The 461,373-nt window shown below is 61.8% G+C and carries 388 protein-coding genes, 2 tRNA genes and 1 other RNA gene (2 of these 391 only partly in view); 166 read left to right on the forward strand and 225 right to left on the reverse strand.

Annotated elements, in window-relative coordinates; translation table 11 throughout:
• Nucleotides 1–918, forward strand: partial view of a substrate-binding domain-containing protein gene (locus BLV18_RS10780; protein ID WP_090358423.1) — the 3' portion only. The gene continues 393 nt to the left of window position 1, outside the view; 918 of the gene's 1,311 nt are visible here — the last part of the coding sequence; its start codon lies off the left edge, out of view; it ends in the stop codon at nt 916–918.
• Nucleotides 919–1,523: 605 nt separating this feature from the next.
• Here the strand turns inward: BLV18_RS10780 and treS are convergent.
• A complete protein-coding gene (gene treS / locus BLV18_RS10785) occupies nt 1,524–3,587 on the reverse strand; it encodes a maltose alpha-D-glucosyltransferase (RefSeq protein WP_090358424.1) in 2,064 nt (687 codons plus the stop codon).
• Nucleotides 3,588–3,774: 187 nt separating this feature from the next.
• Between treS and BLV18_RS22365 the strand changes: the two genes are divergently transcribed.
• Nucleotides 3,775–3,933 (forward strand): hypothetical protein, encoded by a 159-nt coding sequence (locus tag BLV18_RS22365; RefSeq protein WP_167375935.1) that lies wholly within the window; start codon nt 3,775–3,777, stop codon nt 3,931–3,933.
• A 116-nt stretch (nt 3,934–4,049) separates the two neighbouring features.
• On the opposite strand, the gene BLV18_RS10790 is transcribed toward BLV18_RS22365, so the two are convergent.
• The 5 genes from BLV18_RS10790 to BLV18_RS10810 form a co-directional block, all read right to left on the reverse strand.
• A complete protein-coding gene (locus BLV18_RS10790) occupies nt 4,050–5,069 on the reverse strand; it encodes a branched-chain amino acid aminotransferase (protein WP_090358426.1) in 1,020 nt (339 codons plus the stop codon).
• 92 nt (nt 5,070–5,161) lie between these two features.
• Nucleotides 5,162–8,242, reverse strand: a complete 3,081-nt coding sequence (locus tag BLV18_RS10795; RefSeq protein WP_090358428.1) for an error-prone DNA polymerase — start codon at nt 8,240–8,242, stop codon at nt 5,162–5,164.
• Nucleotides 8,239–9,654 (reverse strand): Y-family DNA polymerase, encoded by a 1,416-nt coding sequence (locus BLV18_RS10800; RefSeq protein WP_090358430.1) that lies wholly within the window; start codon nt 9,652–9,654, stop codon nt 8,239–8,241. The genes BLV18_RS10795 and BLV18_RS10800 overlap by 4 nt, the downstream gene beginning before the upstream one ends.
• 7 nt (nt 9,655–9,661) lie before the next feature.
• The gene (gene imuA, locus BLV18_RS10805; protein WP_090358432.1) at nt 9,662–10,279 is read right to left on the reverse strand and encodes a translesion DNA synthesis-associated protein ImuA; all 618 of its coding nucleotides are present in this window, start codon (nt 10,277–10,279) and stop codon (nt 9,662–9,664) included.
• A 150-nt stretch (nt 10,280–10,429) separates the two neighbouring features.
• The gene (locus tag BLV18_RS10810; RefSeq protein ID WP_090358434.1) at nt 10,430–11,773 is read right to left on the reverse strand and encodes a putative bifunctional diguanylate cyclase/phosphodiesterase; all 1,344 of its coding nucleotides are present in this window, start codon (nt 11,771–11,773) and stop codon (nt 10,430–10,432) included.
• Nucleotides 11,774–12,004: 231 nt separating this feature from the next.
• On the opposite strand from BLV18_RS10810, the gene BLV18_RS10815 reads away from it, so the two are divergent.
• The gene (locus BLV18_RS10815; RefSeq protein WP_056842794.1) at nt 12,005–12,667 is read left to right on the forward strand and encodes an HAD family hydrolase; all 663 of its coding nucleotides are present in this window, start codon (nt 12,005–12,007) and stop codon (nt 12,665–12,667) included.
• Nucleotides 12,668–12,799: 132 nt separating this feature from the next.
• On the opposite strand, the gene eutC is transcribed toward BLV18_RS10815, so the two are convergent.
• From eutC to eat, 3 genes are read right to left on the reverse strand one after another with little or no spacing between them, the layout of a single operon-like run.
• Complete coding sequence (gene eutC, locus BLV18_RS10820; protein ID WP_090358436.1) at nt 12,800–13,606, reverse strand: ethanolamine ammonia-lyase subunit EutC; 807 nt, start codon at nt 13,604–13,606, stop codon at nt 12,800–12,802.
• A 45-nt stretch (nt 13,607–13,651) separates the two neighbouring features.
• A complete protein-coding gene (locus BLV18_RS10825) occupies nt 13,652–15,043 on the reverse strand; it encodes an ethanolamine ammonia-lyase subunit EutB (RefSeq protein ID WP_090358439.1) in 1,392 nt (463 codons plus the stop codon).
• Between the two features lie 10 nt (nt 15,044–15,053).
• Complete coding sequence (gene eat / locus BLV18_RS10830) at nt 15,054–16,412, reverse strand: ethanolamine permease (protein ID WP_090362219.1); 1,359 nt, start codon at nt 16,410–16,412, stop codon at nt 15,054–15,056.
• Between the two features lie 404 nt (nt 16,413–16,816).
• Between eat and BLV18_RS10835 the strand changes: the two genes are divergently transcribed.
• Nucleotides 16,817–17,287, forward strand: coding sequence for an LEA/WHy family protein (locus BLV18_RS10835; RefSeq protein WP_090358442.1), 471 nt, complete (start codon nt 16,817–16,819; stop codon nt 17,285–17,287).
• A 54-nt stretch (nt 17,288–17,341) separates the two neighbouring features.
• On the opposite strand, the gene BLV18_RS10840 is transcribed toward BLV18_RS10835, so the two are convergent.
• Complete coding sequence (locus BLV18_RS10840; RefSeq protein ID WP_049859487.1) at nt 17,342–17,596, reverse strand: hypothetical protein; 255 nt, start codon at nt 17,594–17,596, stop codon at nt 17,342–17,344.
• A 156-nt stretch (nt 17,597–17,752) separates the two neighbouring features.
• On the opposite strand from BLV18_RS10840, the gene BLV18_RS10845 reads away from it, so the two are divergent.
• Nucleotides 17,753–18,073: an ElaB/YgaM/YqjD family protein gene (locus BLV18_RS10845; RefSeq protein WP_049859486.1), complete on the forward strand. Its 321-nt coding sequence runs from the start codon at nt 17,753–17,755 to the stop codon at nt 18,071–18,073.
• 51 nt (nt 18,074–18,124) lie between these two features.
• Here BLV18_RS10845 and BLV18_RS10850 read toward each other — a convergent pair whose 3' ends face one another.
• The 3 genes from BLV18_RS10850 to BLV18_RS10860 form a co-directional block, all read right to left on the reverse strand.
• Nucleotides 18,125–19,150 carry an Ldh family oxidoreductase gene (locus tag BLV18_RS10850; RefSeq protein ID WP_090358444.1) on the reverse strand — a complete coding sequence of 342 codons (1,026 nt, stop codon included), beginning with the start codon at nt 19,148–19,150 and terminating at the stop codon, nt 18,125–18,127.
• A 72-nt stretch (nt 19,151–19,222) separates the two neighbouring features.
• Complete coding sequence (locus BLV18_RS10855) at nt 19,223–19,489, reverse strand: PepSY domain-containing protein (protein WP_049859484.1); 267 nt, start codon at nt 19,487–19,489, stop codon at nt 19,223–19,225.
• 67 nt (nt 19,490–19,556) lie between these two features.
• The gene (locus BLV18_RS10860) at nt 19,557–19,748 is read right to left on the reverse strand and encodes a hypothetical protein (RefSeq protein ID WP_049859483.1); all 192 of its coding nucleotides are present in this window, start codon (nt 19,746–19,748) and stop codon (nt 19,557–19,559) included.
• 308 nt (nt 19,749–20,056) lie between these two features.
• Here BLV18_RS10860 and BLV18_RS10865 point away from each other — a divergent pair, with 308 nt between their 5' ends.
• Nucleotides 20,057–20,428, forward strand: coding sequence for a Mor transcription activator family protein (locus tag BLV18_RS10865; protein ID WP_090358446.1), 372 nt, complete (start codon nt 20,057–20,059; stop codon nt 20,426–20,428).
• Nucleotides 20,429–20,613: 185 nt separating this feature from the next.
• Here BLV18_RS10865 and BLV18_RS10870 read toward each other — a convergent pair whose 3' ends face one another.
• The 3 genes from BLV18_RS10870 to BLV18_RS10880 form a co-directional block, all read right to left on the reverse strand.
• Entirely contained in the window at nt 20,614–24,303 is a 3,690-nt protein-coding gene (locus BLV18_RS10870) for a translocation/assembly module TamB domain-containing protein (RefSeq protein WP_090358449.1), read from the reverse strand.
• 8 nt (nt 24,304–24,311) lie between these two features.
• Nucleotides 24,312–26,039 carry an autotransporter assembly complex protein TamA gene (locus BLV18_RS10875; protein WP_090358451.1) on the reverse strand — a complete coding sequence of 576 codons (1,728 nt, stop codon included), beginning with the start codon at nt 26,037–26,039 and terminating at the stop codon, nt 24,312–24,314.
• A gap of 65 nt (nt 26,040–26,104) precedes the next feature.
• Nucleotides 26,105–26,755: an N-acetyltransferase gene (locus BLV18_RS10880; RefSeq protein ID WP_049859479.1), complete on the reverse strand. Its 651-nt coding sequence runs from the start codon at nt 26,753–26,755 to the stop codon at nt 26,105–26,107.
• A gap of 160 nt (nt 26,756–26,915) precedes the next feature.
• Here BLV18_RS10880 and xthA point away from each other — a divergent pair, with 160 nt between their 5' ends.
• The gene (xthA, locus tag BLV18_RS10885; RefSeq protein ID WP_090358453.1) at nt 26,916–27,734 is read left to right on the forward strand and encodes an exodeoxyribonuclease III; all 819 of its coding nucleotides are present in this window, start codon (nt 26,916–26,918) and stop codon (nt 27,732–27,734) included.
• 252 nt (nt 27,735–27,986) lie between these two features.
• Here xthA and BLV18_RS10890 read toward each other — a convergent pair whose 3' ends face one another.
• From BLV18_RS10890 to BLV18_RS10900, 3 genes are all read right to left on the reverse strand, one after another.
• Nucleotides 27,987–28,688, reverse strand: a complete 702-nt coding sequence (locus BLV18_RS10890; RefSeq protein WP_090358455.1) for a DUF533 domain-containing protein — start codon at nt 28,686–28,688, stop codon at nt 27,987–27,989.
• Between the two features lie 89 nt (nt 28,689–28,777).
• Nucleotides 28,778–29,437: a TIGR04211 family SH3 domain-containing protein gene (locus BLV18_RS10895; protein ID WP_082223591.1), complete on the reverse strand. Its 660-nt coding sequence runs from the start codon at nt 29,435–29,437 to the stop codon at nt 28,778–28,780.
• A gap of 272 nt (nt 29,438–29,709) precedes the next feature.
• Entirely contained in the window at nt 29,710–30,981 is a 1,272-nt protein-coding gene (locus tag BLV18_RS10900; RefSeq protein ID WP_090358457.1) for a sensor histidine kinase, read from the reverse strand.
• A 490-nt stretch (nt 30,982–31,471) separates the two neighbouring features.
• Between BLV18_RS10900 and BLV18_RS10910 the strand changes: the two genes are divergently transcribed.
• Both BLV18_RS10910 and mltA read left to right on the forward strand, forming a co-directional pair.
• Nucleotides 31,472–31,801: a hypothetical protein gene (locus tag BLV18_RS10910; protein ID WP_049859473.1), complete on the forward strand. Its 330-nt coding sequence runs from the start codon at nt 31,472–31,474 to the stop codon at nt 31,799–31,801.
• A 283-nt stretch (nt 31,802–32,084) separates the two neighbouring features.
• Nucleotides 32,085–33,236, forward strand: a complete 1,152-nt coding sequence (gene mltA / locus BLV18_RS10915) for a murein transglycosylase A (RefSeq protein ID WP_425272625.1) — start codon at nt 32,085–32,087, stop codon at nt 33,234–33,236.
• A gap of 53 nt (nt 33,237–33,289) precedes the next feature.
• Here mltA and BLV18_RS10920 read toward each other — a convergent pair whose 3' ends face one another.
• The 5 genes from BLV18_RS10920 to BLV18_RS10940 all read right to left on the reverse strand — a co-directional run bounded on the left by BLV18_RS10920 (nt 33,290) and on the right by BLV18_RS10940 (nt 39,835).
• Nucleotides 33,290–33,667 (reverse strand): response regulator, encoded by a 378-nt coding sequence (locus BLV18_RS10920; RefSeq protein WP_049859471.1) that lies wholly within the window; start codon nt 33,665–33,667, stop codon nt 33,290–33,292.
• Nucleotides 33,668–33,748: 81 nt separating this feature from the next.
• Entirely contained in the window at nt 33,749–34,930 is a 1,182-nt protein-coding gene (locus BLV18_RS10925; RefSeq protein WP_049859470.1) for a hybrid sensor histidine kinase/response regulator, read from the reverse strand.
• Nucleotides 34,924–35,499 (reverse strand): chemotaxis protein CheB, encoded by a 576-nt coding sequence (locus BLV18_RS10930; protein WP_090358463.1) that lies wholly within the window; start codon nt 35,497–35,499, stop codon nt 34,924–34,926. The genes BLV18_RS10925 and BLV18_RS10930 overlap by 7 nt, the downstream gene beginning before the upstream one ends.
• Nucleotides 35,496–36,323 (reverse strand): CheR family methyltransferase, encoded by an 828-nt coding sequence (locus BLV18_RS10935; protein ID WP_090362222.1) that lies wholly within the window; start codon nt 36,321–36,323, stop codon nt 35,496–35,498. Before BLV18_RS10935 ends, BLV18_RS10930 begins: the two co-directional genes overlap by 4 nt.
• Nucleotides 36,324–36,349: 26 nt before the next feature.
• Nucleotides 36,350–39,835, reverse strand: coding sequence for a response regulator (locus BLV18_RS10940; RefSeq protein WP_090358465.1), 3,486 nt, complete (start codon nt 39,833–39,835; stop codon nt 36,350–36,352).
• A 268-nt stretch (nt 39,836–40,103) separates the two neighbouring features.
• Between BLV18_RS10940 and BLV18_RS10945 the strand changes: the two genes are divergently transcribed.
• The 10 genes from BLV18_RS10945 to xylB all read left to right on the forward strand — a co-directional run bounded on the left by BLV18_RS10945 (nt 40,104) and on the right by xylB (nt 51,361).
• On the forward strand, nt 40,104–40,466 hold the full coding sequence (locus BLV18_RS10945) for a response regulator (protein ID WP_090358467.1): 363 nt from the start codon (nt 40,104–40,106) through the stop codon (nt 40,464–40,466).
• Between the two features lie 74 nt (nt 40,467–40,540).
• A complete protein-coding gene (locus BLV18_RS10950) occupies nt 40,541–41,824 on the forward strand; it encodes a glycosyltransferase (RefSeq protein ID WP_090358469.1) in 1,284 nt (427 codons plus the stop codon).
• Between the two features lie 82 nt (nt 41,825–41,906).
• Complete coding sequence (locus BLV18_RS10955) at nt 41,907–42,845, forward strand: MurR/RpiR family transcriptional regulator (protein ID WP_090358470.1); 939 nt, start codon at nt 41,907–41,909, stop codon at nt 42,843–42,845.
• Nucleotides 42,846–42,938: 93 nt separating this feature from the next.
• Entirely contained in the window at nt 42,939–43,832 is an 894-nt protein-coding gene (locus BLV18_RS10960) for an AraC family transcriptional regulator (protein WP_090358471.1), read from the forward strand.
• A gap of 211 nt (nt 43,833–44,043) precedes the next feature.
• A complete protein-coding gene (locus BLV18_RS10965; RefSeq protein WP_049859463.1) occupies nt 44,044–45,363 on the forward strand; it encodes an ABC transporter substrate-binding protein in 1,320 nt (439 codons plus the stop codon).
• A 60-nt stretch (nt 45,364–45,423) separates the two neighbouring features.
• Entirely contained in the window at nt 45,424–46,350 is a 927-nt protein-coding gene (locus BLV18_RS10970) for a carbohydrate ABC transporter permease (RefSeq protein WP_090358472.1), read from the forward strand.
• Nucleotides 46,351–46,361: 11 nt separating this feature from the next.
• Complete coding sequence (locus BLV18_RS10975) at nt 46,362–47,192, forward strand: carbohydrate ABC transporter permease (RefSeq protein ID WP_049859462.1); 831 nt, start codon at nt 46,362–46,364, stop codon at nt 47,190–47,192.
• A 94-nt stretch (nt 47,193–47,286) separates the two neighbouring features.
• The gene (locus tag BLV18_RS10980) at nt 47,287–48,390 is read left to right on the forward strand and encodes an ABC transporter ATP-binding protein (RefSeq protein WP_090358473.1); all 1,104 of its coding nucleotides are present in this window, start codon (nt 47,287–47,289) and stop codon (nt 48,388–48,390) included.
• Nucleotides 48,391–48,403: 13 nt separating this feature from the next.
• Nucleotides 48,404–49,885, forward strand: a complete 1,482-nt coding sequence (locus BLV18_RS10985) for a mannitol dehydrogenase family protein (protein ID WP_090358474.1) — start codon at nt 48,404–48,406, stop codon at nt 49,883–49,885.
• Between the two features lie 6 nt (nt 49,886–49,891).
• The gene (gene xylB, locus BLV18_RS10990; protein ID WP_090358475.1) at nt 49,892–51,361 is read left to right on the forward strand and encodes a xylulokinase; all 1,470 of its coding nucleotides are present in this window, start codon (nt 49,892–49,894) and stop codon (nt 51,359–51,361) included.
• A gap of 132 nt (nt 51,362–51,493) precedes the next feature.
• Here xylB and gloA read toward each other — a convergent pair whose 3' ends face one another.
• The 3 genes from gloA to ahpC form a co-directional block, all read right to left on the reverse strand.
• Nucleotides 51,494–52,012 carry a lactoylglutathione lyase gene (gene gloA / locus BLV18_RS10995; RefSeq protein ID WP_090358476.1) on the reverse strand — a complete coding sequence of 173 codons (519 nt, stop codon included), beginning with the start codon at nt 52,010–52,012 and terminating at the stop codon, nt 51,494–51,496.
• 601 nt (nt 52,013–52,613) lie between these two features.
• On the reverse strand, nt 52,614–54,176 hold the full coding sequence (ahpF, locus tag BLV18_RS11000) for an alkyl hydroperoxide reductase subunit F (protein WP_049859457.1): 1,563 nt from the start codon (nt 54,174–54,176) through the stop codon (nt 52,614–52,616).
• Between the two features lie 186 nt (nt 54,177–54,362).
• On the reverse strand, nt 54,363–54,926 hold the full coding sequence (gene ahpC, locus BLV18_RS11005; RefSeq protein WP_090358477.1) for an alkyl hydroperoxide reductase subunit C: 564 nt from the start codon (nt 54,924–54,926) through the stop codon (nt 54,363–54,365).
• Nucleotides 54,927–55,196: 270 nt separating this feature from the next.
• On the opposite strand from ahpC, the gene BLV18_RS11010 reads away from it, so the two are divergent.
• Nucleotides 55,197–55,841, forward strand: a complete 645-nt coding sequence (locus BLV18_RS11010) for a response regulator (RefSeq protein ID WP_167375936.1) — start codon at nt 55,197–55,199, stop codon at nt 55,839–55,841.
• A gap of 16 nt (nt 55,842–55,857) precedes the next feature.
• Here BLV18_RS11010 and gorA read toward each other — a convergent pair whose 3' ends face one another.
• Nucleotides 55,858–57,216, reverse strand: coding sequence for a glutathione-disulfide reductase (gene gorA / locus BLV18_RS11015; RefSeq protein WP_090358480.1), 1,359 nt, complete (start codon nt 57,214–57,216; stop codon nt 55,858–55,860).
• A 105-nt stretch (nt 57,217–57,321) separates the two neighbouring features.
• Nucleotides 57,322–58,164 carry a UTP--glucose-1-phosphate uridylyltransferase GalU gene (galU, locus tag BLV18_RS11020; RefSeq protein WP_090358482.1) on the reverse strand — a complete coding sequence of 281 codons (843 nt, stop codon included), beginning with the start codon at nt 58,162–58,164 and terminating at the stop codon, nt 57,322–57,324.
• A 260-nt stretch (nt 58,165–58,424) separates the two neighbouring features.
• Here galU and BLV18_RS11025 point away from each other — a divergent pair, with 260 nt between their 5' ends.
• Nucleotides 58,425–58,715 carry a hypothetical protein gene (locus BLV18_RS11025; protein WP_049859453.1) on the forward strand — a complete coding sequence of 97 codons (291 nt, stop codon included), beginning with the start codon at nt 58,425–58,427 and terminating at the stop codon, nt 58,713–58,715.
• A gap of 7 nt (nt 58,716–58,722) precedes the next feature.
• Here BLV18_RS11025 and BLV18_RS11030 read toward each other — a convergent pair whose 3' ends face one another.
• Complete coding sequence (locus BLV18_RS11030; RefSeq protein ID WP_049859452.1) at nt 58,723–59,073, reverse strand: hypothetical protein; 351 nt, start codon at nt 59,071–59,073, stop codon at nt 58,723–58,725.
• Nucleotides 59,074–59,207: 134 nt separating this feature from the next.
• Here BLV18_RS11030 and BLV18_RS11035 point away from each other — a divergent pair, with 134 nt between their 5' ends.
• From BLV18_RS11035 to BLV18_RS11050, 4 genes are all read left to right on the forward strand, one after another.
• Complete coding sequence (locus tag BLV18_RS11035; RefSeq protein ID WP_049859451.1) at nt 59,208–59,510, forward strand: DUF1883 domain-containing protein; 303 nt, start codon at nt 59,208–59,210, stop codon at nt 59,508–59,510.
• Nucleotides 59,511–59,523: 13 nt separating this feature from the next.
• On the forward strand, nt 59,524–59,685 hold the full coding sequence (locus BLV18_RS22370) for a hypothetical protein (protein ID WP_090358484.1): 162 nt from the start codon (nt 59,524–59,526) through the stop codon (nt 59,683–59,685).
• 373 nt (nt 59,686–60,058) lie between these two features.
• Complete coding sequence (locus BLV18_RS11045) at nt 60,059–61,717, forward strand: nitrite/sulfite reductase (protein WP_090358486.1); 1,659 nt, start codon at nt 60,059–60,061, stop codon at nt 61,715–61,717.
• Nucleotides 61,701–62,195, forward strand: a complete 495-nt coding sequence (locus BLV18_RS11050; RefSeq protein WP_049859449.1) for a DUF934 domain-containing protein — start codon at nt 61,701–61,703, stop codon at nt 62,193–62,195. Before BLV18_RS11045 ends, BLV18_RS11050 begins: the two co-directional genes overlap by 17 nt.
• Before the next feature lie 61 nt (nt 62,196–62,256).
• Here BLV18_RS11050 and BLV18_RS11055 read toward each other — a convergent pair whose 3' ends face one another.
• From BLV18_RS11055 to sohB, 3 genes are all read right to left on the reverse strand, one after another.
• Entirely contained in the window at nt 62,257–67,482 is a 5,226-nt protein-coding gene (locus BLV18_RS11055) for a dermonecrotic toxin domain-containing protein (RefSeq protein ID WP_167375937.1), read from the reverse strand.
• Nucleotides 67,483–67,591: 109 nt separating this feature from the next.
• Nucleotides 67,592–71,950 (reverse strand): NEL-type E3 ubiquitin ligase domain-containing protein, encoded by a 4,359-nt coding sequence (locus BLV18_RS11060; protein ID WP_090358491.1) that lies wholly within the window; start codon nt 71,948–71,950, stop codon nt 67,592–67,594.
• A 93-nt stretch (nt 71,951–72,043) separates the two neighbouring features.
• Nucleotides 72,044–73,069 carry a protease SohB gene (gene sohB / locus BLV18_RS11065; RefSeq protein WP_090358493.1) on the reverse strand — a complete coding sequence of 342 codons (1,026 nt, stop codon included), beginning with the start codon at nt 73,067–73,069 and terminating at the stop codon, nt 72,044–72,046.
• 264 nt (nt 73,070–73,333) lie between these two features.
• On the opposite strand from sohB, the gene BLV18_RS11070 reads away from it, so the two are divergent.
• The 7 genes from BLV18_RS11070 (at nt 73,334) to BLV18_RS11100 (ending at nt 84,954) form a co-directional block, all read left to right on the forward strand.
• The gene (locus BLV18_RS11070; protein WP_049859445.1) at nt 73,334–73,651 is read left to right on the forward strand and encodes an SCP2 sterol-binding domain-containing protein; all 318 of its coding nucleotides are present in this window, start codon (nt 73,334–73,336) and stop codon (nt 73,649–73,651) included.
• Between the two features lie 181 nt (nt 73,652–73,832).
• Nucleotides 73,833–78,929, forward strand: a complete 5,097-nt coding sequence (locus BLV18_RS11075; RefSeq protein ID WP_090358495.1) for a dermonecrotic toxin domain-containing protein — start codon at nt 73,833–73,835, stop codon at nt 78,927–78,929.
• Nucleotides 78,930–79,034: 105 nt separating this feature from the next.
• Nucleotides 79,035–79,877 (forward strand): iron uptake transporter permease EfeU, encoded by an 843-nt coding sequence (gene efeU / locus BLV18_RS11080; protein WP_090358497.1) that lies wholly within the window; start codon nt 79,035–79,037, stop codon nt 79,875–79,877.
• Nucleotides 79,878–79,884: 7 nt separating this feature from the next.
• Nucleotides 79,885–81,078 carry an iron uptake system protein EfeO gene (gene efeO, locus BLV18_RS11085; protein WP_090358500.1) on the forward strand — a complete coding sequence of 398 codons (1,194 nt, stop codon included), beginning with the start codon at nt 79,885–79,887 and terminating at the stop codon, nt 81,076–81,078.
• Between the two features lie 206 nt (nt 81,079–81,284).
• Complete coding sequence (gene efeB / locus BLV18_RS11090; protein ID WP_090358502.1) at nt 81,285–82,598, forward strand: iron uptake transporter deferrochelatase/peroxidase subunit; 1,314 nt, start codon at nt 81,285–81,287, stop codon at nt 82,596–82,598.
• A gap of 27 nt (nt 82,599–82,625) precedes the next feature.
• Complete coding sequence (gene efeO / locus BLV18_RS11095) at nt 82,626–83,453, forward strand: iron uptake system protein EfeO (protein ID WP_090358503.1); 828 nt, start codon at nt 82,626–82,628, stop codon at nt 83,451–83,453.
• A 361-nt stretch (nt 83,454–83,814) separates the two neighbouring features.
• Nucleotides 83,815–84,954: a hypothetical protein gene (locus BLV18_RS11100; RefSeq protein ID WP_090358505.1), complete on the forward strand. Its 1,140-nt coding sequence runs from the start codon at nt 83,815–83,817 to the stop codon at nt 84,952–84,954.
• 161 nt (nt 84,955–85,115) lie between these two features.
• Here the strand turns inward: BLV18_RS11100 and BLV18_RS11105 are convergent, their stop codons facing one another.
• The 7 genes from BLV18_RS11105 to BLV18_RS11135 form a co-directional block, all read right to left on the reverse strand.
• The gene (locus BLV18_RS11105; protein ID WP_090358507.1) at nt 85,116–85,913 is read right to left on the reverse strand and encodes an IclR family transcriptional regulator; all 798 of its coding nucleotides are present in this window, start codon (nt 85,911–85,913) and stop codon (nt 85,116–85,118) included.
• 58 nt (nt 85,914–85,971) lie between these two features.
• A complete protein-coding gene (locus tag BLV18_RS11110) occupies nt 85,972–87,282 on the reverse strand; it encodes an MFS transporter (RefSeq protein WP_090358509.1) in 1,311 nt (436 codons plus the stop codon).
• 159 nt (nt 87,283–87,441) lie between these two features.
• Nucleotides 87,442–88,590, reverse strand: a complete 1,149-nt coding sequence (gene dgoD, locus BLV18_RS11115) for a galactonate dehydratase (protein ID WP_049859437.1) — start codon at nt 88,588–88,590, stop codon at nt 87,442–87,444.
• A gap of 120 nt (nt 88,591–88,710) precedes the next feature.
• Complete coding sequence (locus tag BLV18_RS11120; protein WP_090358511.1) at nt 88,711–89,334, reverse strand: 2-dehydro-3-deoxy-6-phosphogalactonate aldolase; 624 nt, start codon at nt 89,332–89,334, stop codon at nt 88,711–88,713.
• Between the two features lies 1 nt (nt 89,335).
• Nucleotides 89,336–90,334, reverse strand: a complete 999-nt coding sequence (locus BLV18_RS11125; protein WP_090358513.1) for a 2-dehydro-3-deoxygalactonokinase — start codon at nt 90,332–90,334, stop codon at nt 89,336–89,338.
• A 381-nt stretch (nt 90,335–90,715) separates the two neighbouring features.
• A complete protein-coding gene (locus tag BLV18_RS11130; protein WP_090358516.1) occupies nt 90,716–92,011 on the reverse strand; it encodes an MFS transporter in 1,296 nt (431 codons plus the stop codon).
• Between the two features lie 94 nt (nt 92,012–92,105).
• A complete protein-coding gene (locus BLV18_RS11135) occupies nt 92,106–92,567 on the reverse strand; it encodes an ANTAR domain-containing protein (RefSeq protein WP_139211014.1) in 462 nt (153 codons plus the stop codon).
• 449 nt (nt 92,568–93,016) lie between these two features.
• Here BLV18_RS11135 and BLV18_RS11140 point away from each other — a divergent pair, with 449 nt between their 5' ends.
• A complete protein-coding gene (locus BLV18_RS11140) occupies nt 93,017–94,297 on the forward strand; it encodes a glycosyltransferase (protein WP_090358521.1) in 1,281 nt (426 codons plus the stop codon).
• A 19-nt stretch (nt 94,298–94,316) separates the two neighbouring features.
• Here the strand turns inward: BLV18_RS11140 and BLV18_RS11145 are convergent, their stop codons facing one another.
• Nucleotides 94,317–94,637, reverse strand: coding sequence for a ComEA family DNA-binding protein (locus tag BLV18_RS11145; RefSeq protein WP_090358523.1), 321 nt, complete (start codon nt 94,635–94,637; stop codon nt 94,317–94,319).
• A gap of 214 nt (nt 94,638–94,851) precedes the next feature.
• Between BLV18_RS11145 and BLV18_RS11150 the strand changes: the two genes are divergently transcribed.
• Complete coding sequence (locus tag BLV18_RS11150; RefSeq protein WP_090358525.1) at nt 94,852–96,078, forward strand: O-antigen ligase family protein; 1,227 nt, start codon at nt 94,852–94,854, stop codon at nt 96,076–96,078.
• Nucleotides 96,079–96,373: 295 nt separating this feature from the next.
• Here BLV18_RS11150 and BLV18_RS11155 read toward each other — a convergent pair whose 3' ends face one another.
• The 13 genes from BLV18_RS11155 to BLV18_RS11215 all read right to left on the reverse strand — a co-directional run bounded on the left by BLV18_RS11155 (nt 96,374) and on the right by BLV18_RS11215 (nt 112,327).
• Nucleotides 96,374–97,264 (reverse strand): glycosyltransferase family 2 protein, encoded by an 891-nt coding sequence (locus tag BLV18_RS11155; RefSeq protein ID WP_090358527.1) that lies wholly within the window; start codon nt 97,262–97,264, stop codon nt 96,374–96,376.
• A 141-nt stretch (nt 97,265–97,405) separates the two neighbouring features.
• A complete protein-coding gene (locus BLV18_RS11160; RefSeq protein ID WP_090358529.1) occupies nt 97,406–98,068 on the reverse strand; it encodes a CatB-related O-acetyltransferase in 663 nt (220 codons plus the stop codon).
• Nucleotides 98,069–98,084: 16 nt separating this feature from the next.
• Nucleotides 98,085–98,981, reverse strand: coding sequence for a glycosyltransferase family 2 protein (locus BLV18_RS11165; protein WP_090358531.1), 897 nt, complete (start codon nt 98,979–98,981; stop codon nt 98,085–98,087).
• Nucleotides 98,982–99,125: 144 nt separating this feature from the next.
• Nucleotides 99,126–101,126 (reverse strand): polysaccharide biosynthesis protein, encoded by a 2,001-nt coding sequence (locus BLV18_RS11170; protein WP_090358533.1) that lies wholly within the window; start codon nt 101,124–101,126, stop codon nt 99,126–99,128.
• Between the two features lie 100 nt (nt 101,127–101,226).
• Nucleotides 101,227–102,231: an MraY family glycosyltransferase gene (locus BLV18_RS11175; RefSeq protein WP_090362228.1), complete on the reverse strand. Its 1,005-nt coding sequence runs from the start codon at nt 102,229–102,231 to the stop codon at nt 101,227–101,229.
• A gap of 2 nt (nt 102,232–102,233) precedes the next feature.
• Nucleotides 102,234–103,205, reverse strand: a complete 972-nt coding sequence (locus BLV18_RS11180) for a UDP-glucose 4-epimerase family protein (RefSeq protein ID WP_090358535.1) — start codon at nt 103,203–103,205, stop codon at nt 102,234–102,236.
• 24 nt (nt 103,206–103,229) lie between these two features.
• Nucleotides 103,230–104,345 carry a glycosyltransferase gene (locus BLV18_RS11185; protein WP_090358537.1) on the reverse strand — a complete coding sequence of 372 codons (1,116 nt, stop codon included), beginning with the start codon at nt 104,343–104,345 and terminating at the stop codon, nt 103,230–103,232.
• On the reverse strand, nt 104,342–105,487 hold the full coding sequence (locus BLV18_RS11190) for a glycosyltransferase family 4 protein (protein ID WP_090358539.1): 1,146 nt from the start codon (nt 105,485–105,487) through the stop codon (nt 104,342–104,344). Before BLV18_RS11190 ends, BLV18_RS11185 begins: the two co-directional genes overlap by 4 nt.
• Complete coding sequence (locus BLV18_RS11195; protein ID WP_090358541.1) at nt 105,488–106,384, reverse strand: GDP-mannose 4,6-dehydratase; 897 nt, start codon at nt 106,382–106,384, stop codon at nt 105,488–105,490.
• Nucleotides 106,384–107,415 carry a GDP-mannose 4,6-dehydratase gene (gene gmd / locus BLV18_RS11200; protein ID WP_090358543.1) on the reverse strand — a complete coding sequence of 344 codons (1,032 nt, stop codon included), beginning with the start codon at nt 107,413–107,415 and terminating at the stop codon, nt 106,384–106,386. Before gmd ends, BLV18_RS11195 begins: the two co-directional genes overlap by 1 nt.
• 340 nt (nt 107,416–107,755) lie before the next feature.
• Nucleotides 107,756–109,174, reverse strand: a complete 1,419-nt coding sequence (locus BLV18_RS11205) for a TolC family outer membrane protein (RefSeq protein WP_090358546.1) — start codon at nt 109,172–109,174, stop codon at nt 107,756–107,758.
• Complete coding sequence (locus tag BLV18_RS11210; protein WP_090358548.1) at nt 109,171–110,496, reverse strand: HlyD family type I secretion periplasmic adaptor subunit; 1,326 nt, start codon at nt 110,494–110,496, stop codon at nt 109,171–109,173. The genes BLV18_RS11205 and BLV18_RS11210 overlap by 4 nt, the downstream gene beginning before the upstream one ends.
• A 13-nt stretch (nt 110,497–110,509) precedes the next feature.
• Nucleotides 110,510–112,327 (reverse strand): type I secretion system permease/ATPase, encoded by a 1,818-nt coding sequence (locus tag BLV18_RS11215; protein WP_090358550.1) that lies wholly within the window; start codon nt 112,325–112,327, stop codon nt 110,510–110,512.
• 736 nt (nt 112,328–113,063) lie between these two features.
• Here BLV18_RS11215 and BLV18_RS11220 point away from each other — a divergent pair.
• From BLV18_RS11220 to BLV18_RS11270, 11 genes are all read left to right on the forward strand, one after another.
• Nucleotides 113,064–113,882 carry a hypothetical protein gene (locus BLV18_RS11220; RefSeq protein ID WP_167375981.1) on the forward strand — a complete coding sequence of 273 codons (819 nt, stop codon included), beginning with the start codon at nt 113,064–113,066 and terminating at the stop codon, nt 113,880–113,882.
• Nucleotides 113,883–113,899: 17 nt separating this feature from the next.
• Nucleotides 113,900–115,399 (forward strand): DUF4214 domain-containing protein, encoded by a 1,500-nt coding sequence (locus tag BLV18_RS11225; protein WP_090358552.1) that lies wholly within the window; start codon nt 113,900–113,902, stop codon nt 115,397–115,399.
• Nucleotides 115,400–115,549: 150 nt separating this feature from the next.
• A complete protein-coding gene (locus BLV18_RS11230; protein ID WP_167375938.1) occupies nt 115,550–117,865 on the forward strand; it encodes a glycosyltransferase family 2 protein in 2,316 nt (771 codons plus the stop codon).
• A gap of 33 nt (nt 117,866–117,898) precedes the next feature.
• Complete coding sequence (locus tag BLV18_RS11235) at nt 117,899–120,298, forward strand: glycosyltransferase family 2 protein (RefSeq protein WP_090358554.1); 2,400 nt, start codon at nt 117,899–117,901, stop codon at nt 120,296–120,298.
• A 40-nt stretch (nt 120,299–120,338) separates the two neighbouring features.
• Nucleotides 120,339–123,371, forward strand: a complete 3,033-nt coding sequence (locus BLV18_RS11240; protein ID WP_090358555.1) for a glycosyltransferase family protein — start codon at nt 120,339–120,341, stop codon at nt 123,369–123,371.
• The gene (locus BLV18_RS11245; RefSeq protein WP_090358556.1) at nt 123,368–124,594 is read left to right on the forward strand and encodes a glycosyltransferase family 4 protein; all 1,227 of its coding nucleotides are present in this window, start codon (nt 123,368–123,370) and stop codon (nt 124,592–124,594) included. Before BLV18_RS11240 ends, BLV18_RS11245 begins: the two co-directional genes overlap by 4 nt.
• Nucleotides 124,554–126,743, forward strand: coding sequence for a glycosyltransferase family 2 protein (locus BLV18_RS11250; RefSeq protein WP_167375939.1), 2,190 nt, complete (start codon nt 124,554–124,556; stop codon nt 126,741–126,743). The genes BLV18_RS11245 and BLV18_RS11250 overlap by 41 nt, the downstream gene beginning before the upstream one ends.
• A gap of 32 nt (nt 126,744–126,775) precedes the next feature.
• Nucleotides 126,776–128,014, forward strand: a complete 1,239-nt coding sequence (locus tag BLV18_RS11255; RefSeq protein WP_090358558.1) for a GT-D fold domain-containing protein — start codon at nt 126,776–126,778, stop codon at nt 128,012–128,014.
• Nucleotides 128,015–129,190, forward strand: a complete 1,176-nt coding sequence (locus BLV18_RS11260; RefSeq protein ID WP_090358559.1) for a nucleotide sugar dehydrogenase — start codon at nt 128,015–128,017, stop codon at nt 129,188–129,190.
• Between the two features lie 605 nt (nt 129,191–129,795).
• Nucleotides 129,796–131,862, forward strand: a complete 2,067-nt coding sequence (locus BLV18_RS11265; RefSeq protein WP_090358560.1) for a DUF7024 domain-containing protein — start codon at nt 129,796–129,798, stop codon at nt 131,860–131,862.
• Nucleotides 131,863–131,984: 122 nt separating this feature from the next.
• Nucleotides 131,985–133,067, forward strand: a complete 1,083-nt coding sequence (locus BLV18_RS11270) for an acyltransferase family protein (RefSeq protein WP_090358561.1) — start codon at nt 131,985–131,987, stop codon at nt 133,065–133,067.
• Between the two features lie 30 nt (nt 133,068–133,097).
• On the opposite strand, the gene BLV18_RS11275 is transcribed toward BLV18_RS11270, so the two are convergent.
• From BLV18_RS11275 to rfbB, 11 genes are all read right to left on the reverse strand, one after another.
• On the reverse strand, nt 133,098–134,759 hold the full coding sequence (locus BLV18_RS11275; RefSeq protein WP_139211015.1) for a hypothetical protein: 1,662 nt from the start codon (nt 134,757–134,759) through the stop codon (nt 133,098–133,100).
• A 58-nt stretch (nt 134,760–134,817) separates the two neighbouring features.
• On the reverse strand, nt 134,818–135,156 hold the full coding sequence (locus tag BLV18_RS11280) for an EamA family transporter (RefSeq protein WP_090358565.1): 339 nt from the start codon (nt 135,154–135,156) through the stop codon (nt 134,818–134,820).
• Nucleotides 135,153–136,151: a glycosyltransferase family 2 protein gene (locus BLV18_RS11285; RefSeq protein ID WP_090358567.1), complete on the reverse strand. Its 999-nt coding sequence runs from the start codon at nt 136,149–136,151 to the stop codon at nt 135,153–135,155. Before BLV18_RS11285 ends, BLV18_RS11280 begins: the two co-directional genes overlap by 4 nt.
• 336 nt (nt 136,152–136,487) lie before the next feature.
• Nucleotides 136,488–139,016 carry a glycosyltransferase family 4 protein gene (locus BLV18_RS11290; RefSeq protein ID WP_090358569.1) on the reverse strand — a complete coding sequence of 843 codons (2,529 nt, stop codon included), beginning with the start codon at nt 139,014–139,016 and terminating at the stop codon, nt 136,488–136,490.
• Nucleotides 139,017–140,546, reverse strand: a complete 1,530-nt coding sequence (locus BLV18_RS11295; protein WP_090358571.1) for a methyltransferase domain-containing protein — start codon at nt 140,544–140,546, stop codon at nt 139,017–139,019.
• Nucleotides 140,546–141,760, reverse strand: coding sequence for an ABC transporter ATP-binding protein (locus BLV18_RS11300; protein WP_056842871.1), 1,215 nt, complete (start codon nt 141,758–141,760; stop codon nt 140,546–140,548). Before BLV18_RS11300 ends, BLV18_RS11295 begins: the two co-directional genes overlap by 1 nt.
• A complete protein-coding gene (locus tag BLV18_RS11305; RefSeq protein ID WP_090358573.1) occupies nt 141,757–142,551 on the reverse strand; it encodes an ABC transporter permease in 795 nt (264 codons plus the stop codon). Before BLV18_RS11305 ends, BLV18_RS11300 begins: the two co-directional genes overlap by 4 nt.
• Nucleotides 142,552–142,553: 2 nt before the next feature.
• Nucleotides 142,554–143,915 carry a phosphohexomutase domain-containing protein gene (locus BLV18_RS11310; RefSeq protein ID WP_090358575.1) on the reverse strand — a complete coding sequence of 454 codons (1,362 nt, stop codon included), beginning with the start codon at nt 143,913–143,915 and terminating at the stop codon, nt 142,554–142,556.
• Nucleotides 143,916–144,056: 141 nt separating this feature from the next.
• A complete protein-coding gene (locus tag BLV18_RS11315; RefSeq protein ID WP_090358577.1) occupies nt 144,057–145,502 on the reverse strand; it encodes a mannose-1-phosphate guanylyltransferase/mannose-6-phosphate isomerase in 1,446 nt (481 codons plus the stop codon).
• A gap of 256 nt (nt 145,503–145,758) precedes the next feature.
• Complete coding sequence (gene rfbD, locus BLV18_RS11320) at nt 145,759–146,655, reverse strand: dTDP-4-dehydrorhamnose reductase (protein WP_090358579.1); 897 nt, start codon at nt 146,653–146,655, stop codon at nt 145,759–145,761.
• Nucleotides 146,652–147,722 (reverse strand): dTDP-glucose 4,6-dehydratase, encoded by a 1,071-nt coding sequence (gene rfbB / locus BLV18_RS11325; RefSeq protein WP_090362234.1) that lies wholly within the window; start codon nt 147,720–147,722, stop codon nt 146,652–146,654. Before rfbB ends, rfbD begins: the two co-directional genes overlap by 4 nt.
• Nucleotides 147,723–148,094: 372 nt before the next feature.
• Here rfbB and BLV18_RS11335 point away from each other — a divergent pair, with 372 nt between their 5' ends.
• The gene (locus tag BLV18_RS11335; protein ID WP_090358583.1) at nt 148,095–148,424 is read left to right on the forward strand and encodes a YceK/YidQ family lipoprotein; all 330 of its coding nucleotides are present in this window, start codon (nt 148,095–148,097) and stop codon (nt 148,422–148,424) included.
• 18 nt (nt 148,425–148,442) lie between these two features.
• Here BLV18_RS11335 and BLV18_RS11340 read toward each other — a convergent pair whose 3' ends face one another.
• From BLV18_RS11340 to ffs, 6 genes are all read right to left on the reverse strand, one after another.
• Nucleotides 148,443–149,321, reverse strand: a complete 879-nt coding sequence (locus tag BLV18_RS11340) for a PhzF family phenazine biosynthesis protein (RefSeq protein WP_090358585.1) — start codon at nt 149,319–149,321, stop codon at nt 148,443–148,445.
• Nucleotides 149,322–149,621: 300 nt separating this feature from the next.
• Complete coding sequence (recR, locus tag BLV18_RS11345) at nt 149,622–150,224, reverse strand: recombination mediator RecR (RefSeq protein ID WP_090358587.1); 603 nt, start codon at nt 150,222–150,224, stop codon at nt 149,622–149,624.
• A 65-nt stretch (nt 150,225–150,289) separates the two neighbouring features.
• Nucleotides 150,290–151,324 carry an NADPH-dependent curcumin/dihydrocurcumin reductase gene (locus tag BLV18_RS11350; protein WP_090358589.1) on the reverse strand — a complete coding sequence of 345 codons (1,035 nt, stop codon included), beginning with the start codon at nt 151,322–151,324 and terminating at the stop codon, nt 150,290–150,292.
• 1,419 nt (nt 151,325–152,743) lie between these two features.
• A complete protein-coding gene (locus tag BLV18_RS11360) occupies nt 152,744–153,070 on the reverse strand; it encodes a YbaB/EbfC family nucleoid-associated protein (RefSeq protein ID WP_090358594.1) in 327 nt (108 codons plus the stop codon).
• Between the two features lie 74 nt (nt 153,071–153,144).
• A complete protein-coding gene (dnaX, locus tag BLV18_RS11365) occupies nt 153,145–155,487 on the reverse strand; it encodes a DNA polymerase III subunit gamma/tau (protein ID WP_090358596.1) in 2,343 nt (780 codons plus the stop codon).
• A 216-nt stretch (nt 155,488–155,703) separates the two neighbouring features.
• Nucleotides 155,704–155,800: signal recognition particle sRNA small type (gene ffs / locus BLV18_RS11370), an RNA gene on the reverse strand.
• A gap of 226 nt (nt 155,801–156,026) precedes the next feature.
• On the opposite strand from ffs, the gene BLV18_RS11375 reads away from it, so the two are divergent.
• Nucleotides 156,027–156,509 carry a GNAT family N-acetyltransferase gene (locus BLV18_RS11375; RefSeq protein ID WP_090358599.1) on the forward strand — a complete coding sequence of 161 codons (483 nt, stop codon included), beginning with the start codon at nt 156,027–156,029 and terminating at the stop codon, nt 156,507–156,509.
• Between the two features lie 1,339 nt (nt 156,510–157,848).
• Here BLV18_RS11375 and BLV18_RS11380 read toward each other — a convergent pair.
• The 5 genes from BLV18_RS11380 to BLV18_RS11400 all read right to left on the reverse strand — a co-directional run bounded on the left by BLV18_RS11380 (nt 157,849) and on the right by BLV18_RS11400 (nt 167,258).
• Entirely contained in the window at nt 157,849–159,015 is a 1,167-nt protein-coding gene (locus BLV18_RS11380; protein WP_090358601.1) for a zinc-binding metallopeptidase family protein, read from the reverse strand.
• A 455-nt stretch (nt 159,016–159,470) separates the two neighbouring features.
• Entirely contained in the window at nt 159,471–161,813 is a 2,343-nt protein-coding gene (gene ligA / locus BLV18_RS11385) for an NAD-dependent DNA ligase LigA (RefSeq protein WP_090358603.1), read from the reverse strand.
• A 177-nt stretch (nt 161,814–161,990) separates the two neighbouring features.
• Nucleotides 161,991–162,914 carry a cell division protein ZipA gene (gene zipA, locus BLV18_RS11390; protein WP_056842896.1) on the reverse strand — a complete coding sequence of 308 codons (924 nt, stop codon included), beginning with the start codon at nt 162,912–162,914 and terminating at the stop codon, nt 161,991–161,993.
• A 193-nt stretch (nt 162,915–163,107) separates the two neighbouring features.
• Nucleotides 163,108–166,596 carry a chromosome segregation protein SMC gene (gene smc / locus BLV18_RS11395; protein ID WP_090358605.1) on the reverse strand — a complete coding sequence of 1,163 codons (3,489 nt, stop codon included), beginning with the start codon at nt 166,594–166,596 and terminating at the stop codon, nt 163,108–163,110.
• A 2-nt stretch (nt 166,597–166,598) separates the two neighbouring features.
• Nucleotides 166,599–167,258, reverse strand: a complete 660-nt coding sequence (locus BLV18_RS11400) for a GntR family transcriptional regulator (protein ID WP_090358607.1) — start codon at nt 167,256–167,258, stop codon at nt 166,599–166,601.
• Between the two features lie 255 nt (nt 167,259–167,513).
• Between BLV18_RS11400 and xdhA the strand changes: the two genes are divergently transcribed.
• The 11 genes from xdhA (at nt 167,514) to BLV18_RS11455 (ending at nt 181,325) form a co-directional block, all read left to right on the forward strand.
• Nucleotides 167,514–168,968, forward strand: a complete 1,455-nt coding sequence (gene xdhA / locus BLV18_RS11405; RefSeq protein WP_090358609.1) for a xanthine dehydrogenase small subunit — start codon at nt 167,514–167,516, stop codon at nt 168,966–168,968.
• Nucleotides 168,961–171,336: a xanthine dehydrogenase molybdopterin binding subunit gene (xdhB, locus tag BLV18_RS11410; RefSeq protein ID WP_090358611.1), complete on the forward strand. Its 2,376-nt coding sequence runs from the start codon at nt 168,961–168,963 to the stop codon at nt 171,334–171,336. The genes xdhA and xdhB overlap by 8 nt, the downstream gene beginning before the upstream one ends.
• Nucleotides 171,329–172,195, forward strand: a complete 867-nt coding sequence (xdhC, locus tag BLV18_RS11415) for a xanthine dehydrogenase accessory protein XdhC (RefSeq protein WP_090358613.1) — start codon at nt 171,329–171,331, stop codon at nt 172,193–172,195. The genes xdhB and xdhC overlap by 8 nt, the downstream gene beginning before the upstream one ends.
• Nucleotides 172,192–173,499, forward strand: coding sequence for a guanine deaminase (gene guaD / locus BLV18_RS11420; protein WP_090358615.1), 1,308 nt, complete (start codon nt 172,192–172,194; stop codon nt 173,497–173,499). The genes xdhC and guaD overlap by 4 nt, the downstream gene beginning before the upstream one ends.
• Before the next feature lie 87 nt (nt 173,500–173,586).
• Nucleotides 173,587–173,868: a peptidylprolyl isomerase gene (locus BLV18_RS11425; RefSeq protein ID WP_043189047.1), complete on the forward strand. Its 282-nt coding sequence runs from the start codon at nt 173,587–173,589 to the stop codon at nt 173,866–173,868.
• 118 nt (nt 173,869–173,986) lie between these two features.
• The gene (locus BLV18_RS11430; protein ID WP_090358617.1) at nt 173,987–175,834 is read left to right on the forward strand and encodes an extracellular solute-binding protein; all 1,848 of its coding nucleotides are present in this window, start codon (nt 173,987–173,989) and stop codon (nt 175,832–175,834) included.
• Nucleotides 175,834–176,895: a microcin C ABC transporter permease YejB gene (locus tag BLV18_RS11435; protein WP_090358619.1), complete on the forward strand. Its 1,062-nt coding sequence runs from the start codon at nt 175,834–175,836 to the stop codon at nt 176,893–176,895. The genes BLV18_RS11430 and BLV18_RS11435 overlap by 1 nt, the downstream gene beginning before the upstream one ends.
• On the forward strand, nt 176,892–177,914 hold the full coding sequence (locus tag BLV18_RS11440) for an ABC transporter permease (RefSeq protein WP_049859808.1): 1,023 nt from the start codon (nt 176,892–176,894) through the stop codon (nt 177,912–177,914). The genes BLV18_RS11435 and BLV18_RS11440 overlap by 4 nt, the downstream gene beginning before the upstream one ends.
• Nucleotides 177,915–178,072: 158 nt before the next feature.
• On the forward strand, nt 178,073–179,650 hold the full coding sequence (locus BLV18_RS11445) for an ABC transporter ATP-binding protein (RefSeq protein WP_090358621.1): 1,578 nt from the start codon (nt 178,073–178,075) through the stop codon (nt 179,648–179,650).
• A 39-nt stretch (nt 179,651–179,689) separates the two neighbouring features.
• On the forward strand, nt 179,690–180,460 hold the full coding sequence (locus BLV18_RS11450; protein WP_090358623.1) for a 3-hydroxybutyrate dehydrogenase: 771 nt from the start codon (nt 179,690–179,692) through the stop codon (nt 180,458–180,460).
• 70 nt (nt 180,461–180,530) lie between these two features.
• Entirely contained in the window at nt 180,531–181,325 is a 795-nt protein-coding gene (locus BLV18_RS11455; RefSeq protein ID WP_375143215.1) for an endonuclease/exonuclease/phosphatase family protein, read from the forward strand.
• Between the two features lie 548 nt (nt 181,326–181,873).
• On the opposite strand, the gene BLV18_RS11460 is transcribed toward BLV18_RS11455, so the two are convergent.
• Nucleotides 181,874–183,037, reverse strand: a complete 1,164-nt coding sequence (locus BLV18_RS11460) for a PilT/PilU family type 4a pilus ATPase (protein WP_090358627.1) — start codon at nt 183,035–183,037, stop codon at nt 181,874–181,876.
• 86 nt (nt 183,038–183,123) lie between these two features.
• Here BLV18_RS11460 and BLV18_RS11465 point away from each other — a divergent pair, with 86 nt between their 5' ends.
• Both BLV18_RS11465 and BLV18_RS11470 read left to right on the forward strand, forming a co-directional pair.
• Nucleotides 183,124–185,265: a hybrid sensor histidine kinase/response regulator gene (locus tag BLV18_RS11465; protein WP_090358629.1), complete on the forward strand. Its 2,142-nt coding sequence runs from the start codon at nt 183,124–183,126 to the stop codon at nt 185,263–185,265.
• A gap of 43 nt (nt 185,266–185,308) precedes the next feature.
• Nucleotides 185,309–185,584, forward strand: coding sequence for a peptidylprolyl isomerase (locus BLV18_RS11470; protein WP_043189034.1), 276 nt, complete (start codon nt 185,309–185,311; stop codon nt 185,582–185,584).
• A gap of 167 nt (nt 185,585–185,751) precedes the next feature.
• On the opposite strand, the gene BLV18_RS11475 is transcribed toward BLV18_RS11470, so the two are convergent.
• On the reverse strand, nt 185,752–186,009 hold the full coding sequence (locus BLV18_RS11475; RefSeq protein WP_090358631.1) for a DUF1652 domain-containing protein: 258 nt from the start codon (nt 186,007–186,009) through the stop codon (nt 185,752–185,754).
• 252 nt (nt 186,010–186,261) lie between these two features.
• Between BLV18_RS11475 and ku the strand changes: the two genes are divergently transcribed.
• Both ku and BLV18_RS11485 read left to right on the forward strand, forming a co-directional pair.
• Nucleotides 186,262–187,140, forward strand: coding sequence for a non-homologous end joining protein Ku (gene ku / locus BLV18_RS11480; RefSeq protein WP_090358633.1), 879 nt, complete (start codon nt 186,262–186,264; stop codon nt 187,138–187,140).
• A 213-nt stretch (nt 187,141–187,353) separates the two neighbouring features.
• Complete coding sequence (locus BLV18_RS11485) at nt 187,354–190,227, forward strand: autotransporter family protein (RefSeq protein ID WP_090358635.1); 2,874 nt, start codon at nt 187,354–187,356, stop codon at nt 190,225–190,227.
• 2 nt (nt 190,228–190,229) lie between these two features.
• On the opposite strand, the gene BLV18_RS11490 is transcribed toward BLV18_RS11485, so the two are convergent.
• The 3 genes from BLV18_RS11490 to BLV18_RS22220 all read right to left on the reverse strand — a co-directional run bounded on the left by BLV18_RS11490 (nt 190,230) and on the right by BLV18_RS22220 (nt 191,335).
• Nucleotides 190,230–190,448, reverse strand: a complete 219-nt coding sequence (locus tag BLV18_RS11490) for a hypothetical protein (RefSeq protein ID WP_090358637.1) — start codon at nt 190,446–190,448, stop codon at nt 190,230–190,232.
• A gap of 113 nt (nt 190,449–190,561) precedes the next feature.
• Complete coding sequence (locus BLV18_RS11495; RefSeq protein WP_090358639.1) at nt 190,562–190,909, reverse strand: hypothetical protein; 348 nt, start codon at nt 190,907–190,909, stop codon at nt 190,562–190,564.
• Between the two features lie 75 nt (nt 190,910–190,984).
• Nucleotides 190,985–191,335 carry a hypothetical protein gene (locus tag BLV18_RS22220; RefSeq protein ID WP_139211016.1) on the reverse strand — a complete coding sequence of 117 codons (351 nt, stop codon included), beginning with the start codon at nt 191,333–191,335 and terminating at the stop codon, nt 190,985–190,987.
• On the opposite strand from BLV18_RS22220, the gene BLV18_RS11505 reads away from it, so the two are divergent.
• Nucleotides 191,334–191,678, forward strand: coding sequence for a DUF6388 family protein (locus tag BLV18_RS11505; protein ID WP_090358641.1), 345 nt, complete (start codon nt 191,334–191,336; stop codon nt 191,676–191,678). The two genes, BLV18_RS22220 and BLV18_RS11505, sit on opposite strands and share 2 nt — an antisense overlap.
• A gap of 72 nt (nt 191,679–191,750) precedes the next feature.
• Here BLV18_RS11505 and BLV18_RS11510 read toward each other — a convergent pair whose 3' ends face one another.
• Complete coding sequence (locus BLV18_RS11510; protein WP_090358644.1) at nt 191,751–191,957, reverse strand: hypothetical protein; 207 nt, start codon at nt 191,955–191,957, stop codon at nt 191,751–191,753.
• 177 nt (nt 191,958–192,134) lie between these two features.
• On the opposite strand from BLV18_RS11510, the gene potE reads away from it, so the two are divergent.
• The 4 genes from potE (at nt 192,135) to BLV18_RS11530 (ending at nt 200,350) form a co-directional block, all read left to right on the forward strand.
• A complete protein-coding gene (potE, locus tag BLV18_RS11515) occupies nt 192,135–193,559 on the forward strand; it encodes a putrescine-ornithine antiporter (RefSeq protein ID WP_090358646.1) in 1,425 nt (474 codons plus the stop codon).
• Nucleotides 193,556–195,841, forward strand: coding sequence for an Orn/Lys/Arg family decarboxylase (locus BLV18_RS11520; RefSeq protein WP_090358648.1), 2,286 nt, complete (start codon nt 193,556–193,558; stop codon nt 195,839–195,841). Before potE ends, BLV18_RS11520 begins: the two co-directional genes overlap by 4 nt.
• Before the next feature lie 190 nt (nt 195,842–196,031).
• The gene (locus BLV18_RS11525; protein ID WP_208598886.1) at nt 196,032–198,533 is read left to right on the forward strand and encodes a GAF domain-containing hybrid sensor histidine kinase/response regulator; all 2,502 of its coding nucleotides are present in this window, start codon (nt 196,032–196,034) and stop codon (nt 198,531–198,533) included.
• Nucleotides 198,534–198,763: 230 nt separating this feature from the next.
• On the forward strand, nt 198,764–200,350 hold the full coding sequence (locus BLV18_RS11530) for an ABC-F family ATPase (protein WP_082223560.1): 1,587 nt from the start codon (nt 198,764–198,766) through the stop codon (nt 200,348–200,350).
• Between the two features lie 872 nt (nt 200,351–201,222).
• On the opposite strand, the gene BLV18_RS11535 is transcribed toward BLV18_RS11530, so the two are convergent.
• Entirely contained in the window at nt 201,223–202,416 is a 1,194-nt protein-coding gene (locus BLV18_RS11535; protein WP_090358652.1) for a sensor domain-containing phosphodiesterase, read from the reverse strand.
• 194 nt (nt 202,417–202,610) lie between these two features.
• Here BLV18_RS11535 and BLV18_RS11540 point away from each other — a divergent pair, with 194 nt between their 5' ends.
• Complete coding sequence (locus BLV18_RS11540) at nt 202,611–203,558, forward strand: AEC family transporter (protein ID WP_090358655.1); 948 nt, start codon at nt 202,611–202,613, stop codon at nt 203,556–203,558.
• On the opposite strand, the gene BLV18_RS11545 is transcribed toward BLV18_RS11540, so the two are convergent.
• On the reverse strand, nt 203,555–204,322 hold the full coding sequence (locus BLV18_RS11545) for an SDR family NAD(P)-dependent oxidoreductase (RefSeq protein ID WP_090358657.1): 768 nt from the start codon (nt 204,320–204,322) through the stop codon (nt 203,555–203,557). The genes BLV18_RS11540 and BLV18_RS11545 overlap by 4 nt on opposite strands.
• Nucleotides 204,323–204,368: 46 nt before the next feature.
• Nucleotides 204,369–205,433, reverse strand: a complete 1,065-nt coding sequence (locus BLV18_RS11550) for a sigma-54-dependent Fis family transcriptional regulator (RefSeq protein ID WP_090358659.1) — start codon at nt 205,431–205,433, stop codon at nt 204,369–204,371.
• 154 nt (nt 205,434–205,587) lie between these two features.
• Here BLV18_RS11550 and BLV18_RS11555 point away from each other — a divergent pair, with 154 nt between their 5' ends.
• Nucleotides 205,588–206,490, forward strand: coding sequence for a LysR family transcriptional regulator (locus tag BLV18_RS11555; protein WP_056842924.1), 903 nt, complete (start codon nt 205,588–205,590; stop codon nt 206,488–206,490).
• 235 nt (nt 206,491–206,725) lie between these two features.
• Here BLV18_RS11555 and BLV18_RS11560 read toward each other — a convergent pair whose 3' ends face one another.
• Genes BLV18_RS11560 through BLV18_RS11570 form a run of 3 tightly spaced genes read right to left on the reverse strand, consistent with a single transcriptional unit; the run spans nt 206,726 to nt 210,430 of the window.
• Nucleotides 206,726–207,505: an SDR family NAD(P)-dependent oxidoreductase gene (locus tag BLV18_RS11560; protein WP_090358661.1), complete on the reverse strand. Its 780-nt coding sequence runs from the start codon at nt 207,503–207,505 to the stop codon at nt 206,726–206,728.
• Nucleotides 207,506–207,518: 13 nt separating this feature from the next.
• A complete protein-coding gene (locus BLV18_RS11565) occupies nt 207,519–209,402 on the reverse strand; it encodes a TRAP transporter large permease (RefSeq protein WP_090358663.1) in 1,884 nt (627 codons plus the stop codon).
• Nucleotides 209,399–210,430, reverse strand: coding sequence for a TRAP transporter substrate-binding protein (locus BLV18_RS11570; RefSeq protein WP_049859310.1), 1,032 nt, complete (start codon nt 210,428–210,430; stop codon nt 209,399–209,401). Before BLV18_RS11570 ends, BLV18_RS11565 begins: the two co-directional genes overlap by 4 nt.
• Nucleotides 210,431–210,841: 411 nt before the next feature.
• Here BLV18_RS11570 and BLV18_RS11575 point away from each other — a divergent pair, with 411 nt between their 5' ends.
• From BLV18_RS11575 to BLV18_RS11590, 4 genes are read left to right on the forward strand one after another with little or no spacing between them, the layout of a single operon-like run.
• Entirely contained in the window at nt 210,842–212,011 is a 1,170-nt protein-coding gene (locus BLV18_RS11575; RefSeq protein ID WP_090358665.1) for an acetyl-CoA acetyltransferase, read from the forward strand.
• Nucleotides 212,008–213,585: an acyl-CoA synthetase gene (locus BLV18_RS11580; RefSeq protein WP_208598854.1), complete on the forward strand. Its 1,578-nt coding sequence runs from the start codon at nt 212,008–212,010 to the stop codon at nt 213,583–213,585. The genes BLV18_RS11575 and BLV18_RS11580 overlap by 4 nt, the downstream gene beginning before the upstream one ends.
• Nucleotides 213,585–214,136, forward strand: coding sequence for a PPC domain-containing DNA-binding protein (locus BLV18_RS11585; protein WP_090358666.1), 552 nt, complete (start codon nt 213,585–213,587; stop codon nt 214,134–214,136). The genes BLV18_RS11580 and BLV18_RS11585 overlap by 1 nt, the downstream gene beginning before the upstream one ends.
• On the forward strand, nt 214,133–214,543 hold the full coding sequence (locus BLV18_RS11590) for a PPC domain-containing DNA-binding protein (RefSeq protein WP_090358668.1): 411 nt from the start codon (nt 214,133–214,135) through the stop codon (nt 214,541–214,543). The genes BLV18_RS11585 and BLV18_RS11590 overlap by 4 nt, the downstream gene beginning before the upstream one ends.
• Nucleotides 214,544–214,610: 67 nt before the next feature.
• Here the strand turns inward: BLV18_RS11590 and BLV18_RS11595 are convergent, their stop codons facing one another.
• From BLV18_RS11595 to BLV18_RS11670, 16 genes are all read right to left on the reverse strand, one after another.
• Nucleotides 214,611–215,831: an acyl-CoA dehydrogenase family protein gene (locus BLV18_RS11595; RefSeq protein ID WP_090358670.1), complete on the reverse strand. Its 1,221-nt coding sequence runs from the start codon at nt 215,829–215,831 to the stop codon at nt 214,611–214,613.
• Nucleotides 215,832–215,877: 46 nt separating this feature from the next.
• The gene (locus BLV18_RS11600; RefSeq protein WP_090358672.1) at nt 215,878–217,590 is read right to left on the reverse strand and encodes a dipeptide ABC transporter ATP-binding protein; all 1,713 of its coding nucleotides are present in this window, start codon (nt 217,588–217,590) and stop codon (nt 215,878–215,880) included.
• A complete protein-coding gene (locus tag BLV18_RS11605) occupies nt 217,587–218,450 on the reverse strand; it encodes an ABC transporter permease (protein WP_090358674.1) in 864 nt (287 codons plus the stop codon). Before BLV18_RS11605 ends, BLV18_RS11600 begins: the two co-directional genes overlap by 4 nt.
• Complete coding sequence (locus tag BLV18_RS11610; protein WP_090358676.1) at nt 218,447–219,439, reverse strand: ABC transporter permease; 993 nt, start codon at nt 219,437–219,439, stop codon at nt 218,447–218,449. The genes BLV18_RS11605 and BLV18_RS11610 overlap by 4 nt, the downstream gene beginning before the upstream one ends.
• Nucleotides 219,436–221,103: an ABC transporter substrate-binding protein gene (locus tag BLV18_RS11615; RefSeq protein ID WP_090358678.1), complete on the reverse strand. Its 1,668-nt coding sequence runs from the start codon at nt 221,101–221,103 to the stop codon at nt 219,436–219,438. Before BLV18_RS11615 ends, BLV18_RS11610 begins: the two co-directional genes overlap by 4 nt.
• 467 nt (nt 221,104–221,570) lie before the next feature.
• Nucleotides 221,571–222,026 (reverse strand): REP-associated tyrosine transposase, encoded by a 456-nt coding sequence (locus BLV18_RS11620; RefSeq protein WP_090358680.1) that lies wholly within the window; start codon nt 222,024–222,026, stop codon nt 221,571–221,573.
• A gap of 304 nt (nt 222,027–222,330) precedes the next feature.
• Nucleotides 222,331–224,154: an ABC transporter ATP-binding protein gene (locus BLV18_RS11625; RefSeq protein WP_244156850.1), complete on the reverse strand. Its 1,824-nt coding sequence runs from the start codon at nt 224,152–224,154 to the stop codon at nt 222,331–222,333.
• Nucleotides 224,155–224,611: 457 nt separating this feature from the next.
• The gene (locus tag BLV18_RS11630; protein WP_090358682.1) at nt 224,612–226,270 is read right to left on the reverse strand and encodes a dipeptide ABC transporter ATP-binding protein; all 1,659 of its coding nucleotides are present in this window, start codon (nt 226,268–226,270) and stop codon (nt 224,612–224,614) included.
• The gene (locus tag BLV18_RS11635; protein WP_244156949.1) at nt 226,267–227,133 is read right to left on the reverse strand and encodes an ABC transporter permease; all 867 of its coding nucleotides are present in this window, start codon (nt 227,131–227,133) and stop codon (nt 226,267–226,269) included. The genes BLV18_RS11630 and BLV18_RS11635 overlap by 4 nt, the downstream gene beginning before the upstream one ends.
• Nucleotides 227,134–227,185: 52 nt before the next feature.
• Nucleotides 227,186–228,238, reverse strand: coding sequence for an NADP(H)-dependent aldo-keto reductase (locus tag BLV18_RS11640; protein ID WP_090358686.1), 1,053 nt, complete (start codon nt 228,236–228,238; stop codon nt 227,186–227,188).
• A 33-nt stretch (nt 228,239–228,271) separates the two neighbouring features.
• Nucleotides 228,272–229,603 carry an LLM class flavin-dependent oxidoreductase gene (locus BLV18_RS11645; protein ID WP_090358687.1) on the reverse strand — a complete coding sequence of 444 codons (1,332 nt, stop codon included), beginning with the start codon at nt 229,601–229,603 and terminating at the stop codon, nt 228,272–228,274.
• Between the two features lie 20 nt (nt 229,604–229,623).
• Nucleotides 229,624–230,910 (reverse strand): acyl-CoA dehydrogenase family protein, encoded by a 1,287-nt coding sequence (locus BLV18_RS11650; RefSeq protein WP_090358689.1) that lies wholly within the window; start codon nt 230,908–230,910, stop codon nt 229,624–229,626.
• 48 nt (nt 230,911–230,958) lie between these two features.
• Nucleotides 230,959–231,894 (reverse strand): ABC transporter permease, encoded by a 936-nt coding sequence (locus tag BLV18_RS11655; protein WP_090358691.1) that lies wholly within the window; start codon nt 231,892–231,894, stop codon nt 230,959–230,961.
• Nucleotides 231,891–233,609: an ABC transporter substrate-binding protein gene (locus BLV18_RS11660; protein WP_090358693.1), complete on the reverse strand. Its 1,719-nt coding sequence runs from the start codon at nt 233,607–233,609 to the stop codon at nt 231,891–231,893. Before BLV18_RS11660 ends, BLV18_RS11655 begins: the two co-directional genes overlap by 4 nt.
• Nucleotides 233,610–233,622: 13 nt before the next feature.
• Entirely contained in the window at nt 233,623–235,770 is a 2,148-nt protein-coding gene (locus tag BLV18_RS11665) for a TonB-dependent receptor family protein (RefSeq protein WP_244156852.1), read from the reverse strand.
• 330 nt (nt 235,771–236,100) lie between these two features.
• The gene (locus BLV18_RS11670; RefSeq protein ID WP_244156854.1) at nt 236,101–238,296 is read right to left on the reverse strand and encodes a TonB-dependent receptor family protein; all 2,196 of its coding nucleotides are present in this window, start codon (nt 238,294–238,296) and stop codon (nt 236,101–236,103) included.
• A gap of 347 nt (nt 238,297–238,643) precedes the next feature.
• Between BLV18_RS11670 and BLV18_RS11675 the strand changes: the two genes are divergently transcribed.
• Nucleotides 238,644–239,318, forward strand: a complete 675-nt coding sequence (locus tag BLV18_RS11675; protein ID WP_043190299.1) for an MgtC/SapB family protein — start codon at nt 238,644–238,646, stop codon at nt 239,316–239,318.
• Here the strand turns inward: BLV18_RS11675 and BLV18_RS11680 are convergent.
• From BLV18_RS11680 to BLV18_RS11690, 3 genes are all read right to left on the reverse strand, one after another.
• Entirely contained in the window at nt 239,294–239,908 is a 615-nt protein-coding gene (locus BLV18_RS11680; RefSeq protein ID WP_090358697.1) for a GNAT family N-acetyltransferase, read from the reverse strand. The two genes, BLV18_RS11675 and BLV18_RS11680, sit on opposite strands and share 25 nt — an antisense overlap.
• Nucleotides 239,909–240,002: 94 nt before the next feature.
• A complete protein-coding gene (locus BLV18_RS11685) occupies nt 240,003–242,102 on the reverse strand; it encodes a TonB-dependent receptor family protein (protein ID WP_090358699.1) in 2,100 nt (699 codons plus the stop codon).
• A 269-nt stretch (nt 242,103–242,371) separates the two neighbouring features.
• Complete coding sequence (locus BLV18_RS11690) at nt 242,372–243,400, reverse strand: hypothetical protein (RefSeq protein WP_090358701.1); 1,029 nt, start codon at nt 243,398–243,400, stop codon at nt 242,372–242,374.
• Nucleotides 243,401–243,615: 215 nt separating this feature from the next.
• Here BLV18_RS11690 and BLV18_RS11695 point away from each other — a divergent pair, with 215 nt between their 5' ends.
• The gene (locus tag BLV18_RS11695) at nt 243,616–244,770 is read left to right on the forward strand and encodes a MalY/PatB family protein (RefSeq protein WP_090358703.1); all 1,155 of its coding nucleotides are present in this window, start codon (nt 243,616–243,618) and stop codon (nt 244,768–244,770) included.
• 531 nt (nt 244,771–245,301) lie between these two features.
• Here the strand turns inward: BLV18_RS11695 and BLV18_RS11700 are convergent.
• Together BLV18_RS11700 and BLV18_RS11705 are read right to left on the reverse strand one after the other, a co-directional pair.
• Nucleotides 245,302–246,030 carry a DUF72 domain-containing protein gene (locus tag BLV18_RS11700; RefSeq protein WP_090358706.1) on the reverse strand — a complete coding sequence of 243 codons (729 nt, stop codon included), beginning with the start codon at nt 246,028–246,030 and terminating at the stop codon, nt 245,302–245,304.
• Between the two features lie 2 nt (nt 246,031–246,032).
• Nucleotides 246,033–246,458, reverse strand: coding sequence for an HhH-GDP family DNA glycosylase (locus BLV18_RS11705; protein ID WP_090358708.1), 426 nt, complete (start codon nt 246,456–246,458; stop codon nt 246,033–246,035).
• A gap of 174 nt (nt 246,459–246,632) precedes the next feature.
• Here BLV18_RS11705 and BLV18_RS11710 point away from each other — a divergent pair, with 174 nt between their 5' ends.
• On the forward strand, nt 246,633–248,630 hold the full coding sequence (locus BLV18_RS11710; protein WP_090362247.1) for a peptidase U32 family protein: 1,998 nt from the start codon (nt 246,633–246,635) through the stop codon (nt 248,628–248,630).
• A 216-nt stretch (nt 248,631–248,846) separates the two neighbouring features.
• A complete protein-coding gene (locus BLV18_RS11715) occupies nt 248,847–249,965 on the forward strand; it encodes an HPP family protein (RefSeq protein ID WP_090358709.1) in 1,119 nt (372 codons plus the stop codon).
• On the opposite strand, the gene BLV18_RS11720 is transcribed toward BLV18_RS11715, so the two are convergent.
• A complete protein-coding gene (locus BLV18_RS11720; protein ID WP_090358711.1) occupies nt 249,962–250,198 on the reverse strand; it encodes a hypothetical protein in 237 nt (78 codons plus the stop codon). The genes BLV18_RS11715 and BLV18_RS11720 overlap by 4 nt on opposite strands.
• Before the next feature lie 231 nt (nt 250,199–250,429).
• Here BLV18_RS11720 and BLV18_RS11725 point away from each other — a divergent pair, with 231 nt between their 5' ends.
• The 4 genes from BLV18_RS11725 to BLV18_RS11740 all read left to right on the forward strand — a co-directional run bounded on the left by BLV18_RS11725 (nt 250,430) and on the right by BLV18_RS11740 (nt 255,316).
• The gene (locus tag BLV18_RS11725) at nt 250,430–251,122 is read left to right on the forward strand and encodes a type 1 glutamine amidotransferase domain-containing protein (RefSeq protein ID WP_090358713.1); all 693 of its coding nucleotides are present in this window, start codon (nt 250,430–250,432) and stop codon (nt 251,120–251,122) included.
• A 315-nt stretch (nt 251,123–251,437) separates the two neighbouring features.
• Nucleotides 251,438–252,559 carry an acetyltransferase domain-containing protein gene (locus tag BLV18_RS11730; protein ID WP_090358715.1) on the forward strand — a complete coding sequence of 374 codons (1,122 nt, stop codon included), beginning with the start codon at nt 251,438–251,440 and terminating at the stop codon, nt 252,557–252,559.
• 215 nt (nt 252,560–252,774) lie between these two features.
• Nucleotides 252,775–255,012: a sensor domain-containing protein gene (locus BLV18_RS11735; protein ID WP_090358717.1), complete on the forward strand. Its 2,238-nt coding sequence runs from the start codon at nt 252,775–252,777 to the stop codon at nt 255,010–255,012.
• Nucleotides 255,013–255,097: 85 nt separating this feature from the next.
• Complete coding sequence (locus BLV18_RS11740) at nt 255,098–255,316, forward strand: hypothetical protein (RefSeq protein ID WP_090358719.1); 219 nt, start codon at nt 255,098–255,100, stop codon at nt 255,314–255,316.
• 19 nt (nt 255,317–255,335) lie between these two features.
• Here BLV18_RS11740 and BLV18_RS11745 read toward each other — a convergent pair whose 3' ends face one another.
• The 4 genes from BLV18_RS11745 to BLV18_RS11760 are packed head-to-tail and all read right to left on the reverse strand — an operon-like array spanning nt 255,336 to nt 258,271.
• Nucleotides 255,336–256,211 carry a transporter substrate-binding domain-containing protein gene (locus BLV18_RS11745; RefSeq protein WP_090358720.1) on the reverse strand — a complete coding sequence of 292 codons (876 nt, stop codon included), beginning with the start codon at nt 256,209–256,211 and terminating at the stop codon, nt 255,336–255,338.
• Complete coding sequence (locus tag BLV18_RS11750; RefSeq protein WP_090358721.1) at nt 256,208–256,969, reverse strand: amino acid ABC transporter ATP-binding protein; 762 nt, start codon at nt 256,967–256,969, stop codon at nt 256,208–256,210. The genes BLV18_RS11745 and BLV18_RS11750 overlap by 4 nt, the downstream gene beginning before the upstream one ends.
• A complete protein-coding gene (locus BLV18_RS11755; protein WP_049860001.1) occupies nt 256,966–257,625 on the reverse strand; it encodes an amino acid ABC transporter permease in 660 nt (219 codons plus the stop codon). Before BLV18_RS11755 ends, BLV18_RS11750 begins: the two co-directional genes overlap by 4 nt.
• The gene (locus BLV18_RS11760; RefSeq protein ID WP_090358722.1) at nt 257,606–258,271 is read right to left on the reverse strand and encodes an amino acid ABC transporter permease; all 666 of its coding nucleotides are present in this window, start codon (nt 258,269–258,271) and stop codon (nt 257,606–257,608) included. Before BLV18_RS11760 ends, BLV18_RS11755 begins: the two co-directional genes overlap by 20 nt.
• 434 nt (nt 258,272–258,705) lie before the next feature.
• Between BLV18_RS11760 and BLV18_RS11765 the strand changes: the two genes are divergently transcribed.
• A complete protein-coding gene (locus BLV18_RS11765; protein ID WP_090358723.1) occupies nt 258,706–259,587 on the forward strand; it encodes a LysR substrate-binding domain-containing protein in 882 nt (293 codons plus the stop codon).
• Here the strand turns inward: BLV18_RS11765 and BLV18_RS11770 are convergent.
• The 4 genes from BLV18_RS11770 to BLV18_RS11785 are packed head-to-tail and all read right to left on the reverse strand — an operon-like array spanning nt 259,560 to nt 263,586.
• Nucleotides 259,560–260,786 (reverse strand): aminotransferase class III-fold pyridoxal phosphate-dependent enzyme, encoded by a 1,227-nt coding sequence (locus BLV18_RS11770; protein ID WP_090362250.1) that lies wholly within the window; start codon nt 260,784–260,786, stop codon nt 259,560–259,562. The two genes, BLV18_RS11765 and BLV18_RS11770, sit on opposite strands and share 28 nt — an antisense overlap.
• A gap of 27 nt (nt 260,787–260,813) precedes the next feature.
• On the reverse strand, nt 260,814–262,100 hold the full coding sequence (locus tag BLV18_RS11775; protein ID WP_090358724.1) for a TRAP transporter large permease: 1,287 nt from the start codon (nt 262,098–262,100) through the stop codon (nt 260,814–260,816).
• Nucleotides 262,097–262,591: a TRAP transporter small permease gene (locus BLV18_RS11780; protein ID WP_090358725.1), complete on the reverse strand. Its 495-nt coding sequence runs from the start codon at nt 262,589–262,591 to the stop codon at nt 262,097–262,099. The genes BLV18_RS11775 and BLV18_RS11780 overlap by 4 nt, the downstream gene beginning before the upstream one ends.
• Before the next feature lie 2 nt (nt 262,592–262,593).
• Entirely contained in the window at nt 262,594–263,586 is a 993-nt protein-coding gene (locus tag BLV18_RS11785) for a TRAP transporter substrate-binding protein (RefSeq protein WP_090358726.1), read from the reverse strand.
• A gap of 371 nt (nt 263,587–263,957) precedes the next feature.
• Here BLV18_RS11785 and BLV18_RS11790 point away from each other — a divergent pair, with 371 nt between their 5' ends.
• Entirely contained in the window at nt 263,958–264,725 is a 768-nt protein-coding gene (locus BLV18_RS11790; protein ID WP_090358727.1) for an ATP-binding cassette domain-containing protein, read from the forward strand.
• Between the two features lie 19 nt (nt 264,726–264,744).
• Here the strand turns inward: BLV18_RS11790 and fhuF are convergent, their stop codons facing one another.
• The 10 genes from fhuF to BLV18_RS11840 form a co-directional block, all read right to left on the reverse strand.
• Complete coding sequence (gene fhuF / locus BLV18_RS11795; protein WP_090358728.1) at nt 264,745–265,494, reverse strand: siderophore-iron reductase FhuF; 750 nt, start codon at nt 265,492–265,494, stop codon at nt 264,745–264,747.
• Nucleotides 265,495–265,584: 90 nt separating this feature from the next.
• Nucleotides 265,585–266,934, reverse strand: a complete 1,350-nt coding sequence (locus BLV18_RS11800) for a lysine N(6)-hydroxylase/L-ornithine N(5)-oxygenase family protein (protein ID WP_090358729.1) — start codon at nt 266,932–266,934, stop codon at nt 265,585–265,587.
• Nucleotides 266,935–267,009: 75 nt separating this feature from the next.
• A complete protein-coding gene (locus tag BLV18_RS11805) occupies nt 267,010–271,068 on the reverse strand; it encodes a non-ribosomal peptide synthetase (protein WP_090358731.1) in 4,059 nt (1,352 codons plus the stop codon).
• Nucleotide 271,069: 1 nt separating this feature from the next.
• Nucleotides 271,070–283,369 carry a non-ribosomal peptide synthetase gene (locus tag BLV18_RS11810; protein WP_090358732.1) on the reverse strand — a complete coding sequence of 4,100 codons (12,300 nt, stop codon included), beginning with the start codon at nt 283,367–283,369 and terminating at the stop codon, nt 271,070–271,072.
• On the reverse strand, nt 283,366–291,105 hold the full coding sequence (locus BLV18_RS11815; RefSeq protein ID WP_090358734.1) for a non-ribosomal peptide synthetase: 7,740 nt from the start codon (nt 291,103–291,105) through the stop codon (nt 283,366–283,368). Before BLV18_RS11815 ends, BLV18_RS11810 begins: the two co-directional genes overlap by 4 nt.
• Before the next feature lie 48 nt (nt 291,106–291,153).
• Entirely contained in the window at nt 291,154–294,300 is a 3,147-nt protein-coding gene (locus BLV18_RS11820; protein ID WP_090358736.1) for a non-ribosomal peptide synthetase, read from the reverse strand.
• Nucleotides 294,297–298,787 (reverse strand): condensation domain-containing protein, encoded by a 4,491-nt coding sequence (locus BLV18_RS11825; RefSeq protein ID WP_090358738.1) that lies wholly within the window; start codon nt 298,785–298,787, stop codon nt 294,297–294,299. The genes BLV18_RS11820 and BLV18_RS11825 overlap by 4 nt, the downstream gene beginning before the upstream one ends.
• A gap of 46 nt (nt 298,788–298,833) precedes the next feature.
• Nucleotides 298,834–299,814: a TauD/TfdA family dioxygenase gene (locus tag BLV18_RS11830; protein WP_090358740.1), complete on the reverse strand. Its 981-nt coding sequence runs from the start codon at nt 299,812–299,814 to the stop codon at nt 298,834–298,836.
• Between the two features lie 28 nt (nt 299,815–299,842).
• On the reverse strand, nt 299,843–300,604 hold the full coding sequence (locus BLV18_RS11835) for a thioesterase II family protein (RefSeq protein WP_139211017.1): 762 nt from the start codon (nt 300,602–300,604) through the stop codon (nt 299,843–299,845).
• A 192-nt stretch (nt 300,605–300,796) separates the two neighbouring features.
• Nucleotides 300,797–302,443 (reverse strand): cyclic peptide export ABC transporter, encoded by a 1,647-nt coding sequence (locus tag BLV18_RS11840; protein WP_090358743.1) that lies wholly within the window; start codon nt 302,441–302,443, stop codon nt 300,797–300,799.
• 202 nt (nt 302,444–302,645) lie between these two features.
• Here BLV18_RS11840 and BLV18_RS11845 point away from each other — a divergent pair, with 202 nt between their 5' ends.
• The 4 genes from BLV18_RS11845 to BLV18_RS11860 all read left to right on the forward strand — a co-directional run bounded on the left by BLV18_RS11845 (nt 302,646) and on the right by BLV18_RS11860 (nt 309,020).
• A complete protein-coding gene (locus BLV18_RS11845; RefSeq protein WP_090358745.1) occupies nt 302,646–303,581 on the forward strand; it encodes an ABC transporter substrate-binding protein in 936 nt (311 codons plus the stop codon).
• A complete protein-coding gene (gene fhuB / locus BLV18_RS11850) occupies nt 303,574–305,562 on the forward strand; it encodes a Fe(3+)-hydroxamate ABC transporter permease FhuB (protein WP_090358747.1) in 1,989 nt (662 codons plus the stop codon). The genes BLV18_RS11845 and fhuB overlap by 8 nt, the downstream gene beginning before the upstream one ends.
• 167 nt (nt 305,563–305,729) lie before the next feature.
• Nucleotides 305,730–306,749: a GNAT family N-acetyltransferase gene (locus BLV18_RS11855; RefSeq protein WP_090358749.1), complete on the forward strand. Its 1,020-nt coding sequence runs from the start codon at nt 305,730–305,732 to the stop codon at nt 306,747–306,749.
• Between the two features lie 99 nt (nt 306,750–306,848).
• A complete protein-coding gene (locus tag BLV18_RS11860) occupies nt 306,849–309,020 on the forward strand; it encodes a TonB-dependent siderophore receptor (protein ID WP_090358752.1) in 2,172 nt (723 codons plus the stop codon).
• Between the two features lie 176 nt (nt 309,021–309,196).
• On the opposite strand, the gene BLV18_RS11865 is transcribed toward BLV18_RS11860, so the two are convergent.
• Nucleotides 309,197–309,400, reverse strand: a complete 204-nt coding sequence (locus BLV18_RS11865) for an MbtH family protein (protein WP_049859981.1) — start codon at nt 309,398–309,400, stop codon at nt 309,197–309,199.
• A gap of 238 nt (nt 309,401–309,638) precedes the next feature.
• Here BLV18_RS11865 and BLV18_RS11870 point away from each other — a divergent pair, with 238 nt between their 5' ends.
• Nucleotides 309,639–310,184, forward strand: coding sequence for an RNA polymerase factor sigma-70 (locus BLV18_RS11870; protein ID WP_082484358.1), 546 nt, complete (start codon nt 309,639–309,641; stop codon nt 310,182–310,184).
• Between the two features lie 139 nt (nt 310,185–310,323).
• Here BLV18_RS11870 and BLV18_RS11875 read toward each other — a convergent pair whose 3' ends face one another.
• From BLV18_RS11875 to BLV18_RS11905, 5 genes are all read right to left on the reverse strand, one after another.
• Nucleotides 310,324–310,605 (reverse strand): type II toxin-antitoxin system Phd/YefM family antitoxin, encoded by a 282-nt coding sequence (locus tag BLV18_RS11875; protein WP_244156856.1) that lies wholly within the window; start codon nt 310,603–310,605, stop codon nt 310,324–310,326.
• 63 nt (nt 310,606–310,668) lie between these two features.
• Nucleotides 310,669–310,851 carry a hypothetical protein gene (locus tag BLV18_RS11880; RefSeq protein ID WP_090358756.1) on the reverse strand — a complete coding sequence of 61 codons (183 nt, stop codon included), beginning with the start codon at nt 310,849–310,851 and terminating at the stop codon, nt 310,669–310,671.
• A 204-nt stretch (nt 310,852–311,055) separates the two neighbouring features.
• Nucleotides 311,056–311,337, reverse strand: coding sequence for a hypothetical protein (locus BLV18_RS11885; RefSeq protein WP_090358758.1), 282 nt, complete (start codon nt 311,335–311,337; stop codon nt 311,056–311,058).
• Nucleotides 311,337–311,558 (reverse strand): ribbon-helix-helix domain-containing protein, encoded by a 222-nt coding sequence (locus BLV18_RS11890; protein WP_049859977.1) that lies wholly within the window; start codon nt 311,556–311,558, stop codon nt 311,337–311,339. The genes BLV18_RS11885 and BLV18_RS11890 overlap by 1 nt, the downstream gene beginning before the upstream one ends.
• Nucleotides 311,559–312,658: 1,100 nt before the next feature.
• Nucleotides 312,659–313,009 carry a LexA family protein gene (locus BLV18_RS11905; protein WP_090357529.1) on the reverse strand — a complete coding sequence of 117 codons (351 nt, stop codon included), beginning with the start codon at nt 313,007–313,009 and terminating at the stop codon, nt 312,659–312,661.
• 425 nt (nt 313,010–313,434) lie between these two features.
• Here BLV18_RS11905 and BLV18_RS22225 point away from each other — a divergent pair, with 425 nt between their 5' ends.
• Entirely contained in the window at nt 313,435–313,812 is a 378-nt protein-coding gene (locus tag BLV18_RS22225) for a hypothetical protein (protein ID WP_139211011.1), read from the forward strand.
• 3 nt (nt 313,813–313,815) lie between these two features.
• Here BLV18_RS22225 and BLV18_RS11910 read toward each other — a convergent pair whose 3' ends face one another.
• From BLV18_RS11910 to BLV18_RS12125, 44 genes are all read right to left on the reverse strand, one after another.
• Complete coding sequence (locus BLV18_RS11910; RefSeq protein WP_425272622.1) at nt 313,816–314,337, reverse strand: DUF2514 family protein; 522 nt, start codon at nt 314,335–314,337, stop codon at nt 313,816–313,818.
• The gene (locus BLV18_RS11915) at nt 314,334–314,774 is read right to left on the reverse strand and encodes a lysozyme (RefSeq protein ID WP_090357527.1); all 441 of its coding nucleotides are present in this window, start codon (nt 314,772–314,774) and stop codon (nt 314,334–314,336) included. Before BLV18_RS11915 ends, BLV18_RS11910 begins: the two co-directional genes overlap by 4 nt.
• A 57-nt stretch (nt 314,775–314,831) precedes the next feature.
• The gene (locus tag BLV18_RS11920; protein ID WP_090357525.1) at nt 314,832–315,287 is read right to left on the reverse strand and encodes a hypothetical protein; all 456 of its coding nucleotides are present in this window, start codon (nt 315,285–315,287) and stop codon (nt 314,832–314,834) included.
• Between the two features lie 2 nt (nt 315,288–315,289).
• On the reverse strand, nt 315,290–317,212 hold the full coding sequence (locus BLV18_RS22440; protein ID WP_090358762.1) for a DUF2793 domain-containing protein: 1,923 nt from the start codon (nt 317,210–317,212) through the stop codon (nt 315,290–315,292).
• The gene (locus tag BLV18_RS11930) at nt 317,209–320,271 is read right to left on the reverse strand and encodes a phage tail protein (protein ID WP_090358764.1); all 3,063 of its coding nucleotides are present in this window, start codon (nt 320,269–320,271) and stop codon (nt 317,209–317,211) included. Before BLV18_RS11930 ends, BLV18_RS22440 begins: the two co-directional genes overlap by 4 nt.
• Nucleotides 320,268–320,687, reverse strand: coding sequence for a C40 family peptidase (locus BLV18_RS11935; RefSeq protein ID WP_090358766.1), 420 nt, complete (start codon nt 320,685–320,687; stop codon nt 320,268–320,270). The genes BLV18_RS11930 and BLV18_RS11935 overlap by 4 nt, the downstream gene beginning before the upstream one ends.
• Complete coding sequence (locus tag BLV18_RS11940) at nt 320,687–321,574, reverse strand: phage/gene transfer agent baseplate hub protein (protein WP_090358768.1); 888 nt, start codon at nt 321,572–321,574, stop codon at nt 320,687–320,689. The genes BLV18_RS11935 and BLV18_RS11940 overlap by 1 nt, the downstream gene beginning before the upstream one ends.
• A gap of 10 nt (nt 321,575–321,584) precedes the next feature.
• Complete coding sequence (locus tag BLV18_RS11945) at nt 321,585–322,445, reverse strand: DUF2460 domain-containing protein (RefSeq protein ID WP_090358770.1); 861 nt, start codon at nt 322,443–322,445, stop codon at nt 321,585–321,587.
• Complete coding sequence (locus BLV18_RS11950; RefSeq protein ID WP_090358772.1) at nt 322,445–325,465, reverse strand: phage tail length tape measure family protein; 3,021 nt, start codon at nt 325,463–325,465, stop codon at nt 322,445–322,447. Before BLV18_RS11950 ends, BLV18_RS11945 begins: the two co-directional genes overlap by 1 nt.
• 52 nt (nt 325,466–325,517) lie before the next feature.
• On the reverse strand, nt 325,518–325,937 hold the full coding sequence (locus BLV18_RS11955; protein ID WP_090358774.1) for a hypothetical protein: 420 nt from the start codon (nt 325,935–325,937) through the stop codon (nt 325,518–325,520).
• Nucleotides 325,938–325,994: 57 nt separating this feature from the next.
• Nucleotides 325,995–326,303, reverse strand: a complete 309-nt coding sequence (locus BLV18_RS11960) for a DUF1799 domain-containing protein (RefSeq protein ID WP_090358776.1) — start codon at nt 326,301–326,303, stop codon at nt 325,995–325,997.
• A gap of 14 nt (nt 326,304–326,317) precedes the next feature.
• Nucleotides 326,318–326,701: a phage tail assembly chaperone gene (locus BLV18_RS11965; protein WP_090357505.1), complete on the reverse strand. Its 384-nt coding sequence runs from the start codon at nt 326,699–326,701 to the stop codon at nt 326,318–326,320.
• A gap of 9 nt (nt 326,702–326,710) precedes the next feature.
• The gene (locus BLV18_RS11970) at nt 326,711–327,361 is read right to left on the reverse strand and encodes a phage tail protein (RefSeq protein WP_090357503.1); all 651 of its coding nucleotides are present in this window, start codon (nt 327,359–327,361) and stop codon (nt 326,711–326,713) included.
• A gap of 71 nt (nt 327,362–327,432) precedes the next feature.
• Nucleotides 327,433–327,849, reverse strand: coding sequence for a phage tail terminator-like protein (locus tag BLV18_RS11975; RefSeq protein ID WP_090357500.1), 417 nt, complete (start codon nt 327,847–327,849; stop codon nt 327,433–327,435).
• Complete coding sequence (locus BLV18_RS11980) at nt 327,846–328,268, reverse strand: HK97 gp10 family phage protein (protein WP_090357498.1); 423 nt, start codon at nt 328,266–328,268, stop codon at nt 327,846–327,848. The genes BLV18_RS11975 and BLV18_RS11980 overlap by 4 nt, the downstream gene beginning before the upstream one ends.
• Complete coding sequence (locus tag BLV18_RS11985; protein ID WP_090362108.1) at nt 328,265–328,615, reverse strand: hypothetical protein; 351 nt, start codon at nt 328,613–328,615, stop codon at nt 328,265–328,267. The genes BLV18_RS11980 and BLV18_RS11985 overlap by 4 nt, the downstream gene beginning before the upstream one ends.
• Nucleotides 328,616–328,651: 36 nt before the next feature.
• Nucleotides 328,652–329,230 carry an HNH endonuclease gene (locus BLV18_RS11990; protein ID WP_090357497.1) on the reverse strand — a complete coding sequence of 193 codons (579 nt, stop codon included), beginning with the start codon at nt 329,228–329,230 and terminating at the stop codon, nt 328,652–328,654.
• Nucleotides 329,231–329,325: 95 nt separating this feature from the next.
• A complete protein-coding gene (locus BLV18_RS11995) occupies nt 329,326–329,826 on the reverse strand; it encodes a DnaT-like ssDNA-binding protein (protein WP_090357494.1) in 501 nt (166 codons plus the stop codon).
• Between the two features lie 3 nt (nt 329,827–329,829).
• Entirely contained in the window at nt 329,830–330,045 is a 216-nt protein-coding gene (locus BLV18_RS12000) for a hypothetical protein (RefSeq protein WP_090357492.1), read from the reverse strand.
• Between the two features lie 48 nt (nt 330,046–330,093).
• Nucleotides 330,094–331,113 (reverse strand): hypothetical protein, encoded by a 1,020-nt coding sequence (locus BLV18_RS12005; protein WP_090357489.1) that lies wholly within the window; start codon nt 331,111–331,113, stop codon nt 330,094–330,096.
• Between the two features lie 12 nt (nt 331,114–331,125).
• Nucleotides 331,126–331,842 (reverse strand): hypothetical protein, encoded by a 717-nt coding sequence (locus BLV18_RS12010; RefSeq protein WP_244156818.1) that lies wholly within the window; start codon nt 331,840–331,842, stop codon nt 331,126–331,128.
• Nucleotides 331,843–331,883: 41 nt separating this feature from the next.
• Nucleotides 331,884–332,972, reverse strand: a complete 1,089-nt coding sequence (locus tag BLV18_RS12015; RefSeq protein WP_090357488.1) for a phage head morphogenesis protein — start codon at nt 332,970–332,972, stop codon at nt 331,884–331,886.
• Nucleotides 332,944–334,401 carry a DUF4055 domain-containing protein gene (locus tag BLV18_RS12020; RefSeq protein ID WP_090357486.1) on the reverse strand — a complete coding sequence of 486 codons (1,458 nt, stop codon included), beginning with the start codon at nt 334,399–334,401 and terminating at the stop codon, nt 332,944–332,946. The genes BLV18_RS12015 and BLV18_RS12020 overlap by 29 nt, the downstream gene beginning before the upstream one ends.
• Entirely contained in the window at nt 334,401–335,888 is a 1,488-nt protein-coding gene (locus BLV18_RS12025) for a terminase large subunit (protein WP_090357484.1), read from the reverse strand. Before BLV18_RS12025 ends, BLV18_RS12020 begins: the two co-directional genes overlap by 1 nt.
• A 1-nt stretch (nt 335,889) precedes the next feature.
• Nucleotides 335,890–336,411 carry a hypothetical protein gene (locus tag BLV18_RS12030; protein WP_090357481.1) on the reverse strand — a complete coding sequence of 174 codons (522 nt, stop codon included), beginning with the start codon at nt 336,409–336,411 and terminating at the stop codon, nt 335,890–335,892.
• Between the two features lie 9 nt (nt 336,412–336,420).
• Nucleotides 336,421–336,666 carry a hypothetical protein gene (locus BLV18_RS12035; RefSeq protein WP_090358778.1) on the reverse strand — a complete coding sequence of 82 codons (246 nt, stop codon included), beginning with the start codon at nt 336,664–336,666 and terminating at the stop codon, nt 336,421–336,423.
• 233 nt (nt 336,667–336,899) lie between these two features.
• Nucleotides 336,900–337,196, reverse strand: a complete 297-nt coding sequence (locus BLV18_RS12045; RefSeq protein ID WP_167375940.1) for a phage holin family protein — start codon at nt 337,194–337,196, stop codon at nt 336,900–336,902.
• Nucleotides 337,193–337,603, reverse strand: a complete 411-nt coding sequence (locus BLV18_RS12050; RefSeq protein WP_244156857.1) for a putative holin — start codon at nt 337,601–337,603, stop codon at nt 337,193–337,195. Before BLV18_RS12050 ends, BLV18_RS12045 begins: the two co-directional genes overlap by 4 nt.
• 6 nt (nt 337,604–337,609) lie before the next feature.
• The gene (locus BLV18_RS12055) at nt 337,610–337,864 is read right to left on the reverse strand and encodes a hypothetical protein (RefSeq protein WP_090358786.1); all 255 of its coding nucleotides are present in this window, start codon (nt 337,862–337,864) and stop codon (nt 337,610–337,612) included.
• 113 nt (nt 337,865–337,977) lie between these two features.
• A complete protein-coding gene (locus tag BLV18_RS12060) occupies nt 337,978–338,559 on the reverse strand; it encodes a hypothetical protein (protein WP_090358788.1) in 582 nt (193 codons plus the stop codon).
• A complete protein-coding gene (locus BLV18_RS12065) occupies nt 338,556–339,074 on the reverse strand; it encodes a recombination protein NinG (protein ID WP_244156951.1) in 519 nt (172 codons plus the stop codon). Before BLV18_RS12065 ends, BLV18_RS12060 begins: the two co-directional genes overlap by 4 nt.
• Nucleotides 339,037–339,207: a hypothetical protein gene (locus tag BLV18_RS22515; RefSeq protein ID WP_244156977.1), complete on the reverse strand. Its 171-nt coding sequence runs from the start codon at nt 339,205–339,207 to the stop codon at nt 339,037–339,039. The genes BLV18_RS12065 and BLV18_RS22515 overlap by 38 nt, the downstream gene beginning before the upstream one ends.
• A gap of 96 nt (nt 339,208–339,303) precedes the next feature.
• Nucleotides 339,304–339,720, reverse strand: a complete 417-nt coding sequence (locus tag BLV18_RS12070) for a recombination protein NinB (RefSeq protein WP_090358792.1) — start codon at nt 339,718–339,720, stop codon at nt 339,304–339,306.
• Nucleotides 339,713–340,324: a hypothetical protein gene (locus BLV18_RS12075; RefSeq protein ID WP_090358795.1), complete on the reverse strand. Its 612-nt coding sequence runs from the start codon at nt 340,322–340,324 to the stop codon at nt 339,713–339,715. Before BLV18_RS12075 ends, BLV18_RS12070 begins: the two co-directional genes overlap by 8 nt.
• Nucleotides 340,321–340,554 (reverse strand): hypothetical protein, encoded by a 234-nt coding sequence (locus BLV18_RS12080; RefSeq protein WP_090358797.1) that lies wholly within the window; start codon nt 340,552–340,554, stop codon nt 340,321–340,323. Before BLV18_RS12080 ends, BLV18_RS12075 begins: the two co-directional genes overlap by 4 nt.
• Entirely contained in the window at nt 340,551–340,847 is a 297-nt protein-coding gene (locus BLV18_RS12085; RefSeq protein WP_090358799.1) for a phiTE_015 family protein, read from the reverse strand. The genes BLV18_RS12080 and BLV18_RS12085 overlap by 4 nt, the downstream gene beginning before the upstream one ends.
• A complete protein-coding gene (locus BLV18_RS12090) occupies nt 340,840–341,088 on the reverse strand; it encodes a phiTE_015 family protein (protein WP_090358801.1) in 249 nt (82 codons plus the stop codon). Before BLV18_RS12090 ends, BLV18_RS12085 begins: the two co-directional genes overlap by 8 nt.
• A 324-nt stretch (nt 341,089–341,412) precedes the next feature.
• Nucleotides 341,413–342,117, reverse strand: coding sequence for a replication protein P (locus tag BLV18_RS12095; RefSeq protein WP_090358803.1), 705 nt, complete (start codon nt 342,115–342,117; stop codon nt 341,413–341,415).
• Nucleotides 342,114–342,914: a DnaT-like ssDNA-binding domain-containing protein gene (locus tag BLV18_RS12100; protein WP_208598856.1), complete on the reverse strand. Its 801-nt coding sequence runs from the start codon at nt 342,912–342,914 to the stop codon at nt 342,114–342,116. The genes BLV18_RS12095 and BLV18_RS12100 overlap by 4 nt, the downstream gene beginning before the upstream one ends.
• Complete coding sequence (locus BLV18_RS12105) at nt 342,911–343,150, reverse strand: hypothetical protein (protein ID WP_090358805.1); 240 nt, start codon at nt 343,148–343,150, stop codon at nt 342,911–342,913. Before BLV18_RS12105 ends, BLV18_RS12100 begins: the two co-directional genes overlap by 4 nt.
• Nucleotides 343,147–343,953, reverse strand: coding sequence for a Rha family transcriptional regulator (locus tag BLV18_RS12110; RefSeq protein WP_090358808.1), 807 nt, complete (start codon nt 343,951–343,953; stop codon nt 343,147–343,149). Before BLV18_RS12110 ends, BLV18_RS12105 begins: the two co-directional genes overlap by 4 nt.
• Before the next feature lie 85 nt (nt 343,954–344,038).
• Nucleotides 344,039–344,287: a hypothetical protein gene (locus BLV18_RS12115; RefSeq protein WP_090358810.1), complete on the reverse strand. Its 249-nt coding sequence runs from the start codon at nt 344,285–344,287 to the stop codon at nt 344,039–344,041.
• Between the two features lie 19 nt (nt 344,288–344,306).
• Nucleotides 344,307–344,498, reverse strand: coding sequence for a hypothetical protein (locus BLV18_RS12120; RefSeq protein ID WP_090358812.1), 192 nt, complete (start codon nt 344,496–344,498; stop codon nt 344,307–344,309).
• Between the two features lie 29 nt (nt 344,499–344,527).
• The gene (locus tag BLV18_RS12125) at nt 344,528–344,713 is read right to left on the reverse strand and encodes a helix-turn-helix domain-containing protein (protein WP_090358813.1); all 186 of its coding nucleotides are present in this window, start codon (nt 344,711–344,713) and stop codon (nt 344,528–344,530) included.
• Between the two features lie 98 nt (nt 344,714–344,811).
• On the opposite strand from BLV18_RS12125, the gene BLV18_RS12130 reads away from it, so the two are divergent.
• The gene (locus BLV18_RS12130; protein ID WP_090358815.1) at nt 344,812–345,477 is read left to right on the forward strand and encodes a LexA family protein; all 666 of its coding nucleotides are present in this window, start codon (nt 344,812–344,814) and stop codon (nt 345,475–345,477) included.
• Nucleotides 345,478–345,483: 6 nt separating this feature from the next.
• Here the strand turns inward: BLV18_RS12130 and BLV18_RS12135 are convergent, their stop codons facing one another.
• On the reverse strand, nt 345,484–346,227 hold the full coding sequence (locus BLV18_RS12135; RefSeq protein WP_139211018.1) for a VRR-NUC domain-containing protein: 744 nt from the start codon (nt 346,225–346,227) through the stop codon (nt 345,484–345,486).
• A 278-nt stretch (nt 346,228–346,505) separates the two neighbouring features.
• On the opposite strand from BLV18_RS12135, the gene BLV18_RS12140 reads away from it, so the two are divergent.
• From BLV18_RS12140 to BLV18_RS22230, 3 genes are all read left to right on the forward strand, one after another.
• Nucleotides 346,506–346,880, forward strand: a complete 375-nt coding sequence (locus tag BLV18_RS12140; protein ID WP_139211019.1) for a hypothetical protein — start codon at nt 346,506–346,508, stop codon at nt 346,878–346,880.
• A 220-nt stretch (nt 346,881–347,100) separates the two neighbouring features.
• Complete coding sequence (locus tag BLV18_RS22380; RefSeq protein ID WP_167375941.1) at nt 347,101–347,241, forward strand: hypothetical protein; 141 nt, start codon at nt 347,101–347,103, stop codon at nt 347,239–347,241.
• A gap of 220 nt (nt 347,242–347,461) precedes the next feature.
• Nucleotides 347,462–347,902, forward strand: coding sequence for a hypothetical protein (locus BLV18_RS22230; RefSeq protein WP_139211020.1), 441 nt, complete (start codon nt 347,462–347,464; stop codon nt 347,900–347,902).
• A 54-nt stretch (nt 347,903–347,956) separates the two neighbouring features.
• On the opposite strand, the gene BLV18_RS22385 is transcribed toward BLV18_RS22230, so the two are convergent.
• Complete coding sequence (locus BLV18_RS22385; protein ID WP_167375942.1) at nt 347,957–348,097, reverse strand: hypothetical protein; 141 nt, start codon at nt 348,095–348,097, stop codon at nt 347,957–347,959.
• 35 nt (nt 348,098–348,132) lie between these two features.
• Between BLV18_RS22385 and BLV18_RS12145 the strand changes: the two genes are divergently transcribed.
• From BLV18_RS12145 to BLV18_RS12200, 12 genes are all read left to right on the forward strand, one after another.
• Nucleotides 348,133–348,561: a hypothetical protein gene (locus BLV18_RS12145; protein ID WP_090358822.1), complete on the forward strand. Its 429-nt coding sequence runs from the start codon at nt 348,133–348,135 to the stop codon at nt 348,559–348,561.
• Entirely contained in the window at nt 348,558–348,749 is a 192-nt protein-coding gene (locus BLV18_RS12150) for a hypothetical protein (protein ID WP_090358824.1), read from the forward strand. The genes BLV18_RS12145 and BLV18_RS12150 overlap by 4 nt, the downstream gene beginning before the upstream one ends.
• A complete protein-coding gene (locus BLV18_RS12155; protein ID WP_090358826.1) occupies nt 348,746–348,967 on the forward strand; it encodes a hypothetical protein in 222 nt (73 codons plus the stop codon). The genes BLV18_RS12150 and BLV18_RS12155 overlap by 4 nt, the downstream gene beginning before the upstream one ends.
• Nucleotides 348,964–349,422 carry a hypothetical protein gene (locus tag BLV18_RS12160; RefSeq protein ID WP_090358828.1) on the forward strand — a complete coding sequence of 153 codons (459 nt, stop codon included), beginning with the start codon at nt 348,964–348,966 and terminating at the stop codon, nt 349,420–349,422. Before BLV18_RS12155 ends, BLV18_RS12160 begins: the two co-directional genes overlap by 4 nt.
• A gap of 75 nt (nt 349,423–349,497) precedes the next feature.
• Nucleotides 349,498–350,310: a phage recombination protein Bet gene (bet, locus tag BLV18_RS12165; RefSeq protein WP_090362256.1), complete on the forward strand. Its 813-nt coding sequence runs from the start codon at nt 349,498–349,500 to the stop codon at nt 350,308–350,310.
• Complete coding sequence (locus BLV18_RS12170; protein ID WP_090358830.1) at nt 350,307–351,944, forward strand: YqaJ viral recombinase family protein; 1,638 nt, start codon at nt 350,307–350,309, stop codon at nt 351,942–351,944. The genes bet and BLV18_RS12170 overlap by 4 nt, the downstream gene beginning before the upstream one ends.
• Nucleotides 351,941–352,672 carry a hypothetical protein gene (locus tag BLV18_RS12175; RefSeq protein WP_090358832.1) on the forward strand — a complete coding sequence of 244 codons (732 nt, stop codon included), beginning with the start codon at nt 351,941–351,943 and terminating at the stop codon, nt 352,670–352,672. The genes BLV18_RS12170 and BLV18_RS12175 overlap by 4 nt, the downstream gene beginning before the upstream one ends.
• 72 nt (nt 352,673–352,744) lie before the next feature.
• Entirely contained in the window at nt 352,745–353,056 is a 312-nt protein-coding gene (locus tag BLV18_RS12180; protein ID WP_090358833.1) for a hypothetical protein, read from the forward strand.
• Between the two features lie 60 nt (nt 353,057–353,116).
• Nucleotides 353,117–353,443, forward strand: a complete 327-nt coding sequence (locus tag BLV18_RS12185; protein WP_090358835.1) for an XkdD/Y8K6 family phage-associated protein — start codon at nt 353,117–353,119, stop codon at nt 353,441–353,443.
• The gene (locus BLV18_RS12190; protein WP_090358837.1) at nt 353,440–353,688 is read left to right on the forward strand and encodes a hypothetical protein; all 249 of its coding nucleotides are present in this window, start codon (nt 353,440–353,442) and stop codon (nt 353,686–353,688) included. The genes BLV18_RS12185 and BLV18_RS12190 overlap by 4 nt, the downstream gene beginning before the upstream one ends.
• 95 nt (nt 353,689–353,783) lie before the next feature.
• Nucleotides 353,784–354,029, forward strand: coding sequence for a hypothetical protein (locus BLV18_RS12195; protein ID WP_090358839.1), 246 nt, complete (start codon nt 353,784–353,786; stop codon nt 354,027–354,029).
• Nucleotides 354,026–354,751 (forward strand): hypothetical protein, encoded by a 726-nt coding sequence (locus BLV18_RS12200; RefSeq protein ID WP_090358841.1) that lies wholly within the window; start codon nt 354,026–354,028, stop codon nt 354,749–354,751. The genes BLV18_RS12195 and BLV18_RS12200 overlap by 4 nt, the downstream gene beginning before the upstream one ends.
• On the opposite strand, the gene BLV18_RS22390 is transcribed toward BLV18_RS12200, so the two are convergent.
• The gene (locus BLV18_RS22390) at nt 354,748–354,918 is read right to left on the reverse strand and encodes a hypothetical protein (protein ID WP_167375943.1); all 171 of its coding nucleotides are present in this window, start codon (nt 354,916–354,918) and stop codon (nt 354,748–354,750) included. The two genes, BLV18_RS12200 and BLV18_RS22390, sit on opposite strands and share 4 nt — an antisense overlap.
• A gap of 77 nt (nt 354,919–354,995) precedes the next feature.
• Between BLV18_RS22390 and BLV18_RS22395 the strand changes: the two genes are divergently transcribed.
• The 6 genes from BLV18_RS22395 (at nt 354,996) to BLV18_RS12225 (ending at nt 357,712) form a co-directional block, all read left to right on the forward strand.
• Entirely contained in the window at nt 354,996–355,154 is a 159-nt protein-coding gene (locus tag BLV18_RS22395; RefSeq protein WP_167375898.1) for a hypothetical protein, read from the forward strand.
• A 154-nt stretch (nt 355,155–355,308) separates the two neighbouring features.
• The gene (locus BLV18_RS12205) at nt 355,309–355,731 is read left to right on the forward strand and encodes a hypothetical protein (protein ID WP_090358843.1); all 423 of its coding nucleotides are present in this window, start codon (nt 355,309–355,311) and stop codon (nt 355,729–355,731) included.
• Entirely contained in the window at nt 355,731–356,144 is a 414-nt protein-coding gene (locus BLV18_RS12210) for a phage protein NinX family protein (protein WP_090358845.1), read from the forward strand. Before BLV18_RS12205 ends, BLV18_RS12210 begins: the two co-directional genes overlap by 1 nt.
• Nucleotides 356,141–356,599: a hypothetical protein gene (locus BLV18_RS12215; protein WP_090358847.1), complete on the forward strand. Its 459-nt coding sequence runs from the start codon at nt 356,141–356,143 to the stop codon at nt 356,597–356,599. Before BLV18_RS12210 ends, BLV18_RS12215 begins: the two co-directional genes overlap by 4 nt.
• Nucleotides 356,600–356,654: 55 nt before the next feature.
• Nucleotides 356,655–357,395 carry a metallophosphoesterase gene (locus tag BLV18_RS12220; RefSeq protein WP_090358849.1) on the forward strand — a complete coding sequence of 247 codons (741 nt, stop codon included), beginning with the start codon at nt 356,655–356,657 and terminating at the stop codon, nt 357,393–357,395.
• Nucleotides 357,396–357,430: 35 nt separating this feature from the next.
• Nucleotides 357,431–357,712, forward strand: a complete 282-nt coding sequence (locus tag BLV18_RS12225) for a pyocin activator PrtN family protein (RefSeq protein ID WP_090358851.1) — start codon at nt 357,431–357,433, stop codon at nt 357,710–357,712.
• On the opposite strand, the gene BLV18_RS12230 is transcribed toward BLV18_RS12225, so the two are convergent.
• Nucleotides 357,695–358,825: a site-specific integrase gene (locus BLV18_RS12230; RefSeq protein ID WP_090358853.1), complete on the reverse strand. Its 1,131-nt coding sequence runs from the start codon at nt 358,823–358,825 to the stop codon at nt 357,695–357,697. The genes BLV18_RS12225 and BLV18_RS12230 overlap by 18 nt on opposite strands.
• Nucleotides 358,826–358,922: 97 nt before the next feature.
• On the opposite strand from BLV18_RS12230, the gene dusA reads away from it, so the two are divergent.
• Nucleotides 358,923–359,933, forward strand: a complete 1,011-nt coding sequence (dusA, locus tag BLV18_RS12235; protein WP_090358856.1) for a tRNA dihydrouridine(20/20a) synthase DusA — start codon at nt 358,923–358,925, stop codon at nt 359,931–359,933.
• Between the two features lie 180 nt (nt 359,934–360,113).
• The gene (tal, locus tag BLV18_RS12240; protein ID WP_049859975.1) at nt 360,114–361,043 is read left to right on the forward strand and encodes a transaldolase; all 930 of its coding nucleotides are present in this window, start codon (nt 360,114–360,116) and stop codon (nt 361,041–361,043) included.
• Between the two features lie 74 nt (nt 361,044–361,117).
• On the opposite strand, the gene rssC is transcribed toward tal, so the two are convergent.
• Complete coding sequence (gene rssC / locus BLV18_RS12245) at nt 361,118–361,600, reverse strand: anti-sigma factor antagonist RssC (RefSeq protein WP_043190372.1); 483 nt, start codon at nt 361,598–361,600, stop codon at nt 361,118–361,120.
• Complete coding sequence (gene rssB / locus BLV18_RS12250; protein ID WP_090358858.1) at nt 361,597–362,781, reverse strand: two-component system response regulator RssB; 1,185 nt, start codon at nt 362,779–362,781, stop codon at nt 361,597–361,599. The genes rssC and rssB overlap by 4 nt, the downstream gene beginning before the upstream one ends.
• Before the next feature lie 287 nt (nt 362,782–363,068).
• Between rssB and BLV18_RS12255 the strand changes: the two genes are divergently transcribed.
• On the forward strand, nt 363,069–363,371 hold the full coding sequence (locus BLV18_RS12255; protein WP_082223604.1) for a PilZ domain-containing protein: 303 nt from the start codon (nt 363,069–363,071) through the stop codon (nt 363,369–363,371).
• 55 nt (nt 363,372–363,426) lie between these two features.
• Here BLV18_RS12255 and BLV18_RS12260 read toward each other — a convergent pair whose 3' ends face one another.
• Nucleotides 363,427–364,128 (reverse strand): MlaA family lipoprotein, encoded by a 702-nt coding sequence (locus tag BLV18_RS12260; protein ID WP_049859972.1) that lies wholly within the window; start codon nt 364,126–364,128, stop codon nt 363,427–363,429.
• 272 nt (nt 364,129–364,400) lie between these two features.
• Between BLV18_RS12260 and BLV18_RS12265 the strand changes: the two genes are divergently transcribed.
• The gene (locus tag BLV18_RS12265) at nt 364,401–364,664 is read left to right on the forward strand and encodes a DUF4404 family protein (protein ID WP_049859971.1); all 264 of its coding nucleotides are present in this window, start codon (nt 364,401–364,403) and stop codon (nt 364,662–364,664) included.
• Nucleotides 364,665–364,713: 49 nt separating this feature from the next.
• Here BLV18_RS12265 and queF read toward each other — a convergent pair whose 3' ends face one another.
• The 4 genes from queF to BLV18_RS12285 all read right to left on the reverse strand — a co-directional run bounded on the left by queF (nt 364,714) and on the right by BLV18_RS12285 (nt 368,862).
• Nucleotides 364,714–365,544 carry an NADPH-dependent 7-cyano-7-deazaguanine reductase QueF gene (gene queF, locus BLV18_RS12270; RefSeq protein WP_090358860.1) on the reverse strand — a complete coding sequence of 277 codons (831 nt, stop codon included), beginning with the start codon at nt 365,542–365,544 and terminating at the stop codon, nt 364,714–364,716.
• A 103-nt stretch (nt 365,545–365,647) separates the two neighbouring features.
• Complete coding sequence (locus tag BLV18_RS12275; RefSeq protein WP_090358862.1) at nt 365,648–366,892, reverse strand: lipoprotein-releasing ABC transporter permease subunit; 1,245 nt, start codon at nt 366,890–366,892, stop codon at nt 365,648–365,650.
• 28 nt (nt 366,893–366,920) lie between these two features.
• A complete protein-coding gene (gene lolD, locus BLV18_RS12280; RefSeq protein ID WP_192000503.1) occupies nt 366,921–367,604 on the reverse strand; it encodes a lipoprotein-releasing ABC transporter ATP-binding protein LolD in 684 nt (227 codons plus the stop codon).
• 7 nt (nt 367,605–367,611) lie between these two features.
• Entirely contained in the window at nt 367,612–368,862 is a 1,251-nt protein-coding gene (locus tag BLV18_RS12285; RefSeq protein ID WP_056842306.1) for a lipoprotein-releasing ABC transporter permease subunit, read from the reverse strand.
• 95 nt (nt 368,863–368,957) lie between these two features.
• Here BLV18_RS12285 and BLV18_RS12290 point away from each other — a divergent pair, with 95 nt between their 5' ends.
• A complete protein-coding gene (locus BLV18_RS12290; protein ID WP_056842305.1) occupies nt 368,958–369,545 on the forward strand; it encodes a PilZ domain-containing protein in 588 nt (195 codons plus the stop codon).
• A gap of 26 nt (nt 369,546–369,571) precedes the next feature.
• The gene (locus BLV18_RS12295) at nt 369,572–370,294 is read left to right on the forward strand and encodes a glycerophosphodiester phosphodiesterase (RefSeq protein WP_090358866.1); all 723 of its coding nucleotides are present in this window, start codon (nt 369,572–369,574) and stop codon (nt 370,292–370,294) included.
• Nucleotides 370,295–370,336: 42 nt separating this feature from the next.
• Here BLV18_RS12295 and sthA read toward each other — a convergent pair whose 3' ends face one another.
• Together sthA and ptrR are read right to left on the reverse strand one after the other, a co-directional pair.
• Nucleotides 370,337–371,731 (reverse strand): Si-specific NAD(P)(+) transhydrogenase, encoded by a 1,395-nt coding sequence (sthA, locus tag BLV18_RS12300; protein WP_049859964.1) that lies wholly within the window; start codon nt 371,729–371,731, stop codon nt 370,337–370,339.
• 223 nt (nt 371,732–371,954) lie between these two features.
• A complete protein-coding gene (gene ptrR / locus BLV18_RS12305; protein ID WP_090358869.1) occupies nt 371,955–372,866 on the reverse strand; it encodes a putrescine utilization regulator PtrR in 912 nt (303 codons plus the stop codon).
• 100 nt (nt 372,867–372,966) lie between these two features.
• Here ptrR and BLV18_RS12310 point away from each other — a divergent pair, with 100 nt between their 5' ends.
• From BLV18_RS12310 to BLV18_RS12325, 4 genes are all read left to right on the forward strand, one after another.
• Complete coding sequence (locus BLV18_RS12310; RefSeq protein ID WP_090358871.1) at nt 372,967–374,340, forward strand: aldehyde dehydrogenase family protein; 1,374 nt, start codon at nt 372,967–372,969, stop codon at nt 374,338–374,340.
• A 68-nt stretch (nt 374,341–374,408) separates the two neighbouring features.
• A complete protein-coding gene (locus BLV18_RS12315) occupies nt 374,409–375,275 on the forward strand; it encodes a pirin family protein (RefSeq protein WP_090358873.1) in 867 nt (288 codons plus the stop codon).
• A gap of 89 nt (nt 375,276–375,364) precedes the next feature.
• Nucleotides 375,365–375,832, forward strand: coding sequence for an Lrp/AsnC family transcriptional regulator (locus tag BLV18_RS12320; RefSeq protein ID WP_049859960.1), 468 nt, complete (start codon nt 375,365–375,367; stop codon nt 375,830–375,832).
• A 362-nt stretch (nt 375,833–376,194) separates the two neighbouring features.
• A complete protein-coding gene (locus tag BLV18_RS12325; RefSeq protein WP_090358876.1) occupies nt 376,195–376,713 on the forward strand; it encodes a sigma factor-like helix-turn-helix DNA-binding protein in 519 nt (172 codons plus the stop codon).
• Between the two features lie 2 nt (nt 376,714–376,715).
• On the opposite strand, the gene BLV18_RS12330 is transcribed toward BLV18_RS12325, so the two are convergent.
• Entirely contained in the window at nt 376,716–379,082 is a 2,367-nt protein-coding gene (locus tag BLV18_RS12330) for a DNA polymerase II (protein WP_090358877.1), read from the reverse strand.
• A 155-nt stretch (nt 379,083–379,237) separates the two neighbouring features.
• Here BLV18_RS12330 and BLV18_RS12335 point away from each other — a divergent pair, with 155 nt between their 5' ends.
• Together BLV18_RS12335 and BLV18_RS12340 are read left to right on the forward strand one after the other, a co-directional pair.
• A complete protein-coding gene (locus BLV18_RS12335) occupies nt 379,238–381,139 on the forward strand; it encodes a DNA topoisomerase III (protein WP_090358881.1) in 1,902 nt (633 codons plus the stop codon).
• Between the two features lie 110 nt (nt 381,140–381,249).
• Nucleotides 381,250–381,540 (forward strand): YkgJ family cysteine cluster protein, encoded by a 291-nt coding sequence (locus tag BLV18_RS12340; RefSeq protein ID WP_090362259.1) that lies wholly within the window; start codon nt 381,250–381,252, stop codon nt 381,538–381,540.
• A gap of 16 nt (nt 381,541–381,556) precedes the next feature.
• Here BLV18_RS12340 and BLV18_RS12345 read toward each other — a convergent pair whose 3' ends face one another.
• The 3 genes from BLV18_RS12345 to BLV18_RS12355 all read right to left on the reverse strand — a co-directional run bounded on the left by BLV18_RS12345 (nt 381,557) and on the right by BLV18_RS12355 (nt 383,430).
• Nucleotides 381,557–382,234: an anti-sigma factor gene (locus BLV18_RS12345; protein WP_090358883.1), complete on the reverse strand. Its 678-nt coding sequence runs from the start codon at nt 382,232–382,234 to the stop codon at nt 381,557–381,559.
• A gap of 26 nt (nt 382,235–382,260) precedes the next feature.
• Nucleotides 382,261–382,797 (reverse strand): sigma-70 family RNA polymerase sigma factor, encoded by a 537-nt coding sequence (locus BLV18_RS12350; protein WP_090358885.1) that lies wholly within the window; start codon nt 382,795–382,797, stop codon nt 382,261–382,263.
• 96 nt (nt 382,798–382,893) lie between these two features.
• Nucleotides 382,894–383,430 (reverse strand): DUF3455 domain-containing protein, encoded by a 537-nt coding sequence (locus tag BLV18_RS12355; protein ID WP_090358887.1) that lies wholly within the window; start codon nt 383,428–383,430, stop codon nt 382,894–382,896.
• 188 nt (nt 383,431–383,618) lie between these two features.
• Here BLV18_RS12355 and BLV18_RS12360 point away from each other — a divergent pair, with 188 nt between their 5' ends.
• Nucleotides 383,619–384,536 carry a ZIP family metal transporter gene (locus BLV18_RS12360; RefSeq protein WP_090358889.1) on the forward strand — a complete coding sequence of 306 codons (918 nt, stop codon included), beginning with the start codon at nt 383,619–383,621 and terminating at the stop codon, nt 384,534–384,536.
• On the opposite strand, the gene BLV18_RS12365 is transcribed toward BLV18_RS12360, so the two are convergent.
• Both BLV18_RS12365 and BLV18_RS22235 read right to left on the reverse strand, forming a co-directional pair.
• A complete protein-coding gene (locus BLV18_RS12365) occupies nt 384,528–385,382 on the reverse strand; it encodes an NAD-dependent protein deacetylase (RefSeq protein WP_279626331.1) in 855 nt (284 codons plus the stop codon). The genes BLV18_RS12360 and BLV18_RS12365 overlap by 9 nt on opposite strands.
• A 38-nt stretch (nt 385,383–385,420) precedes the next feature.
• Nucleotides 385,421–385,642 (reverse strand): hypothetical protein, encoded by a 222-nt coding sequence (locus tag BLV18_RS22235; protein WP_139211021.1) that lies wholly within the window; start codon nt 385,640–385,642, stop codon nt 385,421–385,423.
• 189 nt (nt 385,643–385,831) lie between these two features.
• On the opposite strand from BLV18_RS22235, the gene BLV18_RS12370 reads away from it, so the two are divergent.
• Together BLV18_RS12370 and BLV18_RS12375 are read left to right on the forward strand one after the other, a co-directional pair.
• On the forward strand, nt 385,832–386,692 hold the full coding sequence (locus BLV18_RS12370) for a DHH family phosphoesterase (RefSeq protein ID WP_090358893.1): 861 nt from the start codon (nt 385,832–385,834) through the stop codon (nt 386,690–386,692).
• Between the two features lie 53 nt (nt 386,693–386,745).
• Entirely contained in the window at nt 386,746–386,988 is a 243-nt protein-coding gene (locus BLV18_RS12375) for a hypothetical protein (RefSeq protein WP_049859949.1), read from the forward strand.
• Between the two features lie 16 nt (nt 386,989–387,004).
• Here BLV18_RS12375 and BLV18_RS12380 read toward each other — a convergent pair whose 3' ends face one another.
• A complete protein-coding gene (locus tag BLV18_RS12380; RefSeq protein ID WP_090358895.1) occupies nt 387,005–388,225 on the reverse strand; it encodes a GGDEF domain-containing protein in 1,221 nt (406 codons plus the stop codon).
• Between the two features lie 128 nt (nt 388,226–388,353).
• On the opposite strand from BLV18_RS12380, the gene BLV18_RS12385 reads away from it, so the two are divergent.
• Together BLV18_RS12385 and BLV18_RS12390 are read left to right on the forward strand one after the other, a co-directional pair.
• Nucleotides 388,354–388,782, forward strand: a complete 429-nt coding sequence (locus BLV18_RS12385) for a response regulator (RefSeq protein WP_090358897.1) — start codon at nt 388,354–388,356, stop codon at nt 388,780–388,782.
• A 62-nt stretch (nt 388,783–388,844) separates the two neighbouring features.
• Nucleotides 388,845–390,434 (forward strand): histidine kinase famiy protein, encoded by a 1,590-nt coding sequence (locus BLV18_RS12390; protein WP_090358898.1) that lies wholly within the window; start codon nt 388,845–388,847, stop codon nt 390,432–390,434.
• Between the two features lie 5 nt (nt 390,435–390,439).
• Here BLV18_RS12390 and BLV18_RS12395 read toward each other — a convergent pair whose 3' ends face one another.
• From BLV18_RS12395 to BLV18_RS12425, 7 genes are all read right to left on the reverse strand, one after another.
• Entirely contained in the window at nt 390,440–391,600 is a 1,161-nt protein-coding gene (locus BLV18_RS12395; protein ID WP_090358900.1) for an acyltransferase family protein, read from the reverse strand.
• A 260-nt stretch (nt 391,601–391,860) separates the two neighbouring features.
• Nucleotides 391,861–391,934, reverse strand: a tRNA-Cys gene (locus BLV18_RS12400).
• Nucleotides 391,935–391,972: 38 nt separating this feature from the next.
• Nucleotides 391,973–392,048: transfer RNA gene (locus tag BLV18_RS12405), tRNA-Gly, on the reverse strand.
• 67 nt (nt 392,049–392,115) lie between these two features.
• The gene (gene pgsA / locus BLV18_RS12410; RefSeq protein ID WP_049859931.1) at nt 392,116–392,676 is read right to left on the reverse strand and encodes a CDP-diacylglycerol--glycerol-3-phosphate 3-phosphatidyltransferase; all 561 of its coding nucleotides are present in this window, start codon (nt 392,674–392,676) and stop codon (nt 392,116–392,118) included.
• Between the two features lie 32 nt (nt 392,677–392,708).
• Nucleotides 392,709–394,532, reverse strand: coding sequence for an excinuclease ABC subunit UvrC (gene uvrC / locus BLV18_RS12415; RefSeq protein ID WP_056842276.1), 1,824 nt, complete (start codon nt 394,530–394,532; stop codon nt 392,709–392,711).
• Between the two features lie 2 nt (nt 394,533–394,534).
• Entirely contained in the window at nt 394,535–395,179 is a 645-nt protein-coding gene (gacA, locus tag BLV18_RS12420) for a response regulator transcription factor GacA (protein WP_090358902.1), read from the reverse strand.
• A gap of 111 nt (nt 395,180–395,290) precedes the next feature.
• Nucleotides 395,291–395,674, reverse strand: a complete 384-nt coding sequence (locus tag BLV18_RS12425; RefSeq protein ID WP_049859928.1) for a helix-turn-helix domain-containing protein — start codon at nt 395,672–395,674, stop codon at nt 395,291–395,293.
• 81 nt (nt 395,675–395,755) lie between these two features.
• Between BLV18_RS12425 and BLV18_RS12430 the strand changes: the two genes are divergently transcribed.
• Complete coding sequence (locus tag BLV18_RS12430; protein WP_049859927.1) at nt 395,756–395,977, forward strand: DNA-binding protein; 222 nt, start codon at nt 395,756–395,758, stop codon at nt 395,975–395,977.
• Between the two features lie 23 nt (nt 395,978–396,000).
• Here BLV18_RS12430 and BLV18_RS12435 read toward each other — a convergent pair whose 3' ends face one another.
• Entirely contained in the window at nt 396,001–396,444 is a 444-nt protein-coding gene (locus tag BLV18_RS12435) for a GNAT family N-acetyltransferase (protein ID WP_090358904.1), read from the reverse strand.
• A 554-nt stretch (nt 396,445–396,998) separates the two neighbouring features.
• Between BLV18_RS12435 and BLV18_RS12440 the strand changes: the two genes are divergently transcribed.
• Nucleotides 396,999–398,096, forward strand: a complete 1,098-nt coding sequence (locus BLV18_RS12440) for a 3-deoxy-7-phosphoheptulonate synthase (RefSeq protein WP_090358906.1) — start codon at nt 396,999–397,001, stop codon at nt 398,094–398,096.
• Nucleotides 398,097–398,100: 4 nt separating this feature from the next.
• Here the strand turns inward: BLV18_RS12440 and xth are convergent, their stop codons facing one another.
• The gene (gene xth, locus BLV18_RS12445) at nt 398,101–398,898 is read right to left on the reverse strand and encodes an exodeoxyribonuclease III (protein ID WP_090358909.1); all 798 of its coding nucleotides are present in this window, start codon (nt 398,896–398,898) and stop codon (nt 398,101–398,103) included.
• 140 nt (nt 398,899–399,038) lie between these two features.
• Between xth and BLV18_RS22400 the strand changes: the two genes are divergently transcribed.
• The 3 genes from BLV18_RS22400 to rarD all read left to right on the forward strand — a co-directional run bounded on the left by BLV18_RS22400 (nt 399,039) and on the right by rarD (nt 401,790).
• Nucleotides 399,039–399,191 (forward strand): hypothetical protein, encoded by a 153-nt coding sequence (locus BLV18_RS22400; RefSeq protein ID WP_167375944.1) that lies wholly within the window; start codon nt 399,039–399,041, stop codon nt 399,189–399,191.
• Between the two features lie 87 nt (nt 399,192–399,278).
• A complete protein-coding gene (locus tag BLV18_RS12450) occupies nt 399,279–400,829 on the forward strand; it encodes an EAL domain-containing protein (protein WP_090358911.1) in 1,551 nt (516 codons plus the stop codon).
• Between the two features lie 76 nt (nt 400,830–400,905).
• Entirely contained in the window at nt 400,906–401,790 is an 885-nt protein-coding gene (rarD, locus tag BLV18_RS12455; RefSeq protein ID WP_090358913.1) for an EamA family transporter RarD, read from the forward strand.
• Nucleotides 401,791–401,797: 7 nt separating this feature from the next.
• Here the strand turns inward: rarD and BLV18_RS12460 are convergent, their stop codons facing one another.
• Complete coding sequence (locus tag BLV18_RS12460) at nt 401,798–403,354, reverse strand: TerC family protein (protein WP_090358915.1); 1,557 nt, start codon at nt 403,352–403,354, stop codon at nt 401,798–401,800.
• A 370-nt stretch (nt 403,355–403,724) separates the two neighbouring features.
• Here BLV18_RS12460 and mexE point away from each other — a divergent pair, with 370 nt between their 5' ends.
• From mexE to BLV18_RS12480, 4 genes are all read left to right on the forward strand, one after another.
• Nucleotides 403,725–404,954: a multidrug efflux RND transporter periplasmic adaptor subunit MexE gene (gene mexE / locus BLV18_RS12465; protein ID WP_090358918.1), complete on the forward strand. Its 1,230-nt coding sequence runs from the start codon at nt 403,725–403,727 to the stop codon at nt 404,952–404,954.
• 12 nt (nt 404,955–404,966) lie between these two features.
• Nucleotides 404,967–408,146, forward strand: a complete 3,180-nt coding sequence (locus BLV18_RS12470) for an efflux RND transporter permease subunit (protein WP_090358920.1) — start codon at nt 404,967–404,969, stop codon at nt 408,144–408,146.
• On the forward strand, nt 408,143–409,555 hold the full coding sequence (locus tag BLV18_RS12475) for an efflux transporter outer membrane subunit (protein ID WP_090358923.1): 1,413 nt from the start codon (nt 408,143–408,145) through the stop codon (nt 409,553–409,555). Before BLV18_RS12470 ends, BLV18_RS12475 begins: the two co-directional genes overlap by 4 nt.
• A 140-nt stretch (nt 409,556–409,695) precedes the next feature.
• A complete protein-coding gene (locus BLV18_RS12480) occupies nt 409,696–410,265 on the forward strand; it encodes a GNAT family N-acetyltransferase (protein ID WP_090358926.1) in 570 nt (189 codons plus the stop codon).
• A 206-nt stretch (nt 410,266–410,471) separates the two neighbouring features.
• On the opposite strand, the gene BLV18_RS12485 is transcribed toward BLV18_RS12480, so the two are convergent.
• A complete protein-coding gene (locus BLV18_RS12485; RefSeq protein WP_090358928.1) occupies nt 410,472–411,356 on the reverse strand; it encodes a LysR family transcriptional regulator in 885 nt (294 codons plus the stop codon).
• 283 nt (nt 411,357–411,639) lie between these two features.
• Between BLV18_RS12485 and egtB the strand changes: the two genes are divergently transcribed.
• On the forward strand, nt 411,640–413,787 hold the full coding sequence (gene egtB / locus BLV18_RS12490) for an ergothioneine biosynthesis protein EgtB (RefSeq protein WP_090358931.1): 2,148 nt from the start codon (nt 411,640–411,642) through the stop codon (nt 413,785–413,787).
• A gap of 33 nt (nt 413,788–413,820) precedes the next feature.
• Complete coding sequence (ligD, locus tag BLV18_RS12495; protein WP_090358933.1) at nt 413,821–416,409, forward strand: DNA ligase D; 2,589 nt, start codon at nt 413,821–413,823, stop codon at nt 416,407–416,409.
• A 5-nt stretch (nt 416,410–416,414) separates the two neighbouring features.
• Here the strand turns inward: ligD and uraH are convergent, their stop codons facing one another.
• Nucleotides 416,415–416,768 carry a hydroxyisourate hydrolase gene (uraH, locus tag BLV18_RS12500; protein WP_056842263.1) on the reverse strand — a complete coding sequence of 118 codons (354 nt, stop codon included), beginning with the start codon at nt 416,766–416,768 and terminating at the stop codon, nt 416,415–416,417.
• Between the two features lie 326 nt (nt 416,769–417,094).
• On the opposite strand from uraH, the gene puuE reads away from it, so the two are divergent.
• The 5 genes from puuE (at nt 417,095) to BLV18_RS12525 (ending at nt 421,272) form a co-directional block, all read left to right on the forward strand.
• Nucleotides 417,095–418,018 carry an allantoinase PuuE gene (gene puuE, locus BLV18_RS12505; protein ID WP_090358935.1) on the forward strand — a complete coding sequence of 308 codons (924 nt, stop codon included), beginning with the start codon at nt 417,095–417,097 and terminating at the stop codon, nt 418,016–418,018.
• Entirely contained in the window at nt 418,015–418,530 is a 516-nt protein-coding gene (gene uraD / locus BLV18_RS12510; protein ID WP_049859911.1) for a 2-oxo-4-hydroxy-4-carboxy-5-ureidoimidazoline decarboxylase, read from the forward strand. Before puuE ends, uraD begins: the two co-directional genes overlap by 4 nt.
• Before the next feature lie 76 nt (nt 418,531–418,606).
• Nucleotides 418,607–419,602 (forward strand): allantoicase, encoded by a 996-nt coding sequence (alc, locus tag BLV18_RS12515; protein ID WP_090358938.1) that lies wholly within the window; start codon nt 418,607–418,609, stop codon nt 419,600–419,602.
• Between the two features lie 24 nt (nt 419,603–419,626).
• Nucleotides 419,627–420,130, forward strand: coding sequence for an ureidoglycolate lyase (locus BLV18_RS12520; RefSeq protein ID WP_090358940.1), 504 nt, complete (start codon nt 419,627–419,629; stop codon nt 420,128–420,130).
• Between the two features lie 353 nt (nt 420,131–420,483).
• The gene (locus BLV18_RS12525; RefSeq protein ID WP_090358943.1) at nt 420,484–421,272 is read left to right on the forward strand and encodes an outer membrane protein OmpK; all 789 of its coding nucleotides are present in this window, start codon (nt 420,484–420,486) and stop codon (nt 421,270–421,272) included.
• Between the two features lie 156 nt (nt 421,273–421,428).
• Here the strand turns inward: BLV18_RS12525 and BLV18_RS12530 are convergent, their stop codons facing one another.
• Complete coding sequence (locus tag BLV18_RS12530; protein WP_090358946.1) at nt 421,429–422,628, reverse strand: aminotransferase-like domain-containing protein; 1,200 nt, start codon at nt 422,626–422,628, stop codon at nt 421,429–421,431.
• Nucleotides 422,629–422,910: 282 nt separating this feature from the next.
• Here BLV18_RS12530 and BLV18_RS12535 point away from each other — a divergent pair, with 282 nt between their 5' ends.
• From BLV18_RS12535 to BLV18_RS12550, 4 genes are read left to right on the forward strand one after another with little or no spacing between them, the layout of a single operon-like run.
• Nucleotides 422,911–423,522, forward strand: coding sequence for a paraquat-inducible protein A (locus BLV18_RS12535; protein ID WP_056842256.1), 612 nt, complete (start codon nt 422,911–422,913; stop codon nt 423,520–423,522).
• A complete protein-coding gene (locus tag BLV18_RS12540; protein WP_056842255.1) occupies nt 423,519–424,133 on the forward strand; it encodes a paraquat-inducible protein A in 615 nt (204 codons plus the stop codon). The genes BLV18_RS12535 and BLV18_RS12540 overlap by 4 nt, the downstream gene beginning before the upstream one ends.
• The gene (locus tag BLV18_RS12545) at nt 424,126–425,808 is read left to right on the forward strand and encodes a PqiB family protein (RefSeq protein ID WP_090358949.1); all 1,683 of its coding nucleotides are present in this window, start codon (nt 424,126–424,128) and stop codon (nt 425,806–425,808) included. The genes BLV18_RS12540 and BLV18_RS12545 overlap by 8 nt, the downstream gene beginning before the upstream one ends.
• Nucleotides 425,805–426,407, forward strand: coding sequence for a PqiC family protein (locus BLV18_RS12550; RefSeq protein WP_090358951.1), 603 nt, complete (start codon nt 425,805–425,807; stop codon nt 426,405–426,407). The genes BLV18_RS12545 and BLV18_RS12550 overlap by 4 nt, the downstream gene beginning before the upstream one ends.
• On the opposite strand, the gene BLV18_RS12555 is transcribed toward BLV18_RS12550, so the two are convergent.
• The 3 genes from BLV18_RS12555 to BLV18_RS22445 all read right to left on the reverse strand — a co-directional run bounded on the left by BLV18_RS12555 (nt 426,400) and on the right by BLV18_RS22445 (nt 428,772).
• The gene (locus tag BLV18_RS12555; RefSeq protein ID WP_049859902.1) at nt 426,400–426,816 is read right to left on the reverse strand and encodes a response regulator; all 417 of its coding nucleotides are present in this window, start codon (nt 426,814–426,816) and stop codon (nt 426,400–426,402) included. The genes BLV18_RS12550 and BLV18_RS12555 overlap by 8 nt on opposite strands.
• A 163-nt stretch (nt 426,817–426,979) precedes the next feature.
• Nucleotides 426,980–428,530, reverse strand: coding sequence for a thymidine phosphorylase (locus tag BLV18_RS12560; RefSeq protein ID WP_208598858.1), 1,551 nt, complete (start codon nt 428,528–428,530; stop codon nt 426,980–426,982).
• A gap of 8 nt (nt 428,531–428,538) precedes the next feature.
• Nucleotides 428,539–428,772, reverse strand: a complete 234-nt coding sequence (locus tag BLV18_RS22445) for a hypothetical protein (RefSeq protein WP_208598859.1) — start codon at nt 428,770–428,772, stop codon at nt 428,539–428,541.
• Nucleotides 428,773–429,117: 345 nt separating this feature from the next.
• On the opposite strand from BLV18_RS22445, the gene BLV18_RS12565 reads away from it, so the two are divergent.
• The 4 genes from BLV18_RS12565 to BLV18_RS12580 all read left to right on the forward strand — a co-directional run bounded on the left by BLV18_RS12565 (nt 429,118) and on the right by BLV18_RS12580 (nt 433,073).
• A complete protein-coding gene (locus tag BLV18_RS12565; RefSeq protein ID WP_090358954.1) occupies nt 429,118–430,413 on the forward strand; it encodes an MFS transporter in 1,296 nt (431 codons plus the stop codon).
• A 122-nt stretch (nt 430,414–430,535) separates the two neighbouring features.
• The gene (locus tag BLV18_RS12570) at nt 430,536–431,522 is read left to right on the forward strand and encodes an aliphatic sulfonate ABC transporter substrate-binding protein (RefSeq protein WP_375143192.1); all 987 of its coding nucleotides are present in this window, start codon (nt 430,536–430,538) and stop codon (nt 431,520–431,522) included.
• A 4-nt stretch (nt 431,523–431,526) separates the two neighbouring features.
• The gene (locus BLV18_RS12575) at nt 431,527–432,363 is read left to right on the forward strand and encodes an ABC transporter permease (RefSeq protein ID WP_049859898.1); all 837 of its coding nucleotides are present in this window, start codon (nt 431,527–431,529) and stop codon (nt 432,361–432,363) included.
• Entirely contained in the window at nt 432,360–433,073 is a 714-nt protein-coding gene (locus BLV18_RS12580) for an ABC transporter ATP-binding protein (protein ID WP_090358958.1), read from the forward strand. The genes BLV18_RS12575 and BLV18_RS12580 overlap by 4 nt, the downstream gene beginning before the upstream one ends.
• A gap of 159 nt (nt 433,074–433,232) precedes the next feature.
• Here BLV18_RS12580 and BLV18_RS12585 read toward each other — a convergent pair whose 3' ends face one another.
• A complete protein-coding gene (locus tag BLV18_RS12585; protein ID WP_090358960.1) occupies nt 433,233–434,090 on the reverse strand; it encodes an SDR family oxidoreductase in 858 nt (285 codons plus the stop codon).
• Nucleotides 434,091–434,315: 225 nt separating this feature from the next.
• Between BLV18_RS12585 and BLV18_RS12590 the strand changes: the two genes are divergently transcribed.
• Complete coding sequence (locus BLV18_RS12590; RefSeq protein WP_049859895.1) at nt 434,316–434,594, forward strand: hypothetical protein; 279 nt, start codon at nt 434,316–434,318, stop codon at nt 434,592–434,594.
• Nucleotides 434,595–434,681: 87 nt separating this feature from the next.
• Here BLV18_RS12590 and BLV18_RS12595 read toward each other — a convergent pair whose 3' ends face one another.
• The gene (locus tag BLV18_RS12595; protein WP_090358962.1) at nt 434,682–435,587 is read right to left on the reverse strand and encodes a polyprenyl synthetase family protein; all 906 of its coding nucleotides are present in this window, start codon (nt 435,585–435,587) and stop codon (nt 434,682–434,684) included.
• Nucleotides 435,588–435,811: 224 nt separating this feature from the next.
• Here BLV18_RS12595 and fni point away from each other — a divergent pair, with 224 nt between their 5' ends.
• Genes fni through BLV18_RS12620 form a run of 5 tightly spaced genes read left to right on the forward strand, consistent with a single transcriptional unit; the run spans nt 435,812 to nt 441,773 of the window.
• Nucleotides 435,812–436,858, forward strand: coding sequence for a type 2 isopentenyl-diphosphate Delta-isomerase (fni, locus tag BLV18_RS12600; protein ID WP_090358964.1), 1,047 nt, complete (start codon nt 435,812–435,814; stop codon nt 436,856–436,858).
• Complete coding sequence (locus BLV18_RS12605; RefSeq protein ID WP_090358966.1) at nt 436,855–438,129, forward strand: glycosyltransferase; 1,275 nt, start codon at nt 436,855–436,857, stop codon at nt 438,127–438,129. The genes fni and BLV18_RS12605 overlap by 4 nt, the downstream gene beginning before the upstream one ends.
• On the forward strand, nt 438,126–439,301 hold the full coding sequence (crtY, locus tag BLV18_RS12610) for a lycopene beta-cyclase CrtY (RefSeq protein WP_090358968.1): 1,176 nt from the start codon (nt 438,126–438,128) through the stop codon (nt 439,299–439,301). The genes BLV18_RS12605 and crtY overlap by 4 nt, the downstream gene beginning before the upstream one ends.
• The gene (locus BLV18_RS12615) at nt 439,288–440,778 is read left to right on the forward strand and encodes a phytoene desaturase (RefSeq protein ID WP_090358970.1); all 1,491 of its coding nucleotides are present in this window, start codon (nt 439,288–439,290) and stop codon (nt 440,776–440,778) included. Before crtY ends, BLV18_RS12615 begins: the two co-directional genes overlap by 14 nt.
• The gene (locus BLV18_RS12620) at nt 440,775–441,773 is read left to right on the forward strand and encodes a phytoene/squalene synthase family protein (RefSeq protein WP_139211022.1); all 999 of its coding nucleotides are present in this window, start codon (nt 440,775–440,777) and stop codon (nt 441,771–441,773) included. Before BLV18_RS12615 ends, BLV18_RS12620 begins: the two co-directional genes overlap by 4 nt.
• Here the strand turns inward: BLV18_RS12620 and BLV18_RS12625 are convergent.
• From BLV18_RS12625 to BLV18_RS12635, 3 genes are all read right to left on the reverse strand, one after another.
• Complete coding sequence (locus BLV18_RS12625; protein ID WP_082223600.1) at nt 441,655–442,224, reverse strand: sterol desaturase family protein; 570 nt, start codon at nt 442,222–442,224, stop codon at nt 441,655–441,657. The two genes, BLV18_RS12620 and BLV18_RS12625, sit on opposite strands and share 119 nt — an antisense overlap.
• 55 nt (nt 442,225–442,279) lie before the next feature.
• A complete protein-coding gene (locus BLV18_RS12630) occupies nt 442,280–444,475 on the reverse strand; it encodes a TonB-dependent receptor family protein (RefSeq protein ID WP_090358972.1) in 2,196 nt (731 codons plus the stop codon).
• A 147-nt stretch (nt 444,476–444,622) separates the two neighbouring features.
• Nucleotides 444,623–444,832 (reverse strand): hypothetical protein, encoded by a 210-nt coding sequence (locus BLV18_RS12635; RefSeq protein WP_090358974.1) that lies wholly within the window; start codon nt 444,830–444,832, stop codon nt 444,623–444,625.
• Between the two features lie 244 nt (nt 444,833–445,076).
• Between BLV18_RS12635 and BLV18_RS12640 the strand changes: the two genes are divergently transcribed.
• The 6 genes from BLV18_RS12640 (at nt 445,077) to BLV18_RS22850 (ending at nt 450,022) form a co-directional block, all read left to right on the forward strand.
• Nucleotides 445,077–445,337 carry a hypothetical protein gene (locus BLV18_RS12640; protein ID WP_090358976.1) on the forward strand — a complete coding sequence of 87 codons (261 nt, stop codon included), beginning with the start codon at nt 445,077–445,079 and terminating at the stop codon, nt 445,335–445,337.
• Between the two features lie 106 nt (nt 445,338–445,443).
• Nucleotides 445,444–445,710, forward strand: a complete 267-nt coding sequence (locus BLV18_RS12645; RefSeq protein ID WP_049859886.1) for a DUF6555 family protein — start codon at nt 445,444–445,446, stop codon at nt 445,708–445,710.
• A gap of 256 nt (nt 445,711–445,966) precedes the next feature.
• A complete protein-coding gene (locus BLV18_RS12650; RefSeq protein ID WP_090358978.1) occupies nt 445,967–447,538 on the forward strand; it encodes a sensor domain-containing diguanylate cyclase in 1,572 nt (523 codons plus the stop codon).
• 115 nt (nt 447,539–447,653) lie between these two features.
• On the forward strand, nt 447,654–448,880 hold the full coding sequence (locus BLV18_RS12655; protein ID WP_049859884.1) for a zinc-dependent alcohol dehydrogenase: 1,227 nt from the start codon (nt 447,654–447,656) through the stop codon (nt 448,878–448,880).
• An 89-nt stretch (nt 448,881–448,969) separates the two neighbouring features.
• The gene (locus BLV18_RS12660; RefSeq protein WP_090358980.1) at nt 448,970–449,824 is read left to right on the forward strand and encodes a sugar phosphate isomerase/epimerase family protein; all 855 of its coding nucleotides are present in this window, start codon (nt 448,970–448,972) and stop codon (nt 449,822–449,824) included.
• A 111-nt stretch (nt 449,825–449,935) separates the two neighbouring features.
• Nucleotides 449,936–450,022 (forward strand): small membrane protein YohP, encoded by an 87-nt coding sequence (locus BLV18_RS22850; protein ID WP_442962755.1) that lies wholly within the window; start codon nt 449,936–449,938, stop codon nt 450,020–450,022.
• A 50-nt stretch (nt 450,023–450,072) separates the two neighbouring features.
• On the opposite strand, the gene aroD is transcribed toward BLV18_RS22850, so the two are convergent.
• The 3 genes from aroD to glgX all read right to left on the reverse strand — a co-directional run bounded on the left by aroD (nt 450,073) and on the right by glgX (nt 455,039).
• Nucleotides 450,073–450,960, reverse strand: coding sequence for a type I 3-dehydroquinate dehydratase (gene aroD, locus BLV18_RS12665; RefSeq protein WP_208598860.1), 888 nt, complete (start codon nt 450,958–450,960; stop codon nt 450,073–450,075).
• A gap of 94 nt (nt 450,961–451,054) precedes the next feature.
• Nucleotides 451,055–452,602, reverse strand: coding sequence for a GGDEF domain-containing protein (locus BLV18_RS12670; RefSeq protein WP_090358982.1), 1,548 nt, complete (start codon nt 452,600–452,602; stop codon nt 451,055–451,057).
• A 262-nt stretch (nt 452,603–452,864) separates the two neighbouring features.
• Nucleotides 452,865–455,039, reverse strand: a complete 2,175-nt coding sequence (glgX, locus tag BLV18_RS12675) for a glycogen debranching protein GlgX (protein WP_244156859.1) — start codon at nt 455,037–455,039, stop codon at nt 452,865–452,867.
• Nucleotides 455,040–455,271: 232 nt separating this feature from the next.
• On the opposite strand from glgX, the gene BLV18_RS12680 reads away from it, so the two are divergent.
• The gene (locus BLV18_RS12680) at nt 455,272–455,712 is read left to right on the forward strand and encodes a response regulator (protein WP_049859879.1); all 441 of its coding nucleotides are present in this window, start codon (nt 455,272–455,274) and stop codon (nt 455,710–455,712) included.
• Nucleotides 455,705–456,712: a sensor histidine kinase gene (locus BLV18_RS12685; protein ID WP_167375945.1), complete on the forward strand. Its 1,008-nt coding sequence runs from the start codon at nt 455,705–455,707 to the stop codon at nt 456,710–456,712. The genes BLV18_RS12680 and BLV18_RS12685 overlap by 8 nt, the downstream gene beginning before the upstream one ends.
• Before the next feature lie 35 nt (nt 456,713–456,747).
• On the opposite strand, the gene BLV18_RS12690 is transcribed toward BLV18_RS12685, so the two are convergent.
• The 3 genes from BLV18_RS12690 to poxB all read right to left on the reverse strand — a co-directional run.
• Complete coding sequence (locus BLV18_RS12690; protein ID WP_090358988.1) at nt 456,748–459,102, reverse strand: DUF4214 domain-containing protein; 2,355 nt, start codon at nt 459,100–459,102, stop codon at nt 456,748–456,750.
• Nucleotides 459,103–459,469: 367 nt separating this feature from the next.
• Nucleotides 459,470–460,627, reverse strand: a complete 1,158-nt coding sequence (hpxO, locus tag BLV18_RS12695) for an FAD-dependent urate hydroxylase HpxO (RefSeq protein ID WP_090358990.1) — start codon at nt 460,625–460,627, stop codon at nt 459,470–459,472.
• A 169-nt stretch (nt 460,628–460,796) separates the two neighbouring features.
• A protein-coding gene (gene poxB, locus BLV18_RS12700) for a ubiquinone-dependent pyruvate dehydrogenase (RefSeq protein WP_090358992.1) crosses the window boundary here: on the reverse strand, nt 460,797–461,373 show its end. It continues 1,142 nt past the right edge of the window; only the last 577 of its 1,719 coding nucleotides appear in the window; the start codon falls outside the window, past its right edge; the stop codon is at nt 460,797–460,799.

Here is a 461,373-nt window from a genome sequence, read left to right on the forward strand (position 1 = left end):
GGCGTGGCGGTCATCGTTCATCCGGACAATCCCCTTCGACAACTGACAACGCAGCAGCTTGCCCAGGTGTTCAGTGGCGAGATCGACGACTGGCGCGTGCTCGGTGGCCGTGGACCGATCCATGTACTGGCACGGGACGATCGCTCGGGCACGTGGGAGACTTTCCGCGACCAGGTGTTGAGCCCTTATGGCGGCCGACTGAGCAGCCACGCGCTGAGGCTGGAGTCCAGCGAGCAGCTGTCGGATCGGGTCAGTGCCGATCGCCAAGCCATCGGTTTCATCGGCCTGGCCTCGGTGCGCAAAGCACGAGCGCTGGCGATCGTCGACGGCGCCAGCCAGCCCATGGCGCCTACGGTCAGCTTGATCGCAACCCAGGACTATCCGCTGAGCCGACGGCTCTACCTGTACAGCGTGCCCACACGCCCTTCGCCCTGGGCCGACGCGCTGATCGCCTTCGCCCAGAGCGAAGCGGGCCAGGGCATCGTCGCCAGCCAGGGCTTCGTGGCGCAAACGGTAAAGGCCATGAGCGTCCCGACTTCGCCCGACATGCCCCTGCTCTACCGGCAACTGGCCCGTGACGGCCTGCGCCTGTCAGTCAGCTTTCGCTTCGCCGAGGGCAGTGCCACGCTGGATAACAAAGCGTTGGCCGATGTGGTTCGGGTGCAGGACTACCTTGGCCGTCATGGTTTGCTGCAGAAAAAAACCACGCTGGTAGGTTTTGGCGATGCGAAGGACGATCCGGCCCGCGCCGTGTTGCTGTCTCGGCTCAGAGCCATGGCGGTGCGCCGGGAGCTGGTCAAGGCCGGCGTGGTGTTGCGCGACATCCAGGGCCTGGGTGCGCAGCTGCCGGTGGCGACCAATGAGGTCGATGAGGGGCGAATCAAGAATCGTCGGGTGGAAGTGTGGATCAACCCATAGCCGTCAGGGTGTCACCTGTGCGCGACCCGGACACAAAGTGTTACCGGTCCTGCCGATGGGGAACGCGAAGCGGGTAACATGGGAACAAATCTGCGTCACTCTGTCGCACCACGTTTGCGCAGAAATCCTAAGCCATTGATTATAAAAAGATTTAAAAAGTTGGCACGCACCCTGCTATAACTTACGTACAACAATAACAACAACGCGACAAACCAATAACAACAAGACGAAACGACTCTGACATAACAAGAACAAACGCGACAGAGACGTAGCTAACAGATTTTTTTGGAGAAGATGGGCTTTTCAGGGGCCTGCCCCGCAGCCAGGTAGAGAACAATAAAACTACGTTCAGTAGATACCCACTGGTTGGATCGATGATGAAAGCAGATCAGCGCTCAAAAAAATACGTTTGCTCTTGATCCCGCATGGGGATCGCACAACACGCGGTACGGGTCACGACCGACAACTACAACAACAGGTCGCCCCTCAATAATAAAAACAGAGCATGCAGAAAAACCTTGAGGGGAGCCTAGGCTCCCCTCAGTGCTTTCCGGATTTTGCTTTCCAGGCGCCGATGCGGTGTACGCATCGGCGCCTGCAACCCATCAGATCGGCGAGGCACTCACCACACGCAGGGCAAGGCCCTCATACGGGTCCAGGGTGATGGTGAATTCACCGTCTTCGGTCAGATCGCCCTCGACCCGCTCGTTGATGATGTCCACCACCGGACCTGCCGCAATGCCTGGCAGATGCAAGGTCTCAACGATCGGCTCGTTGCTGAAGTTCAACGCAGTGATCTGCGTGCCTTTGCCCGCTGGCAGTTCATGCACCATCAGCAACAGTCCGGGATGCTGCACATCCGGGATCAGAATCTGCTTGCTGGCTGCGATGTCGTAGGCTCGCCGTACCGCCAGGATTTTCTTCAGCTGCGAAGCGAAGCTGTCTGGACGCTGCAGTTGATCGACCAGATTGCCGTACAGGGTCTTGGGACGCGGCATGTTCCCGGCGGAGAACTCTGCTGTTGGATCAAGGCCTACCAGGTCGTATGCTCCACGGTGGATCCAGCGCGTGTCACCGTCTTCCATCAGATGCGCGACTTCGTCGGCCGGCAGAGTCAGGGCGCCGACCAAGTCCCAGCCCGACAGCGCGAATACGCCAGGCTGCATGGCGTTGTACATCACCAGCAGCAGGTGAATGTGCTGGATCTGCTTGATGTCCTGCTCGGTGATCGCCTCCAGGTCGCGAATGCCCAGCGCCGCCGTGATGATACTGGCAGTGGTGCAAGAAACCCCGTTGGTCACGAACTTGAGGTTATAGGGCGCGTGCTCACCGGCCAGGCGCTCGTACATCTCTTCGCGAATGTGCTCGCGCAGAATGTTGCCGGGGAAGGTCTGGCCTTGGTACAGGTAGGTATCGTGAGCGTGCAGGGTCCAGAAGTGCACCAGCTCCAGGGTCAACTCGTCGTGATTCTGCAAGGCGTGAATCAGCGAAGCCGGGTCGATGCCGAAAGCATGCACTTGCCGCAGCATCAGCCGCAGGAACTCGGTATTGCCCAGCAGCAGCGCATGTTGATAGGCCGGACGAGTGATGAAGTCGTAAGACAGGTCTGCGCCGCCGTGGGACATGGAGGCGATATCGTCGATGGTCAGGTTCAGCTCCTGAAAGCTGAAACCCCCGGCCTTGCGAATGGCACCGCCGAGCAATTGGTTGCCGTTGACCGACAACGGATGGCTTTCGGACCAGGCCGGGCCCTCGGCACGCCGCTCGACCCCCAGGAAACCGTTGGCATCCAGGCGCAGAATGCGAGCGCCCATCACGTCGATGGAATGCAGCGCATCGCCAATGATCATCTGCTGCGCGGCGAAGGTCGGGTCCAGCCAGTTGAGTGAAGGCTGACCTTCCTTGAAGTAGTGCAGGTACACCCAACGCCGCGGCTTGCCGTCCACGCCGACCACCACTGGGGTGGCGCTCCAGTCGGTTTCCTTGACGCCCGGTTCGAAGAAGATCACCCGCTGCAACTGGCCAACGATGTAGTGCTTGTCCTTGAGGATGTCGCAGACTTCCGGGGTCAGGTTGACCGCATCGCGACCCGCCGGCACCTCAGGCAACAGCCCCCAGTCCTCCTCCTTGATCTCGACCATGTGGTACAGACCCGGATAGTCCGCATGGGCCATTTCGGCCAGACGGAAATCCGCGCCTTTACCGGTGTGCGACGGGATCGCATCGTCGATGACTACGGCATTGTGCGCGGCGGCCATGCGGCTGAGCTGGATCATGTCGGCTTCGGTGCCCAGTTCAGGGTCGATGTCGAAGCTCATGCGGTCGAAGTTGCCGTCCACGCTGGGCGTGCGTTCACGTCCGCGCAGGCCACCGGAGAGCTTCAACGGGCCGTTGTGAATGCCCTGAATACCAATCTCGGACAGCGCATGCCACAAGGTTTCGTCACCCAGGGCCTGCAACACCGAGCCCTCTTCGCGGGTCACGATGGAAGCTGGGTAGGCAGTGAACCACACCGAAGCAATGGCAGAGGCGTCCCGAGGTCTGGCCTGGGCGTAGGGTCGCTGCCACAGCCGTGCCTGTCCGGCGTACAGCTTGGCGCGCTGTTTGGCCGTGTGCAGCATGGACTGGTCGACCAGCCATTGGATGTAGTCCTTGTCCGGCGTCGTCATCGTTACTTGCCCTCGAAAAGTGTCCTACATTGAGAGTACGACGGAAGGTTATCGTTGCATCCGTCGCGGATTTCCCTGAAGGCGCCCGCTGACCTGATCCGACATTCGGTATAAAGCATTGTGCCATCAGGCCGATACAGGATTGGCAGGGGATTCTCCCTGCGCGGGCGATCAACAGGAGAGACCCATGATTACCTTTCTGCTGGGCTGGTGCGCACTGTCTGTTCTCGCGGCTATCGTCTTTGTCGGACTGATACGGGCAGACAAGCGACGCGAAGTACAGGCCATGGAAAAAGCGCGTACAGAGTACGACCGCGTTTTCTTTCAGACACGTCTGTTGGGGTGAGCTAGCCGGATTTCGACCGTTGCGATGCGGCTGGAAAAAGAGGCGGTTGCCGCTCGAGCGAGCGGCGGCGGGATAGAGGGCAGGCCGAGCGGCAGATGCCGGCCTGCCCTGAAGCATCAGACCTTGACGATCCAACCCTCGGGTGCTTCCACGTCGCCGGCCTGAATGCCGGTCAATTCCTTGTACAGGCGTTGGGTGAACGGCCCCACTTCTTCCTGGCTGTAGAACACGTGCAGCTTGTCCTTGTATTCGATACCCCCGATCGGGGTGATCACCGCCGCGGTGCCGCAAGCACCGGCTTCCTTGAACTGGTCGAGCTGATCGATCAGGACATCACCTTCGATCACTTTCAGGCCCAGGCGCGATTGCGCCAGCTCGATCAACGACAGACGGGTGATGCCGGGCAGTACCGACGGCGATTTCGGGGTCACGAACTCGTCGTTCTGGGTGATCGCGAAGAAGTTGGCCGAGCCCACCTCCTCGATCTTGGTGTGTGTCTGGGGATCCAGGTAGATGCAGTCGGCGAAGTTGGCTTTCTTGGCGTTGGAGCCCGGCATCAGGCTGGCAGCGTAGTTGCCACCGACCTTGGCGGCACCGGTGCCGTTGGGCGCAGCGCGGTCGTAGCCGGAGATGACGAAATCGTGCGGCTTCATGCCGCCCTTGAAGTAAGGGCCGACCGGAATGCAGAAGATCGAGAAGATGAACTCGGGTGCAGTGCGCACGCCGATGTTGTCACCTACGCCGATCACGAAAGGACGCAGGTACAGGGCACCGCCGGAACCATAGGGCGGAATGAAGCGCTCGTTGGCCGCGACCACTTTGCGGCAGGCTTCGATGAACACCTCGGTGGGGACTTGCGGCATCAACAGGCGACCACAACTGCGCTGCATGCGCAGAGCGTTCTGGTCAGGGCGGAACAGGTTGATCGAACCATCCTTGCAACGGTAGGCCTTGAGGCCCTCGAAGCACTGCTGCCCATAGTGAAGTGCAGTGGAGCCTTCGCTGATGTGCAACACATTGTCTTCGGTCAGGTTGCCCTGATCCCATTCACCGTCGCGCCAGTGCGACAGGTAGCGCAGATCGGTCTTGATGTAGTCGAAACCCAGTTTGTCCCAGTTGATGCTTTCGTGACCCATGACACCCTCTACCCTTTGGCGATCGCCTGAACAGCACAGGCTTTTACGAATGGACACAACAATACTGCATTTGCCTGCCCCGCGCAGCCTGGCTAGCGGAAATCTCGGCTGCGGATATCCAGCCCGTGGAGCATGGCGCTGACATCGGCCATGTGGCCGGCAATGACATGGCGCACGCCGTCCTTGTGCTCGAAGCGACCCTTGACCTGCATCATCTGCGACCCCACCAGCACGCGCCGCTGACGCTCGGCCAGGTCACGCCAGACCACCACGTTGATCATGCCGAACTCGTCTTCCAGGGTCACGAAGGTCACTCCGGTGGCGGTTGACGGTCGCTGGCGGCCCGTGACCAACCCCGCCACGGTAACCGGACGACCGTGGGCCAGGCTCTGCAGATCCTGGGAGCTGCGGCAACGCAACCCCTGCAGGCGCTCGCGGAGCATGGCCAGCGGGTGTGGCCCCAGGGTGGTGCCGAGGCTGGCGTAGTCGGCATACAGATCTTCGCCGACACTGGGCACTGGCAAGGCCACGCTGGCCTCGCGAGCAGTCGATACATCGGCAAACAGGGGCAACTGCTGCTCGACACTGGCCACGTCCCAGCGCGCCTGGTGGCGGTGACCCACCAGGCCAAGCAAGGCGTTGGCGTCGGCCAGCTGTTCCAGCGCGCGGTTGTCCAGCCCACAGCGACGGGCCAGATCGGTCACGTCCAGAAACGGCCCGGCCAGGCGAGCCTGCTGCACCGCACGCCCGGCCTCTTCGCGCAGCCCCTTGACCATGCGCAACCCCAGGCGCACAGCGGGTTGCCCGGTGGTGCGGGGTTGCAGGCTGCAGTCCCAGTCGCTGTGGCAGACGTCCACGGCCAGGATCTGCAGATGATGGCGACGTGCATCCTGCAGGATCTGGTCGGGACTGTAGAAGCCCATGGGCCAGCTGTTGATCAAGGCGCAGGCAAAGGCCGCAGGTTCATGGCATTTAAGCCAGCAACTGGCATAGGTCAACAGGGCGAAGCTGGCCGCATGGGATTCGGGAAAGCCGTAGCTGCCAAAGCCCTTGATCTGCTCGAAGATGCGTTCGGCGAACTCGCGGGTGTAACCGTTTTTCAACATGCCTTCGGTGAGCCGGATCTGGTGGGGTTCCAACCCGCCATGACGTTTCCAGGCGGCCATGGAGCGCCGCAGTTGGTCGGCCTCGCCGGGGGTGTAGCCCGCCGCGACGATGGCCAGTTCCATTACCTGTTCCTGGAACAGGGGCACGCCCAATGTCCGCTCGAAAACCTTTTTGAGGGCTTCAGAGGGGTAGCTGACCTTCTCCTGACCATTGCGCCGGCGCAGGTACGGGTGAACCATGTCGCCGACGATGGGCCCCGGTCGGACGATGGCCACCTCGATGACCAGATCGTAGAACGTGCGCGGTTGCAAGCGCGGGAGCATCGCCATCTGGGCGCGCGATTCGATCTGGAAGACGCCGATGGTGTCGGCCCGGCCGATCATCGCGTAGGTCTGCGGGCACTCCTTGGGCAAGGTCGAAAGGGTCAGATCTAGGCCCCGGTAGCCGCGCACCAGGTCGAAACAGCGACGAATCGCGCTGAGCATGCCCAGCGCCAGAATGTCGACCTTCAACAGGCCCACGGCATCTAGGTCATCCTTGTCCCACTGGATCACCGTACGCTCGGCCATGGCGGCGTTCTCGACCGGCACCAGGGTGTGCAAAGGGTGCTCGGAAATCACGAAGCCGCCGGGATGTTGGGACAGGTGACGCGGGAAACCGATCAGTTGCTCGGTCAGTGCCATGACCCGCTTGAGCACCGGGCTGTCGATGTCGAACCCGGCCTCGACCAACCGCTCGACCGGGGGCAGGTGGTCGCTCCAGCGGCCGAAGCAATCGGCCAATGCGGTGATCTGGTCCGGTGGCAGGCCTAGCGCCCGGGCGACGTCGCGTACCGCGCCGGGGCCCCGGTAGCTGCTGGCGACGGCGGTCAGCGCGGCGCGGTCGCGACCGTAGCGACGAAAAACGTACTGCAGGACCTCCTCGCGCCGCTCGTGCTCGAAATCGACGTCGATGTCCGGCGGCTCGTTGCGTTCCTTGGAGATGAAGCGCTCGAACAGCATGTGCGTGTCGCGCGGGTCCAGCTCGGTGATGCCCAGGGCGAAACAGACCACCGAGTTGGCCGCCGAGCCGCGCCCTTGGCAAAGGATGTACTGCTCGCGAGCAAACCGCACGATGTCATGCACAGTCAGAAAGTAGCTTTCATAGCCCAGCTCGATGATCAGTTTCAGTTCCTTGTCGAGCAAGGCCTGAACCTCGGCGGTCACCCCCGATGGCCAGCGCCAGCGCGCACCCTCGGCGCTCAGATGGCGCAGCCAGGAGCCTGCGTCATGGCCCTGGGGCACCAACTCGTGGGGATACTGATACCGCAGCTGGCCCAGGTCGAAATGGCAGCGCCGGGCTATGTGCAGGGTTTCCTCAAGCAGCGCGGCCGGATACAGGTCGATCAGTTGCGGCAACCCGCGCAGATGCCGCTCGCCGTTGGCGAACAACACATGTCCGGCCTCGGCCACGGGTACGTGATGGCGGATCGCGGTCATCGTGTCCTGCAAGGCGCGTCGCCCACGGGCGTGCATGTGCACGTCGCCGCAGGCCACCGCCGGCAGGCCCAGCGTCCCTGCTAGATCAAGCAAACCGCGCAGACGCCGCTGATCATCCGCGCCGCAGTGCAATTGCACGGCCAGCCACAGGCGGCCGGCAAAACGTCCCTTGAGCCAATGACCGTGGGCCAGTTCATGAGGCTCATCGGCTATCCACAACGCCAGCAGTCCTTCGCGTTCGACCTCGTCGAGGTCCTCGCGCAGCAGACGATACCGGCCTTTGTCGGCACGTCGGCGGGCCAGGGTAATCAAGCGACACAGGGCTTGATAACCGCCCAGATCCTGCGCCAGCAACACCAGCTTGGGCCCGTTTTCGATGCGCATCTCACTGCCGACGATCAACGTCATCCCGTGAGCCTGGGCTGCTTGCCAGGCACGCACGATACCGGCCAGGGTGCACTCGTCGGTGATCGCCAACGCTTCATAACCCAAGGCCGCCGCCTTGGCGAACAGCTCCTGGGCACTGGAAGCGCCGCGCTGGAAGCTGAAGTTGGAGAGGCAGTGCAACTCGGCGTAGCCCTGGCTCATGCGAACCAGCCTTGCAACAGCAGCGCCGTGTCATCGCCCACCGAGCGGTAGGCCCAACCGCGCCGGCCTGTCGAGGTTTCGACCAGGTAGTAATCACGGCGCACATCGCCACCGTCCCACCAACCCGATTCGATGCGCTCAGGCCCGGCCAGCACGCGCAAGTCATGGGCGGGCAAGGGTTCGGCCTGCTCCAGCAACCATCCGGGTCGCTGTGCACTGAGGTCCAAAGAGGCCGGCATCCAAGGACCGTCGTTGCGCCAGGCCCGCTCCGGACGATGGTCGGCATGGGCGCGCAGATCCTGCATGGCATCGTCGCCCAGGCGTGCGCGCAAGCGTTCGCGCAACTGCTCCCAGGGCTGCGTCTGTTGCGGCCGCTGATCGAACAGCTCCTTGCAGGCGGGCACGAAGCGCGGCAGGTCGAGCGCGCTCAAACGTACGACCTGCACGGGCCGTGGCACCTGCAGATGCTCGAAGCGACCGCGGGCCAACTCGAACAGCAGGGCCGCGTCCCGCTCGGCCGCGAGCAGGCCCACCTCGACCCGCGTGTCTTCGCCGTCCGCATGCTTGAGGTGCAGGGTAAAACGCTGCACCCCCACATCCCGCCCCGCCAGGTAAGCCGCCAGGTCGTTGATCAGGCGTCGCAGGGGAAACAGCAGAGCCTGGTTCGACTCCACATCGAAATTGAGCTCGATGCGTTGGTCGAATACGTCCGCAGGAATGAAGAATTCCAGCGCCAGGGGGCGATGCCCCAGAAGTGTATCGAGATGGCTGAGCACCTGGGCTGGGAATCGCCTGGCCAGTTGTGCCCTGGGCAACGACAAGACCTCACCCAGGTGACGCATGCCCATGCGCTTGAGCGCCGTGGCGTCATCGGCAGCCAACCCCACCCGTTCCACCGGCAGGCGCTGGAGGGCATCGACCAGGGCAGCCGGATCTTCGACGCCGAAACCGTCATAAGCATTGGCCAGCATCCGCGCCGCGGCCGGATTGGGCGCCAGGGTGATGCGATGGCGGAAACCCAGGGCGTTCAGTTCATCGCGCAAGCGCGCTTCGAATTGCGGCCATGGCCCGAACAGGCCCATGGTCGATTGCACTTCCAGTAGCAACACACGTGGATAGTGCACGCTGACTTGGGAGCTGAACCGATAGGCCCACACCGCCAGAAAGCCTTGCCAGTGCTCGATCTGCGCCGGATCGTAGGGCGCGGTGGCAAAATCGCGGCTGAGCATGTAGGCGGCGGTGAGCGACTGCCCCGGTTTGAGACCCAGGGCCCGGGCGGCTGGGTTCACCGCCTGCAGCACTCGCCGCTGCACCGGGCCGGTGACCAGGACTAGCGGCTGCTGAGGATCGTCGCGCTGGCGCAGCACGGCATCGAGGGCCAGTTGCGGCAGCAGAATGCAGGCCCACAGCATGGCAATCTCAAGCGTAACTGACGAAGGTGACGGGCATCGCAGGGGGTATCCCGCCGCGACATTTGAGAATCTGCACTTGCCCGGCAGGCCCTTGCAGCGACAGCCGCAGGGCAGCAGGCGACGGGTTGTGCGCCGCCTGCTGCCCGCGCAAGGCAAAGGCCAGAGTTTCGCCGGTTTCGGCGGCTACCTGCAGGCGTCGCAATGCCTTGTCGTCGGGGTTCTGCGGCCAGCAGAGCACGGCTGCGCAACTGCCGGAACGCAAACACTGCTCGGCAGCCCACAAGGCATCTCGGCCTTGTGCTTGCAGCACGCTCAGGTGTTGCAGGCGCACACCGGCCGCCATCCAGGCATGGGGGTAGGGAATGAACGGGGGTGCTATCAACACGATTCGTTCACCGGCCTGGCTCAAACGCGCCAAGGTCGGCCAAAGCAACTGCAATTCGCCACAGCCATTGGCGGCCAGCAGGATTTCACTGAGTGCGGCCGGTGGCCAACCCCCGCTGGGTAGCACGGCGTCGAGGGCGGCATGCCCGGTCGGCTGCGCGCCGCTGGGGCTGGACTCCTGGCGACCGCGCCAGACGCGACGTTGGTCGATCAGCCCTTCCAGGCTGACCACGGCGCCCATCACTGCCCTGCCCTCATGGTCAGGCAGCGTGGGGAAAAAACTTCGGTGAGTGGGAGTGATCTGTTCATGGGTGCATTTTTACTACTGTATGCATGAACAGTAAAGCGTCTATTTTCATTTCATGCCATCGGGGGGGGCGAACGGTCCCGATCACTCCGGCGTGGGCACCAGCAATTTGCGCAATGGAAAGCGCGAAGCGCCGCTCCAGCCCAGGAACTCCTGTTCGACCATGGGCCGTGCGAAATAGAAGCCCTGGGCCTCATCGCAGCCCAAGGCACGAATCACCTGCATGCACTTGAAGGTTTCGACGCCTTCGGCAACCGTTCGGTAGCCCAGTTTGCGGGCCAGTTCCAGCACCGCCTGGACGATCAACTGATGCCGCGGACTGTATTCCAGGCCAGTGATCATCGACTTGTCCAGCTTCACCACGTTGGCCGGGATCTCGTGCAGGTAGGAAAAATTGCTGTAGCCGGTACCGAAATCATCGATCGCCACATCCACCCCCAGGTCACGGATGGCCGCCAGCTGGCTGAGCACCTGCGGATTGGAGCGCAACCACTCACCTTCAGTGATCTCGACCTCCAGACGTTCCGGGTCGATGCCATGGGTACGACAGGCATTGCTGATGACCTGGGTGATGTCGTGGCCGTCGAAATCCAGCGCCGACAGGTTCACCGAAAGCCGAGTCAGGAGCGTGGCCGGCCATTGGGCGAGCTTGGCCAATGCCGCGTCGATCACCCAGCGCGTCACGCTGTGGATCAACGCGTTCCTTTCCAGCACGGGAATGAATTCGTCGGGCAAGACCAGGCCCAGCCGTGGATGCTCCCACCGCAACAGGGCTTCAGCGCTGACCTGCTCACCCTCGTGCAGCGCGAAGCGTGGCTGGAACACCAGGCGCAACTGACCTTCACGCATCGCCTGGGTAACGTCGGAAGCCAATTTGAAAGACCGGCGGTAAGCGTTGTCCCGCACCGGGTCGTACCACGCCCACGGCTGGCCTGCGAGCAGGGCCAGTTCAGCGGCGTACATGGCCTTGCGCAGGGCATCGCGGACTGCTTCGAAGTTGATCACGAAAGGCGCGACGCCCGCGCGTACGCTGGGGCGAACCGGCATGCCGTCGATCTGGGTGGTGCAGCGCAAGGCGTGTACGAGAATGTCGAGGTAGCCACTGACGTCACTTTGCTGCGCGTCCAGTACAAAGGCAAAGCGCTTGCGGCCGATGTGATACACCCTCCCCTGGCCTGCCCGCAGACGCACCAGACGGCGTGCAATGCAGCACAGCAGGTTCTCGAACGGGACCATACCCAAGGCCAGGGTCATGTCGTGGGCCCAGGCGGTGTCCATGGCATCGATCAGCACCAGGTAGCGCGACTCATCCGGGTGCTGGAGCAACAGATGCCCCAGGTCAGTCAGGAACTGCCGGCGATCAGGCAACAAGGTAAGCCGATCGCTCGAGACGAACGCCTGAGCAGCGGCATGGACACTATCCGACATCACACTTTCCCGCGAATGACAGGCTCGAGCTTCCTGCGAGAGACTGGCCAGTTGTTCAGAGGGTATTTACTGAGGGAGTAGCCGTCGAAGAGCGGCTCTTTAGGTGGTGGCAAAATAACATCGCACTAAATGATTGCCAAGTCCCATTGCTTCTGTATCGCTCATCCAAGCATCGAAGCGCCTGGCGACGCTGCTACACTGGGACAAACTTTGGGAAGGAATGGACGATTCATGCTTGAAGCCCTGCTGTTCGACCTCGATGGCACTCTGACCGAAACCGACGCCCTGCACCTGCTTGCCGTCCAGCAATTGCTGGCCGAGGAAGGCCGCGACTTCACCCACGAAGAATTCCAGTTGCACGCCAGTGGCCGGGCCAACGCCGACATGTGCCAGTACCTGTTCCCGGATCGCTCGGTGGCCGAGCATGAAGCCTTTGCCGATCGCAAGGAAGCACGCTTTCGCGACCTCGCCCCGCAACTGACGCCCATCGCCGGGCTGCTGCGCCTGCTCGACCACGCCGAGCGCGAAGGCCTGGGCATGGTCGTGGTGACCAACGCTCCGCGTGCCAATGCCGAGCACATGCTCGACGCTCTGGGCCTGGCCGAGCGCCTGCCGCAGGTGGTGGTCGCCGAAGAGCTGGAGCGCGCCAAACCCGATCCACTGCCCTACCTGACCGGTTTGCAACGCTTGGGTGCCCGGGCCGAGGCTGGCATCGCTTTCGAGGACTCGGTGCCAGGCGTGACAGCCGCAGTCGCGGCCGGTCTGTTCACCGTCGCGCTGTCGACCAGCCAATCGCCGCAGACCCTCAGATCCGCCGGCGCCAATCTGGTGATCGAATCCTACGAGGATGAAAACCTCTGGATTCATATCGACAAAATGCGCCAAGGACAATAACCAGCTGCGCCCCCTGTAGCAGCGGCGCAAGCCGCGTCGGCGGTCCATGCGGTATTCCTGATACAACCCGGCCTTGCCCATCTACCGCAGTGAACCATTCGCGGGTAGAACCCGCTCCCACAGGGGTTGCTGCTACGCGGGATCGTGGAGCAGGAAATTGCCGGGGCGCTGGGGGGTGTCGTTGTCGATTTCAGGCACCAGCGCTTCATCCTTCAGATGTACACCCGACAGCTGCCGCTTGTGCGCTTCGCGCATCAGGTACTGCAGCTTGTGCGCGGCCGTGGCGTAGCTCAGGCCTTCGAGACGCACATTGGAAATGCAATTGCGCGCAGCATCGTTCAACCCCACCCGCGGTGCATAGGTGAAATAGAGCCCCAGGCTGTCGGGCGAGCTCAGGCCCGGGCGCTCACCAATCAGCAACACCACCATGCGCGCGCGCAACGCCTGAGCGACTTCATCGGCCACCGCCACCCGGCCTTGCTGCACTAGGCAGATCGGCGCCAGGCTCCAGCCCTCGTCAGCGGCAATCCGCTCGATGCGCTCGAGCATGGGCAGCGCATGCCGATGCACCGCCAACGCGGAGAGGCCATCGGCGATCACCAGCGCTAGGTCGAAACCGGTCGCATGCTCGTTGGCATAAGTACGCAAGGTCTGCAGCGACGCCTCGTCCAGGCGCCGCCCCAGGTCCGGACGCTGCAGATAGACATGCCGATCACCCGCCGCGCTGTGCAGGCTCAGGCTCTCGGGACGGGCCTGTACCAGCTTGGCCTGGTCGAACGGCAGGTGAACGGCATCGCGAGCTTGCGCGTGAGCGTACTGAAAGTCCAATTGGGCACGGCTGGGCAGGCTGGTGCCAGCTCGCCCCAAGGCGATGCGCGCCGGTGTCAGTGCACGCAACGCATGCCAGGGATCACCTTGTGTCAGCGTTTTATCATTCATGATTTACTGTCCACCCCATCGCTATGACCAGACGAAACCGGCGCTTCAACCCAGCCGCCCCAGTGCTTTGCCGAACAACGGCGGCACGCCGCTGCCCAGACGCAGCTGGCCATCCTTCTGTTGCAGAATGTCCATGCGCGCCAGCCATTCCTCGAATTCGGGCGCCGGGCGCAGGCCCAGGGTCTTGCGCGCGTACAAGGCGTCGTGAAAGGACGTGGTCTGGTAGTTCAGCATGACGTCATCCGAGCCTGGAATGCCCATGATGAAATTGATCCCCGCCACACCCAGCAGGGTCAGCAGCATGTCCATGTCATCCTGATCGGCCTCGGCATGATTGGTGTAGCAGATGTCGCAGCCCATCGGCACACCCATCAGCTTGCCGCAGAAATGATCCTCGAGCCCGGCGCGGATGATCTGTTTGCCGTTGTACAGATATTCCGGCCCGATGAATCCCACCACTGTATTGACCAGAAAAGGGTCGAACCGGCGCGCCACGGCATAGGCCCGCGCTTCACAGGTCTGCTGGTCCACGCCATGGTGGGCATTGGCCGACAACGCACTGCCCTGGCCTGTCTCGAAGTACATCAGGTTGTTACCGACTGTCCCGCGGCGCAAGCTGAGACCCGCTTCGTAGCCTTCCTGCAACACCGCGAGGCTGACGCCGAAACTGCTGTTCGCCGCCTGCGTACCGGCGATGGACTGGAACACCAGGTCCAGAGGCACGCCACGTTCGATCGCCGCGATCGAGGACGTGACATGGGTCAGTACGCACGACTGGGTCGGGATACCGTAATGCTCGATGACGCCATCGAGCATCTTCAACAGTTCGCTGATGGCGCTCAAGCTGTCGCTGGCCGGGTTGATGCCGATCATGGCATCGCCGTTGCCGTACAGCAGGCCATCCAGCACGCTGGCAGCAATGCCGGCCGGATCGTCGGTGGGGTGGTTGGGCTGCAACCGTGTCGACATGCGCCCCCTCAGCCCGACCGTGTTGCGAAAGCGCGTGACCACCCGGATCTTCTGCGCCACCAGGACCAGGTCCTGCACGCGCATGATCTTCGAGACAGCCGCGGCCATCTCCGGCGTGATGCCTGGCGCCAAGGCGCGCAGGCTGGTTTCGCTGGCCGCATCGCCGAGCAGCCAATCGCGGAAGCCGCCCACGGTCAAATGGCTGACCGCAGCGAAAGCCTGCGCATCATGGGTGTCGACGATCAGCCGAGTGACTTCGTCCTCTTCATAGGGGATCAACGCCTCGTCCAGAAAGCGCTTGAGCGGCACCTCGGCCAGCGCCATCTGCGCGGCCGCCCGCTCGGCATCGCTGCCGGCGGCGATCTCGGCCAGGTAATCGCCGGAGCGTGCCGGACTGGCTTTGGCCATCAACTGCCGGAGGCTGTCGAAACGCCAGGTTTGCCCGCCGATGCTGTGCACGAAACTCATGCTGCCCTCCTCACTCGCTGGCCAGTACGGGTTGGCGGTCGCCACGGCTGCGCACGAAGACGCAGAACAGCGAGCCGAGGGCCATCAGGCCGATGAAGATCCCGCAGATCATGGCATTGAACCACACCATCGCCACCAGACACACCAGCGCCAGCAGCAAGGCTATGGCCGGCACCAGCGGATAGCCGGGGGCGCGAAAGGAACGCTCCAGTTGTGGCTCGCTGCGACGCAGTTTGAACAGGCTGAGCATGCTCATGATGTACATGACGATGGCGCCGAACACGGCCATGGTGATCATCGCTGCGGTCAGCGTCAGGCCTTGGAGATTGACCAGGCCATCGCTGAAGATCGCTGCGATACCCACCACGCCACCGGCGAGGATGGCGCGATGAGGTGTCTGGAAACGCGACAGCTTGGCCAGGCTTGCGGGCAAAAAGCCGGCCCGTGCCAGCGCGAAGAACTGCCGCGAATAGCCCAGGATGATGCCGTGGAAACTGGAGACCAGCCCGAACAGGCCGATCCACACCAGCATGTGCATCCAGTTGGAGTTCTCGCCTACTACCCCTTTCATGGCCTGCGGCAGCGGGTCGTTGATGTTGGCCAGGGCGCGCCAGTCACCCACGCCACCGGCGAAGATCATCACGCTGATGGCCAAGGTCACCAGGGTCAGGATACCGGCGATGTAGGCCCGTGGAATGGTGCGCTTGGGATCCTTGGCTTCCTCGGCGGCCATGGCCGCGCCTTCGATGGCCAGGAAGAACCAGATGGCGAAGGGAATCGCCGCGAACATGCCGCTCAAAGCACCCAGGCTGAACGTGTCCGACCCGGCCCATCCGCCCAGGGCGAAATTGCTGAAACTGAATGCTGGCGCCACCACCCCCATGAACACTAACAGTTCCAGCACGGCGAGGATGGTCACCACCAGCTCGAACGTGGCGGCGATGCTCACGCCGACGATGTTCAGGCTCATGAACACACAATAGGCCCCCACTGCCGCCCACTTGGGGTCGAGCCCTGGAAACTGCACATTGAGGTAGGCGCCGATGGCCATGGCGATGGCAGGCGGGGCAAACACGAATTCGATCAGCGTGGCCAGCCCGGCGATCATTCCACCGGTAGGGCCGAACGCACGCAGGCTATAGGCAAAGGGTCCACCCGCGTTGGGGATGGCGGTGGTCAGTTCGGTGAAGCTGAAAATGAAGCAGGTGTACATCACGGCGACCATCAGCGTCGTGCAGAGGAAACCCAAGGTGCCAGCACTGCCCCAGCCATAGCTCCAGCCGAAATACTCACCGGAGATCACCAGGCCAACGGCGATGCCCCACAGGTGCAGTGTGCCCAGCGTGGGTTTGAGTTGCGAAACGGTCATGGGTGTGCCCTCGAAGGTGGAGATGAGCAAAGGAGCGTTCCTGAAGGTAACCATAGGCGCCCAATGGCGATCTGGCGCCGTGAATATGAAAGCTGCCTTGCCATCGACTTCGCCGATGGCGCGCCAAGTTGAAGCACGCGTTTTCGTACGATGCCCCAATCACGAGCACTCGATGGCAGCACTTTTTCACGGTGTATGGCTGACTACACAGGAACGCCGTTTCCTTGAACCCTGTGCTTGAACGATTCTCGGAAACAGTTCTTTGAAACATCTGCACACATCAAGCCAGCTCATGATGGAGGTGTGTCCAACCCTGCCCCGCATTGCGCGTAGGCGGCGAACCGATAGCGTCGTTCATGGTCGCAGACAGGGAGCGACGTGCTCGGCCGGTGAGTTGCAAAACCATGTTTCGCTTGATTCGCAGTTGTTTGACCGTAGCGTTCCTGGCCAGCGTGGTGGGCTGTTCGCTATTGCCCCAGCGTGACCCGGTGTCCATCAGCGTGGTAGGCATCGAGCCCTTGCCGGCGCAGGAACTGGAACTGCGCTTCGCCATCAAGCTGCGACTGCAGAACCCCAACGAAACGCCCATCGAGTACGACGGCGTGGCAGTGAATCTGGATGTCAACGGCCGTCCGCTGGCCAGCGGCGTCAGCAGTCAGCACGGCCGTATCGAGCGGTATTCGGAGGACGTGCTGGTAGTGCCGGTCAGCGTTTCTGCACTGACCGCCTTGCGCCAGGCGGTGGGCCTGAACCCGGCGCAGAGCTTGAACGGCTTGCCCTACCGCCTGCACGGAAAGCTTGCCGGGGGGCTGTTCGGGACGGTGCGTTTCAGCGACAGCGGTACCTTGAGTCTACCGTCCGCAGCGGGCTATTGAGTGCGGATGGAGTCGCGGACCGAGTAATCCTTGGGATGCACCACGCCAGGTGAATCAGCGTGCCGCCGCCATCAGCTTGTTCACTTCGGCGCGCACCATGTTCGCGTACTCGGGCGGTGACATACCATCCAGCTCGCCCCGCACCCATTCGGCCCAGCGGCCCTTGCGCTTGGCCTTTTCGCCGATGAGACGCGCGGCTTCGGCTTTGGCCTTGCCCAGGTTGGCTTGCCACAGCTCGTAGAGACGGGCTTTTTCATCCTCGATCATGGCGCGCTCGGCCAGCGAGCGATTGGCGAGATTGAAGCTCATTGCAGGTACCTGTCAGCAGAAAAAACAGGCGACATCTTACACGCCTATACATGAAAATCTGTAGGAACAGACGGCGCGCCCAAGCCCTTCATGCAACTTTCCAGGGCGCTGGGACTCCATCTTGCACTGCCTTAATAAACACCAGGAGTTAGTGAAATGGCCCGTAAATCAGGTGCTCAATCGGCCGAGGATCAAATCAAGGATCAAGTCTTCAGCGAGCTGTTGGCGCTGATCGAAGAGTCGGAAAAAATGCTCAGGGACAGCGCCTCTCTGGGAAGCAACGAGGCCGACACCGTGCGCGCGCAGGTCAACTCCAAACTCGAACATGTGTCCTATTCCCTCGCCGGCCTGCGTGAACGCGCCAAACCGGTGGTCGAAGCCACGCAGACCTACATCGGTGGCCATCCGTGGCAGACCGTGGCCGCATCGGCGACCTGTGGCTTGCTGCTCGGTCTGTTGCTGGGCCGTCGTAACTGATTCACCTCCGCTCTGGGCCGCCGATCGCTGCGGCCCTCTTGTGTTGTCGATTTACTCCCCCGCCAATGCCCGCAGCTTTTCCACCTCCTGCACCGACATCGAAATACCCTGGCTGTGCGATAACGCCCGCTGACGATAGCGTCTGTCACCCGACAACCGTGTCTGCCCTGCCTCGTGCATGCGCTCGACCAGCTCGCGGCTACGCACGGCAAAATCCCGACCGGCGCTCTTGCTGGGGTCGATGACGATGATCAGTTGCCCGGTCCAGGGCGTTTGCGCGCCGGGGTGTCGCTTCCAGTCGAACTCGAAGGAAAAATTCCCGCCAGTGAGCGCTGCGGCGAGCAGCTCGACCATCATCGACAAGGCCGAGCCCTTGTGTCCGCCAAAGGGCAGCAGCGCACCACCCTCGAGAATCGCCGTCGGATCGGTGGTGGGCTGTCCGTGCTTGTCGACACCGCTACCCACGGGCACCGAATGGCCCGCCCGCGCGGCGATCTGCACGTCACCGTGGGCCAGCGCACTGGTGGCCATATCGAAGACCAAGGGATCCTTGCCCGCACAAGGCGCCGCGAACGCTATGGGATTGGTGCCGAACAACGGCTTGTTACCGCCGTGAGGAACGACGCAGGTCATGCTGTTGACCACGCTCAGGGCGACCAGGCCTTCGGCGGCGAAGGGTTCTACATCCGGCCAGAGCGCGGCGAAATGGTGGGAGTTGCGGATAGCGAGGACAGCGATGCCCGCCTCGCGCGCCTTGCTCACCAACAGCCCTCGCGCAGCGGCCAACGCCGGCTGGGCAAAGCCTCCAGCGGCATCCACCGCGACGTAACCGCCCGCCACATCCTCGACCACGGGGAGCGCCTTGCCGTCCACCCAGCCGCTGGCCAAGGTAGAGAGGTAACCGGGTATGCGGAATGTGCCGTGACTGTGAGCGCCGTCGCGTTGGGCGGTGGCACAGTTGTGGGCGAGAATGTCGGCCACCTCGACCGAGGTGCCATGACGCAGAAAGATCTGACGCAGCAGCTGCGTCAGATCGGAGAAGGACAACGATTGCGAGGCGTCGCTGGCAGGCATCATGGGCTTCCTGGCGTGAATGGAACAGAGTCCTAGTACGCCATACCCACCTGCCTCAGGACAAGCCTGCTCGAATCAGTCCTTCTGATCGCGCAGCACGTTGCCCGATACGCCATCGATGCGGAACTCGTAAGTCACGCCATCAGCCTTGAGACCTTCGCCTTCCCAGTACCCATCGTTGTCGGCTTCGATCTTGGTGACCTGAGTGTAGCCTTTGGACTTGGCGGTTTCGATGGCTTTCTCGATGGTGATCCAACCCGCACCCGGCTTGTCGGCCAGCGCCAGGCCGGCAGTCATCAGGGCGGAAGTTGCAACTACGGCAGTCAAAGTCTTCTTGAACATGGGGGCACTCCATAACAGTGATTGGTATGTGCTGCACTGTCTTGGAGCGTCACGCTGAAAAATTAGTTCACGGCCGCTTGACCTTGCGCCGCATCACCCCGTTGATCACAACCACAAGCACGGCAATGCCCATGGCAATGTATTGAAAGAGTTTTTCGGTGATCACGCCTTGGGTCTGCAGGTACGACAGGCCGAGCATTGCCAGCAGCACCAGCAGGGCAATCAGCAAGGAATATTTGATACGTTGAGCTTGAGTCATCTAAAGGTCCTTACAGGGGTGTTGGCCGGCCTGGGTATTCGGCCTCCTGCCTTTGCGTAGATTGCACATGAACCGAAGTCAGCTCTGTGCGCGAAAAGTCGCATTTTACAACGCCTGGGCGCAACAGGGGATGGCGTTCAAGGACTGAATCATGGGCCATTGGGATGCGGCATCGTGATGAACGTTTCCGACGTAGCTGTCGGAACCCACCTACATCCAGAGACCCCTTGACTCCTAGAGCCTCAAAGGCGCCTGGACAAGAATGACTGCCGGCCGGATGGGCCATTTGCTGCCACAAGGAAGTCACCATGAACACCCAACAGCTCCAGCAGATCGACGTCGAGCAACTCCCCCACTCATTACAGGTACTGATCGACTGCATTGGCGTCGAGCAAGCCTATCGCCTGACGCAATTGTATGGCGGGCGCCCACGCTACATCCCCAAGCACCCGCAACGCACAAGCCTGAGCGAACAGCTCGGAGTCGAAACGGTGGCCGCGTTGATCAAGCGCTTCGCCGGCATGGCGTTGGAAATCCCCAAGTCCGATCATTTTCTGCGGCAGTGGCGCAACCAGCAGATTCACCACGAAACGCTCAACGGCACTTCACGCAGTGTGCTGGCGCACAAATATGGACTGAGCCAGCGCCAGATCGGCAACATCCGCCGCACCCTTGGCTAGGGTCTGTGTGAAAAGTCTTAAGACGAAGGTCAGGCAAGGCGAAAACAGCCGAGGAAGCGGAGTTTACGGGTTGTAAATGAGCATTCCGAGGCTGTTTTCAACGCAGCATCACCAAGTATCAAGGCTTTTCACACGGAGCCTAGTGAACCGTTCCCCAGGCCCATTCACGGGCCTGGGTTCACCCCTCAGAAATCGCGCTTGTAGAACAGATCCAGTGAGCTGGCCACGCCACTGGCCACTTCCAGGTAGAGACGCTTGCTGAGCAGATAGCGCAAGGCAATGGTATTGGCCGGCTCGAATACCCCCACCCCATAACGCAAACTGAGTTTCTCCGACAGATTACCGCTGGCGACCACACTGGTTGCATCGCCACTGCCCTGGGTGTCGAGCTGGAAATCCTCGATACCCAGGTCGGTCGCCAATTTGCTAGTCACTCCCGAACTGCCCATCAGCCCCAAACCGAGCGCCGCCTGGGCCAGCATGTTGTTGTCCTCGCCGCTGTTGCCTAGCGGGCGACCCAGCACCAGATACGACAGCGCCTGCTCCTGGCTCATGGTGGGTTCCGAAAACACCTCACTGGTAGGCTGCTCGGCGTTGCCGGTCAAGCGAATACCGGCAATCACATCGCCCGTGGTACGGATCGCTTCGATGTCCAGGTATGGCTGGCTGATGGGCCCGGCAAACAACAGCCGCGCGCGTCGTATGGTGAGGCGCTGGCCATAGGCGTTGTAGCGCCCGTCGTTGAGCGCCAATTCACCCCGAGTGTCGAGGTTGTCGCCGATGTGCACGTGACCGGCCAGGTTGGCACTCAGGCCGAAGCCGTTGAAGGTGAGTTTTTCCTGACCCACTTCCACATCGATATCGATCGCCATGGGCAAGGGTGTCTTGCCCTGCTCGGTCTGGTTACCGACGATCACCACGTCATCGGAAAGTTTGACGGTGGACGGTGGCAGCTGACGGACGACGATGGCCCCTTTGGGAATGAACACCTTGCCGGCCACGGCGAGCCTTTCGCCATTCATCTGGATACTCAGATCCGGTGCCGCTTCGAGCGTCGCATAGGGTTCGACGTTGATCGGCAGGCGCGATCCCTTGAGCTGCACGTCCACGTCCAGAGCGTTGGCCCAGGCGACCGTGCCGCCCAACGTCCCCTGACCCGTCTTGCCGCTTTTCCAACTGCCCTGCAGGCGCACGCTTTCACCTGCGATCAATGCCTGCAGTTGCAAGTCCTCGAGCGTGGTCGGCAGTTCAGGGCCGGCGATCTGACCGCCGCTGAGGGTGACATTGCCGTTCACTTGGGGCGCCACCAGGGAACCGGCGATCTGCCCGCTGCCATCGAGTTGGCCCTTGAGGGTTTCCACCATTGGGATGAATGGCCGGGCGATGGAAAGGTCGAGTCCGGACAGGCGGAAGCTGCCGCTGATCGGCTTGCTCTGCGCAACGGGATCGATCTGGGTGATGACTTGCAACTGTCCCAGGCGATCGCCGCGGAAGTTGAGTTCGGTATCGATCCGTTTGGGGTTCAAGCGACTGGTCAGGCGCAGTGTCTGGTAAGGAAAATCAACCCATTGCTCTTTGTTGCGCACGCGCAGGGTGCCGTTGCCAGCGTCGATCATGACCTCACCGGCCGGGCCGCTGGCAGGGACATCGATTGCGACATCGGCGTTGAGCATGCCCTTCCAGGCGAAATCCTTCGGCAGCCATTGGGCCAGGCTGTCCAGCGGAAACTGCTTGAGGTGGTAACGCAGTCGCGGCTGCGGCGCCAGGCGCTGGTCGTCGCCGCACAGGCTGGCAGATCCCGAGCGCCAGCAGTGGGCGCCGAAATTGACCTGGCCACCGGCCAGGTATTCAAGACGTACCGGTGCCTGCAGACGCCAATCCTGGCCACCGGCCTGGACCGAACCGCTGGACAGCCGCCCGCGCCAACTGCTTTGCGCGGTGAAGCCCTTGTCCAGCGTGCCGTCCAGAGCAGTGGCCAAAGCCAGTTGCGGCCCCTTGAGCGCCAATTGCAGCTGCTGCCGTTTGATATCGCCCGAGGCCTTACCGGTCAGGGTGCCCAGGTCGGTGTCACCGGCGCGAATACCGGCGGCGGTCAAATCAAGATTGCCACGCTGGGCCTTGTCGAGGGCGGCGTCCAGTGTCAGGTTTTGCAGACGGTTGCTGTCCAGTGCCAACTGACGCCCCTGCAGCGAGAGCTTGCCCTGGGGCGCCTGCAAGGTACCGGCTGCGTCGAGCTGGCCCTTGAGTTGCCCTTGCAGCCCGGGCCACAACTGGCCCAGACGGGCCAGATCGATGTTGAGTCGCGCCTGAATCTGCTGTTGCAGACTGCCTTGACCCTGAATACGGTTGTCCCCCAGGCGTACGTCGAGGTTCCCCAGCGTCCAGCGCTCGCCGGCGCCCTGTGCCTTGGCCTGGAGCACCGCAGGCTGCCCGCGCAGGCGCCCCTTGAGGTCCAGGTCGGCATCGAGCTTTAGCTGTTCGTTCTTGAATTCACCGGTGCTGCGCAGCGGACCGGCGAGGCTGCCGGGCATCTGCGCAACCCAGTAGGCAGGATCGATGGCGCTCAGGTCCAGAGCCGTGTCCCAGGCAACGCCATCGGCGAACTTGACGTTCAGGTGCCCTGCTGCCTTGCCCTGCCCCGCGACCAGCTCCAGTTGCGGCAGAAACACTTGCTGCAGATCGCCGCTAAATGGCGTCACCAAGGTAAACGCACCGGCTGGGCCATCGAAGGCACCGTTCAGGTTGCCCAGGTACTTGCCGTCGCGATAGTCGATCTCGCCTTTGAAACGCCGGACTTTCACGTCCGGCTCGGCAATGACGGGGTACAAACGGTGCCACGGGAAGTCCTGCCAATCGATAGTGGCCTTGGCCGCCAGACCTTGTTGCCAATCCAGGCTGCCAGCCAGCCGCACCTGCTCCCGCGCCGCTGAAGAAATGTCCAGGGTCTGCACCACCGCACCCTTGGCGTCGACCCGCGCGCTCAGCATTAACGTCATCGGCGATTGTTCGGCTGGCAGACTGGCGTGGCCATCGATGACAAAGCCAGCCTGCAGGTCGCCTTTGGCGAGCAGCTGCAGTTGATTGAATGCCAAGGTGTCGGGCAGCCCGGCGCTGGGTTTGAACGCATCGCTGACAATGCGCAGCTGTGCCGGCAGGTGTTCGGCCAGCGGCTTCAGGGTGCCCGTTATGGCGGCCGGCAGGTAGCCGGAGCTTTGCCCGTTCAGGGTCAGCGTGTCGAGCAGATCACCTGTGGCGTTCAGGGTGACTTGCCAAGGCTTGTCGTCAACCTTGGGCAACTGTATTTGGGCATTGAGGTTCAGCGGCCATTGGCCGCCGGGGCGCAGGGTGCCGTCCAGATCCAGTACCAGGTCATCGCGTTGCAGGTGCCCGCGATCGATCTTCAGGCCGTCGGCGGTCCAGTGCGCCGCCAGCTCGAAACCACTGAGCTGCTGCACGCCATCGAGTTGCAGGCTGCCGATACTCACATCGCCCAATTCTATGGCGACGGGCAACTGCAGGTCAGGCAGTGTGATCGGCCCGTCGCTGGCCGGTTCCTGGCTGGCAGGCAGTTGCACAAGAATGGCGTCGGTGTGCAGGGTGTCGATGCACAGCGTCATACGCCACAGGCAGCTGGGTGACCAGGCCAGCTCGGGCGCCCGCACTTCGACGCGGGTCGCGCCTTGCTGCCAGATGAGCGAGTCTGCCTGCCAGTGGCTACCCACTGTGCCCTTGAAGTTTTCCAGGGTCAGTCCGGGCACACGGGCCAGCGCCCAACGACTGCCGGCCTGGGTTCCCAGCACCAGCGAAAGGGTCACCAGAACGATCAGCAACAGGCCAACGAGCGCAGCCAGGGTGATCAGCGCACCGCGTTTCACCGCCGGCCTCACAGTTCCGGCCCCATGGAAAAGTGCAGCCGCACGCCGCCATCGTCGTCCATCGCGTGGGCCAAGTCGAGCCGAATGGGGCCCACCGGCGACACCCAGCGCACGCCGACGCCGATGCCCGTCTTGAGGTCGGCGAATTTAAGATCGTTGAACGAATTGCCCTTGTCGATGAAGGTTGCCACGCGCCACTTTTCGGCAATCGAATATTGGTACTCGACACTGCCGGCGACCATGTAGCGTCCGCCGATGCGATCGCCATCGGAGTTCTCCGGCGACAGGGTCTGGTAGTCGTAGCCACGCACGCTCTGGTCGCCACCGGCGAAGAAGCGCAACGAAGGAGGAACGGATTTGTAACCGTTGGTGGCATTGCCGCCTAACTGCACCCGGCCAAGCAAGCGGTGATTCTGTGCCACAGTGGTCAAGCCCTTGAGCATTACGTTGCCATGCAACAGGTTGGTGTCCGACAGTACCCCTTCCTTGGCCACCTGGGCATCGAACTGCACGCGGTAGCCGTTATGGGGGTCGACCTTGTTGTCGCTCTTGAGGTAGGTGTAGCTGATGCCGGGCATCAGCAAGGTACTCAAGCCGGTGTCGTCGCCGAGCCGGTATTCTTCGCGTTGCCACTTCAACGAGATGACCCGCTGCCAACCGCTGGGGAGTTTGCTGTGCCATTCCGGGCCGAACGTGAGCAGTTTACTCAAGCTGTCGGTGTCGGCCAGCTCTTCGTATTGATAACCGCCCGCCCATCGCAGCTTGTCGGTCAGAGGGGGATCCAGGGGAATGTCGTACCAAAGCCCGACGTTCTGCCGAGGCGCCGAAAGTTCCAGCTCTGCACCGTAGCTGTGGCCTTGGGGGTTGACCCAATGGCGGGTCCAGTTGGCTTTGCCGCGCGGACCGACGTCGGTCGAATACCCCAGACCCAAGCCCATGGTCCGAGGCTTGCGGGTCGTCAGCTGGACATCGACAGGAATGACTCGCTCGCTGGCGGCAGTGGGCGCAGCATCGACCCGCACACCTTCGAAGTAGCCGCTCGATTGCAACGCCTGGTTGAGTTCGGCGATCAGTTCGGAATCGTAGGCCGTGTCTTCCTTGAACGGCACCATGCGTTGCAGGAGTTCTTCGTCGAACGGCGTGTCGCCCTGGAAACTGACCTTGCCCAGTTTGAAACGCGGGCCGCTGTTGTAGACCAGTTCGACATCCGCGACGCCGGCCCGTGGGTCGACCGCCAGACGCTGCTTGCTGAAGGTGCCGCTGAAGAACCCATACCGCGAGGCCTGATTCTGGATCAGCTGCTTGGCATTTTCGTACTGACCGTGGTTGAGCACGGCACCGGGCGCCAGCTCGTTGCTGCGCGGGACGCGAAAGGCCTTCAAGTCGGCCGCCGGGCCTTCGACGCGCACCGTGACGTTGCGCAGATGCACAGGCTCACCCGGTTCGATACGCAGCAGCAAGCGCGGGGTTTCGCCCGGCTGCACTTCGCTGGTCACGCGTGCCTGATAATAGCCCAATGCCTGGGCTGCCTTTTGCGCCTGCTCCTCGGCTCCACGGCTGAAGCGCAGCAGCGCCTCACCGTCACGGTCACCCAAGCTGCCGATGTAGCCTTCGACGTTGCTCTTGAGTGCCGGGTTGGCAGGGTTGACGCGTACGTCGAGTACGCTTTGGGCCTGGGCCGCCATGCTTGCGACCAGCAGCGCCAGGCTGCCGGCCAATCGTCCTGAATAATTCATAGGCGAATGCTATCACGACCCGTACGTCGATTTGGACCCTGCCAGGCGTTGCCGAGGGCTCTGGATCAGCCCTGTGCGTAACCGACTGTTTCAGGACTGGGGTGGAAGAACACATGCTCGACCACAGGCCCCAGGTTCACTTCCCCAATCTGGGTATAGCCCTGCCGCTCGAAGAACGCCAGGTAGCGCGGGTTGCCGGTGTCCAATACCACGCCTTCTGAGGTTGGATCCTGAGCACACCAGTTGTGCACTGCGGTCAGCAGTTGCTCCCCGAGTTCAGGGCCCTGAAAGTCCGGGTGCAGCCCCATCAGCGGCAGCACATGGACGGCATCCGAGGGGATGCATTCCTGGACGGCGTGATGGTATTCGAGATAGCGGCGCGTGCCTTCCACACCCGTACCGAGCATCATTCGCCACTGCCAAGCCCAGCTTTCGGTGATGCCCAGGCGACGCTGCGGCGGCGCGACCAGCGCAACACCCGCCAGGCGGTCGTCGAAGAACAAGCCCAAGGCCGGCAGGTCCTGGAGAAAATGCTGATTGACCAATTGCCGCACGGTCGAACGCACACGCCGTTCGAAGCCTGGGCGATCGGCTTCGAACAGGTAGGCGAAGGTCGGGTCGACTAGATAGGTCTGGTACAGCAGCGCACGGGTTTCACGGGCATAACCACCATCGAGCTGACGTACTTCTGCAGCGGTGGTCGAAGTCTGGGGCATCGGGTCTGTCCTTGAGGAGTGCAACGAGTAGTCAATGGACGGTCCGCGACCCTAGGGGTTCCGTACCTTGGCCAGGCAAATCGTGCGTCGATGCCGGACGCCGTGCTGGTGGGCTGCGCCGCAGTCCGTTAGCATCGCCGATTTGCCAGGATCCGCGACCATGAAAATCGTCTCGTTCAACATCAACGGCTTGCGTGCCCGCCCCCATCAGCTGGCCGCCTTGATCGACAAGCACCAGCCGGATGTGATCGGTCTGCAGGAAACCAAGGTGTCGGATGAACAGTTCCCCCAGGCCGAGATCGAGGCGCTGGGGTATCACGTGCACTTTCACGGGCAGAAAGGCCATTACGGAGTGGCATTGCTGTCGCGCGCCGCGCCGCTGAGTATCGACAAAGGGTTTGCCAGCGACGAGGAGGACGCACAGCGTCGCTTCATCCGCGGTACCTTTGCCGATGCTCAGGGCCAGGTCGTGACGATCATGAATGGTTATTTTCCACAGGGTGAAAGTCGCGACCACCCCACCAAATTCCCTGCCAAGCGCCGTTTCTACAGCGACCTGCAAACCCTGCTGGATACAGGGTTCAGCAACGATCAACCGCTGGTGGTGATGGGTGACGTGAACATCTCTCACCAGGATTGCGACATCGGTATCGGCGCGGACAACGCCAAGCGCTGGCTGAAGACCGGCAAGTGCAGTTTCCTGCCCGAAGAGCGCGAGTGGATGCAGCGATTGCAGCAGTGGGGCCTGGTAGACAGTTTCCGCCATTTGCATCCGGAAGTGGCAGACCGGTTCAGCTGGTTCGACTACCGCAGCCGTGGCTTCGAGGATGAGCCCAAGCGGGGGTTGCGGATCGATGTGATCCTGGCCTCCCACGGATTGCTGCCCAGGGTTCGGGCAGCGGGTATCGATTACGATTTGCGGGGGATGGAAAAACCTTCGGACCATGCGCCAATCTGGTTGGAGCTGGGGCCTTTGTGACCATTATGTAAGGATCGGCGGTGCGGCCGGACGCGGCTTGCGCCGCTGCTACAGGGATTGTGGGGTGCTTGTTGGATTGGCGGTGTGGGTGGACGCAGCTTGCGCCGCTGCTACGGGGCTTGCGGGCGTTTGGTGGATTGCGATGGTGCAACCTGGGCCGGGGCGCGGAGATACTCTGTAGCAGCGGCGCGAGCCGCGTCGGCGGTGCATGGGGTTGGCCTGCAGCATCGCCGTACGGCTTTTGAGGTGGACTTATTGCGCCTCGGCCTGCTGATCAAGCTGGGCGCGCAATTCCGGCGCCAGGTTGAGGGCAGCGGCCAATTGGTCAAGCCAGGCGCGCTCGCCGGCATCTTGCTGACCCATCAACATCACACTGGCAAGGTACATCTCTGCCGCCATCGCCGGGCCATCGGCCGCGCTGGCCAACTCCTGCGCGTCCAGCGGCCGTGCCAGTTCCGCGTCCAGCCACTGTTGCAACTGCGCATCCTCGGCATGCTCGGTCAACTCGGCGCGGATCGCCGCTTCCTCCTGCGCATCCACCCGGCCATCAGCCTTGGCAGCGGCAATCAGAGCGCGCAGGATCGCATGACTGTGCCCTTCCGCTTCCGGCTCGGACAACTGATCGACGGTGCGTAACGCCTGCTGTGGGGCGTTGGCCTGCTGTTGCTGCCATGCCTGATAGGCCTTGAAAGCCATCATCCCCAACGATGCCAGCGCGGCGTACTTGCCGGAACCGGATCGATTACCGCCACGCCCACCCAACAGGCCGCCCAGCAAACCACCCAGACCGCCCAAACCACCGACCCCGCCGCCTGATGCACCCCGGCTGCCGCCGAGCAGGCTGCCGAGTACATCCCCCAGACCACCCTGCCCGCTCGAGGCACCAGGTTGATTGGCTGAGGATCGGCCGCCGCGGCCGCGCAGCAGTTGTTCAAGTAGGTCAGTGGTGTTCATGGCAAAGCTCTCTGTGTAGTGATGAGGAGTGCAACACCATAGATCACCCAGCGGCTCGGCGGGTTCAGCACAAACTGTAGGCGTAACCCTCAGAACCAGCGGTCGTTACGCTTGCGGCCACGGGTCATCATCGGCAGGATCAAGCCTGCGAGCAGACCGGCACCGGCGATGCTGCCGCCGTAGACCATGTAGCTCATCATCACGTGCTTGTTTTCGTCACCCAGCTTCGCCTGGGTGCTGCGCAGCTCGGACTGGGCATCGCTGAGCTCGGCATTGAGTGCCTTGCTGCGCGCTTCCAGCTCGTCGATCAGCGCCTTGCGCGCGTCCAGGGTTTCCTGCATGCCCTGTACACGGTTCTTCCAGCTGTCGTCGATGGTTTGCAGCTTGCCGCTCAGATCAGCGACCTGTTGGGTCAACAGGGGAACATGCTCGGCGGGACCTGGCGTCTGTTGCAGGTCGCTGCTGGGGATCCAGACACTGGAACCGCCTTCACCGCGCACTTGACTGTAGTCACCCTGGGTAGACAGCAACTCGACCTTCTGGCCGGACTTCAAACTGCCGACGATGCGATAGCCGTCGGTAGGACCACTGCGAACGAAAGTGCTCAGGTTGTCACTGACCCAGCGGCTGTTGCCAGGAGCCTCTTCGCCATGCGCCGGACCGACAGTGAAGAGCAGGCCAGTGAATACGCCGGTGGCCACCAGGCGGGTGCGGCTGAATACGGTAGAGAAACGTTGGAATGAGGGCATGGCGATCTTCACATGAATAAGAAAAAAGGCCCCGATGAACGGACCATTTGATAGCGGGACAGCAATGTCCCAAGAGGCTGGGCCTGCACCGGAGGGCCTGTCGCTACTACCGCTACGGGTGGCTACTACTTGCGAAGGGAGGCGATGAAAAGCTCCCAAAGGGCCTATTGCCCGGCATGCCGTCGGTTCAAGCCGCCAGCTGAAAGACCACGAAATCGTGTCAAGGTTCACAAAAAAAGAGTGACTGGCCGCACGCTATGGGTGAGTGGAAGCTAGGCGTCGCCCAGCTTCACACTGAAAAGACAGCCGTGGGGTTCACGGCTGCTCAGGCTGACGCTCCAGCCCTGGTTGACGCAAATGCGCTGCACCAGCGACAAGCCCAGCCCCAGGCCTTCGCCCCGCTGCTCGTCACCTCGAACAAAGGGCTGAAACATCGCGTTGCGTTTTTCCTCGGGAATGCCGATGCCGCTGTCTTCGACATGGAAGCCGCTTTGCGTCAGGGTCAGGCGCACGAAGCCGGTGTCGGTGTAGTGCCAGGCATTGCGCAGAAGGTTGCCCATCACCGAGTGCAGGAAGGCCTGGTTGTAGACTTCGCTCGAATGGTTATCCACGACATAGATGAATTCCAGACCCTTGGCTTCGATCTGCCGTCCCCAGATCTCCACCAGTTCATCGGCCGTACGCCTGAGCGTCGCGGTGGGGTTGCCGTGGCTGGCCGCCTCGCGATCCCGGGCGAGCAGCAGGAAGGTCTCGACCAACTGACTCATGCCATCCGTGGCCCGGGCGATGCGGGTCACCTGCCGTTGCGAACGCTCATCCAGCTCGCTGCCGAGCAGCAGATCGCAGGAGCTCGCCAGGATCATCAACGGCGTACGCAGCTCGTGACTGACGTCGCTGGTGAACATCTGCTCGCGGTTGAGTGCGGCGCGCAATTTGCTCAGGGTTTCATCGAACGAGCGCGCCAGTTCGCCGACCTCGTCGTCGGTGTAGTCCGGCGACAACGGCGGCGCCAGACCGAGCATCTTGTCTCGATGACGCACCTGCCTCGCCAGACGCACCACCGGCGCCATCACCCGGCGTGCCAGCAGCCCGCCCAGCAGGATCGCCATGGCGATGCTCAACAGAAAGCCGGCGCCCACTACGATGAACAGCACATGGGCGCGCTGCTCCATGCCCTCCTGGTCGCGCAACAGGACGTATTGACGCCCGTCGACCTGGGCAACCATGGCGTAGTAGGTGCGCGGGCCGAGGGTGAGCTCCTGGAACCCGACCGGCAGGGTCTTGAGTTCATCAGGCATGCTCAGGTCACCGTCGCCGCCATCGATGTAGAACAGCTCGTCTTTCTCGGGGCGATGGCGCCAGTCATCTGCATTGTCCACCAGCAACAGGCGGTGCATGTTGCCGCTCAGGCTCATGGTCGTCAGCTTGCGCTCCACCAGATGCACGGTGGCCACGATGCCTACCGCGAATACCCCGGCGACGAACGCGCTCATCAAGGCAAACACGATGACGATGCGGCGACTCAGACTCTGTTTGAACTCCATAATCCTCCAGGGGTGCTTGCACGGGACGACCCGACCGTGCCGGGGCCGAGCATGATTATAGGAGCGATCGGAACAATCAACCCTTACCGTGACTTTCTCGGGGTTGCGGGTCGCTATCAAGAATTTCCCTTGCCGACGCACCGTGACCAAAGGGTCATAATTAAAATATGTAGTGCCGAAAGAAAAGCACTACATATCCATTGACGCGCCCCTCTGGGCCTTGCATGATGAGGCCGTCTCCCTGATCGGGAACAGAGCAGAGCCCGAACAAGCCCTGCTCGATGAGCCATCGAGCCACTCCGATGACCTCCGCGTACCAGGCGGGCCGCTGGAACCTGAACCGCATGAGTTTAATGTAGTCGGGTTTTCCGGCACTACACATCGAGCTCGAGCCAGTACTGACCTAGACGGACAACACCTGATGCGTACCGGCGGATGCGTGTTGAAGACGACAACCTGACAGATCACACAGAGCTCAAGGAGCGTAATCATGAACCTGAATCACCAACCTACCGTCGACCAACTTGCTCGTATTCTGGCCGCGGGCCGTGACACGCTGGACGATCACATCCTTTGGGTCTGCAAGCGTGGCGACGTGCATATAGATGCCTTGGCCAACGACGCCGACGGCGAAGCATTCGAGCGCAATCACCCAGAACTGCGTGCACGCATGCCTATCTACCGGCGTGGCAAAGGCTACGTTGGCAAGAAAGCTGCGGCTGACCGACAGTTCGTCAACGATGTATTCCAGACACTCAACCGGGAATGGAGCCTGAGCCAGGGCCAAGGCCAGGTTCGACGGATCGCGAGCTATTGCTGAACTCGATCGGGGTGAACCTGGACCACTGCGTCAACCCGGACGCGGCTCGCGCCGCTGCTACAGAGAGTGATGCCATCCTGTAGCAGCGGCGCAAGCCGCGTCGGCGGACACTGCGGTATGCCTGGACCACCGCATCAATCACAACGCGGATGGCAACCTCCTGTAGCAGCGGCGCAAGCCGCGTCGGCGGACACCGCAGTGTGTCTGGATCACCGCACAGATTTGACGTCGAGTGTGGGTTTATCCAAAGTAGCCGCCTCTTCCCGCTATCAGGATGCGTTGCGTGACCCATTTCCGTTTTCCCTGGCGGCGCTTGCTCATCGGCGTCGTGCCAGCGCTGGCACTGTTGTCCGCCTGCGACAACAGCAACAAGCCTGTCGAAACCACTCACCCCGTCGCCACCTACGCACCCGCCACATGGAATGACCTGCCCAAGGTCAGCGACAGCGACCTGCAGGCCGGTTTTACGGCGTGGCGCTCTGCCTGTCAGCGCCTGGCCAAGGACGCGGTCTGGGGAGCAACCTGCTCCGCCGCGCAAGCAGTCGACTCATCGCCTGCGGCGATTCGTACTTTTCTTGAGGCCCAGTTGCAGGTCTATGGACTGCGCTCAGCCGAAAAAGGCGAACACGGCCTGATCACCGGCTACTACGAACCTGTCTATTCGGGTAGCCTCAAGGCCGACGCGCAGCATCCGGTCCCCGTGTACGGCGTGCCGACCGACATGATCAGCGTGCAATTGGACAGCCTCTACCCCGAACTCAAGGGCAAACGTCTTCGCGGTCGGCTAGATGGTCAGGTACTGCGCCCTTATGACGACGCCGCCACGATCCAGCGCCAAGGCATCAATGCCCCCGTGATCGCCTGGATGCGCGACGCCATGGACCTGCAGTTCCTGCAGATCCAGGGCTCGGGCCGTCTGCAGCTGGACAGCGGCCGCCAACTGCGGGTGGGCTACGCCGACCAGAACGGCCACCCCTACCGTCCGGTCGGCCGCTGGCTGGTCGAGCAAGGCCTGCTCAAGAAAGAAGAAGTCAGCATGGGCCGTATCCGCGAGTGGGCTGTGGCCAATCCGCAGCGGGTGCCGGAACTGCTAACCAGCAATCCTAGCTACGTGTTCTTCAGCCTGCGCCCCGACAGCAACGAAGGCCCCCGCGGCTCACTCAACGTGCCGCTGACTGCTGGCTACAGTGTTGCAATCGATCGCAAGGTGATACCGCTGGGCAGTCTTTTGTGGCTGTCCACCACACGCCCCGACGGCAGCCCTGTGGTGCGCCCGGTCGCGGCGCAGGACACCGGTGGCGCCATTGCCGGCGAAGTGCGTGCGGATCTGTTCTGGGGTACGGGAGACGAGGCCGGGGAACTGGCCGGCAATATGAAGCAGGAAGGTCAAGTGTGGCTGCTCTGGCCCAAAGGTGCCGCGCTGCCGACGCCCTGAAGCAGATAGCGCCTGGATGAACAGGGTGCCTGATCGTCCGGCACCCTGCTCTCTTACGCCAGTAATTTCTCGATCTGTTGGTGCAGCGTGTCCAGGTCGAATGGCTTGGCCAGGATCGGTGCCTTGCGCGCGATTGGGCTGTTGGTTTCTTCAATTTCCGCCGGATAGCCGCTGATGAAGATCACTTTGAGATCCGGGCGCAACAGCACTGCGGGTTCAGCGATCTTCACGCCGGAGATGCCGCCGGGCAAACGAAAGTCCGTCACCATCAGGTCAAGGTGCGGCTTGGTCGCAAGAATCTCCAACGCCTGCTCGCCGTTCTCGGCTTGCAAAACGCGATAGCCCTGACCAGACAGATAGTCCGCCAGCACCATCAATATCAACGGCTCGTCCTCGACGATGAGAACGACATCTTGTGCATCTTCACTCATGGGGAAGCCTATGTACGTGTGTGTTTCGCTGCCATTACGACCATGACCTGCGACAGAGGTTGCGTGCGATTGCGCTTATTCCTACAGCGGGAGGCTGACTCGGAACGTCGCGCCGTCGCCCAGCGCACTCTCGACTTCGATACGTCCACCATGAGCGGCCACGATCTGCTCGGAAATGAACAACCCCAGGCCCAGCCCGGCCACCACGTTGCTACCGGAAACGCGCTCGAACTGCTGAAAGATCCGTAGCTGGTTTTCCTTGCTGATGCCGATGCCATGGTCGCGCACTTCCACGCGCGCCCAGCCGTTGTGTCCATACACGGTGACCTCCACCGGGCCTTTGCCACCGTAGCGCAAGGCATTGGAAATCAGGTTGCTGACGACCTGCTCGATGCGGAACTCGTCCCAGATGCCCAGCACGGGCTCGTCGGCGCGCAAACTGATGGTGCAATCGGCCGCGTCCACTTGGGGCGCGAAACTGTCGACCAGGTTGCGCACCAATTGCGCGAGGTCGAACTGGGCAGGTCGGATGGACAGCTTGCCGGTACGGATCCGCGACACATCGAGCATGTCCTCGATCAGACGAATCAGGCTCTGGATCTGGCGCTCGTCACGCTCGACCATGGCGCGCATCTTGTCGAGGGTGAAGGCGTCGGCGTTATCGCGTGCCAGGTGCAACTTGCGCAGTTGGGTTTCCAGGATCAGGCCGTTGAGCGGCGTGCGCACCTCGTGGGAGACGATCGACATGAAGTCGTCACGCATGCGCACCGCATGTTCCAGCTCGCTTTGGGTCACCTGCAGACGCTTGAGCAGGACCTCCTGCTCCTGGCGCGAGCGCTCCAGCGCATCGAGCTGCTCCTTGAGTGTCTTGCGCTGACGGTACAGGTCGACGAACACGCTGACCTTGCTCTTCACCGCCTGCATGTCGAGCGGCTTGTGCAGAAAGTCGACCGCGCCGCTCTCGTAGCCCTTGAAGGCATAGTTGAGCTCGCGCCCGGCGGCGCTGACGAAGACGATCGGAATGTTCTTGGTCTTCTCGGTGCTGCGCATCAGTTCTGCCAGCTCGAAGCCGTTCATGCCTGGCATCTGCACGTCGAGAATGGCCATGGCGAATTCGTGCTGCAGCAACAATGAAAGGGCTTCATCGGCCGACAACGCCTTGTGCACCTCACGGCCGGGGCTGGCGATCAACGCCTCCAGGGCCAGCAGGTTTTCCGGCAGGTCATCGACGATCAACAGTTTTGCTTGGACGTTGCTTAGCATGTGCTTCGTTCCAGCTCGGCAAGCAGACAGCCAATGCCGTGGAGTGAAAGAATATGGTCAGGCGTCTGCAGGCGGATGGCCGCCTGCGGCATGACCGCAACCCGCGCCTCGGCGGGGTCTTGGACGATGGTCAAGCCACCTTTGCGTTTGATGCTGGCCAGGCCGCGCGCACCGTCTTCGTTGGCACCGGTCAGCAGAACGCCGATCAGGCTGGCGCCATAGGCATCGGCTGCCGAATCGAAGAGAAAGTCGATCGCTGGCCGTGAATAATGAACCCGCTCCTCCTGACTCAATGACAGACTGAAGTCGCGCTCTACCGACAAGTGATAGCTGGGCCCGGCGAAGTAGAACATGCCTGCCTCGATCGGCTCCTTGTCGCGGGCCTGGCGCACCGGCCGATTCAAGCGCCGCTCGAACACTTCCGCCAGCTGGCTGTGACGCTCGTCGGGCAGGTGCAGTACTGTCAGCACCGGTAGCTTGAAGGTCGTCGGTAGCTGGCCGTAGATGCCCAGCAACGCTTCCACGCCGCCGGCCGAAGCCCCCACCACCACCGCTTGAAAACGACTCATGACTTGCGATAGATCCGTTCCGGGCGCGTCAGGGTTTCGAAGCGCGAACTGTAGGCCGAGAAATCCAGGGTTTCCTTGCTGCCCAGCATGAGAAAGCCACGCCGGCTCAACGACTCGTGGAACAGCCCGAAGGCGCGGTCCTGCAAGCCCTTGTTGAAATAGATGAGCACGTTGCGACACGACACCAGTTGCGTCTCGGAAAACACGCTGTCGGTGGCCAGGCTATGGTCGGCGAAAGTCACGTTGGCGCGCAGGCCGCTGTCGAAGATCGCGTTGCCGTAGGCCGCCGTATAATAGTCGGAGAACGAGCGAGTGCCACCGGCGCGCTGGTAGTTCTGCGTATAGGCGCGCACGCTTTCCATGGAATAGATGCCTTGCTTGGCCTTCTCCAGGGAGACTGGATTGATGTCGGTCGCGTAGATGATGGTACGTTCGAGCAGACCTTCCTCGCGCAGGAGGATGGCCATCGAATAGACCTCCTCCCCCGTGCTGCACCCGGCGATCCAGACTTTCACCGACGGATAGGTCTTGAGCAGCGGCACCACTTCGCGGCGCAAGGCCAGAAAGTGCTCTGGATCGCGAAACATCTCGCTGACCGGGATCGTCAGGTACTGCAGCAGCTCCATGAACGCCGTGGGCTCGTGCAGCACCCGCGCCTGCAGCGACGAGACGCTGCCGCACTCCATCTGCCGCAGCGCGTGCAGAATGCGGCGCTTCACCGAAGCGCCGGAATAGTCACGGAAATCGTAGCTGTAGGTGAGGTAGATCGCCTCGATCAACAGCCGGATCTCGATATCGATATGGCGTTCGGCAGCCGGTTGCAACGACTGATCGGCCGGGGAATCACTCACTACATGCGCTCCAGTTGCGGCAACCAGACGCGGATCAAGGAGAACAGGCGGTCCAGGTCGATGGGCTTGGCCAGGTAGTCGTTGGAACCGGCCTGCAGGCAGCGCTCCTGATCGTCCTTCATGGCCTTGGCGGTCACCGCGATGATCGGTAGCTTGCGCCAGCGTGGATCCTTGCGAATTTCACGGGTCGCTTCGTAGCCGTCCATCTCGGGCATCATCACATCCATCAACACCAGATCGATGTCCTCGACCTGATTCAGCTTGTCGATCGCCTCACGGCCATTACGGCCTACTTCAACGATGGCGCCCTTGTGTTCCAGGGCGCTGGTCAAGGCAAAGATATTGCGCACGTCGTCGTCGACCACGAGGATCTTGCGCCCCTCGAAGACCTTGTCGCGACTGCGGGCGGTTTTCAACATCTTCTGCCGCTCATGGGACAACTGCGATTCGACTTTGTGCAGAAACAGGGTCACTTCGTCGAGCAGACGTTCGGGCGAGCGCGCGCCTTTGATGATGATCGAGCGCGAGTACTTGAGCAGTTCGGTTTCTTCATCGCGGGTCAGGTTGCGACCGGTATAGACAATCACCGGCGGGAACGAACGGATCTCTTCGTTGGACATGCGCTTGAGCAGGTCGCCGCCGAGCATGTCGGGCAACTTGAGGTCGATGATCATGCAGTCGTAGACGTTGTCGCGCAGCAGGTCGAGTGCTTCCTGGGCAAAGCCGACGGCGGTGATCTCCACGTCATCGTCGCCGATCAGCAGCGAAATGCTTTCGCGCTGCAGGTCGTCGTCTTCCACCAGCAAGATGCGCTTGAGCTTCTGGGTGAGCTTGGCTTCCAGGCGGCCGAAGACCTCCTTGAGTTCGTCGCGCGTGGTCGGCTTGACCGCATAGCCGATCGCGCCCATGTGCATGGCCGCCTCGACCCGATCCTCGACCGAGATCACGTGCACCGGAATGTGCCGGGTGGTGGCCAGCTCCTTGAGGCGTTGCAGTACGGTCAGACCGGAATGGTCGGGCAAGCGCATGTCGAGCAGCACCGCATCGGGCACGAAGGTCGCTGCCAGATCGAAGCCCTCGTCGGCACCGTGTGCTACCAGACAGTGGTAGTCCAGCTCATGGGCCAGGTCGTAGAGAATGCGGGCGAAATTGGGTTCGTCTTCGACCACCAGAATGCAGCGCTTGGTGAACGGCCCCTTGTCACGGTCGTCGGCGAAGCGCGCCACGGTCAGCGGTGCTTCGATCACCGCCGGGGTGTTGGATACCGGCTGCGGCGCGATGACCATGGGCTGCGGTGCGTGTCGCGGTGCCTCGATGATCTCTTCGTAACGCTGCGGCAGGACCAGGGTGAAGATGCTGCCCTTGCCCAGTTCGCTGGTGACGGTGATGTAGCCACCAAGCATGTTGGCCAGATCGCGGGAAATCGACAGACCCAGGCCGGTGCCGCCGTAACGACGGTTGGTGGTGCCGTCGGCCTGGCGGAACGCTTCGAAAATGGCCTGTTGCTGGTCGACGGCGATGCCGATGCCGGTGTCGCGAATCTGGAAGGCAATGCTGTCATTGGCGTGGCCGGAAACCAGCAGCTCGACCATGCCGTGTTCGGTGAACTTGAGCGCATTGGCCAACAGGTTCTTGAGAATCTGCTCCACGCGCTGGCGGTCGGTATAGAGCATCGCCGGGGCATCGGGAAGAATCTGTACCGACAGCTCGAGATGCTTCTGCCCGGCCAGCGGCTCGAAGGTCATGCGCAGACTGTCCACCAGCCGCGGCACGCTGCTGTTTTCCGGGCGCAGGTCGAGCTTGCCAGCCTCGACCTTGGAAATATCCAGAATGTCGTTGATCAGGTTGAGCAGGTCGTTGCCCGCCGAATAGATCGACTCGGCGAACTTGACCTGATCGGCCGTAAGGTTTTCCTGGGGGTTTTCCGCCAGCAACTTGGCCAGGATCAGCGAGCTGTTGAGCGGCGTGCGCAGCTCGTGGGACATGTTGGCGAGGAACTCGGACTTGTAGCGGCTCGAACGCTGCAGCTCGTCGGCGCGCTCTTCGAGCTGCACCTGGGCCTGGTTCAACTCCAGATTCTTGCGATCCAGCGCGTCGCGCTGTTCGCCCAGCGCTTCGGTCCGTTCGGCCAGTTGCTCGTTGGTCTGCTCCAGCTCGGCCTGTTGGGTTTCCAGGTACGCCTGGGACTCCTTGAGCACCCGTGACTGCTCTTCGAGCTCTTCGTTGGCGGTCTTGAGCTCTTCCTGCTGCACTTGCAGTTCTTCATTGAGCTGCTGGGTTTCGGCGAGCACTTCCTGCAGACGCTGGCGATAGCGCGCCGCTTCGATGGCGGTGCCGATGTTGTCGGCCAGCAATTCGACGATTTCCAGGTCGCGGTCGGTCAAGGGACGCAGGAAGCCCAACTCGACCACGGCATTGATGTGGTCGTTGTCACTGGTCGGTATGACCAGTACGCTGCGCGCGGCGCCCTCGCCCAGGCCGGAGCTCAGGCGCAGGTAATCGGCCGGCACGTCGTCCAGACGAATGACCCGGTTGCGCTGCACAGCCTGGCCGGCGATGCCTTCGCCATTGATCAGCACCTGATCCATCACCTCACGCTCGCGGGAGAACCCGTACGAAGCGATACGGCGCAGGTTGCCTTGTTCTTCGCGGATGTACACCGCGGCGACTACCGTGCCCAGGTATTGGGCGAAGAATTGCAGCATGTTGCGGCCCAGCATCTGCAACGTCTGCTGGCCCAGCAACTGCTCGGCCAGTTGCGTCTGACCGGTGCGCAGCCAGGCCTGGTCCTGCAGGCGCTTGGCGCCCTTCTGCAGGGCGGCCAGGTTGCCACCATAGGAGGTCGACAGCTCGGTCATGTCGCGTCGGCCGAAATAGGCGAGCAAGGCGCTGACCACGAAAACGAAGAGCACATAGAGGCTGACCGAGGTCCAGATGGTGCGCGACACGTTCTCGCTGCGTTCCACCCGCAGTTGCTGCTCCATGGCGATGAAGCCTTCATATTCCTTGCGGATCGCGTCGGTCAGACGCTTGCCGCGACCGGTCTGGACAACACTGGAATAGTCGCCGGTGGTGCGTTTGAGCGCGATCAACTGCTCGCCGTAGTCGAGCCAGTCCTTTTGCAGCGCCATGATCCGCGTCAGCCGATCGACCTGGCGCGGGTTGTCGCTGACCAGCGCCTGCAACGCCGGCAGTTCGGCAGCCAGACGCGGCTTGGCCAGCTCATAGGGATCCAGGTAGCCTTCGGCGCCCGACAACAGGTAACCGCGCATGCCGGTTTCCATGTCGATGGACAGCTTGGTCGCTTCGTTGGCGTTGTTGATCACCCGGTCGGTGTGCTCGACCCAGTCGATCACGGACAGCAGGTAGACGATGATGCCGATGAACACGGCGGCGCTGAGCACGCCGACGCCCAGCGGCAAGCCGACGTTGCGACTGAGCAGCCGACGGAAGCTTTGTTCGTCGATCGAAGAGGGTTTGTTCATGTCCTTGGACCCGGATCCTGTAATCGAGGCGGGGGATTTTGCCGCAATTCGATCAAAGAGTTAGGTTTTTTCCGTACGTCTTGTAAGAATTTTCATATCTAAACGCGGGAACCGTCTCGTTTAATGGCTCCGCAGGCATGGTCTGGCTCCGACCCATGCTTTATGATGGCGCCCTGCCTCCCAGGTGCTTTTCGCCTCGAGGCGCATCGATATCAGCGAAATGACGGCTCGGCGCCGTCTGCGCCCTTTGCCGACCAGGATCCGAACGATGTCCGATACCGCCAAAACCATTCCTGTCGTCGAAGACGACGCGATCGTCCGCATGCTGATCGTGGACGTGCTGGAGGAATTCGAGTTCGAGGTACTGGAAGCCGAGGACGGACCGGGCGCCCTGAAATTTCTCGAAGACGCCGCCAAGACCATAGACCTGATGATGACGGACATGGGCTTGCCCGGCATGGATGGCAAGGAATTGGCCCAAAAGGCGCGCGTTCTGCGCCCGGTACTGCCAGTACTGTTTGCCAGCGGCTACGCCGAAGCCCTCGACGTGCCTGCGGGCATGAGCAGTATCGGCAAGCCGTTTTCCATCGACCAGCTGCGCGACAAGGTCAAGAGCATGCTGGTGGCATAAAGCCCTGCCTGTGGCTACAACCCCGCGCGTAATCATGGCCTAATACGTGCCCGGTTTTTTCCCAGAGTCTTTTCATGTCTCCTCAGCGCGTCCTGGTCATCGGCTATGTATGGCCCGAGCCCACCTCATCGGCAGCCGGTGGACACATGATGCAGCTGCTGCACTGCTTCGTGGCCCAGGGATGGCAAGTCACCTTCGCCAGCCCCGCCAGGGTCGGCGAGCACAAGGCCGATCTGGCAGCGCTGGGCATCGGCGAACAGGCCATCGAGCTCAACAACGAAAGCTTTGACCATTTCATCGGCGACTTGCAGCCAGACGTGGTGCTGTTCGACCGCTTCATGATGGAGGAGCAATTCGGCTGGCGTGTGGAGCTGCACTGTCCGCAGGCACTGCGGGTGCTTGAAACCTGTGACCTGCAAAGTCTGCGCGACGCCCGCCAGGCGCTGCTGAAGGAACGTTTGCGCGACAGTGACGATGAAGACGATTTCACCGCATTGTTCGACGTATCGCCTGACCGTCTCTACCAGCACATGAGCGAGGCCGACATTACCCACCGCGAAGTCGCCGCGATCTTCCGCTGCGACCTGAGCCTGATGATTTCGCCATTCGAATCGCAGTTGCTGATCGAGCGCTTCGGTGTCCCGCCCAGTCTGCTTCATGACTGCCCTTTGATGGTGGAGCCGCTGGCCACACCTCCCCTCGATTTCCAGCAACGCGCGAACTTCGTCTGCATTGGCAACTTTCGTCACGCACCCAATTGGGACGCCGTGCTGTGGCTGAAGCATCAAGTGTGGCCGCGCATTCGCAAGCGACTGCCCAAAGCCGAGCTGCACCTGTACGGCGCCTACACACCTCCCAAGGCCACAGCCCTGCACAACCCCGCACACGGGTTTCTGATCAAGGGCTGGGCGCCCGATGCATTGGAGGTGGTGGGTCAGGCGCGGGTCGCACTGGCGCCTTTGCGCTTTGGCGCCGGTATCAAGGGCAAGTTGCTCGATGCCGTGCTCTGCGGGACGCCCAGTGTGACTACACCTTGCGGGGTCGAGGGCATGCGCACGGGTGACTGCTGGCCGGGTCTAGTCGCCAGCAGTGCAGAGGAACTGGCGGAAGCCGCGGCGGTGTTGTACGACGACGAAGATCAGTGGAACGAAGCCCAGCAGCGGTGCCGGGAGCTCTTGCCCGCAGAGTATGGAATGGAGCACCACGCTCGAACACTGGTCCTGCGCCTGGAGCAGGTCATAGGAAACCTTGCGCGGCATCGCCGTGACAATTTTATCGGCGCCATGCTTCGCCATCATCTGCACAAAAGTACGAAGTATTTCTCACAGTGGATCCAATCCAAGAACCAATCGATCTAAGCACCTTCTGGACGTACGTAGTCGGACAACTAGACTCTTGAGTTCAAAGCACCATTCCCATGCTCTTTCAGGATGAACGACGATGGCGCCGACCACTAACTCCAAGGTGTACGACTCCGATCTGATGCTCAAACTGCGCACCCGACACGAAAAGCTAGGGCCGGCGCTGCAAAAAGTCTCCGGGTTTCTGTTGGCCAACCCCTACCGAAGCGCGACGCTCAATATAGAAGAACTGGCTGTCGTGACCGGCACTTCCACAGCCGCCGTCAACCGCATGGCCAATGCGATAGGATTGAACGGTTTTACGGGATTGCGCTTCGCCCTGATGGAAAATCTGCTGGCCGTCGTGTCTGCGGCCGACACCATCCACGAGAGACTCCAGCACTCATCCGACAAAAGTTTCTATCTGAATCATCAGATCAGTCTGAGCAAGCACCACCTGGACAACGTCGCCCGGATGAACGACAACCAGACCTTCGAGGACATGGCTCGGCAGTTGGTGCGCTCACAGAATGTATTCGTGGTCGGTTTGGGCAACAGTTTTCACATCGCCCAGATGGCGGCAGCAGGGCTTAACCCTTTCTGCGTCGGCGCGCACTGCGTGACGCTGGATGGAGGCATGGAAGGTTCAGCCTACAGGCTGAGCAACATCACCAGCGACGATGCACTTCTGGCCATCGCCCTGCCTGCCTACACCCGAGAAACCATCGACATGGCCAGGTTCGCTCAATCCCGCGGCGCGTGCGTGATGAGCATCACCGACTGCCCGGCCTCGCCCTTGGTGAAGCTGTCCAACAAGAGCCTGTTCATCCCTACCGCTCATCCGGTGCTGCCTCATTCCAAAGTAGGGCTGATGGCCGCCGTCGAGGCCTTGTTGGCGCAGGTCCAGCTCTTGAAGCCAATGAGCCGTGAAAATCAACCTCCGCCTGCTGGCTGGAAACCGGATCGCCCCAGCGTGCGACCTTCGTGGCCCAGCCTGTTGCGTCCCGGTGCGCCACGCAAGCACGACGATCCGCAATGAGTTTGGTCATCTCAGCCTTGGACGTGTAGCCCCGAACGCCGCTATGCTCGAGTGCGCATTCCCGATCGGCACAATCACAATAGCAGCCACGGCATGACCCGACCTATACGGATAACAGACCCATCCTATGAGTTGATGGACGACCACGAAGGTCGCTCCATCATCTATCGCCAGCACGGCTTCCCGTGTCCGCTGGTGCGCTGGCATTTTCACAAGGAATACGAACTGCACCTGCTGGTCGCGACGTCGGGCAAGGTGTTCGTGGGTGATTACATCGGCAACTTCAATCCAGGCAGCCTGTTTCTGACCGGGCCCAATCTGCCGCACAACTGGATCAGCCAGATGCAGAGTGGTCAGTCGGTGAACAAGCGCGACATGCTGGTCAATTTCACCGATGAGCTGTTCGACCAAGGCCATCAGGTCTTCAGCGAACTGCGCAGCCTCGCCCCGCTGCTGGACCGTGCGCGCTATGGCATCGAATTTCGCTGCCCACAGACCATCGCCCAGGCCAGCGTGTCGATGCAGCGTATCGCCGACAGCCAGGGCATCAGTCGACTCGGCCACTTCCTGATTCTCATGGAATCGCTGGCCGCCTGTGACGATTACCAACTGCTGTCAGGCACCGCCGCCGCACAGGACGCCGACGAGCACGCGGTCGAACGGACCAACCGCGCCGTCGACTACATCTTCGCTCACTACGCCCGTGAGCTGTCCCTGGAAGAAGTCGCAGCCTACCTGGGCATGAAACCCACCTACTTCTCCAGGGTGTTCAAGCAAGCCACCGGCCGCTGCTTCGTCGAATTCGTCAACCGTCTGCGCATCAGCAAGTCCTGCGAGCTGCTGGCCGATGGCGATCGCCCGGTGACGGACGTGTGCTTCGAATCGGGCTTTAACAATATCTCCAATTTCAACCGTCGCTTTCAACAGCTCAAGGGCATGACCCCGTCGCACTATCGTCGTCTGGCCATGCAACGGCTGAGCTCCTGAAACCTGTACGAAACCTCACAGCGCCTGCCGGCATCCCTCTGGCACGGCGCGCCTGTCGCACGGGCAGTGCAAATTAGTATCAGTGCAGGTGCTCCCAGGGATTTGTCAGAACGGCTGCGGGGGTCTGTAATCAGAGCCAGTGCTTCACCTCGACGAAGACACAAGAATAATAACCAAGGCCGCCTCCCGGCGTGCCGAAGAGGAATGCGAGATGACGATCGACCGCAAACATCTGCTCGTTGCCGGCGCCCTGTGCGGTGCACTGTCCCTCAGCGGCTACAGCTACGCTGACACCACCCTGACCATCGCCACCGTCAACAACAGCGACATGATTCGCATGCAGCGCCTGGCCAAGACGTTCGAGACCGAGCATCCCGACATCAAGCTCAACTGGGTGGTGCTGGAAGAAAACGTGCTGCGTCAGCGCCTGACCACTGATATCGCGACTCAGGGCGGCCAGTTCGACGTGCTGACCATCGGCATGTACGAAGCGTCGCTGTGGGGCGCCAAGGGCTGGCTGTCACCGATGAAGGACCTGCCCGCCAGCTACGACATCGACGATGTCTTCCCTTCGGTACGCGACGGCCTGTCGGTGAAGGGTCAGCTCTACGCCCTGCCTTTCTATGCCGAAAGCTCGATGACCTACTACCGCACCGACCTGTTCAAGGCGGCCGGGCTGGAAATGCCGGAGAAACCCACCTGGACACAGATCGCCGACTTCGCCGGCAAACTCACTGACAAGAGCAAGGACCAATACGGCCTGTGCCTGCGCGGCAAGGCCGGCTGGGGCGAGAACATGGCCTTGATCACCACCGTAGCCAACAGCTTCGGCGGCAGCTGGTTCAACAATGAGTGGAAGCCGCAGTTCGACAGCGAGGCGTGGAAGAAGGCGCTCAATTTTTATGTCGACAACATGAAGAAATCCGGCCCACCGGGCGCATCGAGCAACGGTTTCAACGAGAACCTGGCCCTGTTCAACAGCGGCAAGTGCGCCATCTGGGTCGACGCCAGCGTGGCCGGCTCCTTCACCATGGACAAGACCCAGAGCAAGGTCGCCGACAGCGTCGGCTTCACCTTCGCCCCCCACGAAACCACTGACAAGGGCTCCGCCTGGTTGTACTCCTGGGCCCTGGCCATTCCGACCAGCTCGAAAAACCAGCAGGCTGCGCAGCAATTCTCGGCCTGGGCGACCTCCAAGGAGTACGCCGCGCTGGTGGCCAAGACCGACGGCGTGGCCAACGTGCCGCCGGGTACGCGCAAATCCACCTACACCGATGAGTACCTGAAGGCGGCGCCGTTCGCGCACATCACCCTCGAATCGCTGAAGGTCGCCGATCCCAAGCAGACCGATACCAAGCCGTATGTGGGTATCCAACTGGTGACGATCCCCGAGTTCCAGGCCATCGGCACCGAGGTCGGCAAGGCATTTTCTGCCGCGCTGACCGGCCAGAGCACGGCCGATCAGGCCTTGGTCGTCGCGCAGACAGCCACCGAGCGGGCCATGAAGCGCGCCGGCTACCCCAAGCAGTAACACGTCTGCCCTGCTGCCCGCCGATTGCGGCGGGCAGCGCTGCTCACCAGGTGCGCACTCATGAATACTACGACTGCCAAGCCCCAGCCTGACACGGCTGAGGTGGCGGGCAAGCGCCGCTTGTCCAACCCCGGCTGGTTTCTGGTCACCCCTTCGGTCGCCTTGCTCCTGCTGTGGATGATCGTGCCGCTGGGCATGACCGTGTACTTCTCGCTGATCCGCTACAACCTGCTGTACCCCGGCGAAAACGAATTCGTGGGGCTCGAGAATTTCAGCTTCTTTCTCACCGACGCAGGCTTCATGCCGGGCGCCACCAATACCTTGCTGCTGGTGGGCAGCGTGTTGCTGATCAGCGTGGTGTTCGGCGTATTGATTGCCGCGCTGCTGGAAGCCAGCGAATTTCTCGGCCGCGGGATCGTGCGGGTGATGCTCATCTCGCCGTTCTTCATCATGCCCACAGTGGGCGCACTGATCTTCAAGAACCTGATCTTCCACCCGGTCTCGGGCATTCTCGCCGCGGTGTGGAAGTTCTTCGGCGCCGAACCGGTCGACTGGCTGGCTCATTACCCATTGTTCTCGATCATCGTCATCGTCAGTTGGCAATGGCTGCCGTTCGCCATCCTCTTGCTGATGACTGCCATGCAGTCGCTGGATCAGGAACAGAAGGAAGCCGCGCGGCTGGACGGTGCCGGTGCCCTGGCGATCTTCTGGCACCTGACGCTGCCGCACCTGGCGCGACCCATCGCGGTGGTGGTCATGATCGAAACGATCTTCCTGCTCTCGGTGTTCGCTGAAATCTTCACCACGACCAACGGCGGACCGGGCTTCGCGTCCACCAACCTCGCCTACCTGATCTACAACCAGGCGCTGGTGCAGTTCGACGTGGGCATGGCCTCGGCCGGTGGCTTGATCGCCGTAGTCATCGCCAACATCGCCGCGATCATCCTGGTGCGGATGATCGGCAAAAACCTCACCGACAAGAACTGAAGGCCTGCGCCATGACACTTCAACAATCGCGTCGCCTGCAAAGTCTGGTCCTGGGCTGCCTGGCCTGGGCTATAGCCATCGTGGTGTTCTTTCCGATCTTCTGGATGGTGCTGACCAGCTTCAAGACCGAGATCGACGCCTTCGCCACGCCACCGCAGTTCATTTTCACGCCCACGCTGGAAAACTACCTGCACATCCAGGAACGCAGCGACTACCTGCACTTCGCCTGGAACTCGGTGCTGATTTCGTTCAGCGCCACGGCTCTGTGCATGTTGATCGCCGTGCCGGCCGCCTACTCGATGGCATTCTACGAGACCAAGCGCACCAAGCAGACCCTGCTGTGGATGCTCTCCACCAAGATGCTGCCACCGGTGGGCGTGCTGATGCCCATCTACCTGCTGGCCAAGGGTGCCGGCCTGCTCGATTCGCGCATCGCCTTGATCGTCATCTACACCCTGATCAACCTGCCGATAGTGGTCTGGATGGTGTACACCTACTTCAAGGACATTCCCCGGGAAATCCTTGAAGCGGCACGCCTGGACGGTGCCACCCTGGGTCAGGAAATGCTCCGGGTGCTGTTGCCGATCAGCAAGGGCGGACTGGCTTCGACCGTGCTGCTGTCACTGATTCTGTGCTGGAACGAAGCGTTCTGGTCGCTGAACCTGACGAGTTCCGGAGCCGCTCCCCTGACCGCACTGATCGCCTCGTATTCAAGCCCTGAAGGGTTGTTCTGGGCCAAGTTGTCGGCCGTCTCGACCCTCGCCTGCGCGCCGATTCTCATATTCGGCTGGATCAGCCAGAAGCAGCTGGTGCGCGGCCTTTCCTTCGGTGCAGTCAAGTGACCCTCACATCATTGTGCGGCGCGCCCCTGTGGGAGCGGCTTCTACCCGCGAAGACGCCCGCCCGAACACCACCTCCTTCCAAAGGACCCAACCCATGGCCACTCTGAAAATAAAAAACCTGAAAAAGGGCTTCGAAGGTCTGCAGATCATCAAGGGCATCGACCTGGAAGTGCACGACCGCGAATTCGTGGTGTTCGTCGGCCCGTCGGGCTGCGGCAAGTCGACCCTGCTGCGACTGATCGCCGGGCTCGAAGAAGTGAGCAGCGGCACCATCGAGCTGGACGGCCGCGACATTACCGAAGTGACGCCAGCCAAACGCGACCTGGCCATGGTGTTCCAGACTTACGCCCTGTATCCGCACATGACCGTGCGCAAGAACCTGTCGTTCGCCCTGGACCTGGCCGGCAAACCCAAGGCCGAGGTTGAAAGCAAGGTGGCGGAAGCGGCGCGCATCCTCGAACTCGGCGCCCTGCTCGATCGCAAGCCCAAGCAATTATCCGGTGGCCAGCGTCAGCGGGTTGCGATCGGCCGGGCCATCGTGCGCCATCCGAAGATCTTCCTGTTCGACGAGCCGCTGTCCAACCTCGACGCCGCCCTGCGCGTGCAGACCCGCCTGGAACTGTCGCGCCTGCACAAGGAGCTGCAGGCCACCATGATCTACGTGACCCATGACCAGGTCGAGGCCATGACCCTGGCCGACAAGGTGGTGGTGCTCAACGGCGGCCGTGTCGAGCAGGTCGGTTCACCTCTCGAGCTTTATCATCATCCGGCCAACCTGTTCGTCGCCGGTTTCCTCGGCACGCCCAAGATGGGCTTCCTCAAGGGCAAGCTCAGCCGCGTAGACGGCCAGGGCTGCGAAGTCGCCCTGGACGCCGGCACCCATATCTACCTGCCACGTGTCAGCCAGACGCTGAGCGTGGGCGACACGGTGACCCTGGGCATCCGTCCCGAGCACCTCGACCTTGCCCAACCCGGACAATGCCAACTGGCGGTGACCGCCGACGTCAGCGAGCGCCTGGGCAGCGATACCTTCTGCCATGTCGTCACCGACTCGCAAGAACCGCTCACCCTGCGCATTCGCGGTGATCTGCGCAGCCAGTACGGCGAACGCCTGAGCCTGCTGCTGGATCCCCAGTACTGCCACCTTTTCGACGCCCAGGGCATTGCCGTGGCCAAACCGCTCCAGGCCGCTGCCTGATACAGGACCGATGATGAAACTCAATCGACAGAATCTGCACCAGCTCGCCAAGCATATCCAGTTGCCGACCTACGATCCTGCGACCCGTGCGCATGGCATCGTCCACATCGGTGTGGGCGGCTTTCACCGCGCGCACCAGGCGTTCTATACCGATGCGTTGATGAACACAGGAGAGGCCGAACAGTGGGCGATCTGTGGCGCCGGACTGCGCAGCGAAGACCGCAAGGTCCGCGACGCCCTGGCCGAGCAGGACTTCCATTACACCCTGGTCGAGCTGGGCGATACCCCGGACACCGAAGTGCGCGTGATCGGCGCGATCACCGGCATGCTCCTGGCCGAAGATGGCGCTCAGGCGTTGATCGATAAACTGGCCGAGCCTTCGGTGCGCATCGTCTCGCTGACCATCACCGAAGGCGGCTATTGCATCGATGACAGCAACGGCGAGTTCATGGCCCATTTGCCACAGATCCAGCACGACCTGGCGCATCCGCAGGCACCCGGTACGGTGTTCGGCTTTCTCTGCGCAGCGCTGAGGCAACGTCGCGATGCCGGTATCGAAGCATTCACCGTGATGTCTTGTGACAACCTCCCGCACAACGGCGCGGTTGCCCGCAAGGCGCTGCTGGCGTTTGCCGCACTCCATGACCCAGCGCTGCACGACTGGATCGCCAGCCATGTGCAGTTTCCCAATGCCATGGTCGACCGCATCACGCCAATGACCAGCGATGCGCACCGCGCGCAGCTGCATGAGCGCCACGGTGTCGACGATAGCTGGCCGGTGGTCTGCGAGCCGTTCGTACAATGGGTGCTGGAAGACAAGTTCGGCGCCGGTCGGCCCGCGTGGGAAAAGGTCGGCGTGCAGTTCACCGACGACGTCACGCCCTATGAAGAAATGAAGATCAAACTGCTCAATGGCAGCCACCTGGCCCTGACCTACCTGGGCTTCCTCAAGGGCTACCGTTTCGTTCACGAAACCATGAACGATCCATTGTTCGTGCGCTATATCCGCGCCTATATGGACCACGACGTCACCCCGCAACTGGCGTCCGTTCCCGGTATCGACCTGGAGGGTTACAAGGACACCCTGATCGAGCGTTTCTCCAACCAGGCCATCGCCGATCAACTGGAGCGTGTCTGCTCGGATGGCTCTTCGAAGTTTCCCAAATTCACCGTACCGACCATTAACCGGCTGATCGCCAACGGGCAGAGCACCGAGCGCGCGGCACTCGTGGTGGCGGCCTGGGCGCTCTATCTGGGCGGGGTCGACGAAAACGGCACCCACTACAGCATTCCCGATCCGCGCGCTGCATTCTGCCAGGCACTGGTTGCCGATCCGGCCTCGCTCGCCGAGCGGCTGCTGGGCGTCGAGGAAATCTTCGGCACACAGATCCCGCAGTCGGCGGAGTTCGTGGCCGCCTTCGAACGCAATCTGCACAGCCTGCGTACCCGGGGCGTGCACGCTACCCTGGAACATATGCTGGACGGCAAGGAGTAAGCGGCCATGTTTCTCGGGATCGACTGCGGCACCCAAGGAACCAAGGCGTTGATCCTTGACGCGGACAGTGGCCAGGTCATGGGCCAGGGCTCGGCTTCCCATCACATGATCAGCGGCGAAAACGGCCGTCGCGAACAGGAGACGGGCGACTGGCTCACCGCCTTCGAGCAGGCCACTGCTCAGGCGCTGGCGCAGGCCGGCATCGACGGTCAGCAGATTCTGGGTATTGGCGTGTCCGGGCAGCAGCACGGGCTGGTGTTGCTCGACGCCGATGGTCAGGCGCTGCGGCCGGCGAAGCTGTGGTGTGACACCGAAAGCACGCCACAGAACGAACGCCTGCTGGCCGAGTTGGGCGGTGAACAGGGCTCGCTCGACCGCCTGGGGCTGGTGATCGCGCCGGGCTATACCGTGTCCAAGCTACTCTGGACGCGGGAGCACCATCCAGAGATCTTCGAACGGATCGCCCATGTGCTGCTGCCCCATGACTACCTGAATTTCTGGCTCACCGGGCAGGCCCGCGCCGAGTACGGGGATGCCTCAGGCACCGGTTATTTCAACGTGCGCGAACGCCAGTGGGATCTGGCCCTGCTGCGGCAGATCGACCCCAGCGGCCGTCTGGAAGCCGCGTTGCCGCGGTTGATCGACGCGCACCAGCCGGTGGGCACCATTCGCCCGGGCATTGCTGCACGCTTGGGGATCAATCCGTTGGCGGTGGTCGCCAGTGGCGGGGGCGACAACATGATGGGCGCCATCGGCACGGACAACATTCACCCTGGGGTCATCACCATGAGCCTGGGGTCTTCAGGCACGGTGTACGCTTACAGTGACCGTCCCACCGTGCTGAAGGAACCGTCGGTGGCAAGCTTCTGCTCGTCGTCGGGAGGGTGGTTGCCGCTGATCTGCACCATGAACCTGACCAACGTCACCACAGCGGTGCGCGACCTGCTGCAATTGGACATCAGCGGATTCAATCAAGCGGTAGCGCAGGCGCCGATCGGCGCTGAAGGCATCGTGATGCTGCCGTTCCTGAACGGTGAACGGGTTCCCGCCCTGCCCCACGCCACCGGGTCCGTGCTGGGCTTGACCACCAACAACCTGAACGCTGCGAACCTGTGTCGCGCGTCCGTGGAAGGCACGACCTTCGGCCTGCGCTATGGCCTGGATCTGCTGCGGGCCGGGGGTCTGCAGACTCATGCCATACGCTTGATCGGCGGTGGTTCGAAAAGTCCGGTGTGGCGCCAATTGGTTGCGGACGTCATGGATGCGCCCGTCGTGTGTACCGAGCAGCCGGAAGCGGCAGCCCTGGGCGCAGCCATTCAGGCCGCCTGGTGTGCCGGTCAGGATCCGGACGGACTGGCCGCGTTATGCAAACGCTGTGTGCGGCTGGACGACACCAGCCACACCCAACCTATCGTTTCCAATGTCCTCGCCTACCAGGATGCTTATCAGCGTTACCGCCAGCACATTCCGGTATAACCTGCCGCGCCGCTACACGGTCTAGCGTCACCCCTGTAGCAGTGGCGCGAGCCGCGTCTGAGACGCTGCGGTGGGTCATGTTCACCACGTCGTCCCTGACGCGGCTTGCGCCGCTGCTACAGAGGGAGTGCTCTACAGGTCGGGCTGGATGATTTCGACCCAGTAACCGTCCGGGTCCTTGATGAAGGCGATGCTCTTCATCCGGCCATCGGTCAGACGCTTCTGGAAGTCCACGCCCAACGTTTCGAAGCGCTCACAGGCAGCGTGGATATCCGGCACCGACACACAGATGTGCCCGAAGCCACGGGGATCGCTATTGCCGTCATGGTAGGCGAAATCGGCGTCGTTCTCGGTGCCGTGGTTATGGGTCAGTTCCAGAATGCCCGGCATGGATTTCATCCAGGTGGTACGCGCCTTGTCATCCTCCGGGATGGTCGACTTGTCCACCAGCGCCAGGAAGTACAGGCTGAACTGCGCCTCGGCGAAGTCACGCTTTTCAACCAGACTGAAACCCAATACACGGGTATAGAAATCCAGCGACTTCTCGATGTTCTTGACCCGCAACATGGTGTGGTTGAAAACGAACTGGGATGTGGCGGCTTCAGGTTGCGCGGTAACACCGGGCACATTGTTCAAATGATCGAGGCTCATGAAAGCTCCCTTGAATGAATGGGCAGTAGCTGCGGTTGATGATACGGAACGGTACGGATGATGCCAAACCAGATACGGCAACGAACGCGCGACACGGAGACGCGGGGGGATTGAAACTGGAGGAAAGCGTGAATCGCGGGCAATAAGAAGCCCGCCGAAGCGGGCATTTGGGGCGCTGTTCCATCAGCGGATTTCATAGTGGAACAGTGGCTGTGAAAAGGATGTGAAAACATTGAAGAGCATCTGCTGTTTTTCGTGGCGCTGCCGAACGGTCACGTCCGACTGTATAAAAGCATGCAACTCCAGTGCGATATAACTGTGGCAACCGTAGTTGCGTAAGTGCTGTGCAGGAAGTGTATAAGTCAAAAGCGACGCGGCTTGCGCCGCTGCTACAGAGACCGCGCTCCCCGTAGCATCGGCGCAAGCCGCGTCAGCGGTACACGCGCTCCCCCGTAGCAGCGGCGCAACCCGCGTCAGCGGTAAACGCAATCCCCCGTAGCAGCGGCGCAAGCCGCGTCGGCGGTACACGCGGTGCGCCTGGGTGAACGCGTCGGAGCCTGACGCGGCTTGCGCTGCTGCTACAGGAGCATTACCGGGCGTATCAGGCCGGGGCGGACGTGCGGATCAGGTGATCAAATGCCGAGAGCGACGCCTTGGCGCCCTCGCCGACCGCGATGACGATCTGCTTGTACGGTACGGTCGTCACGTCACCGGCGGCAAAGATACCCGGCAGGTCGGTTTCGCCACGGGCGTCGACCATGATCTCGCCACGGTTCGACAGCTCGATGGTGCCCTTGAGCCAGTCGGTGTTGGGCAGCAGGCCGATTTGCACGAAGATGCCTTCCAGCGCGATTTCGTGATGTTCGCTGCTCTGGCGATCCTTGTAGCGCAGGCCATTGACGCGCTGTCCGTCACCGGTCACTTCAGTGGTCAGCGCACTGGTGATGACCTTGACGTTGGGCAGGCTGTGCAGCTTGCGCTGCAACACGGCGTCGGCACGCAATTGTGTGTCGAACTCGATCAGCGTCACGTGGGCGACGATACCGGCCAGGTCGATGGCCGCTTCCACACCCGAGTTGCCACCGCCGATCACCGCTACGCGCTTGCCCTTGAACAGCGGACCGTCACAGTGCGGGCAGTAGGCCACGCCGCGGTTACGGTATTCCTGCTCGCCCGGCACGTTCATTTCACGCCAGCGTGCGCCGGTCGCCAGGATCAGCGTCTTGGCCTTGAGCGACGCGCCGCTGGCGAAGATCACCTCGTGAGGCGCACCATCCTTGCCCGGCACCAGTTTTTCGGCGCGCTGCAGGTTCATGATGTCCACGTCGTACTGCTTGACGTGCTCTTCCAGTGCGACGGCCAGTTTCGGGCCTTCGGTTTCCTGCACCGAAATGAAGTTCTCGATAGCCATGGTGTCCAACACCTGCCCGCCGAATCGCTCAGCCGCAACACCGGTACGAATACCCTTACGCGCTGCATAGATGGCCGCCGATGCACCGGCAGGGCCGCCGCCGATCACCAGCATGTCGAACGCCTGCTTGGCGTTGAGCTTTTCCGCCTGACGATCACTAGCGCTGGTGTCGATCTTGGCGAGTATCTCTTCCAGACCCATGCGGCCCTGGCCGAAGTTCTTGCCGTTGAGGTAAATGCTTGGCACAGCCATCACCTGGCGTTCTTCGACTTCGGCCTGGAACAGGGCGCCGTCGATGGCCACGTGACGAATGTTGGGGTTGAGCACCGCCATCAGATTCAGTGCCTGGACCACATCCGGGCAGTTCTGGCACGACAGCGAGAAATAGCTTTCGAACAGGAACTCGCCTTTCAGGGCAGCGATCTGTTCGATGACCTCGGCACTGGCCTTGGACGGGTGGCCGCCAACCTGCAGCAGCGCCAGTACCAGCGAGGTGAATTCGTGACCCATGGGGATACCGGCGAAACGCAGGCCGATGTCCGCTCCGGGGCGATTGATGGAGAACGACGGCTTGCGCGCATCGTTACCGTTGTCCAGCAGCGTGATCTTGTCCGACAGTGCATCGATGTCACGCAGCAGACCGAGCAATTCTTGGGATTTCGCGCCGTCATCAAGGGACGCGACGATCTCGATCGGTTGGGTGACCCGTTCCAGATAGGCTTTCAACTGGGCTTTAAGATTGGCGTCCAACATGAGGGCGATTTCCGTTTTGAGTGTTTCGAAGACGACAGTTGCCCGCCAGGGCACCAGGCCCCGCGTGAGCGAGATACTTTTGGAAACGATCATACGAAGGCGATCCGTTACGGAGGTGTTGCGATCCCGTAACGGATGTCGCGATCCCGCGGGAAGTATCCCGCGGGAGACAGCGTGGGAAGCTGCTTAAATCTTGCCAACCAGATCCAACGATGGAGCCAGGGTGGCTTCGCCTTCTTTCCACTTGGCTGGGCACACTTCGCCTGGGTGGGCGGCAACGTATTGGGCAGCCTTGACTTTGCGCAGCAGCTCGGAAGCGTCGCGACCTACACCACCGTCGTTGAGTTCGACGATCTTGATCTCACCTTCAGGGTTGATCACGAAAGTACCACGATCGGCCATGCCGTCAGCTTCGATCAGCACGTCGAAGTTCTTCGAGATGACGTGAGTCGGGTCACCGATCAGCGGGTACTGGATCTTGCCGATGGTGTCGGAAGTGTCGTGCCAGGCTTTGTGGGTGAAGTGAGTGTCAGTCGACACACCGTAGATTTCCACGCCCATTTGCTTGAACGCTTCGTAGTTGTCGGCCAGGTCGCCCAGTTCGGTCGGGCAGACGAAGGTGAAGTCGGCTGGGTAGAAGAATACGACAGACCATTTGCCTTTCAGATCGGCGTCGCTGACCGGCACGAAAGCGCCGTTGTGGTAAGCGGTGGCGTTGAATGGCTTGACTTGGCTGTTGATGATCGGCATCGGTGACTCTCCTTCAGGGGGTTGAAATCGTGTTTGAATTCGATAGGGAGCATCCTAAACACATGCTCGGCCGATAGCTCATTGGCAAACTGGATGCTGGCGATTGGTTTTGCCTATCGAGACTACACATAATAAAGAAGAATTGTGAAAGCGGGGCAATGCTGCAGTGATTTGTAGACTTTTCTCACGTCTGCGCTCACGCCCCCCTTACAGTCATCCCGGGGCACGACAGATAGCATGAAGCCCGCTTTCGCAGATGAGATGAACCAGGTGACTATCAAAACCATCGTGGCCGACGACCATTCGGCTGTTCGACTCGGGCTACGCATCGCACTGGAGCGTGCGCCGCGTTCACGCTTCAACGTGATCGACGAGGCCGAGAATGCCAGCCAGGTCCTCGAATCGTTGCAGCAGCACGCCTGTGATCTGCTGATCACCGACTACCGCATGCCCCAGCAGCAAGGTGGCGACGGCCTGGCCCTGCTGCGTCAGGTACGTCAGCGCTACCCACGCTTGCCGGTGCTGGTGCTGACCACGCTGGACAACCCCATGGTGTTGCGCGCCATTCTCGACACCGGCGCGAGAGGCCTGTACGACAAGCGCGAATGCCTGAGCAATCTGAGCACCGCGGCCTACAGCCTGATGCGTGGCAGCAACTACCTCAGCGCCCGCTTCACCCAGCGCCTTGCCGAACACGAAGTCGACCACCGCGGGGCTCACGAGCGACTGTCGACGCGCGAACTGGAAGTGCTGAAGCTGTTGGTGGGTGGCATGAGTGGGCGTGACGTGGCGGCCCATCTGGAGCGCAGCGAAAAAACCATCAGTCGCCAGAAACGCTGTGCCATGGAGAAATTGGGCATCAGCCACGATGCCGCGCTGCAGGAATACGCCGCCGTGGTTGGCCTGCCGGACTGACCGGCAGGCCGAAGACTCAGGCGCCTACCGGTGTGCGCATGGTCACGAACTCTTCGGCGGCCGTGGGGTGCACGCCAATGGTTTCGTCGAAGACCTGCTTGGTCGCGCCCGCCTTCAATGCGATGGCGAGGCCCTGAACGATCTCGCCAGCGTCAGGACCGACCATGTGGCATCCCAGCACCTTGTCGGTATCGGCATCGACCACCAGCTTCATCAGGGTGCGCTCCTGGCTGTGGGTCAGGCTGAACTGCATGGGCCGGAAACGGCTTTCGAAAATCTGCACCGAATGGCCCTGCTCGCGCGCTTCTTCCTCGGTCAAGCCAACGGTACCGATGTTCGGCAGGCTGAACACGGCGGTTGGAATGTGCTTGTAATCCACCGGGCGATACTGCTCGGGCTTGAACAGCCGACGCGCCACGGCCATACCCTCGGCCAAGGCCACAGGCGTGAGCTGTACCCGTCCGATCACATCACCCAACGCCAGAATCGATGGCTCGGTGGTCTGGAACTGCTCGTCGACCTGGATGAACCCCTTGTCGTCCAGCTTCACACCGGTGTTCTCCAGCCCCAGGTTGTCCAGCATCGGGCGGCGTCCGGTGGCGTAGAACACGCAATCGGCTGCCAACTCGCGGCCGTCCTTGAGGGTGACGTTGAGACTGCCGTCATCGAGCTTGTCGATGCGGGCAATGTCGGCATTGAACTGCAGGTTCATGCCGCGCTTGGTCAGCTCTTCGCTCAAGTGCTTGCGCACCGAACCATCGAAGCCACGCAAGAACATCTCGCCGCGGTACAGCAAGGTGGTTTCGCTGCCCAGGCCATTGAAGATCCCGGCGAATTCAACGGCAATGTAGCCGCCCCCTACCACGATCACTCGCTTGGGCAACTGCTCGAGGAAAAACGCCTCGTTCGACGTGATGGCATGCTCGCGACCGGGCACGTCGGGGACCTGCGGCCAGCCACCGGTTGCCACGAGGATGTGCTCGGCGCTGAAGCGCTGGCCATCCACTTCGACCGTGTGCGGGTCGACCAGGCGTGCGTGACCTTCTACCAGCTTGACGCCGCTGTTCACCAGCAGATTGCGGTAGATGCCATTGAGCCGTTCGATTTCCTTGTTCTTGTTGGCGATCAGCGTCGACCAATCGAACGAGGGTTTCTCCAGGCTCCAGCCAAAGCCGCTGGCATGGTCGAAGTCGTCGGCAAAGTGCGCGCCGTACACCAGCAGCTTCTTCGGTACGCAGCCCACGTTGACGCAGGTCCCGCCCAGGTAGCGGCTCTCGGCCACCGCCACCTTCGCTCCGAAACCTGCGGCAAAACGCGCGGCGCGCACACCGCCGGAACCGGCACCAATCACGAATAAATCGAAGTCATAGCTCATGTTGCTCTCCTGGCACCTGCACGACCCGCCACCGGGCCGTGGCCATAAAACGAGAACGCCGCTGTCCGAAGAGCAGCGGCGTCGATCATGCAAGCCGGTGAGGCGTCAGATGAACGCCTTGCCGGTTTTGTAGAAGTTTTCGAAACAGAAGTTGGTGGCGTCGATGTAGCCTTCCGCACCGCCGCAGTCGAAGCGTTCGCCCTTGAATTTGTAGGCCAGTACGCAACCGTTCTGGGCCTGCTTCATCAGGGCATCGGTGATCTGGATCTCGCCACTCTTGCCTGGCTCGGTCTGTTCGATGAGGTCGAAGATGTCCGGGGTCAGGATGTAGCGGCCGATGATGGCCAGGTTCGATGGGGCATCTTCAGGCTTTGGCTTTTCAACCATGCTGGTCACGCGATAGATGTCTTCACGAATCATGTCACCGGCGATCACACCGTACTTGTTCGTTTCCTGAGGATCGACTTCCTGAATGGCGACGATCGAGCAGCGAAACTGGTTGTACAGTTTGACCATCTGCTGCAGCACGCCGTCGCCTTCCAGATTCACGCACATGTCGTCCGCCAGCACCACGGCGAACGCTTCGTCGCCGATCAGTGGACGACCGCTGAGGATGGCGTGGCCCAGGCCCTTCATCTGCACCTGGCGGGTGTAGGAGAAGGTGCACTTGTCGATCAGTTTGCGGATACCGACCAGGTACTTCTCTTTCTCGGTGCCCTTGATCTGGGTTTCCAGCTCATAGCTGATGTCGAAGTGGTCTTCGATCGCGCGCTTGCCGCGACCGGTGACGATGGAGATCTGGTCCAGGCCGGCTTCCAGGGCTTCTTCGACGCCGTACTGGATCAGTGGCTTGTTGACGATCGGCAGCATTTCCTTGGGCATTGCTTTGGTCGCTGGAAGGAAGCGAGTACCGTAGCCGGCCGCTGGAAACAAGCATTTCTTGATCATGTGAGTCCTTACAAAAGAGCAATGCTGACGAGGTACGGCACAGTCGGTTTCAGGCGTCGACTACTTCACAATGTCTGCCGCTGGCCAATTGATTGGTTGATAGAGAAATCCTGATGCATATAGTTCCACTGCAGGGTAAATATTGCTACATCGGTCGAGCAACGGAATTTTTCCTTGCACAACTACCCTTGCCGCTTGCCAGTGTATAGCATTGGGCCACCGCATAGCGGCCCCCTTGTCTACCTGAAGAATCCCGCCCCATGAACACCCTCCTGCGCACTACCCTGTCTTGCATCGCCGTGCTCGCCGTTTCGGCCTGCGCGAGTACTTCCCCCACCATTTTGAAGAACGGCCAACAGGGCTTGAACATCGACTGTTCGGGTCAGGCCATGTCCTGGGACAAGTGCGACGAGCAGGCAAGACTCGAGTGCCCCGGCGGCTACCAGACGGTAGCGACTCAGGGCGTGCCGCGACGTGCGGACGAGGCTGGGCTGGCGGATGCCGACCTGGGCAACTACCAGACCCGCAGCCTGGTGGTGATCTGCAAGTAGGATCGGCTCAGCCGGAAATGCATTTCTCGGCCGCCTGGCGCACGTCAGCCGGGCGCAGAGGCACATTGGACAGGCGCTCGTGCACCTTGATGCTGCTGCCGCCGGAACGATCGTCGACGATCAGCACGGCGGCCGGATCCTTGGAGAGTTTCTGCGGAACGATGATGCGATAGCCGTCGTGTTTCTGTTCGATCACCGACGGTCCGCGGCTGTCGCTCAACTGGGCGACCACACAGGTGGAATATTCCTTGGGGGTCTTGCCGGAAATCACACTCATGGTCTCGGGGCTTTTCTCGATGTCCGTCACGGTGGCACAACCACCGAGCATTACCACTGCCGTCAACCAGGCCCACTTCATGATGCATCTCCGTCATTAAATACCCTGTGACCGCAAGGTCACGAATTTGCTCCATGCATCGGTAGAATTTATCTGCGCGGCGATGCGCATGATATCGTTGCGCTTTTTCGCGCACCTGTAACTGTGGAGAGCCCATGAAATTCGTTCACCAGCGCGAGCACCTCAATGAAGACGATCTGGTTGTCATCGAGTGCTCCCAGCGCTGCAACATCCGCCTGATGAGCGACGCCAATTTTCGCAGCTTCAAGAACGGTGGGCGACATACCTATCATGGCGGCGCGTTCGACACCTTCCCGGCCAAGATCACGGCGCCCAGTACCGGTTTCTGGAACATCACCATCGACACCGCCGGCACCAAGCTGTCGAGCGTGACGCGCAAGAGCACGTTCACCCACAAGATCAAGATCGTGCGCCGCACGGCTTCGAAATTCACCTGATGCAGGGGCACCCATGATCAAGTACGTGATCCGCTACAACCTCGACGGGCAGCGTCGCTGGGATTTCGCGCACCTGGAAACGGGCTCGCTGGAAGAAGCGAAGGCCGCGTTGGTCGCCCTACATGGCGACGCCGCCGCGAACATCAGCGACATCCATATCAGCAAGGCCCTCTGATAGACCTGGATCCGTGGTGTGCCCCTTCGCGGGCAGAGGGCTCGCTCTCCCACAAGGCTATCGTTAACCCTGTGGGAGCGGGCTCTGCCCGCGAAAAGGTCACTGCAGCTCCGCAGGCATTCCGCGGTGTGCTCTTCGCGGGCAGAGGGCTCGCCGCCCGCCCCGCCCCCACAAGGCCTGCCCCGCCAACGCGTCAATGTCCTGAAGACATGAAAACGCGCCGTTGTTATGCATTCTGGTTCGGTGCATATACTCAAACGTCACTTTTACGTCTATTTACAAACTGTTATCTTCCGTCGGCTCTGCTAAGAGTGCGCGACCGTGCGCGTGCTTTTTCTGATGATGCGAAAGACAGCCTGAGAACAGGATCACCATGTACGTTTATGACGAGTACGATCAACGGATCATCGAGGACCGCGTCAAGCAGTTCCGGGATCAGACCCGCCGCTACCTGGCTGGCGAACTGAGCGAAGAAGAATTTCGCCCGCTGCGCCTGCAGAACGGCCTGTACATCCAGCGTTTTGCCCCGATGCTGCGCGTCGCCGTGCCCTACGGCCAGCTGACATCGCGCCAGACGCGCATGATGGCCAAGATCGCTCGCGATTACGACAAAGGCTATGCCCACATCAGCACCCGGCAGAACGTCCAGTTCAACTGGCCGGCCGTGGAAGACATTCCGGACATTCTCGCTGAACTGGCCACCGTGCAGATGCACGCGATCCAGACCAGCGGCAACTGCCTGCGCAACGTCACCACCGACCAGTTCGCCGGCGTTGCCGCCGACGAGGTGATCGATCCACGCCCCTGGTGCGAGATCGTTCGTCAGTGGACCACCTTCCACCCCGAATTCGCCTACCTGCCGCGCAAGTTCAAGATTGCCGTCAACGGCGCCAGCACCGACCGTGCCGCCATCGAGGTGCACGACATCGGTCTTGAGCCCGTGCACAACGCCGCCGGCGAGCTGGGCTTCCGCGTCCTGGTCGGTGGCGGCCTGGGCCGCACGCCGGTAGTGGGCGCGTTCATCAACGAGTTCCTGCCGTGGCAGGACCTGCTCAGCTACCTGGACGCCATCCTGCGCGTGTACAACCGCTACGGCCGTCGTGACAACAAGTACAAGGCGCGCATCAAGATCCTGGTCAAGGCCCTGACGCCGGAAGTCTTCGCCCAGAAAGTCGACGCCGAGATGGAACACCTGCGCGGCGGCAGCACCACCCTGACCGAGGCCGAACTGCACCGCGTGGCCAAGCACTTCGTCGACCCGGACTACAGGGCATTGCCAGATTTCGCGGCTGACCTGGCCCAGCTCGACAGTGAGCACCCCGGCTTCGCCCGCTGGCGTTCGCGCAACACCCTGGCGCACAAGAAGCCTGGCTATGTGGCGGTAACCCTGTCGCTCAAGCCGACCGGCGTCGCCCCCGGCGACCTGACCGACAAGCAGCTCGACGCCGTCGCCGATCTGGCCGACAAGTACAGCTTCGGCCAACTGCGCACGTCTCACGAGCAGAACATCATTCTGGCCGACGTCGAACAGGCCCAGCTGTTCAGCCTGTGGAACGAGTTGCGCGAAGGCGGTTTCGCCACGCCGAACATCGGCCTGCTGACCGATATCATCTGCTGCCCAGGGGGTGATTTCTGCTCCCTGGCCAACGCCAAGTCGATTCCGATCGCCGAATCCATCCAGCGTCGTTTCGATGATCTTGACTACCTGTTCGACATCGGCGAGCTGGATCTGAACATCTCCGGTTGCATGAACGCCTGTGGTCACCACCACGTCGGCCACATCGGCATTCTGGGCGTGGACAAGAAAGGCGAAGAGTTCTACCAGGTGTCCCTGGGTGGCAGCGCCAGCCGCGACGCCAGCCTGGGCAAGATCCTGGGCCCCTCCTTCGCCCAGGAAGCCATGCCCGATGTCATCTCCAAGCTGATCGACGTGTACGTGGAAAAACGCACCGAAGACGAGCGTTTCATCGATACCTACCAGCGGATCGGCATCGACCCCTTCAAGGAGCGCGTCTATGCAGCGAATCATTAAGAACAACGAAGTCGTCGACGAAACCTGGCACCTGCTGCCCAAGGACACCCCGTTCGACGGCATCAGCAACTGCGACGACCTGATCGTGCCGCTGGCCCTGTGGCGCGAACACGGTCCGGCGCTCCAGGCCCGCGATGGCGGCCTGGGCGTGTGGCTGGACAGCGACGAGGAGGCCGAAGAGATCGGCGAGGTGGCCAATCAGTTTCAGGTCATTGCCCTGAACTTCCCGGCATTCACCGACGGGCGCAACTACTCGAACGCACGTCTGTTGCGCGATCGTTATGGCTTCAAGGGTGAACTGCGCGCCATCGGTGACGTACTGCGTGACCAGCTGTTCTACCTGCACCGTTGCGGCTTCGATGCCTTCGCCTTGCGCGCCGACAAAGATCCGTACGAAGCACTGGAAAGCCTCAAGGACTTCTCGGTGACCTACCAGGCGGCCACCGACGAGCCGCTGCCGCTGTTCCGTCGCCGCTGATACCGAGCCGACCATCGCGCCCACAATTGTCGATAGGTGAGCGCGATGGTCACCGGTCCAGTCAAGCCTGCGCCTTGACCACCTCCTGCGACAGCGTTTTGATTAACTCGGCATGCGCCTGGGTCCGCGCCTGAGTGATGGCGTTGTACAGCTGCAACAGCTGCTGTTCGTCCACAGTGACTCTGAGCGGACGCCCTTGTGCACTGCGCCAGTTCGTACTTGGAGCAATCTGGCTCAGGCGCGCGAGTACGGCTGCCAATACAGGTGTGACTTCCTCGGGTAAAGGCGAGCCATCGGTGGCATCCTCGAAATGACTCATGACCTCGGCCCAGAACTGGTCCAGTGTGTCGAATTTCGATTCATAGACCTTGCGCAAATAAACTTCCCAGAAAGGTTGGTCTACCAGCCAGTTGATCAGTGCCTCATCGGTGGCCTGCTCACGGACAGCGGCGCCAACATGCCTGATGGTCCGGGTGGTGAGGTATTCCGCGTACAGTCGAACAGGCTGTGGCCGCAGATCCAGCGTGGCTTGTAAACGATCTCGAAGCATTAAGCGAATTTCCACCTCATCAGGTGGAGGGTTGTCCAGAAATTCGGGCGGGACACTGTCGAACGCAAGCAAGGGGGGCGCCTGGGTTGATTCGCCGGCCAACAAAGCCCGCCGCCTGTTCATGCGTGTCTGGGTGATGGACACTGCGTATTCATCCACCAACGCCGCCTTGTGCAGCTGCCGCGCCAGGCGCAGCAAGGGCGCAAACATGGATGCCCCACCCTCAACCGCACTCGATGCAGCCTGCCACGCTGCCACGCGCGTTTCGAAATCGTCCAAAGCGATACTGATGCCATCCTCGCAGGTTTGGTTGATCAGCGTTGCACGTTCGAACAGCTGCTGGCGCAGATCGACCACTCCCAGTCCATCGCCGGTCGGATGCGCCATGTCCGGCACCACGGCGCGCATCACGTCCCACATCCGCGCTCTGAAACCCTGGGGGTCTTGCTGATAGCCGCCGGTAAATGAGGTCTGGTCCATGATGCGATAGAACGCGCTCGCATTGTCCGAATTGCGATCGGCGTCGATGCGGCTGCGCAGGTCTTCGGGACAGCCAATGAGCCAATCAGTCGACGTCCGGTCAGGCCCTCGAGCGCCTTCAGGAGCACGAAACGGCAGCCCTGCCCTGCGCAACATGTTTTGGCTCTCGGCGTTGAGCGGGTTACCGCCAAAATCGATATAAACCTGACCTCTGAGGTAGGTGCTGCGGGCCCGTACGAATTCCAGCTCGCGAAGCTCGGGCAGTTGCGTCATCAAGTTATGACCCAGGGCAACCACGCGTAACCGCAGGGGCCTGATCTGCATTAACTCGCTCAGTCCCTGCGGCCATTCGGTGAGTCCGCATTCATGCAGGGAAAGGTTGACCAGATTGCGCAGGTGGGTGATGTCCACACTGCCCAACCCATTGACAGATCCGGACAAGTCGAGGGTGTGCAGTCGCGTCAAGCCGGAAAATGCACTGGCGCGTTCCCCTTCCAAGGACAGGAAACAGTCACCCAAACGCAGCGTTTCAAGCTGCGAAAGGGACCCGATGACATTCAACGCGTCGTCGGCGATGCGAAATGTGCCGGATGAAATGTCCAGCAGCTTGAGCCGGTGCAGGTGGCTTAGAGGTTCGAGCATCCGCCCGGTAAGTTCGAATACAGTGAGAGGCAAAGCGGGTTCGCCGAACGCCAGGTGTAGCTGCAGGCTGATCAGCGGACTGCTGCCGTCTTCTCGCCTCAGTGGCTGCAGCAGGTCATCCGTCACCCTGAAGTTGTTGTCGTTCAAGTTCAGATGTTGCAGCGATTTCATGCTTGCGATCTCGGCGGGAATTTCCCGCAGGTGGTTACTGCGCAACGCCAGTGTCCGCAGGTTGGGAAATCGTCCGAGAAAAAACGAAACATCGGTATCGGGTCGTAGATGTTCCAGGTAAAGCTCAGTGGTATGGGAGAAATCGGCGGTGATCACTGGCAGTTCACCCGGAATCAGGTCACGCAGATCCAGAGTCGTGCTTTCCCTGCGCCACGCCCGCACTATCCGCGCCGTCGCATGACGACGTACCGCAAAACCCGTCCCCTCACGCTCCCACTGCTCCAATCCTAGCTGCAACGTACGAAACTCCTGCTCAAGACGACGTATCGCCAGTTCCAGACTTTCATTGGGTCGAGGCAGCGATCCAGCCAGATCGGCGAGATCGTTGTTGTTCATGGAGGGGTACAGACGTCGCAGGCGTGACTGTTGCCGCCAGCCAGGCGTTTGACGGCCGCTCAGTGGATAGCCTACCCCCTGGGGGTCTGAGTACGGCGCCCTGAACCAGGGCTGTACCTGACGCTGGCCCAGCAGCTGGCCAGTATGCGTCCGATTGACCGCTGCTGCTTTTGCGATGCGCTGAGCCAGAGCGTTGGCGTCGCTGCGCGCCAGCTTCAGCGCTTTTATCTCGCGGTCGGGCAGCGCCGCGCAAATCGCCGAGAACAGATCCTGTTGGGCACTCAACTCTTGTTCCAGTGCATCGTAGGCCTGATACACCCCATGCCGACGCACGATGTATTTAACGTCTGGCGCCTGGGCGCCGCCTGACTGTGCCAGCAATTCACCGTTGATCCCCCCGGCGCGCAGTTCGATACGCACCTCACCGGTCCAGCCGGGCAACTGCTCGAGCAGTTTCAGCGCGAGGGTGTCGCGATCCGGGGAGTGCAGGCCAAGTCGTGACAAGCCCTCGCAGGCTTTGGTCAGGCGCTGTTCACGCAATGCCATCAGCGCCTGCTCCGCCATCCGTGTCGGGACTTTGCCGTGCTGGGTCATTCGCAACCTCTCAGCCTCGCTGGCTTGCTCGGCGATCAGGTTCGCCTGGGCATGGGAGAGATTCGGGAAGATGCGCTGCAATTGCGCGCCTGCCTCGGTGAGCTCTGGCGCATGGCGATCGCAGATGGCCTTGGCGATCGTGGTGCGATTGCGCTCCACGCACATGGCCAGGCTTTGGCTGAAGTCGATGGTCTGCCCTTCGACACTGTTGTCGACCGAAGCGCTGAACATCGACGTCCGTTCATCTGCGGTCAATTGAGCCAGCAGTAGCTTTGCCAGGTCGCCATTGCGCCACTCGGCGTGGGTGATCTGCACCGCAGCGCCGTTCCCCTCACCATAGAGCAGCGCCTTACCCTCGGCATCTATGACTCGCACACCCCGTCCACTTGGCCAACCCGGGACCTCTACAGCCAGAGGCAGGCAGAATTCCGCGCCCTCCCCGAGCGGCTGGCGGGTTTTCAACGCGGACACCAGGCGATCCACGTCACCCTGAGCGCGCACCCGCTGCAGACTGTCCAGGACTGCGGGCGGCAGCGGCTGGCGATCGAAATGGGCCTGACGCAATTGAGCTTCGGGAACCCCGCACGCCTCCAGCACCTGCGCCAGTTCGACATCGTTCAAGCGTAGCGCCGGTGCCCCACTGCGTTTGAGCAGCTCGATACCCTGCCATGCCAGCGGTTGCTGGTGAGCGTGGCGCCAGTTACCGTGCCCGTCACGCTCCACCACCGGTCGGTAGCTTTCCCGAGCATGGGGCGAGGCGATTACCCACTGCTGGTTGGCCTGGTCATAGAAATGCCGGTAGTACTGGCCGTCGATATCCACGTAAGCCTGACCACCTACGACATACTGACCGGTGCTGTCGGGCTGCATGTCCTGTGGAATGTCGATATCCGCAGCGTAGCCGGGCAACTCTGGATGGACGAGTCGGTTTCGCCCCCCCGTGTCGACGATGTCCATGGCTTCCATGAACGGCGAACGCGCGAATGCCAATCCCCCAGCGGCCCCTGCAGCGATCATCGCCACGTTCTGCATGACACCGGAAAAATGTTCGAGCGCTTCCTGGCGCTGTCCATGCTGCCAATCGTCCACGCCGATGCACACGTCCTTGACCATTTCGATCAAGCCGTAGGCCGCGACCATTTCGCCGAGCACGGGTACGAAGCCCAGCACGTTGAGAGAGAACATTCCAGCCTCTTTCCACCATGCCAACCGCTGCTCCCAGGCCAACTCGTCTTCATCTTCGACAGGGACCACGAAGGTTCGCGCGTTTTCCGCGATCAGCACCAGGTACTGGTTGTACATCAGCCGTGACAGCGAACCTTGGTAGGGTTCTCGATGCACCCCGATGTCGGCGTTCGGATCCGCTACTGGAGGCTTGGTGAACTGGCCGGGCCAGGGTATGGGGGTGGGAGCAAGTGTGTTGCTCAGCCGTTCGCCAAATGCCTCGTGACTACGGTAAACCATCAGCCCTTTGATGAAGGACACGTAGTCGGGGTGACGCAGCTTTTCGCGCAACGCATCGGCAAATGCCTGTGCCGATGTGTATTGCATGAGCGGGTGCTGCGGCTCGCTGGGGATATAAACCAAACACGGCCCGATACCACTTTGCGCCTCGATGAGAACCGCGCCCTGCAGGCTGTGTCCGGCGAATAGTCGCGTGTGCAGCAGCCGCAGTTGGCAAATGCGCACCGGCTCCCCGGCCCAGCGCAGCTCTTCGTCTGCTTCGGTGGGACGGGTGATCTGGTTGAGAAGGAGGTAGGCCGACTCATCGATATGACCCTGAAGCCTGGCGGCAATGGCATGAGCACCCAATCTGTCGCGCAGCGACTGCATGATTGCCGTCGTCACTTTGCGCTGCTCGCTATCAAGGCTCGGCAAGGTCGAAGACATGGGCCGGAACACCGCCTTGAAATGCGCCTGGTATTGGGCTCCAAGATCCAGATTACGGACCAGGCTGGCAAATTGCTCTGGGGTAACGGCCACCTCATCGGCCTTATTGTGTATATAGCCGATGCCTCCTTGTTCAGTGATATGGGTACCCAGCTTTCCCACCGGGAGAATCAGCGAGTGGACCTCTATGCCTCCGCGGCGCGCTTCATCGGGCTCGAAATTCTGCATTGCGGCCTGCAACAAGGTTTGATGCCGGGGAACGATAAGCCCGCCTGCACCTTGGGTCATGCGGATCAACTCGTGCCGGTCGGCGTCGAGCTTGAGGTGAGGAAACGTGCGATCAAGTGCTGCTTGCAGCAGTGGACGGCAGAATGCTTCGGGGGATTTGAACGCACGTGTCTTTCGATGGGCAGCGTAGGCCGATTTCAGGCTTACTCGTGAAGCCTGTAGGTAGTCCTTCATACGGGCATCAGATGCGTTGCGAAGCCAGGCGGGGAGCGACTTGGCAATGAGGGTGTCCACCGGATGGGGAATCGATGCTGGTTTGGCAATGGTATGGGTCATGACGGTTTCCATGGCAGGACCCACCGCGTGACTGCGGTGGGGCGCTAGGGATTGCACCATCGCCGAGCCAGCGGGAGGCCCTACATATTCATTGCCCTCGCGATGCCTGTCAGCGATTCATGGCCTGTTGGGTCAGCTCACGCAGCACTTCGGTCTGGGCTGCGGCCTCTTCCACCTGCAAGGCCACCAGACGCTCATCGTAAGCTTCGTCCCACGCCTGCGCCGCGAGCGCCTCGCGTCGAGCAACGAAGGGAGACAGAGCAGCGTCCAACCGTGCGGGATAATGGCGACGCAGGTACTGCAGCCAATAGTCTTGAGTCATGTGCCAGTCCAGCAGAGCTTCCGAGGTCTCGGCCGCCAGCACTTGGGTCGCGGCAGCGTCCAGTTGTGCGGCACTGACGGGCTCCACGGCGTCGAACAGCATCGCGTGAGGCTGATGACGCAGCTCCAGTCGCTCGGCCAGCCCGATGCGGTAGGCCAGGAATACTTCCACTTCTTCGATTTCGTCCTCCGACACATCCCTTGCCGTGGCCCGCGCTCGCACGTCAGCCCTGGCCAGCCGATTCAGCTGATCGAGTCGGAACAAGCTGCGAGAGGTGGCCAGCAGCTCAGCCTGACGCTGCGCGCCGTCCAGGCTCGGGTCGGCCGCGCGTGCGTACCACAGCTGTTGCTCCAGATCGGCAAACAGCAGGATGACCTGATCGCCGCAGTTCTCGGGCCGTTCGGCTACCGCCGCCAGCTCGGCGCGAATGGCGAGGGAACCGTGTGCGGCATCGATCACATCCCAGGCGCGGGTTGCCAGGGACGCGGGCGCGAGCCGATAGTCCGCCGTCTCGCTGAGTCGGGCAAGCAACTGCAACATTCGGGTCATGGATGGATCGGTACGGAGTTGGGCCAGGCGGCCCTGTGCGGCGGCATCGGCACCGTCGGCCAGTATCTGCAGGTAGTCAAAAGTGATGCCCACCGCATTGAGCCTGGCCACCGCATGAGGATTCAGACTGGTGAACGTCAGGCTCAGCGGTCGCTCTATCTGAGGTTCGGTTGTAAAGAAGCGCAAGCTCTGCAGTTCGGGCACGTCACTGATGGGATTCTCCTCGAGCTGGACCCATCGCAGCCACAACGGCTCCTGATTCATCAGCGCGGTGAGCCCACTGGGCCAAGTGCTCAGTTGACAGTTGCGCAGGTTGAGCGCACCGACACTGCGCAGCCGGGAGAGGTCCAGTGCGGATCCCAAGGGGTTGTCGGACAGGTCCAGATAGTCCAGCGAGCTCATGTCGGCCAGAGCCTGCATAGCGGTCGGTGTCAGCACCAGGGCATTGCCTTGAAGCCACAGGCTCTCCAACTCTGGCAAACGTGCCACCCATGGCAGGTGCTCGGCCATCGCGGTGTGGTCGGTATTGGACAGCGCCAGATAACGCAATGAGCGCAGCGTGCTCAGCCGCTCCATTGCCGCGCCCGGGATATGCATTGGATTATTGCGCAGAATCAGCGCCTGCAACTGATCCAGCCCCTGTAGCGCATCGAACATCGAGGCTGATGCGACCAGGCGGTTGTTATCCATGGACAGCGATTGCAGATTCGGCAGCGAAGCGACCGCAGGGGGTATTTCCGTCAAGTGGTTGTTCTGCAGGTCCAGCTGTTCCAGCCTGGGGAATTGATCGAGGAACGACGCTTCCACGCGCTCCAGCCCCGAACCCTCCAGGGTCAGATAGCACACCTGTGGCAGTGCAACGTTCAGTACCGGAAGTGCACCGATGCGCAGCTCGGAAAGATCCAGAAAATACCGTATCGGCTGGCCAGGCAGTACGCCGATGCGGGGCGCCTGGCCGTTCCAGGCGTCGAGAATTCGTTGACGTGCCGTCGCGCGGTGAGCTGGATTGACGGCCACCCGCTCACCGTTTTCGGCCAGCACGGTGGCCGGCGTGTCGACCCACCGATCCAGGTGCTGCAAGAGTGCCACTTCCTGAGCTTCGCGCTGTGCCCGAGTCGGTAGAGCGACCGTGCCTGGGTCGGGTTCGGCGCTGCCCGATGCACGTCCACTGAGCCGATAGCCGACGCGACCGTCGGCCAATGCGGTGGGCGCGTTGATCGCTTTGGGCCGGCGCTGCCCGATCATCTCTGCCGCTTCGCTACGGTGCTCGAGCGCCCATCGCCATGCCTGCACTGCGCTGATGTCCTTGCGACCCTGCCGTTGCTGAATGCCGGCACGCAGGCGCTCGACTTCTGGGGTTTCCACACTTCCCAGCAAGCCCAGGATGGACCGATCCAATTGCATGTCCCACAGGTGGGCGCGCGCTGACAAGGCCAGGCGCAAAGGCACCCTGCCCTGTCCGAGCTGCGTACGTTCGCGCAGGTTAGCCCCTGCTACGATGTCTTCGGCCGCCCAGACGCTGAGGGTAGGAAAATCACGGTGCATCGCCTGTGCCTCATGATACGCAGGCCAGACGCCGAACTCTTGTTGCCAGCGATCCAACGCCAGGACGCGCTGAGTCGACGGCAGTGCCTCGAGCATTCGTTGCGCACGCAGATACGCTGCGGCCTCGATCAGGCGAGGGGGGACCCGCTGCCCAGGCAGGTGCAGACGGCGCAACTGCCGTCCGGTCAATCCGCAGACTCGACGCAGCCGATGAAGCTGCGCTGCATCCAGCGCATCGACCAGCGGTCCCAGACGGCTGATGGCCTGTTGCGCGGTCCACGCCGCGAGGTTCTCGTGTGCCATTCGCCAGGCGCCGGCATCGTTGTGTTCCAAGGCGATACGCCAGGGCTGGGCGCTGTCAGGGTGTACCACATGCCAGCGCTTGAGCCGTGAATCGTAGTTCTGGCGGTAGAAACGGCCATCGAGTTTGATGTGGTTTTGTCCCAGATGAGCATACTGACCCAGAGCGTTGGGTTTCACCGTGTCGGGAAGTGCGGGTGTGGCGAAGGTTTCAGGCTCCACGTTCCATAGACGAGTCTCCCCTGCGGCATCGACCACGGGCAGCATGCCCTTTACGAACGGCGACGCGTTCAAAGCCATGCCGGCAGCTGCGGTAGCGCCCACGAGGGCGACATTGGCCGCGACATCGAGAAAACAACCCACTGCCTCTTCGGTCTGGCCATGGATCCAGTCATCGACCCCGACGAACAACTCACCCAGCAACTGCGCGGTGCCGACTGCGACGACCAAAGGCGCCAATGCTGGAACGAACACACTGGCGACGTTAAGCAGAGTCAACCCTTGCTCGAGCCATTGCTTGGAACGTTCATCGCGTCGCGCCTGGTCGATATCCGTCGTGGGCACCAGGATATAGCGGGCATCGGCCGCGAGTTTTTCCGCCAGCATGTTCTGCAACACAGTGACCAAGGGTTCTGGTGTCGGCAGACCCACCTGTCGAAGGCCGATGTCCGCATGCGGGTCCGCTACGCGATCCTTTGGCTGGCCCAGGGTGAAAGGCTCAGGACTCAGGGTGTCGAGTAAGCGCTTGGAAAACGTCGCTTGATCCGTCTTGCCGACAAAACGGGTGAAATCACGACGGTAGTGGTCGTCTCGCAATCTGTTTCGCAGCCAGTCACTGAAACTGCTGAAACTGGCGTGCAGCTTGAATGGCTGATCCGCATCACCTGCCAGGTAGATCAGGCAGGCAGGGTGTGCCGGCGCGTTGCACTCAATGCACAGCACGCCATGCAACGGCGTACCGCTCTGAACCCAGGTGGTGAGCGCGCTGACCGTGTACAGGGTAGGTGCTACGCCATGCCATTGAGGGGCTGCGTCGTCATCCCCCAACAGCATCTCGATGACACGCATTGCGGGCTCGTCGATATCACCCTTGAGCAATGCCTCCTGGGCTCGAACGGCGAGCTCGTCACGGATGTTCATACGCAGGATCTTTCCTGCTTCCGTGCCGTCAGGGCCAAGGCCCTGAAGCAGTGCCTGGAGCCGAGCCTGATAGGCGCCGCCCAGATCCAGCTTCCGACACAGTTGTGCATATTGATGGGGGGCCAGGGGCAATTGGTGCTTTAACTCGTAGTGCCAACCATAGGTCCAACGTCTGCCACTTCCGCCGATCTGCAACTTCAACGCATCGGCTTGCAGCAACACCGTGTCCGTACCCCAGTACCCCTCCTGGGTTTCTGCTTCGCCGAAGTTGGCCATGGCCACTTCGAGCAACGGCGTTCGAGTTACGCTCAACGGACGTCCCAGCAATACCGAGCCGCGATTGAATCGAATCCACAGGTCCTGGTCCACGTCAATGACGCGATTGACGGCTTGCCGCAGGGCCTGTTCCAGCCGCAGTCGGGCAAAGGCGGAGGGCGCCGGGAGGGTTTGCATCAAAGCCTGGGCTCGCCGGCTGGACTGGCGATTCTTCTGCAGAGCCGTGCGGTAGGCCCGTATTGCGCTTGGGGAGGCTTCGCGCAGCCACTGCGGAATACGTTGGATGATGGCATCCAGGTGCGGGTCGGTGGGGGTAGGAAAGTCGGTTCCGGCCATGTTACTGCTCCAATGATAGCCTTCAGCAGAGCGCTGCAGGGGCTTCAGTGAAGCAAGCGCCGACGTTTCGGCGGCGCTACATAATGCTGGCCGTTACCAGAAGCGTTGCTGACTGAGCTTGCCCCATACCTTGCCTGCCAGGTGTTCGAGGGAGCCGCTGGCGGCCAGCCCTACACGCTCCTGCAAGCTCTTGGCCTTGGCGTAGTGCAGATGGAACACCTCGGCCTGCCTGGCCCTTTCCGCGAGGTATTCGTCACTGGTCTTGAGTTCGTCGACCAGTTGCTTGTCGAGTGCCGCCACGCCCAGCCAGACTTCGCCGGTGGCGACATCGTCGATGGACAACTGAGGCCGGTAGTGAGCGACGAAGCTCTTGAACAGCTTGTGGGTGACGTCCAGGTCTTCCTGAAACTTCTCGCGGCCCTTTTCGGTGTTTTCACCGAACACGGTCAAGGTGCGTTTGTATTCACCCGCGGTGAGGACTTCGAAATCGATATCGTGCTTCTTCAGCAGCTTGTTGACGTTGGGCAGCTGTGCCACAACCCCGATGGAGCCGAGAATGGCGAATGGAGCACTGATGATCTTTTCGCCGATACAGGCCATCATGTAGCCGCCACTGGCGGCGACTTTGTCGATGCACACGGTCAGGGGTACCCCGGCCTGGCGAATGCGCGCGAGTTGCGAAGACGCCAGGCCATAGCTGTGAACCATGCCGCCGCCGCTTTCCAGACGCAGTACGACTTCATCGTTGGGCGTGGCCAGGGTCAGCAGCGCGGTGATCTCGTGACGCAGGTTTTCGGTGGCCGAGGCCTTGATGTCGCCATCGAAATCCAGGACGAACACCCGGTGTTTGCTGTCGGGCTTTTTCTTCCTGGCTTTCTTGTCGGTTTTCGCCTGTTCCTTGCGCAGGGCCTTGAGCTTGTCCTTGTCGAACAGCCCGGCTTCGAGCCGTTCGCGCAGGCCCTTGTAGAAGTCATTGAGCTTGCTGACCTGCAACTGCCCGGCCGGTTTACGCCGGCCCTTGGCACGCAGCGAGGCGATCGCGGCCAGCACCACCAGAATGGCAACGACCAGGGTGACGGTCCGGATCAGAAAACCGGCGTAATCGGCAAGAAACTCCACGGTGACTCCTTACATGCATGACGCCCGCCGAACCAGGGGACGATTGAATGGGCCCAGCATACCGGGGGGCAAAGCCTTGGGCCAGCCGTGAAACGATCGGCATCAAACACGCCTTTCAAACGCACGTATGATTTTTCGTTGACAGCTGTCGATGCCCCCCCTAACCTCGCAGGACGTTTACTGTCACATCGAGCCTTGGCCCCCCCAAGACTGCGCGCTTGCCGCATGCTTCCAACAGGCACACTTCCAAAAAAGGACCGTACCATGACCTCCGTAGCCGACGCCGTACAAGCCATGAAAGCCAAGTTCAATCCAGCCGCCGCTCAAGGCCTGGATCTGGTGTTTGGTTTCAACATCACCGACGAAGACAAGCACTACGCGCTGCACGTGAAGGACGGCACCTGCGAACTGGAGGAAGGTGAAAACCCGGACGCCAACGTCACCCTGGTGATGGACAGCGAAACCCTCAAGGGTATCGTCAGCGGTGAAACCGACGGCATGCAGGCTTTCATGGGCGGCAAGCTGCGCGCCGAAGGCGACATGATGCTGGCCATGAAGCTGAGCGAGCTGTTCCCGGTCTGAGCCGGCACTGCACCCTGCCCATCCGCATGTCCCGACCACGCATCGGGACATGTTCGTCGTAACGCGCTGCTTGCATCACCTCCCTCCGCGACATATGTACAGCCATCGCCTTTGTACTGCGCCCTAGCCTTGATCGCTCGCAGGTCGGCATCAGCCGCCTGTTCCGTCAATGGAGCGCATCATGGCTAACACACTTCCCTGGTTTCATTCGCAACAACTTGCCCTGTGCATGTCCCGTCACCTTACTCAGGCGCTGGAAAGCGAGCAGCTGAGCGTCATCGAATACGATTGGTTGAGACGCCTTGCGGAGCGTTCGGTTATCCCGGACGACATGCAGGTGAGCCTTCTGAGCAACGCCGAGCCCGGCCTGTTCTGTGGTTTGCGGATCGCCTACAGCGATGCGCAGAAACCGGCCGCCTATTTTTACTCGCCATTGACCGGCATTGTGCCGTTCGCCAGCGGCGAAGCGCTGCGCGATGCATTGATAGCGCCCGCGCAGAGCGAAGCCAGCGCCGGCCTGATGGCAACGTCCCGCGAACCGAAGTGGCTGTCGTTGACGCAATCGCCGTTCAAACGCTGGATGAAAGCGATCATCACCACGCAAGCGGCGCGTCTCAAGGCGATCGATCACACCTGGCACCGGATGCCGCAACTGGTCGACGTCCTCGACCAGCACCTGACGTCGGCGTTGCGAAGCGCCATGCCCGCCAGCGATCCTATTGTGCCGCGCAGCCACAAGGTGCAGCGCGTCAACGCAAAAACGAAGGCGATCGTCAACGTGCAGCGCTTGCTCGATACAGCGCTGGATATGCTCCTCGACGACCCTCAAAACGATTGCGAGCATCGTTTTCTGGACGTTTACGGCCAGGCGTTGAGCGATGCCCAGACTCAGCTCTATCGCAGTACGTTGGCCACCACCGTGGCACAGCTACCCGGCACATACAGCGACGCGCTGGCCAATTTCTGGCAGGATGTGCCGAGCTCGCAAAGTCTCAGCCTGCGTGCCGGCCTGAGCCAGAGCCTGCGGTACGCTTACCTGAGCGCGGTGCTGGAAGAGCAAAGCGATCAACGCTTGAACGCCGATCAAGTGGCGCTGCTCAAATCGGCAGTGGCGCAGCGACTGCCGACCGGACTGCGCCTGGAAACCCTCCAGTTCAATGCCGATGGGGCATTGCGCGACACGCCGGTGGCGTGGCCGGGCACCTTGCTCATCAGCAGCACCCTGAAGCCCGCCCTTGGCTATTTCGTTTTCAACACTGACCAAGGGCTGAGCCACTGTGCAGACCTGCCAGCACTGGGCAACTACTTGGTCGGACTGATCTCCGAGGCCGATGACAGCGTGCGGGTGATCGAGCCCGACCGCGCTCTTTTCAATGCGACGGTTCAACCGGTACCGCAGCGGGTGGCGGTAACCGGTACGGCGTTCGACGCGCTCGCCGACGGATTGATCGATCTGCAGCGCCGACGCGTAGGGCAGGCCTTCGCCGACAAGGCGGCGTTTCAGGCGTCTGCGCTTACAGCAGTCGTGAAGGCGCTGGATCTGCGCACGCTGGCGCATCCGCGCCTGCAAGGGTTCGACGGCGAAAGCGATAACAAGACCGCCGCAGCTCAGCCCCCCGACTCTTCCGCCGAACGGACCTGGGGCAACTGGCTGTTACAGATAAAGGCCCTGCGCGATCGGCAGCAATGGAACATGGCGCGTGCTCTGACCCTCAAGGATGGCGTGCGCGCCCTACTGGCGCCTGGCTTGCTGGCCATGCAGTCGCCTCTGCCGGCCGACGACATCTGCCTTCGGATCCACGACGATCCCGAGCGAATGGCCGTGAGCCTGCTCGACTATTTCCTGGAACGAACCAGCGGCGCCGTTGCACAGCCCCTGACATCGGCGGACAAAGTGCTGGACTTGGCGGGTGCACCGATCAACTGGCCTGATACCGAAGTACTGGAGCAGCTAGTGCTGACCTGCAGCCCGGCGCTGACCAAGACCTACCGGCGTCTGGTTCGTCGGCAGATGTCCGCGCCGCAACCACCCTACCTGGGTGCCTATGATCTGCCAGGCCAACGGCGAGCCTTGCGTGACATCAGTCTGCGCACCAGCCTGGCCTTTGCCCAGCGTGATGGCAGTATCGACAACGCATTGCTTGAGCTGCTCGCCACGGCCGTGGATCGCCCCACTGCTCGACTGCGCAACACGGCCGATACCGACGTGCACGCGATCTACCTGAGACTGCCCTCGGAGACGAGCACCATCCCGCTGACCGACATGTTCGTGCTGCATCGCCACTCGCAACCCGACGGACCGGTGTTGATGTGGTCTGGCGACCACGGATTGTTCCCCTTCACCTCTCTGGAGCAACTGAAAAAAACCGTCGCGGCCTCGATCGATCAACCGGAGACCCGTGCACGCTGGCTAAGAGGCATCGATCCGAACTGGGTCAGACCGTTTCTCGAGCGCTTCCAGACCACCCCAATGACAGGCGTGCAGGTGGAAACCCGTGCGATGCCGGGTGACTTCATCACGGAACTGGATGTGATCGAAAGTCATCGGCAGTTGAATACGCTGGGCATCAACATGGCGCTGGCCGTGGAATGCAGCTTTACGGCCAAGTTGTTTCGGCGCAATGCCGACTACAGTCGCTCGGACGATATGCTCACTACCGGCCTGGACCGGCTCGCCGTGGACGCTGCGAACCTGCAGGTCGATGAGCTGCTGCCGACCTGGATCAAAAACGCCAGCACCGAACAGCTCGCCCGCTATGCCTTGATCCTGGAACGCTGCCGGGTCACCGCCAACCAAAAAAGCAACTACCTGGCACAGATCCCGTTCATCGAGGATTTCTCGCGCACGCGCTTGCGTGCGTCTATCGCGAAGCTCTGGCCGGGTGCGACGATCGATCCGGATCGAGTGGTCATCAAGCTGACCGACACCAGCGGGGGTGGCATGAACATGGGTGGGATGATCGCCGCCGGAACGCTCACCAGCCGTACCAAAACGTTGACTCAATGGGCGATCAGCCAGTTTTCCGGGACATTGTCCAGCGAAATGCACATTACGCTGGATCCTCCTTCCCTAACGCTGGACCCACCTTCCACCCATCAGGTTCGCCAAGTGGTGGAAGACGCGGATGTCGGCGGCCAATACCGTACGCTGCTTGCTCAAAAGCTGTCGAAGCAGTCCAGCGATTATGCTTCGCGCCGTCTTCTGTTCGTCATGGCGCTGCCGGCGCAGATGCTGCGCCACGCGCTGGAGCAAGAGATGCAAGGGCGGATCAGCACCATGGCAACCGACATGATCACGCGGATCGTGTTAATGCCCGACGGTGTCGCACGCGAACCCTTGAAAGGAGAACGAATTACCTTGGGACCGCTGGGACTGATCCCCAGCCCCGGCATGCGGGCCGATATTGCCTGTGGCATGTACGTGATCGCTCCTGCGCACCCCGAGCATGGCCCGGTGGTGCTTTACACAGCCTACGGCGAACCCGACACCATTCGCGAGTATGCATCGCGCGCCCAGTTGCTGACGCAGATCAAGACCGATACCGCGCTTCAAGAGCAGATTTTGAGCCGTCTGCCCGAAGACGTTCACTCGCGCTATCAGCATTCCGGATTCACTGAACCGCACATTCCCTGGACCACCGAAGTCAGCGACGGCCAACGACTTGAAAAGCCGCCGTCCATCGTCCTGCTCGACCAGCCGGAACAGGGCAATGCCTTGGACTATCTGTTCGACGACAACCTGCAGCTCATCCAGCTGCTGGCACGACAACACACCATGTCTTCGGGAGAGGCGAGCTGGAACGCTTTCTGTCACCTCGTCGAGCTGGGGCTCGAACAAGGCGCGATGCTGCTGCCCAGCGCGGTAGGTTCCCTGATAGCGCTTTATCAATCTCACCGCCTGCTCAACGATTCGGTCCAGGCCATCGGCCGCAGAAATTGGGGTGAAGCGCTGGCCGATTTCATTGCGGCTCTGGCCTCCGTGGTGGGCGCGCGGCGTGGTATCGAACATTTCAAGCAGCAGATCGAAGCGGCCGAAAGCACGAAGCCGTCCAGGCCAGCGCAGCTCGGCGGTCGTCTCCATGACAACCTGAACTTCGCATTGACCGCGCTGGAAGCCACTGACGTGGCGCTGAAGACGCTCACCTACGACTCGCTGCTGAACATGTACAAAAGCGTCGACGGCAAGCACAGTTACGCCATCGTCGACGGCAAAGTGATGGAGGTGGCACACGCAGAGCAAGGTTGGTCGATCGTCAGCCAAGGACGTGAAGGGCCGACCATCAGCCTGGACAGCCAGCAAAAATGGCATGCCGATATGGAGATCGCGCGCATGGGCGCCGGGTACTCGATGATGGACAGCTACGAGACCTGGATCACCGACATCAACATTGCAGACGTGTTCATCACCCAGGCCGAGGGCATCGAACAGATTCACAAACACTATCCTCGCCATCACCAGATGATCGTGCACGCCCATGCTCACGCCGTCGATTGCTTGCGCAACGCGCTGAAGAACCTCAACCAGCGATCTCCCCACATACCCTTGCCAGCGCAGACCTTGGACATACTCACCGACGTCTTCGAAGTGGACGTCACCCCGGCCATGCTGCACCGCCTGCGCAGCGGTTGTGTTCAACTGCTCGACGAGCTGACCAGCGACGCACTGGATCCCCAGTCGTCACCGCGCTACTGGGACGGACTGAACGAGGAAGGTCATGAGAGCAATCACGCTTTCATCTGGGAAGGCGATCCGCGCAAGCGAATCTTCCTGACCGACAAGTTCTTCACGCTGCCGGTCGAAACCTTGATGTACGCCAAACCCGAACGCACGCAGACGCAGTTGTACGCACACCATCAGGCGGCATCGTTGCTGCACGAACTCAGCCATCAGGTGCTTCGGACCGTGGATATTGCCTACCTCGATACCTTTCGCCCACTTGATCAGCATTTCGATGATCTGGGCGGTGTGCATGGTCAGGCGCAACAGTATGCTCATGACCTGCGGGTATTGCGCCAGCGGGCGTTGTCGGTGAGCACGTCGACGGCGAATCTGTTCACCCGTCCAGGCTCCAGGGGCCGACGCGATTTTCGAGACAGCGACGGGCGGCAGTACAAAACCATCCTGCAGCTGTCGGGCAAGACGAGTCTGTCGCAGGCACGCCAGGTCTTTCGTACTGACCCGGATGTGCGCTCGAAGCTGATCATGGCCAACGCTGATTCCGTCACATTATTGGTCCTGCGCTTGGGCCAGGAGGTCTTCGCACCGTCAGGTTTCTGAAGATTTGTTAAGCTTCCGCTCGGCGTAAAGATCAAGCGCTCTGTTCAATAATGAGTATCATTATGTTACAAGTTAGCATCCTTATTACTCCCTGAACGGTGCGAAGTGCTGGTTCCATTCTTGATCATGCTGCGCGAAGGGATTGAAGCCGCGCTCATCGTTGGCATCATTGCCAGCTACCTGCAACAGACTGGTCGTGGTCAATGGATGCCTGCGGTCTGGATTGGCGTCTTCCTGGCAGCGGCGGTGGCCCTGTTGGTGGGCGGCGGGCTGGAACTGATGAGCGCGGAATTCCCGCAGAAACAACAGGAATTGTTCGAAGCGCTTATCGGACTGGTGGCCGTGGTCATCCTCACCTCCATGGTGTTCTGGATGCGCAAGGTCGCCCGCTCCGTGAAGCATTCGCTGCAGGCGGCGCTGGACCAGGCTCTGACCGGTTCTCGCCACCAGGTTGCGGCGCTCATTGTCATGGTGTTCTTTGCGGTTGCTCGGGAAGGCCTGGAAACCGTGTTTTTCCTGCTCGCCGTTTTTCAACAGAGCGAAGGTTCAGGTGCGCCCATCGGCGCCCTGCTCGGCCTGCTGGTCGCGGTAGCGGTCGGCTTCGCCATCTACTCAGGCAGCATGCGCCTGAACCTGTCGCTGTTCTTCCGCTGGACCGGGTTATTCATCCTGGTGGTAGCGGCCGGGATTCTCGCCAATTCCGTCATGGCCCTGCATGAAGCCGGGGTCTGGAACAGCCTGCAGACCGTGGTCTTCGACATCAGCGCCACACTGCCCATGGACGGTCCGACCGGATCGGTGCTGGCCGGCATGTTCGGCTATCAGGATGCGCCCACCGTCAGCACGCTGGGCGCCTACCTGATCTACCTGGTCGTGGCATTGGTGGCGTTCTTCATGCCCCATGCTGCGCCGACGCCGGTCCCCTCTTCTCCTGCCACACATCAGTAAGGCCTCCATGTCCAATCCAGTCAATGGCGCGCCACCGCGCCTGATGCGTCTGGCCCTCGCCGGTTCGGTGGTCGTGATGATCGCCGCCGGCGGCCTGTTCTACTACGCCTCTCAAGTGGCTTCGAACAAACGTCAGGCCAGCGCCCAGAACGAAATCGTGGTCAACATCCATCCGCACAACTGCGAGCCGGCGGCGCTGACCGTGCCTGCCGGGCGCAACAGCTTTCGCATCGTCAACCGCTCCGAACGTGCGGTGGAATGGGAAATCCTCGACGGTGTGCTGGTGGTCGAAGAGCGCGAGAACATCGCGCCCGGCTTAAGCCAGGTGATCAACGCCAACCTGCAGCCAGGTGACTATCAGATCACCTGCGGTCTGCTCAGCAACCCGCGCGGCACATTGAAGGTGACGCCTACGGCCGAGTCCGATGCGGCCGCCAAGGCACGCCCATCGATGGTGGCCTTCGTCGGCCCGTTGTCGGAATACCGGGTCTATCTGGCGACTCAGAGCAGTGGTCTGATCCGGGCTGTGGATGCGCTGCAACAAGCCATTGAGGCCGGTGATCTGGCACAGGCGCGCCATTTGTATGCACCGGCACGGGCAGCCTATCAACGCATAGCGCCCGCCGCGCAGCGTCTGGCCGAGCTGGACAATGCCATCAACGCCCGCGCGGACTACTACGAAAAGCGTGAGCAGGACCCGGCCTTCGGCGGCTTCCATCGCCTGGAGTACGGCCTGTTCAAGCAAAACACCTTGGATGGCCTGACGCCGGTGGCGAAGAAATTGGCGGCCGACGTCACCGATTTGAAACGCCAACTGCTGGCGCAATCGCTGCCGCCCGAGCAACTGGTGAACATCGTCTCGCGCAATCTGCATGGGCTGGCGGACATTCGCACCAACGGTGAGGAAGAGCGCTACAGCCATACCGACCTCAATGGCTTCGCTGCCAATCTGGAAGGCGCGCGCAAGGTCATCGACCTGCTGCGTCCGCTGCTGGCGAAGTCGGCCTCCGAGGTGCTGCCGGGCATCGATGCCGCGGCGGACGAGCTGGCCATGCAGCTGGCGAGCTTGCGCAGTGGCGATGGTTACCAGAGCTACGAAACGGTCAGCGCCGAACAGCGCCAGCAGATTGCCGCGCAAGCCAAGGCCCTGGCCGACGCCCTGGACGGCGTCGGCGCGGCCCTTGGCCTCTCTACCCTGTAGCAGCGGCGCGATCCGCGTTGGCGGCCTCCGCGGTGTGATGGAGTGGTCGCAGTGAAGCCCGACGCGGCTCGCGCCGCTGCTACAAGGGCGATGGCGCGCCGCGTCGGCGGTCTCCACGGTGTTATTGGCTGGCCGCAGTAAAGCCCGACGCGGCTCGCGCCGCCGCCACACGTGCGGTGAATGGAAAAGATACGAGGTCAACGATCATGAGCAACACCGACAACCCGAATTCACCGGTCGACGCCCAGCGTCGGCGCGTGCTGCTGGGCCTGGGCGCTGCCGGCGCGGCACTGGCCGGCGCGGGGCTCAGCTGTCCGGCGATGGCGGCCCCCGCCGCCAAGGTCACCGAAGCGCCTAAAAGCGACAAAACCCAAGACCGCCACGACTACGAAGGCCAGCACCAGGCCGGGATCGTCACGCCACGACCGGCCGCCGGCATGATGGTCGCTTTCGATGTCCTGGCCAGTGACCGCGCAGACCTGGAGCGCTTGTTCCGCACCCTGGACGAGCGCATTCGCTTTCTGATGACCGGCGGCCCTGTTGCCCAGGTCGATCCGAAGCTGCCCCCGCTGGACTCGGGCATCCTCGGGCCGGTGGTGGTGCCAGATAACTTGACCATCACCGTGTCGGTGGGCGAGTCGCTGTTCGACGAGCGCTTCGGCCTCACCGACGCCAAGCCCAAGCGCCTGTCGCGGATGGTCGGCTTCCCCAACGACGCCCTGGAAGCCGATCAGTGCCACGGGGACCTGACCCTGCAGTTCTGTGCCAACACGCCGGACAGCAACATTCACGCCCTGCGCGACATCGTCAAGAACCTGCCCGACCTGCTGTTCGTGCGCTGGAAGCAGGAAGGCACCGTGCCGCCGCAGGCGCCCGCCAAACCGGGCGAACCCGAGCAGAGCGCGCGCAATTTCCTCGGCTTTCGTGACGGCTCGGCCAACCCGGATTCCAACGACAATCGGCTGATGAATGCACTGGTGTGGGTGCAGCCCGACAGCGACGAACCTGCGTGGGCCGCCCATGGCAGCTACCAGGCGGTGCGCATCATCCGCAACTTCGTCGAACGCTGGGACCGCACCCCGCTGCAGGAGCAGGAAAACATCTTCGGCCGGGTGAAGACCACCGGCGCACCCATGGATGGCCGACTCGAAAGCGATGTGCCGGACTACGCCAAGGACCCCGAAGGCAAGATCACCAAGCTGGACGCACACATCCGCCTGGCCAATCCGCGCACGGCAGCGTCGCAGCAGAACCTGATCCTGCGCCGCCCGTTCAACTATTCGAACGGGGTGAACAAGAACGGCCAGCTGGACATGGGCCTGCTGTTCATCTGCTACCAGGCGGATCTGGAAAAAGGCTTCATCACCGTGCAGACCCGCCTTAACGGCGAACCGCTCGAGGAATACCTCAAGCCCGTCGGTGGCGGCTATTTCTTCACTCTGCCGGGGGTGACCAACGCCCAGGACTTCATTGGCCGCAGCCTGCTCGACGCGACCAGAACCACCACGACCAACGCATGACCACTTGATACCACCGGGGAACCTTTCATGAAAAAGACGCCACTCGCTCTGCTGCTGACCCTAGGCCTGTTGAACGCGCCTCTTTCGGCCTTTGCCGCGACCCAGTCGCCCCTGGACCTGGTGGGTCCGGTGTCGGACTACAAGATCTACGTGACCGAGAAGGTCGATCAACTGGCCGAGGAGACCGCCAAGTTCACCGACGCGATCAAGAAAGGCGATCTGGCAACCGCCAAGAAACTGTACGCACCCACCCGCGTCCACTACGAAGCGATCGAGCCGATCGCCGAGCTGTTCAGCGATCTGGACGCGTCGATCGACTCCCGGGTCGATGATCATGAAGCGGGTGTGAAGGCGGAAGACTTCACCGGGTTTCATCGCCTGGAATACAGCCTGTACTCGGAAAACACCACCAAAGGTCTGGATGCCCTGGCCGACGGCCTGCTCAAGGATGTGAAGGACCTGCAAACCCGCATTGCAGAGCTGACCTTCCCGCCGGAGAAAGTGGTCGGCGGCGCCGCCGCGCTGCTTGAAGAAGTGGCAGCGACCAAGGTGTCGGGCGAGGAAGATCGCTACAGCCACACCGACTTGTATGACTTCCAGGGCAACATCGACGGCGCGAAGAAGATCGTCGACCTGTTCCGCCCGCAGATCGAAAGCCAGGACAAGGCGTTCGCCGCCAAAGTCGACAAGAACTTCGCTACCGTGGACAAGATCCTGGCCAAGTACAAGACCAAGGACGGCGGCTTCGAAACCTACGACAAGGTCAAGGAAAACGACCGCAAAGCCCTGATCGGCCCGGTCAACACCCTCGCCGAAGACCTCTCCACCCTGCGCGGCAAACTCGGCCTGAACTGACCGGCCACTGTTTCCCGCATACCCTCACGAGGCCCCTCTTGCCAGGGGCCTTTTTGTGGGCAAACCCCGCTCCCACAGACACACCCCGACCCCCCGTAGCAGCGGCGCAAGCCGCGTCGGCTGACGCAGGGTTATGCCTGACCCACCACAATCTGCCCCCTGCGGCTAGCGCATTAGCGCATTCGGCTATCAACACGTGTCGTTGCAACTTACGATCATGAAAAGAAGTGCACAACTGCCAAAGCGTCGTAAATAATATTCCGTACAACCTTGAATCTCTTCAAATCACTACAACGCCAGGCAGACCAACTACAGTTACCGGGAAGGGACTTTCCTTCGTAAAAATTCAAGGACAACGAAGATGAAACGTACGGTAATTTTCACAACAATGATGCTCCTGGCTCATTCATCTGCCCACGCAGCAGAACCTCAGACACCCACTCCGAATTCAAACGCAGTCAATTGGATTTCCGATATCAACGCGCCTATCGAGTTGAAAGCCAGGTGGGTGCAGGAATGGCGAAAGGCGATAGACGCAAACCCCATGGATAAAAAGAAAATTTCAACCCTCACTGCAGAAGTGTCAGCGTTCACGGAGAAGGCGCTCAAGAGCCGTGCGACGGCACAACATAACGTCGCCGTCAATCAGAAAACACCCCTCAGCGGACTTCAAGGGGCGGGCACTGGAGAGGAGCTGGCGGCTAAGCTGAATGCCCGTTTCAATCGTGTGGTTCCGGATTGCGATGGCAAGGCTGCCTACCGCTGTTCCGGCATTGTGCTGCGTAGCAACGAGCATGGCGGTACTGTCCCGACATGGGTTCCAGCGGGTACATCGGCCTTGAAAGAGATCCTCCCCATGACATATATCAGACAGGACATAACCAACGCAACAACCTCGATCTGGTCTTATCAAGCCATGGGATTTGGGATCCTGCTGAATGCCCCAGACGAGGCCCCCTATAATACGCGCTGCCTATTTCCTATAAACGGTTACTCTAATTCAAATGCTGACAATGGCTGCGGCGCAATAGAACGACAGCCTCAGTCTGACGTTGATAATAGTAACTGTGCCGCACTTGGCGTCACCACCGCTGTACAGTGGATGGAGAAAACGTCTTCAATATTACCCTACTGTTCGTTCAGCACGCACTCCGCACTTCCATTTCTGGAAGCAATAAAAGCGCAAAACCTCTACCACGAGGAACGACAGCCGAAAGAATGGAATGAGTTGATAGTGAATGCATCGCCAGAAAACTGGGACGCAGTCAATCCTGCCAATGATCCAATAGAGGCGCTTTGGTATCACCGGCGCGCAGAAGAGTCGGATCTGTATCTGACAGGGCGCCGCGGTGCGCAACACGAACAACTATTGATCTTCGAAATGAGTGGCAAGGCCATTCCTGTCATCTCAATTGACGATGCAAAGCCGGACGCTCCTTTTGGGTATGCTGCTGAAGACCAGCTTGTTTGGTCGACAGAGGGCGCAAAACCCTCTCTGTAGCAGCGGCGCGAGCCGCCTCGGCGGTGTATGCGGCAGGCCTGATGCACCTCAGGGCCCCTTCGCGGGCAGAGCCCGCTCCCACAAACACCCCGATCCCCTGCAGCAGCGGCGCAAGCCGTGTCGGCGGTATATGCGGTAGGGCTGATGCAAATGATTGGCGGCTAAGACTGCGGTTTGGCGCCCAGCTCGGCGCAGACGGCCTGGGCGGCTTTTTGGACGGTAGGGACCAAGGACTGCATCTTTTCCAGCGGCATGTACGGCACCGTACTGGCGACACTGATTGCAGCCACGATCTGTCCGCTGGCGTCGCGGATCGGCGCGGCGACACAGCGGATCGAGGGTTCGTTGTCTTCCAGGTCGAACGCATAGCGACCCGCAACGTACGTTTGCATGCGGGCCTGGAACTGTGACCAGGTCAATTGCGGATGGTCGGGCCATAGCGCCGACCTGGCCGCCACCTGCTCTCCCTGCTCGAACAACCGCTGCCATTCGGCTTCGCTGGCATCGAGCATCAACGCCTTGCCGATACCGGTGCGTGCCAGCGGCATGCGATGCCCGACCCGCGAACGCATCTCCGGGCCATTGCGCCCCGGGGTCTTGTGCAGGTACAGCACCTCATCGCCGTCGCGAATCGCCAGGTGAATGGTGTCGCCGGTCAGGGCCGACAGCTCATCGAGCCAAGGGGTCGCCAGCATCACCAGCGGCACCTCCTCCCGCGCCTGGAAGCCCAGCTCGATCAGGCGCGGGCCCAACAAATACCCCACCTGAGGCAACACCCGCAGGTAGCGCTCGTCCACCAAGCAACTGGCCAGTCGGTGGGTGGTGCTGCGGGTAGTGCCGATGCGCCGCGCAATCTCCTTGAGATCGCGGGCGCCGCCAGCCACGGCCTGGATCACCGCCAGGCCGCGCAGCAAGGTCTGTGTGCCGGTCGGTACGGCGGGGGGCATGTCGTCCTGCATGGTCAACCTTCGCGTCGAGAAAAAGCAGGCGCATTATGTTCGCCTGCTTGCAAAGCGGTCAAAGCTCGATCCGCTCGACCTTGCCCACCAGCAGGATATAAGACAACGCCCCAACCAACGCCGTGATCGCGATGTAAGTGATCGCTGGCGCGAACGAGTCGCCGGTCGCCAGGAAACCGATGGCGATCGGCGTGGTGATCGCCGACAGGTTGCCGATGAAGTTGAACACCCCACCCGTAAGCCCCAGCAAACGCGCCGGCGCCAAGGTCGAGACCAGGGACCAGGTGATCGAGGCCAACCCGTTACCAAAAAATGCCAGCGCCAGGCAAGCGATCACCAAGGCTGTGGAATCCACATAGTTGGCGCCGATGATGCAGGTCGAGATCAGCAGTCCACCGATGATCGGCAACTTGCGCGCCAATCCGATGCTCGCGCCGCGACGGATCAGCCAGTCGGAGAAGAACCCGGAGCACAGCACGCCGACGAAAGCTGCCAGGAACGGCAGCGAGGCGAGCATGCCCGACTTGATGAAGTCCATCCCGCGGTATTTGACCAGATAGGTCGGGAACCAGGTCAGGAAGAACCACAGTGTCGAGTTCAGGCAATACTGCCCCAGGTAGATGCCCCAGAGCTTGCGCTTGCTCAGCACGATACCCAGGTCGATCCAGCTGAACCCGGCCTTGGCCTGACGTGCCGATTTCTGCATGTCGACCAAGCCGCCGCCGTCGCTGATGAGCTGGATTTCGGCAGCGTTGGCGCCTTTGAAATCACGCGGCTCGCGGTACACGGCGTACCAGATCACCGCCCACACGATACCCACCAGACCGGTACTGACGAACACCATGTGCCAACCGAATTCGTGTTGCAACCAGGCCAGCACCGGGGTCAAGAAGGCCAGGCCGACAAACTGGCCCGACGTGTAGAAACCGATGGCGGTGGCGCGTTCGCGTTCGGGGAACCAGGTCGTCACCACGCGGCTGTTGATGGGATACGCCGGGGCTTCCAGGGCACCCACCGCCATGCGCAGGACGAACAGGGCGATGAAGCTGCCGGCGAAGCCGAGCATGACCGTGGCGATGGACCACAGGGCCAGGGCCACACTGTAGAGAATGCGCGGCGGCACGCGGTCCACCAGCCAGCCACCGGGGATCTGCATGGCCGCGTAGGTCCAGCCGAACGCCGAGAAGATCAGGCCGACGTGAACCGGATCGATACCCAGATCGCTGGTCAGCGCCGGTGCGGCGATGGACAGGTTGCTGCGGTCCAGGTAGTTGATGACCACGGTGATGAACAGCAGCACCATGATGAAGAAACGCTTGCGGCTGGGCGTCGCCAGCGCCGGAGCGGTGGTTGCGGTTTGCGTGTGCATGGGGTGCCTCTTATTGTAGTTGTAGAGGGTGATGCGGCGCCCTGGCGGACGCTTTCGCAGGCAGATGGCTCACCGCCTGCCCCGCTCTCACAAAGGTGTCGATATCCGTGTGGGAGCGGGCTCTGCCCGCGAAGGCCGCGCCGCAATATCAGCGTCTTCTCACCACTCGGCAAAGCTGCCATCGGCGTGGCGCCAGATCGGGTTGCGCCAGCGATGGCCGATTTCGGCCCGCTCCCGCACGTACTCCTCGTTGATCTCGATGCCCAGCCCCGGCCCATTGGGGATCTTCACGAACCCGTTGTCGTAGTCGAACACCTCGGGATGGGCAACGTAATCGAGCAGATCGTTGCTTTCGTTGTAGTGAATGCCCAGGCTCTGCTCTTGAATGAACGCGTTGTAGCAAACCGCATCCAGCTGCAGGCAAGCCGCCAGCGCGATCGGACCCAGCGGGCAATGCAGCGCCAATGCCACGTCATAGGCTTCAGCCATGTTGGCGATCTTGCGGGTCTCGGTGATCCCTCCGGCGTGCGACGCATCGGGCTGGATGATGTCGACATAGCCTTCACTCAGGATCCGCTTGAAATCCCAGCGTGAATACAGACGCTCACCCAGCGCGATCGGCGTGCTGGTCAGCGGCGCCAGTTCCTTGAGCGCTTCATAGTTCTCGCTCAGCACCGGCTCCTCGATGAACATCAGCTTGAACTGATCGAGTTCCTTCATCAGCACCTTGGCCATGGGCTTGTGCACCCGGCCATGAAAATCGACGCCGATGCCCACGTTCGGCCCGACCGCATCACGCACGGCCGCCACACTGGCCAGGGCGCGATCGACCTTGTCGAAGGTGTCGAGAAACTGCAGCTCTTCGGTGCCGTTCATCTTCACCGCCGTGAAGCCACGCGCGACCGCTTCGCTGGCCGCCCGCGCCGTATCGGCCGGCCGATCCCCGCCGATCCACGAGTACACACGGATCCGATCACGCACCTGACCGCCCAGCAGGTCGCTGACCGAAACACCCAGGGCCTTGCCCTTGATGTCCCACAGCGCCTGGTCGATACCGGCCAGCGCACTCATGTGGATCGCACCACCGCGGTAGAAGCCGCCGCGGTACAGCACTGTCCAGATGTCCTCGATGTTGCGTGGGTCCTTGCCGATCAGGTAGTCCGACAATTCGTCGACCGCGGCAGCCACGGTATGAGCGCGGCCTTCGACCACCGGCTCGCCCCAGCCGACCACGCCCTCGTCGGTTTCGACTTTGAGGAAGCACCAGCGCGGCGGAACGATGAATGTAGTGAGTTTGGTGATTTTCATCTGTTGTCTCTCTTGTTCGATGGACGCTCAAGCGCCTGTAATAAATTCGCGACTTCCACCCCTGTAGCAGCGGTGCAAGCCGCGTCGGCCCGCACCACCGCACCCTGAGCGGGGCACCTCTCAGCCCGTCAGCGATCGCCACGCCTGCGCATACGCCCTGGCGTTGTCCGCCACCTGCTGCACCGTCATGCCCGGCTTGAACAGGCCCGAGCCCAGGCCGAAGCCCGCCACGCCCGCCTCGAGAAACGGCTGCATGTTGTCCGGGCTGATCCCGCCTACCGGCACCAGCGCCGTGCCCTTGGGCAACACCGCCAACAACGCCTTGACCACCGCAGGTGTCAACGACTCGGCCGGGAACAGTTTCAACACATCGGCGCCCGCAGCGAGGGCGGCGAAGGCTTCGGTTGGTGTCACCACGCCCGGCGCCAGATACAGGTCGGCCTCCTTGGCCGCCTTGAGCACCACAGGGTCACTGTGGGGCATGACGATCAACTGCCCGCCTGCGGCTTTCACCTGCTGCACCTGTTCGGCCGACAGCACCGTTCCGGCGCCGATCAGGCAATCGGCGGGCAGGCTGTTGCGCAACAGCCGAATGCTGTCGAAAGGCTGAGGGGAATTGAGCGGCACCTCGATGATGCGAAAACCGGCGTCATACAGCACTTCGCCGATGGCCACCGATTCCTCGGGGCGCAGGCCACGCAAAATGGCGATCAGGCCGTTCTGGGCCATTGCTTGCTTGAGCATGTCAAACCTCTTGGAGCTGTTGAGCGACAAGCCCGGCGGCCAGCGCCAGGCTCCAGAGACCGCGTTCGGTGGCCTGCTCGGCCTGGCTGACGCTGGAAAAACCGCAAAGGGCCAGGGCTTGGCTGTAGCGCTGGCACAAGGCCCCGTTACCGATCAGGACTACCGCCGGCAGCGTCGCCAGGCCACTGCGCTGGCGCAGCATTTCCGCCAGCGCCCGCAGCTCGTGCCCGATCATCAGGCCGGACAGGTAGTCAGCCTGCTCGCTGCTGGCCAACTGGCCGGTCAAGCCGAGGCTGCGCGCGCTGAACATGGTCGACAGCACGCCGATGCTGCCCTCGGCCGACATCGCCACGGCCACGCCGCGCTCGAAGGCCACGCTGTCGAACGATGCACTGCGCTTTTGCGTGCGGCCGAGAATGGTGTGGGCACTGGCGGCGGCGAACAGCTCGCCGGTCATGAAGGTGTCGAAATGTTCGATGCGCTGCTCGACCACCCTCGCCCACTTCGAGTGGCTGCCGGGAAGACCGACCAGCAAGGTCTGGTCGCGCTCGGCCGAGGGCAGCGTCTGCAACAGACCGAAGATCTGGGTTTCCTCGCCGCGCATCACGTTGGGCAGCGCCGAGCGTTGCAGGACGCCGGGCACAAGGTGCACATGGATGCCGCGCAGCGTGCGTACCCGTGCCATGCCAGCGGCCACGTCGGCGGCCTGGGCAGGGCTGGCGCAATAGGGGACTTCACGCCAGCCCTGGGCGCTGCCGACCATGCCGCAGGCGATCACGGCAATGTGGGGGTAGGCGTCGAGCCAGTCGCCACAGGCCTCGTCGAAGGTCAGTTCGAAACCATCGCGGGTGGATTCGCCGCAGATGGTTCGGGGGATGGTGGATAGCTGCATGATGCCGCGATCCAGCGAGCGCTGGTCGAGTACATGGCCCTCAGGGCCGAGCAGATAGGCTCGCAGGGAACTGGTCCCCCAATCGAGTGCAACGAGTTGCGGCTGCATCGCTTCACCTTGTTTGTTTTTGGTAGTGAGTGGCGGTGTGTGATGGCCGACTATAGATCCATTCGAGCATAAATCTCAATATATAATTATCAATCCCACATATGGGGATGCCCTTGTGGGAGCGGGCTCTGCCCGCGAAGAATTCACTGAGGTATATCTGACAAAACGCGGTGCTCCATTCGCGGGCAGAGCCCGCTCCCACAGTTCTGTTCCCCACAGTTCTGTTCCCCACAGTTCTGCTTCTCACAGTTCTGTTCCCCACAGCTCTGCTTCTCACAGTTCTGTTGCCACAGCTCTGCTTCTCACAGACCTGCCTCAACAGGTCTGCTGCCTGAAACCGGCCATAAAAAAACCGGCCTGAGGAGGCCGGTTCGTTTGGAGTCAGGCGTACGCCTGCAAGGGGCGGCGCCTGCCGAAGACCCATGCGGTACCGATGCCGACCGCGCCCATCACCAGGCAATAGCCCACGCACACCCATGGGCTCCAAGGCATCAGGGCGATCAGCAACAGCGGAGTGGTGCTTGCCCACAGTGCATAGGCGACGTTGTAGGTAAACGAGATCCCCGACACGCGAACTTTTGCCGGAAACAGACTGACCATCAGCGACGGCACTACCCCCACCACCCCGCACCCCAGACCTGCCAAGGCATAAGCCACCGCCAAGCTGCCCACGCCGGCGACCAGGCTGGCGTACAGCGCAGTGATGCCCAGCGGTAGCAACACACTGTAAATGACCAGCGCACGCCAGGCGCCGACGCGATCGACCAGCAAGCCCGCCAGCACGCAGCCGATGTTCAGGAACACGATGCCCAGGCTGCTCAGCGCGAAGGTATGCCTGGCATCGAGGCCGAAACGTTGCTGCATCACCGTCGGTGTGATCACCACCAGCACCACCACGGCCGAGGTCAGCACGCACGTCAGCAGCACCGCCGGGATCAACGACGTGCGATGCTCGCGCAGCACCGTGCGCAGGGAGAACTCGCTGACGTGCTCGCTGCGCGCGCGCATGGCCAGAAACACTGGCGTTTCACTCAGCAAACGACGCAGCCACACCCCTACCACCCCAAAGACCCCGCCGAGCAGAAACGGCAGACGCCACGCCCAGTCCAGAATTTCCTGCGGACTGTACACCCGCGCCAGCACGGTGGCAGTCAGCGCCCCCAGCAGGTAGCCGAAGGTCAATCCGGCCTGAAGAAACCCCAGCGCATAGCCACGTCGCCGCAATGGCACATGTTCGGCAACGAACACCCAGGCACTCGGCACCTCCCCTCCTACGGCTGCGCCTTGCAGGATGCGCAAGGCAAGGAGCAGCAGCGGCGCCAAGTAGCCGATCTGTGCATAGGTGGGCATCACCCCGATCAGCAGGCACGGCACCGCCATCATCAGGATGCTCAGGCTGAATACCCGCTTGCGCCCCAAGCGGTCGGCAAAATGCGCCATCAGGATGCCGCCCAACGGACGAGCCAGGTAACCGGTCACGAAAATGCCGAAGCTCTGCAGCAAGCGGAGCCATTCGGGCATCTGCGGGGGAAAGAACAGCTGACTCAGGGTCAGCGCGAAGAAGACGAAGATGATGAAATCGTATATTTCCAGCGCACCGCCGAGGGCGGCCAGCCCTAAGGTCTTGTGGTCGCTACGGTTGAGCAGCAGTGGCTGAACTGAACTATCGGCAGGCATGGGCAGGTCCGCTGGTGGCCGACGGCACGTATCCTCGCGCCGGTCAAAGGCGCGCAGGATAGCAAAAAGTGTCGAACGTGACAGGCGCGAACAGCTAAGGCGGAGGGGAGCTCAAGGACTTGCGCGTGCGAATGCCCTCGCCGATCACCCGCACACGGTGCTCCAATGGTGCCTTGGGCGATTCGACAATGGCCATGAACGTGCGCAGCGCTTCAAGATCAGGCAACTGCGTGACGCTGGTACGCAACCGCTCGCCGCTGGCATCGGTCAGTTCCGTTTCGATCTGCTTTTGGCTTTCATACAGCAACGCATGGCGGACATGCTCGGTGTTCATGCAGAACCGTGGCAAGTCAACACCGGAGCGCACCGCCATGTCGGTGTTGGCGATCAATAGATCGAATGGCTCATAAGCGCTCTGCACCATGGTCAGCAGTTCGTCGAGAGACCGCACCGGCACGACCCTGAAATAGCCCAGATTGTTGAGCGTTCGCTCGATCTGCACCGCTTGCTGCCCCAGCTCGTCGGCAATCAGAATGCGCAATGTCTTGTCAGCCATCATCCACTTCCCAGGCGAGGGCACAGGACGGTCCTTTACCCGCCGCGCCAAGCCACTACAGCAGGTGCGATCCGACCCGCGTCGTCCAATGTACATCACCCGCAAGGGTGGCCCGACGGCAAGCTTACTCTGCTATAGGCTCGTCCGGAATGGAAAACGCCGAACATTTGACGATAAAGTACAAATGACATTCAAGGACAAATGCAAGTACATGTTTTTATTGGCTAATTTGTCTATTCATAAACATGTGTCGCGTTTTTATTCCGACGAGCAGCACGGCCGTATGGTAGATTTCGTTGGACAACGCGGAACATGCACCACCTGCATGTGCTCCTAGTCTCAGATACCCGCTCCGTGCAAGTTAGTCCTGACGTCGCATGGCTCGTATTACTCGCCGCGAGGGCAGGCGCCTGACGCATGGTATTAACCTGACCCCGCGGGAGTCGACAATGATCCGTTTCGCAATCATCGCACCTCCCTTGCCAAGTCATTTTCATCCACTTGAACACTTGGCAATGGAGCTGATCGAGCGGGGTCACTGTGTGACATTCTTCCACCAGTCCACAGCCCGCCGGCTTCTGCGTTTCCCCAAGGTCAAATTTCATGCCATCGGTCCTGAACGCACTCCTGCGCGGTGGTTTTCGAAAAGCCCGACCCAGGCAGCAAGTTTCGGCACCTGGCTGGGCCAGCGACGTATCTATGCAGAAATGGCGTGGGTAACGGAAATGCTCTGCCATGAGTTGCCGGCGGCCTTGCGGGAAGATCGCATCGATGCATTGCTATGCGACCAGATGGAAGCTGCTGGTGGGCTGGTGGCGGAGTCCCTTGGCCTGCCTTTCGTCTCCATTGCCTGTGCACTGCCCGTCAACCGTGAGGATGCGACCATCCCCTTGCCGGTGCTGCCCTACCCCTACGAGCGTGGCGAAGATGCCGTCAGGCGTTACGCGCGTGCCGAGCGTCGATACGACTGGATCATGAAACCCCTGCACAAGACCATTGCTCGTCAATCCGTTGCGCTTGGGTTGACTACACGCAAGCGCCTGCACCAGTGCCTGTCGCCATTGGCGCAGATCAGCCAAACGGTGCTTGAGTTCGACTTCCCACGCCCCAATCTGCCGCCCTGGTTTCATGAAGTGGGGCCGTTGCGGCGGGTTCCGGATGAGGCGAACCACCTGCCCTATGCCTTGGACAACAGCCGCCCCTTCGTCGTCGCAACGCTCGGCCCGCTTCACGGCAATCGGATGAATATGTTCAAGCGGATCGCCCGAGCCTGCAAGATGCTCGATGCCCAGTTGCTGGTCATTCATCACGATGGACTGAGCCATCGCCAGTGCGCTCTGCTGTTGCGACAAGGCGCAACCTGGGTCACGAACTCGGCCGATCAAGCGCTGTTGTTGCAGTATGCCGACGTATTGGTGACCCACGGTGAACTTGATATCGTACTCGAAGCCGTCGTGGCGGAGACCCCCATACTGGTCTTGCCCATAGCTGCCGACCAACCGGGTGTGGCGGCACGTGTGGCGTACAGTGGCTCCGGCGTGCATGCGAGCCGGCATAGCAGCAGCCGTGAATTGGAGAAACACCTGCGTCATGTACTCGAGAATCAGTGGCCCCACCTTGAACAGCTCGCCGATGCCATTCACGTGATGGGCGGTACCCAACGTGCCGCCGATATCATCGAGGCGGTGATTCCGGACCGCACCAAGCTGCGGCTGGTCAGCGGTGGCTGAAGCAAGTCGTCATACGTCCTCACTCAACGGTGAGCTTGTCGCGGTTGCGATCCAGCAGGGTCTTGCCGATGCCGGTGACTTCCAGCAATTCATCGACCGATTCGAAGGGGCCGTAGGTCTGCCGGTGTTCGACGATGGCAGCGGCCTTGGTGCGCCCGACCCCCGACAGTACTTTCCTCAGGGTTTCGGCATCGGCCGTATTCAGGTTGACCTGGCTTGGCAGGTCCACCTGCATAGCCCGTGACGATGTTGTCGCAGCCGTTGCCGGCGTAGTGCCAAACACCCCCCCGATGCAGGCCAAAGCCACCAGCGCCAGTGCGGGCAAAGAAATTCCAGGCATTGCATACCCTCCATGACATGAATGAGAAGTGCGGCATTTCCGAGCCGCCTGCCAACCCTAGTCCAGCGCGCCAATTGCGCTACTGCCAGCCTGTTGCACGACGTGTCAGGCCGCGCCGATCCGTAGGATTTTTCAGCGCCGGGACCTTCACTGTTGATGCGAAGTCACATCCACGTACAATCCACCCGCCCTCATCACTTCACTCATCAGGCCTATGGACAGACAACCCCTCATCCAACCTCAACGCGCGTCCGTGCGCGTGCGCACGGCGCAGGTGCTCAATGCCTATGTTCTACCGATAGGCTGGCTGGTCATCATGACCGGAATGTTCTGGGCGTGGGATCGTTCCCTCTACCACAAGCTGTTCTACCTTTTCCTGGCGATCCCCACGCTGCTAGCGTTGGCAGTGCAACCGGGTCCGTTCAAGGCATTGGTGCGCAACCCGATGTTTCTGGCCTTCGTAGCGTTCAGTGCGTACATCCTGCTCAGCGTCAGCTGGGCCATAGACGGAGAAGATTTTGGCTCGTTGTTCAAACGGCCGCTGTACATCGCCATGGTGCTGCTTTCCGCTGGCCTGATCGCGTTGAACATACCGGCCCGGCTGGCGCAGATCACCCACCTGGCAGCGCTGATCGCAACGGCGGCTGGAGGGTTGTCGCTGATCTATTTCTATGGTGTGCAAGGTGCCTCTCTCGGCAGCCGCCTGGACGGCTATGGCGCGCTGTACAACCCATTGCTCAGCGCCCACGTGTTCGGCGCCTTCGCCAGTGTCTGGCTGGCCACGTGGTACATCGGTCGCAATCCTTGGAACCCATTGGCGCTAGGCTGCCTGGCGGTGCTTGGCGTGACCTTGATCGCCACCGGTTCGCGTACCCCCATCATCGGCATGGCGGCGGCTCTGCTATGGCTGATGGCGGCAGGAAACAAGAAACGCGGCGGGTTGGCCATTGCCATCGCACTGGTGGGCATTGCCGCGTTGTATGTGGTGATGCCTGATGTGCTGACATCGCGAGGAGCGTCGTATAGGCCGCAGATCTGGATGGAATCGCTGCGTCAGATCAGTGAAAACCCCTGGCTGGGCCGCGGTTACGATTCGGAAATGACCATTGTCATTCCAGGGCTGCCGACCACCTTGGCGGATCCGCACAATATCGAATTGGGCGTGCTCTACATCGGCGGCGTGGCCGGACTGAGTCTGTGGATGGTGCTGTATGGGTTGGCCATGCGCTTCTGCTGGATGAACCGGCGAGAGCCGCAGGTGGTGGTCGCCGCCACCTGGCTGGTATTCGGATTTGCTTCGGGCCTGACCGAAGGCAGCGCCTTCATGTCGCGGCCCAAGGAGCACTGGTTCCTGATCTGGATTCCGATGGCATTGGTGTATGCGCAGTGGTTGTGCCACTGGGGCAACCGCCTCCACCATCCTCCGGCCAAAGCCCTGTAACTGAGTCCTATCGAAATACCGCAGCTTGCGCTGCTACAGCCCCCGCCCCCCTGTAGCAGCGGCGCGAGCCGCGTCGGCGGTATATGCGGTAGACCTGAAGCACCGCACGCCCCCCTTCGCGGGCAGAGCCCGCTCCCACAAACACCCAACCCCTGTAGCAGCGGCGCGAGCCGCGTCGGCGGTATATGCGGTAGGCCTGAAGCATCGCACGCCCCCTTCGCGGGCAGGGCCCGCTCCCACAAACACCCGCCCCCTGTAGCAGCGGCGCGAGCCGCGTCGGCGGTGCACGCGGATGCTAGCCGAACACCATGCGGATCATGCCGCGCAGGGTTTTCTTGTTCCAGGCCCTGAGCGGAATCATGCCGAGCAACTCCCGGCTCAATCCCTTGTCCTTGCGCGCGTACTTCAAGAACATCGAATTCAGAAATCGCCAGCGCACCTGCTCGTAGGCGGGATGTTCGCGATACACCGCGTAGGTCTTGAGCACGTTCTCGACCATGAAGCGGCCATTCTTGTAGGTGTTGGTCGCATGCTTGCGATACTGCGCCAAGGGCTCGCCCAGCACGTCAATGAAATACCCGGCGCGGGTAATAGCCAGCTCGATGTAGACGTCTTCCAGACGAATCTCCGGATCGAAACCACCGACCTTCTCCAACGCCTCACGCCGGAACATCAACGTCGCAGCCGTCGGTCCCGGCTTGCGGTCCATGAACATGTCATCGAAGTCCAGGCGACGAAACGGCTCGTTGCGCTTGCGCTGCTCGCGCTCGCACATCACCTTGCCCGTGGCATCGATGATCTCGGTATTGGCCGAGCAGATCCCCACTTCGGGCTTGCCCTCCATGTACGCCACCTGAGTCGCGATACGATGAGCAAACATCACGTCGTCCGATCCGAACGGCACTACCAGGCTACCGCGGCACCGCGCCACCGACTCGTTCAATGTGCGCGACAAGCCTTTGTTCTCCTGCACCCGCAGATCGAATCCGTGTTCGGCACTGAGCGTGCGCAACAGCTCGACGCTGCCATCAGTCGATCCGTCGTCCACCACCAGCAGTTCGATGTTGGCGTAGGTCTGCGCCAGCACACTGCCGATCGATGCTTCGATATACGGCGCGTGGTTGTACGAGGCGATGATCACCGACACCAGGGGCTGCATTCGATTGTCGGAGATGGACGTATTCATAATCGCTGCTCTGAAAAAGTGATGCCGTGCCCGAGCGAAACCAGGCACTCTAGGTATGACAGGCGTGCGAGCCGATCGCGGGAACCGCCTGGAGTGTAACCATGCATGCCCCCAATGAATGTCAGGACGTGCCTGAATCGTTCACGATGCACGATACCGCTGCGATCCTTGATCAATGACTGGCGTCGACTGGCGATTACGGGCATAGGCCAGAAACGCCTCCAGGTCGTCGCTGCACAACAGATGCGCGACCGCCTTGACCTCGGCTACGGGCCAGTCCCACCACGCGGATGCCAACAGCGCCTCACGCACCTCCTCCTCGAAGCGCCACCTGATGAATCGACAGGGGTTGCCGCCTACGATGGCATAGGGCGGTATGTCCTTGGTCACTACCGCACCGGCTGCAACTACCGCGCCATGGCCGACCGTCACCCCGGATAGAATCAGAACGTTGGCGCATAGCCAGCAGTCACTGCCGATGGTGACATCCCCCTTGGTGGGCGCTGCACCCGGCACATCCTTTACCTCATCAATAATCAGTGGGAACGGAAAGCACGAGACCCAGTCCGTACGATGACCACCGCCCAGCAGGATCTTCACGCCTTCGGCGATCGAGGTGTAGTTGCCGACGTTCAGGGTGGTGTCATCCCCGAACTCCTGTACGTCCGGGATCCCGTAGGTTCCCACCCCAATCGAATACTGGGGGTAACGCATACGGATCCGCTCAGGGCCGCGAAACAACTTCTCGAACTGCCCGAGGTGCTTGCGAACCTTCCTTTTCTTGAAACGATCCCACCACTTCATCGACACACTTCCTTACTTACCAATGCAACACCAGGCGCTTGAGACGGCGAAACGTGGTGCGGTCCCAGAGCTTGAGCGGGATCGAGCGCAGCAGGCGCAGCGCATCCTTCTTGTCTTCCACCACCGCATACTTCAAAGCCTTGTTGACCAGTTTAGCTCGGCCCCGTTCGTAGCCGGGGTGCCCTCGATAGGGTTCGATGGCGCGCATGTCGGCTTCGAACAGGGTTTTGTAACGTCGCGACAGGTTGTGCGGATGACGCCGGTAGCGGGTGACGATCACCGGTAGCATATGGATCTCGAAACCCTGTTCGGCAATGCGCAGGGTCATCTGGAAATCCTGGACCTTGATGGCGGGGTCGTAGAACTTGGCCTTGCGCAGCACCTCCATGCGGTACAGCGATACCGGCGCACCGCAGACTCGTGCATTAGCGAGGATGTCGGCAAAATCCATGCGCCGTATGCGGGTGTGAGTCTGGTCCTTCAGCGCATTGCCCTGGGTATCCATGTAGGTGATCAGCGCCCCAACGGCGCCGACATCCGGGTTTTTCTCCAGGTAATCGACGCGCACGCGCAAGGAGTGGGCGAGCATGATGTCGTCCAGGTCCGGCGTGGAGACGTACTTTCCGCGAGCCTGCTGCAACCCGAAGTTGAGCGCAGCACTGACACCTTGGTTGGCCTGCTGCAGCAACTGAAAGTCGTAGGTGGTCTGCAGCGCGGTGAGCATGTCGATGCTACGGTCACTGGAACCGTCGTCGACGATGATCACTTCGAAGTTCGGATAGTCCTGAGCGAAGATGCTGACCAACGCCTCTTCGAGAAACTTTTCAGCGTTGTAGCAAGGCGCCACGATCGAGACGAGGGGGTAATCCGCCACGTCGACTCGAACCGCAGGTTCGGAAAGTATGTCGGTCATTTTTATGGGCAACGACTGGTTCGGGTATGTGCAGCCTGGTATCGGCAGCGCTGCATGATGGGCGATCCGTAGCCGATTGTCGACCCGCGCATGGCCCGCCATGGTCGATACGGTCACCGGCCGCGAAAAAGGCAGCCCGATGGGTCAGTCGTTGCTGCCGCGATGCTGGTGGATGTGCAGCCAATCGACGATCTCGCCTTCCGGGGCGTACCCGCTCACGGCCTCTCTGAGGATTTCGCGGACCCGATCGAAATCGGCGTCATCCAAAGCGCGCAGCAACTCAGTCAGTTCAGCCTTGAGCGACTCCCAGGACAAATGATCCTCATGGGCACTCATGATCATCGGATGACGGGTGGCAACCACGTTATTGCCAATGAGCAACTCTTCGTACAACTTCTCGCCCGGCCGCAACCCGGTGAATTCGATGCCGATATCGCCCTGCGGGTTCTGCTCGGAACGGATGCTCAAGCCCGACAGGTGAATCATCTTCTGCGCCAAATCGATGATCTTCACCGGCTCGCCCATGTCCAGCACGAACACTTCGCCACCGCGCCCCATGGAGCCGGCCTGGATCACCAGTTGCGCCGCCTCGGGGATGGTCATGAAATAACGGGTGATGTTCGGGTGCGTAACTGTGACCGGGCCGCCCGACTTGATCTGCTTGTGAAACAACGGAATCACCGAACCCGACGAACCCAGCACGTTACCGAAACGCACCATGGTGAAGCGTGTCTTGTTGACGCGCGCCACATTGGCGGGGTCGCCGAACAGCACCGGTGCCAACTCGCGGCTCAGCGCTTGCAAGCTCATCTCCGCCAACCGCTTGGTACTGCCCATCACGTTGGTCGGGCGCACGGCCTTGTCGGTGGAGATCAGCACAAAGTTGGCCACCCCGGCCTGCAACGCGGCCTGAGCGCAGTTGAGCGTACCCAACACGTTGTTGCGTACGCCTTCGGCGATATTGTGTTCCACCATAGGCACATGCTTGTAGGCGGCCGCGTGGTACACCGTATCCACGTTCCAGGTGGTCATGACTTCGAGCAGCTTGGCCTGGTCGCGCACGGTGCCAAGCGTTGGCAACATCTGTACGTTCAGCCCCTCACGAGCGGCACGCTGCTCCAGCTCGCCGCTAATGGTGTAGAGATTGAATTCCGCGTGATCCAGCAAAATCAGCAGCGCCGGCTCCAGGCTCAGTATCTGTCGGCACAGCTCGGAGCCGATCGACCCCCCTGCCCCGGTCACCATCACCGATTTGCCGGCAATGCAGTGCTCGAGCAGATCGTCTTGCGCGGGCACCGAATCGCGCCCCAGCAAGTCGGCAATGTCCACTTCCTGAATATCGTCGACCTTGACCTCTCCGCTCGCCAGCGCGGTGAAGTTGGGCACGCTGCGTACATGCAGCGGAAAGCCTTCGAGGAAACTGAGGATCTCACGGCGCCGCGAACGCGATGTCGACGGCAGCGCCAGCAGCAGTTCCTCGGCGCCGGTCAGATCGATCATGCGCTGGATATGTTTGGGCTTGAACACCTGAATACCTGCAATCACCCGGTCGGAGATGCTCGGATCATCATCGATGAATGCCACCGGACGCATCACCCGGCCCATGCGCAGCGCGGCGACCAGTTGATTGCCCGCCACACCTGCACCGTACACCGCTACCTTGGTCAAGCGGTCGTCACGCCCGGCGAACGGCACGTTGTGCACCGCGTTGAACCAGTCCCCCATGAAGTACTGACGCATCGCCAGGCGCAAGCCGCCGATGATGACCAGGCTGATCCACCAGTAGTTGAAGATGATCGAGCGCGGCACCACCGTTTGGTGGTTGCTGTACCAGTACACCACGACCGCAAGAATGAGCGCCGAGAGGCTGACCGCCTTGACGATGGCCACCAGCGCATCGTTGCCGAAGTAGCGCATCACCGCTCGATACATGCCGAAGCGAATGAATAGCGGTATCGCCACCAGCGGTGCGGCCATGAACAGCCAGTCGTGCTCGCGAATCGGGTTGTACATGTCCTCGATGCCCAGGCGCACCAGGAATGCCATCCACAGCGCGACCCAGACCAACACGATGTCCGTGACCACCTGCAGCATGCGCTTCTGGCGACGTGGCAAACCCAGCAAGCGTGTACGTAACTTATCCATCGACATTCGACCCAATTGGCCTCTGACCGTGACGGTCGGTTGCAGCAACTACGTAACCATAAGTGCGATCAGTCGATTGCACCAGTGCGCGAACGCAATTTCATGCGCGTTCCAATTCCCCCGCATGATAACGAAAAGCCAGCCACAACAAAGGGATGTAAGCAATGAAGGTGCCTAGCACAGGGTTCAGACCGAAAACCGTCACGCAAACGGCCATCGGTAGTAGCCACCCCAGCGTGATCAATGCCGTGGCGACGGTAACCGGCAGATGTCGCCCATAAACCCGCGAAGCGTACTGGTAGGCGTGGCTTCGGTGCGCCTGGTACACCTTGTCGCCGCGCAGCAACCGCCGCAGTAGCGTAAACGTCGCATCGACGATGAACACACCCAGCAGGATGATCCAGACCCAGAAATAACTCGGCTCGACCCACGCGGCCTGGACCGAAAGAATGGCCAGGACCAAACCGAGAAAACCGCTGCCGGCATCGCCCATGAAGATCTTCGCCGGCGGCCAGTTCCACAGCAGAAAGCCTGCTACCGCTGCCGCGAGCAGGCCGGGCAACCACATCAACTGAAGGTGCCCGCCCACGGCATAGATCACGCATGCCCCGGCGCAGACGCAGATGGCCTCGACGCTGGCTATACCATCGATGCCGTCCATGAAGTTGTAGAGGTTGAGCATCCACACCAGATACAAAAGGCCGAACACCCACCACAGCGGCGCAAGGCCATCGACTGCACCGAGCACACCGGGCATGCCGCCCAGCCACAGCAACGCCCAGGCGCCCGCACCGAAATGCCCGAGCAAGCGCCAGCGCGCGGCAATGTGATTATGGTCGTCAAGAAAACCCACCACCGCCACCAGCGCGCCACTGCCGAACAGCGCCAGCCAGGAGCGGGTATCGAGCGTTCCGTTAAGGGTCAGCAGCGTTATGGCCGCGAGGAACACCAGCACAATAGCGACCCCGCCCCCGCGCGGTGTCGGCACCGTGTGGGAGCTGCGCGCATTGGGCACGTCCATCAGGCTGCGTGCCAAGGCATAGCGGCGCAAGGCGTAGGTCAGCCCATAGGCCATCACCAGAACGATTACCAGCCACACCGGCATGCTCATCGACGTCGCGCTTCCACGTAGGGCCGCGCGGTGGCGAGCAATGCATCGGCCATTCGGGTGGAGGGTTCCCAACCCAACAGCTGGCGATTCTTGTCGATGTCCACTTCCAGCGACTCGAACAGACGCTGCGTCACCGCGCCTTGCCCCAGTGCCTGGGCCACGCGGCTCATCCACGGCAGCGGTACGTCGAGCAGACGCGGCTTCTTGCCCAGCGCCATCGCCATGGCTCGCACCAGTCCTGCGGTCGACACCGCTTCGCCGTCACTGACCAAAAAGGTTTGATGGGCGGCGGCTGGATGCTCCAGGCAAGTGCACACCATGTCCACCAGGTTATCCAGTGCGACCAGACTGCGGCGATTGCTGGTTCTGCCGAACGGCAACGGTACGCCTTTGTTGACCAAACTCATCAGCGCCTGAAAATTCGCGCGCACACCCGGCCCGTACACCAGCACCGGACGAATGATCACCACTTCCATGCCCGTGGTCTCGGCCAGCGCACGCAGACCCACTTCCGCCTCCAGCTTGGACACCCCGTAGGCGTCCTGGGGTGCCGGCTCGTCGTCGGCACGAAACGGCCGGCCCGGCTCGGTGGCTTCGCCATTGACCTTGATCGAACTGATGAACACGAAGCGTCGAACCCCGGCCTGGGCCGCCTGGCGAGCAAGGTTCAAAGTGCCTTCGACGTTCACCCGGCGGAACGCGTCCAAGGGGTCGGTTGCGGACTCGCGCATGACATGCACCCGCGCAGCGGCGTGGACCACACTGTCGATGCCGGCCAGGGCGCTGGTCCAGTCGGTATCGGCGGCCAGGGTCGGAACAACGCACCCTTCAACGCCCAGAGGCAGTTGCGTGTAGGCGCGGCGAACTGCCGCCCGCGTGTTGGGGCAGCCCAGCTGCACCAGACGCGCCGCTACGGCGGCGCCGACGAAACCCGACGCGCCAGTGACCAAAACAGGTTTCGAGATCATGAGCCAGTACCTTGGTCGAGTGGGTTAACGCTGCAATACGTCGTGATACAACTGCACATAACTGTCCGCCATTCCTTGTGCGGTAAATACTTGTTGGAAACGCCGCGATGCGGCGGCGCCCATGGCACTGGCCATGGCCTCTTCGTTCCACAGGGTCTGCATGGCCGCTGCCAGCTCCTGCGGATCGCGGGGAGGAATCACCAGCCCGGTTTCCCCGGCTCGGTTGATGTAGCTCATGCCGCTGCCGATGTCGCACGAGATCATCGGCTTGCCGTACATCGCGCCTTCAAGCAGCGATATGCCGAACGATTCCGAGCGCAGATGCGAAGGAAAGACAAAGGCGTGGCACAAGGTGAGCAGCGCCGCCTTGTCTTCATCCGGCAGGCCGCCGAGAAAATGCACGTTGCTCACGTCCAACTGCTGGGCGTAAGCCTTGAGTTCGGCCTCCAGATGACCACCGCCAAGAATCACCACCGGTAGCCCAGTGGCTTTGGCAGCATCCAGCAGGTAGTTCAAACCCTTGTAGTAACGCAGCGCGCCAACGAACAGAAAGAATTTGCCAGGGAAGCGACCACGCCAGTGTGTCAGGCGCTCGGCGGCGGGCATGGGATAGGTCGCCGGATCGAGGCCGAAGGGAATGACCGACAGCTTCTCGGGAAAGCGCTGCAGAACCGGGCTGCTCGCCGCGTAATCGGGCGATGACACGACGATGCGGTCCATGGCCCCGAGAAAGCGATTCATCAGCGGCTGATAGAGCTTGAGCAAGGTCTTCTGCTTGATGATGTCGGAGTGATAACTGACCACCGACGGCTTGCCCGTACGGCTGGCAAAATGCACCAGGTCCATGAACGGCCACGGGAAGTGGTAGTGGATCAGGTCCGCCTGGCTGGCCAATGCCTTGAAATCGCCCAGCGCCGACCAGGAAAATCCGGTGGAAGCCACATGCAGATCCAGTTTCGAGCGATGGGCGAGGTGGTGCCCTACCCGCTCGTTGCGTGCGGCACCGCGATCGCTAAGGTACAAGACCTCGGACTGCACACCGCCAGCGGCACAGCCTTCAGCCAGCTGGAAGATGACCTGCTCGACGCCACCCATGGAATCGGGAAAGTAGGTCTTGAAAAAATGCAGCACCTTGATCATCGGCTTTCCAACGTCTTGCGATAGGCGATCAGCGTTTGCGCGGTGCAGCGGTCCCACGAGAAGCCGTTGGCGTGCGTCAAGCCCCGTTGACGTGCGTCCGCGCGCCATTCAACGTCTTCCAGTGCCTGAGCCATATGCTTCGCCAAGGTCTCGATGTCCATCGCTTCGCACATCAGGGCCGCATCACCTGCCACCTCCAGCAGCGAGGAGTTATCTGAGCAGACCACCGGCACGCCCGAGCTCATCGATTCCAGCACCGGCAGGCCGAAACCTTCGTACAGCGACGGAAATACGAACAACCGCGCGCCTGCGAACAGGATCGGCAGGTCCTCGGCGGACACGAATCCCAGATAGCGCGCCCAGCCCTGGCGCTGCGCGGACTCGATGCGCGCGAAGATGGCTTCGTTGCGCCAGCCCCGATAGCCGGCCAGGATCAACGGCCAGCGCTGACGCGTGGCCAGCGGCAAGGTTTCATAGGCCGTGAGCAGCGTTTCGATGTTCTTGCGCGGCTCGATGGTGCCGGCAAACAGGCTGTAACCCTCGTGGGTCAGACCATAACGGGCGAGCACTTCGCTGGTTTCGGCGGCGCTGCGTGGATGAAATTCCGGGGAACTGGCCAGCGGTACGGCATCGATCCGCTCGATGGGCCAGTCGAAATACTCGGCCAATTCGCGCCGAGTGAATTCGGAATCAGTGATCAGGCGATCAGCCCGCTTCAAGGTCAGCCGCAGTTCTTTCTGAAGGTAGCGCGCCAGCTGTGGTGCATGACACTGGGACCAGGTGAACGGCGACAAATCGTGAAACGTCGCGATGCGAGGCCCTTTGAACGGCGGCAGATAGTAGTTGGGGCTGTGATACAAGTAGTCGCCATGAGCCTTCAAGGCTCGGGCCTTGAGCAGCGGCATCAGCAGGCGATAGGCCTCGATGGCGAGAAAGTTCTTCTGTACTGCACGCTTGAGGCTGTAGCCACTGCCAGAGGCATCGGCCGCACTGGGCAAGCCTGGCAGGAAACTGCGACCGGCGAAGAACTGCAGGTCGGTGATCTCGGGGCTGTTCTGCAGACGCCGCGCCAATTCATAGGTGTAACGACCGATGCCCGTCAGCGGAAAGCGGACAGGCTCGACGGAAAGGACAACCTTCATTTATTGGGCAGCCAACATCCATTGCAGAGTGTCGCGTAAGGGCGGGGTCTGCCAGTCGCCGACCAGCGAACGCAGGCGGCTATTGTCACCGCACAGCGTCTTCACTTCGTTGGCGCGCACAAACGCGGGGTTCACTTCCACGCGGATGCGGTGGCCAGTGATGCTTTCGCATAACTCGATCACTTCGCGCAGGGAATGAGTGACACCCGAGCTGACGTTGACGGTCTGCCCCAGGGGCTTGTTTTCCAACAGCCCGCGGTACGCGGCCACAAGCGCACGAACGTCGCTGAAGTCGCGCCATACATCGAGGTTACCCAACTCGATGACTTCGGCCTTGCGGCGGAAGTGCGAAACGATCTTGGGCAACAGGAAATTGTCCGCCTGCCCCACCCCGGTGTAGTTAAACGGCCGGGTAATGACAATCGGCAAGCGGGTTTGCCACAGGCTGGCCATGTATTCCATTGCCAGCTTGCTGACGGCGTAATCGTTGGCCGGCGCGGGCGCCGTGCCTTCGTCCAGCATGCCTTCGGATGCATTGCCATACACATTGGCGCTACTGGCCAGCAATACACATTCAGGCGCCTTGCCCGAAGCGGCGAGCGCTTCGAGCAAGTTGCGCGTCCCGATCAGGTTGACCTGATAGAACGCATCAGCCACACCATGGCCCACGAACGCCAGCGCGGCGAGGTGGACCACATAGTCAGGCTGCAGCTCTGCCAGCAAGGCGGCGAGCCTGGGCGCATCGTTCAGGTCGGCCTGGTAGTAACCAGGCTCCTCTGACGGCTGACTGCCCAGGCCGATGACTTCATACCCATGAGCCGTCAACTCGGCCGCCATGTAGCGACCGGTGAAACCCTGGATACCAGTGATCAATGCACGCTTGCCGACATTAGCCATCAGAACGAGAACCCTTGCTCATTGCGGCGCAGGTCGGCCTCGACCATCATGCGGCACAGCTCTTCCAGCGACGTTTTCGGCGCCCAGCCCAGCACTTCCTTGGCCTTGGCCGGGTTGCCGATCAGCAGGTCGACTTCGGTCGGGCGGTAGAACTTCGGATTGACCGACACCAGGACCTTGCCGGTCTTGGCGCACAGACCTTGCTCGGCTTCGGCTTCGCCCTGCCATTTGATCTCGATGTCCGCGGCCTTGAACGCCATGGTGACGAAGTCACGCACGGTTTCGGTACGGTTGGTGGCCAGCACGAAGGTGTCCGGCTCGTCGGCCTGCAGCATGCGCCACATACCTTCGACGTATTCCTTGGCGAAACCCCAGTCGCGCTTGGCGTCCATGTTGCCCAGCTCCAGGGTTTCCTGCAGGCCCAGCTTGATCTTGGCGACGGTGTCGGTGATCTTGCGGGTCACGAACTCACGGCCGCGCAGTGGCGATTCGTGGTTGAACAGGATGCCGCTGGTGGCGAAGATACCGTACGACTCGCGGTAGTTGATGGTCATCCAGTGGGCGTAAAGCTTGGCTACACCGTAGGGGCTGCGCGGGTAGAACGGGGTTTCCTCGATCTGAGGAATGGCCTGCACCTTACCGAACATCTCGGAGGTCGAAGCCTGGTAGAAGCGCGCTTTCGGGTTGACGATGCGGATGGCTTCCAGGAGGTTCACAGCGCCCAGGCCGGTGATTTCGGCGGTGGTCAGCGGCTGCTCGAAGGAAACACCCACGAAGCTCTGCGCGGCGAGGTTGTACACCTCGGTGGCTTCGGTGGTCTGCAGCAAGCGGATGCTGGCGGACAGATCGGTCAGGTCGTACTCAACCAGGTGCAGGTTGGGGTTGTTCTGGATACCCAGCTCTTCGATACGCCAGAAGTTGACGGAGCTGGTGCGGCGGTAGGTGCCGTAAACGGTGTAGCCCTTTTCCAGCAGCAGTTCCGCCAGGTAGGCGCCATCTTGACCAGTGATACCAGTGACAATAGCTTTCATGCGAATTAACCAACTCCATTTAGTGCCGACGAGGCAGCGAAAGAGAAACCGAACCACGCTTGCGGCAGCGCAAAGCACCGGCGCTCGAATATGCAAAGCGCGGAGTATACATATACCCGCCAGCTCAGCCCAGTCTCCCCGCCTGCGTCATCTACCGTGCGACCTGATACGACCCCTGTAGCAGCGGCGCGAGCCGCGTCCGGGGGCTTCGCGCTCCAACTGACACACTGCGGAAGCCGCCGACGCGGCTCGCGCCGCTGCTACAGAGGCCCCGCGAGCCCGTCCGGGTGCGCAGTGTTCCAACTGACACACTACGCAAGCCGATGCTACAGGGGATGGATCAGGGTTTGGTTTTCACCTTGGCAACGTCGCCACCGGGCAGGCCTTGCTCGGGCTCTGGGCTGAGCCAGACGTTGACACTGTCGACACTCTCTTGGTTCAACTGCCCGCTCCAACGATTCAACATGAAAAGGTTGGTAATGAAGTCATATTGGGATTTGAGCAAATCCCTGCGCGCTTTGAACTCATTCTGCACGCTGGTCAAAACGTCCACCGCATTAACCACGCCATAGGCAAAGGCTTTCTGAGCTGCAACGCTGGACTGCTGAGCCGAAGACAAGGCGTTCTTGTTCGCACGGATTTTCTCGACGCTGGCCTGCGCGGTCAGATAGGCCGTGGTCGTCTCTTTGACGACCTGCCGCCGGATGCCTTCGAGATCCTGCTCTGCGGCCAGCTGATCGTCATAGAGACCGCGCACCCGCGCAGAAGTAGACCCACCGCTATAGATGGGAACCCTTACACCCAGTGTCGCAACATAACTATCACTGCGTGGCGTCAAGGTATTGTCGTAACCCACGTCACTCTGCTGAGCACTCAGACTTACGCTCAGCTGCGGATAATGCCCACCCTTCCCTTCACGCACGGCGGCATCAGCAGCTTCGGCACCACTCTGGTAGGCCTTGAGCAACGGATTGGCCTCCATTGCCTGGGACACGAAGTTGGCCAGGGGCGCGACCGGCGCCTGCAATGCCACGTCGTTACGCACCCGGCTCAAACGCTCATCAATGCGCCGCCCGACAATCTCCGACAGCGCTTCGCGACTTACCTGCACCTGGTTACGCGCATCCACTTCCTGTGCGGCCAGGGCATCGACCCGCGCCTTGAGATCCAGCTGATCGGTGATCTTGGCCATCTGCCGTTCATACAGCATGTTTATCCGATCGAGGTTCTTCTGCGTCGCCCGGCGTTCGGCTTGCACCAGTTCCAGTTCGTCGTCGGCAGCCAAGGCAATGAAATAGCGCTTGGCCAAGTCGACTGTGGCCTCGGCATGGGCATCTTCAGCCTGCGCGCCTTTCTGCGCAGTGACGCTCTTGGACTTCTGCCAGCCCTCCCAAGCCGTCTTGTTATAGAGATATTGGGTCAGGCTCAGGGAATAGCTCTTGTTGTCATAGATTTCCCGCGCGGCGTCGTCCTTGCGCAGAATCCGGTTGACGTTGCTCTGCGCCGACAACTGCGGCAGCAAACCACCAAGCGCCTCGCGCTGTTGTTCAGAGGCAGCACGGGCCCGAGCATAGGCCGCCAGTACCCGTGGATCTTCCAGGCGCGCCTCGCGATACAGTCCAGCCAGGTCGAGCGCATAGGTCAACGCCGACACGGGCGGTTTGGGAGGTAAATCCTTGGGCACCACCGGTTCCGCGCCCGCTGCTTGCAAAACGAACATGCTCAATATCACACCAGATAGCAAACGCAGCACGATCATTCCTCGATCATCGACGTGGCGATTAGATTCTGCGCAGGCTTAAGTAGATACTCCAACATAGTGCGGTCACCAGCATTGATGAGCACTTCAGCAGGCATGCCAGGCTGCAATTTACGATCACCGAGTTTCTTCATGCCGTCTTCGGACACCTTAACGCGCACCAGGTAATAGGGATCACCTGAACGCTCGTCCTTCAACGCGTCGGCCGAAATACGGGTTACCTCGCCTTCGATTACTGGAGTAGTAGAGTTGTTGAAAGCGCTAAAACGAATATCTGCTCTCTTGCCAAGCGAAAGCCGATCGATGTCATTCGGTGCGACGTGCGCCTCGACAATCAGCTCTGCGGAAGCAGGTACGATATCTAGCAGTGGAGTAGCAGCACTGACCACACCGCCTACCGTATGCACTTTCATATCCAGCACCATGCCGCTTTCCGGCGCACGAATGACCACGCGGGACAGGCGATCGCTCAAGGCACTCTCTTTCTCCTGCAGATCAAACACCTGAGCCTGCACATCGGAAAGCTCGTTAGCCACGTCCGAGCTGAATTTCTTGTTCAGCTGCACGATCTGCATTTCTGTCTCGCTGATCTGCAGGCGGGTTTTCACAATGGTGGACTGATGATCGGCCACTTCCGTCTTGAGCATGTCCAAACGGCGCTGCTGTTCCAGCAAACGCTGATTGTCGACAAACCCCTGAGACAGCAGGTCCTTGAGCTGAACGATTTCACCGGTATAGGACTTTTCCAGATTCTGCTTGGTCTTGATCATGTCCTGCAGGCCCAGAATCTGCTGCCTCAACTGACTGATGCGCTCGCGCTGGACAGATATCTCGCTCAACCGTGAGTCATGACGCGCACTGAAGACCTGCTGCTCGCCGGCCAATGCCTCTTGGGCACGCTCCGAGTCGGTGCCGGACAAGACCACGGGCGGAATGGCCTGCAACCCGTCGCGCTCGGCGCGCAAACGAGCTTCTTTGTAGCGGGCAACGATCAACTGGTTGCGCGTGGACTCATACTCGGCACTTAGTTGTCCTTCATCCAGCACGATCAGCGGATCACCCTTCTTGACCATGTCGCCATCGCGGGCAAGCAGCTCTTTAACGATCCCGCCCTCGAGGTGCTGGACTGTTTTACGGTAGCTCTGCACCGTAACATTACCGGTGCCGTGGACCGCGTTGCCGAGCGGTGCCAGCGCAGCCCAAGTCCCGAAGATACCGAAAGTGACAAAAACAATGGTCATGCCAATGCGCCGAATGCCTCGATCGGAGGTGGGCATATCGTCAAAGTTGTGGTCGAACGTGGTAATAGCCTTGCTGGTCACTGATGAATTCCTTTCAAGCGCCATTGGGTGCAGAAGCAGCAGGTGCTGGCGCAGCGGGGCCTGCCGGAGGCGCTGGAGGCTTCGGTGCTGTTGGAGCTACGGCGCCGGGAGCGGCGGCCCCGGGCTGCGCAACACGGGCCTGCCCTTTAGCCTGCTGAGCGGCAAGCTCGGCGATGACCTTGTCTCGTTCGCCGTACAGAGAAATCGTCCCGTTCGACATCACCAGGATGCGGTCCAACCGTGAAAGTATGTTGGGGCGGTGGGAAACGATGAACACGGTGGCGCCTGTTTCCTTGATCTTCTGCAGGGCCACGCTCAATGCACGCTCACCCACTTCATCGAGGTTGGAGTTAGGCTCATCGAGCACGATCAGTCGCGGGTTGCCATAGATTGCACGTGCCAAGCCAATTCGTTGACGCTGACCACCTGAGAGGTTGACTCCGTCGCTACCGATCACTGTGTCATAGCCGTCCGGAAGCATCAGCACCATTTCATGGACGCCTGCAGTCTGTGCTGCTTGCACGACTTTTTCCGCATCGATTTTTTCGAAGCGCGCGATATTGTCGCTGATCGTCCCTTCAAAAAGCTCGATGTCCTGAGGCAGGTACCCCACATAGGGGCCTAGTTCGTGCTTGTCCCAACTACTGATGTCTGCGCCGTCGAGTCGTACAACGCCGTGCTGTGTAGGCCAAATGCCCATCAATGCACGAACGAGGGTCGATTTGCCCGCAGCGCTAGGGCCGACGATACCGACGATTGAACCGGCGGGCGCAACGAAACTGATGTTGCGGATGACCGGGGCCTTGGCGCCCGGCGGCGCAACGACGAGATTTTCGACCTGGATATGACCTTGTGGCGCTGGTAGCGGCATGCGGTCAGGCTCTGCGCTGAGTTTGTCCAGCACGCCGTTAAGGCGAGTGTACTGAACCCGCGCAGCAATGAAACCCTTCCAGCTGCTGATTATTTGATCGATCGGAGCTAGAGCACGACCTAAAAGAAGCGAGCCTGCCATCATCAGGCCAGGGTTGATCTGATGGGTGATCGCCAAATAGGCACCCAAAGCCAACATTATCGACTGGGACCAATTTCGAAATGTTCTTGAAATGGAAGAGATAGTTCCGCCTTTGTCGCTGGCGTCCGATTGCAGCATCAACACCCTGCGCTGACGTATCGCCCACCGGTTCATCAGCGTCTCAAGCATCCCCATGGATTCGATCACTTCCGCGTTGCGCAATGTCTTATTGGTTGTGACATTTGAGCTAACGCTTTCCTTGTTGGCGGAAGCGATCGCATTCGCCGTGTACCTATGGTTGGCGAACGCCAATACGATCAGGACTAAGCCCGACCCCACGGTCATCCAACCAAACCAAGGGTGAAACAGAAACATCACAGCTGTATAGATAGGAAACCAAGGGGCATCGAAAAATGCAAAAAGGCCGTTTCCAGTGAGGAACTGGCGCAGCGACGTCAGATCGTTTAGCGATTGAGCTGTTGCGTCCATGCCACCACTGCTCAACGCGCGTTTGAAGCTAGCTCGGTACACGTCGCGGCTGAGCAAGACATCGAGCCGATTGCTTATACGAACCATGATTCTGGAGCGGACCCATTCGAGCGCACCCATGGTGATCATGAGCACAGTCAGTATCAAGGTCAGCATCATCAAGGTAGAAGTGCTGCTTGCTGGAACCACCCTACCGGACACTTGGATCATGAAAAAGGTTGGCACCAGCATCAACGCGTTTACGAAGAAGCTGAAGAATCCTACCGAGAGGAAGCTGGTTTTGCAGGCCTTTAATGCTGCCTGCAGATTATTTTCACGTGGCCGACTCATAGTATCCGTACTGAAAAAATGGCAAAAACGGCGCTCAGTGTACCACTTGCTTTCATCTGATAGGAGTGAGCACCACAACTACCGACGTAGGCAGACGGCTAGCGCCCTAGCGCAAAACCCGTGGAAGCATATGGAAGCACAACAAGAAGAACTATGATTTTTTTCCTAATTTTTTATTCATCTAGGCTTCGCTGGGGACGCCTAGGCATGTCAAGCATTTCGGTGATCCTACCTAAGGCAACGATCACGAAAACCCTCAGGAAATTGGTAGTTAAATGCCAGAGCGCCAAACGAATGATCTAGCGAGAGGATATGGCGAAACGCCTCCACTGTAGTGACTGAAATCCGTCGAATTAAATTATTACATTCAAATATGATTCACAACCTATTGTTTTTTAACGTTTTTTTATTTTTTAACACGGCGTAGCAGTTTTCGTAATGAGGCTGTCTGAATATGACGGCGTCTGATGAGTTCGCTCATCAGACGCTCCTGCGGCTTTTCAGATGAGCGTGTAAGAATTTTTACATTGGGTGATTGACATACCCCCCCCTTACGCTCAATCATTCTTGCACGCAGGGACGCCGCCACTGGCCACGTTATTGTTTTTGGGCTTGTCATGTTTTTTAGATGACACAGTGTGTTTCAGCCAACAGGAAATTGGAATTCATGTCACTGCCTTCGCATGCACTAGATGGCCTGAAAATCAGCTCACGGGTTACCCTGCTAGAGCCAGGAATGTACATCTTCAGGTATGCCTCGCAGCCTCCGGTGGATAAACCAGTGTGCATCGCCCTACAGCAAGCACCATTGGGCAAGGGATCCATTGATTTCTTCCCGGCTGAAGGCGTCAGCAAGAACATGCTGACCCACTTGGGAGACACCATAGTTGCCCGAGTCAAAAGTGGCGTCGCCACTGTTTTAATCACCGAATACCATATGTTCGATGCCGAGATTGATCCCATCGATTTGCGCATTGATCGTATCGACACCTCCCCTGCCATCATGCGAAATTTTGCAGTTGTGGCCACTCCAGAGCCAAGCCCTGCAATCGAGGCAGTCGCTTCGCCCGCGTCCTTGAAACTCATTGCGCATCTACAAGGTGCTGGCGATGTGGAATCGAATAAAGGGTGGGTAGGCGAGCACGACGGCACCAAGCGCCTGGAAGGTTTTAGCGTCATCTGGGAGAACAAGCCTGCTGGCGTGGACTTAGTCTACACATCCACCGTCGCAGGCTCCGGGCCTAGTCCAAACGTCGCAGCTGGCACATTCACCGGCACGCGCGGTAAGGCATCCCCGCTTATTTCAGCAGGTTTCAGCCTCGTCGGGCCCAACCGCTCCCTTTACGAATTGTCAGGCCACATCGTGTTTTCCGGCTCCTCGCCGCAACTCGTCGTGCCCAACCAGATGATGTATGGCCCCACTGGCACCGAGCCATTGGTGGCGCTGCATCTCTCTATAGATCCCGTTACGAAGATGAACGCTCCCCGCTATAAGTCTCCTTGGGAAAACTCTGCACTGAAGCAGAAAATCAGCAGCACAGGCCAGATGGCCTGAAGTAACAGGAATTACACATGCAATACGACAGCCCTATTTCGTCCGAAACGTTCCAGACCTCTCTGACCAGCACCAATTTCTCGTCCGCAACTGCGGCCGCGATCAGTTCGTTGCTCAGCCTGGAAACCACCGAAACTGTCAACCTGGCTAGCTGGGATGGCGTTTCTGCACCTCTGACTCCTACTGGTCAGACTGCCGCTGCAGAAGTCGTTACGGGCACCATCGCTGGTCGTACTGGCGACACCGTTAACTTGGCTATTCCTGATTCGCTGGCTTCAGCCAAGGCGTTCGTACTGGACAGCAATGCTAACCTCAACGTTACATTCAATCCTGTCGTAGCTGCGGCCGCTGCAGCAGATGCATCGACTGTAAACGCCTTCAGCATCGCAGCCGCCGCTGTTGCCGCTGATCCAGCAACTGCCATCGAGTTCCTGGTCAAAACTGGCAACGGCGATGACATCATTACTGTAACCGGCGACCAGAACACCTACATCGACGCCGGCTTCGGCAACGACATCATCACTACTGGTAACGGCAACAATACTGTAGTAGCCGGCTTGGGCAACAACGTCATCACCACCGGCACTGGTAACGACACCATCGTTCTGAGCGGTGTAAACCATTCTGATGTCGTCAACACTGGCGCTGGCTATGACGTGGTTCAGCTGGATGGTTCGTCTGCCAACTACAGCTTCGTTGCAGGCAACAACTTCAACGTTACGCTGAACGGCGCTCAAGGCCTTGGCCAAACTGCTGCAATCACCGACGCTGAATTCCTGAGCTTCACTGATAGCGAAGGCGTTCTGAGCACCGTTGCTTTGGCTCATAACGATGCCGAAGCTGTCGCCCTGCGTCTGTATGAAGGTATCCTCGGCCGTGACGCTGACGTTACTGGTGCTCAGCAGTGGACTACTCAGGTCAATGCTGGCACTTCGGTGAACACCATTGCCGAGAACTTCCTGAACTCTGCCGAGTACACCGACGCTGACAACACCGCATTCATCGACACCCTGTACACCACCCTGCTGGGTCGTGGCATCGGTGAAGACACTGCTGGTGCTCAAAACTGGCTGAGCGTATTGGCCAACGGTGGCTCCCTGGTAGACGTCGTAACCGGCATCGCTACTTCGCAAGAAGCCATCGCCCAGGACAGCAGCAACGGCGAATTCGTCGAAGCTCTGTACCAAGCAGCTCTGGAGCGTACTGCCGACGCTGACGGTCTGTCGTCGTGGGTTAGCCAACTGGTGAACGGTGCAAGCCGTGCAGAAGTTGCCGCTGGCATCCTGGGTTCTTCCGAAGCAGCCGAGAAGTCGACCGACAACTTCCTGAACGACCTCTATGTAAAAGCGCTGGGTCGTACTGAAGAGCAGGCTGCTGCCGACGTTACTGGTAAAGCAGGCTGGGTCGAGGCTCTGGCTAACGGCGCCACCCATGCTGACGTTGCCATCGGCATCATCGGTTCGCAGGAAGCCATTGCTCACATCGACAACGTTGTTGTGCTGCACGGCGCGGTGTAATTCACCCTGCTAAGTCGGAAAATACGCTCGGCTGAAAGGCTGAGCGTATGTTGAAAAAAGGGGCGACTTTAGAGTCGCCCTTCTTTTTATTTTGAATGGCGAATCGATCAGCCCATGTCCAGACCCCTTGATCGTGAGCGAGAAACGCTCATGGACATTTTTCACCGTCACCGTCAGGCCAATGAGCATGACCTCGCCGCTGCAGCGCTGGAATGCGCCATGCAAACGTCCGAATACCGACCGGAGGCTTTGATCTGGAAAGGTATCGGGACATTGCCGCATGATCCGCAGTTGGCTTTTATTTTTCTAAGCAATGCAGCGCACCTGCTTCCTCATCGACCAGACGTACACGCCTTGGTCGGCCGAAGCATTCTTCTTCAGCGTCAGCCAAAGCTTGCGAAAGAGTATCTGTGGTCGGCCTGGCAGAAAAACCCAAACGACCTTTCTTTGAGAATGACTCTGTGGCAAGCCCGTAGCCAGTGTGAGTCGCCCCAGAAATTGCGCACATCAATTCTGGCGCACCTTCCTGATATCACCGAGGCGAGTGAACTCTCTTTCGTGTTGAAGTTGCTGCTCGCCCAGCCCGATGGCGCTTCTACCTTTGGCGTGGTTCGCTACAGCCCCGAGGAAAAGGAAGTTCAGGGCTGGGCCGTGGATCTACGCAATCCACAAGCTGTCCCCACTTTGGAGCTTGAGTCCAACGGGCAAACGATGTCGTTGACCGCCAATCTGGCGCATCCGCTACTGACTGCCATAGGTCTTCCCGCCACTCACGGCGGTATCCGAATCAAGGTTCCTAATCCCACGCGGGCCGTGAACATACGATTCTCAGCAGGAGCCTGCTTGCTGGGCAGCCCGGTGTCGGCGATGCCAACGTTCGTCCCGCCCCCTGCAGTTCTTGGAACAGGTACAGCTCCGTCAGTCGATGTACTGATTCCGGTATATGACGGGCTCGAGGAAACCCTCGAGTGCATCAACAGCGCGATCGCAGCTCGTAAGCTCAATCGCACACCACACCGGATCGTAGTACTGGAAGATGCCACGCCGATTCTAGGTTTGCGAAAGGCGCTCAACGTCTTGGCAGGGAAAGGCAAAATCAAGCTGGTGCAGAATCCTGTGAATCTGGGTTTCATTAGGAACATTAACCGCGGCATGGCACTCAACAGCTTGCAAGACGTGGTCTGGCTCAATGCCGATACACGAGTCCAGGGTAATTGGCTGGACCGGCTGCATGCAAAGGCGTACGCTGCGGCCGATATCGCCTCAGTTACCCCCTTTACCAACAATGGCGAGCTGATGAGCTTTCCTATTAGCCGCATTAGCGCGCCGATGCCAAATGCCATCGAACACGCCAAGATCGATGACCTGGCTCGAGAAGTGGACAGCCCTGCGGTAGAGCTAGAGACCGGATGCGGCTTTTGCCTCTATATCAAGCGGAGTGCATTGGATGTCGTGGGCTATTTGGACGAGGTGCATCTGAGTCGTGGTTATGGTGAAGAAACCGATTGGTGCCTTCGAGCGCGTCAGCATGGTTTCAGGCATATCGGAGCTCCCAACGTATTCGTCGCTCACAAAGGCGGAGTCTCCTTCAAGGAGGAAAAAGCGCTAAGGGTGGCTTATAACAACGCAATATTGCGTACGCGGTTTCCTAGCGCCGAATCCGACTATGAGGCCTTCTGCAAGAGAGATCCATTGCGGCCAGCACGCAACGCACTTCAGAGCGCTCGCCTACCTGAAATATACGATTGGCTCAAGAACCGAGGGCTGCCTAGCAACGGTGTCATACCTCTCTATGCCCACAATCAAGTGCCCGTCGATGAGCCGGTGATGCTTGAGTATCGCCAAGGTGAAGCTGGTCTGATGATCACCGTCAAGGCAATGACTACACCCTTAATGACAGTACTTGAATACAGCATGCCTAGAGATAGTGCAGATCTCCGTCAAACCATGACCGCTCTGCTGAACAATGGTGTGCGCGGCTTGGTTTGCAAAGGGACTCCTCAAGTGCCAGTCGCACTACAGGATCTACTGTGTGGATTAGATATAAGTTCCAGCGCCGACGACCTCCCCCCCATTGAGACGGTGAATATCACGTCAGACGTTCTCGAACATCGCGCGATAATAGCGGACGACCTATCCCAATCCGACGTGCTGCACAAGTGGTTGAAGATCGCGCAGGTACTTCGCAAAACGCGTTCAGTCAACGTGCTCTGCGTCGAAGGTGACGGTCCCGCGTTAGCGACACTTCGTTCAACCGGCGCCGTACTAGGCCTGCTTGCTCCATCTGGACATGACCATGCTCAATGGGCAGCATTGAGCGGTTGCGAACGATTGATCAGCCTTGACCCTGAATCGGCAAGTGATGCCTATTGCCAAACCATGACCAAGCGGTATGGTTTGCCCCTTTATATACTGGATCAAGAACCTTCAGTCGAAATCGACGCCGGGATCCGTGCACATGGATAAATCAAGGAAATAGGCCCGCAGCCTGACAGAACTATGAACGATCAAAATGCAACCTCTCGTATGTGTGGACTCATTACTGGGCTGTACGGCGACGTACTACAAGGCTGGGCACTAGACCCTTCAAAACCCGCGCTACGTCTGGTGGTCGAAGTGTTCATCGATGGGCATAGCGTAGGCTTTGCCAAAGCTAACGAATTCCATCCAGGGGCGGATGGGGGCGACGAATTCAATGGTTTCGCCCTTCAGCTTCGTGAAAGCTGGCTTTCAACCGCTAAAACCATCTCCGCACGTATCGCCAATCAAGAGAAATGGCTTGAAGGAACTGTTCACCTCCCTGCGCCCTCTCCTGCTGATCCAGCACCGGCGGCTTCACAGGTATGGCATACCGGTGGACTTAAAGTCAGTGGCTGGGCATTCGATCCTACTGATCCGAATCGAGCAGTGACCGTGACGGTCCGAGAAGGTATCAACACCGTGGCCACAGTCACCGCCGATCATCTGCATCATGCTCTAGCTTATAAGGCCAGCCGGCACCACGGCTTCGAGATTGATTTGCCGTGGGTATTAGCGGATGGAAAACTGCATAATCTCGAGGTATTAAACGACCGAGGTCAACCCCTGTCTGGTAGTCCACTGCAGCTATGCTGCTGGCCAGAAGGTATAGAGTCACTCGTACGCTCAAATGGCCACACTCGTCTAAACACGCACGGTGATACTTTGTTGGCAACTGTAGCGCGCCACCAAGAAGTACTACTTCCAAAAAGTGCTGGATTTGAGCACTATCCAGAGTGGTTTGAAGTATTTCAAGCGCCAGCACCAGCTGTAGAGGGTACACCGCTTAGATGTGGCGTAATGATAATTACCGATGGGAACAATACGCTTGAGACAATCACTCAATCAAGTGTTGCGAATCAACGGGCCGAAGTTACTCTCACTGTGCTGACCCATGAGGATGACATTACAGCGGCAATAAATAAGCTTGAGGCCCAGAAGTGTGACGCAATTATTCCCGTGATGGCTGGAGACAGATTATCCCCATACGCAGTTGATCAACTGATGGGGTTGATGACTGACGGGGTGATTTGGGGATATGGTGATTGTGATTGCGATGGCATAAATGGTGAGCGTACCTCGCCATGGTTAAAGCCGATTTGGGATATAGACCTGTTCTTAGGCGCTGACATATTTACCCCTGGCGCGGTGATACGGACCGAAGCGATCAAAAGCGTTTTCGAGCACATTCGAAAAAATACCCAGCCAGCGCGGATCAGCTGGTTAGACTTCGTTAGCGCTCTAGCTTTTTTTAGCGAAACATCAGGCTCTACCGTAGGGCATCTCCCCCGCGTAGTTTATCATCGGCATACTAGACTACCTAGAAGTCCTGTTGGGGCTGAAAGAAACATAAAAAGAGAAAAGTCGATTGGGTGGCTGGTTCAAAACCTAGTGCCCGGTTCGACTGTAAAACCAAATCACATTTATCCCGCGCTGCTAGTTCCTCAGTGGGCTCACCCCCAAACGTTTCCTAAAGTGACCCTTATGATTCCGACGCGAGATCGGGTTGATCTTCTTCGGACATGTGTTGAGGGGGTTTTGAAAAGCACCAATTATCCAAACTTAGAAATTATTATAGTTGATAATGATTCCACCGAGGATGAAACGCTCCAATATTTCGACGAACTACAAACACGGGGTGTACGCGTGCTGCCACATCCGCATGCGTTCAACTATCCTGCAGTCAATAACAGGGCTGCCGAGGTATCAACAGGCGAGCTTGTCTGCCTACTGAATAATGACATTGAAATCATAGATAGCAACTGGCTCACCGAACTGGTGAAGCATTGCCTTCGTCCCAACATAGATGTGGTAGGAGCGAAACTCCTTTGGTCGAATGGTATGGTTCAACACGGTGGAGTCGTTATAGGTATCAATGGCCTCGCCGCACACGCAGGGAACAACCTAGAAGATAGAGATCCCGGTTATCTTGGGAACAATCAGATTACACATCGCCGAACTGCAGTGACTGGCGCTTGCATGCTACTCACCAGAGAGTTGTACTTGAAACACCGCGGCATGGATGAGTTCCTTTTTCCGGTAGCTTTCAATGATGTTGATCTCTGTTTGAGAATTACGGAATCTGGAGGGCGTATTTTGTGGGTAGCTTCCAGCAAGCTAATTCACGCAGAATCTGCAAGCCGTGGCAAGGACATTAGCGCCGAGAGGCGAAGTAGAGCAAAGCGAGAGCAAGATTACTTCATAAGAAAATGGTCCGTAATCAATAGAAGCGATCCTTTCTATCACCCTTCTCTTTCTCATGATTATTTGACTGGGCCATATTCAGGTCTAGCATTACCACCAACTAACAACTCAATCAGATACAGCTACTCAGTTCTAACCTCAACTGAGCAGCGAGAAATGGAAAGATTGAAAGGATGAAGAATTCATTCGCAGAACTAAATGACGGCGAATATAGCCCATGGCGCCGATCCATGCCATTGAAGTCAACGACAGTATCCTTTTGATGAATACACCATTACGTGACAACATGAACGATAGACATTCGTTACCAAGTAGTAACACACACACTCAATTTGATGCTGTATTCTATCGAACTTGGTTTCCCGACGCGTCGCAGCTGGACGATGTAGCGGCTAGGGAAAATTGGGAGGAAAACAAAGCATCGAGGCCACCCAACTTCAATAGCCTGCTGAATAGCAGAGGACTTTCTCTTTCTACCATCCCTAAGGATACAGATTGGGATCTCTATGTTTCTAAGCATCACAAGCTTAAAGAGCCCAGCACATCTCAGTACCATATACTTTTCAGTTATTTAAGGAAACAGCAAGCCGAAAAGCTCCGAGATTTTCATTTTGTGCGATCCTATTACAAGTCACTTAGCGCATATAACGATAAGGATTTGAATTCACTTTTCATGAATAGTGAACATGGCGCCTATGTGGGTTCCATACGCGAACTGCTAGAAGCCTATGGATTCGAACCAAACGTTATAGGCTACCTATATTCAAAAAATATCATCCCAATTGCAGCATCGGAAAACCTCGGCTGGGACTGGGATAAATTCATTGACCAGTTGATGATGCAACCCGTTCGGAAGCATACCTTTAGCAATAGTGCATTAACAAACGCAGAACTATACATTTTACTTGCGTGGCACGCGCATCGCAGTGGGCTTGAAGCCAAAGCAGAACAGTTATATAGAATTGCAAAGGAAATACATGCTGACTGTGCGATGATTAAGCAATGGACTAGTAAAGTCACGCTATCCACGTCTAGCTACATATTTTCACCCAATAACTGTGTTGATACGCTTTTTTATAGATCTCGTTACGAGGACCTCAGCCTCAGCGACGTTACAGGCTTGGAAAGACATTGGCAAACGCATGGCTTTGCTGAGCATAGAGCTCCGACCCTAGAGCATGAGCTGCATTTATTGCATCTCAACATACAAGATCTGCCCATGGGTTTCGACTGGCGCAGCTTTTTGAAAGAATATGAGATTGATGGTAACAGACCTTGGGCGAGCAGAAACTTTGCCATAATCTCATACCTCCAGCTGGTTAAAGAGGGAAAAGCGTATGAGCATAGTTTTTATACCAGCTACTACGTGGATGCCCTGAGGTTATCAGCCGATCCAAGCCAAGCTTTCGCTCACTGGTCAACTAGCGTGTCGGGCTCCGATCGTCGTATCGGTAACCTTACTCAATATTTGACAAGCCTAGATTTGCCTATAGGCAAAATTCCGAGTTGGCTTGATTTCGAGGAAATCAAAGAAATCAATAGTGAATGGAGCAAACCATATTGGGATACTATCGCCCACATCCTCCGCTCCGCATCGCTTCCACTACTGAAAGTCACAAAGGACTCGATGCGCAACGCTGATTTTTACTATGAAATCGGCAATCATTACGAGCACTTGGGAAATCTCGATAGGGCACATGAAATCTACATCGGACTACTTGAGTTTGCCAGCCATACATTCACATTAGAGCATCTAGGCAATATATACTACCGCGCTGGATTATATTCCAGGGCGATGAGCAAATACCTGAAGGCAGTTTCAAATGGAAACTGTTCAGAGTGGGCATATATCAACGCCTTGAGATGCGCAACCAAAAATATCAGCACTGCGGCAATCACAGTGAGCATATGCTCTTCAGCGATCGACAATCTCACAGATCCAAAGCTGATAGAAGAATATATTGGCGAGATCGTTGATACGCTATGGACTGAAGCATCTAAACAAATTGATATTTATTTACATCAAAACAAAAGATCTGAAATAATAGATACCGTTTTTGAAACAGCTAAGGTTATCGATGCTTTATATTCAACACTGACGATTGGGAAATCGAAGCGACGGTACGAAGGAGCGCTTAACTCGGAAAAGGTTCTTATTGTGGGAGATTTCTTCCTACCTCAATGCAAACGATACCGTATTCATCAAAAGCTTGAACAGCTGGAGGCAGCCGGATACAGCGCAACCGCGGTCTCGTGGGTGGATGCCGATCTGGCACTGCAGGAAATCGCTCTGCATGATATTTGTATTTTCTATAGAGCACCTGCGCTCCCCAATGTAGTTAAAGTCATTTCAACCGCTAAAGCTATGGGCAAAGTAGTGGTGTATGAAACAGATGATCTTATTTTTGATGGTGCATATCCACCGCCCATAGAAACATACGGGGGATATATTAGCGAAGCTGAGTACAAAGATCTTGTAAAAGGAATGAGTCTCTACAGGGCAGCTGCTAAGCTCTGCAATTATGCTATTGGATCCACACAACCATTAGTAAATGAGCTCGCCAAACTAGTCACATCAGGCCGATGCTTCCTACATCGGAACGCTTTAGATAAGCAAAACGTGATTCCAGGACCTCCGCCCCAGAAAATCAATCGTGACCATGTCAATATCTTCTATGGCAGCGGCACCAAAGCGCACAATAGCGATTTTATCGAAACCGCACTTCCCGGCTTGAAAAAGCTGATGAGCGAACACACGGTGACAAGGCTCGTCATCGTCGGTTACTTAAATTTACCAACTGAGTTCTTAAAGCTTTTTTCTGATCGAATCGTACAAATCCCCCTTACTGATTCCGTGGAAACGTATTGGTCTTATCTTTCAGCCGCCGACATCAATCTCGCGGTACTTATTCCAGACGCGTTAACTGACTCCAAGAGCGAGCTTAAATGGTTCGAGGCCGCAATCTACGGCATACCATCCGTTGTCAGCCCGACACAGAACTACATAGATGTTATAAATGAGGGTGAAGACGGATTAATCGCTTTTGACCTTGAACATTGGTATGAAAAGCTTGAGCAGCTGGTGCGCTCGCCTGAATTGCGTCACCGCATTGGCGACGCTGCATATAGGCGCGTCGTGAAAGATTACGGAGTTCCAAAAATGTCTCAACAGCTGAGAAGTACGCTTGACCTATTGGTCGAGCTACAAACGTCTGTCAATAATCAGCGCAGTGAAAGATCCCCGTCATGAGCACTAAGAAAAAAATAGCACTCGTAAATGTATTTTTTGCTCCCCAGTCTATCGGAGGGGCTACACGTGTCTTGATGGATAATTTCGATCTGCTTCGCAAGGGTTATGCGGAGGATTATGATCTCGTTGTTTTTACCAGCGATCACGGTTCTCAAAAACCGCACACCTTAACCACCTATCTTCATGAAGGTGTAAGGGTGTACCGTGCAGGCATCGTCTACAGAATTAATATGGACTGGAACCCCCACGATCCGGTGATGGGAGAATTATTCTCGAAATTTCTAGAGCTGGAAAAGCCGGATATTGTGCATTTCCATTGTATTCAACGACTGGGATCGGGCATTGTTGAAGCGACTATAGCGATGTCTATACCATACATAGTAACTATACATGATGCTTGGTGGATATCAGACTATCAGTTCCTGATGGATCGGGAATCTAATGTTTATCAAGATGGCCACCCTGACGTATTTGCTCCACTGCTAACGCCCGAGGGAGTTTCCACACAAGAGTCGCTTAATCGGCGCACGCATCTCAAAAGTCTTTTGAGCAAAGCTTCTTCTGTGCAAGTTGTCTCACAAGCGTTTGAACAAATTTACAATCATAATGGTGTAATAAATACAGTTCCGAATCCTAATGGCATCAATTCACGCGAATGGAAGAAAAGAGCTACGTCATACACGAATAAAATTTGTATTGCCCATATTGGAGGAATGGCGGAACATAAGGGCTATCATATATTCAAACAAGCTCTTCTTGCGCTACCTTATAAAAATCTCGAAGTGTTAGTGGTCGATCATTCCGTACCCTCAAATCATGTTGCGAAAGACATGTGGGGTACAGTTCCGGTGAAATACATCGGAAAGGTTCCGCAAGAAAAGATTGAAGACCTTTACGCGCAGATGGACGTATTGGTTGCTGTGTCAATTTGGCCTGAAAGCTTTGGCCTCGTGACGCGCGAAGCTACTGCGGCTGGCGTTTGGGTAATAGCCTCCAATATAGGAGGCATCGGCGAGGATGTTGTCCAAGGCGTTACAGGAGTGGTGATTCCTCCAGCATTAAACGCGTTAATCGAAGTGTGCCACCATCTCGACCAATTAGGTACTCCACCTAAAGTTCCAAAACATGCAAAGGAGCAGATCCGCACAGTTCGTACTCAAGTTGATAAAGTGGTCGAAACCTATGGCCAGATTCTTCATGGAGGCGAGACAACGGGTGATTAAACAGCAACGATCTTATTGGGGTCATCTAGATGGCTACGCCGATGGACGCATCACGGGTTGGGCGTTAGATCGACTGAACTCCGTTAAAGCCCCAAGACTAATTTTTCTGATAGATGGGAAGCGTGTTGGCTCCTTGAAGCCGCGGCAGTTCCGATCAGACCTAGTGGCGTCAGGCATTGGAGACGGACATCATGGCTTTTCGTTCAAAATTCCCGATACGTATTTGCGGGCAGAGTCGTTTACGGTAAGTGTATTTTTTGCAGATGATTCTCAAGGACTTCAAGCAATTACCGGCTCCCCTGCAACTTATCAACATGGACCTAACATAAAAATAGTTGGAGCATTCTCCGTAGGTTGGGATGGGGTTGTACGAGGCTGGGCAACCCACCTCCCAGCATCCAAGGAAGATCTAGGTTTAGTCGTTCAAGTAGATGGCATCGCTGTAGGCACTGTTTTCACAGACATAGAGCGTCCTGACGTTAAACTTGCGGGGCTGGCCGATAGTAGGTGTGGCTTTCAGTTCGTATTATCTCCATCAGATTGCTTACGGGATATCGTAGACGTTTTGGTATTGGACCAAAAGACTGGAGCTAGCCTGACAGCTGGACCAGCCAAATTCAATGCGGGTAGCTCATATCTAAAAAAGCAACGTGCGTCAGACTTAGACTCCTACCTATTCCAGCTAGACAAATCCTCTCCGCAACTGACATCTACGATTTGCATATCAATACTCCTTCCAACCTACCGGTCTGATCTCCACTACCTATCTCTAGCGATAGAGTCTGTGCTGAACCAAAGTTATCAAAACTGGCAGCTATGCATTGCAGATGATGGTTCCAATTGTGTCAAGCTGAAATCTCTCCTACTGCAATATAGTCAATCAGATCCGCGGATCTCCTGTGTTTTTATGGCAGAAAACCGACACATTAGTGAGGCTACCAATGCCGCTCTCGCTCTCGCACAGGGCGAATACATCGGGTTACTTGATCACGACGACGTTTTGCATAAAGATGCCATTTTTCATGTAGTAGGCGCTATTCAGTCTAATCCAAAAGCCGTGCTCTTATATACAAATGAAGACAAATGCGATGGCACAGGCGCGAGATATGACCCATATTTCAAGCCCGGCTATGATCCGGAGCTTATGTACAGCCAAAACTATATTAGTCATTTTGGTGTGTATAAAACAGATTTGGTGCGAATGATCGGGGGGTTTAGGCGGGGATATGAAGGAGCCCAAGACTATGATCTGGCGCTTAGAGTCACACGCAATGCCTCACAACAGCAGATAGTTCATATCAACCAAGTCCTCTACCACTGGAGAGCGCTAAAGACTTCTACGGCGTCTTCGATAAGTACAAAGGCCTACGCAAAAATCGCTATGCGGAAGGCTATTTATAGTCATATCCGGGCTAAGGGAGAATCCGGAAAAATTAAGTTTAGCCACGATGGCCAGTATATGCAGTTCAAACCATCAAACAGCACACGGGAGCAGAAATATATATTAATAATTAGTACTAAAGTCATAAATTACGGCACTTTGAAACTCTTGCAGGACCTCCCTAGCGGACTCAGAGACAACATACAAATTCACATAGTACAATGCTCTTCACCTGGTCAAGCTATTGCAAATATTGTCCTTTTTAACTTATTTAAGGTGATGCTGCATCACGTCTCGCCCAACAAATCACTTGCTCAAATCCTTGATGAGGTACTCTATCATCACAAACACGGCATAGTAATTTATTCCTCTTCTAGCGTCACTCGCCATGCTGCTTATCCTCATTGGTTTAAAACTCTGACCAGCCATGCTAACCGTAAAGAAATTGGATTTGTAACTCCGCGAATTCTTAATAGCAATGGAGACCTATTGCATTATGGTGACACTCGCCAATGCAAAAGCAGCCTAAAAGAAACCGCCCCCCCCGACAATGCATTTGGACAACTTGAGCTTGCGAAAACTGCACGATCTATTAGCTATTGGATGTTTTCAATACGCACTGAGACCTATAAGCGCGTGAGATCACACTGCCCTGAACAGTCTTCCGACGTCCCGCTCAGCCTAGATTCCATGGCTGAGATTAGTACACAGCTAGGCTTCCGCAATATAGCTATCCCGTGTAATGTGATTTTCGAAAAAGATTTCTAGCACTTCCTATTCAACATCATCTGAAGAATTTTATGGACAATACTCTCAGCAGCATCGAAGAATACAACGCACTCCTTGTACAAGGAGTGCAATGGCGGAACGACGGAAATTTTGAACTAGCTGAAAAAGCTCTGGTTCTCGCATGCAAGTCTATGCCCCTCGAGTGGCAAGGCTATTATGAGCTCGCTCTCATTTATGAAATAAGAAAAGATTCACTAAATCTCAGACAGTGTCTCGAACATGCTTTAACCCGCAACCCAGGGCAAATAGATACCATCCATAAGCTACTTACGCTCGTCATACTGGATGATAACGACAAAGATTATTTCAAGTTTATATCAATTATCGATTTTTCGCACGAATTGATCATCGAGAGAGTATGCGCACTTGATGAACTCAGGAGATTTAGAAAGCTGCATCCCATAGCTAGTATCCAAGAGGGTCATCAGCAAATAGTCGAGCAGTCAGAGGGTTGGATTTTCGTTGAGGACGTCATACAACGTATGCGAGAGGCACTTCATAACCGAGAGGGTTTCGCATTCATCAGACTCGGCGATGGGGAAGGCACTTGGTTGAACCACGACAAAGCAGATGAGATTCTTTATCATACCATGCGAAGTATCAATAGGACTGAATTTTGGAATATATGGTACGGAGAGGAGGTTGCTGTCCATCGATACAGCTTTTTGTCAATTATGCATAACCTGGCGTTCCGATTAGGTGAAGCTGATATTTTGGGGATTCCCCCGTTGACATGGTTGGAACATGAGCACGCTATCGGCAGCCTTCGGGGGCTTCCTGGCACCGTCAACGTAGTGAAATTACTAGCTGCTAACTCCGCAATTCTTGAGAACATGTCACTGTGCACTCAACTGATGCATTATGAATTATCAAACCATCCCGATTTTTTAGAGTTTCTATGCAATCTTGATCGAATCGCGATTATTTCTTGCCACCCTGAAACCGCCCAACTGATGCAATTGAAGTTTGGCATTCTCGACGTTCTCTACATCCCTGTCCCAGGTGAGCCGTCACGCGCACATTTGCTTGGTGAAAACTCTGTTAAAGGCCAACATTATCCCGATGGTTTCTATCAAACCCTACAATCAATCAATACGGTCGACTTCACCGGACTCGTATGTCTTGTAGGTGGAGGCATACTTGGCAAGCTCTATAGCTTGGAAATAAAAGCTCGTGGCGGTATTGCAATAGATGTCGGCTCTGTCATGGACAAATGGCTGAACAAACCAACTCGTCCGGATTTTTTCTAAATGAAAGCTACCAACATTACAGTAGTGGGCACAGGTTATGTTGGACTTGCGAATGCAGTCATGTTAGCCCGTCATCACAATGTGATCGCTTACGACATTTCAGCATCAAGAGTCGATCTTATAAACAGCAAATCGTCGACTGTCATCGACCCGGATATAAACCATTTTTTCGCAAATGAAGATTTGCGACTATCTGCAACTACATGTCCGCAACACGCATATGCAAATGCAGAGTTCATAATCATTGCAACGCCAACCGACTACGACCCGGAACTCAATCATTTCGACACAAGCAGCGTGGAGCAGGTTATTTCTGACTCTCTCAGAATATGTCCTACTGCGATTATAGTTATAAAATCCACCGTGCCTGTCGGCTTCACTGAAGAAATGAAAACTCGTTATCCGTCCGCAGATATTGTGTTTTCACCTGAGTTCTTAAGAGAAGGCTCATCACTACATGACAATCTGTTTCCATCTCGTATTATAGTCGGGGGTAAGGGACCTTCTGCACATTTATTTGCAGACATTATCCTAAATGCCACTGAGCGCGGTGACGCCCCTACCCTTGTTGTCGAATCAACCGAAGCTGAAGCGATCAAATTATTTGCAAACACATATCTCGCTATGCGTGTTGCCTTCTTCAACGAGCTCGATACCTATGCTCAAATCAAAAAACTAGACTCGCGCAATATAATTCGAGGTGTAGGTTTAGATCCGCGGATTGGCCTGCATTATCATAATCCGTCTTTTGGCTATGGCGGATACTGCTTACCTAAAGACACCAAACAATTACTTGCGAATTACACAGCAGTTCCTAATAATCTTATCAAGGCGGTCGTTGATGCAAATAGCACCAGAAAAGATTATATCGCCGATTCTATCATTAAGCTGAAACCTAAGTGCGCTGGCATCTACAGACTCACGATGAAGACTGGCTCTGATAATTTCAGGGCTTCGTCGATTCAGGGTGTAATGAAGCGACTCAAAGCCAAAGGCATCGACGTGATAATATATGAACCAGCACTTAAAGATGGTTCATTTTTTAATTCAAGGGTCATCAATGACCTTGAGCTATTTAAGTCTCAAGCAGACTTGATCATTGCAAATAGACTCTCACCTGATCTAGCTGATGTCATAGACAGAGTCTATACCAGAGATCTATTTGGACAAGACTAAGCTATAGCCTGTTTGGCCGCGCAATTGTCAGTGGCATTTCTAGGTGTCGCTGACAGTAAAAACCACCTTCATGCTCATTTTCGCCACGCCGTAAGTGTGCATTTTTCGCTGACTATTACATTCATGCTTGCACTATTCGCAGATCTTAGGGGCTGCCTCTCTTACGACCCTATCTTCTACATTTTTCCATCCTCTGGCCTACCGATCTTCAGTACGAGTCATCGTCTCTGTGGCCTCGGCAAAGAACAGTTTTCTCCGCCTGCGTCTCACAATTGGCTATACTCCCGCGCATGAATTCGCCCCACTCAACAGCTTTGAACATCGTGACCCTCCACGCCGGTCATGATTCGCCGCGATTTATTGGTAGGCCCTTGCCGTGAGCCAATATCCCTTCAAGCAACCAACTTTCTTGACTGCGCTCATTCAATGGCGAACCGCTGTCATGCTAGGTTGGAGGTCTTCACCGGTCTGTCGCTCTCGTATGGACCGTTTGAGCTCATATCACTGATGGCCTACTACGCTCTCGTAAATGTGTGGGGGAGACCTGCCATCCAAGCCTCACCCACCCAACCCCGATCAAGCACCACTTAAAGGAAAGTCAAGGGATGCAAATACCGAAAAGCTCACGCGTGAGCGCAGCCACCGTATTGCTGGCCATCATGGTGGTCACCTTCGTGCTGCTGATGCTTCGTTCCAGCGGCATCTACCCCACGGTCCTCGGTGACGAGTACACCTACAGCTCCATGGCGCGCTTGCTGCCCTTCTCAAGAGCTTCTATCCCAAACTACCTGTACTTGCTGGTTTTCAAGTCAACGTTGGTGTGTGGCGATGGCTTCATGGCGTGTACCAAGCTTTACAACACGTTTTTCTTCGTCGCTGCCGCTCCGTTCATCTACCTAACGGCACGTCGCTGCTGCGGTGCAGGTGTGTCACTGCTTATAGTCGCGGTAAGCATGCTTGGACCGATCAACAGCTATACGGCGTATTTCATGCCAGAGGCGCTGTTCTTCTTTTCGTTCTGGGTGAGCATCGCGTATTTTCTCAGCTTGAACGCCCAATCGCCGCTCCGCAAGTGGGCAATTTTCGGTCTCATCGTCGGATGTTCGTCGCTGATCAAACCTCATGCCCTCTTCGCGGTACCGGCATTCTGTGTCTGCATCGTGTTCTTCACCTATAAATGCGCAGAAAACTGGGTACGCCGATGCACTGCAGCTATAGCAGCCTTTTTGGGTAGCCTTTTCGCGACAAAATTCATCATTAGCTTCCTCTTGGCCGGCAAAGCAGGCTTGACGCTATTTGGTGGCTTCTACAGCTCCACGCTTGAATCTAACGCTACTACGTTACAGCGCTACATCGACATCTTTCTGGCTGCCCCAAAGATCGTCGAGGGCCATTTGCTTGCGAATATCTTGATGTTCGGGCTAGCGGTCGTGATCGTCGTGCTTGGCGCACTCAGGGCACTCTCTTTTAAGCCGCTGCAGGCCCAGGACCGCGTAGCCTTCTGCACGCTGATGCTATTCATGAACCTGATTGCTATCGTCGCGCTGTTCTCGGCATCCGTTGCCGGGAGCAATGCGATCGAAACGGCATTCAGGCTGCATATGCGCTACTATGATTTCCTCTTTCCTTTGCTGTTCATCACTGCTGGCTCTCAGATGGGCGTGGCCCACACCGCGCAGTTTAAGTACATCAGATTAGCCCTGGTAATCCTCGCGGTTGCAGTTATTGGCTATGCCGCAGTCAACAAAATGCAGCCGTTTACGGTGAGTTTCATCGACAACCCGGAACTGCGCGGCTACGCCTTGAACGATGTTATGTTCATGATCCTGGCAGGTTTGTCAGCCATCGCAGTGATCACCTGGTACAGAGCCGCAGACACCGGTGTTCGCTTTTTCCTGTTTGTTTATCTTCCACTGGCGGTCCTTACCAGCACGGTATGCAATAACGAGGAGATCCGGCAGCGTATCGAGCCAGATGCCTTCGACAAAGCTGGCTTATTCGCTCGAAGCTATCTGCCAGCTTCCGAGTTTCCGCATCTGTTGGTGGTAGGTGACAACCCGGCGTCGATCTTGCGTACCTTGTTTTATATAGAAGACCTGAATGCCGGTCCCGACCTATCCTACGTCCCAGGGACGACGTATACAGCAGCTCAAACAGCGCCAGACAAGAAGTGGATTCTGATCGTCGGGGATGTCAATCTCGCCAAAGGCGACTTCGATGTCATGAGATTCAATGGCTATTCACTTGCCAAGAAAATACCCGCCCTCTACCCGCTGGCTATCGATCTGCGTACAGGTGTTTTGCCCAGTTCCGTAGAAGCCGTCACCGGGCTGTCAGATCCGGAGCCCTGGGGCACATGGTCCGATGAGTCCAAAGTCGAAATCAGCTTTAAGAAAGCACTGCCTCCGGTCTTCGAGCTAACCCTGACAGCAAAGGCGTTTGGCCCTAATGCTGGTCAATCGTTTGATGTTGAAATAGGTGGCGTTCACTATCCGGTGGAGATCGGTGAGGGTATGGCGACACATGCACTCAAGATCGCAAATCCGACAAGGGCTGACGAATTGCTCATTAAGGTGCCGTTACCCACGTCCCCGAAGCAGTTGGCGTTAAGCCAAGACGGCCGCCCATTGGGGATTGGCATTGAGCACCTAGTCATTAGACCCGTTGAGTGACCGTTGACTCCGTATGAAGTGGAAGGTATGGCAGATTAGCTCATACCTTCCGCGTGGTCGGACGGTTTTCTGTCCAGTTCATCGTAGCCCCCCTAAACGTTGGTGGATCTTTTCGGACCTTCATGATCAATCCTACCCCTCCCCCCACTAGGCTATACACGTTGGATGCGCTGCGCGGTATTGCAGCGCTTTGTGTAGTGTTTTGGCATTGGCAACATTTTTTCTATGTCGGCGATAATCCCGCTGGCTATGTCATAAGCAATCAGCCTTTCTTTCAGCTATTCGCACCGCTTTATCATTATGGCGGTCTTGCCGTGCAGCTATTTTTTTCGATTTCAGGGTTCGTCTTTTTTTGGCTTTTTTCGACTGGCATCGAAAGGCGAACGATAAGCGCTAGACGTTTTGCAGTTGACCGTTTCAGTCGTCTTTATCCACTTCACATTGCCACCTTCGTGCTAGTCGCAACGCTGCAGTGGATCTATGTCGCAGTGCACTCGACTTACTTTGTCTATCAGGCCAACGATGGTTACCACGCACTATTGAACATTCTGCTCATCCCTGCATGGGGCTTCGAAAAGGGGTGGTCATTCAACGCTCCGATCTGGTCGGTGTCAGTCGAGATGCTGCTTTACCTATCGTTCTTCCTGATGTGCCTAATAGGAAGGTTCAAGTACCCACTGACCATCGCTGCCTGTGCGCTGGGATGGTATCTTTACCCTGAGCAATACAAGTTAGGCAGTGGTGTATTATGCTTTTACATAGGCGGCATCACGTATGGAGTATTTGATGCCGCACGGCGACAGATGAGTAGCGGCAATGCCTGCGTTACGATGACTCTGCTTTGCTTGGCTACATGGGTTTACATTGCCACATCTGGAGAAGTAAATGCGAACGCTGTGATGTGCTTGTGCTTTCCAACGACGATTGCTGCCCTAGCAGCGATGGGCCATCACTGGCCGAATGTACTGCGATCTTCCGCAGTACTCGGAGACATCAGCTATTCGTCATACCTTATCCATTTTCCACTACAGATTGTCTTCGCATTGATAACCGATGGTTTAGGCTTCGAGCGATCGGTTTTCTATCAGGGTTGGACAATGACGGCTTTCTTCGTCGTGCTGATTCCACTGAGTCTACTTTGTCACAGACACCTTGAGCGTCCAGCACAGCGCTATCTACGATCGCTGGGGCGACACACGATTTGAATCCTATCGATCGACACGATCTTGAAAACGCTAAGGGACAATCAACTGCCACTGCTTGCTGGGTAGATCCAGCTTGCACACGCGGTTTATCTGGTGACTGTAGGCATAACTGCGCATCCTGTTGTCGTAGTCGTCGCTGTCTGGATTGGCGAAATTCCAGTCCGGAGGGTTGAACGACGCAAAACCGTTGATCGTAGGCATCCTCAGAAGCTCGGCTATGATCATCGCACTCACATTATGTGCATAGATTTTTGCTGTAGGGGTTACCTGATCACCCCAACTGCTAACATAAAAAAAGCTGCACTGCTGTGGTGCTCCAACGAGTCCAGTTATCTTTTCAACCTCTGCTTGGCGATCCAGTACGATGTACGCATCGTTGAGCTCCTCCACGACCAATACTATGCCGATCAAAATCAGAGTCACGCTCGAAAAACGGGGCATCCATTTTTCCAAGTACAGAGTGACAACCACGAGGATCGGAAAGATTAGAAAGATCTGGTACGCACCAATCACATTGAGTGCCTTGGCACCTGGAACCGTGTGATAGACCAAATACCACAAGCTGAAAGTGCCTACCTTGATCACGCAAAGCCATGTGATGATCGTGGCCACAGCGACAGACCAAACCAATCTGTTGACAGAGCCACCTTGCCTGCGTGCGTAACTCGTCACTACCGCCAGGCAAAAGAACACAAACAGAATCGGAGCTACACCGGTGTTGTAATACTCCCCCATGGGCTGATAGCCAGGCTGTGCCCAAGCGAGAAACCGCGTGTAAGCATGGCCGAACATCACGTTGGTCTCACCGACCTGCAAAATGCCCGGCAAGGTAACGGCGAAGTTTAGTGCAGACTCGTAAGGCCGCACGCCCGACTCTGCGGCCTTGGGCAGATACACGCTCAGTAAAGGCAGCATGGAAACAACCGCCACCATTGCGATGGCAAGCAGCGCCAGCCTCTGCTCTTTGACTACTTCCAACAATGCAGAACGTTGCGTCGCGCTGGCGGACACGTACAGCACTACAGAAAGAACCAGGGCAAAAAACAGGAAGAACCACGTAATGTAGAAACATGTGATTGCCCAAGCGCCTAACGCTGCGCCTGCGCCGCTTCCCCAGCCCAAGAGCGATAAGCGCCGACGGGCCATCAAACTCGTATAGGCCTTGTTCAGCAACACAGCTACAAAGGGCGCGAAAGCCAGCGTTGCCAGCTGCACACGAGTACCATGGACAGTTAGATTATTAGCTATCAGGAACAGCCCTGCCGAGAAAATAGCCCATCCATAACCCACCCGAAAAACGCTGCGTATCATCCAGTAGAACCCTAGATAGCCTATGGCACGCTCGGTCATGTTGGAAAACTCGGAAGAAATGAAAGGGTCGAGTCCGAACTGCCTGATGATTGAATAAATGATCCCGATGAGGAAATAGCCATCGGTTTGAGCAAGCGTATTTTTGTAAGGGTAGAAATAATACAGTTGTGACCATTGGGAGCTGCCCCTAAAGACATTCGACCAATGCTCGAGTATCGCGACGACAATTGCCGAATCGTAGCTATCGCCATATAGCGTACTGAATCCGTTACCGATCTGCACCCGGAACTGGATATACAGGAAGAAACACATGGCCATTACTATGAGTGCAAGTCTGGCCAATGTTTTTATAGGAGAGTTACTGTGACCGGTGGCTTCCACTGAATGCGCATCCGTTAAACTGAATGAGTAAACGACGGGATCCGTGGACCCCGTGGGATCAACCTTTCAAAGCGACGACAATACCCGCCATGATCAAGGCTACACCGATGAAGTACTGAACACTGAAGCGTTCGCCAAACACGAAATGGCTACCGATAGGCACCAAGATGAAGGCCATGGCCATCAGGGGATAAGCCTTGCCTAGATCGATCTTCTGCAGGACCCAAACCCAGGCGATGGTTGTGATGCCATACAACGCAAAGGCGGTGAAAAGCGTCATCAAGGTGTGCGTATCGAAAATGCTGCCCGAGCGATGCAACGATGCGGCACTCAACTTGAACAGAATCTGGCCACCCGCAATGCCCAATACGCACAGTATGGCTACGAAGTAGATCATTGAAGCTCTTCCCGCGCTTTGACCTTCACTTTCTTGCGAGTCCGATGGAATGGGTGCTTCGGTCCTGAGGCGATGTCATGACCGATGAAGGCGAGCAGTAGTTGCACTCCGATGATCACCGGCAGCGCCGACAGCATTACCGTACCTGCTGGCGTCGGGATATCGGTGTTCATGGATTCGATCCAGTGCGATATGCCAAAACCACCGCCCCAGACCAGAAGTACCAAGGCGATCGGGAGCTCCAGCGAAGCCAGCGACATTCCTCGCAAGTAGTAATTATAGAAAATGCGCTTTCCGAAGTTACGGATGTGCTTGAACAAAAACTCGCCGACCACTTTTGATATCTTGAGGTTGCTGACTTCGTCTTCGTACTTTGCATCCATAGGGATATCGACGACGACAGCCCTCAGGGTATTGAGCCGGAAAAGCATGTCAGTTTCGAAGAAGTATCGACGGCTGATTCTGTTGAACGGCAAATGACGCACCACATCGGTATGAATGGCCGTGAACCCATTGGTAGGATCGAACAGATCCCAATAACCAGACGAAAGTTTGGTCATGAACGAGAGAACAGCATTTCCGAACAGCCGCATTTTCGGCATGGCCGAAATCTTTTCCAGATCGTAAAAGCGGTTGCCCTTGGTATAGTCGGCATCACCCAGCAAGATCGGAGAAATGAAGCTTTCGATCAACGTTGGGTCCATTTGCCCGTCACCATCGATCTTCACAACGATGTCTACACCGTCGGCCAGGGCGGCCTGATAGCCAGTCATCACCGCGCCGCCAACGCCTTGGTTCTCAGGATTGCGCAGGACTACGACGCGCGGATCCTGATTATGCAGCTCAACGAAATCGCCGGACCCTTCCGGGCAGCAGTCGTCCACCACATAGATGGTCTGAATCTCGGACCCGATGCTCTTGATGACACCTAGAATGTGTGCCTTCACCTTGTAGCTCGGGATGACGACGGCCACCTTCACATCATTTACTACCATTTCCAACTCCATTCAGTGTCATCGGCAATCACTCCATCTTTGCAGGTGATAGCTGCCCGGCTTACGTGAGAAGCCGGGTTAAAAAACGTCTCGCCGGATGTCGAGAGGAACCGGACCCGACCAAAAAAGCCTTTTACTAACCTTTAGCGCGTGGCCACAACGCTCAAGCAGGGCTTGAACCAGCGCGCAAGAATACCTTGATACGACTGGTTTGGGGAGGTCATGCCCTCAGTCGCGGACACCGCGGCTCTTGCGCCGTTTTTCCCTGCTCCGCCCGCGCCATTATCGACTCACTGATCCGCGTCAAGGGTTGGGTCTTCCGCCCTTACTCAAGACTCACCGCTCAGCCACGCGGTCCAGTTCATCAATCAGCTGCTGAGCGCTTTGTTTCCACGTCAGCCATGGCATTTCATCGGAACGCGGATGCTTGCTCTCCTGATACAGGGCCAACCAGTCAGCCAGCCTATCTGCGATCTCCTGAGTCTCGGTCCCTTCGAAGTAGTACGCATACTCCCCCGCCACTTCGCGAAACACCGCCAGATCTCGCGCGAAGATCGGCAGGTTGTACTGTGCGGCCTCGATCAGGGGCAGGCCGAAGCCTTCACCATAGGAGGCGGCCACTAGGCAGTCGGCCTCATTGTAGAGATGCTCAAGGTATTCATCGCTCACACCTTCCAGCCACAGCAAACGTTTACCCAACTCCGCATGCCCGGTCAGGCGCGCCGCCAGCTCGTCAACCAGCCAGCCGTGCTTGCCTACGATGATCAAGTTGGCGTTATGACCTGCCTTCCACAGCAGTTCGAAGGCGTCCAAAGCCTGCGCATGACCCTTACGGGGCTCAAGCGTGCCCACCATGAGAAAGCTGGGGGAAGGACTAAGGGATTCGATACGCAACCCCGGACTTTCAGGCACGCCAGTGGACGGCATCGATTGATCGATGTCCGCACCAAGGTGGAACGCGCCGATATGGAAAGGCCGACTGCGCTCTGGCGCATTCTCGACCAACCACTCGCGCAGCTCATCGGCCACCGCGTGGGAAATACACATCGCACCGTCGTAATGCGCGACGGCGTTAATCCACTTGATGTAGTGCGCCTGCAGGCTTTCCACGAAGCAATGCGGTAATTGCAGGATAAGCAGGTCGTAGACTACGAAGAAGATGCTGACGCCATGCGCACGCATCGTATCGAGGTAGGACTGCTTGTGAGGCAGTACATCCATCAGCAGGTCCAGGCAGATGTAGACGTCGCCGGCGCGGTAGCTTATCGCTTCGTCGATTTCGGCTTCGCTGGCTTCTTTGCCCAGGAACATCGTGGTGAACTTGGCCGCATAGCGGTAGAACGGCTCACCGGCTTTTGTGTACACGGGCTTGACGACGTAGCCTGCTGGGGCGTTGGTCAGCCATTCCAGAAGAATGCTGCGCACGACGCGCTGGATGCCGCTTTTGCCGTCGTGCTTGCACAGCTCGGAGATGTCCACGAACAAGGTCGGTTTTTCGCTGACGCCCTGAATCGAATAGTCGATGGCCTTGGCAAGGAGCGAAACGTCCACTGCCCTGTTGCTCAGGTGCCCGGTCGCAGCCAAAGCATCTACCAAGGCCTGAGTGGCGTCGATCTGTGTGGTTGCCGTTGCTGCAGGTTTGTCCGAGCGCTCCAACGCCATCTCGAACGCCGCTATGGCTGCCTTGCCGCTGAGATCCCACGAGAATGCCTGAGAACGTTCCAGGCCATGCGCGGCCAGTGCTGCGCGGAACTCATCGTCCACCAGTGCCTGACGCAGCTTTCTGGCGATGGCCGAAATGTCGAATGGATCGAACATCGCTTCCTTCCAGCCGATCACTTCCGGAACGCTGGAAGTGTTCGCGCCGATTACCGGAGCTCCGCACTTCATGGCCTCCAGAGGAGGCAGACCGAAGCCCTCGTGCCAGGAAGGAAACACGTACAGTCGGCACATGCTGTAAAGGGCCACCAGCTCTTCGTCGGTGATGTAGCCGGTGAAGATCAGGTCCGAATTACCCAGGCCCTGTGCGCGCGCCAGCGTCTTGTAGCTGTTGATGTGGTACTCGGGCATCTTCCCGGCGAACACCAGCTGAATATCGCCCAGCTCCGCCTTGATGTTGGCGAACGCCTTGATCAGTTGGGGCAGGTTCTTGCGGTCGTCAGCGCCGCCGGAATAGAGCACGAACTTGTCATGCAGAGCGAACTTCTTCACGACGGCCGCGCGCTCGTCGAGACTGAGTGAAATAGGTCGGAACACATCGTCGGCCGCAGTCGATACATTGACGATGTCAGACTCGTTCAGCGGCAACAGTGATAGCGCCTCATCCCGGGCGAACTCGGAAATCGACAACAGCAGATCGTATTGCTTGAACGCTTCTACCTTTTCCAGGTAGTGCCGCTTGTAGCCGGGGTTGGGATCCAGATACTGCTTGGTGCTGACCAGAGGAATGAGGTCGTACAGCGTCGCACTCACCACTGCACCGGTATCCAGTGTCGGACTGCCAATCGCGGCATCGTCGATATAACCTTCTACGGCGCTGGTCACGTGAACGACGTCAGGCTGCAGATCATCGATGCAGGCCTGGCGAATCAACTCCGCCACTTGCCGCCGCGCGGCATTGGCAGGGTCACGATCACTCACCGGACCTTCTGCGTACCAGACGCGGATATGACTCTGCGGCAACAACCCGACGAAGGCGGCGCGGATGTTCTCGATGCTCTCGCTGAGCATGCCGTTGAGTACCAGAAACACTTCGTGCTCACCGCGGTTGCGGGCGATGCCCTGCGCGAGTGACAGACTGTAACGCCCAATACCTCTGAAACGACTTTCAGTTTGCGCACCCTGCATGTCAATTACGATACGCATTCAGTTCTGGTCCTTCGTCATGGCTTGCATCAGGGCGCGCTCGATATGGCGGCCCCGCTCTGTCAACGGCGCGTGATCGATGACGCCGTGTTGTGGGTCAGCTGCGTTGTGTACCGCCTCGGCGTGGGCTGCTTGCTGGTACAACTGGCGCAGCTTGGCGGTGAGTCGTGGGTTGCGGTCGAGAAACGCTATCACCGGCCGATGGATCGCGGGCCGACGGGCCACCCAAAGGCGCGCGTGCGGCGCGACCTTGCGCAGTGTGCGACCAGTTGCAGATTTTCCGGACTGAAACGGCCAGTGCATCGCTTCCACCAATGCGCGAAAGGGTGCCGTGACGCGCCACGAAGTACTGGAATGCACAGCTTGCAGCTGTTGCTCGTAGGCCGTAGCTCGCAGGTACCAATGGTGAGCATTACCCAGTGAGGCATTGAGCTCAGCCCTGACTTGTTCAGTCTGCGCCATCGCGTCGCTGTAGCTCTGTTGAACGTTATTCATTCCGGTCTGCAAGCCTGAGCAATGCTGCTGCAAACTGAGAATGCTTTGATTGAAACGCTCCTGTTGCGCCATCACTTCAGCATTGAAACGCAGTTGCAGCGCTTCAGCCTCTTCACTAAAGCGCTGATGCTGGGCTTCCGTCGTTTCGCTGAAACGCTCCTGCAGCAACGCTATTTGCTCCACATGATGCGCCTGCATACGATCCATCAGGTCCTGCAACCCATCACGGGTTACGAATTCTTCCCGAGCGGTGGCCAACCCACCTTCTATACCCTTCAATCGTCGCTCCAGCGCTTTATCATAACGAACTGCCAATTGGTCCAGGGAGACGCCGTAGGCGGCGTCGAATACAGCGTTGAATGCCTCGAGTTGCTCGGGTAGAGCCTGCTTCTGGCCTACCACCGCATAGTCGGGACTGGTTCCGGACAGAACATCCCACACGCCGACTTTGGTCTCGTCGTCGCGCAACTCGGCGCGCTCCTGCAGCCGTACGATTTTGGACTTTGCAAACCCAGCGTGCTCGGCGAGAAACGACAGCAGCAAGTTAGGCAAAGGCCGCTCGTGGGTCGGGTCCAGGTAGAAGGAATTGGTACCCACTACCAGACTCTCGGCATTGGGTGTTTCCAGAATCAACAAACCAGCCGGGCGCAGGACGCGCAGTGCCTCGGCGACGAGCTCCTGCAACACAGGAAATGGAATGTGCTCGGCGATGTGGAACCCGGTTACCGCAATCAAACTGTTGTCGGGTAGCTCCTTCAGGGCGGCCAGGGCATCGACGTTGCGCGCTGGCAGGTCAAGAGCCTGACAGGCTTCGAGCATACCTTCGTCCAGATCCACGCCGGTCGGCGCATAGCCCTCGGCAACCAGCAATTCCAGCCACTCACCGCGACCGCAACCCAGGTCCAGAACGGGATAATCCTGATACAGGCTCTTGAGCGGAGACAGGAACGGCAGATAGGCTTTCAGTCGTTCGGTAATCAGTTCACGAGAGCCACGATAGCGGTCTTCGAAAGCGCGATAGAAACCGTCGTCCATTACTTGCACTCCACAGTCGGCGGCATCCACGCCAGGCCCACAAAAGTACTCTTCGACATATTGACTACGTTGAACACCAGAGCGAGGTCGCGCCACTCGTAGTTGTCGGCGATATGACTGTCGGTAGCATGCAGGGCCACAGCCACCGAATAGGACCCGACACCCAGACTGGCCCTGAAGGAAAACTTGTAAGAGAGCGTATCGCCCTCGCTCAGATGAGTTCGAACACACTCGAGGTGGTGCGTGTTAGTGCCGAATACATCCTGACCAAGACGGTCCTTGATGACATAGCCGACGACCAGCTCCGGCAACTCGGCGTTGACCTTGACGTTCACGGTCAGGCACACATCGTCGCCTACGGCCACGTACTCGACCGGAGCACCTTCGCTGTTGTAGAGCGCTACGCTATCGATGACTGCCTTGCCGCTGCCCGAACGCGTTTGCACGCCGCCGTCTGCCAAGGTCTGCACTTCGACGGTAGAGTTTTCCTTCTGGGCGATGATGGCGTTGTAGTAGTCCATCACCTCCTCTGGCGAGCCGTCCTTGATGACGGTGCCGCCCTCCAGCAGGATCGCCCGGTTGCACAGCGCCTGGATGGCACCGCGATCGTGGGAAACGATCAGCAGCGTCGTGCCGGCTTTCTGGAACTCCTTGATGCGCCCGAAGCTCTTGTGCTGGAAATAGCTGTCGCCTACCGACAAGGCCTCATCAATGATCAGGATCTCGGGGCGGAACGCGGTGGCCACGGAAAACGCCACGCGCATCTGCATGCCGCTGGAGTACATGCGCACGGCCTGGTCGAAGTACTCGCCGATCTCGGCGAAGGCTTCGATGTCTTCAATGACGCCATCGATCTGGGCTGTGTTGAAACCCATCAAACCGGCTGCGTGGTAAACGTTCTGCCGTCCGGTGAGTTCGGCGTTGAAGCCCATGCCCAACTCGAGAATCGCGGCTATGCGCCCGTTCACCTGCACCTTGCCTTCGGTCGGTTGCAGCGTGCCGGTGATCATCTTCAACAGCGTGGACTTGCCAGCACCGTTCTGGCCCACGATGCCGATCGCTTCACCCGCCTCGATATTGAAGCTGATGTGCTTGAGTACCCAGTGTTCCTGGCTCGCGCTAACCGGCAGATAGAACCAGCGCGCTAGGCGCTGCCATTCCGAACGATAGGTGCGGTAGGCCTTGCCTACGTTGGTGACTGCAAGAAGAGTCATAGCGAGTCCACCATTTCTGCGGATGCCCGGCGGAACAGGAACAGCCCCAGCAGCATCAGGCCGACGGCAATCAGGAACGTCACGCCGATCTGCTGAAGATCAGGCGAAACCTTGTAGACCAGCACATTGTGGTAGGCGGTGACGATGGGATACATCGGGTTGATGTCCAGCGTGCCTTTCAGGTAGTCGGGCACGATGTTGACCGAATAGACGATGGGCGTGAACCAGAACCACACCTGCAAGATGATCGGAACCACTTGCCCGATGTCGCGCAGGAACACGTTCAATACGCCCAGCACCAGACCAATACCAATGGCCAGTGCCACCACGGCAAACGTCAGGGGGATGAGCCAGAACATCTGGATATTGGGCGAGTGCCCCAACACCGCGAAGATGATCAGCACTGCGCCAAACAGCAGCAGGTTGTTCAGCAGGCACGAGCCCACGACGATGACGGGCAACGCAATACGCGGAAAGCGCATCTTCTTCATCAGGTTGCCCTGCTCGATGAACACCGTCAGGCAGCGCCCGACGATCTCCGCGAACAGGTTCCAGGCCAGGATCCCGGCAATCAGATACAGCGCGTAGGCGTACTTGTTGTCGATGCCCGGCAAGCGGGCGCCGAGCACGTTCGACAGGATGAGCGCGTAGATAGCGACCTGGGCCAGGGGATGAATGATCATCCAGAGGCCACCGAGTTTGCTGCGCGCAAAGCGCGCGACGAACTCGTTCTTGATGGAGGTGACGATGAAGCCTCTGTAGTCCCAGATGCCTCTTAACATGCCAAACATAATTATCCTTTGATCAAACGCTCAATCTCAGCGACACGCTGAGCCACCAATTCTTCGCTGCCGCGGCTTTCCACGTTCAGGCGCAGCAATGGCTCGGTGTTCGAACCCCGCAGGCTGAAGCGCCAGTCGGCGAACTCGACGCTGATGCCGTCGGTACGGTCGACGCTGGGGTTCTGGGCGGTGTAGAACGCCAGGATCTTCTCGATGGAGCCTTTAACGTCGGCGACTTCGTAGTTGATCTCGCCGCTGCACGGGAACGCTGCGATGCGCTCGTCCACCAGTTGGGCCAGGGTCTTGCCGGTGACGCTCATCAACTCGGCGACCAGCAGCCACGGGATATTGCCGCTGTCGCAGTAGGCGAAGTCGCGGAAATAATGGTGGGCGCTCATCTCGCCGCCGTACACGGCGTCTTCGGCGCGCATGCGCTCCTTGATGAAGGCGTGGCCGGTCTTGCTCTGGATGGCAACGCCGCCGGCGGCCTCGACCTGTTCGATGGTATTCCAGGTCAGGCGCGGGTCGTGGATGATCTTGCTGCCGGGGTGCTTCTTCAGCAGCATTTCAGCCAACAGACCGACGAGGTAGTAACCCTCGATGAAGCGGCCCTTGTCGTCGAAGAAGAAGCAACGGTCGAAGTCGCCGTCCCAGGCGATACCCATGTCGGCGCCGTTTTCCAGCAAGGCCTTGCGGGTCAGCTCGCGGTTCTCCGGCAGCAGCGGGTTGGGCACGCCGTTGGGGAAGTTGCCGTCTGGCTCGCCGTTAATGACGATCAGTTCCAGTGGAAGCTTGGCTTTGAGCAGCTCGATGGTCGGGCCGACTGCGCCGTTACCCGGATCGGCCAGGACCTTGAGCGGCTTGAGCGATTTGACGTCGATGTAGGTGAGCAGGTGCTCGATGTAGGCGCTCTTGTCGAACACTTCGCGAACGTGGCCTGCAGTGGCTGCCTTGTCGTCGAAGTTACCGGCTTCCACGCGGGCGCGAATGGCATCGAGGCCCGTGTCGCCGCTGATCGGCTTGGAGTGCTCGCGCACCAGTTTCATGCCGTTGTAACCCTTGGGGTTATGGCTGGCGGTGATCATGATGCCGCCATCGGCCTTGAGGTGGCTGGTGGCGAAGTAGACTTCTTCGGTGCCGCACAGGCCCAGGTCGAGTACATCGGCGCCCGCCTCGGTGAGGCCCTTGATCAGGGCAGCGGCCAGGCCTGGGCTTTCCAGGCGCATGTCGCGACCGACCACATAGGCCTTGCCATGCAGCTCGGACACCAGCGCACGACCGATACGGTAGGCGATGTCGTCATTGAGGTCGGCGGGAACCTGGCCGCGGATGTCGTAGGCCTTGAAGCAACGGGTCTGAAGAGGGGGATACATGGCAATCGCTCGCTCTATGTGGCCGACGCGCAATCGGTGCGGACGTCGGTAGATTGGACGGTCGCTGACGAACGACCAGCACGATTCGGCCCCTGCGCGTGTTTTTCGAACACGGGCAGAGGCCGAGGCGGAAGATGTCGGTCAGGCCTTGTCAACGCGGCCGTAGACGTCTTCGAAACGGACGATGTCGTCCTCACCGAGGTAGTCGCCGCTCTGCACTTCGATCAGGACCAGATCGATCACGCCCGGGTTTTTCAGGCGATGCTGGTGGCCGGCACGAATGAAGGTCGACTCGTTGGTGTTGAGCATCAGTTCACGGTCGTCGTTGACCACGACAGCCATGCCGCTGACCACGATCCAGTGCTCGCTGCGGTGGTGGTGCATCTGCAGCGACAGCGACGCCTGTGGCTTGACCACGATGCGCTTGATCTTGAAGCGCTCGCCCTCTTCCAGGGTGGTGTAGGTACCCCAGGGACGGTGCACGGTGCGGTGCAGCTTGTGCAGGTGGTGACCGTTGGCCTTGAGCTGGCCGACGATGTGCTTGACGTCCTGGCAGTGATCCTTGTGGCTGATCATCAGCGCGTCCGGAGTGTCGATGACCAGCAGGTCGTCGACGCCGACCAGCGCGGTCAGGCGGTCTTCGCTGTGGACGAAGTTGTTGCGGGCATTGTGCGACAGCACTTCGCCTTCGAAACGATTGCCCTGTGCGTCGGCGTCAGTCAGTTCGCTGACCGCGTTCCACGAACCGATGTCGCTCCAGCCGATGTCACACGGCACGGTAGCGACCTTGTCCGAACGCTCCATCAGCGCGTAGTCGACCGAGATGTCCGGGACCTGGGCAAACGCATCGGCGTCCAGCGCCAGGCAGCGATAGTTCGGCGCTTCGCTCAGACGCGAGGCTTCCTTGACGGCCACGGCGGCGGCCAGCACGTCCGGCGCATGTTTCTTCAGTTCTTCGAGGACGGTGCCGACCTTGAAGCAGAACATGCCCGAGTTCCAGAAGTAGTTGCCGGCGGCGACGTAGCCCTTCGCGGTTTCCAGGTCTGGCTTCTCGACGAAACGGGCGACTTTCAAGGTGCCGTCCAGGCCGGTGCCAACGCCGGCTTCGATGTAGCCGAAGCCGGTTTCAGGGTATTGAGGCTGAATGCCGAAGGTGACCAGCCAGCCGTCGGCCGACAGTTTCACAGCCTTGGCGACAGCGGCGGAAAAGGCGTCTTCGTTCTGGATCAGGTGGTCGGCGGCCAGGACCAGCATGTGGGCATCGGGGCCGTGGGAATCATTGAGTTGCAGTGCGGCCATGGCGACGGCGGCTGCGGTGTTGCGGCCGAAGGGCTCGAGGATGAAGCCCTGGGCGTGGCCAGTCTTGTTGACGGTGCGGTATTCGTCTTCGGTCTTGAACAGCAGTTCGCGGTTGGTGACGGTCAGCACTTCGGACACGCCTTCGAGCTTGGCGGCGCGCAGAAAGGTTTTTTGAATCAGGTTCTGGCCGTCGGGCAGTGCCATGAATGGCTTGGGATGGGCCTCGCGGGACACGGGCCACAACCGGCTGCCAACGCCGCCGGAAAGAATAACGGGGATCAGGTTCATGCGTATTGGATCCTTTGTTTGCCGGTGTAGCGGCACTGTGAAATCAATCTGTAGACCGTCTGCACAAGGGTAGAACACCCCTGCGCATCGAAGATCTGGCGGCTCCCTGCGCCGCAGACAACATATACGTCAAACCCCTAAAACCGCTCGCTGCTGATGAGTCAAGGAAGTGGCGGCTAGAATATCAGGAAATCCGGGGCCAAGCGCAAATCGTTCGCGCTTGGACAGCTGACCTGGCACGGTAGTTCAGCGACCATCACTTGGTGCTGATTTCTGCCAGCATGCGTCTCACGCCCAGTTCCCAATGGGGCAGCTCCAGACCGAAACGCTCGGTCAATTTGCTGGTATCGAGCCGCGAGTTCAGTGGACGTCGGGCGGGCGTCGGGTAGGCGCTGGTGGGAATGGCGTCGACCGTTTCCACAGCCAGCTTCGTGCCCTGGCTGCGAGCGTTTTCGATGACCAGTTTGGCGAATGCGTGCCAGGATGTTTCACCACTGGCCGCCAGGTGATAGGTGCCTGCCAGGTCGGGTTGGGCGAGCGCCTTGGGAATCGCATGGGCCACGACATCGGCCAGCAGCTCGGCGCCGGTGGGTGCGCCGATCTGGTCACTGATGACGCTGAGGCTCTTGCGATCCTTGGCCAGGCGCAGCATGGTCTTGGCGAAATTGTTGCCGCGCGGGGCATAGACCCAACTGGTGCGGAAGATCAGGTGCTTGCAGCCGGAGTGGCGAATCGCTTCCTCGCCGGCCAGCTTGCTGGCACCGTAATAGTTGACCGGCGCCGTGGTGTCGCTTTCGCGCCAAGGCTGGTCGCCGCTGCCATCGAACACGTAGTCGGTGGAGTAATGCACCAGCCAGGCGTCCAGGCCTAGTGCTTCACGGGCGAGCACGGCGCTGGCTTGGTGGTTGATCAAGTCAGCGGCTTGTTTCTCACTTTCGGCCTTGTCCACGGCGGTATAAGCGGCGGCGTTGACGATCACGTTCGGCGCGATGCGTCGTACCGTCTCAGCCAAGCCTTCAAGTGCCGCCAGGTCTCCGCAGAGACCGGCTTCATCGATGTTCCTGCCCAGCGCGACTACCTTGCCCAGCGGCGCCAACGCACGCTGCAGCTCCCAACCCACCTGACCGTTCTTACCCAGGAGCAATATTTTCACAGTTCACGCCCTTGATAATTCGTATCGATCCATTGCTGGTAGGCGCCGCTCTTCACGCGGTTCACCCATTCGGGATTATCCAGATACCACTGCACGGTCTTGCGGATACCGGACTCGAACGTTTCTACCGGCGTCCAGCCCAGCTCGCGCTGGATCTTGCTGGCGTCGATGGCGTAGCGAACGTCATGGCCGGGACGGTCTTGTACATGGGTGATCAATTGCGCATGCGGACGGTGGGGAGACTGCGGGCAGAGCTCGTCGAGCAGGGCGCAGACCGTGTGCACGACTTCGATGTTCTGTTTTTCGTTGTGACCGCCGATGTTGTAGGTCTCCCCTACTTCGCCTTCGGTCACCACTTGATACAGAGCCCGTGCGTGGTCTTCGACATACAGCCAGTCGCGAATTTGATTACCTTTGCCATAAATGGGCAGCGCCTTGCCTTCCAGGGCATTGAGGATGATCAGCGGAATGAGTTTTTCCGGGAAATGGCACGGCCCATAGTTGTTCGAACAGTTGGTGACCAGCGTCGGCAACCCGTAGGTGCGCTGCCAGGCGCGGACCAGGTGATCGGAGCTGGCCTTGCTCGCTGAATATGGCGAGCTCGGCTGGTACGGTGTGGTTTCGGTGAATAGGTCTTCGGGGCCTTCGAGGTCGCCATACACTTCATCGGTTGAGATGTGGTGGAAGCGAAAGGCCGCCTGCTGTTCGGCATCGAGCTGCGACCAGTACTGGCGCGCGGCCTCGAGCAGTGTGTAGGTACCGATGACGTTGGTTTCAACGAACGCCGCAGGCCCGGTGATCGAGCGATCGACATGGGATTCGGCGGCCAGGTGCATGACGCGGTCGGGCCGATGTTCGGCGAACACCCGATCCATTTGTGCCCGGTCGCAGATGTCGACGTGCTCGAAGGCGTAGCGCGAGGTGCGCTCGCTGCCCATGAGGGAATCCAGATTGCCGGCGTAGGTCAGTTTATCGACATTGACCACCGCGTCGTCGGTATTCGCCAGGATATGGCGAATGACTGCCGAGCCAATGAAGCCTGCACCACCGGTTACAAGGATTTTCACGTTAAACAACACCATCAAGTGGAGGAAAGGACGCGCTGCATCGATTCAGGACGCGTCTGTCGTAGGCGAACCCGCGCGAAGCCAGATGATACCAAACCACCCAAGGCGTGTCCGCACAGGACATGCAGGCCGCCAGCCAGGTCTGTAACGTGGCTTGAACAGACTGGCGAAAAAGATGTTACTGGAGGTAACTAGCATAGCTCGGAATGAGCATTGCAGCTTCGCAGTCGAATTTCGCGAGGCTATTGACAACGTCCTCCGCGCTTTCGTGAATCTCAGTTCCGTTGATCTGACGAAAGGTACGTCCCGCGCCTGGATAGGCGAGCTGACAGAAAAGGTTATAGTGCCGGCCTCGCACAAGGAGTGACGGATATGAAAGTGTTGGCAGGTATGGCTTTGGCGGCGTTGTTGACGGGTTGCGGCACCATCAATACGGTATTTCGCGACGACGTGGTGACCAGTGACAATCTCAAGGAAGCGGAATCGTTCTGCGGCGCCGTGCCTCGGGTTTACAGCGGTGTGGTCTATAACTTCTGCCTGCTCAATGGCAAGGAACCAAGGCCTGGTCGAATCAGCACCGGGCCGCAGATGGGTTTCGTGGCGGTGGACATGGCCATCTCTGCCTTCACCGATACGTTGATGCTGCCTTATACGCTGTACCGGCAGCACAATGATGGCAGCATCGAGGTGGTAGGCGGCTGACTGTCATTCTGGCGACGGCTAGGGATTGAGGAAGCCGTCGAGGCAGGTGACGCAGGCACCGGCAACCTTGATCGACTGGTCGGTGATCGACAGCTGCAGCTTGCCGGCGCGACCCAGCGCGGCGCCTTGGGCGACCCGCAGGTGCGAGCCCAGCGAAGAGGTCTGGCCGGTGGCACGGATGAAGGCAGCGACCGCCCCGCTGCCGCTGCCACAGGCGGCGTCTTCGGTGATGCCGCAGGTGGGCGCGAACGTGCGGACTTCGATATGCTCGTTGCTCCCATCAGGGTGCGGACCGAAGATCACCACACCGGTGGTGCTGGTACGGTGATCGTTGATGGCCATGCGCGCCAGGTCGGGTATCACCGCCAGCACAGTTTGCGCATCGCGCAGTTGCACCACCAGCCATCGCGGACCCACGGTCACGAAGCACGGCCGGCGGTCGCGCACCACGCTTACGCCGAGCACGGCCTGCAACTCGCGATGATCGCTGTCGTTGACCGGCTGGATCGTTGCCGGTGGCAGTTCGAAGGTGATCAGTTGCGAGCCGTCGGGGCCGCGTGCGATGTCGACATCGATCAGGCCTGCGATGCATTCCTGCACCAGCTTGCCGTTGCGAGGCTCGATGAGCCCGGCTTCGATCAGGGCATGGGCGCTGCCGATGGTGGCATGGCCGGCGAACGGCAACTCGGAGTTGGGCGTGAAGATGCGCAGCCGGTAGTCGGCGTCGGGATGCGTGGCGGGAAGTACGAAGGTGGTTTCGGAGAGGTTGTTCCAGTGGGCGATCTGCTGCATCTGCTCGCGCGTCAGGCTTTCGGCCTGCAGGACGACCGCCAGAGGGTTGCCCTTGAATCGCTGGGTGGTGAAGACGTCGACGTGCTTGAACGCTAAGCGGTGCATGGTCGGCCCTGCAGATGGGTGTGTGGAGGCAGTGATAAGGCGATTTTCCGTAGCAGCGGCGCGAGCCGCGTCCGGTGGCGGCGCTTTTGTCCAGACCCGCCGCATGTACCGCCGACGCGGCTTGCGCCGCTGCTACAGGTTACAGATTGGCGCGGTCTTTGTAGCAGCGGCGCGAGCCGCGTCCGGTGGCGGCGCGGTAGTTCAGGCCCACCGCGTGTACCGCCGACGCGGCTTGCGCCGCTGCTACAGGTTACAGGTTCGCGCAGTCTTTGTAGCAGCGGCGCGGATAGGGATGAGCTGTCAGAGCGTAATGGGTTTACGGCCGGCAAATGAATGGGCCAGGGTGCCGCCGTCCACCAGTTCCAGCTCACCGCCCAATGGAACACCGTGGGCAATGCGTGACGCGACCAGACCTTTTTTCGCCAACAGCTGCGCGATGTAGTGAGCGGTGGCTTCGCCTTCGACGGTTGGATTGGTGGCCAGAATGACTTCGACGAAGGTGCCCTGCTCGTCTATACGTGCCATCAGTTGCGGAATACCGATCGCTTCCGGCCCAAGCCCATCCAGAGGCGACAGATGCCCCTTGAGCACGAAGTAGCGGCCGCGGTAACCCGTTTGCTCTACAGCATAGACGTCCATCGGCCCTTCCACCACGCACAGCAGTGTGTCGTCGCGGCGGGGGTCGGCGCATTGCGGGCAGAGTTCTTCTTCGGTAAGGGTACGGCACTGGCGGCAATGGCCGACGCCTTCCATGGCCTGGCTCAGCGCTTGGGCCAGGCGACTGCCGCCGCTGCGGTCGCGCTCGAGCAGCTGCAGAGCCATGCGCTGGGCGGATTTCTGACCGACGCCGGGCAAGGTGCGCAGACTATCGATCAGTTGGCGGATCAGTGGGCTGAAGCTCATGGAAGGCGGCCTGAGGTGACGACGAGACGCGGTTTATACCCGCGCCTCTGGACCACGTCAAATGATCAGACGTCGGAGACCTTGACCACCAGCTTGCCAAAGTTATGCCCCTGCAGCAGGCCAATGAAGGCCTCCGGTGCGCGCTCCAGGCCGTCAACCACATCTTCGCGGAACTTGATCTTGCCATCACGGACCCACGGCACCATGGCCGAGAAGAATTCGGCATGGCGATCGCCGAAGTCGTCGAACACGATGAAGCCCTGCATGCGGATGCGCTTGGTCAGCAGCATGCGCGGCAGCAGCGCGAAGCGATCCGGGCCTTCTGGCAGGTCGGTGGCGTTGTAACCGGCGATGAGGCCACACACCGGAATGCGCGCGCGGGCGTTGAGCAACGGCATGACGGCATCAAAGACTTTGCCGCCGACGTTTTCGAAGTAGATGTCGATACCTTTGTCGCAGGCCTTGGCCAGGTCATCGGCGAAGGTATCGCTCTTGTGGTCGACGCAGGCGTCGAAGCCCAGTTCCTCAACGACATAGCGGCATTTGTCCGGACCACCAGCGATGCCAACGACCTTGAGGCCTTTGATCTTGCCGACCTGCCCTACCACCGAGCCGACAGCGCCGGAAGCCGCGGCGACCACGAGTGTTTCGCCTTCCTTGGGCTGGCCGATGTGGGTCAGGCCCATGTAGGCGGTCATGCCGGGCATGCCCAGTACGCCGAGCGCCATGGACGGGGTGGGGATGCCGGCAGGCAGCGGCGTGAGGTTGCTGCCATCGGAAATGCAGTGGGTTTGCCAGCCTGTCATGCCAACCACCAGATCGCCTTCACGGAATTTGGGGTGTTTGGACGTTTCCACACGACTGACGGTGCCGCCGGTCATGACTTCGTCGATCTCAACCGGGGCAGCGTAGGACGGCGCGTCACTCATCCGGCCACGCATGTAGGGGTCCAGAGACAGATACAGGGTGCGCAGCAGGACTTGGCCATCTTCGAGATCCGGCAAGGCTTCGCGCTCCAGGCGGAAATTCTCTGGCGTGGGTGCACCGGTCGGGCGGGAAGCCAGGACGAAGCGCTGGTTGAGGGTCAGGTCTTGAGACATTGCGGGGTATTCCTTGAGCAAGTGGCTATAGGAAAAGGACAGCGGGGGGTGGCGGGATGTTCAAACGGGTGATGGTTAAAGGGCAAGTTGTGGTGGTTGTAGGTGAGTAGATTGTGTGAGGCAGGTGAGTTGTGGAAGCAGATAAATCATGGGAGCAGATGAATTGTGGGGGGGGGGCAAGATGAATTGTGGGAGCGGGCTCTGCCCGCGAAGCGAACGCCGCGGTATGCCTGATAAACCTCGGCACGGCCTTCGCGGGCAGAGCCCGCTCCCACGGGGATTGCGCTGCCTGTGTAGCAGCGGCGCGAGCCGCGTCGGCGGTGCATGCGGTCTGTCGGACGCACCACAGCACGGCCTTCGCGGGCAGAGCCTGCTCCCACAGGGATTGCGCTGCCTGTGTAGCAGCGGCGCGAGCCGCGCCGGCGGTGCATGCGCTCTGTCGGACGCACTACAGCACGGCCTTCGCGGGCAGAGCCCGCTCCCACAGGGATTGCGCTGCCTGTGTAGCAGCGGCGCGAGCCGCGTTGGCGGTGCATGCGGTCTGTCGGACGCACCACAGCACGGCCTTCGCGGGCAGAGCCCGCTCCCACAGGGATTGCGCTGCCTGTGTAGCAGCGGCGCGAGCCGCGTCGGCGGTGCATGCGGTCTGTTGGATGCACCACAGCATGGCCTTCGCGGGCAGAGCCCGCTCCCACAGGGATTGCGCTGCCTGTGTAGCAGCGGCGCGAGCCGCGTCGGCGGTGCATGCGGTCTGTCAGACACACCACAGCACGGCCTTCGCGGGCAGAGCCCGCTCCCACGAGGATTGCGCTGCCTGTGTAGCAGCGGCGCGAGCCGCGTTGGCGGTGCATGCGGTCTGTCGAACGCACCACAGCGCAGCCTTCGCGGGCAGAGCCCGCTCCCACAGGGATTGCGCTGCCTGTGTAGCAGCGGCGCGAGCCGCGTCGGCGGTGCATGCGGTCTGTTGGATGCACCACAGCATGGCCTTCGCGGGCAGAGCCCGCTCCCACAGGGATTGCGCTGCCTGTGTAGCAGCGGCGCGAGCCGCGTCGGCGGTGCATGCGGTCTGTCAGACACACCACAGCACGGCCTTCGCGGGCAGAGCCCGCTCCCACGGGGATTGCGCTGCCTGTGTAGCAGCGGCGCGAGCCGCGTCGGCGATGCACGCGGCCTGTCGGATGCACCACAGTACGGCCTTCGCGGGCAGAGCCCCCTCCTACAGGGATTGCGCTGCCTGTGTAGCAGCGGCGCGAGCCGCGTCGGCGGTGCATGCGGTCTGTTGGATGCACCACAGCATGGCCTTCGCGGGCAGAGCCCGCTCCCACAGGGATTGCGCTGCTTGTGTAGCAGCGGCGCGAGCTGCGAGCCCTACATTGACCCGGATACAAAAATGCCAGGCTTGGCGCCTGGCATTTTGTTTTAGAACGGCATCTTGAAGCCTGGCGGCAATTGCATGCCGGAGGTCATGCCGGACATCTTGTCCTGGCTGTTGGCCTCGATCTTGCGCACGGCGTCGTTGATGGCGGCAGCGATGAGGTCTTCCAGCACGTCCTTGTCTTCCTGCATCAGGCTGTCGTCCAGGCTGACGCGCTTGACGTCATGGCGGCCGGTCATCACCACGCTCACCAGGCCTGCGCCCGATTGGCCAGTGACTTCGGCCTTGGCCAACTCTTCCTGCATCTGAGCCATTTTTTCCTGCATCTGCTGGGCCTGCTTCATCAGGCCGGCCATGCCACCTTTCATCATGGGGTTCACCTCAAAGGTCGATGGGTATGACCGCGCAGTGCCAGGAGCATCCTGCGCGGGTTCGGGTAGGTTGCTTAACGCGTTGGGCTGGCCACCGCTTCGACTGGTTCAATCGTATCGTTGCGAATGATGGCGCCGAACTGTTGCAGCATTTGTTGAATGTACGGGTCTTGCTGAATCGACTGCTCGGCATCGGCCTGGCGATTGGCGCGCCAGCGCGCTGCGGCCTGGGCTGGCGTTTCCTGTTCCGGGCGGATCAGCTCGATGGTCAGGCTGATGGTGCGCTCGTGATACTGGTTCAGTGCATCGTTCAAGCGGCGCTGCTGGGTGCTGTTGAACAAGGCGCTGTGGGCCGGATCCAGGTGCAGCAGCCAGTCGTCACCCTCGACGGCGATCAACGTGCAGTTGGCGGCGATGCTGCCGGTCATACCCGAGATCGGCAGTTTAGGGAACAGTTCGAGCCATTGCAGGGCCAGACCGGTGGCGGGCTGCGCGGCGGGTAGCACTTCGGGTTCGGCTTCGACCGGGGCTTCGTGAACAGTTTCGCTGGCCAGTTCGTCGAGGTAGCTGTAGGCGGCGCCATCGGTTTCAGGGGCGTAGTAGTCTTCGTCGAGCGGTGGCTCGTCGTCGCGTTCCATGCCGGCGGGGATGTAGTCGACTGGGTCGGTGTCGTCAGCGGGCGGTGTGGCCTGGGTTTCAGGGGCATCGGGTACGGCGCTGGCGGGCGTGGGGGCAGGCATGGGCGTGAGCGCGGGCTGTTCGCCAACGACGTCGAGGATCGGCTCTGGCGCCGGTGCGGCGACGGGCGTTACAGGGTCGTTCCAGGGGAGGTCGATGGGTTCTGCGGTTGCCTGATGGTCCGCGGGGGATTCTTCGCGGGCAGAGCCCGCTCCCACAGGGGGTGATGCCGGTGCGACGCGGTCGTTCTGGGGGACTGCGGGGGATTCTTCGCGGGCAGAGCCCGCTCCCACAAGGGGGGGTGCCGTTGCGATGCGGTCGTTCTGGGGGACCGCGGGGGGTTCTTCGCGGGCAGAGCCCGCTCCCACAAGGGGGGGCGCCGTTGCGATGCGGTCGTTCTGGGGGACCGCGGGGGGTTCTTCGCGGGCAGAGCCCGCTCCCACAGGGGGAGTCGCCGGGGCGACGCGGCCGTTCTGGGGGACCGCGGGGGATTCTTCGCGGGCAGAGCCCGCTCCTGCAGGGTCCGGGTCCATGGGGGCCACGCTTGGAGATTGTGGCTCCACAGGAGACGAGACTGCCACGGGTTGGGTGGAATCAACTGTGGCCTGGCTGATCCCCACTGTCTTTAGGGGTTGATCGGGCCCATCGCTGGTGCCTGCCGGGCGGAACGCGAGCATGCGCAGCAGCACCATCTCGAAGCCGCCTCGCAGCTCCGGGGCCAAGGGCAGGTCGCGGCGGCCGATCAGGCCCATCTGGTAATAGAACTGCACATCTTCGGCCGGCAGCGCCTGGGCCAAGGCCAGCACACGGTCGCGATCACCCTGGCCGTTGTCGACCGCTTCGGGCAGCGCCTGGGCGATGGCCACGCGGTGCAGCACGTTGAGCATTTCGGCCAGCACGCCATTCCAGTCGGGCCCCTGCTCCGCCAGATGGCGCACAGCTTCGAGCAGTGCACGAGCATCGCCATCGAGCAGTGCCTGCAACACGCCATACACCTGGCCATGGTCCAGGGTGCCGAGCATGGCTCGCACATCGGCTGCCAGCACCTTGCCTTCGCCGAACGCGATGGCTTGGTCGGTCAGGCTCATGGCGTCACGCATCGAGCCATCGGCGGCGCGGCCCAGCAACCACAGCGCATCGTCTTCGAACGGCACGTTCTCCACACCCAGCACATGGCTCAAGTGCTCGACCACGCGCTCTGGCGTCATGTTCTTCAGCGAGAACTGCAGGCAGCGCGACAGGATGGTCGCCGGCAACTTCTGCGGATCGGTGGTGGCGAGGATGAACTTGACGTAGGGCGGCGGCTCTTCCAGCGTCTTCAGCAGCGCGTTGAAGGAGTGGCTGGACAGCATGTGCACTTCGTCGATCAGGTAGACCTTGAAGCGCCCGCGGCTGGGGGCGTACTGCACGTTGTCGAGCAGCTCGCGGGTGTCTTCGACCTTGGTGCGGCTGGCGGCGTCGATCTCGATCAGATCAACGAAACGGCCTTCGTCGATCTCGCGGCAGACCGAGCACTCGCCACAGGGCGTGGACGTGATGCCCGTCTCGCAGTTGACGCATTTGGCGATGATCCGCGCAATGGTGGTCTTGCCCACGCCCCGGGTGCCGGTGAACAGGTAGGCGTGATGCAGCCGCTGGTTGTCCAGCGCATTGATCAATGCCTTGAGCACATGGGTCTGGCCGACCATTTCGCGGAACGAGCGCGGACGCCATTTACGTGCAAGAACCTGATAACTCATCGAAAACCGTCGCGACATGAAAGCGGAAGACCGCCAATGCTAATGGAGCAGGGCCAAAATTGCATCCGCGCCCTGCTCTATTGCTGCGTTGGCTTGTAAAAACGCAGGCGAAAGCTGGCGAAGACGATTGATCGCAGGATACGAGGACAACGAGGGTAGTTCGAGAGAGGCATTGCGACGAACCCGTGCGACGACGAATTCGGAAATAGGTGGCAACCCTACCAGCCACACCCCGGCACACAATGTTCCCGCTGTGGCTGCTTCCTTCCGGATCTGACCAGGTTCACGGGTAATCGTTGCGGGGGGACCGGCAGGGTCACCATAACGACACTCGCTAGGTAGCGAGCGGGGGCCATTGTACCGGTCCTGACGGAAGTTACAACCCGTGACGCAAGATAAAATTTCGAGGGCCGTCAGGGACTTGGCGTGGTGCGCTTGTTGGTGATTGTGTTCGCAAGCGTTTGTTTGCGCGCAAGTGAAGCGACAGACGGCATGTGAATTGGTAACGTCGCCACATGTCTCTTGCCCGGTTGCCAGCGATGAATGTTCTGACGCCCTACCCCGACTTGTCTCCTGATCAACTGTACCAATTGATGGACATCGAGATCCGCCCTGAGCAGAAGCAGTATTCGGGCGATGTGGACATGGCGCTGTATACCCTGCTGGGCTGCATGGACGGTGAAATCCGTGGCTTCGCTTTGCTGGTGGATGAAGTGCCCAAAGCGTTTCTGTTGCTGAAACATGGGCGATATGTACCGGAGTGGGCTGATCCGCAAGCGGTGACGTTGCATGCGCTGCAGGTGGATTGGCGGATGCAGGGTCGTGGGCTGGGTCGTGCATGTCTGGAGGGTTTGCCGGAGGCGGCAAGGGCCGCGTGGCCTGGGGTCGAGCAGCTGGAGTTGTCGGTGGATGCCGACAATGTGGCGGGTGTTGGTTTGTATAAGGCGTTGGGGTGGGTGGACCGTGGTGAGGCTTATCGTGGCCGGATTGGTTTCGAGCGCAGGTTTGTGCTGGAGCTTTAGTGGGACTCTTGTTGCACCTGGCATAAACCCATGCAGGAACCGGTGATTGTGGGAGCGGGCTCTGCCCGCGAAGGCGTCCGGATGGGCGGTGCACAGTTTGGAAGATGTGGTGCTTGGGAGTACGTCTTCGCGGGCAGAGCCCGCTCCCACAGGGTTGGGCTTGGACATGGAGTGGGGTCCACTCCCACAAGGGTAGGCCTGGACATAGGTTGCACTTGGCATGAATCCATGCAGGAACCGGTGATTGTGGGAGCGGGCTCTGCCCGCGAAGGCGTCCGGATGAGCGGTGCACAGTTTGGAAGATGTGGTGCTTGGGAGGGCGTCTTCGCGGGCAGAGGGCTCGCCGCCCGCCCCGCTCCCACAGGGTTAGGCTTGGACATGGAGTGAGGTCCACTCCCACAAGGGTAGGCCTGGACATAGGTTGCACCTGGCATGAATCCATGCAGGAACCGGTGATTGTGGGAGCGGGGTCTGCTCGCGAAGGCGTTCGGATGGGCGGTGCACAGTTTGGAAGATGTGGTGATTAGGAGGGCGTCTTCGCGGGCAGAGCCCGCTCCCACAGGGTTAGGCTTGGACATGGAGTGGGGTCCACTCCCACAAGGGCAGGCCTGGACATAGGTTGCACCTGGCATAGATCCATGCAGGAACCGGTGATTGTGGGAGCGGGCTCTGCCCGCGAAGGCGTCCGGATGGGCGGTGCACAGTTTGGAAGATGTGGTGATTGGGAGTACGTCTTCGCGGGCAGAGCCCGCTCCCACAGGGTTAGGCTTGGACATGGAGTGAGGTCCACTCCCACAAGGGTAGGCCTGGACATAGGTTGCACCTGGCATGAATCCATGCAGGAACCGGTGATTGTGGGAGCGGGCTCTGCCCGCGAAGGCGTCCGGATGGGCGATGCACAGTTTGGAAGATGTGGTGCTTGGAGGCGTCTTCGCGGGCAGAGCCCGCTCCCACAGGGTTGGGCTTGGACATGGAGTGGGGTCCACTCCCACAAGGGTAGACCTGGACATAGGTTGCACCTGGCATGAATCCATGCAGGAACGGGTGATTGGGGGAGCGGGCTCTGCCCGCGAGGGCGTCCGGATGGGCGGTGCACAGTTTGGAAGATGTGGTGATTGGGAGGGCGTCTTCGCGGGCAGAGCCCGCTCCCACAGGGTTAGGCTTGGACATGGAGTGAGGTCCACTCCCACAAGGGCAGGCCTGGACATAGAGGGGGGCCCACTCTCTCAGGGGCAGGCCTGCACATGGAGGGGGCCCACCCTCACAGAGTCAGTCCTGCATATGGAGTGGGGACCTCACAGAGGGAGGGGCTCACGCTTGAGGGGCGGGGTTGCCGGGTTCAGACCTGCAGGACGTCATCCGCGCGGCCGCCGGCTTCCTGGACGACGACGTGGATGAAGTGCAGCTTGGCGATCACGGCCGGTGGCAGCACGAATGGGTAGAAATCGGGCTGGCCCATGGCGCGTGACAGTTCGTTGAGCATGCCGGCCAGTTCGATCCAGGCGTTGACGAACGCCAGGAATGCCGGGCCGCTGGTGTGGTCCGGATCGTACAGGGTCGTCAGAGGGAACGGCGTGTAGTCGAGGTCCATTTCCTTGGCGCTCATGCCGAAGCCCAATGCCGTGTCGACGGCGTCCATCATGTGCAGGTAATGCGCCCAGGTTTCGGCCCAGTCTTCCCATGGATGCATGGTGGCGTAGGCGCTGACGAAGTTCTGCTGCCAGTCGGCCGGGGCACCCTGGTCATAATGACGCTGCAATGCATCGGCGTAGCTTTGGCTTTCATCGCCGAACAGACGGCGGTAGTCGGCAACCCAATGGGTGTCGGCAATCAGACGATCCCAGTAGTAGTGCCCTACTTCGTGTCGGAAGTGTCCGAGCAGCGTGCGGTACGGTTCGCGCATCTGCACGCGGACCTTTTCCCGGTGGGCGTCGTCCGCTTCCTTGATATCCAACGTTACCAAGCCATTGGCATGGCCGGTGGTGGGTGCGTTGCCGTTCATGTCGGTGCCGATGAAGTCGAACGCCAAGCCGGTGTCTTCGTCCTCGGTCTTGGCGATCACCGGCAGGCCAAGGTTGATCAGTTGAGCGATCAGACGGCGCTTGGCGGTTTCGACCTTGCGCCAGTGTTCGGGGTTTTCCGGGACACTGAGGTCGGGGATGGTGCGGTTCAGGCTGCACGCGGTGCACAGGGCAGCGGCGCCCTTCTCTGCCGGGACTACCCAGTTGCAAGCTGCCGGCGTGTCGAGGTTGGCGCAGCGGCGAAACAGTCCGGCGTCTGGCGCGGCGTGCAGGCACCAAGTGCCCGCTTCAGGGCCGGCGTCGAGTGTAGATAGCACGTTCTTTTCCGGCCAGAAACCGAGCAGTCCGTGGCAGGCCAGGCACTGGCTGTTGCGGAAGAAGATCGACTGCCCGCAGGTGCATTCCCAGACCTTGCTGTGGCGGTTGTCCGGCTTGGTGAATGGGGTGGTTATTCGGGTGCTGAGTTGTTCGAAAAAACGATACATGGCGATCTCCAGTGGCCTGCCATGACTAGAGCTTGCGGCCGCGAGAAAGGTTTCATCTGCGATGTGGGTGAAGCGCGAAATGCGGATGAGAGGTTGAAATACGCCCCTGTAGCAGCGGCGCGAGCCGCGTCCGGTTGTACTGCGTTTATCCTGATGCACCGCGTGCGCCGCCGACGCGGCTTGCACCGCTGCTACAGGGGCTGTGGGGGGTTGTTGACGTGGTGCAAGCCGCGTTTATCCCGATGCACCGTGTGGGCCGCCGACGCGGCTCGCGCCGCTGCTACAGGGGGCGTGTTGTTCATTTGTGGGGGGGATTGAAGAAGTGGCGGGTTTCGCGTTGATTACTGGGCTCACATCGTAGGTGGGCTGATTTCGCTAGGGACCCGTCATGATGTTACATATTGTGGGCCACGGTCAGGCGCGCTGGGTTGGCAGCGCGCTACCTTATCATGATGTTACATCTTGGTCAGGAACGTCAGGAATTGTTCTTCGTCGAGGATCTCGATGCCCAGTTCGTTGGCCTTGGCCAACTTGGAGCCGGCGCCGGGGCCGGCGACGACGGTGTGGGTTTTGGCCGAGACCGAGCCTGACACCTTGGCGCCGAGGGCTTCGAGTTTCTGTTTGGCTTCGTCGCGGCTCATCTGTTCGAGCGAGCCGGTCAGCACCCAGGTCTGCCCTGCCAGCGGCAGGCCTTCGACGACTTTCCTTTCACTGGCCCAATGCATGCCGAAGGCCTGCAACTGAGCCTCGACCGCCCTCGCCGTCTCGGCGTTGTGCGGTTCCTTGAAGTACTCGCGTACCGCTTCCGCCTGTCGAGCATTGAGCGCCTGGCGCAGGTCGATGCCGTCGGCGGCGATGATCTTGTCCAGGCTGCCCAGCTTGGCCACCAGTTTCTCGGCGCCGGTTGGCCCCACCGAGTTGATGTCCAGCTTGGCGATCATCCCGGCCAGCGTGGTACTGGCGGCGTACTCGGGGTGCACCTCGCCCTCCTCCTGCAACTGCAGGCCGCGCCCGAGCAGTTGCTGAATCACGCTGCGGTTGTGCGGGTCTTCGAAAAAGCTGTGGATTTCAAAGGCGACTTCCAGGCCGATGTCCGGCAGGTAGGTCAACACCTGGGGGAGCGCTTCGCTGACGCGTTTAAGCGAACCCAGGGAGCGCGCCAGTACTTTAGCCGTCTCCTCACCCACATCCGGGATGCCCAGGGCATAGATGAATCGCGCCAAGGTCGGCCGTTTGCTGTTTTCGATGGCCGTGAGCAGGTTGTTGCTGGACACCTCGGCAAACCCTTCAAGCTTGACCACATCGTCGAATTGCAGGGTGTAGAGGTCGGCTGGTGAGCTCACCAGGCCTTCGTCGACCAGTTGCTCGACGCTTTTCTCACCCAGGCCGTCGATGTCCATGGCGCGCCGCGAGACGAAATGGATGATCGCCTGCTTGAGTTGCGCACCGCAGGCCAGACGCCCGACGCAGCGATAGACCGCGCCTTCGCTGACGGTCTGCTTGCCCTTGCTGCGCTTGATCAGCTGGGTGCGCTCGACATGGGAACCGCACACCGGGCAGGTTTCCGGGACGTGCACTGGACGTGCGTCTTGCGGACGACGCTCGGTCACCACCTGCATGACTTGGGGAATCACGTCCCCCGCGCGGCGGATGATCACGGTGTCGCCGATCATCAGGCCTAGGCGTGCCACCTCGTCCATGTTGTGCAGGGTGGCATTGGCCACCGTCACGCCGGCGACCTTGACCGGCTTGAGCCGTGCTACGGGTGTGACCGCGCCGGTGCGGCCGACCTGGAATTCAACGTCGAGCAGTTCGGTGAGCTCTTCCATCGCTGGAAACTTGTGGGCAATGGCCCAGCGCGGCTCGCGGGCGCGGAAACCCAGCTCGCGCTGCGCCGCCAGGCTGTTGACCTTGAACACCACACCGTCGATTTCATAAGGCAGCTGGGTCCGCCGTGCGCCGATGTCGTGGTAGTACTCCAGGCACTGCTCGATGTTCTCGGCGACCTTGAGTTCGCGACTGACCGGCACGCCCCACTGCTTGAGCTGTTCGAGATTACCGGTATGGGTGGTGGCGATGTCCTGGGTGACCTGGCCGATGCCGTAGCAGCAGAACTCCAGGGGGCGGCTGGCAGTGATTTTCGAATCCAGCTGGCGCAGGCTGCCGGCTGCGGCGTTGCGCGGGTTGGCGAAGGTCTTGCCGCCGACTTCCATCTGGCTGGCGTTGAGCCGCTCGAACCCGGCCTTGGACATGAACACCTCGCCGCGCACTTCCAGCACCGGCGGCCAACCGCTGCCGTGCAGCTTGAGCGGGACGTTGCGGATGGTGCGCACGTTGACGCTGATGTCTTCGCCGGTGGTGCCATCGCCGCGGGTCGCGCCACGGACCAGGGCGCCGTCCTGGTAAAGCAGCGACACGGCCAGACCGTCGAGCTTGGGTTCGCAGCTGTAGTGAATCGCAGCGCCGCTGCCGAAGAGGTCACCGGTGGGCAGGTCGAGGCCTTCGGTGACGCGGCGGTCGAACTCGCGCAGGTCGACTTCTTCGAAGGCATTGCCAAGGCTGAGCATGGGGATTTCGTGGCGAACCTGGGTGAACGCGGTCAGGGCCGCATTGCCAACGCGCTGGGTGGGCGAGTCGGGGGTGATCAGGTTCGGGTGGTCGGCTTCAAGGGCCTTGAGTTCGCGGAACAGACGGTCGTATTCGGCATCGGGGATGCTGGGTTCGTCGAGCACGTGGTAGCGGTAGTTGTGCTGGTCGAGTTCGGCACGCAGTTCGAGGATACGGTTGGCGTCGTTCATGATCGGTTCTCGCTTGAAGCAAAAGAGCAGCCTTGGCTGCTCTTGGGTTGAATCTTGGGGTTTGGCGGTGGGGCTTTCGCGGGCAGAGCCCGCTCCCACAGGTCCCACTCCCACAGCGATTAGTGTCTGATGGAGCAGGAAATGTGTGGGAGCAAGACCAGCGCCGCGGTTTAAAGCCTAGCGCTTGTGGGTCAAGGCGCGGCGTTCGAATTCGACGATGCGCTGGCGATAATGTTCGATGGTCTGCGCGGTCAGCACGCTGCGCTGGTCATCCTTGAGTTCGCCGTCCAGTTCGTGGGCGAGCTTGCGGGCAGCGGCCACCATCACGTCGAAGGCCTGCTTGGGATGACGCGGGCCGGGCAGGCCGAGGAAGAAGCTCACGGCACGGGTACTGAAATGGTCGATGTCGTCCAGATCGAAAATACCCGGCTTGACCGCGTTGGCCATGGAAAACAGGATCTCGCCATTGCCCGCCATGCTTTCGTGACGGTGGAAGATGTCCATCTCGCCGAAACGCAGACCGCTCTCCAGAATGTTCTGCAGCAGCGCCGGGCCACGGAAGCCGCTTTCGCTGCGGGAAATCACGCTGATGACCAGGACTTCTTCGACCGGCGGCAGATCCTTCTCTACAGCCGGAGCACCGGTGCTGGAGAAGCCTTTGGCATCGCTGGCGAAGTCTTCGTTGCTGTCACGTGCGGCTTTCATAGGCGGCTGCGGCTTGGCAGGCTTGGGCTCGCGTGGGGGCTTGGGTGGACGCGGCTCACGAGGCTCCTTGATTTCGTCCGGCTCCACGGCCAGGTTCAAGTCGGCATGATCAGCCACGGGCTCGCGCTTGGCGCGCTTGCTGCCGCCGTCGCGTTGGGCGCTCATGGACGGCAGGTCATGCTCGTCCAGTTGCGGCTCCTTGTGATCGTCCAGCACCCGGGGCGGACCCAGCACTTCGGCGCCGGTGTCTTCGTCGGGCAGGTTGGAAAGGTTGCGATCCAGACGAAACTTGAGTTTGCCCTTGCCACCGCGCATCCGGCGCCAGCCATCGAAAAGAATACCGGCAATGACAATGATGCCGATGAGGATCAGCCACTCGCGCAGACCGATTTCCATGTAATCCCGTGCCTCTAATAAAAATGCTGAAAAATAAAGGGCTTGAACCCTCTTTAAGACGTGGCGCCAACTCTATGTTCTGACAGGCGTTTTCTCCACGCGTAAATACGATGCGGTAAAACTAGCACGACCAGAAACAACTTTACACCGTCTGTCGCACATGGCTCGATTTTAACGTCGGCTTGAGGGTTTTTCAGGCCTCGACCATGGCCAGGGCCTCCTCCACATCCACCGCCACCAGACGCGAACAGCCCGGCTCATGCATGGTCACCCCCATCAATTGATCGGCCATTTCCATGGCGATCTTGTTGTGGGTGATATAGATGAATTGCACCGTCTGCGACATCTCTTTCACCAACCGCGCGTAACGACCGACGTTGGCGTCGTCCAACGGTGCATCGACTTCGTCGAGCATGCAGAACGGTGCCGGATTCAATTTGAAGATGGCGAAAACCAGGGCCAGTGCGGTCAGGGCTTTCTCTCCACCGGAGAGCAAATGAATGGTGCTGTTCTTCTTGCCGGGCGGACGCGCCATGATCGTTACCCCTGTATCGAGTAAATCTTCGCCCGTCAGTTCCAGATAAGCACTGCCGCCACCGAAAACTTTTGGAAAAAGAGCCTGCAAACCGGCGTTGATCTGGTCGAAAGTGTCCTTGAAACGGCTGCGGGTTTCCTTGTCGATCTTGCGGATGACGTTTTCCAGCGTGTCCAGCGCTTCGGCCAGGTCGGCATCCTGGGCGTCGAGGTAGCGTTTGCGTTCGGATTGCTGCTGGTACTCGTCGATGGCCGCCAGGTTGATCGCGCCCAGGCGCTGGATGCGGCCATCGATGCGCTGCAGCTCTTCCTCGGCTTCCTGTTCGCTGGTCAGCACGTCGAGGGTGGCGAGCACGCCGTGCAGGTCGTAGCCGTCGGCGTGCAGTTGTTCCTGCAGGGTCTTGCGGCGCACGCTAAGCCCTTGCCATTCCAGGCGGTGCTGTTCCAGCTGGCCGCGCAACAGCTGGCTCTGCTGTTCGGCCTGGGTACGGCGTTTTTCGACCTCGCGCAGGTCACGATCGGCGTCGTCCAGCGCCAGTCGCGCGTGGCGCATCTCGTCGTCCACGGCCATGCGTTGTTCGAGCAGACCCTCCAGGCTCAGGCGCAGCTCTTCGAGGGGGGCTTCGCCCTCCTCCAGGCCCAGCGTCAGCTGCTCACGCTTTTCCGTCAGGCGTTCGGCCTGCAGTTGCAGGCGCTCCAGTGCCTGGCGCGTGGAATCGTGCTGGGCGCGCAGCGAACCCAGGCGGACTGCCAACTGGTGAGCCCGGTCCTTGTGCTGACGCGCGTCCTGGCGAATGCGCTCCAGGCCCTCGCGCAGCTCGTCGCGCTGCGCCATCAATCGTTCACGCTGTTCGGTGTCGCTGGCCATGGCGTCGAGCGCGTCCTGCAACTGCAGGCGCGATTCGCCGACCTGCTCATGCTCCAACGCGCGCTGCTCGGACAGCTCGCTCAACTCTTCGTCGAGCCGGCGCCGACGCAGCGACAGTTGCTCGGCCTTGGCCCGGCTGGCCGAGAGCTTGGCCTTGAGCTCGCCCTGCTGGCGGTTTTCTTCCTGGATGCGGCGGCGCAGCTGTTCGCGCAGTTGTTCCTGGGCTTGCTGCTGCTCGCGGCAGGTGAGCAATTGTTCCTGCCAGTGCGCCAGGGTCGCCTCGTGGGTCTGCACGTCTGCCTGAAGGGCCTGCAGCTCCTGGCCACGGGCCAGGACGCCGCGGCTGGCGTCGTTGCCACGGCTGACCCGCAGGAAATGCCGTCCCAGCCAGTAGCCGTCCTGGCTAACCAGGCTCTCGCCTTCGGCCAACTGGCTGCGCAAGGCCAGCGCAGTGTCGAGGTCAGCGACGCCGCGCACCCCGGCCAGCCAAGGGCTGAGGTCGACATCGCTGTGGACCTTGTGCAGCAGGCTGTCTGCCGAGGCTGGAGCGCCCTTGGCAGGGCTGACCAGACGCAGCTCGCCCTGATCGAAGCCGGCCAGGTCCAGCCCCGCCAGATCATCGACCAGCACCGCTTGCAGGTCGGCGCCCAGAACGGTTTCCACGGCCAGCTCCCAGCCCGCATCGACCCGCAGGCCTTCGGCCAGACGCGGATGTTGGGCAAGGCCCTGGTGGTCAAGCCACTGCGCGGTTCCCGTGCCCGGGTCCAGTGCGGCCTGCTGCAGCGCTTCCAGGGAGGCCTGGCGGCCGTTGAGTCGCTGCAACTCGCCCTGAGCCTGCTGTTGGGCCTGGGTGGCCTCTTGCAGTTGCTGACGGGTGGTTTCCAACTGCTCGGCCTGCTGCTGTTCCTGCGCGGCGCATTCTTCGATGAGCATTTCGCTGCTGGCCAGTTGTTCGTCCAGTTCGAGGATGGCGGCATCCTCGGGATCGGCCGCCAGCAGCTCACGTTCCTCGCTGTGGCGCCGCTGCCGCTCGGCCAGGCGCTGCATCGACAGTTCCAGCTGGGCAATCCGCGCCTGCTGGACTTCGGCCTGACGCCGCGGCTCGGCGGAGCGTATGTTGAACCGATCCCACTGTTCCTGCCAGCCGTGCATGCGGGTCTCCGCTTCTTCCAGAGCTGCGGCGGCCTCCTCGGCGGCTTCCGTGCTGATCGCCTGTTCGGGCTCGAGCATTTCCAGCTCCTCGCCCAAGGTGGCCAGCAGTGTGCGGTCGTGGCCCAGGTGCGATTCGGTTTCCAGGCGCGCGCGTTCGGCTTCCTTGAAGTCATCCTGCAATTGGCGCAGGCGCTGCTGGCCGTGCTGGATGTTCTGCTCGACCCGAGCAATGTCGCCGCCTACCGAATAGAAGCGCCCCTGCACCGTATTGAACCGCTCGGACAGCTCGTGATGACCATCGCGCAGGCGCTCGATGCTGGCATCGGCGTTGCGCTGTTCGGCGACCAGGGCCTCGAAGGCCACTTCCTGATCGGCGATGACCGCTTCGCGCTGGCCGACCTGCTCGTTCAAGGTCTGCCAGCGCAAGGCGGACAGCTGTGCCTTGAGCTGGCGCTCCTCGGCCTTGTACTGCTGGTATTTCTCCGCGGCCTGGGCCTGGCGGTGCAGGCGTTCGAGCTGGCGCTCCAGCTCCTCGCGCAGGTCGGTCAGACGCGCCAGGTTCTCGTGGGTACGACGGATGCGGCTCTCGGTTTCACGACGGCGCTCCTTGTACTTGGAGATGCCCGCCGCTTCTTCGATGAAATTGCGCAGGTCTTCGGGCTTGGCCTCGATGAGCTTGGAAATCATGCCCTGCTCGATGATCGAGTAGCTGCGCGGGCCCAGGCCGGTGCCAAGGAAGATGTCGGTGATGTCGCGCCGACGGCACTTGGTGCCGTTCAGGTAATAGGTGTTCTGGCTCTCGCGGGTGACCTTGCGGCGGATCGAGATTTCCGCATAGGCGGCGTACTCGCCGACCAGGGTGCTGTCACTGTTGTCGAACACCAGTTCGATGCTGGCCTGGCTGACCGGCTTGCGGTTGGTAGAGCCGTTGAAGATGACGTCGGTCATCGACTCGCCGCGCAGGTTCTTCGCCGAGCTTTCGCCCATGACCCAGCGCACCGCGTCGATGATGTTGGACTTGCCGCAGCCATTGGGCCCGACCACGGCGGCCATGTTGCTGGGGAAATTGACCGTGGTGGGGTCGACGAACGACTTGAACCCGGCCAGACGAATGCACTTGAGGCGCATGCTCAGCGGGCCGCCAAGGCGCTGAGCACCAGTTCGCAGCTGCGCTGGCAGTATTCGCCCAGCACCTTGCGGATGAGCGGCAGGTCGCGCGCGGACACCGCTTCGAGCAAGCGCCCGAACAAGGCCAGGTATTCGCTCATCGACGCCTTGCGTTGTTCCAGTGCCAGGTAGTAGGTGCGGTTCATGGCCGGTTGCAGGTTCTCGACGGTTTCTTGCAGGTACGGGTTGTTGGCGAAGGGATAGGCGGCGCGCATGACGTTGAAGCTGTCCTCGACGAAGGCATTGATGTCCTGGCGCTCGAAGCTGGTGTGCAGCCGCCGCTGGATGACCAGAAACGGCGCCAGGTCGGCTTCGCTCTGCCAGCGCTGGGCCACGGCCTCGCCGAGCATGATGTACATCTCGCCCATCAGGGCGCACAGGCTGCGCACCTTGTGCTCGCTGAGTTCGCTGACCTGGGCGCCGCGCCGCGGCAGGATGTCGACCAGATGACGCCGTTCCAGAATCAGCAAGGCCTCGCGCACCGAGCCACGGCTGACGTTCAGCGCCTGGGTGACCTTGAGTTCCTGGATGCGCTCGGCCGGCTTGAGCTCACCGCTGATGATGCGCTCGGCCAGATGATGGGCAATTTGCTCGGCGAGGCTGTCCGGCGCCTTGAACGTCATGGTTTTCCTTCGACAATCGGTAATCGGTGATCGGCTGTCTGTGATCGCAGCATGGCGCGCAGTGTACCCCAATTGCCGGGCAAAGGCGGCAGGTTGGCACGGATGTGGCTTGGCAAAGGGCATGACTGCCGGGGTGCAGGAAACGGGCTCGCTCAACTTCCTGACCCGCAGGTCAACTAATCATTGACCGCTCCCCGGCCGCCGCATAGATTCTGCTTGAGGCAGACCCAAGAATCAGGTGTCGTGAGGCCATCCGTGATCCAGTTCCTTTTGAATCAAACGCTGCACACCGAGCATGCCCTGGACCCGAATCTGACCGTGCTCGAGTACCTGCGCACCGATTTGGCGCGTCCGGGCACCAAAGAGGGCTGTGCCAGCGGCGATTGCGGTGCCTGCACCGTGGTGATCGGCGAGCTGGTCGAAGACCAGGGTCAATCACACATTCGTTATCGCAGCAGCAACGCCTGCCTGACGTTCGTTTCCAGCCTGCACGGCAAGCAACTGCTCAGCGTCGAGGACCTCAAGCATCAGGGTCGCCTGCACAGCGTGCAGCAGGCCATGGTCGACTGCCACGGCTCACAGTGCGGGTTTTGCACCCCAGGTTTCGTCATGTCGCTGTTCGCCTTGCAGAAGAACCAGCCGCAGGCCAACCGCGAGCAAGCCTGCGAGGCGCTGTCCGGCAACCTCTGCCGCTGCACCGGTTACCGCCCCATTCTCGACGCCGCGGCCCAGGCCTGCGGCGGACCTGCCTTGCCCGATCAGTTCGACCGCCAGCAAGCGCAGACCGTCGCCCGGCTGAAAACCATCGCGCCGGCGCAGACCGACGAGCTCAACGGTGGCAACAACCGCTGCCTGGTGCCCTTGACCGTCGCCGATCTGGCCGAGCTGTACAGCGAGCAGCCCGAGGCGCGGCTACTGGCCGGCGGCACCGATCTGGCACTGGAGGTGACACAGGCGCATCGGGTCCTGCCGGTGATGATCTACGTGGGCCATGTGGCCGAGATGAAGCGCATCGAGACCTTCGACGACCGCCTGGAGATCGGCGCAGCCACGCCGCTGACCGATTGCTATCAGGCCCTGGCGGACGAGTACGCGGATTTCGGCCATCTGTTGCACCGTTTTGCCTCGTTGCAGATTCGCAACCAGGCCACCCTGGGCGGCAACATCGGCAACGCCTCGCCGATCGGCGACAGCCCGCCCCTGCTCCTGGCCCTGGGTGCGCAACTGGTATTGCGCAAGGGCGAGCGCAGCCGCACCCTGCCCTTGCAGGACTACTTCATCGACTACCGGATCACCGCTCGCGAAGACGGCGAGTTCATCGAAAAGGTCATCGTGCCCCGGGCCGACGCTCGCCGCGTGTTTCGCGCCTACAAGGTCTCGAAACGCCTGGACGATGACATTTCCGCGGTCTGCGCCGCGTTCAACCTGCTGATCGAAGACGGCCGCGTTCATGATGTGCGCATCGCCTACGGCGGGATGGCGGCCATTCCCAAGCGCGCCGCCGCCTGCGAGGCCGCGTTGCTCGGCAAACCCTGGACACAGGCGACCGTTGAAACCGCTTGCGCCGCCCTGGCCGATGACTTCACACCGCTGTCGGATTTCCGCGCGAGCAAGCAGTACCGCTTGCTGACCGCGCAAAACCTGCTGCGCAAGTGCTTCATCGAATTGCAGTCGCCCCACCTCCAAACTCGGGTGATCGCCCATGTCTGAACATCAAGCGCCCGACAGCCAGGCACGTATGGCTGAACTGTTCGCCCAGGGCCTGACCACCGGCGTTGGCCGGGGCATCAAGCACGACAGCGCCGACAAGCACGTCACCGGTGAGGCGGTGTACATCGACGACCGCCTGGAATTTCCCAACCAGCTGCACGTGTGCGCACGGCTTTCCGACCGGGCCCATGCGCGCATCCTGCGCATCGACACGTCGGCCTGCTACGACATCCCCGGTGTGCGCCTGGCGATCACTCACGAGGACATTCCGGGCCTCAAGGACATCGGTCCGCTGCTGCCGGGCGATCCGCTGCTGGCGATCGACAAGGTCGAGTTCGTCGGCCAGCCGGTGCTGGCCGTGGCCGCGCGCGATCTGGACAGCGCCCGCCGCGCAGCGATGGCCGCCGTGATCGAGTACGAGGACCTGCCGCCGGTGCTGGACGTGGTCCAGGCGCTGCGCCAGCAGCATTTCGTGCTCGACAGCCACACCCACCAGCGCGGTGACTCGGCAGCGGCACTGGCCAGCGCGCCCCATCGCCTGCAGGGCAGCCTGCACATCGGCGGCCAGGAACATTTCTACCTGGAAACCCAGATCAGCTCGGTGATGCCCACCGAGGACGGCGGGATGATCGTCTACTGCTCGACGCAGAACCCGACCGAGGTGCAGAAGCTGGTGGCCGAGGTGCTGAACGTGCCCATGAGCCAGGTGGTGGTGGACATGCGGCGCATGGGCGGCGGTTTCGGCGGCAAGGAAACCCAGGCCGCCAGCCCGGCCTGCCTGTGCGCCGTGGTGGCGCGCCTGACCGGGCAGCCGACCAAGATGCGCCTGCCGCGGGTCGAAGACATGCTCATGACCGGCAAGCGCCACCCCTTCTACATCGAATACGACGTCGGCTTCGACGACAACGGGCGGCTGCACGGGATCGATCTGGACCTGGCCGGCAACTGCGGCTATTCGCCCGATCTGTCGGCGTCGATCGTCGACCGAGCGATGTTCCATGCCGACAACGCCTATTACCTGGGCGATGCCACCATCAATGGCCACCGCTGCAAGACCCACACCGCGTCCAACACTGCCTACCGCGGCTTCGGTGGCCCCCAGGGCATGGTGGCCATCGAGGAAGTGATGGACCGCATTGCGCGCCATCTGGCCCTCGACCCGCTGGCGGTGCGCAAGGCCAACTACTACGGCAAGACCGAGCGCAATGTCACCCATTACTACCAGACGGTGGAGCACAACCTGCTCGAAGAGATCACCGCCGAACTCGAAGCCAGCTGCGACTACGAACAGCGCCGCGACGCGATCCGCGCGTTCAACGCCGACAGCCCGGTGTTGAAAAAGGGCCTGGCGCTGACCCCGGTCAAGTTCGGTATCTCGTTCACGGCCAGCTTTCTCAACCAGGCTGGCGCGCTGATCCATATCTACACCGACGGCAGCATTCACCTGAACCACGGCGGCACCGAGATGGGCCAGGGCCTGAACGTCAAGGTCGCGCAGGTGGTGGCCGAAGTGTTCCAGGTCGATATCGCGCGTATCCAGATCACCGCCACCAACACCGACAAGGTGCCCAACACCTCGCCCACTGCGGCGTCCAGCGGTGCCGACCTGAACGGCAAGGCAGCGCAGAACGCCGCGCTGACTCTCAAGCAGCGGCTGGTCGAGTTCGCCGCCCGGCACTACCGGGTCAGTGACGAAGACGTAGAATTCAGCAACGGCCATGTCCGCGTGCGCGACCAGTTGCTGACCTTCCAGAGCCTGGTGCAGCAGGCGTGGATGGGCCAGGTGTCGCTGTCCAGCACGGGCTACTACAAGACGCCGAAGATTCATTACGACCGCAGCCTGGCCCGCGGCCGGCCGTTCTACTACTTCGCCTATGGCGCGGCCTGCTGCGAAGTGCTGATCGACACCCTGACCGGCGAGTACAAGCTGCTGCGCACCGACATCCTCCACGACGTTGGCGCCTCGCTGAACCCGGCCATCGACCTGGGTCAGGTGGAAGGCGGTTTCCTCCAGGGCGTGGGCTGGCTGACCTGCGAGGAGCTGGTGTGGAGCGATCAGGGCAAGCTGCTGACCAGCGGCCCGGCGTCATACAAGATTCCGGCGGTGGCCGACATGCCCCAGGACCTGCGCGTGCGGTTGGTGGAAAACCGCAAGAACCCGGAAGACACCGTGTTTCATTCCAAAGCCGTGGGCGAGCCGCCGTTCATGCTGGGTATCGCTGCCTGGTGCGCGATCAAGGATGCCGTGGCCAGCCTGGGTGACTACCGGCTGCAACCCAGCATCGATGCCCCGGCCACGCCGGAACGGGTGCTGTGGGGCTGCGAGCAGATGCGCCAGGCGGCGTCGGGGAGCGTGTCTCATGACTGACTGGATCGGTGCCCTGGCCGAACACCAGGCCCGTGGCGAAGCCTGCGTGCTGGTGACCATCATCGAAGAGAAAGGCTCCACGCCGCGCAACGCCGGGGCGAAGATGGTGGTCAGCGCCACGGCGCTGTTCGACACCATTGGCGGCGGCCACCTGGAATACAAGGCGCTGCAGATCGCCCGCGAAATGCTGGCCGAAGGTACCCGCGCCACACGCCTGGAGCGTTTCAGTCTTGGCGCTAGCCTGGGGCAATGCTGTGGCGGTGCCACGGTGCTGCTGTTCGAGCCGGTGGCGCAAACCCAGGCGCAGGTGGTGGTGTTCGGTGCCGGCCATGTCGGCCGTGCGCTGGTGCCGCTGCTGGCGAGCCTGCCGTGCCGGGTGCGCTGGGTCGACTCGCGGCCCGAGGAGTTTCCGGCCAGCCTGCCCGACGGTGTCTGCCAGGTGATCACCGACGAGCCGGTGGACGAGGTCGCGAGCCTGCCGGTGGGCAGCTACTGCATCGTCATGACCCACGATCACTCGCTGGATCTGGAACTGACCCGAGCCATCCTGGAGCGCAACGACTTCACCTGGTTCGGCCTGATCGGCTCCGCCACCAAGCGCGCGCGATTCGAGCACCGTCTGCGCGACCGCGGCATCGCGCCCGCAGTGGTGCAGCGCATGCGCTGCCCCATGGGCCTGGCAGCGGTGAAGGGCAAGCTGCCCATGGAAATCGCCGTTTCCATCGCCGCCGAGATCATCGCCACCTACAATGCGCACTTTGGCGCCCGCGCCGAGCCGGGGACAGCCAGCTCGCCGGGGGTCGCCCAACTGCTGCCGCGCTCGCGCCGCAGCCCCGTTCCCTTGAGAGATGCACCATGAGCCTTACCCGCAAAGCCTATCGCGCCGCGATCCTGCACAGCCTCGACGACCCTGCCCTGGTCGGTGTCCAGGCCTCCTACGAATACTTCGCCGATGGCGTGCTGGTGGTCGAGGACGGGCGGATCAGTGCGTTGGGCGCCGCCAGCGAGGTGCTGCCGACGCTGTCGGACGACGTCGAGGTGAGCCATTACCCCGATGCCTTGATCACTCCCGGCTTCATCGACACCCACATCCACTTCCCCCAGACCGGCATGGTCGGCTCCTATGGCGAGCAACTGCTGGACTGGCTGAACGAGTACACCTTCCCCTGTGAAGGCCAGTTCGCCGACAAGGCACATGCCGACGGTGTCGCCCAGATCTTCCTCAAGGAACTGCTGCGCAACGGCACCACCACCGCGCTGGTGTTCGGCAGCGTCCACCCCGAATCGGTCGACGCCCTGTTCGAGGCCGCCCAGGCCCTGGACCTGCGCCTGATCGCCGGCAAGGTGATGATGGACCGCAATGCGCCGGACTACCTCACCGACACCGCCCAGAGCAGCTACGACCAGAGCAAGGCGCTGATCGAGCGCTGGCACGGCAAGGGCCGCCTGCACTATGCGGTGACGCCGCGCTTCGCACCGACCAGCAGCGAGGCCCAGCTGACCCTGGCCGGACAGCTGCTGCGCGAGTACCCGGACGTCTACCTGCAGACCCACCTGAGCGAGAACCTCCAGGAAATCGAATGGGTCAAGGCGCTGTTCCCCGAGCGCAGCAACTACCTGGACGTGTACGACCACTACCAGCTGCTCGGCGAGCGCTCGGTGCTGGCCCACGGTGTGCACCTGTGCGACGCCGAGTGCGCGCGCCTGGCCGAAACCGGCTCGGCCATCGCCTTCTGCCCCACCTCCAACCTGTTCCTGGGCAGCGGCCTGTTCAACCTGCCCCAGGCCGAGCGCTTCAAGGTCAACGTTGGCCTGGGCACCGACGTCGGCGCTGGCACCAGCTTCTCGCTTTTGCATACCCTGAACGAGGCCTACAAGGTCATGCAGTTGCAGGGGGAAAAGCTCAACCCGTTCAAGTCGCTGTACCTGGCGACCCTAGGCGGCGCCCGCGCGCTGCGCCTGGAGGACCGCGTCGGCACGCTGCAGCCGGGCACCGATGCCGACTTCGTGGTGCTCGACTACCATGCCACGCCGTTGCTCAGCTACCGCATCGCGCAAGCCAAGACCTTCGAAGAGGTGCTGTTCGTACTGATGACCCTGGGCGACGACCGCGCGGTCTTGCAGACCTACGCCGCTGGACGTCGGGTGCACAGCCGCGACTGACTCGCCATACAGATTCCCATGGAACTTTTGCAGGAAAACCGCCCCTCAATCGGGTACCCTGCCCACTTTTCAGAAAGGAGAATCACCATGGCTAAAGCCACTGCCCGCCACATCCTGGTTGCCGACGAAGCCAAGTGCAACGACCTCAAGGCCCAGATCGAAGGCGGCGCCGATTTCGCGGAAATCGCCAAGGCCAATTCCACCTGCCCATCCAGCCGTCAAGGCGGCGACCTGGGTTCGTTCGGTCCAGGCCAGATGGTCAAGGAATTCGACACCGTCGTGTTCAGCGCGCCGATCAACGTCGTGCAAGGCCCGGTGAAGACCCAGTTCGGTTACCACCTGCTGGAAGTCACCAGCCGTCAGGACTGATTCGTCCGCGGTCTGCGCTACACCCGAACGGCCCGTCTATCGCGGGCCGTTCTGCGTTTGCAATACCACCGGGCCATGATGTTAGGCTGCACCCTTCGCTTTTCGACCCAGGCAGACAATGCGCGCAGTTTTCCTCTCTTTCGTTCTTTGTGCCCTGTTCACCACGGCGGCCCACGCCCAGGCCGCAGCGCAGCATGCACTGACCGTCTATGGCGAAGCACCGCGCTACCCCGCCGACTTCCAGCATTTCGACTACGTGAACCCCGCCGCGCCCAAGGGCGGCAGCCTGCGCCGTTCGGCCATCGAGATCGGCCAGTACGATCATATTCTGCCGTACATCGACAAGGGCATCGGTGTCAGCCAGGTCGACGGCCTGCTCTACTCGCCCCTGGCCGTGCGCTCGCTGGACGAGCCCTACACCGTCTATGGATTGGTGGCCGAGCGCATGGAGCGCGGCGATGACGGCCGGTGGCTGCGCTTCTACCTCAACCCCAAGGCCGTGTTCGCCGACGGTCAGCCGATCACCGCCGAGGACGTGCGCTACACCTTCGAGCTGCTGATGCGCGAAGGCAGCCTGGGCTATCGGACTCAGTTCGCCAACGTTGCCGACGTGCAGGTCGAGGGTCCGCGACAGGTGCGCTTCAATTTCAAGAATGCCGAAAGCCGTACCCTGCCGCTGGACCTGGCCACCCTGCCGGTGCTGCCCGAGCATTGGTGGAAAACCCGCGACTTCGCCAACGGCGGCGGTTTCGAGGCGCCCTTGGGCAGCGGCCCTTACTCGATCGAGAAGATCGACAACGGCCGCAGCATCACCTTCAAGCGCAATCCCGACTGGTGGGGCAAGGACCTGCCCGAAGCGCGCGGCATGTACAACTTCGACCATTTCAGCATCGAGTACTTCGGCGACACCGACGTCGCCCGCCAGGTGCTGCGCGGCGGCGGTTACGACTACAACCGCGAGTTCTCCGCCACGGCCTACACCATCGGCTACAACGGCCCGGCGCTCGACGACGGTCGCCTGCAGCGCGCGCACTTGGCCAAGCAAGGCCTGCAACCGGCCCAGGGCTTCGTGTTCAACCTGCAACGGCCGGTGTTCCAGGACCGACGCGTGCGCCAGGCGCTGGCCATGCTCTGGGATTTCGAATGGAGCAATCGGCAGATGATGCGCGGCATGTACATCCGCCAGCAGAGCTTCTTCTCCAACAGCCCCCTGGCCGCTCGGGAACTGCCCAGCGACGGCGAACTGAAGATTCTGGAACAACTGCGTGGCCAGGTGCCGGATGAAGTGTTCACCCAGGTGTTTCACGCACCGGTCAGCGACGGTTCCGGGCTGATCCGCGACAAGCAGTTGCAGGCGCTGCGGCTGCTCCAGCTGGCCGGTTGGCATGCCGACGGCGACCGTTTAGTGAATGCCGAAGGCAAACCGCTGAGCTTCACCTTCCTCAACACCCAGAACGGCCTGGAGCGCCTGCTGCTGCCGTGGAAGCGCAACCTGGCGCAGATCGGCATCACCATGGAGATCCGCCGCATCGATTCGTCGCAATACGTCAACCGGCTGATGGCCCGCGACTACGACATGATCATTACCGGCTATCCGGTGACCCCGACGCCGGGTATCGAGCTGTACGGCTTCTTCGGTTCCGGCGTGGCCACCGACCCGGGTTCCAACAACCTGATGGTGCTCAAGGATCCGGCCGTGGACGCGCTGATCAACGGTTTGGGTGCGGCCAGCACGCAGACGCAGATGCGCGACTACGCCCACGCCCTGGACCGGGTCCTGCAGTGGAACTACTACTGGGTGCCCAACTACTACCCGCCAGGCACTTCGACGGTGTGGTGGAACCGCTTCGGCATGCCCGCCTCCCCGGCGCCCAATGACCCGGCGATCGAAACCTGGTGGGAGGTCAGCCCCACGGCGCTGACCACCGAACAGATGCGTGACCGCCTGACAGGGAAGACACACTGATGCTGGGTTACACACTACGTCGCCTTTTGCTGATCGTGCCGACCCTGCTGGCGATTCTGCTGGTCAACTTCGTCATCGTCCAGGCTGCGCCGGGCGGCCCCGTGGAACAGGCCATCGCGCGCTTGCAGGGTGTGGGCGGCGGCAGCGTCACCGGCGGTGGCGGCGACACCTTGCAAGGCGGCTCGCGCGCCAGCCGTGGCCTGGACCCCAAGCTGATCAAGGACATCGAGCGCCAGTACGGTTTCGACAAACCGGCCCATGAACGCCTGTGGCTGATGATCAAGAGCTACGCGGTGCTGGATTTCGGCAACAGTTTCTTTCGTGGTGCCAAGGTCACCGATCTGATTCTGGACAAGATGCCGGTGACCCTCTCGCTGGGGTTCTGGGCGACGCTGATCACCTACCTGGTGTCGATTCCGCTGGGCATCCGCAAGGCGGTACACCATGGCAGCCGCTTCGATGTGTGGAGCAGCAGCCTGATCATCATCGGCTACGCCATGCCGGCATTCCTGTTCGCCATGCTGCTGATCGTGGTGTTCGCCGGCGGCACCTCGTTGAACTGGTTTCCGGTGCGGGGGCTGGTCTCGGACAACTTCGCCGAACTCAGCCTGCTGGGCAAGGTGGCCGATTACTTCTGGCACCTGGTGCTGCCGGTCACTTCGCTGGTGATCGGCGGTTTCGCCACCCTGACCATCCTCACCAAGAACTCGTTTCTCAACGAGATCACCCGGCAGTACGTGGTGACGGCCCGGGCCAAGGGCCTGAGCGAGCGACGGGTGCTGTACGGCCATGTGTTTCGCAATGCGATGCTGTTGGTGGTGGCCGGCTTGCCGCAGGCGTTCATTAGTGTGTTCTTCGCCGGTTCGTTGCTGATCGAGGTGATTTTCTCCCTCGACGGCCTGGGCCGCCTGAGCTATGAGGCGGCGGTGTCGCGGGACTATCCGGTGGTGTTCGGCTCGCTGTTCATCTTTACCCTGCTGGGGTTGCTGATCAAACTGATCGGCGACCTGTGCTACACCCTGGTCGATCCACGCATCGACTTCAGCGCGAGGAATGCCTGATGCGTCTGTCGCCCCTGGCCCGTCGTCGCCTGGACCGTTTCAAGCAGAACCGCCGTGGCTGGTGGTCGCTGTGGCTGTTCCTGGCCCTGTTCGCCCTGACCCTGGGCGGCGAACTGGTCGCCAATGACAAGCCGCTGGTGCTCAAGTACGACGGCGAGCTGTACTTCCCGGTGTTCAAACGTCACACCGAGCAGGAGTTCGGCGGACAGTTGCCGTTCCAGGCCGACTACCGCAGTGACTACGTGCGCCAGCTGATCGCCTCGCGTGGCGGCTGGATGCTGTTTCCGCCGATCCCGTTCAGCGCCGACACGCCCAACTACGACCTGACCCAGCCTGCCCCCAGCCCGCCTTCGACGACCAACTGGTTGGGGACCGACGATCAGTCCCGCGACGTACTGGCGCGGGTGATCTTCGGTGCGCGGGTGTCGATTCTGTTTGCTCTGGCGCTGACCTTGATCAGCTCGCTGATCGGCATCGCTGCCGGAGCGTTGCAGGGCTACTACGGGGGTTGGGTGGATTTGTTCGGCCAGCGTCTGCTGGAAGTCTGGTCGGGGCTGCCGGTGCTTTACCTGCTGATCATTCTGTCGGGGTTCGTGGAGCCCAATTTCTGGTGGCTGCTGGGCATCATGGCGCTGTTTTCCTGGCTGGCGCTGGTGGACGTGGTGCGTGCCGAGTTCCTGCGCGGGCGCAATCTGGAATACGTGAAGGCCGCACGGGCGCTGGGGTTGTCGGACCGCAAGATCATCCTGCGGCACATCCTGCCCAATGCCATGAACGCGACCTTGAGCTTTCTGCCGTTCATTCTGACCGGGGCGATCTCGACCCTCACGGCGCTGGATTTTCTGGGCTTCGGCATGCCGGCCGGCAGTGCTTCGCTGGGCGAGCTGATCGCGCAGGGCAAGCAGAACCTGCAGGCACCGTGGCTGGGCTTCACGGCGTTTTTCACGCTGGCGCTGATACTGTCGCTGCTGGTGTTCATTGGAGAGGGGCTGCGCGATGCGTTTGATCCGCGTGCTTGAAGTGAGATCGGCAGGGCGCCCTTCGCGGGCAGAGGGCTCGGCCGCCCGCCCCGCTCCCACAGGTTCAGCTTTCAACAGGTCCTTGTGGGAGCGGGGCGGGCGGCCGAGCCCTCTGCCCGCGAAGAGGCCCTTACTGTCACCGCACAAGGCTCCTGCCCATGACCTCTGAAAACCTCATCGAAATCCGCCACCTCACCGTGGCCTTCAGTGGCCAAACAGTGGTTAAGGATGTCGGTTTCGACATTCCTGCCGGCCAGTGCGTGGCGCTGGTCGGCGAGTCGGGTTCAGGCAAGTCGGTGACCGCCCACTCCATCCTGCAACTGCTGCCAGCGAGCGGCTGCCAGAGCAGCGGCAGTGTCCGCTATCAGGGTCAGGAACTGCTGGGCGCGGATGCGGCGACCTTACGCCGCATGCGCGGCGATCGCATCGCCATGATCTTTCAGGAGCCCATGACCTCGCTGAACCCTTTGCACACGGTGCAGAAGCAGATCGGTGAAACCCTGCTGGTGCACAAGGGCATGGGCGGCAAGCAGGCCGAGGCGCGCATTCTGGAATTGCTGCAGATGGTGGGCATCCAGGAGCCGCACAAGCGCCTGAAGGCCTACCCGCACCAATTGTCCGGTGGCCAGCGCCAGCGCGTGATGATCGCCATGGCACTGGCTTGCGAGCCGCAGCTGCTGATCGCCGATGAGCCCACCACCGCGCTCGACGTCACGGTGCAGCGGCGCATCCTGCTGCTGCTCAAGTCGTTGCAGGAGCGCCTGGGCATGTCGCTGCTGTTGATCAGCCACGACCTCAATCTGGTGCGCAGCATCGCCCAGCACGTGTGCGTGATGCGCGCCGGGGAAATCGTCGAGCAGGCCCCGTGCGAACAGCTGTTCAACGCACCGCAGCACCCCTACAGCCAACTGCTGCTGGATGCCGAACCCGCTGGCGTGGCGCTGTCCCACGAGGCGCGGCCCGAGCTGTTGCAGGTTCAGCAGTTGAAGGTCTGGTACCCGCTGAACGGCGGGCTGTTCCGCAAGCCGCGCGAGTTCGTCAAGGCGGTGGATGGCATCAGCCTGAGCGTGCAGCAAGGCAAGACCCTGGGCATCGTCGGCGAATCCGGCTCGGGCAAGTCGACTCTGGGTCAGGCGATCCTGCGGCTGGTCGATTCGCAAGGGGGTATTCGTTTCCAGGGCCAGGCGCTCGATGGTCTGGACCAGAAGCAAATGCGACCGTGGCGCAAGCAAATGCAGATGGTGTTCCAGGATCCGTTCGGCAGCCTCAGCCCGCGCATGTCGGTGGCGCAGATCATCAGTGAAGGTCTGGAAGTGCACAGCGGCGCTAACGCCCGCGCGTGCGATGAACAGGTGATCCAGGTGCTGCGCGAGGTGGGTCTGGACCCCGAGGCGCGGCACCGCTACCCCCATGAGTTCTCCGGGGGCCAGCGTCAGCGCATCGCCATCGCCCGCGCGCTGGTACTGCGCCCGGCCCTGATGCTGCTGGACGAACCGACCTCGGCCCTCGACCGCACGGTGCAGAAGCAGGTCGTGCAACTGTTGCAGCAGTTGCAGGCGCGCCATGGCCTGACCTATCTGTTCATCAGCCACGACCTGGCGGTGGTGCGGGCGCTGGCCCATGATGTGATCGTGGTCAAGGATGGCAAGGTGGTGGAGCATGGCCCCACCGATCATCTGTTCAACGACCCACGGCACCCCTACACCCAGGAACTGCTGCAGGCAGCGATGGTGTAGCCTGGTATAGCGTGCATAACAACCATAAGGACATCGCACATGGCACTCCACGGCAAGACGGCTTTGGTTACCGGTTCCACCAGCGGCATCGGCCTGGGCATTGCCTCGGTGCTGGCCGCCCACGGCGCGAACGTCGTTCTCAACGGCTTCGGCGATCCGACGGCGGCCTTGGCCGAAGTCCGTCGGCACGGCACCCAGGTTGCGCACCATGGCGCTGATGTCAGCGATCCGGCGCAGTTGGCCGAGTTGTTCGAGTACGTCCGAACGAGCCTTGGCGGTGTCGACATTCTGGTCAACAACGCCGGCATCCAGCACGTGGAAGCGGTCGAGGCCTTCCCCGTGGAGCGTTGGGACGCGATCATCGCGATCAACCTGTCTTCGGTGTTTCACGGCATTCGCCTGGCGCTGCCCGGCATGCGCGAAAAGGGCTGGGGGCGGATCGTCAATATCGCCTCGGTGCATGGCCAGGTGGGTTCGGTCGGCAAGTCGGCGTATGTGGCGGCCAAGCATGGGGTGATCGGTCTGACCAAGGTGGTGGGCCTGGAAACGGCCACCACGCAGATCACTTGCAATGCCATCTGTCCCGGCTTTGTCCTGACCCCACTGGTGCAGAAGCAGATCGACGACCGCGCGACCAAGGGCGGTGACCCGGCTGCCGCCCAGCGCGAACTGCTGGCTGAAAAGCAGCCGTCGCTGGAATTCGTCACCCCCGAGCATCTGGGCGAATTGGTCCTGTTCCTGTGCAGCGAGGCCGGTAGCCAGGTGCGGGGCGCGGCTTGGAACATCGACGGTGGCTGGCTCGCGCAATGAGGCGGGGAACCGCCCCGTGCCGGCAAAGTCGGAGTAAGGACATTCTCATGTGCAAGGAGCTTCTGTGACCATCGCTCCCCCCAGCGACCCTCTCGGCCCGCAACCGTCGGACCAGCCTCGTGAAGTGCATCGCCTGCGGGTGCTGACGGTGAACACCCACAAGGGTTTCACCGCCTTCAACCGCCGTTTCATCCTGCCCGAGTTGCGCGAGGCGGTGCGCAGCACCAGCGCCGATCTGGTGTTCCTGCAGGAAGTGCTGGGCGGCCACGATGGCCATGCGTCGAAGTTCTCCAACTGGCCACAGATGTCGCAGTACGAGTTCCTCGCCGACAGCATGTGGAGCGATTTCGCCTACGGGCGCAATGCGGTGTATCCGGACGGCCATCATGGCAATGCGGTGCTGTCCAAGTACCCGATCCTGCGTTACACCAACCTCGACATCTCGATCACCGGGCCCGAGCGCCGCGGCTTGCTGCACTGCGTTCTGCAGGTGCCGGGCCATGATGAGGTGCATGCGATCTGCGTGCACCTGTCGTTGCTGGAGAGTCATCGGCAACTGCAATTGAAGCTGTTGGGTCAATTGCTCGATTCATTGCCTGAAGATGCGCCAGTAATCATCGCCGGGGATTTCAACGACTGGCAGCTGCGCGGCAACGCCACGCTGGCCAAGCGCCAGGACCTGCATGAGGCGTTCGAGCGGCACAACGGGCAGTTGGCCAAGACCTACCCGGCACGCTTCCCGCTGCTGCGCCTGGACCGGATTTACGTCAGAAACGCGACCAGTCATGGGCCGATCATCCTGGGCAACAAGCCGTGGACGCACCTATCGGACCATTTGCCCCTGGCAGTGGAAATCCACCTGTAGCAGCGGCGCGAGCCGCGTCGGCGGCGTACGTGGTGTGTCTGGATGAACGCGGTGGACCCGGACGCGGCTTGCACCGCTGCTACAGGGGACCGCGTCGCATCAACCGCGTTTGCGGTGCATCTGAAACAGCGAGGCCTTGCGCATTTCCTGTAGCAGCTGCGCAAGCTGCGTCGGCGGCGTACGTGGTGTGTCTGGATGAACGCGGTGGACCCGGACGCGGCTTGCACCGCTGCTACAGGGGGGGCGCGTTGCATCAACAGCGTCTGCGGTGCAGCTTGAACAGCGAGGCCTTGCGTATTTCCTGTAGCAGCTGCGCAAGCTGCGTCGGCGGCGTACGTGGCGTGTCTGGATGAACGCGGTGGGCCCGGACGCGGCTTGCACCGCTGCTACAGGGGGCCGTGTTGCATCAACCGCGTTTGCGGTGCAAATGGAACAGCGAGGCCTTGCGCATTTCCTGTAGCAGCTGCGCAAGCTGCGTCGGCGGCGTACGCGGTGTGGCTGGATGAACGCGGTGTGCCCGGACGCGGCTTGCGCAGCTGTTACAGGCGTCAGTGCGGGGTTTCTGGGTCATCCGCCACCAGGCCCCAATCTGCGCTTTTGCGGTCGGGGGCTGGTGTGGGTAGGGCTGGTGCGGTGGTGTGTTGCACGCCTTCTTCGCCTTGCAGTTTCAAGCGCAGGCGCAGGTTGTTCACCGAATCGGCGTTCTTCAACGCCTCTTCTTCACTGATGGCCCCCTCCACTGCCAGCTCGTAGAGCGCATGGTCGAAGGTCTGCATGCCCAGGTTCACGGATTTCTCCATGATGCCCTTGAGCTCGGAAAACTCGTTGCGGTGAATGAAATCGCGGATGGTCGGGGTGCCCAGCATCACTTCCACCGCCGCGCGGCGCTTGCCGTCGGTGGTGCGCACCAGCCGCTGCGAGACGAACGCCTGCAGGTTGTTGCCCAGGTCGTTGAGCAACTGTGGGCGGCGGTCTTCGGGGAAGAAGTTGATGATCCGGTCCAGCGCCTGATTGGCGTTGTTGGCGTGCAGAGTTGAAATGGCCAAGTGGCCGGTGTCGGCGAACGCCAGCGCATGCTCCATGGTTTCACGATCGCGGATCTCGCCGATCAGGATGACGTCCGGCGCCTGGCGCAGGGTGTTTTTCAACGCCGCCTGGAAACTGCGCGTATCGACCCCCACCTCGCGCTGGTTGATGATCGACTTCTTGTGCCGGTGGATGAATTCCACCGGGTCCTCGATGGTGATGATATGCCCGCTGCTGTTACGGTTGCGGTAGTCGATCAACGCTGCCAGCGACGTCGACTTGCCCGAACCGGTGGCGCCGACGAAGAGCACCAGGCCGCGTTTTTCCATGATCACGTCGAGCAGCTTGCGCGGCAGCTTGAGGTCTTCGAAGCTGGGAATGTCGAGCTTGATGTTGCGTGCGACAATGGACACTTCGTTGCGCTGCTTGAAGATGTTGACGCGAAAGCGCCCTACGCCGTGGATCGACAGCGCCAGATTCATTTCCAGCTCGCGCTCGAAATCGATACGCTGCTCGGCGTCCATGATGCCGGCCGCGATCTCGGCGATGTCGCCGGGCTTCAACGCCTCGGCGCTCAAGGGTTTGAGCACGCCGTTGAACTTGGCACAGGGTGGCGCACCGGTGGACAGGTAGAGGTCGGAGCCGTCCTGACTGGCCAGGAGCTTGAGCAATGCTTGAATTTCCATGTGCTGGGGTCCTGCGAAGGCCGTCGATAGTAAGTACGCTATAGCTTGGCTGCATCTGCAGCCGCGGTAAATCAAAGGATAACGCAATGAATGCCTCACCTGTGGGCGGCAAGGTCTCGACATTGATCGCAAGCATGGACTGGGCCGACAGCCCCCTGCCCGCCCCCGATGCCTGGCCGCAGAGCCTGCGCACCGCCGTGGACATCGTCACACACTCGCCCATGCCGATGCTGCTGCTGTGGGGCACGCAGCTGTGCCAGCTGTACAACGATGCCTTCGCCCTGCTGGTGGGCAGCAACCACCCGCGCGCCCTCGGCCAGCCGGTGGACAGCATCTGGCCGGAACTCAAGGCATTCACCGACCCGATCTACGCCGCCGTGTTGCAGGGTGAGGTGCGTACCTTCAGCGAAAAGGACTTCAATCTGCCACGCGAGGGCGATTCCGAACAGGTCTGGCTGGACCTCACCTACAGCCCGATCCGCGACGAAAACGAGCGGGTGGCCGGCATTCTGGTGACCGCCATCGAGGCCAACGAGCGGCGTGAAGTCAGCGCGTTGGGCCGTCGCGCCGAGCAGGAACTGCGCGACCGGGAAGCGCATTTTCGCATGGCCATCGAGCTGTCACCCGCTGTGCACTGGACGGCCGAGGCCAATGGCCGGACCGACGGCAAGAGCCAGACCGAGCGCTGGCGACAACTGACCGGTATTCGCGGCCTGCAGCCGGACGAAGACTGGGCACAGCTGATGCACCCGGATGACCACCTGCCGACCCTGGACACCTGGCAACTGGCAGTGAGCACCGGCCGTCCCTACGACGCCGAGTACCGCTTGCGCATGGCCGATGGCAGCTATCACTGGATGCATGCCCGCGCACTGCCCGAGCGCGATGCCGATGGCGTGGTCCGACAGTGGTTCGGCATGACCGAGGACGTGCAGAATCGCCGTCAGGTCGAGCAGGCCCTGCGCGAACTCAACGAACACCTGGAAACCCGCGTCAGCGAGCGTACCCAGGCCCTGGCCGAGGTCAATCTGCGGCTACAGAACGAAATGCAGGAGCGCGAACGCGCCGAAGAGGCGTTGCGCCATGCACAGAAGATGGAAGCGCTCGGCCAGTTGACCGGCGGTATCGCCCACGACTTCAACAACATGCTCACCGGCATCATCGGCAGCCTGGACCTGATGCAGCGCTACATCGACGCCGGGCGCAGCAGCGAGATCAAGCGCTTCAGCGAGGCGGCGATCAGTTCGGCGCATCGCGCGGCGGGCCTGACCCACCGGCTACTGGCGTTTTCGCGACGCCAGTCGCTGGACCGCAAGCGCCTGGCGCCCAACGAGCTGGTGCATTCACTGGAAGAGCTGTTCAGCCGCACGTTGGGCGAGCACCTGCAACTGCGCCTGCAATTGGCCGAGGACGTGTGGCCGGTGAACACCGATGCCAGCCAACTGGAAAACGCCCTGCTCAATCTGGTCATCAACGCCCGCGACGCCATGCCCGAGAGCGGCGTGCTGACCATCGAGACCGCCAACTGCGAACTGGACGCCACGCCGGAAGGCGCGACCCTGGAACCGGTCAAGCCGGGCGCCTATGTCATGTTCCGGGTCAGCGACAACGGCAGTGGCATGAGCCCACCGATACTGGCCAAGGCGTTCGACCCCTTCTTCACCACCAAGCCCATCGGCCAGGGCACCGGTTTGGGGCTATCGATGATCTATGGCTTCGCCCAGCAATCGGGCGGTCAGGTGACGTTGCAGAGCCGACCTGGCGAGGGCACCTGTGTGCGCCTCTATCTGCCGCGGCACAGCGAACCGTTCGGCGACACCGCCGAGCAACGCATTCCAGCCGTGGCACCGATGGCCCAGGCCGGGGAAAGCGTGCTGGTGGTCGAAGACGATCCGGCGGTGCGCATGCTGGTGCTGGATGTGCTGGACGAACTGGGCTATGCCGCGCATTCGGCAGCCGACGCCAGCGCCGCATTGGCGCTACTCGAAGCAGGCCTGCACATCGACCTGCTGGTGACCGACGTGGGTCTGCCGGGCCTCAACGGCCGGCAATTGGCCGAGATTGCGCGCCAACAGCGGCCTGGACTGAAAGTGCTGTTCATCACCGGCTACGCGGAAAAGGCCGCCGAGCGTTACGGGTTCCTGGCCGAGGGCATGGACATGATCACCAAACCGTTTTCCATCGAACGACTGGGCAGCAAGATCCGCGACATGATCAACCTGTCCTGATTTGCGGCATAATCAGCGGCTTTTTTTCAGCGAGCATCCGGCAATGAAGGCACAAGCAAGGCACATTCTGGTCAAGACTGCCGAGGAAGCGGAAGCGCTGCGCCTGCGCATCGCCAAGGGCGAAGCGTTCGATGTGCTGGCGAAGAAGTATTCGACCTGCCCATCCGGCAAGCGCGGCGGCGATCTGGGCGAGGTCCGACCTGGGCAGATGGTGGGAGCGATCGATCAAATCATCTTCAAGAAACCGCTGCGCACGGTGCATGGCCCGGTGAAGAGCAAATTCGGTTACCACCTGGTGCAAGTGTTCTACCGCGACTGACACCACATCGGCAGACACCGCGCTGCATCAGAGCCACCGCCCACTTGCGATGCCGCATGGACGAACGCCGTGGTCCCTGAAAACGACCACCCCCTGCAGCAGCGGCGCAAGCCGCGTCGGCGGCACACGCCGTTCATCGAAATGAATACGGCCCAGTCGTTGCTGATTCAGAGGTACTCCCCGACAGCCTTCGGCATCTGATGCTGGCGCTTGAGATCGGTGCGCATGCCCGCAATCAGATTGGAAATCGCTCGGCTGCTGGTCAGCTGCTCGGCGCGGATACCACTGAGTGTGTAGTCGACCTTATGCGTCGCCTGATCGAATACACGTACGGTCAAGGAACGATCGGTGGCCTGGGTGCACTGGCAGCGCTGGGGCAGGAAACTGCTTTCAATGATGTTACGCAGTTCAAGGGTGGACAACATGATGACACTCCATTCTTGGTCTTATCCCTGAAGTCGGGCTTGCCCGAAGACAGTGCACCTTTCATGCCCTCTGCACCAAAAAGCACTTCCCATATCTATCAATGAGTTAGCCCTCAGGCTGGATCCACGGATCGTGCATTGTGCAAGATCACGGTGCACCGTCGTTGCAATTTGCATAACACCAAGCCATTGCAACTTTGCCGCCCCTCATAGGGTCCCCTGCAGACACACCGCTCAGGGGCAATTCTCACCATGGCAAGAGCAATCTGGAAAGGCGCGATCAGTTTCGGTCTGGTGCACATCCCCGTGGCCCTGGTTTCGGCCACTGCCTCACAGGGCGTGGATTTCGATTGGCTGGACAAACGCAGCATGGACCCGGTCGGCTACAAGCGCATCAACAAGAAGACCGGCAAGGAGATGGACAAGGAAAACATCGTCAAGGGCGTCCAGTACGAGAAAGGTCGCTACGTTGTCCTGAGCGAAGACGAAATCCGAGCGGCCCACCCTGTGTCGACACAAACCATCGATATCTTCTCTTTCGTTGATCGCACCCAGATCCCCCTACCCAATATAGACACACCCTACTTTCTCGCCCCGGATCGCCGTGGCGAAAAAGTGTATGCACTGTTGCGGGAAACATTGATCAGCACGAAGAAAGTTGCACTGGCCCTGGTGGTATTGCATACCCGTCAATACCTGGCTGCGCTGATGCCGCTGGACGGTGCACTGGTGATGGTGAAGTTGCGCTGGCCTTCCGAAGTGCGTGACCTGGATATTCTGGAACTGGGCAAGGAAGTGAAAAAGCCCGAACTGACCAAGAAAGAACTGGACATGGCCAAGCGTCTGGTTGAGGACATGAGTGGCGATTGGCGGCCCGAAGAATATGTCGACAAGTTCGAGCAGAAGATCATGGCACTGGTCGAGAAGAAGGCCAACAAAGGTGAAATCGAAGACGTGGAAACCGAGTCCGACCAAGCGTCACGGCAGACCGCCGACGTCATCGACCTGACCGAGCTGCTCAAGCGCAGCCTTGCCGGCAAGCCATCCGCTGCTGCCAAGCCCAAGCCGGCCAAGGCGAAAACCGCCGCAAAAAAAGCGCCGGCCAGACGCAGTCCGCGCAAGGCTTCTTGAGCACGAACAACCAGGAACACCTTTGCAACTAATAGCGGCATCGATGAATAACTTTTTTCATCCATGCCGCTATTGAATAACTTCATACCGTTCTGTCTTTTAAAGCAACTTCCAACCTTCGTCGACTACACTCGTTGCACCATGTGATTCCATTAACCACCTGATCGCCCACCGCGTCTTGTTTCGCGGCGAACGCGTGTGTGGGAGTTATCGATGAACACCAACGAGTTGTTTAGACACCGCTGCTTATTGACTGCGTCGTTGTTGACCAGTTGTGCCGCCTCCGACATGGCGTTGGCCGATTGCACGTTCGCCCCCGGCCTGGGCAATGACGCCTACGTGTGCGACAGCGCAACGGCTTCCTCGCTGAGCGATCTGCTGGGCAACAACAGCCTCACCTTGCCCCCAGGCGGCACCGGAACCATTACTGGAACGGTCGAATTCGGCCCTGGCCAGGACAGCGTGTTGCTGGGCTCTGGCAGCATCGAAGGCGTGCTGAACACCGGTGCAGGCGCGGACATGGTGCTCGTCAGCGGGGGGCGATTGTCTTCCCTGATTCAGGGCGATGGCGCCGATACGCTCGAAGTGGTGGACGGCGCCATCAGCGGCGCGGTCAGCCAGGGCAGCGGCATCGACAGCTTCATCATGCGCGGCGGGCAGATCCAGTCGCTCAGCCAAGGTGACGGGCTGGACACCTTTTCCATGACCGACGGCACTATCGTTGGCGCCTTCGAGGACGGTGATATCGCGCGAATGAGCGGCGGCACCATTGGCCGAGTCGACATGAAGCTGGATAACAACCTGTTCGAACTGTCTGGAGGCCGCATCAACGGCAACCTGGTCGCTGGCTTCGGCAACGATACCATCGCCGTGTCGGGTGGCAGCATCGGTGGCAACATCAGCGTCAGCGGCGGCGTCGACCGAGTCACGGTGAGCGGTGGCGACATCGGCGGCAACGTCTTGCTGAGCTTCGGCGACGACCGTTTCATCTGGCGCGACGCGGGCCTGATCCACGGCACCATCAGCATGGGCGCAGGCGACGACACGGCGCTGTTGAGCAATCTGGAGGAAACGCAACTGGCATCGCCGCGCCTGATCTACGGGGATGCCGGCGTCGATACGTTGACCCTCGACAACAGCAGAACAACTGGCGGCGCACGCTACAGCTACTGGGAAACGATCAACCTGAGCAACGGCTCGGTGCTGGACTTGCCCGATCGTCTGAGCCTGGCGGACGATTCGACGCCGCCGAACAGTGGCTTGCTCACCCTCGACCGCAGTAGCACCCTGGGCGCGACCCAAGGCACGGTCGGCCCGATCGTCGAGGGTCAGACGATCACGCTGAACAATGCCGGGCTGATCGACCTCACCCGCAGTGGCGCCCAGGCGGCCGACCGCCTGACCGTCATCGGCAACTACGTGGGCAACGACGCGCGCCTGAAACTGCAGACGGTGCTCGCCGGTGACGACGCCCCTTCCGATCAGCTGGTCGTGGCCCGAGGCACGCTGAGCGGTCGCACGGCGATTACCGTGGATAACCTCGATGGCCGCGGCGCACAGACCGCAGCCAACGGCATCACGTTGGTGGAAGCCACGCAGGGCGCGACCAGCACTGACGGGGCCTTCACCCTGGCCAACGATCTGTCGGTCGGGGCCTACCAGTATTATCTGTTCAAGGGTGGAGTGACGGCGGGCAGCGAGAACAGCTGGTTCCTGCGTTCATCCGTGGTCGCGGCGCCGCCCGTGGTGGTGCCACCGGTCATCAAGCCGCCTGTTGTTGAGCCACCGGTAGTCGAGCCACCTGTGATTCACCCCCCCGTAGTCGAGCCACCGATAGTGCAGCCGCCCGTGATTCAACCCCCGGTAGTCGAGCCGCCGGTCATCGAGCCGCCCTTGGTTCAGCCCCCTGGAGTCGAGCCACCGGTAGTCGAGCCACCCATTGACGAACCACCTGTGGTCGAGCCACCTGCGATCGATCCGCCCGTAGTGCTGCCGCCTCAAGTGGTGCAGCCGCCAGGCCAGCCGCAACCTTCCGACCCCGAACCCACGCCGCCTGTACCCGCTGCGCAAGACCCTATCGCCGCGATCGGTACGCCAACCCTGCCCCGGCCGGCACCCGGTCAGAGCATTGCGTTGTACCGGATCGAAGTGCCTGCCTACAGCGTCGTACCGCCCGCGGCCGCTTTGCTGGCGCTGGACAGCCTGGGCAGCTTCCATGAGCGTCAGGGTGAGCAAAGCTTGCTCAGGGAACGCGGCGCCCTGCCTGCCGGCTGGGCCCGGACCTTCGGCAGTCACGGACGACAGCAGTGGGCTGGCGCTGCGACCCCTGACCTGAGCAGCAATATCAGTGGCTACCAGGTCGGCCACGATCTGTTCGCCGCCCTCAGCGACAACGGCTACCGCCAGCACGTCGGACTGTTCGCCGGGCATGCTCGGCTGGATGGCAACGTGCGCGGCTTCGCCTTAGGATTCGACGACACCCCCTCGGGCAACATTCGCCTGCGCGCCGACAATCTTGGCGCCTATTGGACGGTGGTCAGCCCTGCAGGGGCCTACCTCGACCTGGTCGCGATGAGCACCCGATTCGAGGGACGCAGCCGCTCCGAACGCGGCTACACGCTCGACCTCGACGGACACGGGGTGGCCGTATCCCTGGAAGCCGGTTACCCGCTCAGACTCTCCGAGCAATGGTGGCTGGAGCCCCAGGTGCAAGTGGTCGGGCAGAAAATCACGCTGGACACGGCGCGTGATCCCGTGTCGAAAGTGGCATTCGACAGCGAGCACTATTGGCGGACACGCCTGGGAGTGCGTTTGAAAGGGGAGTATCGGGTGGGCGGTACGCCGGTCGAACCCTATGTGCAGGCCAACCTTTGGCACACGCTTGACGGCGAAGACGCAGTGAACTTCGATGAGATCGATACCCTGCGCAGCCAGCACCGGTCAACTCAGGCCAAACTGGGTATGGGCCTGGCCGCGCGGCTCAGCGACGACGTCAGCCTGTACCTGAACACCGACTACGCCCGCAGCCTGGATTCACAACCCCAGGAAAGCCTGCAGGGCAGCCTGGGGTTGCGAATCAGCTGGTAGGCTCAGGCCGGATCGTCCGGGCTCATGTCGGCGTCGCCGGTCTGGGTGCGCACCTGGCGCGGGTCCAGCTCAGGGTCGCGGTCCATCGCCATGGGCGACAGGCCTTCGTCGCCAGGCCGCACGTCCTCGTCGAGCTTGCCCTCGGCGTAGGGTTCGGGCGCGGCCGGGTCGTTGAGACCGTCCAGAGGGTCGGGAATCTGCGTCGAACTGCTGGGTGCCATATCATCCTCACAAAGCACAGTGATTTTTGTTGTATCGATGAAGTCATGGCATCAGACGCGACTGCAGCGCAGGGGTGCAGATTATTTTGACGCAGAATCAGGACGTTTCGTGCTTAAAGGCAGGTGGCCAGCGATGCCAGTCGGCGCGTGGCGACCTCGCCCTGCTCGCGGGCATAGAAGCTGACCTGGCTACCGGCACCGCGTGGGCGGATGTCGGCGAAGTAGGTGGCTGCGGGAGTGAACACGGTGTAACCGCCATCGCTGGCTTCGCTGGACGCATCGGTCATCACCCCGAACATGGCCTCGTCCTGCCAGCTGAACTGCACGCATTGGGCGATCTTCTGCGCAGGTTTCGTCGACGTCACGGTCTGCACCGGCGCACCACTGCGCGCCTGTTTCATGTTGAGGCTGGTGCAACCCGTGAGTACGCACAGGCCAAGTGCTGCAGCGATGATTCGCATCGTCGTTTCCATTCCGGATTCAGATAAACCGCGAATGTAGCATCGACGCGAACAGGCAGCATCATCGCCCGAGCATCATTGGCAAAGATGCATGGCGGTGAGCAGCAGGAAGAAGGCACCGAGCACCTCGAAATGGCCCAGCAGCCAGGTGCCGAGGCGCGAGCGCCCCACCGTCCCGGAGCGGCCACACCATTGCGGCCATAGAGCGGCCGAAGTCGCCAGCACGGCGCCTGCCAACAGCAACAACACGTAGGCCATCGCAAGGTCCTGCGGTGATGAATGAAGATAGGCCTTAGTGCTCGCCAGGCACCGCGCGTTCCACTGGCTTACGTGCGCTTCGTCACAAAACAGCACGCACCCGGCATTGCCTGCATCGACGGGGGCCTGCACAATCGTGCCCTTTCCCACACCGATCGAAGGCCCCATGGCAGAACCCGATTCGCGTCACCAGGCCGCACTGGACCGTTTTCTCGAGATAAGTCCCGAGCTGCAAACGGAACTGGACAGCCTCAACCCCCTGGCCGCACGTGCGGCAGGGTTGAGCATCGAGGAATACCGCGCCGAACGTCTGCACGAGGCCTTCGAAGAAGCCGCCAATGGCCAGGACCTGTTCGCCTGGGAGCTGACCCTCAAGCTCACCGCCGACACCCCGGAAGACTTTCAGGCGCAACGGCTGGAGGTTCACAGGGAAGTGGCCGAGATGGCTGGCATGCCGTGGGAGGAGTACATGCAGCTCAATGGCCTGAAGGACGCCTCGGGCTCGGCGTAAAATGCAAGCACCCTGCGCAAGGCAGGGTGCAGGTTCACTAGGCAGGCCGGGCTCTTATCTAGAGGATATTAGCTAGAGGCTGTTGCCGGGCGAAGGCTCTTCGTCTTCGTCGACGGGCGGATTGGCCTCGGTATCAGGCTCTTCCACCGCCTTGTTCCCAGGCGAGCCGTCCTGTTCGTCATCATGCTCGTCGTGGATATCAGGGTAGCCCTCTTCCCCGCTACCTGGCTCGGCGGGCCCTGGATACGGATTCTGCGGGTGGTTGTTGTCTTCGACCATGATATGTCTCCTTTCGTGGCGCGGTTCATCCGCACCTGATAGTGGGAGATCACCGCAACCCGGGAAGTGCCACTGACGTGACGAGCGGTTTGCCCTTCCCTGCAAACCAGCCACTGCCTTGTCTTCTGAGGTTTCTTTGCTATAGCTAAAGGCCTCTCTGATCATTCAGGCAATGGAGTGGCCGTCATGAAAAAGATGAGTGTGAGTCAGCTGACCATGCTGACAGCCGTCAACATGCTGGGATCCGGCATCGTTCTGTTACCCACCAAGCTCGCCGAAGTCGGCGGCATTTCGATTCTCTCCTGGCTGATCACGGCTACCGGCTCCCTGGCCCTGGCCTATGCCTTCGCCCGCTGCGGCATGCTCAGCCGCAAGACCGGCGGCATGGGCGGCTACGCGGAATACACCTTCGGCAAGTCGGGCAACTACATCACCAACTACACCTACGGACTGTCCCTGCTGATCGCCAACGTGGCGATCAGCATCACGGCGGTCGGTTACATCCAGACCCTGTTCGATATCAGACTCGATTCGCTGCAGGTGGGCCTGGCGACGATCGCGCTGTTATGGCTGACCACCTTCGCCAACTTCGGCGGGGCAAGCGTCACCGGCAAGATCGGTTCGATCACGGTGTGGGGCGTGATCGCACCCGTGGTGCTGGTGTCGACGATCGGCTGGTTCTGGTTCGACAGCGGCACCTATGCAGCGGGCTGGAACCCCCACGATATGCCCTGGTACGAAGCGGCCGGCGCCTCGGTGGCAATCACCCTGTGGGCGTTTCTTGGCCTGGAATCGGCGTGTGCCAACGGCGACGCCGTGGAAAATCCGGAAAAAAACGTACCCATTGCCGTGCTCGGCGGCACGTTGGGCGCGGCGGTGATCTACATCCTGTCCACCAATGTGATCGCCGGCATCGTCGACAATGCCGAGCTGGTTTCCTCCACCGCGCCGTTCGGCCTGGTGTTCGCCAAGATGTTCACGCCGATGATCGGCAACCTGGTCATGGGCCTGATGGTGCTCGCCTGCATCGGTTCGCTGCTGGGTTGGCAGTTCACCGTGGCCCAGGTCTTCAAAAGCTCGGCCGACACGGGCTACTTTCTGCCGATCTTCGCCAAGGTCAACGGGCACGGGGTGCCGATCATCAGCATGCTGATCCTGCTCGCTATCCAGACCGCGATGGCCTTGCTGACCATCAGCCCAGACCTGGCCAAGCAGTTCGACACCCTGGTGAACCTGGCGGTGGTCACCAACCTGGTGCCGTACATTCTGTCGATGGCCACCTTGATGACCTTGCAGAAGGTGTCGAATGTCCCGGCCAACAAGGCCTTGATAACCAACGTCGTCGCCGCGGTCGCGACGGCCTACAGCTACCTGGCGCTGTACAGCTCGGGAGCCCAGGCCCTGATGCTGGGCGGCGTGGCGACCATCGTCGGCTACACGCTGTTCGGCTTCGTCAACAACCGCCTGATTCGCCTGGAAGCGCTCAACAACAGCGCCCCGACCCAGACCGTTGCCGCCCAGCACATCGTCGGCGCGCCGATTCCGGTGAACAGTTTGCCCCGTACGCCAACCAACCCCCCTGCCCTGGAAGCGCGACCATGACGGATCATAGAAACCTGCTCGGCATGCTGGCTTTGTTGATCAGCGACCAACCCGACAAACGCACTGTGTTCGGACGGGCGCTGATTCAGCTGATCACCGACGTGGAGGAGCGATCCATCAGCGTGATCACCTCCGAGCGCCTGGACGATGCCAAGTCGATCCTGAGCACCGACCCGGCGATCCAGTGCGTATTGCTCAGTTGGGAAATGGACAGGAGTGCCGACCATCAGCAATGCATCGATCTGCTCGCCCGACTGCGCGAGCGCAACACGCGGGTGCCGGTGTTCCTGATCAGCGACCGCAGCACCGCATCTAACGTGCCGTTGATCGTCATGCAGCACGCCGACGACTTCATCTGGCTGCCCGAGGACACCAGTCGTTTCCTCAGTGGGCGGATCCTGGCGGCCATGGAGCGCTATCGCCAGGCGGTGCTGCCGCCCATGTTCGGCGCCCTGCTCAAGTTCGCCCGCAGTTATGAATACTCCTGGCACACCCCGGGCCACGCCGGCGGTACGGCCTTTCTGAAAAGCACGGCTGGCCGGGCGTTCTATGAGTTCTTCGGGGAAAACCTGCTGCGCTCCGACCTGTCCATTTCGGTTGGCGAACTGGGCTCGCTGCTCGACCACAGTGGCCCCATTGGCCAGGGCGAGCGATACGCGGCCAAGGTGTTCGGCGCCCATCGCACCTACTACGTCACCAACGGCTCGTCGATGTCGAACCGGGTGATTCTGATGGCCAGCGTCACCCGCGATCAGATCGCGCTGTGCGACCGTAACTGCCACAAGTCCGCCGAGCACGCGATGACCCTGTCCGGGGCGATCCCGACCTATCTGGTGCCAACGCGCAATCGCTTCGGCATCATCGGCCCGATCCTGCCGCAGACGTTGAGCGCGGCTGCGGTGGGTGCGGCGATTGCGAGCAACCCGCTGGTCGGGCCGCACATCGACCCCACGCCGGTGCACGCCATCGTCACCAACTCCACCTATGACGGCTTGACCTACAACGTCACGCGGGTCGAGGAATTGCTCGGGCAAAGCGTCGACCGGCTGCACTTCGACGAGGCATGGTATGGCTACGCGCGGTTCAATCCGTTGTACAAGGACCGCTTCGCGATGCACGGCAGCCCCGATGACCACGACGCCTCCAAGCCGACGGTATTCGCCACCCAGTCCACCCACAAACTGCTGGCCGCGCTGTCCCAGGCATCGATGATCCATGTGCGCAACGGGCGCAATCCTATTCACCATGCACGCTTCAACGAGTCGTACATGATGCATGCGTCGACCTCGCCCAACTACGCGATCATGGCCTCCTGCGACGTCAGTTCGGCCATGATGGAGGCGCCGAGCGGGCAGATCCTGACCAATGAATCCATCGAGGAAGCCATTGCGTTTCGCCAGGTGATTTCACGGATGCACGCTGACATGCGGGCCAACGACGACTGGTTCGTGTCCTGCTGGCAGCCACCGTCGATAGACATCGGCGGGGCCGCCATCGACTTCCATGAAGTCGATCCGGCGAAGCTCAAGTCCGACCCGAACTGCTGGGTGCTGCACCCCGGCGAAGTCTGGCATGGTTTCGGCGACATCGAAGACGGTTACTGCATGCTCGATCCGATCAAGGTGTCGATTCTGACCCCCGGCATGGGCGACGACGGGCAACTGCTGGACTTCGGCATCCCGGCCTGTGTGGTGAGTGCGTATCTGGGCAGGCAAGGGATCGTGGTCGAGAAAACCACCGACTTCACCCTGCTCTTCCTGTTCTCCATCGGTATCACCAAGGGCAAGTGGGGCACCCTGGTGAACGCGCTGCTGGATTTCAAGCGCGACTACGACGCCAACCTTGAGCTGGAACTGTGCCTGCCCGACCTGCTCGCCGCCACGCAGCAGCGCTACAGCGGCATGGGCCTCAGAGACCTGGCCGAAGAGATCTTCACGGCGATGAAGGCCAATCGCACCACGGCCGCCATGGCGGCAGCCTTCGGCATGCTGCCCCAAGCCGAGTTCAGCCCGGTACAGGCCTACGAGAAACTGGTCCGCAACCAGGTGGAACTGGTGACGCTGGACGATGCGGCTGGACGGGTCGTGGCGACGGGCATCGTACCCTACCCGCCCGGCATTCCGTTGCTGATGCCCGGCGAGAACGCCGGTGCGGCGGACGGGCCGCTGCTCGCCTACCTGAAGGCGCTGGAGAGCTTCGACCGCGCGTTTCCCGGCTTTGCCCACGACACCCATGGCATCGACAACGATGCCGGAGTGTACCGACTGTCGGTGCTCAGGTAGGGAGACCCACGGCAGTTTTCAGCTTTACGGCCGTGCTATCGGCTCGGCCGCATTTCTGAGAAACTGGACCGTCGGGCACCTCGCCCCGTACCTCTTTCATGCATCGGAGATCCGCTTGCACATCGTATCCAAGGGTCTCGACAGTTGTGAACGACTGTCCCACGTGCTGCAGGCCAGCGAACGGCTGGCCATGGCCGAATCCATCGACGAGGTGGTGAGCGTTCTTCGCGACACGGCTCGGGCGACGGTGGGCGCCGAGGGCATCGCGGTCGTCATCGAAAATGGCGGGCACTGCACCTACGTGGCCGAGGATGCGATTTCCCCGCTGTGGAGCGGCAAGACGTTTCCGATCGATCGCTGCGTGTCCGGCTGGGCGATGCTCGACAACAAGACCTACGTCATCCCGGACGTGCGGCTGGACCCGCGTATCCCGCGAGAAGCCTACGACCCGACGTTCGTGCGCAGCCTGGTCATGGTCCCGATCGGCAAACCGCTGGCGGTGGCCGCGCTCGGCGCGTACTGGTCGCAAGTGCGCCCCCATAACCGCGACACGATCGAACGCCTGGAAAGCCTGGCGCGCCTGGCCACCATTGCCATCGAAAACGCGCGTCTGACCCAGGCGCGCAACCGCGCGGCCGCCATCGGTGCTGCGCAGAACCGCATGCTCGCGCTGGCAGTGGCCGAAGCCAGCCTGGACGTGACGCTGGAAGCGATCGTGCGCGAGGTCGAGACCCTGTCCACGTCCGGTCTGCTGGGGAGCGTTCTGCTGCTGGACGAACAGGGGCGGCACGTGCAGCGCTGCGTGGGCCCCAACCTTCCTGGTCACTACACCGGGGCGGTCGAAGGCCTCTGCCTGGACTTGAGCGCCGGTAAGACGAGCGCCGGCGACAGCTCGAACGACGCTTTGGCAAACCAGTTGGCGGTGCTGGCCAACGAGCATGGCCTGCAGGTGTGCTGGTCGACTCCGATCCGTTCGACGCAGGGCGCCGTGATGGGTGCCTTCGTGCTGTATCACCCAGAGGTACGGCAGGCCGTTCCGGCCGACGTCGAGATCATCGATTTCGTCGTGCAGACCATCGGCCTCATGGTGCACCGCGTGCAAGTCGATGTCGCCGTGCGCACCAGCGAGGCCCGGTTGCGTCTGGCGGTGGACCACGCCGATGTCGGGTTCTGGGACGTGGACCTGGTACAGAACACGCTGGTGTGGCCACCGCAGACCAAGGCGATGTTCGGCATCTCGGCCGATGTGTCGGTCACCCTCGAGGACTTCTATCAAGGTCTCCATCCTCACGATCGCCGGGCAACCCTGGAGGCCTTCAGCGCAGCCATGGACCCTGAGCGCCGGGCGCTCTACGACGTGGACTACCGTACCATCGGTCGCGAGGACGGCGTGGTCCGCTGGGTGGCCGCCAAGGGACGGGCCGTGTTCGATGAGCACGGACGCTGCCTGCGGGTCACTGGCACGGCGATGGACATCACCGCCCGCAAGAACGCCGATGAGAAACTGCGCGAGCTCAATGCGACCCTCGAAGGGCGCGTGGCACAAGCCATCGCCGAGCGTGAAGAAGTTCAGTTGGCTTTGCGGCAGAGCCAGAAGATGGAAGCCATGGGGCAACTCACCGGTGGCGTGGCTCATGACTTCAACAACCTGCTCACCCCGATCGTCGGCACGCTGGACATGCTCCAGCGCCGGGGCGTGGGCGGCGAGCGGGAGCAACGGCTGATCTCCGGCGCCGTGCAATCGGCGGATCGCGCCAAGACGCTGGTACAGCGGCTACTGGCCTTTGCCCGACGCCAGCCGCTGCAGGCGGTCGCCGTCAACGTCGGCAAGCTGGTCAGCGACATGGGCGACCTGCTGGCCAGCACCACCGGCCCGCAGATCAAGGTCGTCGTCGATGCGCCGGAGCATCTGCCCGCGGCGATCGCCGACGTCAACCAGCTCGAAATGGCGCTGCTCAACCTCTCCGTCAACGCCCGAGACGCAATGCTCGAGGGCGGAACACTGCGCATATCCGCCTGCACGGAATCGATCGAAGCGGGGCATCGGTCGGGACTTGCCGTGGGCAACTACCTCTGCCTGTCCGTCGCGGACACCGGCTCGGGCATGGACGCCGCCACGCTGGCGCGTGCGGTGGAACCGTTCTTCTCCACCAAGGGCGTCGGCCAGGGCACCGGTCTGGGGCTGTCGATGGTGCATGGGTTGGCCTCGCAGTTGAACGGCGCGCTGACCATTCAAAGCTCACCAGGCCTGGGGACCAACGTCGAGCTGTGGCTGCCACGCAGCGTTACCCTTCCCGCCGAGGCCCTGCGCTTGGTGGAAACGCCGGAGCTGTCCTCCAGCCGTGGCGTCGCGTTGCTGGTCGATGATGAAGAACTGGTACGGGCGAGTACCTCTTACATGCTGGCCGAGCTGGGCTATTGCGTCATCGAGGCCGCGTCCGGCGAGGAAGCCATCGCCTTGATGGACACCGGCGAGGCCTTCGACCTGCTGATCACCGACCACCTCATGCCGGGCATCAGCGGCACCGATCTGGCCAGGCAGGTCCGCTGCTCCCGGCCGGGGACCGCGATCCTGCTGGTTTCGGGCTATGCCGAGCGCGAAGGCCTCGACCCGGACCTGCCGCGGTTGAGCAAGCCGTTTCGGAAAAATGAGTTGGCGACGAGTCTGGCGCAGTTGGGGCGCGAGGGCTGACAGTGGGGACACGGTCCGTCACACGGCCATGGCCTTGCGATCGACCAGGCTTTCACCGAACCGAGAGTACGTCGGGCAGACGTACAACTACCGCCGTACCTATGCGACAATAGCCGCACTGTCCGGTCTGCATCCCGCCTTTATTGCCCGGCTCCAGCGTGGTATCGCGTCGGTCTCGAATCGGTATCGCCTGAACCCATCGCTCCCCCAGTTATTGATAGGTAAGCTCCTTGATCTCCACAGCTAACATCACCATGCAGTTTGGCGCCAAGCCGCTGTTCGAGAACGTTTCCGTGAAATTCGGCAACGGCAACCGCTACGGCCTGATCGGCGCCAATGGATGTGGCAAGTCGACGTTCATGAAGATCCTGGGCGGCGATCTGGAGCCCTCGGGTGGCCAGGTCATGCTCGAACCGAACGTGCGCCTGGGCAAGCTGCGTCAGGATCAGTTCGCCTACGAGCAGTTCAGCGTGATCGATACGGTCATCATGGGCCACGAGGAGCTGTGGAAGGTCAAGGCCGAGCGTGATCGTATCTACTCGCTGCCGGAAATGAGCGAGGAAGACGGCATGGCCGTCGCCGAGCTGGAGACCGAATTCGCGGAAATGGACGGCTACACCGCCGAGTCCCGTGCCGGCGAGCTGTTGCTGGGTCTGGGCATTCCGCTTGAACAGCATTTCGGCCCGATGACCGAAGTCGCGCCGGGCTGGAAGCTGCGGGTGCTGCTGGCACAGGCGTTGTTTTCGGATCCTGAAGTGCTGTTGCTCGACGAACCGACCAACCACCTGGACATCAACACCATTCGCTGGCTGGAAAACATCCTCACGGCGCGTAACAGCACCATGATCATCATTTCCCACGACCGGCACTTCCTCAACAGCGTCTGCACCCACATGGCCGACCTGGATTACGGCGAGTTGCGTCTGTTCCCGGGCAACTACGACGAGTACATGACCGCGGCGACCCAGTCGCGCGAGCAGCTGCTGTCGGACAACGCCAAGAAGAAAGCCCAGATCGCCGAACTGCAAACCTTCGTTTCGCGCTTCTCGGCCAACGCCTCCAAAGCCAAGCAGGCGACGTCGCGGGCCAAGCAGATCGACAAGATCCAACTGGCCGAGGTCAAGCCCTCCAGCCGCGTCAGCCCGTTCATCCGCTTCGAGCAGAACAAGAAGCTGCACCGCCAGGCGGTCACCGTCGAGCGCATGTCCAAGGGTTTCGACGGCAAGCCGTTGTTCGAGAACTTCAGTTTCGTGGTCGAGGCTGGCGAGCGTGTGGCGATCATCGGTCCGAACGGGATCGGCAAGACCACCCTGTTGCGTACCCTGGTCGGCGAGCTGACCCCGGACGCGGGCGCGGTGAAGTGGACCGAAAGCGCGGAGCTGGGCTATTACGCCCAGGACCACGCGCACGATTTCGAAGACGACATGAACCTGTTCGACTGGATGGGCCAGTGGACCCAGGGCGAGCAGATGGTGCGTGGCACCCTGGGCCGCATGCTGTTCTCCAACGACGAGATTCTCAAGTCGGTGAAGGTGATTTCCGGTGGTGAGCAGGGGCGCATGCTGTTCGGCAAGCTGACCTTGCAGAAGCCCAACGTGCTGATCATGGACGAGCCGACCAACCACTTGGACATGGAGTCGATCGAGGCACTGAACCTGGCGCTGGAGAACTACCCTGGCACGCTGGTGTTCGTCAGCCACGACCGCGAGTTCGTCTCCTCCCTGGCCACCCGCATCATCGAGCTGAGCGCCAGCGGCGTGGTCGACTTCAGCGGCACGTACGACGACTACCTGCGCAGCCAAGGCGTGGTTTTCTAAACCCGAAGTCCCTGTAGCAGCGGCGCGAGCCGCGTCCAGGGCCGGCGCGTTTGCCCTGACCCTCCGCGTGTGCCGCCGACACGGCTTGCGCGGCCCCTGTAGCAGCGGCGCGAGCCGCGTCCGGGGGCGCCGCGTCTGCCCTGACCCTCCGCGTGTGCCGCCGACGCGGCGTGCGCGGTCCCTGTAGCAGCGGCGCGAGCCGCGTCAGCGGACGCTGCGTTTGTTCTGATCCTCCGCGTGCGCCGCCGACGCGGCGTGCGCGTTCCCTGTAGCAGCGGCGCGAGCCGCGTCAGCGGACGCTGCGTTTGTTCTGATCCTCCGCGTGCGCCGCCGACGCGGCTTGCGCCGCTGCTACAGGGGTATGCGAACGTTTCCAAAGATGGTGCGGGCGCGGTTCGTGTAGCAGCGGCGCGAGCCGCGTCCGGGGGCGCTGCGGTTGTTCTGACCCTCCGCGTGCGCCGCCGACGCGGCTTGCGCCGCTGCTACAGGGGTATGCGAACGTTTCCAGAGATGGTGCGGGCGCGGTTCGTGTAGCAGCGGCGCGAGCCGCGTCCGGGGGCGCTGCGGTTGTTCTGACCCTCCGCGTGCGCCGCCGACGCGGCTTGCGCCGCTGCTACAGGGGTATGCGAACGTTTCCAAAGATGGTGCGGGCGCGGTTCGTGTAGCAGCGGCGCGAGCCGCGTCCGGGGGCGCTGCGGTTGTTCTGACCCTCTGCGCGAGCCGCGTCCGAGGGCGCCGCGTCTGCCCTGACTCTCCGCGTGTGCCGCCGACGCGGCTTGCGCCGCTGCTACAGGGGTATGCGAACGTTTCCAGAGATGGTGCGGGCGCGGTTCGCGTAGCAGCGGTGCGAGCCGCGTCCGGGGGCGCCGCTGCTACAGGGGTTCGGGGCGGCCGAGGAGGAAGCCTTGGGCGTTGGCGGCGCCCAGGCGTTTGAGTTGCGCCAGTTCGGCTTCGGTTTCCACGCCTTCGGCGACGATCACGCTGCCGGTCTCCCGGGCGAAGGCTATCAAGGCCGACGCCATGGCGCGTCGCTGGAAATCCTGATCGATACCGCGGGTCAGGCTCATGTCGAGCTTGATGATGTCCGGGCGCACCTGAAGGATATGCCGCATGCTGGCATACCCGGCGCCCGCGTCATCGATCGCCACCCGCACACCTCGCACTCGCAGCGGCTGCAACGCCACCTGCAACGATGCGTAATCCTGCACCACGGCATGTTCGGTCAGCTCCAGCACCAGGCGCTCGGCCGGATACCCCTGGAGTACCCCCAACAACTCGCCGCTGAGCACCAGCTCGGGCGAGCAGTTGATGCTCAGGTAGGTGTCCGGCGCCAGCCGTGACAGCCCGGCCAGCGCCTCGCGGATGGCAAGGCACTCCAGTTCCGTTCCCAGCCCGACTTCGGCGGCCTCCTTGAACCACACGTCCGGGGTGCGTGCCGGTTGGCCGCCGAAGCGCGACAGGCACTCCCACCCTGCCACACGCATGGTGTGCAGGTCGAAGATCGGCTGATAGACCACCCGTGGCTGACGCGACTCGATGACTTCGAGCACTCGCGAGGTCTTGACGTCATGGTCGCGGGCCCTCTGCAGATCGGTTTCGAGGCGCTCGGCGATCAGTTCGGCGAAGACGTTCATCATCTTCAGATCGCGCTCGCTCAGCCCCGGATCGGGCGTGTGGCTGAAGCAGCAAAAGGTCCCGTATAGTCGGCCGTCGCTCAAGTGAATGGGCACGCTCATGTGCGCACCGACTGGCAGACCGGGGGTTTGAGGCACGGCCATGGCGGCCGGCAACTGACCGGTGTCACGAATCAATCCGGGCAGTTCGCCGCTGACAACCCCGCGACAGTAGCCGGCGCTCATCTCGAGCACATCCCCTGGGCTGAGCGGCACCGGGCTGGCAGCATCGACGTGAGTGAACACGCGGTCGCTCTCGCGAAAATGGGAAACGAACGCTACATCCATGCCCAGATGTGTGCGCATGGCGCGCAACACACGATCCACGCAGCCTGCCTCGGTGGCAGACAACGGCTTCAGCGCAACCAGGTCCATCAGGTTATCGGCTGTCATGACGCACTATCGCCTCCTAATGTGATAGTGCCATCAGTGTAGATGGACCGCCCCCCCTCCCTTCAAGTAAAAAACGACGAGACGCCCAACGGTAGGCTCGAGTCGCTACGCAACCGGCGGTGGCGAACCGGCGTGCCGTCCACCGTGGCACTGCTACACTTCGGCATCCAACCGTGCAAAGGACACCGTGCCCGATGCTTGCAATCTTCAACGTCGCCTTTCCAGTGTTCGGCTTGATTCTGGTGGGTTTCGTCTGCCGTCGGCGCCACGTCCTGGGGCCCAATGCCTCCATCGAGCTCAACCGATTCGTGATCTACCTGGGCCTGCCTGCCCTGCTGTTCGAAGCCATGGCGCGGCTGGGTACCTTGCAGGGTCTGAACCTGGGCTACGTGCTGGCTTTCGGCCTGGGCATGGGCATCGTCTTTCTGCTGACCCTGTGGCTGCGGCTGCGCGCCCACGCGCACTTTCTGGACGCCACCATCGACGCGCTGGGCGCCGGCTATCCCAACTCGGGATTTCTCGGCATTCCCCTGTGCCTGCTGACCTTTGGCGACCCCGGCATCGCTCCGGCAGTGATCGGCGCGGTGATGACCGCCTGCCTGCTATTCGCCGTGGCCATCATCATGATCGAGACCTTCCAGCAGACCGAGAAACACCTGGGACGCACGCTGCTCAAGGTCGGCCAGTCGCTGCTGCGCAATCCGATCATGGTGTCTCCGGTGCTGGGCTCGCTGGTGGCCTACAGCGGCCTGGTGCTCCCGGTGGGCGTTCGCCAGTTGTTCCAGTTTCTGGGTGCGGCGGCGGGGCCCTGCGCGCTGGTGTCGATCGGGCTGTTCCTGGCGGCGGAGAAATCCCAGAAAGCCGACAGCAAGACCCTGGCCATGCTGGTAGCGATGAAACTGCTGCTGCAACCGGCGCTGACGGCGTGGCTGGCGTTCTGGGTGTTCGACATCCCGGCCATGTGGGCATGGGCGGCGCTGCTGGTGAGTGCCCTGCCCATCGGCAACGGGCCGTTCATGCTGGCCGCGCTGTATGGCCGCGAGGCCGATACCATGTCCCGCGCGATTCTGGTATCGACCCTGTTGTCGCTGGTCACGGTGTCGCTGATCCTGGCGTTGATACCGGCTGCGGTGCAGCGCTAGTCGCGCATGTAGCCGCCGTCGACGTCCATGATCTCGCCGGTGACGAAGCTGGCCGCATCGCTGGCGAGGAAGCACACGGCTGCGGCGATGTCCCGCGGTGAGCCGGCACGCCCCAGGGGCATGTCGGCGAGCACCCGGGCGCGTGCCTCAGGGGCCAGGGCTCGGGTCATCTCGGTGTCGGTCAAGGCCGGGGTGATGGCGTTGGCGGTGATGTTGAACGGCCCGGCTTCGCGTGCGAGGCCCTTGGTCAAGGCGATGACGCCGCCCTTGGCCGCCGCGTAGCAGCTGTTGCCCAACAGACCGCCGCCGCGTTTGCCGGCCACCGAAGCGATGTTGATGATGCGCCCGGCGCGGCGCGCCATCATGCCGGGCAGCACGGCCTTGGCGCAGAAGAACACGCTGGTGAGGTCGATGGCCAGGACTCGATTCCATTCGGCCGCGCTGACGTCCAGCAACGGCCCGGTCGAGACGATCCCGGCGTTGTTGACCAGAATGTCGATACCGCCCAGCGCTCGTTCGATGGTCTCGACCATGGCCTGCACCTGGCCTTCGTCGGCCACGTCCACGGCCACGCCGATGGCGTCGATGCCCAGTTCGCACAATTGCCCGGCAGCGGCGCTGGCGGCCGCGCCGTCGAGATCGGCAATCGCGACCCGCGCACCGCATTGACCCAGCGCCTGAGCGATGGCAAAGCCGATACCGCGCGCGGCACCGGTCACCACCGCCACCTGGCCGGTGATGGCAAGACTGATAGGGGCATTCATTATTGTTGTTCCCTTGGTTGAAGAGCCTGCAGCGCAAAGCGGGTCGTCAGGCCGGCTGGTAAACGCCCTGGGCGAGCTGGTCCTTGAGCGGCGGGATACCCAGCCGGCGCAACACTCGGTAAAGCGACGGCCGACAGATGCCCAGAGCACGGGCTGCCGCGGACATGTTCCAGCGGCAGGCGTTGAGCACATCCAGCACGTCGGCACGCTCGTCGACCGGCGTGGCCAGGGTGACCGAGCGGCGGATCGGCGTGACGTTGGCAGGCGCTGCCTGGGTGGACGTAACCTGTTGCGCAACAAAATCCGCGGGCAGATCGCTGCGCTGAATGCGGCTGCCCTCCATCACCGCGCAGGCATAGCGAATCACTGCACGCATCTGCCGCAGATTGCCTGGCCAGGGGTGATTGAGCAGCAGCGGCCAGACATCCGAAGCGATGACCTGCCGCGGGTCGCAGCCGGGCAGTTCGCTGGCTACCATCCGGCAGACCAGTTCGGCGCGATCGGTACGCTCGCGCAGGGGCGGCAACTGCACGACGCCGGTGGCGATGCGATAGAACAGGTCTTCGCGAAAGGCGCCCTGCTCGACCAGGCCGGTGAGGTTCTGGTGGGTGGCGCAGATCAGCGCGAAGTCGACCTTGACGCTGCGCTCGGAACCCAGAGGGCTGACTTCGCGTTCGGCGATGACCCGCAGCAGGCGGGTTTGCTGTTCGAAGGGCATATCGCCGATCTCGTCGAGAAACAAGGTGCCGCCGTCGGCCTGCTGAACCTTGCCTTTCTTGCCGCAGGGCAACGCGCCGGAAAAGGCGCCGCGCGAGTAGCCGAACAGCTCGCTCTCGATCAGGCTTTCCGGAATGGAGGCGCAATTGAGCGCCACGCACTGGGCCCGATGGCGTTGACTGTGGGCATGCAGCGCGCGGGCCAGCACTTCCTTGCCGGTGCCAGTTTCGCCCTGAACGAGCACGGCGATGCCGCGTTCCATCAGGCGCAGGGCGCGGCGGAAGGCTTGGCGCACCTGTGGGTCGCTGTCGTTGGCGATATCGGAGTCGGGCAGTGCCGCGCAGGACAGTGCGGGCGAAGTGGTACGTGCAGTGTGTTCGCGAACGGAAGACATCGGCGTCACCTTTTATTGTTTTATAGCTCGTGACTATCTCGAGGTCTGGCGCTCGTGACGCAAGCCTCGACGCTGTGGCCATTTCACAATACGGCAGGCGGAGTTATGTTTTCCAATCCATAATCAGGTACCCACTGATACCTTTGCGAGCATCATGATCGAGCTCAGGCATTTACAGTATTTTCGCGCGTTGGCCGAAACCCTGCACTTTGGCCGTGCCGCCGAGCGCCTGCACATCTCCCAACCACCGCTGTCGCGGCAGATTGCGCTGCTGGAGCAAGAGCTGGGCGTGAAGCTGTTCGATCGCTCGCGGCGCCATGTGGAGTTGACCGATGCCGGCCAGCGGTTCTATCTGGACACCGGCACGGTGTTCGCCGCGTTCGAACAGGCCAAGCGCAATGCGCTGGCGGCGGCGCGGGGGGCGGCGGGTGAGTTGTCGGTAGGGTTCATGATGTCGACGGCCTACAGCGTCACCCCGGCCATCACCCGGCGCTACGCGGCGCAGTACCCGCAGGTGAACCTCAAGCTGACCGAAACCCTGCCCATGGACCTGGCCCAGGACATCAGCAGCGGCAGCAAGGATGTGGCGATCATGTACCGGCCGCAGGATTGCAGCGGGCTGGAGACGGTAACTATTTACCGGGAGGAAATGACAGTGGTGCTGCCGCCGGGGCATCGGTTGCTCGAACAGCCGCTGATCGATCCGCGCGACCTGGCAGCGGAAACCTTCATCATCGTGCCACGCCGCATCGCCCCGGCGCTGCATGACATGATCGTCAATTACTGCCTGCAGCATGGCGTAACGCCCAATGTCGGGCTGGAAATCAACATGCAGCAGACCATCGTCAACCTGGTCGGTGAAGGCCTGGGCATCGCCATCGTGCCGCGCTCGATGCGCAACATGCGCCTGACCACCACCACCTTCCGCCCGCTGGTGGCGCCGCCGGTGGTCGAGGTGGTCGCGGTGTGGAAGGCCGACAACCACAACCCGTGCATTGCCACTTTCGTGGAAAGCGCCATGCGCGCGGGTGAAGAGGCGACGCTGCAGGATCAGTGAGGGGCGATACACCCTGGAGGCTGACCCGGCAGGTGAGCTGACATTGTGGGGGTAACATTGTGGGAGCGGTGCCTTTGTAGCAGCGGCGCGAGCCGCGTCGGCGGTGCATGCGGTGTGTCTGATGTACCGAAGCGCGGCCTTCGCGGGCAGAGGGCTCGCCGCCCGCCCCGCTCCCATAGGAAGCTCCACTACCCCAGGGATTTTGACCAGTCAGCGTTCGCGCTCGCCGACGCGCTCAGATTTCCAGAATGCCGGACGCCATATAGCCGCCGTCCACAGGAATCACATGACCGCTGATGTAGGAAGCATCGTCGGAGGCGAGGAAGGCCACCGCGCCGGCCATTTCCGCCGGGGTGCCGTAGCGGCGCATGGGCACGGCGCGGGCATAGGAGTCGCGGGTGGCGCTGGAGTGCAGGCGCTGGGTCAGTGGTGTATCCACCGGCCCCGGCGCGATGCCATTGACGGTGATGCCATACTCGGCCAGTTCGACCGCCATCTGCCGGGTCAGACCGATCACCGCAGCCTTAGACGTGCCATAGGCAGTGCGCCCCGTGCTCGCGCGCATGCCACTGATGGACGCGACGTTGATGATTCGCCCCCAGCCCTGCTCCTTCATCAGGCGCGCTGCCTGCTGACCGCACAACAGCGCACCGGTCACGTTGATGTTCAACACCCGCTGCCAATCGGCCAGGTCGCAGTCCAGAAAGGCCTGGGTCCTGGCGATGCCGGCATTGTTCACCAGCACGTCGCAGCGCGACAGACCGGCGAACACCTCGGCGATCGACTGCGCATCACCGATATCGATCACCACCGCACGCGCCTCGATACCCTGGGCGTGCAAACCGGCGACCATTTCTTCGGCGGCGCCGCGGTTGATGTCGGCCACCACCACACTGTGGCCGTCCTCGCCAAGGCGCTGGGCGATCGCCGCGCCAATGCCCATGGCCGCGCCGGTGATGAAGGCCACCCGGCCCTCGCCGCTCTTGCTGGGAAGCTTTCTGACTGCTTGGCTCATGACCAGGACTCTCTTAAAGGAAACCGATGGAAATCCACGGAAAACAGGCAACGATGACCAGCGCCACCACCAATGCTGCCAGGTAGCCCCAGACGCGGCGGATGACATGGTCGGACGGCGTCTTGCTGATCGCACAGGCGGCGTAGAAACCCACGCCCAGGGGCGGCGCGAACAGGCCGATGCCCATGGCCAGGATCACCACCATGGCGTAGTGCACCGGATGGATGCCGAGCATTTCGGCGAGCGGGAACATCAATGGGCCGAACAGCACGATGGCTGGGATGCCTTCGAGCACGCTGCCCAGAATCAGGAAGGTCACGATGGTGACGAACATGAAGCCGATGGCGCCGCCCGGAATTTCGCTGATCAGCTCGACCAGATTGGCCGAGAACCCCGACTGGGTCAGCGCCCAGGCCATGGCCGAAGCCATGCCGATGATCAACAGGATCGCCCCGGACAGCGCCGCGGCCTCAATCATCATCGGGTAGACCTTGCGGAACTCGATGTGGCGCATGAACAGGTGCATCACCAAGCCCACCAGCACCACATAGGCCACGCCGATGGTCGAGACTTCGGTAGCCGTGGCCGCACCTTCGAGCACCGCCACGCGGATCAGCAATGGCAAGGCCAGGGCCGGCAGCGCGACCATGAAGGTCTTCGCCACCACCGACATCGGTGCCCGCTTGACGGTGGGCATGGCTTCCTTGCGCGAGCGCCACCAGCAGACGATGGCGATGACCACGGTGGCCACCACCGCTGGCATCAGGCCGCCGATGAACAGCGCGGTGATCGAGACGCTGCACACGGCGCCGATGGTGATCAGCACCAGGCTGGGCGGAATGGTTTCGGTCATCGCCCCGGTGGCAGCCAGCAAGGCGGCCAGCTCTTCGGGCTCGGAGCCGCGCTTCTTCATTTCCGGAAACAGTGCCGGCGCCACAGCAGCCATGTCGGCCACTTTGGAGCCGGAAATCCCCGATACCAGGAACATGGCGCCGAGCAGCACGTATTGCAGACCGCCGCGCACATGCCCCAGCAGCGAGGCCATGAAGTCGATCAGCGTGCGGGCCATGCCCGACAGCTGCAGCACCACGCCCAGCAGGACGAACAGCGGCACGGCGAGCAGCACCATGTGCGACATGCCCTCGTCCATGCGACCGACGACGATGGACAACGGGGCATGGGTCGCCAGCGCCAGATAGGCCATGGTGGCGGTGCCGAAAGCGAACGCGATCGGGATGCCCCCGAACACGCAGGCGCCCAGCAGCACCAGGAAGAATACCACCAGGTTGTAGTTGCCGATCTCGGCGAGCAGCGGCTGGGCCAGCCACAGCGTACCGCCCACCACGGCGACCACGGCCACCCCGGCCACGAACTGGCGCAGGGTGGAATAGCGGGCCATGCGCGCGACCGCCGCCAGCAGCATGAGCATGGCGCCGACCGGCAGCGCGGCGGCGCGCACGCCGTCGGGAATGCCCAGGGCCGGCGTGGTGATCGCCATCTGCTCGTGGGAGTGGACCATCGCCGGGGTGATGATCATGGCCACGAACAGCACCACGATCAGCGCCGACAAAGTTTCGCTGAAACCGCGCCAGGCCGGCGGCAGCTTGTTGACCAGCGCCGACATGCGCATGTGCTCGCCCCGATCGAGCGCCAGCACGGCGCCGAACATCGCCAGCCAGATGAACAGCGACGAGGCCAGCTCGTCGGTCCACACCAGCGGGTTGTGAAACACGTAGCGCGAGACGACGCCGGCGAGCAGCACGCAGGTTTCCACCAGCATCAAGGCCACGGCAAGCACCTCGACCACGCGCATGGCGCAGCGGTTGAGGCAGGTCAGCGCCCGGGCCGGCAGGCGCATGGCAACGGTTTCGGCCGGCATCGCCTCGGCGCTCATCATGCCAGCTTCCCGGAGTATTTTTCGAGGATGGCCCAGGCGGCCTCACCGAACTTCTCGTGCCAGTCGGCGTAATAGTTGGCGCTGCGCAGCTTCTCGCGGAACGCCTGCGGCTCGGTGTCGGCCAGCTCCAGGCCTTTTTCCTTGAGGGTGTCGCGGATGCTGCCCTGCAAGGCGGCCAGGTCGGCGCGCTGGCCCATGACCGCAGCATCGATGTGCTTGCGCACCACCGCCTGCACGTCGGCCGGCAGGCGGGCGAACGACTTGCTGTTACCGAGCATCCAGAAGCCGTCCCAGACATGGTTGGTCAGCGAGCAGTACTTCTGCACTTCATAGAGTTTGGCCGACGACACCAGGGTCAGCGGGTTTTCCTGACCTTCGACGATGCGCGTCTGCAGGGCCGAATACACTTCGGCGAAATTGATGCTGGTGGGCGCCGCCTCGAATGCCTTGAAGATCGACATGATGATCGGACTGGGTGGCACGCGCAGCTTCATGCCCACCAGATCTTCGGGCTTGAGTACCGGGCGAGTGCTGGTGGTGGTGACGCGAAAGCCGTTGTCCCACATCTTGTCGAAGGCGAACAGGGTTTCGGTCTTGGCGATCTCGCTGCGCACATGGGCGCCCAGGTCGCCGTCCATCGCGCTCCAGACCTGATCGTAGTCCTTGAAGGCAAAACCCACGGCGCTGATCTGCACCGAAGGCACCAGGGTACCGAGGATGACCGGCGACAACGCGAACAGGTCCACCGCGCCGGAACGCACCTGAGCCAGGGTATCGGTGTCGCTGCCCAGCTGGCTGCTGGGGAACACCTGGATCTGCACCGCGCCGTTGGTTTCTTCCTTGATGGCCTTGGCCATTTCCCGCGCCCGCACGTTCATCGGGTGAATCATGGGCAGGTTGTTGGCGAACTTGAGCCTGAAATCCGCCGCCTCGCTGCGTGGGCTGAACAAGCCCAGCCCCGTGGCGGCGACGGCCGCCGATGCGAGGGTGGCGGTCTTGATGAAACGGCGGCGCGAGAAATCACTCATGTAGCTCTCCTGACCTTCTTGTTTTTATTGACCAGCTTTCATTCACCGGGCTGCCGGGGCAGGCGCTGGGGTACCGGTGAGAAAGCAAATCGGGTGCCACCCCTGCCCGACCCGCCGAAAAACCGTGCCCATCGGCGTGAAGCGAACAGCAAGCTGCTGTTTTGTCTGAACAAACTCGTATCGATGTGAATGTATCCGCAGATGTCAGGCGCCAAGCCCTGCCCGGCTCGATGTAACAGGTGTCTCCCTCAGGTGTCGCCCGGCACCGACGAAGCGACACCTGCGGCGACACCCGACGTCTGCTGGGTAACAGCCAGCCCGCCGCCGGCTGGCGTTTCAAGGCCTTGGCACCGCTCTTGCTATCGTCCTTGGCAAACAACATCAACAAGCCTTCAATCGAGGACACACCTCATGGGTTCGCCAGTCATCAGCGGTTGGTACCACTCCCCCTTCGGCAAATTCGACCAGCTCGATCCCGAGCAGATGATGGCCGATGCGGCCGTGGGTGCGCTCGAACATGCCGGGCTGGACGCCGAGCAGATCGATTCGGTCCACGTCGGCCATTTCAATGCCGGCTTCCTGTATCAGGACTTTCCCTCCGCGCTGCTCGCCAATCATATTCCGGCGCTGCGCTTCACCCCGTCGGTACGCCTGGAAAACGCCTGCTCCACCGGCTCGGCAGCCATCCACTCGGCGCTGCAAACGGTGCTCTCGGGGCAGGCTCGGCACGCGCTGGTGGTGGGCTTCGAGAAGATGAACACGCTGCCCACCGACGAGGTCGGCAAGATCCTGCTCAAGTGCTGCTACGCCAAGGAGGAAGCGCAGATCGAAGGTGGCTTCGCCGGGGTGTTCGGCACCATCGCCCAGACCTACTTCGAGCGCTACGGCGACCAGTCCGACGCGCTGGCGATGATTGCCGCGAAAAACCACGCCAACGGCGCACTGAACCCCTACGCGCACATGCGCCGCGACCTGGGCTACGACTTCTGTCGCGAGCCGTCGGCGAAGAACCCGTTCGTGGCCGGACCGCTCAAGCGCACCGACTGCTCGCTGATCACCGACGGCGCCGCCGCGCTGGTGATCAGCCGCGACGACCACGCGCCCGGCCGGGGCCAGGCGATCAGCTTCAGGGCGGCGGTGCAGGTCAACGACTACCTGCCGCTGTCGCGCCGCGATCCGACGGTGTTCGAAGGCGCCGCGCGGGCCTGGCAACAGGCGCTGGACACCGCAGGGCTGAGCCTGGCTGATCTGTCGCTGGTGGAAACCCATGACTGCTTCACCATTGCCGAGCTGCTGGAGTACGAGGCCATGGGCCTGGCCGAGCGTGGCCAGGGCGCGCGGGTGATTGCCGAAGGCATCAGCCGCAAGGACGGTCGCCTACCGGTCAACCCGTCCGGCGGGCTCAAGTCCAAGGGCCACCCGATCGGTGCCACCGGGGTGTCGATGCACGTGATGGCGGCCATGCAGCTCAGCGGCCAGGCCGGCGACATGCAATTGGCCAAGGCCGATCGCGCCGGCGTCTTCAACATGGGCGGCGCGGCGGTGACCAACTACGTGAGCATTCTGGAGCGCGTGCAATGACCGGCATCGACAACGTGATGAACCTGGGCGAACTGCTCAACCAGATCGCCCGGCGCTACCCCGACGCGCCGGGTTTCATTCGCGGCGAGCAGGTGCACACCTGGCGCAGCATTTCGCAACGGGTCGACAGCGTCGCCGCGGCGCTGCGCGCGCGTGGGCTGGGCAAGGGCGACAAGCTGCTGGTGCATTCGCGCAACAACCTGCCGCTGTTCGAAAGCGCCTGGGTGGCGTTTCGCCTGGGCGCGGTGTGGGTGCCGACCAACGTGCGCATTACCCCGCCGGAGGCCGCTTACCTGGGCAGTTCCAGCGGTGCGGTGGCGATGCTGTACGACGAGGGGCTGGCGCACTACGTGGATGCGGTGCGCGCCGAAGCACCGGCGCTGGCGCAGGTGATCGCCATCGGCGAGCCACGCGCGGGCGAACTGGGCTATGGGCAATTGCTCGACGAAGGCGCGCCACATGCCAGCACGTTCCGCGCCGCCGACGTCAATTACCATGACCCGCTGTGGTTCTTCTACACCTCAGGCACCACCGGTCATCCCAAGGCAGGCGTACTCACCCACGGGCAGATGGCCTTCGTCATCAACAACCATATCGCCGACCTGATGCCGGGCCTCTCCCAGCATTCGCGTTCGCTGGTGCTGGCGCCGCTGTCTCACGGCGCCGGTATCCACGCGCTGGTCAACGTGGCGCGTGGCGCCGCCTGCGTGCTACCGGCCAGCGACCGCCTGGACTGCAACGAAGCCTGGCGCCTGGTGCAGGAGCACCGCGTCGACAACCTGTTCACCGTGCCGACCATCGTCAAGATGCTCACCGAAGACCCTGCCGTCGACCGCTACGACCACAGCAGCCTGCGCCATGTGATCTACGCCGGCGCGCCGATGTACCGCGCCGATCAATGCCACGCGCTGCGCAAGCTGGGCAAGGTGCTGGTGCAGTATTACGGCCTGGGCGAAGTCACCGGCAACATCACCGTGCTGCCCGCCGATTGCCACGACGCCGAAGACTCGCCCGCCGCCAAGGTCGGCAGTTGCGGCTATCCGCGCACGGGCATGCAGGTGGCCATTCTGGACGACGCCGGTAACGAGTTGGCCACCGGTGAGGACGGCGAGATCTGCGTCCGCGGACCGGCCGTGTTCAGCGGGTACTACAACAACCCGACGGCCAATGCCAGTTGCTTCAAGCACGGCTGGTTCCACACCGGCGACCTGGGTCATGTCGACGAACAGGGGTATCTGTTCATCACGGGCCGCGCCTCGGACATGTACATCTCTGGCGGCTCCAACGTGTACCCGCGCGAGGTCGAGGAAGCGCTGCTCACCCACCCGGCGGTCAACGAGGTAGCCGTGCTGGGCATGCCGGACGAGAAATGGGGCGAGTGCGGTTGCGCCGTGATCGTCACCACCGGCCAGGTCAGTGACGAGCAGTTGCTGGCCCACCTGGAGCCGCGTCTGGCCCGCTACAAGTGGCCCAAACGCTTCGTGCGCTGGGACGCCATGCCCAAGTCCGGCTACGGCAAGATCGTCAAGAAGCAGATCCGCACGTTGCTGCAGGAACGCGAGGAGGTCGCCTGATGAATCCCCATTTCGAGGAGCGCAACGGCGTGCGGGTCTTCGTCCATGGCGGGCCGGCCCAACAGCCGCGGCGTCTGGACCGCAGCGTGGCCCAAGGTGAAGAACTGCGCCTGGTACTGCCGCGGGCGTGCAACGTCGGCGCAGGCGTGCTGCAAGCCCTGCAGGGGCGTCGGTACGGCAGCGCCGTGGGCCGCATCCTGTGTGGTGGCGCGGCGCACCTGAGCTACCACCGCATGGTGGTCACCGACAAGCCGGAACGGCCCTACGACTACGGTGCTCCGGTGGTGCTGGACGGCTACATCACCTTCATCAGCGGTGCCATCACCGTGGGCCGGGATGCGCAGGGCAGGCCATTGCTGCACTGCCACGCCGGTTTTCTGGATCGTGACGGCCAGCAGCACGGCGGCCATCTGCTGCTCGACAGGCTGGTGGTCGGCAGTGAAAGCCTGGTGATCCGCCTGTGCCTGTTCGACCAGGTCGCCTACCAGGCCCAACCCGACGCGGAAACCCACTTCAGCCTGTTGCAGCCGATCGATCAGGAGGCCTCATGAACACCAGCGCCGTACTCGAACCCGACCTGTCCCCTTCAACCGTCCAGACCGGCCGCCTGGGGCGTCTGGTGGTGGCGCGGCTCAAGCCCAACGAAGACATCGTTGAAAGCGCCGAAGCGCTGTGTGTCAGTCACGGCATTGAGCTGGCAGTGATTCGCGGCGGGTTGGGCAGCCTGATCGACGCACAGCTGGGCTATCTGGGACGGCAGGGCATGAAGACCTTGACCGTGCCCGGACCCGGCGTGGAGATACTGAGCATCAGTGGCGAGATCGTCATCGGTGAAAGCCGCCTGCAGGCGGTGGTGGCCGACGCCGACGGCAACATCTTTGCCGGACGCCTGGAGCGCGGCCGCAACCTGTCGTTCATCACCGTGGAACTGACCCTGCAGGAATGGGTGCCAGACTGAAACGGTGGCGAGCCTTTGGGAGAGGGTTCACCGGACGCGTCGATCCCGAAGGTGATCGCATACACGATCAGAAAAGCCCTGAGGTCGGCGGCGGTGTGCCTTTGAGCTGCCAAGTGCCCACTGCCGCAGCTTTCCAGTCACGAGGGTTGTGATTGGCCACGGTGCGGGCGTTGCGCCAGTGCCGGTCAAGGTTATGGCCGCGCCCGGTCGTGGAGGCGCCGCCCACATCGAACACTCGTTCCGCCGCCTTGAGCGCGCATTCGGCGGCGATGTATTGCGCCTGCGCCACCTCGATCGCGGCCTCGTCCACCGCTGCCGGATCGAGCCCCGCCGCCCAGGCGCGATCGATCGCTTCGGCGGCCTTGAGCACCACCGCCTCCGCAGTGTAGGCACGCGCCGAAATCTCGCCCACGCTCAACGCCACATAAGGATCATCCACCGACTGGTCGGCGCTGCTGTGCTTGATCGGACGCGCATGATGGCGTGCGAACGCCACCGCATCGTTCAACGCGTTGCGGGCGATTCCGGCCTGCACCGAGGCCAGGAACAGCTGCAGGAACGGCGTCACCAGGGTGCGCTTGCCCTCTTCCACCGTGCGCGTGCGAACCTCGTGGGCATAGACCTGCACGTTGTCCAGCCGCGTCGTGCCACTGGCGGTGAGGCGCTGGCCCATGGCGTCGAAATCGTCCAGCAGCACCAGCCCTTCGCGGTCACGGGGCAGGATGAACGACAGCGGCTGGTCGTGCTCGTCCAGCGCCACCGCGCTGATCCAGTCGGCGTACAGCGAGCCGGTGCTGTAGAACTTGCTGCCGTTGGCCCGGTAGTGATCACCTTCGCGCACGATGCGGGCGCTGATGGCACCGTTGGCACCGCCGACTTCCCAACCGGCGTTGCCCAGGACCGCTCCTTGCAGGTAACGGGCGAACCAGAGCTGACGCTCCTGCTCGGCGCCTTCGGCCCGAGACACCAGCAGCCCCTCGATGAACGCGAAGCCGGGACGCAAGGCCTGGGCGACATTGGAGTCCACCGCGGCGATGCGCACCAGCAGGCCGACGACGTCCTTCACCGAGCCGCCAGGGCCACCATAGCGGGTGGGGATGCGCAGGGTATAGAGCAACGCTTGGGCGATCTGTGCGACGGCCTCGTAGGGCAGTTGCCGGTCACGCTCGCGCGCAGCGGCGCCGGCAGCGATGGCCGGCAGCAACTGCTCGGCACGTGCCAGCAATTGCGCCACGCTCAGTGGCGCTACGGGTGAAGGGGAAGGCGTGACCTTGGCAGCGTGAGTCATGAAGGGTTCCTGTCTGGAAATGGATGGAAGGGGCAGCGCGACGCCTTCAAATGGCGATCTTCCACAAGCGGGATTCATCGAACAGCAGCACGGCGTTTTCCGGCTCCAGTGGAGGGACCTGCAGCGCCACGCCAGCACTGGGCAGGCGTGGCACGGCGCCGAGCAGGCGTTGGGTGTAGGGGTGCTGCGGCGACTCGAACAATTGCTCGACCGGCGCGTGCTCGACCACCTGCCCATGGCGCATCACCAGCACCTCGTCGCTGACATGACGGATGACGCCCAGGTCATGGGAAATGAACAGGTAGGCCAGGCCCAGTTCGGCTTGCAGGTCGGCGAGCAAGTCCAGCACCTGGGCCTGGACCGAGACGTCCAACGCCGATACCGGCTCGTCGCAGACAATCACCTTGGGGTTGCTGGCGATGGCGCGGGCAATCGCCACCCGCTGGCGCTGGCCACCGGAGAGTTGCAGGGGCCGTCGCGTTGCCAGCTCGGCAGGCAAGCGCACCTGCTGCAGCAAGTGACGAATACGAGGCGCCTGATCAGGCGCTGCGACGCCGGCCACGTCCAACGCATCGGCGAGAATCTGCCCGACGCTCCAGCGCGGGTCGAACGAACTGAGCGGGTCCTGATAGATCACGCTGATGTCACGTCGCAGCGCCCGGCGCTGGCTTTCGGCGACCCGTGCATCGGCGCTGCCATTCCAGGGTTGATCGAGGAAGCGCACCTGGCCATCGTCCGTTTCGAGCAGTCCCAGGGCCATGCGCGCCACGGTGGTCTTGCCCGAACCGGACTCACCGACGATGCCCAGGGTCTGGCCGGCCCGCAGCTCGAAGTCGACGCCGTCGACCACCTGGCGCACGTGCTGGTCAGGCCCGACATAGCGTTTGCCCAGGCCACGGGCGTGCAACAGCACGGGCTGATCGAGCCGTGGCGCGCGGGCGAGCGTGGCGGCAGGTTGACCGGGGCTGAGGCGGGTACCGCGCTCATGCTCCGCCGGAACCGCATCGAGCAGGCTGCGGGTGTAGGGATGGCGCGGCGCGGTCAGCACCTGATGCATGCTGCCCTGCTCCACCACTTCACCGTGCTGCAACACCAGCACCTCGTCGGCCAGTTGCGCGACCACCGCCAGATCGTGACTGATGATCAACAACGAACTGCCCTGGGCCTTGATCGCCTGCAGTACACCGAGAATCTGCGCCTGCACGGTGGCGTCCAGTGCGGTGGTCGGCTCGTCGGCGATCACCAGGCCCGGATCAAGTGCCAGGGCGCTGGCGATCAACGCACGCTGACGCAATCCACCGGACAACTCGCCCGAGCGCTGTCGGGCGCGCAGGGCCGGTTCCGGCACCCCGACCCGTTCCAGCAGTTGCAGCACCCGCGCGGCACGGGAAGCACGATCGCCCCAACCATGGGTCTGCAGCACTTCGAGAATTTCCTTGCCGACCGGCCGCAGCGGATCGAGCGAAACCAGGGCATCCTGCAACACGAAACCGATGTCCTTGCCGCGCACTCGGCGCCACTGGCGGTCGCTCAAGGCCAGCAAATCGAGATCACCGTAGTGCAGGCGCCGTGCCCGCACCTGTGCGCCCTCTCCGGCCAGGCCGATCAGGCTGCGCGCGGTGACGCTCTTGCCAGAGCCGGATTCCCCGACCAGGGCCAGGGTCTTGCCCGGTTCCAGAGTGAACGACAGGTTGCGCACCACGCTTTGCCCGGCGAACTCCACGCTCAGGCCTTCGACGATCAGCGTCTTGTGGCTCATGTCAGGCGGCCCTCCAGGCGTTGTTGCAGATAGCGACCGGCAACTGTGGTCGACAAGGTGGTGAGTACGATGAACAGTCCAGGGAAAAACGTCAGCCACCAGGCGTTGGCAATGAAGTCGCGGCCCATGGACAGCATGGTGCCCCACTCCGGCGTGGGCGGCCGCGCGCCCAGGCCGAGGAAGCTCAGCGCCGAGGCCCAGACGATGGCCTGCCCCACACCCATGGTCAGGGTGACGATCAGCGGGCGCATGGCGTTGGGCAGCAGCTGTCGCCAGATGATGCGTCGAGTCGGGTGGCCCAGGGCGCGCGCCGCTTCGATGTAACCGGCGTTGCGCACCGCCAGCACCTGCCCACGGACCATCCGCGCATACCCCGGCGCGGCGCCCAGGCCGGTAGCGATGATCAGCGGGCCGATGCCGCTGCCGAAGATGGCCACGAACAGCAACGCCAGCACCAGGCTGGGAAAGGCGAACAGGACTTCCAGCAACCAGCCCACACTGCGGTCGGTGCGCAGCCCGCCCAGGCCGCCGAGCAGGCCGAGAACAATGGCGATGCTCATCGCCAGCGCCGTCGCCGCCAGGCCGACGAACAGCGACAGGCGCGCGCCGTGGATCACCCGTGAGTAGATGTCGCGACCCGATTGATCGGTGCCGAACCAGTGTGCCCAACCGGGCGGATGAAAGGCGTCGCGCGGGACGATGGCCAGCGGGTCGCCGTGCGCGAACAGCTGCGGTGCCAGCGCGGCCACGATCACCAGCGTCAGGAAACCGATGACCAGGCTCGCGCCCAGACGGATCCGAAGGGGTCGACGTTGAGTGCGCAGCGGCAGCGCCGGGCTCTCCAGAATCAGATCGCTCATGCCAGGGTTTCCTTCTGCCGTGGGTCGATCCACTGGTACACCAGGTCGACCAGAATGTTGGCCAGCACATAACCGGCCGCGACCACCAGGCTGATGCCGATGGTCAGTGGCAAGTCCTGCAGCTGCACCGCTTGATACAACTGACGGCCCAGCCCCCTGCGGGAAAAGATCACTTCGATCACCACGGCGCCGCTGATCAGCGCGCCGATCGCCCATCCGGACAACGACACGCCGGGCAGCACGGCATGCCGCAGTGCGTGCCTGAAGCGTACCGCCGCGTCGCTCAGCCCACGGGTGCGCGCGGTCAGCACGAAGGGCTGATCCAGGGTCAGTTCCAGAGATTCGCGGGTCACCTGGCCAATGAAGCCGGCCAGCGGCACCGCCAGCGCGATCGTCGGCAGCACCAGGGTCCGCCAGCCGTCGCTGCCCGCCGGTGGGAACAGGCGCAAGCCGAAGGCGAACACCGCCAGCAGCACGATGCCCAGCCAGAAATGCGGAAGGGCCGCGCACAGGGTTTCAGCCAGGGACGCCAGGCGCCCGACCCAGCTGCGGCGGCCGGCGGTGAACACGGTCAGGCCCAGCACCAGCAGCCAGGCCAGCACCAGTGCGCTCAAGGTCAGCTCCAGGGTCGGCCCGGCCTGCTCGGCCAGTACCCGCGTGACCGGCATGTGCTGGGAGTAGGACACCCCCAGGTCGCCCTGCACCAGGCGCACCAGGTACAGCCCGTACTGGACCGCCAGGGGCCGATCCAGGCCGTACTCGCGGGTGACCTCGGCGATGGTCTCCGGGGTCGGGTTGCCGCTGGGTCCGCCCAGGATGGCCTGTACCGGATCGCCCGGCATCAGGCGCAGGGCGAAGAAGGTCAGCGTGGCGACGGCCCACAACACCAGCAATCCTCCGCCAAGGCGCACGGCGGCGCGGCGGCCCAGACGAATCAAGCGCTGGCGACGGGGGTCCGGCGACGAAACGGTTACAGGTGTGGTGGTCATTTGTTCACCCAGGCGTCATAGAGGTAGGTCACCGCCAGCGAGGTTTCCAGACGAACCCCCTGGGTCGTCTTGTAGATGCCCAGCCGGGTGCTTTGTGGGTAGGTGGTCAGTTGCAGGTACTGGCTGGAGGCTACGGCCTGCGCCTGGTGGTACAACGCCTGGCGTTGGCTGGGGTCCTGCGTGGCCAGGGCCCTTTGCACCAGCTCGTCGAACTGCGGATCGCTGAAGCCTGCGGTGTTCTGGTGATAGCCGCCCACCCCAGCAGGCTGGATGAACGCGCTGCTGAAGATGATCCGCAGCACGTCGGCGGTGTTGGTGTTCCAGTAGCCAACGCGGATGTCGTAATCCCAATCGGCCTGGCGCTTGGTCGCCTGCACATCGCTCATCTGCTCCATGATCAGCTCGATGCCGGCTTGCCGCGTGGTGGCTTGCACCTGCTCCCACAGGGTGAATTCCGACGGCGGCGTACGATTGCCCAGCACCACCGTCACCTGCAGGCGCTTGCCGTCCTTGAGGCGATAGCCCTCCTCGTCACGGCCGGTCCAGCCGGCCTCGTCGAGCAGTTGGGCGGCGCGCGCCGGGTCGTAATCCTGGGCGTGTTCGAAGTCGGGGCTGTAGAAGCGGGTGGCTTTGCTCAACGGACCACCGGCGCGAGGAAACTCGCCGAAGTAGACGCTTTGCAACGCACCGTCGATGTCGGCGCTGCGCACGAAGGCTTCACGCACCTTGATATCGTTGAACGGCGCGCGGCGGATATTCAGCGTGCCGTTGGTAGGGTTGCCGGGGCGCTGGGCAATGATCAGTTGCAGGTCCGGGTTGCGGCGGGCCGCTTCGTGGGACTCGGGCGGCAGGACTTCGATCACGTCCACTTCACCGGCCTGCAGTGACGCGAACCGCACGGAAGGCTCCTGAATGAACTTCCAGACGATGCGATCCAGGTACGCAGGCCCCTGATGCTGGGCCGTGGGCGGCGCCGAGTTGTAGTGCGGGTTGCGTTCGAGCACCACCTGGCTTTGCCGGTCCCAGCGCGCCACCTTGAACGGGCCGGTGCCGACCGGGCTTTCGCAGTTGACGTCGCGCGGACGTAGCAGCGCCTGGGGCGATTCGATACCGAGGAAGCCCTGGGCCAGCACTTCCAGAAACGCGGCGTAGGGTGTGGCCAGGTGCACCTGAGCGGTGTAGGTGTCGAGCACATCGGTGCGTCGGTACTGACGGATGTAGCCGCCCGCGGTGCTCGACTGGGTCTTGGGGTTGGCCATGTGGTCGAGGTTGGCCTTGACCGCTTCGGCGTTGAACGGCGTGCCGTCGGTGAAGCGCACGTCATCGCGCAGGTAGAAGGTGTAGGTCAGGCCATCGGGCGAAATGTCCCAGCTTTTCGCCAGCCAGGGTCCGATACGCCCGTCGGCGTCCATCGACACCAGCGAGTCGAGGACTTGCTGGGCGAGAAACACTTGCGGCATGTCGCCGGCGACGTGCGGGTCAAGGCAGGTCGGTTCGCGGTCGGTGGCATAGATGAGCGTGCCGCCGCTGACCGGGGTATCGGTGCGTGCCGCAGCGGTGGGATGGTTATCGCAACCGCCCACCAGCAAGCTGACGGCCAACAGGCTGGCCCACGCGATACTGCCATGGGGTGTTGCAGAAGAACGCGGATGAATGTCTGCCATGGGTCGGGCTGCGCCTTGTGTCGATGCTGAAGCTCACAAGAGGTGATTGCACAAGCCATGCCGACTGCCCCGCCCCGCTTTTTCGGGGCTTTGCGGGTTTTGCTGGAGGGATTGACGGGGCAGTTTGTTGAAGGGGTGTTGGCTGGCGGACAGTTGTTGGGGAGAAGCTTTCTCTGTGTTGCAGATCCAGTTTCATCGGTGACTCGAAAACCGCCTTCGCGGGCAGAGACCCGCTCCCACAGTGATGCGGATGAGTCTCGTCCTGTGAAATCAGGGCGGGCGACGAGCCCTCTGCCCGCGAAACGGCCCGGCCTTTTCCACCTAGGCAGGGCGCACTCACACCAATGTGGGAGCGGGTCTCTGCCCGCGAAAGGGCCCGGCCTTCTCCACCTTGGCAGGGCATACTCACACCAATGTGGGAGCGGGCCTCTGCCCGCGAAAGGGCCCGGCCTGCCTGCCGCGCTCACTCAGACCCACACAGCATCCCAGAGCGGATAGTCGCCCAAACGCTCGACCAGCCCAGCCCGCAGCGGATTGGCCACCACATACCGCGCAGCGGCCACGACGCTCTCTTCACGCCGTAATGCGCGGTCATGGAAACTCGCCTGCCAGAGTGGTCCCGCGCGGCCGGTGTGCCGGTTGAAAGACCTCGCAGAGCGAGATTTCACCTCGCGGATCACGCTCGCCAGCGAGCTGGAGTGCAACTCGATCAGCCAGTGCAAGTGGTCGGGCATCAGTACCCATGCCAGCGAAGTTACACGCCCACTGGCCTGTGCCCGCCGCAGTTCGGTGACGACGTGGCGACCCAGTGACCAGTCGAGGAAAACAGGCTGCCGTGCGAGCACGACGGTGGTGAGAAGGTATGGACGTCCAGGCTCGGAATATCGGCCAAGACGCAGGCTTTTCGAGGTGTAGTTCGGCATGCCAGGCTCTTTGAAGAAAACCTGGAATGTATAGGTTTGGTGATGGTCGGGAACGGGTTGATGATCACTGGATGTGTCGTGGCCGAGGGCGCTTTCGCGGGCAGAGACCCGCTCCCACAGGGGTTGGGCGTGATTGGTGCGGTTTGGCTATGGGATGCAGGTAATGGCTACTGGATGTGTTGTGGCCGAGGGCGCTTTCGCGGGCAGAGACCTGCTCCCACAGGGGTGCGGGGGAGTTTCATCCCTGTGGGAGCGGGTCTCTGCCCGCGAAGGGGCCTGGCCTGCTTTACGCGTTTCCACCGGACTACGCCAACGCCAGCTCCTCGTCGTACGGGTTCTGGGCCTGGCGGCTCCAGAGGCGGAAGTACTGGCCCTGCTGGGCCAGCAGGTCATCGTGAGAGCCGTCTTCGATGATGCGACCGTCTTCGAACACCAGGATGCGGTCCAGGTGGGCGACCGTCGACAGCCGGTGGGCGACGACGATCACGGTCTTGTCCTGCATGATTTCGTCGAGCTTCTCCTGGATGAACCGTTCGGTGATCGAGTCCAGCGCCGAAGTCGCCTCGTCCATCACTAGAATGGGCGCGTTCTTGAGCAACACCCGGGCGATGGCGATACGCTGCCGTTGCCCCCCGGAAAGCTTCACGCCACGTTCACCCACCAGCGACTCGGCACCCTGGTCCATGCCGTCGATGAACGCGCTCGCACCGGCGCGATGGATGGCCTGGGCCAGTTCCTGGGGGCTGGCATCCAGGCGACCGTAGTTGATGTTTTCGGCGATGCTGCGGTGAAACAGGCCCGGTTCCTGAGGGATCAGGCCGATCTGCTGATGAAGTGAATGCTGGGTCACCCTGCGCACATCCTGGCCATCGATCAACACCTGCCCTTGATTGACGTCGTACAGACGCAACAGCAGGTTGAGCAGCGACGACTTGCCCGAGCCGGAAGTGCCGACCAGGCCAACCCGCTGTCCCGCCGGGATGGACAACTGCAGATGCTCGAACACCGGCTTCTGCGGCGAATAACCAAAGCTCACATCGCGAAATTCGATGGCCCCGCGCACCGCGGCGAGCGGCTGCGCATCGGGCTCGTCCACCACTTCATGGGGCCGGATCAAGGTGCGCACGCCGTTGGCGATGTTGCCGGTAGCCTCGAAGAAATCCAGAAAGCGCCGCGACAGGTTGGCGACGTCGGTGATGATCAACAGCGACAGGCTGGTGGCCATCACGAAGGTGGCGATGTCGATGCTGCCCAGGCGCCAGAGGTACAGGGCGATCAGCAGCATGCCGACCTTGAGCGACATTCCGCAGATCGACTGGAACCAGCGGATCTTCTCCATGTAACCGAACGAGCGGCCGGCGGCCTTCAGCTCGCGGTCCAGGTAATCGCCCAGGTAGCGATGTTCGAACGAATGCCGGGCGAACAGGCGGATGTTGGTCAGGTTGGACACCGCATCCACCACCTTGCCGTTACTGGTGCTGCGCGCCGCCGAGTATTGCTGGGACAGCGGGTGACTGCGCTTGGCCAGGAAATAGCAGACGGTGATGAACGCCACCGACCAGCCGAGCATGAACAGCGCCAGCCAGACCGACGCTGTGGCCAATACCGCCACGGCCAGGGTCAGGGTGACCAGCAGCGGAATCAGGTCGAACAGCAACAGCGCCAGCGCCTGGCCCACGCCCATGGAGACTTCGGAGATCTTGTGCGCCAGGGCGCCGGCGAATTCGCTGCTGACGAAGCGATGGGAGTGGCGCTGCAGGTAGGCGTACACCGCGTGAGTGACCGTGCGCCGTTGCAGTGGCAAGACGCGGATATGCGCGCCGGTGGCGCCGCGGGTACACAGCACTTCGAGCACCAGCAGGCCGGCGAACAGCAGCAGCGGCCGGCCCAGAGTTTGCCAGTCCAGATTGGCCGCGCTGGCGGTGCTGACCACTCGGGTGATCTGCCCCAGCACCCAGGGCACCAGCACCGTGCAGGTCACTGCCACTACCTGCAACAGCAGGATCGCCAGGTACCAACCGCGGAAATGGCCGACGAAGAAACGGGCGAAGGCGAAAGGCGTCTCCGGCAGCGACTGGATGTTCCAGCTGCGCAGGGCGTGTTGACGTTCCTTGTACGAGGGTTTCAAACGGTAGTCTCCAAGTGTCAGCGGCGCGGGCCGCGTTTGGGGTGTTGCGTTTCTACTGGTGCACCGCGTATACCGCCGACGCGGCTCGCGCCGCTGCTACAGAGGAACGCGTGGACCGTGCGTCCGGTGTGCCGGGCGGACCGTGTAGCAGCGGCGCGAGCCGCGTCCGGTGTGCCGAGCGGACCGTGTAGCAGCGGCGCAAGCCGCGTCCGGTGTGCCGAGCGGACCGTGTAGCAGCGGCGCGAGCCGCGTCCGGTGTGCCGAGCGGACCCTGTAGCAGCGGCGCGAGCCGCGTCCGGTGTGCCAAGCGGACCCTGTAGCAGCGGCGCAAGCCGCGTCCGGTGTGCCAAGCGGACCGTGTAGCAGCGGCGCGAGCCGCGTCCAGTGTGCCAAGCGGACCCTGTAGCAGCGGCGCAAGCCGCGTCCGGTGTGCCAAGCGGACCCTGTCGGGCTCGGCTCAGATCGCCAAGGGTAGATAGGTCAGCGCACGCAGGGCGCCGGTCTGCAGGGTCGGTACGGCGCTGAGCAAGGCTTGGGTGTAAGGGTGTTGCGGGCGGTCGAGGACCTGTCGCACCGCGCCCGCCTCCACCACCTCGCCATCCTTCATCACCAGCACATGGTCACTGACGTGGTTGATCACCCCCAGGTCGTGGGAAATGAACAGGCACGCCAGCCCCAGCCGATTCTTCAGGTCGTCGAGCAATTCCAGAATCTGCGCCTGCACCGACACGTCCAGCGCCGACACCGGCTCGTCACACACCAGAATCTGCGGCTCGGCCGCCAGCGCGCGGGCAATCGCGATACGCTGGCGTTGCCCTCCGGACAACTCGATGGGTCGCCGATCGATTACCGCAGCGTCCATCTTCACCAGCGCCAGCAAGTGCTGGGCCCGGCTCTCCCACGTTGCACGGGGATGACCCGCCACCTGCAACGCCTCGAACAGCACCTTTTGCACCGTGTAGCGCGGATCGAACGAGCTCAGCGGATCCTGGAACACCACCTGAATGCTGTGCCGAGCCTTCGCCTGCTGGGCCTTGTCGAGATCGGACCAGCGCTGGCCGTTGATCCACACCTGACCGCTGTCGGGACGTTCCAGTCCCAGGATCATGCGCGTAAGGGTGGTCTTGCCCGACCCGGATTCGCCGACGATGCCCAAGGTCCGGCCACGCTCCAGGCGCAGGGATACATCCGCGACCACCCTGCGCACCCGCCCGTCCGGACCTGGGAAGGACTTGCTCAGGTGTTCGGCACGAAGCAGAACTTCGCCAGTTTGAGGTATCTCGGCAACGATCGGCGCGTTACCGTAGGCGCGGCGAAAGTGCACCGCGGTACCAGCTGCCAGCAGGCTCTGGGTATAGGGATGGCGAGGGTCGCGCAGGATCTGGTCGACACTGCCCAGCTCCACGATCACCCCGTGCTGCATCACCGCAATGCGTGTGGCCAGGCGTGCGACCACCGCCAGGTCATGGCTGACGATGAGCATGGCGGTGTCTGCGCCGCGCAGCGATTCGAGCAGGCTCATGACCTGTGCCTGAACGGTGGCGTCCAGCGCCGTGGTGGGTTCGTCGGCGATCAGCAGGCGCGGGTTGCAGGCGATGGCCGAGGCGATCAGGGCACGCTGGCGCAAGCCTCCTGACAACTGGCCCGGATGCTGGCGCGCACGCAGTTCCGGCTCGGGAACACCGACCGAGCGCAACAGCTCGATGACCCGCGCATCGCGCTGCTGGCGCTTCAGGTCGGTGTGCAGGCGCAGCGGCTCGGCGATCTCCTGGCCGACCCGCCGCAGCGGGTCCAGGGAACCCAACGCATCCTGCATGACGAAGCCCAACTGAGCGCCGCGCAATTGCAGCCAGTCCTTCTCGCGCAGCGTGCGCAGATCCTGCCCGGCGAATGACAAGCGCTCGGCGCGGACCTGAGCGTGTGCCCCTGTCAGCCCGGCCAGGGTACGCGAGGTCACGCTCTTGCCCGAACCGGATTCGCCCACCAGCGCCAGGCACTCACTGGCGCTCAACTGGAAGCTGATCCCGCGGATCACCGGCTGCGCCTGGCCGGCGAAAGCGACGTGCAGATCCTGTACATCGAGCACCGACGGCGCTGGCTGGACGATGGCATTCATAAGCGTTTTCCTTCGCTGCGACGCAGCAGTTCACGGCCGATGGCGGTGATCGAAATGACGGTGCAGGTGATCGCCAGCGCCGGCCAGGCGACCAGCCACCAGGCGTTGGCGAGGAAGTTGCGGCCGATGGCGAGCATGGTCCCCCACTCCGGCGCAGGCGGCGGCGCACCAAAACCGAGGAAGCTCAACGCAGCGCCTGCGGTGATGTTGCCGCCAATGCCGATGGTGGCCAGGATCAACACCGGCTTGATCGCATTGGGCAGTACGTGTCGCCCGATCACCGCGGCGCGCCCCAGGCCCAGGGTGGTCGCCGCTTCCACGTAACCGGCGCCACGCACCACCTGAGTTTGCGCGCGCACCAGGCGGGCGTAGCGCGGCACGCTGGCGATGCCGACGGCGATGATCAGGTTCAAGGTGCCCTGACCGAAGAAGGTGATGATCACCAGCGCCAGCAGCAGATCGGGGAACGCCAGCAGCACGTCCACGCTGCGCATGACCGCCGCGTCCAGCCAGCGTGGCCCCAAGCCTGCGGCCACGCCCAGCAAGGTGCCCAGTGCCAGCCCCATGGCCGTGGCCGCCAGGCCCAGCAGCAGCGAGGGTCGCACGCCGTGAATCAGGCGGCTGAGTACATCGCGGCCATTCTCGTCGGTGCCCAGCCAATGCAACGCATCGGGCGCGCGATACGCCTGGCGCGCCACGGCATCGAGCGGGTCGATCGACGTCAACAGGCTTGGGGCGATGGCCGCCACCACCAGCAGCAGCACGAAGGCGCCGGCCAGCGCCAGACCTGGGCGCAACCGGGTGCGGGCGCGCCGACGGCCGATGCCGGCGTCCAGTGTGCCCGCCGGGACCGGGCCCAGCATCGTGGGCGATGAACTGATTGCCATGGACGATTCTCCGTACGGCAAGCGCCGATCAAGGCGCCGGGTTGGGGGTCGCGCGATGGATCTCGGCGATCTTGTCCAGCAAGGTCGGGGTGAACTCGATGTCCAGCGCACTGAAGTTGTCCTGCAACTGCGCCTCGCTCGTTTGCCCGGTCAGCACGCTGCTGACGAATGGCTGCCGGGCGACGAAGCCCAGGGCCAGTTGCGCAGGCGTATAGCCGTAGTCTTTGGCCAACTGCACGTAGGCGGCGATGGCGCGGCTGGCCGATTCGCTGTCGTAGCGGTTAAAGGTGCGGTACACCGAGGTCAAACGCGAACCCTGCGGTCGCGCGCCGTTCAGGTATTTGCCGGTGAGGGTGCCGAACGCCAGTGGCGAATAGGCCAGCAACCCTACCCCTTCGCGATGGCTGAACTCCGACAGCCCGCCTTCGTACAACCGGTTCAACAGGCTGTAGGGATTCTGCACACTGGCAATGCGCGGCAGCCCGCGTTGCTCGGCCTGTTGGAGAAAGCGCGCCACGCCCCAGGGCGTCTCGTTGGAGACACCGATGTGACGGATCTTGCCGGCCTCGACCAGTTCCCCGAGCACCTCCAGGGTTTCTTCGATGGCAACGCTGCCACTGTCGTCGATATAGGGGTATTCACGTTGACCGAAGATATTGGTGGTGCGATCGGGCCAATGCAGCTGGTAGAGGTCCAGGTAATCGGTGTGCAGACGCTTGAGGCTGCCTTCCAGCGCGGCGGTGATGTTGGCACGGTCGTGGCGGGTCAAGCCGTCGCGGATGTGGCCGCCGGTGCCCGGCTGGCGCGGTGGGCCGATGATCTTGCTGGCCAGCACGATGTCGGCACGACGCCCGCTGCGTTGCAGCCAGGTGCCGATGAAGCGCTCGGTGCTGCCCCAGGTATCGGCATGGGTCGGTGTGGGATACATCTCTGCGGTGTCGATCAGATTGACGCCGTGCGCCAGGGCCAGGTCCAGTTGCCGATGGGCGTCCTGCTCGCTGTTCTGATGCCCCCAGGTCATGGTGCCCAGGCCCAGCAGGCTGACGTTGAGATCGGTGTTGCCAAGGGTGCGATAGTTCATGGTTCGAATCGGTCCGTTGCGGGTGAGAGAGGTTCAGGCGCTGTGTGCGTACTGGCTGGTCGGATACGGCAGGCCCAGGTGATCGCGCAGGGTGTGGCCGCTGTATTCGTGGCGGAACACGCCGCGCTGGCGCAGCAGCGGCACCACTTCATCGACGAAGATCTCGACGCCGGAGGGGAACATGTCCGGCATGATGTTGAAGCCGTCGGCGGCACCGGCCAGAAACCAGTGCTCCAGGGTGTCGGCGACCTGCTCCGGGGTGCCGACCAGCAGGCGATGGCCCACCAGAATGCGCCGCGACAGTTGGCGGATGCTGAGGTTTTCCCGACGCGCCAGGTTCAGCTGGGCTTCCAGAAACCCGTGGGAGCCGCGTTCGAACGAGGCCACCGGGCCGATCTTGTCCCAAGGCAAGGGTGCGTCGGGGTCCAGCTCGGCCACGCTCAGGCCGACGCGCGCCGCCACCTGATACAGCAAGCCTTCTTCGCCGTGGAAATCGTTGAGCCGATCGAAACGCGCGTGGGCTTCGGCTTCGGTACTGCCGATCACCGTCGACAGGCCCGGCATGATCTTCAGGTGCGCCGGATTGCGCCCCCACTGCCGGGCGCGGTGTTTCATTTCCTGATAGAAGCCCTGGCCGTCTTCCAAGGTGGTCTGGGTGGTGAAGATCGCATCGGCGTAGCGCGAGCCCAGCGCCTTGCCGCCTTCGGAGGAGCCGGCCTGCACCAGCACCGGTCGGCCCTGGGGCGAGCGCGGCAGGTTGAGCGGGCCCTTCACCGAAAAGTGCTCGCCGACGAAGTTGGGGGTGTGCACCTTGGCCGGGTCGGCGAAACGGCCGCTGGCGGCATCACCGATGATGGCGTCGTCTTCCCAGCTGTCCCACAGCTTGAGGGTGATGTCGATGAATTCGTCGGCGCGGGCGTAGCGGTCCACGTGCAGCGGCGCGCCGGCCAGGCCGAAGTTCTGCGCGGCTGCATCGCCGGCGTTGGTCACCACGTTCCAGGCCGCCCGACCGCCGCTGATGTGGTCCAGCGAAGAGAAGCGCCGCGCCAGGTTGAACGGATCGTTGTAGGTGCTGGACGCGGTGGCGATCACCCCGATGCGTTGCGTGGCCAGCGCCACGGCGGTCAGCAGTACCGTGGGCTCCAGGCGACCGGCCGGGTGCTGCGCCACGTCGCCGCCCAGCGCCGGACCGTCGGCGAGGAAGATCGCATCCAGCGTGCCGCGTTCGGAGATGCGCGCGATGTTGCAGTAATACTCGGCGTCCAGATAGGCATTGGCCGGCACCTCCCCCGCCCGCCAGGCGGCCGCGTGGGCGCCGAAGCCGAGGATGTTCATGCCGATGCTCATTTGCGGTTTGGGGCTCATGGCGGTTCCTTGGAAACGGTTCAGACGGCGCTGGCTTCGTCGTGCAGCGCAGCGGCGGGTTCGGACTGGGCGGCGTCGTGCGCAGCCTGCGAGGCGCGCCAGGCGGCATTCGGGCTGATGCCGTTGAGGTAGTAGTTGCCCAGCGCCCGCTCGCGGTAGATCGCCGGGTTGTGCGAGGCCAGCGTGCGCGCGTTGCGCCAGTGCCGGTCCAGGCGCCGCGACTGGCTGGTGGCCGAGGCACCGCCGACTTCGAACAACAGCGTGGTGGCCTCCAGCACCTGCTCCAGCACGATCTGCTGGGCCTGAAAGGCGCGCACTTCGGCCTCGGTGTAATGGGCTTCACTGGCCTGCCCGGCACGTTCGGCTTCGTAGACGTTCTGCAACACCTGGGCGACCGCCAGCACCTGGGTCTGCGCGGCATAGGCCAGGCTCGACAGGCGGCCGACGACGCGCTGTACGAGTGGATCTTCCCTAGGGCTGGACTGGCCCGGGACGCCAAAGGCGCGGGTCCGGCCCTGAACGAACTCGCTGGCATCGCGCAGCACCGCCCGGGCGATCCCGGCCAGGGTCGCCAGGTGAAACAGTTGATAGAACGCCGAAATGTAGGACTCGGGACGCTGCTCGCCGGCTGCATAGCGACGCAACACGTACTCGGATGGCACCGGGACATTGTCGAAACGCGTGGTGCCGCTGCCCGACAGGCGCTGCCCGAAGCCGTCCCAGTCGTCGTCGCGGCTCACGCCGGGCGCATTGGTCGGCACCGAGACGCTGACGAAGTCCTCACCGGTCAGCGCCGACACGGCGATCCAGTCGGCGTACAGGGTGCCGGTGCAGTAGAACTTCTTGCCGTCCAGACGCCAGCGCTGCTCACCTTCGGCCGTCAGCGTCACGCTCTGCTTGCTGGTGTCGGTACGCTCGGCCATGGCCGCGCCCCACAGATCACCGGCAACCACCTTGCCCAGCCAGTACGCCTGGGACTCGGCTTCGTCGCGGGACAGACGGCCTTCGACGAAGCCGAAATGCGCGCGCAGGATGTGCGGCAGGTTCGAGTCGGCCTCGGCCAGCTCGATCAGCAGCTCGAACAATTGCGGCAGGCTGGCGCCACCGCCGCCCTGCTCGCGAGGCACGCGCAGCGCCCCGAAGCCGGCCTCACGCAGCCAGTTCACCGCATCGAAGGCCAGCTCGCGCTGCTGCTCGCGGGCCAGCGCAGTGTCCTCGATGCGCGCGAAGATCTCGGCAAAGGGGGCCCGCAGGCTCGCGTAGTCGGAAGCCAGCGGAAAACCGCCGGTACGCTGTTCAACACTCATGATCATTCCTTGGGTCATCGGGCTGCCGAGCAGCCATGAAAATTCGGGTCATGCGGACTTCACTCGCGGGTCGACCCAGTGGTTGATCAGGTCCACCACCAAGTTCACCGCCACATAGATCGCCGCCGCCAACAGGGTGATGCCCAAGACCATGGGCACGTCCTTGGCATTGGCGGCATCGAGCATCAGCCGGCCGATGCCTTGGCGGGAAAACAGCAACTCCACGATCACCGCCCCGCCCAGCAGGCTGGCGAACACGAAACCGGCCAGGGTCACCAGTGGCACCAGCGCATGGCGCAGGGCATGGCGCAGGCGCACGCCGGTTTCGGACATGCCCCGGGCGCGCGCCATGGCGATGAAGGGTTGGTCGAGGATGTCTTCCAGTTCCTGACGCAGCACCTGGGTCAGTACGGCGGCGAGCGGCAGGGCCAGGGCCAGGGTCGGCAGGATCAGCGACTGCCAACTGCCCGATCCGGAAGGCGGCAGTACATGCCAGTGAAAGGCGAACACCAGCAGCAACAGGATGCCGATGACGAACGAAGGCGCCGACGACAGCACCAGCTCGGTTCCCGACACCAGCGAGCGCACCCACGGGCTGCGCTTGGCCGTGGTGATCGCGCTGATGACCGACAGCAGCACGGCCACCACCGCCGCGCAGATCGACAGCTGCACCGTGGCGCCGATCTGTGCGCCAATCGCCCGTGTGACCGGAATGCGCAGGCGATAGGACTCGCCCAGATCGCCCTGGACCAGGCGAGCGATGTAGTGGCCGTACTGCACGATCAGCGGCTGATCGAGGCCGTACTCGGCGCGCACCCGCACGATCATCTCCGGGGTCGGCATGGATTCCGGGCCGCCGAGAATGGCCAGTGCGGGGTCGCCACCGCTGAGGTTGATGGCCAGAAAGGTCAGGCTGGCCGCCCCCCACAGCACCCCGACACCGGCCAGCAGCCGCCAGAAGATCCTGATCGCGATACTGTTCATTCAGCCTCCGGTTGCAGCCACAGGCTGGGCAGGAAAACGGTGTTGTGGGAGGTGTCGAAGATCACTCCGGCAAGGCGTTTGGAATACGCCACCAGCACATGGCTCTCGAACGACGGCACCACCGGCACTGACTCGGCCAGACGCTGCTGTGCCTTGCTGTACAGCGGTTGCAACTGCGCCGGATCGTGACTGCGCCGTGCCGCGGCCAACAGTCGATCCAGCTCGGCATCGCGAAAGCGACCGGCGTTCTGGCCGATGCGTTTTTCCGAGGTGATGGAGTCGCTGTGGTAGAGGATGTACAGGCCGTCCGGTGTATTGGTGTGCCAGTAACCGCCGCCAATCATCTGGAAATCCCCGGCATAGCGGCGGTCGGTGGCCTGCGCCACCGGCAACAGTTCGATGCGCAGCTGGAAGCCGAGCTTTTTCAGGTCCGCCTGAATCGCTACCGCCACGGCGCTGGAGAAGCTCGGGCTCTCGGTGGCCAACAGCGTTGCCCCCAGCCGCTGCCCGTTGCGGGTGCGATACCCCTGAGCGTCGCGCGCGGTCCAGCCCGCCTCGTCGAGGGCGGCGTTGGCCGCTTTGGGGTCATAGGCCAGCACGTCCTTGTAGGCCGGGTCGTAATAGCGCGTATTGGCGGCGAGGAAATCAGCCTTGGGCCGGAACTCGCCAAAACCGATGATCCAGGCCAGGCCCTCGCGGTCGATCCCCTTGGCCACGGCACGACGCACGCGCACATCGTCGAACGGCGCCTTTTCCACGTTGAAGGTCAGGCTGCGAAACGGATTGCCCTTGCGAATGCGGCTGCGCAGGGTCAGCGCCGTCGACTCGCGAATGCCCTTGGCATTCTGCGGCGGCGCATCCAAGGTCAGGTCGGACTGTCCGGCCTCCAGTGAGGTGAAGCGGATCATCGCCTCGGGCACGAAACTCAGCTCGATGCGATCCAGGTAGGCTTCGCCCTGGTGGCGTGTGACCGGCGGCGACCAGTCATAGCCTTCGCGGCGCACGAACACCGCGCCCTGGTCGCGGGTGTAGCTGTGCAGCACGAACGGTCCGGAGCCGACCGGATGCTCGGCGATCGATTTCGGCGCTTCGAGAATCTGCTTCGGCGAAATCATCCCCAGCCAGGACTGCGCGAGCACGTCGAGAAACGGCGAGTAGGGTTCGCGCAAGGTGGCCTCGAAGGTGTATTCGTCGAGCACACGCCCCTGCACGTAGGGCGCGATGTAAGCCGCAGCCAGCGGCGATTTGGTGGCCGGATCGCGCATGTGCTCGAGGTTGATCTTCACCGCCTGGGCGTTGAAGGGCTCGCCATCGCTGAAGGTCACCCCCTCGCGCAAGTGGAAGGTGTAGGTCAGGCCGTCTTCCGACACCTCCCATGACTTGGCCAGCCAGGGCGAGACGTTGCCCTGCTCGTCCTGATAGACCAGGCAGTCGTAGAGCACCCGCCCCAGCCACTGCACGTTGCCATGGGAAATGGAATGCACATCGAAGGTGCCGGTATCGGCCGCGGTGGTCACCCGCAGGGTACCGCCGCGCTTGCCCGGTCCCGCCTCGTGGTAGTCGCTGGCGGGATAGCTGATCAGGTCGCCGGCGACGATGCCATCGGTGCTGGGCGCGCGGGTCACGGGCGCACTGGGGGCTTCGGTGCCGGGTGAGCACGCCGAAAGCACGAGCATGGTGCCGACCAGTGCTGTTCTGAGAAACACGAAAGTCATGAGCGGGCAGCCATCAGAAGTTGTAGGTCACACCGGTGAACGCGCCGAAGCCATCCCCCGGATAGAGCGCGGCCGTGTCCTGCCCCTGCGCGTTGTAGCCGGGCACGATGGCGGTCACGTAGTCCTTGTCGCCCAGGTTCTTCAGGTCCACGTAGGCCTGCCACTGCTTGCTCGGTGCGTCGTAGCCCAGGCGTGCGCCGAAAATCGTGTAGGACGGCGCATTCGAGGTGTTGGCGTAGTCCACCGCCGTGCTGGACACGGACCGGACGTTGACGCCTGCGTAGAAGCCGTTGGCGTACTGGTATTGCAGCTCGGCCTGGTAGATGTGCTTGGGCAAACCGGGGAGTTCGTTCCTGCTGAACGAGGGGTCGTGGCGATAGTGGAAGTCGTTCAGCGTGTAAGCCTGGCGCCAGCTCAGCACGTCGCCATTGCTGCCCTGCCAGAGCCGCGTGGTCAGCCCCGCTTCGATGCCCTGGTGAATGGTCGGGGTGGCGTTGGCGGTCGTGACGATCGCCGCAGTGTTGCCAGTGGCGGCGGCAATCTGGGTCGTCAGCAGTTCGTTCTTGATCCAGGAGCGGTACAGCACCAGGCTGCCATCGAAACGCTCGGACTGGCCGCGAATACCGAGCTCCACGGTGTTGGCGGTCTGCGGCACCAATGGCTTGATGTAGTTGTTGGTCACCCCGGAATTGGAGATCGACCACGAGCTGGGCGGGTCGATGGAGCGGCTGACGTTGCCGAACAGCTGCAGGTTCGGGGTCAGCTCGTAACGCAGCCCCGCCCGCGGTGCCAGGGACCAATCGTCATAGTCGTAGCGCGTGGGGAAGCCGCTGGTGTTGGCGCGGTCGCTGAACGTCACGTCGATGTCGCGCTTGATCTGGATCGCCGAAACGCCGGTGCTCAGGTACAACCGGTCGGTCAGCCCCAGGTCGTTGCCCACGGTGAAGACACGGTCGGACGAGCCATCGTACTTGACGTTCTTTTGCAAGATGCCGAGGTCCTTGTCACCGCGGTAGGTCTTGGCGCCGGCATTCAGGTGCTCGGTGCTGGTGAAGCCCAGGGTGGTGGTGCTGTCGAGCCCGAACAGTTGATCGTTGCGGGTGTATTTGAGCGAGGCGTTAAGGTCGCTCCAGTCCCAGTAATTCGGGTTGACCGGGCTGCGCCGATTGAGGATCTGCGGGTAGTCGTGGTAGCCGATGCCGAATTCCAGGGTCGCGTCGTCGTCGAAGGTGTAGGTGATCTTGCTCGCCACCCAGGTCGACCCGCGCTTGGTGGAATCGCCGCGGCTGGTGCGCGTGGCCGCATTGGTCTGGGTGCTGTCGTGTTTGAGCTGGGCGCGAGTCAAGGCCCCGGCATTCTCGTGGAATTCCTCGCGGTAGCGCACGATCAGGCGGGTCTGCAGCTTCGGGCTGAAGCGGTAGCCGAAATTGCCCACCACGCCTTGGGACTTGCTGAAGGTGTAATCCTGATAACCATCGCGTCGCGCGTTGTCGACGCTGACGAAGTAATCCGCATCGCCCACCACACCACCGGTGCGCAGGGTCTGTTTCTGCCAGCCGAAACTGCCCCCCTCGAGCTTGATCTGGCTGCCCGGCGCGCTGTAGCCGGTGTGGGTGATGAAGTTGATGCCACCGCCCAACGACAAGGCGCCGTACTCGAACGCATTGGCGCCGCGCAGGATCTCGGTGTACTGCACGCCCTGCCCGTCCAGCAGTTCGTACGGCGTGCCTCCGGCGCCAGTCAGGGCCAAGCCGTCGAAGAGAAACTTGGTACCTTCGCGAAAGTAGCCAGGCGAAGCATTCGCGCCGGAACCACGGATGGAAATCTTGATCGCGTCATTGCCCCCCGCCGACTGCGCGTACACGCCGGGCTGATAGGCCAGGGTGTCCTCGAGGCTGGCCGAACGGCCCTTGTTGACCACGGCCTGGTCGACCAGGCTGGTGCTCCCGGGCACTTCCGCAAGCCTGGCCCGCGCCTGCTCGACCGGGGTCGCCTTGGCCGCCTGCACGGTGACCGTTTGCAAACGTTGCTCGGCCGTATCGGCCAGCGCCGGCGTGACGTTGAACAACAGGCAGGCACCCAGGCGTGAGGCAAGTTCGGTATAGCGAAAAGCACTGCTGCGCCGACTGTTCAATGACGGCGTAAAGGCATGTAACTTCAACGGTGTTGCTCCCACCCAATGAATATAAGGCGAGCTTCTATTGGTATAGTCGGACTCGGGTGATGACGTCTGCGACCTCATCGATAAAGTTATGGATTGCAGTGTTCGTGCCAATCGCCAAGTGCCCTGAACAGGGAACTTTTTTGATATCAGGTAGCGGCTGGATGTTTGAAATGGCCGCAACTGCTTAGTGACTGCTGCCCCAGCAACACTTGTGAGAGATAGCCCCCCGTAGGAGCGGTCCGTGGCCGCGAAGGGCGCGATTCGGTATGCCTGATACACCACAGCGCCTTTTCGCGGCCGATGACCGCTCCTACGGTAGGCCTTGAATTACCGGAAGCTGTACTGCACCCCCGCATACGCACCTATACCATCCCCCGGAATGATCGCCCTGACATCGTTGCCGTTGGCATTGAACGTCGGGCTGATGGAGGCGGCGTACTTCTCGTCGGTCAAATTGCGCAGGTCCAGATAGACATTCCAATCCTTCTTCGGCGAATCCCAGCCCAGTATCGCGCCCCACAGGTTGTAAGAACCGGCGTCCTTGGTGTTGGCAAAATCCACCGGTGTCTTGGAGGCGTAGTAAGTGTTCACGCCCACATAAACGCCATTGCTGAAGTCATAACGCAGTTCAGCCTGGTAATTGTGTTTGGGAATGCCGGGCAACCGATTGCTGCCAAACTGCTCGTCATCGCGGTAGAAAAAGTCGCTGTAGGTATAGGACTGACGCAGGTGCAACGAATCGCCATCATTCTGGTACAGCAGAGAATCCAGACCCAGTTCCACCCCCTGGTGAATGGTCTTGCTGGCGTTGTATTCGGAGGTCAGCGCATCGGCGCTGGACGTGGCCTCTCTGATGATCACCGAGAGCAGCTCGTCCTGCACGTGAGACCGATAGAACGTCAGATCCCAGTTGTTGTTGCCGAACTGCCCACGGGTACCGAATTCCAACGTATCGGCAATCTGCGGTTCAAGTTTCTGTCCACCGGAGTTGAGCCCGGTGGCCGGCCCGGACGTGAACACCTGCGCACCGGACACATAAGCCCACGATTGCTGGGCCTCGACCGTGCGACTGAGGTTGCCGAACAGCTGCCAGTTGGGGTTGATCTGATAACGCACGCCCACCCTGGGGGCAAACTCCCAGTCGTTCTTTTCGATAGGGTTGTTGGGGTTGTCGGCCTCGCCACCCACCGGATACGACACCTTGGCCTTGCGCTGGAACTCCACGGCGGAAAGGCCTGCGCTCAACCATAGTGTGTTGTCGATCCACTCGGTTTCATTGCTGGCGCTCAACACGGTGTCGGAGCCTTCGTACTCAGCCTTGCGCACCAACGCCCCGGACGGCAGGTTGGCGGTGATACCGGAAGGAATCCGCACCTTGGTCTTGGCGTAAGCATTCAAATGCTCGGTCCGCAGCGCGTTGAATCGAGTGATGCTGTTCTTGCCGAACAACGTGTCCAGGCGGTCGTATTTCAAACTGGCGGAATAATCGCTGAAGCCCCAGGTCGTGCGGTTGACGCCCTGTCGCGCGTCGATTGGATAGTCGTGGTAGACCAATCCCACTTCCAGATTGGAATCGTCATCGAAGGTGTATTGGGTCTTGCTCGCTACCCAGGTCGAACCTGGCTGCTTGCGATGCGCACGCACGTTCACACTGGCCGGGTTGGCCTGCTCGGGGTCGTCCTTGAGTTGCGCGCGGGTGATGTAACCAGGCGTCTCGTTATCGGTGGTGCGGTAGCGGTAGTAGAGACGGGATTTCAACTGCGGCGAAAACTGGTAGCCGACATTGCCGGCGAAACCGGCGCTCTTGCCTCGGGTTTGATCCTGAAAGCCGTCCGACGCCGAGTCGGTGAGGCTGACGTAATAGTCAAGCGGGCCCAGCACTTGCCCTGAACTGATCTGACGCTTTTGATAGCCGTAACTACCGGCCTCGTAGCGCACTTGCAAGGGCGCGGAATTGTAGCCTGTCTTGGTCACGTAGTTGATCGCACCGCCCAGATACAACGAGCCGATATCGAAAGCATTGCCGCCGCGCAGCACTTCGGTATGGCTCAGGCCCAGCGGCTCGAACAGTTCGTAGGGGGTACCGCCGGGCCCGGACACCGGCAGGCCGTCGAACAGGTAGAAGATGCCGGCGCGGAAATAACCCACGCCCTTGTTGATTCCCGACCCACGAATGGAAATCCGTGTGCCGTCGTTGCTGCCGCCGCCCTGCGTGGCGATGACACCGGGCTGCAGAGCGAAGATATCGGTACTGGTCGACACGCGCCCCTTTTCAACCGTCGCTGAATCAACATAGTTGACCCCGCCTGCCACTTCCTTCAAAGCCGTTTCGGCGCGTTGGTTCTCGTCCAGCCTGGCACCCTGAACAACTACGGTACTGAGTTGACTGGTCGGCTTCTGCTCGACCGATTCGGTGACGGGTGCGGCATGAAGTTGGCCGATAAACAGCAATATCGCCCCAGCGCCCAGCGCCGACGGCAAGCGACTGCGTGCCGTCGTTGTTGCAATGACTTCCCCGTTCATTCCCTGCTCCTGCTTGACTCATATAACACCGCCCTGAAAAAAGACGATGCTTATTTATTGGCAACAGGGTGATAGCAGAGAGCGTGCCAGCTATGGGGCGACTGAAACTCGTTAAAACCGTACATTAACGCGGCCAAATGGCTGCCAGCACACACTTACTGATGGATAACTGCCTTGATTCGAACACTTGAAACTTCACTGCGTCCTAACTGACAAACACCGTCCGCGAAGAATTCTTCACCTATTTATCGTGAACAATAAGCGCCTGAAGCCGTCAGCATACCTATCGTCAATCTGGGGCCCCATGCCATCGACGGCGGGCTCCACCCTTACCAAGGAGGTCAACCATGCTCACCGATTGGGAAATGTGTATCCGCCTGCTGCTGGCTGCCCTGCTCGGCAGCCTGATCGGGCTCGAACGCGAGCGGCTGCTGTGGGCCGCAGGTCTGCGTACTCACATGCTGGTGTGCGTGGGCTCGTGCCTGCTCATGATCGTATCGTCGTTCGGCTTCCAGGATGCCCTGGCCATGGCGCACACCGAACTCGACCCCTCGCGGGTGGCGGCGCAGGTGGTCTCGGGCATCGGTTTCCTGGGCGCCGGCTCGATCCTGCTGCGCGGCGAAGTGATTCGCGGACTCACCACGGCGGCCAGCCTCTGGACGGTCGCCGCCATCGGCCTGTCGGTGGGCGGTGGGCTGTACGTGGTCAGCACCGCCGCCACTTTCATCATTCTGGTGATCCTGATCGCCATAAAACCCATGGAACGGGTCTACCGCAACCGCGTGCAAGTCCACGTCATCAAACTGATCGCGCCATCGCAGACGCTGTCCCTGAAAAAGGTCAACGAAGTGATGGGCAACCGCGCGGGCAAGGTCAGACAGTTCATCGTCGAAAAAGGCAACCGTGACGACACCGACAGCATCACCATCGAACTCAAACGCACTTCAGGCGCGCAGGCCAAGCAGATACTGGAGCAACTGCTGACCATTGATGGGGTTCAGGAGGATGCTTCCAGCCAATGAGCGTCGCCAAGCTTGAACACCAGCGTGTCGCACACCCCGAAGACATCCGATCGGCGATCACCGACCAAGGTACGAACCAGGCGAAACCCTACCGACTCCGCGAGCTGGCGGCTGGCGGTATTAGCTGAAGACGTCGTCAGGTACAAATGTGCTCCAGGCAACTGGGCAATCAGTGCCGTCAATGCTTCGCGCATCAAACCCCGACTCTGAAATGATTGGTTCGCCCAGTAGCCTATCTCGTGGGAGCCATCGGCCCTGGGGGTGAAGCCGATACACCCCACCAGTTGCTGCGGGTGCTCGCGAGTCAGCAGGAAGCACTTTTTCTCCGCATCGTGGCGGACGAAATCGCTCTGTGCTCGCTGGAGGGTGTCCAGCGTATCGGTCAGCTCCCAGCGTGGCCGGCTCCAAATCAGAAACAGACGGTGGGTTTCGTAACTCGCGTTCAAGGCATCCGCCAGGAGCTGTGCCAGGGCAGGCTCAGGCGCCACAATCTGAACACGGGCCGTCAGTAAAGGCATCTGCCCTTCCGTGAATATGGCTTTGCGTTGGCTGCCTTGCGGTTCAACCGCTCGGAATTCCGTTTCCTGCATGTAATCGCCTCATCCTGGATCGGTAGCTGTAAGGTTCCTTTGAGTGGCGGACCCTAGCCATTCGGTGCGGGATGCGTAATGCAGAATCGGTCACTCAAAACCGAAACGCAACGCCAGTGGTGACATTGAACGCATCCCCCGGGTAGAAATTGGCCGAATCCTGCCCGCGGGCGTCGTAGGTGGTGTTGGCCGCGGTGGCGTAGCGTTCGTCGGTCAGGTTGCGCATGTCCAGGAACACGTCCCAGCGTTTGCTTGGGGCTTCGAAGCCTATGCGGGCGCCGAGGATGGTGTAGGACGGCGCGCTGAAACTGTTGGCGTAGTCGATGAAGTAACTGGAGGCCGAACGCAGGTTGAGTTGGGCGTAGAAGCCTCCGGCCTGCTGGTACTGAAGCTCGGCCTGGTACACGTGGCGTGGCAGGCTGGGCAGTTCGTTGCCGCCGAAGGTGTTGTCGTGGCGATAGTAGAAATCGTTGAAGGTGTAGGCTTGGCGCAGGTTCAGCGTGTCGCCGTTCTCCCCTTCCCACAGCAGCGCATTCAAGCCCGCCTCGACGCCTTGGTGAATGGTTGGGCTGGCGTTGGACGAAGCCACCAGTTGGTCTTGATTGGCCGAGGCCTGACGCACCACCACGGACAGAATCTCGTCATCGATCCAGGAGCGATAGAACGTCAGGCTGCCATCGAAAATCCCGGCACTGGCACGTACGCCCAGCTCGGCCGTGGTGGCTTTCTGAGGTTTCACGTCGCGTATGAACGGCGAGCCGGTGCTGCCCAGCTGCCAGGTCACGGGCGGGTCTATGGAGCGGCTGACGTTGCCGAACAGCTGGATGTCCGGCGTCAGTTCATACCGCAGGCCCAGCCGCGGCGCGGTGTCCCATTCGGAGTAGTTCACGCCATCGGGAAACTCGCTGGTGTTCACCCCGGTGGTGTATTCGATCTCGGCCCTGCGCTTGATGTTGATGAAAGAAAGCCCGGTGGACAGCCAGGTCCTGTCGTTGAGCTGCAACTCGTTGCCCAGCGCCAGCACGCTGTCGCGCGAGCCGGTGTATTTTGTGTCCTGCAACAGTTGGCCGGTGCTGCGGCTGTGGGATTTGACATCGCCCAGGTAGGCCAGGGTATTGCTGAAGGTGACGCTGCTGTCGCTGGGCAGGCCGAACAGCTCATCGTGGGCGCGGCGATAGCGCAGCACCACGCTGGTGTCCTTGGAACGCCAATCCTGTGGCGAAACCGAATACCGCCAGCCGTTGAGCAACGGGTAGTCGTTGTACCCCAGGCCCACTTCCAGGGTCGAGTCGTCGTCGAACCTGTAGGTGGTGTTGCTGCCCAGCAAGGTGGTGCCGTCCTTCTTGCGACCAGTGGGGACGTCGTTGCTGCGCGGATCGTGCTTGAGCTGGGCTCGGGTCAGGGTGTTGCCATTGGTGAGCTGTTCTTCGCGGTAGCGCAGGAAGAAACGCGTTTCCAGTTTGGGGCTGAACACATGGCCGAAGTTGGCGATCAGGTCGCGGCCCTTGTTGGCCGTGTTGTCCTGATAGCCGTCGCGTTCGTTGTGCAGCACGCTGACATAGTAGTCGCTGTCGCCGACCACGCCGCCCGTGCTCAGTTGTTGCTTGCGGTAGCCGAAACTGCCGACTTCGAACCGTGCGTAGTTGCCTGGGGCCGTGCGTCCGGTGCGGCTGACGAAGTTGATCGCGCCACCCAGCGACAGCGCCGTGTGCTTGAAGGCGTTGGCGCCGTACAGCACTTCGGTGTGATCGACTGCGGCCATGTTCAGCAGGTCTTCCTGAGTCCCGCCCGGCCCGGTGATCGGCAATCCGTCGTAAAGGAATTTGATGCCAAGGGCATAGCCCTGATAGAAGGTATTCAAACCCGAACCGCGAATCGAAATCTTGTTGGCACCGGTGCCGCTGGTGGCCTGTGCGAACACGCCTGGTTGTAGCGCGAGTACGTCTTCGGCATTGGAGGCACGGCCTTTCTCGACCTCTTTCATGTCGACGACCGCGGTGGTACCGGGGGTCTTGTCCAGTTCGACCTTGGCCTTTTGCGCTTCGCTGCGCGCCGCGCCCGTCACCACCACCGTGGACAGCTGCGTATCCTCGGCGTGGGCCAGACCCAAACTGGTGACGGTGAGCAATGCCACGCTGCTTGATACGAAAGCGCGATATGAACCACTGGGCTTGCGGCCCGATGTTGAACCCATGGATGAAGCTCCTGAACGCTACGAAAAGATGAGGAGCCTCTATTCGTATAGTCGCGCTCGCAGGGGCTTGAGCAGCTATCGTGCCAATCCGGAAAAGCCGAACACTGGCCATACAGGCAGCATTGGCGCTGCAAAGTGATGCAACTTGTCGCCCAGGTGTTGATAGACGAACAGTTGGTTGCAGGCTTGCAAAGGTACAGAAACGGAAAAGCCCACACTGACCTGGTCAGCGTGGGCTTTTCTGCAACCGTGTTACGTGTGCGGATCGATTAGACCGCAGCAACGACCTTGGCAGGTGGCTGAGTACGACGACCCAGTACACCGGCACCGGCGGCTACCAGACCCGAGATCACCAAGGTGATCAGCAGGATCCAGGCGCCTTGCGAAACGCGCTTGGCAGCCACTTCGGCAGCTTCACGGGCTTTCTGCTCGGCCTGAGCTTTCAGTTCCTGATACTTGGCATAAGCCTGACGGTAGCTGGCCTGGGCCTGATCGACGATCTGGTTGGCTTCAGCATCGGTCTTGTTGCCACGTGCCTTGATCAGATTGACCAGTGCTTCGCGGTCAGCAGCATCCCAAGCCTGGTCGCCCTTGGCTTTGATGCGATCCATCAGGCCAGCCAGCTGGTTGTCGGCTTGCTGAGGGTTCTCGGCGCTGCGCTGAGCGGTGTTCTGCGCATCTTGCTGAGTCGCCTGAGCTTCCTGCTTGACGTTGTCGGGGTTCAGTTCAGGCTTGCCGGTCTGACGCATGGCCAATTCGATCTCGCCCTGGATATCGTCCAGGTTGAAGTCGATGCCTTGCTGACGCAGTTGATCCTGAATCTTGTCACCCAGTGCAGGAGCGACTTGAGCGATGCCACTGCCCAGTGCGGATACGCCGCTGCCAGCCAGGTTCAGACCGCCACGGACAACGCCGGTGACTGCGCTGGATACCAGGTAGACAGTGATCAGCGAAACACTCGCCCAGACCAGCAGACCGTGGAAAGCGCCTTCGCGCTGTGCCAGACGGCCAGCCGCCCAACCGCCCACGAACAACGAGATGACCGCGCTGACCACGACCCAGATACCGGCACCGGTGCCGATGCCCGACAGCGGGTTGGCTTCTTGCATTGGATCGATGGTGGCTGTACCGATGGCGGTACCCAACAGGTTGAGCAACAGCGAAACCACCATGGCGAGTACCACACCGGCGAGAATCGCACTCCACGAAATTCGCTTGAGCAACGGCGCGGTTGTGGCGTGGTCATGGTAGACCGGGGTGGTGTAGCCGTCTGGAGCGATACGGTCATCGCGGATCATGATTGTAGTCCTTTGGGTCAGTGGCAGAACGAGTAGGTGAACTCGCTTACAGCAATGACCAAGGGCTTCGCGAAAAAGTTTTAAAAAAACATTGAATATCTTTTTTCACCAGCGTGGACAGGCTTGCTAGTCGCGACTGGCCGCACTGACCTTCGCTGGTTACTATGCGCCTACAAGCCTTTGAATCTTTCACGCATTGCCGCCATGAGCACACGATGAGTACAGACCTGGACACGCTGTTCGACCGCACCGGCACGGGCAGTACCAAATGGAGCCGCTACCCCGAAGATGTATTGCCGATGTGGGTCGCTGACATGGATTTCGCTGCACCGCCTGCGGTCATCGAACGCTTGCAGACGCGTCTGACCCATCCGGTTCTGGGCTACAGCGTGCCCTCGGACGAACTGCGTCAGGTGCTGGTCGATTACCTGCGCGAGCACTATGACTGGCAGGTGCAGAAGCAGGACATCGTGGTCCTGCCGGGTGTGGTGCCTGGGGTCAACATGGCGCTGCACGGTCTGGTAGACGAAGGCGATGGCGTGGTGGTGCATACCCCCAACTATCCGCCACTGCGTCAGGCAGCCGGGCACTGGAAAATGCGCAGCATCGAAGTGCCGTTGCAGGCCACAGCGCAAGGTCAGTGGGCGTGCGACCCGCAGCGGCTGGAGCAGGCGCTGGCCGAGAGCTCGGCGTACCTGCTGAGCAATCCGCACAACCCGATCGGCAAGACCTATAGCCGCGACGAACTGCGCACGATCGGCGAAATTTGCGTGGCGCAGGATGTGTTGATCATCAGCGACGAGATCCACGCGGACCTGCAGTTCGATGGACGTCGGCATATCCCTGTTGCATCGCTGTCGCCGGAAGTGGCCCAGCGCACCATTACCCTGATGTCCGCAAGCAAGACCTACAACGTGGCGGGGCTCAAGACAGCCTTTGCAGTGATCCAGAATCCCTCGTTGCGCGCCCGCTTCGACGCGGCACGGGTGGGCATGGTGGACAGCGTCAATCCGCTGGGGATGGAAGCCACCCATGCCGCCTATGCGCAGCCGGGCGAGTGGTTGGAACACCTGAAAACCTATCTGCAAGGCAATCGCGACTACCTGCTGGAAACGATTCGTACGCGGCTGCCCGGCATCGTGGTGCATGCGCCGCAAAGCACTTACCTGGCCTGGCTGGATTGCTCGGCTTTGGGCCTGGACAATCCGCAGCGGTTTTTTCTTGAACAAGCTCGAGTGGGCCTGAGCGCCGGTCCGGAGTTCGGCGAAGGGCTGGAGCAATTCGTCCGCCTGAATTTCGGCTGCCCGCGCGCACTGCTGACCGAGGGCCTCGCCCGCCTCGAACGCAGCCTGCAACACCGCACCCCGTAGCAGCGGCGCGAGCCGCGTCCGGGTTCATCGCGGTTATCCAGACACACCGCGGGCACCGCCGACGCAGCTTGCGCAGCTGCTACAGGGATTGCGACCGCATCCGGCCTCACCGGCGCAGCCGCGTTGGGGTTCGATGCGTTCGTCCAGATACACCACAGGTACCGCCGACGCAGCTTGCGCAGCTGCTACAGGGATTGCGACCGCATTCGGCCTCACCGGCCTCACCGCATTCCCCTGTAGCAGCGGCGCGAGCCGCGTCCGGGTTCAATGTGTTTATTCAGATACACCGCGGGTACCGCCGACGCAGCTTGCGCAGCTGCTACAGGGATTGCGACCGCATCCGGCCTCACCGGCGCAGCCGCGTTGGGGTTCGATGCGTTCGTCCAGATACACCGCGGGTACCGCCGACGCAGCTTGCGCAGCTGCTACAGGGATTGTGACCGCATCCGGCCTCACCGGCGCAGCCGCGTTGGGGTTCGATGCGTTCGTCCAGATACACCGCGGGTGCCGCCGACGCAGCTTGCGCAGCTGCTACGGGGGTGGATTTTCTGGAGGGCTGGTGGTGCGCAGCGCGTCTCCGGTTGCGGCGCCGGAGGCGGTGTTGTCGAATATGCACCATACTTCGGCGTCGGTGGCGGCTTCGGCCAGGAGCAGGCGCAGGTGTGCCAGATATTCAGCACTGTACGCGTCGTGATAGATGCGCGGTGAACCGTGCAACCGCCAATAACGAAAGCCGCGCCAGCCTCCAGGGGTGGTATCGGTGGCAATGCGTGAAGGATCGACCGCCGCCTGGGCAATGCGGTGTGCCTGCAGGATCGGCTCGGCCTCGACCCAGGAAGGATGGCGCGGTTCGAGCACCACATGACCTGCGAATCGCTCGCGCAAACAACGGAAGAAAACCTCGGCAACCTGCACTTCGAAGGCGAGAGACGGCGGCAATTGCACCAGCAGGCAGCCGAGCTTGTCGCCCAGTTCACCGCATTGCGAAAGGAATTCATCGAGGGCCGTCGCGCAGTCACGCAGGCGCTGCACATGGGTGATCTGTTTCGGCACCTTGACCGAAAAGCGGAAGTCGTCCGGCACTGATGCGGCCCAGCGGGCATAGGTCTGTGAGCGATGCGGACGATAGAACGAACTGTTGATTTCCACACAGCGCAACCGCGAAGCGTAGCGCTGCAAATGGGTGCCGTCGCCGGTGAAGTGCTCAGCGTACTCGCGCGACAGGCTCCAACCGGCGCAGCCCACGCGTACCCGGTCCATGCTCAAAACAAGGCTCCACCGGCTTCGCGCATGAAGATCTCCACGGTTTTGGGCCCCACCCCATCGAACTGTGCCAACCTGCGTTCAAAATCCTTGCGATCGGCACTGGCCTCATGCATCTGGCTGACACTGCCGCCGTAGTCTGCAGTCAATGTCTTCGCCAACGCACTCAGCCGCGTCGCCGTGCTCTCGTCATAGCGCACGTAATGCGCCTCACCCAGCATGGCCACCAACTCGCGATGCGTGCAGTGGCCCAGCTTGCGCGGCGTATCGCGCCCATGTTTTTCGACCAGCACCCGATAGGCCTGAACGGCAATGTCCGCTTGAATGCGCTTGCCCATCAGAAAGCTGGCCAGCAACCACTTGAACAAACCGTGCTGCTCGGTGATGTCGATGCCCAGATCCTGGGCGGTGATGGACTTGCTCATGGGCGGTATCCCTGATTGGCTGCGGCACGCACGCTGCCCGGTAGACGCCAGCCCCACTCAGCGGTTCGATCCGTCTTGCCGCACCAGACAGCACTTCGACGCGCGGGCCGTGCCGTTGCGGTCATTCGCAGCTACAATGGCGACCTTGACCGTGATGACTCAGACCAGAAAAACATGTCCCTGCCCAAGCACCACCTCGAACTGCTCAGCCCCGCACGCGACGTAGCCATCGCCCGCGAGGCCATCCTGCATGGCGCCGACGCCATCTACATCGGCGGGCCCAGCTTCGGCGCGCGTCACAACGCCAGCAACGAGCTGAGCGACATCGCCGAGCTGGTGACCTTCGCTCGCCGCTATCACGCGCGGGTGTTCACCACGCTCAACACCATCCTTCACGACAACGAACTGGAACCGGCGCGCAAGCTGATCCACCAGTTGTACGACGCCGGCGTGGATGCCTTGATCGTGCAGGACCTTGGGGTCATGGAGCTGGATATTCCACCGATCGAGCTGCACGCCAGCACTCAGACCGACATCCGCACCCTGGCACGGGCCAAATTCCTCGACCAGGCCGGCTTCTCCCAGCTGGTGCTGGCGCGGGAACTGGATCTGGACGAGATCCGCGCCATTGCCGCAGAAACCGATGCAGCCATCGAGTTCTTCATTCACGGTGCGTTGTGCGTGGCGTTTTCCGGGCAGTGCAACATCTCCCACGCGCAGACCGGGCGCAGTGCCAACCGCGGCGACTGCTCCCAGGCCTGCCGCCTGCCCTACACCCTCAAGGATGACCAGGGCCGCGTGGTGGCCTATGAGAAACACCTGCTGTCCATGAAGGACAACAACCAGAGCGCCAACATCCGCGCGCTGGTCGAGGCCGGCGTGCGTTCGTTCAAGATCGAAGGCCGCTACAAGGACATGGGCTATGTGAAGAACATCACCGCCTACTACCGCCAGCGCCTGGACGACGTGCTGGAAGACCGTCCGGATCTGGCCCGGGCTTCCAGCGGTCGCACCGCACACTTCTTCGTGCCGGACCCGGACAAGACCTTCCACCGCGGCAGCACCGACTATTTCGTCAGCGAGCGCAAGATCGACATCGGCGCGTTCGATTCGCCCACCTTCACCGGCCTGCCGGTCGGACGCGTCGAGAAAGTCGCCAAGCGTCACATGCTGGTCGTCAGCGAGCAGCCGCTGTCCAACGGCGACGGCCTGAACGTGCTGGTCAAGCGCGAAGTCGTAGGTTTCCGCGCCAACATCGCCGAGCTCAAGGGCGAGTTCGACGAAGACGGTCAGAAGCGCTATCGCTATCGCGTCGAACCCAACGAGATGCCGGCCGGGCTGTTCCAGTTGCGCCCCAACCACCCGCTCAATCGCAACCTGGACCACAACTGGCAGCAGGCGCTGCAGAAGACCTCCGCCGAGCGACGCGTGGGCGTTGCCTGGCACGTGCAGTTGAGCGAGCAACGTTTGCAACTGACCGCCACCAGCGAAGAAGGCGTGCGCGTGGATGTGGCGCTGGAAGGTCCGTTCGGGCCAGCCAACAAACCCGAGCAGGCGCTGGATCAACTGCGTGACCTGCTGGGGCAACTGGGCACTACCCAGTACCATGCAACGGCCATCGAACTGGATGCACCGCAGGCGTTTTTCATTCCCAACTCGCAGCTCAAGGCCATGCGTCGCGAAGCGATCGAAGCGCTGACCACCGCGCGCGTGCAGGCCCATCCGCGTGGCAGCCGCAAGGCCGAGACGACCCCGCCACCGGTGTATCCGGAATCGCACCTGTCGTTCCTGGCCAACGTGTACAACCAGAAGGCTCGCGATTTCTATCATCGCCACGGGGTCAAGCTGATCGATGCCGCGTACGAGGCCCACGAAGAGCCGGGCGAAGTGCCGGTGATGATCACCAAGCATTGCCTGCGCTTCTCGTTCAACCTGTGCCCCAAGCAGGCCAAGGGTGTGACCGGGGTGAAAACCAAGGTTGCGCCCATGCAGTTGATTCATGGCGATGAAGTGCTGACCCTGAAGTTCGACTGCAAGCCGTGCGAGATGCACGTGATCGGCAAGATGAAGGGGCATATTCTGGACCTGCCGCAGCCGGGCAGTGGCGTCCATGTGGTGGGTCAGATCAGCCCGCAGGATCTGATGAAGACCATCCGCCGCGCGCCCCATTGATACGGTGGGTTGATCGCGCCGTGTCAGGGCTGTCGCATTAGCGGCCGACGCGGCCACCCAATACCTGTAGCAGCTGCGCAAGCTGCGTCCGATGGCACTGCGTGGGATCAGATGATCCGCGTGGCCTGTGACGCGGCTCGCGCCGCTGCTACAGGGGAATGCAAGGCCGGATACTGATGCCGGCCCTGTTTCACAGCCGGAATTCAAGCACCTGCAATGGATATCTTCACCCGCCTCTGGCCGACCCGCCAACCGATCAATGCCCGGGAAAAATGGCGTGCCTGCATCGGTGCCGCCTTAGGCGTGCTGGTGGTCGGCGTGCTTGCAGCACTGGGCCTGCAGGGGCACTGGGCCGCCGAGCACGGCGCCTTGGGTCTGGCCATCGTGGCGCCCATCGGCGCCAGCGCCGTGCTGGTGTTCGCCCTCCCCGCCAGCCCTTTGGCCCAGCCCTGGGCAGTAGCCGGGGGCAATACCCTGAGCGCGTTGGTCGGCATTGCCTGCGCCAAATGGATTCCCGATCCGACCCTGGCCGCCGCCCTCGCCGTAGGCCTGGCAATCGCACTGATGCTCGCCGCCCGCTGCCTGCACCCACCCGGTGGCGCGGCGGCACTGCTGATGGTCGTGATGGGGTGCGAGCACTTCGCCTATGCCGTGAATCCGGTCCTGCTCGACTCGCTGCTGCTGGTGGCCGCCGGCCTGCTCTACAACAACCTGACGCGTCGGCCCTGGCCCCATGTGCCTGCCACGCCCCAACCATCGGCCACGGGACGATTCAGCCGCGCCGACCTGGACGCCGCGCTGGTGCACTACAACCAGGTCCTCGACGTCGATCGCAACGACCTGCAAGCATTGCTCGAACTGGCCGAGGCATCGGCCTACCAGCGCAACATGGGCGAGCTGCACTGTGCCGAAGTCATGAGTCGGGAACCGATCACCGCACGCCAGGAGATGCCGCTACGCGAGGCCTGGGCACTGATGCGCAAGCACAAGATCAAGGCCTTGCCGGTCATCGACCGCCAGCGCCATCTGATAGGCATCGTCACCGTGGCCGACTTCATGCGGCAACTGGACCTGGACGCCCACGACGGCGTGGCCTGGCACCTGCGCGCCCTGCTGCGACCCGGACGCAATCGGCCGACGACCAGCAGCGTTGGGCAAATAATGACCCGCTCGGTGCGCGTCGCCAGCGCCGATCGGCTGCTGACCGAACTGGTGCCGGTGTTTTCCGAGAACGGCCATCGGCACATTCCGATCATCGACAGCGAGCGCCGTCTGGTGGGCATCATCACTCAGTCCGATCTGATCCGTGCGCTGTACCGGGCGGTCAGCGCCTAGTTGGTGAGAGCACCGGGAAGCTGGATATCGGTCAGCCCCATCCGTGCCGCCTGCTCCAGAACCTGCTCGTCGCTGTCCTCGGCGGTGGGCATCACCAGGCTGTTTTCGCCGTCGCCGAAGTGCAATTGCAGCAGGTGCATCACCACAGCGTGGAGGCCTGGCTCGATCCGAGCCGGTAGCATCCAGGTACGCGGCTCACCGTTGAAGCGGTATTGAACGGATGCGGTTGCCATGGGACATCTCCTCTTGGTAGCGAACGTGTAAGGGGGGCTGGGCCCTGCAGCAACTGACTGGAGTGATCCGCCAGCGTTCCTTCGGTTCGGCGCGAGAGGCGCCGGGGGATTGTCTTGAACGTCTGCGTGCATGTGCTTTCTGAACACTGTGATTTCTAAACACTGTGCTTTCTGAACACGGAACCGGGCAATGCCGTGCATTGCATCCCCACACCTGCAGGAGAAATGTGCATGAAGATCTTGATGGTTCTCACGTCCCACGATCAGTTGGGCGATACCGGCAAGAAAACCGGCTTCTGGCTGGAAGAATTTGCCGCCCCCTACTATGCCTTCATCGACGCCGGCGCCGATGTGACGCTGGTGTCGCCCAAGGGCGGCCAGTCGCCACTGGACCCCAAGAGCGACGAGCCGGATGCGCAGACCGACGCCACCCGCCGCTTCGCCGATGACGCAGAGGCCAAATCTGCCCTCGCCGACACCTTTCCGCTGAGCGAAGTCGACCCCTACGATTTCGATGCCGTGTTCTATCCCGGTGGGCACGGTCCGCTGTGGGACCTGGCCGAAGACACGGATTCGAAAACCATCATCGAAGCCTTCTATGCCGCCAACAAACCGGTCGCTGCCGTCTGCCATGCACCGGGTGTGTTCAAGAACGTGAAATCGCCCGATGGCGATTCCATCGTCAAAGGCAAGAAGGTCACCGGTTTCACCAACTCCGAAGAGGACGCGGTCGGTTTGACGGATGTGGTGCCCTTCCTGGTCGAAGACATGCTCAAAGCCAATGGCGGGGAATATTCCAAAGGTCCGGACTGGGGCAGCTATGTGGTCGAGGATGGTCACCTGATCACTGGGCAGAACCCTGCGTCCTCGGAAGCTGCGGCCGAGGCGTTGATCAAGCGCCTGCAACAGGAAGAGAGTGCCTGATTGATGACTGCCTGATACACGGCGCCGCCCTGTTCGCGGCCGATGACCGCTCCTGCAAAGAGTGCCGCGTAGGAGCGGTCCGTGGCCGCGAAGGGGCCTCACCGGTTTCCCATGACACACCGTGGCGTTTTTTCGGCCGGTGACCGTTCCTAAGAGGGCTGCTCGAACAGCGGCAATTTCAAATTTGCACGTTATATCGTAACATTCGCATCCCGATTTATTTTTGGATGCCTGCCCATGGCCGACGCTGCCCCTTCACCACCCTTTCCCAGTTCGCTTTCCACGGCCTCGACCCAAGCGGTATCACACACGCGCATGCTGGCGATCGATGCACTACGTGGATTGGTCATGCTGTTCATGCTCGTCGATCATGTGCGCGAAACGTTTTTTCTGCATGTTCAGGTCAGCGATCCCATGGATCCGGTCAACACACCTCCCGAACTGTTCTTCACTCGCATCAGCAGCATGGTCTGCGCCCCGGTGTTCGTTTTCCTTACCGGCCTCTCGGCCTGGTTGTACGGGCAATCCCATAGCCCGCGGGAAGTCTCGATATTCCTCCTCAAGCGCGGACTGTTTCTGGTCTTTCTGGAACTCACGCTGGTCAACTTCGCCTGGAACGCGACCCTGGTGCCCACCACCTTGTGGCTGCAAGTCATCTGGGCCATCGGCCTGAGCATGATTGCGTTGGCCGCACTCATCCACCTGCCCCGTACTGCGCTAACGATCGTGGGCGTGGTCATCGTCGCCGGCCACAACCTGCTGGACGGCATCGTTCTGACCGCAGAGTCGCCCCTCTTCGAGATCTGGTCGATCCTGCACCAGCGCGCGTTCCTCGAAATCACCGAGTTCACCCGCGCGCGCACGACCTACCCCATCCTGCCGTGGATCGGGCTGATCGCCCTGGGCTACTGCGCCGGCCCCTGGTTCGGTCGCGACGCCGACCCGGCACGGCGCCTGCGTCTGCTGCTGAACTGGGGTGTGGGTTTGCTGGTGGGGTTCATTGCCATCCGCTACCTGAACGGCTACGGCGAGAAGCCGTGGAGCGTGCTGGATGACAACGTCCGCACCTTCATGAGTTTCATGTCGCTGACCAAGTACCCACCGTCGCTGCTGTACCTGATGCCCACCATGGGTGCCGGCCTGCTGCTGCTCGCCTTGTTCCAGCGCCTCGAAGGTCGCCCGGTGCTCGAAGTGCTGTCACGCTATGGCGGCGCGCCGATGTTCTTCTATGTGCTGCACCTGCTGGTGCTCAAAGCCATGTACCTGATCGCGGTGCAGATCTGGGGCCTGAATCAGGGCAAGTACTACGGCTTCGACAGCCTGGCCGGGATCTGGCTGTGGACCGTGGCACTGGCCGTCGCACTGTACTTTCCCACCCGCTGGTTCGCGCAACTCAAGCAACGCCGCCGTGACATCGGCTGGTTGAAGTATTTCTGAGCAAACCAGGGGAGCATGCAGGCACGACCGCTGGCGCCGGGTAGACGACCGTTGATCGCTGCCCGTCCTCGCCTGCCGGGAAATAAAAGGCGGTCGCGCAATTTAAATGCGTAGAGGGGGTCCGACCGGTAGGCGTAGTGCTAACATCACCATGATGTCAAAATGACATGTCGTGACAGGAGGTCGCCGCTCCCCTCCTTGCTTGGGTCCTTCATATGCTTGCAGCTGTTCCCGAAAACGCTACATCGAACACCGCTTTAAAAGGTCTGATCCAGGCAGCGGCGGCCATCACTCAGTGTTGCGGTGGCTTGCTCATCGAGGGTCCGCCCGGTGCCTGGCGGGTGACCGCCGCCTACGGCACGACACGGGAGGTGCCGGTCGATGCGGCCACCGAGTCCTGGCTGCGCATGCTGATGTCCTACGGCGACGTGGTCGACATCGGTGACGGCTCGCCCTTCATCCACTCGGTGCCGGATTTCCTGGGGTCGCTCGCAGACACCTACCGTGTGTGTATTGCTGTGAAGGACAGCAGCGATGTCCTCGCCGGCATCGTCCTGCTGGCGCTGACACCGCCGTTCAAGCTGCTCAGCGCTGCGCAGATCTATGCGCTCAAGACCCACTCGGTCGCTCTGTACCATACCGCTCCGCCCCCGGCGGTCAGCAACGGCCCCACCGGGGTCATCGAGCGGCTGCGCCTGCTGGAGTCGGTGGTCGTGCATGCCAAGGATGCGATCCTGATCACCGAAGCCGAGCCGATCGACCTGCCCGGCCCGCGTATCGTCTACTGCAACCCGGCGTTTCTGGCGACCACAGGGTTCAGCCTGGAAGAGATCGTCGGCAAGACACCACGCATCCTGCAATGCGAAGAAACCGATCGCAGCACCCTGGATCAGATCCGGAGCGCGCTGACCCGGTGGCAACCGGTCGAGGTCGAACTGATCAACACGCGCCGCGATGGCACCCGTTTCTGGGTGCAATTGAGCATCGTGCCCGTGGCCAACGAAAAAGGCTGGTTCACCCACTGGGTGTCGGTGCAGCGTGATATCAGCGAGCGCAAGGAAGCCGAAGAAGGCCTCAGGCAAGCGCAGATCGACCGTGAGGAACAGGTGGCGTTGCGTTCTCGCCTGGTGGAGCGCGAGCGGATCCAGGAAGAGCTGACCTACGCGGCCTTCCACGATGATCTGACCCGGCTGAAGAACCGCGCCTACTTCATGGCGCAGATCCAGGAGGTCTTCAATCTGGCCCAGGCCGAGCGCGATGCGGCGGTGCTGTACCTGGACCTGGATCGCTTCAAATACATCAACGACGGCATGGGTCACCGCGCCGGCGACATCCTGTTGCAGATCGTGGCGCAGCGACTGCAATCCTGCCTCACCGACAACGCTGTCCTGGCGCGCATCGGTGGCGACGAGTTTGCCATCCTCCACACCGGCGAGGCGTCCAAGCAGGCGGCCATCGAGACCGCAAAACGCGTTATCCAGGCACTCGGCGTTGCCGTCGAAGTCGAGGGTCAGGCGATCTTCACTTCGTGCAGTGTCGGCATCGTCACCCTCGACGCTGCGCACACCGGTGCCGAAGATCTGGTGCGCGACGCCGACGTCGCCATGTATGCCGCGAAGAAGCAAGGCCCAGGCAAGTGGGCGCTGTTCGACCTGCCCATGCGCCAAGCGGCGGTGGACCTGCTGTTGATGCGCAATGCGCTGAAGCACGCCTTGGCGCGCGAAGAGTTCTACCTGGTCTACCAACCCATTTTCCACGCCGGCTCGCGCCGCATCGCCGGCGTCGAAGCGCTGGTTCGCTGGCAGCATCCGGTGCTCGGCAACGTACCGCCCGACGTGTTCATCGCCGTGGCGGAAGACATCGGCATCATCCACGAGATGGGCCGCTGGGTCATGCAGACCGCCTGCGCCGAGATCAGGCGCTGGGACGCCAGCTCCGCTGCAGGGTTGCGACTGAACGTCAACGTCTCGGGCGCCGAACTCAATCATGTGGGATTCGTGGCGAAGGTCGCGCAGATCCTGGAAAGCACATCGCTGAGCCCACGCGACCTGCAAATCGAAATCACCGAATCGGTGTTTCTCAACGAGCCGGAAACCGTGGCCATCGCCCTGGCCGACTTGCGCAAGCTGGGCGTGCACATCGCACTGGACGACTTCGGTACCGGCTACAGCTCGCTGGGCTACATCGACCGCTACCCGATCGATTCGATCAAGATCGACCGTTCGTTCGTCACGCGCATGATGACCCACCGCCGCACCATCGCCATCGTCACCAGCATCCTGTCACTGGGCAGCGCGCTGGGCGTCGACATCGTCGCCGAGGGCGTGGAAACCCAGGACCAGTTGGACCGCCTGCAATCGCTGGGTTGCCCGTTCGTCCAGGGTTACCTGCTCAGCCCGCCGTTGCGGGGCGAGGAGATGAAGCATTTGCTGGCGCTGCGCAACGAGAACTGAGCGCACCCCTGCGCCAGGCCAACATCAAGTAGCCTTTTGGAGCAGACAAAGGCTAAGCTGCGCGCTCAATGGAAAGGAGTCTGAAATGAAAGAATTGGCTGCGGTATTGATCTTGGGCCTGCTGACCGGCTGCGCCTCCTACAGTGACAGAGGCACAGGCGAGGGCGGGCGTGAGATGGGTAGCAAGGGCTACACCGTACGCTGCGATGCCACCCCCGCCAATCAACCGGGCTGTTACTCTCCGCCACCCTCCTACTCGTGGAACTTCATGAAGAACTTCCATTTCAAGCTGGGGCAAAACTGATCGGTTCGATCGACTGCCCTCAAGGCTTCCAATGCCCCCCTTCAACGATGACCAGATTGGGATCGGTGTCCGCCGGCAAGTCCTTGCGCACGTACTGGTCATAAAGCTTGAGCAGGGCTTTCTCTTCGCCAAGCTTTGCCAATTCGTCGTTCACCCAATCGCGCAACTCGGTGTTGCCCTTCTTCACGGCCGGCGCGATAGGCGCTTCGTCACCCAGCTTCTCGGCAAGCACGCGATAGCCGGGGTTCTGCTTGGCCCAGTTGAACAGCACCAGATTGTCCTGGGCGTAGGCATCGCCGCGGCCGCTGGCCAGGGCCTGCAGTGATTCGGAGTTCTTTTCGAACTTCAGCAACTTCCAGTCCGGGTGGTTCTTGGTCAACCACAGATCGGCCGTGGTGCCGGTGGTGACGATGATGGTCTTGTCGGCCAGGTCATCGAGCTTCTGGACGCTGCTGGCATCGGCCACCAGCGCCTGCACGGCCACCCGCAGGTTGGGGTTGGTGAAGTCCACCACTTGGCTGCGCTCGGGTGTCACGGTCATGTTGGCCAGGATCAGGTCGACCTTGTCGCTTTGCAGAAACGGTATGCGGCTGGCCGGCTCGACGCTGACGAACTCGATTTTCTTCTCGTCACCCAGCAGGTCCTTGGCGAAGCGCTTGCCCAGGTCGGTGTCGAACCCGACGTATTCGCCTTGCTCGTTGACGAAACCAAAGGGCGGCTTGTCGCTGAATACCCCGACGATCAGTTTGTCGCGGGCCTTGATGGTTTCCAGGTAGCTGGTGGCAGGCTTCGCCGTCACGGCCGGGGTGGCGGCCTTGGGCTCGGCCGGTTTGTCGCAACCGGCCAGCAGTCCAAGGGCGAGTACGGGTAGAACCAGGGCAGATTTGAAGTTCACGATGCTTTCCTTTTCGGCATGTTTTCTACGTAGGAAAACCTTTCCAGGAACTGCTGCGCGCGTGCGGTCTGCGGGGCGCTGAAGAAGGTTTCGGGATCGTTCTGTTCCGCGATGCGGCCGCGGTCCATGAACAGAATGCGGTCGGCCACCGCCCGGGCGAAGGCCATTTCGTGGGTGACGATGAGCATGGTCATGCCGCCCTGCGCCAGATCGAGGATCACCTCCAGGACTTCCTTGACCATTTCCGGATCCAGCGCAGCGGTGACTTCGTCGAACAGCATGACCTTGGGGTTCATGCACAGCGCTCGTACGATGGCGATCCGCTGCTGCTGGCCGCCCGAGAGCTCGCGGGGGTAGGCGTTGACGCGTTCGGCCAGGCCAACCCGAGCCAGCAGCGCCTCGGCCTGCTGCCGCGCCTCCTGGGCATCGCGCTTCTGTACCTGTAGCGGCCCCAGCAGCACGTTCTGCAACACGGTCATGTGCGGAAACAGGTGATAGCTCTGGAACACCATGCCGATCTGCTGACGCACCCGGCGCCAGTCGGCATTGGCGGGCAGTCGCTGGCCATCGAAAGTGAAGGTGCCGCTGTGACCCAGCTCCAGGCCGTTCAGGCAGCGCAGCAAGGTACTCTTGCCGCAACCGCTGGGGCCAAGGATCACCACCACTTCGCCTTCGCTCACGCGCAGATCGATGTCGGTCAATACTGGTGTGTCGGCGAATTTCTTGCTGAAGCTTGCGAGTTCGATCAATGCGCTCATGCGTGATTCCAGCGCCGTTCGAGCACGCGGGAGGCGGCCGACAGCGGATAGCAGACGATAAAAAAGAAGACGAACAGAAATCCGTAGATCAGCACCGATTCGTAGGTACGCTCGATGATCTGCTGGCCGACCTTGGTGATGTCGACAACGCCGATCAGTACCGCCAGCGAGCTGGTCTTGAGCAAACGCGTGCAAACGTTGATGACCGGCGGGGTAAGGCGCTTGAGCGCCTGGGGCAGCAATACCCGGCCGTACAACTGGCCCAGGCCCAGGCCGATGGCCAGGCCCGCTTCGCGCTGCCCGCGGGGTATGGAACGCAGCGCACCGCGCACGACCTCCCCAATCTCGCTGGCGCCCCACAGCGACAGCACCAGCACCGCGCACCAGAACGCAGGCAGGCTGACGCCGAAGAAGATCGGCAGGCCAAAGAAGAACAGGTACAACCAGACCAGTACCGGAATGGCGCGAAACAGCTCCAGGTAGACCCTCAGCGGCACGTCCAGCCAGCGTTTGCCGAGGCTGCGCAGCACGCCATAGAGCAAGCCGCCGATACTGCTGAACAGGATCGCCAATGCGGAAATACCCAAGGTGCGACCGGCCCCGGTGAGCAGTTGCGGTGCCGATACCCAGAGCAACTCAAGACCCGAACTGGCCATGTTGGAGCCTCCTTTCCAGCAGACCCAGCAGCAACGACAGCGGCAAGAACAGCAACACACACAGGCCGGTCATCACCGCCAGCATCTCGTAGGTCTTGTAATACAGGGCGATGTAGCTCTTGGTGGTGTAGAGAATTTCCGGCACGGCAACGGCCGACACCACCGTGGTCTCCTTGAGCAGGAACACGAAGTTGGCGAACAGCGCAGGCAGGCTGAGAATGCCTGCCTGGGGCAGGATCACGTGGCGCAGCAGCTGCCAGCGCGACAGACCGATGGACAGCCCCGACTCGATTTGCGCCTTGGGCACCGCTTCGATACCGGCGCGCAGGATCTCGGTCAGGTACGCCCCCCCCATGAACGTCATGGCAATGACGGCCGCCGCGAAACCGGAAATCCGTACGCCCAGAGCGGGCAAGGCGAAATAGATGAAGAACAGCTGGATCAACAGCGGCGTGTTGCGGGCGAGTTCGACGTACAGCGGCACCAGCCGATGCAGCAGCGGAACCTTGAACGTGGCGATGGCCGCGTTGAGCACCGCAACGGCCAGTGAACTCATAATGGCTATCAAACCGACCTGCAGAGTGACCCCAACTGCCTGCACGAAGGCGGGAAGCGTGGACAGCGCAAACGCGTAGTCGAAAGTCATCGTCCGACCTTCAAACCGTTGGAAATGGACAAAGCGAACATCGGAAAGCGCCTGCGTATGACGTGCGGGCGATGAGTGTAATCGACCGTTCCAGATCCAATTAATACTGAATAAACATAAGCTTAGACAGCGATCGCCCTCTGTTCCCCAGGTAGCGGACTTCTCCTGGCTCCCATGACGCCGGTTTTACCGAGCGCGGCTTGATGGCAAGCTGGACCAACGTTACCGAGGCGATAGCCTGTCATGAAAGGTAACACTGTGATGCTGAAACCCACCGAGGCCTGAGGCGTGAGCACCAGCGGGGATGTCTGGACAGGCAGGAAGCAGAGCTGGACGCGGCCTGACCACTGCGATGAGACGAGCGATGAAGCTGTGGGAATGAAACGTGCATGATCACGTCAGCCCGCTGTCTTTTCACCGAGGGACCCTGCCCCATGCGCCATCTCGACACAGACTGCCTTGCCGCCTTCGTTGCGGTCATTGATTACGGCGGTTTCACCGCCGCCGGTGAGCGGATCGGCAAGACACAAGCGGCCGTGAGCCTGATGCTCGGTCGGCTGGAGGCCAGGGTCGGCCGCAAATTGCTGGAGCGCTCACGTCGCGGGGTGACCCTGACCGAACACGGCGAACGCCTGATCGGCTATGCGCGGCGTATTCAGATGCTCGAAGATGAGGCACTCACGGCCCTCGAATGTGGCCAGGAAGCCACACGCATCCGCATCGGCATGCCGGATGATTACCTGGAGACCCTGGGCTGTGAACTGATGCAGGCGTTCACGCAACGTCATCCTCATCTTCAGGTGGAAATCATCTGTGATTTTTCCTCGCGTCTGGAAGCGATGATTGCCGAAGGCAGCATCGATATCGCCATCATCACCCGTGCCAATGGCAAGCTGCAGGGCGAGCTGCTGCGCTGCGAACCGATGCTGTGGTGCGCATCGCCAGAACACTTCCCCGAACAGCAACGCACCCTGCCGTTGTCGTTGTTCACCGACAGTTGCCGGGCAAGGCCGCAGATCATCGAAGCACTGGACCGCCTCGGTACGCCGTGGCGGGTGGTCAGTTCCTCATCGCATCTACCTGGCGTGATGCATGCGGTGCGTTTGGGTACGGCGGTCACCGTGCTGCCGGCGTCCGTGGTGCCGCCGGGCTGGCGAATTCTGCGCGGCGCGCAGTTTCCGGAACTGCCGAGCATCGAACTGGCGTTGCTGATGCCCGAGCATGCCTTGCTCAACACTCGCCGCCTGGCCCACTTCGTCCTTGACCGATTCCGGGCGGCGAGTGCGCCTCACAGCAAGGCGATTGCGGCCTTGTAGCCGTCGAGCAGCATCTGCAGGGCCTCTTCGTCGTGGGCGAAGGTCAGGTAGACCCGGCCAAAGGCGAACGGCATGGTCGTCACGCCCTGGCGACGCAAGGCCTTGTGCAGGGCGAGGGTCCAGTCGCTGTCAGCCACCTGCACGGCTTCGGCGTACGTGAGCGGGGGTATTGCCGAGTGCCACAAGGTGAACACCGAGCCGTAGCCGGTGGTGCTGACCGCTATCCCCTTCTGCGCGAAGGCAGCCACCAGATCGGCGCGCAGCCGGTCACCACGCGCAAGCAGAGCCGGGTAGTCAGCGCTTGCCAACTGTTTCAACGTGGCCAGTACCGCTGCGCATGCCGGCGGCGCGCCGCTGTAAGTCCCCGCACGGATGATCTTGCCCTGCTCGAACAGCCCCATGTACTCGGGCTTGCCCACCAGGGCGGCCACCGGCACCCCGCTGCCAATGGCTTTGCCGACGGTGGCCAGGTCCGCTTCGGCGCCCAGCAGGGTACCGCTCAGACCAGGATGCAGGCGCAGCCCCATTAAGACTTCGTCGAGGATCACCAGCGCACCATTGGCGTGGGCCAGGTCGCTGAGGTGTTTCAGGTAGCCGGGCGCCGGCACGATGCAGCCAGCATTGGCCAACACCGGCTCCACCACCACGGCGGCGATGTCGCCGCAGTCACGGAACAACTGCTCGGCGTCAGCGAAATCGTTGTAGCGCAACAGCAGCATGCCGTCCTGTTCAGGGCGCTCGGTACCCGCCATCAGCGCCGCCGGTTGCCCGGCGTTGCCAAAGGCCACCGCGTCGTACCAGCCGTCATAACCTGCGGCGAACTTGGCAATGCGGGTGCGGCCGGTGGCTACCCGAGCGGTTCGGCACGCCAAGTGCACCGCTTCACTGCCGGTGTTGACGAAGATCACCTGGCTGAGCTCACCAGTGAAGCGGGCCAGCGCCGCGGCGGCACGCTCTTCGTCAGCATGCGCGAACGAGGGCATCGGGCCATTGCGCAGGGCGGCGCTGCTGGCGGCGACGACCTGGGCCTGGGCATGGCCTAGCATCGTCGCGCCAAAGCCCATGGCGGTATCGACATAGCGCACGCCCTGCTCATCCCACAGCCAAGGCCCTTCACTGCGGCCGACACCGAAGGCCTGGCCATCGATTTCAGGCAAAGCGCGGCCGCCGCTGGAAATTCCACCGATCAAATGTTTCATCTGCATTTCTCTACACAATGAGGGGGCTCAGTAGCCCATGACACGAGGCAGCCACTGGGTCAGGCCAGGGAAGAAGACCAGTAGGGCAATGGCGAATGCGGTGGCGATCCAGAACGGAATCAGCCGGCGCGATACAGCACCGATTTCGATGCGACCGACGTTGCACACCACGAAGATATTGGTGCCGATGGGCGGTGTGAACAGTCCCCAGCCCAGCGTCATGGTGAAGATCAGGCCAATCTGATACGGCTCGAAACCGGCAGCCTTCGCCACGGGGACCAAGATCGGCGCGAGGATGATCATTGCAGGGCCCAGATCGAGCCAGAAGCCCACCACCTTGAGCACCAGAATCACCAGCAGAATGGTCATCAACGGCCCGGTGTGCATATCCACGATCCACGACGCCACGGTGTGCGGCACCAGTTCGAAGGTCAGTATCCAGCCGAACGGCATGGCCACGGCCATGATGATCATCACCGAGCCGGTGATCGTCACCGCTTCGGTCACAGCAGGGAACAGATCACGCCAGCCCAACTGTCGGTAGATCACGGTGCCCACCGCCAGCGCGTAGAGCACCGACAGCGAAGCAGCCTCGGTAGCCGTGGCAAAGCCGGTCACGATCGAACCCAGCACCATGATCGGCATCAGCAAGGCCGGCAAGGCACCCAGCAGGTCACGGCGTAGTTCGACCCAGTCCATCTTGCCCTCGACCTTGGGAAAGTGTTCGCGAACGCCGACCACGTATGCCGTGACCATGAACACCGCCGCCAGCATGACGCCCGGGATGACCCCAGCCATGAACAGGCCGCCGATGGAAGTGTTGGTCAGCACGCCGAACATGATCAGAATCACACTGGGCGGAACGATGATGCCCAGGGTGCCGGACGCAGCGGTCACCGCGGCAGCGAAGGCCCGCGGATAGCCCCGCTCCTCCATCACCGGGATCATCACCTTGGCCACGGTGCCCGTGTCAGCGGTGGCCGAGCCCGTGAGGCCGCCATAGACAAAGGCGGTGGCAACGTTGACCAGGCCCAGACCGCCGCGCAGGCGACCGAAGCAATGTTCGGCAACACGCATGATGCGCAGGGTGAGCCCACCGCGGTTCATCAACTCGCCCGCCAGCAGGAACAATGGGATTGACGCAAGGGTGGACGAGTCGGCGCCGCGCAGGGTTTGCTGGGCGAGCCAGGCCAATGGCAGGTGCAGATCGCCGAACAGCAAGGCGGCAATGGTGCCACCCGCCATGGCCCATACCACCGGTAGACCGGCGAGCAACAGGCACACGAATGCCAGGAACAAGATCAGGACGGTCATGGGCGAACTCCGCTACGAGTCAGGCGGATCAGGCGGATCAGCGCCAGGACGGCAAGCATGGCGGCGGCACTGACCAGCGCTGCCGAGCTCAGGCCCGCCGGCCAGCGCAGCACCGGCGTCGGCGCCCAACCGGTGCGAGCGATGAACGCACTGCCGCTGTACAGCAACCAGCCGCTGATGCACAGCAGAGCCAAGCTGGCGAAGGCGTCCAAGCCTCGCTGAACAGCGGCCGGCAACAGGTTGGCCAGGCCCTGGAAGCGCACGTTTTCATGGCGGATCTCGGCAATCACTGTGCCGATGAAGGTCACCCAGATGAAGCCGAGGGTGGCGATCTCGAATGACCATTCGAACCCATGCAGGTTGAAATAGCGTGAGAACACCCCGGCCAGGATGGCCAGGAAGGTCATGGTGAACATCACCGCCCCGGCCACTGCCAACGTACGCTCCGGCCAGCCCTTGGGCGGCAGGTCCGGGTGTTGGGAAATAGACATGGTTACTGGCCCTGGGCGTCGCGACGCAGCTGATTGACGAAGTCTTCACCCCAGACCTTGCCGAACTGGGCGTAGACCGGGCCGGCCAGCGCGCGGAACGGGCCGGTGTCGACCTCGTTGAACTTCACGCCCTTGGCTTCCATTTCGGTCTTGATCTTCGCGTAGACCGCTTCGAGCTGGGAGCGATACCAGGCGGTGGCGTCAACGACGGCTTTGTCCAGCGCGGCACGCTCGCTGTCGTCCAGGCCTTCGTAACGGTCTTTGTTGATGAACCAGAAGTTGGCAGACCACACGTAGTTGGACACCGAGACGTTCTTGGCCACTTCAAACCACTTCTGGTCGTAGAAATCCCGCAGTTCAGGCTCGACCCCGTCCACCACGCCCGATTGCAACGAGGTGTAGACCTCGCCGAACGGGATCGACTGGCCCAGGGCGCCAAGCTGTTTGATGGTCGCCAGAATGACCGGGTTGGGCGGAGTACGGATCTTCAGACCGTTAAGGTCAGCTGGCTTGAAGATCGGGTGCTTGCTGTTGGCGAACTGGCGAAAACCCGAGTCCAGGGCCGAGAGCATCACAAAGCCATGGTCCTGGCCCATGGTCAGGAATTTCTTGCCGGCCGGGCTATCCAGGTAGGCGTGGACCGAAGCGGCGTCCTTGAACAGGAAAGGCAGCGACAGGGCATTCAGGCGCGGGTCGATGCCGTCGGTCGAACCGCCCAGGCCGATATCGATCGCTCCGGCGCCGACCGAATCGACGATCGGGGCCTCGTCACCCAACTGGCCGTCCGGATAGAGCTGCACGTTCAGCTCGCCTTTGGTCTGTTCACTGACCTGCGCGGCGAAACGCACCATGGCCTGGTTGATCAGGCTTTCAGAGCTCGAGGCATGGGCCAGACGCAAGGTCTGCGCCGCCATCGCGCCGTTCGCGCCGATAAGCAGCGCCAGGCCGGTCAGGGCGCTGAGGGCGAGTTTTTTGCGGGGAAACGTTCCGAACATGGCAGAGACCTCTGGGTGAAATAGCGTCGAAGCTATTAACCACGACAGGTCGCCGGAGCGTCAATCGAGCGATGGCCTTTTGCAATTAAGATCTGAAATGTGACCATACGATTATTTATGAGACGGCGGGATCCCCCCGTGGAACCTGGTCCGATCGACCCCAGGCGCCAGACGCTCACCGGTCAAGCTCGCGGTGATCCAGCAGATGTAAAACCTCTATTACAACCACTTGAGTAACGTTTTCTGATCTTGCCCCAGGCTCATTTCACTGCAGCTCAAAGCCGGTCAGGAAGGCAACCAATTCAACCCCCACCCTTTGATAATGGTTCTTATCTCGTTTAGATTAGCGTCTTTCTTTTCAGGACCCTTCCATGTTCGAGTTGCAGGCCGCGTCCTTCTGCATTCCCGAGTGCACCCTCCTGCACCCCCTCGACCTGACCCTGCCTCACGGCCAGATCATCGGCTTGATCGGGCACAACGGCTCGGGCAAATCGACCCTGATCAAGATGCTGGCCCGCCAGCAAGCCGCCAGCCAGGGCACGGTGAAGCTCGATGGTGTACCCCTGGCGGACTGGAAAAACCGCGAGTTCGCCCGGCAGGTGGCGTACCTGCCGCAGCAACTGCCCGCCGCCGACGGCCTGAGCGTTCGCGAACTGGTGCGCTTTGGCCGCTACCCGTGGCATGGCGCGCTGGGACGCATGAGCGAAGAGGACCATGCCCAGGTCGAACAGGCCCTGGAGCTGACCCACACCCGCGCCTATGCCGAGCGCCTGGTGGACAACCTCTCCGGCGGCGAACGCCAGCGGGTCTGGCTGGCCATGCTGCTGGCACAGAACAGCCGCTACCTGTTGCTCGATGAACCGACCTCGGCGCTGGACATCGCTCATCAGATCGAGGTGCTGGGCTTGATCCGCGAACTGAGCCACAAGCTGGACCTGGGCGTGGTCGTGGTGCTGCACGAGATCAACATGGCCGCGCGTTACTGCGATCACCTGGTGGCGCTGCACAGCGGGCGGCTACTCGTTCAGGGGCCACCGGCTGAGCTGATGAACGCTGAAGTGCTGGAGTCGATCTACGGCATCCGCATGGGGGTCATGGCGCATCCGGGCGATGGGTCGGCGATCAGCTTCCACTACTGAGCGCGCCTGCCGGACTGAGTCAGGCCGGTACCCTGGCGGGATTCACCTTCAGCGGGCAATTGCCGCACAGTTCGAGCTCGGGCAAGAGATAACGCACGCAGCAGACCTTGCGCTCGCGGCGCAAGGTGGGTTGGCCGCTGGCGTCGTCGATGGGCAGGTAGCGCACCGGCTGGAACAGCGGGTTGCGGGTGCCATCGGGGCGTGTCTTGGTTTCCAGCAGAGCGCGGCCCGGCGCCAGGCGTTCGGCAGGCATGCCGGCCTTGGCCATCAGGTTGAGCAGGTTTTCGAAGTAGTTGCCGGCGTTGCTCCACAGCACCTTGGGCGAGAGTTTGGTCTGACTGGCGAGGGCCTGGAACAACGGCTGCAGATGATCGTCGAGCAGGCCCGCGAACAGCTCGAACGGATCGTTCACATCGGCGGCGAACGGTGCGCCTTTGTCGCTCAGACGAAAGCCTTGCGGCAGCGCGCCGTCGTCCAGCAACAAGGCTGTGTCGCCCAGCCCCAGCGGCAGCCGCCAGCGCAACAGCAACGTGGCGCCCATCACCGGCGGCAACAGCTTGACGATGTAGTGCTTGGCCCACAACGACACCCAGGCACGGCGATCATCGCCGCTGTAGCGCTGACCGAATCGCCGCTGAAGCTCGGCGAAGGCAGCGGGCGCCAGCAGCTCATCGTACACCGTGGCTGGCCGCGGATCGTCGGCCAGCACCAACACGTCCCGGTAGGCTTCGAAATCGCCGCGAAACAGCGGCGCAAGCACGTCTATCATCAGCCCCTGGCACCTGTGGTCATGTGAGCAAGTGAATGAGAAACAGCATCATTCACCCAGCATATCCGATCCGCCGCTCCTGTTCAGCCATCACGCCGAGAGGCTTCGCCCCACCGTGCGGCGTGGGACGTTCGGGCGGTCCTGGTCGACGCCCTCCAGACGCTGCTCCAGGGCAGCGGCGATCTCCCCGGAGCGGGCCGGCAGCACCGACAGGAGCGTGTCGCTCAGCCCATGGGAGTGCTGGCTGAAGCCCTGGATGAAGACCGGCGTTTCGAGCTCCGGGCGGGCGATCAACTGGTAGTCGCGGTCGACCCGGAAGTCGTCCAGGTAGTCCTTGAGCGGAGCGAGCAGTTCGCGATGCGAGCGACGTTCGTAACCGGTGGCCAGAATCACCGCATCGTAACGCCGCGCTTCGGTGCTGCCGGTGGCCAGGTCGCGCAGTTGCAGTTGCACGCGGCCATCGACGTCAGTGGCGCTTTCGATCATGCGTCGGCAGAGAAAACCATGGCGCTCGACGCCGGAGACTTTCTGGCGATAGAGCATGGCGTAGATGCGCTCGATCAGGTCCAGGTCCACCACCGAGTAATTGGTGTTGTGGTACTCGCGGATCAAACGCTCACGTTCGGTTTCGGGCTGATTGAACACCAGGTCGGTGTAATCCGGGCCGAAAATTTCGTTGACGAACGGGCTGTCGTCCGCCGGCTTGAGCACGGCGGCGCGCAGAATCATGTCGACCTGAACGTTGGGGTAGCTGTCGTTGAGGTCGATGAACGCCTCGGCGGCGCTCTGCCCCGCGCCCACCACCGCGATGCGCATCGGCTCGCCACGGCTGCAGGGTTGGGTGGCCATGGCCGACAGGTAACGGGCATGGTGGAACACCCGTGGGTCGTCCTTGAACGAGGCGAACGCCTGGGGGATCTTCGGCGTGCCGCCGGTGCTGACGATCACCGAGCGGGTCTGGCGCTGGACTTCGCGGCCCTGGTGCTGGCTGACCACGTTCAGGCGCTGCACCCGGCCATCCCCTTCCACGATCGGCTCGACACGCAGCACCTGCTCGCCATAGCGGCTCTGCTCGGCGAACTGCTGCGCGACCCAGCGCAGGTAGTCGTTGTACTCCATGCGGCAGGGGTAAAAGGTGCCGAGGTTGATGAAATCCACCAGGCGACCGTGGGCCTTGAGGTAGCTGACGAACGAGAAGCGGCTGGAGGGGTTGCGCAGGGTCACCAGGTCCTTGAGAAACGAAATCTGCAGTTCGCTCTGGGCGACCAGGGTGTTGCCGTGCCAGCTGTAGTCGGGCTGACGCTCCAGAAACAGCGCGTCGAACGGCCGGCCGCCCTGCTCCGCGCGCTCTTGCAAGGCGATGGCCAGGGCCAGATTGGACGGGCCGAAGCCGATGCCGATGAGGTCGTGGGGAGCCGTCGGGGTGAGGTGCTGCGTCATGTGACCGATTCCTTCCAGAAGAGGGTGTAGGAGCGAGGGCCGCAGGGTTGCCTGCGGCCTTCGGGTGACGTGTTCCTAGAAGACGCTCGTGGCCTCGGCAAATTTAGCCACCTCCGATCGCCTGCCGCTTTCGAGGGCCTTCAGGGCCTGCGCCAGATCGGCCATGAAGCCGGGGTGACGGACGATGTCCAGGTGGTGCGCACCCGCTACACAGCGCTGCTCGACCACCTCGACCAACCCGTTCCAGTCGCGCAGGCGCTCGCTACGGGTCAGGGAGTCCTCGGCCTGCCAGACGTGCGCCGCTATGGCCAGAGGTTCGAGCACATGGCGCGCGGCTTTCAAACGCTTGTCGAGCAATGCCCATTGCTCGAATTCGCGGGAGAGCAGATCCGGTCCATCGCAGGGCAATTGGCCGTCGTGGGCCAGCACGTACTCGGCCAACGCATCGCGTTCGCGCGCGTCCATCAGCGCGAACAGACCGCGCCATTGCGTCGCCATGGCCGAGCGCGCCAGCCAGTGCTCCAGCAGCGGTTGCGCGCGATCCCGGGTGGCAGCGTCCAATGGCTGACGTGGATGAAAGGGCACCGACTCGAACACGTCCACCAGGCCGAGGAACTCGACCTGGGCGCGCCCTTGCAGCAAGCGTGCGGTTTCCAGCGCCAGTTCGCCTCCGGATGACCAGCCGAGCAAGGCGCAGCGGCCCCCCTTGACGGTACGGACGATGTACTCGGCATATTCGCTGGCGAGCGCCAGCACGTCGTAGCCACGCCAGCGCTGCTCGGTGTAGACATGGCTGACGAAACCATACACCGGCCGATCCTCGCCCAGTGCCGCCACCAATGGCTTGAATTCGCTGCTGTTGACGATCAGCCCAGGCAGACAGAATAGCGGCACGCCGCTGCCAGAACGGCTCAGAAACACTACCTCGGGCTCGGCCACCGGCGGCGGTGTCAGGCACTCCGCCAAGACAGCAAGGCTGGAAGCATTGAGCACGTCCGCCAGGGTCAGCTTGCGCTCGCCTTGCAGCCCTTGTTTGCGGATGCGCGCGAGCAGCTTGAGGCTGAGCAGCGAGTCGCCGCCCAGTTCGGTAAACGAAGCGCTGCGTGGAATGTCACTGCGTCCCAGCAGGTCGCACCACAGCTGCGCCAGAGCCTGCTCGGTCGGCCCTTGTGGGCCCTCGCGGGTCGGCAGCGCCGGCTCCACTGTGGGCAAGGCCCGCCGATCGAGTTTGCCATTGGCGGTGAGCGGCAGCTTGTCCAACACGGTCCAGTGAGACGGCACAAGCGCGTCCGGCACCTGGTCTGCCAGGGACTGGCGCAACGTGGTCACGTCGGTCTCAGCCGTCAGCACCACATAGGCGTGCAACTGGTGAGCGCCGTATTCGCCGGCGACTGCGATCACCGCCGCCTCGCCGACGCCGGCCAAGCGGCGAATGGCCGTGGCGACCTCCCCCGGCTCGACGCGATAACCGCGAATCTTTACCTGATCGTCGCTGCGCCCCAGGTACTCCAGGCTGCCATCGGGCAGGCGCCGGACGCGATCACCGCTGCGGTACAACCGCGCACCGGGCGCACCATAGGGGTCGGGCACATACCGTTCTGCGGTCAACTCCGCACGCTCCGAGTACCCTTGGGTCACGCCAACGCCACCCAGGTACAACTCACCGACCACGCCGTCGTCTACCGGGTTGAGGTAGGCATCCAGCACACGCGCCTGTACGCCGGGCAGCGGCGTGCCGATGGGCAAGGTTCGCGCGCGCAGGCGATCGGCATCGGCGGCGTTCTGGCACAGCGCACCGACCGTGGTTTCAGTAGGCCCGTAGTGGTTGAACACGCGCAGTTGTGGAGCAAGCCGGCGAATCTCGTCGAGCAGCGCCCAGGACGTCGCTTCGCCGCCCAGGATCAAGGTGTGCCGCGGCAACACATGCAGCGGATCGCGGGCATTGAGCAGGGCCTGCAAATGACTGGGGGTGATCTTCAGCACGTCGCTGCCCTGCTCGCTCTGCCATTGGGCGAAGGCATCGGGGTCGAAGGCCTGCTCTTCGTCGGCCAGGTGCAGTACACCGCCCTGGCTGAGGGCGAGAAACAGCACCGTGTGGCCGAGGTCGGCGGCCACCGTCGAGACCATGGCGAAGCGGCTCTGCGCGGGCAACTGCAGGCGCTGGCCGACGCCTGCGACATAGGCGGCCAGGTTGCCACGGGTGGCGACGACGGCCTTGGGCGTGCCACTGGAGCCGGAGGTATAGATCAGGTACGCCGGCAGTTCGGGCACCGTCCGCGGCCAAGGCAGCGGCGATGGCGGCACGTCCAGGTCCAGATCGAGGGCCAGCCACGCAAGGTCCGGCACCTGGGGATCGGCGCCCAGCACCAGACAGACCCCGCTGTCGGCCAATACCGCCGCCTGCCGTTCTGTCGGCCAGCGCGGATCGACCGGCACATAGGCAGCACCACACTTGAGCACCGCGAGGATACCGACGACCATGGCCGGCGTGCGCGCGCTCAGCAGCGCCACCCGTGCGCCGGGCCCGACGCCCTGGGCGAGCAGACGCTGGCCCAAGGCGTTGGCTGCGCGTTCGACCTGCGCACGGCTGAAGCTCATGCCGGCGCCGGTCAAGGCGACGGCATCCGGGTCGAGCCGGTGCTGGTGGTGCCACAGGCCCACTACGTCCTGGGCCTCGACCGCCGGTGCGCCCTCGTCGCTCTCGCATTCAACGGCCAGTTCGAGCAGCCGCCGTTCGGGCTCATGGCTCACCGCTTCGGTCAGTGACAACAGCTGAGCGGCGAAGCGCTCGATGCGCACGGCGTCGAACAGGTCGCACGCATAGGCGATCGACACCTCGATGCCTTCGGCGCGGTCGGTGAAGTCGACGCTCAAGTCGAAATGCACCTCCCCTGCGGTCAGCCCTTCCAGGCTCATGGACAGCTCGGCGAAACGCTGCGGACGGCTGGCCGGTTGCTCGGTGCACTTGACCTGAAACAGCGGATGGGTGCCGGCCTCGCGCGGCGGTGCCAGCGCCTGCACCAGTTGGTCGAACGGCAGCTGCGCATGTTCCTGGGCCTCGAACAGGGTGCTGCGCACGCGATCCAGCAGCGCGGTGAAGCTCTGCCGCTCATCGACGGCGGTGCTCAACACGCTCAAGGTGCTGAAGTAGCCCACCACGCGCTGGGTTTCGGCGCGGGTGCGGTTGGCCAACGGCGAGCCGATGCGCACGCGGTCGGCGCCGCTCTGCCGGGCCAGCAGCAGCTTGAGCACGGCCAGCATGGCCATGAACGTGGTTGCCCCCTGCGCCTTGGCCAGGGTGCGCAAGCGCGCGCTGGTGTCGGCGGCCACCTGCACCCGGACGCTGGCACCGCGGGCATCGCGCTGTGCACTGCGTGGACGGTCCAGCGGCAGCGCCAGGGGCGTGTGGTCATCGCCCAGTTGCTGGCGCCAGTAGTCGAGCTGGCGCGCCTGTTCGCCCGCCTCCAGCCATCGCCGCTGCCAGCCGGCGTAATCGGCGTACTGCAGCGCCAGCGCCGGCCACTGCGCGGCGTGCCCTTGGCAACGCGCGGCATACGCGGCAGCCAGGTCTTCGATGATCAGACCGATGGACCAGCCGTCGGCCAGGATGTGATGCAGCACGATCACCAGACGATGCTGCTGCGCATCCAGGCGATGCAGTTCCAGACGCAGCGCCGGGCCGCCCATCAGATCGAAAGGCTCTTGGGTCAATACCCGAGCCCGCTGCTGCGAGCCGGCTTCGTCCAGTTCCAGGCACACCAGGGCTTGGAACTGATGCGCATGAATGCATTGCTGCGGCTCGCCCTCGGCATCCTGGGCGAACGAGGTGCGCAGCGCTTCGTGCCGGGCACGCAGATCGTTGCAGGCCTGCTCCAGCGCCTGGACGTTCAGCGGGCCGCCCAGGCGCAACACACCCGCCAGGTTGTAGGCCGGGCTAGCGGGCTCGCGCTGCCAGGCGATCCACAGACCGCGCTGGGCCAGCGACAGCGGCGCTGTGGGCGAGCGCGGCACCGCGACCATGGGCAGGTCGGTGAAGCGCATGCCGTTTTCTTCGAGCCGAGCCAGGAAGGCCTGGCGACGCTCGGGGCTCAGCTCGGCAAACCGGTGGGCAATTTGATGCGGATCGATACTCATCTCAAACCTCGAATTCATCCAGCCAGCGGGCCATTTCGTTCAGCCGCTCGCGGTGATCGGTCGCTGCGGCGAACACGTCGCTGGGCAGTTGCCGGGCCAACTTCTGCACGGTGACGTGATCGAAGAAAGCGTTGATCGGTAGGTGACAGCCGTGACGCTGCTGCAACTGGGCGCGGACCTGCATGACGCTCAGCGAATGCCCGCCCAGCTCGAAGAAACTGTCGGTGACACCGATCTGCTCCAGCCCCAAGACCTCGGCCCAGATCGCCACGAGGGCGCGTTCTGCATCGGTGCTCGGCGGGACATGGGCACTGGTGCTGCCCTGCCCTTCTGGCTGCGGCAGGCGCTTGCGATCCAGCTTGCCGTTGGCCGACAGCGGCATGGCTTCGAGTTGCAGCAGTCGCCACGGCACCATGTACTCAGGAACGTGCTGGCCGAGGTGAAATTTAAGTGCGGCCTCATCGACGGCGTCGCCGACCCAGTAGCCCAGCAGTTGGTTGTCGGCGGCGATGACCACGCATTCACGCACCGCCGGGTGAGCCAGCAGCACGGCTTCGATCTCGCCCAGTTCTATTCGCAGGCCGCGCAATTTGACCTGGTGATCCAAGCGACCGAGGTAGTCGATGGCGCCGTCGCTACGCCAGCGCGCCAGGTCGCCGCTGCGGTACATGCGCGAACCGGACGCGCCGTAGGGGTTGGCGACGAAGCGCTCGGCAGTCAGCGCAGGGCGGCCCAAATAACCACGCGCCAGGTTGACGCCCGCAATGTACAACTCACCCGCCACCCCGACCGGCACCGGATTGAGATCAGCGTCCAGGATGTGGATCTGGGTGTTGGCGATGGGACGGCCGATGGGCACGCTGCTGCCTTCTTCGCGGCAGGCCCAGGCCGTGACATCGATGGCCGCCTCGGTCGGTCCATACAGGTTGTGCAGCTCGCTATTGGTCTGCGCTAGAACCTGGCGCTGCAACTCGGCCGGTAGGGCTTCGCCGCTGCAGATGATGCGTTCGAGCGAAGTGCAAGCCGGCAACTCACCCGCCGACACGAACGCTTGCAGCATCGACGGTACGAAGTGCAGCGTGGTGATGCCGTGCTCGACGATCAGCTCGCGCAACGCTTGCGGATCACGGTGCGCGCCGGGCGGTGCCATGACCAGCGCGGCGCCGCTGAGCAGCGGCCAGAAGAATTCCCATACCGATACGTCGAAGGTGTACGGGGTCTTTTGCAATACCCGGTCACTGGCGGTCAGCCCGTATTCGGCCTGCATCCATTGCAGGCGGTTGAGCAGACCGGCGTGGCGATTGCCAACGGCCTTGGGCTTGCCGGTGGAGCCGGAGGTGTAGAGGCAGTAGACGAGGTTTTCCGGGCCGATGACGACGTTCGGCGCATTCGTGGGTTGCCCGCCAAGCGGTAGAAGCTCAAGCGCGTAAACCGGTACGCTAGCCCAGGCGTCCATCAGGTGCTTCTGAGTCAGCAACAACGGACTGCCGCTGTCTTCGAGCATGCCCTGCAGCCGCTCCCGCGGGTGCTCCGGGTCCAGCGGCAGATACGCACCGCCCGCCTTGATCACACCCAGCAACGCCACCACCAACTCCACCGAGCGCTCGGCACACACCGCAACCGGCACATCCGGCCCAACGCCCTGCTCTCGCAGCCAATGGGCAAGCTGATTGGCGCGGGCATCGAGTTCGGCATAGCTCAAACGCGTGTCGCCATTGACCAACGCCAATGCATCGGGTGTGGCGCGAACCTGTTCGGCGATCAACGCCGGCAGGCTTGGGTACTGCAGATAGCTGCTATCGGTCGCGTTCCACGCCTCGATCTGCTGGAGCTCGGCAGGACTGAGCAAGGTCAGGCTGGCCAGCGGACGCTGGCTATCCTCGAACTGCGCCAACAGCCCGGCCAGGTGTTCGCTGAAGCGCAGGACATCGGCTTCGCTGAACGCGTCCTGGCGGTAGCTGAACTCGATCTGCAACTGCGCGCCCGCGTGGATCACCAGGGTCAGCGGATAATGGGTGGTTTCGTGGCGCTGCACGGGTGAGAAACGCAAACCGCTGGCCTCGCCGAGGGCCTGTTCCACCGGATAGTTTTCGAACACCAGCAGCGTATCGAACAACGCCTGGCCACCCTGCCCGGCCCAACCCTGGATCTCGAACAGCGGTGTGTGTTCATGTTCGCGCAGCGCACTGTTCACGCCCTGCAACTGCCGCAGCCAGTCGCCCAGCGGCTGCCGAGGGGCTGGCGTCTGAATCACCGGCAATGTGTTGATGAACAGCCCCAGTGTGCGTTCGGCCTCGGGCAACTGCGCCGGACGACCGGCCACCGTTGCGCCGAACGCCACCGTGGCCTGCCCACTGTAGCGCTGCAGCAACAGGCTCCAGGCACCTTGCACCAAGGTGTTCAAGGTGACCCGCTCGCGGCGGGCGATGGCGCTCAGGCGTGCGGTAGTCGCCGCGTCGCATTGCCAGAGGTGCTGGCGGTGACCCTGGCCCACGCCCGCGCCGCTCACCGTGCTGGCGAGCAAGGTCGGCTCGTGCAGATCGACCAGGCGCTCACGCCAGAACCGTTCGCGCTCGGCCAGATCGCGTCGCTGCAGCCATTGCACGTAGTCGACGAAACGTCCGGCCGGTTCGGCAGGCGGCGTGCCGCGATAGTGCTGCAGCACCTCGGCGATCAGCCGCGACGAACTCCAGCCGTCGAGCAACAGGTGATGGCTGGTGAGAATCAACTGGTAGCGTTGCTCGTCCAGGCGCACCAGCAGCACGCGAAGCAGGGGCGCCCGCGCCAGATCGAAGCCTTGGTCACGCTCCTCGTTCGCCAACGCCTCGACCGCACCGTCGCCCTGGCTCCGGTCACGCCAGTCGAGCAGGCGCACCACCGACGGCACGCTGCGCCGCACGGCTTGCAAGGGCTGGCTCAACCCTTCCCAGAGAAACGCGGTGCGCAGCACGTCATGGCGAGCGACCGTGGTATCCCAGGCCTGTTGGAAGCGGGCTGCATCCAGGCCATCGATGGCCAGGCTCAGTTGGTTGAGGTAATGGCTTTCATCGGGCGATTGCAAGGCATGGAAGAGCATGCCCTGCTGCAACGGTGACAGCGGATACAGCGCTTCGGTATCGATGGGCAGTTGCAGGCCATCCAGCGTCGCTTGATCCAGCCCGGCCAAGGCGAAATCCGAAGGCGTGAAACGCTGTGCGTCAGGCTGCAGGCAATGTTCGATGAGCTGTTGCAACTCGTCGCACCAGGCTTGGGCCAAAGGCTCGACCCAGGCCGAGGCGAGCCGCGCGCCGCTGTACTGCCAGTTCATGTGCAGCTCACCCTGGCGCACCTGGGCATTGATGACCAGCTCGTTGCCCAGCGGCGCATCGGGTGCCTGATCGTCGCCGCCACGCTCGCGGGCAAGGCGGAACAAGCCCTGGGCTTCCATGCCCAGATCGGTCTGACCAAGGTAGTTGAAGGTGATCGAGGGTTGCGACCCGACAGCCAGTTCGGCGCGCACCTGCGGCTCGCCCAGGTAGCGCAGGATGCCGTAGCCCATACCGTGATCGGGAACCCGGCGCAGCTGTTCCTTGATACCGCGAATCGCCACGCCGGCGTCCGCTTCGGGGTCGGTGTGCAGGCGCACCGGGTAGACACTGGTGAACCAGCCGACGCTGCGGCTCAGGTCGACATCGCTGTATTGCGCCGGGACCTCGCGACCATGACCTTCCAGGGCCACCAGCACACTCTGACCGCCAATGGCGCGCAAGACCACGCGGGCCAACGCGGTGAGCAGTAGCTCATCGACGCGGCTGCGATAGGCCTGCGGTGCCTGGGTCAGCAACTGGCGCGTGAGGGGCTCGGCCAGGCGCACCTGACACTCGCGCACCTGGTCACGACGGCGGCTGCCTGCAGCGTCTAGCAGCGGCAGGCTGACGGCCCCGGCCGCAACCGTAGCGCGCCAGAAATCCAGCTCAGCCAGGCGCGCGGGCGCCTGCTCCAGGAGTACTCCGCCCCAGCGCTGGAACGCACTGGTCTTGTGCCCAAGGGTCGGCGTCTGGCCCGCCTGCAACTGTTCATACACACGTTGCAGATCATCGAGCAGGATGCGCCACGACACACCGTCCACCACCAGGTGGTGAGCCACCAGCAACAGGCGCTGCCCCTGCGCCGTGTCCAGCAGCAGCGCACGCAGCAGCGGGCCTTCGCTCAGATTCAGCAGGGCTTGGCTGTGACTGCACGCCTGGGTCATTTGCGCGCTGTCGGTGACCTGCAACTGGTCCAGCGGCACTGTGGCCGTTTCGGCGTGAGACTGCTGCCAGTGCCCGTCGTCGTCCTCGACGAAACGCAGGCGCAAGGCGTCGTGGTGGGCCACCAAGGTCTGCAGGGCCGTTTCGATCAGCATGGCATCCAGTGGTTCGGTCGGCTGCAGCAGGACGGACTGGTTCCAGTGCTGCCGCGCGCTGATCGGGCTTTCGAAAAACCACGCCTGGATCGGCGTCAAGATCGCTGCACCGGTGACCGGCCCCTGCGTCTGGACGACACTTGCCTGGCGCTTGGCAACCTGGGCCAGGGCCCGAATGGTCTGCTGCTCGAAGACCTGTCTGGGCGTCAGCAGCACGCCGGCCAGACGCGCCCTGCCGACCAGTTGCAAGGAGACGATGGAGTCGCCGCCCAGCTCGAAGAAGTTTTCGTTCGCGCCCACGCGCTCCACGCCCAGCAACTGTTGCCAAAGGCCTGCCAGCACGGTCTCCACCTCGCCCTGAGGTGCAAGGAAATCGCCGCTCTGCGCGTGCCAGTCCGGAATCGGCAGCGCGGCCCGGTCGAGCTTGCCGTTGAGCGTTACCGGCAATTGCGGCAACCACAGCAGGCGGGACGGGATCATGTAGTCCGGCAACTGCTCGGCCAGCGCCTGTTTGACGCGCAACTCCAGAGTCGATTCATCTGCCGTCGACGCGGCGACGCCATAGGCGACCAGCCGCGCACCGGACGGTGAAGGCCGGGCCAGCACCACGCAGCTTTCGACCTCGGCGTGCTGCTGAATGCACGCCTCGACCTCGCCGGGCTCGATGCGATAGCCGCGAATCTTGATTTGCTGGTCGATGCGACCGACGTATTCGATGACCCCGTCGGCGCCCCACAGCACGCGGTCGCCGGTGCGGTACATACGTGCACCGGGCGCGCTGAACGGATCCGGCACGAAGCGCTCGGCGCTGAGCGCCGGTCGGTCATGGTACTCACGGGCCAGGCCGCTGCCGCCCAGGTACAGCTCGCCGCTGACCCCGGCCGGCACCGGTTGCAGACGCGCGTCGAGGATGTAGGCACGACGGTCACCCACCGGTCGGCCGATGGGGGCGTAGGCCGACCGACAGGCCTGGCTCGCTGCGACCTTCCATACCAGCGGCGTGACCACGGTTTCGGTGGGCCCGTAGCCGTTGATCAAGGTGCGCGGCGCCAGGGTCTGGCGGATGCGTTCGAAGTTGGCCTGGGGCATGGCTTCGCCACCGAAGGAATACAGGTCCAGCTTAGGCGCCTGCCCCTGCGCCTGGGCTTCGGCGGCGAGCTGCGTCAGGTACACCGGCGGGAAGCCGGCGTTGGTGACCTGCTGTTCGGCCAAGGTCTGCAGGGTGCGCGCCGCCGACCACAGTTCCTCGTCGCGCAGCACCAGGCTGGCGCCACAGGTCAGGGCGGTCATCCAGCGCTCGTGGGCGCCGTCGAACGCGAATGAGATGAAGTGGAATTCGCGGGAGGCCTCGCTCATGTCGTACAGCGGCGCGGTGGCAGCGCAATGCATGGCCAGCGGACCATGAGCGACCGCAACCCCTTTGGGCGTGCCGCTGGAACCGGAGGTGTAGATCAAATAAGCGAGATTTTGCGCCTGCACATCCACCTCGGGGGCGTGCTCGCTGTAGTCGTCGAGCGCCTCGCGGTCGAGGTCGAGCAGCGGCAGTCCCGGCGTTTCGGGCAACCTCTCGTGCGCCAGCTGCTCGGTGATCAGCAGGCTCATGCCACTGTCCTGCAGCACATAGCCCAGACGTTCGCGGGGATAGTCCAACGCCAGCGGCACGAAGGCGGCACCCGCCTTGGCCACGGCGAGCAACGCCACCAGCAGCCGATTGGAGCGCTGCAGCGCCACGCCGACGCGCATCTCCGCACCGATGCCGCGGGCAATCAAGGCATGGGCCAGACGGTTGGCCTGCCGCTCCAATTCGCCACGGGTGAGGGTCTCACCGGCGCAGATCAAGGCGACGCGCTGCGGATCGGCAGCAGCATGGGTGGCAATGCGCTGCGGCACACTGATGAACGCGTGCGGCGCGTAGTCCGAGGTGCCCCAGGCCATGACCTGGCGGTATTCGCGACTGTCGAGCGGGCTGATCGCCGCCAGCGGCTGCTGGGCGTCTGCGATCAGGCCGAGCAGCAGGCTGTTGAGGTGCTGCACCAGCGCCTCGACGCGGACCGTGGCAAACGCATCGCGGCGGTAGCCGAAGGTGATGTCCAGCGTGTCACCGGCGAAGATCGCCACGGACAACGGATAATGGGTGGCTTCACGCGTGCTCGATGCTTCGATACGCACACCGCTGCGCTGGCGCATGGCGTGGTCGACCGGGTAGTTTTCGAACACCAGCAGGCTGTCGAACAGGCTTTGCCCGCTCAACCCTGCCCAACGCAGAATGTCCGCCAGTGGCGTGTATTCGTACTCTCCCGCGTCGGCGCTGCGGGCTTGCAGCTCGCGCAGCCATTCACCCACTTTATCGCCCGGCTCGCCACTGCCGATCACCGGAACGGTATTGATGAACAGCCCCACCACCGACTCGGCATCGTCGAGCGCCGTGGGCCGGCCCGACACGGTCGTGCCGAACGCCACCTGCGCCTGCCCGGTGTAGGTTTGCAGCAAGAGAATCCAGGCACCCTGCACCAGGGTGTTGAGGGTCACCCGCTGGCGACGGGCGAATTGGCGCAGGCGCTGGGTGTCTTGGGCCGACAGGCCGCTGCGAATCACCCCATGCCCCGTTGCATCGCTCAGGCCCTGTGTGTCCTGGGCCGGCAGGCTTTGAGCGAGCAGCGTCGGTCCGTCCAGCGCCGCCAGGCGCGCCTGCCAGTACGCTTGCGCAGCCTCGCTGTCGCGGGTGCCCAACCAGGCGATGTAGTCGCGGTACTGGCTGCGCGGCGCCAGCGGCTGCTCGCCCGCGTAACGTTGCAGCACCTCGCCGATCAGGCGCGCACTGCTCCAGCCATCCAGCAGAATGTGGTGGAAGGTCCAGATCATGCGGCAACGGTTGGCGTCCAGCTGCAACAACTGCACCCGTTGCAGCGGCAGGCAGGTGAGGTCGAACCCTTTCGAGCGCTCTGCAGCCGCCCAGTCGTCCAGCGCCTGCTGGCTGATCCCACGGGCATCGTGCACCTGCGCCACGGCCGGGCAGCGGCGCAGAACGGCCTGCAGCGGCACCTGCAGTTCGCCCTGCCCGAGGAACACGCTGCGCAAGGTGGCGTGCTGCTGCACGGTGCTGTCCCAGGCCTGCAGGAACCGCTGCAGATCCAGCCCTTCGAGCACCACATCGATCTGATTGACGTAGGCCGCCTGGGCATCGCCTTGCAGGCTGTGGAACAGCAGGCCTTGCTGCAGGGGCGACAGCGGATAGAGGTCTTCCACGTCGCGTGCGGCCAGGGGCAAGGCGTCGAGTTGGGCCTGGGTCAGTCCGGCCAGCGGTACGTCGGCAGGCGTCAGCGCCGCGTTCTCCGGGGCCAGGCAGTGGGCGGCGAGCAGGCTCAGTTCGGCGCGCAGGTCGTCCAGCAGACACTCCAGTTGTGAGGGGCTGTAATGACTGGCGTCGGCCCGGGCGTCGAAGTGCAGTTGGCCTTCCACCAGGCGCGCATTGACCGTCAATGCATGGCTGAGCGGCGCCTGGTCGTCGCGCTGCCGGCCCTGCGGTTCACTGGCCAGGGTGAACAGGCGCTGAGCGTCGAAGCCGGTGTCGTATTGGCCCAAATAGTTGAACATCACCTGTGGCGAGGCCTGCTCGGCGAGCGACGCCTGGGCGGACGAGGGGCCCAGGTAGCGCAGCACGCCATAGCCGATGCCCTTGTTCGGCACCTGGCGCAGTTGTTCCTTGACCGCCTTGATGGCCGTGCCCAGATCGCCCAGGCCCGGACTCAGGCGCACCGGGTACAGGCTGGTGAACCAACCGACGCTGCGCTCGATGTCCAGGCCGTCGCTGTAGGGCACGGGCAAGGCGTCACGGCCATGGCTTTCGAGGGCCACGCTCAGCGAGGTCTGGCCGCTGTGTCGGCACAGCACGCGGGCCAGGGCCACCAGCAGCAGTTCATCCAGACGCGTGCGGTAGGCGCCCGGTGCTTCCTTGTGCAGGCGGCGAGTCAGTTCGGCCGGCAGGCGCAGCCGGTGTTCCACGGCCTGGCCTTCGCGACCCAGAATCTGAGCCGGTTGCCCTTGCGTCTGCGCGCGCCAGTAGTCCAGTTCATCGAGCAGCGCCGGGCTTTGCGCGAAGGCCAGCAGCCGTTCGCCCCATTGCCCGAAGCTCGCGCCCATTGGCGCCAGCGTCACCACCCGGCCGGCGCTGTGTTGCCGGTAGGCGTGCTGCAAGTCCTCCACCAGCACGCGCCAGGACACGCCATCCACCACCAGGTGGTGAATCACGATCAACAAGCGTTGGCTGCCGTCGCTCAACGCCAGCAGCGCGGCGCGCAACACCGGCCCCTCGTTCAGGTCGAGACTGGCTTGCAGGCGCTCGGCCTCGTGAAGGAAGGTTTCGGCGTCCGGGGCATCGATTTCCACCAGCAGGTCGTCGCGGGTGAACGCGGTGTAGCGTTGCTGCCAAGTGCCGTCGGCACCTTGGTGGTAACGCAGACGCAGGCTGGCGTGGTGCTCGGCCAGAGCCGCCAGGCTGGCGCGCAGTGGCTCGGCCTGCAAGGCCTGCAATGGGCGCAGCAAGGCCGACTGGTTCCAGTGCTGAGGCTGGGCAATGTCCTGGCTGAAGAAGTAGTGCTGGATCGGCGTCAGTGGTGCCGGCCCACTGGCCACGGTCGGCACCCGCTCGGCACACTGGCGGGCGCTGCGTGCGGCCTGCGCCAGCGCGGCCAGGGTCGGGTGCAGGAACAGATCACGCGGGCTCAGCTGCCACCCTACCTGCCGCGCCCGACTGATCACCTGCAAGGACAGAATGGAGTCGCCGCCCAGCTCGAAGAAGTTGTCGGCGACACCGACCTGTTCGACGCCCAAGACCTCGGCCCAGATCGTTGCCAAGGCCTGTTCGGCCTCGCTGCGCGGTGCACTGTAGGCCTCGACGGCGACCTGCCCTTCGGGGGCTGGCAATTGCTTGCGATCGAGCTTGCCGTTGGCCGACAGCGGCATGGCTTCGAGCTGTACCAGACGCCATGGCACCATGTAGTCGGGTACGTGCTGGCCTAGATGGGTCTTGAGTTCGGCTTCGTCGATCGCGTCCCCCACCCAGTAACCGATCAGTTTGTCGTCACGAGCGATGACCACACTTTCCTGTACGTGCGGGTGAGCCAGCAGCACCGCTTCGATTTCGCCCAGCTCGATACGCAGGCCGCGCAATTTGACCTGGTGATCGAGGCGACCGAGGTAGTCGATGGCGCCGTCCGCGCGCCAGCGCGCTAGGTCGCCGCTGCGGTACATGCGTGAGCCAGGCGCGCCGTAGGGATTGGCGACGAAACGCTCGGCGGTCAATGCGGGGCGTGCCAGATAACCACGCGCCAGGTTGATGCCAGCAATATACAACTCACCCGCCACCCCGACCGGCACCGGGTTGAGATCGGCATCCAGGATATGGATCTGAGTGTTGGCGATGGGACGGCCGATGGGCACGCTGCTGCCGTCTTCGCGGCAGGCCCAGGCCGTGACATCGATGGCCGCCTCGGTCGGTCCGTACAGGTTGTGCAGTTCGCTGGACGTCTGCGCCAGCACCTGGCGCTGCAACTCGGCCGGCAACGCTTCGCCGCTGCAGATGATGCGTTCGAGCGAGGTGCAGGCCGACAACTCGCCCGCCGACACGAACGCCTGGAGCATCGACGGTACGAAGTGCAGCGTGGTGATGCCGTGCTCGACGATCAGCTCGCGCAACGCTTGCGGATCGCGGTGCGCACCGGGCGGCGCCATGACCAGTGCGGCGCCGCTGAGCAGCGGCCAGAAGAATTCCCATACCGATACGTCGAAGGTGTACGGGGTCTTTTGCAATACACGGTCACTGGCGGTCAGCCCGTATTCAGCCTGCATCCACTGCAGGCGGTTGAGCAGACCGGCGTGGCGATTGCCAACGGCTTTGGGTTTGCCGGTGGAGCCGGAGGTGTACAGGCAGTAGACGAGGTTTTCCGGGCTGATGAGAACGTCCGGCGCATTCGTGGGTTGGCCGCTGAGCGGCAGAAGCTCAAGCGCGTAAACCGGTACGCGTGCCCAGACGTCCATCAGGTGCTTCTGAGTCAGCAACAACGGACTGCCACTGTCTTCGAGCATGCCCTGCAGCCGCTCCTGCGGGTGCTCCGGGTCCAGCGGCAGATACGCACCGCCTGCCTTGATCACACCCAGCAACGCCACCACCAGCTCCACCGAGCGCTGCGCACACACCGCAACCGGCACATCCGGCCCAACGCCCTGCCCTTGCAGCCAATGGGCCAGTTGATTGGCGCGGGCATCCAGCTCGGCATAGCTCAAACGTGTGTCGCCATGGACCAACGCCAGTGCATCAGGTGTGGCGCGCACCTGTTCGGCAATCAGCGCTGGCAGGCTCGCGTAGGATGGATAGTCTTCCTGAGTGGCGTTCCAGGTGCTCAACTGCGCCTGCTCGGCCGGGGTCAGCGGCGCCAGTTCATGCAGCGCGCGCTCGGGCTGTTCCAGCACCTGTTCGAGCAGGTGCAGAAAGTGCGCGTGCCACGCCTGCACGGTGGAAGCCTCGAGCAGGTCGGTGGCGTAGCTGAAAGTCGCCGTGATCTGACCTTGAGGGGTTTCTTCGGTGGTCAGGGCCAGGTCCAGCTGCGCGGTCTGGGCCGTCTGCTCCAGACGCTCGAACACCAGGCCGCCCGCCTCCACCTCACGGTCGCCACGTTGCAAGTGGTTGAACAGCACCTGGAACAACGGGTTGGGGCCCAGGCTGCGCGCCGGTTGCAGCGCCTCGACCAGATGCTCGAAGGGCACGTCCTGGTGAGCCTGAGCCTGCAAAGCCTGTTCACGCACGGCCTTGAGCTGGTCGACGAAAGACGCTTGCCGCGACACCAGCAGCGGCCAGACCTGAGTATTGACGAAACAGCCCATCAAATCCTGGGTGGCTGGGGACGTGCGATTGGCCACCGGAATGCCGATACGCAACTGCGACTGACCACACAGCCGGCCGAGCCACACCCCGTAAGCCGCCAGCAAAACCATGAACGGCGTGGCGTGCTGAGCACGGGCGAACTGTCGCAGGCGCTGGCTGAGGGCGTCGGGCAAGGCTTTGCCGACCCGGGCGCCGCGGTAGCTGGGCAAGCCGGGCCGCAGATGGTCCACCGGCAACTCCAGCACCGGTTCCTCGGTGCCCAGGCGCTCACACCAGTACGCCAGTTGCTGCTCGCCTTCACCCGCTTCCAGCCACAGGCGCTGCCATCGGGCGTAGTCGCTGTACTGAATCTCGAGGCTGGGCAAGGCATCGGCATCGCCCCGCAGACGGCGGGCGTAGCCGCTGGCCAGCTCCTCGACGAAGAGTTCGACCGAGGCGCCATCGGCAACGATGTGGTGCAAGGTGACCAGCAAGGCATGCCGCTCGGCCTCGCAACGCACCAGGGTCAAACGCAGCAGAGGCCCTTGGGTCAGGTCGAACGGTCGTGCGGCCTGCTCCTGCGCCAGACGCGCCAACGCAGCATCGCGGGCCGGCACCGATACGTCGCTGAGGTCTTCGCGGGTCAGTGTCACGGTGCAGGCATCGGCGTCGTGCACGCGCACCACCGGTTCGCCGTCCTGAGTGGGGAAGTCGCTGCGCAACACCGCGTGTCGGGCCACGATGTCGGCAATCGCCGCCTGCAAAGCGGCCTCGTTCAGCTCGCCAGACAATTGCAGGCCGCCGGTGATGTGGTAGGCACTGGCGGTCGGCTCCAACTGCCAGAGCAGCCATAGCCGCTTCTGACTGTAGGACAGCGGTGATTGCGCCTCGGGAGGTGCCGGGACGATCGGCAGGCGACGGGCGTCGATGCCTTTTGCGCGCAGTTGCTGCAGAAATATCCGCTGCTTTGGCGCTGGAAGCGCGTTGAACCGTTCCGCCAACGGGCGCAACGGATCGTCACGCAGGCTAGGGCCGTGGGGTTGGCTCAGGTCGTTCATTCAATGCGCTCCAGTTCGTTCAGCAATTGGGTCATGGCGTCCACCTCCTCTTCGGGGGCGTGCGCCGGAATGTGCTCCAGGTGCCGAGCGAGCGCCTCGACGGTGGGTGTGTCGAACACCGCGCCGAGATGGATCTGTACGCCCAATTGGTGGCGGATCTGCGAAGCCAGACGGGTCGCGAGCAGCGAATGCCCGCCCAGTTCGAAAAAGTCATCCGTCACCCCAACCCGCGCCACGCCCAACACTTCGGACCAGATCCTTGCCAGGCCGCGTTCGGCGGCAGTGCGCGGTTCGACATGCCCCTTGACGGCCTGAACCTCGATCTGCGGAAGGCGCTTGCGATCCAGCTTGCCGTTGGCCGACAGCGGCATGGCTTCGAGTTGCAGCAGTCGCCACGGCACCATGTACTCAGGAACGTGCTGGCCGAGGTGAAATTTAAGTGCGGCCTCATCGACGGCGTCGCCGACCCAGTAGCCCAGCAGTTGGTTCTCGACGGCAACCACCACACACTCGCGCACCGCCGGGTGAGCCAGCAGCACCGCTTCGATCTCGCCCAGCTCGATACGCAGGCCGCGCAATTTGACCTGGTGATCCAAGCGACCGAGGTAGTCGATGGCGCCGTCGGCACGCCAGCGCGCCAGGTCGCCGCTGCGGTACATGCGCGAACCGGGCGCGCCGCAGGGGTTGGCGACGAAGCGCTCGGCGGTCAATGCGGGGCGGCCCAGATAACCGCGCGCAAGGTTGACCCCCGCGATGTACAACTCACCCGCCACTCCGACCGGCACCGGATTGAGGTCGGCATCCAGGATGTGGATCTGCGTGTTGGCGATGGGACGGCCGATCGGCACGCTGCTACCGTCTTCGCGGCAGGCCCAGGCCGTTACGTCGATGGCCGCTTCGGTGGGGCCGTACAGGTTATGCAGTTCGCTGGACGTCTGCGCCAGCACTTGGCGCTGCAACTCGGCCGGCAGGGCCTCTCCGCTGCAAATGATACGTTCGAGCGAGGTGCAGGCCGACAACTCGCCTGCCGACACGAACGCTTGCAGCATCGACGGCACGAAGTGCAGCGTGGTGATGCCGTGCTCGACGATCAGCTCGCGCAGTGCTTGCGGATCCCGGTGTGCACCGGGTGGTGCCATGACCAATGCGGCGCCGCTGAGCAACGGCCAGAAGAATTCCCACACCGATACGTCGAAGGTGTAAGGGGTCTTTTGCAGCACTCGATCATGGGCAGTGAGGCCGTACTGGGCCTGCATCCACTGCAGTCGGTTGAGCAGACCGGCGTGGCGATTGCCGACGGCCTTGGGCTTGCCGGTGGAGCCTGAGGTGTACAGGCAGTAGACGAGGTTTTCCGGACTGATAAGAACGTTCGGCGCGCTCATCGGCAAACCGCTCAGGGGCAGATCTTCGAGCGCATAAACAGGAACATCCGCATCGCCCGGCCATTTTTCCATCAGGGGATTCTGAGTCAGCAGCAACGGACTGCCACTGTCCTCGAGCATGCCCTGCAAACGCTCCCGCGGATGCTCCGGATCCAACGGCAGATACGCACCGCCGGCCTTGATCACACCTAGCAACGCCACCACCAACTCCACCGAACGCTCGGCACAGACGGCAACCGGCACATCCGGACCAACGCCTTGCCCTTGCAGCCAGTGGGAAAGCTGATTGGCGCGGGCATCGAGTTCGGCATAGCTCATGCGTGTGTCGCCATGGACCAACGCCAGCGCATCGGGTGTGGCGCGCACCTGTTCGGCAATCAGCGCAGGCAGACTTGGATAAGACGGATACCGGATATCCGTAGCGTTCCAGTCCGACAACTGCCGTTGCTGCACCGCATCGAGCAGGCGCAGCTCGCCCAGGCGCAGCGAAGCCGTGTCCAGCGCCGGGGCTGCCATCGCCAGCAACAGGTTGCGCAAATGCTCGCCGATCCGAGCCACGCTGTCCGCCGCGAAAGCGCTCAGCAGGTAGCTCAGTTGCACGTTCAGGGTATCGCCGGCATGGATCACCACGGTCAGCGGGTAATGAGTGGTCTCCCGCGAAATGACCTGGCCGAACCGCACGCCACTGCCGCTGCGCAAGGCGCTGTCCACCGGATAGTTTTCGAACACCAGCACGCTGTCGAACAGCGCCTGACCACCCCGCCCGGCCCAGCGCTGGATGTCGAACAGCGGCGTGTGCTCGTGCTCGCGAAGTGTCAGGTTGAGCGATTGCAGATCACGCAGCCACTCGCCCAACAAACGCTGCGGGCCGGGCGCCTGAATGACCGGCAAGGTGTTGATGAACAGCCCGAGCATGCGCTCGGCATCGGCCAGCGCGGCTGGGCGACCGGCCACGGTGGCGCCAAAGGCCACGCTGCGTTGCCCGGTGTAGCGCTGCAAAAGCAGGCTCCAGGCACCCTGCACCAGCGTGTTGAGGGTCACCCGCTCACGTCGGGCGAACGCCGCCAGTGCCGCGGTGGTCGTCTCGTCCACGTGCAGGCGCAGGTCACCGTGCCCCGCCTGCTCGGGCACTGCCGGCAAGGCGTCGGCCAATCGCGTCGGCGCATCCAGGTGACGCAGCTGGTCGGTCCAGAACGCCTCGCTCGCCTGCCCATCCTGACGTGCCAGCCAGGCCAGGTAATCGCGATAGGCGCTCGCGCTCGGCACCGGCGACTCGCCGCGATAATGCAAGAGCACTTCTTCGAGCATCCGCGCGGTGGCCCAGCCGTCGAGAAGGATGTGATGGCGGGTCCAGATCAGCTGGTAATCCCGTTCGCCGAGGCGCACCAGCAACAGCCGTTGCAACGGTGGTTGGCGCAGGTCGAAGCCCTGGTCGCGCTGGGCGTCGGCCAGTTCGGCCAGGTCCAGACTCACCTGCTGCGCAGGGCGTGCGCGCCAGTCCAGGTGCTGCACCGGCGAAGGCAGCTGGCGATGAATCCATTGCAACGGTTGCTGCAGATCGCCGTCCCAGACGAAACCGGCGCGCAGGATCGCGTGCTCGCGGGTGACACGCTCCCAGGCCTCCGCAAAGCGCAGGCCGTCCACGTCGCTGAGCGGCACGCTGACCTGATTGACGTAGGTGCTGCGGGTGCCGCCTTGAAGGGCATGAAAGAGCAAACCCTGCTGCAGTGGCGACAAGGGGTACAGGTCCTCAAGGTCGGCCGCGGCCACCGGCAGGGCATCCAGTTGCGCCTGAGTGAGCTGCGCCAGCGGAAAGTCCGCCGGCGTGACGCCCGCGACCCCAGGGCTCAAGCAATGGTCGATCAGCCCGGCCAATGTCGCCAGATACCGTTGCGCCAAGGCTTGCACCACGACCGTATCGAAACGCTCGACGCCGTAGCGCCAGCTCAGGTGCAGGCAGCCGTCACGTACCTGGCCGGTCACCACCCATTCGCTGTCGGCCTCCGCGCTGGGGTCCAGGGAAGCACCCAAGGGCTCATCGGCCCAGGCGAACAGTCCGCCGGCCGAACGACCCGGATCGAACTGGCCGAGGTAGTTGAAGGTGACCTGCGGGGCCGTCCGGGCCGCCAGCTGCTCTGCCAGCTCGCCCTGGTCGAGGTAGCGCAGTACGCCATGACCCAGCCCCTCGCCCGGCACCGCACGCAGCTGTTCCTTGATCGCCTTGATGGCTTGCTCCGGCGCGTCACTGCCGGGCGTGAGTTGCAGCGGGTAGAGGGCGGTGAACCAGCCCACGCTACGGCTCAGGTCCATATCCGCATCAGCGTCGGGTGTGCGGCCGTGACCTTCCAGAAGGATGTCCACGGCCGACTGACCACTCCAGTGGCACAGCGTTTGCGCCAGCGAGGTCAACAGCAGCTCGTTGATGCGTGTGCGATAAGCCCCATGGGCAGCACCGAGCAGCGCCTGGGTGCGCGCCGCATCGAGTTGCAGGCGCACCTGAGCGGTGTCAGCCAAGGCACGACTGCCCTGCGGATGCTGCACGTTCAGCGAAGCGGCCGGGGTCTGCGCATAGGTGTGCCAGTAGTCGCGCTCGGCCTCGCTTACCCCCAGTCGCGCTTTATTGACGAGGTACTCGCCCCACGCCTTGAAGCTGCTCGTGCGCGAAGCCAGTTCAAGCGGCAAACCCGCCAGCGCCTGAGTGTGCAGCCGCGCCAGATCTTCCAGCAGGATGCGCCAGGACACCCCATCCACCACCAGGTGATGGGCGACCAGCAACAGCCGCTGGCTGCCGTCGCCCAGTTCCATGAGCACGGCCTTGAACAGCGGACCCTGGCCCAGATCGAAGCCACGCTGGGCGGTTTCACACAGCGCGGTGATCGCCTCGGGGCCGGCGTCGCCCAGGCGCTGGCACTGCAGCAGCGAGGCCGTAGCTTGCCCGTGGTGTGCGCGCCAGCGGCCTTCGACACGCTGAAAGTGCAAGCGCAGAGCATCGTGATGGACGTACAGCGCCGTCAGCGCCCGATCCAGCGCCTGTGGCTGAAGTGTTTGCAGCGGCCGCAGCAACAACGCCTGATTCCAGTGGCCGGGGACGGGCACCGCCTGGGCGAAAAAATGCGCCTGAATCGGTGTGATCGGCGCCTCGCCCTGTACCGGGCCGTTGTCGACACGGGCGTGGTCCAAGGCCACCGCGACGGCTGCCAAGGCAGCGATGTGTTGATGCTCGAACACATCGCGTGGCTTCAATTGCCACCCCGCCTGCCGCGCCCGGCTGATCACCTGCAAGGACAGAATGGAGTCGCCACCCAGTTCGAAAAAGTTGTCGGCGACACCCACCTGTTCGACGCCCAATACTTCGGCCCAGATCGACGCCAAGGCCCGTTCGACCTCGCTGCGCGGTGCGACGTAGGCCTCGACGGCGACCTGCCCTTCGGGCGCTGGCAATTGCTTGCGATCGAGCTTGCCGTTGGCCGACAGCGGCATGGCTTCGAGCTGTACCAGACGCCATGGCACCATGTAGTCGGGTACGTGCTGGCCTAGATGGGTCTTAAGTTCGGCTTCATCGGTGTCGCCGCCTACCCAGTAACCGATGAGTCTCTCGTCACGGGCGACGACCACGCTTTCCTGTACGTTCGGGTGAGCCAGCAGCACCGCTTCGATTTCGCCCAGCTCGATACGCAGGCCGCGCAATTTGACCTGGTGATCCAAGCGACCGAGGTAGTCGATGGCGCCGTCGGTACGCCAGCGGGCCAGGTCACCGCTGCGGTACATGCGTGAGCCAGGCGCGCCTTGGGGGTTGGCGACGAAGCGTTCAGCGGTCAGCGCGGGGCGATCCAAATAACCACGCGCCAGATTGACGCCAGCGATGTACAACTCACCCGCCACCCCGACCGGCACCGGATTGAGATCGGCATCCAGAATATGGATCTGAGTGTTGGCGATGGGACGGCCGATGGGCACGCTGCTGCCGTCTTCGCGGCAGGCCCAGGCCGTAACGTCGATGGCCGCTTCGGTCGGTCCGTACAGGTTATGCAGTTCGCTGGACGTCTGCGCCAGCACCTGGCGCTGCAACTCGGCCGGCAGGGCTTCGCCGCTGCAGATGATGCGCTTGAGCGATGTGCAAGCCGGCAACTCACCCGCCGACACGAACGCCTGCAGCATCGACGGCACGAAGTGCAGCGTAGTGATGCCGTGCTCGACGATCAGTTCGCGCAACGCTTGCGGATCACGGTGCGCACCGGGCGGAGCCATGACCAATGAAGCACCGCTGAGCAACGGCCAGAAGAATTCCCATACCGATACGTCGAAGGTGTAGGGAGTCTTTTGCAGCACTCGATCATGGGCAGTGAGGCCGTATTCGGCCTGCATCCATTGCAGTCGATTGAGCAGACCGGCGTGGCGATTGCCGACGGCTTTCGGCTTGCCGGTGGAGCCCGAGGTGTAGAGGCAGTAGACGAGGTTTTCCGGGCTGATGAGAACGTTCGCCGCGCTCATCGGCAAGCTGCCAAGGGGCAGATCTTCCAGTGCATAAACGGGAACACCCGCCTCGCCAGACCATTTTTCTACCCACTCACTTTGAGTCAGCACCATTGGACTGCCACTGTCTTCAAGCATGCCCTGCAGCCGCTCCCGCGGATGCTCCGGATCCAGCGGCAGATACGCGCCGCCCGCCTTGATCACACCCAGCAACGCCACCACCAACTCCACCGAGCGCTGCGCACACACCGCAACCGGCACATCCGGCCCAACGCCCTGCCCTTGCAGCCAATGGGCAAGCTGATTGGCCCGGGCATCCAGTTCGGCGTAGCTCAAACGCGTGTCGCCATGGACCAACGCCAACGCATCGGGCGTCGCACGCACCTGTTCGGCGATCAGCGCAGGCAGGCTCGGATACTGCGGGTAGCCACTGTCGGTCGCGTTCCAGGCGCTCAATTGGTACAGCTCGGCAACATCCATCAGCGGCAGGCTGAACACCGACCGATCGGGCGCGGCGACCATGCCCTGCACAAGCTGAGCAAGATGCTGGCCCATGCGCGCGATGGTCGTGGCGTCATAGAGCGCGGTGACGTACTCCAGCCGGCAATCGATGCCGTCTGGGTTGGCAATGACATCGAGGGTGAGGTCGAAACGCGCACTCTCCAGCTCCACGTCCAACACCTGCACCTGCAATCCCGGCAGTTGCAGCGCCTGGGCATCCCGCGAATGGCGAAAGTTGAACAACACCTGGAACAGCGCCGTGTGATGCAGATCGCGGCTCAGATTCAGGCCGTCCATGACGCACTCGAAGGGAAAATCCGATTGCTCCAATGCGACACGGCTTTGCTCGCGCAAACGGCGGCACAGCGCGCGCGTGGTCAGCGCAGGCTCCAGCCGTGCGCGGTACACCTGGGTGTTGACGAAGAAACCGACGATGTTCTGCACCTGGGCATGACTGCGGGCAGCGTTGGGCACACCGACGGCAAAGTCGCGCTGGCCGCTGTAGCGCGCCAACAGCACTTGCCAGGCGCCCAGCAACACCACGAAGGGCGAGCACTGCTGCAATCGGCAGAATTCTCGCAGTGCCTGGGCCGTGCTGGCCGGCAGGCGAAGGTCGTGACGCGCCGCGTCCAGGCGCGGTTCGGCGCGGCGCGGTCGGTCGCTGGGCAGTTCGAGCACCGGCACGTCCTGGCCCAGATAATCACGCCAGTAAGCCTGTGCCTGACGGCCGGCCTGGCCAGCCACGTACTCGCGCTGCCAGGTCGCGTAGTCGGCGTACTCCAGCGGCAGTATCGGCAAGGCGCGGTCGTGGCCTTCCAGGGCGGCGGCATAGGCCTGGCCGAGGTCGGCAATCAGCAGCGGGTTCGACCAGGCGTCTGCAACGATGTGGTGCAGGCACAACAGCAACACGGCACCGCCGGGGTAGCGCAGCAGACTGGCCCGCAGCAGCGGTGCCTGCCCGAGGTCGAAGGGTACGGCAACGCGTTGGCGCAGGGCGGCTTGCAGCCCTGTGTCGTCAGGCAGGTCGACGCATTCCAGATGAAATTCCACCTCGGGATCGATGACCTGCAGAGGTTGCCCATCGACCTGCACGAAACGCGTGCGCAGGCTGGCATGGCGCTCGATCAGTCGGCGCAGGGCGGCCTGCAAGGCCAGGACATCCGGCTGGCCTTGAATCTGCAATGCACGAGCCGAGTTATACGCCGGGCTGTGTACGTCATATTGTTGAAGAAACCACAAACGGCGCTGGGCGAACGACAGCGGCGCCGGTCCATCTTCGGTGCGGCGGACCGGCCCGCTGGGTGTGGCTGGCGCTGCATCGTCCAGTCCTTCGTCATCCAGTAACAGGGCAAGCAACTCGTCGCGGTCGATATCGGTCATGGTCAATCCAGTTCGCAAAAGAGGGGGCCGACCGGGGCCGGCCCGGTGTCAGTGGGCGGCCAGCCCTTTGGCGGCCAGGGCCTGGGCGCGCAGGTTGGCGCGCTCTTCGTCGCTCAGGTTGTCCAGCTCTCGGCGCAGACGGGCGATCTTCTCGAGGCGCGCCGGATCGGCGAGTTCACCAAGGGCGGCGGCCAGGCGGGCGGCGTCGGGGTGGTCGAACACCAGGCCCGGCGGCACTTCGAGCTTGAACAGGGTGCGCAGGCGCGCGACCAGCTTGATCACCAGCAGCGAGTGGCCGCCGGCCTCGAAGAAATCGTCGTCCACACCCAGCGTCGCAGGTGCACAGCCCAGCAGTTCGGCCATGGCATCGCGCAGGCAGGCTTGCAACTCGTTCTGCGGCGCCCGCGCCGGCGTCCGACGCAGCGGCTGGCCGGGATCGGGCAAGGCATGACGATCGATCTTGCCGTTGGCCAGACGCGGCAGGCTGGGCACCGCGAGCAGACGCGTCGGGCACAGCGCCTCGGGCAGGCGCTCGGCCAATGCCGCGAGTAGCGGTTGCAGAGCATCATCGGTCTGGCCCTGGGCGAGTACGACGTAGGCGATCAGGCTGGCCATGCCTTCACTGGGTGCCCACAGCCGCGCAACGGCCTGCTCGACGCCGGGCAGGGTCAGCAGCGCCGCCTCGATTTCGCCGAGCTCGATGCGCTGGCCGCGCAACTTGACCTGGTCATCCCGGCGTCCCACCAGTTGCAGGCCACCTTCGGCGCGGTAGCGACCCAGATCCCCGGAGCGATACAGGCGCTGGCCTGGGTGGAAGGGATCGTCGATGAAACGGTCGTCATCGACCTGGTCCAGATAGCCACGGCACAACTGCGCACCACCGATGTACAGCTCGCCCAGGGCACCGGTGGGCACCAGGCGCAGGCGCTCGTCGAGCAGATAGACCCGGTTGCCCGCGAGCACACGACTCAGCGGGACCCGCTCATCGTGGTCCGGGACGTCCGCCCGCACTGGGTGGTAGAGCACACCGACGGTGGTTTCGGTCGGACCATAGTGGTTGAACAGGCGCAACGACGGCGCTTGTTCGTACAGTTGCTCGACCAGCCTGCGCGGCGTGGCTTCGCCGCCGAAAATCAGCGTGTCGGGCAGCGGCGCCAAGCCGTTTTCCAGTAGCGCGGCAAAGTGCGACGGTACGAACTTCGCGACGTCCGGGCGTTCTCGGGCCAAAAAGCGGCCGAAGGCGGCACCCTCGGCAAGATCCGCCTCAGTGGCGATGACCAGCTCGGCGCCCACCTGCATTGCACCGAACAGCAAGGTATGGCCAAGGTCGACGCTCAACGGGCTGGTCAGCGCCAGACGCATGCCAGGCGCCAGGCCCAACGCTTCACTGGCCGCCTGGGCATAGTTGCGCAGCGCACCGTGTTCGACGAGCACACCCTTGGGCGCCCCGGTCGAGCCGGAAGTGAACAACAGATACGCAAGGTGCTGATCGGTGAGCTGCGGCGGCTGGAACGGCAGCGGTTCTTCACTGCCCGCCTGCACCAGGCTCGCGCTCGGCCAAGGCCCCTGGGCGCTGCTCGACGCGGGATCACACAGCACCAGCGCCGGCGCTGCACGGTTCAGCAGGTCGTGGCGGCGCTCGGCGGGCCAGCTCGGTTCCAGCGGCAGGTAGTACGCGCCGACGCTGAGGACGGCGAAAATGTGCAGTACGGCTTGCAGCGAGCGCTCGCTTTCGATGGCCACGCACTGGCCGACGCCGACCCCCTGCCCTTGCAGCCACCCTGCCCGGTGAGTCACGGCCTGGTGCAGCGCGGCGTAATCGAGGGACCGTTGGCCATCACTGAGGGCGATGGCCTGCGGGGTCTGCCGGGCATGCCGAGCGAGCCGCTGGGGCAGCCACTCGCCCGCCGCTGCCGTCTCGTTGGAGGCCAGGGCCAACAGGCGTTGGCGCTCCGTCGTGCCCACCGGATCGAGATCGGCCAGGGCCACGGCGCCATCGACCGGCAGAATGTGCAGCAAGGTGCGCAGTTGTTCCAGCAGCCCCTCCAGGCTGGCGACGCTGTACGCAGCCCCGCTGGCCTCGATGACCAGGTGCAGGGTGCCGCCCCAGACGCGTGCGCGCAGCAGCAGTTCGAAGGCCGGACGGCTCGGGTAGGCCAGCACCTGCTCGGGCGCAAGGCGCGCGTGCTCGAAGGCGAACCCGGCCCGCAGTGGCGCGGTGCTGGTGGGTGACTGGATCGGGCAGTATTCCTGCCAGCCGAGATGATCGGCCAGACGACCTTCGGCCTGTTGCGACCATTGGGCGAAGAGCGCCGCAGGGTCGAGCTCGACACGCAGCGGCAGGACTTTTTCGAAAACCCCCAGGGTGTCTTCGAAGTGATCGTAGTCGCTGCGGCAATCGTGCAGCCAACCACCGACGAACGCCTGCTGCCCGCTCAAACGTCCCAACAGCACCCACCACAGTCCTTGCAGAACGAAGTCCAGTGGCTGCCCCAAGGCCTCCGCCACGGCCGGCGCGGCGCCCAGAGTCGACAGGGGTACGGCGAGCTGCGCGTCCAGGCGTGACGCCTGCGGTGTCGCCGGGCTGCCACGCCCCCCCAGGTGCAGCGCGTTGCCACGGGCAGGGTCGACCTCGGCATGCTGCCAATAGGCCCGACCCTGGGCGGCGTCTTCGTCGGCGGCCATGTCCTGGCGCCACTGCACATACTGCTCATAGTCCACATCGCTGGAGACCGGCGCGCGGCCCTCCACCGATGCCAGCACATCGGCGGCCAGACGCTCCAGGCTGGGCGGATCGAGGGCCAGGGCAGCCGCCACGAACTCCACCTCGAAACGGTCCTGGGACAGGGCTCGCCAACTGACCGCCAGCACCTCCCCTTCCTCCAGCGTCAATGCGGGCGCGGTGGCGTCCAGTTCCACCCAACGCACCGCATCGCCCTGGTTGGGACAGGTCTGGCGCCAGCCGAGGAAGCCGGGCACCTGCAGCCAGCGCGTTCCGAGAACGGGCTGACCAGCCGCATAGCGTTGCAACGCGGCTGCAAAGGTGGCTGCCCCCTGCGAGGCGTTCACGGCGATGCGCAAGCGATGGCTGCCCGCGTCAGGGCGAGACGGATCTCGGCCCAGCAGGCACGCCTGCTGTTCGGGGCTCAGGGCAAAGGTGTGCAGCGCGCTTGAATCGAGGCTCAGGTCGGTCATTGCGAATATCCTTGAACAGAGAGGCCGGCCATCTGGCCCGAGCGCTCGTCGGTGTCTGCGGCAGCGCCATCGAACACGCTGCGGTCGGTCATCTCGCCCATGGCCACGACGATTCGCCGCGGACCTTCGAAGGGGTCGCGGGCGTGAGCCACGAGCATGTTGTCGAGCATCGCGACGTCGCCGCGCTGCCACTGGAAACGCACCGCGCAGGCTTCGTAGAGCTGGCCCAGTTGCTCCATGATCGCGTCGTCGATGGGCGTGCCGTCGCCGAAGTACACCTGGCGGGGCATGTGCTCGGCGCCGACGATGCCCAGCAGGTCACGACGCACATCGGCTTGCAGGCAGTAGTCGTGGTGCAACTGGACCTGGTTGAAGAACGACTTCTCCCCGGTGAACGGATGGCGGATCACTGCCGGACACGGCGTACGGGTCTGCAGGCCGCCGTTGGCCAGCCACTCGAACGCCACGTCCTGCTCGCGGCAGGCGGCCTCGACCACGGCGCGGTCGTCGGTCTTGTAGAAGTCGCGCCAATCCACATCGAAACCGGGGGTAAAGGTACGCACGTACAGCAGGCCCTTGCGCTCGAAGGTCTCGGCCAGCTCAGTCGGCAAGGCGCGGTACATGGCGCGGCAGTCGACGATAGGGGTGGCGCCGCCCACGGGCGATGGCAGCTCGCAGAAGAACCACTGCTTGCGCGGCCAGCGGCGCAGGTGGGCGCTCTCGTTGTGAAAGAGGATCATCTGCCGCTCGGGGTAAGGCGTGGAGCGGTAGGTGTTGCGCCCGCCCTCCTTCTTCGGCAGGTCGCCATAGGCGCCATACAGACCTGGCTGGATGGCCTCGGCGAACGCCTCGAAGTCCTGGGCGGTGTGCAACCCGAAGCCTCGAAACAGCAAGCCGGCATGACGGCGCAGGTGGGTTTCGATGAACTCGCGATGCTGACTGGCCCAGGCACAGGGATCGAGATCGGCGCTGACCGGCTCGATCACCAGCGGGAATTCGCTGTCGGCCGTCAGCGGTGTACAGCGTACCGCCGGCGTGGCTGCTGATGGCGTGGTCTGGCGGGTGAACGATTTGAGCTTGTCGCGCTTGGCTTCCAACCGCGAGCGACCGCTGGCCGGCGCGACGGGCGCAGGCTGCAAGGCACCCAAGGACAGCGCAGACAGGGGCTGCTCAGGTGCGTCGAGCACCTGCTCGAGCAGGTCGAGCCAGGCCGCGACCCAGGCACGCACCCGCGCCTTGTCCAGGATCGCCGTGGCGAACACCCACTCCCCGCTCAGCCCTTGGGCATTGGGGGTGAGGAACAGGGCCATGTCGAACTTCGAGGTCTGCGCCGGCGCGGCCAGCAGCTGCGCGCTCAACCCCGGCACGGTGAACTGGCCATTGGGCATGCTGTGCAGCACGAACAGCGCCTGTACCAGCGGGTTGCGCTGACGCTCGCGAGGTACGCCGCTGGCCTCCACGATCTGTTCGAAGGGCAGATCTGCCCGTTCGAAGACCGCCAGGGAATCCTCCCTGACCTGAGCCAGCCACCGACTGAACGGCTGCTGCGCATCGACCCGAGCGCGCAACGGGACGATGTTGACGAAAAAGCCAATGAGCTGTTCCAGCTCCGCCCTGGGCCGACCGGCGATGTCGGTGCCGTAGACCAGATCGTTTTGCCCCGTGACGCGATGCAGCAACCAGTCGAAGGCAGCACGCAGGACCATGAACAGGCTGGCACCGTGGGCCTGGCCGAGAGCTTCGGCACGGGCCACCTGCTCGGCGCTCAGCTGGAAGGTCACGCTGGCGCCGTCGCTCTGCGGCGTCGCCGGGCGCGGCCGGTCGGTGGGCAAGGCCAGGTGCTGTGGCGCACGGCTCAAGTACTCCGACCAGAAATCCCATTCCCGCTGGCGCTCGACGCTGCCTTCCTTGGCGTTCTGCCATGCCGCGTAATCGCTGTAGTGCAGGGTCAGCGGCGGCAATGCCGCTTCGCCACCAGTCAAGCGCGCCTGATACAAGACGCCCAGCGCCTGGACCAGTACGCCGAACGACCAGCCATCACCGATCAGGTGATGCAGGCTCAGCAGCAGCCGGTGCTCTCGATCGTTCAGGCGCACAAGGGTGATGCGCAGCAACGGCGCCTGCTGCAGATCGAAGGGTTGCCCGGCGGCTTCGGCTTCGGCCATGGCCAGGGCGGTGCTCTGTTCCGCATCGCGCAGCCCGCTCAGGTCGAGCAGCGGCAAGGCCAGTTCGAGGTGGTCGGCGCAGTGCACGCGAGCCACCCCGTCGGGCCCTGGCACGAAGGCGCTGCGCAGGCTCGCCTGATGCTGCAGCAGATCATTCAAGGCGCCGTGCAGGGCATCGGGTCGCAGCTCACCGCACAGCCGCAGCTGCGCAACCATGTTGTACGCCGCACGGCCTTGCTCGCCGCCCAACTGCTGGGCCAGCCATAAACTGCGCTGCACCGGCGACATGGCGTGGGGACCGCGGATGTCCAGGGGTTCCAGTGGCACCCCAGCCGCCAGGCGCGGCGCAGCGTCCACCATGGCTGCGACCTGGGCAAGGGGCCTGGCGGCAAACAGCGCACTGAGCGGCAGCTCGACGCTGAACTCACTGCGCACCCGCGCGACCACCTGCACCGCTGCCAGGGAATGACCGCCTTTGGCGAGGAAGACATCGTCGCGGCTGATTTCGCCCGCTTCGAGCACCTCGGACCAGATGGCGGCCAGACGCTGCTCGGTCTGGCCCTGGGGCGCATCTCCCGAGCCGCTTGCGCAGGTGTCCGTCAGCGGGCGGTGGTAGACGTGATAGGCGCCCAGCTCGCCGGTTTCCAGGCGCTGACGGCAGGCCGAGCGTTGCAGCTTGCCGCTGGTGGTCTTGGGCAAGGCCGCCGGCTCCAGCAAGGCGATGACGCTGGCCGGTTCCTGCTGGGTGTCGCTGACCACGCGGTCGATGGCCTCGATCAACGTCTGCGGATCGAATTTCTTCTGCGTGCTGCGACCGATCTCGGCCGCGATACCGATGCACTCACGGCCGTCGACCTGCACCGGGAAGGCCGCGACGCGACCCTTGCGCACCGCGTCGACGCCCTGCTCCACGGCTTTCTCGATGTCCTGCGGGTAGCGGTTCTGGCCGCGAATGATGATCACGTCCTTGGCCCGCGAAGTGATGAACAGGCCACCGTTGTAGAGAAACGCCAGGTCGCCGGTGCGCAGCCAGCGTCCATCCGGCCGATCGAGGAAGGTCTTCGCCGTGGCCTCGGGGTTGCGCCAGTAACCGCGAGCGACGCTGGGGCCGCGCACCCAGATTTCACCGACGGTATGGTCTGCGACGGGCTCCAGCGTGTGCGGGTCCATCAGGCGCACCTGGTCGTCGAACAGCAAGCCTCCACTGCTGACCACTTCGGTGCCATCGGCGTCGGGCACCACTCGGCCATGGGCAAGCGCTTCGTGGTCTACGTGCAGCGTGTAGTAAGGGCCACCGCGAATGTTGCTGCTGACCATGAGGGTCGCTTCAGCCAGCCCATAGCAGGGATGCAACGTGGTGGCCGCCAGACCCGCCGCAGAGAAGCGCTCGACGAAATCGGCCAGCGTATCGGCACGCACCGGCTCCGAGCCGCAGAACGCCACGCGCCACCGGCTCAGGTCCAGCTCGGCGAGCAGGCTGTCGCGTACGCTTTCGGTACACAGGCGGAAGGCGAAATCCGGGCCGCCGCTCAAGGTGCCGCCGTAACGATGGATCGCTTCCAGCCAGCGTGCCGGGCGCGCCAGAAAGTGTTGGGTGGTCAGCAACACCAGCGGCACGCCGGCGTAGATCGGCTGCAGCATGCCGCCGATCAGGCCCATGTCGTGGTACAGCGGCAGCCAGCTGACGAACACATCGCCCGGGCGGCTGCCGAACCCCATCTGCAGCAGACGCTGATTGTCCAGCAGGTTGGCGTGGGTGACTTCGACGCCCTTGGGTTCGGAGGTGGAGCCGGAAGTGTACTGGAGCATGGCGATGACCTCGCCCGATACCTCGCGCGGCTGCCAGCTTCGCGTCGGTTGCGCCTCAAGGTCCTGGACGCTGGCGACCATCGGCGCGCCTGCCAGGGTCAGGCCATCGCGCAACGCCAGCGAGGCATCCAGTGCTGCCTGTTCGCACAGGATCAGCGAAGGCTCGGCATCCATGGCCATGCCTTGCAGGCGCTCGGTGTGGAACTGCCGATTGCGTTCCGGTGGATAGGCGGGCACGGCGATCAGCTCGGCATACAGGCAGGCGAAAAACGCCACGATGTAGTCCGGGCCGTTGGTCATCAGCAGCAGCACCCGGTCACCCTTCACCGTGTGCTGGCCCAGGCAGGCGGCCAGGTGGCGGACCCGGGCATCGAGTTGGGCGTAGGTATAGAGCTCGGTGGTTTCGCTGCCGTCGCCGAGAAAGCGCAGCGCCAATTGCTCGCCCTGGTGTTCGGCGCGCTGGGCCAGCATCTCGATGAGGGATCGGGGTTGAGGCTGGTGTGGGATGGCCATGGGGCGTCCTCCTGCAATCGCAAAAAATCGGGAAATCCGGGGTGGCTCAACGCACGTCGGCACCGTGGGGCTCGGCCATGGCCACCACCACTTTGCGCGGGCCCTGAAACGGCGCTCGGCCATGGGCGGTGAGCATGTTGTCGAGCATCAGCACGTCGTCGTCCTGCCAGGCAAACTCGACCTGCTCCTGCTGCATCACACCGCGGATGTCTTCGAGCAGGGTTTCCTCCAGCGCACTGCCGTCGCCGTAGTAGACGTTGCGCGGCAAGTCCTCTTCCTCGACCAGGTCGAGCAGGGTTTCACGCACTTCCTCGGGCAGGTTGGACACATGGAACAGGTGCGCCTGGTTGAACCACACCGCGTCACCGGTACGCGGATGAGTCGCCACGGCCTGACAGATCTGCCGCGTACGCAGGCCGCCATCGTCCCTCCATTCCAGGCCGATGCCGTGGGCCTCGCAGTAGGCATGCACGACGCTGCGGTCCTGGGTGTTGAACACCTGTTCCCAGGACACGTCCAGGCCGTTGCCGTAGTTGCGGGTGTACATGAGCCCCTTGCTGGCGAAGCGCTGACGAATCCGTTCGCCCACTCGCCGATAGATGGCCCGGCTGTCACCGATCGGCGTTGCACCGCCCACCGGCGAGGCCTGCTGGCAGAAGAACCAGATCTTCATCGGCCAGTCCCGGGTGTAGGCCTGCTCGTTATGCAGGGGAATGTGCTGATGCGGCGGGTATTCGGTGGAGGTGTAGATCCCGCTGGTCACGTTGCTGCGGGGCGTGGAGCCGAATTCATAGGTGAGCAGATCGGACCCGAAACCCACGGCGAAGCGGCGAAAGCGTTCGGCGTTCTGCACGTCGAAACCACGCAGCAGCACACCGCCGGCCTTGAGCAGTTGTTCATCGATCAGCGCCTGCAGATCAGGCAGGCACGCGGCCAGATCGAGGCCCGGCTCGCGCGCCTCGATCAGCAGGGGCAACGGGGTGTCGGCGTGTCGCAGAGGCCGGACATCGAAGCGTGAATCAAACATGGAAGACTCCGCATACAGAGGAGCGCGCTCAGGCATGACTCAGCCCGGCGCGCGCGAGGAAGGAAGAAGCAAGCGAGGGGCGATAGGCCTTGGCCAGGGTCACCAATCGGCGCAGAAAGTCGGCACGCTGGCGGTGCAGGAAGAAATGCCCGCCAGCGCACATTTCCATCCGGAATGGCCCTGTGCACTCCATTTCCCAGGCCGCCAGAGCGTCGACCGCGATGCTGTCGTCGCGCCCACCGAACACATGCAGCGCACACGGCAGCGGCTCGCGGCAAGACGGCCGATGGCGCTCGCCCAGCAGGAAATCGGCGCGCAACACCGGCAACACCATGGCCAGCAACTCCGGGTCGTCGAGCACGGCCTGGGGCGTGCCGTCCAGCCGCTGCAGCTCGGCGACCAGCTCGGCATCGCTCATGGGCTGCGCCTGCGGGTTGCCAGCACGCTGGCTGGGCGCGGTGCTGGCAACGGTGATGAGGGCGCTGGGCACTTCGAGGCCGCGGGCGACCAGGGCGTGGGCCACTTCCAGGGCAACCACCCCGCCGACGCTGTGGCCGAGCATCAGGTAAGGCCCATCGATCAAGGACGCCAGCTCGTCCGCCAGGGTGGCGGTCAGGCTCGGCATGTCCACCTGCAACGGCTCGTCACTGCGATGGCCATGACCGGGCAGCTCGACCGGTTGCACGTCGATCCAGGCCGGCAAGACGGCACGCCATGCGGCGAACGGCATGGCGCTCGCCCCGGAACACGCGAAGCAGAACAGGCGGATGCAATCGGGTGGGACGGACACTGCGCGATCTCCTTAAAAGCAGTCGGCAAGCCGGAGTGGCCTTGCCTGAAACACTGCTGATAAGGACGAAACAAAACGGTGCAGAATTAAGCGTTACTGATAAAAATTATCATTTGGGGATGGCCAGAACAGGAATCGCGGCCTGTCCTGAGCAGCCTGGGCAAACTCCGCCCAAGCTGCTGGCGAGACGTGTCAGACCACCGGCTGCAAGGCCGCCGCCTGGGTCGACGCCTCGCGATGGACGATCTGACCGCGCTCGAGCTTGACCAACTGATCGGCGAGATGGAAGTAACGGTCGTCGTGGGAAATGACCAACAGCGTCTTGCCCTGGGCACGCAGCTCGGGCAGCAGCTCGCAGTAGAACACCTCGCGGAACGCCGGGTCCTGGTCCGCCGCCCACTCATCGAACACGATGACGGGCCGACCTTCCAGACAGGCAACGATCAGCGCCAGACGCTTGCGTTGCCCCTGGGACAGCTCACGGGTGGAGAACGAACCGTTGCTGACACTGACCTTGTGATCCAGATGCAACTTCGCCAGCCACTCGCCGGCCTGGGTATCCACGCTGGCATCTGGCGCCTCGAGCAAGGTATCGAACAGGTGAAAGTCGGAGAAGACCGCCGAGAACAGCTGGCGATAGTCATCCCACTCATCCTCCCCTACCGCTCGACCATCGACGCGTACCACGCCGCTTTCCGGGCGATAGAGACCGGCAATCAGCTTGGCCAGGGTGGTCTTGCCGCTGCCGTTGCCACCCACCAGGAAGGTGATTTCGCCGGGCTTGAGGGTGAGTTGCACAGGGCCGAGGGTAAACACTTCGTCCTCGCGCTCGCTGAAGTAACCATGGGTCAGGCCGTCGAGCGCCAGGGTCACGCCTTCGGGCGCCGGCGACGGCACGGGAGTCTGCCGTTGGGTTTCAGCCTTCAGCTGGGCCAAGGTCGCTTCGATCCGCGCACTGGCGACCCGCGCCTGACTCATCTGCGGCAGGTTCAGCAGCACGCCTTCCAACGGGCCCATCATGTACAGAAACACCATCACGTAGCCGGTGATCACCGCCGCGTCGGAAGGAATCCACAAGCGCAGAAACAGCACCACACCGATCAGCACCAGAAACAGCAAACGTCCCCAGCCGCCAGTGATGGCAAACAGCATCAACCCCTTGGCACGGTTGTGGCGCACCTGCTCGACGGCGCTGACCAACACCTCGTCGAGAAAGCGCTGCGCCTTGGAGCGGTTGAGCTTGAGCTCCTTGGCACCGGAGACCATGGCGTCGAAATGACCGAAGAGTTCGTCCTGGCTGGAGCCGGCCTTGCGAAAATACTGAAGCATGTGCGAATGGCACAGGTGATAGCCCAGCGAACCGAGACCGATGGCCAGCACCGAGACCAGAAAGATCGCCCACGACAGATAGGCCAGGTACCCCAGGCAACCCAGCACCACCACGGCGCTGGTCACCAGCATCGGAAACCCGGTGAAGAAGTTCGACAAGGTGGTGGTGTCGTCGGCCAAGGCCGCCTGGATGCGCCCGCGCCCCGCCGTTTCCAACCCCCGCAGCGGTGCCGCGACCACATGCCGGGAGATGTGCAGGCGCAAGGTGGCCAGGCCCTGCTGGCTGAGGTGGGCGAACAGCGCCCGGGACAGCACCTGGCTGCCCATCACCAGCGCGATCACCAGCACGAAAGGCAGCGCGTAACCGGTGAGGTCTTGCAGCGATGCGTTCAGGGCCTGGTTGATCAGCGCCACCAGCAGCACGTTGGCCAGGCCGCAGACCAGGCTCGCGCCGATGGCCACGGCCAACCGCGTGCGCGAAGCGCGAACCAGCATACCGAACAATGACATGGGGTCTCCTTGAGAGTCGGCGGGCGCAGGCGTCACGCCTGTCGCCGTCGATAGTTGGGGTTACACAGGTAAACGAAGTCGGCGGTTGATTCTTTACCGCGATAAAGTCCATATGCCTACAGGGTATTGGGAAGCAAACGCAGTTGCTATAGACTCCCATTCTCGCCAGGAGGCGATCGTTCTGCTTCGGAGTCAGCCTGCAATGTCCCTTACCCGCCGTCGAGCCCTGACCGGCCTGGCGCTGCTGCCAGCCGCACTGTGCGGTTCGTCTCTGGTCGGCGCTGCCGACGCTGTCGTGCCAACCGCCGTAACCCGAGCAGCACCGAAAGTCGATATCGTCAGCTTCGAGCCCGCCCTCACCGAAAGCCTGCTGGGCCTGGGCGTCGTGCCCCGTGCCGTGGTCAACGCCGGTTTCTATCGCGAATTCGTCGCTCAGCCTTCCTTGCCCGACGATGTCATCGACCTGGGCCCGAGTATCGAGCCCAACCTGGAATACCTGCAACGCCTGGCACCCGGCCTGATCATCGGCACGTCCTGGCAGCTCGAGGGTACCCTGCTGCAGCGCATCGCACCGCTGCGCACCTTCGACATCTATGCGGCGAATGCCCAACCCTATCGCAATGCCGGGCAAGTGTTGCTCGACCTCGGCGCTCTGGTCGACCGTCGCGCCCAGGCGCAAGCCTTGCTGGAACAGACAGACCAGTTGCTCGAAAGCCTGCGTGCCAGGCTCACCCCGGTCAAGGACCGCCCGGTGTACATCGCACGGCTGAATCCGGATGGCCGTCACCTGCTGCTGTTCGGCGCCAAGGGCATGTACCAGGCCGTGCTCGACCGCCTGGGCCTGCGCAACGCCTACCAAGGGCGTACCAACGCCTGGGGCGGCAGCCCGGCGGTGGGCATCGAGACGCTGCTGGAACACCCGGATGCCGCATTCCTGTACTACACCAACCCCCGCGAAGCGGTCGCGGCGCAGCGCCGCCTGGACAACAGCCCCATCTGGCGCGCCCTGCCGATGATCCGCGAGGGCCGTATTCGGGCGCTGCCACGCTTCTACCCCAGCGGCGGCCTGCTGACCGCGCAACGCCTGGCCCTGTCGATCACCGAGCAGTTGCTCGCCATGGAAGCTGACCATGCCTGATTCCCCTTCACGCCTGCGTCGCCAGCCCGCCTGGCTGGCCCTTGGACTGCTGCTGATCGCACTGGCGTTGAGCGTGCAGCAGGCCAGTTCACTGCTTGCACACGGGTCATGGGATCACGTATTCGGCTCGGTGATACCCGACGACTTCTCAGCCCTGCTGGTTCGGTATAGCTACCTGCCACGCCTGGTCGTCAGCCTCGTGGTCGGCGCCGCATTGGCGCTGGCCGGGGTGATCTTCCAGCAAGTGCTGCGCAATCCGATCGCCGAACCGACCACACTCGGGGTTGCCTCCGGCGCCCACCTGGCCCTGGCCGCCTGCGCGATCTATGCACCAAGCCTGCTCGACGGCGGCCAGGAAGGCGTCGCCCTCATCGGTGCCGGACTGGGCATGCTGGCGGTGCTGGGCCTGGCCTGGAGCCGGCGCATGTCACCGGTGGCACTGATCCTGTCCGGGCTGATCGTCAACCTGTACTGCGCAACCCTGAGCACCTTGCTGGTCTTGGCCAACCATGAGGTCTTGAACAACCTGTTCATCTGGCAATCGGGCTCGCTGAACCAGAACAGCTGGCAGGATGTGTATCACCTGGCGCCTCGTCTGGCGGCCGTGGCCGTGCTCGCCGCCCTGCTCGCTCGGCCGCTGGAAGTGCTTGGCCTCAACGATGCCACGGCCGGCAGCCTCGGCCTGTCGCCGGGACGCATGCGCCTGCTGGCCCTGAGCGTGGCCGTCGCCTTGAGCGCCAGCACCATCGCCAGCGTCGGCGTGATCGGCTTCCTTGGCTTGGCCGGTCCGGCCCTGGCCCGACTGGCCGGCGCCCGCACATTGCGTCAGCGTCTGATCTGGGCACCGGTGTTCGGCGCCTTGCTGCTGGTGCTTGCCGACCAGTTGGTCCAGGCCTCGGCGCGCGTGCTGGGCGCCGAAATGCCCACGGGCATCTTCACCGCCTTTCTCGGCGCGCCGCTGCTGCTGGTGCTGCTGAGTCGCCTGCATGAGACCCGCATCAATCCACCCGCCAACGCCGGTAACGTTCGTCTCCTTCCCCTCAAACGGACCCGTTGGGTACTGCTTGCGGTGCTGGTGGTGTCCGTCTACGTCGCGCTGACCTGGGGGCGCGGAGCGGACGGCTGGTATTTCAGCAGCGGCGCGGCATTCGATGCGCTGCTGCCCTGGCGCGCGCCCAGGGTGGCCGCCGCGTTCGCCGCTGGCGTGCTGCTGGCCCTGGCCGGCACCCTGATGCAACGCATGACCGGCAACCCGATGGCCAGCCCGGAAATGCTCGGTGTCAGTTCCGGCGCGGCGTTGGGCGGCATTCTGGTGCTGGTCATCATCCCCGGCTTCAACCCCTGGGTGCTGCTGGCCGCGGCCATCGCTGGCGCCCTGATCGCGTTGCTGGCCATCGTCGCGCTGAGCTGGCGCAGCGCCTTCGCGCCGGACCGCATGCTGCTCACCGGCGTCGCACTGAGCACCCTGCTCAATGCGTTCGCCGCCTTGTTCATGATCAGCGGCGATTCCCGGGTGCTGCTCATGCTCAGTTGGATGACCGGCTCGACCTATCGCATCGACGCCGGCCAGGCGCTGGTCGTCAGTGCCCTGGCGGTGCTGTTCCTGCTGGTCACGCCGCTGTGCAACCGCTGGCTGGCGATCATGCCCCTGGGCGCCGAGCGCACGCGGGCGCTGGGGATATCCCTGGGCGGCAGCCGCCTGGTCCTGCTGTTGCTGACCGCCGTGATGACCGCAGCCGCCACGCTGGCCGTCGGCCCCTTGAGTTTCGTCGGCCTGATCGCGCCCCACATCGCACGGATGCTCGGCGCACGCCGGCCGATCGCGCAATTGCTGCTCTCGGCCATGCTCGGCGGCACGCTGCTGGTGCTGGCCGACTGGCTGGGCCGCAACCTGGTGTTCCCGTGGCAGATCCCGGCCGGGATCTTCGCAACCTTCATCGGCGGGCCGTATTTCATATGGCTCCTGGTGCGCAAGCGCTGAACGGAATCAGCAAGGAAGCAGGTAAAGATGGGAATCAACCTTAAATAATTATGATTCCCATTCGTTACAATTCTACCTAAGCTATGCCCTGGAACCACCCGACCGGTCAGTACCCGGTACGTTCCTGCGCGCTGGCACACGCGAGAAGCCACTCACGGAGAAGCACCATGACCACGCCGAACTTCACCCTGCCCCTGGCCGACGGCCGCCACGTGATCGCCCAGGTGGCGGACGATGGCAACGGCAGTCTGGCAATCGAAGGGATCGAACCGGTGCACTTTTTCCGCCAGGACGGCCATGTGCGGCTGGAGAACCTGCCCGTGGCGTTCCCGGTCAGCGGCCTGCTCGCGCTGCTCGGTCAGGTCTTCTGCAATTCGTCCCGCGTCCCTGGGCTGGAAGTCAGCGCCCCGCTCGCCCTCGACCGCGCGCGCGACGCGGTGCGCGAAGGGGTCTTCGATACCCTCCTGAGCCACGACGGCCGCACCGCACGCCTGGCCTGTGCCCGCAGCAGCTTCTGGCAACACCCGCTGCCCTGGCTCACCACTCCATCGGCCGCCGGCATGCCGCTGCGCTACACGTTCAGCGGCGACAAGCGTCATCCGCAGCGCCCGCCGATCCCGCACGGCGAGGTCTACCGCCGTGAACTGCCGGGCCTGAAGACCACATTCACCCTGCGCACCGTCGACATCGGTCTGGACCTGGAACGCTTCAATCGCTGGATGAACCTGGAGCAGGTCGCGTTCTTCTGGGAGCAGACCGGCACCCCCGAAGAGCACGCCGAGTACCTGCAACAAATTCTCGATGACCCACGGGTGCTGCCGCTGATCGGCAGCTACGACGGCGAGCCGTTCGCCTACTTCGAGATCTACTGGTGCAAGGAAGATCGCATCGCTCCCTATTACGACGTCCAGGACCACGACCGTGGCTGGCACGTGGTGGTCGGCGAGAGCAAGCACCAGAGCGCCGGCAAGCTCAAGGGCTGGTTCCGCTCGCTCATGCACTACATGTTCATTGACGAGCCGCGCACCCAGCGCATCCTCGGCGAACCGCGGATCGACCACACCCGGCAGATCGGCTTCCTCGAATCCCAGGGCTACGGCAGGCTCAAGACCATCACCCTGCCGCACAAGCAAGCCGCCCTGTTGCGCCTGGAGCGCGAGACGTTCTTCGACGAGTACTGCCCGTAACCGCCGCCAATGGGACGCCCGCTGCTTGATGGGGATCATGCAGCGGGCGACATGACTTCAACTCACCAGAAAAACAACACTTCACACTCAGGAGCCGCCATGCCCGCAAAAAAAGTCTTCGTCTACCATCCGCTGACACTGGCGCTGTTGCTCGGTGGCTTGCCACTGAGCACAGCCTACGCCGCCGACAGCGCCAGCACTGCCGCCTCGAGCGGCACCCTGGAACTGCAGGAAACCAATATCGACGCCCGGGTCCTCGAGAACCCGACTGGCCAGATCCAGGGTCCCGTGGCCACGCGCAGCACCAGCGCGAGCAAGACCGATTCGGCGATCAAGGACATTCCGCAGTCGATTTCGGTCGTCACCCGCGACGAGATGGACAACCGCAAGACCGACACCCTGGCCGAGGCCCTGAGCTACACACCAGGTGTGATCGCCCAGCCCGGCGGGTTCAGCCGGGTCGCCGACGACTTCGTGATCCGCGGCTTCAACGTCGGCTCGGGCACGGGCGGCATTCTGCGCGATGGCATGAAACTGCAAGGCAGCGTGTATGACGGCGGCATCGAGCCCTACGGCCTGGAGCGCGTGGAAGTGGTCAAGGGCGCCTCTTCGGTGCTGTACGGCCAACTCTCGCCGGGCGGTCTGATCAACACCATCACCAAACGCCCGACCGACATGCCGCTGCATGAAGTCAACGTCGAGTACGGCAGCCATGCGCGCAAACAGTACAGCTTCGACCTGGGCGGCCCGATCGACGACGCCGGGCAGTTCTCCTATCGTCTCACCGGCCTGTGGCGCGACAGCGACACCCAGACCACCGACGCCGACGACGACCGCCGTTACATCGCCCCCGCCTTCACCTGGCGCCCGAATGACAGCACCTCGCTGACCCTCCTGGCCAACTACCAGGAAACCCGCACCGGCTTCGCACCGCCGCTGGATTTCGACCTGACCACCTCGTCCGGCACCCGCTACCCCAAGGTCGACCGCGACCTGTTCACCGGCGAGCGCGGCTTCGACCACTACAACAACTATTCGACCAGCATCGGCTACCTGTTCGAACACGACTTCACTCCCGACCTGAAAATCCGCCACTCCCTCCGCCACTTCGAGGCGGACCTGAGCTGGGACTACATGCAGGTCGCCGATACCGGCAGCGCCGCCCTGCGCAACCGGGGCCAGTTGGCGCGCCGACCCAGCATCCGCCGCGAACGCTCCGAAGGCTGGACCAGCGACAACAACGTGCAATGGACCCTCAACAGCGGCCGCTGGCAGCACACCCTGCTGGCGGGCGTGGACTACTACCACAAGACCTACGACTCCCATCGCTTCGCCGGCGCCAACTCCATTTTCAACCCGGCCAATCCCGTGTACGGCGTGCCGACCAACGCCACATCCGCCAACACCGGCTCGGACCTGCACAGCGCCCAGGCCGGCGTCTACCTGCAAGACCAGATCAAGTTCGACGACAGGTGGATTCTGCTATTGGGCGGTCGCCAGGACTGGGCCGAAAGCCGCACCTACAACTTCGCCAGCGGCGCCCGCACACCACGCGATGACAAGAAAGCCATCGGCCGTGTCGGCCTCGTCTACCAGGCGGACAACGGCCTGGCCCCGTACATCAGCTGGAGCCAGTCGTTCTTGCCGGCGAACGTCTTCAACGCCAACGCCAACACCTCGTTCGATCCGACCGAGGGCGAGCAGTACGAGATCGGCGTGCGCTACACCCCGCCCGGTACCACGGCCCTGCTGAGCGCTGCGGTCTACGACCTCAAGCAGAAGAACTCGCTGAGCACCGACCTCACCGGCAATACCGTGCAGTTCGGCGAAACCCGCGCGCGGGGCGTGGAGCTTGAGGCCAAAGCGGACATCACCCCGAACCTCAGCGCCACCGCCTCGTACACCTACACCGATGCGAAGATCACCGACGATGCCGTGTCCGCCCGCGTGGGCACGCGCATCGACGGCGTGCCTTATCACATGGCCAACCTGTGGGCCGACTACCGCTTGACCACCCTGGGCCTGCCTCAGGTCGTGGTCGGCGGCGGCGCCCGCTACATGGGCACCAGCCGTACGTCCAGCTCGGACGCCAACGAAAAGGTCTCCGCCTACACCCTGTTCGACGCGAAAGTCACCTATGAAGTCGACAAGAACTGGACCGTAGCCATGAAAGCGCAAAACGTCGCCAACGAGAAGTACCTGTTCTGCAACGTCTCATGCCGCTACGGCGACGAGCGAGCGCTGATCGGGTCGGTCAACTACCGCTGGTAACGGCTGACCAGGCTTACGGCGATCGGCCCCTCTGGCAAGTACCAGATTCATCTGGACCCCAAGGGAGTTGATCGTCGCCAAGACCCGCTTCACCTCGGCCACCTCACATGCTCGGTGTCCCCAAAATGACAACGGCGCGTGACCCTGCCACGCGCCGCGCGGTCACGCGTACTTCCTCAAGCCCCCATCGCTTCACGCAGGCTGGCCGGGCGCATGTCCGTCCAGTTGGCTTCGATCCAGGCCAGGCACTCGGCCTTGGACGCCGCTTCCCTCACCGTTGACCAACCTGCCGGCACGGCCTTGAAATCGGGCCAGATCGAGTACTGCTGCTCGTGATTCATCACTACCAGAAACATCGTGTCTTCGCGGTCGAACGCCATTGCCTTGCCTCCTGAAAATTACCCAACGTGCCTGCGCGTGGCACAGGCCTACCTCTCAGAGACGTTCCACACCCACCCAAAATTAGCCTCCATTTGACGAGCGGGCTAATTCCTTCACGCAATCAAGAAAACCTATGAATAGAACAATTTCTCATTTGACAATGAGAATCAACAACTCTACTTTGAGCGCCGTCACATAAGGACATACTTTCTGTCACTGCCCGCCGCAGGTATCAACATGCAGGATTCACGTAGCACGGATAACTCACTCCACGACCTCCCCTCGCTGCTGCAGACACTCATTTCGCACCGCCAGGGCCTGATCAAAATCGCCGCGCAAATCACCGGATGCCGCAGCCACGCCGAAGATGTCGTCCAGGATGCCTATCTGCGAGTGCGCAGAATGAAAGCCGGCATGCTGCCCTTCAACGCCCAGCTCAATTACATCTTCCGCATCGTGCGCAACCTGGCCATCGACCACTACCGCAAGCAGGCCACCGAACAGCGCTACTTCGTTCAGGACGACCAGACCCTCGACACAGTCCCCCAGATGTCCAACCCTGAGTCGATCAACGTCGACCGTCAGACCCTGGGCAAGGTCGACCGCGCCCTGGCCCAACTGCCCAAGCGCGCCCGCTACGCCTTCCTGATGTATCGCGTGCACGGCAAACCACAGAAAGACATCGCCACCGAGCTGGGCGTCTCGCCTACACTGGTCAACTTCATGATTCGCGATGCGTCGGTGCACTGCCGGAAGTTCGTGGGAGCCGGGGCGGGTTTCTAGGATTTGGAAGGTGTGATGGGCAGGTCATGTTCGTGGCGTTCGAACATCATTCGCAGGAAGCTTCAGAATCGCTTGGTAGATCGGGCTTTGTATCTGTGACCCACTGGTAACGAAGAACGCAGGTGTACGGCACAAATGCCTATTCGAACCGGGCGTTCATTTCTTCCAGGCTCAAGGTCACATCGCTGTCTATGCCAGGCAGGCGCTCGATGGCCAGGCGTTCAGAACGCAGATCTTCAAGCTCATCCTGCAGCACTTGATAAGCGTCGACGCTCAGCAGCACGGCGGCTGGCTCGTGATCATCGATGATGACCAGCTGCGAGACGGCGCCGCTGGTGACGGCTTCCAGGTGCACGCTGAAACACCCAGCCATCGCCGTAGCGGAGACCGCGTGCCGAACTCGGGTTGATGAAGCACTCATGCGTCTTGCCCCTGTACCGATGATCCCGTTCCCTTTACCTGCAAAGTCAGTCGACAGACGTGTTCAGCTCGCCCGGCGCCTATTCATAAGCCCCGCAACAAGCAGAGCCACGCCAGGCACCAGCAGTCCTATGGACGTCCATCCAAAAGCCTCCTGACCCGAGGCACCGATCGCGGCGAAGGCACAGCCGACTGCAATCAACGAGGCGCCGGCGAAGTAGAACGGGTTGTTGGCTTTCTTGGCCATAGTGGATCCTCCTGATTCTCGCGAGTGAAAGCTGTGTGCTTGCGGTCATCCATGACATCAGAATGAAGGTGGCGCCGAACGACGTCGAGTTGGCGACACGTGGAAAGACATCTGTTACAGGGCCGTGCCTTACGTGTGTCTATGTCCTTCATCCAGGCCAATGGCTATCAAAAGCTCCGTGATTAACCCTCTTTCAGCATGTACTTACCGATTTGAGCTCGGAAAATAAAAACCAATCACTAGCGTTACCAAAGGCAGCGCGCCCACCTTTATCAGTTCAAATATCTCCGCCCACGCCTTATTGTCAGGATTGAACGCATATCCCCCCATTACCAACAAAGAGACCACAAATAAACCGCCGAGTATCTGCTGAGCGAATTTGAGCCTATCGCCCTCTCCAAGCTTAACTGGCTTTTTGCCGTGATCATCTGACGCGAAAACATCCTCGATATTCCGGTCTCCCGAGTGCATATGCTCTTGCGTCATCAAACACCCACCACCCGACCAACGGCTTCAAGCGTGTGGTCATCTTTCTCGCGGACGATACCCAACGAGAATTTGCCGGGCTTGCTCTTCTCCTCGTCGGCGATGGCCAATAGCGCGAACGCTCGGCGCATGGCGTCAGCCTTGCTGATGCCGCGACGTGCGGCGATTTCGGTAAGGCGATCGTCAATCTCGGTGCTTAGGTCTAATGTCATGCGAGGCATGGCGACTCTCCCGTTGTGTCATGAAGTACTGCAATAGTACTGCAAATTTAAGCATCCCTTCCATCAAAACGCTTCATCAGAGTCCGTTACCAGGTCGCTCATTCGCTACCGAATGTAAAACCCTCTCAAACATCAACCCCTTGATGCGTAGTGTTCTCACTCGGCGCACCATCCTGGACATGATTCCGATTTCCACCCTCCTCCGCCGCGTAGAAGACCTGATCCGCCCCGGCGATCGTGTTCCGATCACTGACGTCAAACATCGCTTGAAAACTACTCACTAACGCTCCCCTGCCTCATCCAAAAAACGCCCACCCAACCTGTTTTCGCCCGAACGACCGAGCGTCTTGGTAGACTTGCCTCCCATAACGTTTCGTACAGATCCGACCTGTGTAGCCACCCCCTCGTCCGCCCGTTTTCCCAAACGAATAATGGCCACGGCAAAAGGGATGAAGGTCATCGTCAGGGTGATAAAACTTACCACCCATCCCAAGAAAACGTCCGAAAACATCCGAAAACCGGTACAAAACGCGCAGAGTAAAATGGTACAGAATGTAGCTGAAACGCCCGCCACACCTCGCCTGGAGCCCTCCCGCCGCTTCAGCGTAGCCCCCATGATGGATCGAATCTACTGAAATAAATTATTCAAGTATTTCAGTGACTTAGTGACAGCTGAAACCTTGCTTTAGCAAAATCTCAGCAGAGAGGCGGGAATGAAGCTGACTTGAACGATTTTTGACCTGTTGTATTCATGCTTTGGATTGGACAGATTGACGATTTCCCTCTCGGGCGTTCTGCCCACCTCTACCCTAAATTCCTGCACCACCAAGACTGCGCATAGAGGCAACCGCCCTCTTCCTCCAGGCCGCTCAGGACGAACCCGTTCGGCGCCATCCATGACAGCACCGCCTCATGCAGCAGCGGCAGCTCACTCGGCCCGATTGAATTCACCCCTCGGACACTGGCCGTCTTCGATGTCCGGCCCAGGGCCTGGCACATCTCGTCGTTGATCCGCAGATCGCCAACCGCCGGCGGAAGCGCCCGTACCTCGGCCGCATCAATCGGCTTCCCCTGTAGCATCCTGCGGGTGACCTGGCACCTCATGGTTCGACGCCATGCTGGCGTACGCTGTGGGTGACGACGCCCCAAACGGTGAACTCGTCGCCTTCCATGATGAAGCGGTGGTGGCCCGTACCTTCAGACCTCAGCACGGGCATGCCCCGGACATAATCCAGGCGCTTCACCATCGGCTCTTGGTTCACCACGCCGATCACCACCTGGCCCTGCTTCACTTCTGCACCCTTGTCGACGATCAGCAGATCACCATCGAAGATCCCCGCGCGGGTCATGCTGTCCCCGGCCACGCGAACCAGATAAGTTCCGGGCGCGCGGATGCACAGCAGGTCATCAAGGGAGATGTTGAGGGCTTCGGATTGGAATGGGCTTTCCATGGCATGGCTCGAACACTGTACAGATGAACAGTATTCTTGCACCAGCCAGCCGGGCTTTGCAATCCTGCAACGAGGAACGGCTCTGGCGACTATCATTACTCCAGAAGAACGGAGGCGGATATCGACACGCCGGGATGGCTGAATCTGACACCCAAGCCCAGTGACGTAGACACCTGGACCAAGTTCCGATCTGTGCACGATGACCCCTTCCCGCACATCCGCTGCAGAAGCTGTGATGGGTGGCAGCAGCTCGTCGACTCAACCCAACCATTCCTGCGCAACCCCTACTGCAAGCTGACGGGCGGTCAGAGCAAATTCCCTTGGCTTGATCTACTGTGAATTGTGGAGAGAACTCGCGCTGATCCAGCCGATTGATACTGAAATTAAATAAGCTTAATTAAATTAAACTTTAAAAGGATTTAACCATGCCTGCAAAGTTCACTAATGTTGTCATTGATGGCGCAAACATTGGAATATCTGTTTCGCATGGCACTGAGGTTGTTTTCGACGGAGGAAGAATATCGGCTAGGGAGATTGGATATCAAGAGCGTGAGCCTGTGTCACTTTTCGAACACATTGCTCTACCTAAAGACACACCGCCGGATGCTTTGATTGATGCACTGTCGCTCTTAAAATCGAAAGGCGAAAGATCTGATGAAGAAAAAGTAAATTTAATAAAAACATCAAAGCTTAAAGATTACCTTCAAAACAGCTCAAATCTTTCGAGTACGATAAGCAACATAATCCAGCTCTCAGCTAGCCCTTCATACCTAAGTGTTATTTCCTGGCTTAGGTCGCTTTAGATATTAACGGTAACTGCTAATTTTGTCATATACACGCTCGCACGCCTGCCCCGCTATTCGGGCTCGGTCATAAGCCTTTGCCAGTTCTCCCGCTCTCGCATCAGCGCGATCGAGCAGTTGGGAGAGCACCAGGGCGGCGCGGGTGGCTGACGCGCCTCGATCGGCAGCGCCGGTACCACTGGAGCAGGTGCCGACGCTGGCGGCAAGCTTTCCGGCCTCGACGTGCAGCCGGTCGCCAGCAGCATCAAGGCTGACACCATCAGCATCGGCAGCAGCGTTCTTTTCTCTCGCATTGATTCCTACCTGGTTGGCCTCGCGCTGGAGGCGTTGTTCTTCGGCGCGAGCGGTCTGCACCGCCTGCGCAAGTTCGGCCTGCTGGGTGGCCACGGCCTGCGACCATTCAGCGTCCCGCGCGGCGTTGGTCACCGTGACGCCGTGGCTGTAGGCGGCGTACAGCGCAGCGCCGCACAGGCCCATGAGCGCCAGCACAGCAGCCAGATAGGCCAGCGCTTTGCCCCGCGTCACGCGACACCCAGAAACATGGCCCGCTCAGCGGCACGGCGCTTGACCAGGCCCGGCAGCACCTTGCCGCCTGCATGGACCCAGCGGGAGAACTGCCCGGCGGCGCCAGCGGTATCACCGGCATTCAGCTTGCGTAGCAGCGTCGACTTGGTGAAATTGCCCTCCCCGACGTTGTAGGTGAACGACACCAGCGCATCGAACTGGCCTTGGTTGAGCGGCACGCGCACCGCGCGCTCCACGATGCACTCGAACCGCACCAGATCTTCCGCGAGCATCTCCTCGGCCTGAGCTCCGGTGATGACCATGTTCCGGGTGACGCCCGAAGTGCTGCCGTAACCGATCGTCCAGGGAAGGCCTCCGGTGCCGGGGTCTGGGTAGGCCTTGAGGCGAAGCCCTTCGGCGGATTTGATCAGGGCGATGCCCTTCGATGAGGTCTTCATGCTTTTCTCCAGGCGAAAAAAAGCCCGCACGGGGCGGGCATCGGATGGCGCGATGGGTCAGGCTGCCGGGTCGGGCTCGGCCGCAACCTCGACCCGCGCTTCCTCGGTGGTGCGGCCTTGGGCAAGCTGCGCCTGCAGGTCTGCAATGGTCTGCTGGGCGGTGGTCAGATCCGCCACCTTGGCGCTGAGTTCGCCGCGCACCTGGGTCAACTGCTCCAGCTGCTGCGCTGCGATGGCATTGAGGTCGGCCAAGCTGGCCTGCAATTGGCCGTTCAGCACGATGGTTTCAGCGTTGACCTCGCCCAGGACCGTGGAGAGCAGTTCGCCTTCCTCGCCCGCGATCAGCGCCAGCTGCTCGGGCGCATTGATGTTCGTGGCGATCGGCACACCATCCTTTGTGGTCTGCGTGATGGTGGTTCTGGATGCGCCGGTCAGCAGACCTTTGTTCGGGCCGGTGTCGCCGAAGCGCAGGAGGATTTCATAGTTGAAGGTGTCTTCGTTGTATACGGGCATTATCAGCTCACAGTCGTCGTAGTGTTGAGTATTTGCCAGGCGCTGCCATTTGAGTGGCAGTACTTCGGCCCCCCTGTAGCGTTCGAGACTAAAATCACACAGCCGCTAAACGCGCTCGCGGATGGCAATGTGGTTAGCGTAAAGGTTCCGAGCTTGACGGCGCCGGTAAACGAAGCAGAGCCTGCTACGGTTAGCCTGTCAGAACCGTTTTGCGATTGCGTACCGATATTTAGGCCTGCGCCCAACATGCTTAGCAATCCAGTACCAACGGTAGTGTTAGAAGGGCTTCCTCCTGTTGCAATCAGACGGAAGTCATAACCTATATTTGCCCCGCCGCTTATAAAATCAAAGTATGGAGTTGATGCGGCTCCGTTCTGTCGGCCAAAACGGAGTCCGGCATTACCCGTGGTTGAAAGAACATTCATTGCCTCCATGAATGTTGGAGATGTGATCCGAGCAACCTCCTGCCAAGCTGAAAAGCTGCCACCTGCTTCTGTACGCCAAAGAAGCCTCTGTCCTGACGTTAGAGAAGCGCAGATTTGTAAGCAGCCGCCGCTATCGAAGGGCACCACCAGCAATGCCGAAGGAGTAGCCGTTGGGTTATTGGAAGCATTGGAAGGTAAGCTGAATAGCCCTCCGTTGTTTGCACTATTGGCGTCGGATATAGCGGGTCCGTTGACCGTTCCAATCCCAAATAGAGCCATCGCCGATCGTAGGGAGGACATATTCGCGACACTGGCCGAGGTATCCGAAGCAGCAGGTGTAGGCACAATGGGACTGCTACTGAACGTTTTGACCCCATCAATTGATTCGGCACCAGCTTTACTGACTTTGGCATTCAGCGCTGTCTGCTGAGCTGTGCTAACTGGCTTATCGGCGTCGGCGGTGTTGGTGACGTTGCCGAGGCCTACATCCCCTTTCGCCAAATTTACATCGCCAGTGCGCCCAGCAACCGAAGTGACAGAGTTGACCTGAGCGCCCTCCGCGATACCCGCCAGCTTGTTCTTCTCATTGGTCGTGAAGTCGTTGGTCGACAGGATCTTGCCGCTCTCCTTGGCGACCTTAGACGCCTGGAGCTTGCCGATACCGGACAGTACGCTGTCGGTTTCGGTGACGTCGCCGGTTGTTGCAGGGAGACCGGTGAGCGGCGTCTTGCGCACCTGGTCCTCGGTGAAGCCTGCTCCAGACTTGAGCGGCGTTCCATCCGCGCGCTGATAGAAAGAGCATTCCCATTTGTTTTCGCTCTGCCCTCGATAACGAAAAATCGCTGTATCGCCTGCGCGAACTGCAATATCGGCGCCGGTGGGCAGTATCAGGAATGCCGGGTCATGCTTCAGTGTTCCATCGTTTTCAAACCGGACTTGCCGGAATGAACCGTTTGGCGGAAGTGGTGAACCGCTGAGCATGGTGATGACTGGGTTTGGGCTGTAGAACGTGGCGGATACGAAGTTGCTATTCGCAGCACCCATATCCCACACGTTACCGCTGAACGCGTTTGTGACCGAGACCTCGTTGGCGTATTCAATCGCACCGGTCATCTGAACCGAGCCGTCTTTCTTGAAGTCCCCACCTCCACCCGATCCGCCTGAGAAAACCTCCCAAGCCGTTCCGGTGAACTTGTAGAAAACGTCCTCATCGTTCACATGCAGGAAGAAGCCTTCCTTTGGGGTAACGAACTGCCAGGCACCGGCGGTGACCAGCCAGTAGGCCAGCTGGCCATCCCGGCCAGCCCAAGCACCAGTGGCTGAAGCGGCTACGATGTACAGCGACTCATCCGCAGGAGATGCCGGCGGCGCGGCAAGGTCCTTATCCACCACCCCGCCCTGCACCAGCTGGTTCAGGCGCGCAAAGGTAGTGTTGGCCAGGGTCTGGTTTGCGGCAGCATTCTGCAGCAGCTCAAGCCCAAGCTTGTTGGTTGCTGTCATACGGAGACCTCAAGGGGGTAGCCCCGACCGACAATGGTCGAGAGTTGGTAGACGCGAAAGGCGATCGAGGCCTGCACGGCCCCGAAGTCGGCGGCCTGCTCGGCAGCGCTGTACATGAAAACGCCGGTGGCGCTGGTCAGGGTTCGCTTGACGGTGCCGCCGGACATGACATCGGCTTCGAGCGCCAGCGCGGTCTCGCCCACCGGGGCCTCCATGCCGTTGGCCCACCACGACGATGACAGCCGGCTGCGGCGCTGCACCATGAGCGTCACTGCGCCGTCGGCATCGCGCCGCGCCACCGGGTAGACCGGGCTCAGCGGTTCGAGATTGACGCCCCGATACGTGAAGTCCACGTCGCTGGCACTGTCCAAGTCGGATCCGTTGGTGATGGCCCGGTAGGTGCGCTCAGCCATCAACGAGTCAGTCGACATGCCGATGCTGATGTTGTCGGGGTCATCCAGCAGGATGAAGTAGTCATTGGCCTGGTGCAGGCCTGTGGCCCACTCGGTACCGCGCTCGCCCCGCACGAAGCGGCTGACGCTGTAAGTACCGTCGGCCTGCAGGTCAGCGCTCTGAAATCGCACGATTTCCCACCGTCCATCTACGCCATAGGCCACGTAATGCCTACCCACCAGCATCTGGTCGCGGGTAATGCTCTCGAGTTGCCCGGCGATCATCCGTACCGAAAGCACGCGCTCGTCGATAACTGTCGAGGCACTGGCCGGAAGCGTGTTGGAAGCGATACCGATGGTGCTTGGCCCGACAAAGCCTTGCAGGTCCGACCAGGTCTGGCCGTCATCCTGACTCTGCACCAGCAGCGCGCCGTTCCAGCCAGGCGTGTAGCCAACTACAGCGCCGATGAAGCTCGGCGAGTTCTGCTGGTTCTCCGATATGACCGGTATGTCCATCGGCACGAACAAGGTCGGCCCAGAGACCGGTATGGTGCTGATCGGCTCCGGTGGCTCGTTGGCAATGGCCTTGCTGGTGTACAGCGTCGATCTATTCGGCATGCCCTCGCATTGCAGCGTGCCGTCCTGTCCATAGTCGACCTTGTCCAGGCGCAGCTCCATGGTCGCCCACGGCGCCGGTATGATAATAACGTCACCCGGCTCCAAGGGCTGATAGATCGGCGGAAGCTTGAAGCTGAACGACGAACGCTCCAGCCAGGGCAGCAACGTCATGATCTCGGCCAGTTGCAGCGCCTCGGTTGCCGTCAGCACGATCGGCACTTCCAGGTCCTGCTTGCCGACTGCTTTCGCACTGAGGCGCTCGAACGTCTGGTTCGACACCGAGTATTCCCGAGGCGCATCGATGTATTTCACTGTGGTACGCACGGGCAGCTCGGTATACATCTCCCGCTCTTCCAGCAGCACGTCCGATGAACTGCTGCCGTCGGATATCAGCGACAGGTACGGTATTGTTGCGACGGGCTCACCTCCACGCGGGAGAAATCGGGCCACATACCCGGACTGCACCACGTCGAAACGATACGCGCGCTGCAGTGGCTCGATAGCCGACCGGATGGTGCCGCCCTGTACCGCGTATCCCTTGACTGACGATTCAAGCATCGAGACATCAATGTCATCTTGGTTCAGCAGTCCTGAGCGCAGAGCCTCAGCCGATAAGACCTGCTCAAGTGCGGGCGGCTCGGACAGGAGCTGGCCGAGACGAGTGAACACGTTGATACGGTCGCCGGCAACGACATAGGCCATCCCATCCTTGGCAAGCATCGATGGGTAAGCAAAGTCCGAATAGACCGTGCCAGGGATAGAGCCCACGAGCGATAGCTCCTCTGCAATCCTATACAGGATCAGGTTGCCGGCACGCAGCCCACTTGCGGTCCAGAGGTACTCGCCTTCACTTTCCAAGAAATTGCACACATAGCTGGCTCGAGCTGCAGGACCGAACCCTAGCGCCTGACTGTTTAACCCGGTGGCGCTAACTTTCCCCTGCTTCTGGATCTGCCCGCCGTTGTCGAGCACGAAAAACGTGTCAGCCGAATGGGCCTGTTCCGAACCAGGTCGAGAGTCCGTGAAGACCATCAGCTTTTCTGCGTCATCAGTGAACGCCATGCCGACGAGATAATGATTCTGCGGAAGGAAATCTTGATACTTTCGTGGCGTCAGAAATACCTTCTGCCCGATAGTCAGGGAGCCAATGAAGATGTCATTCAATGTGACAAGGTCTGTCCCTACGAAACCGCAAGGGTATGGTCCACCTGGGGGAAATTCTGGCAAAACCTTTCCTGACCCTATAGGACCAAGAAAAGCTCCGTCGAGACCGAATGTGTATTGTCTGCCCTTTCCGGTAGTGACGTTTAGCACCCCGTCAGCCGATGCCAGATAGGGGTAGCCCGCGCCATCCGCTGAACCTGACTTAAATTTGATCGGGATTTCGGAGTGAGTAACTTCCCGCTCGTCCCTGTAGCTTGACACCTGAACGATCTCGAACTTGAACTCGGCCGCCTGCAGCGTATTGCCGTAATCAGCCAGCTGGAAGTCTTCGAAGACGACATAGGCTAGGCCACGGAATGCCGACGCTCTGCCGACGCCCTTGGCTGCCTCATAACGCGCATTCGGCAGCTGGTCATCGGTGCCGTAGTAGATCCGGAAGCCCTTGGCCGACTTGTTGCTGGCGATGATGGTGCCAATGTCGGAGCTGGCCGCGTTGTAGATCAGCTTGTCACCGCACCAGATGCGCGCGATGCCATCGATAGGCCCTTCGCAGATGGCGATGATGAAGGTCGCCGAGTAGCTGAAGGTACGCGTCGGCGTGGTGCTGGCCCCGCCCTTGCCGCCGGACTTCTTCTTGTGCACCGTCTCCTTGAGCTTGTTGTTCTCAAGCCAGATCAGGTTGCCCGCCAGCGCGATTGTGCCGTGCACGTGGCCGATCTCGGCGCCGTAGGTGGAGGTTTGCACCGACAGGTCGCCCAGGCGCGGGCCTTCGGTCTCAGGCGCGGAAAACTTTCGGTCCAGCCAACCGGGCACGCCGAGGAATGTGGTATTGAACGCTTTGAACAGGATGGAGCCACGGCCGCCCAGCAGTGCGCTTGTGCTCATTCAGATGGCCTCACTCGGTACGCACGCATGACCCGGGCGCCCCACACCTCATCAAGGCGGTGAGTGACGACCCCGCCGTGCTGCTCGCTGGCATGGATGACATAGGGATGGCCGTCGATATCGCCGGCGTGGATTGCGATGTGTTGCGGGGACCGGAGCAGGCGCATCAGCAGCACGTCGCCGCGCTGGGCCTCACCGGTGGGAATGCGCTCAAGCGAGGGCTGATCATCCAGCGCGCGTTCCAGCGTCCCGTCGAAGGGGTTGCGGCCGTAGCCGTTCTCGTCCTTGTAGGGAAGCCCGGCACGGTCCAGGCAGTAGGCCAGCAGGCCCGCGCAGTCCATGCCCAGCCCCTTCACCCGGCCCTGGTGCCTGAAGGGCGTGCGCGCGCACTCCTGCGCGTAATCCACGATATCCATCAGTTCCTCCCTACCTGCGTGTACTGCGACGGTGTCGGCACGTCATCGAAGCCGCCGAAGTTCTTGCCATTACCCCACTTGCCCGCGCAGTCCTCGGTGAGGCGCTTGCGGCAGCCGGGGAGCATTTCGTACTGGTCGCCCACCTGCGGGAGGTAGGAGAACGCCTCATGCACCTCGATCACGCCGGCGGCGTAGCTCTTGATCTCCAGGGGCTTGAGCCCGGCGTTCAGGCCGGTCAGGAACCGGATGGCGCCGTTGCCGAAGTAGTCTTCGGGCTCGGTGCGCGCGGCGTCGGTGAATACGTATTGGGAGGCCACCGCCGTAGCAGTGCCGGTGACCAGCAGGTTCTCGAACACCGGCCCGTCCGGCGCGGCGCGCGGCCCGGTGCAGCGACTGCGGAACGAGCGCAGCACCGTCCCGTCCAGGCTGCGGTCCAGGAACGTGTAGTCGCACATGTTCCCGTAGGTGCGCGCCGTCTCCTGCGACAGCAGATCGATCACGCCCATCAGCTCGGCCTTGTAGCTGTTGTCGTCGGTGATGGTCGTCTTGCCCCAGAACATCAGGCTCAGCGGCTCTTCATCCTCGACCGGCGCGGCCCAGCTGGTAGCAAACAGGTAGACGCGGGCATTGTCGTAGACGCCCGAGGTCAGGTCGGCGCGGCTGATGGCGCCGGCCGACAGAATCCCTTCCAGGTCGACGCTAGCCGCGGCCAGGCCGCTCTCCGATCCCAGGCCCGAAAACTCGTAGCCGTTCTCGGTCAGGTACTCGGCGCCATTGCCCATGATCAGCGGGATCGGGTACCCGGCAATGCGCACCGGCGGAGCACCCTCGGGCACGATGCGGACGCAGTAAACCCGCGTCTGCCAGTCGGCAACGTGTGCTTTCATCAGGGGAGCCTTACGGGTTGAATATTTCGATGATCTGGATGCCGTCGGAGGTGAGTACTCCGTGGCCGGGGAAACCGGTCGAGATGTCCGAATTGAAGCGGCACGGGATGTCGAACTCACACCCCGCCGTCACTTGCTCGCCATCCAGTGGCAGGTTCTGGATCTGGCCGCCGCTGGCGTAATCGCTGAACGACGAGCTGTCGAGATCCAGGGTCAGGGTGTTGGTGGTGGTGCGCGTCACAATCGCCCGGCGGCCGTTGATCTGCGTCATGCCCTGCACGCCGAACAGCGCGACCGATTGGCCAACTGTGAAGCCGTGAGCCGGAGCCGTGACAACCGCCTGCGCGGCCTTCGTGATCGCTGTGATGCTGGACCTGGCCAGGCCGGGAAGCCTAACGATGCCCGCGGTGTAATCGATGATCACCTGATCATTCGGAATGACCTGTCCGCCGAACGCGATCTTCACCGTGCCGGCGACCGGTTTGCGCAGCCTCCGCCGCGCCGCCTGCGGATCTGTCGGACTGCCATACCAGCGCATCAGCTGGTAAACACCAGGCGTCACCAACTGCATCGGCTGATCCAGTGCCGTCGGTGCCAGGATGTAGGCGTTCGTGGTGAAGTCCTTGAAGTCCTTCACTCGAAAGCCGCGGTACATGCCATTGGCACGGGCATAGAGGTTCAGCACCTTGTCCCGCACAAAAGCGATGTTCCGCGCGTACGATATATCGTAGGACAGCCGCACGAACGGGTGCCGCAGGCTTCGATACTCATCCCCACCGACCGTCTCAACCGTGTTGACCGCATGATCCTCGGAAAAGCTGCCCCCATAGCTGATCGTGGCCGGCAGCCTTTCTTCGAGGAACTGTGCCATCAGCTATACCTCCCTGCTTGATTGATCGCCCGAACAGCCTGGCGCGATGCCTGGGCGGTCGATTTTTTGGCTTCCGCAGCATTGGTGATGCCGGGAAAGTTGTAATGGAAGACAGGCTGCACTGGCGTCGAGCCGCTGGATCTGGCCGACGGCACAGAGTTGGCTGCCATGGCCGGCGCCGCGCTGGCGGTAATGTTGCCGCTGCGCAGCGCCTCAAGGTTGCCGACACCGATCCGCGATGTGGCCTGCGCATCGAAGACGTATTCGCCGCGGTGCACAGGGCCGGCCACCTCGTCGCGGCGACCGTTGCCGGTGTAGCCGCCATCCATGAAGCCGACCCCTGCGATGGAGGCGATGTTGGCCGCCGTGGCCACGCCCACCGCTGCAGCAGCGACGAAGTTGAACGGGGGCGGGAACGCAGCAAGTGCTTTTTGCGCAGCGAGGAAACCGTCAACGGTGGCCTGGGCAACTGCCGCAGCCTTACCGATCGCGGCCAGCTTCTTGTTCTCGGATTGACTCAACGTGGCCAGCGTGCCGAAAAACTCCGAGGCGTTCTCGAGGGAAGCCTTGTTCCGCGCGTCTTCGATCTTGGACTGGTTATCCTGCGACTGCTTGGTGATGTTTGAAACTCGCTCGTCGTAGGTCTCTTGGTTGATCGCCTTCAGGTCGAGATATGCTTTCTGCTTCTCGAGCTCTTTCTGGCGCCAGTCATCGAGCTCTTTTGCTGACCGGTCCAGGCGAGTTATCTCGCTGGCTGCCCCACCAACAACCGCGTCCAAACCTGCTGGGGTTGGCGATTTGCTGACACCTTCGATCGTGTCGATCTTGATGTTCGCTCGGATATTGGCCTCTCGAATTTGCTTCAAGATATCCAGTCGCTTAAGAGCCTCGATATTTCCGTCTCGCTCGTACTTCAGCCTCTGCTCCGCCTCCAGAATTCCAGATTCTGCAGCGTTAGCGGCCAGTGCCTGACCAGTGAGCTTGAGCAATTCAATACGGTCCTTCTCGGCCTGCTTGACCGCCTCAATGCCCTTCTGTTGCTTTGTGATGCTGGCTTCAAGATCTGCGTTACGCTTCAGCTGGGCGCGGATCAGCTCTTGATTGGCCAGCAACGACTTTTGGTCAGCAGTCAGAGTTTTCTTTTCCTTAACGTCTGCAAGTTGCTGCTCGAATTTGATCAGCGCCTGGGCCTGAGCTCCAATTTTCTCGGAGCTAAGCGACTGCTTGTCGATGGCAGATTCTTGCTGGAGCAGGACAGCATATTGCTGTTTGGCATTGTCCAGCGCCTTCATGCCTGCATCCTCCGTGTAAGCCTTTGCCTTAGGAGTGCGCTTGTCTTTTATGCGGTCGTTGATGCCATTCAAGAGCGTGTCGTATGCGCCACCTGAGATCTTGTCGCCATCGAAGCTCACACCATCGAGCAGAGGTGCCTTATTTCCCGTTCTCAGGGCATCCCTTTGATACTGCCGGAACTGTTCGTTCAGGTCCTTCACAGCCTTTGTGCGCCGCGCCAGCGGGCTAACATTGTCCAGCTGAGCATCCAGGATGCTCTGGGTCTGGATCAGCCGCTTGTTGGCGGCCTCGACCGCTCCAGTCTCCTTGGCCTCATCGGCGCGCATATTGATCTGGTTATCGAGAGATTCTTCGCGGGCCCGGAGGGAATCCAGCACCTCGTCGCGCGACTTGAGTCCGTTCTTGAACAAGGAGCCGATGCCGGATGCAATAGGATGCTTGTTGATGTAGTCGATCTGTTCACGAACGTCTTTCAGCGTCGACAAGTCATCGCTGGCGAAGAAATTCCTTACCTCGCCATATGCACGCTTCGTGGCCTCCTTTATGTCATCCCAATCGCGCTCAATATCAGAAAGTGACTCGCGGTACTTCTTGAGCCGTGCCTGAGCATTTTCATTCAGCGTGCTGCTCAATGTATCGAGAGCCTGCTGAGAGTTACCGTTGTCCTCGATCGCTTTGATCGACTGGTACTGCTCGAACGAGATCAGGCCGTACTGGCGGCTGATGAGCTCTGCTGCTGTACTGGCAGAAGAACCCATATCAGCGAGGCTTTTTGCTACTTCGGTCGCACCCTGCCCCGTGACTTTCGAGATAGCAGCTGCCGCCTCGGTCAGGTCCTGGAGGCGATCAGCGCCAACCTTTCCGCTTTCGGCCAGAGCCAATGCGGCTTCGCGCGAGCCGCTGAAATTTCGCGTTACCTCACCGGCCTGCTTGGCTATGGCTTGAAGCGATGAAGTGGTAACGCCTGCAACATTGTTGCCTGTGAATATGGCCTTATTGAATACGGAGATTTCGCGCTGGGCGTCGTAGTAGGCATATGCAAGAGCGCCGACCGCAGCAGCGGCAATCCCGATTGGCGCAGCCACAGCAGCAATCCGGCCGGCAGAGAGGGTTGACTCGGCACCGAGCTGGGTGATGGCGCGAAGGCCACTCCCAATGTCACGATTCGACAGAGCATTGCCAAGCTGCAGGACGTTTTCTTGTGCTTGCCGAGTATTCAGGCCAAGCCGCTCCATAGCGGAAGCGCCCTTCGTGAGTTCTGCGTACTTGCCATCGATCTTGTTCAGGGCAGCGTTATATTGCTGCTGGGAAAGTTTTCCCGAATCCAATGCCTTGCCTAAGCCCTGCACCTGCGCATCAAGCTTCGCCAGCTTGGCTTGGGCCGGGTCGATCGCGCCCAACAAGCTGTTCAGAGCTTTTCCTTCGTCCAGGGTCGACTTCACCAATGAGATCTGCTGCTTGTCCAAATCCTTGGTGATCTTGGCGAATTCCGCCTCGCTGTAGGCCCCGGCTCTGGTCAGCTTGGCGAGTGAATCACGCTGCCGGGCGAGCTCCTGAGTAGATTTGGCGCCCTGAGAGAGAGATTTCTCCAGTGCATTGATCTCTCCCATCAGGCCGTTGGTAGATTGCTCTGCACGGCCACCAGCAGCCGTGAGCTTGTCCAAGTCCGAGGTCGCCTTGTCGGCACCAGTTGTGTCGATTCTGATGCCAAGTTCAGCGATGTTCATGTTTTCTCCGGGCGAAAAAAAACCCGCCGGAGCGGGTTGTGTTGGATCATTTTCACTTTTCAGCAGTGCACAGCTGGTCTATGAACTTGTTGTCTATTTCTGCGATACCGCCACCTGACGATTTGTACAGGTATGTGTTCCCAGCTATCACAGCAAACTTAGAAGAGCCGGTATACCCGCCGTAGCCGTTTTTGGCGTTAACGTATCCACACGCAATGACCGACTTTTTATTTTCTGGATGGATGGTCGTCCCGTAGAGCCCATCGAACACCGCTGAATACGGGTCTTTTAGAGACGACCTAACGGAATTCTTTGCTGATTCCGCCTGTTCCTCGGTCAATTGCACAATCACTCTCGGCTCAGACTTAACCTTCTTCGCAACCGGCGGTGCCGGGGCGCTTTCTTGAATGCGAGGACTGCTCGAGCACGCCGACAAAGCACAAATTGCTGCCAGCAGAATAGCTTTTCTCATCGATACATCTCCCTGTTTTCAGGGAATCTAACACCCAGAGGGTGCTATTCGAAACGGCTATTCTTTAACTGAGCGCTCATCAGCCATCACACCCAGCGCAGCGGCTTCCATGACGCGCACATCCTCGAACACCATGGGCCGGCGCTTTTTCTCGACCCCCACCAGGCGCATCACGACCGGTATGGACACGTAGTCCAGCCCCGTCGCCCCGCCCGGCCCGCTGCGCCACTGCGTGGTCATTGACTCGAACACGCAGAAGCTTGGCCAGTTCTCCGGCCACACGTAACACTCTTCCTGGGGTATCTGGTCGAGCGTCAGGCCGAACGCGCCAACCTCGGCAGCGCTGGGCCCGGCTTCGTAAAGCATACGTGCGGCCGCTTTCAGTTTCCCAGGCGGGCCTTGGTGTAGGCGTCGCCATAGGCTTGCACGATGGCGTCGGACACGCCCATGCAGCTCTTGACCAGTTCACGGATGTTCTCGTCGCTGAACTCATCGTCGAAGCCCCAGGAGACGACCAGGTCCTTCACCTGTCGCGCGCTGTTGTCGATCTCGGCGGCGGTGACCTCGGCGAGAGTCGGCTCCTTGCCTTCGAAGCTCTTGCGAAGCTGCTCGACCTGCTTGTCCCACTGGTCGTACAGCTCGGCGATTTCCTCGCGGTTGCGGTGTTTGAACGTCATCCCCACCATCGCAGGCTGGAGGCCGACCTGCGGGATAGGCACCTTCACGGTGAACGTGGTCGGTTGAGCGATCTTGAAGCTGGGCATGATCTGTCCTTACGCGGCCATGTAGCGGGCGATACGGCTGGTCAGCGAGATGGTGATGGTGCGAGTCATCAGCGCATTTCGGCCCAGAGTTGGGGTCGAGGTGATCGACACGAAGGCGTTGTAGAGGATCGAGGAGCCATCCGGCAGGTTCAGTCGCAGGACGCGGGCTTCCTTGTCCTCGTCGGCGGCTTCGACCACGGGCACATATGGCAGGGTCGGGTCGTCGGCGACCGTCAGCGTCATGCTGATCGGGTTCTTGTTGGTGGGGATCTGCTTGTCCTCGTCGTCTTCCAGGAAGCCGACAGTGAGGAACTGTTGCTCGCCACCGGTGGATGCCACATCGGTGATCTGCGGGATCTGCACCCAGCTGTCGACGGAGCGCGCACTGCCAGCGCCGCCGCCGGCGGTGTAGACCTGGGTGTTGAGGGTGTTGACGCCTTCAAGCGCGAAGGTGTTGGTCAGCGAATTGTCGACGCGCACCGCACGCTCGTTGAGGCGCGACCAGCCGGAGGTAACGACAACGATGTCGCCATCCTCGAAGCTGTGAGCGTTCGAAGTGGCCACGGCCGGGTTTGCGTTGCTGATCGCAGTGACCAGCGCCAGAGCGCTGAAAGTGGCTGCGATTTCCATGGTTGCGCCGTTGGGCAGACGAAATGCCATTGTGTTTCCCTCTATGCAGAAATGACAAAACCCGCACATGGCGGGTTCTGGTGTTTGCCCAACGGGCGAATTTAGATGGTGTCTGAGCGGTATCGGAAGGAGACCGGGACGGTGTAGGTGGCGTCCTCGCTGATGCCTGGGCCTGGCTCAACGGGCGTGTAGACCATGACTGTCATCCCATCACGCGTCAGGCGCAGGTTCAGCGGGAACAGCGCTGCCAGCTCGTCAGCGATCGCCTCGGCTGAGCCTGCACCCTTGCCTGCCGGTGTGACGATGCTCACCTGGAATATGCCGAGGTAGAGCCGGTGCGCGCCTTGCAGGTCCTGGCTATCGACGCTGGCCGGCAGAGTGAAGGCTGCCAGGTAGGTCTCGCCGGCTTGGGGTTCGAACTTGTCGCCCTGATAGGCGATGCGCAGTGCCGGTACCCGAGCGGCGGCCCAAGCCTGGAGTCGAGCCTCGTAGATCTTGCGTATCGTCGCGTGAGTCATACCTGGTTGTTCCTGATGGCTTCGTCGACGATCCGCTGGAATCGGGCCAGAGTGATCCGCACCATCCCTCCGGGCGCCTGAGCAGAGTGGCCGTACTCGAGCGGGATGGCGTAGGGCAGATTGTTCACGATGTAGATCTGCTGACCTGGCCGAAAGTCGTTGAATGCGGCCACAAGCGATTCGATCGTCTCGCGCCCGCTTGGGTCGAGATCGTCAAAGGTGTATGGCTCAATGAAGTCCAAAGAGGCGTGCCAGTTGGCCCTGAATCGGCCGGTATCCACTGGAGACATGCGGATCAGCGAGTTGCCGATCTCTATGGCCACTTCGCGTACTGAGGCATTGATCGCCGCATTGGCTTTTTCTGCAAACTCGGCCAGCTGCAGTCCGAAGCTGCCCTGCTTGCCCGCGTACTTGCTCATGAGCGCACCTGCAGCTCGTACAGGATCGGCGTGCCGGCCGGGTTGATCTCTTTCACCGGCGGGATGATCGACCAGGTTCGGCCTTGGGCCGCGACCTTGCTCAGAAGGCCGGGCGCCGATCCAAGGCCCTGCGCGGCGATCTTCAGCTTCTTGTCGCCGAACTGGATCAGGCTGTTGGTCTGGAACTCGTAACCGGTGAAGTCGAGCAGGATGCCTTGCGCGGTGCGCTCCACGACCGTGTCTGGGCCGTTCTGGCTTGTTTCGGGGTCATACTCACCCGGCGTTACGTCCAGGATGATCACCGGCTGGCCGAACTCAGTGATCAGGTCGAGAGCCACTGCGGCCATCTCGTCGTAGAAAATGGCCACGTCTGCTCCTTATATTTAGATCACGTCAGCGTTCTGCTTTAGCGCACGGACTCGAATAATGCTGCTCAGCGATACACCATAGTGCGCAGCAGCCTGCTTGATAGTTAACCCAAGCACGTTTTCCCGAATCTCGACAACATCTTGTGTGGTCAGCTTGCGCTGCCAGTTCTGGACTGTTTTGTTATCTGTTTGGTGTTTGTACTTATCCGACTGGTTGGCAACTGGTGTAGCCCAAGCAAGGTGCTGTGGGTTTATGCAGAGCGGATTGCCGCAAGAGTGGGCTGCTTCGAACTCGCACGAAGGTGCCGGACCGTGTAATTTCTCGCAGACAATGCGATGAACAAGCCTGGGCGCCCCGCCGATATTGATTTGGCCATAGCCGTGGCCGCCTACGGAAAATTTCCAAATCAGACAAAGTTCAGATTTCGAATCACATGCTGCATCCAGCATCCGTTTTGGCGCGCCGCGCTCAGTGCCATTTGCAGTGGTGCTGCCGGACTTCCGTTGCCGTTGATAGTGCAGTCCGCACAATCCGCGGCCGTAATGCTTTCTGGCGCAGCCGCTTTCGCTGCAGACCTTATCTGCTTCTGCCATTTCATACCCCTACAGTACGAACCCTAACTTGGAGGTGCGGCAGGCCGGTTAGGGGCCGGCTCTTCGGGGATCAACCTAGCCGCCCGACCATTATATCAGGCGCGGACGGCGAAGAGCCCCCGCTTGAGTAGGTAATCAGCGAACTGCGAGCGGCTGGGCCGGTCTGGCGCCGCCGGCAACAGTCTGCTGCTGGTGCTGCTGATCGCGGCGTACTCACGCGTCACAGCGCCTTCGACACGCTCCAGGGTGACCGCGCCCTTGCGCGAATCAACCGGGTCAACGTCATCGGCATGGATCTCGGCGGCAAGCGCCATCTGCCCGTACTGGATACGTGCAGGAATGTAGTTGGAAGGCTTGATCTCGGTATCGACGATCACGTCCTTCCGGGGCCAGGCCAAGGCCTGATCCGGGTTTGTTCGGCGTCCTTTCCACTTCATGCCATTCATCGCCAAGGCGGCCCGGCGCAGCAGCGCCTCCTGCGCCACCTCATCGGCCGGAATGGTCACGCCATACATCATGGCGTAGCTGACCAGTTCCTCCGCCGTTGAGTAGCTGTCGGCATTTGGCTTGCCGGTACCGTCCTCGATGATGAGCATGGATTATTCCTTCGTGGTTTTCCCGGCCTTGGCGGCCTCGGTGTTCTTGCCGCCGCCGTTGTTGCGCGCCGCGGTTTCGTCCGAATCAGTGCGGACCGAATCCACACCACCGGTTTCGCCAACGGTTTGCGGGCCGACGGTGATATTACCTTCGGAACCACCGTAGCCCCAGCGCGCTTTTACGTTCGGGTCGATGTGCTTGTCTTTTTCAACTGCCATGATCTTTCTCCTTCAGAGCTGCCGGCCCCGGGCGGGGCCAGCTGTCGGTCAGGCCGATACGGTGGAGGTTACGAACGCCAGAGGGACCTGCTTGCGGTCGAACTTGCGCTCCCAATTGGTCGCCAGCGCCAGGTCCGACCAGTTCGCCGAGATTGGACGGCTGGTGGTAGGGGTGCCGGTGATGGTGCTGCCAGTGAACGAGAAGCCCAGCGGGTGCACAACGAAGTTGCGACGGCTCCACAGGGTTTCGGTACCGCCACCATTGCCGCGGTCCGGGGCGCGCTCGTATTCCAGGCCGTCTTCGCCTTCAGGCTGCTGCTCTTCGTAGCCGATTGCGCCAGGGCCGAAGATGACGGAGAGGTACTTGGCAGTTGCACCGGTGCCGATCACTGGCATCGAGTCGTCTACCACGACGCGCATGCCCTGGAAGCGACCGAACTCGGGGATCTGGTCGGCCAGCGGGGTGAAGTCGATCAGGTTGAGGATCTGCAGTTCGGTCTGCACCGCCGAGTGCATTGCAATGACGCTCAGACCGCCCAATTGGCCGGAGTAGTCACCCATGGTGGCCTTGGCGCGGATGATGGAAGCAGCGTTGATGGTGCCGCCTGCATCAACGACCATGTCGCCACCGTTGGACGCTACGTTGTCGTTGTAGATGCCGATGCTGGTAGCGATGGTGCGGCGCTGGGCGACACGCTGCCAGTAGCTGGTCAGACGGCCTGCCACGAATTCCAGCGGATCCTGCTTGGTGATGTTCTTCACCAAGTTCATCGCGTTCCAGCCTTCGTTGAGGTAGGCGGCGCGCGCCTGCATGGAGGCGCTGGTGACCGACAGCGGCACCGCGATGTCGGTGTACACGTCGTTCGAGTAGTTCGACTCGATCGAGGCGTCCAGATCGACCCACCACGGAATGGTGAAGGTGTTCGATGGACTGGCCAGAAGCTGGGCCATATCCGAGTTCATCGCGAGGATGCCGGACTGGAAGAACGCGGTGCGCTCGGAGGTGTTCACGTTGATGTAATCCCGCAATTCGTCGCGGAAGATCACATCGGAGAGGATGGTTGGCATTGCTGATGTCCTTTACTTTGCCTTGGCCGCGGCGCTCAGGCGCGCGTGCTCGGCGGGGTTGGTTCGGCGGAGCTCAACGCGCTCCATGCCGCTCATTTGGTCCCACGTTTTCGCGGCCCCGCCGCTTTTGCCACCGCCGGCCCCGCCGCCAGTAGCCCTGCTTGCTGCAATCAACGGCGCCAGAGCGGCATCGTTGAACAGTTGTTCCTTGAATTCGTCGACCGTCAGCGCAGATGGGCGGCGATCGATGTCGAGCACGATCACGACAGGCTTGCCGTCGCGGATCTCCATGCTCAGGCGTGGCTCGATCAGCTGCTGCAGGACGGCGGAAGAGCCATGCACAGCAAGCTCACCGGCCAGGCGGGCAGCAGTGGCGCCCACAGTCAGCGCGTGGATCTGCGCCTGAGCAGCGGAGAGGGCTGTGTCCTTCTCGCCCAGTGCCTTGGTGTGCTTCTCGTTCCAGCTGCGCTCCAGCGCTTCGGTATCGCCGTTCTTGCGAGCGGCTTCCTCGGCGGCCAGGCGGGCAGCTTCCTCGGCCTGCTCGCGCTTGGTCTTCTCGTCCTTCTTCTCCCGCAACAACTCGTCGACCTTGGCTTTCAAGCCCGCGGTGTCTTCGGGGGCAGGCAGCCCTTCGATCACCAGCACGTAGTTTTCACCCTGGGCCTTGTAGAAGGCTTGCAGGGATGGCTCCAAAGCGTCGTAGGCGGCCTTGTCGATCAGATATTTCATGTTTGTCCCCCTGGGACTGGTGTGCCGGCTCAGCCAGCGGGTCAGATGCCTGCGCGCTCGAACGCCAAAGGCTCTAGGGCCTTCATCTGCTCGAGGTTCAGCGGTTTGAAGTTGCGGTCGAGCTGGAGCTCGGAGAATCGTTCGGTGGTCAAGCCGCCATTGCGGAACAGGGCGCCGCGGGCCTTGCCGATGGCCTGATCCTGGAATGCTGCAGGCTGCTTCTTGAGCCACTCGTAGTAGGTGAGGTCAGCACTGACCTGGCCTGGCCCGTCAGCGCCTTTCGAAGCGCGCGTGGCGCCTTGAGCGAACAACTCGCTGAGCCTGGTCACCATAACGAAGGTGGTTCGGCAGTTCGGATGGAATGGCGGCCGAGGCCCCGAATCCACCGGGAACGTCTTGCCGTCTAGCGTCCTGCAGATCTGACTGGTCTTGCTGTCGAGTGTGGCCACCAGCTCGATCCTGGTCACGATGTCGGTGTTGGCCTTGGCCGTCTCCATGCGCGCCTGGGTGGCAACGTGCTGGATGGATGTGCGCACCACCGTCGTCGCGTTGCGGTCTGTGACAGCCAGGATTCCATCTGAATACTTCAGCGCCTTGGTGCCGCGAAGGCGCTGAATGATCTGGCTGTTGGTCTGCCCTTCGAAGAATCCCTGCCGGATCGCACCGGTTACCCGGTTGCGCTCGGCAGTGGTCCAATCCTTGATGAAGGGCTCCAGAAGCTTGCCGCCATCTGCCCCACGAATGCTCAGAGGGTTGGTGAGGATCGCTGACCTGATTGCAGCCGCCGTGGGCACCACTGCTTCGACGCTCACGGTGATAGGTGCTGCCTTGGTCAGATTGGTCGCCTCGAACTGGGCCTCATAATTGGCAAGGTCCACCAGGTCAAGCGTCAGCTGATCCGTGAATCGGCCGAAGATACCCAAGAGCAGAGCGCCTACCTCGTCCAGCAGCCTATTGAGCCGCTCAATCGTGTAAGTGCTCAGGTCACCACGATTGAGCCGCTGGCGTAGCGATCGGTCGATCTCCTTGAGGAATGGGGCAAACTTCTCCACTTCCGAGGCTTTCAATCGCTCCAGAAAGACGGCGTTGCGGATCGTGGCATCAAGTATTGCCTGCTGCTGCTCCGTCATCTTCGTCTTCCTCATCATCCAGGCCCAGGCTTGCCGTTTCAGCCTCAAGCTCGCCACGGATCTGGTCGTCGGTCTTCTCTGGGTTGATCACGCCGCGATCGCGCAGGTACTGCCAGAAGTCGGCAGCCGGTAGGCGCCCGCCCTGCACAGCATTGAACAGCGCAGAGAGGATGGTCGCGTCCAGGGTGATCTGGCTGAAGTCCTGGTTGAGCTTGTACTCAGCCTCACCGGACAGGCGCATGAACTGCTGCATCCAGGCCAGGCACTGGGTGTAAGCCTCGCTTACGTTGCTGACGACCAGCGACAGCACGCTGTGCTCAGCGGCGCTTTCGTTGTCGGCCTGCGTGGCAGTCTTCACTGCGCTGCCGCGTTCGATCAGCCGGGCGCCCAGGGCAACCATCTGGCTTTCCTTGGCGTCCATGGCCTCCTTGGCCAGTGTGTTGGGTTGAGCCTGCAGCATGCCGCATGTGCCATTGGCAGGTAGCAACCACGGCGCACGCGCACCGAGGTAGATCCCAGTCTCTTCCAGGTGATCCCGCCACTGCTCGTCCAGGCCCGCCATCCACGGCTGAGGCTGACCGACCAAGTAGCTGGCCTCCTCGTAGTCGGCGCTGTTGCGGTAGTGGCCGATGTTGATCTCGGCCATGTCGTACAGCGGCGCGTCGTCAATGCTGGAATCGTTGTTCTCGCTGCCCACGAAGATGAACGGAATTACCCGCCATGGTTGACCTGCACCATCGAGCGGGGTTTGCACCTCGGTCGCCGCAGTCCAGCCACCCTCTTCGTCCCAAAGCTCCTGCTGATAGACGCCCTCATCAGTCAGGCGCAGAACCCGGTATTGGTCTTTCGCCTCAACGCCGAAACCATCCTCGGTTTCTTTGTCGACCACTTCCTTGAGCACGACCAGGCTCAGCAGGTACTGACCGCCAACCTTGCGAGCCTTCCAGTTGATGATCGACTCAGCGACGTAGCTGGCAACGGTTGGCCGGATACCGCTGGCAACGCTGTCAGCGACGCTCACAGCGCCTGATTCAACCGTGGGGTAGTCAACCAGCAGGCCGTGACGGCCAACCTCCAGCAGATGGCCAATGACGGCTTGGGACTGCTGGTAGATGCTCACGCCCTGGCCATCCACGTCCTTTGCGACGTAGTCGAGCGCGGCCGGAACAGTCAATGTCGGCCAGGTGCGGAAGACTGCACCCACAAGGCTGTTCTTCGTGCGGCCGGTGGCGTTGTAGAACACGGAACGAGCGATGTAGCTCAGGTACCGCGCCTTGTTGTCGTCCGATGTATCGCCCGGGTTTGGTCGGGGCAGGTACAAATCGCCGCGGTGCTTTACAGTTTCGGAGCCCTTGCAGACGTCACGCACCAAGCGCCAACGCGATTGGGCGCCGTCGTATTCGGTGCGTTTGAATTGGACGTCTGGCATCAGCGTGCGAATCCCATCTTGATTGATTTGACCGGCTTGCGGGCGCTCTTGGCGACAGCGAAGTACCGGAAGGCGTCAGAGCCGTGCGAGGTCCAGTCGTGAAGCGGTTTGTCTTTCCAGCAGCCACGCTTGTCGTCCCACTCCTTGCGGTAGTTTTCCAGGCACGCGATACCCTCCTCGCATTTGGATTCGTCGAACGCGCAGTGGGGAAGGATCTCGCGGACCTGCTCGATACCGTCGTTGATGCCGATCTTCGGCACCACCTGGAACGTCATGCTGTATTTCTGGCCGTCGATCTCATAGCCCTCGCGGGCCAGTTCCCGCCGGGTCTTGGCATCGCTGCCAAACTCGCGGTTGTCGATGTCGTGCGGCCCCCAGTGCTCGGAGTAGGTGTACCCCTTGTCCTTCAGCACCTTCATGTAGTGCCGCAGGCCCTCGCCGCTGTTCTCGTAGTAGTCGATGAGGTGGTACTGCTCGCCCACCTTGCGCACGAACCAGATAGCCGTGGAGTCGCTCACACCGATGTCCCAGAAGGTCATCACCGGCAGGTGTCGGTTGTCCGGGATCACACCGATGCGCTGATCGGTGTAGAGCTTGTTGAACTGCTGGGCGTAATACGCGCCCTCGATCGACTGCTGGAACGCCTCGGCCGGTATCGACGGGTATTCCCGTTTCATGTCGTCGCCCAGCGTCCGCTCTTTGGCTGCGTACCAGGCGCGCTGACCGGGGTTGGTGACAATGCCGTGCTTGGCGCAAAGCTCGTCGAAATACTTGGTCAGCCGGTCCGGGATGATCGCGGTAGAAGGGTCGAGCCAGTAGCCCTGATTCTTCCACCAGCTGAAGAAGAAAAACTTCCAATCCAGCTGACCCAGCGGGACGCCGGAAAGGTGCTGCTTCTCGGCAGCCTGGCTGTAATCGAAGAAGTAGCCCGCCCTACCCTCTGCGGTCGACTCGATCGTGACAAAGCATTCAGCGGCCACCGCCTCGAACGCACCAGTGACTATCTCGCGCGCTTTGTGCGGATACTTGGCGCAGATCTTCCCGAACTCGGAAACGTGCAGGTAGCGCAGTGTGCCGCCCCGGAACGAGGTGCTGACGTAGATCGATCCGCCCTTGCTGAACACCAGCTCGCCGGCAGCGTCGTTGCTGGCCGGGTTCGCTGCCTTGATCTCGTTCGGCAGGTTGTCGTAGGCGTACTTCACCTTCTCCCGGAACAAGCGCTTGGCGTCGTTCAGGGTGTGAGCAATCAGGGCGCACTTCGCAGACTCAAACAGTGCTGCATCCAGCTGGATGATGCAGCACTCAGTGGTGAAGCCGAGCTGTCGAGCCTTGAGGATGATGTTGCGAGTGTGGATACCCTCGAAGTACTCGACCTGCTCGTCCGTCATCCGGAAGCGGACCTTCTTGCCCTGCTTGTCCGTGATGAAGTAGAGGTTGTTCAGTCGCCAGCGCTTGTCCCGGAGCAGCTTCAGATGCTCGGGCTTCATGTCAGGCTTCCTTCGATAGCTCGTCCATCAGAGAGGCCAAGGTATCAACTGTCTTGTCGCCCTCCTCGGTGTCGAGGTTATAGGCCTGGCGTTCGCCCTTGATGACCTTGAGCTGGGCGTCGACGCCAGCATTGAGCGAGCGGGAGAAGTCGCCGAGGTTGTCTTCGGTCACTTCGATCTCTTGCAGCGCGGCGCTGAGCTTGTTTGCAATGCCACGCCACTGAGCCAAGTCGATCCGGTGAGCCAGCACGACGGCAGCAACCTTGTCGGATGCCTCATCAATTATCTCAGCTTCGGTTACCAGTGGGTCTTGGTAACCCTTTGTGGTAACCGCATCGGTAACCTTGCGCTTGGCAGCAGCACGCACCTTGTCGGTGAGGTCGCGAGCCCATCCTTCCTTCTTGGCTCGCTTGGCTATCGCTACGTGAGAGATGCTGTTCTCTTCGGCGATGGCTCGAACCGAAAGCGACCCGGCCCGGTAGGCACGTTCAATCGCCTCCCAGTCGGGTTGCTTGGTTGTCATGGGTAGTCCTTAATCTTGGGTTTCCAGCAGTACATCAATCAGCTTCTGCTCACCCAGGCGCATAGCACCCAGGCACTGCAAGTCGTCGCACTTTGGCCCGAGGCCGAACACGGTCACCTCTCCCTTTGGTCCGATGAGGGTAAGCGTGCCTACGCTGCACTCTGGATGCACACCAGCATCAAGGTCATCGGCGATCTTGCGGAGGGTCTTGGCGGCGTCACGCCACCCCTCTCGGCTAAACTCAACGATCTTCATGCGCCCCCCCCCTTTTCAGCCACTCTTGGATGATCCGCTGTATCACCGGCTCAGTGAGGATGTGCGAGGGCTTTCTACCTTCTGCTACATCGGTGAGCAGCGCTACGGGGATTACGTGAGCGCCATCCGCTGCATGGACGAGCAAGTGGGGCCGATGGTCGGCTATGTCGTGGACTTCGGCCATATTTACTCCGCGCCACGAAATGGCTGTGATGAATTTGTGGCGCGCGAGATCAGAAGGCGAACATGCGCGCGACGTTTCCTTTCGCCCTGGTGATCAGGATGAACAGGATGCCGAAGATGAGGGTGTTGTAGATCGATACCACCGGCCATTCCCCGTACATGAGGATGCGGCCGACGATGGAGAGCCATTGCTGGCCCATCAGCGAAGCCAGGCCGAAGGCGCACAGGCTTGGCAGGAAGTGATACCTGGACCCGGCCCTTTTGTACTTGAAGGCGATCATGAACGCGATGCCGCCACAGAAGATGGCTTGGAGCATGGCGACGATCTGGGTTTCGAGCGTGATCATTCTGGTTCCCTCTTGCCGGGTCGCAGGCTCCAGATCCATTGCAGCCACTTGGGTGGCGTGCCGGTCTCGAACGCTTCGATCAGGCTTATGCAGGTGGCGACACAGAACAGACCTGCCACGAACGAGGAAAATCCCGAGGTTTTCGTCCACGCCAGGGAAAGCAGCTCAGCGGCACCGAAGTATCCGCCCACCCATCCTACGATCAGGTAGCCGATGCGCTGCCAGGCGCTGATGTCCTTGGCGAACAGGATGAAAAAGAACGCCCCGCCGAATGCACCCACAACAGACGATAGGTCGACGCCTGGGAACATGCTGGCGATGGTGATACCGGTTCCGCCAACAATCACCGGCGCTGCTGCGGTTGTCATTGCATCAGCCATATCGTTGCCTCTAACTTCATTGGGCATGCCTATCTACCACGGCTTAGGTCGTGCCCAATGCATGCCGGTGGCGAAGCTGTATAGGGCGAAAATGATGATTGCGGTACTGAGGATGGTGCAGAGCAGAGTGACCCGATCGGTCTCGTGCTCTGTGTCCCGGTTCCTTTTCAGGCCCTGGATGATGAACAGCACGCCGAGGAACACGTTGGCGCTGATGTCGCGCTGCATGGTGTAGCTCATGAGCGCCATGGCGAATGCGAGCAGGCTCCAGCAGGTGGACCTGGACATAACCGCTCCAAATTCCGGGCACAAAAAAGCCCGGAGGTTTGTCCGGGCTCGCTGTGTTTGCCAGAGGCAAAATATTAACTATGGCGAAATGATGCCGCCAGCCGTGCGGGAAGTCAAGCAGCGTCTTTCATCTGGTAAATCACGGCTCCAACTGGACTCAACGCCATGCGATCCAAGTCTTCGCAGCACTCGAATGTCAGGGTGATCACCGGCTCCCAGTCGCGCGCCCATGCACAGGATTCGATCCTCACCCCATACTCGGCCATCAGCCACGAGCGAAACCCCTCAGGCTTGATCAGCGGATCCTCATTGGCCGACTGCCCGCCCTGGTGCATGTAGCAGTACCGGCGCATCACCCCCTTGACCACGTACTCGAGCTTTTCACGCTTCGCCGCGGTCATCCGCTTGGACTTCGAAACGACCATGCCGAAAACCAGTTCCTCTGCTGCCTCTCGGATATCGTCATCCCGGTTGGCGGCGTACATGAACTCTCCGAACAAACGAACCTGCGGATGAAGCCTGGCGATGGCTGACTGGATGTGTCCTGCCAGTGCACCGTGCATCGCGTGATTGGCTGTTGGCCCGCGCTCGGTCTTTTGCACCACCACACCCAGCTGGACGACGTCCGAGGTCTGGCCGGGAGCGGGGTTGTAGGTGCAGTCATGCCAGGCCTGGCGTGCTGAGTTGATGTTCATGCCGACTCCCTCCCCTTCAATTCTCGAATCAGCGCTCGGTAGTGCGCCTTGATCTCTTTCAACTGTTCGATGGTGTAGCGCTGGGGCTCATGAGGCCCTTCGATCCAATCCACCCTCTCGGCGCCGATGCGATGCATCAGGTTGATCCGGTAGTTCACGATGTCGCCGGACTTGTGGTTGTTGCAGGGCGCGCATTGCTTGTGGACGTTCAGCGGCTCGAAGCGCAGCTCGGGGCTGGCTGCGACCGTGCGGTAATGCCCGGCGTGGTATTGGCCTTCGTGGTGACGGCCACAGCTCACACAGGGCAGGCCTGCATCACGGAGACGGATCCACTCGTTGAATACGGTTTGCGTCTCCTTGAGGTGGTCCGCCCTGCTCTTCAGCTTCTCCTTGCGGACCTTGATCTCGCGGCGTTCGCGCTGCTCGAACGACTTCCGCTCGGCGGCCTGCTTCGCACGAACGATCACCACAGCGCAGTCAGGGCTGCACCAGATCTGAAAGCTCTTCGTAGGCACGAATGAGGCCCTGCAGGTAGCGACCTTGCACTTCTTCGGACGAGGTCTCTTGGTTGTGAGCGTCATAGCGCTTTCCTCGCGGCACGCTCGACTTCCGCCTTGTGTTCTCGCCGTCGGCGATCAAGCTCAGCAATGGCCTGAGCTCTCCTTCGCTCGATGAGATGGCCTGTAATGACACCGATGACGACCGCCACGAAAACGACGATCCAGAATTGTTCTGCGGCGCTCATCAGTAGCGACCCCCATAGTTATCTTGGGCCGCCCAGCGGACGCCCTCTTGGCTGCCGAAAGCCTCCACCCATGTGATCAGGCTGGCGCACTGAGATACGCTGAGCTTCGAGGTGTGCTCGAAGATCATGTCGATGCCGTGACCATCCAGAGCCGGAACCAGCATCGGAGAGTGCCCGGCCTCCCTGAGCCAGGCCGCGGTGCACAGCCGCTTCCACACGTCGACCGACAGCGTTTGGCCGTGCCATTTCACTTGGGCTGCGATCTGGCTCAGCAGCTTATGGAGCAGCTTGTTCTGCTCGCCACTGCGGTCCAGGTCCTTGATCACGATCTTCTTGGGCTTGGTGAAGTCGGTGCCGTCGAGGAAGCCATTGAGCCGGCTGGTGTCGGCGCGACTACGCATGATGATCTCAGTCATGGCCGGACTCCTTGCTCATGGCGGCGTCGATGGACGCATCAAGAGCCGAGTCCGCATCTACGAAGGGACCAGGCATAGGCTCCTCGCAGATGACGCGGTAGCCGTCGATCGTGGCAACGCAGTAGGCGCCGTTTCGCAGGTGGCGGTAGCGCTCGGCATCCTTGCGCAGCGCCTCGACCTCGGCCTTGAGCTGGTCGCGCTCGGCGATAACGGTTTGCAAATTCTGAGGTGTACCGATCAAACCTTTGCCGTCGCACTCAACGCACTTATCCATATTCGGCTCTGGCGGGTCCATGTGGCCGAAGTAGGAGTAGCTGCCAGTGAATATTTCACCTTCGCCGCCGCAATCCGGGCAGGTGCAAAGGTATGCGCTGATCACCTCAACTTCAGAAATCAGATCCAGCACGGCGGCAGGGTTGGCGGCGGCGATGAACTTCAAATTATCCGGATGCTCTGCGTCATGGCAGATGTCGCTGCCATCGAAGGTTTCCATCAGGTGCTTGGTGTAGCCGTCTTCGAGCCAGTACAACTCGTTGGCTTCGGTCGACCATGGCCCAGGCGTCGCAGCCTCAGCCAGCCGCTTCAATTCGCTGTAGTCGGTCACACATCACCTCGCATAATCCGATCGTGCTTGACCAGTGCCTTAGCCTGGCTGGCGATCTTCCGGCGCCGGCCCATGCCGGAGGCGGCCACGTTGGCCCAGATTTCCCAAGCCTTGGCATGGCGGTTCAGCACGTCGAGTGCCTGCCCTACCCGGCCAATGTGCTGCTCGACGGCTCCGCGGCGGATCGTGCAGTCGATGCCGCGCAGGTGGAGCTCTTGGAAGACGTTCATGGCTTCCACCCCAACCCCTCGGCCTCTACGGCCTGGATGCAGTATCGAATGGCTTGGTTCCAGTCCAGGTTGACCCCAGATTGCTGGGGCATCTGAACCATCACAGCGGCACGCGAGGCCTGCCAAGCCATGAGCCCCAAGCGCAGAGCCGGATCGGCATAGGTGCCATCGTCTCGCGTCCAGGCAAGATTCTTTTGCGCCTGATCGCGGACGCCCTTACCCAGCAGCTCAACCATCGAAGCCAAGTACCAAGCTTCGAACTCTTCACGCATCTTTTCGCTGAAGTCAGCCATGGAGAGCGTCCTCAGGTTCAAAGTCAGCAAGGTGAGCAAGAAATTCTTCTTGCTCCCGTAGTTGGTTTTTCAGCAGCGCTTCGTAGGAGGCCTGCCATGCCGACCAACTGGTATTGAGATGATGCTTGTGACGGCCGGCGTACCAATTGCGCTCGCGAACGATCCGGATTACCCGGTTCTCACGCGCAGCATCGGCAGTGATCCACTCCTCGAACTCATCACGCATCTTGTCGCTGCCCATTACTTCACCTCCGCCATAGGCCAGATACTGCGAGCCGTGGCGAGGGCCTCGGCGTAGTCCATCGGTTCTCCACCCATGCGGAATGGGTTGTAGCCCGGGACGGTTACTTGCCAGCTGCGATTGGTCATGGGCGGGCCTCCGAGAGGTTCCACTTCGCGCGATATTCAGCAATGAACTCAGCTGAAAATGCCGAGACCCAGCCGCATTGCTGGCAGCTGAACTGGCGTCCGTTCCAGCTAGTGCGCGGCATGGTCCTGCAGCGTTCGCCGCCGCAGTACGGCGTGTAGCCCGAACGTGTCATCAGGTTTTCTCGAACGATGCTCATCACGAAGCCCTCCGCTTGCCAAATTTCGCCATCAACAACGCACGCGCCGAGGCGCCGTCCGCTGGTATGCCTTGCTGAATGATCCGCTCACGCGCCTGCCGATCTGCTCGCTCACTGGCCAGCTCAAGCTCGCTCTTCTGGCTGTCGTGGCCGATGCCGGTCAGGATCTTGCCGTCGAGTGGCTGGCCTTCCTGGGCGCGGCGTAGGATCACTTCGTAGTTGCGGTCGAAGCGCTGGCGCAGTCCCTTGTCGTCCTGCTTGGCGCCGCGCAAATCGAACAGGCCGGTGGCCTTGGCTGCCAAGTGGACGGCTTCATGGCTGTAGGTGCCCATCAGCGCTTCGATCCATGCGTCAGCCACTGGCGGCATGCCGAAGTCTTCCGGGCTAGGTTTGCACAGGGCAATGAACTCGCCGACGCTCGGGGCGAATGGCTTCTTGGCCTTGCGGCAGTTCTGGATACCGAACTCGATCTGCTCGAGCGAGCGGATACCCTCGGCGGCGAAACCCTTGATCCATTCTTCCTTGGCAGCATTCAGCGCTTCGGTGGATGGCCATGCCTGGCGCCAAGCCGGGAAGATCCCACGCAGCTTGCGGAACAGTGCATTGACGACCTCGGTAGTTTCCGGGCAGACGGGCATAGCCTGGGTGGGCTCGACCGCCGGCAGATTCGTGGCTGCTGCCATCAGCTGGTTCACGGACTTCATGTCTTCACCACAAGGCCATCAGCCCATGAGGTGTCGTCGAAGTCAGGTTCGCTGGTCTTGCGCACAGGGAACGGATGGATGCTCGCTCCAGCGGCGCCAGTGGCCGTGTCGCGCTTGATCCACTTCACCAGTAGGCTGACCCATGCCTGCTGCGTCTCGAAGCGTCCTGACGCAGCGTAATGGCAAACAAACGCGCCGATTGCCTCATGGTTGAACAGGGACACGGCCAGGCCCATGCGCTTGGCAAAGGCTGCCAGCAGGCGGGTATCGGGCTGCCACTCAAGTGTCATTTCGCAAGGCGACTTTGGGTCGACCGGCTCGGACAAATTTTCATCGCTCGCGCGTAGTGTGTTGTGTTGATCTTCTCCTATTCCCTTCCCTTCCCTTCCGGGGTCGAGCGATCGACGACCAGTCGACGACTCCTCGACGAATTGTCGGCGACCACTCTCCGACTCGTCGTCGAATGCAGCGGGAAAAGCAGGGTGTTTGAAATTCTTCTTCTCGATCTTCTGGTGCTTCCAGCCCATGACATGCAAGTACTGCTTGCCCTCGGCGGTGTAGCTGCAGGTCAGGCTTGCAGCCTCCAATTGATCGAGCAGCGCGCTCACCTCGTCGGTGGTGATGTCGTCGCCAGGGAAGACCAGGGCCTTGATTGTCCGGGGCGATAACGGGTGGTTGCCGCCGTCGTCACAGAAATTCCAGATGCCAATAAAGAGCAGGCGCGCCAGCGGGCTGCAGGACATTACCTGCTCGCTCGACCAGAACTCAGGTTTGACGGTACGGATGCGGGCCATCATTGGGCCTCCAGTTTTGCTATAAGGTCGCGAGTGCTGCGCTCAATGGCGAGCCGCTCTCCTTCCGGCATTTGGTTGTAATAGAACAAGGCGCGATGCAGGCTCTTAGCTGCATCAAGCAGTTCTGGGTAATCGGAGTAGTCGCCCATATGAGCGCTTGTGATACGGCCGCCCGCCAGCAGCATCCCGAGCCTGATAGGAGCGGTAGCGCCTTCGATAACCACGGTTACACGACTCATAGGCGACCCTCCCCTATAAGTTCCACCAGCTCAGCGAAGCGCTCGACGTACCAGTGAGGCTGGGTTTCGCGAGGGCTATTTGGACTGGTCAGGTTCTTGCCGAAATGGAGGCCCTTTTCAGTGATCGACCAGAATTCGACGACGCCGCGTTTGGCGCTGTTGCGCTGGCACTTCTTGATGATTCCACGTGACTCAAGGTGACGATTGAATACCCTGGCAGTGCTTCGGATGCCCTGCTCTTTCAGCAAGTCGGTCAAGGGGAGGGTTCGCATGGACGAGCCGCCAGTTGCGTCTGGGGCTGCATCAATGGCATAGCCTGGTAAGAAGCTGGACTCCAGGCCGTTATTTGCAGCGATCCGGTTCAGCATGGCCATCTGGCTGGAGGGTGATGGCTTGAGCAGGCGCGTGTAGCACTCGAAGATCGCTATCTCGCCGTTTACCTTGGCGCCGTTGATCTTCTTTGGCGGAGTAACCGCCTGCTCTTCAAGTTCACGCAAGCGGCGAATGACCTTGTGCCGCAGCGGGACGCTGTAGCCAGTGACGAGCGTCTCCGTCAGCTCGCGGTCGAGGTTGAAACACGGCAGTAAGCGCCCTGATCCATCGAGATAGCTGCCCCCAAAACTGGGGTCAGTGATCTTGAGCTCAGTGAGCATATTGCGGATGTCGCGCATGACGTGGTCGTGCCGCTTCCCAGTCAGTTTTGCGATCTCCCGCGACGACATAGTGCGCGCCACGTTTTCATCACCATCATTTTGTGGCGCGGGACTGCTTAGGCCCTTGGCTTTTCTGTTGGATTCGGTCATTATTCACCTCACAGAGTTGTAACGAATGCAGTACAAAGAACCACCTGGCCGGGTGGTTTTTTTTCGTCTGCGGTTTGTGGCAGAGCTATTCGGGGCCTTCATCAGTCCCTCCCTCCCCCTTTTCAGGGCCTGTCGAGTTCTTTGCAGGCGCTCGCTTTGCTACTGGCAGGTTGCGGATTTTCCCTGCCCCCTTTGGCCTGGTCTTCTCGAAGAACCGTTCTGCGCCAAGCTTTGCGGCCAGTTCGTCGGGCGTCATGCCTTCGGCTTTGGCCAGCCGTTCAAGCTTTTCGTAGAGACGAGCGAGGATCCCATGGCTGATGGTTGTTTCAGGCACGTAGCCTCCTTCAGGGACTTCAGCCCACTTGTTGGTTAGCGGTAACATCGCGCTCAACGATGCTTTCCAGCTTCTCCTCGACGCACATGCGCACGAACACGGCGAGCTGCAGCTTGTGCAGGCGCGCTACGGCCTTGAGGGCCTCGTAGGTTTCGTCGTCGTAGCGGGACTTGATCTCCCGGTCTTTCAGGTGGCGTGGCTCGTCGTACATGTGTTGCTCCTTGTGGCTGATGAAGTGGTTTAAGCGGCAGATTTGTTAATCGATTCTTCGTACAGGGCTTCCACGGCCTTGCCGGTTTCGTACTTCACCCCAGCGCCTTTGCTGGCACGGTGGATAGTCGGCTGCGTGGTACCTACGCGATCGGCGACGGCTTTTTGGGAGAAGCCGTGCGCAAACAGACTGTTCAGCATTTCTTGCACGGTCATTTTCGTGCCTCCGATACGGCGTTGTATTGATCGCATGATACGCAGGCGTATTAGCGAAGGCAATACACTCCCGCAATACGTTTTTCTATTGGTGTCGAATGAGCATTGGGGATCGAATAGCTTCGGAAATGGGCGCTCGCGGCTGGAGCGAGGGCGAGCTGGCGCGTCAAGCCAACGTGACGCAACCGACGGTTCACAGGATTATCACTGGAGAATCGCGATCACCCAGAAGAGACAATGTTGAAAAGATTGCGAAAGCTCTTCGGGTCTCCAGCAAATGGCTTTGGGACGGCGGGACTGCCGAGGATAGGGTTTCGGCGGACTTCAACGTGGAGCCTGTAGCGAGCCCCACTCGATATCACGAATACCCCGAGATAAGCTGGGTACAGGCTGGGATGCCAATGGAAGTTGAAGAGTTAGCCAACATAGCGAATTGCGAGAAGCACCCATCTGACGCCTGGGCGGGGCCGCGTGGCTTTTGGTTGAAGGTTCGCGGACCTTCGATGACGTCGCAGGGAGGTATATCTTTTATTGAGGGGATGGTGATTTTGGTTGCGCCAGACTTTGATATAGAAACAGGAAATTATGTTGTCGCAAGGATGATCGATACCGATGAGGCCACCTTCAAGCAGTTTATATGGGACTCAGGTCGCGCTTATCTGAAGCCATTAAACCCCGCCTTCCCAACCGTAGAGGTCGATGACACATGGGTGATAGTTGGGAAGGTCGTCGACGCCAAGTGGCCTAGGTCAATATTAGGCTGATGAATTTCAGGCCCTGATCAGTCGCAGCAGCCTAAAGTTCAGACCCAGTGCTATCAGCGTAGGGATTGTGACTCGCTGATGTGCTGTCAGGCGGTCTTGGACTTTTACCTCGACCAGCAGCACCTGGCCTTCTTTCACCAGCTCCAGGTCCGGCCATCCATTCGATAAAGATCCATCATACCTGGAGTATATCTCCAGCAGACTGTGCCAGAAACTAACTGGCACAGCCTCAAGGAACTGTTTAACGCTGGCCTTACCGGATGGCGCTTTAGGCCAGACTGCTCCTGACTCAAAGCAGATTTTTTCAAAGTCGCGCTGAACACTATCTGCTTCGCTAATCCTATCGTTAATCAGGCCGTGCATAGCAGCCATTGCCGCCGCATCAACACGCTTTTCATTCCTAATTATCCCGTCAATGCCAACAGCGGTCATGGGAACCAGATAGTGGATGGCGTGCAGGAATGGCGTGGCTCGATCCCCGATGCCCTGATAGGGATTTCGGTCGATCAAATACGGCAGGATAAGAGCTCGGAATATCGATCTGATTGTGTTTCCCTCCGTATGCTCGCCACACCACCCCTCGCTCTTCATCAGACCTAGCGCTGCATTTTCTGGGGATCCAGAAAATGGAATCCCCACCCTCTCTTCGCAGGGGCTCCATTGCCGTCCGGCCCCTGGAAGTGGCAACGGCGCCGTATCGGTTCCGCGCCAATAAACCCCCTGACCTGCTTTTTCCTTACCGCAATCCATGCCATGCCCGCCTGCTCATTCCTGGGGAGGCAGACTCTCATCAAAAATAATACGCAGGCGTATTGACGCAATCGATACGCTGACGTATTGTTCACCCATCGAGACGCAACAGCCCCTCACGAGGCCCTCAGCGGATCGGTCCGCTCTTTAACAATCCGCGCAACACGAACAAAGACGGCACCGCCTCTACGGCGACCGGAGATCAGATAGCCCCGAAAGGCTACCAACGCGAGGCGCACCTCGACGGCTGACTAGAGCGAAAGGCTCGAACCGAGTGAATGACCCGCTATGCGGTGCCAGCGGAAACCGAACGATTTACTGAAGCGCCTGGGCGACCGGGCGCTTTGGAAATCAACGGAGGCACGACCATGCAATGCGACTGCAAAGACAAATACCTTGAGGCCGTAAGGGAGCACGTGGTTGCTCGAGCTCCACAAGGCAGCGAAGGGTTCGAAATCGAGTTGGCCGGCTACGGCATGACCTTCGGTGACGATGGAGTTAACTGGATTTTCAAGGTCGACGTGAAAGGCGAGTACAAAGCTCCCAAGAAGGCCGGCGGGATGAAATCGGTGAAGGTCAACACTTTCATATCGGCAAACTTCTGCCCTTTCTGCGGTGTGAAATCCAAGGCGGATGAAGCTGAGGCCGCCTGACCCACCCGTTGGCATTCGCAAGAGTGCCCATCGGGGTGTGATCTGGCGTTTGCCTCGCTTGGGACAGGGGTGCCCTGCGTGCGGGGTGCTGTCGACAAGGTAGCGCTGCTGAAATCGACGTAAGTCTTTCGGGTTCGAATCCCGGCCAGATCACACCACCGATGCGGACGATTCTGCGGCCTATAACCGCCCACCTGCATCACCCCAACCGGAGAACGACATGCTCCTACTGATCCTGATCGGCGCAGCGCTCAGCCATGCGCGGCCAGAACCGCCTCCTGAAAGCGGCCTGCCAACCGATCCGCTGCGCATCCATCGCGAGCGCTGGCGAACACCCATCGGGCCACGATCATTCTGGTGATCAGTGTCCCGCCAAAAACTCCTGACTCTGAGAGATCGGAATTGGAAAGCCCGGGTATTCTCGGGCTTTCGCCTGCACCACCTGCACGGCCTGCGGTTTTCTGCTGGTCCTGCACCCACTCCAACCCACACGACCGCATCGGCGGGTGCCAGGCTGGCTATTCACGCCCAGCTTGGTCCCTGTTGCCTGGCATCCGACCAATGCGGTCAGAGGATCACTCATGGAACCTGGATATTGCGAAGGTGAAGCCTGCGGTCGTGAAGGCTGCGCGGGCGTTATCGGCGAGCACAAGGTTATGAACTGCAGTTGTCACATCAATCCCCCCTGCGGGGCATGCACCGCGCCACGCGGCTACTGCGAGGCTTGCGGATGGGAAGAGTCGGAAGAACCAGCTCCCGAGCCACAGCCATTAAGCCAGAAGGAAAAGGATTTTTGGAAAGCGCAGGCCGAAGAATGGGAGCGACTTAGGAATGCCCCGCTGGATAACACGAAGGTCAGTTGGCGCTATGCCCCGCATACCAACGCCTCAATGATCAAGGAAGGCGTATACCCCGTAAGCATGAGCCGCGAAGAGGTTGAGCGAGAGGTAACTGGCACCTTCGGTGGCCGGTTCGAGCGTTTCGGCAACGGCCACTTCAAGTACATCGCCTACACCGACTAACCCACCGAGGACCCCACCATGGCCAAACGATTGGAGAAACTTCCGCGCCGCCGTTCACGCCAAGCTTGGCCACGGTCGGCGGTCCAGCAGTGCTTTGACGTTGCATTCAGCCACACCGCGCGAGCGCGCAGCTTCATGGTCGCTTGCGACTTCAAGTACGCCCAGCAGTGCCTTGCGGATGCTGCGCACGCTCATGAATTGGCGCGGCAGATGCTCAGGAGTATTCGCGCATGAACGCACTTCAGATCGCCCAGGCGGAGTATGACAACCGCCTTCCCGCGCCGGTCAACGAAGACCTGGTCGAAACCGAATGGTTGGAAGCCAGCGCTGAGCGCCTCATGGACGGCCAAGCCGTCGAGTGGGGCTATCGCAAGGCTGACAAAGGCCAGGTCACTCCGGACGAGTTTGCTACTGCTGTGCAGGCGCACCTGGTCGACCGTCAGATCGCCGGCGAAGACCAGCGCGACGCCTTCGCCCGACTGGTGATCGCCAATCTCGTGTGGGGCACGCGCTTCGATGGACGGGCCAACGCTGAATACCTGATGGGCAGCCGTACCGCGCTGAAGGGGATCGCCATGGACCTGCTGCGGCCACACGCCGAGCGCGCCGTTGAGCTTGATCAGCAGTGGCAGCGCGAATCAGAGGAGTGCGGATTTTGAGCGTCCACTCGAAGCTTTCCACAATGCTCGACGAGCTGCAGCACCCTTCGACTCCACCCCATTACGAGGGCTACGTCGAGCGGAAGATCGTCCAGGCGCTCGAAGAGCAGGCGATCGACGTCGAGGACTTCCATTACTACTGCGTTCGGTTCCGCAAGGTCTGCGGACAGCGCAAGGAGGCAGCATGAGTACTGCACCGGTCAAATCCCTGGTCGACGAACAAATCGAAGAACTGCCCGCTCACATGGCCATTCCAGACGATCGGGTGTTGATGGTCTTCAAAGGCCTGACCATGTGGGATGCGATGCAGGCCGCCGAGCGCGCCCACATCTCTAATCCCCAGGCATGGAGCCGCAGGGCCTGCCTGTGTGGTGAGTGGACGCTGAGCTATGAGGTGCGAGCATGAAAATGGAAACCAAACTTGGTGTTCTGAAAGGCGCCTGCCTCAACCATCAGCTTGTAGGCAGCCGCATTACCTGCAACCCGCCGCCCACCAACACAGATCAGGATGTGCTTGTTCTCACGGACAAAGACCTCTTTGAGACGCACCTCAAGCCAAGACTTGTTGAGCACAATTTCGACAATGACGGCAGTGACTGTGGGGATATCAGCGAGTACTTGGGCGAGGAAGAGCTCACTTTTCAGTCTTTCTCTCACGGCGATCTGAACCTGATCATCACTTTTAGCGATCAGTTTTACAGGCGCTTCTTGGCAGCTACTTCAATAGCCAAACTGCTGAACATCATGCCGAAAGATCACCGGATTGCGCTGTTTCAGGCGGTCCTTTATGGGAACAGCTACACCCCGCTGCCTTTCCATATGCCGCCTCCAGCGCCTTGGGCGGAAAACCCACCCGCCTGATGCAATAACCCCTTCCCCATTCAATCGCAGCGCCCCGGTGACGGTATGGCGCAAGGAGCAACCGTGTCCGCACTAATCAAACAAGCCGAGCATATGCCGGCCATGTCCGAGGACGCTCTTGTAGAGGTTCTCAGCGGTAGCCTTTACCCCGGTGCTGCTCGCAACTCGGTCGTGATGGTGCTTGCCTACTGCAAGGCAGCTCAACTTGATCCGATGTTGAAGCCGGTGCACATCGTACCGATCTGGAGCAAGGCAGCCGGGAAGATGGTGGACACCGTAATGCCCGGTGTTGGCCTGTATCGCATTCAAGCGGCACGCACCGGCCAGTACGCAGGTATCAGCGAGCCGGAATATGGTCCGCCCGTCAGCCTCAAGCTAGGCAATGTCGATGTGACGTTTCCAGAGTGGTGCCGCGTTACGGTCAAACGGCAGATGAGCAATGGTTTGGTGGCAGAGTACACCGCCAACGAGCGCTGGCTTGAGAACTACGCCACAGCAAGCAGAGACTCCGCAGCGCCGAATGCGATGTGGAAAAAGCGCTCATACGCCCAGCTTGCGAAATGTGCAGAAGCACAAGCACTTCGCAAGGCTTTCCCAGAGGTAGGGTCGGTACCAACTGCCGACGAGATGGAAGGCAAGGTCTTCGAGGAAGGGCCTCGCGAGGTCGCTTCTCAACGTCAACCTGAGCAGCCTATAGAGGCCGAACCGCTTGAAACCTACCCAGACGCCAAGCTGCAGGAAAACCTGCCGAAATGGCGGGCTGCAGTCGAGGCTGGTCGCTCATCTCCTGAACACCTGATTGCAACTGTGAGCAGCAAGTACACGCTCACCCAAGAGCAGACCGACACCATCAATCAGCTCAAGCCCATCGAAGGTGAAGCCGCATGAAAATTCATAACGTAGCTCAGGGCTCAGCTGAATGGCATGCTCTGCGCGCCCAGTACCGAACTGCTTCTGAAGCCCCGGCCATGATGGGCGCTTCGAAGTACCAAACCCGCACCGAACTGCTGAGCATGAAGAAAACCGGCATCGTGCCGGAAGTGACCGTCCAGCAGCAGCGAATCTTCGACCGCGGTCATGCCACCGAGGCGCTGGCCCGGCCAATCGTCGAAGGTCGCATAGGCGAAGACCTGTTCCCGATCGTGGGCACCAGCGGCAACCTGCTCGCGTCTATGGACGGCGCAACGATGCTTGGTGAGATCCTCTTCGAACATAAGCTCTGGAACGAATCCTTGGTCGCCCAGGTGCGCGCAGGCCAGCTTGAGCCTCACTATTATTGGCAGCTGGAGCAGCAGCTTCTTGTAAGCGGTGCCGAGATGGTGATCTTCGTTTGCTCCGACGGGACGGAAGAGAATTTCGTATCGATGGAGTACCGCCCAGTGCCGGGCCGCGCTGAGCAATTAGTGGAAGGCTGGAAGCAATTCGAGGTGGACCTCGCCGCTTTCGAATCCGAGCCTGCCGCTGCCGTATCCGTTGGAGTATCACCAGAAAGCCTGCCAGCGCTGCGCATCGAAGTCACCGGCATGGTCACCGCTAGCAACCTTGAGCAATTCAAGGCTCACTCGCTGGCCGTATTCAATGGCATCAACACCGACCTGCAGACGGATCAGCACTTCGCTGACGCAGAGAAGACAATCAAATGGTGTGGTGATGTCGAGGAGCGCCTCGCCGCAGCCAAGCAGCACGCCCTGAGCCAGACCGAAAGCATCGACGCCCTCTTCCGCGCTATCGACGAGATCAGCGCGCAAGCCCGGGCGAAGCGCCTAGAGCTGGACAAGTTGGTGAAGGCGCGCAAGGTAGCCATTCGCGACGAGATCGTGATCAGCGCGGCCAAGGCTCTGCAGGACCATCTGGACAAGATCAACATTTCGTTCGGCGGCAAGGTGCGCATGCCTGTCGTCAAGGCCGACTTCGCCGGAGCCATCAAGGGCAAGAAGACCATCAGCAGCCTGCGCGATGCCGCCGACTCGGAACTGGCCCGGGCAAAGATCGAAGCCAGCCAGATCGGCGACGGAATCCGCGCAAACCTAGACAGCCTGCGCAGCCTAGCCAAGGATCACGCTTTCCTGTTCAACGACGCCCAGCAGCTGGTGCTTAAGGATAACGATGACCTGGTGTCGGTCATCAAGGTGCGGATCAACGAGCACGAAACCGCAGAAGCCAAGAAGCTCGAGGTTCAACGCGAGCAGATCCGCCAGCAGGAGTTGCAGCGTATCGCTGACGAGCAGGCCGCTGCGGCCATGGCCGCAGAGGTGAAGCCTGAGCCGGCAGCCGCGCCAGTGGCAGAGACTCCGAAACCCGCTGCCGTACGGCAGGTCACCGGATCCGCGAAGGTAGCGCCGAAGCCTACCAAGCTTGAAGCGCGGGTGACCGACCTTGAAGCGCTGGTGAAAGCCGTGGCCGCCGGCGAAGTCCCTATTGCGGTCCTTACAGTCAACTGGCAAGCCCTCGACGACTTGGTTGACGCCAAGGGCTCAGAATTCAGCATGCCGGGGGTGACCCTGGAGCAGGTGGCAGCATGATCAGCCTCGAGCTCAGCAGCATCCAACAGAAGGACACCGAACGCGCCTGGCTTGCTCGGGCGATGGCGGACTACGAAGCAGCGCGAGTGGTTGAGGTTGTACCCATCAGCCGCAGCCTGTTCAACCCGACTCCATTCAACAGCGAAAGCATCCAGTCCACCTCTGTGCGTTTTGATTGCCCAGCGGACGGGACACCTTCCCCGGCCCCGAAGCGAAACGCTGCTATCAAGGTGGCGAACAAAGCTCGCAAGAAAGCGTTCGAGGACGGTATCGCCGCGAAGCTGGTTGCCTACCTGGACGTAGGCCTGGTCGAGGCGGCAAAGGCTTTGGGCGTGTCTCAGCACCGCCTGAGCCGGATTGCCTCGGAGAACAAGATGGTCTTCGCCCGAAGCCACGAGGCGGAGCGCGCTCTCGATGCCAAGCTCGCTCCCCAGGTGCGCGAGATGTGCAACCAAGGCATGGGCCAGGTTGAGATTGCCGAAGCGCTGGGCGTGCGCCGTGGCCGCATCCGGCGGATCTCAACTGACTACAAGATCCGCTTCGGCACCCGCACCAAGATTGAAGACGAGTTGGCGATCGTCGCGAAGATCAAAGCTCTGCTTCCCAGCGGATGCACACGACGCAATGCGGCAGAACAGATCGGCATCACTCAGAAGGTCCTCTCTCGCATCGTCGACCAGTACGCCATCGACTTTCCTCTGCGCACGACGAAGCCGAGGAAGGGATGATCAAGCAGAAAGCCTGGCGTCGCCGTGTAGAGCAATTTCACATCCCGCCCAGCGGACTGAAGGAGCCTTGTGATGGGTATGACACAGAAAGAGCGGGACCAGCGCCGGCACGACAAGGCGGCCAGGCTGCGGGAAGAGGATCTGCGGCTGAAGGTCCGGCCAGGCACAAAGCAGGCGCTGGCCGAGCTGATGCAGTGGGCGGGCATTGAGGAACAGGGCGAGGCGCTGACCTTGATGATTCATCATCTCCACCGCATAGGGCCTGAACGGGCCTTGGAAATGCTTCAGCTGCCTCCGCGCCACAAATATGTGATTCCTGAAAACGTGGCGCGCAAATTAGAAATCGCCTACCAGCGCGAAGCACTGCGCATCTGCAACGAATAACCCCACCCCTATTTGCCACTCACCGAGATATCGGAGGGCGGCGCATATCTGGAGATTGCCATGCACACCCGAGAAGAATGGCTTGTTGATCGCCAGGACTACATGATTTGCGTCGAGCGCGACGGCGATTACTTTGAGATCGCCAGCCTGGGCGCCATGGATCACAACGGCATCAAGCCCGTGATTGGCGATGAGACCTGGTCCAACGCGTACCTGATGCGCTCGGCTCCCCAGCTGCTGGCGGCGCTCGAAGAAATGCTCGGCAAGGCCTACAAGCAGAACTGGAACGACCAGTATCCGCAGTTGGTCGATAATGCTGAAAAGGTGATCAAGCTGGCCAAGGCTGGCTATCCGAGCGCGTGTGACGGTGATGAGGTGATTGAATGAGCGGCAACCGAAAGTACCTCGGCCGTATGGACCACGGCCTGACCGACTGTGGTCGCATTGTGATGAGCCGCTGGGATCAGCCGGAGCGCGCCGACAATGCCGCAGACCTAGGCAGGTTCATCAACGACCTGCGACGCAGCGGGTTCACCCATTCCTCTACCGAACGATACGAGGGCGACTCAATGCCCGACTGGGTTGGTCAGTCCAAGTGCAACGACCTGAACTGTGCCTGCCAGAAGTTCTGACCTCGCACAGCAATCTGGCCTGAAAGGCCGACCCTCCCCCACCTTCACCTATCACGCTGAACGCCTCGGCAGGCGGGCGGCTGTCTGGAGTATCCATGAACATCTATCGGCACACGTTCAAGGCCACCTGCCCTTCGGACGGAGACACGATCATCTACAGCCTGGAAATTCGCTCTTTGGCCGTGGTGATGGTCGAGCACATCCGGACCGCTACGGCGCTGATCAAATCCGGCTATCACGAGCGCATCGCAGATGAACTGGCAGAGCGCCTCGGCGGTGATCAAACCATCAAGGCTGTGCACCAAGGCGTCGAGATCGAAACGGTGAGGCTGAGCGGATGATCCACTACCACGGTACCCCGGTCGGGGGCACCCGGCAGGATGGGGCTAGGTTCCTTGCTGGTCGTCACGCACTGGTGCCCTTCCCGCGCCAAGACGACGTAGGCATAGTCGCTGAGGTTTGCCAATCGTTCGTTTTCGACAACGGCGCCTTCTCGATCTGGAACAAGGGCGGCACGCTCGACGTCGACGGCTATACCCGCTGGGTTGAGGACTGGCACCGCCACCCAGGCTTCGACTGGGCGTTGATCCCCGATGTGATCGATGGGAATGAAGCGGCGAACGATGCGTTGCTCGCAGCGTGGCCAAGGGCGCTGCGCGGCGTGCCAGTGTGGCATCTGCACGAATCGCTCGAGCGCTTGCAACGGCTCGCCAGCGAGTGGCCGATGGTGGCCTTCGGCAGTTCAGGGCAATGGCGGTGGCCTGGTACCGCGGCTTGGTGGAAGCGCATGGCAGCGGCCATGGACGCCATCTGCGACGACCAAGGCCGGCCGGCCTGCCGCCTGCACGGGCTGCGCATGCTCGACCCAGCTATCTTCCAGCACCTGCCATTCGCCTCGGCCGATTCCACCAACGCCGCGGTCAATGGTGGAAGCATCAGCCGTTTTGGGATGTATGCCCCGCCTACCGCCGGCCAGCGAGCCTGTGTGATCGCCGACAGAATCGAAGCCCACAACAGTTCACCAGTCTGGCAGCGCGAGTCTCAGGTCGAGATGACGCTTTAGAGCACTTCTTTCCATACAACGGAATCAGGATATTCGGTTTTCTGAACGCGCAGCCATTTGGCCTCGCACTCCACGCACCTGTAGCCGGTAACAATATTTTCTCCACGCTCATCCGGTCCCAAGTTAATGAGTTTGGTCGTAACACCCTCTGTTTCGACTTCAGTCATACCTGCCTCACAACAAGTTCTTGGAACCATAACTAACTCCTTTGATTGAACGCCGAATATACCGGTGAGGACTGCGCATGTCTGCACAACAGAAAAAACACCCGCTCGACTTCAAGACCCAGTACGGCCTTGGCTTCAATCCGCAAGATGATGAGATCGTGGTGGACTTCTTCTGCGGTGGTGGCGGCGCCGGCATGTCCAGCACCTGCCTCGCGGATCAGGAGCATTCATCATGACCCTCCTCATCGTCCTAGCTATGTGGTTCGCCTTCGGCTGCATCATCGCCAGCCCCCTCGGCCGCTACATCGCAAGCGCCGACGTCATCGCCAAGTAACCCCTTCCCCTTCAATTCAAAGTCAGCCGCTGTAGCGGTGTGGCGGAGCTATGCCCATGGAAAATAGAACCCTTGGCCCGGACCATTATCGCTATGTCGATGAAATCGGGCCCGACGGCCTCACCGTTAGCTGCCGCCGTTACGTGGTGGTGCGCGAAAGCGAGCACTGCTACTGGATCTGCACCGAAAGCTATGAGCTGGTGGCGCGCCAGGCGATCGAGCGCGGCCGTCTGCCAAAATACCTGAAGCGAGTGCTCAAGGTGTCCAGCCGTAGATTCGCCTACCCCGACAAGAGCGAGGCGCTGCATTCCTACAAGGCGCGCAAGCAGCACCAGATTTCCCACGCTGAGCTTGCCCTTGAGCGGGCTAGAGCAGCAATTGGGTATTTCGGAAACCTGCGGGTGCCAGTCACCGAAACACCGGAGGAGACCGTGATCCCCAACCAGTACATCCAAGAGCTCAACTGGAGCGAATACTGATGACCGGCCTGATCGAGGCACAGACCAGCGCCCTGGTTGGCGCCGCCCTTGACTGGGCGGTAGCCCAGGTCGAGGGCATCGATGTCGCCATAGCCGCCCCTCACTACGGCACCGACTGGCGCGTCTACCGGACAGACACCGGCGGCAAGTACTCGCCGTCGACGGACTGGGCGGTTGGAGGGCCACTGATCGACAAGCATCAACTCACCGTCAGATCGCCACAGGCGCTTGTGCACCGTCACACGGGCTGGGAGCCGTCCGGCATTTGGTCGGCGTGCACTTGGACGAATGATGGCTACGGCGCCAGGTCCCACGGCTGGCATCAAACAAGCGCATTGATAGCCGCGTGCCGGGCGATCGTGCACAACAACCTGGGCGACACCGTGCAGGTGCCCAAGGAGTTGATACCGTGAGCGCACCTATCGAACCACAGGACTATATCTACGGTGTGAAGGTGGTGCAGATTGAGGACCTTCGGGTTGCTCGAGGGCTGACGCGCCGACCTACATCGTCATGCAAGCACAAGAAAATCGTCTACGACGATAAAGAGCGTCGGTGCTGGTGCAGCGACTGCGAGGCCGAGGTTGAGCCGTTCGACGCATTCATAGGCCTGGTGCAGGTTTTCAGCGCTGGAGCCGCCTCACTCAAACGACGGCATCTAGAACTGGCCGAAGCAGAGCAATTCCAAGTGCGCAGCAGGGCGGCCAAAGTGATGGACGAAGCATGGCGCAGTACCAAAACCGCGCCGCTATGCCCGCACTGCAACACCGCCATTCTCCCAGAAGACGTTGTAGGCGGCGTGGGCAAGGCCTCGAAGGCGCTGGTCCTCGCCGCACGCAAACGCCAAAACCCCATCAAGCCAGCCTGACCCCTTCCCTCCCATCTATGCAGCCTGCCGGTGATCGGCGGGCGAGGACTTCTGCATGCTCGAAAATATTGAGGTGGTGCGCGTGAAGCGCTTCGCCGCGAACCCTGCTGGTCGCGATTTTGCCGTGGGAGATATTCACGGCCACTTCACCCGCCTGCAAGCCGCCTTGGATTCTGCCGGCTTTGATCCTGCCGTGGATCGACTGTTCAGCGTGGGCGACCTGGTTGACCGTGGCCCGGAGTGCCGCGATGTACTTGAGTGGCTAGCAAGGCCATGGTTTCACCCGGTTCGGGGCAATCACGACGACTACGTGTGCCGCTTTGACACCTGCGACGCGGAAAACTGGGTCTACAACGGCGGCGCCTGGTTTGCCGGGTTGGCCTGGGATGAACAGCGTGAGTTCGCCGTCCAGTTCAGAGAGCTGCCTGTCGCCATTGAGGTCGAGACAGTCGGCGGCCTGATCGGCATCGTGCATGCCGACTGCGTTTTTGATACGTGGGCCGAGATGCGAAAGGAGCTGGAAGCGCCGGAGAGTAACAAACGGCTGAAGCTGGTGCAGAACACGTGCATGTGGTCGCGCAGCCGGGTCGAGAACTTCGACACCGCCCCTGTCACGGACATGCGCGCGGTAGTGGTGGGTCACACGCCGATGAAGCGGCCAGCGGTCCTGGGCAACGTTTACCACATCGACACCGCCGGCTGGATGCCGGACCGAGGCTACTTCACGCTTTTGAACCTGCATACCCTCGAAACCATTCCCGCTACCCGCCCGGCACTCAGCCAGGACTGGGATTAACCCCTTCTGCCGCCAAGCGCGGCACGGAGCACCACATGAATACCAAGTTTCTCCTGATGGCCCAGTACAACGGCATGGCCATCATTCCGCTCGAACGGGTGTGCACGGACTACTTCAGCCACCTCACTCCTGAGAAGATGAAGATTAAGGTGGCGGCAGGCGAAATCGACCTGCCGTTGATCCGCATGGAGAGCAGTCAGAAAGCGGCGCGCGGTGTGCACCTCAACGACTTGGCCGACTACTTGGACGCCCAGCACCTGAAAGCCAAAACCGAGCACGGTAAGTTGATGGGCAAAGGCCTACGACGCGTTTCGTGACTTCCTCTTCTGGGCCTCGATCACGGGGCCCGATATTATCCCCTCCAGCATCGGCCATCCTTCATACGGATCGCCATTCCCCCGCAGGTGCGTATAGCGCCTCATCGAGTTCCAATCCCGGTGGCCAGACACAGAGGCGACCTTCGGGATATCCCACCCCATTTCGAACAACCGACTGATGCCGTCGTGGCGAAGGTCGTGAAAATGCAGGTCTTCGATTTCCAGAAAGCTGCAGGCCCGCGTGAACGCTGTTGATATTGACTTGGCGTTGTACGGGAAGACCTCGGCAGCGACTTTCGGCATGGACTGCATGATGCGCCATGCCTCGTCGGGCAAATGGCACCAGACGTCGTTGCCATGCTTCTGGCCAGGATTCTTCATATCGGTGATCAGCACCGACTGACGCTTCTCGTCGATGCCATCCCAGCGGATCCGCGTGATTTCTTCCTGGCGACGGGTGGAGAACAGCGCGAAGGCGATCACCCGGACCATATCGATTTCCTGCTGCCGTGCTTCGCGCTTCCTGACGAAGAAGTCGATGAGGCGCTCGAGCTCATCGATGGTGGGACGTCGATCACGCTCGCCGCTCTTGGACACAGCACCCATCTTGCGCAGCACCCGGCGCGCATCCGGCATTGCCATGGGGTCGATGTCATACCCCCATGCAGGACGAGCGACGGACAGAACTGATCCAAGGTGCGCCAGGTCGTTACCAACGGTCTGCGGCAGCACGCCATCTTCCTGCATTCGTCGGTTCGCATATTCGACCAGAACTTGGCTGGTGAGCGCCGCGTCCTCAATATCGCCCAGCCATGTGTTGCCGATTGCAAGCAGGGTTCCGCTTTTGGTCTTGCCGAGAGGCCGGATCTTTCCGTATTCGAGCAGATACTTCTCAATCATTTTCTTGACGGTCACCCCCTGACGCTTTGATTTCTCGATAGCCCCTGGCTGCGCCATCTCGGTTTCGATCTTCTTCATCCAGGCCTGAGCCGTCGCCTTGCGATCGAAGGTCTGGGTTTCCTGATAGACTGTCACGCCCTTTTGCATGATGCGGACCTGCGCGTGATACGCGGTCGAGCCGTCCTTGCGCTTGCGGACTGAAATAGAGCCCATTTTGCTGAAACCTCCAACTGTCTTGCTGAATTTCAGCAAAGGGTTTTGGAGAATAAGCAAAAACGGTAGTAAATGGTAGAGAATGAGAGATAGCAGAATGTCGACCGGAGCCGCAGAAACAAAGCCATCCCCAGCAGATACGGTGGTGAGGAGATTTTCTGTCGCGCCGATGATGGATTGGACCGACCGCCACTGTCGCTACTTCCTGCGCCTGCTCTCGCGTCACACCCTGCTCTACACCGAAATGGTCACCACCGGCGCCCTGCTCAATGGCGACCACGAGCGTTTCCTGCGCTACGACGAGGCCGAGCATCCGATTGCGCTGCAGTTGGGCGGCAGCACGCCTGCCGACTTGGCGGCGTGTGCACGCATGGCGCAGGCGCACGGGTACGACGAGGTCAATCTGAATGTGGGTTGCCCCAGTGATCGTGTGCAGAACAACATGATCGGGGCATGCCTGATGGCGCATCCGGCGCTGGTGGCCGACTGCGTCAAGGCCATGCGCGATGCGGTGTCGATTCCGGTCACGGTCAAGCACCGCATCGGGATCAATGGCCGCGACAGTTATGAAGCGTTGTGCGATTTCGTCGGGCAGGTGCGGGAGGCTGGCTGTCGCAGTTTCACCGTGCACGCGCGCATCGCCATTCTCGAAGGGCTGTCGCCCAAGGAGAACCGCGACATTCCGCCGTTGCGCTATGACGTTGCCGAGCGCCTCAAGACGGATTTTCCCGACCTGGAAGTGATCCTCAATGGCGGCATCAAGACCCTGGAAGATTGTGCCGAGCACTTGCAGACGTTCGACGGAGTGATGCTGGGACGCGAGGCCTACCACAACCCCTACCTCTTGGCGCAGGTCGACCAGCAGTTGTTCGGCAGCGACGCACCAGTGATCAGTCGTTTCGATGCGTTGCGGCAGATGCGTCCGTACATTGCCGCACATATCGCTTCGGGCGGTGCCATGCACCACGTCACGCGGCACATGCTGGGCCTGGGCACCGGGTTTCCCGGCGCACGCAAATTTCGCCAACTGCTGTCGGTGGACATCCACAAGACCAATGATCCGCTGGCGCTGCTCGATCAGGCCGGAGCGCTGCTCGAAGGTCGCTGATCGCTGGGCGGTGCGCCAGGGCCTGGCGAGGAGCGCATACTCGATCCATTGAACCGTCGCGCGGCAAGACACTCGAATGTAGGTCTACTACCGCCCTTTCCCCTGCTGCACCCCGTTGGCCCTTGAGCCAGACGCAGCGCTCGGGTAACGTCATCCATTCGCAAAGGACAGAGCACGCACATGACTTCCAAGCTGGAACAACTCAAGCAAATGACCACCGTCGTCGCCGACACCGGCGACTTCGACGCCATCTCCAAACTCAAGCCGGTCGACGCCACCACCAACCCGTCGCTGCTGCTCAAGGCAGCCTCCCTGGACGGTTACAAGGACCTGCTGCAAAAGACCATCAGCGACAGCAACGGTGACGTCGGCCTGGCCTCGGACACCTTCGCGGTCGCCGTGGGCACCGGCATTCTCAAAGCCATCCCGGGCCGTATTTCCACCGAAGTGGACGCGCGCCTGTCCTTCGACGAGCAGGCTCTGCTGGCCAAGGCCAGCCAGATCATCGACCTGTACGAAAAGGCCGGCGTGGGTCGCGAGCGCGTCCTGATCAAACTAGCCTCCACCTGGGAAGGCATCCGCGCCGCCGAGAAGCTGGAAAAAGCCGGCATCCAGTGCAACCTGACGCTACTGTTCTCCTTCGCTCAGGCACAGGCCTGTGCCGATGCCGGCGTGTTCCTGATTTCGCCGTTCGTGGGTCGCATCTACGACTGGTACAAGAAGTCCACCGGCCAGGAATACACCGGTGCCGAAGATCCAGGCGTGCAGTCGGTAACCCGCATCTACAACTACTACAAGGCCAACGGCTACGACACCGTGGTCATGGGCGCCAGCTTCCGCAACATCAACCAAATCGAACAACTGGCCGGTTGCGATCGCCTGACCATCAGCCCGGAGCTGCTGCACAAGCTGGCGGAAGATGAAGGCACTCTGGAGCGCAAGCTCAAGCCTGGCAATGCCAGCGAGCCGAAGCAGATCCTGACCGAGGCTCAGTTCCGTTGGGCATCGAACGAAGACGCAATGGCCACCGAAAAACTCGCCGAAGGCATTCGTCAGTTTGCGCGTGACCAGGAGAAGCTGGAAACCCTGCTCACCGCCAAGGTCTCCTGATTCAGTACGGCGACACATGAAAAAGGCGACCGCAAGGTCGCCTTTTTTGTGGCCGGAAGAACTGCCTGGAAGTCTCAGCTGCGCTCGAGGGCGTTGACCAGGTCATGGAAGGCTTCACGGTTGGACTCGTTCAGGCCCATGAGAATCTTGTGCGCCTCTAGCACCTTGGATCTTACGACATCTTCGGAAAGGTCCTGCGAGGGCAGATCGGTAAGGCAGTCGGGGCACGGAATAGGACGGCCAACGATGTTGAACACCTGATCGAACCCCATGGACTGCAACAGGCGCGTGATGTCCTCGTGGGTCGTCACCACGGTCGGCAGCAATCCAACTTTTTGTCGGGACATGATCGACAGCTTGGCCAACAAGCCCAAGGTGGTGCTGTCGATGCTGCGGGTTTCGGTCAGGTCGATGACGATGGCAGAGAAATCCAGAGCGGTGAAGATCCGCTCGATCGTCGCATCCAGCGCCGAGCAAAGCGTCAGGCGCACCTCTCCCACGAATTTCAACACGAACGTGCCGCTTTGTTCCGCAAACTGGATTCTACCAGTACTCATGCAAGGTTCCTGCTCAGCACCATCAGGGCGATATCATCCGGCATCTCCCCAAGTGTGGCCAGTCCAAACGTTTGCCGCAAGCCATCCAGGCTGCCGCCCGCTGCGCTGACGATTTCAGGCAATGCAGCTTCTTTTTCCTTCAGCGTCTCACCCGGCAGCAGGTCCAGTATCCCATCGGAAAACAGGGTAAGACTGAACTGCTCCGGCAACGCCATGACGTGATCGGTGTAGGTGGCTTCGTTGAACAGGCCGACCGGTAGACCGCGCCCTTCCAGGTAATGCGTCCGTTCAGGGGTGTACAACACGGGAAGCGGCAGATGGCCGCCTATGCTGTAGGTCAGCAACCCGGTGTGCTCGTCGATCACGCCGCCGACCATGGTGACATGCTTGCCCAGGCGGGTGTTGATCAGACCACGATTGATATGGCCCAGCACGTCCGACGGCTTGAACTCGGGCATCGAACCACCGCGCCGTGATTCGAACATGAGGCGCGTGGTCATGAATTTCAACAGCACCGTGACGAATGCCGATGAAGCGCCATGGCCCGAGACATCGGCCAGATAGAACGCCACGCGATGCTCGTCGACCCTGAAGTAATCGACGAAGTCCCCCGACAGGTACAACGACGGGATGATCTGGTGCTCGAAACTGAACCCGTCGGTGCTCCAGGGGTTCTGCGGCAGCATGTTCATCTGCACCTGGCGGCCGGCGGTCTGGTCCTCCTGCAACAGGTGCAGGCTGGCCTCCAGTTCACGGTTGGCCGTTTCCAGCTTCTCGCGATAGCGCCGGTTCTCCAGCAACAACCGGGAGCGATCCAGTGCGCGCCGAACCGAATGCTCCAGAACGGCCAGGTCTTCCAGAGGTTTGATCAGGTAGTCGGCAGCGCCCAGACGCAGTGCTTCGACGGCGTCGTTCATCACACCGGCACCGGACAACACAATGACGGGGATATCAGGCGACAGCTCGGTCACCTGGCGAATCAGGTCCAGGCCACCGACCTGCGGCATGCGCAGGTCGCAGATGACCAGATCGGGCTGCTGTTGCTCGAATACCTGAAGGCCCTGCAGGCCATTGTTCGCCTGCAGCACGCTGAAGCTGCTGTCTTCGAGGTAGGCCGCAAGGCTTGCGCGCACCACATCGTCGTCATCGATGATCAGCAGCGTTGCACTGGTTTTCTGCATGTGGGCAAACGGCGCCAGAAATTGGTTGTCGTAAGTAGGTCAGCGAAGTAAAACCTGGCGAAGACAGCAATGGATCGCCTACCTTTACTTCTAGCCTCTCGCAGAGGCGAATACAAGCGCTGGGTGCCCTGCGCATGCGGATGCAGAGGTGCCTTGTAAGGCGCAGACGGTACTCCCATCCGGCAAGCGTTTCAAGGGTGTTGCGACACGAGCCAGAGCGGCTCGCCCGGCAAATTACCCTTGGTTATAAAAACGTCAATAATAGCAACCAGATCGAAGGACAAGCCATGAGCGTCAATGATCGTGACTACAGTGAGAAACGTGATTTCATCCGCATGACCGTGGATGCCCAGGTCGACCTTCGGGTTGGCGACGTTGTAGTTCCCGCCGTATGCAAGGATCTTTCGAGCACCGGTATGCAGCTGGAAGCCCGCACCCAGTTGCGGGTCGGGGATCAGGTCAGCGTCCATCTGCCCTCGAATCACCCTACCCTCACCGACCTCAATGTTCAGGCCGAAGTGATACGCGTGGAAGATTCGGGGCACGAAGGCGCGCAGACCATAGGCCTGCATACGCTCAGCATGGAGTGAATGCAGGGCATGAAAAAGGCGACCCTCGGGTCGCCTTTTTCATGCCTGGTTACAATTAAAAATCGTCTTCCACCTGGCCATCTTTGACGCGGAACTCGCGGTTCTGCAGATAGGCATTGCGCAGGAAGATGTACTTGTCGCCGTTGATGAGCTTTTCCGCCGACAACAGGCTGGCGCGGGTATCGACCACGTTCACGCCCAGTGTCGTGTTGCGGGTCGGTACATGGTCGATGTAGCGGTACGGCGAGGTGTAGGTGTCGGGATACTTGGCGAACGCATCGCGGACGGTGCTTGGGCCCAGCAGGGGCAGAACCACGTAAGGACCGCTGCTCACGCCCCAGTAGCCCAGGGTCTGGCCGAAATCTTCGTCGCTGCGCTGCAGGCCCATCTTGGTGCCCACATCGAAGAAGCCGAACAGGCCGAAGGTGGTGTTGAAGATCAAGCGCGCCGTATCGGTACCGGCCGCCGCAGGCTTGAGCTGCATGACGTTGTTGGCCAGGTTGCCGACATCGCCGATGTTGCTGAACACGTTATGGATGCCGTCTTCCAGAAACTGCGGGGTGATCCACTGGTAGCCCTGAGCCAGAGGCTTGAGTGCATAGGTGTCCAGGGTGTCGTTGACCCGGAAGATCGCACGGTTGACCGGCTCCCATGGATCTTCTTCCGCAGCCTGGGCGACCATGGGGGCCACGGCAAGTCCAAGGAGCAGACAGGCTCCAGCCACTCGGTCTATCACAGCTGAACCGGTCAGACGCATACAGGTTACTCCTTGAGATACGATTCGGTCGCAGGCGACCGTCCAAAAATTTGTGAGCCAGTATAAGGCGTCCAGACCCGATTAGGCAGTGCACTTGCGATCGTGGGTGGATGCCAGGTTCTGAACGTACCCATGCCAGACTTCCGGGTTGCCCTCAAGTTCACTCGCGGATGGGTTTGCAACCCTGCCAACTGAGAATCAGACAGGGTCGATACGGACCTTTGCGCACCGGGTGCGGTCCATGTAAGTGCCTATCACTCAAGGAGAACGTCATGCCAGCCCGCGAATTGCAAGAACAGCTCGATGAACTGCGCGAGCAACTGGACAAGAACCAGACGCTGTCGCTCGAGGAGCGCGAAGACATGCGCGCCTTGATGGAACAGATCAAGGCGCGCATGGAACTGGAAAACGCCACCGCCGACAACTCGGTCGCCGACAACGTGAACCTGGCCGTGGAGCGATTCGAAGTCGATCACCCAGGCGTGGCCGGCGCGTTGCGCAACATTGTCCAGACCCTCGGCAACATCGGCATCTGAGAACGTCACCCCTACAGCCGCCGTTCCCAGCGGCTGTTGAATCGCCGCGTTACTGGCGCACGAGTCGGCCGTTGGTAAAATCCAGTGCTTCGGTGCTGCGGTAGGGGTTGATGTCCAGGCCGCCGCGCCGCACATAGCGGGCGAACACGGTCAGCTTCTGCGGCTGCAACAGCCGCTGCAGATCAGTGAAGATCCGCTCCACGCACTGCTCGTGGAAATCCGAATGCTGGCGAAAGCTGACCAGGTAGGCCAGCACGCTGGCAGGGTCCAGCGCAGCGCCGGTGTAGGTAATACACACACTGCCCCAGTCTGGTTGACTGGTGACCGGGCAGTTGGACCGCAGCAGATGGCTGTGCAGGGACTCCTCGACAATCCTGGCCGGATCGCAACGCAGCAGTTCCGGCTGCGGGTGATCGTAGCTGCTGACCGTGATATCCAGATCATCGATGCACACCCCCGGCAGGCTGACCACGCCCTCGGCCTCCACTTCCTCCAGCCGCCGTACCTTGACGCCCACCGGCTTGCCGGCTGCGCCGGACAGGTCCTGCACCAGCACCTTCTCAAGCGCGTCCACCGAGGCGAATGGCGTCTGGTTCAACGAGTTCAGGTACAGCTTGAACGACTTGGATTCGATGATGTTCGGCGAATCTGCCGGAATGCTGAACTCGCCGATGGCCACCACCGGTTTGCCCGAAGGCAGCAGCCAGGAAAGCTCGAAGCAGTTCCATACATCCACACCCGTATAGGGCAGCGTGTCGGCGCTCAGGCCCAGCTCGGCCCATTTTGCGGCGCGAGGAATGGGAAACAGCAAGGAGGGGGTGTAGGTGGAAACGTACTCGCTGGACTTGCCCAGCGGGGAATGTTCGGCTGCGGGGTGCATGACATAAACCTGACTGAATGAACGGCATCAGTCTAGCGAATTTGCCGCCGCCCTGCATGGCAACGGTGGCGCGGTCACAGGACCGCGCCACCGTTGCCATGGCTCATTCGTAACGCAAGGCGTGCGCAGGCTCGATCTGCGAGGCCCGATAGGCAGGATAGAGGGTCGCGAGAAAGCTCAGCACCAGCCCAGCCCCGCAGATCAGCATGACATCGCCTGCCTGCAGCTCCGATGGCAGGTTGCTGATGAAGTACACGTCCGAGGTGAAGATGTGCTGCCCAGTGACGCGCTCCAGCCAGCCGACGATGGTGCTGACGTTGATCGCAGCGATCACGCCCAGCACGCCCCCGATCACCGTACCGGCGACGCCGATCACCGTGCCCTGGACCATGAAGATGCCCATGATCTGCCGCGGCGTGGCGCCGATGGTGCGCAGGATGGCGATATCCGCGCCCTTGTCGTTCACTACCATGATCAAGGTGGCAATGATGTTGAACGCCGCCACCGCGACGATCATCAGCAACAGCAGCCCGATCATGGTCTTCTCCATCTTCATCGCGCTGAACAGGCTGCCCTGGGTGTGGGTCCAGTCGTCGGCCTTGTAGCCCGTGCCCAGGCCCTTGACGATGGCGGCGCTGACTTCAGGGGCCGTGTACAGGTCTTTCAGCTTGAGCCGCACGCTCTGCACCTGACCCGGCTGCCAGCGCTGCATCTCGGCCGCATCCGCCGCGTTGATCAGGCCCATGGAGCCGTCCAGTTCGGCACCGACCTTGAACACGCCAACCACGTTCAAGCGCTGCATGCGCGGGGTGATGCCACCGGGTGCAGTGCTGACTTCCGGCACGATGAGGGTGATCTTGTCGCCCACGTTCAAGCGGAAGCGCCTGGCCGTGATCTCGCCGATTACAACGCCGAACTCACCGGGCTTGAGGTCGTCCAGACGCCCCTGGACGATGTGATCGGCGACGATCGACACTTCGCCTTCGCGAGCCGGATCGACACCGCTGATCTGGATCGGCTGCATCATGCCCTTGTACGAGAGCATGCCGTCGAGTTCGGTGAACGGCACGGCCGCCAGGACCTCGGGGTTTTTCATGGCTGCGGCAGCCACCGGCCGCCAGTCGTCCAGCGGTTTCACGCCCTGGATCATGGCATGAGGCACCATGCCCAGAATGCGTGTGCTCATTTCGCGCTGGAAGCCGTTCATCACCGACAGCACCACGATCATCGCGAGCACGCCCAGGGCGAGGCCGATCATCGACGTCATGGAGATGAACGAAATGAAGTTCTTGCGACGCTTGGCGCGGGTGTAGCGCAAGCCGACGAAGATTGACAAGGGTCTGAACATGCAGAGGTAACCCGTTAGAAAAAAAAAGCTAGATCGGCACCAGACGGCCATCTTCCAGGCGCAGCACGCGGTCCATCTGTCGTGCCAGGTTCAGATCGTGGGTGACCACCAGAAACGCGGTGCGCAGCGATACGCTGAGTTCGAGCATCAGGTCCTGAATGCCTTGCGCCGTGTGGTGGTCGAGGTTGCCGGTGGGCTCGTCGAGCATGACAAGGCCAGGCGTGTTCACCAGGGCACGGGCAATCGCCACGCGCTGACGCTCACCCCCCGACAGCTCGGCAGGCTTGTGCTGCAACCGATGGCCCAGGCCGACACGCTCCAGCAACGCGGTAGCACGCTGCCTGGCCTCGGGGATCGCAGTCTTGCCGATCAGCAGCGGCATGCAGACGTTTTCCAGCGCGGTGAATTCGGGCAACAGGTGGTGGAACTGGTAGACGAATCCCAGAGCGCGGTTGCGCAGCAGGCCACGGGCCCGCTCGTTCAACGCCGAGAGCTCTTCCCCGGCCAGCCAGACACTCCCGCGGCTGGGCGTATCGAGCCCGCCGAGCATGTTGAGCAAGGTGCTCTTGCCCGAGCCGGAACTGCCGACGATGGCCACTCGCTCACCGGCGTGCAGCTCCAGTTGCAGATTGTCCAGCACCACCACGGATTCCGGGCCTTCCTCGTAGGACTTGCCCAGATTGCGACAACTCAATACTGCTTGTTCACTCATGCCCGACTCACTCATAACGTAACGCCTCCGCCGGCTGGGTACGCGCAGCGCGCCAGGCCGGATACAGGGTGGCGAGGAAACTCAGGACCAACGCCGCGCCGCAGACCATGAACACATCGTTGGCCATGAGTTGCGACGGCAGGTAATCGATGAAGTAGACATCGGCGTTGAGAAACTTGTGGCCGATGGCCTTTTCCAGCAAGGCAATGGCGGCGCTCACGTTCAAGGCCGCGAGAATGCCGACAGCGGCGCCGATCAAGGTGCCGACCACGCCGATCACCGTGCCCTGGACCATGAAGATGCGCATGATCTGCCCCGGCGTCGAGCCCAGGGTGCGCAGAATGGCGATGTCGCCCTTCTTGTCGTTGACCACCATCACCAGTGTGGAAATGATGTTGAACGCGGCCACGGCGACGATCAGCAGCAACAGCAGGCCGATCATGGCTTTTTCCATGCCGATGGCCTGATAGAGATTGCCGTGGGTGCGGGTCCAGTCGCGGGCATAGTAGGTCTGGTCGCCCAGTTGCTGGGCGATCTGCCAGGACACGCGTGGCGCCTGGAACAGGTCCTCGAACTTCAGACGCAAGCCTTGCACCTCGCCGGCTTTCCAGCGGTGCAGCTTGCCCAGGTCTTCGAGGTTGGCCAGGCCCAGGTAGCCGTCCAGCTCGCCGGCACCGACGTGGAAGATGCCGGTCACGGTGAAACGCTTCATGCGCGGGAACATGCCGGCCGGAGTGACGGTGACTTCCGGTGCCACGAAGGTCACCTTGTCGCCGACACCGACGCCCAGCTTGGTCGCGGCCTTGTCGCCGATCATCAGGCCGAATTCGCCGGGTCTGAGGTCATCGACCCTGCCCTGCTTGACGAAGGCGTCGATGATCGAGACGTTGTGCTCCTGGGCAGGATCGATGCCATTGAGCAGAATCTTCTGGACCTGCCCATCATGGGTCAGCAAACCCTGCATCTGAGTGAACGGCGCGACCGCCGCCACCTGCGGATTCTGCCGAACCTGCGCGGCCAGGGCTGGCCAGTCGGCGATGGGCTGGCCGGATTCGACGGTAGCGTGGGGGACCATGCCCAGCACGCGGGTACGCATCTCGTGATCGAAGCCGTTCATCACCGACAGCACGACGATCATCACGACCACGCCCAGGGCGAGACCGATCATCGAGGTGAGGGAAATGAACGACACGAAATGATTGCGTCGCTTGGCACGGGTGTAGCGCGCGCCAATGAAAACGAAAAGAGGTCTGAACATGTCGGGGCTTGTTCGGGTGAAAGAGGAGACGTCCTGCTGGCAGGGCGTGACGAGCAGCTTTACACTCGGACCATCGCCTCTACCCCGGGTTCGTCATGACGACATCAGATGAAGAAGATCGCCGCGAATACTATCGCATCGATGACCGCATCGCACTGGAAATCACCATACTCCCGGAGGTCGAGACGGCAGGTGAAGACATGTTGCAGGATGCGTCACCACTGTTCGACCTGCTTGGTGAAATGCACCTGGCCGAGTTCGAAACCCAGCACCTGCTGCGCCAGCTAAGCGAAACCAACCGCGCCGTGGAGGCTGTGCTCAAGGCGCAGAACCGGCGCATCGACCTGCTCGGCCAACTGGTCGCGCAGACCCTGCTGGAGCGTATCGGCGAACCTCGCCCGGTGGTGCTGTCCGAAGGTGGCCTGGCGTTCTTCCAGCAGCAGCCGATGACCGAGCGCACACGCCTGACCCTGCGTATTGCGCTGATGCCCCAGGCGCTCGGCCTGTCGCTCAAGGCAAGCGTCACCAGTTGCACTGCCGTGGGTGATGACCAGTTCGAGATCGGTACCCAGTTCATCGACATCAGCGACGCCCAGCGTCAATTGCTGGCCCGCTACATCCTGCACAGACAGCAACTGCAACGCCGCCAGGCGCGCGAGCGGCAAGCCCCGGCAATCGATTGACCCACACATTCATTCAAGGAGCGAACGTGACGCTTATCTACGGCCATCGCGGCGCCAAGGGCGAAGCCCCGGAAAATACCCTCGTCAGTTTCAAGCAATGCCTCGAACACGGGGTGCGTCGATGCGAACTGGACCTGCATCTGTCCCGAGACGGCGAGTTGATGGTCATTCATGACCCGACCCTCAAGCGCACCACCGGGCGCGGCGGCAAGGTCGTCGAGCACGATGCCCAGGCGCTGGTCACCTATGACGCGCGCAAGGGCGGCCCGGGCTGGGTGTCGCCCTGCCCCATTCCACACTTGGAGGAGCTGTTCCAGGCATGCCCGTTCGAGCACTGGCAGCTGGAGGTCAAGAGCGCGTCGCGCACCCGCGCGGCGACCACCGTGCTGGCCATCCGCGAACTGGCGCAGCGCATGAACCTCCTGGACCGCATCACCATCACCTCAAGCTCGCGGGAAGTGCTGCGCGCGGCCCTGGAATTGACACCGGACGTGGCGCGCGGTCTGGTGGCCGAATATGCCTGGCTCGACCCGATCAAGGTCGCGCAGAGCTATGGCTGCGAAATGCTCGCGCTCAACTGGACGCTGTGCACCCCCGAGCGCCTGCTCAAGGCGCAGCGCCAGGGTTTGCATGTGTCGGTATGGACGGTCAACGAGCCTGCGCTGATGCGCAGACTCGCCGGCTTCGGCGTGGACAGCCTGATTACAGACTTTCCCGGTTTGGCCAGCGCCACCCTCGGGAATCGCTGAAATCGGTCTCCCCGGCCGGCTCAGGCCACCGGCCGGAGCCGCTCAAAAAAGCCGGTTGAGGCCGTCGTAGGCGGCCACTCGATAGGCTTCGGCCATGGTCGGGTAGTTGAAGGTGGTGTTGACGAAGTACTTCAGGGTATTGAGCTCACCGGGCTGGTTCATGATCGCCTGGCCGATGTGCACGATCTCCGATGCCTGGTCGCCGAAGCAATGCACGCCCAGTACCTGCAGGGTCTCGCGGTGGAACAGGATCTTCAGCATGCCCACCGGCTCGCCGGAAATCTGCGCGCGGGCCATGCCCTTGAAGAACGCCTTGCCCACTTCGTAGGGCACCTTGGCCTGGGTCAGCTCATGCTCGTTCTTGCCGATCGAGCTGATCTCGGGAATGGTGTAGATCCCGGTGGGCACATCGTTGACGAAGCGCCAGCTGCCGTTGTCGACCACGCTGCCGGCCGCCGAACGGCCCTGGTCATGGGCGGCACTGGCCAGACTCGGCCAGCCGATCACGTCGCCCGCACCGTAGATCGTCGGCACCGAGGTGCGATACGCCTCGTCGACACTGATCTGGCCGCGGCCGTTGACCTTGATGCCGATGTTCTCAAGGCCCAGACGGTCGGTGTTGCCGGTACGGCCGTTGCACCAGAGCAAGGCGTCGGCCTTGATCTTCTTGCCTGACTTGAGGTGCAGCACCACGCCGTTTTCCAGGCCCTCGACCTTCTCGTATTCCTCGTTGTGCCGCACCATCACGTTGTTGTTGCTGAAGTGATAGCTCAAGCCCTGGGAAATCTCGGCATCGAGGAAACTGAGCAATTGCTCGCGGTTGTCGATCAGCTCGACCAGCACGCCCAGGCCACTGAAGATCGATGCGTACTCGCAGCCGATGACTCCGGCGCCGTAGATGATCAGCTTGCGCGGCGTGTGGGTGATGCTCAGCACGGTGTCGCTGTCGTAGATGCGCGAATGGCTGAAATCGATGTCGGCAGGCCGGTAGGGGCGCGAGCCGGTGGCAATGATGACGCTCTTGGCGATGAGTTTTTCCTGCGCGCCGTTGGCGCAGATCACTTCCACCGTCTGCTCGTCGGAAAAACTGCCGGTGCCGAAGAACACGTCGACACGGTTGCGCGCGTAATAGCTGGTGCGCGACGCCACCTGCTTGGCGATCACCCGCTCGGCGCTCTTGAGTACGTCCGGGAACGAGAACCAGCGCGGCTCGCCGATGGCCCGGAACATGGGGTTGGTGTTGAACTGGATGATCTGCTTGACCGAGTGGCGCAGCGCCTTGGAAGGAATCGTACCCAGGTGGGTGCAGTTGCCGCCGACCTGGCGCCGACTGTCGACCATGGCCACCTTGCGCCCGGCCTTGGCGGCGTTCATCGCCGCCCCTTCTCCGGCGGGGCCGGAACCCAGCACCACTACGTCGTAGTTGTAGACAGCCATGCGTACTCCTTCAAATCTGGCCGGGCGCCACGGCGGCGCCTGCGGCTGGCGTGCCCTCATCAGGCATCGAAAAACATGCGGTGCATTCTATAGGAAGCGCAGGCACCGCGGATGTTCACCCTTAGTCGGCGCGTAGCCTATTTTCCGTGGCCCGCAACGTCAACGATTGCCTGCGACATTTTGCCACTCGAGCCCGGTCGCAGGCCCCTTCCGATGCATAGGATCATGCGATTGCTGCGGTGGATGCCGGGGTGCCGGATCCGGTCGCGGTTGCCAGAGCACTTTCATCGAGCAGTTCGAGCATCGCCGCCAGGTTCGGCGAGCCGGCGCCACGGCGCCAGATCAGCCAGGTGTGCAGCCAGCGAAAATCCTCGGCCAAGGTCCATACGCTGACGTTGCTGCTGCCCGGCATGCTCTCCAGCATGCTGCGCGGCATCAGTGCCAACCCCGCTCCTGCGCTGACGCAGGCGAGCATGCCGTGATAGGACTCCATCTCGAAGATCTTGCCCGGCGCGGCGCCGTCGGCGACGAACCAGTTCTCGAAATGGCGACGGTAGGAGCAGTTGGCGCGAAAGGCATAAATGGTTTCGCCATTCACGTCCTGAGGTCGTGACACCGGCGCATGGCTGCGCGCGCTGACCAGGACCATCTCCTCGTCGAACACCACCCGTCCGTCGAGCAGGGGATGACGCAGCGGTCCGTCGACGAAAGCCGCCGCCAGGCGCCCACTCAATACGCTGTCGAGCATGTCGCCCGAAGGCCCGGTGGAGAGATCCAGTTCCACCTTCGGATAGCGGTGGTGATAAGCCGCCAGCAACGGTGGAATGCGCACCGCCGCCGTACTTTCCAGCGATCCCAGCGCGAAGGAGCCCTGGGGCTCGGTACCGGACACCGCTTGGCGCGCTTCTTCGACCAGATCGAGAATGCGCCGGGTGTAATCCAGAAAGCTCCAGCCATTGGGTGACAGACGCAGACGCAGTTTCTCGCGGATGAACAGATCCACCCCCAGTTCGCTTTCCAGTTGCTTGATCCGCGTGGTCAGGTTCGACGGCACACGATGCACCCGTTGCGCTGCAGCAGCGATGCTGCCTTCCTCGGCCACCGCACGAAACAGCTCGAGCTGAGTCAGGTCCATACATTCTCCAATCGAGATGGTTTTGATTATTATTATTCAGTTTTCATGATTTAACCATCCCCGTATCGTGGCTGACATCTTCCTTTGACAGGTGAACGCCATGACCCATGCCATCTCCATGAACCCCGCCACCGGCGCCGAGCTGCAACGCTACCCGTTCGACAGCGAGGCGCAACTCGAACAGACCCTGGCCGGCAGCTTTGCCGCCTTCGAACAGTGGCGCTACGTTGCGCTGAGTGAACGTTCCGCCGTCATCGCACGCATGGGCGACGTCCTGCGCCAGATGGGCGAACCACTGGCGCAGATGATCACCCAGGAAATGGGCAAGCCCATCACCCAGGCCCGCGCCGAAGTCGAAAAGTGTGCCGGACTGTGCCATTGGTACGCTGAGCACGGCCCGGCGATGCTTGCAGCCGAAGCCACCCAAGTGCCTGGGCAGAAAGCGCGCATCGAGTACCGCCCGCTGGGGCCGGTGCTGGCGGTGATGCCATGGAATTTCCCGCTCTGGCAGGTCTTGCGCGGGGCGATTCCCGTGCTGCTGGCGGGCAATGGCTATCTGCTCAAGCACGCGCCGAACGTCATGGGCAGCGCCACCCTGCTGCGTGATGCGTTCGATCAGGCGGAACTGCCCCAAGGCCTGTTCGGTGTACTCAACGTGGAGCCAGCCGGTGTGTCGCGAGCCATCGCCGACCCGCGTGTGGCAGCCGTCACCGTGACCGGCAGCGTCGGCGCCGGCTCGGCCATCGCCGCTCAAGCGGGCGCAGCACTGAAGAAATGCGTACTGGAACTGGGCGGTTGCGACCCGTTCATCGTCCTGGCCGATGCCGACCTGGACGAAGCGGTCAAGGCTGCCCTGCTCGGCCGCTTCCAGAACACCGGTCAGGTCTGCGCCGCGGCCAAGCGCCTGATCGTCGAATCCAGCATTCTGCCGGCCTTCACCGAACGCTTCCTGGCCGCCACCCGGGCGCTGAAGGTCGGCGATCCGCAGCTCGACGACACCTACATCGGCCCCATGGCGCGTTACGATCTGCGCGACGAGCTGGATGGCCAGGTCCAGGCTTCCATCGAGCAAGGTGCCGAACTGCTGCTGGGCGGGCACAAGCTCGCCGGCGCTGGCAATTTCTACGCACCGACGGTGCTTGGCAACGTGCAGCCCGGCATGACCGCCTTCGATCAGGAACTGTTCGGCCCCGTGGCGTCCATCATCGAGGCGCGCGATGCACAGCACGCACTGGCACTGGCCAACGACAGTGAGTTCGGGCTGTCGGCAACGGTGTGGACGGCCGATGCCGAACTGATCGAATACTTCACCGAGCGCCTGGAAACCGGTGCGATCTTCATCAACGGCTACGGTGCGTCGGATGCCCGCGTGGGCTTCGGTGGCATCAAGAAGAGCGGCTTCGGACGCGAACTGTCACACTTCGGTGTGCGCGAGTTCTGCAACGCCCAGACGGTATGGCTCGATCGCCGCTGAGCTGTTCAGGCAGCGGGGTTGTGCGGCATAGTCATGCACTGCATCGTCTACCCACGCCCCGAGGCCCCATGACCCGCACCGTTCTCCAGCAGTTTCCCGCGCAGCGCGACGACATCGGTGACCTGATCACCCGTCGCCCGCTGCCGGGCCCTGGCATCGAGCACCTCGATCCCTTCCTGTTTCTCAACCATCACGGCCCGCAGACCTACCCACGCAACAACCAAGGGCTACCGTTCGGCCCCCATCCCCATCGCGGCTTCGAAACCGTCACGTTTATCCTGCAAGGCGAGCTGTCGCATCTGGACAGCGGCGGCCACGAGAGCATCATCGGTGCCGGTGGTGTGCAGTGGATGACCGCAGGTTCCGGACTGGTCCATGCCGAGCTCTCGCCGCAGTCGTTCAAGCGCGAGGGCGGCCCGCTGGAGATTCTCCAGTTGTGGGTAAACCTCCCCGCACGCCTGAAGATGACTGCCCCGGCCTATGTGGGCCTGCAAGGCGCAGACATTCCCACGATCACTGAACCTCTGGCCGAAGTCCGCCTGATTTCCGGGGAGTATGTTTCCAGTACACAGCGTTCTGAGCGCGGACCGATCGACTCGCTGACGGGTTTGTGTTTGATGACTGTGCACCTGCAACCTGGCGCCCGACTCTCGCTGCCAGCGCCGGTGGGCCATAACGTCTTTCTGTATGTGGTTGACGGCCAAGCCAGCATCGCGGGCACCGCGCTGCAGTGCCATCACCTGGTCAAACTCAGCGACACGCACGACGACGTAACCATCGAGGCCACGGCCTGCGCCACTCTGCTCTACGGCCACGGCGAACCGTTGGGCGAGCCAGTGGCCAGTTACGGACCCTTCGTGATGAATACCCGCGAAGAGATCCAGCAGGCGCTCGCCGATTATCAGGCCGGCAAGTTCGGGCACATCCAGGGCTGAGTTCGTAGCGGTTCCCTGGAGCAAAACCCCAGGGACGCGCCATACTCTGCATGAAGTCGACCCGATAATCACAAGAACCGGACTCATCCATGCAGAACAGCCTCAGCCCGATCGATCGGCGCATCCTGCGCCTGCTCCAACACGACGCCGACCTCTCGGCGGCGCAGGTCGCCGAACGCGTGGAGTTGTCCCAATCGCCGTGCTGGCGACGCATCCACCGCATGCAGGAGGAAGGGCTGATCGAGCGCAAGGTCGCCCTGCTCAACCCGAAAAAGCTCGGCCTGAGCATGACCATCTTCGTCAGCGTCAAGCTGTCGGGCCACGGCCGACGGCACCTGACCGAATTCGAGGAAGCCATCATCGGCTACCCGCAGGTGCTGGAGTGCTACACCATGGCCGGAGGCATGGATTTCATGCTCAAGGTGGTGGCCAAGGACATCGCCAGCTACGAGCGATTCCTGCGTGACCACCTGCTGCAGAAGCCCCACGTGCAGGAAGCCTATTCGAACATCGCCATGAGCGAAGTCAAACGCACGACCGAGCTGCCGTTGGAATGAAGGGTGGAAGGAGAAAAGAAAGAAAACGCAGACAAATCATTTGACATGCAAATGATAACGATTATTATTGAGCTCAACCGGTCGAGAGATCGGTTGGATAATCCGAAGGGCCTTAGGTCGGACCTTCAGATTATCTCCTCATCAGGCTAATCACGGTTTTTGACCCGGCTTTTTGCCGGGTCTTTTTTTTGGCTCTTCAGGCTAATGAAGAGTGTTGCACGCCGTCGGTTTCGAACATCACCGACTTGAAGGCGCCACTGCAAAGATGGCGCGAATGATATCAAAAGAACATCGGAAAACGGAAGTCCGAACTCGCCTTCTCTCTACAGATGACCAGGATTCGCGCAAAAGGAGGTGTCCCCATGACCCCACTGCTCACGCCCTCTCATGATCTGTTGGACCTCATTCACGGCCAGCCGCACCGTCAACGCCTCTATCGGCAGTTGCGTGGCCTGCCGCGCCGAACGCAACAGGTGCTGCTCTACAGCCGTCTCGACGAACTGGACTACCCAGCCATCGCTCAGCGACTGCACCTGACCCTGGGCGACGTCGAACAGCGGATGCAGAGCGCGATGCGCGTCTGCTGCAAACCGCTTCTGCCGGGTCAGAGCCTGGCCATTCACTGGTACGTCAAACTGCAAAATCCGCTCACCACGGCCAGCGAGCGCATCGACTTCCGTCGCTGGCTCGACAGTGACGGCGCGCACCTGGCTGCCTTTCACGCCACCGAGTTGCAATGGCGCCAGTTGCTCGCGCCCGCCACGCTGCTGGGGCATGACCGCTGGCACCACAAGGCTCGGCAAGGGCTGAGCCTACGGGGGTGGGCGACCGCAGGCCTGGCCATGGCACTGGCCCTGGAGTTGATCAGCCAGAGTCTTTGAGCTTACTGAAACAGACCAAGCTGGCCGCCGATCAGCGTGTTGAAGTCGTCGTTGACGAACGGCAGGATCGCATCGGCAATGGGCTGCAGTTGTCGAGTCAGGTAATGGTCATAGTCGATGGGTGACTGTCGCGCTTCAAGAGGTTCGGGCCCCGCAACCGTCATGACATAGCTGATCCAGCCACCACGTTGATACTGCAGCGGTCGCCCTGTGGATCGGTTGTGTTCATCGGCGATACGCGCCGCTCGGACGTGAGGAGGAACATTGCGCTCATAGTCGTGCAACGGCCTGCGCAGCCGCTTGCGATAGACCAACAGGCCGTCCAATTCACCTTCCAGGGTCCGTTTGACGTAATCACGCACATACGCCTGATAGCCCTGGTGCCTGAAGATTTTCGAATAGAGCGCTTGCTGGAACTCGCGAGCCAGCGGCGACCAATCGGTGCGCACGCTCTCCAGGCCCTTGTAGACCATCTCGTCCTGGCCGTCGGCGCGCCTGACCAAGCCTGCGTAGCGCTTCTTGCTGCCCTCTTCCGCGCCACGGATGGTCGGCATCAGAAAGCGCCGGAAGTGGCTCTCGAACTGCAATTCCAATGCACTGTCGAGCCCATATTCGCGCCGCAGATGATCACGCCACCATTGATTGACCTCGGCCACCAGTTGCTTGCCGATACGAGCGGCATCGGCCTCGTCGTGAGCGCCGTTGAGCCAGACGAACGTCGAGTCGGTATCGCCATAGATCACCGGGTACCCGCAGGCCTCGATCAGCTCGCGCGTACGGCGCATGATCTCGTGGCCACGCAGGGTGATCGACGATGCCAGCCGCGTATCGAAAAAGCGGCAACCACTGGAACCCAGTACGCCGTAGAACGCATTCATGATGATCTTCAGCGCCTGCGACAACGGCGCGTTGCCCTGTGCCTTGGCCACTTCACGCCCTTCCCAGACACTTGCGACGATGGCAGGCAGGCAATGGACGGTGCGTGAGAAGCGCGCGCCGCGAAAGCCGGGCACCGAGTGCTCGTCGTCAGGATTGGCCAGGCCTTCGGCCAGACCCACCGGGTCGATCAGAAAGGTGCGGATGATCGACGGGTACAGGCTCTTGTAGTCCAGCACCAGCACCGACTCGTACAGACCCGGCCGCGATTCCATGACGAAGCCGCCGGGACTTGCTTCGGGCGGACGACGGCCGAGGCTGGGCGCGACGAACCCCTGGCGGTGCATCGCCGGCAGATACAGATGGGTGAAGGCCGCGATCGAACCGCCGCTGCGGTCTGCCGGCAGGCCGGTGACGCTGGCGCGCTCGAGCAGGAACGTGAGCAGCTGGGTCTTGGCGAAAATCCGTGTGACCAGTGCGCAGTCCCTTATGTTGTAGCGTGCAAGGGCCGGCTTGTCCTCGGCGAACATGCGGTTGATCTCGTCCATGCGCTGGTACGGCGTGGAAATGTCCTTGCCTTCGCCCAGCAAGGTCTGGGAAACGTTTTCCAGACTGAACGAGGGAAAATTCCAGGTCGCCGAGCGCAAGGCCTCGACGCCGTCGATGATCAACCGCCCGGGAGCGCCGGCGAAATAGTGGTCGTTGCCGCTGCCGTGCTCGCGCCAGGTCATTTCGGCGCCCCCGCGGCCCAACAGCAATGGGACGTTGAGGCGCCTGGCGTGCTCGTGCAGGACCCGCAGGTCGAACTGCACGACATTCCAGCCGATGATTGCGTCCGGGTCGTGCTCGGCGAACCAGGCATTGAGGCTCTGCAGCAGTTCCACTCGGCTGTCCCGATAGTGCAGAGCGAAATCCATCTGACGGGTATCGCCATTGGGCGGGCCCAGCATGAACACGTCGCGCTGCCCGCAGCCCTCGATGCCGATGCAGTAAAGCTCACCCTGGGCCGTGGTCTCGATATCCAGGGAGGCCAGGCGCAGTTGTGGACGGTAGCCCGGCGCCGGTTTGAGCTTGGCCTCATGGTATTGGCCATCGGCCTGCATTTGACCGTCGAAGGCCACACCGGCGGTGATGAAGCGCTCCATCAGGTAGCGCTCATGGGGGCGAATGTCGGCCTCGAAGAGCTCTATCCCGGCTTGCCTGAGCACTGTTTCCACACGCTGCAACTGGCCGTACTGCCGACAGTACAGCCCGGCCACCGGGCGCTGGTCGAAATCACGCAGGGCCAACGGTTTGATCTCGACGCCGGCTTCGTCCTCGAGCAAGCGCCGCGCCTGCTCCTGGTGCTGCACAGGGAGGAACGCCACCGAGGGCTGCGCGGGCAGGCGCACGAGACGTGGGCCGGCGTCGGTCGCCAGCCACAGCTCGATCGACGTACCTTCGGCGGTATCGCGCCAGTGTCGCGTCAGGATGAAGCCCTGTTGTGGGGTCACGGCAGCAGGCCTTTAACGGAAAATGTGGATGCGGCAACGGCACGTCCGGCTCATATGAAGCAACATCATAAACTGTACATCCATACACATAAAGCTTGCCTGTGTCGGCACGTCTGGCATGCTAGACCTCTGTACAGCTTTTCGATCAGGTTCCCATGCGGCTGTTTCTCTGCGAAAAACCGTCCCAGGCAAAGGACATCGCCAAGGTCCTCGGCGCCACGCGTCGTGGCGACGGCTGCTGGCTGGGCAACGCCGTCACGGTCACCTGGTGCATCGGCCACCTGCTGGAGACCGCACCGCCGGACGCCTACGACGCCCGCTACAAGCGCTGGGTGCTGGCCGACCTGCCGATCATCCCGCAGCAATGGAAGATGCAGGTCAAGCGCAAGACCGCCAGCCAGTTCAAGGCGGTCAAGCGCCTGCTGGGTGAAGCTGGGGAACTGGTCATCGCGACGGACGCCGACCGCGAAGGCGAAATGATCGCCCGCGAGCTCGTCCAGCATTGTCGCTACCGGGGTCCGGTGCAGCGCCTTTGGCTCTCGGCCCTGGACGACGCCTCGATCCGCAAGGCGCTGGCGGCCCTCAAGCCAGGTGCCGAGACATTCTCCCTCTACCACAGCGCACTGGGCCGCTCGCGGGCCGACTGGCTGATCGGCATGAACATGAGCCGGCTGTTCACCCTGCTCGGGCGTCAGGCCGGCTACCAGGGTGTGTTGCCCGTGGGGCGCGTCCAGACGCCGACCCTGCGGCTGGTGGTGGACCGCGACCGCAGCATCGCCGATTTCGTCCCCGCCGCCTATTGGGCCATCGATGTGCAACTGCTCGGCGAGCAGACCGAATTCACGGCGCAATGGATACCACCGACGGACAGCTGCGACGACCAGGGACGTTGCCTCAACCATCCGCTGGCGCAACAGGCCGCTGCAGCGATGATGCAGGCAAAACAGGCGACGCTGACCAAGCTGCGCACCGAGCGCATGAAAGAGGCCGCCCCCCTGCCCTTCGACCTGGGCACACTGCAGGAAGTCTGCTCGAAGAAGCTTGGCCTGGGCGCACAGGAGACGCTCGACGTGGCTCAGGCACTGTACGAAACCCACAAGGTCATCACCTACCCTCGCAGCGATTGCGGCTACCTGCCACTCAGCCAGCATGGGGATGCAGGCGCGATCATCGCCGCGCTGGGCCGCGCCGATCCTGGACTGACGCCCTTGCTGCCCTACCTGGATGCCCAGCGCCGCTCACGCGCCTGGAACGACGCCAAGGTCGGTGCCCACCACGGCATCATCCCGACCGCTGTCGCTGCAACGGCGGACAAGCTGCAGGGCAAATACCGCGCGGTCTACAGCCTGATTCGCGCCCGCTACCTGGCGCAGTTCCTGCCCAATCACGAATACGACCGTACCCAGGCCGACTTCGACTGCGCGAGCCACGCGCTGCGTGCGGTAGGCAAACAGGTGGTCGAGCCCGGCTGGAAGCGCGCCATCCCACAAGCCCTCGGCACAGCCAAGGGCCGCGAAGCACCGGCGCCACAGCCCCTGCCGCGGCTGACCCAGGGCCAGACCTGCGCGGTGCGCGAAGTGAAACTCAAGGACCTGTGGACCCAACCGCCCAAGCCCTTCACCGAAGGCGACCTCATCAAGGCGATGAAGAACGTCGCCAAGCTGGTCGAAGACCCGCGCCTGAAGCAGAAACTCAAGGACACCACCGGGATCGGCACCGAGGCCACTCGTGCCGACATCATCCAGGGCCTGATCGACCGTGGTTATCTGACCAAACAGGGCAAGGCCCTGGCCGCCGCACCTGCCGCCTTCAGCTTGATCGACGCGGTCCCTCGGGCCATCGCCGACCCGGGCACCACCGCCATCTGGGAACAGGCGCTGGACATGGTGCAGAGCGGCGAGATGTCGCTGGAGACGTTCGTGGCCAAGCAATCGGCCTGGATGAGCAAGCTGGTGGAACGTTGTGCCGGGTTGCGCATGGTCATCAGCGGCCCGGCGCCGAAGGGTGCCACACCGTGGAAGAACAAACGCAAACGCAAACCCTCCAAGGCGGCCTGAGCTGCAACCCGTCGCTTGAAGCGCCGATACGGTCGGCTTGCTTTGTGAAATGGCGCAACACCCGGTAGGCTGCGCCGATCATTTTCCGCCAGGCCTTGCCCTTGATCGTGCTGCATGACATCGCTGTAGCCAGCGACTTCGACCCTACCATCAGCTGTGACCGCTGCGCGGCCAAATGCTGCCGGCTGGAAGTCATGCTGATCACCGACACCGGCGTGCCGGAACGCTTCATCGAAGTGGATGAATGGGGATCGGAAACCATGTCGCGTCTCGACGATGGCTGGTGCGCGGCACTGGACCGACGCAGCATGAGTTGCAGTATCTACCTGAATCGCCCGTTGATCTGTCGCGAGTTCGACATGGGCGGCCCGGATTGCCAGGAAGAGCGGCTGCGGCCGTAGGCGGCCGCGCCAGGGCTCAGATCACCTTGACCGCACGACCGATGAACTGGATGGGGCCGGTCGGTCGGCCTGTCGTGGAACCCGACTTGGGCTCCAGGGTCAGCTCGAACAGCTGGTTGTTTTCCAGCGGTGGCAGCTTGTCCAGGGGCACATGCACGCTTTGTCCAGGCTCCACCAGCCCGAGGGAGACGGGGCCTTGCCAGCTGTCGGCCTTGGTCCAGAACTGCAAGGCTCGATCTGGCGGTACCGCCGTCTCGCTGAGGGGGATCAATTGCACTTCCCTCGAATCGCTGGCCTGCACGACCCAGCCCGGTGCCTTGTCCTGGGGCGCGATGAGCACGACCACATAGGCCGGTCCCGGCACCGGCGCGCGGACGTTGAACAACAGGGCGCCGAGCACCAGGGTTGCCGCCAGCCCGGCGCCCGCCAGGCCCCGCCATACACCCAGGCGATTCCACCAGATGGGTACCGGCTGCGCCCCTGCGCTGTCCAGGCTGCGCTGGATGCGAGGCCACAAGGTCGCAGGCGTGGGTACTGGGTTGACGCGTTCGGCTAGCGGCAGCAACCGCGCTTCCCAGGCATCGACCGCGGCGCGCAGTTCACGATCCGTGGCCAATCGCCTTTCGACCTCTGCGCGTTGCCCGGCGTCGAGCGTTCCCAGCACGTATTCGCTGGCCAGTTCTTCAGTATTCATGGGTTCTACCTGCTCGCTTCGTTCACTCATCCCATGCACTCACGCAGCGCTGCCAGACTGCGTTTGATCCAGGCCTTGACCGTACCCAGCGGCGTTTGCAGCCGCTGAGCGATTTCAGCATGTGAATAGCCATCCAGGTAGGCGTGGTACAGGCATTGGCGGCGCTGCGGATCGAGTTGTTCCAGGCAGCCGTCGATTCGTGCGCTGCCCAGCACCGCCTCCGCGGGCTGCTCGGTCGCCAACCCGTCCAGATCTTCATCGATGAGGGCTCGCACCCGGGCGTGGCGACGAATATGGTTCAGCGCAAGGTGCCGGGTGATGGTGAACATCCACCCCCGCGCCGAGCCTCGTTGGGCATCGAAACTGGCCGCCTGGGTCCAGATCCGCACGAACGCGTCGTGCACGATGTCCTCGGCCAGTGCCCGCTCGCCAACCAGGCGCAGGGCCACGGCCAGCAGGCGCCCGCCCTCGCGCTGATACAAACCCTGCAGCGCCTGACGATCGCCACGAGCACACTGCTGCAGGGCGACTTCGTAATCGAATGGATTTTCCGGCAAGGACACGAAAGACCGCCATGGCAAGTGGAAGAATGGAGTTCGCTGGGCAGTGTAGACCAGACGCGCGGACTTGCCGTTCCGCGCGCCACTGCTACGGCATCGTTACTTGGCGGACCAGAAAATGTAGTCGGCCTGGTATTTCACGGTTTCTTTCTGGCCCTTCTGCGCGGTGGTGCAGGCACTGGTGGGAGCCACGCCACCCTTGAGCGCGGTGCGCTGGATGTAGGTCACACCCTGCATGGCGCCCTTGCCTTCGGCAGGGTTGGCCTTGACCAATTGGTACGGCAGATTGCCGTCACCGGCCGGAGCCACGGCGACCTGAGTGCCGGTCACCTTGGAGCCGTCTGCCGACTGCCAGGTGGCGGGCGGGCCATAATAGGTGCCCACCTGCTTGCCGGCACGATCATCAAGGACCGCCTTGGGTCCGACGAACGTCCATTCGGTCTGGCCGGCGGCATTGGCCTTGTCACGGCATTCATAGGTGATTTCACCCTTGCCGACGGTTTCCATGGAGACCTTGTTACCGGCCGGAACCTGGACCGGGGCAGGCAGATCCATTTGCGCCTGGGCAGTGGTTGCCAAAGCGAAGGTAGCGGCGAAGAGGACGTTGGCCAGGCAGAAACGGTGTGTGCTGTTCATCGCGTAAGCTCCAGATAAGGGATCGAGGCGGCAGCGCCTTGTGTGGCTGCTATAGGTACTACCCACGAGCCGAAGCTTTGGATGCACGAAAAAAAAGATTTTTCCTATCGCGTCCATTTACATGCGGCGCAACCCCTGCCGCTTATTTGGGTCCATCCTTAAGCCTGCCGCAAATTCCCGAGAGCCCTATGCCTTCCAACACCGCCGCCAGCGACAGCTGGACACAGCGATTTCGCGACAAACCCTGGTTATGGACCCTCACCGGCGTGCTATTGGCCGTCAGCGCCGTGGTCCTGGTGTGGAGCATCGTCAATGCCTTGCTGCATGCCGACCGTCAACACGCCTGGTACGCCCTGCTCGGTGGTACCGGCGGTTTTGCGGCGACGGCACTGGGTGCGTTGATTGCCCTGGCGCTGCGGGAAATTTCCTCGAAGGTGCAGGACGTCATGCTTGGCTTCGCCGGAGGCATGATGCTGGCAGCCAGTACGTTCTCCCTGCTGCTGCCGGGTCTGGAGGCTGCCAATACCCACACCGACAGCCCTGCACTGGCAGCGCTGGTGGTGATCCTGGGCCTGGGGCTTGGCGTCGGTCTGATGCTGGCGCTGGACAAGGTGATTCCCCACGAGCATGAGAACGCCGGCAGACACGGTCCCAACGCCGAGCGGATTCACCGGGTATGGCTCTTCGTGTTGGCCATCACGCTGCACAACCTGCCTGAAGGCATGGCCATTGGCGTCAGCCTGTCCGATGGCAACCTGGCGGTCGGGATTCCGCTGACCAGCGCGATCCTCCTGCAGGATATTCCCGAGGGGCTGGCGGTGGCCATGTCGCTGCGGGCAACGGGCTTGAGTTCCGGTAAAGCCGCATTGGTGGCCATGGGCTCGGGCCTGATGGAGCCACTGGGGGCGATGGTTGGCCTGGGATTGTCGAGCGGCTTTGCACTGTCCTACCCGATCAGCATGGGCCTGGCGGCTGGTGCGATGATCTTCGTGGTGTCCCACGAAGTCATTCCGGAAACCCACCGCAATGGCCACCAGACCCCAGCTACGCTGGGCCTGATGCTGGGCTTCGCCGTCATGATGTTCATGGACACAGCACTAGGCTGAGGGTGGAACGCCCTGGACGAGCCTTTGCGCAATCTGGGGCAGGACCTGCTCGCAGGGCTGTACGACCTTGACGCTGAGCAACCCATCGGCGCGGGTGCGTCCCAAGTTGATGGCGAGCAGACGCTTGCCCTGACGTGACATTTCCTGACACAGGCGAAAGCTCGAGTAGGCCATCAGCGAGGAGCCGACGATCAGCATGCCCGGTGCCGACTCCACGGCTTTCCAGGCCGCCTGAGCATGCGCAGGCTCCACGCCTCCACCGAAGAAGACTACGTCTGGCTTGAGCATGTCGCTTCCGCAGCACGGACAGTGGGGCGTTCGGAAGGCCTCCAGAAAGCGCGCCGCCAGTTGCGCATCACCGTCGGGCGCAAGTACCGCGTGCACATCCTGCAAGTAGGGGTTCTGTTCTTCCAGCAACAACTGAACATCGTCGCGTTGCAAGCGCATTCCACAGTCCAGACAGACCACCCGATGCAGGTTGCCGTGCAGTTCGACGACATTGCGGCAACCGGCAGCATCATGCAGTCCATCGACATTCTGGGTGATCACGCCGCTGATCAGGCCTTGCGACTGCAACGCTGCCAGCGCCTGGTGGGCGGCATTCGGCGCAGCCTGATGCACGCCGCGCCAGCCCACCATGGCCCGCGCCCAATAGCGCTTGCGCGTGGCGGCACTGGCGATGAAATCCTGATGCATGATGGGCGCATTGCCGCGCCTGACGCCTTCGGTATCGCGATAATCGGGAATGCCCGAAGCGGTACTGATACCGGCCCCGGTCAAGACCAGATAGGGCCCCTGCGCCATATGCTGGTACAGCGTATCGAGTTCGACCATGGCTGCATGCACCTCTGGTTGAGAGCTGTCGCCCTTGCGGGCGCCACCGTTCAAGTTTGCGACAGCGCGACCTGACTGAGCAATTCGTCCACCGCCCTGGCGCATTGAACGCGGTAGTCGGCGTGCAGCAGGCACAGCTCGGGGCTGCCCAGCAGCCGCAGTTTGGCGGCTTCGGCGACCGCTTGCATGTCGACGCCGCGCCTCGCGAACTCTTCGAGCAGCGCCTGCATTGCATGGTGACGCTGGTCTGGACTGGACGTTGAAATCGACACGGTGGCTCCTCGGTGAAATCCTTGTTCGGGCTCATCCCATGACAATGACTGCCAGCGTCGAACAAATGCTTCGCCGCCGCGATGGACGGTCGTGCACCGAAGGCCGGTCGAGCCATCGGATTCACGCGCACGTTCCTGCAATCGCTTAGAATGACCGATGCGCATTGATCATCTATTCCGGAGCCCTACATGACCGCAGTCCCTACGAACACGCTTTGCATCTACCATGGAAACTGCGCCGACGGGTTCGGCGCAGCCTGGGTAGTGCGCAAGGCACTCGGGCCTGAGGTAGAGTTCTGCGCCGCCGACCACGGCCAGCTGCCCCCCGATGTCAGTGGTCGGCACGTGCTGATCGTGGATTTCGCCTACGATTACGCAACGCTCATGGCCATGGCCGCGCAGGCCTTGTCGATTCTGGTGCTCGATCACCACAAGACCGCCCAGGCAGACCTGCTCAAGGTGCCGGTGGCGGGGGCCTTCGGCGAACCGGTCGAGGGCGGCAACGTGCACGCCCTGTTCGATATGAACCGTTCGGGTGCGGGCCTGGCCTGGGACTACTTCTTCGCCGGCCAGCCGCGCCCTGCCCTGATCGACCATATCGAGGATCGTGACCTGTGGCGCTTCAACCTGCCGGGTACTCGTGAAGTGCTGTCCAATCTGTTCAGCTATCCGCAGGATTTCACTGTCTGGGACACGCTGCTGGCAGCGCCGGTAGAGGATCTGCTGGCCGATGGCATCGCAATCGAAAGGCAGCGGCAGAAAACCGTGGCCGATCTGCTGCGGTCCACTGCGCGTCGCATGTCGATTGGCGGTCATGACGTTCCGGTGGCCAACATACCCTCGCTGTTCGCCAGCGATGCGGGCAACATCATGACCCAGGGCGAGCCATTTGCCGCGTGTTACTCGGACGGTCCCAAAGGCCGCTCGTTTTCACTGCGCAGCACGGATGAAGGCATGGACGTGTCCGAAATCGCCAAACAGTTCGGCGGTGGCGGTCATCGCAATGCGTCGGGCTTCCGCGTACCCTACGGCCATGAATTGACGCGTTGAGGCCAGGTGGAGTCGCCACCGTCCCCCCGCTGTCTTGTTGGAGAGCGTCATATATGCCGCAGGAACGCCTGGATCTACTGAAGCTGCCCAAGGATGTGCGAGGTTCGATCAACGACTTGGTACGGGCACTCAATGCCGCGAGTACGAAAGCGGATGTCGAGCGCGAAGGCGCGCTCGAAATCGCACTGATTCTGGGGCTGGAACAATCGCGCAAGCTCAAGCCTGCCGACATCGAAACGCTTTACATGATTTTCGATGATGCCAAGGAAGCGCGGCTGCGAGCCCTGCAGGATTGACCACTCGCATGGCCAGTCAAGCCGCCGCGCTGCCTTCGAAGGGTGCCTGACGCAGGCAGTTGCGTCCGGCGTCCTTTGCGGCATACAACGCCTGGTCCGCCGCCCCAATCAAGTTGTGTGCCGTGACAAAGGGCGCAAGACCCGTCGCTATTCCCACACTAATGGTTACCCGCGCCTCCGCACCCAGAGCCGGATGGGGCAGCGCCAGATCCGCCACCGCCGTGCACAGGTCTTGCCCCAGCTGCCTGGCCTGTTGGCCGTCGACCCCTACCCACAACACCAGCATCTCCTCCCCGCCGAAACGGAACGGCAAGGCGTTGGCTTGCGCGGACAACTGCTTGATGGTGGCGCTGACCTGCTTCAAGCAGTTGTCCCCCTGAAGGTGCCCATAGCTGTCGTTGTAGAGCTTGAAATGATCGATATCGATGAGGATCGCCGTGACGCGAGTCGCCTGGGTCCCTGCGGCCTGCCATAGCTGGGCCATTACATCGCCCTGATGTCGGCGGTTGAACAACTGGGTCAGCGGGTCGGTACGGGCCATATCGGTGAGCTGCACCTCCAGCAGGCGTCCGCGCAAGGCATACAGGTAGCTCAAGCGGCTGCCCCGCTCCAGAAAATACGACGCCATCAACAGCAGTACGACTGTGGAGCCGTATAGAAAGGCATTGGCGCGCCACGTGACCGGGTCCATGAACCCGGCAATGTGGGTCGTGACCAGTTGTATTCCCAACATGCTGGCCATGGCGGCTGCCGCGAAGCGAAACGGCAACTGCTGGATCATCGTGCAGTAGACCATCAGCAACAACATGCCTAGCTGATAGTGCAAGCGATAGGGGCTGTCGCTGTAGATCATCACCACCAGCGGCATCAGCGAGGACAATACCGTGGCCACCGCCGAAACGGTTTCCAGCGCACGACGCGAGGTCAGGCGCTGTGCCAGCAGCAGGATAGCGATGATCATCGGGGTGATCAGCAGCAGGCGCCCTACGGCCACGTAGGCAAACACGTCCTGGAGGGCAAGCCAGTCGCTGATCAGAAAGAGGTTGTAGATGACCGCACCGCAAATGCCCGTCGACGTCAGAAACTGCAGGCGCTGACGCTGCGTGTCCGTCTCGTAGCGACGCTCCAGAGCCGGCTCGAAGGTGAGTCCGCCCACCCCGCCGGCGATGGCTTGCTCGACCATTGCCATGGTCTGCGGCTCAGGGGAATGGGCCGGTTGGGCTTGAACGGCTTGCATGGGACACCGGAGATGTGATTCAGAATTTTACTAGACTGCGCAATGATATCTTAGTGCCATTAGTGCAGGGCGATTGTCGGGTACCAATGGCATGAACGGTAGTGGCAGCTTACGAGCGGTCCTGCGTAATGAATCTTCCCGTCAGCGCCGTGTCCGATTCGCTAACCAACCAAATGATCGCCGCCATGGAAACGATTGTCGTCGTCGAAGATGAAACCCTGGTCCTTGAACTCCTGGTGGAGATTCTCGAGGACTTCGGCTATCGCGTCCGCGCATTCGCCACGGCCGACGAAGCCTGGCAGCACATCGTCAACCGCCCCTTCCCGCTCAAACTGCTGATCACCGACCTGCAGATGCCGGGCGAGATCGATGGAGTGGAGTTGGTCAATCGCGTCCATACCCGCAACCCGGAAACACCAGTGATCGTTGCCTCCGGTTTCCACGGGGCCGCGAACTCTCTGTGCGATAAGAAAGTGCATTGGCTGGGCAAACCTTTCTCGATGGACATGTTGAAAGGCATCTGCGAAAAACTCGCACCTCCTCCTACCCAGTCCTGAAGTTGCCAACGCCAATCCGGCGGCAGTGACACAGGGCCTGTGTATTCTTACCCGGAGCAGTAATGACTAAACGTACTACCCGAGTGACCGACGGCTTCACGGGCGATATCAGCAAGTCTGATCACAATATCTTCTTCGCTGCTGTCGAAACCACTCGTATGCCGATGATCATTACCGACCCCAAGATGCCGGACAATCCGATCATCTTTGCCAACAATGCCTTCATCGAGATGACCGGTTATTCGTCAAGCGAGCTGCTCGGTCGCAACTGTCGCTTCCTGCAAGGCCCGGAAACCGATCCTGACACCATTGCCCAAGTCAGAGCGGCCGTAGATGCCCGCCGGGAAGTGGCTGTCGAAGTCGTCAACTACAAGAAGGACGGTTCGAGCTTCTGGAACGCCCTGTTCATCTCGCCCGTGTACAACGAATCAAACGAGCTCATCTATTTCTTCGCCTCGCAGCTTGACGTCAGTCGTCGTCGCGATGCCGAAGATGGCCTGCGTCAGGCACAGAAAATGGAAGCTCTGGGGCAGTTGACCGGTGGTATTGCCCACGACTTCAACAATCTGCTGCAGGTGATGATCGGTTACCTGGACATGATCCAGCGCTCGGTCGACAAGCCGCAGTACGAACAAGAGCGCCTGCGGCGCAACGCCAGGCACGCCCGCGATGCCGCCGAGCGCGCGACCACGCTGACGCAACAGCTGCTGGCGTTTTCTCGCAAACAGAAGCTGCAAGGCCGCGTGGTAAATTTGAACGGCCTGATCGACAACTTCAAGGAAACCGCCGAGCGCACTCTGGCCGATACGCAGATCCGCTACAGCCTGGCCGAAGACCTGTGGAACTGCCGCCTGGACCCGACCCAGACCGAAGTCGCATTGCTCAACGTGTTCATCAATGCCCGCGACGCCATGGAGGGTCGTTCCCGTCGCACCCTGGCCGTCGATACGCAGAACGTCACGCTCGATCGGCAGGTGTCCTACGACGGACTGATGCCTGGCCGCTACGTCAGTATCGCGATCACCGACAGCGGTCGCGGCATGCCCGAATCGATCGTCAACCGGGTCATGGACCCCTTTTTCACCACCAAGGAAGAAGGCAAGGGCTCGGGACTCGGGCTCTCCATGGTGTACGGATTCGTCAAGCAATCCGGCGGCTCGGTGCGCATCTACTCCGAAGAGGGCATCGGCACGACCCTGCGCATGTATTTCCCTGCCGATGACAGCCAACCCCATGCCCTGACGCCAATCGAGGACACCCACGCCTATCCCGGTCACGAGAAAATCCTCATCGTCGAAGACCGACCCGATGTCGCCGAACTGGCGCAGACCATTCTCGAGGAATACGGCTACAGCTGCGCCATTGCCTACAACGGCAAAGACGCCCTCGAGCAGCTCGAGAACGACGATTTCGACGTGTTGTTCACCGACTTGATCATGCCCGGCGGCATCAACGGCGTCATGCTCGCCCGCGAAGCCAAACGCATGCGCCCCAGCATCAAGATCCTGCTTACAACCGGCTACTCGGAAAACTCCCTGGAACGCACCGACGTGGGCGGCACGGATTTCCAGGTGATTTCCAAGCCCTATATTCCCAGTGAACTGGCGAAGAAGATCCGCCGGGTGCTGGAAGGGCCCAATGGGGTTAGCTGATCAGGTTACTGGGCCGCGCCCTGCAAGGTAGGGCCAGGCGTCGAGCCTTTGCGGCGAGTCAGGCGCTTGCCCAATTGCACGCCCGGCATCTCGACGTACTTGTAGGTCAAGGCCGAGACCAGCAGCACCGCCGCCAGTTGCAAGACGACGATGCCGTTGTCGAGCCAGACACTGTGGGTCGAAATGTACTTGACCATGTTGGGCATGTCATGGCCTTGCAAGGTCTCCGTCAGGTCTGTGTGGAGCACTTTCGACAGCACGATGATGGCGCTCTTGAACACAAACAGAATGGCCGCGTGCGTCAGGTAGATCGAGAACGACAAGGCGCCCAGCCAGACAAAGAAACGGTGGTGCAGCAGTCGCGAAACCACGCCGCGCTCGAACGAGAATGCCAGAATCAAGGCACAGAACAGCAGACTGGCATACACGCCCTTGTGATCGATGTCCGATACCAGGAGGCGATAGCTGCCCAGGACCAGGGCAATTTCCAGCAGGTTGAAGTCCACGGCGTCCAGGTCCAGGTCTTTTATGCGATCGTAGAGCACGTACAGGCAGGCACCGGCGAAGAAGCATGAAACACCGCGGAAGATCTCCAGCTTCAGCCAGGACTCACCGTTCCACAAGGTGATGAAGGCCGCCACGGACATGACTGCGAAGATCTTGATCGTGCGGGTGCGCGCCAGCACTGCAATGACGCCGAATATCAAGTACAGGTAGTACTCGATGCTGATGCTCCACGCGGGGTAATTGAACGAGCCGGTCATGGCACTGTTCAGCCAGGATTGCAGCAGAAGCAGGTTGGGCAGGAATTCGTGCATCGACGTAGCGCCACTGAATGCCGGCTCGTTGAAACTGAACCCTTTCTTCTCAGCCAATGAGCGGCCCAGCTCCAGTGCCAGGTAAACGCCCAACATTGTCAGGTGCAGGGGATAAAGGCGCGCCGTGCGACTGATGAAGAAATTCTTATAATCAGTCGCGTTGTTCAAACGCTGGCCGTAGGTGTGGAACAACACGAAACCGCTGAGGATAAAAAAGAACTCCACGAACAGAAACGCGTGCTTGAAAAACTCAAGCTCGGCAATGCTTTGAACCACGTAAGTGTGGAACAGCACGACAGCAACCGCACAGAGACCGCGGAAACTATCGAGCACGACGAATCTTTTCATGGTTGATCCCAGAGTGTTGTAACCGTTGCCATCCCGGTGGCATGCCAAGAGGCATGGCCCGTTGCCATTATTGGCGCAAAGCTAAACCAATCCTTTGGCAGGCACAACCGCAATCAGGCGCGCGGTACCTCTGACGCGCAACTGACATTGTCCAGACCAACAGACCACCACCATAGAGGTACGTGCAGTTCGGGTACACAGGCTTTTTCGGTCGCCCAAAGAAAAACCCCGCAGACGTTAATCTGCGGGGTTCTCAATGATGGAGGCCGAGGTCGGAATCGAACCGGCGTAGGCGGATTTGCAATCCGCAGCATAACCACTTTGCTACTCGGCCCCAAACGTGAAGCAAGAAACTGCTACACGCAAACAAACTGGAGCGGGAAACGAGACTCGAACTCGCGACCCCGACCTTGGCAAGGTCGTGCTCTACCAACTGAGCTATTCCCGCGTCGTGTTGACGGGCGCCATTCTATCTAATCGGCGACACCCGTCAAGCCTTTGATTCAAAAATAGTTTTATTTTTTCTCAGCGGTCGTGCGCAAGTGTGGCCAGGCGGCGCGCAGGTATTGCAGCATGGACCAGAGGGTCAACGCGGCGGCGACGATCAAAAGCGTATAGCCGACGATGACCCAGAAGGTCACGGCCTTGGGGTTGGCCAGCAGGATGACCAGGGCCAGCATCTGCGCGGCGGTCTTCCATTTGCCCATGTTGGACACTGCCACCTGGGCCCGGGCGCCGATCTCGGCCATCCACTCGCGCAGCGCGGAAACGACGATCTCGCGTCCGATGATGATGGCTGCAGGCAGCGTCAGCCAGAAGTTGGCGTGCTCCTGCACCAGCAGCACCAGCGCCACTGCCACCATGAGCTTATCGGCCACCGGGTCGAGGAAGGCGCCGAACGGCGTACTCTGCTCCCAACGACGGGCCAGATAGCCATCCAGCCAGTCAGTTGCTGCCGCGATCGCGAACACCGTACTGGCTGCCATGTAGCTCCAATGATAGGGCAGATAGAACAGCAGTATGAAGAACGGTATCAGCAGGACGCGCAGTACGGTAAGCAGGTTAGGGATATTCATCGGCACAACTGGCTGCAAGGTGAGATGGCATTCTACTCGCTGTGCAGGTTCGCATAAATCGACTCTGCCAGCTTTTTACTGATTCCCGGTGCCTTGGCAATTTCCTCGACACTGGCACGGGCGATTTCCTGCAGCCCGCCGAAATGCTTGAGCAGTTCGCGGCGGCGCTTCGGCCCGACGCCTGCCACCCCTTCCAGGGTAGAGGTACGTCGGGTCTTGCCGCGCCGTGCGCGGTGACCCGTGATTGCAAAACGGTGGGCTTCGTCACGGATCTGCTGGATCAGGTGCAGCGCCGGCGAATCACCCTTGAGCGTGAACTCGTGAGCCACGTCGTTGAGGTACAGCGTTTCGAAGCCGGCCTTGCGCGTCGTGCCCTTGGCCACGCCGAGCAGGATCAGGTCGGGTATGGCCAGCTCGTTGAGGACGTCCCGGGCCATGTTCAACTGGCCCTTGCCACCGTCCACCAACAGCACGTCTGGCAGCTTGCCCTCGCCTGCCTTGATCTTGCTGAAGCGCCGCATCAGCGCTTGATGCATGGCTGCGTAGTCATCGCCTGCGGTAACGCCATCGATGTTGTAGCGACGGTAATCGGACTTGATCGGCCCTTCGGGGCCGAACACCACGCATGACGCCACGGTGGCTTCACCGCTGGAGTGGCTGATGTCGTAGCACTCGAGGCGCTGCGGGGGCTCGTCCAGGTTCAGCACCTCGGCCAGCGCATCGAAGCGCGCGGCGACGTGCTGGCGGTTGGCGAGGCGTGCACCCAGCGCCTGTTCGGCGTTGGTCACCGCCAACTGCTGCCAGCGTGCCCGGGTGCCGCGCACGCGATGGCTGAGGCTCAGCTCGCGCCCACGCAGGGTGTCGAGGGCATCGAGCAACGCTTCGTGGTCTTCGGGAATGACGTTGACGATCAACTCGCTGGGCAGGTCGCGCTCGGAACTGCCCAGGTAGTACTGCGAGAGGAACGCCGACATGACCTCGGCGACCTCCTCTTCGATACCCACCTGAGGAAAGAAATTCTTGCTGCCCAGAACCCTGCCGCTGCGCACCGTGATGAGGTGCACGCAGGCACCGCCCGGGTTGACGAAAGCGGCGATGACGTCGACGTCGCCGCTGCCGCCTTCCATGCTTTGCTGGTCCTGCACACGGCGCAGCAGGCCGATCTGGTCGCGCAGTTGCGCAGCCTCCTCGAACTGCAGGTCCATCGCCGCCTTCTCCATGCTGGCCGACAGCTCATTGGTCAGCTGGTTGCTGCGTCCTTCCAGGAACATCACCGAATGGCGCACGTCCTCGGCGTATTCGGGCGCTTCCACCAACCTGACGCACGGCGCCTTGCAGCGTTTGATCTGGTGCTGCAGACAGGGCCGTGTGCGATTCCTGAAATAGCTGTCCTCGCACTGGCGCACGAAGAAGGTTTTCTGCAGCAGGCTCAGGCTTTCACGGATCGCCCCGGCGCTTGGGTACGGGCCGAAGTATCGACCCTTGGCTTTCTTGGCGCCCCGGTGAATGCTCAGCCGTGGAAATTCGCCGTCGGACAGAAACACATACGGGTAGGACTTATCGTCCCGCAGCAGAATGTTGTAGGGCGGCCGCCATTCCTTGATCAGGGTCTGCTCGAGCAGCAGCGCCTCGGTCTCGTTGGCGGTGATGGTGGTTTCGATCTGGTGGATCTTGCCCACCAGCGCGGCCGTCTTGGGTGCCTGGCCGGTCTTGCGGAAATAGCTGGCAAGACGCTTCTTGAGGTTCTTGGCCTTGCCCACGTACAGCAGGCGCATGGCGTCGTCGAACATCCGGTACACGCCCGGACGTCCGCTGCAGGTGGCAAGAAAGGCACTGGGATCGAATGGAGCGGTCATGGTCAAAGGTTGGTGTCTACCATGCCATGCCGGACCGCCAGCAAGGTCAATTCCACATCACTGGTCACGGAGAGCTTCTCGAAGATCCGGTAGCGGTAGGTGTTGACCGTCTTTGGCGACAGGCAGAGCTTATCTGAGATGATCTGGACCTTCTGGCAGCCAACGATCATCAAGGCAATCTGGATTTCTCGTTCGGACAACAGGTCGAACGGCGAATGGCTGGTCTGCGGCTGAAATGACTTGAGCGCCAGCTGTTGGGCAATCTGTGGGCTGATGTAGCGCTGACCGGCGAAGACCAAGCGAATGGCCTGGACCATTTCCGGCAGGCCTGCGCCCTTGGTCAGGTACCCCGCCGCACCTGCTTGCAGCAGGCGCGTGGGAAATGGGTCTTCCTCGCAGACGGTCACGGCCACCACCTTTATGTCGGGGTGGCTGCGCAACAGTTTTCGCGTGGCTTCGAGACCACCGATGCCGGGCATCTTGACGTCCATCAGGACCACGTCCGGCTTGAGCTCGCGGGCAGACTGCAGCGCCCCCTCGCCCGACTCCGCCTGGCCCACGACCTGCAGATCGTCGATATCGGCGAGCATGCGGGTGATACCGGTGCGGACCAGGTCGTGATCGTCGACTACTAGAACCCGAATCAAACGGACACCTCGTAATAGTGGTCTCGGGGAATGCCGCCACAGTAGCAAACATTGCCCCTTTGGACCTAGCTCAAAGCGTCATGGATATGGCGTTGCACGTCGATGCGACAATTAATCAGGACGCTTTGCAGGTGCTATTTTTTTCTGGACCCTGCCGCGTACCGAATAGTTCGCCGCCATCTCGGCCATGCTGTTGGCCAGATTGCTCAGAGCTGCTTGCCCAGACGTAGGAAGTATCCGATATGTCTCTAAGACTTTTTCCTCGCCTCCGCTGAGTGCCTGCTCGGCGAGGGGTGTCCGGCGCCCCAGCACGACATACAGAACGTCGACGCCTATCGTCGAAACAGCTGCCAAATAGTCGGCTCTGGGGGATCTTTCACCATTTTCGTACTTGCCCTGGGCATTGGGTTCCACCCCGCCCACTTGGCCAAACTCTCGTTGCGTGAGCTCCAGACGCTCGCGCTCTTCCCTTAGTCGGGGACCGATTCCAGTCATTTGAATGTATAATCCTTTATCGAAACACCCGAAACGGTGCTGAAAAATACCACTTTGAACCATCTAAAACGGACTTGAACTATGCATGGTATACGGACTGCCGCACAAGCCAGGGCCTGGCTCGATCAGCAAGGGAAATCGGTACAAGAGTTTGCGCGCGAGCATGGCGTGGACCCAGCCACTACCTATCAGGTGCTGGCCGGACGCAAGAAAGGACGGCGTGGCGAGGCGCACAAGGTCGCCGTGCTACTGGGCATGAAGCTGGGCACCATCACTGTCACGCTGGAGCCCGGCCAGCGCTGACAGGGGCAGCGCCGGGGACGCCGTCAGTGGCCGCGTCTGGGCAGGACAAGCTCCATGCGCAGAAAGCTGTCCTGCTCGCCCACCACTTCGAAACCATTGCGGCTGTAGAGTCGCTGCGCGGGATTGACCTTGAACACCATCAGTCGTATTCGCAGCAGGCGCTCGCTGCGCGCCAGCAGCACGACCTGTTCGAGCACCCATTGACCCACGCCTTGCCCACGATGCGCCGGAAGCAGATGCAACTCGCGAATGAACAGGGCCTGGGTATCTCTGGAAAGGCTGATGTAGCCCAGTGATACCGTATCGCGGCAGATCACTCGGTTATCTCGCCAGTGCCAGGCCTGGTCGAAGCCGGCGTCCAGCCAGAGAAGGTCGTGCCGAGCGTAGTAAGGCAGCATGGCCTGCCGAGTGAGGTCTCGGGCGAACCGCAGATCGGCATTGGCAGCAGGCCGTAGGTACAGAGTCATCGAATCGTCTCTACTGCAAGAATGGGCTTGAATCCTTCGCCACGGCTGAAGTAAGCTCCAGCCATCTATCGGAGACGTTCAATGTCGCACATCACCCTCAGCCCTGCATCCTTGCCTGCGTCCTGCGCAGCAATGACGGCTGTGCGTGCACCGGTAAGCTTTTATTTTGGGTATTGGTTTAGCCACTGGCGCGCCTGATACCCATCTCGGCGCCCATTTCGTAGGGGTCGCCTGACAGAGAATTCTCAACCCCCGGTCGGCTCCCCGACCGGGGGTTTTTGCTTTTCAGGGCTTCACGTTTTTCAGCACATTCTGTTTCAACCGGCACTTGCGCCACGAATCGAGGAACGCTTCATGACCTACTTCACCTATTACCGTTTCGACACCTGCGACTTCTGGCGATTTAGCAACCTCCGTTCGGGCCAACCTGCCGCCTCCGACCGGTCGTTCATGGGTGGCATGACCCTCAGTCCAGATTCCCCGGCACTTTGTCGAACACCTTGACAGGACAGCGCAAGCGGGCAACCACCCCGCCGCTGTCCAGGACCTTGATCATGAACAACAGCCTGACCGCTCTGCCTCGCACCACCCTCGTCCAGCCCCATGCGGTGAAGGACGCTGCCAATACATCGGCAACCCATCGTCTGCCCAGTCACTTCGCGCTCAAGCAGCAGTTGCCCGTACCGGACCCACTCGCAGCCCAGGTGCAGAACCACCGTCTTGCCATCCGCGCCATTCTCGAAGGCCGTGACCCACGCCTGCTGGTGGTGGTCGGCCCCTGCTCTCTGCACGATCCGAAGTCCGCGCTCGAATACGCCCGCAACCTGAGCCAGCTGGCCCACGAGCTCAACGGCGAAATGCTGCTGGTGATGCGCGCCTACGTGGAAAAGCCACGCACCACGGTGGGCTGGAAAGGCCTGGCGTACGATCCTTACCTGGACGGCACCGACGACATGGCGGGCGGCCTGACCCTGTGCCGCGACCTGATGCGCGAAATGCTGACCCTGGGCCTGCCGCTGGCCAGCGAAGTGCTGCAGCCAATGGCAGCGGGCTACTTCGATGACCTCTTGAGCTGGGTCGCAATCGGCGCGCGCACCACCGAATCGCAGATCCATCGCGAACTGGCGAGCGGCCTGGGCATCCCGGTGGGCTTCAAGAACGGCACCGACGGCAGTGTAGGCGTGGCCTGCGATGCCATGCGCAGTGCGGCGCATGCTCATCGCCACTTCGGTATCGATCCGCAAGGGCACCCGGCGATGATCGACACCACCGGCAATCCCGATACCCATCTGGTGTTGCGTGGCGGCCACCGAGGCCCGAACTACGACCGGCAGAGTGTCGCCCAAGTCCACCACGACCTGGCCAAGGCAGGTGTGAAAGCGCGGATCATGGTCGACTGCAGTCATGCCAACAGTGGCAAGGACCCCCTGCGTCAGCCAGCGGTGTTCGACGATGTGCTGCAGCAGCGCCTGGACGGCGATCGGTCGTTGGTAGCCGTCATGCTGGAAAGCCATTTGCAGGAAGGCAATCAGCCCATCAGCGGACACATGCGCTATGGCGTGTCGGTCACCGATGGCTGCCTGGGCTGGGCCGCAACCGAGCAGTTGCTGCGCAAGGGCGCCCAGCGCCTGCGAGGGGTGGCCGACGCCTGAAGCATCAGAGCTTGCGCTTGCGTGTGCCGATCTGGATCCAGGTCGGCGCATGGTCGCTGGCGTGTGCCTCGTTGCGCACCCAGGCATCCACGCCGGCGTCCGTCAGGTACGGCGCCAGTGCCGGGTTGAGCAGCAGGTGATCGATGCGCAACCCGGAATTCTTCTGCCAGTGCTGTCGGAAGTAGTCCCAAAAGGTGTAGATGCGCTCTTCCGGGTACAGCGCGCGTAGCGCGTCGGTCCAGCCTTGCTCAAGCAGCCGCGCATAGGCTTCCCGACTTTCTGGTTGCAGCAAGGCGTCCTTGAGCCAGGACTTGGGGCTGTAGATGTCCTGGTCGGTGGGCACTACATTGTAGTCACCCGCCAGTACGACAGGATGATCGCTGGATTGCAGCGTCCTGGCGTGCTCGATGAGGCGTTCGAACCAGGCCAGTTTGTAGTCGAACTTGGGGCCTGGCTGGGGGTTGCCGTTGGGCAGGTACAGGCAGCCGACCAGTACGCCGTGCACGGCCGCTTCCAGGTAGCGGCTCTGCTGCTCGTCCGGATCGCCGGGCAGGCCGCGACGACTCTCCAGGGGTTGCGCATCCCGAGCCAGGATGGCAACGCCATTCCATGACGACTGTCCGTGCCAGAGGGCACCGTACCCTACGGCTTCCAGCACGCTGGCGGGGAAGTCCTTGTCGGCTGCCTTGAGCTCCTGCAGACACACGATGTCCGGCTGATCGCGCTCCAGCCAGGCGATCAGGTTGGCCTGATGCGCACGGATGCCGTTGACGTTGAAGGTGGCGATCTTGAGTTTTTTCATCCGTGCCGGGCTCCCTTGGCTGACTGGCCTTGCATGTGACCTTGCGCAGTCGCAATAGGTCGTGGGAGGACAGCGCCTGGCAGGCAACCAAATGGATACGACCGAGTCAAACCAGTACGCCTTGAACACCGGAGATCACCATGAAAATGCTTCCATTCGCTGGGCTGGTGCTTAGCCTGGCGCTGCTGCAAGGCTGTTTCGACAGCGCTGACAAGAGCACCACCAAAGGCAACAACGACGGTACGCCGTCCTCGGTGCAGATGCAGAAGCCGGATCAATCCAAGGATAAATAAGTACCCGCGCCTGCCCCTGCAGGCGCTTTCATGAAATGATGGCGACTTCCCCGTCCGCTGTCTCCGCGCACAAGGATTGTCGCCTTCATGCCGTTGCAACTCGCCGCTTCCAAACGCCGATATTCGCGTCTGCTGCTGCCCTGGGTAGCGGCTGCGGTGCCATTGGTCTGCGGCGCGCTCATTTTGAGCTGGGAAGCCGACCGTTCGCTGAACTCGGCGGCTGTGCGCACCAGTCAACTGGCGATCGAGCAATTCGAACTTATCCTCGACAACGTGGCGGCAGCCGCCGATGCAGTCCTGCCACTGTCCGGCCAACCGTGCGCTCAGGTGCAGCCAGCCCTGCTCGATCAGGTCACCCGGCGGCCCTTCGTGCGCTCGGTGAACCTGATCGACGCCGGCACACTGTATTGCAGCTCCCTGTCCGGCGACGTCAGCGAAGCAGTGGACCCGCTCGACTACGTCGATGGACAGTTGTGGTTGCTGGCGGGCAATCCGGTGACACCTGACCGCGGTTTGTTGATCTATCGTGCCACCCGTGGCCAGGCCAGCGTATTGAGCACCGTCGACGGCTATCACTTGTCCAACGCCTTGCGAATGATGGGCTCGGCCAACGCGATCACCCTGCAGGTGGGTCCGAACTGGATCGAGGCCAATGGCAAGGTTCATCAAGGCACTGCACCCGTGTCGGCGGTGGCCCACTCGCAGTTGAAGTCTGCGCGTTATCCGTTCAGCGTCGTCAGTGGCTTCCCGGCCGGGGCCCGCTGGACCTTGATTCGTGAGCAGTACATCGGGATGTTCTCCCTGCTGCTGCTGATAGCGGCGGTCGCCGGTGGGCTCTGCCGTTGGGCCATGAGCCGCTCCCCATCGCGCTACCAGGAACTGCAACGCGCTCTGGATGCCGGGGAATTCGTGCCCTTCTTCCAGCCCATCGTGTTCAGCCAGGGGGCCGCCTGGGCCGGTGTGGAGGTGTTGATGCGTTGGCAGCACCCGCGCGAAGGCCTGGTCCGTCCGGATTTGTTCATCCCCTATGCCGAAGACTGTGGATTGATCGTGCCCATGACCCGCCTGCTGATGAAGCGCACGGCGCACCAACTGGCGGCCTGCCTGGATCACCTGCCGGAGGGTTTCCACGTCGGCATCAATGTCACCGCGCGGCATTGCCAGGACCCGGCGTTGTTCGACGACTGCAAGGCATTCCTCGATGCTTTTCCGCAAGGCCGGATCGCCTTGACCCTGGAGCTGACCGAACGTGAGCTGATCCAGCCCTGCGCCGAGATCCACGGGCTGTTCGACCGTCTGCGTGGACTGGGCGTGAGCATTGCGATCGACGATTTCGGTACCGGCCAGTCGAGCCTGAGCTATCTGCAGCAATTCAAGGTCGACCTCCTCAAGATCGACCAGAGCTTCGTGGCCATGATCGGCGTCAACACCCTTTCGCGGCATGTGCTGGACAGCATCATCGAGCTGTCGGCCAAGCTGGGGCTGCAAGTGGTAGCTGAAGGCGTGGAAACCGAGGAGCAGCGCGCCTATCTGGCGGCACGGGAGGTGAAGTACCTGCAAGGGTATCTGTTCGCCCGGCCCATGCCGCCGACGGATTTCGAGCGGGCACTGCGGCAGGGCCGAAAGCACGGCCTCTGAACGCACAGGTTGTACCCGGCTCGACCGCCTGAGATCATTGTCGGCTCAGTCAGGTTTTTTGCGTTTCGAGGCTCCCTTGTCCAAAGGCATCATCACATCCGTCACGGCGTCGACCTTGTTCGCCGTGATGTATTTCTATACCTCGTTGCTGGCGCCCCTGAGCGGCGAAGAGATGTTCGGCTGGCGCATGCTGCTGACCCTGCCCTGCGTGACCCTGTTCATGTGGCTCAGCGGCGATCTGCCGCTGATCGGCAAGGTCTGGCGTCGCATTGCCCAGCGCCCGGCACTGCTGCTCGGCTCGATCGGTACCTCGGCGCTGATGGGCGTGCAGCTGTGGCTGTTCCTCTGGGCACCGCTGCACGGGCGCAGCCTGGAAGTGTCGTTGGGGTATTTCCTGCTGCCGCTGACCATGGTGCTGACCGGGCGTCTGGTGTATGGCGAACAGCTCTCGCATCTGCAGAAACTGGCGGTGCTCTGCGCCGCCTGTGGTGTAGGCCACGAACTGTTCCAGCATGGCCGCTTCGCCTGGGAAACGCTGCTGGTGGCGGCCGGCTACCCGGTGTATTTCGTGCTGCGTCGGGCGTGCCGCAACGATCACCTGGGCGGGCTGTGGACGGACATGTGCCTGATGCTGCCAGCGGCGCTGTTGTTCATCGTACAGGGGCATCTGTCATCGGCGGATATGGACGCACGGCCGATGCTGTATGTGCTGATCCCGATTCTGGGAGTGATCAGCGCCTCGGCATTGATCTGTTACGTGATGGCCAGCCGCTTGCTGCCGTTCAGCCTGTTCGGGCTGCTCAGCTATGTGGAGCCGGTGTTGTTGGTGGGTGTGGCGCTGTTGCTGGGCGAGAGCATCGCGCCAGACCAGTGGCTGACCTACTTGCCGATCTGGCTGGCGGTGCTGGTGTTGATGTTCGAGGGGGCCAAGCATCTGGCCCGCTCGCGTCGCGCGGTGTGATACCGCGCTAGACGTCTACTGGCTGCTTGCGCAGGAGCACTTGCTTGACCCGACGTTCCTCGACCGTCAACACGGTCAGGGTCCATTGCTCCCAGTGCAGGGTATCGCCCTGTTTGGGCAAGCGGTCGAGCAGGCTCATGACCATGCCAGCCAGGGTCTGGTAGTCATTGGTCGGCGGCGCGTCGAAGCCTATGCGCGTCTGGATCTGCCTGAGGTCCAGTGCGGCGCTGACGCGATAGCCATCGTCCTGCTCGACGATGTCCGGCGCCTGCACTTCGCTGGCGTCGGGCAGCTCGCCCGCGATCGATTCGAGAATGTCGGTCATGGTCAGAATCCCGATGAACCCACCGAACTCGTTGACCACGAACGCGATGTGCGTGGACTGCGCGCGCATCTGCTCCAAGGCGTTGAGAATGCTGAAGCTTTCGAGCAGGTTGATCGGCTGGCGCGCCAGGCTGGCCAGGTCCGGTGCCTCACCGGCCAGCAGCTGCTTGAGCAGCTCTTTCTTGTGGACGAAGCCCAGCGGCTCGTCGACCTGACCCTGAGCGATCAATGGCAGGCGTGAGTAGGACGACTGCATCAGGGTCTGCTCGGTGACTTCCCGCGACGCGTCCAAATCCAGACAGTCGACCTGGGCACGCACGGTCATGATGCTGCGGATCGGCTTTTCGGCCAGGTTCAACACACCGCTGATCATCACCCGCTCGCGGCGGTCGAACAGCGCTTCGCTCGGCTCCTCGCCCACCAGATCCTCGATCTCCTCGTCCATGGCTTCGCTGGCCGGACGACGACCGCCGAGCAGGCGCAACACGGCGTGGGCGGTGCGCTCGCGCATCGGCCGGTCCTGGTGCTTGTGCTTGCGCCGTGCCCGCGCGATCTGGTTGAACACCTCGATCAGGATCGAGAAACCGATCGCGGCGTACAGGTAGCCCTTGGGAATGTGGAAGCCCAGGCCTTCGGCGGTCAGCGCGAAGCCGATCATCATCAGGAAGCCCAGGCACAGCATGATCACCGTCGGGTGGCTGTTGACGAAACGGGTCAACGGCTTGCTGGCGACGATCATCAGGCCGATGGAGAAGATCACCGCGATCATCATGATCGACAGTTCATCCACCATGCCCACGGCGGTGATGACCGCATCCAGGGAGAACACCGCATCGAGCACGACGATCTGCGCAACGATCGGCCAGAACAGCGCGTAGGTCTTGACCCCGGCCCGCTGCGCGACATGCCCTTCGAGCCTTTCGTGCAACTCCATGGTGGCCTTGAACAGCAGGAAGACACCGCCGAACAGCATGATCAGGTCACGCCCGGAGAACGTCTTGCCGAACACCTCGAACAGCGGCTCGGTCAGGGTCACCATCCAGGAAATACTGGCCAGCAGGCCCAGACGCATGATCAACGCCAGCGACAGACCGATCACCCGCGCGCGGTCGCGCTGATGGGGCGGCAGCTTGTCGGCGAGAATCGCGATGAAAACCAGGTTGTCGATACCCAGAACCAGTTCCAGGACGATCAGGGTCGCCAGGCCGAGCCAGGCCGTGGGGTCGGCTAGCCATTCCATGGAAGGTTACTCGTCAGGCAAGGGAAGGATGTTGCGGGAAGCGCGGGACTGCAAGGTTCCGGGAGGGGGTTCATAGAGGTCTTGAGTAGTTTCGGAATCTGATCCTACCGCTGCCAGAACAAATTCCTACAGTGGGAAAGTATTTCAAAGATTGTATATCTGTGCCGTCACCGCCGAAGCCGCCGTCGCGCTTCTATCGATGAGATCGATAGCAAGCTTAGTATCTACCTGAAAACCAAGCACTTTGTGCGGTGTTCATCATTCACGCTGATAGTTACCTTCGAACCATTCGATTCGTCGATGGTCGCGCCCGCGCCGCATCATCCGCCCCATCGTTAATGCTCCCTTAACTCAATTGGCGGATCTGCACATGCACCAGTCACTCACTCCGTTGCGTTTCCCGTTGGCGGCCCTTGCGCTGATGGTGATCAGCGCCTGCGGCAAAACGCCGGACGTTGCCCAGGCCCTGCCTGCTCCCAAGGTCACCGTGGCTCAGGTGCTGGAACAGCCGGTCAATGAATGGGACGAGTTCACCGGACGCCTCGAAGCGCCGGAAACCGTTGAAATCCGTCCACGCGTGTCGGGCCAGATTGACCAGGTAGCCTTCACCGAGGGCGCCCTGGTGAACAAGGGCGACCTGCTGTTCCAGATCGATCCGCGGCCGTTCCAGGCCGAAGTGCGGCGCCTGGAAGCGCAATTGCAACAGGCCCGCGCCAATTCCGTGCGCAGCGACAACGAAGCCCAGCGCGGTCAGCGCCTGCAGGCGAGCAACGCCATCTCCGCCGAGCTGGCCGAAACCCGCAGCAGCGCCGCGCAGGAATCGCACGCCGCGCTGGCCGGCATTCAGGCACAGCTGGACCTGGCCCGCCTGAACCTGAGCTTCACCCGCGTGACAGCGCCGATCAGCGGCCGCGTCAGCCGCGCCGAGATCACCGCCGGCAATATCGTCACCGCCGATGTGACGCCGCTGACCAGTGTGGTCTCCACCGACAAGGTGTACGCCTACTTCGACGCCGACGAGCGGGTGTACCTCAAGTACACCCAACTGGCCCGGCAAGGTCAGCGTGGCCAGACCACCCCGGTCTACCTGGGCCTCTCCAACGAGCCCGGCAACCCGCACCTGGGGCACATGAATTTCGTCGACAACCAGGTCAACCCCAAGACCGGCACCATCCGCGGTCGCGCGGTGTTCGACAACAAGGATGGCAGTTTCACCCCTGGTTTGTACGCCCGGCTGAAGCTGGTGGGCAGCGCCACCTACTCGGCCGTGCTGATCAAGGACGAAGCGGTAGGTACCGACCTGGGCAAGAAATTTGTGCTGGTGATGGACCCGGACAACAAGGCCGCCTACCGCAGCATCGAGCTGGGGCCCAAGTTGGAAGGCCTGCGCATCGTGCGCAGCGGCCTGAACAAGGGTGACCGCATCGTCATCAATGGCCTGCAGCGCGTCCGGCCCGGTGCCCAGGTCGATCCCGAGGTTGCCCAGATGGCCAGCCCCGCGACCCTCGCCGCCCTGGCCGAACAACGTCAGGCCCTGGAAGCCAGCAACACGCCCGCAACGCCGGTCAAGGTTGCCAGCGTTTCGACTCCACGCGGTTAAGGGATCACTGCGATGAACTTCTCTCAATTCTTCATCAAGCGGCCGATCTTCGCCGCCGTGCTGTCGCTGATCATTCTGATCGCCGGCGCCATCTCGCTGTTCCAGCTGCCGATCAGCGAGTACCCCGAAGTGGTGCCACCGACCGTGGTGGTGCGTGCCAGTTTCCCCGGTGCCAACCCCAAGGTCATCGGTGAAACGGTGGCCGCGCCTCTGGAGCAGGCCATCACCGGTGTGGAGAACATGCTGTACATGTCCTCGCAGTCCACCGCCGACGGCAAGCTGACCCTGACCCTGACCTTCGCTCTGGGCACCGACCTGGACAACGCCCAGGTGCAAGTGCAGAACCGTGTGACCCGCACTCAGCCAAAGCTGCCTGAAGAGGTGACCCGGATCGGCATCACCGTGGACAAGGCCTCGCCGGACCTGACCATGGTGGTCCACCTGACCTCCCCCGACCAGCGCTACGACATGCTCTACCTGTCCAACTATGCCACCTTGAACATCAAGGACGAACTGGCCAGGCTCAACGGCATCGGCGACGTGCAGCTGTTCGGCATGGGCGACTATTCGCTGCGGGTCTGGCTGGACCCGAACAAGACCGCGTCGCGCAACCTGACGGCCACCGACGTGGTCACCGCCATTCGCGAACAGAACCGCCAGGTCGCTGCCGGCCAACTGGGCGCCCCGCCTGCGCCCAATGCCAGCAGTTTCCAGCTGTCGGTCAACACCCAGGGTCGCCTGGTCACCGAGGAAGAGTTCGAGAACATCGTCGTGCGCGCCGCCGACGACGGTGAAATCACCCGCCTCAAGGACATCGCCCGGGTGGAGCTGGGCTCCAGCCAGTACGCGCTGCGCTCGCTGCTCAACAACCAGCCGGCAGTGGCCCTGCCGATCTTCCAGCGGCCCGGCTCCAATGCCATCGACGTGTCCAATCAGGTTCGGGCCAAGATGGCCGAACTGAAACAGTCGTTCCCTGAAGGCATGGACTACAGCATCGTCTACGACCCGACCATTTTCGTGCGCGGTTCGATCGAAGCGGTGGTGCATACCCTGTTCGAAGCGCTGATCCTGGTCGTGCTGGTGGTGATCCTGTTCCTGCAGACCTGGCGGGCGTCGATCATTCCGCTGGTGGCGGTACCGGTGTCGCTGATCGGCACCTTTGCGGTGATGCACATGTTCGGCTTCTCGCTCAACGCGCTGTCGCTGTTCGGTCTGGTGCTGGCCATCGGCATCGTGGTGGACGACGCCATCGTGGTGGTAGAGAACGTCGAGCGTAACATCGAGCTGGGCCTGGAACCGGTGGCCGCCACCGAGCGGGCCATGCGCGAGGTCACCGGGCCGATCATCGCCACGGCTCTGGTGTTGTGCGCGGTGTTCGTGCCGGCGGCGTTCATTTCCGGCCTCACCGGGCAGTTCTACAAGCAGTTCGCCCTGACCATCGCCATTTCCACGGTCATTTCGGCGTTCAACTCGCTGACCTTGTCGCCGGCACTGGCGGCGGTGCTGCTCAAGGGGCACGACGCGCCCAAGGACCGGTTCTCCCGGTTCCTCGACAGGCTGCTGGGTGGCTGGCTGTTCCGGCCCTTCAACCGCTTCTTCGAAAAGGCCAGCCATGGCTATGTCGGCACCGTCGCACGGGTGATCCGCAGCAGCGGTATCGCCATGCTGCTGTACGCAGGCTTCATGGTGCTGACCTGGTTCGGTTTCGCCAACACGCCGACCGGCTTCGTACCTTCGCAGGACAAGCAGTACCTGGTCGCCTTCGCCCAGTTGCCGGACGCCGCCAGCCTGGACCGCACCGAAGATGTGATTAAGCGCATGTCGGACATCGCCTTGAAGCAGCCCGGCGTGGAGAACGCCATCGCCTTCCCGGGGCTGTCGATCAACGGCTTCACCAACAGCCCCAACAACGGCATCGTCTTCGTCGCGCTCAAGGACTTCGATCAGCGCAAGGACGCCAGCCTGTCGGCCAACGCCATCGCCGCCGAGCTCAACGGCAAGTTCGCCGGTATCCAGGACGCCTACATGGCGATCTTCCCACCGCCACCGGTGATGGGCCTGGGCACCATCGGCGGCTTCCGCCTGCAGATCGAAGACCGCGGCAACCTGGGCTATGACGAGTTGTACAAGCAGACCCAGAACATCATCGCCAAGAGTCGCAGCGTGCCGGAGCTGGCCGGGCTGTTCACCAGCTACACGGTGAACGTGCCTCAGGTGGATGCAGCGATCGACCGGGAAAAGGCCAAGACGCACGGCGTGGCCATCAGCGATATCTTCGACACCTTGCAGGTGTACCTGGGTTCGCTGTACGCCAACGACTTCAACCGCTTCGGGCGCACCTATCAGGTCAACGTCCAGGCCGAGCAGCAGTTCCGCCTGGAAGCCGAGCAGATCGGCCAGCTCAAGGTGCGCAACGATCGGGGCGAGATGATCCCGCTGGCGACCTTCATCAAGGTCAGCGACACCGCCGGCCCGGACCGGGTGATGCATTACAACGGTTTCGTCACGGCCGAGATCAACGGTGCCGCAGCGCCGGGCTACAGCTCGGGCCAGGCCCAGGCGGCGGTGGAGAAGCTGCTCAAGGAAGAGTTGCCCAACGGCATGGCCTATGAATGGACCGAGCTGACCTACCAGCAGATTCTGGCGGGCAACACTGCGCTGTTCGTGTTCCCGCTGTGCGTGCTGCTGGCCTTCCTGGTGCTGGCCGCACAGTACGAAAGCTGGAGCCTGCCGCTGGCGGTGATCCTGATCGTGCCCATGACCCTGCTCTCGGCGATTGCCGGGGTGATGATCGCGGGCAGCGACAACAACATCTTCACCCAGATCGGCTTGATCGTGCTGGTCGGGCTGGCGTGCAAGAACGCCATTCTGATCGTCGAGTTCGCCAAGGACAAACAGGAGGAAGGTCTGGATCCGCTGGCCGCGGTACTGGAAGCGTGCCGCTTGCGGCTGCGGCCGATCCTGATGACTTCGTTCGCCTTCATCATGGGCGTGGTGCCCCTGGTGCTGTCGTCCGGCGCCGGCGCCGAGATGCGTCATGCCATGGGCGTGGCGGTGTTCTCCGGCATGCTGGGGGTGACCTTCTTCGGCTTGCTGCTGACACCGGTGTTCTTCGTTCTGATCCGTCGCCATGTCGAGCGTCGCGAGGCCCGCAAGGCGGATCGTGCGCTCACGCCTGAGGTACAACCATGAGTCATTTGAAACCCCTACTGCCCAGCTTGCTGGTGCTGGCTTTGGCCGCTTGCGCGGTGGGCCCGGACTATCGCGCGCCGCAGGATCTGCAGGCGAGCGTGGCAGCGGCCCAGGACACTCGCTACTACCGCGCCGAGCCGTTCGATGCGGTGTGGTGGCAGCAATTCGACGACCCGACGCTCAACCGTTTGGTCAACGAATCGCTGCAGGGCAACCGCGAGCTGCGGGTGGCCTTCGCCCGCCTCAAGGCGGCTCGGGCCATCCGCGACGACGTGGCCAACGATCGCTTCCCGGTGGTGACCAGCCGCGCCAGCAGCGAGATCGGCAAGAGCCAGATTCCCGGCCAGACCAGCGATCGGGTCAATACCGAGCGCTACGACCTGGGCCTGGACATGGCCTGGGAAATCGACCTGTTCGGGCGCATCCAGCGGCAGTTGGAGGTCAGTGACGCGCAGCAAGGCGAAGCGGCGGCCGACCTCCAGCAGTTGCAGGTCACCCTGATCGCCGACCTGGTGGATGCCTACGGGCAACTGCGCGGCGCGCAACTGCGCGAGAAGATCGCCCTGGCCAACCTGAAGAACCAGCAGGATTCGCGGGGTATCACCCGCAGCCTGCAGGAAGCCGGTGTGGGCAATCAACTGGACGTGGTCCGGGCCGATGCGCGGCTCGCGGCCGTCGAGGCGACCGTGCCGCAGTTGCAGGCCGAACAGGTGCGTGCGCGCAACCGCATCGCTACCCTGCTCGGCCAGCGGCCGGACCAATTGAGTGTGGACCTGAGCCCTGCGCAGTTGCCGGCCATTGCCAAGGCCTTGCCGATCGGCGATCCGACCCAATTGCTGCGGCGCCGACCGGACATCCGCAGTGCCGAACGGCGACTGGCCGCCTCCACCGCGCAGATCGGCGTGGCCACGGCCGATCTGTTCCCCCGGGTCAGCCTCAGTGGGTTCCTGGGCTTCACGGCGGCACGCGGTTCGCAGATCGGCTCGTCCGCGGCCAATGCTTGGGGACTGGGGCCAAGCATCACTTGGGCCGCGTTCGACCTGGGCAGCGTGAGGGCGCAGATCCGTGCAGCCAACGCCGATGCCGAAGGCGCGCTGGCCAGCTATGAACAGGATGTGTTGCTGGCGCTGGAAGAGTCGGAAAATGCCTTCAGTGACTACGGCAAACGCCAGCAGCGCGTGCAGGCCTTGATGCGCCAGAGCGAGTCGAGTCGCGCGGCGGCAGCGCTGGCCTCGATCCAGTACCGCGAGGGCACGGCGGATTACCTGGTGCTGCTCGATGCCGAGCGTGAACGCTTGAGCGCCGAGGACGCCCAGGCCCAGGGTGAAACCGAGTTGTATCGCGGCATCGTTGCGATCTACAAGGCCTTGGGCGGCGGCTGGCAGCCCGATACGCTGGCACAGCGGTAGCCATCAGCGCCAGTGCTGCGGCTGCAAAGCCTGCGGCGGATGGTAGGATAGGTACCGTCCCGGCCACTCGGGGCGGTTGCCGGGCGTGCGTGCCAGGCGACCGTCTTCGACAGCCGATCCCGATCCGCAGCGAGCGCCCCATGATCACCATTCGCCCCATGACCTCTTCCGATTTCGACCGTTTCTGGCCCACCTTCGACGCGGTGGTTCAGGGCCAGCAGACGTACGCCTACGATCCGGCCATGGACCGCGAAGCCGCCGAACACACCTGGTTGAAGGTGCCCCTGCACACTTTCGTTGCCGAAGATGAACAGGGTCAGTTGCTCGGCAGTTACTACCTCAAGGCCAACGCGGCGGGTCCCGGCAACCACGTGTGCAACTGCGGCTACATGGTCAGCGAAGCGGCGGGCGGTCGAGGCGTGGCGCGGCTGATGTGCGAGCACTCGCAGCAGGTGGCGCGCGACAGCGGTTTTCTGGCCATGCAGTTCAATTCGGTGGTGGCCAGTAACGAAGTGGCGGTGGCCTTGTGGCACAAGCTGGGTTTCGAGACCGTGGGGCGCCTGCCGCGCGCCTATCGGCATGCTCACCTGGGGCTGGTCGATTGCCTGGTGATGTACAAGTGGCTGGCCGAAGAGCCCGCAGCGCCGACTCGATTGATCGGGCGCAAGAACATCGAGTCGGTGGTGTCCCGGCCGCGGCGCAGAAGCTGAATCGTTACTTGCATCACGGAAGTCGATGATCGCTATCGAAAAACGGAATTTTTCCTGAGCGGGCGGGATCAGCACTATAGGTCCCATTATTTCCCCTAGGATTTGTACCAATGAATATCAACCTGACCCTGTGCTGCATGATCGTCGTTTCGTTCGGAATTGCGCTGAGCCACGTTTGAGTGCTACTCGCACTCGGCGGGCCATGCTCAGAGATTGCTCAAATGTTCGCGCAGGAAGTCGACCAGGACCTGCACCGGTCGTGACGTCTGCCGATGCTGCGGATACACGGCCGAGAGCGCCAAAGGCTCGGTAACGAACTCATCCAGTACGGTTTGCAGTTGCCCTGACGCCAGTGCGTGTTGAACGATGAATCGAGGCAGGTAGGCGATTCCCATGCCGGCCACTGCTGCCTCGCACAACAACTCGCCGTTGTTGGCGCGCATGCGCCCGCTCACACCGATCACCAGCGGTTTGCCCCCCACTTCGAAGCGCCATTGCACCTGGCGCGCGTGGCCGTAGGGCAGACAGTCATGGGTGGTCAGTTCCTGGGGCGTGGTGGGTCGGCCACGTGTAGCCAGATAGTCCGGGCTTGCGCAGTACACGCGGGCGATGGAGGCGATGCGCCGGGCGACCAGCGACGAGTCTTCCAGCGTGCCGATGCGCAGGACCAGATCGTAGCCTTCGCCGAGCAGGTCGACGGGGCGATCGCTGAGGTCGATTTCGACCTGGACCTGAGGGTAGCGTTGCAGGAATCGGGGCATGAGCGTGCTCAATTGCGCCATGGCGAAGGACAGTGGCGCACTCACCCGCAACGTGCCGCGGGGTTCGGCGGCCTGGCCAGCGATGACCTGTTCGACCTGTTCCACTTCAGCCAGCAGACGCACGGCAGAGTCGTAATAGCTCTGGCCCAGGGCGGTGACATCCAGGCGGCGCGTGGAGCGATTGAGCAGGCGTGCGCCCAGGCGGTTTTCCAGCTGCATCAAGCGGCGACTGATGTATTGCTTGGAAACCCCCAATTGCTCGGCGGCGGCCGTGAAGCTGTGCGAGTCCAGCACCTGAACGAAAAGCCGCATGTCTTCGAACGCGTTCATCGTCACTCCTCGGTTGACAATGCATTGTGGGTCAGGCGCTGTGCCCATACAACTGCGGTGCTCCCGGACGCCGTAAGCCTGGAAGAACGAGCGAGATAAAGGGTGACATATCGCATCGAGCGCAAGGATTTCGATCAGCGGGCGAACCTGCTCCCGGTTGCACAGTCACACCCTTTAGTCCGGCGCTGAAGCCCACCGTCGGTCGTGCGGAAAGCGATAGAAAAGCGCTTCTGCCCCCGTTTCCCACCGTCACCCTCGACGGAGCCGTCGGAGCAGCCTCTTGATGAACAGTCTTTCCCGGCAGGCCGTGCCTGTTACCCCTACGCACGACCTGCTGCAGCGCTTCCAGCAGGTACGCCGCCACAGCGAACACCTGGCCAGTCCGCTCAGCGCCGAAGACATGGGCGCGCAGTCGATGCCCGACGCGAGCCCGGCCAAATGGCACCTGGCCCACACCAGCTGGTTCTTCGAAACCTTCCTGCTCGCTGAACAAGTGCCGCACTACACCCCGTTCGACCCGGATTTCTGCTACCTCTTCAATTCCTACTACGAAGCAGTCGGCCCGCGCCAGCCGCGTCCTCAGCGCGGTTTGATGACGCGTCCGGGACTGGACCGCGTGCTGGCCTATCGCGCGCATGTCGATCGGCACATGGAAGCCCTGCTCAGCGGCGATCTGGACACTGAAGCCCAATCGCTCATCGAATTGGGTCTGTCCCACGAGCAACAGCATCAGGAGCTGTTGCTGATGGATATCCTGCACCTGTTCAGCGTCTCGGCGCTCAAGCCGGCGTACGACCCGGCCTGGCCAGCCGACACGTCCGGTCGCCGGGGCCGCTTCATTGGCCAGGCCGGCGGTCTGGTCGAGATCGGCCATGACGGTCACGGCTTCGCCTTCGACAACGAGGGCCCGCGACACAAAGTGTTCGCCCAGGCCTTCGAAATCGCCGACCGTCTGGTCACCAACGGTGAATGGCTGGAATTCATCGAAGCCGGCGGCTACACCCAGGCCGGCCTGTGGCTGGCCGACGGTTGGGCCACGGTTCAGGCCGAAGGCTGGTATGCCCCGTTCTACTGGCAGCAGGACCGCGCCGGTGCCTGGCACGAGATGAGCCTGCGCGGGCTGCAACCGCTGCAACTCGACGGACCCGTGGTGCACATCAGCTACTACGAAGCGGCTGCCTTCGCGCAATGGGCCGGCGCACGCCTGCCCACCGAAGCGGAATGGGAAATCGCCGCTGGCAGTGGACACCTGCAGCAACTCGACGATGTAGCCTGGCAGTGGACGCAGAGCGCCTACAGTGCCTACCCCGGCTTCCAGCCTGCGGTCAGCGCGGTCGGTGAATACAACGGCAAGTTCATGATCAACCAGATGGTGTTGCGTGGCGGCGCCAGTATCACCCCGGTCGGACACACCCGCCCCACCTACCGCAACTTCTTCGGCCCCGGCTGCCGCTGGATGTTCTCCGGCGTGCGTCTGGCGCGCGACGTGTCGCCCTACAGCACCCGCAACGACGGCAGCGATGAGTTCGCCCGCGATGTGATCACCGGACTGTCGGCAGCGCAGAAATCCATCTCGCCGAAGTACTTCTACGATGCCGAGGGCTCGCAGCTGTTCGAAGCCATCTGCACCCTGCCCGAGTACTACCCGACCCGCGCCGAAACGGCGCTGCTGACCGAGATCGCGCCGCAGTTGGCCGAGTGGGTCGCCGACGATGCGGCGCTGGTGGAGTTCGGTGCCGGCGCCTGCGACAAGGTGCGTCTGTTGCTGGATGCGGTGCCGCAGATTGGGCTGTACGTGCCCATCGACATCTGCAGCAATGCGCTGGAAAGCGCGAGCGCCCGGCTGCGCCAACGCTACCCTGCCCTGCGCATCGCACCGCTGGTGGACGATTTTACCCGTGCCCTGCACCTGCCGGCCGAGACTCAGGGTCATCCGCGCGTGGGCTTCTTTCCGGGCTCGACGCTGGGCAATTTCACCCGTCCGCAGGCCGTACGCTTCCTGCGTTCGGCGCGCGAGCTGCTTGGGCCCGATGCGCGCTTCATCATCGGCGTGGACATGGTCAAGGATGCGGCCACCCTGGAAGCCGCCTATGACGACGCGGCCGGAGTTACCGCACGCTTCAACAAGAACCTGCTGACGCGCATGAACCGCGAACTCGACGGCGATTTCGACGAGGCGGCATTCGACCACCTGGCGCTGTGGAACCCCGAGTACGAGCGGATCGAAATGCACCTGGTCAGCCAGAAAGCCCAACAGGTCCGGGTGGCCGGTCGCACCTTCGCGTTCAAACCCGGAGAACGGCTGCACACCGAGAACTCGCACAAGTTCACCGTGCAGTCCTTCACCGAACTGGCGGCTGCGGCCGGCTGGGACGTCAGCCATCAATGGATAGGCGAAGCCCCGCAGGTCGCGCTGTTCTGCCTGCGCTGACCCATCGGCAGCGCATCATGAGTGAGGAACACCATGACTAAGGCTCTGGAGGAGTACAACCGCAAGCGTGACTTCGACGCCACCCCGGAGCCTTCCGGCGCCGGGCGCAGTGGCAAACGCGGCAAGGCGGCGCGGGCATTGCAGTTCTGCATTCAGAAACACGATGCCAGCCACCTGCACTACGACTTTCGCCTGGAACTGGACGGCACGCTCAAGAGCTGGGCAGTGCCCAAGGGACCGTCACTGGACCCCAAGGCTCGGCGCCTGGCGGTGCATGTCGAAGACCATCCGCTGGACTACGCCAGCTTCGAGGGCAACATTCCCGACGGGCACTACGGTGCCGGTGACGTGATCGTCTGGGACCGCGGGACCTGGATTCCCGAAGGCGATCCTCACCAGGCCTATGAGAACGGCAAGCTCAAGTTCGTCCTGCAGGGCGAGAAGCTGGGCGGCACCTGGAATCTGGTCAAGACCCACATGCCTGGCAAACGCGAGCAGTGGTTTCTGATCAAATCCAAGGACGCTGCGGCACGCCCATTGGCCGAGTACGACGTGCTCGTCGCCGAACCCGACAGCGTCATCAGCGAACGCACCCTGGTGTCGCGCAAGCGCACCACCAAAGCAGCCGCGAAACCGGTGACCAAACCTGCAGCCAAAGCCACGTCCAAAAGCTCCAAAAGCAAAACTATCCAGCTGGAAGGCGCCAAGGCGGCCGCCTTGCCCGCCAGCCTCAAACCCGAATTGGCCACACTGGTGGACTCTGCACCCGAAGGCGACTGGCGCTACGAGATCAAGTTCGACGGCTACCGCATCGTCGCTCGCATCGACGGCGATCAGGTCAACCTCTTCACCCGCAACGGCCACGACTGGACAGCGAAGCTGCCGCGCCAGGCCCAGGCGCTCGCTGCCCTGGGCTTACAGTCGGCATGGCTGGATGGCGAAGTGGTGGTCGCCAACGAGCGCGGGGTGCCGGACTTCCAGGCCTTGCAGAACGCATTCGAGAACGAGCGCAGCGGTGACATCGTTTTCTACCTGTTCGACCTGCCCTACCTCAACGGTATGGACCTGCGCGCCGTGCCTCTGGAGCAGCGTCGCAGTGCCTTGGCCAAGGTGCTGGAAACCAACACGGACGACGCGCTGAAGTGCTCCGACGACCTTGCCGGATCAGCTGACTCGTTGCTCGAAAGCGCTTGCCAGATGGATATGGAAGGCCTGATCGGCAAGCGTGTCGGCAGCCCTTATGTGTCGCGGCGCAGCAGCGACTGGATCAAGCTCAAATGCAAGCGCCGCCAGGAGTTCGTCATCGTCGGCTACACCGAGCCCAAGGGCAGCCGCAGCGCGTTCGGCGCCCTGTTGCTGGGCTTGCACGATGCCGACAGCGGCGAGTTGCGATTCGCCGGCAAGGTCGGCACCGGCTTCAGCGAAACCACGTTGCGCACCCTGCTCGCGCAGTTGCAGGGGTTGGAGACCGCCCGCCCGGCGCTCGTCAATCCTCCTACGGGCGCTCAAGCCCGTGGCGTACATTGGCTCGAGCCCACGCTGTTGGCGGAAGTGGCCTATGCCGAAATGACCCGCGACGGCGCCGTCCGCCACGCCGTTTTCCATGGCTTGCGCACTGACAAGCCCGCCAAGGAGATCACCCCCGAAATGCCAGCGGCCAAATCCGGTACGTCCGCCAAATCGGCAAGCAAGTCAGAACGGAAGCCGCGCAAGGCAGCCAGCAAGGCCGACGACGCCGACCTGGTCGGGCAGGTGCGCATCACGCACCCCGAGCGGGTCATCGATGCCACCAGCGGCACCACCAAGATGCAGCTGGCCGAATACTACGGGCGCATCGCTCCCTGGTTGCTGCCACACCTCAAGCAACGCCCCGTGGCGTTGGTGCGGGCACCCGACGGCGTGGGTGGCGAGCTGTTCTTCCAGAAGCACGCCGGCCACCTGGCGATCCCGCACATTCTCACCTTCGACAAGGACGAGGCGGGTCAGGCCGCGATGGTCATCAACGATGGTCAGGCACTGCTGGGCGCGGTGCAGATGGGCACCGTGGAACTGCACACCTGGAACGCGACCGCGAAGGATTTCGAACATCCCGACCGCTTCGTACTCGACCTGGACCCGGACCCTAGCTTGCCTTGGAAAAGCATGGTCGAAGCCACTCAACTGACTCAGACCCTGCTCGACGAACTGGGCCTTGCATCGTTCCTCAAGACCAGTGGTGGCAAGGGCATGCATGTGGTGGTACCGATCACGCGCAAGCTGGGCTGGGATGAGGTCAAGGCATTCAGCCGCGCCGTGGTGGAACACATGGCCAAACTGATGCCGGAACGCTTCACGGCCGTCTCGGGGCCGAAAAACCGGGTCGGCCGGATTTTCATCGATTACCTGCGCAACGGTCTGGGCGCAACCACGGCCTGCGCCTACGCGGCGCGAGCGCGGGATGGGTTGCCGGTCTCGGTGCCGGTCACCCGGGAGGAAGTGGCGCAGATCAAGGGCGGCGACCAGTGGGACATCGACAGCGTACTCGAACGCCTGGCGGAGCTTGAAAACGATCCCTGGGCCGATTTCTTCAGCACCCGCCAAAGCATCACCGTCGCTATGCGCAAGAAGCTCGGGCTCAAATGAACCCATCAACTGCCGCGGTAGGTGGAGTAGCTGTACGGTGACAGCAACAGGGGCACATGGTAGTGCTCCTGAGTTGCATCGATGCCGAACCGCAGGACGATCTCGTCGAGAAACGCCGGCGCCGTGGTGACGGTACCGCGGCTGCGATAGTAGTCACCTGCACCGAAGTGCAGCTGATACACACCCGAACGGTAGTGCTCACCCTCCAGCAGCGGCACATCGCAACGCCCGTCGGAATTGGTCACGGCCGTTACCAGCAGTTCCAGCTGTTCGCCGTCGACGCGGTACAGACGCACTCGAATGCCGTTACCGGGACACCCATGTGCGGCGTCCAAAACGTGTGTGGTCAAGCGTCCCATGGTTGATTTCACCTGTTCAGGGGGCACGCCAACGGCGCACCGTGATGGAGCGCAAGCGTGCGGTACGCGCCGCAATGGGGCGTGGCACCTGACACCTTGCAAAAACAAAAGCCGCAAAACACGCGTCGATGCAGATTGCTGACCGATTGGGCAGGTTCTTTGCAAGAGCCTGCATCATCGCGTTTGCAAGGATACGGCCATCCAACGGCCCGAGACTCGAGCTTACAAATTGTCCATACCGTTGTATACAATCGATTCAAGCCTGAAAACGCCTTCCCATGGCGCCTTTTCGAGCGCGTTCTGCCACGTATAAAAGGAAATCTTCGGTGAGCCTCGACTACCCCCGCGACCTGATCGGCTACGGTGACCAACCGCCCCATCCGCACTGGCCGGGCAATGCCCGTATCGCCGTGTCGTTCGTCCTCAACTATGAAGAAGGCGGCGAGCGCAACGTGCTGCACGGCGACAGCGAGTCCGAGGCTTTCCTGTCGGAGATGGTTGCGGCGCAGCCGTTGCAGGGCCAGCGCAACATGAGCATGGAATCGCTGTACGAGTACGGCAGCCGTGCTGGCGTGTGGCGCATTCTCAGGCTGTTTCGCCAAGCCGGGATCCCCTTGACGGTCTTCGCGGTGGCCATGGCCGCGCAGCGACACCCCGAGGCGATCCGCGCCATGGTCGCCGACGGCCACGAAATCTGCAGCCATGGCTACCGCTGGATCGACTATCAGAACGTCGATGAAGCGGTGGAACGCGAGCACCTGCTCGACGCCATCCGCATCCTCACCGACATCATCGGCCAGCGGCCGCTGGGCTGGTACACCGGACGCACCGGGCCCAATACCCGTCGCCTGGTGATGGAGGAAGGCGGCTTCCTCTACGACAGCGACGCCTACGACGATGACCTGCCCTACTGGCAACCCGGCGCGGATCGCCCCCACCTGGTGATCCCTTACACCCTGGACACCAACGACATGCGCTTCACCCAGGTGCAGGGCTTCAACAAGGGCGACGATTTCTTCGACTACCTCAAGGACGCGTTCGACGTGCTGTACGCCGAAGGCGCGGAGGCGCCCAAGATGCTTTCCATCGGCCTGCATTGCCGACTCATCGGCCGACCCGGACGTCTGGCGTCGCTCAAGCGTTTCATCGACTACGTCCAGGGCCACGAGCAGGTCTGGTTAGCGCGCCGGGTCGATATCGCCAGGCACTGGCAGCAGGTTCATCCTTTCCCAGGCAGCCCGCGCCCATGAGCCACTTTCGTACCCTGCAGCCTTCCCAACTCAACCGCGCCGAGTTCGTCGCAGCACTGGGCGACATCTACGAGCACTCGCCGTGGGTGGCCGAACAGGCATTCGAGCGACTGTCGCCGCAACAGCGCGATGACATCGAGGCGGTGCATGCCTGCATGAGCCAGGTGGTGGCCGACGCCGACCGCACCACCCTGCTGGCATTGATCAATGCCCACCCCGACCTGGCCGGCAAGGCCGCAGTGCAGGGTGAGCTCACCGCAGCGAGCACTCAGGAGCAGGCCGGCGCCGGCATCAGTCAGTGCACGCCCGACGAGTTCCAGCGCTTTACCCGGCTCAACGATGCGTATCGGGCGCGCTTTGGATTCCCTTTCATCATGGCGGTCAAGGGCAGCGATCGAAGGCAGATACTGGCGGCGTTCGAAACGCGGATCGATCATTCCCCCGAAGACGAATTCGCCTGCGCCCTGCGCGAGATCGACAAGATTGCCCTGTTTCGCCTGCAAGCCCTGTAACCCCATAGCCCCGCCGCCGCACCCGCGGTGACGGACAGACTGATCATCAACCCTCGTTCAAGGCAGATCCGTATTCATGAAAGCCTACGCCGCACCGTTCCAGAAGTACGTCAACCTGGCCGATGCCCGCCTCGGTACCCGGGCCATTTCAGTGACCGACGATTGGTTCGCCGACGTCAACCGGCTGTTCCAGCCCACCCCGGCGGTGTGGAAGGAAGGCGTCTTCGACGACAACGGCAAGTGGATGGACGGCTGGGAATCGCGGCGCAAGCGCTTCGAAGGCTATGACAGCGCAGTGATCCGCCTTGGCGCGCCAGGCTCGATCAAGGGCGTGGACATCGACACCTCGTTCTTCACCGGCAACTTCCCTCCTTCGGCGTCACTGGAAGCCTGCTTCATCAGCGAAGGCGAACCTGACGACCAGACCCCGTGGGTCGAAATCCTCAGCGCGGTCGAGCTGCAGGGCAATAGCCATCACTACCACAGCATCGACAACGACAGCGCGTTCAGCCATCTGCGCTTCAATATCTACCCGGACGGCGGTGTGGCCCGCCTGCGCGTGTATGGCGTGCCGTTCCGCAGCTGGTCGAGCACCAGCGACGAGGAGCAGATCGACCTCGCCAGCGCCCTCAACGGCGGACGCGCACTGGCCTGCTCGGACGAACACTACGGCAGCATGAGCAACCTGCTCAACCCCGGCCGTGGCATCAATATGGGCGACGGCTGGGAAACCGCTCGGCGACGCACGCCTGGCAACGACTGGGTCATCGTGGCCCTCGGGCATCCTGGCGTGGTGCAGCAGGTGATCGTCGACACCCTGCATTTCAAGGGTAACTACCCAGACAGCTGTTCGATCCAGGGTGCGTTCGTCAAGGGCGGGACCGACAGCCAGATCGAGACCCAAAGCCTGTTCTGGCGTGAACTGCTGCCCAGCCAGAAGCTGCAGATGCACCAGGAGCACAGCTTTGCGGAGCAGATCAAGGCACTGGGGCCGATCACCCACATCCGGCTCAACGTCTTCCCCGACGGCGGTGTGAGCCGACTGCGAGTGCTGGGCACTCTGGCCCGATAGCATCCCTTCATAATAGGACCCAGCATGCGTACATTACCGATCGAACCCTTGACCAAGGCCGCGTTTGCGCCGTTTGGCGACGTGATCGAAACCGAGGGCAGCGCACACTTCCTGATCAACAACGGTTCGACCCAACGCTTCGATCGCCTGGCGGACGTGCAGTTGGCCACCGAGCAGGATCAGGCCGTGATCAGCATTTTCCGCGCCCGCACCTTGCCGATGCCGCTCACCGTACGCATGCTCGAACGTCATCCACTGGGCAGTCAGGCGTTCATTCCGTTGTTGGGCAACGCCTTTCTGATCGTGGTCGCACCGGCCGGCGCCGTCCCGCGTAGCGAAGACGTGCGCGCGTTCATCAGCGATGGTCGTCAGGGCATCAATTACCATAAGGGTGTCTGGCATCATCCGGTGTTGGCACTGCACGATCAGGATGACTTCCTGATCGTGGATCGAAAAGGCCCGGGCAACAATTGCGACGAGTTCTTCTTCGAGGCGTGCGACTTATTGTCGCTCGACCCGTCGTTGTAACTTCCGGGGCATGGCACAGGGCGCCTAATCATTATAAGGACGGCTGGCTTAGTTGCCCTGATCAAGACTGAAAAGATAAAACCAATGCGGCTTGCCAGTGGCTACGCAAACCCCTACCCTGCGCCGCCGCTGGAAGGCGCGGCGTGCGAAGTGGCTGAACCGCGTTAATTGCTGCATCACTGAACACTGACGAATCTATCCGCCCGGACGAAAACTGGCTAACTCGGATGACCGGTCCGCGGACGCCTTGCGCGCGTTCGGCGGCAACTACAAGTTGACCTTCGGGACAACAAAAGAGGCGCCACTAGAGTGCCCACACAACTACCACACTTATTTGACCTGAGAGCGATTGAATGAAAACCACACTACCGAGCCTGTTTCTGGCTGCCGGCCTGGCCCATGCCGGCACCGCGATGGCCGCTGGCGACTGGCTCCAGTGGCAGAGCACCAGCCTGACCTACCTGGTGGGCAAGGACTACACCGTCAACCCCAGCCACCAGCAGACCGTGACCTACGAACATGCCGATGCCTGGAAGTACGGCGACAACTTTCTGTTCGTCGACAAGATTTTCTACAATGGCGAAGCCGATGGTACCAACGGCAACGACACCTATTACGGTGAGTTCAGCCCGCGCCTGTCGATGAGCAAGATCTTCGATCGCACGTTCCGCTTCGGTCCGATCAAGGATGTGCTGTTGGCCATGACTTACGAGTTTGGCGAAGGGGATAACGAGTCTTATCTGATCGGTCCGGCCGTCGACCTGGCTCTGCCGGGGTTCGATTATTTCCAGTTGAATTTCTATAACCGTCAAACCGAAGGCAGCCGCGCCGGGGACAATGTCTGGCAGATCACACCGGTGTGGTCCTATACCCTGCCGGTCGGTCGTTCGGACATTCTCATCGACGGCTTTGCCGACTGGGTGGTGGGCAACGATTCGAACAAGCATGGCGAGTACCACGCCAATCTGCATTTCAACCCGCAGGTCAAATACGACTTGGGCAAAGCCTTGGGTCAAGGCGCGCAGCAAGTGTATGTAGGTTTTGAATACGATTATTGGGACAACAAGTATGGGATCAAGGACAGTCGTTATTTCGATACCAATCAGAATACGGCGAGTTTGTTGGTAAAAGTGTTCTTCTGATCGGGCATTGGAAGCTGGGCCAGTGATGGGTCGAGACCGCGTGCACCGCCGACGCGGCTCGCGCCGCTGCTACACCGACCGCGTAGTCCTGTTCCGGCCTCACCGCATTCATCCAGGCACACCGCACGCACCGCCGACGCGGCCTCGCCGCGAATTCTACTGCTCGAACGCTTGACGCAATCGGTGCAGGCCTTCGTCGATGTCGGCCAACCCAGGTGCGGCGAACGACAGACGGATGCTGCTGGGGTCCGGGTCCTGGCCGTAGAAGGCGCTGCCGGGCACGAAGAGCACCTTCTGCTCGATTGCCCGCGGCAGTAATGCCTTGGCGTCGAGGCCATGCAGGCAACGGCCCCAGACGAACATACCGCCTGCCGGCGCACTCACCTGCAGATACTCCGCCAACGGCTGCAACCCAGCCAGCATGCGCTCGCACTTCTCCCGATAGCCCTGCGCCAGACCCGGCAGCGCCCGTTCCAGCGCCCCTGCCGCGAGGTAATTGGCGGCGATGCGCTGCGCCCAGGGCGACGTGCACAGGTCCACGGTCTGCTTGGCCACCAGGCAGCGCTGGCGGACCGCAGCAGGCGCCACCATCCAGCCCACGCGCAGCCCTGGCGCGAGCACCTTGGACAGGCTGGACAGATGGATCACCCGCCCCTCGGCGCCCTCCACCTGCCGACTTAACGCCAACAGCGAAGGCACTTCCTCGCCGGCAAAGCGCAGCGCACCGTAAGGATCGTCTTCGACCACCAGAAAATCGTGCGCGACTGCCAGCTTCAGCAGCGCCAGACGCCGCGCCAGGGGCAGACAGGCGCCGGTGGGGTTGGCGAAGGTGGGCACGCAATAAAGCATCGCGACATCGCCGCGCGCACGCCCTGCCAGCTGCTGCGCCAAGGCATCGGTGTCCAGGCCGTCGGCATCGGTCGTCACGCTGAGCACCTGCGCCCCGGCCAGGCGCAACGCCTGCAACGCTGCCGGATACGTCGGGCATTCCACCAGTACCGACGAGCCGGGGGCCAGCAACACCTTGAGTAACAGGTCGAAGCCTTGTTGCGAACCGGTCGTCACTATCAACTCATCCGCCTCAACCGCCACGCCACGCCGCGCCATCAGACTCACTAACTGTTCGAGCAGCGCCGGCAAGCCTTCGGTGGCGGCGTATTGCAAACAGTCCAGGGGGGCTTCGCGCATGGCCTGCTCCGCGGCTTCGCGCAGGCCGGACTCGTCGAAAAACGCCGACGCCGGATAGCCACCGGCAAAGGAAATCATGCCCGGCACCGACAGGTACTTGAACAGCTCGCGTATGGCCGAGCCGGTGGGGTTTTCGAAGGCAGGCGTAAATCGGTAATCCAGGGCCATGACGGTGCTCGACGGCGAATGTGCCGAAAGTATCGAGGCGGGCGAACGCCGCTCACAAGCGAGATTATTTCCAGATGTCATGCCATTGGGTGCTGACAGGGTCCACGCCCGCAAACCAAAAGCCGCGAGTAGCCTGGCTTTTACAGCTATCGCCAGACGGAACGCTCAGCTTTATCATGACTCAGATACTCATGGCACCGCGCCACTGGACTAGACAGGTCGTGTCTAATCTGGGGAAATGCGCGCCCCTGACCTCAGGCTTTCATCTATGCCCATTGCCGAATGAACACCTCTTCCCGCTCGATCATCTGTGAACACTGCGATTCGCTGTTCGAATCGGTGGCCCTGACGCATGGTCAGAAAGCCGAGTGCACGCGTTGTGGCGCGGTGCTCGAACGTGGCCAGCGCCTGAGCATCCAGGCGCTGTTCGCCCTGGCGCTGACCGCAGCCATGCTGTTCATTCTGGCCAACGCCTTTCCGGTGATCAGCATCAGCATGGAAGGGCTGAGCAACCAGGCCACCCTGCTCGCCTCGGTGGAAGCCCTGGCCCAGGGCCGCATCACGCCGATGGCCGCGGTGACCGGGTTGACCATCATTCTCGCCCCCCTGTTGCAGATCTGCCTGCTGTGCTGGCTGCTCGGCTTCGCCACCGCCGGACGCGCCGCGCCCGGCTTTCGTACCTGCATGCGCGCGCTGGAGCACCTGCGCCCCTGGAGCATGCTGGAAGTCTGCCTGTTGGGCATTCTGGTCGCCATCATCAAACTGGCGGGCATGCTCGACGTCCACCCCGGCTTCGGCCTGTGGGCACTGGGTATGGTCACGGTGCTGTTGATCCTGATTTCCGGCAAGGGCATCCGCCGACTCTGGGACGACCTGGAAGGCCAGCTGCGATGAGCGAACCGGCCTACGCGCGGCAACTGGGCCTGGTGCTGTGCCATACCTGCGGGCATGTATGCCAGGCAGGCGAACACCATTGCCCGCGCTGTCACTCCACCGTGCATGCGCGCAAACCCGACAGCATCGCGCGGACGTGGGCGCTGCTGATTGCGGCATTGATCTTCTACATCCCGGCCAACCTGCTGCCGGTGATGCGCACCAACATGTTCGGCAACGCCAGCGAAAACACCATCATGAGTGGCGTCATCGAGTTCTGGCATGGCGGCTCCTGGGACATCGCCGTACTGATCTTCTTCGCCAGCGTGGTCGTGCCTTGCATGAAGTTCCTGATCCTGGGGATGCTGCTGGTAACCTGTCAGCGCAAGAGCCACTGGGCCATGCGCGAGCGGGCTCGCTTGTATCGCTTCATCGAGCTGATCGGGTACTGGTCGATGCTCGACGTGCTGGTGGTGGCGCTGGTCGCCGCGCTGGTGCAGTTTCGTTCACTGAGTTCCATCGACCCGTTGCTGGGTATCGTGTTTTTCGGTCTGGTGGTGGTACTCACCATGCTTGCCGCCATGAGTTTCGATCCCCGGCTCATCTGGGATGTAGAGGTTGAAGATGTCTGATCGTCCAGGTTCCACTCCCGCGTCCCCTGCCGCTGCACCGGCGGTCAAGACGCGTCGTTTCAATGTCTCGCTGGTGTGGATCGTGCCGATCATTGCGGCGCTGGTAGGCGCCTCGATGCTGATCAGCAATGGCCTCAATGCCGGGCCGCAGATCGAAATCAGCTTCGAGACCGCCATGGGCCTGGAAGCCAACAAGACCCAGGTCAAATACAAGAACGTGGTCATCGGGCAGGTAACCGCCATCGCCCTCAGCGACGACCGCAGCCATGTGGTCGCCAAGGTCGACCTGAACAAGTCCGCCGAAGGCTTCACCGCCGAGGACTCGGTGTTCTGGGTGGTGCGCCCACGCATCGGCGCCAACGGCATTTCCGGCGTGGATACGCTGCTCTCCGGCGCCTTCATCGGCGCCGACGCCGGCAGCTCCGAAGAGCGCAAGCGGCAATTCGTCGGCAAGGAAACACCGCCGGCGATCACCTACGGCGAGCAAGGCAAGCGCTTCACCCTGCACACCGAGGACCTGGGTTCGCTGGACATCGGCTCGCCGGTCTACTATCGCCGCATCGAAGTCGGCCAAGTGGTGTCGTACCAATTGGCCGAAGACGGCAAGGGTGTCGACGTGGAGATCTTCGTCCATGCCCCCAACGACAAGTACGTGACCACCGACACGCGCTTCTGGAATGCCAGCGGCATCGACCTGACCGTGGGCGCCAGCGGCCTGAAGGTCAACACCGAGTCCCTTTCGACCATCCTCGCCGGCGGCGTCGCCTTCGTCGAACCCAAGTACAGCCCCAACGCGACTCCGGCCACCGAGCGCTCGCGCTTCGACCTGTTCGCCGATCAGGAAACCGCCCTGGCGCCGCCCGATGGCGAACCGCGCTACATCAGCATGAGCTTCAACCAGTCGCTGCGCGGCCTGGCGGTCAACGCCCCGGTGGAGTTCCTAGGCGTGAATATCGGCCGTGTGGTGTCGGTCAACCTGGACTATGACGCCAAGACCAAGAGCTTTCCCAGTGTGGTCGGCGCAGTGATCTACCCGGATCGCCTGGGCAAGGCCCACGAAAAACTGCTCAAGGAAATGGGTACCGAGGACGATGAGCGCTCGGCGAAGCTGATGTCGGCATTCGTCAAACAGGGTCTGCGGGCCCAGGCACGCAGTGCCAACCTGATTACCGGGCAGTTGTACATTTCCCTGAGCTTTTTGCCCAACGCAGCGCCCGTGGCTTTCGACGTCGCCGCCCGCCCGCTGCGCATTCCCACCGTGCCCGGCAGTCTGGACAAGGTGCAGGAGCAGTTGCAGGGCGTGGTCGACAAGATCAGCAAATTGCCGCTGGATGAAATTGCCAACAACCTCAACGGCAGCCTGAGCGAAATGCAGAAGACCTTGCGTCAGGTCAACGCCGAGGTCCTGCCGCAGATGCGTGGCACCTTGCAGCAGACCCAGAAGACCTTGGCTGCGGCCAACTCCACCTTCGCCGACGACTCGCCGGAGCGCCAGCAACTGAGCCAGGCCATGGACGAAGTCCAACGCACCGCCCGTTCGGTACGGGTGCTGACCGATTTCCTCAGCCGCAACCCCGAAGCACTGATTCGCGGCCGTACCAAACAGGGTGAGCCGGACGCCTACCGCAGCCCGGGTAATACCTCACGTGAAATCCAATCGGAAGCTCAACCATGATCAAACGCAGCCTGATAATGGCCGCAGGCCTGGGCCTGGGTGCCTGCAGTTCGCCGGTCACCCACTACTACACGCTGCAGGACACTGCGCCGAGCGCGCCCTCGCGCCTGGCTGCGCCGTCGTTCCAGTTCGAAATGCTCGCCGTGCGCATGCCTGTCCAGGTCGACCAGCCGCAACTGGTAGTGCGCCAGGACCGCGGCAATCTGGCGATCCTGGAGAACGATCGCTGGAGTGCGCCGCTGGCCGATGAGTTTCACGACGCTCTGACCGATCGCCTGGAACGCCAGTTGGGGACGCGTGATCTGGCTGGGTTGCCCAAGGATGCGCAAAAGGCCGTGCTGTCCGTACAAACCGACGTGCGACGTTTCGATTCGCTACCGGGTCAGTATGCGCTGGTCGATGTGGTGTGGAGTCTGGGAATGCGCGGCGGTGCGCAGCCGCGCCGTACATTGACCTGTGCAAGCCAGATCCGTGAAACGGCGGGAGTAGAACTGAGCAGCTTGGTGGTGGCACATCAGCGGGTGATCGATCAATTGGCGAAGCAGATTGCAACGACCGCCCGCCAATGGGCTCAAGGCAACGGCGCCTGTCCTAGCTGACGGCGCGCGGCACGGTGCCGAGGGCTTTCTCGACACCGTCGAGCAACTGACCGAGCGTCCATGGCTTGCGCACAAAGCTCACCGGGATGGTGACGCCGGAGCTTTCGGGCGTTTCATGGCCCGACATGATCATGATCGGAATTTCCGGCCAGGTCTGCGCCGAGTAGTTCGCCAGCCCTGCGCCGTTCATGCTGCCGGGCATCAGGATATCCGTCAGCAACAGACCGACTTCGTTGGAACGTTTGTTCAGAAACTCGAGCGCATGGTCCGCAGATTCGACACCCTCGGTCTTCCAACCTTCCTCGCCCAGCAGTTCGCAGACGAACTCGCGAATCAGCGCTTCGTCTTCGACCACCAGAACCAGGTTCGCTCCCTTGGAAGCACTGTCGATGCGCGGCGAATCAGTCATTGCCAAATCCTTCTGTGTACTTGAATTGATTGAGGAAAGTTACCGCCGCGATGGCGACTCCCACACTCAGGTTAGGAGAGCGGAAAAGCTTGTGAATTCCATTTGTCGAGGTTGCGCCGACGAACGGTAATCGGGCGAGGCAGCGTTGCGGGGTCAGCGTGGATCAGGCCTGCTCATCCAGGATGATGCCGCTCTCGATCCGGGCCTGCTCAGCAGCGTGTTCCAGGCCTTCTGCGCTTGATGCATGGAGGAGGTAAAGTACGTCGCCCTGGGCCACCTGGGTGCCCAGATTGACCTTCAGATCCATACCTGCAGCCTTGTCACCAGGTGCCCCTGCACAGCGGGCGAGTTCCGCCAGTCGCCAGCCATCGAGCCGTGCCACCCGACCCGCGCAAGGGGCGCACACGGCCCAGGTCGACGGGCTGGGCATGACTGGCACCCTGCGTCCCTGAACCTCGATGATGCGTTCAAAAGCCGCCAGGGCCTGGCCACCGTCCAGCAGGTACTCGGCACGTTCGCGCCCGGCTTCGACACTGCCGATGCGCGGGTCCCAGGCCAGGATGCGTGCGGCAAACGACAGCGCCTTCTCGCGCAGGTCGGCAGGCGCTTGCGGGGCGCCTTCGAGCACCCAGCGTACGTCGCGCACTTCCAGGGCCGGGCCGATGCCGCGCCCGACCGGTCGCGAGCCGTCGGTGGCAACGGCCGCGACGGTAAGGCCCAACAGAGCGCCAACTTCCTCGAACAGTTTGCCCAGTGTGTGCGCCTGCTCTGCGGTCGCCAATTTGGTCCGCGGCCCGAATGGCAGATCGACGATGACGTGGGTCGAGCCGGCGGTGAGCTTCTTCGAGAGGATGGACGCCACTGCCCAGCGCGTGGAGTCGATACCGAGCGGTCGGGTGATGGCGTTCATCACCTCGTCCAGATGGGAGTGGTTGAGGCGGCCATTCCAGGCGATGCAGGCGCCCGTCTGGGCAATGCAGTGCTGCACCTCTTCAGGCGTCAGTTCCACCTCGGCCAGCACCTCCATGGCATCGGCGGTGCCGGCCGCTGAGGTGATCGCCCGGGACGAGGTCTTGGGCATGAGCAGACCTTGCGCCGCGACGATCGGCACCACGATCAAGGTGATCCGGCTGCCAGGCACGCCCCCCATCGAATGCTTGTCGACCACAATCGGTCGATCCCAGCGCATGATCGGGGAAAACCGCGTCCGCACGCGCGCCAGCGCCACCACCTCGGCATCCGACAAATGCTGGCTGGCACTCACCAGAAACGCGCGGATCTCGCTGTCGACGTACTTGCCGGCAATGATGTCGCGTAGCACCTGCTCGTACTGCGCCTCGTCCAGTTCATGCCCCTGCAGTTTGCGCAGCAGCAGCGGATGACTGCCCGGCAGCGGCGCGTGGCGCTGGGCAACGGTTTCGACCGCATCGACGAAGCGACCGATGCCCTCGGCCAGGGTGGCGTCATTGTTGACGCGCAGGGTTTCGATGTCGGCAGGCAGCGCGTCGACCTGACGTAGCACGCGGGCACTGGCCTGCTCGGCGGTCTCCCGACCACGCCCCAGAATGCGCGCAGCCAGGACCTCTGGCGAAGCGGTGATTTCAATCACCACCAGATGCGGCACACGGGTGGCCGCCTCCCGAATCATCTTGCGCGAGCCATTGGCGATGACGTGCCGGCCCTCCTCCAGCACCTGCAACAGTTCGGCGGACAAGCCATAACTCAAGCCGTGAGCATGCCAGCTGAGCAGGAACGCCCCTGCCGCGACGCTGGCCTGAAACTGTTCGGGGTCACGCCCGCGTGGTCTTCTCCTGGAGCGCCGCTGGGGCGGGTGATGGTGCGACGGGCAAACAGGTAGCGGCCGGAAGTGCCCAGGTAGGCGCGCGCGCCTTCGATGAGCGAATCCTTGCCCGCCCCGCTCGGCCCGACCACAAAGAAGAAAATACCCTGCGCCATGAATATGCTCCGCCTTGCCCGGGCCGATGCCGACCGGCGTCTCGCCGGATCGAGCGTGTGAATGAACGCGACACGGTGCGCCCCCCGCACACCGAAGCCGGCAGTCTACGCCATTATTCGCACGCCAGTGCTGGCCCCCATGCTGCATGGATCGAGCGCAGCGATTATCATCCCCGCGCCTGCATCCCATGGGACGCGTTCATCTGCGTAGAAGCGGTCATCGGCCGCGAAACCGGCGCCGCAGTGCTTCAGGCAAACCGCAGTGCAGGTTTCGCGACCACGGATCGCGCCCACGGGGTTCGTGGCAGATCATCAACCCATCTTCAACGCTCCAGGAGTTCATGCATGTCGCCCACTTCCGGCCTGACCGAGCACGCCAGCGCTGGCACGTATCGCAAGATCGTCTGGCGGTTGATTCCGTTTCTGTGCTTCTGCTACCTGGCGTCTTACCTGGATCGCATCAACGTCGGCTTCGCCAAACTGCAGATGCTCGACACCCTGCACATGAGTGAAACCGCCTACGGTCTGGGCGCCGGGTTGTTCTTCGTCGGTTACATCCTGTTCGAGGTGCCCAGCAACCTGGTGTTGCAGAAGGTCGGCGCACGCTTGTGGATCGCTCGCATCATGATCAGCTGGGGCGTGCTCTCCGGGTTGACCATGTTCGTCACCACCGAGTGGCACTTCTACCTGCTGCGCTTCTTGCTCGGCGCAGCCGAGGCCGGGTTTCTGCCAGGGGTGCTGTTCTACCTGAGCCAGTGGTTTCCGTCGTACCGACGCAGCCGCATCATTGCCCTGTTCATGATCGGCCTGCCGCTGTCGAGTCTGATCGGCGGACCGCTGTCGGGCTGGATCATGGGCAATTTCGACGGTGTCAGCGGCCTGCACAACTGGCAGTGGCTGTTCCTCCTCGAAGCCATACCGACCGTGGTGCTGGGCGCGTTGTGTCTGGCCATCCTGCCCAATGGCATTGCCGATGCCCGCTGGCTCACCGAGCGCGAGAAAACCGAACTGCAAACCGTGCTGGCTCGGGACGAGAGCGAGAACCGGGGCGGCCACTCGTTTCGTGCCGGCTTTTTCGACATCAAGGTATGGATGCTGGGCGGCATCGATTTCTCGATTCTGTTGAGTGCCTATGCCATGGGGTTCTGGCTGCCCACCTTCATCCGCAACGCCGGGGTCGGCAACCCCGGCGACATCGGCCTGCTGGTGGCCATACCCAGCCTCGCCGGACTGATCGGGATGCTGGCCATCGGCGCCAGTTCCGACAAGCACCGCGAGCGGCGCTGGCACATCATCGTGCCATTCATCGTCGGCGCGGCGGCCATGTTCCTCAGCACCTTCTTCACCCAGAACGTGGCGGTCACCGTGTTGCTGTTCTCGGTGGCTTCGTTGGCTATCATCGGTGCGGTGCCGGTGTTCTTCAGTCTTCCGGCGACCTTTCTCAAAGGGACTGCGGCGGCCACTGGTTTTGCCCTGGCCTGTTCGCTGGCCAACATCGCCGGGCTGGTCAGCAATTCCCTGATGGGCGTGGTCATGGACCGCTTCCACAGCCCGCAGATCGCCCTGTGGATTTTTGCCGCCTGCCTGCTGCTCAGTTGCCTGCTGGTACTAGCGTTGCCAGCCAGGACGGTCAATCGGTGAGCGGCCTGGGTCGTGGCGCGTCCCGGCAATCTAAGCTCAGACCCAAAAGGTATTTATAGTTGGTTTTTTAGATCATTTAGCATTGGGATCCGGCGTGCCAGCCGGCTCTCCCTTGTCGAGGAATGATCTTCATGACCCTGTTTTCCCGCCTGTCCAAACCGCTGCTGGCCGCCACCGTGCTGCTTGCCAGCTTCGCCAGCGTCGCCCAGGCAGCTACCCCTGCCGAGGTTCGCCTGGACTATGCCTACTACTCGCCCACCAGTCTGGTCCTGCGCCATTTCGGCTGGCTGGAAAAAGCCCTGCCCGGCACCAAGGTCGACTGGGTGCTCAGCCAGGGCAGCAACCGCTCGCTGGAATACCTCAACGGCGGCAGCATCGACTTCGCTTCCACGGCCGGCCTTGCAGCGGTGCTGAGCCGCGCCAATGGCAGCCCGATCAAGACCGTGTACATCGCCAGCCGCCCGGAATGGACCGCCCTGGCGGTGCGCAAGGATTCGCCGATCCAGACCGTTGCCGACCTCAAAGGCAAGAAGATCGCCGCCACCAAAGGCACCGACCCTTTCCTGTTCACCCTGCGCAGCCTGCAACAGGCTGGGCTGAGCAAGGATGATGTGGAGCTGGTTCACCTGCAGCACGCCGACGGTCGCACCGCGTTGGAAAGAGGCGACGTGGATGCCTGGGCCGGCCTCGATCCGCTACTGGCAGCCAGTCAGCTGCAAGCCGGCTCGAAGTTGCTGTACCGCAACATCGAATTCAACAGCTATGGGGTGATCAGCGTCACGGAAAAATTCGCAGCCGAACATGCCGACACCGTCGCGCAGGTCATCAAGGCCTACGAGCAGGCCCGTAGCTGGGCGCGAGAACACCCGGACGATCTGGCGGCGCTGTTGGCCAAGGAATCGGGGCTGCCCCTGGATGTGGCCAAGCTGCAGCTCTCGCGGACCGACTTCAGCGACTCGCAGCCAGGCGCCAAGCAGATTCAGGCGCTCAAGGCCGCTGCGCCGATCCTCACCGCCGAAGGCCTGGTGCGCAAAGGCGTGGACGTCAACGACGTGGTCGATCAGTTGATCGAGCCACGCTTCGGCGCACAAGTCATCGGGAAGCAGTGACTTCATGAGCGCGTCGGAAAACACCCTACCCAAGGCAGCGCCGGCTCCACGGCGCGCTTCACCCGCCTGGCGGCGCGGGGCCAAGGGCTGGTTGCTGCCGTGTCTGATCGTGATCGTGCTGGAGATCGTGGTGCGGGTCGGCTGGATCCCGGCCTACCAGATGCCGGCGCCGAGCGATGTCGCGCTGACGCTGGTCGAGCTGGCGCAAGGCGCGCTGGGCAAGCACGTGCTGGCCAGCGTCGGTCGCGTGCTGGCCGGCTTCGTCATCGGTGCGTCCCTGGCCCTGGTATTTGCCGCCTGGGTCGGCCTGAGCCGGGAAGCCGAGGCCTACCTGGAACCCACCTTCGCCGGCCTGCGCGCCATACCCAGCCTGGCCTGGGTGCCGTTGCTGCTGCTGTGGCTGGGCATCGACGAGACGTCCAAGGTCGTGTTGATCGCCATTGGTGCGTTCTTTCCGGTGTACGTCAACGGCGTGGCCGCGATTCGCAACATTGACCGCAAGCTGGTGGAGGTCGGGCAGATGTATGGCTTCAGCGCCCGTCGGCTGACCCTGCGCATTCTGCTGCCGGCCGCCATGCCGGGCCTGTTCACCGGCTTGCGCAGCGGCCTGAGCATGGCCTGGATGTTTCTGGTCGCCGCCGAATTGATTGCCGCCACCAAAGGCCTGGGATACCTGCTCAGCGACGGCCGCGAAACCTCGCGGCCCGACATCGTGCTGGCGGCGATCCTGGCCCTGGCGGTGCTGGGCAAGCTCAGTGACGGCGTGCTTGCGGCCATCGAGCGGCGTTGCGTCAGTTGGCGCGACACCTTCACCGGCGAAGCCACGGGGAGCCGATCATGAGCGGTGCCTTGCTGAGCATTCACGTCCGGCGCAAGACGTTCGGCGAAACCCTGGTGCTCAAGGACGTGGAGTTGCAATTGCAACCCGGCGAGGTCGTCAGCCTGCTGGGTCCCAGCGGATGCGGCAAAAGCACCCTGCTGCGCATCGCTGCGGGTCTGGATCGGGACTACAGCGGCGAGCTGAGCAGCGCAGGCGAGTCGGTGGCATTCGTTTTCCAGGAGCCGCGGCTGATGCCTTGGTTGAGCGTGGCGCGCAACATCGGCTTTCACGATGACGGTCACTATGACCAGGCCTGGGTACGGCAGCTGATCGAGGAAGTGGGCCTGAGCGGATTTGCCGAGGCGCTGCCCAAGGCATTGTCCGGCGGCATGGCGCAGCGGGTCGCAATTGCGCGGGGGCTTTATTCCAGGCCAAAGGTGCTGCTGCTGGACGAGCCGTTCAGTGCAGTGGATGCGTTTACCCGGATGAAGCTGCAGGATTTATTGCTGGATCTGGCAAGGCGGCATGACATTGCGCTGCTGTTGGTGACTCATGATGTGGACGAGGCGCTATACCTGAGTGACCGGGTGTTGGTGATGGGGCATCGGGCCAGTGGCATCGGCGGTGGGATTGATGTGGATCTGGTGCAGCCGAGGGATCGGCGGGATCCGGTGTTGGCCGAGCTGAGAATACAGGCCCTGACTCAGCTGAAGTCAGCGCATGTGGTTTGATCTTTGTGTATGGCTTGAGTGCCTCTTCGCGGGCAGAGCCCGCTCCCACAGGGTATCCCAACACACACGGGATCCTTGTGGGATCGGGGCGGGCAGCGAGCCCTCTGCCCGCGAAGAGGCCCGAGCAGACAAAACTAAGCCTGCCACCCGAGCGCAGCCCTACAAAATAGGCTTGCCGCCAGTCACCGCATAGCGCGACCCGGAGATGTAGCTGCTCTCATCCGACCCCAGCAGCACATAGATCGGCGAGACCTCGACCGGCTGGCCCGGACGACCCAGTGGTGTCTCCTCGCCAAAGGTCTTCACCGCTTCCGGCGGCATGGTCGCCGGGATCAGCGGCGTCCAGATCGGGCCCGGTGCCACGCTGTTCACGCGAATGTTTTTCTTGCCCAGCAACTGCGCCAGCCCGGCGGTGAAGTTGGCGATCGCGCCCTTGGTGGTTGCATAGGGCAGCAAGGTCGGCTTGGGCATGTCCGAGTTGACCGAGCTGGTGTTGATGATCGAACCGCCCGACGGCATGTGAGGTACGGCAGCCTTGCAGATGCGAAACATCGCCGTGATGTTGATATCGAAGGTGCGCAACCACTCCTCGTCCGGAATCTCGTCCAGCGATTCGTGGCTCATCTGGAACGCGGCATTGTTGACCAGCACGTCGATGCGACCGAAACGCTCGACCGTCTTCTCGACGATCGCCAGACACTGTTCCCGCTCGGCCAGGTCGCCCGGCAACAGCAGGCACTGTCGTCCGGCTTCCTCGACGTAGCGAGCCGTGTCCTTGGCGTCCTCGTGCTCGTCGAGGTAGGAGATCACCACGTCGGCGCCTTCACGGGCATAGGCAATGGCCACGGCGCGACCGATACCGCTGTCACCGCCGGTGATCAGGGCGACCTTGTTGGCCATCCGGCCCGAGCCCTTGTAGCTGGTTTCGCCACAGTCGGGCAGCGGATTCATCTTCGACTGCGTGCCCGGCACCGCTTGCTGCTGCGGCTCGAACGGCGGAGTTGGATAGTTGGCCATGTGTACCTCGAAAGTTGACGGAAAACCTTGGCCGATTCGACAGAGGCAGTACCTCGTTGCCGAAACGACACAGTGTGCAAAGTCGACTTCCCTGCCGGCGCAAAAGTTTGATTTTTCGCCCAACCGATTCACCGTGCCCCGTGCAGACGCAAGGAATCTCTCGCGCCACGTCGAGTCACAACCCTGTAACCGATGCATTTTCATTCAGCAGCCAGAGAGGCATTCATGAGCAACGTCGAACTCGAGCACGAAGTACTCACCCGTTTGCTGCACGCGCATCCCCATGGCCTGGGCAAGGAAATCCTCGACAACTATCGCGGTGAAAAGGCCGTCGCGGGGATGATCAAGACGCTGCAGGAAAGAGGTCTGATCCAGGGCAAGCCGGTAACGGTCGAGGACCATGAACCGGCGCTGGAATACCCGATCAAGCTCAGCAGCTCGGGTGTGGAAGCCGCGAAGAAACACGACGCCGAGAAAGGCAGCAATCCGCACGCCGCCTCGTAAGAACGCGTCGTTGCGAAGGGCATCAAGTCAGCTTGATGCCCTTTTCATTTGTCATGTGGAAAAGCGACGCTGCCGAAAGGCGAACGCTCAGGCGCAGGTCGCGGCCTTGACGAAAATCAGCTGCAGAAAACGGCTGATATGATGATCCTGCGCATAGGCATCGGCCAGGCACGCGCGGGCCTTGTCCAGATGATCCTGCAGACGCCGCCTCACCTCATCTTCCCCGCACAGCGCCATGAAGGTCGACTTGCCGTCGTCCTTGCCCAGGTCTTTCGCCATGTCCGGGCTGCGATCATGCAGGTCGTCGTAGAGCTGGAACGCCTGCCCCAGCTCCAGGGCAAAACACTGCAGCACGGCTCGCGTGGGCGGTGGCGCATCGCTGATCAGATAGGCCATGTCCATGATTGCGCTGAACAGCACGCCCGTTTTCAGATTGTTGGTGGCGGCGATCTCTTCGGCGGTTCGCGGATGCAGCCCGTCACGCAGATCCTGCAACTGACCACGGGCCAGGCCATGAGCACCGATGGCGTTGGCCAGGATCTCCACCAGTTGCGTGCGAATCAACGGTTTCAGCCCCTCGATCCCCGCTACCACCGCAAAGGCCCGTGACAACAGGGCCACGGCGGCGAGAATGGCGACGTCTTCACCAAAGGCCAGGTGCGTGGTGACGCGACCGCGTCGCAGCTTGGCGTCATCCATGCAGGGCATGTCATCGAGCACCAGGGACGCGGCGTGCACCATCTCCACGGCGCAGCCCAGGTCCAGCGCCGCCTGGTCGCTGGCGCCCAGCCCGTTCGAAGCCAGGATCAACAGGATCGGACGCATCCGCTTGCCTGGCGCCAGGGCACCGTCGCGCATCGCCGTGGCCACCAGATCGCGCTCGTTGCTCGCCACGGGCAGCAAGGCGTCCAGCCGCGCTTCGATGGTGCAGCGCAGCAAGGCCATGTGCTCGGTAAAACCAGTATCGCTGGTCGCGGGCGTATCAGCTGTCATCGTTCCCTCTATTCTTGTTTCGAGTCCTGCGGGGCAGCCGGGGACGAGATTTCGGCAGGGTTCGGCCCGGGCGGAAACGTTCGCAAACAAGGAACGACTGCTCACCGCCGGTGCCTGAGCCTGTGAAGATGGACATACGTTATGCGAATATGAGCGCGCCGTACAACTCTCTACCATGGACAGACCGCAGGCAGCCGTAAATGATCCTGAGCAATGGAGCTGACATGAAGCCCGACGAGTTGAGTCGACGCAAGGATGACCATCTGGATATCGTCCTGGATCCGCTCAGGGCGATCACGCGCATGGGCGCGGGCTGGGACACTATTCAGTTCGAGCATTGTGCCTTGCCTGAGCTGGACCTTGCAGACATCGACCTGCGCAGTTCCCTGCTCGGCATCGACCTGCAGGCGCCGTTGCTGATCAGCTCCATGACCGGCGGCGCCTTTCGCGCCGTCGCGATCAACCGGCACCTGGCCGAAGCGGCGCAGGCCCTGGGCATCGCCATGGGCGTGGGGTCCCAGCGGGTCAGCCTGCAGACCGGCAACGACCAGGGGCTCACCCGCGAGCTGCGGCGCATCGCCCCGGACATCCCGCTGCTGGCCAACATCGGTGCAGCGCAGTTGCTCGAAAACGGTGGCATGGACCTGGCCCAGCGCGCGGTCGACACCCTGGAAGCCAGCGGTTTGATCATCCATCTCAACCCGCTGCAGGAAGCCGTTCAGCCCGAAGGTGACCGTCACTGGCGCGGCGTGCTCGCGCAGATCGCCCGGGCGGTGACGGTGCTCAAGGTGCCGGTGGTGATCAAGGAAGTCGGCGCGGGGCTCTCCGCCCGCGTGGCGCAGACCTTGGTCGAGGCCGGCGTGCAGGTCATCGATGTGGCCGGTGCGGGCGGGACCAGTTGGGCTGCGGTCGAAGGCGAACGCGCAACTCGGGCAGCGGACCGCGCGGTGGCCATGGCCTTCGCCGGCTGGGGCATTCCCACCGCCACCTGCGTGCAGACGGTCCGTCAGGCGCTGCCCGACGTACGCTTGATCGCTTCGGGCGGCGTGCGCGATGGCGTCGATGCGGCCAAGGCCATCCGCCTCGGCGCCGACCTCGTCGGTCAGGCCGCCAGTGTGTTGCCGGGCGCTACGCTGTCCACGGAAGCTGTGATCGAACACTTCGAAGTGGTCATTCGCCAGCTTCGCGTGGCCTGTTTCTGCACCGGTTCGGCCAATCTGGCAGGGCTGCGCCATGCCCGTCTGCTCGATTCGCAGGCTCTGCCTCGATGAGTCATTTCGGCATTGTCGCGCCCGCCTATTACAGTCATTTCCACGCGTTGCAGGCGCTGGCCCCGGAGCTGATGCAGCGCGGTCATCGAGTCACCTTCTTTCACCAGGCCGACGCCGCGCGGTGGGTCACGGCCCCCGGTATCGGCTATTGCGTGCTGGGCGCAGCCAGCCACCCGCCCGGCAGCCTGCAACGCAGTCTGCGCCTGGCGGCCAGCCCCGGCACACCCTGGGGCCTGCGGCAGATCATCGAGCAGTTGGCCGCCACCACACGCATGTTCTGCGACGAACTGCCGGCTGTACTGGAGCAGCACGGTGTCGACGCGCTGCTGTGCGATCAGATGGAAGCGGGCGGTGGCCTGGTCGCGGAAAGCCTGGGGCTGCCCTTCGTCTCGATCGCCTGCGCCCTGCCGGTCAACCGCGAGCCGGGCCTGCCGCTGCCGGTGATGCCGTTCGCCTACGACACGGATGAGCGCAGCCTGCACATGTACCGCGGCAGCACCCAGGTCTACGACTGGCTGATGAAGCCCCATGCCCGCGCCATCCAGGGCGCCGCGAAAGCCCTCGGACTGGCGCCGCGCAGCGCTCTGCACGAGTGCCTTTCGCCGTTGGCGCAGATCAGCCAGACGCTGGCGGGCTTCGACTTCCCGCGCCAGGCTGCGCCGCCGCATCTGCACGCGGTCGGTCCGCTGCGCACCGCCACTGCGGCCACCAGAGGCAGTTGGTCGATCAACCCAGAGCGCCCGTTCGTCTTCGCAAGCCTGGGCACCCTGCAGGGCCAGCGTCTGGGCATGTTCGAACAGATCGCCAAGGCCTGCCGGCAACTCGATGCCCAACTGCTGATCGCCCACTGCGGCTTGCTCGATGCAGCGGCCGAAAAACGCCTGGCTGCGCTCGGCGCCACCTGGGTCACCGATTTCGCCCCGCAACAGTGGGCCTTGGAACAGGCCGATGCAGTGGTCACCCACGGCGGACTGAACACCGTGATGGATGCCATCGCCAGCACCACCCCGATGCTGGTGATGCCCATCGCCTTCGACCAGCCCGGCGTGGCCGCGCGGGTCCGCCATCATGGCCTGGGCCTGCAATTGCATCGTCGCGCCCGCTCGCCGCGCATCGCCCAGGCGCTGCGTGAGGTCCTGGCCCTGTCGATCCAGCCCTTTGCCCGCTTGAGCGCGGAACTTGCAAGCGCAGGCGGCACGTTGAAGGCAGCCGACATCATCGAAACCGCGATAGACACCCGACAGCCCGTCTTGGCCGGAGCCTTGGCATGACGTACGACCTGATCCTGGCCGGCGCCGGCCTGGCCAATGGCCTGATCGCCTGGCGCCTGCGCCAGGCGCGTCCGGAGCTGAACATCCTGTGCATCGATGCGCAGCAGAGTCAGGGGGGCAACCATACCTGGTCCTTTCACGACGGCGACCTCACCGCCGAACAGCATCATTGGATCGAGCCGCTGGTGGTCAAGCGCTGGCCCAGCTACCAGGTGCATTTCCCCCAGGTATCGCGGGTGCTCGACAGTGGCTACGCCAGCATCACCAGCGAGCGCTTCGCCGAGGTCATCACCCAGGCGTTGGGCGACCGGCTGCGCCTGGGTCAAACCATCACCGAACTGGGCCCGCGCCACGTGCGCCTGGCCAGCGGCGAGACGCTGCAAGCCGGTGCGGTCATCGACGGTCGCGGGGTACGGCCCAGCCCACACCTGGTGCTCGGCCAGCAGGCGTTCGTCGGCCAATTGCTGCGACTGGAGCAGCCGCACGGGTTGCTCGGGCCGATTATCATGGACGCCCGGGTGGATCAGGGTGATGGGTACCGCTTCGTCTATGTACTGCCCTTTTCGGCCGATACCGTGCTGGTGGAAGACACCCACTATGTAGATCGCCATACCCTGAGCACCGAGCAGCTGCGCGAGCACATCGGCGAGTACGTGCGCTGGCAAGGCTGGACGGTCGCCGAGTGCCTGCGCGAAGAACAGGGCGTGCTGCCGATTACCCTGGCCGGCGACTTCGAGGCGTTCTGGCAGCAAGCGTCTGGCCAGCCGCTGTCCGGCCTGCGCGCCGGCCTGTTTCACTGCACCACCGGCTATTCGTTGCCCCACGCGGTGCGCCTGGCCCAGTGGCTGGCGCAACAGCCGGTCATGGACGCCGATCGCCTGTTCACCGGCATCCGCGACCACGCCCGCCAGCAGTGGAACGACCAAGGTTTCTACCGTCTGCTCAACCGCATGTTGTTCCTCGCCGGAAGGCCCCAGGACCGCTGGCGGGTCATGCAGCGTTTCTATCGCTTGTCGCCCGCGTTGATCAGCCGTTTCTACGCAGGCCAAAACCACTGGCGTGACCGCGCCCGCATTCTCGTCGGCAAGCCACCCGTGCCCGTCGACGAGGCCGTGCGCGCCGCCCTCAGATCTTCTCCCCGGCAGTTCGAGAACCCACATGAATCCAGCTAAAACCGCCATCGTCATCGGCGCAGGCTTCGGCGGCCTGGCCCTGGCGATCCGCCTGCAGGCCGCAGGCATCCACACCACCCTGCTGGAGAAGCGCGACCAGCCCGGGGGCCGAGCCTATGTCTACCGCGACCAGGGCTTCACCTTCGATGCCGGCCCGACGGTGATCACCGACCCCACGGCCATCGAAGAGCTGTTCACCCTCAGTGGCAAGCGCATGGCCGACTACGTCGACCTGCTGCCGGTCAAGCCGTTCTACCGCCTGTGCTGGGAAGACGGCACGAAGTTCGACTATGCCAACGATCAGGCCGAACTGGACCGCCAGATCCATGCCCTGAACCCACCGGACGTGGCCGGCTACCAGCGCTTCCTGGCCTACTCCCAGGCGGTGTTCAAGGAAGGCTACCTCAAGCTGGGTGCGGTACCGTTCCTGTCGTTTCGCGACATGCTTCAGGCCGGACCGCAACTGGCACGCCTGCAGGCCTGGCGCAGCGTGTATTCGATGGTGTCGAGCTTCATCGAACACGACCAGTTGCGCCAGGCGTTCTCGTTTCACTCCTTGCTGGTGGGCGGCAACCCGTTTGCCACCTCTTCGATCTACACCTTGATCCATGCGCTGGAGCGCGAATGGGGTGTGTGGTTTCCCAAGGGCGGGACGGGGGCGCTGGTGCAAGGCATGGTGAAGCTGTTCCAGGATCTGGGCGGCACCCTGGAGTTGAATGCGGAAGTGGCCGGCATCGACGTCGAGAACGATCGGGCCACGGCCGTGCATGCCCGTGACGGTCGCAGCTGGCGCGCCGATTGCCTGGCCTCCAACGCCGACGTGGTGCACACCTACGCCGACCTGCTGGGTAAACACCCGCGCGGTCGACGCGAGGGCAAGCGTCTCAAGGGCAAGCGTTTCAGCAACTCGCTGTTCGTCATCCATTTCGGCCTCAAACGCCCGCAGCCGCAGTTGCAGCACCACACGGTGTGCTTCGGGGCGCGCTATCAGGCGCTGATCCACGAAATCTTCAACGGCGCCGAACTGGCCTCGGACTTCTCGCTGTACCTGCACGCCCCCTGTGTGACGGATCCCAGCCTGGCGCCGCCGGGCTGTTCCAGCCACTACGTGTTGTCGCCGGTACCGCACCTGGGCAACGCCGCCATCGACTGGTCGGTGCAGGGGCCGCTGTATCGCGACCGCATTTTCGAATACCTGGAAGAGCACTACATTCCTGGCCTGCGCGAAGACCTGGTGACCTGCCGTATCTTCACCCCGGATGATTTCCAGACCGAACTCAATGCGCACCTGGGCTCGGCGTTTTCCCTGGAGCCGGTGCTGCAGCAGAGTGCCTGGTTCCGCCCGCACAACCGCGACGCGCAGTTGAACAACGTCTACCTGGTCGGTGCTGGCACCCACCCCGGCGCCGGCGTGCCGGGCGTGATCGGTTCGGCCAAGGCGACTGCCGGTCTGATGATCGCGGACCTGCATCCATGAGCACCTCGGCGCCGGATCCGGCGCTGCGCGAGCATGCCGAACAGAGCATCGCGGTGGGCTCGAAGAGCTTCGCCGCGGCCGCCAAGCTGTTCGACGAACGCACCCGGCGCAGCGCGGTGATGCTGTACGCCTGGTGTCGCCATTGCGACGACGTGATCGATGGTCAGCAGGCCGGTCACGACGCCGTGTCGATCACCCCGCAGGAGGCACAGCGCCGCCTGGCGCTGCTGCAGGCCCAGACCCATGCGGTCTATGCAGGCGTGCCCGCGAGCGAGCCGGCCTTTGCCGCATTCGCCGAAGTGGTGCGCGAGCACGACATCCCCGAGCACAATGCTCTGGAGCATCTGGCCGGTTTCGAAATGGACGTGCTGGACCGCCGTTATCACACTCAGGACGACACGCTGCAGTATTGCTACCACGTCGCAGGCGTCGTCGGTCTGATGATGGCGCGGGTCATGGGCACCCATGACCCGCGCACCCTGGATCGCGCCTGCGACCTGGGGCTGGCGTTTCAGTTGACCAACATCGCCCGCGATATCGTCGAGGATGCGCGCATCGGTCGCTGTTATCTGCCGGCGCAGTGGCTGGAAGAACTGAACATTCCGCTGCAGGACCTGGCGGCGCCCGAGCATCGGCCGGCGGTGGCGGTGTTGGCGCGGCGTCTGGTCGACCTGGCCGAGCCCTACTACGCCAGCGCCCAGGCGGGCCTGGCCGCCCTGCCCTGGCGTTCGGCCTGGGCCGTGGCGACTGCGGCGGCCGTGTACCGGCAGATCGGAGTCAAGGTGGTTGCGGCAGGCAGTCATGCCTGGGACACCCGTGTCTCGACCTCCAAGGCCGAAAAGCTGGCAGCGGTCAGTCAGGGATGGTGGCGTGCGGTCAGCGCTCGCTGGCGGCAGTGGCCGAAGCGTTCGACTCAGCTGTGGAACCGGCCTCGTCCGCCTTGCGCAGAGGCCCCTGGTGCAACGCCCGCAACTGAGCGCGCAAGCGCGTCGTAGACGGCGCGAACAGAAAGCCGAAGGACACGCAGCGGTCCTTGCCCTCGACCGCGTGGTGCATCAGGTGCGCCTGGTACAGGCGCTTGAGGTAACCGCGTCGCGGCACCAGATGGAATGGCCAGCGCCGATGCACCAGACCGTCATGGACGACGAAGTACAACGCGCCGTAGGCGGTCATGCCGGCGCCGATCCATTCCAGCGGATGCAGACCCTGGGTCCCCAGGGCAATCAGCACGATCGCCAGCCCCGCGAACACCACCGCATACAGGTCGTTCTTCTCGAACCAGCCGGTACGCGGCTCGTGGTGGGAGCGGTGCCAGCCCCAGCCCCAGCCATGCATGAGGTACTTGTGGGCCAGGTAGGCAACGCCTTCCATGGCCGCCAGAGTGATGAAGAAAACCAGGCTGTTGAGAATCACTGCTGCGCTCTGCCAAGACGGATAGACCGCCATCTTAACGCAACCGGCCCACCCATGGCGTCACGCCGGCCGGCTGCTCATCGGCTGCTCAGCGCAGGCTCCACGAGACGCCGGCGTAGACACCCCGGCCATCGCCCGGCGTGGAACGTGCAACATCGCGGCCTTGGTCGTCGTAGCCGGGGGTGACCGTGCTGGCGTAGCGCTTGTTGGTCAGGTTGCGCAGGTCCACCCAGGTCTGCCAGCTATCATCCGGCGCCGAGTAGCCCAGACTGGCGCCGAACAGTGTGTAGGCCGCCGCATGGTAGGAGTTGGCGTAGTCCACGGCGATGCGCGAGGCGTGCTGCACGTTGAAACCGGTGTAGACGCCGCTGGGGTGGTCGTAGCGCAATTCGGCCTGATAGTAATGTCGAGGCAGGCCAGGCAGCCGGTTATTGCCGAAACGCGCGTCGTCACGGTAGTGGAAATCGCTGTAGGTGTAGGTCTGGCGCAAACCCAGACGTCCGGCCTGCTGCCCCTCCCATAATGGGCTGTCCAGGGCCATCTCGACGCCCTGATGGACCGTCGGGCTGGCATTCGCCTCGCCGATCACCTGCGAGGTGGTGGCCGTGGCGGCCTGGGTTTCGACACTGAGCAGCTCATGGCGGACCTGCGAGTAATACCAGGCCAGATCCCAGCGGCCGAACCAGGCATCGCCACGCCCACCCAGCTCCAGGGTGGTCGCGCTCTGGTTGTCGAGCTCCACGCCATTGCTCTGCAAACCCGTCGCCGCGCCGCTGCCCGGCGCGAAGTAGCGGTTGGAGCCCCAGATCATCGACCAGGGGTGTGGCGGTTCCACCGAACGGCTGAGGTTGCCGAACACCTGCACCTTCGGGCTGTAGTCGTAGCGCAAACCCAGGCGCGGCGCGTAGTCCCAGGCGTGCAGGCTGACCCGGTCATGGGTCACCGGGTAGCTGACCTCCGTCTCGCGCCGGGTGTACAGCGCAGCTAGCCCAGTGGTCAGCCAGAGATCGGGCACCAGTTCCAGCTCGTTGCTGATGTACACCGTATGGTCGGAGCCTTGATAGCTGTAGTCCCGGGTGCGGGTGCCGGGCGCATACCCGGCCGTGTTGCCGACGGGTACCCGGACGAGTTCCGACACGCCGGAATTGGGCAACGCCTTGGTGCTGCGCCACCCCACGGTCGTTTTGCTGGCGTGGCCGAGCAGCACGTCCTGGCGCACATAGTTCAAGGTACCGCTGACATCGGTGTAGGCCACCTTCATACGGTTGGTGCCTTCGCGCAGGTCCATTGGATAGTCGTGATAGACCAGACCGGCTTCCAGGCGGGCATCGTCGTCCAGGTGCCAGGTGGTCTTGTTGGCCAGCCAGGTACTGCCCGGTTGAATGCGCTTGGAATCGCGTGCCAGGTTCAAGGCGTTGGCCACGCGGGGATCATGGCCGATCTGCGCCCGCGTCAGCTTGCCCGGGGTGTCGTTGTCGGTCTCGCGATAGCGGAAGTAGAAACGCGTTTCCAACTGCGGACTGAAACGGTAGCCGAAGTTGCCTGCCGCACCACGGCTGCCACCTGCGCTTTGGTCCTGGAAGCCGTCGTAGCTGGAATCGGTCACGCTGAAATAGTAATCGGCATCACCCAGCACCTGGCCAGAACTGATCTGACGCTTGCTGTAGCCATGACTGCCGACTTCGTAGCGCAGTTGCAACTTGGGGGCATCGTATCCGGTGTGCGTCACATAGTTGATGGCACCGCCCAAGGCCAGCGCGCCGCGATCGAAGCCATTGGCCCCGCGCAGCACTTCCACGCGGCTGAGCCACAAGGGCTCCAGCAATTCGTAAGGCGTGCCGCCCGGACCGGTCAGCGGCAGGCCATCGAACATCTGGTACAGTCCCGACGAATGCGCCCCCGGCCCACGGTTGATACCCGAACCGCGAATGGAGATTTTTGCGCCCTCGTTGTTGGCGGCGTGGGCGTAGATACCTGCCTGATTGCTGAACAGATCCTCGTTGCCCGAGAGCCTGCCGCGCCCCACGGCGGCGGTGTCGATCAGGTTGCTGGCGCCTGGCACCGAACGCAGAGCCAGGTCGGCTTCGTCGATCTCGCTCAGGCGTGCCTCGCTGACTTCCACGGCCTGCAACTCCATCACCTGCGCCGCCAGGGCGGCGCTGGGGGCGCCAAACAAGGCGGCCAGGCCCAGCACTGGCCATGCCGGCGCGCGAGGCGTGGTACAGGTGGAAAGGCAATGCAGACGGTCCCGGACGCGAAGACGGGACGCAGACGGTTGCGGCATGGAACACATCCTTGAAAAGCGGTACGCCCGGGCGGCACTCCCGGACTGGCAGATAACGAGGCCCCACCTGGTGTGGCCATTGGGGAGGGTTGACGTTCGCGCGAGCGCTTTAAGCACATCGGGGGGTGGAAAGGAGGTCTGCGTCGATCACGGCTCGCTGCGCAGCGCATTGAGATATTGGGTGCCCTTGACGGTGAGCGCCAGGCGCGTGCGACCGTCCCCGGTCACCGTGGTCACGATATAGCCGACCAGCAGCAAGGCGCGCAGAGCAAAGCCGTCCTCACTGGTGAAGGCTTGCCATTGGGCGCCCTCTATCAGCGTCAGCAACCGCTTGTAGTTGGCCTGGTCTTCGGTCATCAGTGCCCAGCCTCCATTGCGTCCATTGCAAGTGCGGCCAGCTTACTCAAAAGCATCGGCCAAGGCATCGAAAAACACTTCTGGATGTCCAACGGTGTAGCGATGAAAATGCGTCAAGGGAAGTTGAAAAACTGATGGCAATGAACAGGCGCTTTCAGCCACTATCAGCTATAGCTCTTACAGCCCCGGGCGTTTTGCCCGCTTCCTCACTGCCTCCTCAACAGCGTCCGTCAAGGGTGATTCCATGGCTTCCATCGAAACGGTACTCGCCGGGCTTGACCCGCCCCTGAAACACGAAACCGAACTCCACGATGGCCTGCTGAAACTGACGCTGACCGACCCCAACGTTCCAGCCCATGTAGAGCGCAGTCTTTCGCCGCGGGAATACGAAGACATCATTCTGTTTCGGCTGCTGGTGCTGCATGCGGTCAATGAAATTCGCGGCAAGGGTTCCCATGCGCCGCTGGAAGTGATGCCTGATATCGAATGGACCGCCCGCACCTGATTGCAGAGGGCTTGCCAGGTATGCGGCAACTCGTCGCCGTCCTGCACATTTTCTGAATCTTTCCTGCGTGTCACAACTCAATGATGAGTCAACGCAGGAGATCACCATGCCGAACCCAACGCTGTTCATCATTGACTACAGGCTCCATGGAGCGGAAAAGTCGTTCATCATTCGTCTACCCACGCTGAACAATGCCGATGCCTGGCATTGGGCGAGCTGTGACGCAGGGGTCGGTGTTATCCCCAAGTTCGGCCGCGAACGGGTGCAGAAAGTCAGCAAGCCCAAAGCCGAGCAGTATGGGATTACCGATGTGCGCTGGAGGCCGTCAGGCCAACAGGCACGCGAAGAAGCAGGGACCGAAGCAGCACATTGAGTCGCACGATCTCCGCTTCGCCGCGCGACTGCCGTGTCAGCCGCATCTGCATCACCCTGTAGGGGGTTGCCCACGCAGCCCCCTCAGTTTCCCGGAAGAGTCTTACTCGTCCACAGTTCGCACCATTGAACACTCCCAGCCTTCCGACCTCGATACCACTGAGCTAGTCTGCCACTGACACGCTCATTTGCCGCATTGTCGAAAATGCAGCACAGGACACCTCGCGCCGCGACAGGGCGCAGCCATGAGGCCTTTCATGCCAGGACGCAATCCGCTACATGCCACGAGCGATGAAAGCGCCGAGCCATTATCTCGGCACGCGGGGCGCAATTCGGCCCTGTTTCGTCTCACCGTCACGTTCATCGTGCTGGTCATCTTCACCTTCACGGGCGTCGAGGGCTGGCGCGCCTGGCGCGACTACCAGCAGGCGTTCGCCACCGCACGCGATTCGGTCACCAACCTGGCCCGCGCCACGGCCCAGCATGCCGAAGATGCGATTCGCCAGGTCGACGTACTGACCGACGCGCTGGCCGAGCGCGTGCAAGGTGACGGCCTGCAGAACATGAACGTGCCGCGCATTCATGCGCTGATGCAGCAACAGGCGCGGATCATGCCGCAGTTGCATGGGCTGTTCATCTACGACGCCAGCGGACAATGGGTGGTGACCGACAAGACCGGTACGCCAGAGGCGGCCAACAACGCCGACCGCGACTACTTCAACTACCATCGCACCCACACCGATCCGAACGTGCGCATCAGCGACGTGGTGCGCAGCCGTTCGACGGACGAATACATCCTGCCGATCTCGCGCCGCCTGAATAACCCGGACGGCAGCTTTGCCGGGGTGCTGCTGGGAACGATTCGGGTCAGCTACTTCGTCGACTACTATGGTGACTTCAAGATCGACGATCGCGGCGCGCTGGTCCTGGCGCTGCGCAACGGCCGGATCCTGGTGCGGCGCCCGTTCCTTGCGCCGGTGCTGGGCAAGACGCTGGAAGACAGCGAGATCTTCAAACGCTATCTGCCGGTGGCCGACGAAGGCGTGGTCGAGGTCAAGGCGGTGGTCGACAACACCTACCGCCTGTATGCCTACCGCGCATTGACCAGCTATCCGCTGGTGGTGGAAGCCGGGCTGTCGCGCGAATCCTACATCGGCCCCTGGCGGCGCGACCTGCTCAAGACCGGCTTGGTGCTGCTGGTGCTGATCGCTGGCTTGAGTGGCTTTGGCATGATCGTGCTCAAGCAGCTGCGCGAACGCATCGCCATCGAGGAGGAACTGCGCCAGGCCCATCAGATCATGCGCGACATGGCGCTGACCGACAGCCTCAGTGGCCTGGGCAATCGGCGGCGGCTGGACATGGCCCTGGGGGCCGAAATCGGCCGCGCTCGCCGACAGCGCGGCTGGCTGGCGCTGATCATGCTCGATGTCGACTACTTCAAGCGCTACAACGATCGCTACGGCCATGCAGCCGGCGACCGCTGCCTGCGCCAGGTGGCCGACGCCATCGTGAAGGTGCTCAAGCGCCCTACCGACCTGGCCGTACGCTATGGTGGCGAAGAGTTCACCGTGCTGCTCCCCGGTACCGATCTGGAAGGCGCGGGCGTGGTTGCCGAGGCAATCCTGCAGGCCATTCGCGACCTGGGCGTCGAACACCTGGATCACCCTGCGGGGCACGTCACAGTCAGCGCCGGCATCACCGCCGCCCAGCCGGCAGTGGAATGGGTCACGGCCGCGCAAATGCTGATGACCGCCGATGCCTGCCTGTACACCGCCAAACACAAGGGCCGCAATCGCTGGCACGCCTGCGCCACTCAGAGCGGAACGTGACGAGTATGTCGACCCGATCCCGCAGGCCCATTGGACACATCGGCTTGAACTTCCCGTGTTTCGTATACCTCTGCTACTAACACCCCCCGATTCTGATCAAGAGGCTACGCGAACAATGAGAGCACTCACCTACCACGGCGCTCACGACGTCAAAGTCGACACGGTTCCCGATCCAGAGCTTCAGGATGCCGACGACATCATCCTGCGAGTCACGGCCACTGCCATCTGCGGCTCGGACCTGCACCTGTATCGAGGCAAGATTCCCACGGTCGAACACGGCGACATCTTCGGCCACGAATTCATGGGCATCGTCGAAGAAGTTGGCTCAGCGGTGACCGCGGTCAGCCCGGGCGATCGCGTGGTCATTCCTTTCGTCATCGCCTGCGGCAGCTGCTTCTTCTGCAACATCGATCTGTTCGCTGCCTGCGAAACCACCAACACCGGTCGCGGTGCGATCTTGAACAAGAAGTCGATTCCATCGGGCGCAGCGCTGTTCGGCTTCAGTCACCTGTACGGCGGCGTGCCCGGCGGTCAGGCCGAATACGTGCGTGTCCCCAAGGCCAATACCGGCCCGTTCAAGGTGCCTGGCACGCTGTCGGATGAAAAAGTGCTGTTCCTGTCGGACATTCTGCCCACCGCGTTCCAGGCGGTGAAGAACACCGAGATCGGCAAAGGTTCGAGCATCGCCATCTACGGCGCTGGCCCGGTCGGCCTGCTGTGCGCTGCCGTCGCGCGGATGCTGGGCGCCGAGCGTATCTTCATGGTCGATCACCACCCCTACCGCCTGGCCTATGCGCAACAGGCCTATGGGGTGATCCCGATCAACTTCGATGAAGATGACGATCCGGCCGACACCATCATCCGTCAGACGCCAGGCTCGCGCGGCGTGGATGGCGTCGTGGATGCAGTGGGCTTCGAAGCCAAGGGCAGCACCACCGAAACCGTGCTCGCCGCCCTCAAGCTTGAAGGCAGCAGCGGCAAGGCGTTGCGCCAGTGCATCGCGGCCGTGCGCCGTGGCGGCGTGGTCAGCGTGCCGGGCGTGTATGCCGGCTTCATCCACGGCTTCCTGTTCGGCGATGCGTTCGACAAGGGCTTGACCTTCCGCATGGGCCAGACTCACGTTCAGCGCTACCTGCCCGAGCTTCTCGAGCACATCGAAGCGGGCCGCTTGACGCCCGAGACGATCATCACCCACCGCATGTCCCTGGAACAGGCGGTCGAAGGCTACAAGATCTTCGACAAGAAGGAAGAGGATTGCCGCAAGGTCATTCTCACACCCGGCTCGCCGACTATCGAAGCGCCCATAGTAGAACCTGTCGCAGGTGTCGTACCCGCGCTCTGAAGCATCGCACCACGAGGCCGAGCTCTGCTCGGCCTTGCTTTGTCCGGCCCACGGCGATTGGGCTTTCATGCAGCAGTACAGAGGTCCCCATGCAACGCTTGGCACTGAGTCAGATCACCACCCAACCCCTCACCCTCGAACAAGACCTGCAACTGTGCCAGCGTCTGGGCTGCGGCCTGGAACTGGCGGAAAAGAAACTTTCCGAAGACCCTGCACGCGCACGGGAGCAATTGGCTCACGTGCGCGCCAGCGGCGTTCGAGTGACCTCGATCCAGCCCCGCACCCTGACCATTTTTCCTTCAGCTTCGGCGCCCGAGCCGCAAGCCCCAGAAGCGCGTCTGGCGCAGCTGATGAACTCGGTCGACCTGTTCAGCGAACTCTTTCCCGGCCTGGCACTGGTCACCAACACCGGCGCCGATGCGCAAGGCAACGAAGCCTTGGTCTGGACACAGTGCGTCGAGCACTACCGGACACTGGCCGAGCACGCGAGTGAAAAGGGGATGCTCATCGCACTCGAAGCGCTGGCGCCTTCGTTGATGAACCAGAACTCCATTCTGTTCGCCTTCAGCCAGGCCCGTGAAATGGCCGACGCCGTCGCACGGCCTGCCTTCGGCCTGTGCCTGGACCTGTACAACAGCTGGCAGGACCCCAGCCTGCTCGACACCCTCGATGCCGACAAGCTGTTCATCGTGCAATTGGCCGACTGGCGTCGTCCGCAATCGCTGCACGACCGACGTGCCGTGGGCGACGGCGCTATCCCCCTGAAAGCGCTTCTGCAGCGCTTAGTCGATGTGGGCTACGCGGGCGAGTACGTGCTCGAGATTTTTTCCGAGTCGGTCAGTGATTCGCTCTGGAAGGATGTGCCCACTGTGATCCAGGCCGTGGAGCGTAGCATCGCGGCGTTCGACGACATTCGCCAAGGGATTCTCGGAACACGTGCCTAGCCACCTGCCAGCCGCCGAACGACGCACAAGATACTGGCGTCACATGAAATGAAACGAGCACTACGAGCCGCTGTCTAGAGCTGTAACAACCCATTACCGTGAGTCATCCCTATGTTGAAGTTTCTTGGCAGCACCGTCGGCATCATCTTCCTGATCGGCCTGGTCGTGGTCATCGGCCTGTTCAAGCTGGTCTTCTGATTCCTGCCGGGGCGCTCCTCGAGCGCCCCTGTCCGCCCCAGCTGCTTCTTTCAGCTCTGCGAACCCTGCTCCACCACGTCCAGTACATTCCGTACCGCAGCAGCCTCCAGCTGTCCCGGCGCCGAAGCCTGGCCCAGGCTGGCATAGGTCAGGGCCGATCCGCTCAACTGCCCCGCCAACCGCGACAACACACCCAACGGCCCCATCGACATGGTCAGCAATGGACGCTTGGCATAGTGAGCCTGCATGTGCTGACTGGCCGCCATCAGCGTCAATACGTCCGCCTTGCTGTTGGGCATCACGGCGATCTTGAGAATGTCAGCGCCCAACGCCTGTTGCCGACGCAAACGCTCGACGATGACATGGTGGCTGGGGGTCGCGTTGAAATCATGGTTGGACAGCACCACGGCCACACCCCGTTCATGGGCCAGCGTGACGATGTTCTCGACAGCCGCCTGTGGCTTCATCATCTCCACGTCCAACAGATCGACATGACCGGTGTGCAGCAGCTCGGCGTACAAGTTGAAATACGTGGCATCGGCCAGCTCACGCTCACCCCCCTCCTCCTTGCTGCGCCAGGTGACGAGTAGAGGCTTGCCGTTCAGTACACCTACCAGACGGGCCAGCAACGGCTTCATCCGTTCGCCCAGGTGGCCTTGTGGATGATGATCCAAACGCAGTTCAGCCATGTCCACCTGTGACGCAGCGCCGATGTCACGAGCCTGATCAAGCGCTTCACGGTCGGTTGCGGCGGTGATGGACGCGATGATCTTGGGTGCGCCTTCGCCAATCCGCAATGATCCGATGGTCAGCACAGCGCTTCCCGGTGCCGCCGAAGGGACCTGCAAGGTCGCGGGCTGGGCGGCTAAAGCGACTGATGACAAGGGCATGCTGGCAGCGGCGACGGCGCTGCCCACGAGAAAACGACGACGTTGCACGGTACGTCCTCCAGAACACCGGCCTTCCAGGCTGGAAGGCGCGCAATAGAGCATTCGAGGGGCTCGCCATGTGGGGGTTCAAGAAGACTGCCGCTCAGGCCGCACCTGCCATGGCCACACCCTGCCGACCGTCGAGCTTGACGTGATACATGGCCTTGTCCGCCGCCTTGAGCAACGTATCGAGGTCTTCCCCGTGCACAGGGCACAGGGAAATCCCGATGCTGCCCGACAGCGACAACTGGCCTACGCAGGTGGCGATCGGCTGCTCGATTGCGTGCAGCAACTGTTGCGCCTTGAGGATCACGCTATCCGGGTTGGCCAGGTCCGAGACCAAGGCCACGAATTCGTCGCCGCCGTAGCGCGCTACCGTGTCATAGTCGCGAATCGCCTCGCGCATGCGCTTGGCCAGCGTCTGCAAGACCTGGTCACCCACCGCATGACCTCGTTCATCATTGATCTGCTTGAAGTGATCGAGGTCGATCAACATGACCGCAAAGGGAATGCCCTGCTCCGTCCACTGGCTCAGCGCCTGGGCGAAGCGATCCGCCAGCAGGTAGCGGTTGGGCAACTGCGTCAATACGTCGTGGGTGGCCAGGAACGCCGAACGCTCGTGTTCGAGTGCAGCCGCCTCGATGGCCGAAAAGTGCCTGACCAGCACCAGCGGCACCAATACCAGGATCGCCAGCAGCACGCTGAGGATCAGCAGCACTTCGGGCCCCAGCACATCCGCCAGGCTAAGCTGGCGCTGGAAGGTCAAGGACAGCGGTTGCGTCGGGCTGTCGACGAATACGTCATCGGTCAGCCGCGGCAAGACCAGTTCGTCCCACCAACGGCTCTGCGCTGCCTCCATGGCCACGACCTGGGTGTTGTGATCATCGCTGCGCAACCGTGCGCTGACAGCCACTCGCGGATCGTTGTTGTGGCGCACGATCGCTCCCAGCAGCGCGTCGGTCTTGATCACCAGCATGGCGACCATCGTGCTGCCGAAGAAGTTGGGCAGCGTGTTCTGAGCGTCCTCTTCAGGGCGCAACACCGATTTCATCAGAATGTATGCATCGCCACCTTCATACAACGCGAAAACGGGCGTCACCACCGGCACAGAACTCTGGTGGATACGCACCAGGGCGTTGCTCAGATAGGGGACGGTCTCAAGCCTCACCCCGTAGATCACGTTGGTCTCCGGCAACTGGGGCGACATGAAGAGAATCGGCCATGTCGTGTTCATGCCATTGCGGGAATCGACCACAGGCGCAGGCGGTGTGAAATCCTTCAACTGGAAATCCGGCAACCAGGTGCGCCGCAGCAGGGCCGCGAAATTGCACTGCTCGTCCTGAGGCACACTGCGCGCCACTTCCAGCATATAGATGTGCGGATAAGCCACCAGCACGGCAGCGCCATAGCGAGCGGCCGCATCGGTATCGCTCTGCTTGACCGCCTGCAGGAACGCGGCAAACCCGGCCAGCACCGCATCGTTGGTGTCCAGCTGGTTGCGCACACTGCTCGCGATGCTTTGCACGTACTCCGAAAAGCGGGTTTCCTGCCGCTGGATTTCCGAGCGCAACAGAGAAAATGCCGAGAATGCGATCAAGCCGAACGCCAGGCCGATAAAACCTGCGAGCGATGGGCGGCGTCTGATCAACATCGTGGCAATATCCAGCGCACAAGCGTGCACAGACTGTGAAGGTGAGAATCGTCGAAGAGATCATGCTGGCGCATGACAGACTCTTTCCACGACAAGCATGGCGGCGGATTGCAGGAGCAGTCGCCCTTGACTGGAAAGCTAGCAAATTGCCATCTTAGCGTCTACAGCGGCTTGTCACCCGTCTGCAATCAGAACGGCACAACGACAAACGCCCCGATACGGTCAGTCGATGACCGCATCGGGGCGTTCGGGTATTACGTTGTTAACGACGCTTCTTGGTCGACGGCTTGGCCAGTTCGAACATCAGTACCGAACGCCCGGTGACGGCGTACTCGGTACCGAAATCAAACGACTCGCCTGCCTCGAAGTCGGTCTGGTTGGTATCCAACTGCAGAATCCAACGCTTGCCTTCCGGTACTTCCGGCAGGGTGAAACCGACCACGTCATGGTGCGCGTTGACCACGATCAAGAGCGAATGGTCGACCCCGGCACGGCGGATACCACTGGCCTGAGTGCGACCGTCGAGCAGGATACCCATGCAGCGGTTGCTGCCGTCCTGCCACTGCTCGACACCCATTTCGCTGCCGTTGGGCTGGATCCAGCTGACGTCCTTGATACCCAGGCTTTCGTCGTAGGCACCGGTGAAGAAGCGATTGCGGCGCAGCAGTGGGTAGCGGTTGCGCAGCTCGATCAGGTACTTGACGAAGTCCTGCAACTCGGTGCTCTGCTCGCTGATGTTCCAGTCCACCCAGCCGATCTCGCTGTCCTGGCAATACGCGTTGTTGCTGCCACCCTGGGTACGCGCGAACTCGTCGCCGGCCAGCAGCATCGGGGTGCCTTGGGCGAGGAACAGCGTCGCCAGCAGGTTGCGCATCTGGCGGTAGCGCAGAGCGACGATTTCCGGATCATCGGTGGGGCCTTCGACACCGCAGTTCCACGAGCGGTTGTCGGAGTGACCGTCGCGGTTGTCTTCGCCGTTGGCCTCGTTGTGCTTCTCGTTGTACGACACCAGGTCGTTCAAGGTGAAACCATCGTGAGCGGTGATGAAGTTGACCGACGACGCCGGCTTGCGACCGCGACGGTTGAACTGGTCGCCCGAGCCCAGGAAGATCTTCGCGAAGTCGCCGAGCATCTCGTCGTCGCCCTTCCAGAACGCGCGGGAGATGTCGCGGAACTTGTCGTTCCATTCCATCCAGCCCGGCGGGAAGTTGCCCACCTGGTAGCCGCCCGGACCGCAGTCCCAAGGCTCGGCAACCAGCTTGACCTTGGCCAGCACCGGATCCTGACGGCAGGCGTCGAGGAAGCCGCCGCCTTCGCTGAAGCCATGAGCTTCGCGGCCCAGAATGGTCGCCAGGTCGAAACGGAAACCATCCACGCCCATTTCCGAACTCCAGTAGCGCAAAGAGTCGGTGACCATCTGCAGGACGCAGGGGTGGCTCATGTTCAGGGTGTTGCCGGTGCCGGTGTCGTTGATGTAGTAACGCGCATCGTCTGGCATCAGGCGGTAGTAGTTGGCGTTGTCGATACCCTTGAGCGACAGGGTCGGACCCATCTCGTTGCCTTCGGCAGTGTGGTTGTACACCACGTCGAGAATCACTTCCAGGCCGGCCTTGTGGAAGCGCGAGACCATGACCTTGAACTCGCCGATCGACGAACCCGCCATGTAGCGCGCATGGGGCGCAAAGAAGCCCAGGGTGTTGTAGCCCCAGAAGTTGTGCAGGCCCTTTTCCAGCAGATGATTGTCATCCAGGAAATAATGGACTGGCATCAGCTCCACCGACGTCACACCCAGGGAACGGATGTATTCCACCACATCGTTTTCGTGGAAGGCAGCGAAGGTGCCGCGCTCGGTTTCACGCACCGAAGGATGGCGCATGGTGAAGCCGCGTACGTGGGTTTCGTAGAAAATGGTCTTTTCCCATGGCACGTTCGGCTTGGCCGTACTGCCCCAGGTGAAGGCCGGGTCGATCACTCGGCAGCGTGGCATGAACGGCGCACTATCGCGCTCGTCGAACGAAAGATCGCCGTCTTCATGGCCGACGATATAGCCGAACAGTGCATCGTCCCATTTCAGCTCGCCGGAAATCTGCTTGGCATAGGGGTCGATCAGCAGCTTGTTGGCATTGAAACGGTGGCCGTTTGCAGGGTCATACGGACCGTGCACACGGTAACCATACAGAGTGCCCGGGCGCGCATCGGGCAGATAGCCGTGCCAGATCTCGTTGGTGAATTCAGGCAACGCGATGCGTTCGATCTCTTCCACGCCATCGGCGTCGAAAAGGCACAGCTCGACTTTGGTAGCGTTGGCCGAAAAAATTGCAAAGTTGACGCCCGACCCATCCCAGGTCGCGCCCAATGGGTACGGCAAGCCCTCGCTCACACGGCTGGCGGGACGTTCCTGGCTCGACGCACTGTCATTCATTGATTGATCAGACATGATCAAACACTCCGGAAATAGGTTGAGCCTGAGCTCTTGGGTAGACGACCAAAACGGTCTATTGATAGAAGCGCGCGCCGCGCAACAGTTCAGGATATTTTTTCAGCCTTGCGTTGTGCCTATAACTGCAAGCCACGATCTGCGATTGAACGCACGGATGCCACAGTGCTCTTAGAACAAGCTTTGCAAGAAGGAAGAGCGCAAGCGCCCTTGAAGACAATGAGTTGACCCAATGCGTATCCTGTTGATAGAAGACGATCCAATTCTGGCGCTGTTGGCCGAGATAGCGCTGGAGGAAGATGGCCACGAGATCATCGGCCCCGCGTATGACGTGGCCGGAGCGCTGTTGCTGGCGCAGACCCATGGCATCGACATTGCATTCGTCGACATCAACCTGGACGGTCATGACGAGGGCGTAGGCTTGGCGCAGACGCTCTACGAACAGTTCAATATCCATTCGCTGTTCGTCAGTGGCCAGATCGACGTGGCCAAGGCCAACAGCGGCTACGCGCTCGGGCTGTTGTCCAAGCCCTACAGCCCCAATGACCTGTCACGCAGCGCCCACATCGTGCATGCGCTGGTTCAAGGTGAACTGCCCTTGAACCGACCGCTGCCAGTGCCCTTGAAGCTCTTTACCGAATCGCGCGGCCTATATGGAAAGAAACATGAGTGAACCCACGGATGTCTCGCGCCCTGGAACAGGACTGGGTGAAACCGAGTTCCGCGAGTTGGCCGACAACGCGCCGGTACTGATCTGGCGTGCCGGTGTCGACAAGCAGTGCGACTGGTTCAACAAACCCTGGCTCGACTTCACCGGCAGGACGCAGAAGCAGCTCTGCGGATACGGCTGGAGCGACGACGTGCATCCCGACGATCTGGATCGTTGCACCCGCAATTATGAACAGGCGTTCGATGCCCGAGTGTCCTTCAGCACGCCTTACCGCCTGCGCCGACATGACGGCGTCTACCGCTGGTTCCTCGACCACGGCGCACCGTTCTACCGCCAGGGCGAATTCGCCGGTTACTTCGGCAGCTGTACCGACATCACTGCACAGAAAGAGCTTGAGGCCCATCAGGACGTGCTGGTCTCCGAGCTCAATCACCGCGTCAAGAACAACCTGCAACTGATCATCGCCTTCTTGCAGATGTCCAAGCTACGCGCTCAGGGCGACGAAGCTCGGCAACTGCTCGAATCGGCCATCGCTCGCATTCAAGGGGTTGGTACGGTGCAGGCCGAACTGTATCGCAGTGCCTCGGGCACCGTGGACCTGGCGCATTACCTGCCGCATCTGATCCGCGCATCGATCGAAGCGGAAAGCAATGCCAGCATTCATTTCACCGCCGACGCCGACACCGCCTACGCGCCCTTCAAACTGGCATCGGACCTCGGGCTGATCGTCAATGAGCTGGTGGCCAATGCCATTCGCCATGGCAGTCGTCACGCGACCCAGATCCATTTTTCACTCAAGCGCCTGCCCGGGGGCGAACTGCAGTTGACGGTACGGGATCGTGGGCAGGGTTTTGCTGCGGCGCAACTGAGCGATAGCGGCGCAACACGGCCCAAGCTCAGTGGCCAGGGCTTGATCGGCGCGCTGGCCAAGCGCTGCGGCGCAGTCCTGCACCGCAGCAACGCGGGCGGCGCCGTGGTGACGTTGACCTTGCCGCATCCCTAGCCTGCGCCGTTGACCTCGTCGTGGTGTTTAGTGCTTCAAGCCCAATCAGCATGACCGACCAGGTGAATGAATCCGGCATCGCCTTGTGTCAGTCCAGCAGACTCCTCGGAGTTGGCGATAGTGAATGCAACCTGTCCACGGCTCGTACCTGCGTCCAGCAAGTTGACCCAATGGGCGAGACCTTCAGCGTCGCTGCCTCTGTCGAGGACATTGTGATACAGCTTTTCGACAAAGGCTGCATTGCTGGCATTGGGCAGGCTTTGGGAAAATTCGGCAGATTGCACAAAACCATCCGCAACCTGGGCACCGGCTCCGCCTGCGGCGCTCTGGGAAAGCCAGGATTTCAGGCCTTCGATGTCGGGGGCACGACCCAGAATGGTATACAGACGACCAATGCTTGCCTGCGCCGAGTCGAGAACGAACAGTTCGCGATCTGCGAAATCGAGCACATTGAAGCCATTCAGGTCGAAGTGCGCAGCCGCTCCCGTCGCACGACTGACCGATAGGGTATCGTTGTCGAGCGCGCTGATCGTGTAGGCCGATGCAGCGTCGTTGAAAATAAAGGTGTCGATACCGGCCTTGCCGGCCAGGTGCGAAACCGCATTGCTGTCGAGGATGACTTCCTGCTCACTGATCTGATCATCACCCGCCGTGCCGGTGGCAACCCCCTTACCCACTGCCATATCCAGAGCGTTCCAGGCGTTATGAGCCACGATCCTGATGAACCCCGTCTCGCCTTCGGAAAGTTCATGGCTCTCGCGCGAATTCAGGAAGCCATCAGCGACCGTTGCTCGACTCACACCCGCCTGCAGCAAAGCGTTCCAGGACGACACACCTGATGCCTCGCCTGTGCGATGCAATACAGTCTGATAGAGATCAAGGACAAAATCCTTATCACCCAGCAAGCTGAAGCGCTGCATCGCTTCAGTGGAGTTCAGAAAGGCATCGCGAATCGCTGCATCCGAAGTACCCATCGCCTGCTGCGTCAGCCAGTGATTCAAACCCTGATAATCGGGCGTCCGACCGAACAGTGAGTAGAGCCTGGCAACGTCAGCCTGATCCTCGGTGAGCGCGATGTGATGTGTATCCATCCCGAAACTCAACGAAACAGTGGCGTCACTCTCGGTGTTGAAGGCGCCATACCGGCTGCGAAAAGCCATGAGCAGCTCGTCAAGATTGGCATTGCGGTCGCTGAAAGCCAGCTTTTCGACGCTTGAAAGTGTGTCCACATCGGACGTTTGCGCATCATGAACGTTGAGGGTGCCATCACTCACGAGCGCGGCATCGTAGGTTGCGAAATAGCGCGCGCCCGCTTGGGTATACAAAGCGGTGTCGATGCCGTTGCCGCCTTTGAGGATGTCCGAGCCCGCACCTCCCATCAGCCGATCATCGCCATCGCCGCCCTGCAACTGGTCGTTGCCTGCGCCCCCGTCGAGAACGTTGTCACTGGCATTGCCGATCAGCGTATCCGCGCCTGACCCGGTAATGGCGGTCTCGATCACCGTACCGCGCGCGATGGCGACATTCGATAACCCACCGTATACGCTGGAAAACGCCTCACTTCTCAAATCGACCGTCTGAGCCCCGCCATAGGCGCTGACATCGATTCTGTCGTTGCCGCCTGAATCGTAGATCGTGCCCACCAGGCCAGGCACGAAGACGGTTCCGGCCTTGATGTCAGCGTTGTTCAAACGGTAGGTATCGTCACCCGTGCGGGTAGCGGCGGTGCCGTACAGCGACTGGATGGCGACGATATCCGCCAGCATCGGCGTGACGACATAGCCGAAAGAGGCATTGGAATAGGTATTCTCGTCCTGACTGAAATAGGACATCACCGAGTATTTCCAGCTGTCCTCTTGATAAAAGGCATTGTTGGGAAAGGACGCGCTGCCGTTGTAGTTGCCCGCATGGCCCAACCCCAGCGCGTGGCCGATTTCATGAATGTAGGTTTGCACATAATACCAACCGTAATTCACCCAATCGGAAGCGATGTTGACGCTGCTGTCCGAGATGATGCTCCCTGCATAATTGGAATTGGCGTACGCGCCGCTTTTGTTTTCGCTGAAATTGATCGCACCAGCAGCGGTGGTTTCTACAAACTTGAGGCCACTGACGTTGGTCCAGGTCTGCAGCGCATATTTGGCAACAGCCTGAGCGTTTGCGCTCAAACGGGTCAGGTTGACGGTGAGCGACTCACCAGCGTGGACATTGAAATGATGCTGGGAGCCGCCGTAAGCGTCGCGCCAAAAGCCATCGGTCAGGTAGCTGGCCTGCTGGTCCAGCGTCAGGTGCTCAAGTTTAGCCTGGCTGATGGCTGTGTGTTGACTCACCTCTTGGCCGATCACTCCTTGGGCCCAGAGTTGGGTGAGTGAATCGCACATCGAACACATGTAGAAACTCCGGGGCGAGGCAGACCTTGCCAAGTCAATGACACAAGAATCAGGTATGAATGGGTGATGAGTTCAAGCCGCTGAGCACGCTTTGAAAGCAGGCGTCATGACCTTCACGCGCGTCCGACCCGCCTTGGTCTTGACGATGGTGCTGCTCTTCGGGAAGGCACGGCAGGGCGCGGTCGAAGACCTTCAACGCCCATTCCTGACGACGTTATCGGCATGTTTTCCGGCGACTGAAGCGGTTTTTCCAGGGGTCGACCAAATACTCCGGTAAGAAGCTTGGGAAAGCGCTCTGGCGGGTCAGACGCTGTCAGCAGGTTGAACTGGGAGCTGTCACGCCCCCTTTTCCGTTGGTACTGCGGCCCTACAACGGGCTGCCTTCGTCGGTCTTGATCAGCCCGGCCAGGATGTCGCTGCCATCGCTCTCTGCCAGCTGTGCATACCATTCCCGGGTTTCGTCAGGCATTTCGCCATGGATGATCGCCGCCCGCTTGCGCGCCTTGGTCACCAGGCTCGCCACCCGATCGGCTCGTGCCGACTCATAGGCCGCCAGGGAAGCCGCCGGCGTGCGTTCGCGCTCGATGCAGCGGGCGAGCACCCAGGCATCCTCCATGGCCTGACAACCGCCCTGCCCGATGTTCGGCGTCATGGCATGGGCCGCGTCGCCCAACAGTGCGACCCGGGTACTGACCAGATGGGGCACCCGCGCGGTGTCGTGGATTTCCACACGGGCCACGGCCGCGGAGTCCAAGCGTTGCAAAAGACGCTGAACCGGCTCGGGCCAGTGCGCGAAGTGCTGCTCAAGTTCCTCGCGGTAGTGCTCACGAACGTTCGGCGTCCCTGCCGGCAACGGCACGTCGAAGAAGAAATACAGTTCATCGTTGCCCATGGGCATCAACGACACCCGCTTGTGCTCGCCCACGTACTGAACCCATTCATCGGCAGGCGCCAGATCCGGCGCCGCCTTGATCCGACCGTTCCAGTTGACGTAGCCACAATAGCGTCGGGGAACCGGCTCCCCGGCGATGGTATCGCGCAGCAACGAATGGGTACCGTTGGCGGCAATCAACAGATCGGCCGTTACCGTTTCACCCGTCGATAACCTGACCTGCACGTCCGTCTCGTTTTCCTCATAGCCCACGCACGCCACGCCCAGCGTCACGTTCTGCATCCCGACCGCTTCCAGCAAAATGTTTTGCAAGCGCGCCCTGGCGATGGGAAACGCCCGGCGTCGAGCGTACGTGTACAGGGGCTGCAGGTCGAACCGCGTGAGCAAGTGGCCCTGATGATCGCTGTAGCTCATGCTCTGCATGTGCCCGCCAGCCTGCTCGATGGAATCGCCCAGGCCCAGCGCATCCAGCACGCGGACGCCGTTGGGCCAGATGGAAATCGCTGCGCCGACGGGGGCGAGTTCTGCCGCACGCTCGTAGAGGTGCACCTGATGGCCGGCCTGCTGCAAGGCTGCAGCGGCGGTCAAGCCGCCCATGCCGGCGCCGGCAATGACGATATTCAAGGATTCCATGGTCTCTCCGCTGAGATCGGGTTTGCCAATCACCGTGCAAAAAGCTGACCAAGTGATCAGGAACCGTCAATAGCGGAATTCACGCCTGCCAGTGCAGCGAAGGCGGCCCAGCATCGGCGTCAAACCAGTGCGGCATGGTTGAATGCGCACCGGTTTGCAGCATCGAAATTCAACGCAAAAGGTTGTTCTTTGCCAGGTTCACGAGCTCCTTGGCGCGCCCGTCGAGCACCGCGCGCATCATGAACAAGCCAAAACCCTTGACGTTGGCGGCAGTGATTTCCGGCGGCATGATCAGCTCCTGACGCTCGCTGACCACGTCCACCAGCACCGGGCCATCGTGCTCGAACGCCTCGACCAGGGCCGCGCGCAGATCCTGCGGCTTCTCCACGCGGATACCCTTGATGCCCATGCCCTGGGCGAATGTGGCGAAGTTGGGGTTTTTCAGCTCGCAGCCAACGTCCACCAGACCACTGGCCTTCATTTCCATCTCCACGAAACCCAGGGTCCCATTGTTGAGCACGATCACCTTCACCGGCAGGTTGGCCTGGCTCAGGGTCAGGAAGTCCCCCATCATCATGCTGAAGCCGCCATCCCCGGACATTGACACCACCTGACGCTGCGGGTAAGCCGCCTGCGCACCGATGGCCTGCAACATGGCATTGGCCATCGAACCGTGGTTGAACGAGCCGATCAGACGGCGCTTGCCGTTCATCTTCAGGTAGCGCGCGGCCCAGGCCGTGGGCGTT

This window comes from Pseudomonas coleopterorum (genome assembly GCF_900105555.1).
GTDB lineage: Bacteria > Pseudomonadota > Gammaproteobacteria > Pseudomonadales > Pseudomonadaceae > Aquipseudomonas > Aquipseudomonas coleopterorum.

Excerpts from the sequence above, each read along its gene's own strand:
- treS (WP_090358424.1), bottom strand. The coding sequence starts at position 3,587 with ATGACGACGCCGGACAAGGACTACATCCAATGGCTGGTCGACCAGTCC.
- BLV18_RS22365 (WP_167375935.1), top strand. The coding sequence starts at position 3,775 with ATGATTACCTTTCTGCTGGGCTGGTGCGCACTGTCTGTTCTCGCGGCT.
- BLV18_RS10790 (WP_090358426.1), bottom strand. The coding sequence starts at position 5,069 with ATGGGTCACGAAAGCATCAACTGGGACAAACTGGGTTTCGACTACATC.
- BLV18_RS10795 (WP_090358428.1), bottom strand. The coding sequence starts at position 8,242 with ATGAGCCAGGGCTACGCCGAGTTGCACTGCCTCTCCAACTTCAGCTTC.
- BLV18_RS10800 (WP_090358430.1), bottom strand. The coding sequence starts at position 9,654 with ATGCTGTGGGCCTGCATTCTGCTGCCGCAACTGGCCCTCGATGCCGTG.
- imuA (WP_090358432.1), bottom strand. The coding sequence starts at position 10,279 with ATGGGCGCCGTGGTCAGCCTGGAAGGGCTGATCGACCAACGTCGCGTC.
- BLV18_RS10810 (WP_090358434.1), bottom strand. The coding sequence starts at position 11,773 with ATGTCGGATAGTGTCCATGCCGCTGCTCAGGCGTTCGTCTCGAGCGAT.
- BLV18_RS10815 (WP_056842794.1), top strand. The coding sequence starts at position 12,005 with ATGCTTGAAGCCCTGCTGTTCGACCTCGATGGCACTCTGACCGAAACC.
- eutC (WP_090358436.1), bottom strand. The coding sequence starts at position 13,606 with ATGAATGATAAAACGCTGACACAAGGTGATCCCTGGCATGCGTTGCGT.
- BLV18_RS10825 (WP_090358439.1), bottom strand. The coding sequence starts at position 15,043 with ATGAGTTTCGTGCACAGCATCGGCGGGCAAACCTGGCGTTTCGACAGC.
- eat (WP_090362219.1), bottom strand. The coding sequence starts at position 16,412 with ATGACCGTTTCGCAACTCAAACCCACGCTGGGCACACTGCACCTGTGG.
- BLV18_RS10835 (WP_090358442.1), top strand. The coding sequence starts at position 16,817 with ATGTTTCGCTTGATTCGCAGTTGTTTGACCGTAGCGTTCCTGGCCAGC.
- BLV18_RS10840 (WP_049859487.1), bottom strand. The coding sequence starts at position 17,596 with ATGAGCTTCAATCTCGCCAATCGCTCGCTGGCCGAGCGCGCCATGATC.
- BLV18_RS10845 (WP_049859486.1), top strand. The coding sequence starts at position 17,753 with ATGGCCCGTAAATCAGGTGCTCAATCGGCCGAGGATCAAATCAAGGAT.
- BLV18_RS10850 (WP_090358444.1), bottom strand. The coding sequence starts at position 19,150 with ATGATGCCTGCCAGCGACGCCTCGCAATCGTTGTCCTTCTCCGATCTG.
- BLV18_RS10855 (WP_049859484.1), bottom strand. The coding sequence starts at position 19,489 with ATGTTCAAGAAGACTTTGACTGCCGTAGTTGCAACTTCCGCCCTGATG.
- BLV18_RS10860 (WP_049859483.1), bottom strand. The coding sequence starts at position 19,748 with ATGACTCAAGCTCAACGTATCAAATATTCCTTGCTGATTGCCCTGCTG.
- BLV18_RS10865 (WP_090358446.1), top strand. The coding sequence starts at position 20,057 with ATGAACACCCAACAGCTCCAGCAGATCGACGTCGAGCAACTCCCCCAC.
- BLV18_RS10875 (WP_090358451.1), bottom strand. The coding sequence starts at position 26,039 with ATGAATTATTCAGGACGATTGGCCGGCAGCCTGGCGCTGCTGGTCGCA.
- BLV18_RS10880 (WP_049859479.1), bottom strand. The coding sequence starts at position 26,755 with ATGCCCCAGACTTCGACCACCGCTGCAGAAGTACGTCAGCTCGATGGT.
- xthA (WP_090358453.1), top strand. The coding sequence starts at position 26,916 with ATGAAAATCGTCTCGTTCAACATCAACGGCTTGCGTGCCCGCCCCCAT.
- BLV18_RS10890 (WP_090358455.1), bottom strand. The coding sequence starts at position 28,688 with ATGAACACCACTGACCTACTTGAACAACTGCTGCGCGGCCGCGGCGGC.
- BLV18_RS10895 (WP_082223591.1), bottom strand. The coding sequence starts at position 29,437 with ATGCCCTCATTCCAACGTTTCTCTACCGTATTCAGCCGCACCCGCCTG.
- BLV18_RS10900 (WP_090358457.1), bottom strand. The coding sequence starts at position 30,981 with ATGGAGTTCAAACAGAGTCTGAGTCGCCGCATCGTCATCGTGTTTGCC.
- BLV18_RS10910 (WP_049859473.1), top strand. The coding sequence starts at position 31,472 with ATGAACCTGAATCACCAACCTACCGTCGACCAACTTGCTCGTATTCTG.
- BLV18_RS10920 (WP_049859471.1), bottom strand. The coding sequence starts at position 33,667 with ATGAGTGAAGATGCACAAGATGTCGTTCTCATCGTCGAGGACGAGCCG.
- BLV18_RS10925 (WP_049859470.1), bottom strand. The coding sequence starts at position 34,930 with ATGCTAAGCAACGTCCAAGCAAAACTGTTGATCGTCGATGACCTGCCG.
- BLV18_RS10930 (WP_090358463.1), bottom strand. The coding sequence starts at position 35,499 with ATGAGTCGTTTTCAAGCGGTGGTGGTGGGGGCTTCGGCCGGCGGCGTG.
- BLV18_RS10940 (WP_090358465.1), bottom strand. The coding sequence starts at position 39,835 with ATGAACAAACCCTCTTCGATCGACGAACAAAGCTTCCGTCGGCTGCTC.
- BLV18_RS10945 (WP_090358467.1), top strand. The coding sequence starts at position 40,104 with ATGTCCGATACCGCCAAAACCATTCCTGTCGTCGAAGACGACGCGATC.
- BLV18_RS10950 (WP_090358469.1), top strand. The coding sequence starts at position 40,541 with ATGTCTCCTCAGCGCGTCCTGGTCATCGGCTATGTATGGCCCGAGCCC.
- BLV18_RS10955 (WP_090358470.1), top strand. The coding sequence starts at position 41,907 with ATGGCGCCGACCACTAACTCCAAGGTGTACGACTCCGATCTGATGCTC.
- BLV18_RS10960 (WP_090358471.1), top strand. The coding sequence starts at position 42,939 with ATGACCCGACCTATACGGATAACAGACCCATCCTATGAGTTGATGGAC.
- BLV18_RS10965 (WP_049859463.1), top strand. The coding sequence starts at position 44,044 with ATGACGATCGACCGCAAACATCTGCTCGTTGCCGGCGCCCTGTGCGGT.
- BLV18_RS10970 (WP_090358472.1), top strand. The coding sequence starts at position 45,424 with ATGAATACTACGACTGCCAAGCCCCAGCCTGACACGGCTGAGGTGGCG.
- BLV18_RS10975 (WP_049859462.1), top strand. The coding sequence starts at position 46,362 with ATGACACTTCAACAATCGCGTCGCCTGCAAAGTCTGGTCCTGGGCTGC.
- BLV18_RS10980 (WP_090358473.1), top strand. The coding sequence starts at position 47,287 with ATGGCCACTCTGAAAATAAAAAACCTGAAAAAGGGCTTCGAAGGTCTG.
- BLV18_RS10985 (WP_090358474.1), top strand. The coding sequence starts at position 48,404 with ATGAAACTCAATCGACAGAATCTGCACCAGCTCGCCAAGCATATCCAG.
- xylB (WP_090358475.1), top strand. The coding sequence starts at position 49,892 with ATGTTTCTCGGGATCGACTGCGGCACCCAAGGAACCAAGGCGTTGATC.
- gloA (WP_090358476.1), bottom strand. The coding sequence starts at position 52,012 with ATGAGCCTCGATCATTTGAACAATGTGCCCGGTGTTACCGCGCAACCT.
- ahpF (WP_049859457.1), bottom strand. The coding sequence starts at position 54,176 with ATGTTGGACGCCAATCTTAAAGCCCAGTTGAAAGCCTATCTGGAACGG.
- ahpC (WP_090358477.1), bottom strand. The coding sequence starts at position 54,926 with ATGCCGATCATCAACAGCCAAGTCAAGCCATTCAACGCCACCGCTTAC.
- gorA (WP_090358480.1), bottom strand. The coding sequence starts at position 57,216 with ATGAGCTATGACTTCGATTTATTCGTGATTGGTGCCGGTTCCGGCGGT.
- galU (WP_090358482.1), bottom strand. The coding sequence starts at position 58,164 with ATGATCAAGAAATGCTTGTTTCCAGCGGCCGGCTACGGTACTCGCTTC.
- BLV18_RS11025 (WP_049859453.1), top strand. The coding sequence starts at position 58,425 with ATGAACACCCTCCTGCGCACTACCCTGTCTTGCATCGCCGTGCTCGCC.
- BLV18_RS11030 (WP_049859452.1), bottom strand. The coding sequence starts at position 59,073 with ATGAAGTGGGCCTGGTTGACGGCAGTGGTAATGCTCGGTGGTTGTGCC.
- BLV18_RS11035 (WP_049859451.1), top strand. The coding sequence starts at position 59,208 with ATGAAATTCGTTCACCAGCGCGAGCACCTCAATGAAGACGATCTGGTT.
- BLV18_RS22370 (WP_090358484.1), top strand. The coding sequence starts at position 59,524 with ATGATCAAGTACGTGATCCGCTACAACCTCGACGGGCAGCGTCGCTGG.
- BLV18_RS11045 (WP_090358486.1), top strand. The coding sequence starts at position 60,059 with ATGTACGTTTATGACGAGTACGATCAACGGATCATCGAGGACCGCGTC.
- BLV18_RS11050 (WP_049859449.1), top strand. The coding sequence starts at position 61,701 with ATGCAGCGAATCATTAAGAACAACGAAGTCGTCGACGAAACCTGGCAC.
- BLV18_RS11055 (WP_167375937.1), bottom strand. The coding sequence starts at position 67,482 with ATGACCCATACCATTGCCAAACCAGCATCGATTCCCCATCCGGTGGAC.
- BLV18_RS11060 (WP_090358491.1), bottom strand. The coding sequence starts at position 71,950 with ATGGCCGGAACCGACTTTCCTACCCCCACCGACCCGCACCTGGATGCC.
- BLV18_RS11070 (WP_049859445.1), top strand. The coding sequence starts at position 73,334 with ATGACCTCCGTAGCCGACGCCGTACAAGCCATGAAAGCCAAGTTCAAT.
- BLV18_RS11075 (WP_090358495.1), top strand. The coding sequence starts at position 73,833 with ATGGCTAACACACTTCCCTGGTTTCATTCGCAACAACTTGCCCTGTGC.
- efeO (WP_090358500.1), top strand. The coding sequence starts at position 79,885 with ATGTCCAATCCAGTCAATGGCGCGCCACCGCGCCTGATGCGTCTGGCC.
- efeB (WP_090358502.1), top strand. The coding sequence starts at position 81,285 with ATGAGCAACACCGACAACCCGAATTCACCGGTCGACGCCCAGCGTCGG.
- efeO (WP_090358503.1), top strand. The coding sequence starts at position 82,626 with ATGAAAAAGACGCCACTCGCTCTGCTGCTGACCCTAGGCCTGTTGAAC.
- BLV18_RS11100 (WP_090358505.1), top strand. The coding sequence starts at position 83,815 with ATGAAACGTACGGTAATTTTCACAACAATGATGCTCCTGGCTCATTCA.
- BLV18_RS11105 (WP_090358507.1), bottom strand. The coding sequence starts at position 85,913 with ATGCAGGACGACATGCCCCCCGCCGTACCGACCGGCACACAGACCTTG.
- BLV18_RS11110 (WP_090358509.1), bottom strand. The coding sequence starts at position 87,282 with ATGCACACGCAAACCGCAACCACCGCTCCGGCGCTGGCGACGCCCAGC.
- dgoD (WP_049859437.1), bottom strand. The coding sequence starts at position 88,590 with ATGAAAATCACCAAACTCACTACATTCATCGTTCCGCCGCGCTGGTGC.
- BLV18_RS11120 (WP_090358511.1), bottom strand. The coding sequence starts at position 89,334 with ATGCTCAAGCAAGCAATGGCCCAGAACGGCCTGATCGCCATTTTGCGT.
- BLV18_RS11125 (WP_090358513.1), bottom strand. The coding sequence starts at position 90,334 with ATGCAGCCGCAACTCGTTGCACTCGATTGGGGGACCAGTTCCCTGCGA.
- BLV18_RS11130 (WP_090358516.1), bottom strand. The coding sequence starts at position 92,011 with ATGCCTGCCGATAGTTCAGTTCAGCCACTGCTGCTCAACCGTAGCGAC.
- BLV18_RS11135 (WP_139211014.1), bottom strand. The coding sequence starts at position 92,567 with ATGGCTGACAAGACATTGCGCATTCTGATTGCCGACGAGCTGGGGCAG.
- BLV18_RS11140 (WP_090358521.1), top strand. The coding sequence starts at position 93,017 with ATGATCCGTTTCGCAATCATCGCACCTCCCTTGCCAAGTCATTTTCAT.
- BLV18_RS11145 (WP_090358523.1), bottom strand. The coding sequence starts at position 94,637 with ATGCCTGGAATTTCTTTGCCCGCACTGGCGCTGGTGGCTTTGGCCTGC.
- BLV18_RS11150 (WP_090358525.1), top strand. The coding sequence starts at position 94,852 with ATGGACAGACAACCCCTCATCCAACCTCAACGCGCGTCCGTGCGCGTG.
- BLV18_RS11155 (WP_090358527.1), bottom strand. The coding sequence starts at position 97,264 with ATGAATACGTCCATCTCCGACAATCGAATGCAGCCCCTGGTGTCGGTG.
- BLV18_RS11160 (WP_090358529.1), bottom strand. The coding sequence starts at position 98,068 with ATGAAGTGGTGGGATCGTTTCAAGAAAAGGAAGGTTCGCAAGCACCTC.
- BLV18_RS11165 (WP_090358531.1), bottom strand. The coding sequence starts at position 98,981 with ATGACCGACATACTTTCCGAACCTGCGGTTCGAGTCGACGTGGCGGAT.
- BLV18_RS11170 (WP_090358533.1), bottom strand. The coding sequence starts at position 101,126 with ATGGATAAGTTACGTACACGCTTGCTGGGTTTGCCACGTCGCCAGAAG.
- BLV18_RS11175 (WP_090362228.1), bottom strand. The coding sequence starts at position 102,231 with ATGCCGGTGTGGCTGGTAATCGTTCTGGTGATGGCCTATGGGCTGACC.
- BLV18_RS11180 (WP_090358535.1), bottom strand. The coding sequence starts at position 103,205 with ATGATCTCGAAACCTGTTTTGGTCACTGGCGCGTCGGGTTTCGTCGGC.
- BLV18_RS11185 (WP_090358537.1), bottom strand. The coding sequence starts at position 104,345 with ATGATCAAGGTGCTGCATTTTTTCAAGACCTACTTTCCCGATTCCATG.
- BLV18_RS11190 (WP_090358539.1), bottom strand. The coding sequence starts at position 105,487 with ATGAAGGTTGTCCTTTCCGTCGAGCCTGTCCGCTTTCCGCTGACGGGC.
- BLV18_RS11195 (WP_090358541.1), bottom strand. The coding sequence starts at position 106,384 with ATGGCTAATGTCGGCAAGCGTGCATTGATCACTGGTATCCAGGGTTTC.
- gmd (WP_090358543.1), bottom strand. The coding sequence starts at position 107,415 with ATGAAAGCTATTGTCACTGGTATCACTGGTCAAGATGGCGCCTACCTG.
- BLV18_RS11205 (WP_090358546.1), bottom strand. The coding sequence starts at position 109,174 with ATGATCGTGCTGCGTTTGCTATCTGGTGTGATATTGAGCATGTTCGTT.
- BLV18_RS11215 (WP_090358550.1), bottom strand. The coding sequence starts at position 112,327 with ATGAGTCGGCCACGTGAAAATAATCTGCAGGCAGCATTAAAGGCCTGC.
- BLV18_RS11220 (WP_167375981.1), top strand. The coding sequence starts at position 113,064 with ATGTACATCTTCAGGTATGCCTCGCAGCCTCCGGTGGATAAACCAGTG.
- BLV18_RS11225 (WP_090358552.1), top strand. The coding sequence starts at position 113,900 with ATGCAATACGACAGCCCTATTTCGTCCGAAACGTTCCAGACCTCTCTG.
- BLV18_RS11230 (WP_167375938.1), top strand. The coding sequence starts at position 115,550 with ATGGACATTTTTCACCGTCACCGTCAGGCCAATGAGCATGACCTCGCC.
- BLV18_RS11235 (WP_090358554.1), top strand. The coding sequence starts at position 117,899 with ATGAACGATCAAAATGCAACCTCTCGTATGTGTGGACTCATTACTGGG.
- BLV18_RS11240 (WP_090358555.1), top strand. The coding sequence starts at position 120,339 with ATGGCGCCGATCCATGCCATTGAAGTCAACGACAGTATCCTTTTGATG.
- BLV18_RS11245 (WP_090358556.1), top strand. The coding sequence starts at position 123,368 with ATGAGCACTAAGAAAAAAATAGCACTCGTAAATGTATTTTTTGCTCCC.
- BLV18_RS11250 (WP_167375939.1), top strand. The coding sequence starts at position 124,554 with ATGGCCAGATTCTTCATGGAGGCGAGACAACGGGTGATTAAACAGCAA.
- BLV18_RS11255 (WP_090358558.1), top strand. The coding sequence starts at position 126,776 with ATGGACAATACTCTCAGCAGCATCGAAGAATACAACGCACTCCTTGTA.
- BLV18_RS11260 (WP_090358559.1), top strand. The coding sequence starts at position 128,015 with ATGAAAGCTACCAACATTACAGTAGTGGGCACAGGTTATGTTGGACTT.
- BLV18_RS11265 (WP_090358560.1), top strand. The coding sequence starts at position 129,796 with ATGCAAATACCGAAAAGCTCACGCGTGAGCGCAGCCACCGTATTGCTG.
- BLV18_RS11270 (WP_090358561.1), top strand. The coding sequence starts at position 131,985 with ATGATCAATCCTACCCCTCCCCCCACTAGGCTATACACGTTGGATGCG.
- BLV18_RS11280 (WP_090358565.1), bottom strand. The coding sequence starts at position 135,156 with ATGATCTACTTCGTAGCCATACTGTGCGTATTGGGCATTGCGGGTGGC.
- BLV18_RS11285 (WP_090358567.1), bottom strand. The coding sequence starts at position 136,151 with ATGGTAGTAAATGATGTGAAGGTGGCCGTCGTCATCCCGAGCTACAAG.
- BLV18_RS11290 (WP_090358569.1), bottom strand. The coding sequence starts at position 139,016 with ATGCGTATCGTAATTGACATGCAGGGTGCGCAAACTGAAAGTCGTTTC.
- BLV18_RS11295 (WP_090358571.1), bottom strand. The coding sequence starts at position 140,546 with ATGGACGACGGTTTCTATCGCGCTTTCGAAGACCGCTATCGTGGCTCT.
- BLV18_RS11300 (WP_056842871.1), bottom strand. The coding sequence starts at position 141,760 with ATGACTCTTCTTGCAGTCACCAACGTAGGCAAGGCCTACCGCACCTAT.
- BLV18_RS11305 (WP_090358573.1), bottom strand. The coding sequence starts at position 142,551 with ATGTTTGGCATGTTAAGAGGCATCTGGGACTACAGAGGCTTCATCGTC.
- BLV18_RS11310 (WP_090358575.1), bottom strand. The coding sequence starts at position 143,915 with ATGTATCCCCCTCTTCAGACCCGTTGCTTCAAGGCCTACGACATCCGC.
- BLV18_RS11315 (WP_090358577.1), bottom strand. The coding sequence starts at position 145,502 with ATGAACCTGATCCCCGTTATTCTTTCCGGCGGCGTTGGCAGCCGGTTG.
- BLV18_RS11335 (WP_090358583.1), top strand. The coding sequence starts at position 148,095 with ATGAAAGTGTTGGCAGGTATGGCTTTGGCGGCGTTGTTGACGGGTTGC.
- BLV18_RS11340 (WP_090358585.1), bottom strand. The coding sequence starts at position 149,321 with ATGCACCGCTTAGCGTTCAAGCACGTCGACGTCTTCACCACCCAGCGA.
- recR (WP_090358587.1), bottom strand. The coding sequence starts at position 150,224 with ATGAGCTTCAGCCCACTGATCCGCCAACTGATCGATAGTCTGCGCACC.
- BLV18_RS11350 (WP_090358589.1), bottom strand. The coding sequence starts at position 151,324 with ATGTCTCAAGACCTGACCCTCAACCAGCGCTTCGTCCTGGCTTCCCGC.
- BLV18_RS11360 (WP_090358594.1), bottom strand. The coding sequence starts at position 153,070 with ATGATGAAAGGTGGCATGGCCGGCCTGATGAAGCAGGCCCAGCAGATG.
- dnaX (WP_090358596.1), bottom strand. The coding sequence starts at position 155,487 with ATGAGTTATCAGGTTCTTGCACGTAAATGGCGTCCGCGCTCGTTCCGC.
- BLV18_RS11375 (WP_090358599.1), top strand. The coding sequence starts at position 156,027 with ATGAATGTTCTGACGCCCTACCCCGACTTGTCTCCTGATCAACTGTAC.
- BLV18_RS11380 (WP_090358601.1), bottom strand. The coding sequence starts at position 159,015 with ATGTATCGTTTTTTCGAACAACTCAGCACCCGAATAACCACCCCATTC.
- ligA (WP_090358603.1), bottom strand. The coding sequence starts at position 161,813 with ATGAACGACGCCAACCGTATCCTCGAACTGCGTGCCGAACTCGACCAG.
- zipA (WP_056842896.1), bottom strand. The coding sequence starts at position 162,914 with ATGGAAATCGGTCTGCGCGAGTGGCTGATCCTCATCGGCATCATTGTC.
- smc (WP_090358605.1), bottom strand. The coding sequence starts at position 166,596 with ATGCGCCTCAAGTGCATTCGTCTGGCCGGGTTCAAGTCGTTCGTCGAC.
- BLV18_RS11400 (WP_090358607.1), bottom strand. The coding sequence starts at position 167,258 with ATGACGTTCAAGGCGCCGGACAGCCTCGCCGAGCAAATTGCCCATCAT.
- xdhB (WP_090358611.1), top strand. The coding sequence starts at position 168,961 with ATGTCTGAACATCAAGCGCCCGACAGCCAGGCACGTATGGCTGAACTG.
- xdhC (WP_090358613.1), top strand. The coding sequence starts at position 171,329 with ATGACTGACTGGATCGGTGCCCTGGCCGAACACCAGGCCCGTGGCGAA.
- guaD (WP_090358615.1), top strand. The coding sequence starts at position 172,192 with ATGAGCCTTACCCGCAAAGCCTATCGCGCCGCGATCCTGCACAGCCTC.
- BLV18_RS11425 (WP_043189047.1), top strand. The coding sequence starts at position 173,587 with ATGGCTAAAGCCACTGCCCGCCACATCCTGGTTGCCGACGAAGCCAAG.
- BLV18_RS11430 (WP_090358617.1), top strand. The coding sequence starts at position 173,987 with ATGCGCGCAGTTTTCCTCTCTTTCGTTCTTTGTGCCCTGTTCACCACG.
- BLV18_RS11435 (WP_090358619.1), top strand. The coding sequence starts at position 175,834 with ATGCTGGGTTACACACTACGTCGCCTTTTGCTGATCGTGCCGACCCTG.
- BLV18_RS11445 (WP_090358621.1), top strand. The coding sequence starts at position 178,073 with ATGACCTCTGAAAACCTCATCGAAATCCGCCACCTCACCGTGGCCTTC.
- BLV18_RS11450 (WP_090358623.1), top strand. The coding sequence starts at position 179,690 with ATGGCACTCCACGGCAAGACGGCTTTGGTTACCGGTTCCACCAGCGGC.
- BLV18_RS11460 (WP_090358627.1), bottom strand. The coding sequence starts at position 183,037 with ATGGAAATTCAAGCATTGCTCAAGCTCCTGGCCAGTCAGGACGGCTCC.
- BLV18_RS11465 (WP_090358629.1), top strand. The coding sequence starts at position 183,124 with ATGAATGCCTCACCTGTGGGCGGCAAGGTCTCGACATTGATCGCAAGC.
- BLV18_RS11470 (WP_043189034.1), top strand. The coding sequence starts at position 185,309 with ATGAAGGCACAAGCAAGGCACATTCTGGTCAAGACTGCCGAGGAAGCG.
- BLV18_RS11475 (WP_090358631.1), bottom strand. The coding sequence starts at position 186,009 with ATGTTGTCCACCCTTGAACTGCGTAACATCATTGAAAGCAGTTTCCTG.
- ku (WP_090358633.1), top strand. The coding sequence starts at position 186,262 with ATGGCAAGAGCAATCTGGAAAGGCGCGATCAGTTTCGGTCTGGTGCAC.
- BLV18_RS11485 (WP_090358635.1), top strand. The coding sequence starts at position 187,354 with ATGAACACCAACGAGTTGTTTAGACACCGCTGCTTATTGACTGCGTCG.
- BLV18_RS11490 (WP_090358637.1), bottom strand. The coding sequence starts at position 190,448 with ATGGCACCCAGCAGTTCGACGCAGATTCCCGACCCTCTGGACGGTCTC.
- BLV18_RS11495 (WP_090358639.1), bottom strand. The coding sequence starts at position 190,909 with ATGCGAATCATCGCTGCAGCACTTGGCCTGTGCGTACTCACGGGTTGC.
- BLV18_RS11505 (WP_090358641.1), top strand. The coding sequence starts at position 191,334 with ATGGCAGAACCCGATTCGCGTCACCAGGCCGCACTGGACCGTTTTCTC.
- BLV18_RS22220 (WP_139211016.1), bottom strand. The coding sequence starts at position 191,335 with ATGGGGCCTTCGATCGGTGTGGGAAAGGGCACGATTGTGCAGGCCCCC.
- BLV18_RS11510 (WP_090358644.1), bottom strand. The coding sequence starts at position 191,957 with ATGGTCGAAGACAACAACCACCCGCAGAATCCGTATCCAGGGCCCGCC.
- BLV18_RS11520 (WP_090358648.1), top strand. The coding sequence starts at position 193,556 with ATGACGGATCATAGAAACCTGCTCGGCATGCTGGCTTTGTTGATCAGC.
- BLV18_RS11525 (WP_208598886.1), top strand. The coding sequence starts at position 196,032 with ATGGCCGAATCCATCGACGAGGTGGTGAGCGTTCTTCGCGACACGGCT.
- BLV18_RS11535 (WP_090358652.1), bottom strand. The coding sequence starts at position 202,416 with ATGACAGCCGATAACCTGATGGACCTGGTTGCGCTGAAGCCGTTGTCT.
- BLV18_RS11540 (WP_090358655.1), top strand. The coding sequence starts at position 202,611 with ATGCTTGCAATCTTCAACGTCGCCTTTCCAGTGTTCGGCTTGATTCTG.
- BLV18_RS11545 (WP_090358657.1), bottom strand. The coding sequence starts at position 204,322 with ATGAATGCCCCTATCAGTCTTGCCATCACCGGCCAGGTGGCGGTGGTG.
- BLV18_RS11550 (WP_090358659.1), bottom strand. The coding sequence starts at position 205,433 with ATGTCTTCCGTTCGCGAACACACTGCACGTACCACTTCGCCCGCACTG.
- BLV18_RS11555 (WP_056842924.1), top strand. The coding sequence starts at position 205,588 with ATGATCGAGCTCAGGCATTTACAGTATTTTCGCGCGTTGGCCGAAACC.
- BLV18_RS11560 (WP_090358661.1), bottom strand. The coding sequence starts at position 207,505 with ATGAGCCAAGCAGTCAGAAAGCTTCCCAGCAAGAGCGGCGAGGGCCGG.
- BLV18_RS11565 (WP_090358663.1), bottom strand. The coding sequence starts at position 209,402 with ATGATGAGCGCCGAGGCGATGCCGGCCGAAACCGTTGCCATGCGCCTG.
- BLV18_RS11570 (WP_049859310.1), bottom strand. The coding sequence starts at position 210,430 with ATGAGTGATTTCTCGCGCCGCCGTTTCATCAAGACCGCCACCCTCGCA.
- BLV18_RS11575 (WP_090358665.1), top strand. The coding sequence starts at position 210,842 with ATGGGTTCGCCAGTCATCAGCGGTTGGTACCACTCCCCCTTCGGCAAA.
- BLV18_RS11580 (WP_208598854.1), top strand. The coding sequence starts at position 212,008 with ATGACCGGCATCGACAACGTGATGAACCTGGGCGAACTGCTCAACCAG.
- BLV18_RS11585 (WP_090358666.1), top strand. The coding sequence starts at position 213,585 with ATGAATCCCCATTTCGAGGAGCGCAACGGCGTGCGGGTCTTCGTCCAT.
- BLV18_RS11590 (WP_090358668.1), top strand. The coding sequence starts at position 214,133 with ATGAACACCAGCGCCGTACTCGAACCCGACCTGTCCCCTTCAACCGTC.
- BLV18_RS11595 (WP_090358670.1), bottom strand. The coding sequence starts at position 215,831 with ATGACTCACGCTGCCAAGGTCACGCCTTCCCCTTCACCCGTAGCGCCA.
- BLV18_RS11600 (WP_090358672.1), bottom strand. The coding sequence starts at position 217,590 with ATGAGCCACAAGACGCTGATCGTCGAAGGCCTGAGCGTGGAGTTCGCC.
- BLV18_RS11605 (WP_090358674.1), bottom strand. The coding sequence starts at position 218,450 with ATGAGCGATCTGATTCTGGAGAGCCCGGCGCTGCCGCTGCGCACTCAA.
- BLV18_RS11610 (WP_090358676.1), bottom strand. The coding sequence starts at position 219,439 with ATGACCACCACACCTGTAACCGTTTCGTCGCCGGACCCCCGTCGCCAG.
- BLV18_RS11615 (WP_090358678.1), bottom strand. The coding sequence starts at position 221,103 with ATGGCAGACATTCATCCGCGTTCTTCTGCAACACCCCATGGCAGTATC.
- BLV18_RS11620 (WP_090358680.1), bottom strand. The coding sequence starts at position 222,026 with ATGCCGAACTACACCTCGAAAAGCCTGCGTCTTGGCCGATATTCCGAG.
- BLV18_RS11630 (WP_090358682.1), bottom strand. The coding sequence starts at position 226,270 with ATGAATGCCATCGTCCAGCCAGCGCCGTCGGTGCTCGATGTACAGGAT.
- BLV18_RS11635 (WP_244156949.1), bottom strand. The coding sequence starts at position 227,133 with ATGCTGGGCCCGGTCCCGGCGGGCACACTGGACGCCGGCATCGGCCGT.
- BLV18_RS11640 (WP_090358686.1), bottom strand. The coding sequence starts at position 228,238 with ATGAACTATCGCACCCTTGGCAACACCGATCTCAACGTCAGCCTGCTG.
- BLV18_RS11645 (WP_090358687.1), bottom strand. The coding sequence starts at position 229,603 with ATGAGCCCCAAACCGCAAATGAGCATCGGCATGAACATCCTCGGCTTC.
- BLV18_RS11650 (WP_090358689.1), bottom strand. The coding sequence starts at position 230,910 with ATGAGTGTTGAACAGCGTACCGGCGGTTTTCCGCTGGCTTCCGACTAC.
- BLV18_RS11655 (WP_090358691.1), bottom strand. The coding sequence starts at position 231,894 with ATGAACAGTATCGCGATCAGGATCTTCTGGCGGCTGCTGGCCGGTGTC.
- BLV18_RS11660 (WP_090358693.1), bottom strand. The coding sequence starts at position 233,609 with ATGACTTTCGTGTTTCTCAGAACAGCACTGGTCGGCACCATGCTCGTG.
- BLV18_RS11670 (WP_244156854.1), bottom strand. The coding sequence starts at position 238,296 with ATGAACGGGGAAGTCATTGCAACAACGACGGCACGCAGTCGCTTGCCG.
- BLV18_RS11675 (WP_043190299.1), top strand. The coding sequence starts at position 238,644 with ATGCTCACCGATTGGGAAATGTGTATCCGCCTGCTGCTGGCTGCCCTG.
- BLV18_RS11680 (WP_090358697.1), bottom strand. The coding sequence starts at position 239,908 with ATGCAGGAAACGGAATTCCGAGCGGTTGAACCGCAAGGCAGCCAACGC.
- BLV18_RS11685 (WP_090358699.1), bottom strand. The coding sequence starts at position 242,102 with ATGGGTTCAACATCGGGCCGCAAGCCCAGTGGTTCATATCGCGCTTTC.
- BLV18_RS11690 (WP_090358701.1), bottom strand. The coding sequence starts at position 243,400 with ATGATCCGCGATGACCGTATCGCTCCAGACGGCTACACCACCCCGGTC.
- BLV18_RS11695 (WP_090358703.1), top strand. The coding sequence starts at position 243,616 with ATGAGTACAGACCTGGACACGCTGTTCGACCGCACCGGCACGGGCAGT.
- BLV18_RS11700 (WP_090358706.1), bottom strand. The coding sequence starts at position 246,030 with ATGGACCGGGTACGCGTGGGCTGCGCCGGTTGGAGCCTGTCGCGCGAG.
- BLV18_RS11705 (WP_090358708.1), bottom strand. The coding sequence starts at position 246,458 with ATGAGCAAGTCCATCACCGCCCAGGATCTGGGCATCGACATCACCGAG.
- BLV18_RS11710 (WP_090362247.1), top strand. The coding sequence starts at position 246,633 with ATGTCCCTGCCCAAGCACCACCTCGAACTGCTCAGCCCCGCACGCGAC.
- BLV18_RS11715 (WP_090358709.1), top strand. The coding sequence starts at position 248,847 with ATGGATATCTTCACCCGCCTCTGGCCGACCCGCCAACCGATCAATGCC.
- BLV18_RS11720 (WP_090358711.1), bottom strand. The coding sequence starts at position 250,198 with ATGGCAACCGCATCCGTTCAATACCGCTTCAACGGTGAGCCGCGTACC.
- BLV18_RS11725 (WP_090358713.1), top strand. The coding sequence starts at position 250,430 with ATGAAGATCTTGATGGTTCTCACGTCCCACGATCAGTTGGGCGATACC.
- BLV18_RS11730 (WP_090358715.1), top strand. The coding sequence starts at position 251,438 with ATGCTGGCGATCGATGCACTACGTGGATTGGTCATGCTGTTCATGCTC.
- BLV18_RS11735 (WP_090358717.1), top strand. The coding sequence starts at position 252,775 with ATGCTTGCAGCTGTTCCCGAAAACGCTACATCGAACACCGCTTTAAAA.
- BLV18_RS11740 (WP_090358719.1), top strand. The coding sequence starts at position 255,098 with ATGAAAGAATTGGCTGCGGTATTGATCTTGGGCCTGCTGACCGGCTGC.
- BLV18_RS11750 (WP_090358721.1), bottom strand. The coding sequence starts at position 256,969 with ATGAGCGCATTGATCGAACTCGCAAGCTTCAGCAAGAAATTCGCCGAC.
- BLV18_RS11755 (WP_049860001.1), bottom strand. The coding sequence starts at position 257,625 with ATGGCCAGTTCGGGTCTTGAGTTGCTCTGGGTATCGGCACCGCAACTG.
- BLV18_RS11760 (WP_090358722.1), bottom strand. The coding sequence starts at position 258,271 with ATGACTTTCGACTACGCGTTTGCGCTGTCCACGCTTCCCGCCTTCGTG.
- BLV18_RS11765 (WP_090358723.1), top strand. The coding sequence starts at position 258,706 with ATGCGCCATCTCGACACAGACTGCCTTGCCGCCTTCGTTGCGGTCATT.
- BLV18_RS11770 (WP_090362250.1), bottom strand. The coding sequence starts at position 260,786 with ATGAAACATTTGATCGGTGGAATTTCCAGCGGCGGCCGCGCTTTGCCT.
- BLV18_RS11775 (WP_090358724.1), bottom strand. The coding sequence starts at position 262,100 with ATGACCGTCCTGATCTTGTTCCTGGCATTCGTGTGCCTGTTGCTCGCC.
- BLV18_RS11780 (WP_090358725.1), bottom strand. The coding sequence starts at position 262,591 with ATGTCTATTTCCCAACACCCGGACCTGCCGCCCAAGGGCTGGCCGGAG.
- BLV18_RS11785 (WP_090358726.1), bottom strand. The coding sequence starts at position 263,586 with ATGTTCGGAACGTTTCCCCGCAAAAAACTCGCCCTCAGCGCCCTGACC.
- BLV18_RS11790 (WP_090358727.1), top strand. The coding sequence starts at position 263,958 with ATGTTCGAGTTGCAGGCCGCGTCCTTCTGCATTCCCGAGTGCACCCTC.
- fhuF (WP_090358728.1), bottom strand. The coding sequence starts at position 265,494 with ATGATAGACGTGCTTGCGCCGCTGTTTCGCGGCGATTTCGAAGCCTAC.
- BLV18_RS11800 (WP_090358729.1), bottom strand. The coding sequence starts at position 266,934 with ATGACGCAGCACCTCACCCCGACGGCTCCCCACGACCTCATCGGCATC.
- BLV18_RS11805 (WP_090358731.1), bottom strand. The coding sequence starts at position 271,068 with ATGAGTATCGATCCGCATCAAATTGCCCACCGGTTTGCCGAGCTGAGC.
- BLV18_RS11810 (WP_090358732.1), bottom strand. The coding sequence starts at position 283,369 with ATGAACGACCTGAGCCAACCCCACGGCCCTAGCCTGCGTGACGATCCG.
- BLV18_RS11815 (WP_090358734.1), bottom strand. The coding sequence starts at position 291,105 with ATGACCGATATCGACCGCGACGAGTTGCTTGCCCTGTTACTGGATGAC.
- BLV18_RS11820 (WP_090358736.1), bottom strand. The coding sequence starts at position 294,300 with ATGACCGACCTGAGCCTCGATTCAAGCGCGCTGCACACCTTTGCCCTG.
- BLV18_RS11825 (WP_090358738.1), bottom strand. The coding sequence starts at position 298,787 with ATGGCCATCCCACACCAGCCTCAACCCCGATCCCTCATCGAGATGCTG.
- BLV18_RS11830 (WP_090358740.1), bottom strand. The coding sequence starts at position 299,814 with ATGTTTGATTCACGCTTCGATGTCCGGCCTCTGCGACACGCCGACACC.
- BLV18_RS11840 (WP_090358743.1), bottom strand. The coding sequence starts at position 302,443 with ATGTCATTGTTCGGTATGCTGGTTCGCGCTTCGCGCACGCGGTTGGCC.
- BLV18_RS11845 (WP_090358745.1), top strand. The coding sequence starts at position 302,646 with ATGTCCCTTACCCGCCGTCGAGCCCTGACCGGCCTGGCGCTGCTGCCA.
- fhuB (WP_090358747.1), top strand. The coding sequence starts at position 303,574 with ATGCCTGATTCCCCTTCACGCCTGCGTCGCCAGCCCGCCTGGCTGGCC.
- BLV18_RS11855 (WP_090358749.1), top strand. The coding sequence starts at position 305,730 with ATGACCACGCCGAACTTCACCCTGCCCCTGGCCGACGGCCGCCACGTG.
- BLV18_RS11860 (WP_090358752.1), top strand. The coding sequence starts at position 306,849 with ATGCCCGCAAAAAAAGTCTTCGTCTACCATCCGCTGACACTGGCGCTG.
- BLV18_RS11865 (WP_049859981.1), bottom strand. The coding sequence starts at position 309,400 with ATGGCGTTCGACCGCGAAGACACGATGTTTCTGGTAGTGATGAATCAC.
- BLV18_RS11870 (WP_082484358.1), top strand. The coding sequence starts at position 309,639 with ATGCAGGATTCACGTAGCACGGATAACTCACTCCACGACCTCCCCTCG.
- BLV18_RS11875 (WP_244156856.1), bottom strand. The coding sequence starts at position 310,605 with ATGAGTGCTTCATCAACCCGAGTTCGGCACGCGGTCTCCGCTACGGCG.
- BLV18_RS11880 (WP_090358756.1), bottom strand. The coding sequence starts at position 310,851 with ATGGCCAAGAAAGCCAACAACCCGTTCTACTTCGCCGGCGCCTCGTTG.
- BLV18_RS11885 (WP_090358758.1), bottom strand. The coding sequence starts at position 311,337 with ATGACGCAAGAGCATATGCACTCGGGAGACCGGAATATCGAGGATGTT.
- BLV18_RS11890 (WP_049859977.1), bottom strand. The coding sequence starts at position 311,558 with ATGCCTCGCATGACATTAGACCTAAGCACCGAGATTGACGATCGCCTT.
- BLV18_RS11905 (WP_090357529.1), bottom strand. The coding sequence starts at position 313,009 with ATGGAAAGCCCATTCCAATCCGAAGCCCTCAACATCTCCCTTGATGAC.
- BLV18_RS22225 (WP_139211011.1), top strand. The coding sequence starts at position 313,435 with ATGCCTGCAAAGTTCACTAATGTTGTCATTGATGGCGCAAACATTGGA.
- BLV18_RS11915 (WP_090357527.1), bottom strand. The coding sequence starts at position 314,774 with ATGAAGACCTCATCGAAGGGCATCGCCCTGATCAAATCCGCCGAAGGG.
- BLV18_RS11920 (WP_090357525.1), bottom strand. The coding sequence starts at position 315,287 with ATGCCCGTATACAACGAAGACACCTTCAACTATGAAATCCTCCTGCGC.
- BLV18_RS22440 (WP_090358762.1), bottom strand. The coding sequence starts at position 317,212 with ATGACAGCAACCAACAAGCTTGGGCTTGAGCTGCTGCAGAATGCTGCC.
- BLV18_RS11930 (WP_090358764.1), bottom strand. The coding sequence starts at position 320,271 with ATGAGCACAAGCGCACTGCTGGGCGGCCGTGGCTCCATCCTGTTCAAA.
- BLV18_RS11935 (WP_090358766.1), bottom strand. The coding sequence starts at position 320,687 with ATGGATATCGTGGATTACGCGCAGGAGTGCGCGCGCACGCCCTTCAGG.
- BLV18_RS11940 (WP_090358768.1), bottom strand. The coding sequence starts at position 321,574 with ATGAAAGCACACGTTGCCGACTGGCAGACGCGGGTTTACTGCGTCCGC.
- BLV18_RS11945 (WP_090358770.1), bottom strand. The coding sequence starts at position 322,445 with ATGGCACAGTTCCTCGAAGAAAGGCTGCCGGCCACGATCAGCTATGGG.
- BLV18_RS11950 (WP_090358772.1), bottom strand. The coding sequence starts at position 325,465 with ATGAACATCGCTGAACTTGGCATCAGAATCGACACAACTGGTGCCGAC.
- BLV18_RS11955 (WP_090358774.1), bottom strand. The coding sequence starts at position 325,937 with ATGAGAAAAGCTATTCTGCTGGCAGCAATTTGTGCTTTGTCGGCGTGC.
- BLV18_RS11960 (WP_090358776.1), bottom strand. The coding sequence starts at position 326,303 with ATGCTTTACGAAGCCGGGCCCAGCGCTGCCGAGGTTGGCGCGTTCGGC.
- BLV18_RS11965 (WP_090357505.1), bottom strand. The coding sequence starts at position 326,701 with ATGCCCAGCTTCAAGATCGCTCAACCGACCACGTTCACCGTGAAGGTG.
- BLV18_RS11970 (WP_090357503.1), bottom strand. The coding sequence starts at position 327,361 with ATGGCATTTCGTCTGCCCAACGGCGCAACCATGGAAATCGCAGCCACT.
- BLV18_RS11975 (WP_090357500.1), bottom strand. The coding sequence starts at position 327,849 with ATGACTCACGCGACGATACGCAAGATCTACGAGGCTCGACTCCAGGCT.
- BLV18_RS11980 (WP_090357498.1), bottom strand. The coding sequence starts at position 328,268 with ATGAGCAAGTACGCGGGCAAGCAGGGCAGCTTCGGACTGCAGCTGGCC.
- BLV18_RS11985 (WP_090362108.1), bottom strand. The coding sequence starts at position 328,615 with ATGGCCGCAGTGGCTCTCGACCTGATCACTGAGTTCGGCCAGCCGGTG.
- BLV18_RS11990 (WP_090357497.1), bottom strand. The coding sequence starts at position 329,230 with ATGGCAGAAGCAGATAAGGTCTGCAGCGAAAGCGGCTGCGCCAGAAAG.
- BLV18_RS11995 (WP_090357494.1), bottom strand. The coding sequence starts at position 329,826 with ATGCTCATCATCGAGGACGGTACCGGCAAGCCAAATGCCGACAGCTAC.
- BLV18_RS12000 (WP_090357492.1), bottom strand. The coding sequence starts at position 330,045 with ATGGCAGTTGAAAAAGACAAGCACATCGACCCGAACGTAAAAGCGCGC.
- BLV18_RS12005 (WP_090357489.1), bottom strand. The coding sequence starts at position 331,113 with ATGCCAACCATCCTCTCCGATGTGATCTTCCGCGACGAATTGCGGGAT.
- BLV18_RS12010 (WP_244156818.1), bottom strand. The coding sequence starts at position 331,842 with ATGAAATATCTGATCGACAAGGCCGCCTACGACGCTTTGGAGCCATCC.
- BLV18_RS12015 (WP_090357488.1), bottom strand. The coding sequence starts at position 332,972 with ATGACGGAGCAGCAGCAGGCAATACTTGATGCCACGATCCGCAACGCC.
- BLV18_RS12020 (WP_090357486.1), bottom strand. The coding sequence starts at position 334,401 with ATGCCAGACGTCCAATTCAAACGCACCGAATACGACGGCGCCCAATCG.
- BLV18_RS12025 (WP_090357484.1), bottom strand. The coding sequence starts at position 335,888 with ATGAAGCCCGAGCATCTGAAGCTGCTCCGGGACAAGCGCTGGCGACTG.
- BLV18_RS12030 (WP_090357481.1), bottom strand. The coding sequence starts at position 336,411 with ATGACAACCAAGCAACCCGACTGGGAGGCGATTGAACGTGCCTACCGG.
- BLV18_RS12035 (WP_090358778.1), bottom strand. The coding sequence starts at position 336,666 with ATGAAGATCGTTGAGTTTAGCCGAGAGGGGTGGCGTGACGCCGCCAAG.
- BLV18_RS12045 (WP_167375940.1), bottom strand. The coding sequence starts at position 337,196 with ATGATCACGCTCGAAACCCAGATCGTCGCCATGCTCCAAGCCATCTTC.
- BLV18_RS12050 (WP_244156857.1), bottom strand. The coding sequence starts at position 337,603 with ATGCCCAATGAAGTTAGAGGCAACGATATGGCTGATGCAATGACAACC.
- BLV18_RS12055 (WP_090358786.1), bottom strand. The coding sequence starts at position 337,864 with ATGTCCAGGTCCACCTGCTGGAGCCTGCTCGCATTCGCCATGGCGCTC.
- BLV18_RS12060 (WP_090358788.1), bottom strand. The coding sequence starts at position 338,559 with ATGAACATCAACTCAGCACGCCAGGCCTGGCATGACTGCACCTACAAC.
- BLV18_RS12070 (WP_090358792.1), bottom strand. The coding sequence starts at position 339,720 with ATGACTGAGATCATCATGCGTAGTCGCGCCGACACCAGCCGGCTCAAT.
- BLV18_RS12080 (WP_090358797.1), bottom strand. The coding sequence starts at position 340,554 with ATGAACGTCTTCCAAGAGCTCCACCTGCGCGGCATCGACTGCACGATC.
- BLV18_RS12085 (WP_090358799.1), bottom strand. The coding sequence starts at position 340,847 with ATGGCTGACTTCAGCGAAAAGATGCGTGAAGAGTTCGAAGCTTGGTAC.
- BLV18_RS12090 (WP_090358801.1), bottom strand. The coding sequence starts at position 341,088 with ATGGGCAGCGACAAGATGCGTGATGAGTTCGAGGAGTGGATCACTGCC.
- BLV18_RS12095 (WP_090358803.1), bottom strand. The coding sequence starts at position 342,117 with ATGAAGTCCGTGAACCAGCTGATGGCAGCAGCCACGAATCTGCCGGCG.
- BLV18_RS12100 (WP_208598856.1), bottom strand. The coding sequence starts at position 342,914 with ATGATGGCCCGCATCCGTACCGTCAAACCTGAGTTCTGGTCGAGCGAG.
- BLV18_RS12105 (WP_090358805.1), bottom strand. The coding sequence starts at position 343,150 with ATGAGTCGTGTAACCGTGGTTATCGAAGGCGCTACCGCTCCTATCAGG.
- BLV18_RS12110 (WP_090358808.1), bottom strand. The coding sequence starts at position 343,953 with ATGACCGAATCCAACAGAAAAGCCAAGGGCCTAAGCAGTCCCGCGCCA.
- BLV18_RS12120 (WP_090358812.1), bottom strand. The coding sequence starts at position 344,498 with ATGTACGACGAGCCACGCCACCTGAAAGACCGGGAGATCAAGTCCCGC.
- BLV18_RS12125 (WP_090358813.1), bottom strand. The coding sequence starts at position 344,713 with ATGACCGTGCAAGAAATGCTGAACAGTCTGTTTGCGCACGGCTTCTCC.
- BLV18_RS12130 (WP_090358815.1), top strand. The coding sequence starts at position 344,812 with ATGAGCATTGGGGATCGAATAGCTTCGGAAATGGGCGCTCGCGGCTGG.
- BLV18_RS12135 (WP_139211018.1), bottom strand. The coding sequence starts at position 346,227 with ATGGATTGCGGTAAGGAAAAAGCAGGTCAGGGGGTTTATTGGCGCGGA.
- BLV18_RS12140 (WP_139211019.1), top strand. The coding sequence starts at position 346,506 with ATGACCCGCTATGCGGTGCCAGCGGAAACCGAACGATTTACTGAAGCG.
- BLV18_RS22380 (WP_167375941.1), top strand. The coding sequence starts at position 347,101 with ATGCTCCTACTGATCCTGATCGGCGCAGCGCTCAGCCATGCGCGGCCA.
- BLV18_RS22230 (WP_139211020.1), top strand. The coding sequence starts at position 347,462 with ATGGAACCTGGATATTGCGAAGGTGAAGCCTGCGGTCGTGAAGGCTGC.
- BLV18_RS22385 (WP_167375942.1), bottom strand. The coding sequence starts at position 348,097 with ATGAGCGTGCGCAGCATCCGCAAGGCACTGCTGGGCGTACTTGAAGTC.
- BLV18_RS12145 (WP_090358822.1), top strand. The coding sequence starts at position 348,133 with ATGAACGCACTTCAGATCGCCCAGGCGGAGTATGACAACCGCCTTCCC.
- BLV18_RS12155 (WP_090358826.1), top strand. The coding sequence starts at position 348,746 with ATGAGTACTGCACCGGTCAAATCCCTGGTCGACGAACAAATCGAAGAA.
- BLV18_RS12160 (WP_090358828.1), top strand. The coding sequence starts at position 348,964 with ATGAAAATGGAAACCAAACTTGGTGTTCTGAAAGGCGCCTGCCTCAAC.
- BLV18_RS12170 (WP_090358830.1), top strand. The coding sequence starts at position 350,307 with ATGAAAATTCATAACGTAGCTCAGGGCTCAGCTGAATGGCATGCTCTG.
- BLV18_RS12175 (WP_090358832.1), top strand. The coding sequence starts at position 351,941 with ATGATCAGCCTCGAGCTCAGCAGCATCCAACAGAAGGACACCGAACGC.
- BLV18_RS12180 (WP_090358833.1), top strand. The coding sequence starts at position 352,745 with ATGGGTATGACACAGAAAGAGCGGGACCAGCGCCGGCACGACAAGGCG.
- BLV18_RS12185 (WP_090358835.1), top strand. The coding sequence starts at position 353,117 with ATGCACACCCGAGAAGAATGGCTTGTTGATCGCCAGGACTACATGATT.
- BLV18_RS12190 (WP_090358837.1), top strand. The coding sequence starts at position 353,440 with ATGAGCGGCAACCGAAAGTACCTCGGCCGTATGGACCACGGCCTGACC.
- BLV18_RS12195 (WP_090358839.1), top strand. The coding sequence starts at position 353,784 with ATGAACATCTATCGGCACACGTTCAAGGCCACCTGCCCTTCGGACGGA.
- BLV18_RS12200 (WP_090358841.1), top strand. The coding sequence starts at position 354,026 with ATGATCCACTACCACGGTACCCCGGTCGGGGGCACCCGGCAGGATGGG.
- BLV18_RS22390 (WP_167375943.1), bottom strand. The coding sequence starts at position 354,918 with ATGACTGAAGTCGAAACAGAGGGTGTTACGACCAAACTCATTAACTTG.
- BLV18_RS22395 (WP_167375898.1), top strand. The coding sequence starts at position 354,996 with ATGTCTGCACAACAGAAAAAACACCCGCTCGACTTCAAGACCCAGTAC.
- BLV18_RS12205 (WP_090358843.1), top strand. The coding sequence starts at position 355,309 with ATGGAAAATAGAACCCTTGGCCCGGACCATTATCGCTATGTCGATGAA.
- BLV18_RS12210 (WP_090358845.1), top strand. The coding sequence starts at position 355,731 with ATGACCGGCCTGATCGAGGCACAGACCAGCGCCCTGGTTGGCGCCGCC.
- BLV18_RS12220 (WP_090358849.1), top strand. The coding sequence starts at position 356,655 with ATGCTCGAAAATATTGAGGTGGTGCGCGTGAAGCGCTTCGCCGCGAAC.
- BLV18_RS12225 (WP_090358851.1), top strand. The coding sequence starts at position 357,431 with ATGAATACCAAGTTTCTCCTGATGGCCCAGTACAACGGCATGGCCATC.
- BLV18_RS12230 (WP_090358853.1), bottom strand. The coding sequence starts at position 358,825 with ATGGGCTCTATTTCAGTCCGCAAGCGCAAGGACGGCTCGACCGCGTAT.
- dusA (WP_090358856.1), top strand. The coding sequence starts at position 358,923 with ATGTCGACCGGAGCCGCAGAAACAAAGCCATCCCCAGCAGATACGGTG.
- tal (WP_049859975.1), top strand. The coding sequence starts at position 360,114 with ATGACTTCCAAGCTGGAACAACTCAAGCAAATGACCACCGTCGTCGCC.
- rssC (WP_043190372.1), bottom strand. The coding sequence starts at position 361,600 with ATGAGTACTGGTAGAATCCAGTTTGCGGAACAAAGCGGCACGTTCGTG.
- rssB (WP_090358858.1), bottom strand. The coding sequence starts at position 362,781 with ATGCAGAAAACCAGTGCAACGCTGCTGATCATCGATGACGACGATGTG.
- BLV18_RS12255 (WP_082223604.1), top strand. The coding sequence starts at position 363,069 with ATGAGCGTCAATGATCGTGACTACAGTGAGAAACGTGATTTCATCCGC.
- BLV18_RS12260 (WP_049859972.1), bottom strand. The coding sequence starts at position 364,128 with ATGCGTCTGACCGGTTCAGCTGTGATAGACCGAGTGGCTGGAGCCTGT.
- BLV18_RS12265 (WP_049859971.1), top strand. The coding sequence starts at position 364,401 with ATGCCAGCCCGCGAATTGCAAGAACAGCTCGATGAACTGCGCGAGCAA.
- queF (WP_090358860.1), bottom strand. The coding sequence starts at position 365,544 with ATGCACCCCGCAGCCGAACATTCCCCGCTGGGCAAGTCCAGCGAGTAC.
- BLV18_RS12275 (WP_090358862.1), bottom strand. The coding sequence starts at position 366,892 with ATGTTCAGACCCTTGTCAATCTTCGTCGGCTTGCGCTACACCCGCGCC.
- lolD (WP_192000503.1), bottom strand. The coding sequence starts at position 367,604 with ATGAGTGAACAAGCAGTATTGAGTTGTCGCAATCTGGGCAAGTCCTAC.
- BLV18_RS12285 (WP_056842306.1), bottom strand. The coding sequence starts at position 368,862 with ATGTTCAGACCTCTTTTCGTTTTCATTGGCGCGCGCTACACCCGTGCC.
- BLV18_RS12290 (WP_056842305.1), top strand. The coding sequence starts at position 368,958 with ATGACGACATCAGATGAAGAAGATCGCCGCGAATACTATCGCATCGAT.
- sthA (WP_049859964.1), bottom strand. The coding sequence starts at position 371,731 with ATGGCTGTCTACAACTACGACGTAGTGGTGCTGGGTTCCGGCCCCGCC.
- ptrR (WP_090358869.1), bottom strand. The coding sequence starts at position 372,866 with ATGGACCTGACTCAGCTCGAGCTGTTTCGTGCGGTGGCCGAGGAAGGC.
- BLV18_RS12310 (WP_090358871.1), top strand. The coding sequence starts at position 372,967 with ATGACCCATGCCATCTCCATGAACCCCGCCACCGGCGCCGAGCTGCAA.
- BLV18_RS12315 (WP_090358873.1), top strand. The coding sequence starts at position 374,409 with ATGACCCGCACCGTTCTCCAGCAGTTTCCCGCGCAGCGCGACGACATC.
- BLV18_RS12320 (WP_049859960.1), top strand. The coding sequence starts at position 375,365 with ATGCAGAACAGCCTCAGCCCGATCGATCGGCGCATCCTGCGCCTGCTC.
- BLV18_RS12325 (WP_090358876.1), top strand. The coding sequence starts at position 376,195 with ATGACCCCACTGCTCACGCCCTCTCATGATCTGTTGGACCTCATTCAC.
- BLV18_RS12335 (WP_090358881.1), top strand. The coding sequence starts at position 379,238 with ATGCGGCTGTTTCTCTGCGAAAAACCGTCCCAGGCAAAGGACATCGCC.
- BLV18_RS12345 (WP_090358883.1), bottom strand. The coding sequence starts at position 382,234 with ATGAATACTGAAGAACTGGCCAGCGAATACGTGCTGGGAACGCTCGAC.
- BLV18_RS12355 (WP_090358887.1), bottom strand. The coding sequence starts at position 383,430 with ATGAACAGCACACACCGTTTCTGCCTGGCCAACGTCCTCTTCGCCGCT.
- BLV18_RS12360 (WP_090358889.1), top strand. The coding sequence starts at position 383,619 with ATGCCTTCCAACACCGCCGCCAGCGACAGCTGGACACAGCGATTTCGC.
- BLV18_RS12370 (WP_090358893.1), top strand. The coding sequence starts at position 385,832 with ATGACCGCAGTCCCTACGAACACGCTTTGCATCTACCATGGAAACTGC.
- BLV18_RS12375 (WP_049859949.1), top strand. The coding sequence starts at position 386,746 with ATGCCGCAGGAACGCCTGGATCTACTGAAGCTGCCCAAGGATGTGCGA.
- BLV18_RS12380 (WP_090358895.1), bottom strand. The coding sequence starts at position 388,225 with ATGCAAGCCGTTCAAGCCCAACCGGCCCATTCCCCTGAGCCGCAGACC.
- BLV18_RS12385 (WP_090358897.1), top strand. The coding sequence starts at position 388,354 with ATGAATCTTCCCGTCAGCGCCGTGTCCGATTCGCTAACCAACCAAATG.
- BLV18_RS12390 (WP_090358898.1), top strand. The coding sequence starts at position 388,845 with ATGACTAAACGTACTACCCGAGTGACCGACGGCTTCACGGGCGATATC.
- BLV18_RS12395 (WP_090358900.1), bottom strand. The coding sequence starts at position 391,600 with ATGAAAAGATTCGTCGTGCTCGATAGTTTCCGCGGTCTCTGTGCGGTT.
- pgsA (WP_049859931.1), bottom strand. The coding sequence starts at position 392,676 with ATGAATATCCCTAACCTGCTTACCGTACTGCGCGTCCTGCTGATACCG.
- uvrC (WP_056842276.1), bottom strand. The coding sequence starts at position 394,532 with ATGACCGCTCCATTCGATCCCAGTGCCTTTCTTGCCACCTGCAGCGGA.
- BLV18_RS12425 (WP_049859928.1), bottom strand. The coding sequence starts at position 395,674 with ATGACTGGAATCGGTCCCCGACTAAGGGAAGAGCGCGAGCGTCTGGAG.
- BLV18_RS12430 (WP_049859927.1), top strand. The coding sequence starts at position 395,756 with ATGCATGGTATACGGACTGCCGCACAAGCCAGGGCCTGGCTCGATCAG.
- BLV18_RS12435 (WP_090358904.1), bottom strand. The coding sequence starts at position 396,444 with ATGACTCTGTACCTACGGCCTGCTGCCAATGCCGATCTGCGGTTCGCC.
- BLV18_RS12440 (WP_090358906.1), top strand. The coding sequence starts at position 396,999 with ATGAACAACAGCCTGACCGCTCTGCCTCGCACCACCCTCGTCCAGCCC.
- xth (WP_090358909.1), bottom strand. The coding sequence starts at position 398,898 with ATGAAAAAACTCAAGATCGCCACCTTCAACGTCAACGGCATCCGTGCG.
- BLV18_RS22400 (WP_167375944.1), top strand. The coding sequence starts at position 399,039 with ATGAAAATGCTTCCATTCGCTGGGCTGGTGCTTAGCCTGGCGCTGCTG.
- BLV18_RS12450 (WP_090358911.1), top strand. The coding sequence starts at position 399,279 with ATGCCGTTGCAACTCGCCGCTTCCAAACGCCGATATTCGCGTCTGCTG.
- BLV18_RS12460 (WP_090358915.1), bottom strand. The coding sequence starts at position 403,354 with ATGGAATGGCTAGCCGACCCCACGGCCTGGCTCGGCCTGGCGACCCTG.
- mexE (WP_090358918.1), top strand. The coding sequence starts at position 403,725 with ATGCACCAGTCACTCACTCCGTTGCGTTTCCCGTTGGCGGCCCTTGCG.
- BLV18_RS12470 (WP_090358920.1), top strand. The coding sequence starts at position 404,967 with ATGAACTTCTCTCAATTCTTCATCAAGCGGCCGATCTTCGCCGCCGTG.
- BLV18_RS12475 (WP_090358923.1), top strand. The coding sequence starts at position 408,143 with ATGAGTCATTTGAAACCCCTACTGCCCAGCTTGCTGGTGCTGGCTTTG.
- BLV18_RS12480 (WP_090358926.1), top strand. The coding sequence starts at position 409,696 with ATGATCACCATTCGCCCCATGACCTCTTCCGATTTCGACCGTTTCTGG.
- BLV18_RS12485 (WP_090358928.1), bottom strand. The coding sequence starts at position 411,356 with ATGAACGCGTTCGAAGACATGCGGCTTTTCGTTCAGGTGCTGGACTCG.
- egtB (WP_090358931.1), top strand. The coding sequence starts at position 411,640 with ATGAACAGTCTTTCCCGGCAGGCCGTGCCTGTTACCCCTACGCACGAC.
- ligD (WP_090358933.1), top strand. The coding sequence starts at position 413,821 with ATGACTAAGGCTCTGGAGGAGTACAACCGCAAGCGTGACTTCGACGCC.
- uraH (WP_056842263.1), bottom strand. The coding sequence starts at position 416,768 with ATGGGACGCTTGACCACACACGTTTTGGACGCCGCACATGGGTGTCCC.
- uraD (WP_049859911.1), top strand. The coding sequence starts at position 418,015 with ATGAGCCACTTTCGTACCCTGCAGCCTTCCCAACTCAACCGCGCCGAG.
- alc (WP_090358938.1), top strand. The coding sequence starts at position 418,607 with ATGAAAGCCTACGCCGCACCGTTCCAGAAGTACGTCAACCTGGCCGAT.
- BLV18_RS12520 (WP_090358940.1), top strand. The coding sequence starts at position 419,627 with ATGCGTACATTACCGATCGAACCCTTGACCAAGGCCGCGTTTGCGCCG.
- BLV18_RS12525 (WP_090358943.1), top strand. The coding sequence starts at position 420,484 with ATGAAAACCACACTACCGAGCCTGTTTCTGGCTGCCGGCCTGGCCCAT.
- BLV18_RS12530 (WP_090358946.1), bottom strand. The coding sequence starts at position 422,628 with ATGGCCCTGGATTACCGATTTACGCCTGCCTTCGAAAACCCCACCGGC.
- BLV18_RS12535 (WP_056842256.1), top strand. The coding sequence starts at position 422,911 with ATGAACACCTCTTCCCGCTCGATCATCTGTGAACACTGCGATTCGCTG.
- BLV18_RS12540 (WP_056842255.1), top strand. The coding sequence starts at position 423,519 with ATGAGCGAACCGGCCTACGCGCGGCAACTGGGCCTGGTGCTGTGCCAT.
- BLV18_RS12545 (WP_090358949.1), top strand. The coding sequence starts at position 424,126 with ATGTCTGATCGTCCAGGTTCCACTCCCGCGTCCCCTGCCGCTGCACCG.
- BLV18_RS12550 (WP_090358951.1), top strand. The coding sequence starts at position 425,805 with ATGATCAAACGCAGCCTGATAATGGCCGCAGGCCTGGGCCTGGGTGCC.
- BLV18_RS12555 (WP_049859902.1), bottom strand. The coding sequence starts at position 426,816 with ATGACTGATTCGCCGCGCATCGACAGTGCTTCCAAGGGAGCGAACCTG.
- BLV18_RS22445 (WP_208598859.1), bottom strand. The coding sequence starts at position 428,772 with ATGGCGCAGGGTATTTTCTTCTTTGTGGTCGGGCCGAGCGGGGCGGGC.
- BLV18_RS12565 (WP_090358954.1), top strand. The coding sequence starts at position 429,118 with ATGTCGCCCACTTCCGGCCTGACCGAGCACGCCAGCGCTGGCACGTAT.
- BLV18_RS12570 (WP_375143192.1), top strand. The coding sequence starts at position 430,536 with ATGATCTTCATGACCCTGTTTTCCCGCCTGTCCAAACCGCTGCTGGCC.
- BLV18_RS12575 (WP_049859898.1), top strand. The coding sequence starts at position 431,527 with ATGAGCGCGTCGGAAAACACCCTACCCAAGGCAGCGCCGGCTCCACGG.
- BLV18_RS12580 (WP_090358958.1), top strand. The coding sequence starts at position 432,360 with ATGAGCGGTGCCTTGCTGAGCATTCACGTCCGGCGCAAGACGTTCGGC.
- BLV18_RS12585 (WP_090358960.1), bottom strand. The coding sequence starts at position 434,090 with ATGGCCAACTATCCAACTCCGCCGTTCGAGCCGCAGCAGCAAGCGGTG.
- BLV18_RS12590 (WP_049859895.1), top strand. The coding sequence starts at position 434,316 with ATGAGCAACGTCGAACTCGAGCACGAAGTACTCACCCGTTTGCTGCAC.
- BLV18_RS12595 (WP_090358962.1), bottom strand. The coding sequence starts at position 435,587 with ATGACAGCTGATACGCCCGCGACCAGCGATACTGGTTTTACCGAGCAC.
- fni (WP_090358964.1), top strand. The coding sequence starts at position 435,812 with ATGAAGCCCGACGAGTTGAGTCGACGCAAGGATGACCATCTGGATATC.
- BLV18_RS12605 (WP_090358966.1), top strand. The coding sequence starts at position 436,855 with ATGAGTCATTTCGGCATTGTCGCGCCCGCCTATTACAGTCATTTCCAC.
- crtY (WP_090358968.1), top strand. The coding sequence starts at position 438,126 with ATGACGTACGACCTGATCCTGGCCGGCGCCGGCCTGGCCAATGGCCTG.
- BLV18_RS12615 (WP_090358970.1), top strand. The coding sequence starts at position 439,288 with ATGAATCCAGCTAAAACCGCCATCGTCATCGGCGCAGGCTTCGGCGGC.
- BLV18_RS12620 (WP_139211022.1), top strand. The coding sequence starts at position 440,775 with ATGAGCACCTCGGCGCCGGATCCGGCGCTGCGCGAGCATGCCGAACAG.
- BLV18_RS12625 (WP_082223600.1), bottom strand. The coding sequence starts at position 442,224 with ATGGCGGTCTATCCGTCTTGGCAGAGCGCAGCAGTGATTCTCAACAGC.
- BLV18_RS12630 (WP_090358972.1), bottom strand. The coding sequence starts at position 444,475 with ATGCCGCAACCGTCTGCGTCCCGTCTTCGCGTCCGGGACCGTCTGCAT.
- BLV18_RS12635 (WP_090358974.1), bottom strand. The coding sequence starts at position 444,832 with ATGACCGAAGACCAGGCCAACTACAAGCGGTTGCTGACGCTGATAGAG.
- BLV18_RS12640 (WP_090358976.1), top strand. The coding sequence starts at position 445,077 with ATGGCTTCCATCGAAACGGTACTCGCCGGGCTTGACCCGCCCCTGAAA.
- BLV18_RS12645 (WP_049859886.1), top strand. The coding sequence starts at position 445,444 with ATGCCGAACCCAACGCTGTTCATCATTGACTACAGGCTCCATGGAGCG.
- BLV18_RS12650 (WP_090358978.1), top strand. The coding sequence starts at position 445,967 with ATGCCAGGACGCAATCCGCTACATGCCACGAGCGATGAAAGCGCCGAG.
- BLV18_RS12655 (WP_049859884.1), top strand. The coding sequence starts at position 447,654 with ATGAGAGCACTCACCTACCACGGCGCTCACGACGTCAAAGTCGACACG.
- BLV18_RS12660 (WP_090358980.1), top strand. The coding sequence starts at position 448,970 with ATGCAACGCTTGGCACTGAGTCAGATCACCACCCAACCCCTCACCCTC.
- BLV18_RS22850 (WP_442962755.1), top strand. The coding sequence starts at position 449,936 with ATGTTGAAGTTTCTTGGCAGCACCGTCGGCATCATCTTCCTGATCGGC.
- BLV18_RS12670 (WP_090358982.1), bottom strand. The coding sequence starts at position 452,602 with ATGTTGATCAGACGCCGCCCATCGCTCGCAGGTTTTATCGGCCTGGCG.
- glgX (WP_244156859.1), bottom strand. The coding sequence starts at position 455,039 with ATGTCTGATCAATCAATGAATGACAGTGCGTCGAGCCAGGAACGTCCC.
- BLV18_RS12680 (WP_049859879.1), top strand. The coding sequence starts at position 455,272 with ATGCGTATCCTGTTGATAGAAGACGATCCAATTCTGGCGCTGTTGGCC.
- BLV18_RS12685 (WP_167375945.1), top strand. The coding sequence starts at position 455,705 with ATGAGTGAACCCACGGATGTCTCGCGCCCTGGAACAGGACTGGGTGAA.
- BLV18_RS12690 (WP_090358988.1), bottom strand. The coding sequence starts at position 459,102 with ATGTGTTCGATGTGCGATTCACTCACCCAACTCTGGGCCCAAGGAGTG.
- hpxO (WP_090358990.1), bottom strand. The coding sequence starts at position 460,627 with ATGGAATCCTTGAATATCGTCATTGCCGGCGCCGGCATGGGCGGCTTG.